Raw genomic sequence first — 461,373 nt, 5'->3', positions numbered from 1 at the left:
GGATCGACCATGGGGACGCAACGAGAGTTTTCGACCATCACCGATCACCTGCACGCCGGCCGATTCATGCCAGTGGTGGACAGCACGTTCCCTCTCGCACGCGGCCGCGAGGCGTATGAGCGCCTCGCCAGCGGCCAGCAGTTCGGGAAGGTTGTGGTGGAGATCGGGTAGCGTGAGCGTCGAGCGGGCGCAGTACACCGCCGAGGAGGAACGGGCGATCCGGGAGGCCTTTGCGGCCACGGGTCAGGCGACATGTCCGCGTTGTGAGTCACGGATGACTCTGCGCGAGATTGGCGGCGGGTCGTTTGGCCTCGGCTACGCCCGCCGGCGCGAGTGGCTCCTGTGTTCGGGCTGCCGGCGGAGCGCCATCTTCGACGCGAGGCGTGGCACGCGGAACTAGCGTTCTGGCGTGCGGTCGGGGCGCTGCGCGGGGCGCGCGAGTTCCGGGGTGGACCCTGGAGCCACCGACGGCGGACCATCCCCGTCCCGATCAATCAGCCTAGATTTCCCGGACACCCGTCCACCTCGCCGTGCCCTTCATACAGCGTCTCCAGGATAGCTTCGCGCAGCTCGCCGACATCGTCCCCGCGCTGCTGGGTGCACTCATCATCCTCTTTGCCGGCTACCTGCTGGCCAAGCTGGTCGAAAAGGGTGTCGAGCGTCTCCTCCGCAAGCTTCGTCTCAACAACCTGCTGGAGCGCGGCGGCGTGATGGAGGCCGTGGAGCGCACCGGATCGCACTTCAATCCCACGCGGGTGGTGGGCAAGCTGCTCTTCTGGTTCGTGATGTTTGCGGTGATCATGCTGGCGGCGAATGCGTTGGGCATGGAGTCGCTGGCCGAGGTGTTTGCCGAGCTGGTCGGGTACATCCCGAGCCTGATGTCGGCGATCGTGATCCTGATCGTGGGCATCGTGTTGGGGCGATTCACGGGCGGACTCATCATGGCGTCGGCGGGCGCGGTGCAGGGCGGGCCGACGCTGGCGCGCGTGGGGCGCTGGGGAGTGGTGGTGCTCGCGGTGTTCATGGCGCTGCAGGAGCTGGGCATCGCCACCGACATCGTCACCACGGCGTTCGCGATCCTGTTCGGTGCGATCGCGTTGGCCATGGCGCTGGCCTTCGGGCTCGGCAATCGCGAGCTGGCCGGTGAGGTGACGCGGGAGTGGTACGCGCGCTATCGTGCCGAGCGCGACGCGATCGAACGTGAGACGGCGGAGCGCGAGCAGGAAGAGGAGGCCGAGCTGGCCGCCCAGGAGGTTGCCGACGACGCCGAGGCGCAGGCGCGAGTGATGCAGCGGCACGCCTGACGCGACGTATCGGCAGGTGCAGGAACCCACGAATCCCCGTTACCAGTGACGCACATGGCCACCATTGCCCCGGTCGAGATTTCGCTCGAAGAACTCTGGATGCCGTTCACCGCGAATCGGGCATTCAAGAAGGCGCCACGGCTGCTCGCCAAGGCGCACGGCATGTACTACACCGACGTTGACGGCAACGAGATCCTGGATGGCACGGCCGGGTTGTGGTGCGTGAACGCCGGCCACTGCCGCGAGCCGATCGTCTCGGCCATCCAGAAGGCGGCGGCGACACTGGATTACGCGCCCGGGTTCAACCTGGGGCACCCGCTCCAGTTTCAGCTGGCGACGCGACTGGGGCAGATGCTGCCGGGCGACCTGGACCACGTGTTCTTCGGCAATTCGGGTTCGGAGGCCGTGGACACCGCGCTCAAGATCGCGATTGCCTACCACGCCTCGCGCGGGGAGACGAAGCGCACGCGGCTCGTCGGGCGCATCCGCGGCTACCACGGTGTGGGATTCGGCGGCATCTCGGTGGGCGGTCTCGAGAACAACCGCAAGGTGTTCGCGTCGCACCTCGTGCCCAACACCGACGCGCACCTTCCCGCGACGCACGGGGTGCCTGGCAACACGTTCGCCAAGGGGCAGCCGCAGCACGGCGCGCACCTGGCCGACGCGCTGGAGGAGCTCTGCGCCGTACACGGCGGTGACACGATCGCTGCCGTCATCGTGGAGCCGGTGGCCGGGTCGGCGGGCGTGCTCGTGCCGCCGGTCGGCTATCTCGAGCGGCTGCGCGCGATCTGCGATGCGCACGGCATCCTGCTCATCTTCGATGAAGTGATCACCGGCTTCGGACGGTTGGGGTCGGCTTTTGGGACGACGCACTTTGGCGTGTCACCCGACCTGATGACCGTGGCCAAGGGGCTGACAAACGGCGCGGTGCCGATGGGTGCCGTGTTCGTGCGCCATGGCATCTACGAGAGCGTGGTGAACGCGAGCGAAGGCGGCATCGAGTTCTTCCATGGCTACACGTATTCCGGCCACCCGTTGGCCTGTGCCGCTGGGCTGGCGACGCTGGACCTCTATCGTGACGAGGGGCTCTTTGAGCGCGCATCGGAGTTGGCGCCCTACTGGCAGGACGCGGTGCATTCGCTCAAGGGCGAGCCGCACGTGGCGGACATCCGGAATCTGGGCCTCGTGGCCGGCATCGAGCTGGAACCGCGTCCTGGCAAGCCCGGCGCTCGCGCGATGGAGGCTCACGTCGACTGCTTTCGGAACGGGCTGCTGATCCGCGTGACGGGCGACATCATTGCCTTATCGCCGCCGCTGATCATCGAGCGACCGCAGGTGGACCGGATGGTGGACGGCATCAGGGCAGCGCTTCGTCGGATTCCCTGATCGCCGTCGAGCGGTGGGTGAAGCGCCGCCGCGCATGAGATTCTCGCGGGTGGCGCGCCAGGATCTTCAGCAACTCACGGGTCGGCTCCTTACGGAGCCGGCCCTTTTTTCTGGCCGACCTTGCACGTCGTGGGACGGGCGACAGTTTGACGCGTCACCCAAGCCCTCCTCGAATCATGCGCGCCACCGCACTCGTCCTGGCCCTCCTCAGCGCCTCAGCGCTCCAGGCACAGAAGTCCCGCGAGAACGACCTCAAGCTGCCGATCGGCGGCACCCCAGGCCCGCTCGACGCCATCACCGACATTGCCGGCATCGAAGTGGGGCACACGACGATCATCCGCGGCAGCGGTAAGCTCGTGGTTGGCCAGGGCCCGGTGCGCACCGGGGTCACCGTGATTCATCCGCGAGGCCGCGGCAGCAGCGACCCCGTCTTTGGCGCGTGGTTCACGCTGAACGGCAACGGCGAGATGACGGGCACAACGTGGTTGCAGGAGGGGGGCCTGCTCGAAGGGCCGATCGCGATCACGAACACGCACTCGGTCGGCGTGGTGCGCGACGCGATCCTGCAATGGCAGGTGGGCCGGCCGGGCATGCAGCCCTGGGGGCTGCCGGTGGTGGCGGAGACCTATGACGGTGGGCTCAACGACATCAACGGCTTCCACGTCACCGCCGAACACGTGAAATCAGCACTGGACGGAGCGCGCGGGGGTCGCGTGCTGGAGGGCGCGGTGGGCGGTGGGACCGGAATGTCGTGTCACGGTTTCAAGGGCGGCATCGGCACGGCCTCACGCGTCCTGTCCCGACAGCAGGGCGGCTACACGGTCGGCGTGCTCGTGCAGTGCAACTACGGCAGCCGCCGCGATCTGCGGATTGCGGGCGTGCCGGTGGGTGAAGAGATCACGGACCTGACATCGTGCTTCGCCACGACGGACATCCCCGTCGGCGATCCTCGATATGCGCGCCGCTGCGATCAGCAGGGCGCGCGCAACGACGACGAGCCGGAACTGGGCTCGATCATCGTGGTGGTCGCGACGGACGCACCGCTGCTCCCGCACCAGTTGCAGCGCCTGGTGAAGCGCGTCGCCGTGGGGCTGGGGCGCGAAGGCGGTTTTGGCGGCAACGGCTCGGGCGACATCTTCGTGGCGTTCTCCACGGCGAACCCGGCGACGGGCACGGCGCGGGACTCGGCCAACGTGAAGATGCTCTCGAACGGGATGATCAGCCCGCTGTTCAACGCGACGGCGTGGGCCACCGAGGCCGCAATCACCAACGCGATGCTGGCGGCCGAGACCATGACCGGCGCCAACGACCTGCGGTTGTTCGCGCTGCCGCATGACCGCCTGATGGCCGCCATGCGCAAGTACGGGCGAATGCAATAGCGCGGAGCTGCCAACGACAGAAAGCATGACGCGTTGAGCGGGCGGCCTGGAAACGGGGGTGAGGACGGCATGGCGTCGCACGAAGGGGAACGGAGTGAACACGGGTCCGATGGCGACCTCGGGATGCGCGCTGATGTCACCCGGCGCGACTTTCTCAATGGGCTCGCCATCGGCATTGGCGCGCTGGGGAGCCTCACGCCGGCTGATCTGTGGCGCGCGGGCGTGTTTCAGGGCGACGCCGACTACCCGCCGGCAAAGATGGGGCTGCGGGGGAGTCACGACGGCGCGTTCGAAGTGGCGCATCGCGTGCGCGACGGTGCCAGGCCTGCCGCGTTCGGGCGGGCGACGCCCGTCGACGGACGCTATGACCTGGTGGTGGTCGGTGCCGGGATCTCGGGTCTGAGCGCGGCCCACTTCTACCGGGCGCAGGCGGGCACATCGGCGCGCATCCTCATCCTCGACAACCACGACGACTTTGGCGGGCACGCGCGCCGCAACGAGTTCACGGTCGACGGCACTCAGCTCATCGGCTACGGCGGCACGCAGTCCATCGACACGCCCGGCAAATACTCCACGGTTGCGCGCGACCTGCTCACGTCGCTGGCCATCGACACGCAAGCGTTCTATCGGCATTTCGACCGGAAGTACTTCACCAGGCTCGGGCTGACGCCGGGAACCTTCTTCGACAAGGAGACGTTCGGGCGCGACGTGCTGGTGCCAAAGCCCGAGTCGATGACCTGGCGCGCGTTCTTCGCCAGGGCGCCCATGACGCCGGTCGTGCGCCGCGATCTCGTGCGTCTCCACACGGAACGGCGGGACTACCTCCGGGGAAAGACCAACGCAGAAAAGCTGGCGCTGCTCGCACGGACGAGCTATCGAGCCTGGCTGACCGACCACGTGAAGCTGGATGCAGGCGCGTTGCCGTATCTGCAGTCGATGACGCACGACTACTTCGGCGTCGGGATCGACGCCGTGCCGGCGGGAGACTGCCGGGGACTGGGGTTTCCCGGCTTCAACGGGTTGGGCCTTGGCCACGAGCCGGGGCCAGGGCAGGGCCTGACGTCGCGCCTCGATCACGACGAGCCGTACATCTTCCACTTTCCCGACGGGAACGCGAGTATCGCGCGCCTGCTGGTACGTCGGCTCATCCCCGGGGTGCTCGACGGCACCACCATGACCGACATCGTGACGGCGCGTGCGCGATACGGCAACCTCGATCTGCCCCGTAACGCGACGCGGCTCCGGCTGTCGTCAACGGTCATAGGCGTCAGGCACCTGCGGCCCAACGGCACGGGCGACGTGGAGGTCACCTACGTTGCGGACGGCAGGGCATACACCGTGGTCGCCGCCCGGTGCGTGCTCGCGTGCTGGCATGGCGTCATTCCGCACATCTGTCCGGAGCTGCCGATCGACCAGAAGAAGGCGCTCGCCTATGGCGTGAAGGTGCCGCTGGTCTACACGAATGTTGCCGTGCGCAACTGGACCTCGCTCGCAAGGCAGCGCGTGCACGAGATCCGGTCACCGGCGATGTACTGGACGCGTACCGAGGTCGACTTTCCGGTGAGCATGGGGAGCTATCGCTTCGCGAAGGGGCCTCAGGATCCGGTGGTACTCTTCATGATGCGCACGCCGTGCAAACCCGGAGTTTCCGCGCGCGACCAGCAACGCCTCGGACGCAACGAACTGCTTGGGACGCCGTACGCGACGCTCGAGCGGGAGGTGCGTTCTCAGCTCGCGCGCATGCTCGGGCCCGGCGGGTTCGATCCGGCGCGCGACATCGCGGGGATCACCGTGAACCGGTGGTCGCACGGCTACGCGTACGAGTACAACTCGCTGTATGATCCGGTGTGGCCACCGGGTCAGGCGCCGAACGAGATCGCGCGCCGGCGGCACGGGAACATCGCGATCGCCAACTCGGATGCCGCCGCCTATGCCTATACCAATGCCGCGATCGACCAGGCCCACCGGGCCGTGGGCGAGCTGTGGAAGGGTCAGTGACGCAGCACGCGGTGTGCTTGTTCCCCGGCGCGACGAGGGTGCGACACGGAGAGCCCGCGTGACCGCGCGAACACTGCGTAGCGCGGCCGTCCCGGAGCCTGCGTGAGCGCGCGGACCGTGCGTAGCACGATCTCAGGGAGCCCCGCGTGAGCGTACGGACGCTGCGTTCCGTGATCTCCGGGGAGCCCGCGTGAGCGCGCGAACGATGCATGCCGGGCTCCTCGCCCTGCTGGCGTGTTCGCATTCGTCGACGGTGACCGTGCAGGGGACGCCGTCGCCGTCACCTGCGGCGCCGGTCGCTTCAGCGCCCACCATTGGTGCTGCTACGGCGCCCCCCCCGGGGCCCGTCAATCGGAGTGAGGCACCGCCGCAGGTGACAGGCAGGGTCGCCGAGCTGCCGCGCACACGGCCGTTTGTGCCGGCGGGGCTCGACGCCAGGCCATGCACGGTGCAGGTCGGAGAGCGCCTGCAGGCCGCGCTCAACGCCGCGAAGGGTGGCGACGTGTTGTGCCTCGCGCGCGGCGCGCGCTACGCGGGCAGCTTTACGGTGCCAGCCCGGCGCGATACGGGAGTGATCGTGCTGCGCACCCATCCCTCCGTCACGCTGCCAACGGGGCGCATGCGACCGTCCGTGGCCAGCGGACTGGCGCGCCTCGCCTCGGGGGCTGCGACCAGCACGCTCAAGTTCCTTCCGCGCGCATCGCAGTGGCACATCCTCGGCGTGGAGTTGACAAGCGATTCACTGCTCGAGCGAGGGCCGGTGGCGATCGTCGAAGTTGGCTCGCTCGTCGAACGCGAGCGCGCCGACCTTCCGACCAACATCTCCTTTGATCGGGTGTATGTGCACGGGTGGCAGCATCAACATGTGCGGCGCGCGTTTTCGGCCAACGGCGGCGCGTTCACCCTCACGCGCAGCTGGTGCGAGGAGATCCATGCGACCGGGTTCGACAGCCAGTGCGTGATCTCGTGGGGTGGGTCGGGGCCGATGCTCATCGAGGACAACTATCTCGCTGCGGCGAGCGAGAACCTGATGTTCGGTGGCGGCGATCCGCGCATCCCCGGCCTCGTGCCGTCGGACATCACGATGAGGCGTAATCACGTGACCAAGCCGATTGCCTGGAAAGGCCAGCGGTGGAACGTGAAGAACCTGATCGAGACCAAGTCGTCGGCGCGGGTACTGGTGGAGGAGAACGTGATCGAAGGGGTCTGGACGGAAGGTCAGACGGGGTACGCGTTCGTGCTCAAGTCGACCACGCAGGGCGGCACCTGCCCACCGTGTTCGTCGAGCGACTGGACCATTCGACGCAACCTCGTGCGTCACGTCGGCGCAGGCTTCTCCTTTGCCGGGCGTGCGGATCAACGACCGGGCAGCACTACGGACTCCACGGTCCGACGCTTCGAAGTGACGGAGAACTGGATCGAGCCGATCGCCGTGCCGCCCTACGAGGGCGACGGCCGCCCGGTGATATTCGTTGCCGAGAACCAGGACATCGTGTTCTCACGCAACGTGTTCGAACCGTCCGCGCAGGTGCGAGATGCCGTGCTGTTCGACATCAGCGGGCGCATCAAGGTCGCGGCTCGCAACCTGACCATGACCAACAACGTGTTGCCGCGCGGGCGCTACGGGCTGGGCGCCAGCGGCGTTGGCGAGGGCGCGCGCGCGTGGCAGGCCGGTGCGAGTGGGCGATCCACCTGGAGCCGCAACGCGTTCATCGGCAACACCACGATCGCCTACCCCGCCGGAACCACGTTTCACACATCCATGGCGCAGGCGCTGGGTGCAGCGGGGGTCAGCCGCGCACCGATCGACGATGGCGTGCGCGGCGTGGTCGTTGACCGATGAGCGACGCACCCGTCGACGCCTTGCGTCTGGCTGGCCTGCTCCAGTTCCTGCGTGATGCCGAGCGCCTGAAGGTCACCCTGCGCTCGGCGTGGACCTCCGCGGGCCGCGCAGAGAGTGTGGCCGAGCACACATGGCGACTGTGCCTGATGGCGCTGGTGCTGGCGCCGGAGTTTCCTGGCGTCGACATCGCCAGGGTGCTCAGGATCTGCATCGTGCATGACCTGGGCGAGGCGATCGGTGGTGACATCCCCGCACCCGAGCAGGCGCGTCGCCTGGCAGCGGGCGAGTCCGAGGGCAAGGCAGCCGCGGAGCGCCGCGACCTGGCCGCGCTCATCGAGCCGCTGCCTGACGAGACGCGCGCCGAGGTGCTTGCCCTGTGGGATGAATACGAAGCTGCGGCGAGTCCGGAGGCACGCCTCGCGAAGGCGCTCGACAAGCTGGAGACGATCCTGCAGCACACCCAGGGGCGAAACCCGCCCGACTTCGACTACCGCTTCAACCTTCGTTACGCGCGCCAGCACACCGAGTCGCCGGCGCTGATCGCCGAGTTCCGCCGGCAGCTCGACGAAGAAACGGAGCGGTTGGCACGCACGCGACCTGATTGATCGCCGTGCTCGCGGTGCTCCGTGTACTCCCATCCCCCGGCACCTGAGCCATGCCCTTCGAGTCAGTACCGGACATTAGAGGTTGGGCCGTCCTCGGGGCGGGCTTTCCGGCGATCGTAGAGCCGGGTCGTGGCGATGTTCGCATGCCCAAGCCACTCCTGCACCTTGGCGATATCGGCCTCATGGTCGAGCGCGCTGGTCGCCGCGGTCGCCCGAAAGGAGTGCACGCAGAAGCCGCCGACGGGGAGGCCAGTGCTCCGGGCGTACTTCATCACGACGCTGTTGTTGCGCGCCCCGGGGCTGAGCGGTTTCTTGAGCTGGCCGGTGGATGGATTGCGCACGGGGCGGAACAGCGGGCCAGCGTCATCCTCGCGATGCCCGGCGGCTCTGTGCTCGCACACTTCCTATCACCACAGTCCATCGCGTTTGTATGGTCACACACCCATCCGACGTTCGGCTCTGTCGCAGGACAGTTCCGCTCACCCTCGCCGCACTTTCAGCCTTCTTGGGCTGCGGTGAACCAGCCAGCCTCGACACCAGATCAACAGTCCCCACGCAGCTTACGGCGCAAGCTTCTTCCTCTGCAGGCTTTTCGTATAGTACTGTCGCCGTTGCTTCGCTCGGTGGGGTACATGAGTCGGGCTACAATACAACGAAGACAACTGCACTTACCCCCTTGGTGAACAAGAAGCTGCTCTATCGTATCACGGCAACGGGAACGATCACATCGGCAAGGACACCGTACTTCTACGCAGATGGCGGCTCTCCGACGATCCCGATGCCTGGGTCGTATGGTCCTTCCGGGTTTTCGAACGGAGCCTCGCTGCCCCCCACATGCTTCTCTGCGGTCTACGTTGTCTCCGCTGAGGGGAGTTGGTACGCGCCAGGCTGCACGGGGCCAACTGGCTCAGATACGCTTCAAACGGGCCACGCCTTGCTGCGAGGGAGTCTGTCGATCTTGCGAGGTACCGCTCCCAACACGGGTTCAATGGACTGTTCGGCGCCCGGTGCTGGTTACGGTCCTTGTAACACCTACGCAGACAACGGGCAGGCGGTGAAGATTGAGAAGCTAAATGCGGCGCTCACGGTGACTGCAACACCACTGCAAGTGAACTACTTGGATAGCATCGTGGTGACGGCCTCGGTTTCCCCCGGAGGCGCTGGCGGGATTGACCTACCCTGGACAATTGACTCGACGAGATGGGTGCCAGCATTCGGAACACAAACGTCGCCGTGCGCGTGGAGTAACTTTCTTCCGAACAACGTCGGGGCGACTCGCCTCTGCAAACGACCCTTCACTCGTTCGGGCACGCTGACCGTGTTCGCGACTGTGAATGGCGATGCTCAGTCCGGAAGCGTGACCGTGGTCGTTCTGCCACCAAAGCTGAAAGTCACTGCCACGCCTAACCTCATCAACGGCGCGAAAGCGGTGACGTTCAAGCGAACGCTGGCTAATGGCGGAGGATACTTTGCACCGACGTGGACATGGCGCCCGGTCACCGGTATTAGCAGTACCTGTCCTTGGAACCTTGAGGTGTGCACACGAACCGTATCCACCACCGGCTGGATGGTTGTGAAGGGGACGTTCGATGGCTATACACTAAGCGACTCCGCGAAGGTGACTCAAACGAACTGCGTCACGGGTGACAGCATCCTTGACAACGAGTCGATCCGTACCGCACTCATGGAGGAGCTTTTCCAATCAAGTGTGGACTCGGCTCCTCCACTTCGCCTTGAGCAGGCGGGCTTCATATATCGGCTACCTGACGGCTCCGTACAGGCGTTCCCGTGGGATCACCTGAACACCGCTTGCAGTGTGTACCTGAAGCAACCACCGATCGCTGGCGTTCCCGCAGGGAGCACGCTCATAGGGACATATCACAGCCATCCGGTTGCACCCGGCGAGCTCGTGTATGACTGTCAGATTGATGGACCGAATGGTCTGCCGATCACGGGTCCGCCTGAACTATACGACGAACCGTTTGGCCATGCCGGGGATTGGTATGCAACGATGTCGTATGACGTGCCTGACTCCGTGATCACGAAAGGTGGTTGGGTATATAGGCTTGACTATCCGCCTCCAAATCCCATTCCTTCTGCAGGCACCACACAAAAGTGGCTTTGGAACCACGGCTCGGGCAGCCAGTGTACGTGGTCTCGATGACTGACACCAATTCTATCCTCTGCGCCATGACCCGCCCACGACTCAACGGAACATTTCTCAGCTTCTTCGCAGTTGCTGCGCTTGCGCTTGCCACACTTGGAGTTCCGTCTTCATCGGAAGCTCGCGGGGTAGGCAGCTGTAAGTCTGGACAGGCTAGCGCGTCCGGAGTGGGCGCGATCTCCCGATTGTTGACTACCTCAGTCTCGGGTCTTGTTACCTTACGACAACAGCTAGGGCTGGACGGAAGTAGCCCGTCCTCTGTGTCTGTGTCATCGGACGAGGCGCTGTGCGCGCGCGGATCTGAACTGGCGGATAGCCTGGCTGGCAAGAGCTCAGCAAGCGGCGCTCCGATCTATCTCTTCTTGGTTGGAACGTCTCACCGAGTTGTTGATCCGTCGCGAGCAGTTGGTAGTGAGTTCACATCAGCATACGTCTTCGATAGTACGTGGGCGTATAGAGGCAAGATGCTCATACCGAACAGCTCGGTGCCCTGAGTAGCTCGTGGCGCGACCCTTTCGATTTGGACGTGTGATTAGCGATAGCGACATGCCATCGCGAGGATCAACGGAGTGTCGGAGCGGCTGCGCCCGGCGGGCAAGATAGGACAGGCAGTCATGAAGGGGGCCCAAGTCAAGTGCTTGGGCCCTCTCTTGTTCCGTCGCGCGTCGTCGTCGTTAGGCTTGTAACGCGGCCTAAGCGCATGGGTGTCTCCGTCCACACTCGACGAACGAACAAGCGTCGGAGTCCCCGCTGCCGTCAAGTCCGGAAGCGACTCGACGGTCGGTCAGGTGGCGCCACCTGAGGAGAGGGCCGGCGAGCGCGCGGTGCTCCTGACGAGGACTGGGCGTTGCCGTTCCCGCTCTTCGCGAGGATGGTGAGCGAGCGTGCACAGGTGCAAGACGCGCCTTCTCCCGTAAGCGTCCGGCTCGGACGGGGGTTACCGTCGATGGTATCGACTGGCCGGCGGGAGCTATGCGAGGATGCCGTCGGCGCGCGCCCGCTGCCAGGCGCGGGGCAGCCGGTCGGCGGTGTTCGCGCCGGTGAAGCGCGTGAGGACGTCCGTGAGGTACGCCTCGATGTCGAGCTTCGCCTGCCGGGCGTTCTCGCTCACGGTGAAGAGCCTGGCGAGGCGCGGCCCCGCGTCGGGGTGCCCGATGAACAGCTAGTTCCGAGCCCCCAGCGTCAGCGGCCGGATCGCGTTTTCGGCGCGGTTGTTGTCGAGTGCCGCGCCCGCCGTCGTCACGCAGCGCATCAGCGACGGCCGTTGCCCGAGCACGTAGCCTAACGCGACCGCGAGCGCACTCTTCGGCGGGAGTCGCACCACATCCGTCGCCGCGCGCGCGAAGACGGCGTCGGCCAGCGGCCGACTGAAGCGGGCCCGCCAGGTCGCGAGTCGATCGGCCAGGCCGGCCCGGGATGCCGCGGGGACCGCGGCGAGGATCGCGCGGGCCCGTGCGTCATAGCGGAAGAGCCGATCGACCTGCTCGCGATACACGATCGCGCGCGTGTCGCCGCTCTCCACCGCGTTGACGAGATAGCGGCGCGCATGGGCCCAGCAGCCCAGATGCGTGATGCGCTCAGGCGGGCCTAACGTGTCGAGGCCCGACGCCCCGTCGGTCTGCACGACCCCGTAATACGTCGCGAGGAGCCGCGCCGGCTCTTTCGGCGTCTTGGTCAGCTGGAAGTCGTACCAGACCAGGCCATCGACCGCCGGATCCGGGCTCCGCGCCCGATACGTCCACACGTGCGTCGTCTGCGCCTTGCCGGGTCGCGTGCGATCACAGCAGTCGATCGGTGTCGCGTCCAGATGCACGTAGCTGGCGAGGACGTGCCGGCGGAGCGCTGCGGCCAGCGGGGCGAGGCGTGTAGCGGTTCAGCCAAAAGCGCACTTTAGGGCGGTTTGACGAAGCGACACTTTTCCCTCACCCGGCGAGCGGACCGGACGACGGAGGGACGAGTGATGAGCAGCAGAAATGGGAAGGCGCGGCGGCAGTGGACCGCCGCGGAGAAGGTGAAGATTCTCGACGAGGCGCGGGCCCCGAACACCACGGTGGCCGAGGTCCTGCGCCGGCATCAGCTCGATGCCGCGACCTACTATCGCTGGGAGAAGGACGCCAAAGCGGCGGTGCTCGCCGCGTTAGGCGACCAGCGACGGACGGCGCCGGATGCGCAGGCCAGGGAGCTTGAGCGGCTGCGGACGGAGCTGGCGAAGAAGAGTCGGATCATTGCCGAAGTGGTCGAGGAGAACCTCGACCTAAGAAGGGGGCTCTGAAGGTGCGGGAATCGACGCGCTTCCCCGCGGCGGTGAAAGCCGCGCTGTTGGCGCTCGTGGTCATGACGCGGGAGCGGACGGGCTGGCCGGTGCGCGGCATCCTCCAGCGCCTGGGCCTGAGCCCCGCGCGCTACCGCGCGTGGCACCATCGGCAGCGGACCGAGACCCTGGCGGATCGCACGACGCGGCGGCCTTTGGTCGATGGCATTCTGCTGGCGGAGCGCGACGCGGTGGTCCAGTACGCGCTGGCGCATCCTACGGACGGCTATCGGCGGCTGACGTGGCAGATGATCGATGCCGACATCGCGTACCTGAGCGAATCGAGTGTCTATCGCATTCTCGATGCGGCCGATCTGGTGTCGCGCTGGAAGCGGAGGGCGCCCGTGGGCGAGCAACCCGCCGCGCCGTCGCGGCCGCATCAGCGCTGGCACACGGACCTGATGTATCTGCGGGTGGCGGACACGTGGTAATTCCTGGTCACGGTGCTGGATGCCTTCAGTCGCTACGTGGTGCACTGGGAGCTGCTCACGTCGATGCGCGCGGCCGATGTGCGGCTCGTGGTTCAGGCGGCGGTGGAGCGGACCGGCACGCAGCCGCAGGTGGTGACGGACAATGGGGCGCAGTTCACGGCGGCGGAGTTCAAGGATCTCGTGCGGCGCTTCGCCCTCGAGCACATCCGGAGTCGGACGTATCATCCGGAATCGAACGGCGTGGTGGAGCGCTTTCACCGCTCGACGCGGGAGGCGCTACGGCCCACGCCGCTCCAGAACCTGGGGCAGGTGCGGGAGCTGATCGCCCGCTGGGTGGGGTACTACAACGAGGAGCGGCTGCACGCGAGCTTGGGCTACCTGCCGCCGGCGGTGTACTATCGGGGCGATCCGGCGCCGCATCAGGCGGTACGGCAGGCGAAGTTGCAGCGGGCCCGACAGGCACGGCGGCAGGCGAACATTGCGCAGCTCACCCGAGCTGCCTAACCATGGAGAAGTGTCGCTACGTCAGACGCGCGCAAAGTGCGATAAGTGGAGAAGCACTACAGGCGCTCGTCGAGCGCGGCCATCAGGTCGACCTGCGTCGAGCGCGGCAGGTGAATGCCGATCCGCTCGAGCTCCTGCTCCTGCCGATAGTACGGCACATGGCCGGCGAAGCGCGCGGTGGCGAGGTGGGCGGCGATGCTGACGTGCACGCGCGCGCGCGGCCAGATCTCCGCCGGCCATGGCGTGGTGAGCGGCGCCGTCTTCTGGGCGCTCACCCACACCTACCGCTCGTAACGCTTGACGAACAAGGCGCCCGGCTTTCGCGCGAGCACCTCCAGCCCTTCCACAAAGCCCGGCGTGAGGCGGCGAGCCTCCACGTCGGGCGGGTCCGGGAGCTGCACGAGCTCCCGCGGCAGTGATGGATCGAGCGGGCGATGCGTATGCGGTGTGCGCACGCCGGGGCGACGCGGGGCACGAGCGGGCGTCGATGGCCCGGGGACATCGGTCGGCGCGGGCAGTTCCCCAAAGAGCGACAGCGCGTTCGGTGTCAGGTCGGCCGAGCCTCCCGCCCGCCCCGCGAGCCGCTGCTCAAGATCCTGAATCCGGAGCAGGAGCTGGCGCCGCTCCGCGGCCCACGCCGCCTGCATCGCCTCGACCTGCGCCACGAAGGCCGCAAACGGCGCCGGGGTCACGGCCTCCAAGGGCGGGATAGGCGGCGTCGCCATGGCGACGCCAATATGCGCCACGCGGCCATCCCGCGCCAGTCTGCCTAACGCCTAACGCGCGTCACGCGTCGACCGGCTGCCACCACCGCCGGAGCCGCGTGCGCGTCGGATCGATCCCGCCCAGGAGCAGGTGGAGATCCGTCGCCGTGAGCTGGACGGTGCGCGCCCCCTCGCCGGGCCAGCGAAACGTGCCCTGCTCGAGCCGCTTCACGCAAATCCAGATGCCGCCAGCGTCGTAGCAGAAGAGTTTCACGGCGTCGCGCCGCCGATTCGCGAAGCCATAGATCGCCCCGCTCAGCGGCTCGTGATGGAGCTCGTTCAGGATGTGCGCGTAGAGCGCGCTGATCCCGTGCCGCAGATCGGTGACGCCGGTCGCGAGATAGATCGCGCGCCCGCTGCCGAGCCCAGGGATCATCGCTCCTCCGCTCGCGCGACGCCGCGCAGCACCGCGACCGGCGTCGCGACATCGAGCCCGGCCACTTCGAGCGCCACGCCATTCGCGGCACGAAGCACCACGAGCGGCGCGGGCGTCGGCGCCGTGGCCGACGGCACCACCTGGACGCGCGCGAACTGCGGCGCGGTCGCGCGCCGGGCGCGGGCCTCGCGCTGCCACCACGTGAAGGTCGAATGCGGCACGCCGACCCGCGCACAAAAGACCCGCACCGACTCGCCACTGCGCCGCTGCGCGGCGAGATACCGGGCCTTCGCTCCCGCACTCCAGCGCTGATAGCGCGAGCGCGTCCGACTCGTTCGTCTCGTCATGGGGCGCGAACCTACGCGCACCCTGGCCTCACGTCACCACGTCCGAGCCGGACGCTTACCTTGGGAGTCGACTTAACGGATTGATCGTCGCGCACGTGTCCACTTCGATCGCGGGCGCCTCCCGCGTAAAGTCGTCGACGATCGTCAGCGCACGAAAGCGTCGGCTGTCGCTCAGGGGCATCGCTCACAAAGTCCATGCCACATCGCTCATTCGCGCCTGTGAGCGACGGCAAGGGCCCACGCGGCACGGCCACCCGCTTGCGTCGTCGGCGGCGCACGGTGAGTCTCTTCTCGCGATAGAGCCGCTGAACGAGGCTTCCGATTCACGCGCAATCCCTCGCGACGGAGCCGTCGGCGCTGCTGCTAAACGATCCCTCGCCAGTGCGAAGCGTCAGGACATAGGAGCAGTGAGCGAGCTTCAGCAGATGATGCAGGCACCACGATCAGTCACCGCAGAATGCAAAGCCGTGACCCGCCAGGCGCGGCGACCAATCGCCGCACCCAGCGGCTCTCACCTAACCGAAGTCGATCCCCAACGTCGTCTTTCCGTCGCCGCTTGGCGTGCGCGCCAGCGCGACCCCTTGCTGGTGAAGCTGGAACATCCGCGCGATGGCCTCGGTGAAGTGCGTGCGCTCGCCATTGAACGCGCGTTCGAGCGAGGCGAGCAGCGCACGGTAGCCGACCCTGAACTCATCCATCGCACGCCGGGCGCCGGTCCCGCGCGCGTGGGCGGACGCACGCGCGTTGGGGCGGATCGGATACACGGCGTCGAAGTCCACGTCGAGTCGGCTGCCGGTGGGTCCGCTCCTAGGCGTGTCGCGCGCGGTGTAATGGCGACCCTGGAGCACCTCGTTGAACCGGTAGTAGTGAGCAATCTCCCGTCCGTCGCCGTCGCCCAGGATCTGCGCGTCGCCGTCGAAGATGCCGCCCGGAGCGCCTTCGCCCTGTTCGATGATCTCGGCGATCGCGCGATGCGCGGAGTCGCGGTCCTTCACCACCACGATCTCGCCCGAGCCGTAGTAGTCGCTCGGCCGCACTTGCCGGTCGACGGCGCCGCTGAACACCCGTTGCTCGCCGAGCCGGTCGCACAGCGCATCGATGGCCTGGTCGATCGCGAGGTAGAACTGCGCGATCGTGGTGAAGTGGCCGGGTTGCGGCTTGGCCCCGCGCGGCTCGGGTCGTTCGATCCGGAGAAACGTGCGGAGCGCCGCCGGCGAGAACTTCTCGATGGAAACCTTGAACGTGTCCCCGCTGTGGGGGAGTGCGTGCGGGTAGCGCGCCACGAACCCCGGCTGCGTGAGTCGCGGCCGGCCGCCCACGGCGTTGAGCAGGTTGGCGGCAAGGGTGAGGTGCAACATCTCCTCGAGCATGACGCTCCGGATGATCTCGGCCGCCTCGACGTTCGTCCCCGGGTGGATCGTGAGCCACGCCGTGAAATAGGGCGGTATCGTGGCGTGCTCGAGCTGCATGGCCACCTGCAAATGCTTGCGCAGCGCGGCGATGGTCCGGATCGCAGGCTCGCGTCGCGCTGAGCGCTGCCGGGGCATGGTCTTGCGTGCCGTGGCTTGGGCTCGCGTGGAGGAGCGGCGCGCGGTCATCGGCTGGCCCCCAGCATCGCTCTTGCGGCGCGCACCGTGAGCGCCGCCGCCGTGAGAGTCGGGTTGGCGGTGCCAATCGTCACCTGGCTGCCTGCTCCCACGATGTAGAGGTTGTCGTGATCCCAGCTGCGCGAATTGCGATCGACGACCGAGTCTCGCCAGCTGTGGCCCATGCGGTGTGTGCCGACGATGTGCCCCGATCCCATGATGTTGTATCCCGTGCCTTCGTAGGTCACGCGCTGGTACCCGCCGGGAGCCGGGTTGGGGTACGCGGTGAAGTCCTCGATGCCTGCATACTCCGTGATCGACTTCCACACGGTGTTCACCGCGGCATCGACCGCCGAGAGTGAGTAGCTGTCGTAGGCGTAGGACAACACGGGGCGGTGGTTGCCCATCGCATCCCGGTGCGCGCCGTCGATGCTCACGCGGTTGTTCGGGTCCGGCAGTTGTTCGAACATGAACCCGATCTTCACCATGCGGCGCATCTGATCCGCGAGCTGCGCGCGCAGCGACTTGCCGTAGACGTGCTTGCCGAGCAGCTGGGCGAGCTGGGCGCCCGGCGCCCCACTCCATCCCCAGTTGGCGAGGCTGGCGCGGAACGACGCGTGCACCTTGCGGAACGCGCCGTCTCGCAGGGACTCCACGCCGCTCGTCGTGTCTGGCCCGCGGAACGGGAACACCGCCGTCGGCGCGAGGCCCCACACGTAGAGGTACGGGTGGTCCATCAGGTTGCGGCCCACCTGGTCGCTCCGGTTTGCCGCGTTCGAGGCAAGGAGGAGCGTGGCGTTCTCGATGGCGTTGGCGGCGAGGACCACGAGCGTCCCCGATACGGTCTCGGTGACGTGTTCCGGAGATCCCTGTTTCGCGTATCGCTTGTATTCGACGCTGCGGATGCGGCCGGTCGCGGGATCCACGTGGAGCTTCGAGGCGACGCTCTGCGTCCGGATCTCCACTCCGCGATTCCTTCGCAGCGCATCGAGCGTCTTGAGTGCGCTGTACTTTGCCTGCACGGGGCAGAGGGGCAGGCACGCCGAGTTGCCCTGGCACCGCTGGCCCTCATCGCGATCGCTGACCATCGGGTCCGGCCGGTAGCCGCGGCCAAGGTCGTAGGCCGCGTTCGGTGTGGCGTTGCGGCCCTGTGGAATGCTGATGACCCGCAGCGGATACCGCTTGCCGGCGAGGCGCACCGATCGGCCGCGGAGCGTTCGGTCGAAGAACTGGTCGACCATGCTTTGCGGCATGCGATGCATGGGGTACACGTAGCCATCGGGGAACCACACGCCGAAGATGCGCTGGTCGTCCACGTCGGCCGCCACGCCGATCTCCAGCTCTGCGCGTCGGTAGTCGGGCTCGAGATCATCGTAGCCGATGGGCCAGTCGACGCCATGGCCGTAGGTGGATTGCATGCGGAAGTCGTTCGGCACCATTCGCAACGACGTCCCCTGCCAGTGGAGCGTCGTCCCGCCGAGCATGCGCAGGTAGTCGCTCATGAACTGCGTTGGCGTTGCGTAGGCGTAGTAGCCGCCGGTGGGGTCGAACGGCATGCCGGGCGAAGGGGCAGCGGCATTGTACGGGTAGGGCCCGTTCGGCATGCCGCGCACGCCACCGATGGTGTAATACGTCTCGAGGTAGTCGAGGTAAGACGCGGGTTTCATTGCGCCCTCGATGCCTGCTTCGAGGATCAGCACGCGCTTGCCGGCCTCGGACAGCATGCGCGCCGTGATCGCGCCCGCGATGCCTCCACCGACGATGACGGCGTCGTAGTGCGCGCTCATGTCGCGCCCTCCGTCGGGACCGGGTCGCCAAACACCGGGGCAATGGCCCAGCTGCCGTGACCGGTGGGCTTGGCGCCAGGCGGGTGCGCGCCCGCGGCGCGGTACGCGAGCTGCTCCACATACGCCTGAGGCGACGGCACGTGGCTCGAACCGGGCGTCACACCCTTTGGCGGCTGCTCGCCGGCCAGCGCATACCAGGAGGCCGCCATGCTCGTCCAGGAGCCCAGGTACCAGAGCTGGATCAGCGACGTCACCACCGGCCAGAGTGTTGGCGACGCGATCATGTCGACCTGCATGGCGTGCTCGCGGGCCTTGCCGGGCGGGTGCGTCAGAACGCGACGCACCGTGGCGTAGAGGCGCTTGGTGATGGCGGGGCCCACCTGTTGCGCCACGAGGGCCTGGTACTCGTCCACGAGTCCGGTCCCATCGAGGTCGCTCGGCGAATAGCCCGTGACCTCGGCGCAGAACTCGAGAAAGAGGTGCCGGTCGGCGGACATGGGCGTCTCAGCGAACGGCGGCGTTGAGCAGCGTGTGCGACGAGGCCGCCGCCGGCTGCGATTCGAAGAGCAGCACGCCAACCGCCGGTGGCTTTGACGCGAAGACGGCGTTCATCTGTTTGGTCATCACGTGCTTCGCATCGCCGATCGTGAGGCCGACGACGCCCGCCGGGAGCGGCGTGATCGGCGCGGATCCCGGGACAGGGAGCCAGCTCTTGAAGACGCCGAAAATGACGCGCGCCGAGGTCACCATGTGCCGAACACCCTTCACCACCAGGTTGGCGTAGGCGGGTACCGGGGAGAACGCCGAGACGCCCGGCGCAGGAGCGCCCGCGGCGTTGGTGTTGACTTTGAGGTCGAAGATGTAGGGGAGTTGCGACTTCGGAGCCTTGGGCGTGGGGAAGCAGCGGATCCACCATGTGGTCACGGTGGGGTCGTTCACGTCGGGCACGGCGAAGTCGAACGAGGCGACGAACTTGATCTCGCCATACTTCTGGCTGCCGGCCTGCACGGCCGGTGCGTTGTCGCACGGGACGTTGATACGGAAGTTGCCGTAGGCCTTGGACTGGTCGTCGCCGGTCAGGTACTGCTGCACCGTGAGGGCCGGTTCGGTGCCGGCGCGGAATCTGGGAAAAACCACCACGTTGAACTCGCACTCATCGACGTACGACGAGTAGCTGGAGCCGAAACCCGCGTATCGCTCGAAGTTGAGGTTCACGAGGGCTTTGCCGTCGAAGATCCCCGGCTCGAGCCCGGTGCCCTTGAGCAGCGGCTTCACGGCACTCGCCGGCACGCTGAAGAAGACCATGAGCGACTGGAGCGACCCGTAGTTGAAGTTGCCGAGGGGGGTCGTCTGCTGGGGCTTGGCGGCCATCGGGACCTCTAATTGTCGGTTGCAAGAAGGCGCGTGCGGGGCACACACAGTACCTGCCGCGGGCGGCCTTGTCCAGCAACGCCGCTTGCGCCGGGCGCCGTGGGCCCCCAGTATGGCAGGTGGCTCCAGTGTTTCCGCGAGCCGTTGCGTTAGGCCGGTCGCCCGCCTTCCCCGCCCCCGCCGCCCATGAGCGCCATCCTGCACCGCGAGGCCATCGACGACGTCATTACCCGTCACCTCGCCCAGTTCCGCAAACCAGGCGTACTCACCGTCCGACCGGGCATCGAGATCTCCGGCCACCGCCTCACCGGCCGGCCGTCCATCGTCGCCACGGTGATGCGCAAGTCGGACAAGCTGCCGGTGTCGAAGCGGCTCCCCGACCAGGTCGAGGGTCTCCCGGTCGACGTCCGGGAGGCCAGCCCGATGCAACGGCTCCGGCAGCGCGACCCGGCGAAACACGCGCTCATGCGCTCCTACAGCCGCTCGGTCGACGCCGAACACGACTACCCGTATGAACGGGACGTGAAGACCGGCAAGCTCGTGGCGGCGCAGCACCCGCCGGTCCACGCCGCGCTCGCGCACCAGGCGTCCAAGCCCGAGATCGCGTATACACCCGCCTCGGCACCACTCCGTGCCGTCTCGCGGCGGATGACGCTGCTCGTGTGCGCCAGCCCAGATGCGGGTTTTACGGTGCTGCAAAGGTTCCTCGTCGCCACGCGCCAGCGGCTCACGGTCGGCATGTACGACTTCACGTCGGCCAGGCTACTGGACACCGTGACGTCCACTCTGCGCGGCGGTCGCAAGCAGCTGACCATGGTGCTCGATCACCCCATCCTCGATCCGGTGGCCAACCAGACCGACGAGGACACGATTGCCGCCATCCACAAGGCTTCGGGCAGCGCGCGCACGGCCTGGGCGCTTTCGCGCCCCGATCCTCGCGCCACGAAGTGGATCTTCCCGTACGCGTACCACATCAAGGTGGCGGTTCGCGATGGCGCGGCGTGCTGGCTCTCGAGCGGCAACTGGAACGTCAGCAACCAGCCCGACCTCGCGTCAAAGAAGACGATCGACGGATCCCTGGCGAGCGCGGACCGCGATTGGCACGTGGTCATGATGGACCCGGGCATGGCCAGGCTCTTCGAGGCCTACCTCCAGCACGACTTCGAGGTCGCGTCCGCGGCGCAGGCGCCGCGGAACGCCGCGGTCCAGCACTCGATCACGGTCGCGACGAAGGCCCTGCGCAAGGAACAGGCGGCCGCGCGCGCGAAACCGGTCGTGACCACCTCGAAGGTCCCGTTCACGCTCGGCCGCCCGCGCACCTTCACGAACGTGCCGCTCCGCCTGCAGCCGCTGCTCACGCCGGATCACGGCAAACAGACATCCATGTACGTGGAGAACGTCCTCGCCCTGATTCGCTCGGCAAAGAAGACGCTCTACGTGCAGATGCAGTACATCAATCCGTCGCTCAAGCCCGAGGACAAGGACTTCATGCTGCTCATTGCCGGCCTGCGCCAGGCACTGGAGCGCCATGTGGACGTGCGCATCATCTGCAGTCAGTACCAGGAGCCTCACCTCGAAGCCATGTACCTGCAGGGTCTCTCGGGCGTGCTGCGGATTCAGCAGCGGGTGCACAACAAGGGCATCGTGGTCGACTCGCGCACGGTCATGGTGAGCAGCCAGAATTGGTCGGCGGCCGGAACCCTGCGAAATCGCGACGCCGGTGTGATCATCGAGCACGCCGGAATCGCGCGATATTTCGAGGCGATTTTCCTGCAGGACTGGGCCTCACGCTCAGAACCGGCCTCGGTCCACGAGACCGCTCCCTCGGGCCGCACGACGCCACGCCGCTCAACGCGCGGCGGGCGTCACGTTCCGTAGCCAACTAGCTTCAGTCGTGGATTCATACACTCCTTCGGACCCGGTCGCGCAGCGGCTCGTCGCCGCCCTCGAAGGGAGTTATGTGCTGCGTCGCGAGCTGGGTGGCGGCGGCATGAGCCGGGTCTTCGAAGCGCGCGAGGTCGCGCTCGGTCGCGTGGTCGTGGTGAAGCTCCTTTCGCCTGACGTTGCCGCCGCCGTGAGCGCCGAGCGTTTCAAGCAGGAGATCAAGGTCGCCGCCAACCTGCGGCACCCGCACATCGTCCCGCTGCTGAGCGCCGGGACCGCCGACGGGATGTTGTACTACACCATGCCGTACATCAGCGGCGAATCGTTGGCGTCGCGGCTCGCGCATTCGCCACGGTTTTCGGTCGCGGCGGCGGTGGAACTGACCGAAGAGGTCGCGGACGCGCTCGACTACGCGCACCGGCAGGGCGTGGTGCATCGCGACATCAAGCCCGGCAATGTGCTGCTGGAAGGCGGGCACGCGGTGGTGACCGACTTCGGCATCGCGCGCGCGGTGGCGCAGCAGGTCACGGCGGGCGGCGGGCTCACGCAAACGGGGTTCATCCTCGGCACGCCGACGTACATGAGTCCGGAGCAGGGCAGCGGCGATGCCACGGACGGGCGCAGCGACGTGTACGCGCTGGCCTGCGTGCTGCACGAGATGCTGGCTGGCGAGCCGCCGTTCACCGGGCCGACGATGCAGGCCATCCTGGTGCAGCATCTCGTGCACCCTCCGCCGTCGATCGAACGCGAAGACGTTCCGTCGGCGATCCTCGAGATCCTGCGCTGCGCGCTCGCCAAGGCTCCGGCCGATCGCTACCAGACGGCGGCCGAGTTCCGGGACGCGCTGCGCGCGATCGATTTCCGTTCGCTCTCGCGCGAGATCCCCGTCATCAGCCCGACCACGATCACGGCCCAGGCCATCGGGGCGATCAGCTCGGGACCGATCGATTCGCTCGCCGTGCTGCCGTTCGTGCACGAGCACAGCGAGGGCGACGACGAGTACCTGGCCGACGGGATCACGGAGAGCATCCTCAACAAGCTGACGCGCGTTTCGGGCCTGCGGGTGGTGCCCCGCTCGACGGTCTTCAGCTACAAGAAGCGCAACCTCCCGGTGGCGTCGGTGGCGCGCGAGCTTCGCGTGCGGGCGCTCGTGACCGGGCGCGTGATGCAGCGCGGGCATCACCTGATGGTGAGCGCCGAACTGATCGACGTGGCGAGCGACGCGCAGCTGTGGGGCGATCGGCTGGCCCGGTCGACCACCGACATCTTTGCGGTGCAGGAAGAGGTGGCGACCGAGATCGTCAAGTCGCTGCGTCTGCGGCTCTCCCACGAGGAGCACCAGGAACTGCACCGCCGCCACACCGAGAACTCGGAGGCCTACGACGCCTACCTGCGCGGTCGGCACCAGTGGAACAAGCGCACGCGGGCCGGCTTCATGAGGGCGATCGAGCACTTCAAGGAGGCGATCGACCACGACCCGCGCTACGCGCTCGCGTTCACCGGGCTGTCGGACACGTACAACGTGCTCGGGTACTACAACTTCCAGGCGCCGCGCGACGTGTACCCGAGGGCGACGGCGGCCGCGATGCGGGCCCTCGAACTCGACCCGGGGATCGCCGAGGCGCACGCGTCGTTAGGCTACACGCGACTGTTCTTCGAATGGGACTGGGACGGGGCGGCCTCGTCGTTCCGGCGGGCGATGGCCCTCGACCCATCGTACGCCAGCGCGCCGCAGTGGTATGCGTGGTACTTCCTCGTGGCCGGACGCGCCGACGAATCGGTGACCGCCATGCGCACCGCGCTCGAACTCGACCCGCTGTCGCTGATCATCAACGCGCACATGGGATACGCGCTGTTCTGGGCCGGGCGTCATGAAGAGGCGCTCAAGCAGCTCCACAAGACGGTGCAGCTCGACCCGGAGTTCGCGCTCGCCTACTGGCCACTTGGCGCGGTCCACGTCTACCAGGGCAATGGCGAGGCCGCGATCGCGGCCTTCCGTTCGCTCGTCGCGCTGAGCAACGGTACCGTGGGACTTGGCTACCTCGGGATCACCGCCGGGTGCTTCGGGCGGCCGGACATCGCGCGCGAGGCCCTCGATCGGCTCGAGGCAAAGGCCCGGGAGGAATACGTGTCGCCGCTCGACCGCGCGATCTGCCATGCCGGGCTGGGTGAGTACGAAGCAGCGTTCACGTGGCTCGATCGCGCGTTCGACGACCGCGTGAGTGACCTCGTGCGCATCAAGGTGCTGCCCTGGCCCGCCGACATGAGAAACGATACCCGGTTCGCCGCGGCCGTTGCGAGACTCAAGCTGCCGGAATGACCTCCAACGCGCCACGCATGCAATTCCTGCTTCTGGTCTACGTCGATCCCGCGCTCATGCAGGCCCTGCCCGAAGGCAAGGCAGACGCGATGATGCGCGATTGCCTGGGACACGCCGATGCCATGAAACGCGAGGGCAGCATCCTCGACTTCCAGCAACTCGAAGAGGCGACCACGGCGCGCACGGTGCGCTCGCGCGGTGGACGCGTGTCCGTGACTGACGGACCGTTCGCCGAAGCCCGCGAGGTGCTCGGTGGGTTCAATCTCATCGAAGCCGAGAACATGGACGAGGCGGTCCGCATGGCGATGGAGTTTCCGTGGACCGTGACTGGATCCATCGAGGTGCGGCCGGTGCGCGACATCGGTGCCGTGCGCCGTCGCGTGAACGTTCCCGCGCCGACCGACTGACGGCTCGCGCGCCATCGCGCGCACGGCAGAGCCGCACCGAGGCGCGACGCGCCAACGTTGACATCTCCTGCGCGCCCCGACCCGCGCCGCGAACGCCGCGCCGTCGTGGCGACGGCGAGAGAGTAGATCGCGCGACTGGCGATGGCCGTGCACGCGACGCATGATCGTGGTTCCCCCAACCACGTCTGTCATGGCCCGGTTCCCACTCCTGCTGCCCGCCGTCGCGGCCCTGTGCTTCGGCGCCGCCCCCGCCTCGGCGCAGCGCGCTCCGATCGACACCACGGCGCTCTCGCGCCTCACCTTCAGGGCCATCGGCCCGGCCAACATGATGGGTCGCGCCACCGACATCGAAGGCGTGACCGGTGATCCCAACGTGGTCTACGTGGGCACCGCGGCCGGGGGCATGTGGAAGACCACGAACGGCGGCACGACCTGGTCGCCGTTGTTCGATCGCGAACGCACCCTGTCGATCGGCGACTTTGCCCTCGAGCCCGGAAACCCCGACGTGATCTACGTCGGCACCGGCGAGGCCAACGTGCGCAACTCGGCGTCGTTCGGTCGCGGCATGTACAAGTCGACCGATGGCGGCAAGACGTGGCGGCACATCGGCCTGGCCGACACGCGCCACATCGCCCGCGTGATGGTCAGTCCGCGCGATCCGCGAACCGTCTTCGTGTGCGCCGTCGGCCACATGGCCGGCCCGAACCCCGAGCGCGGGGTGTTCGTGTCCCGCGATGCCGGCGAGACCTGGACGCGCACCCTGTTCATCGACGATCGACACGGCTGCGCCGACCTGGATATCGACCCGAACAACCCGAACGTCGTGTATGCGGTCGGCTGGCACTTCGATCGCAAGCAGTGGACGTTCACCAGCGGATCCGAGCAGGGAGGGATCTTCAAGTCGGTCGATGGCGGCGCCACCTGGAAGAAGCTTGGTGGCGGGTTGCCGCGGCTGCTCGGACGCGTTGGCGTGAAGGTCGCGCCGTCGTCGCCGAACATCGTGTATGCGATCGCCGAGTCGAAGGAGGGCTACGTCTGGCGCAGCGACGACTTTGGCGAGAACTGGCGCAAGACGAGCGACGACGCGGCAACGCTGTGCCGCGGCTTCTACTACGCGGATCTGCGCGTCGATCCCGTGAACGCCGATCGGGTATACGCCATCGCGTGCAACCTGTCGGTGTCGATCGACGGTGGGCGCAACTTCCGCCCGATCTCCCAGAGCGTCCACGGCGACCACCACGGGCTCTGGATCGATCCCACGGACCCGGGTCGCATCTGGCAGGTGAACGACGGTGGGATCGCCGAGTCGCGCGATCGTGGCGTGACGTGGAGCTTCCCGAACAACTTTGCGCTCGCGCAGTTCTATCAGCTGCACGCCGACAACCGCGAGCCGTTCTACTACCTGGGCGGCGGGCTTCAGGACAACGGCAACTGGATGGGGCCGAATCGCACGCGCGATCCCCTGGGCGTGCTGGTCGACGACTGGAACCTGATCAGCTACGGCGACGGCTACTATCAGCTGTCGCACCCCGACGACCCCGACTTCATGGTGACGGAGTCGCAGGGTGGGATGATCACGCGCACGCAGATGCGGACGCGCGAGCAGGAGGACATTTCGCCGCAGCCGCGACGCAACGACGGCGCCCCCGTGAACGCGCTGCAGTATCGCTTCAACTGGAACGCCCCCATCGTCGCCTCGCCGCACGACGGCAAGACACTGTACTTCGGCGCGCAGGTGCTGTTCAGGTCGAAGGACTTCGGGAGCACGTGGAGCGTGATTTCTCCCGACCTCACGAAGAACGATCCGTCACGCCAGGGATGGGCCGGCGGGCCGGCGATCACCGAGGCCACGACCGCGGAGTACTACAACACCCTGTACGCGGTGAGCGAGTCGCCCGTGCAGCGCGGGCTGATCTGGGCCGGCACCGACGACGGCAACCTGCACATCACGCGCAATGACGGCGCCAACTGGACGCGCGTGGACCGCAACGTGACCGGTGTTGGCCCCGAAGCCGTGGTGAGCCACGTGGAGGCCAGCCGCACCGCGGCGTGCACCGCGTACGCCACGTTCGAGCGTAAGTTCATGGACGACCTCAAGGCCTACATCTACAAAACCACGGATTGCGGCACGACGTGGACGAACATCGCGGGGAACATCCCGGAGGGCGCCTACCTCCAGGTGCTGCGCGAAGACCCGAAGAATCCCCAGGTGCTGTATGCCGGCACGGAAGCAGGACTGTACGTCAGCGTGACGGGTGGAGGTGACTGGTTCCGGCTCGGCGGCAATCTGCCGGCGGTGCCGGTACATGAGGTGCTCGTGCACGGCCGCGAGAACGACCTGATCGTGGCGACGCACGCGCGTGGGATCTTCATCCTCGACGACGCGTCGGTCATTCAGGAACTCGCTGCGGCGGCGGCGCGGCCGGTGACCCTCTTCAGCATGCGCACCGCCACGCGCTTTGCCACCAAGCAGAACAAGGGCTCACTCGGCCAGTCGCTCTTCATGGGCCCGAATCCGCCCTATGGCGCGATCATCCGGTACAACCTCCGGACGCGGCCCGCGGCTGGTACCGATGTGAAGCTCGAAGTGTTCGACGCGCAGGGGCAGCTCGTGCGCGAACTTGCCCGGGCACCACGCGAGGCCGGCATCAACACGACGGCGTGGGATCTGGGCTACGCGCCGGCGCGACCGCGGCGGCCGATCGACCCGGACGATCCCACCGTCCGCTTCTTTGGCGCGCCGGCCGGGCCCCGCGTGCTGCCGGGGCGCTACGTCGTGCGGCTGACCGTCGGGAGCGAACGCGTGGAGCAGCCGGTGACCGTGCGCGTCGATCCCACGTCGAAGACCACGCCCGCAGCGCTCACCGAGCAATTCACGGTGGCGATGGAGCTGCGCAACCTGCAGTCCCTGGCCAACGACACCTTGCGCGCGCTGGATGGACGCAAGGCGGAGTTGGAGGTGCGTCGCCGATCCGCCCAGGCGATTCCCGAAGGAAAGGGCGCCGCCGTCGTCGCCGACCTCACGAAGGAGATCGCCCAGGCCGACTCCCTGCTCGACCTGCTCGTGAAGCCGGCCAGGGTTCCGTTCTGGAGCGACGGGCCGCGCATCAGCGATCGCATCGGGGCGCTGCTGCGCAACGTGGACTCCGGCAACTTCCCGCCCACACCTGCCCAGCGAAAGCTCGGTCAGGACCTGGCCGTTGAGCTGCGTGACGCCCTGGAGCGGGTCCGGCGATACCTGGGCCGCTTCACCACGATGTAGGGCCGGTGGTCAGGACCGCACGAGTTCAGTCGCTGGACTCGTGCGGCCCTCCACGACCACGATCGACCGCGGCCGCGGACATCGGGCTCACTGCATCACGGGCATGGTGAACTCGCTGCCGGCGCGAATGCCCCGTGGCCAGCGCGACGTCACGGTCTTGAGCTTCGTCCAGAACCGCACGCCTTCCATGCCGTGCTGGTTCATGTCGCCAAAGGCGCTCTGCTTCCATCCGCCGAACGAATGGAACGCCAGCGGCACGGGAATCGGTACGTTCACGCCGACCATGCCCACCTGCACGCGGCTCACGAACTCTCGAGCGGCATCGCCATCACGCGTGTAGATCGAGACGCCGTTGCCGAACGCGTGATCATCGGCGAGGCCGAGGGCTTCGTCGAACGACCTGGCGCGCACCACAGTGAGCACCGGCCCGAAGATCTCCTCCTGATAGATGCGCATCGCCGGGGTCACGTGGTCAAAGAGGCACCCGCCGAGGAAGTAGCCGCCCTCATGACCGGCGACGGTGCAGCCACGGCCATCGACCACGAGGTCGGCGCCCTCTCGAACGCCGAGGTCGACGTAGCTCACGACGCGCTCGTGGTGCGCCGCGGTGACGAGCGGCCCCATGTCGATGCCTGACGAGAGCGACGGTCCAATCCTGAGTTCGCGCACGCGTTGCGCGAGCCTGGCCACGAGCGCATTGGCGGTCGCCTCGCCCACCGGCACCGCCACCGAAATCGCCATGCAGCGTTCGCCCGCGGACCCGTAGGCAGCGCCGATCAGACCATCGGTGGCCTGGTCGAGGTCGGCGTCCGGCATGACGATCAGGTGGTTCTTGGCTCCGCCCATCGCCTGAACGCGCTTCCCGTGCCGCGCGCACGTTTCGTAGATGTAGCGCGCGATCGGCGTCGACCCGACAAAGCTCACGGCCTGCACCAGCGGATGGCTGATGAGGGCATCGACCGCCGTCTTGTCGCCCTGCAGGACGTTCAGCACGCCCGGCGGCGCGCCGGCTTCGACCAGCAGTTCGGCGAGCCGGACGGTGGAGGACGGGTCCTTCTCCGACGGCTTGATGACGAACGTGTTGCCGCAGGCAATGGCCGGCGCCAGCATCCACAGGGGCACCATCACCGGGAAGTTGAACGGCGTGATCCCCACGCCAACGCCGAGCGGCTGGCGCATCGACCACGAGTCGATCCCGGTGCCGACGCTCTCGGTGAACTCTCCCTTGAGCAGGTGCGGAATGCCGCAGCAAAACTCGACGACCTCGAGTCCTCGCTGCACTTCGCCGCGGGCATCGGCGAAGATCTTTCCGTGTTCGGTCGAGATCAGGCGCGCGATCTCGTCGATGTGGGCCTCGATCAGCTCCTTGAAGCGGAACATCACCCGCGCACGACGGAGCGGCGTCACCGCGCTCCATTCGAGGAACGCACGGTGCGCGTCCTGGACCGCTGCGTCCGCGTCGGCCGCCGACGCCAGCGGCACCGCGGCCGACTGCCGGCCGGTGGACGGATCGAACACCGCGCCCCACCGCTCGACCTCCTGGAGCACGCGGGCCCCGCCGATCACGTGGTGGATGAACGGTACGGTCTCGGGGTCGGAGTCCGCGGTCGAAACAGGATGCGTCAGTGTCATGGCGAGATCGGGAGCAAAGGCGACAGGACTAGTGTAGCCGTCGGACCCGTCGTGCGCTGTCCCCGGCGCCGGGGCACCAGGGCCGCGCAGCGACTTCCCGCCCACATCGACACGCGCTGTGCTCCGGCTCCGGTGCGAGGGCACCGGCCGCATCTGATGGCGCGAGGGCACCTGTCGCGTCTGACAGCGCCGGGCGCGTCCGCGACCCCCCCTATCCGCTCGCGCGCCCGCCGGCCAGGCCGATCACGATCGGGAGCGCACGCTTCATCTCGTCCATGGTCCCGATCGAGATACGGGCGTGTCGGTCGAGCGGCGGGAATGCCCGGCCGATCGCGACGCCCTGGGCGAGGCATGCCTGCTGGAACGCATTGGGGTCGCGGCCCACGTCCGCCAGGATGAAGTTCGTGTGCGTGCGTTCGGCAGGGATCCCCGCGGCGTTGATCGTCTTGATCGTGTAGTCGCGGACCTCGCGGTTGAGCGCCGCCTGTCGTTGCGCGTGGTCCGGCAATTCGCACGACGCGATCGCCGCGGCCGCTGACAGGGCGCTGACGCCGTTCGCCATGCGCCAGGGCTCGAGCGCGCGGATCGTGTCGGCGTGCGCGATCGCGTAGCCCACGCGCATGCCGGCCAGCCCGAAGATCTTGGAGAACGTCCGCGTCACGAGGATCGACGGGTTCGCCAGCGCCGCGGGGATGGCCGTGTCGTAGCCGGGCAGGTCGCAGTATTCGAAGTAGGCCTCGTCGACCAGGATGCGTGTCGAAGGCGAGGTGCGGTTGATCGTACTGATGAGCGCGAGGACGTCGCTCAGGGGCCAGACCGTGCCCGTCGGGTTGTTCGGGTTGCACACAAAGACGAGCCCGGCGCCCGGCGCTGCCGCAGCCATGGCATCGAGGTCGAGCCGCAGCCGGGCGTCCACGCGCGGGGCCTTCACCTGGCGACCCAGGCGCGTGGCCGTGGCAATCGGATTCTCGAACGTCGGCGCCGCGGCCACGAGATGCGCACTGGCGGACGTAAACGCTTCGGTGGCGATGCGCAGGGTCTCGCCGGAGCCGGCACCGATCAGGACGTTTTCGTCCTTCACGCCGTGTCGCCGCGCGATCGCGGTACGGAGAGCGGCGTCGCTGTCTCGCGGATACCGATTCGATGCGCCGAACGATTGCATGATCGCGTCGATCGCATTGCTCGCCGGTCCGTACGGGTTTTCGTTGCTGTTGAGCCGGATGACGCCGTTCGGGTCAACGCCGCGGGCCATCGCGGTGTGGAGAGCATCGCGCCCGGTCCAGGAGGCCTCGAGCCCCCGAGCCTGAAGCGCCGGGACCAGTGAGGCGCCGCTCACGGCAGCGGTGGCGAGGAAAGCGCGGCGGGACTGCGGCATGGTCGTCCTCGGAGCCGGGATGGCCTCGAAGATACGACCGATCACTCAGGCGCGGACAGGAGGACCTGGGCACACCAGTGGAATGCCCGCGGCCCGCGCGTATTTTCTTGGCCGCATCGCACCCTGTCCCCTGCACGACCAGTCGCCCAACCGCCCGCATGCCAACCCTCGATCCCGTCCCGCTCGCCCTCGTCCCCGTCGACTCGGCGGCCGCCGATGCCATCGGCGCCCCAAACTACGATGAGTTCCAGAGCGACGAGGAGGTCTGGGAGATCCTGCAGCAGCACCCTAAGTCGGTGCTGCGCATCACCATGCCGCAATGCGACGTCCCATCGCGCGACGGCATTCTCGACGAACACGCTGCGGCCACCCTGGCGAAGGCGGGGGCAAACCTGGCCGCGCTGCGCGTCGACCCGCTCACGCGGACGGTCACCGACATGGTCTGGGTCTACGAGATCACGGTGCCGAGCGATCCATCGATCCGACAGATCGGGCTGGGCGGCATGGGCCGCACGCGCGAGATCCGCACCGCGGCCAACCCCGGCGGCTCGATCATCCGCAACGAAGGAGTGCGCGACGACAAGGCGCGCGGTCGCGCCGACCTCACGCGCGCGACGGGCGCCGACATGGGCATGGTCAACAACGCCGTGGACGACGTGGACGGCGACTTCTACTCGGCCCTCGATCTCCACGCGCGCAATCATCCGGTCTCGTTCGAAACGCACGACGAAACCGGCAACCGGCACCGCGTGTGGATCGTGGAGGACGCGGGGCAGTCGACACGACTGCGCGACATCCTGGCGCGGGAACCGCGGGCCTACGTCGCCGACGGCAACCATCGCAGCGCGGCGGCGGCGATGCTCGGCAACGAACACTTCCTCACCGTGTTCTTTCCGGCCCGCACCATGACCATCGCGCCGTACAATCGCCTCGTGGACACCGGCAAGCTCGCTCGCGTCGAACTCCGCCGTCGGCTGGCCGGGCCCTTCGAGGTCGAGGCCGCGCCGGTTGTCGGCCCCTGGCAGCCCTGGCACACGCACGACATCGGCCTGTACGACGGGGAACGCTGGCTGCGGCTCCGCCCGCGCGCCGGCACGTACGACCCCAACGACGCCGCGCAGGACATCGATGCCGACATCGTGCAGCGACATCTGTTCGATCTCGTGCTCGGCATCGCCGACGCGCGCGACGAGCGGATCACCTACGTGGGGGCCAACCGCGATGAAGCGTGGCTACAGGGTGAGGTAGACGCTGGCCGCCACGACATCGCCGTCACGCTTGCGCCGGTGACCATGGCCCAGTTCGTGAAGGTCTGTCTCCAGGACAAACTCATGCCGCCCAAGTCCACCTGGTTCGTTCCCAAGATCAGGACGGGCCTTGTGATGGCGCTTCTACACCCATGACGAGCGCGTGGAGCATGGGTCGCGAGTGATGCGTGGTGGACGGCGAAGCGTGTTGGGATGATCTTTCGTGCATCGCGATGCCCACAGGGGGTACGCGTGCGCCAGAGCCCATGAGTGTTCCTCCCGAACCAGCCTACCTCGAGAGTGAGGCCACGCTGGATGCCTTTCTCGCCGGCTTCCACGACGGAACGTTTCCGATCGCGCAATGGACGCATGGCGCGCACGTCGTGATGGCAGTCGGCGTCCTGTGGCGTCACGCCGTTCCGCACGCGCTCACCGTCGCGCGCGAGGCCATTCGGCACTACAACGAGCGTCAGGGCGGCCGGAACACGGCGACGAGTGGGTACCATGAGACGCTCACACGCCTCTGGCTCGGCGCCATCGCGGGGTTCCTCGCCACCGTGCCGGCCGACTGCGGACGCGTCGAGGCCGCACGATTGGCCTGGTACGCCTTCGCAGGTCAGCGGGCGCTCTTCAAGGAGTGGTACTCCTACGATCTCGTCTCGTCGGTCGCTGCTCGCGCCGCCTGGTGTGCGCCGGACCGACGTCGGCACCTGGTCGAGGTCATCCAGGTCGACTGACCCACGACTGAGGCGCGCACGGCCGTCCGCTCATCTGATCCACCCGCCACCGTAGGGTTCACGGACCCGGCCCACCGGGGAGGCTGGGGCGAAGCATTCGAGTCACCTGCTGGACGTCGCAATACGCCCCGGGGCCATGTGTTTCGTGATCACGGCCGGCTCGATCGGTATGGTTCCCGATCCACACGGGGGTCGACGAGGGGTTCCTCCCCGCGTACCCCGCACGGCCAAGGCGACCGCACGGAGCCGGTGTCATATGTTCCACCACCGGGGCGCACCAATCCCGGATGAGACCCTCAGCCCCACCGGATGGCGCTGCCCCAGCCGCCAGCAGTCGACCTCGAGGCCACGCTCGCCTCGCTCCACGAGGCGAGCTTTGGCTGGGCATGCAGTTGCTGTCGCGGAGACGCCGACGAGGCGGCCGACGCGCTGCAGACGGCCTACGCCAAGGTGCTGACGGGGACGGCTCGGTTTGGTGGCCGCTCGTCGTTCAAGACGTGGTTCTTCGGTGTGATCCGGCTGACCGCCCTCGAACGCTCGCGCGATCGCACTCGTCACCTGTATCCCGGCGCGCCGGACGACGACGAGCGCGCCACGGAGCCAGTCGACGTGGCCTATATCGAGGCGGAGCAGGGCGAGGCGTTGCGTCAAGCCCTGCAGCGCCTGGCGCCACGACAGCAGGAAGTCCTGCACCTCGTTTTCTATCAGGACGTGAGCATTGCCGAAGCCGCCGTGGTCATGGGTGTGTCGCTGGGCTCGGCACGAACGCACTATGAGCGCGGCAAGCAGCGTCTGCGCACCATGCTGTCGCCGACGCAGGCCGGCGACCCGGCCGATCCGAATCAATCGGCCGTTGAACCAAAGGGCGCCGGCGATGCCGCGACCAATCGTCCGCGGAGGACACCATGATCGAAACGCGTGAACTCGACGAGCGACTGCGGGCTCACTACACGAGGCAGCAGGCGCTCGACGCTGCCCGTGCGCCTGCGTTTGATGCGATGCTGGCCGCGGCGCGAGCGAGCGACGAACGAGTGCCCGTACTCCCGGAGCGCTGGTCGCGCCGCCGCGTACTGGTGTGGGCCGCGCCCTTTGTCGCGGCAGCCGGATTGGCGGCGATCCTCGTGGTGCCGGAGCGCCTGAAGAATCGCGAGTTCGACCGGACCGTGGAGGAGTGGTCACGCCTCGAATCGTCGCTGCATTCGCCGACCGATGGGCTCCTGTCGGTGCCGGGGTCGGAGTTCATCGGCCGCGGCCTCTCGCTGCCGGGCACCAGCAACCGGAGAGGGTCATGACCCCGCGTCGCTCCCTCGTGCGGATGACCCTGGTGCTCGCCACGCTCGTGGCGGCGCCACAGCTCGCACACACGCAGGCGGTACCGAGCGTCGATGACCCGATCAATCGTGCGCTGTTCGAGCCGGAGCTGATCATGAAGCATCGCAGGGCCATCGGCCTCAGCGACGAGCAGCGTGACGCCATCAGCCGGCTCATCCGCGACCTGCAGGGTCAGGTCGTCAGCCTGCAGTGGGACCTCAAGGAACACACCGAAGCGCTGTCCGTCGAGCTCAGCCGGCCCCGCGTCGACCTGGATCGGGCGCAGGACCAGATGGGTCGCGTACTTCAGGTGGAGCGCCGCATCAAGGAGGCGCACCTCACGCTCCTCGTGCGCATCAAGAACCTCCTCAAACCGGAACAGCAGGACGCTCTGAAGAAGCTGCGCGCCGAATCACCCTGAGCGGCACGCGCATGTCCTCGTCCGCGATGAGCCTGTCGCCCGTCCACTTGCGCAGCTCAATCTGGCGGACGCAGGCTCCGTAGAGCTGCGGCCGAGAACTGCGTGACGGCCTACTTGGGCCACCAGATCAGGCCGAGGCCAAAGCGCACCGACGTGGCTTCGATCTCCAGGTTCTGCAGGGAGACGCCTCCCAGGTCGACTTCCGTGAACTCGCCGCTCGTGAACTTGAGCGACGCGTCAAAGGCGAGATTCGGCCGGAAGAATGCGGAGAGCCCACCGCCTAACGTGAACGCGCCGCCCTTGAAGTCCACCTTGCCGGCGGTCTGTCCGTTCACCCTGGCATCGTTCACCGACACGACGCGCGCGCCCGCCGACGTCTCGAGGTAGGGAACCCAGCGCCGGAGCGAATTGGCGAAGTGAAAGCGTGCGCCGATCTCCGCGTGGCCCATGCTCCAGGCGCCGGTGATTCCCGTGCCGTCGGACGATGCTTCGGGGATCTCGATCTCCGAGCCGTCGATGTGCACGAACCCCGTCACAATGCGGTTGAAGCCGTAACCGATGCGCGCGCTCAGGCCGCCTCCGTTGCGCGTGTCGTTGCCTTCGGCGGTCAGCGAAGTTCCGATCGCGTGGACGCCAATTGACAAGCCTCGCGTGGTGGAGACCTGGGCGTGCGACGCGACGGGAAGCACGACGAAAGTCGCCATCGGCACGAGCGTGGACCAGCGGAATGAGCGGCGCATGAGACGGGGGGAAAGGGACAGTTCCTCCGGCGAGCGAGTCGCCGGAGGAACGATGCAAACTACCGAGGATTGTCGCAGTCGGTGATCAGAGGATCCAGCCGAGCAGGAGCAGGTTGTCCACCGGCTCCACCAGGTCCTCCACGAGATCGAACACGTCTTCTGACATCACGACGATGGCCGCCACGAAGGCGAGCTGTTCGTTGGTGAGCGGTTCGCCGTTCGGGCCCCGCAGGGTCGGTGCCTTGGCATCGCCCGTGATGCGTACGAAGAGCTTGCCGTTGAGCTCCATGGAGCCGTCGATCTTCTGGTTCGCCTCGGTCGCCTGCACCTTGAGCACGTTCGCTTCGTGGCGCAGGGTGAGCGAAATGCTGCCACCACCGCCGTTGCCTTCCTTCACGCCGCGCACCGCGCCGGTCGCGGTGAATCCACGCGGCTCGAGGGCGAGTTCGAAGTCGGCGTCGATGCGCGTATCGCCGCCGAGCTGGCGAGCCGTCACGTCGATATCGAACGAGAGGCGCGTACCCTTCTCGTCCATTCCGTACCCGTCGACGTCGACCTCGCCCATGTCGCCCTTGAGATCGGCGCGCGTCCGATAGTCCACGATGGTACGCCCGCGCTCGACCAGAATAAGGCGAAGCACGACGGCGGAGCCGGTGTTGGCGCCCTCATCGAGGAGGTCGGCGTGTCCGATCTCGCGCGAGACGATCGGCTTCTTCGCCGCGTCGAGTTCATAGACGATGAAGCGCGTGCCGTTGGCGGGGGCGCCGGTACGGCGCGGGTCGATCACATAGCGGTCGAGGGCGGCGTCATAGACCCAGGTGCGCCCGAGGTGCACCGGTGAGATCACAGTGCGTGCGAGCGTCTCCTGCGTCCCGTGGCTGGCCTTGACTGCGGCGAGGTCGCGAAGGAAGGCGACGGTGAAGTTGCGGCCGGTGCGCTCGCCGGGAACGCCGGGAAGCGTTCGCAGGACGGTTGCCGCGGCGCCGGCGGCGAGCGGCGTGCGACCGCCGAGCGCCTGGAGTCCGGCCCATCCTTGCGTGGTGAAGACCTTCTGCATCGCCTGGTAGTCGGCCAGTGCTTCGCGCGCGTTCAGCGGTGACTCCGTCGGGGCCGTGGCCGGCTCACAGGCCGCGAGCGCCGATAGAAGGATCAGCGCGGGCACCAGGGCGCGGCTGGTGGTGCGATGCGTGGCTCGTCTCATGGGTATACGTCCCCTCGCGGGAGTGAGTGGCTGGCGTCGTGATGGGCCTGAGTGCGAGAGGGGGCCCCGGCATATGACACGGGTCCGCGACGACTGGGCCGGTCGCCAGTTGGCCACATGCCGACAGGGCGCGACGACAGTGGAACGCCATGCCACTCCGAGCGTTGCGACCGGGAGGGGTGGATCGCGCTCGGTGTCGTCTCGCACGGTACGAGCTGGATCGCCCCGTTGTTGCCTGGCCGGGCGCACGTTGGTGCGCCCGCGTTGTTGCGTCGGCGGTGCAGGCGGAGCGCCCGGCTTGTCGGGTCGCGGGTCGCAAGCGGGATCGCCCAGCGCCCCAGGCGGCAGACGCTGCTGTACCTACGGCAGAGCGAACGCAACCAGCTTCCCGCCGCTTGGCGTGCCGTTCTTGCCACCGCCCGCGGCGATGACGATGTACTGCTTGCCGTGCACCATGTACGTGGCCGGCGTGGTCATGCCCGCCGCTGGCAGCGCCGCTTCCCATAGCACGCGACCGTTTCGCTTGTCGAACGCGCGAATCTTGTTGTCATAGGTGGTGGCCGCGATGATGAGCAATCCGTTACGGGTCACGATCGCCCCGCCATAGCTGTCGCTCCCCGTGTTGCGCAGCCCCTGTGCCACCAGCTTGGGGTACTCCCCGAACGGGATACTCCACCGGATCGTGCCACGGTTGATATCGATGGCGTTCAGCGTGCCCCAGGGCGGCTTGATCGCGGGGTACCCCTCGTGATCGAGGAAGATGTCGAACACGGTGTTGCGATACTTCACGTAGAACGGGTTGGACCCTGCGGTGGACGCGACGTCCTTGCCGGTAACGAGGAACTCCACCAGGTCGCCCACCGCGACGTTGTCGAGCGCCGAGGCAAACGCCGGCATGCGCCCCGTTCCTTCGCGAATCGTCTTCGCGATCTGCTCCCTCGTCAGGCGCTGGCCCACCCCGGTGAGCGAAGGCGCCATCGGTGAATCCTTTGCACCATGACACTCGGCGCAATACCTGCCAAACGTCGTCGCATCCTCACGAGGAACGATCTTGAGCAGCCACGCCATCTCGTTGGAGTTGACGTACAGCAGGCCCGTTTCCCGATCGAACGCCGGTCCACCGTACTCGGCGCCGCCGTCAACGCCCGGGAAGATCAGGATGCCGGTGGTGTTGGGGGGCGTGAACGGGTGTGGAGTCGGGTTTTCCCTGAAGATCCGGAGCGCCGCCGCGCGTGCCTCGGGCGTCCGATCCGTGAGACCTTCTTCGGTCAACTGCTGGCGCGCGAACGGCGGCGGGCGTACCGGGAATGGCTGCGAATCGGCCGCGACGTCGCCATCGAGCGTGGCCTTGGGCATGCGTTTCCATTCGCTGGGAAAGAGTTCGCGCCCGGTGGTACGATCGAGGAGCCACACGTGTCCCGTCTTGGTCACCTGCGCGACCGCGTCCACGCGCCGCCCGTTCCGTGTGACCGTCACGAGGGTCGGCGACGCCGGAAAGTCACGGTCCCACAAGTCGTGCTTGAGGCCCTGGAAGTGCCAGATGCGCCTGCCCGTGCTGGCGTCGAGCGCGACGACGCTGTTGGCGAACAGATTGTCGCCCAGCCGATTGGCTCCGTAGAAGTCGTACGAGGCAGAACCCGTGGCAAAAAACACCATGCCGCGACGCTGGTCGACGGTCACGCCCGCCCACGCGTTGGCGCCACCCACAATCTTCCACGCGTCCGGGGACCACGTTTCGTAGCCGTATTCGCCTGGGTGCGGAATGGTGTGGAACGTCCAGCGAAGGGCGCCGGTCTTCACATCGTACGCCCGGATGTCGCCGGGCGCAGATGGAAGCGCCTCGGGTACCGTGGTGCCGACGATGAGCAGATCCTTGTAGACGGCACCCGGCGTACTCGAACTCACCGAGAGTCCGTCAACGGGACGGCCGAGTCCTGCACGAAGGTCGACCCAGCCGCTGTCGTTCCCCCATCCCGTGGCCTTCCTGCCGGTGCGCGCATCGAGCGCAAAGAGTCGATGCCGGTAGTTGAAGTACACCCGGTCGTCATGCACGACGACGCCGCGATAGCGGATCCGCGGTCCCGTGAACTGTCCGCCGGTGGGATCGAAGCTCCACAGTTCACGTCCCGTGGCGGCGTCGAGTGCGAACGCGCGCTGTTTGGGCGACACGGCATACAGCACGCCGTCGAGGATGACCGGGTTGGACTGCATTTCCGATCCTGGAAACGCGTCCCGGGTGTCGTAGATCCACGCCTCGCGAAGTCGCGCGACGTTGGCGGGCGAGATCTGATCGAGCGTGGTGTAGTGCGTGTGGTCGTCGTCGCCCTGATACACCGGCCAGTCGACACTCCGGGTCGCTGGCGTCACGCGCGATTGAGCGTGAAGCGGTGCAAGCGCCGCCGGGAGACCACAGAGCAGGAGGATGGGCAATCGCATGTGGAGTGCGGTGAGTGGCGCCGAGGGAACTACACGTTTCGGGCCGAATCGCGAGGGGCAACCGTGAGTTTGGCGCGACCTCTTCCAGCTGCGTCTTGGAGAAGGGCACCGCGCGCCCTCGGCGGAGCGCGAGCGGATACTCGCCCGTTGCGCAGGATCGTCTGGTCACCTCCTGCACCAGCGCGCCTCCGCGGCCGGGGCGGGCCCCAATGCCGGTCCCACGCGGGGGCAGGCGGGGGACGCGCAGCGCCGCGGCCGGGGCATGCCCACTTGTCGGCGAGGGGCGTCAGCGTCGGTTGCGTCGCCCGTCATAAGTCGTTGCCGCCACTTGGTTTGAGGTGCTGCATGGCACTGGAGTTTCGGCCGGGTTTCGGGTATACTTCGCCCTTCCCGTGGATCGTCCGCGGACCAGGCCATAGCCCCCAGAAATGACGGCTCCGAATCAGCGCGAGCGTATCCTGCCGCGCCTCATCGACGAAGAGATCAAGGAATCGTTCATCAACTACTCGATGAGCGTCATCGTGTCCCGGGCGCTGCCCGATGTACGCGATGGTCTCAAGCCCGTGCACCGGCGCATCCTGTTCGCGATGAACGACCTCGGGCTCGTGCCGGGGCGTCCCTACAAGAAGTGCGCGACCGTGGTGGGTGAGGTGCTCGGCAAGTACCACCCGCACGGCGACACCGCGGTGTACGACGCGCTCGTGCGCATGGTGCAGGACTTCTCGCTGCGCTATCCGCTCGTGGATGGCCAGGGCAATTTTGGCTCCATCGAGGGCGACGACGCCGCGGCGTATCGCTACACGGAGTCCAAGCTGACGGCGATGGCGATGGAGCTGCTCGCCGATATCGACAAGAACACCGTCGATACCACGCCGAACTTCGACGACCGGCTCGAGGAGCCCAAAGTCCTTCCGGCCGCGTTCCCCAACCTGCTGGTGAACGGCTCGTCGGGCATTGCGGTCGGCATGGCGACGAACATCCCGCCACACAACATGCGGGAAGTGATTGCGGCCACAATCGCGCTCATCGACAACCCGGACCTGGCCACCTCGGACCTGCGGCAATACGTGAAGGGGCCCGACTTCCCGACGGGCGGCTACATCTACGGTCGCAACGGCATCGCTGACTACCAGGAGACCGGTCGCGGCAAGATCGTGATGCGCGCCCGAGCGCTGATCGAAGAGAAGGAGTCCTCGAACAAGTCGCAGATCGTGGTCACCGAGGTGCCGTACCAGGTCAATCCGAACAACATCATCAAGGAAGTCGTCGACCTGGTGAAGGAAAAGAAGGTCGAGGGCATCTCCGACCTGCGCAACGAGTCGGACCGGGACGGCATGCGCATCGTGATCGAGCTCAAACGCGACGCGATCCCGCGCGTGGTGCTCAACCAGCTGTACAAGCACACGCAGATGCAGTCGTCGTTTGGCGTGATCATGCTCGCCCTCGTGCCTGACCCGCACACACGTCAGCTGGTCCCGAAGGTGATGGGGCTCAAGGAAGCCCTCACGCACTACATCAATCACCGGCACGAGGTCATCGTCCGGCGCACACAGTTCGACCTCGACAAGGCGCTCGATCGCGAGCACATCCTCGAGGGCCTCAAGATCGCCGTCGACAACATCGACGCGGTCATCAAGCTGATCCGCGCGGCGGATTCCACCGAGACGGCCAGCACGCAGCTGCAGTCCCGCTTCAAGCTCACGGAACGGCAGGCCGAGGCGATCCTCAACATGCGCCTCGCCAAGCTCACCGGCCTGGAGATCGAGAAGCTCGAGGAGGAACTCGGGGAAGTCCGCGCCACCATCAAGGGACTGCGCGCCCTCCTCGAGTCGAAGCCAAAGCGCCTCAAGCTCATGCGCGACGAACTCACGGCAATCGGCGAACAGTACGGCGACGATCGGCGGACCGAGATCACCAGCGACCAGGGCGACTTCACCATCGAGGACCTGATTGCCGAGGAGGACATGGTGGTCACCGTGTCGCACTCGGGGTACATCAAGCGCACCTCGATCTCGACCTACAAGAAACAGCGCCGCGGGGGCAAAGGCCTCACCGGCGCGGAGCTTCGCGACGAGGACTTCATCGAGCGGCTCTACGTCGGGTCGACGCACGACTACATCCTCGTGTTCACCGACGACGGGCGCTGCTACTGGCTCAAGGTCTACGAGATCCCGCAGGCCGGCCGCGCCACCAAGGGCAAGCCGATCGTCAACCTGATCAACGTGTCGGCCGACACGAAGATCCAGTCGATGGTCTTCGTCCGGAACTTCCCGGCCGACCAGTACCTGCTGTTCTGCACGCGCAACGGCACCGTCAAGAAGACGGCGCTCTCCGAGTATTCGAATCCACGGTCGACCGGGATCAAGGCGATCAAGATCGAAGAGGGCGATGAGCTGATCGACGTGCAGATCACGCACGGCACCAACGACATCGTGCTGGCCACCTGGCATGGTATGTCCGTCCGGTTCCACGAGAGTGACGTGCGCGAGATGGGCCGCGACACCACGGGCGTCAAGGGCATCGAACTCGCGCCGGATGATCGTGTGGTGGGCATGGTCGTCGTCCTGCGCGACGCCACGCTCCTCGTCGTCACCCAGAAGGGGCTCGGCAAGTGCACGAGCATCGGCGACTATCGTGTGCAGAAGCGCGGCGGCAAGGGCATCATTACCGTCAACCGCACCGAAAAGACCGGGAACGTGGTGACACTGATGGAGGTCCTCGCCGAAGACGAGATCATGATCATCACGAAGTCGGGGATGATCATCCGGTCCCCGGTTTCGCAGGTGCGCGTGGCGGGACGCAACACGCAGGGCGTGAAGCTCGTGAACCTCGACAACGGTGACGTGGTCATGGCGGTCGCGCGTGTCGTCCCGGACGACGACAAGGATGCCGGGGCCGAAGGGGAGGAGGTCGAGTCGGCGTCGCCGGATGGCGCAGACGACGAAGGCTAGAACCTCCTCCACCATCGTTGCACGAACGGCCCGGAATCTCCGGGCCGTTCGTCGTCATGTCGCCTTCGGTGGCTGCGCCGCCCTCACGGCACTCGCACCGGCTGCAGCGCGCCGGCGACACCCGCGGTCCGCCGCTGGAACTCGGCGAACGCGCCGGCCAGGAATGCGTTGAGCGCTTGCAGGTCGGTGCGCAGCTGCGCGCCGAGCTGGTCGATCGTCCGGATCTGCGCCTCCGTTGGTCCGGCCGACGACGCCTGCATGGAGCCGTCGAGGTCGAGAAAGCCGAACTTGGGACCGCCAAAGCCCGGCCGGAATCGCGCGCCGAGTGAGTCGAGCTGTAGCGCGAGCGTCTTCATGGTCGGCGCGAGGGAGTCGCGGCGGGCCGGCTGGTCCTTCAGCGACTCCTCCACCCGCTTGCGCTCGGCGTCCATCTTCTGCCAGAGCTGCACACCGTCGTTGAACGACCCGATGAGACCCGCCAGCCGACGCTCGGCGCTGTGGCGCTCGGCGGCCGCGGTGGTCGCGACCTCGACGCGGTCCTCGCCCAGTACCTCGATGGGACGCGACACCTTTCGACCGCGCGCCTCGAGCGTGAGCGTGTACGTGCCGGGGAGCACCCATGCCCCGCGTGGCGGGCCAAACCAGCCTTCGTCGGCATCGGTGACGCCGGCCGCACGGTCGTAGCGCAGGTCCCACGCAACGCGATGGATGCCGGCCGTGCCCGGTCCGGTGAACGAGCGGATCACCTCACCCGCCGGCGCCGTGACCGTGAACTTCGCGACGGAGTCGGAGGCCGCGCCGGTGCCTAACGCGTAGGTGACGAGCGCGCCTTCGGGCGGGTTGGGCGCCTGGAACGCGCGCGCGCCGGGTGTGGGCAACATGCGCGCGAGGTAGCGCTGCCGGCTCGGTCGCACGGGGAAGAGCGTCGCCTCGCCGGCGGCGACGGCTTGCGCCCCGGCGTCGAACAGTCCGATATCGTCCAGTACGATGATGCTGCGGCCGTGCGTCCCGAGGATGAGATCGCGGGTGCGTGGGTGCACCGCGATGTCATCGATGCGCACGCGGGGAAGGTTGCCGCCGACGTGCTGCCAGCTTCGCCCGCCGGTAAACGTCACGTACAGCCCGAACTCCGTGCCCGCAAAGAGCACCTGGGCGTTGCCGGGGTGCTCCTCGATGGTCTTGATCGAGTTGCCAGCCGGGAGGTCGCCCGCGATCGCCGTCCACGTGGTGCCACCGTCCGCCGTGCGGAACAGGTAGGGCGTCATGTCGTCGTCGTAGTGGCCGTCAAGAACCACGTACGCCACGCGCGCGTCGTGCTGCGACCAGAGTACGCGACTCACCCAGCGCGGTGCGGGGACGCGGATGCGCGCGGTGATGTTCGTCCATGTCGCGCCGGCATCGGTCGTCAGCTGCACGTTGCCGTCGTCAGTCCCTATGAGGATGGTGCCGGCGGTCCTGGGTGACTCGCTGATCGTGGTGATCGTGCCGTAGTCCCCAACGCCATCGTCGCGCGAAAGCGTCGTGGAGTCGCGCACGATCCCCATGATCGGGAGCTTCTGCCAGGCCAGGCGGCGCGAGAGATCGCCGCTGATCGCGGTCCACGTCTGTCCCGCATCCCGCGTGCGCAGGAGGCGCTGCGCGCCGTAGTAGATCGTCTTGGGGTCATGCGGGGACCGGTGCATCGGCGTGCTCCAGTTCCATCGCAGCGTATCCTTTGCGTCGGCGGGCACGGGGCGAATGCCGCGTTCCTCGCGCGTCGCGAGGTGCACTCGGTAGGCACGTCCGTTCTGGGAGTTCGCGTAGACGTAGCGCGGGTCCGAGGGGTCGGTCACCGTGTAGAAGCCGTCGCCGTAGGCCAGATTGATCACGTCGGCGTTGGTGATCCCGACGAGATTGTGCGTGCGCACCGGCACGCCCCAGGTGCCGTTGTCCTGCGTGCCGCCGTAGACGTAGTACGGATCGCGATCGTCGACGTCGATGTCGTAGAACTGGCCGATCGGCAGGTTGTCGACAAAGTCCCAGTTGCGGGCGCCGTCGTAGGTGATGTAGAACCCGCCATCGTTGCCGATGAGCATGTGATCACCGTCGGCGGGATTGATCCACAGGGCGTGGTGATCGACGTGGATGCGCTCACCCGTGCTCTCCGTCGTGAATGTGCGGCCACCGTCGGTCGAGAGGTGCAGGCTGCTCCCCACGATCCACACCCGGTCAGGATGCCGCGGGTCGACGCGCACGTTGGAGTAGTACATGGGCCGAGGATTGAGCGACGTCGTGCGGCGCCAGGTGTTGCCCCGATCGTCGGAGCGAAAGAGCCCGCCCTGTCTGGCCTCCACGATCGCGTACAGCGTGGCCGGCTGGCTCGGGGCAATGGCGAGACCGATGCGGCCCATGTTGCCGGTGGGTAGTCCACCCGCGAGGCGCTCCCAGGTATCGCCGCCGTCGCGAGACCGGAACAAGCCGCTGCCCGGGCCCCCGCCCACAAAGCCGTAACCCTTGCGCTGACGCTGATACATCGCGGCGTAGAGCGTGCGGCCGTCGGGGTCCAGCGCGACGTCGATCGCGCCGGTAACGTCGTTGCCCGTGAGGACCCGTTCCCACGTGCGCCCCGCGTCGCGGGTGCGGTACAGCCCGCGCTGCGGATTGCTCCCCCACAGGTGACCCACGGCTGCCACAAAGACCGTGTTCGGATCCCGCGGATGGATCACGATCCGCCCGATGTGCTGCGTCTCGCGGAGGCCCATGTGCTTCCACGTCTCGCCACCGTCAAGCGAGCGGTAGATGCCATCGCCCCAGGTGGAGCTCTGACGGTTGTTCGCCTCGCCCGTGCCCACCCACACCACGTTCGGGTCGCTGGGGGCGATGGCAATGTCCCCGATGGAGGTGGAGGTTCCATCACGGTCGAACACGGCGGTCCACGTCGTGCCCCGGTTGGTGGACCGATAGACCCCGCCCCCCGCCGTGCCGATGAAGATCGTCGACAGGTTTCCCGGGATCGACTCGATGTCGTCGATCCGACCGCCGAACGACGCGGGGCCGATCTCGCGCCAGGGAAGCCGGGAGAGATCCTGCGCCGCCGCCGTAGCAGTCGGAAGAAGGAGGCTCGTCGCCAGGAGGAGGGAGCGCATGGGAGATTCCCGGTGAGGTGTCAGATCGATGGCGCCAACGGCGCCAATCTGCCTCAGGGAACAGAAGTTGGGAGCACCCCTTCGGGTGCCGCCCGTACACCAGCTCACCCGTCCATCCGGCACCCATCCGTCCGTCGCCGCCAGCGTTCGCCCGCAGCCATCCGTCAAGCCGTCCACCTGTCGATTCCCCGACATCCCGTTCGACCACTCTCGAACCCTTCACCGGAGCCAACCATGAAGTACCTCTGCCTCATCTACGAAAACGAAGCCGCGGCCGCCGCCGTGCCCAAGGAAGAGATGGACGCCATCTTCGGCGAGTACTTCACCTTCACCGAGGATATCAAGAAGACGGGACACCTCCTCGGCGGTGAAGCCCTCCAGCCGACGTCGTCGGCCACCACGGTCCGGGTCCGCAACGGCAAGGTGCAAACGACCGATGGTCCGTTCGCCGAGACCAAGGAGCAGCTGGGCGGCTACTACCTGGTCGAGGCAAAGGACCTGAACGAGGCGATCCAGGTGGGGTCGCGGATCCCCGGGGCGCGCTACGGCTGCGTCGAGGTGCGCCCCATCATCGACTTCAGCACGATGCAGTGACCGAAACCCCCAGTGACCTGCGCGACCGGATCGACGCGATCTATCGATCCGAGTCGCGCCGGGTCCTTGCGACGCTCATCCGCCTGCTGCGGGACTTTGACCTCGCCGAAGAGGCGCTCCACGAGGCGTTCGTGGCCGCGTGCGATCGCTGGCCGCGGGACGGCATTCCCGCGAACCCGCGCGCCTGGCTCGTGTCTGCGGGGCGCTTCAAGGCCATCGACCACGTCCGTCGACGCGCGGCGTGGGACGCGCGGCTCTCGGAGGTCGCGCGCGAGCTCGAGTCCCAGGCGCGGCAGCCCGACCTCATCGACGATGGCGTGGACGACGACCGGCTTCGCCTGATCTTCACGTGTTGCCACCCCGCCCTGGCGCTGGAGGCACAGGTGCCGCTCACGCTGCGCACGGTGTGCGGACTCACGACCGAGGAGATTGCCCGCGCGTATCTCGTGCCGACGCCGACGCTCGCGCAGCGCATCGTTCGCGCAAAGAACAAGATCCGCGATGCGCGCATCCCGTATGCGGTGCCTGGTCGCTCCGAGTTGCCGGAACGCCTCGACGCGGTGCTCCACGTGATCTATCTCGTCTTCAACGAGGCCTACTCGGCGTCGTTCGGGGCGGAGATCACGCGGGCGGACCTCGCCGGGGAGGCGATCCGGCTCGGCCGTCTGCTTCTCGAACTGCTCGACGATAGCGAGGTGCGCGGTCTGCTCGCGCTCATGTTGTTGCACGACGCCCGACGCGACGCACGCACAGGCCCCCGCGGCGACCTCGTGTTGCTCGAGGATCAGGATCGTGCCCGATGGCATCGCCCGCAGATCAACGAAGGGCTCGTCCTCGTCAGGCAGGCGCTGGGCAGTGGGCGGATCGGGGCGTTCGCGCTGCAGGCTTCGATTGCTGCCGTGCACGCCGAGGCTCGCATGGCCGCCGAGACCGACTGGCCGCAGATCGCGGCCCTGTATGACGTGTTGTGGCGCGTCGCGCGCACCCCGATCGTGGAGTTGAATCGCGCGGCGGCCTATGCGATGGCGAGCGGTCCGGGCGTTGGTCTCGCGATGATCGACACGATCCTGGCGCGCGGAGAGCTCGCCGGGTACCTGCACGCGCATACGGCGCGCGCGCAGCTGTTGCGGCGCTTAGGGCGTCGCGACGAGGCGATCGAGGCGTACGAACGCGCGTGGCCGCTTGCCACGCAGGCGCCCGAGCGGCGGTTCGTGGAGGAAGCGCTGCGGCAGCTCCGAGAATCCTGAGGGGTCGCGGAGGCCGCGGCGGGAAACACGAACCCCCCGGCTCGTCGACGACGAACCGGGGGGCCGTGAGCGGATCGATCAGGCCTTTCTGTCGGTGCAGCCGGTGAAGTTCGGATTTGCCAGCTCCTCGCGCATGACGGGGAAGTTCACGGCGTCTCCGTAGGGCTGGTTGGTCTTGAAGAACGTGCCGGTCGGGAAGACCTGTGGTTCGGTACGCCCGTACTGCCTGACGAGTCGGCGCAGGTCCGGCAGTCGCTGACCGCGGCTGAACGTCCAGAACGCCTTCTCGCGGAAGTAGAGGTTGATCGCGGCATCCCGGGTTGCCGGCAGTGGCAGGGCAGCCATGGCCGGAGTGCTGATGGTCCCGAGGCTCTGCGGTGAAGCGCGCAGCGCGTTCAGGATCGCCAACATGCCGGTGTAGTTGTCCGCGCGGAGGAGCACCTCGGCCTCCTGCAGCCGTGCATCGATGCCCGAGACGTAGGGTATGGCATCGGAACGCTGGAAGACGTCCTGACGGACCATGTTGGTGAAGTTGTCGAACCCACGTCCCTGCGACGACGTGCCGGTGGAACTCCCCTGGGTCGGCACGCGGGGGTCGCGTGCTGACACGAAGGGGATGGCGTTCGCGATGCGGCCGGCGGGGTCGACGCTGTCACCAACGACGAATCGCTTCTGGTTGGTGTTCATGCTCCAGACCGCGTTGTCGCCGGACGTGAGGGCAAACGTCGCGTTGAAGATGAAGCTCGTGGGGACGCTTGATACGACCGCGGTCACGTCGGTGAAGCGACCGAGGTTGATCAGGATGCGACCCTTGAGCACCCGCAGCTGGTTGTTGATTGCCACCGTCGCCGCGTCGGTTGCGGTGGCGAGCGCGAGCCCGCTGTCCGCGTGGGCCAGGGCGAGGGTGAACACGGCCTGGTTGCTCAGGGGCGGACCGTATTCGATCGCCCCCGTCGACGCGTCACCGAGTGGCGTGCCATTGCAGAAGTTCTCCGCCAGCGTCATCTCGGCGAAGGCCGTTGCGAAGTACATCTGTCCGATGTTCGACGCGGGGGACGGCTTGAACTCGCGCAGCCCGTTGATGGCTTCGCGCGCCGAGGTGCGTGCGCGATAGGCATCGCGGAGCATCGCGAGCACGACCGAGTTGTTGTCCTGCACCTTGCGTTCGTCGGTCTCGTTGTGCTGGAAGAAGGTATTGGCCGATTTCCATTCGTCGACGAGGAGCCCGCCCTGCGTCCAGGCGGTGCCGTTGCTGCCGCCGCCGCCGGGGCCGACGTCGCGCAAGCGGCTCAGCGCGCCCAGGCGCAACGCGTCGGCGCCAGCTGCCGACTTGACGGCGTCCGGCGAAATGATGTCGGGGTCGTCTGCCTTCAGCAGGTCTTCCCGCAGGCTGCTGCACCCGGTCATCGGGGCGACGGCTGCGAGTGCGAGGGCCCAGGTCCACGTCCGAGCCCGGCAAATCATGCTGTGCATATGAGTGTCGGTTCGGGTGAGGTTAGAAGCGGAAGTTGAAGCGAGCGGTGATGTACATCGGCGGGCCGGCGGTCAGGAGCGTGGCCTGCGTGTCGCCCTGGCTGTAGTTCTGCTCGGGATCCACGCCCGTCCAGTCCGTCCAGATCTTCAGGTTGCGGGCGGCGACATTGATGCTGGCGCCGCGCACCTTGAAGAACCGCTGCGCGACGTCGTCCGCGAACGTGTAGGCCAGCGCCACTTCGCGCAGACGCCAGAAGTTCGGCGCTTCGTAGAAGCCGTCGTTCGTCGTGTACACGGCACCGGCGACGCGCGTGCCGTCGCGCAGCGCGATCGTGCGGGCCTGCAGGAAGAGCGACGGGTTGAGCGTCGACGTGGCGGGGCACGACGTGCTCTGCTGACACAGGAATGACTGCTCGTTGTTCAGCACGATGTAGCCGCTCTTGTGGTCGAGCAGCGACGTGATGCGGAGCCGACGGTTGAACAGGTCGATGCCGTTCACGATCGACAGCTCGAGGCGGGGCTGTTGATAGCCCAGGTACGTGAAGGCCGTGTCGACCGTCACCTCGTCGGGCACGATGATCTTGTCGCCATTGGCGTCGCTGAACTTGTATCGGCGCGTCCAGACGCTGTTGAGCGGATAGCCCTCGGCCTGGCGCGTGTTGCCCGTGCCGATGGTGGGAATCGGCTTGCCCGTGGCGTCGTTGCCCAGCGTCAGCAATTCGTTGCTGTTGTGGGACAGGTTGAACGTCATGTCCCACGAGAGGTTGCGACGATCGAAGAGCTGGGCTGTGAGCAGGTTCTCCCAGCCCCAGTTCTTCACCGCGCCCAGGTTGGTGAGTTGCGACGTCACCGCCGCGCCCGACGACGGCGCGATCGGCATGGCGATGAGCGCGTCCTTGGTCTGCTTGCGATAGTACGTGATCTCCCAGTTCACGCGGCCGCCGAACAGGCGCGAGTCGATGCCGGTCTCGAACTCGGTGGAACGCTCCGGCTTGAGGTCGGCGTTGCCGAGCTGATTGGAGCGGAGCCCGCCCACGTCGGCTGACGCGATGTTCGTCGTTGTCACCGAGAAGGTCCGGTCGGCGTCGTTCGGCCCGGGCTGCACGCCGGACGACCCCATCGCTGCCCGGAAACGGAACTGGTCCAGCCAGCTCGCCTTGGGGAAGAAGCTCTCGTCCGACAGCACCCACGACCCGGAGACCTTGGGGTAGTACACACGCTGGAAGTTCGTACCGAACGCGCTGTTCTGGTCGGTGCGCACGGCCGCGGTGAGGAACATGCGGTCGTTGAATGCGGCGCCCTGCTCGATGAACAGCCCAAGCGTCTTCTGCAGCTGCGTCGCCGACCCCACGAGCGGGATCGAACCTGCGGACGGCGTCTGCGCTCCCGGCGGCAGCGTCGACCCCTGCGCCTGGCTCTGGGTGATCTGGTAGTTCACGAACTGCGCGCCCACTGTGGTCTTGAGGTTGAGCCACGGCATCGGCGTGAAGTTGGCCGTGCTCCCGAGATTGGCCGTGATGTTGCGCAGATTGGCGCGCACGTCGTTGGCGCGGCCCAGTCGGTTCGTGCCGAAATCGGAGCACTCGGAGAACCGGCAGAGGCCAAAGTCGAGCCGATCGGTGAAGTCGACCCCGAAGTCGGCGCGGTTCTGCAGCCACGACGTGGGGCGCCAGTTGGCGTTGGTGCTGCCGATGAAGCGATCCACGCCCTGAGTGGTGGTGAACTGATAGATGTCTCCGGGCGTGTAACCTGCGTACCCCTGGAGCTTCTGACCCAGTGAGCCGATGCCCGTGTACCCGGGGCCAGGGCCGCGGAAGCCGGGACCCACCGTCCCGTTGTACCAGAAGCTGTTCACATTGTTGTCCACCTGCGGCAGGCGCTGGTCCATCTTGGTGTAGCCGGCCTGCACCGACACGTCCACGCTCGAGTGCGGGGCGAGGTTCAGGTTGGCCCGATACGAGCCCTTCGTGAGCAGGTTCGGCCGATCCCATTCGTCACGGATGTCGATCTGCGACGCCGCAAAGCGCTTGCGGTCGAACTCCGGGAACTGGAACGGACCCGTCTCGCGCTCGAAGTCGCCGCCAACGAAGAAACGAAAGAGATCCGTGCCGCCCGAGATCTGCCCGCCGAGCTGGCCACGGGACCCGTCACCGATGGGCGACAGATCGTCTTCCTCGAAGACGTTGAGCGACGTGGTGCTGTCCACCACGCACTGGTTGAGTGCCACTTCCTTGAGCAGGCACTTGCGCTGCGTCGTCGAGCCCGGCGACTTGCCGAGGATCGCGTACATCGTCGGATAGGTGTTGCGGTCCTGGATCAGGCCGTAGTCACCATACACCGACCACACCGGCCGACCCGCGCGGCCCTTGCGCGTCGTGATCACGATCACGCCGTTCGCGGCGTCGGTACCGTAGAGCGTCGCCGCCGACGGCCCCTTGACGACCTCGATGTTCTCGATGTCCTCGGGGTTGATGTCGTTCACGCGACTTGGCGACGTTCCGCCGACGCCGATGCCCGTCGAGCTGCTGTTCGACGTCATGCGCACGCCATCGATGATGTAGATCGGGTCGTTGTTCAGCGAAATCGAGTTGGTGCCGCGGATCCGCACGCGGGAGCCGCCGCCGGTCATGTTGGCTGGCAGCACCTGCACCCCGGGCGCCTTGGCCACGAGGAGGTCGCCCATGTTCTTGATCGGCGCATCCTCGAGCTTCTTCGCCACGTCGATCGTGGCGACGGTGTTGCCCAGCTCGACCTTGCGCGATTCGCCGGTCGCGGTGGTGACAACCTCCTGCAGCTGGATCACCGCGCGATCGAGCGCGAAGTCCAGCGTGGCCGACTGGCCACCCGTCACGGCCACGCGCTTCTTCTGCTCGACGTAGCCTACGCGCAACACCCGAACCTCGTGCGAGCCGGGAGGTACATTGCGCAGCGTGAACCTTCCCTCGGCATTCGTGATCGCGAACACGGTCGTGCCAACGACCAGGACGCGAACGTCACTGAGCGGTTCCGCCGACTCCTGGGCCGTGACCCGACCGCTCACGGTGCCCTGCTGCGCCTGGGCCGCGCGGCTGGTCAGCAGTACCCCGGCCATCAGCAACGCCGTACCTCCCCAACGCCTCAACGCGAAAGGAGACACATGCACCTCCTGGGTTTGTTGGGCCCGCGTAGGCCCGGTTTTCGGGGGCAGACGGGGAGATCGTACGCCTGTAGGCGGATTCCGCAAGCCTACGAGCGTGGGGGCTCGCGCGTGATATTTCCGGCCACCCACGCAATGCGCCATCGCGCAGTGTGACACGAGCTTACACATCTTACGACTTCTTCATGGCGACCCAGCTCGAACCCTCGGCGACCCTCGTTTCGGAGCAGGATCTGCGCACCGCCGCCGCGACGCTGGCTGGTGTGGCGGTCCGCACGCCGCTGCTGCCGTTCGAGGTTGCGGGAACTCCGATCTGGCTCAAGCCGGAGATGCTGCAGCGCGGCGGGGCCTTCAAGTTTCGGGGAGCGTACCACTTCCTGTCGCGACTCGCGCCGGCCGATCGCGCGCGCGGCGTCATCGCGCCGTCGTCGGGCAACCATGCCCAGGCGGTCGCCCTCGCAGCGCGACTGTTCGGGGTCAAGGCCACGGTCGTCATGCCCACCACCGTGACGGCCGCCAAGCGAGGCGGCGCCGAGCGGCTGGGCGCAGCCATCGAGCTGGCCGGAACGAACACGAAGCACCGGGCGGACCGCGCGCAGGAACTCGTGGACCAGCACGGGTTCGTGCTGGTGCCGCCCTATGACCACCCGTGGATCATCGCAGGGCAGGGGACCACGGGCGTGGAGATCGTGGAGGACTTCCCCGAGGTCGATCAGGTGCTCGTGCCGGTCGGTGGCGGAGGACTCAGCTCCGGCGTGGCCGCGGCCGTCAAGCTGCTCCTGCCTCGCGCCCGCGTCGTGGGCGTCGAGCCCGAAGGCGCGCCCAAACTCTCCCGTGCCCGACTCGCCGGAGAGCCCGTGACGCTCGAATCGACGTCCAGCATCGCCGATGGCCTCATGGCCGTGCGCGTCGGCACCCTGCCTTTTGCGCATCACCAGGCCTACGTCGACGACGTCGTCACGGTGAGCGAGGGCGCCATTCGCGACGCGGTGCGCTCCCTGCTCGACCGCGCGAAGCTCGTGGCCGAGCCGAGCGGGGCGATCACGGTGGCCGCGCTGCGCGAAGGTCGCGTCGCGCCCACGGCCCGAACGGTCTGCATCCTCTCCGGCGGCAACATCGAGTGGGGCGGCCTGCAGGAGTTGCTGGGCAATGCCTAACGCGCGCATCCTGATCGCCGACGACGACGCGTCGATCCTCCAGACGATGTCGTGGGTGCTCAAGGAGCACGGCTACGACGTTGCGTCGGCGCGCGAAGGGAGCAAGGTCCTCGACCTGCTCGAAGAGCGCACCGCAGACCTGGTGCTGCTCGATGTCATGTTCCCCGACGCCGACGGCTATCAGATCCTCGAACGCATCAAGGCCGACGCCCGCTGGCGCGACATCCCGGTGCTGATGGTCTCCAGCCTCCCGCCCGAGGAGGCCGCGGTTCGGACGCTCGGACTCGGCGCCGCCGACTTCGTCAAGAAGCCGTTCCGGGTCAAGGAACTGCTGGCCCGTATCCAGGCGCAGCTGCGCATGCGCACCATCCTGCGATCGGCCAACGACGCCCTGCATTCGGTGGAACGCGAGCTGGAGCGGGTGCGCGAAGAAGCCGAGAACCGTCGCAAGCTGGTGGACATCCTGCACGACGTCACCAACGACCTGTCGTCGGACGAGATCTATCACCTCCTCGCCCGGCGCGTCGCGCGTGCCCTCGAACTCACGCACTGCTCGGTGATTCTCGCACGCGACGGTGAGCGGCCGCGCGTCGTGGCCACGGCGTTCGAGACCGCGGTGGAAGGCACGCTCGAACTCGAACTCGATCGCTACCCCGAGATTCGCGCCGCGCTCGAAAGCGGCCGGCCCGTGCTCGTGGAGGACGTGCGGACCAGCCCGCTCTACAGCGAGGTGCGCGAACGCTGGAAGCGCGAGGGCACGCGCGTGTCGATCCAGTCGATCATCGCCCTGCCGTTCGCCCTCGAGCCCACGCAGGCCGGCGTGTTCTTTCTGCGTCGCAGCGTGAACGAGCCACCGCTCGGTCGCGAAGACGTGGAGTTCGCGGACACGGTCGTCAAGGCGGCGGTGGCCGCGGTCCAGCGGGCGCAGGTGCTGGAGATGACCATCGCCGACAATCGTCGCCTCGAACAGCTCGCGCTCACCGACCCGCTGACCAAGGTCCTCAACCGGCGGGCGCTCACCGACCGGCTGGCCGCGGAAATGGGGCGCGTTCGCCGGTACGAATCGGCGGTGTCGCTGCTGCTCATCGACCTCGACCACTTCAAGCGGGTCAACGACAACCACGGCCACCTCGTCGGCGACGACGTGCTGATGGAGATGGCGTCCCTGCTGCAGGGGGCGGTCCGCGCGGTCGACGTCGTGGCCCGGTACGGCGGCGAAGAGTTCGTGGTCGTGCTGCCGGAGACCGGCACCGACGGTGCGATGCGCTTTGCCGAGCGATTGCGTGAACTGATCGAGGCCCATGCATTCTCCCGTGGCGCGGGCGGGACGCTCCAGCTCACCGCGAGTATCGGCGTCGCCACGTTTCCCTCCGTAGGTTGGGAGACCGTCGAGGACTTTCTTGCCGGCGCAGACCAGGCGCTCTACCGCGCGAAAGCGGAAGGGCGGAACCGCGTGCGCGGGGTCGAGGGCTCCGGTCCGGCCGTGTAGCGTTCAACAGCGCCTTGCATGGGGCGATCGCACGAGCAAGTTCGGCCGTCGATCCAGACATTTCGGAACCATCAACCCGGTCACCCGTCGGATGCGCATCTTCGCTCTCGCCGCGCTCACCGCCATTGCCACGGCGCATGCGGCACCGCTGTTGGCTCAGGCCCGGAGTCTCACCGGGGCCCGTCGCCCCGGGATCGACGTGTTGCAGTACGCGTTCGACGTGGACCTGCCGTCGGGGCCAATGCCCGACACCGTGCGGTTTGTCGCGACCACCATCGCACGCCGCGCCGGCGGGACAGCATCCCTCGCGCTCGACCTCGTGTCGACGATGCACGTTGGCCAGGTGGAGGTGAACGGCAGAGCGGCTGCGTTCACGCGCCCGGGCGACCAGGTCGTCGTCGCGCTGCCACCCGAATCCGGCGACTCGATCCGAGTGAGCGTCCGCTATCGGGGTATCCCGGCCGACGGCCTCATCATCCGGTCCGACAGTGCCGGTGGCTGGACCGCCTTCGGTGACAACTTCCCCGATCGCGCGCGGCAGTGGCTCGCGGTCGTCGATCACCCGAGCGACAAAGCGCTCGTGGAGTGGACCGTTCACCATCCGGGCCGCTACCGCGTGATCGCCAACGGAGAGCTGCTGGAGGAAACGCCGTCGCCGGGTGCAACGGATCGCATCGTCACGCGATGGAAGAGCACACGGCCGCTCTACACCTCGGTGATGGTGATCGGGGTCGCGCGGTTTGGCGTGTTCGAGCTCGGCGACACGGCGTGCAGCCTCGCCGAGCGACCTGGGTGCGTGCCGCAGTCCGTGTGGATCACGCCGGACGTGCGCGACTATATGCCGGGGCCGTTCGCGAAGGCCGGCCAGATCGTGGCCCTGTATTCGCGGCTGGTGGGCCCGTTCCCGTACGAGAAGCTCGCCCACGTGCAGTCAACGACGCGATACGGCGGCATGGAGAACGCCTCGGCGATCTTCTACGCGGACGCGATCTACCGGCAGCGCAACATGAGCGAAGGGCTCATCGCCCACGAAGCAGCGCATCAGTGGTTCGGCGACGCCGTGACCGAGCGTGAGTGGCCGCACGTGTGGTTGTCCGAAGGTTTCGCGACCTACTTCGCCGCGCTCTGGACCGAACACTCGCAGGGCGACAGCGCGTTTCTCGCGGAGATGCGACGAATGCGCGAGACGGTGCTCACCGCGCGCATCACGAACGAGAAGCCCATCGTCGATGAGGGCCTCGACAACCTCGGCCGGGTGCTGAACAGCAACGTTTACCAGAAAGCGGGCTTCGTGCTGCATATGCTGCGTCGCGAAGTCGGCGACTCGGCATTTTATCGTGGCGTGCGATCGTACTACGCGAAGTACCGTCACGCGAACGCGATGACGGACGACTTCATGCGCGAGGTCGAGGCGGCATCGGGGACGAAGCTCGACTGGTTCTTCGCGCAGTGGATGCGTCGCTCCGGCGTGGCGGCTCCCACCATTTCCTGGCTCTGGGATCCGCGGCAGCGGTCGGTCATTCTCACCTTGACCCAGGAGGTGGGTGAGCCCTACCGCCTCGACCTGTCAGCAGACGTCACCGACGCGAAGGGTGTGGTGCATCGCGTGCGCGTGAACGTCCCCGCGGGCCGTGTGTCGACCATGCACCTTCCCGTGAAGCTGGACGGCGCGCCAACACGCATCGTATTCGACCCGGACGCGTCGCTGCTGGGAAAGCTGACGGTGAAGTAGTCGGCTAGATTTCGCCATCACCCGTCACACCCCGAACAATGAAAATGCTCGTCCTCGGCGCCGGCCTGCAGGGCTCGGCCTGCGCCTTTGACCTCTTGCAGAACGACGATGTCACCGAGGTACGGCTGGCCGACCTCCGTGTCGACCGTCTGCCCGCCTTCCTCGCGCCGTACATCGGCAAGCGCCTCGTACCCGTCCAGCTCGACCTGCGCGACAAGGCCGCCACACTGCCGCACATGCAGGCCTGCGATGCCGTGATGAGCGCCGCCCCGTATTACCTCAACCGCGACCTGGCGGAGTGGGCCATCGAGGGCACGTGCCATTTCTCGGACCTTGGGGGCAACACCGACATCGTCTTCGAGCAGAAGGCCCTCCACGATCGGGCCGTGGCTGCCGGCGTCTCGGTAGTCCCCGACTGCGGCGTGGCGCCGGGCATGGTGAACATCCTCGCGCAACACGGGATCGAGCGGCTCGACACGGTCGACGCCGTACGCATCTACGTGGGCGGACTGCCGCAGCACCCCGAACCCCCGCTCAACTACCAGATCGTCTATTCGCTCGAAGGCGTGCTCGACTATTACACCACCTTGTCGTGGATCATCCGCGACGGGCGGCGTACGCAGGTGAAGGCGCTGTCGGAGATCGTGCCGGTGGAGTTTCCGGCGCCGTTAGGCACGCTGGAGGCTTTTCATACGGCCGGCGGTCTGTCGACGCTCGGGTTCCGCTACGAGGGGAAGATCCCGACGATGGAGTACAAGACGCTGCGCTATCCTGGCCATGCAAAGATCATGGAAGCGATCCGCGATCTCGGGTTGCTCGACCTCGAGCCCATCAGGGTCAAGGGCGCAGAGGTGCGGCCTCGCGACGTCGCGGTCGCCGCGATGGGCCCGCGGCTGACGCGACCCGAAGGCCGGGACCTGGTGGCGCTGAGGGTCTCGGTCAGCGGGACGAAGGCGGGCAAGCCCGCAACCATCGAATGGAACCTCGTCGATCGGTATGATGAGCAGCACGGCATCTCCGCCATGATGCGCTGCACCGGCTACTCGCTGGCGATCACGGGCCTGATGCAGGTTCGCCAAGAGGTTGCCGGACCTGGCGTACTCACGCCGGATGAGGCGATGCCCGGGGCCGCGTACATCGGAGAACTGGCCAAGCGGGGTGTGAGGCTTGTAGAGGCCGGTGTACGGGTGGGCGGATAGAGGGGTGTGGCAAGGCGGCTGCCGGCCGCGGCGCCGCTGCGCGCAAGCAGCACGGGGACTTCGCGTGAATGCGCGAGTCCCCGTTGCATTTCTTCACTCAGAAGGCGCACTCTCCGTCATCCATCCACACGTCGTGCGGACGTTAGGCTGCGCCCCTAGCGGGCAAACCCTGCCAGCGTCGCGCCAATGGCGTCGATCGTTTCGCGAGCGTTCCAGCGCTCGCTGCCGTTGTAGAACACCGTGAAGGCGAGAAGCTCGCCGCCGCGCGACGTCACATAGCCGCCGAGCGAAATCACGTCGTTGGTCGTACCGGTCTTGGCGTGGAGGTTCCGCTGGGCCGACGTGCCGACCATCCGCGATCGCAGCGTTTCGGAGGCGCCGGCGATCGGAAGCGACTCATGGAATTCGCGAGACCAGGGCGCGCGGTCGGCGTACATCAGGAGTTCGGTCAGGGCGCGTGGTGTGACGCGGTTCAGCGAGGAAAGCCCGCTGCCATCGGCGATGCTGATCCCTGCCGGCGTCGTTCCGGCGCGCTCGGCGAGGAGCGCGCGCAGCTGCTCGTTGCCAAGCCGTGCGCTGCCGACGATCGCGGGATCGCGCCCGCGGGCGGCGTCGCGCAGGAGCAGCTCGGCGAAGTGGTTGTCGCTTTCACCGTTCATCACGCGCGCGAGCTGCGCGATCGGCGGAGACGTGAGCGCGCCGACCGTGATCGCCTGCGCCGGCGCCGTGCCGAGCCGAACTTTGCCCGCGACGTCGATGCCCGCGTCCTCCAGCGCCTGCCTGAACGCGGCCGTCGCAAAGGTCGCCGGATCTTCGACGACCACGGTGTACACGCGCGTCTCCGAGCGTTTGCCGATCCAACCGGAGACCACGATCGTGCGGTCCGAGCGCCGGCTCACGACCAGCCTGGCGCTGCGGCTGGTGCCCGTGACACGTGCGTTGTTCACCACCGGGAATCCCGCGAGGCCGGGATGCAATGACACGGTCGGGCGTGTTCCCTTGCCCGGCGCGACGGCTACGTGCAGGAGGTTTGCGTTGAGCGAGAGCGCGGACACGCGCGCGGCATAACTCGCGCCCAGGTAGCGGGAGAGCCAGCCATCGGGGATGCGTTGGTTCTCGAACGCTGACGCGTCGCCGACGACGTCGCCTGTCACACGTCGGATGCCGGCGTTCGCGACCATCTGGGCGAGCGCTCGCATGGGTGACTCCGGCGACCCGCCGAGGAAGCGGCCGGCGAGCGCAGGGTCACCACCGCCTCGCAAGACCAGCGAGCCGCGCAGCGTGCCGTCGGCGTCCAGCGATCCATCGCGAAGGACTTCGGTGACGATCTGGTGATGAACGCCGAGTCGCTCGAACGCGAGTACCGTGGTGAACAGCTTTTGCGTGGACGCCGGCCTGAGTGGTTGATCGGCGTTCCGGCCAAACAGCGTATCGCCTCGCGAGACCGACGTCACGAGGACGCCCCAGGTGCCCTGCTTGACGCGCGCCTCGAGCAAACTGCCGAGGTCGCTGCGAAGGGCGGCGATGCCGAACGGCGTCGTGGCGACGAGGGGAGGAGGCGGGGGGCGTCGCGCCGCGCGCCGGGCCTTTGGTCGTGCCCGCGCGACGGTGCCGCGACGGACCACGCTGCGACTGCCACCGCCGGCATCGCTGGTCGAGGCCTGACCGCTCGACGGGGCGGGAAGGCTGACCAGGGCCAGCAACCCCGCGCAAAGCAGGGACCGGAGGTTCAGCGTCGCGACGCGGAGCGGGAGCATCCTTTGGGCCTGCCTCCTCGCGCCGCGCTCGTTGGCGACGCTACCTAGACCTTGAAGAATACACGCTTGCGGTACAGCCACCCGAGGATGCCTGCCCACACGAGGACGAAAGACACGGCGTACAGCAACGACGCCGGCCGCGGGGCGAGCCAACTCGCAAATCCGCGGTCGAAAATCACGCGCTGCAGGGGAACAGGAGCACCATCCACCGGGACCGTGATCAGTCCCATCAGGCGCGCCATCGCCCCCGACCCGAGGAACGCCACCATCGGGTTCATCCCGTACCAACGGAACGGAACGGTCCAACTCGTTATGCCTAACACATCGATGAGCCACGTGCAAGTCGCGAGCGCCACCGCCGCCATGCCGCCGGTGAAAAGCACGTAGCTGCTGGTCCACAGGCTCTTGTTGATCGGAAAGCCCCAATGCCACATGAGACCCGCAACCATCAGGATCGATCCCGCGCCGAACAGGCCCGTGAGCCGCTCGGACAATGGCCGCGGTTCGCCCAGCCAGCGCCCGGCGAGCACGCCAAGGACCACCGTACCCACGGCGGGCATCGTGCTGAGGAGCCCCTCGGGATCCCACGTGACCGAACTGCGCCACAGGTGCGAGCCGAACACCGCGCGATCGAGCCACGCCGCGAGTGACGCAGACGGGTCGTCGAGATTCTGCGGACCGAGCCCGTATCCCGGTACGGGTACGAGTGTCATGAGCGCCCAGTATCCGAGCAGCAGGGCGCCAAGGATCCCAACCTGCTGCCTCCAGGTAGTACGCCGCGTCAACAACGCGCCCGCCATGTACGCCAGTCCGATCCGCTGGAGCACGCCGGGAAAGCGCACGGTGGTGATGCGCGAGATCGGCCACCATGGAAACGACGCGAGCAACAGGCCGAAGAGGATGATCAGCGAACCGCGAACGAGCACCTGGCGCAGCAGCGCGGACTCGTCGTCGCCGCGCGCGCGCCGCGCCTCGAGCGACAGGTGTGTGGTTACGCCGACGATGAACAGGAAGAACGGGAAGATCAGGTCGGTCGGCGTCCAGCCATGCCACGTCGCGTGGGCCAACGGCGGATAGATGGCGCTCCAGGTTCCGGGATTGTTGACCAGGAGCATCCCCGCCACGGTGAGCCCGCGAAACACGTCGAGTGCGACGAGGCGTTCACGACGCGCGGGAGGCGCGGCAGCGGTCGCCCCCTCGAGTGGGCGATGGGAACGGGCAGGTTCGGAGGCGACCGCAGTGGCCATGCTTGGCAGGGTCAGGGGCGCGACGCGGCGTCGAGGGCTACGATAACGCCGGTGCGCGGCACGCCGCCACGCCACGGCTGAGTTCGGCCGCGTTCCCGGCCTTGGGCCCATGAACGATTGACCGCGACTCGCCCCGGTTCGCATTGTGGAGGAACCGCACGCGAGGAGTGGTCATGGGTCGGAATCGCACGATCAGCGAAGGAGTGCACGCCGGGCTCCTGGGCGCGGCCGTGGTCGCGCTGTGGTTTCTTGTCGTCGACGTCGTGGGCGGACGGCCCATGCACACGCCATTTGCGCTCGGTGAGGCTGTGCTCGCGGTGCTCGGGCTGCAGCGTGGTCAAGGCATGGTCGAGGTGGTCGCGCTGTATACGCTGATCCACGTCGTTGCCTTCACCATCGGTGGAATCCTCGTGGCGTGGATGGTCAACGCGTCGGATCGCGAGCCGTCCCACCTCGCAGGGCTGTTCCTGCTCTTCATCGCGTTCGAGCTGGGCTTTCACCTGTGCGTCTACGCGTTGTCGCGACGCGGCCAGTTCGTGGACATCGCGTGGTATCAGGTTGGCGTGGCCAACGTGCTCGCTGCGATCGCCATGGGTCGCTACCTCTTTCGCGCCCATCCGGGTGCGCTGCACCGGCTCGATGACGCCCTGGCGGGTCGAACCTGAGTTGCGCCTGATCGATCCAGGGCCATGACACCGTAGCCTTCGAGTTTCCAGCGTCGAACGAGAGCACCAGCCGGGCACTGGCCTGGAAGGCTCCTGCTCGATCTCGCCGGTGGGTGCAATGCACGGACGACATCGCGGCCCGGCTTCGACCGGAATCCGGTCTGAGGCTCACGCGCGCTGGCTGGCGGAAGCACAAAGGGACCCGACGCATGCGCATCGAGTCCCTTGTGCCTCTACGGTTTTCCGTCCCCTTCAGCGCGCCGGCTTCGTGTCAGCGGGTTTCGTGCTGCGCCGCCTACTTCCCCGAGAACTTCGCGAAGAGCAGGAGGAGGCCGAGGAGGGTCAGGATCGCGACGATCAGCGGCCCGGTGAAGAGCGCGCGGAACAGTTTGTGGTCGTACTTTAGGTGCATGTAGAACATGACCACCATCGCGAACTTCACGGCCGACATGGTCAGGAGGATCGGGACGAACGCACTCGACGCGACGAAGGACGGGATGTAGTAGGCCCACACTTCGGCGACCGTGATCAGCGTGAGCCACAGGGCGACCCACTTGTACTCCTTCCACGTCGGGTGGTAGTGCTCCGTTTCGTGCGCAGCCATGGGGCTCAGTCCGGAATGAGGTAGAGGAGCGTGAAGATCGCGATCCACACGACGTCGACAAAGTGCCAGTACAGCGCGGCGATGTCGACGTTGAGCGCGTCCTTGGGTCCGAGGCCGCGCCGGTAGTCGATGGCGAGGAGCGAGCCGAGCCAGATCACACCGGCCGTCACGTGCGCGCCGTGGAAACCGGTGAGGGTGAAGAACGTGGATCCGAAGAGGTTGGTCCGGATCGTCAGGCCTTCGTGCACGAACGAGGTGAACTCGTAGGCCTGGAAGGCGAGGAACGTTGCGCCGAGGATGCAGGTGGCCCACAGCCAGAGCTTGGAGGAGGCCAGCATGCGGTCGCCGAGGCCGGCGTTGGCCGGGACGGGCGTGTCCTTGTTCTCCACCGCCGCGAGGGCGAGCACCATCGCGAGCGACGACATCAGGAGCACGAACGTCGACGCCGACGTGATCGGGATGTTCAGGATCGGCTTGAACACCTGACCCGTCGTGGGGTTGGTCCACGGCGTGTGCGGGAACGGCCCGACGAGGCTCCGTCCCTTGTAGATGAGGTACGTGGAGATGAGGGACGCGAACAGCATGCACTCCGACCCGATGAAGGCCCAGACGGCGATCTTCCGGTGATCGAGGCCGGTGGTCGTGTAGTGATGGTGTTCGCCGTGGGCACCGTGCGTGGTAGCGGTCACGTCAGGAATTGCTCCGGGCGAAAGAGAGAGTCAGGGGTGGCAAGCATGCCTAGTGGTGCTCCTCGAGCGGGGTCGTGAGCCAGGCGTAGAGGAAGCCGACGAGCATCGCGGCTCCCGCTGCCATGCCGGCGTACCCGGCCGACTTGTTGTGCGGCCACACGAGCAGGCCGGTGAACATGACCACGATGCCGAGGGCGGTCCACAGCGGCTTGATCGTGGCCGACGGCATGGGAATACCAAGCTCCTTCGCCGTGCGACGCTCGGTCTCGATATGCATCTCGGCGATGTCGCCCAGGTCATCGTGCCCCGCCACGTGGTGCTCACCGGTGTGACGCTCGGCGGCCTTCCAGCCCTCGTCGGAGTGTGGCAGATCCTTCGTACGGTCCGGGTGCGTGAGATCCCACAGCGGGTACCGCGAGTGCACCACCGGGATCCTGGCGAAGTTGTACTCCGGCGGCGGTGACGGAATCGACCACTCGAGCGTGGCTGCGTCCCACGCGTTGGCCGGCGCCGGCGCGCCACCGCGCTTGGACGTGAAGAAGTTGTAGACAAAGATCAGGGTGGCCGGCATCAGCAGGAACGCGCCGACCGAGGAGATCATGTTGAACGTATCCCAGCCCTGGCCGGCATCGTACGTGTAGATACGGCGAGGCATGCCGAGCATGCCGCTGAAGTGCATCGGGAAGAACGTCAGGTTCATCGCGATGAAGTTCAGCCAGAAGTGCCAGGTGCCGAGGCGCTCGTTCATGTAGCGGCCGTACATCTTCGGGAAGTAGTGATAGATCCCGGAGAAGATGCCCATGATCGCACCGCCGAAGAGCACGTAATGGAAGTGCGCGACGATGTAGTACGTGTCGGTCTGTTGCAGGTCGGACGGCGGCGAGGCGTGGGTGATGCCGGAGATGCCGCCGATGGTGAAGAGCGCGATCAGGCCGATGGCGAACTTGGTCGCCGCGGTGAAGCGGATCGAGCCGCCCCACATGGTGAAGATCCAGTTGAAGATCTTCACGCCGGTGGGGATGGCGATCAGCATCGTCGTCAGGCCGAAGACCGTGTCGGCGATCGGGCCCATGCCCACCGAGAACATGTGGTGCGCCCAGACGCCAAAGCCGAGGAAGCCGATCAGGATACCGGAGTAGGCCATCACCGGATAGCCGAAGAGCGGCTTCTTCGAGTTGGTCGGGAGCACCTCGGAAACGAGGCCGAACGCCGGCAGGATGAGGATGTAGACCTCGGGGTGACCGAAGATCCAGAACAGGTGCTGCCAGAGGAGCGGATCGGCGCCGGCGGAGACCTGGTAGAAGTTGGTCCCGAAGAAGCGATCGAACTGCAGGAACACCAGCGCGATCGTGATGACCGGGAACGCGAGGATGATCAGGAACTGCGTGACGAACGACATCCACGTGAACATCGGCATGCGCATCAGGTTCATGCCCGGCGCACGCATGTTGATCACCGTCGTCGCAAAGTTGAACGCGGCGGCCAGCGACGAGATACCGAGGATCTGGATGCCGAGCACCCAGAAATCCATGTTGATGCCCGGGGAGTACGTGCGCGACGAAAGGGGTGCATAGGCGAACCACCCGCCGTCCGGGGCTACCCAGAACAGGATCGGCGCGGTGATGAAGATGCCGCCGAACACGTAGACCCAGTAGCTGAACGCGTTGAGCCGCGGGAACGCCACGTCCCGCGCACCGAGCTGCAGCGGGATGAGGTAGTTGAAGAATGCCGCCGACAGCGGCATGATGGCGAGGAACACCATCGTCGTGCCGTGCATCGTGAACAGCTGGTTGAACTGCTCCGCGGTCACGAGCGTCTGGTTCGGCTTCATCAACTGCCAGCGCATCAGTACGGCCTCGAGGCCGCCGATGATGAAGAACAGGAGCGAGGTGTGGAGGTAGAGCGTCCCGATCTTCTTGTGATCGGTCGTCGTCAACCACGCCATGATCCCTTCCTTCTCACCGGTCGCGTGGCCGGCGTAGGTGGGGGATGCTGCGACGGTAGCCATATGGGTCAGGTCTGGGGCGAGTGGGAGAGTGGGCGGACGGTCAGGGCGAGCCGCGGGTGAGTTCCACCCGCGATCCGCCCGGTCCGCCCTATTTCAGCGTTCTCAGGTACGCCACGACGTCGGCGATCTGTTCGTCGGTCAGGCCGCCGACACTCACCGTCATCTTGAGGACCGGGTCGAACTGACCCTTGCCCAGTGCCTGCATCTTCGCGCCCGGCTTCATGAGCGGCGCGTTCTTGATCCAGTGCGCCAGATGCTTTGCATCGTTGGGGAAGAGCCCCGCGGCGATGGTGTGCCGCGACGCGATGTGCGTCAGGTCAGGCCCCAGGATGCCGAGGGCCGAGCGGTTGCCGCGGATCTTGTGGCACCCGATGCACGCCGAACGTGAGAACGTCTCGAAGCCGCGCTGCGCATCGCCAGCGGCGATCACGGCGTCGCTGATGGTGAGACCGGCAGGCAGCGGCGTCGCCGGTACGTTCCACGCGCCCAGGCGATCGACCGGGAACTCGAAACCGGACGAGACAGGCGCAGGCGGCGCCACCGGCGCGGGAGCGGCCTGTGCGGCGGGCGTCGGGTTGCTCGCGGGCACCGCCGGCGTCGTGGCCGACGTCGCTGGCGCCGGCGGAGCGATGGGGAACACCGCGTTCGCCGCCTGGTGGCGCGCCCAGCTCTCGAAGTTCTCCGCCGACACGGTGTAGGCGCGGAACTTCATGTTCGCGTGGCTCGAGCCGCAGTACTCGTTGCAGCTGCCGTTGAAGGCGTTCTCCCCGGTAGAATCCGGCGTGAACCACAGATGGTTGGTGCGGTTCGAGATCAGGTCGCGCTTGCCGCCAAGGGCCGGCATCCAGAACGAGTGAATGACGTCTGCCGTGCGCAGCTCGAAGTTCACCGGACGGCCGATCGGCATGTACAGCTCGTTGGCCGTCACGAGGTTGTATTCCGGATACCGGAACTCCCACCACCACTGGTGCCCGATCACCTGCACCTGCAGCGCATTGGTCGGCGCTCCGGTCTGGTACTTCCAGATCCCGCGCACGGTCGGCACCGAGATGATCGCCAGGATGACGATCGGGAGCACCGTCCACGTGATCTCCATCAACGTGCTCCCGTGGACGTGCTTCGGATCGGGCGAACCGGGTCGCCGACGATACCGCACGATCGCGACGACGAGAATCACCTCGACCACCACGAACACGATCGTGCCCCAGAACAGCATGCTGTTCCAGATGCTGGTCAGGTCACGGTTGAACTCCGTCGTTGGAAGAAACGTGGAGTTCGGGTAGTTGCCGCCACACGCGGCAGCCAGGAGGAGCAGCGCCGGCAGCGCGACGCCTGCGAGCTGACGCGGTCGAAAATTCCGTGTCATTCTCTATCCGGAGGGTGGGGGGTGGGAGCCGTCGCAACGCGACGGGACTCCCAGGGAAAAACCGCCTGAAACTACCGGTGGAACAGAACGCAATCAAGCTTGCCTGGAGCTTTCTGCCCGTTGGCCAGCAACGACTTAGCACGCCATCAGCGCGCCACGGGCGCGCGATCGCGTCGTGCCCACGGACCGTCACGGCCCTGGCTTGGCGTCATCCGCCGCGTGTTGCTCATCCACCTTGGCCACGGCGATCTCCAGGGCCGTTCGGATCTGGGCCACGTACTCTCGGAGCGATCGAAGCCGCGTCTGGTCGCTCCCGCCGCGCGTGAGCACGAGCAGCAACGCCGCCACCTGATCGGCAATCATGCCGAACTGCGCCTTGAGCGCTCCCACCAGCGGCGTGGCCGCCCGCGTGATCTGCTGCCGGAACTGCGCCGTGTCCTGTCGCGATCTCACGGCCAGCGCCATGCGCTCGACGATACCATGGACCCGCTGCAGGTGAGCCAGCGCGACTTCCAGCGTCTGCATCTTGGCCAGGCCCGCCCCGTCGAGCTTCTTCACCGACCAACCATCGATGCCGGGTTGAGCACTTCGTCGAGTTTCTCGCGCGTCATCAGGTTCCTCCCGATGACCACGTCGTAGACCCCGCGGCCGCTCGTCAGCGCCTCCTTGGCCACGCCGGTCGCCGTCTCGTAGCCCAGCACAGGCACCAGGGCGGTCACAATGCCGATCGACTCCTCCACGAATCGCTTGAGCCGGTCGGGGTTGGCCGTGATGCCGTCCACGCACCTGGTCCGCAGCACGTCGCACGCGCTCACCAGACTCTCGATGCCCTTGAGCAGCCGGTAGGCGATCACGGGCTCGAACGCGTTCAGCTGGAACTGCCCCGCCTCGGCGGCCATCGTGACCGTCATGTCGCCCCCGATCACGTCAAAGCACACCTGATTCACTACCTCGGGGATGACGGGGTTCACTTTCCCCGGCATGATCGACGATCCGGGCTGCATCGGCGGCAGGTTGATCTCGCCGAGCCCCGCGCGCGGCCCCGACGAGAGCAGTCGCAGGTCGTTGCAGATCTTGGAGAGCTTGACGGCGCAGCGTTTGAGCACGCCGCTCAGCTGAACGAAGGCCCCGGTGTCCGACGTCGCCTCCACGAGGTCCGGCGCGGTGATCAACTCGATCCCGGTCACCGCCGAGAGGTGCTTGCGCACCGACTCGGTGTAACCCGGCGGCGCGGTGATGCCGGTACCGATCGCGGTCGCGCCCATGTTGATCTCGCGGATGAGCGAGAGCGCTTCGCCGAGTCGGTCGACGTCCTCGAGCATGGTGTGCCCAAAGGCCGCAAACTCCTGGCCCAGGGTCATGGGCACGGCGTCCTGCAGCTGCGTGCGACCCATCTTGAGGAGGGGCGCGAACTCCGCTCCCTTGGTCTTGAACGACTGCGCCAGCGTGCGCGTGGCCAGGCGCAGCCGCTCGATCGCGCCGTAGAGCGCCAGCCGCACCGCCGTGGGATACACGTCGTTGGTGGACTGGCTCAGGTTGACGTGCTCGTTCGGGTGCAGGTGTTCGTAGTCGCCGCGACGGTGCCCCATGAGTTCCAGCGCGCGGTTCGCGATCACCTCGTTGCCGTTCATGTTGGTTGAGGTGCCCGCGCCACCCTGGATCACGTCCACCAGGAAGTGCTCGTGATGGCGGCCGGCGCGGATCTCCCGCGCAGCGTCGACGATCGCGCGACACCGCACATCGTCCAACAGCCCCAGCTCGGCGTTGGCCAGCGCGGCCGCTTCCTTCACGGCGGCAAGCGCCTCGACCAGCGCGGGCAACTCGCGGATCGGCGTTCCCGTGATCGGAAAGTTCTCGAGCGCACGCAGCGTCTGCACGCCATAGAGCGCGTCGTCGGGAACCTCCCGCGTGCCCAGAAGATCCTTTTCCTGTCTCGATCGCGAGCCACCAAAGCCGAGCACGCGCCCGCGGCCCACCAACGTGGCGTCGGTGGCCGCGAGGCGTCGCGAGATCGCGCGCGCGGCTCGGCCAACCAGCGCTGCGTAGAGCTGCGGGTGATCCTTCACGATCCCCTGGACCTTGGCCTTTGTCAGGACGTACGCGGTGGTGGCCTGGAGGACGCGCGCCGTGGTTCCATGCGGCAGTTCGTCGAGCAGGATCCCTTCACCGACCGCTTCGCCCACGCCGACCGTCACGAGCCGCATCGGGCGATCGCTGACGGCCTTCTCCACGGCGACCGCGCCGTCGACCAGCAGGGCCATCAGCTCGCGTGGTGCACCCTGCTGGAATATCAGGTCATTCGAGGCATACTGCCGACGCTCGACGTGCTGGGCCAGCTGATGGATCGCGGTGTCGGTGAAGCCGCTGAGGAAGTCGAGCTGGCGGAGGTGTTCGCGAATACTGGAGGGCACGCAGGAGACCGACGGCTGAGGGGAAGGTGAAGGTAGTTTCGGGCTCTCGGGGTCGCGAGCGCGGCGCCAGCGAGCTGTACCACGCTCAGGGCAGCGGTCGATCGTCGCGAAGGCGAGGTTGGGACTGCAGTCGCCCGACCCGCTCGACCTCGACCGCGATGGCGTCGATGGCTTGCTCGATGCGCTCCATGCGCGGGTCCGTGGCACCCGTTGGCGCGTGCTGACCGGGGAGCCAGCCAGCGGCTCGCCAGGTGCGCGCGAGCGGCGCGTCGGTGGGAATCATCTCGGCGTGGCCGCAGATCGGACAGGCTCGGCGTCCCTGGGTGTAGCGCCAGGCGAGGTAGACGACCCCTGGAACGACGAACGCGCAGGCCAGGGCGAGCGCGATCCAGTTGGACCCCTGCCGCGGCGGATTCGGAGCGTCGGTGCCGCAGTGAGTGCAGAGCCAGGAAGCCACGAAAAAGGACGTTGGAGGGAGTGCGGGTGCCCGGGTGACGGACGGTAATCGGTCGGGGGCACGCGGGCATCGCTCGATGCACGCCGGTCACGCCGGAGGCCCCGCGTGGCCCGGCCTTTCGGCCGGGCCACGTTGCCGCCGTGCGCTATTGCAGGACACGGTTGCCTAACGTGTACCGGGTGAGCCAGGCGTGTTCGCGCCGGATCTTGTCGATCTGGTGGTAGTACTCGCCCAGCCCGTGGCCTTCGCGCGGGTAGAACACGAGGTCCACGGTCTTGCCGCGGTCCTTGAGGTTCCGGAAGTACTCCATGGGCTGGCCAATCGGCACGCGTTCGTCATTGCCGCCGTGGAGCATGAGCAGCGGTGTGGTCACCTTCGATGCGTACTGGATGGCGGAGCGCGAGCGGTAGAACTCGAGGGACTTGTTGGTCAGCGATCCATCGAGCTGAGGCATGCCGTCGTAGAAGGTTCCGATGTAGCCGGGGATGTCCGTCGTGCCATACATGCTTTCCATGTTCGCGAGGCCGGCGCCCATCATGGCGGCCTTGAACCGTCCGGTCTGTGACACGACCCAGCCGGTCATGTAGCCGCCGTAGCTCCAGCCGGTGACGGCGAGGCGCGTGGAGTCGGCGATGCCGCGCTTCACGAGGGCGTCGACGCCGGCCATGATGTCGCGGTAGTCACCCGCGCCCCAGTCCTTGATGTTGCCGCGCATGAACGTCTCGCCGTACCCGGTGCTGCCGCGCGGGTTGGGGTAGAGCACGGCCCATCCCTGGCCCGCGTAGAACTGACCGGGCGAGGCCCAGCTGGCCTTGAAGCCATTGGTATGCGCGCCGGTGGGGCCGCCATGGACGTCGACCTTGAGCGGATAGCGCGTGCCGGCCACGTACCCGACCGGCTTGAGCAGCACGCCCTCGACCGTCCAGCCGTCGGGGCTCTTCCAGGTGACGACTTCGTGTTCACCCAGCGCGATCTGGGCGAGCTGCGGATTCACGGTGGTGAGTCGTCGCGGTTCGGCGAACGACGCGTCGGTCACGTAGACGTCGGCGGGCGAGGCCGGCGAGTCCATCGCAAAGGCCACCGTGCGCTCGTCGTCCGAGAACGATGGGGCGCGCACCAGGCGCTCGCTCGTCAGGCGGCGATACCGCCGCGTCGCCGGTGCGTATTCGTAGACGCTCGAATACACGTGCTCCTGCACGCCGAGGAACAACCGGGTGCCGTCCTTCGACCATCGGATCGCGCCCACGGAGTTGTCGAGCGACGGGTCCGCGGCGCTTCGCGCAGCCTTCGAGGCGATGTCGTACAGGTAGAGCACCGTGTTGCGGAGCGAACGGGGGTACATCCCATCGGCGTTGGGCTTCCAGTCTTCGGTGATCGCGCCAAAGGCGAGCGTGCGCCCGTCGGGTGACCAGGTCGGCGTGCCCTGCATCGTCGAGTTGGGGGCCGTCGCGATGCGCTCGGTCGCCTTCGTCGCCACGGTCACGATCCAGCCCTCCCGTCGCTCGTCGCGGATGAGCGTGGTGGGGCGCGCGAGGTAGGCGAGGCGCGTGCCGTCGGGGGACCACGCCGGGGTTCCGGCCACGGTGAAGTCCCCGGTGGTGACCTTCGTGGCCTTCTTCGTGCCGACGTCGATCACCCACGCGTGCGACATGCGCATGTCACCCTCGTATACCTTCGGATCATCGCGGCGTCTGGTCCGGGCCTCGGCGTCGCGGGTGAGCGAATCCGTGGTGAGGTACACGATCGACTTCGAGTCCGGCGACCACGCGTAGCCCGTCGCACCGTCCCGCGCGGTGGTGAGCTGGAAGGCCTCGCCGCCATCGGCGTGCATGAGCCACACCTGCGGTCGCGGGCCGTCTTCACCGGTCGCGGTCCCGCGTGCGGTCACGAACGAGATGAACCGGCCGTCGGGCGACCATTGGGGAGCGCTCTCGCCTCGTTCGCCAAATGTCAGTTGCCGATTGTTTGTGCCGTCGCGCTGCACGATCCAGACGTGCGAGCGCATGTCGTGACGGTCTCCCTTGCTGGTGTCGCGAGCGGCCGGATGCTCCCAGGCGCTGATCGTATAGAGGATGCGGGATCCGTCCGGCGACACTTGCACCGCGCCCACGTTCCTCAGGTCCATGATGTCGTCGATCGACATGGGGCGTTGCGCGCGCAGGGGCGCAGCGAGCAGGGCGACGGCGAAGAAGCCGTACGCGAGACGCGGAGACATGGCGGGCTCCGAGGAGGCGAAAGGGTGAATGGATGAGTATGAGCGCCGCTCACACACTTGGCGAGGGCGCAGCTGGCAACCGTCGCCGCATCACGAGGGTGTCGTGCTCCTCGTGCAGCAGATGGGAGACGCGAACTGCAGGAGAAGAAGACTGCGCACCAGGTTGCTCCCTCGTGGTGTCATCCGGGCACACCCGACCATGCGGGGCCAGAGGTCTGGCACGGGTGCGGCTGGCGCCTAGCTTCCTGTCGTTCGCCGGGTTCGAACTCCACCATCCCGTTCACTCCACCCCGTCATGCGTCGACTGCCCCTGCTCGCCGTGCTCGTGTGTGCCATCGCTCCTGCGGCGCTGGCCCAGGGCCGCCAACCCATCGGCACCTCGAGCCCCACCCTCACGCCGGCCATCCGCGTCGGCAACCTCGTGTACGGATCGGGTCAGCTCGGCATGAGCCGCGACAACCCCGACACCACGATCCAGGGCCAGACGCGGCTCGCGCTCGAGAACATCAAGCGCGTGTTCGAACAGGCCGGCACGACGACGGCGAACGCGGTGAAGTGCACCGTCTTCCTCACGGACGTGAAGGACTTTGGCGGCATGAACGAGGTCTATCGCACCTTCTTCCCGGCGTCGCCGCCCGCACGCTCGACGGTCGTCGTTGCGGCGCTCGTGGTCCCCAACGCGAAGGTCGAGATCGAGTGCACGGCTGCCATGCCGTGAGCGGCATCGCGCGGCGCGCGCGGGTGAGCGGTCGTGAGCAAGCGCCGCAGGCCCTTTCACCCTCGCGGCGCACCATACGTGCGCTCCACCGTCTCGCCGCGCTGGCGTTTCTTGCGCCGGCGCTGGCGGCGTCGCAGGGGGCGCGGCTTCCATCGAGTGCCCTGCGCGAGGATCTCGCCGCGTTTCGTGCGATCATCGCAGGCGACAAGGCGTACACGGCCGACGCGCGTGGCCAGGTCCAGCGTCGACTGGCCGTCCTCGAGGCGGCGCTGGACACGGTATCAGTGGCGTGGTTCGAGCTGGAACTGACACGCCTCGTCGCACTGGCCGACAACGGTCACTCCAACGCGCAGGCAGCGAGTCGGTCCACGCGCTTCAACCGGATCGCGCTCCGTCTGACGCCGCTGGGCGACGGCTTCCATGTACTCCGCGCCCGGGGACCGCTCGCCGACCTTCTGGGCGCACGCCTCGTCGCCATCGACGAGCGAGGCGTGGATGAGGTGCGCCACATCGTGCACACGTTGACCGGTGGCACCGACGGGTGGCGAGACCGGTTCGTGCCCTACGCGTTCGAGAGTCCACAGCAGTTGCACGCCCTGGGCGTCGCGCGTGAGCCGGGCGCGGCCACGTACCGCTTTGCGCTCGGCGATGGTCGCCTCGTCGACCGTCGTCTCGTCGCTGATGCTCCCGACGCGAACCGGCCGCGCAACGGAACGGCGCGATGGATGTTCCCCGACGTCGCGCTGCCCAACGAGGGACCGGGCTGGCGCTCACTGCTGGCGCGCGAGGCGGCGCCGTGGGCGTTGCAGGACATCGGCGAACCCTTCCGCTGGCGTGAAATCCCCGAGTTGCACGCGGTCCACATCGAGCTCCGGCAGACGGCCAACGCACCGGGCCGGCCAATTGCCGAGTTTCTGGCCCGCGTGGAGTCTGAGATCCGACAGCGCAAGCCGACCCATGCGATCGTCGATCTCCGCATCAACGGCGGCGGAGACCTCAACACGACGCGAGCCTTCATGATGCGGCTGCCGAGTCTGGTGCCCGGGCGCATCTTCGCCCTCACGAGCCCGTACACGTTTTCTGCGGCGATCTCCGGCCTCGGCTACCTCGAGCAGGCAGCTCCGGATCGCGTGACGATCGTGGGCGAGCTGGTGGGCGACCGATTGATGTTCTTCGCCGAGGGCGGTTCGGCGACGCTGCCAAACACCGGCATCGTGATCGGCCGTGCGACCGAGCGACACGACTACGCGACCGGGTGCCGCCCCTTTCCGGATTGCCACCCATCCGTGGTGCAGCACGCGATCGCGGTGAAGTCGCTGGCTCCCGACATCGTGGCACGATGGACGATCGAGGTGTACCGCGCCGGGCGCGATCCCGGCCTGGAGGCGATCGCGGCGATCCTGCGCTGATCCGCGTCCGCTGGCGCGTGACTCGTTGCCCGACGATCCCCTCGCCTACGGCACCACCGGGCGTGGCTCGATTTTCACGACCCAGAGCCCGGTCACCATGTCGTTCACGAACGCGAGCCCGTTCTTCACCACCACGCCCCACGTGAAGGCCTTGTTCGGCACCACGCCGTTGGCGTCGGCGGGACGAAGTTCGGCGATGGTGCGCCCCTGAGCCTTGAGGTCGCCGCGCAGCTCGCCGCTCACGTCGAAGGCGTGGAAGCCGCCGTTGTATGCACCCAGGTACAGCGTGTCACCTTCGGCCCAGACGTTGTGCACGCCGCCGTATTCAGGTTCGTACCAGGCCACGGCCTTCGGTCGTTCGATGTCGCTCACGTCGATCACCTGCAGTCGGCCGTAAGCGCGGATGTTGGCCACGTCCCACGTGCCGGTCGGGGCATAGGGCGGGAACACCTCGTCGGCGATGAAGACGTAGTTGCGGTGCCGCCACGCGGTGTGTGTCCCGCTGATGAAGCCGGGCCCGTAATCGGCCGCGGCGCCGGGGTAGAGCGCTTCGGAGTTGTAGCGGTAGTTGCTGATCATCACCGGGCGGGATGGGCTCCCGCCCTTCATCCCGTTCCCGACGTCGAGGATGACGAGTCCGTCGCTCCAGTAACTCACGTAGGCGATCCCGTCCTTCACGTCGACGTCGTGCAGGGAGCGCCCGGCGCGCGTATCCCGGGACTGCCACGTGCCCACGCGCCTGGGGTGCATCGGATCGTTGATGTCGATGATGTCGAGTGATCCGGTGCCGCTGTTGGTGAGGTACACGTGCGTGCCGTGCTTTGGCTGCGTGTACACGAACGCCGAATGCACGCCGGCGGTCACGCCGTCCGTGAACTCGGCGACGGGCCTGGGGTGTGCCGGATCCGCCGTCGAGGCGATGACGATGCCGTTCTTCCGATCCGCGGCCTGCTCGCGTGTGAACACCATCCATTTGCCGTCGGCCGTGGTCATGATGTCGTTCATCGACCGGGAATTGGCCATGATCGAGTCGGTCACGACCGGGCTCGCGGGGTTGCTGATGTCGATCGCGTAGATGCGGTCGCCGCCGAGCGTCGTGCCGAGGTAGGCGTGCCGGCCATCGGGATGGATCCAGACTTCGCTGGAGTAGAACGCGGTGCGGGGCAGGCGGCCCACGACGGTGGACTGGCGCCGCACGTCGCGCGCCGTGAGTGTCACCACGGAGGCCGCGTCGCGCGAGCCCAGGCCTGCGGTCACCAGGTAGCGGCCGGGCACGTTGCCGACGAAGGCGCCGTCGGTGTCGATGGTGCCCTGGCCGGGTGACATCGACCACGTCGGCGTCAGACCGGTGATGGTCGCGCCGCGGGCGTCACGTGCAATCAGCGAGAAGCGCACCACGTCGCCCTGCCTCGCGGTCACGTTCCGCGGCGTGAGTTCCACGGTCACCCCGGTCGCCGTGAGCACTTCGACGGGCAAGCTCGCGCTGGCCGTCCCGGCGCGCACGGTGAGCATGGTTCGGCCCGCACTAACCGCATGGAGCAGTCCATCGACCATGGTGGCGACGCGCGGGTTGGCGCTGGTCCACGTGAGCGCATCGGTGCGCGCGTCTCCGCTGGCCGTCAGGGGCGTCGCCTCGACGTGCACCTTCTGCCCGACGAGCAGCCGGGTCCGCGCAGGAGCCAGCACGATCCTGGTTGTCGCGCCCGGCGTGATCCGCACTTCCACCTTCTCGGCGTAGGGGCGCCCCGTTGGCGTGGTCGCGGTGATCGAGAGCGGGATGGTCCCCGGGGAACCGGCGCGCACCCAGCCCAGGGAGTCCACGCTACCCTGCATGCGTCCGCCCTGCACGATGAAGCGGATCGTTGCGGGTATCACGCGCCCAGTTTGGTCGAGCGCCTCGACCACGAGTCGGAGCGAGTCGCCAACGGCGACCGATCGCGCGGCGGGCATGATGCGCAACCGGGACACCCCCTGCGCCGCAACCGGCGATGCCTGGACGAGAAACGGGACCGCGAGCACGAGCGAGAGACGGCGAGGGAACATGGAGTCTCGTGGTGAGGGCGTGCGAGGTCGGTGCAGCGCTGGTCCTGCCTAACGATCGGAGGCGTCGAGCGGAACGAGCGTGGTGTGCCGCGAGCCGTCGGCGTACGTGACGTCGAGGCCGACGAAGGCGGCCGGGGAAGGGAGTCGTCGCAGCGCGAACGTGACCCGCGGGCGCGCGGCCGAGACCGGCCGGGCGACCACCGAGTGATGGAGCGAGTCGGCGAGATAGAGCCGAGCCGCCCGCACCGGGCGCACCGGGCCGCGCCACGTCACCTGCAACGAGTCACCAGGGGTTCGTTCAAGGCGCATGACGCCGGCGCCACCGTCGCCGCCGCGTCCGATCATCACGCTGCGCGCCCGCGTGGGGTCGTAGGGAATCGGCGGCGGCGCAGGACGCTCGGCGCGCGCTGCCGGCGCCGGGTAGTACACGGGGACCGGCACGGGATACGGAACCGGCTGCGGTGCCGCCTGGTACGTCGTGCCGACCACGACCGGGTACGACCATCCTCCACCGACCGCGTACCCGCGGCGGAGGTCATCGACGTGCGGTGACCGTGGCTCATGTCGCGGCGGCGGGGGAGAAGGCAGCGTCACGCCGATGGGCCCGGCCGGCGGTGGCGGCCCCACGATTCGGCCCTGCGCACCGAGCGCGGCGGGCAGCAGCACGACCGCGAACGCCGCGCCGAGGTGATGGAGTGAAGACATGGCCCGCTCCGCGAGAGATACTCCAAACCTCGGGAGCGTGGAGCTGCGCAGCAAGGGTGGCGGGCCGGGACTGGCGATGAGAACGCGTGGTGGCGAGCGTTCAGGCGCGTCCCGTCCCCGATCCCGAGGAGTCATCGTGTCCATCAATCGTCGAGACTTTCTGTCCGCCGGCGCCACCGCCGCCGCTGGTTTTGCCGTGGCCTCGCCATGGGGAGAGTCCACTCCAATTCCGGCGCCCGCGCCGGCAGGTCGGCCGGTGGTCATCGCGTCGACCAACGGGCTTCGCGGCGTCAGGCTCGCCTACGATCGCATCGTGGCCGGCGATGACACGCTGGACGCGATCATTGCCGGCGTCAACATCCAGGAACTCGACCCGGACGACCAGTCGGTCGGACTCGGCGGACTGCCTAACGCCGACGGCGTCGTGCAGCTCGATGCGTCGTGCATGCACGGACCCACGCGCCGCGCGGGGTCCGTCGCCTGCCTCGAGGACATTGCCACGCCATCGCTGGTGGCGAAGGCCATCATGGACTACACCGATCACATCATGCTGGTCGGTCGTGATGCACGCCGATTCGCGATCGACATGGGGTTCAGGACCCAGAACCTGCTCACCGAGAAGAGCCGGCAGGACTGGCTGCGCTGGAAGGCCAGGCTCAACGCGAGCGACTTCTGGCTCGACCACGACGACGACGTGCGGATCAAGTTCCACACCGGCACCATCAACATGAATGCCGTCAGCGCCAGCGGCGACATCTCGTCGGTGACCACGACCAGCGGCATGAGCTGGAAGATTCCGGGTCGGGTGGGCGATTCCCCGATCATTGGCGCCGGCCAGTATTGCGACAACACGGTCGGTGCCGCCGGGTCCACCGGCCGCGGCGAGGCGAACATCAAGGTGTGCGGCGCCTTCCTCGCCGTGGAACAGATGCGCATGGGGAAGACGCCGGAGCAGGCGCTCATGTACACGATGGAGCGGGTCATCGCCATGACCGAACGGCGCCTGCTCGACGACCGGGGCCGACCGTTCTTCGATCTCAGCTTCTACGCCGTGGCGAAAGACGGCACGTTCGCCGGTTCCTGTGCCTACGAAGGCGGGACGTTCTCCGTCTGTGACGCGTCGGGCGCTCGCGTCGAGAAGGCCGTCTACCTGTACAAGGACAGCGAACGACCGCGCGGGCCGGTCAACGGGCGCAAGATGCCCTGATCGTGCGCCGCCCCGGTACGCGTCAGGCGGGGACGGGTTCGGCCGATGGAGGGGCGCTGCTGCCCGTCGATGCGGGCGGCATGGCTCGATCGATCCTGACGTCGGGCAGGGCCGCCGCGGCGCGCGCCGTGCTCCTGCCTAACGAATGCGCGGCCGCGATCAGGTCCTGCGCGCGCGCCACCTGGGCGCTGCCGGCCACCCGGGCGTCGCGCGACGCCTGGGCGAGGGTCGCAAGGGTCGCCGCCAACTGGTCCAGGCGCGCACCGGTGGGGCCAAGCGCTGCCGACGGCGACACATCGCTGACCGCTCTCGACGCCGGACTGTCCAGCGCGCGCAACTCGGTCACTGCGGTCCGGGTCCGGTCCACCGACTCGCGCGTCCGGCGCGCGAGAGCGAGGGTATCGCGCGAGGCCTCCTGAGCCACCTCTGCGCGGGCCAGCAGGTCGCGCAGGAGTTTCTCCGTCCGGTCCGCGGCCTCGGACGAACTCCGGGCCAGGCGGCGAACCTCCGCCGCTACGACGCCGAATCCGCTGCCCTGCTCACCAGCGCGGGCGGCCTCCATTGCCGCGTTGAGCGAGAGGAGCTTCGATTGGCGCGCCATCTTGCGAACGAGCGCCACGAACTCCTGCACGTCCTCCACCGCCCGGCCGAGACTGGTCAACTCCGTCGCGGTGGTGGCGAAACGTGACGTCAGTTCATCGAGGGACTCCGACGCGTCGCTCAGCCCCGACGCGGCGCTCACCCCAAGGGTCTCGAGCCGCGCGGCGTGATCGCGACGCGTGCGCAGGTCGGCTTCGACCTGCGCGATTCCCTGGGCGACGCCGCTCAACTCCTCCTGCAGCGTGCGCGCCATCTCCATCGCGGCGCCAGCCTGTTCACTCACGCTCCCACCCTGCTCGGCGGTGCGTTGCGCCGCGACGTGCGCAACGCTGCACTGGGACGCGAGTTCCTCGGCACGTAGCGCAGATTCGCGCGTCGCGCTCCCCACCGTGCCGAGCGTCCCGCGAAGCGCCGAGATCGCGCGCTGTGCCGCGGCGGCCGCGGGCTGAAGCTGGTGCGATGCCGCGGCCGGAACGTCGAGGCCGAGATCGCCGTCGGCCGCCGCTTCGAGCGCCGCGCGCAGGACGGCGACGTCGTCGGAAATACGCGCGGGCGTGGCGGCGCTGAGCACCGCCGCGCCAACCATCATCGCGGCTCCGAACGCGGTGGCGCCGATCGCGACGAGCGTCCACGCGTCGGCGTGGATGAGCTGACGACTGGCATACCAGCCACCGACGACCAGCAGAACGGCGCCGACCCCGCCAATCGCGAGGGTCACGGTGGAGGCAGAAGCCCCCGGCTGCGGTGGTTGAGACGGCAACGTACCTCCGGAACGACGCGACGAATGCTCCTCGGAGGACGACCCAGGGGTCATGCGGGTAAGGCGCTCCGCGCCATCGGCTCGCGCCGAGGCCGCGGAGTCCCGTGTGACGGAGAGGAGCGTACTCCCGGCACGGTGTTGACCCCTGCCTCGATCATCCCGCGGATCCCTGTGGCACAACAGGGCGTCGCCCGCTCGATCCGCCCGAGGTGCGGCGGCCCCTGCTGCCAGCGACCTCCCCGTTCCTGTCTGCATAAGCCCTTGCGGCAACGGCGGATGCCTCGGTGTTGCTAGATTCTCCTGAGCGAGCGGCCACCGGCGCGGTGGCCGGCAGGGCGCGACTCGCAGCTTCACCCCACCCAGACAGCGCATGCATACCCCGGAGCCTGCGAGCCTCTCCCACGGGTCCATCGACGACGGATATCGACCGGCGACGGTCGAGGCCAAGTGGCAGGCACGATGGCGCGAACGCGGGACGGACCGCACGGACCTCCAGTCCGGCAAGCGTCCGTTCTACGCCCTCATGATGTTCCCGTATCCGTCGGCGGAAGGTCTGCACGTCGGGAACCTGTTTGCCTTCACCGGCAACGACGTGTACGCGCGCTTTCACCGACTCCAGGGTCACGAGGTCTTCGAGCCGTTCGGGTACGATGCGTTCGGCATCCATTCCGAGAACTACGCGCTCAAGGTCGGGATGCACCCGATGCGGCTGATCCCGCGCAACATCGCGAACTTCCGCCGTCAGGTGGAGCGCGCGGGGCTCATGATCGACTGGCGGCATGAGGTCGATACCACGGACCCGTCGTACTACAAATGGACGCAGTGGGTCTTTCTCCAGCTCCACCGCCACGGGCTTGCCTACAAGAAGAAAGCGGCTGTGAACTGGTGCCCGAGCTGCAAGACCGTCCTGGCCAACGAGCAGGTGGTGGGCGGGGCGTGCGAGCGGTGCGGCACCACCGTGGAGCAGCGCGTCCTCGAGCAGTGGTTCTTCCGCATCAGCGACTACGCCGGGCGTCTGCTCGACAACCTCGCGAAGATCGACTGGTCGGAGACCACCAAGACCGCGCAGCGCAACTGGATCGGGCGCTCGGAAGGGGCTGAGCTCGTGTTCAGGGTCGAGGGCACGCCGCACGCCATCCCGGTCTTCACCACGCGGCCCGACACGGTGTTCGGTGCGACCTACATGGTGATTGCGCCGGAGCACCCGCTGGTCGAAGCGTTGACGACGCCAGCGCAGCGCGCCGATGTCGATGCGTATCGCGCGAAGGCCGCGCGGCAGGATCTCGTGACACGCAAGGTGAATCGGGAGAAGACCGGCGTTTTCACCGGGAGCGTCGCGACGAACCCGGCAACGGGCGCACCCATCCCGATCTGGATCTCCGACTACGTGCTCATGGAATACGGCACCGGCGCGATCATGGCGGTGCCGGGCCACGACGAACGCGACTTCGAGTTCGCCGCCGCGTTCGGGCTGCCGATCGTTCGGGTCGTGGCCGGTCCGGGAGAAGACGGCGCGACGCCGCTCGCCGGAGCGCGGGTCGAGACCGACGGCGGACACCTGGTGAACAGCGGCGCGTTCGACGGCCGCACCGTCGACGACGGCAAGCGCGAGATCATCGCGTGGCTCGAGGAGCGCGGCGCGGGAAAGGCGCTCGTGAACTATCGCCTGCATGACTGGTGCATCTCGCGGCAGCGCTACTGGGGTCCACCGATCCCGATGATCAACTGCGACGCGTGCGGGCCGCAGCCGGTGCCGGAGTCGGACCTTCCGGTGCTGCTGCCGGACATCGAGGACTATCGGCCGGACGACTCGGGCATCTCGCCGTTGGCGCGGCACGCCGAGTGGTATCACGTGCCGTGCCCGCGCTGTGGCGGACCGGGGCGGCGCGAGACCGACGTGTCGGACACGTTCCTCGACAGTGGCTGGTACTTCCTGCGCTATCCCAGCGCCACGCGCGATGACGTGGCCTTCGACCGCGAACTCACGCGCCGTTGGCTCCCGGTCACGTCGTATATCGGCGGGAACGAACACGCCGTGCTGCACCTGCTCTACTCGCGGTTCATCACCATGGTGCTGCACGACATGGGGTATCTGGACTTCGAGGAGCCCTTCACGCGCTTCCGCGCCCACGGCCTGATCATCAAGGACGGGGCCAAGATGTCCAAGACGAAGGGCAACGTCGTGGTGCCGGACACGTTCATCGACCGGTGGGGCGCGGACGCTTTTCGCACGTACCTCATGTTCCTTGGTCCGTACGAGGAAGGCGGAGATTTCCGCGATGCCGGCATCAGCGGCGTCAGCCGGTTCCTCGATCGCCTCTGGCTGGCGGCCACGCAGTGCCACGGCGATGGCGCGCCTGACGAGCCCGTGATGCGCAAGTTGCACCAGACGATCCGCAAGGTCGGCGCCGACATTCCAAAGCTCGGGTACAACACGGCAATCGCCGCGCTCATGGAGTACATGAACGTGTTGCGAAAGGGAGAGCGACGGCCACACCGCGCCGAGGTGGAACCGGTGATCCAGATGGTGGCGCCGTTTGCGCCGCACATCGCCGAAGAACTCTGGGAACGCCTTGGGCACGATACGAGTGTGTTCGACGGCGGATGGCCGGCGTACGACGACGTGCTGGCGCGCGACGCCTCGATCGAGCTTGCCGTGCAGGTGAACGGCAAGCTCCGTGGGACGCTCACCGTCGGAGCGCAGGTGACGCAGGAGGAGGTGGTCGCGCTGGCTCTGGCGGATGCCGGGATCGCCCGATTCCTCACCGGCCCGATCCGAAAGACCGTGTTCGTGCCGGGTCGACTGCTGAGTCTGGTGGTGTAGCCGCTGATTCTGGTGGTCGGGCCGCGCGACGTCCTCGAAAGCTGCGCCAGGTTCGAGGAGTCCGCTGCCGCGCGGGTGGCCCCGGAACCATCTTGCGTTTTCGGGCCATGCGGGCAGGCCGTCGGTCCGAAGGTGGTACAGGTGCCGTTTGGCAGGTTCTGATGGCTGGTGGCAGTCCACGACGCGACCCGCGCGGTGCTTTCCGGCGGAACGCGATCTTGCTCACGGTGGCGGTGCTGGCGCTGCTGTCCGTGCTTAGGGGGTTTGAGCTGGCACTGCGGCGCGACCGCGCGCTGCAGGCCAGCGACCAGCGGGCCCTCGACCTCGCGCACATCCTCGCCCGCTACGTGCGCGAGGCATTCGCTGCGCAGGACGCTGCGCTGCGACAGCTCGCGGCCTCGAACGCGCGGATCGGAGGACCGCGTGCCCCGGAGCGCGAATGGCAACCGCTCCTCGCCGCGGCCCGCGCGGGTATTGGCACGGTGGGCGGCATCTCGGTCGTGGATCGCGACGGCGTGATCTGTCACGCGACGCTCCCCACCATGGTGGGCGAGTCGCGCCGGGCCGGGTACCTGTTCGGCGTGCTCTCCTCGGACGCCGGCGCCGGCCTCGTGGCGTCGACGCCGTCGCCCGTGCGCGCGGTGTTCGGTGGTGGCCTGATGATTCCGCTTGGCCGTCGCCTCGAGGACGCCCGAGGCGCGTTCGACGGCATGGTGATCGCGACCCTGAGGCCCGACTCGCTGCGGGCCTTCTTCCACACGATCGACGTGGGCGCCGAGGGCATGGTGTCGCTGCTGCACGCACACGGCGTCGTGCTCCTGCGCGAGCCCTCGATGCGCGCGGCGATCGGTGACGATGCCGCGGCGGATCCCCTGCTTGCCTTCGGGCTCGCGCACGGGGCCGGAACGCTTCGGACCGCGGAAACGCCCGCGCAGCCCGCCATGCGCAACGGTGTCGTCGCGATGCGCGAGCAGTCCCTGGTCGTCGCCGTGTCACTCAGCGAGCGCGAGGTGCTGGCCTGGGTTGATCGCGACGGTCGGGTGTCTGCTGTCATCCTCGGCTTTCTGACGCTCGTCGCCGCGGCGTCTCTCCTCGCCGCCTTCAGGCTGCAGGATCGCCGTGTGGCGATGCAGCTCGCCGCCCAGCGCTCGCAGCACCTCGAAGTGCTCGGCCGCCTCACCGGTGGCGTGGCGCACGACTTCAACAACCTGCTGGCGGTGATCCTTGGTTACGCGTCGCTGGTCCGTATCGATCCGCGGAGCCCCACATTCACGGAAGACAAGGAGGCGATCGACGAGATTCGCGCGGCGGCCACACGCGCGTCCGACCTGACGAAACAACTCCTGGCCTTTGCGAGGCGTCAGCCCCTGCAGCCGCGGCGCATCGCGGTCAGCGACGTCCTGCGCCAGATGGAACCACTCCTGCAGCGCACGGTTGGGGAGGACGTGGTGCTCCGGCTCAACCTGCGGGACGCCGGGGCCACGAAGATCGACCCCGTGCAGTTCGACACCGCGATCCTCAACCTTGTCGTGAACGCGCGACACGCGATGCCGCGCGGCGGGCTGCTCGTGATCGAGAGCGGTCGGCTGCACCTGGACGAGCACTACGCCCGGGCGAATCCCGATGCGAGGGCGGGAGACTTCAGCTATGTCTCCGTCGCCGACACGGGCACGGGCATTCCTGCCGACGTCCTGCCGCACGTCTTCGAGCCGTTCTTCACCACCCGGCCGGCGAACGAGGGGACGGGGCTCGGGCTGGCGATGGTGTACGGCTTCGTGCGCCAGTCGGGCGGGCACGCCAGGGTGTACAGCGAGGTCGGGCAGGGTACGACGGTCAAACTCTATTTCCCCCTGACCACCGATGACGCAACCGAGGAGCACCCCATCCGGGCGACAGACGCGCCGCGCGGTCACGGTGAGGTGATCCTCCTGGCCGAAGACGATCGCGCGTTGCGCGCCGGCGCGACGCGCATGCTCGAGTCACTGGGGTATCACGTCGTCGCGGCCGCCGATGGACCGGAAGCGATGGCGCGTGCGCACGCCGAGCCCCGTATCGATCTCCTGTTCACCGACGTGGTGTTGCCAGGCCCGTTCTCCGGTTTGGAACTCGCTGCCGAACTGCGAACCAGGCGCCCCGAGCTTCCCGCGCTGTTCACCTCGGGCTACTCGCTCGACATCATCCAGCACCGCACCGCGGCGACCAGTCTACACCTGCTCTCCAAGCCGTACGATCACACAGCGCTCGCCCACGCCGTGCGGAGTGCGCTCGAACGGTCGAACCCGGTGTGACGGTGGGCCGGGCGGGAGTGCGCGCCCACCCGGCCACCGGTCGCGTCAGCTGATCGTGAGCGTCGTGATCATCCCGTGTGCAAGGTGTGGCTTGCCATCCTTCGCATCAGGGACGAAACACACCAGCAGGTAGTTGCCCGGTGTGAGATCGACCGTCATCCAGGCGGTCCCACCCGCGCGCAGCGGCGCGATTCCGCCCAGCGGCCGCCCCGGCGGCGGCCCCTGATATGTCTGACCTCACTTCGCGAAGTCATCCACGGTCTTGCCCGCGTCGAGCCTGACGATGAGCACCTCGTGCGACTGTGCGGCGGCGTTGTCGAACCGCAGGACGTGTCTGCCGGCGGACAGCGCAGGCGTCACGGCCCAGGCGTAGTCCGTCATCACCACCTTCACATCTTCCGTCGGCGGTGGCGCGGATGGCGTCGTGTTCGCGCGCACGGTCAGCGGCCGCACCATGCCCTTGGCCACATGAGGGATGTGGTCGGGCGTGTCCACGAAACACACCAGCGCGTAATTGCCGGGCGCGAGATCCTGGGTTACGCGAACCGTGTCACCCACGGCTGGCGGGTTGGGGCCACCCTCGTCGATCAGCCAGCTGGGTGGCGGCTCGCCCGGCTTCATGCCCTGTACCGCCGCCGTGAAATCGGCGAGTGTCTTGCCCTCGCCGATCCGCAGGAGCAGCGCGTGGTGCAGGTCCGGTCCTGCGTTCACGAGTTGGAGCGTGGTCATGCCGGCCGGGATCGTGTCCGGCGCCTCGAAGGCAAAGTCCCGGGCGACGATCGTCACCACGTTAGGCGATGCCGGTGGCACCGCGGCAACAGACGAATCGGTGGTGGGCGATTCGCCACGCGCACAGGCGACGGTCGCGACGATGAGAACCGCGGGCAACAGACGTGGCATACGTGAGGTGGTGAGGGGAGGCGGGCGTTGCTTCGGCGGGACGCGGCACCCCAGGGGGACGCGCTGGCCAAAACCTGCACGTTCCAGTCACATTCACAACCTCCCTGCCTACCCCGACGTGGCTGACGCGCGAACATTGATCGTCTCACATGCTGATGTGCCGCGGCTTCTGCCGATGGCTGCCTGCATCGACCTCATGGCCGACGCCCTGGCGTCGCTCGCACGGGGCGATGCCCTCCTCCCCCTCCGCACCGTCATCCGCCTTGGTGACGGCCGCAGCGCTCTCGCAGCCATGCCGGCCGTGCTCGGGCCATCGATCGGGGCGAAGATCATCACCGTGTTTCCCTCCAACGAAGGAACGCCGTATGAATCGCACATCGGGGTGGTGCTGTACTTCGATGACCGCAACGGCCGGCTGCTCGCCATCATTGATGCGAGCACGGTCACCGCGATCCGGACGGCGGCGGTCTCGGGCCTCGCGACGCGATGGCTCTCGCGCGCCGACGCCTCGGAGCTGGCCATCCTCGGCAGTGGTGTTCAGGCCATGACGCACCTCGAGGCGATGCGCTGCGTGCGAGACATCAGACGAGTTCGCGTCTGGAGCCGGCGCGGTGAGAACGCGGAGCGATTCGCACGTGATGCCGCGGCACGGTTCGGCGTCGTGGCGGAGGCCGTGCCGACCGCGGAGCGCGCGGTTCGCGACGCCGACATCGTGTGCACGACGACGGCCGCTCGGGAGCCCGTCCTCCTGGGTGAATGGCTGAGGCCGGGCTCCCACGTGAACGCGGTCGGCGCCAGTGTGGCCGCCGCGCGCGAACTGGATACCGAGGCGGTCGTTCGCTCACGACTCTTCGTCGATCGCCGCGAGTCCACGCTCGCCGAGGCCGGCGATTTCCTCATCCCCCGTGATGAAGGGGCGATCGCGAACGATCACATCGTCGCGGAACTCGGTGACGTCGTCATCGGTCGTGTGGTGGGCCGCCGTTCCAGCGCCGAGGTCACCCTGTTCAAGTCGCTCGGCCTGGCCATCGAAGATGTCGCGAGCGCGCGGCTGATCCACGAGCGCGCGAGCGCCGAAGGCGTGGGTACGTGGGTCGACCTCGGTGGGCTGCGATGAGTCTGGTGCTGCCAAACCCGATCCCGTTGGCGGCCATCCGGGCGGCGCGCGAGCGCATCGACGGACAGGCGGTGCGCACGCCCCTCCTGCGGCTCCACCTCGAGGCGCCCGCCGAGTTGTACCTCAAGCTGGAATGCCTGCAGCCGATCGGCTCGTTCAAGATCCGCGGCGCGGCCAACGCCATGGCGATGGCCGATCCCGCGGCTCTCGCGCGCGGCGTCTGGACGGCCAGCGCCGGCAACATGGCGCAGGGGGTGGCGTGGTGCGCGCGTGAGCGGGGCATTCCGTGCACCGTCGCCGTCCCGGACCACGCGCCCGCCGCCAAGACAGACGCCGTCGAGCGGCTGGGCGCGCGCATCGTGCGCCTGCCCTTCGCGGAGTGGTGGCAGGTCATCGTGAGTCACGGCGCCCCCGGATTCGACGGCGTGTTCATTCATCCGGTCTCGGATGCCAACGTCCTTGCCGGCAACGGAACGGTAGGCGCCGAGATCGTGGAGGACCTGCCCGACGTGTCGGCGGTGGTGGTGCCGTACGGCGGCGGCGGGCTCTCGTGCGGTGTGGCGTCGGCGCTGGGCGCACTGCGGCCCGGTGTGCCGGTGTACGCCGCCGAGGTGGCGACGGCCGCACCGCTCGCTGCGTCGCTCGCCGCGGGACGCCCGCTTGGTGTGGACTACGTCGCTTCGTTCGTGGACGGCATTGGCGGGCGCAGTGTCCTCACGGAGATGTGGCCACTCGCGTCATCGCTGCTGTCCGGGTCGATCGTCGTCGGGCTCGAGGACGTCGCCGACGCCATGCGCGCCCTGCTCTCGCGTGCGCATGTGGTGGCCGAGGGGGCCGGGGCGGCGTCGGTCGCGGCGGCGCGGACGGGGAGTGCCGGCACCGGCAAGGTGGTGTGCGTGATCTCCGGCGGGAACATCGACCTGAGCAGGCTCGCCGCCATCATCGAGGGCACGCTGGCATGACCCCCTGGATACCGCCTGCCCGGCTCGGCGCGGCCGCACTCGCCGCAACCGTCGCGCAGGGCGGCCTTGTCGCCCATGCCCAGGCGCCGACGACGGGAGCCCGCGTCGTGATGCTCGGCACCGGCACGCCCAACGCCGACCCCGACCGCTCCGGCCCCGCGGTCGCGATCGTCGCAGGTGGTCGCACCTACCTCGTCGATGCGGGGCCGGGCGTGGTGCGACGAGCGGCCGCGGCGGCGCGGCAAGGCATTGACGCCCTCACGGCGCCGCGGCTCGACCGGGTATTCATCACCCACCTCCATTCCGACCACACGCTGGGTCTGCCGGACCTGATCTACTCACCCTGGGTGCTCGAACGCACGGCGCCGCTGCATGTCGTTGGCCCGCCGGGAATCCGGGAGATGGTCCGCCACATCGAGGCCGCATGGACCGCCGATGTGCGCAACCGGGTCGACGGACGTGAGCCCGCCAACACGACCGGCTATCGCGTGCGCACCGAGGTCGCCAGGGCGCGCGTGGTATACCGCGATTCGCTCGTGACCGTGAAGGCGTTCGCCGTGCCGCATGGAGACTGGGCGCATGCCTTTGGCTATCGCTTCGAGACACGGGATCGCGTGATCGTGGTGTCGGGCGACACGCGGGCCAGCGATGCGGTCGTGCAGGCCTGCAATGGATGCGATGTGCTGCTGCACGAGGTGTATAGTACCGAGCGCTTCGTGACGCGGCCCGCGCCCTGGCAGGCCTACCACGTGCGTGCGCACACCTCGACCAGGGAACTCGCTGCCCTTGCGGCGCGTGCGCGGCCAAAGCTGCTCGTGCTGTACCACCAGCTCTACTGGGGCAGCTCCGACGATGACTTGCTGCGCGAGATACGGGCGGCCGGATACACGGGTCGCGTGGAGTCTGCGCGTGACCTGGCCGTGTATTGACGAGGTCGACCACGGCCGTCGGGGCGGATCGCGGAAACCTTCCGACGGCCGCGTCGTGACAGAACGAGTGTCCGACACCCACCGGCCACCATGACCACCAGCAGACTCATCCTCCCCGCCGCCCTGGCGCTCGCTACCGCAGCGCAGGTCGAGGCCCAGCAGCTCCGTGCGCCCGAAGAACGCGAGCGCCGACCCCAGCCGCGCGTACTGACCCTCCGCTCGTCCGACGAGGACCGCCCGCGCATTGGCGTGTCCACCGGGCCGGGCGGTACACGCGACACGCTCGGCTTGCTCGTCACCGACGTCACAAGCGGTGGACCGGCCGCGAAAGCGGGCGTCGAGGAGGGTGACCGCCTGCAAGCCATCAACGGCGTGTCGCTGCGGCTTGCCGCGGCAGACGTTGAAGACGAGGAGATGCTCGGCATCGGAACGCGGCGTCTCGTCCGTGAGCTTGGCAAGTCCAAAGTCGGTGACACGGTGGACCTCCGCGTGTACCGCGAGGGTCAGGTGCGCAGCGTCAAGCTCACGACCGTGAGCGCCGAGTCACTCCGGCCCGAGCGCCGCACCGTCGCGGAGGTCCGTCGTGACACGGAAGATCGCGCAACGATCGGCATCGGCCTCGGTGCGTCCGGAAGCCGACGGGATACCCTGGGGATCCTCATCGCCAGCGTGACCGATGACGGCCCGGCCGACAAGGCAAGGATCGAGGAAGGTGATCGGATCGCGGCCATCAACGGCGTCGACACGCGCGTGCCGGCGGCCGATGCCGGCGACTGGACGGTGAGCAACAGCCGCATGCGTCGGGTCACCAGGGCGTTGGACAAGCTCAAGGCTGGCGATGAGGTCGAGTTGCGTCTCATTCGCGGGGGTCAGGCGCGAACCGTGCGCGTGAAGACCGTCGCCGCGAAGGATCTCCCCGGCCGCGATGCCCGTGCGTTCTTCACCGGGGACGGCGGCTTTGGCTTTTCGTTCGGTGACGGTGATGCGTGGCGCGCGCTGGAGGGCCGCATGCCGGCGCTTCCGCGCATCCTCCGCGAAGGGCAGGGGAGCGACCTGCTGTACTTCGATCGGCTCGACGATGGCGACGTGCGTCTCAGGTTGTCGCCGGAACGCCGTGCCATGGTGGAGGAGCAGATCAGCTCCGCCATGTCGCGCTTGCGCGATGCCCGGGTCCGCGTGCGTCCGCGTGTCGAGATTCGATGACGCGGCGACGGGCTAGAAGTACGTGGCGAGCGACGCGAGCAGATAGGCGTGGTCGCTCGCATTGTTGAAACGGTCGCGTGAGCGTCCGCGCACGTAGTCGAACTTGATGACCGAGTCGGTGGTGGGGCGAAAGTTCACCCCAACGGTCCACTGCGCCACCGAGTCGCCCGGGCGCTGGCGGTCGAAGTCGACGTGGTCGGCGCGGGCCTTGAGCAGGAAGGTCGAGGTGGGCAACGTCCGGATCCATCCTCGACCAAAGGCCCGCGTCGCCTCCGCATACACTCCGCGCTGGCGTTCGGCGTAGATGCCACGCAGGTCATTGGGCACGTCCACGCGCGCCATCGCCAGCTCGCCACGCAGCTCGACGCCCCACAGCGCCGTCTCGGCGTCGAGCACCGTCAGCTGAACATCTCGCTGCTCGTCGATGCGTGCCCCGTCGGCGAGAAAGCCGTTCCACGCCCCGCGGTGCGTCGAGACGCCGACTTCGTGCGCGACGCCGGGGCTCCAGGCGATGCGTCCGACCACAGCGGGCGATCCGTTGTTGTCTTCGGTATTGGCCTTGCCGAGCGGAATCCGCGTGCCCGCGTCGGCGAGCAGGCCTTCGTGGAATCCGTTGGTGGCGTAGAGCTCCCAGGTGACACGCCCCCTTCGACCCGTGCGAGCACGGCCATACACCCCGATCCCCGGTTCCGACAGTGCCACGCCGAGGACTTCGGTGGAGACGAGCGGTCGGTCCGTGAACTCGTTGAGTGGACTGTCGTGCGTCAGGTTGAATCGCCCGATCGGCGAGAGGAGCATACCTCCGCGAATCGCGAGCGCCGGGTGTACGCGGAGATCAATGGCGGCATACTCGAGCGTGATTTCGCGGCCGCCGTCTTCGATCTCGAGCTCCGCCGCCATCGTGACGACATCACTCACCCGGGTGTTCGTGAAAAGATTGAACCGTCGGGCGTCGAACCCCGATGCCTCGCTCACACCATTGACGCGCTGGTAGCGCGCGTGCACCTCGGCGTATCCCCCGATCGCGGTGCGCCCGAGGAGTCGCGTCTGGAACGGCTTGTCGTACACCCCGCCGCGCACGAACGGTCGTGTCGTGTCCGCTGCGGCGGAATCGCGGCGCGCGACCGTGTCGCGCTGCTGCGACTCGGCCACCGATGCCGTGCCGGCGGTGGCGGCGATGCCGAGGGCTCCGAGGAGGTTACGCATCGCGCGAAGGCCGATCGAGGACGATGATGAGGGTACCATCTGCACGCAGCGACACCTCGTAACGAGCCAGCGGCTGCTCGGCCGGTCCTCGAACCACGCGCCCGCTGCGCTCGAAGGTCGACCCGTGACACGGACACACCAGGACGCTGCCCTGGACCTCGACCGTGCAGCCCAGGTGCGTGCAGATCGGGGAGAGTGCGACGTACGCACCCGCTCCCATCGCGAGCACGTCGATCGGTTCGTCGCGGCCGGCGACCTGGAACCGCAGGGCGCCGTCGCGCTGCGTGAGTTCGGGGAACCGGTCGAGCGGGAGTTCGAGTCGTCCCTCGGTCGGGGCCACGCGTCGCATCGGCACGGTGGCGCAGGCGCCTAACGGGATGGCACAGGCCGCGAGCGCGCCGGTGCCGGTGGTCAGGAAGCGTCGGCGGGAGAGTGCGCGGGGACCCTCAGGCGCTCCGGTGCTCATCGGGATTCCACGAAGGCGAGGAGGGCACTCCGCTGCGCGGGCGTGAGGGCGACGTACGCCGCGCGTGAGGCCGCGGCTTCGCCACCGTGGAGCCGGATCGCCGTGTCCACGGTGTGAGCGCGACCGTCGTGCATCAGGAACGCGTCGCCGTTGAGGAAGCGACGCATGAGTCGGAGGCCCCACAGTGGCGCCGTCCGCCACTCCCTGCCCGTGGCCCCCTCGTCCGGGCGGTCATCGGCGAGTTCGGGCCCCATGTCGTGGAGCAACAAGTCGGAGTAGAGGTCGACGGACCGTCCCTGGATCGTTGCGAGCGGGCTGGCGCCCGCGGTGAAGCGCGGAGTGTGGCACGCGGTGCAGCGCGCCTGGGCGAAGAGCGTGCGGCCTTCCGTGCGCGTCGCGTTGTCGTCTGCCGGCGCCGGCGGCGCCAGCGCGCGCAGGTAGTGCACCACGGCCTGCACCGTGGACGGGGAGACCTCGGGATCCGCGACGGCATCGACGGTGATCGTCGTCGGGGCGAGCGGGTTCACGTTCTCGTCAGGCAGCTGCGCCGTCGTGATACCCATGTCTTCGTGGTAGGCCCCAACCGTCTGCTGCAGGATGGAGCTGACGGACGCCTTGCGCCCGAAGCGACCGAGCTGGGGCCCGTTGCCGCCGCCCGGTTCCGCAGCGGTCACGTACGACGGAGGCAGCACCCAGTTGGGTCGACCGGAGATGCCGTCGCCGTCCCGGTCCGCCGAGTCGGCGAGGGCAAGGATGGTCGCGAGCGGGATGGCCTCGATGAGCCCGGTACCGAACACCGGCGGTGGGAGCCGCAGGGAAGTGGCCACGCCCGGCGGTACCGACTCGGCGTGCGCGCCGGGAATGGCCTTGCCCTGGATCTGCGGGCCGCCGATCGGGCGAAGGAAGCCATCAGCGGGCGACCCGATGCGCACGAGCGCGTTGTCGAGCCGTCCGCGACCGTCGCCGCTGTGGCACGAAGCGCACGACACGTCGTTGAAGATCGGACCAAGTCCGGTGGTCGGGGAGAATCGTCGCCCGAACTCAGCGTCGCCACGCGCGAAGGCAGCCAGCTCGGGCGGAGTGAGTCCCTCGAGCGGCGCGTCGAACAGGTCGGCGTCGTTGGGTGCGACGGTCAGGAGGTCGCGACACGCGGCCCCGGCCACCAGGCAAAGGAGGGCGACGCCACGCAACACCCGTGGCGCCCATCGGGAGAGAGGCTGGACTGACATAAGATTTAGTCATTACGAAATTGTCAGTTACTGCCGTCTAAGTCAAGAAAGCCCTCCAAATCGGAGGCTGGTCGTCTCCGTCGTCCCGTGCGCCACGCGGCGTCGTCGGCGCCCGAGCGCTGGCTCGCTACGCCCGCCGCGACGGTGACCCAGGATCGAGAGACGAGGTCGGTGAACGGGCGAGCGCCGAGCAGATCGGATCGCCGGGTCCGGGCGCACGAAGGAACGAATGAGCGCATCAGGCCAGTGAGGGGCGCGACGGGCAATGCCTCGTCCGGGACTTGCCCAGCCATGCCTGGACACGGACGCCGTGCGGACCCGCGCCGTGAAGTCTCCGGGGGAGAATGACGGACCCGTGATGCGCGTACGAGCCGTACCCGCAGGGAGCACTGAGCCCGAGGCGTGCCCAGAGCGCACGCTCGAAGACCAGGCCAGACTGCTGGTCTTGGCGTGCGGGGCGAATGCTCGGCTCTGCCTCGTTGCCAGGGAGTGGCAGACGCTGGGCGGGTGGCGCGTCGGCAGGCCCGCCCCGAGCTTTCCCCGCACTCTCACTCCGAACCCGGATGCGACTTCCCCGCGTGTTGGCCCGTTTGCTCGTGCTCGTCGGATTGCTCCTCAGTCCCCCGTCGGCTCAGTCCCAGTCGAACGACGTCGGGCTCGAGCGCCTCAGGACCGAGATCCAGCGACTCTCGACCGCTGCGCGCGGCAAGGTCGGTGTGGGACTGATCCACCTCGAGTCCGGCCGCGAACTCTTCGTGAACGGCGACGAAGGTTTTCCGATGGCGTCCACCGTCAAGGTGCCCATCGCCGTCCAGTTGCTCACTCGCGTCGATCGCCGTCAGGTGCGGCTCGATTCCATGATCACGGTGCAGGCGAGCGACCTGCACCCGGGCAGCGGAACGCTTTCGAACCTGTTCGACGATCCGGGCGTCGTCCTCTCGCTGCGCAACCTCACCGAGCTGATGCTGCTGATCAGCGACAACAGCGCGACCGACATCGTGTTGCGAAGCGCCGGCGGTGGCTCCGCGGTCAACGAGCGACTGGCCGCCCTCGGCGTTACGGGAATCTCGGCCAACCGATCCACCATCCAGTTGATTGCGGACGCCATCGGTGTGACGGACCTCGGCCCCGAGTCTGCCTGGACGTTGAGTGGGTTTGCAGCGAAAGCGCGCCAGGTCAGCCCCGAAGCGTCAAAAGCCGCCGCCACCGCGTTCTATCGCGATCCGCGCGATACGGCCACTCCCCTGGGGATGGCGCGGCTGCTGCAGAAGCTGTGGAAGGGCGAGGCCCTGTCCAGGCCGAACACGGACCTGTTGCTGGACATCATGCTCCGGTGCGAGACCGGCGCGATGCGCATCAAGGGCCTGCTCCCGCCCGGGACCGACGTGCGGCACAAAACGGGTTCGTTAGGCATCGGGGTCGCCAATGACGTCGGTATCGTGACGCTTCCCGATGGCGCGGGACATGTGGTGATGACGATCTTCGTCAAGGAGTCGCTGGTGGACGCCGTGGCCCAGGAGCGGGTGATCGCGCAGGTGGCACGGGCGGCCTACGACTACTTCCTGTTCACGTCGAAGTAGATGCTCCGCACCACCGCGTTCCATCCGAGAACGTCGGCGCTCTGCGAGGGGCAGAACTGGCGACGCTGGGCCGGCTACGTCGTCGCGAGCTCGTACGAACTCACGCACGAGCGCGAGTACCATGCGATTCGCAATTCCGCGGCGCTCCTCGATGTCACTCCGCTGTTCAAGTACCACCTCGGCGGAGCGGACGCGGCCCGTCTGCTCGATCGCGTGATCACCCGGGACGTGGAGAAGGTCGCCATCGGCCAGGTGTTGTACACGACGTGGTGTGACGGCGAAGGAAAGGTCCTCGACGACGGCACGGTGACGCGACTCGACGAGGAGCGCTGGCGCATGACGTCCGCGGACCCCAACTATCGCTGGCTGGGGCTCAGCACGCGCGGACTCTCGGTGACGATCGACGATGTGAGCGACCGCATCGCTGCCCTCGCCCTGCAGGGGCCCAGCGCGCGCGTGATCCTGGAGCAGGCCACGCAGCAGTCACTGACCTCGCTTCGGTTCTTCCGCCAAACGACGGCCACCATTCGCGGCGTGCCGCTGGAGATCACGCGCACCGGGTACACCGGTGATCTGGGCTACGAACTCTGGATCCCGCCGGAGCGCGCGCTGGAGGTCTGGGACGCGCTCATCGAGGAAGGCATGCCCTACGGAATCGTCCCCGCGGGGCTGCTCGCGCTCGACATCGCGCGCATCGAGGCCGGGCTCCTCTTGCTCGACGTCGACTACACCTCGGCGCGCCGCGCGATGATCGAAGGGCAGACGTCGACGCCGCACGAGCTGTCGCTGGGATGGAGCGTGGCGCTGGGCAAGGAGTTCTTCAACGGCCATCGCGCGATTCGCGACGAAGTTGCACGCGGGCCGGCGTGGACGTTCACGGGGCTCGAGGTGGACTGGCCCTCGCTCGAACGCACCTTCGCCGAGTCCGGCCTCGCGCCGCGCCTCCCGGGCGTCGCCGTCCGCGCGAGTATCCCCATCTACGACGCGAACACGCACCGGCAGGTCGGTTACGCGTCGAGCAGTTGCTGGTCGCCCTTGCTCAAGCGCTACCTCGCCCTCGCGCATCTGGAGACCCGGTACGCGACGACGGACACCCCACTGCAGCTCGAAGTCACCGTGGAACACCAGCGTCGACGGGTGAAGGCGCGCGTCCATCGGCTCCCGTTCTTCGATCCGGAGCGCAAGCGCGCATGAACCTGCATCGCTACGACGCCATCGTGATCGGCGGGGGCCACAACGGGCTGGTGAACGCGGCCTACCTCGCGCGTGCAGGCCGGAAGGTCGTGGTCCTCGAGCGGCGGCACCTGGTCGGCGGCGCCGCGGTCACCGAGGAGGTCGTTCCGGGGTTCCGGTTCTCCGTGTTCTCGTACGTCGTGTCGCTGCTGCGCCCCGAGGTGATCCGCGACCTGGATCTGCCTCGCCACGGGCTCCACATCCTGCCTCTGGAGAGCACGGTCACGCCGATGTTCAACGGCGACTACCTGGCGGGCTGGGCCGATCACGATGCGACGCGCCGCGAATACGTGCGCCACTCGCTCCGCGACGCGGAGGCGTACGACGAATACGGCAAGCTGATGCACCACATGGCCATGGCGGTCAAGCCGATCCTGTCCATGGTGCCGCCCGACCCCACCTCGCTCGCGCCGAGCGATCTGCGCGGGTTGCTCAGGATGGGGCGGCACTTCAGCACGCTCGACGCCCGACACTTCCACGCGCTCTACAAGCTGATGACGATGAGCGCCGGGGACTTCCTCGACGAGTGGTTCGAGACCGACGTGATCAAGGCGACACGTTCGGCGAGCGGAATCATCGGCACGTTCATGGGCCCGCGCACGCCGGGGTCGGCGTACGTCCTGCTGCATCACTACATGGGGGAGATCGACGGCGCGTTCCGCGCGTGGGGCTTTGCCAGGGGAGGGACCGGTGCGATCTCCGAGTCGATCGCGAGCGCAGCGCGCAGCCTTGGCGCCGACATCGTGCTCAACGCCGGTGTGACGAAGGTGCTCACCCGCGGCGGTCGCGCCTCCGGTGTCGTGACCGAGGCGGGCGATGAGTACCACGCCGACGTCGTCGTGACATCGCTCGACCCCAGGCGCAGCTTCCTCGGCCTCGTCGAGCCCGGCCAGCTGCCCAGCGAGTTCGTCGAGGACATCCGGCGCTACAAGATCCGGGGCTCGTCAGGCAAGGTCAACCTCGCGCTCAGTGCCTTGCCGGATTTCACCTGCATTCCCGGTGTGGGCCCGCACCACCGCGGCGCGATCTCGATTTCGCCGACGATGGAGTACGTCGAGCGGGCGTACGACGACGCGAAGTACGGTGAGTTTTCGCGTGCGCCGTACATGGACATCATCTTCCCGTCGGCCATCGACCCCCGGATGGCGCCCCCCGGTCGCCATGTGATGTCGGTGTTCGTGCAGTATGCGCCCTCAAACATCACCGGCGGCTGGGATGCCGCCAGACGCGAGGCCTTCGGTGACGCGGTCATCGCCGCGATCTCGCGTTTCGCGCCCGGCATCCGCGACCTGATCCTCCACCGGCAGGTGCTCACGCCGCAGGACATCGAAGACATCACGGGTCTCACCGAGGGCAACATCTTTCAGGGCGAACTGGCGCTGCACCAGTTGTTCTTCCTGCGGCCGGCGCCGCATTGGGCGCACTTCCGCACCCCGATCGATGGCCTGTACCAGTGCGGTTCGGCGACGCATCCCGGCGGAGGCATCATGGGCGCGGGAGGGCGGCTGGCAGCGCTCGAAATCCTGCGCGATACCGGGGGCCGTCGATGAGCTATGACGTCATCGTGATCGGTGCCGGCGTGAACGGGCTCACCACGGCGACGCTGCTCGCACGCGCCGGCCGCAAGGTCCTGGTGGTCGAGCAGCGAGACGTCGTCGGCGGCGTGTGCGCCACCGAAGAGTTCCACCCGGGATTCCGCGCCAACATCTGTGTCGACGACCCGGGATGGATGCCGGCGCCGCTGGCCGAGTTGCTCGGGCTCGCGAGGCATGGCTACGCGCCGACGTTCGCCCCGGCAGGTACGGTGATTCCGGTCCACGACGCCGCGCCCGTCGTGCTCGATGCCGACCCCTCGCGCGGGGCCGCTGCCCTGCAACGCATCGCCCCTCGCGACGCGGCGCGCTGGACCGAGTTCTGCACCCAGCTCGCCGCCCTCTCGGGCATGCTCGCCGAGATATACTCACGGCGAGCGCCCCTCGTTGGAAGCACCGCGCCGCGCGACCTGTGGGATCTGCTCTCATCAGGGCGACGGCTACGCAAACTCGGCCGCCGCGGCATGATCGACTTTCTCCGCGCCGTGCCGATGGAAGTTGCCGACTACCTCGACGAGTGGTTCGAGCACCCGGCACTCAAGGGCGCCCTGTCGTTCGGCGGCATACGCGACGTGCAGCACGGCCCCATGTCTGGTGGGACGACGCTGGTGCTGCTGCATCATCACGTGGGCATGCCGCTGGGGCTCGTGAACGGGCGCCGGGTCGTCACGGGTGGTGTTGCGGCGCTACCGTTGGCGATCGAGGCTGCGGCGCGGGCCGCCGGGGTCGAGATACGTTGTGGCGCCGAAGTCATTCAGGTGGTCACGCGCGATGATCGTGTGGCGGGCGTGGTACTCGTCAATGGCGAACGCCTGGTGGCACGCACGGTGGCGTGCAGCGCTGATGTGCGTCGCACATTCATGCTGGTCGAACCCGGGTTGTTCGATCCCGGGTTCCTTCACGCCGTCGACCACGTGCGCATGCGCGGCCCCTCGGCGCGTGTGCACCTCGCGGTCGATGGCGATCCCGGTTTTGGCGGCGCCTCGCCATGGCCACGAGAGGCGCTGGCAGGCAGCATCACCATCGCGCCCACGATGGCCTGGCTCGAGCGGGCCTACGACGCGGCCAAGCACGGCGGGATGGCCGAGTCGCCGGGTCTGCAGGTGACCGTGCCGACCGTACTCGATCCCGGACTGGCGCCGGCGGGCAAACACGTGGTGACCATACACGCGCAGTACGCGGCGCACGACCTGCGCGCTGGATGGACGCCGGAGCGGCGCGTGGCGTTAGGCGCGGCGGTGATGCGGGCACTCGCGCCGCACGCACCGGACCTCGGGCGTCGCACCCTGCACATGGACGTGCGCACCCCGGCTGATCTTGCCCGGGAGTACCTCGTCACCGAAGGCAGCGTGCTGCACGGCGAACTGGCGCTCGATCAGTTCCTTTTCATGCGCCCCGTGCCTGCGTGTGCGCGCCACGCCGCGCCGCTCAACGGACTCTGGCTGTGCGGCAGCTCTACGCACCCCGGTGCGGGAACGGCGGGCGTGTCCGGGTGGTTCGCGGCGCGGGAGATCCTCCGGGAGTCGGCATGATGGCGCATCGCCTCACTATCATAGAGGGCATCCTCGGCAGCCGGGTCCGAGAGATCGAACCACTGCTGCAGGAAGTACACGCGCAGCATGGTCTCCAGCGGCAGCGGCCGCCGGCCTCGCCCGGCGGTGGGATAGTGCGGCGCGATCAGGCCCGTCAGCGTGGACCAGGGAATGACGGCGTCCATCTCGGCCAGGAAGCGCTCCCGGCGGGTCACCTTCTTCTTGCCCATCCACGCCTGGCTCGCCAACGTCCGCTGCTCACTCATCTGGGCCTCGTGAAGAAATCCGTCGGGCGCCAATACCGCGCGCCGTCGCCCCAGATGCAAGAGTCACTTATTCAGAGCTTCCCTAGAACTCGATCTGCGCTCCCAGTTCGACGACGCGATTGGGAGGGATGCCGAAGTACTGCGTTGCCGAGCGCGCGTTGCGGGACATCACGGCAAACAGCCGCTTCCGCCACTTGGCCATGCCAACGCCGCTTGTTGGAATCAGCTGCTCGCGGCCCAGGTAGTACGTCGTGTCCATACGACGGGTCCTGATGCCGGCTTCGGCGAGGCGCGAACGGATGTCCTCGACGTTAGGCGTCTCCATGAAGCCATAGCGCGCCTTCACCCGGTAGATGCCGCTGCTGAGCGATTCCACGGTGATGCGTTCGCTGCTCGGGACCTCGGGCACCTGCGTGGCGATGACTGAGAGCAGGATCGTCTTCTCGTGCAGCACCTTGTTGTGCTTCAGGTGGTGCAGCAGCACGACCGGCGTCCCCTCCGACTCGGACGTCATGAACACCGCGGTACCCGGCACACGCACCACCGAGCCCTTGGCCAGGCTGTCGACGAACTCCGCGACGGGGAGTGAGCGTTCCTCCAGGATGCGCCGCAGCAGGACGCGGCCCGCCTTCCATGTCGTGAGCAGCGTGAAGATGCACAGTCCGAGCGCCAGCGGCACCCAGCCGCCGTGTTCGATCTTGATGGCGTTGGCGCCGAAGAAGGCGAGGTCGATCGCGAGGAAGAACCCGCTCAGCAATCCGGCTCGCCACGGCGACCAGTTCCAGCGCGACCGGGCGATCTCGTGGAACAGGATCGTCGTGATGGCCATGGTTCCGGTCACGGCGATGCCGTAGGCCGCCCCGAGGCGGCTGACCGAGCCGAACCCGGCGACGACGGCCAGGCACCCGATCATCAGCAGCCAGTTCACCTCGGGAATGTAGATCTGCCCGGCCTCCTGCTTGGAGGTATGGATGATCGTCACGCGTGGCGAATACCCGAGCTGCACACACTGCTGTGTGATCGAGAACGCGCCCGAGATCAACGCCTGCGAAGCCACGATCGCGGCGAGCGTCGCGAGAATGAGCAGCGGGATGAAGAACCAGCCTGGCGCGAGATTGTAGAATGGATTCGACGACGCCGACGGATCGCGGAGGATCAGGGCGCCCTGGCCGAGGTAGTTGAGCAGCAGGGCCGGAAACACGAGACCGAACCACGCCGTGCGGATCGGTTTGCGGCCGAAGTGCCCCATGTCCGCGTACAGGGCCTCAGCGCCCGTCACCGACAGCACCACCGCCCCCAGCAGCACGATGCCGTGCAGTCCGTTGGCCATGAAGAACCGGATCGCATACCAGGGATTCACCGCCAGCAGGATCCCCGGCTCGCGAACCACTTCGGCGATGCCAAGCGCGGCCAGCGTGACGAACCAGGTGGCCATGATCGGACCAAAGACGCCTCCCACCCGCGCCGTACCGTACTTCTGGAACAGGAAGAGCGTGAACAGGATCAGCAGCGTCGCCGGGACGACAAAGCGCGAAAAGCCGGGCGCGCCGACCTGCAGGCCCTCCATGGCGCCGAGCACCGAAATCGCGGGCGTGATGATGCCGTCGCCGTAGAGCAGCGCAGCGCCGAACAGCCCGAGCGCGATGTACAGCACGAGCTTCGTGCGTCCCATGCCGTCTTCCTTCTCTTCCTGGAAGATCAGCGCCAGCAGCGCGAGGATCCCGCCTTCGCCGCGGTTGTCCGCCCGCAGGATGAAGACGATGTACTTGATGCTGACGATGACGATCAGCGACCACAGGATGAGAGAGAGCACGCCGTAGACGTTCTCCGGCGTTGGCGTCAGGCCGTACTCCGGCTTGAAGCACTCCTGCAGCGCGTAGAGGGGACTGGTCCCGATGTCGCCATAGACGACGCCGAGCGCGGTGATCGTCAGGATGGCGAGTCGACGCCCCCTGGGATCCGCCTCGGCGTGATGGCGATGGAGCGGAACGGGATTCTCCGTCGTTGTGTGGTTCGACGGACGCATTCCGGTATGTGGAGCGCCCCCAGGTTCAGGCGAAGGGGCGGGAGGTTCGTTCATTGGGCGACGCCTTCCCCGGTCTGGCCCGGGTCGGACGATAAGGTCGACGGTACGCGCCAGGTCAGCGCGATCCACGAAAAACGGGTCACGGCGAAAGCCGCGACCCGTTCGTCAATCTATGTGGCGCCTGCCAAGCGTCCAGCCAGCGCTTGTCCCGCGTTCGGTCCCCGCCTCCTGGCATGTTTGAGCCGCGGTGACGGAGGCCCGCCGCGCGATTCGCTAAGCCGGCCCCCCAGCTCCCTCGTTCGGTGCAGCTCCCGCCGGCCGGTCTCGGCGCGCTCGCGCCTCATGGAGTATCTCATCTATTTCCCGTGAGGCGCGTTGAATCGCTTCGATCACCCGCCGAGACGTCGCACTGTCTCGGAGCTGCTCTGGTGATGCTCCGAAAGTGGCCTTGGCCATCTGGCCAAACGCTCGCCCCACGTCCCGCACGCCGTCGCTGAAGAACGCAGAGCCGATCTCCCCAATGCGTTCAAACACGTCCTCGACGGTCGACCTGTTCTCATCGAGGTAGGCGCGTCCCGCCTCCGTGATCGTGTAGACCTTCTTGCCTCCCGACTCCTGGCTGGAGACGGCAAAACCCATGTCTTCCAGCAAGGTCAGGGTCGGGTAGATCGCTCCGGCAGAGGGCGCGTACGCTCCCCCCGACTTCTCCTCGAGGGCCTTGATGATCTCGTAGCCATGACGGGGCTTCTCGGCGAGAAGCTGCAGGATCACGTACTTGAGGTCACCCTGCTCGAACATCCGTCCGCCCCAGCCGCCCCGGCGCCGCCTGCCGCCCCACACGAACTCCGCAAACATCCCCTCACGACGACCCCGCCTATCCCTCCCAGGGCCATAACAGAAATCACGGTTCCACATACCTAGCCTCTTGGCTCGCGATAGATCGTAAGATATATCGGATGTCGGTGTTGGCAAGGCGGGGGATACCAGCGAGATGGAGGTCAGCCGAACCGCCGACCACCGGCGACGGCGCGAGAGTGCGAGCGAGAGAGTAGGGAGAGGGAAGAAGGTGACGAGGCAAGGGTGGAAGAGAGGGAAGAGAAGGAATGAGAGGGCTAACGCGCGCGCGCGCGAGAGAGAGAGAGCGAGAGAGAGAGAGAGCGAGAGAGGGAGACGCAGGGGGTGGGCGGGTCTGAGACAGACCGGTCAACTGGGCTGCGAACTCAGTTCGACACCTGCGAAAAGCCGAGGGGCCGCGCCCTGACGCGGCCCCTCGAGGAGTCCTGCTCCAAGTTCAATCCGACCCCGCAAGCCCACGCGACTATTCGTCCGGCCGCCCACCCGTCCGTCTCTCGCGCTGGCCTCTCAACCTGGTCGATGCCGCTGGTTCGTTTACCCGGCCATCGGCCATTCCACGCTATTCGTATCTCAGCGCCAGGATCGGATCCAGCCGCGCCGCGCGGCGTGCCGGCCACACGCCGAACAACACGCCTACCACCGCCGAGAAGCCGAAGGCCAGGCCGATGGACTCGGGCGAGATGCTGGTGTTCCACTGGAACGTCGTACTCATCCAGGTTGCCACGCCGCCACCGAGCAGGATGCCGATCAGGCCACCGAGGAGACAGAGCACGACCGCTTCGATCAGGAACTGGAACAGGATGTTCCACCGCGTCGCGCCCAACGCCTTGCGCACACCGATCTCGCGCGTCCGCTCCGTCACGGACACGAGCATGATGTTCATGATGCCAATGCCGCCGACCAGCAGCGACACGGCAGCAATGCCCGACAGCAGGTACGTGAACACCTGCGTCGTCTCGGCGAACGTGGAGAGAAAGTCGGACTGGTTGCGGATCGTGAAGTCGTCGGGTCGCCCCTGGCGGATGCGGTGCTCGCGCCGCAGCACGCGCTGGATCTCCGCCATGGACTCCGCGATCTTGTCTTCGCTCGGTGCAAGGATCGAGATGGACCGTACGCGCTCGGTGCCGAGCACGCGGTAGCGCGCGGTCTGCAGCGGAATGAGCAGCTGGTCGTCCGGGTTCATGAACGGCGAGGCCTGCCCCTTCGATTCGAGCACCCCGACGACGGTGAACTGGATTCCGCGCACGCGGATCGGTTCGTCGAGGATCGCGTAGGGGCTCGTCAGTCCGAGGTTCTTGATCACCTCCGGACCGATGACGGCCACGCGGGCTTTCTGCGCATCCTCGGCGGTCGTGAAGAAGCGACCGGCTGCGAGCTTGTAGTTGCGCACCGCGAGGTAGTTCGCCGTGGTGCCGGTCACGCTGGTGCCGGTGTTCTTGTTCAGGTACTGGATCTGCAGCTGGCTGGTCATCTCCGGCTGCACCTCACCGATCGCGCTGGCATTCGCTTCCAGCGCGACGGCGTCCTTCATGGTCATGCGGGCGCGGTCGCTGAAGGAGAAGACGCCACCGGACTGGCGCTGCTGGCCGGGCGTCACGGTGAGGAGCGTGGTGCCTAACGCGGCGATGCGCTCCTTCACCGCGATCTGAGCTCCCCGGCCGAGGGCGATCATCGCGATGACCGCCGCCACACCGATCACGATGCCGAGCATGGTGAGCAGGGACCGCAGCTTGTTGGCGCGCAAGGCGCCGAGTGCCACGACGAAGATTTCGCCGAAGACCATGGAATGCTCCGGTTACGGGCGCGGCGGGGGAGCGGCCGTTCCGCCACCCTGCTGACGCTGCATGCCAGGCATCGCTCCACCGCCGGTCATCTGGCGGAACCGGGCGTTGCTGGAGTCACGCGCCACCTGAAGCGCGGCGGTGGCCAACAGCGCGACCTGGTCGCCGTCCTTGAGTCCGGTCAGCACTTCGGTGTAGTCGAAGTTCGCGATGCCAAGCTGGACCACCTTGGGCGAATACACGCCGTTTACGGCGATGAACACGACGGCGGTGCGCGAACGCCCCCGCTGCGATGTCTCGCCGGCGCGCTCCGGCGTCGCCGAACGGTCGCCGCGAGTGCCGGAGGTGCCCGTTCCGCGCGCGGAGTCGGCACGACCACTCTGAGGTGCGCCTCCGTTCCCCGCGGCGGCGCCGGCGCCGTTTGCCGGCGTGCCGCCCTGACGTGTGCCACCCATGCAGCCGCGAGCCGCCATCGGGTCCACGCCGGCTTCGCGATACAGAGCCTGCGACTGATCGCGCATCGCCGCAAAGTCGATCTCACCGGCCATCATCTTCTGCCTCAGGTCGGCCAGCTTCTTTGCAACATCAGGCTTCTTTGCCATGGCCTCACGAACCTTTGCGCACTCGGCTTCGCTTACCGGCGCGGCCTGACGGCGTTCACCCTGCTGGTCGAGTGCCACGTCTCCGTGTCCCATCCGCATGCCCCGGGGTGGCCCGCCCATCGACGGCAACCCGGCCTCCTGGTTTCGCTGTCCCTGCCGCATGCCGCCAAACTGCGCCATCTGCGCCTGGATCGATGCTTCGACCGAATCCGCCGTGAGCCCGAGTGCGCCGGCGAGCATGGGCGCCTCGCGCGAGGTGCGGATCGCGTCGTTGGGAACAGAGAGGACGTTCTCGCGCCGATCGACGAGCACGGAGGCCTCGCCGTTCATACCGGGGCGGAGCAGCCCTTCGCGATTCTCGAGGTTGATGAGCACCGGGAACATCGTGACGCTCTGCTGGATCACCGCCTGGGGCTCGATCTTCTCCACCACGCCGTGGAACGGGCGATCCGGATACGCGTCCACGGTGACCGTTGCCTGCTGGCGCGGCGACACGCTGCCGATGTCGGTCTCGTTGAACAACGCGCGCATGCGCACCTTGGTGAGGTCCGCCATCTTGAGCAGGGTGGTGCCGCCGCCGACGCCACTCGTGGCCGAGGTGATGACCTGACCGAGCGACACGGTCTTTTCGATGATGGTGCCGCTGTTTGGGGCGCGCACCGTGGCGTCGTCGAGCCGCTGTTGGGCGAGGTCGAGCGACGTGCGGGCGCGAATGACCGCCGCCTGCGCATTGGCAAAGTCGAGCTGCGCCGTTTCGTGCTCCTGCGCCGTGGTGATGCGCTGGGAAAATAGATCGTCGGCGCGCTTCTTTTGCGCTTCGGAGACCTGGAGCCGCGCTTCGGCGGCATTGAGGTCCGCCTTGGCCTGGTCGAACTGGTTCTGCACGTCGCGTGTCTCGAGCTGCACGAGCAGATCACCGCGATTGACCATGCTCCCGGTCTCGACGGTCATCTGCACGATCTGGCCCGACGATTTCGACTTGACCTCGACGACGTTGATAGGCTCCACCGCGCCCGACGCCGTGGCGTCGAGGACGATGGTGCGCCGCTCCACGGGGGCGGTGCGGATGGTCACGACCTGCACTTCCTCCTTCTTGCAGGCGGCGACCGCGCTGCCGATGGCGAGCGCGAGGAGTAGCGTACGGTTCACGGGGACCTTGAGGATGGACATGGGAAGGCTCAGGGGATGTCGCGGCCGACGAGGGCCTCGATCTGCGCCTTGGCGACGCGGGCGTCGTATCGGGCCTGGATGCGGCCGTAGCGTGCCTGGTTGAGCGTGCTCTGCGAGGTGAGGAGGTCGAGCAGCGTCGAGGCGCCTAACGTGTACCGCTGGTTCTGCACGCGGAGGTCTTCTTCGCCGGCCACCACCGATGCCTCCTGGATGGCCAGGCGGACCTCGGCGAGTCGCAACGAGCCCAGCAACTGCGTGAGCTGCTGATCGGCGACCATGCGCGCCTCGCGGAGCTGAGCGCGGGCGTTGTCTTCGGCCACGGCCGTCCGCGCCACGTTCTCCTCGCGCTGCAGCCCGTTGAACAGCGGATAGCTGAAGTTGAGACGGAGCGACTTGTTGCTGCTGTATGCCCCGCCGCTCGGTGCAAAGGCCTGGTCGGAGCGGTTGCCGCTCAGACTGGCGCCGACGCTGAACGTTGGCCAGTAGGAGGCCCGCGAGGACTTCGCCGCCGCCACGGAGGCCGCCAGGTCGGAGCGCGCCTGGCTGATGGACGGCGCGTCCTCGAGCCATTTCACGACCTCGACGCTGTCGAGGGCCACGACGGCGACGGCGTCGGAGTCGCTGCCGGCGGCTGTCACGGTGTAGGGCGAGGCCACCAGTCGTGTGAGGGTGGCGTTGGCGAGGCGAATGCTGTTCTCGGCGGTGAGCACGGCGAGCCGTGCGTTGCCGACGGCGATCACCGAGCGCAACGAATCGGACTTCGTCGCCGCGCCGGCGGTGACGCGCGCGCTGGCGGCCTTGAGCTGTTCCTCGGCCTGGGCCAGCTGCGCGAGTGCCGCGCCGCGCGACTCCCGTGATGCCTGCACGTTGAAGTACTGCTGCTTGACCTCGAGCGCGACCCGGTAGCGCTGCAGTCGCTCGTTGGACTCGGCGGCGGTCTGCTGCGCCCTGGCGCTGCGCAGGGTGTTCTGCCGGCGGAAGCCATCGAACAGCTCAAGGTTGCTGCTCAGGCCGCGGTTGAAGTTCCAGGGACTCGAGATCTGTACCAGCTTTCCATTGGGTCCCAGCGCCTCGCCGGCCGACCGGCTCGCGCCCGCCGAGAGGCTCAGGGTGGGGAGGAACTGACTGAAGGCCGTGCGCACCGCCGCGTCGGTTGTCCGCAGCTGGCCGCGCGCGGCGATGGCGAGCGGGGAGTTCTGATGCGCGAGTCGAATGGCGTCTTCCAGTGAAAGAGGTCGGGCGTCGCCACCGGCGACGCCCTGACCATGAAGTGCCATCGGGATCAGCAGCGCAATGACGAAACGTTTCATTCCGAGTTTGAACCCTTGCGTGTGGTGTCGGCCAGGTCACGCAGCCAGAGCTCGAACTCCTGCTTCTGCTCCTGCGTGAGGACGCGACGCATCTGCTCGCGCGCGTTCATGCGAATGGAGTCCATCTGCAGCCGGATGGGCTCCATCGCCTTCTTGTACTGCGCCGACCGGTTGTCGATGATCGTGTTGATGCTCGCCTTCTGCGCCTCGTCGAGGCCGAGACGCTCGGCCATGGTTTCCGCCAGGGGATTCGCTCCGCGCGGCGTGCAGATCAGGTCGCGCTTCATGTAGCGATTGGCGCTGAACCCCAGCACGCCTCCGGTGAGGAAGGTGCCGAGCAGGAAGGCCATCGCCACGTTCTTGGATTGGCGCACGGGAATCCCTCAGTGAGTGAGCAGGTATCGCAGCGTCTGCTCGCGCTCACGATGCACGGGGACATCGCGCTCGGACAGTACCGGCACATCGGTCGACGCGTCGAACAGCTCGCGGTAGGCCATGCGTTCCTGCGCGACGCGCGTTTGCCATGAGGCAACACCGGCCACCAGGATGGCCGCGGCCGCCGCCGCCACTCCCAGACGAACCCAGCCCGGGAAGTGCGACCACCATTCGCGTGCCGCCTCCTGACGCACCCGCCCCATGATGCGCTCCTCGAGCGAGGACCAGTAGTCGGTGTCGGTGGGGGGCGCGAGATGCGATTGCAGCGTACGCTGCAGCTCCTCGTCGCTCCATTCGTGGGCTGAACCCTGGATGATCTTCATAGGTGACTCCGTATCCCGCTCAGGGCCTGTCGCAGGCGCGCGCGGGCATGGTGCAAGTCCGACCGGGCCGTGCCCTCGGGAATCCCGAGCATACGGCCGATTTCCGAATGTTTGAAGCCTTCGACATCGTGCAGCACGATCACCGAGCGTTGCCGCTCGCCCAACTCCGCCAGCGCGTCCTGCAGCCGACGACGCAACTCATCCGACTCAGCCGGGTCCCGGAATGGCGACGCGATCGTGTCGGCAAGCGGTTCGGCATCGCGCACCTTTTTGCGCCGCGTGATGTCGAGCGCCGCGTTGGCTACGATCCGATGCAACCACGCCCCGAACGCCTGATCAGGCAGGAACCGATCCAGCGCGCGAAAGGCATGGAGGAAGCCCTCCTGCACCGCGTCCTCCGCATCTTCGTGCGTGAGCACGATCGACCGCGCCACCGCGTACGCCCGACGCTGGTGCGTTCGCACGAGCGTCGCGAACGCCTCGGTGTCACCGCGCTGCGCGGCGACGATGACTGCCTGCTCCTGCAGCCGCTCCTGCGCGTCACGCATCGGCCACTGGCGCGCGGGAGGCGCGAGCGGTCGTACGAGAATCGGCGCGATGGAAGTCGTCACAGGGGCTCAGCGTAACGTCACCTCTAGAACGCACCCGCCGTGCGTTGTGTTGGGCAACCCAGGCCTCATGCGGGGGCTGTCGGAGTTCCTTGCAAGCCAAGGCGTTCGGCATCGGCCTGCATGGCACCGATGACGAACGCAATGTGCGTGTCCAGTTCGACGCCCAGGTCCGCGGCGCCGTTAATGACATCGTCACGACTGACGCCCCGCGCGAACGCCTTGTCCTTCATTTTCTTTCGGACGCTCCGCGCATCCACCTCGTGGACGCTTCGACTCGGGCGGACCAGCGCCGTCGCCGTCACCAGGCCGGTCAGTTCGTCCACCGCGAAGAGCGCCTTCGCCATGCGACTCGACCGGGGCACGCCCGAGTAGTTGGCATGCCCAAGAATCGCTTGCAGCACGTCGTCCGGATACCCAAGTGCCCGCAGATGACGCACGCCCTCGGCGGGGTGCTCGCGATCCGGCTCGTGGCCCGCGTTTGGCCAGCGCTCGTAGTCGAAATCGTGCATCAGGCCGGCCAGTCCCCAACGTTCCTCGTCTTCGCCGAACTGTCGGGCGTAGGCGCGCATGGCGGCTTCGACCGCGTACATGTGCTTGCGCAGCGACTCGCTGGCAGTGAACTCGCACATCAGGGCGTGTGCGGCGTCGCGGGAGGGAACGGTCATCGGGTCGGGTCGGGCGGTGTGGCCGACGGCTGCCGGCGGGGAAGGGGAATCTGCCTCGCTCAATGGGCGTCAATCCAGAGGGCAACGCAGGCGTGCGGCCCGAAAGGACGACGGGCCGCATTCAGGGAATGCGGCCCGCGCGGTCGAGTGTGCTGGCAGCTAGTGCTTTGCAGCCGGGGCAGCGCTCGCGGTGTGGCTGGCGAACTTCTTGTTCGTGAGCTTCACGATGGTGAAGCACATCACGAAGAGCGCGAGCGCGGTGAGGATGAGTCCGCGGAACGCGGCCGGCTTGTCGCTGGGCTGGAGGGAGGACATGGTGGGTCGGTTCGGGGCGGAGGTTACTCGACCTTGGCGCTCACGAGTTCGTCGTTCTGGCGGATCTGCGCCATGACGTCGAGTCCCTTGACGATGCGGCCGAAGACGGTGTGAACGCCATCGAGGTGCCGCGTGTTCTGCTCGCTGAGCACCATGAAGAACTGGGAACCGCCGGTATCCTTGCCGGCGTGGGCCATGGACAGGGCGCCGACGGCGTGCTTGTGCGGGTTCCCCTTGGTCTCGCACTTGATGGTCCAGCCGGGGCCGCCGGTGCCGACGGGGCCCTTGGCGCTGGCGCCGCCCCTGGAGTAGGGATCGCCGCCCTGGACGACGAAATCGGGGATGACGCGGTGGAACTTGGTGCCGTTGTAGAAGCCGTCGTTGGCGAGCTTCTCGAAGTTGGCGACGGTGATGGGGGCCTCGGCGTCGTACAGCTCGGCGACGACCGTGCCGCGGGAGGTCTCAATCGTGGCAGTCTTCATGCGCCGGAAGGTAAGCCGACGCTGCGGGGGGCACCACTACGCCAGCGACGCCGGGCAAATGGCGTTGAGCCGGCAGTCTCCGCACCGGGGCTTGCGCGCCTCGCACACACGGCGCCCGTGCCAGATCAGCAGGTGCGAGAGCAACGTCCAGCGCTCGCGGTCGAAGAGCGCCATCAGGGCCGCCTCCACCTTCACCGGGTCCGTCTCGCTCGTTAGGCCCAGGCGGACCGCGAGGCGCCCGACGTGGGTGTCGACGACCACGCCTTCGTTCACGCCGAAGGCATTGCCGAGCACCACGTTCGCGGTCTTGCGGCCCACGCCCGGAAGCACCACGAGATCCTCCATGCGCGACGGGACCGCGCCGCCGTGCACATCGGTCACGGCCGCAGCGACGCCGAGCAGCGCCCTGGTCTTGGCGCGGAAGAAGCCGGTACTCTTGATGACACCCTCGAGTGCGCTGGCTTCGGCCGCCGCCAGCGCCGCCGGCGAGGGCCACCGCTCGAACAGCACGGGCGTCACCATGTTCACGCGCTTGTCCGTGCACTGCGCCGAGAGGATCGTGGCGACCAGCAGTTCCCAGGGGGAGCGAAAATCCAGCTCGCAGTGTGCGTCAGGGTAGAGCGCGGCCAGATGGTTCCAGACCGCTTCCGCGTGGCGTCGCCGCGCAGCGTCATCACCGCGCGCTGGTACGCGACCGGGGTGGGCGAGCCTGCGGGACTGGGAGGGTGAAGGTCGGGCGGCCGTGGCCGTCTTTCGCGCCGCGGAGGCTTTCGTTCGCGGACGTGATGTGGCACTGGGGCCTTTTGGGGTTCCGCGGGCCGCGGCCTTGCCAGGCCGGCGCTGGGACAGCGGCTGCCGCGGTTTTCCCCCTCCTCGCTTCGCCATCTGCGCTCCCGGTCTGCACGGTGTTCGAGGCGTGTGAGCGCGCCTCCGCGCGGAATATCGCCGACTCCGGAGGTCCCAAGAAGCGAAGCGGTGACGCGCGGCGCGGTGGGCTCCCTATAGGTCTCGATGTCCGCCCGGAACCGCGACGTGGGCAACGGCCGCTCGTGGACCTCACTCTCGCGTGACCCTCGCCTTCTGAGGCGGGCCGTGCCAGCGTGCTCGTTGGCTCGGCGGTCGGGGGAGGGCCGATCAGTTTCCGGGTTGCGAGACCACTCCGGCCACCACGCGCAGCTGATCGATCAGTTCGTGCAGCCGCTGCTCCGTCCGATCGATTTCCTCGGCGGCGTCCGTGACCTCGAGCAGGCCGACGCGCATCGAGGTGGCGACCTTGTTCAGGTGGCGGATGTCTTCCAGCACCTGCTCGGTGAGGCGGCGCAGCCCGTGGTAGCGGCGCTGGTCCTGGCGCGCCCGGGCGAAGCGCAGCTGCAGGTCGGTCGGCGAGATCGCGCGCGCGGCGTGCAGGACCTCCTCCGACGAGTGACCTGGGATCGCGCCGTGATCCCGGAGGCCGTCGTCGTCCCATTCGTCGTCGGTGAACCAGAGATATCCCACGTGCTCGATGCCGTCGTTCTCGACCTCGATGGAGACGCTGTACGGACGCCCTTCCACTTCGATGGTCGTGACGTGCATCTCCTCCTTCTGGCCAACGCTTGTCATGGGGCTACCTCGTCCTCAGGAGGTCTCGTTCAGGAACTGCTCGATCGTGGCGAACAGGGTGTCGGGTTGCTCCACGTAGGGTACGTGCCCGCTTGCCTCAAGGACGACGCACCGCGCGTGCAAGGCACGGGCGACCGCGAACGACGATTCCACCGGGATCGGGTCGTGCCACCCATGCACGAGAAGTGTCGGCACAGGTGGGACCCGGTGCAGCCCGGGTACGAGATCGAAGTCGCCCAGGCTCTCCCACACGGACTGCTGCACGCGACCGGTGATGCGAAACGGCGTCAGGTCACGTGCGCGGCGCGGGTCGGCGAAGTAGCCGGCGACCGACAACTCGAACTGCCGCTGCCGGTACGCGACGGCGTCCGCCTCGCGCAGGCCCGACGCCGCCAGTTCCTCTCGCAAGGCACGGACCGCATCTCCGGCCTGACGCCGCTGGAACTCCTCCTCGAAGGCGGCACGCCACGTCCGGTTCACCGGCGCGGGGTCGATCAGCACGAGGCGCGCCGGCGGTACCGGCACGCGTCCGGCCGCGACCTCGAGGGTGTACAGCAGCGCCAGCAGCGCTCCCCACGAGTAGCCGACGATGGTGAGTGGCCGGTCGCGCGACAGCTCCTCGATCACCGCGGCAAGGTCACCGACCTGCACCTGCCAGGTCACGGGAGTCGGATCATCGGTCCGGGAGCGCCCGCCGCCGCGCTGGTCGTAGAACAGCAGGTCGTTCGTCGCACCGAGCCGGAGCATCTGCGGGAGGAGATACTCGTGGCTCGCTCCAGGGCCGCCGTGCAGAACGAGCAGCGGCGGACCTCCCTCGCGTCCGTGGCGTGCCCAGTACAACGGCATCGGCGTGGTGGTGGTCATCCCATTGGCGCGCGGGGCGGGGATCGGCATCGGCATGCGGCAACGCTAACACCGGGATCGGGAGAACACGCCACGTTCACCGACTCGCGGTCGCGCCCGTCATTGGGCGAGCGAGCCGGCTCGTCCATCCGGGTGCAGAGCCCCCGGGTTCGCTCGGGTGCCCGGTTCGCACGCGTGCCGCGTGGTATCGTTCTCCATCAGCATGGATTTCCGCGAGGTGAGCACATGAGAACCCGTGACGCCTGGACACTCGTCGCGACGCTTGCGATGGCGGCGGTCCCTGCGCGCGTGTCGCAGGGGCAGGCCAGCGACCCTGACCGTCTGGTGAAGAACGGTGGGGTGCTCGTGAAGGGGTGGACGGGGCGTGTCGATCCGCAGGCGGAGAAGGGTGGAGCGCGCCTGACCGACGCGCGCTTCAGCGACCTGGCTGGGGGGTGGCTCGTGGTCGCCGGCCCTCCCGCGATCTACTGGAACCCGGCAAATGCGGCCGCGGGCGACTACACGGCGAGCGCGCGGTTCAACCAGGAAACGCCGACCGAACACGCGGAGTACTACGGCCTCTTCATCGGCGGTTCACAGCTCGATCGGCCCAGGCAGAACTATCTCTACTGCGCGATTGCCGGCAACGGCACGTTCACCGTAAAGCACCGATTGGGCGACGAGGTCCACGAGCTGGCGGGCCGCACGGCACACTCGGCGATCCGCAAAGTGGGCCCCAGCGGGAAGGCGTCAAACGAGGTCGCGTGGCGCGTGACGGGTGCGCGGACGTCGTGCCTGGTGAACGGAACGGAGGTGTGGGGCTACGGCAGCGCGTCGCTGGTTGGCGAGGGGAAGCTCGAAAGCCTGAACGGCATCGTCGGCCTTCGCGTGAACCACAACCTCGACGTGCACGTCACCGGGTTCGCGATCAAGAGGCCCTGAGGGGCTCAGGTGTATTCGCGCGCTGCCCGGAGTGTGCGGACGTGCGCTTCCACCGTCGTGGCGATGTCGCGGCCGTAGCCACCGGCAATCGTGATCGCGACGGGAATCCCCACTTCCCTACAGGCGCGAAGCACCATGTGGTCCCGACGGGCGAGTCCGTCGTGCGTGAGCGCGAGTCGGCCGAGCCGGTCGTCTTCGTGCGGGTCGGCGCCGGCGAGGTAGAACACGATGTCGGGGTTTGACTCGCTGAGCACGCGCGGCAAGGCGTCCGCGAGCAGCTCACAGTACCGCGCATCGTCGGTGCCGTCATCGAGCTCCACGTCGTGGTCACCGGGCACCTTGCGGAATGGATAGTTCCGCGCGCCGTGCATGCTGAACGTGTAGACGCGAGGGTCGCCGGCAAAGATGGCGTGCGTGCCGTTCCCCTGATGCACGTCGAGGTCCACGATGGCCGCACGCGTGATGCGCCCGCGGGCCAGCAGCGCGCGCGTGGCGATCGCCACATCGTTGAAGACGCAGAAACCTTCGCCGTGCGCGGGAAACGCGTGATGTGTGCCACCGGCGAGGTTCATCGCGAGACCGTGGGTGAGCGCGGCGTCGGCCGCCTCGAAGGTGCCGCCGGCGGCGCGGTACGATCGCTCGACCAGCCCTTCGGACCAGGGGAATCCCAGGCGGCGGATCGACGACGCGTCGAGCGTACCGTTGCTGAGGTGCTCGACGTACCCCGCGTCGTGCACGCGAAGCAGCGCCGAGGTTGGCACGCGAGACGGTTCGTGGAGTCGCAGGTCGTCCACGAGTCCTTCCGCTCGGGCACGGTCGCGGAGGAGGGCGTATTTGGCGATCGGGAATCGATGCCCGTCCGGGAGGGGCACCGCAAACCGCGCCGGGGACCACACATGGAGCGACACGCCCCTACCGTCGCCACGGGGTGCGAACGTGCTCGGAGTCCGCCCGATCCCTGCGGCAGGGCAGTGCGGCGAGGACCAGTCGTGCAGGAGGGTGGTGCGGCGGTACGCGAAGGTTCACGCTCGGGGAACCTGCGCGCGGCCTCTGTCGGCGCCAGTGCCGTTTCGTCGTGGTCCCCCTGTGCGTCCTAGGACGTGCCCACGCGCGTCGATCGTTCGGAACCGGTGACCTCGGACCCTTTCGTCCGGGAGCTTGCCCATCTCGTCTGGCTGCTCGTGTACCGTCCGGGGCACCTCGACGTCCAGAAGTCGGTGCTCCGATCGCTGCGGACCTCGGGGATGGAGAGCGCGGCCCGGATCGAACAGTCCGAACTGGCAGCGGCGGTCGCCGACAGCGCAGGCCGGCGTCCGCTCGCGGAGAGTCACCCGTGGTTGGCGGAGCTGAGTACGCGCATGGCCGTGCACACGGTGCGCGTGATCGAGTCGCATTCGGGGGCAACGGCGGCAGAGCTGCTGGGTCTCGCGCGGGCCCTGGCGAGCGCGGGCGACTCCGAAGATCCAGGGCATTCGTTCGACGAGCAGTTCGTCGCGCTGCAGGCGCAGCACCTGGCGGTGCAACTGGGCCGCCACGGGTTTCAGCGCACCCCGACCCCGCCGATGCCGCGCCTCGCGTACGGCGCGAGTACGCGGACGCCGGCGAACGGGACCACGCCGGTCGAGGAGGCGATGCGGGAGCACCTCGCCGCGCGCGTGACCCCGTCGGCGCTCGAGCCGGTGCGGGTGGCGCCGCCGGGGAAACCGGCGATTGCGACCGAGGAGTTGATGCCGGCGCGGCACGTGGACGATCTCGTGATCCGGTTGCGCGGCGAGATCACGCCCGTGGTGGCGCCGGCCCTGCTCGACGAGGTGACGCGAGTGCTGGAAGACGCGGCGCGCGAGGGATCGTGGACCGCGGTGGTCGATCTCGTGTCGCGCGTGCTGGCTCGCGAGGAGAGCGTCACGCAGCCCGACGTAAAGCGGGCGTTCGGCATCGTCTTCAAGCGGTTGGCGAAGCCGGGGATCCTGCGAGGCGTGGCACAGCTGCTGCCCAGCCATCGCGACCTGCGCGACGCGGTGCAGCAGTTCCTCGTCAGGCAGGGTGAGCCGGCGGCCGACATCATCGTCGACCTGCTGATCACGGCCGAGCCGGCGGGGGATCGGCGCGCCTATCGCGATGCCCTCCGTGGCTTGCCGGCGGCGGTGGACCCGCTGCGGCAGCTGCTACGCGACCATCGCTGGTTCGTGGTGCGCAACGCGGCCGAACTGCTTGGCGAGATGAACGCGGTGGCTGCCGATGAAGATCTCGTGGAGACGCTGCGGCATCGCGATGCGCGTGTACGCCATGCCGCGACGCTGGCGCTGATCCGGCTCGGCACGCCACGGGCCGGGCACACGATCCTTCGGGCGCTGGGCGACCCCGACGCGAGTGTGCGTCTCAAGGCGGTGCACGGAATCGCACGGGTGAACCACGCGCGTGCGGTGCCGGCGTTGCTGGCGGCGCTGGACGCCGAGTCGGACGAGGAGATCCGGAACACGCTGGTACTCGCCCTGGCGAGACACCCGGTGGATGCCGCGGTTCAACGCCTGTCGCTGGAGGCGTCGCCGGGTTCGTTCTTCAGGCGGCGACCGCAGGCGCGTCGCCTGGTGGCGGTTCAGGCCCTGGGGGAGATGCAGAGCGAGGCGTCGCGCCTCGTGCTCGCACCCCTGGCCAGGGACCGCGACGGGGCCGTGCGCGACCTGGCCGCGCGGCTGCTCGCGGACGGTCCGCGTTAGGCGCGACGCCGTCGATTCAGCGCGCGGTGAAGTCGGTCGCCGTCGTGACGCGTCGGCAGGCTTCGGCAATGAGGGTCGCCGCGCGATCGACGTCGAGCAGACTCACCATTTCGTTGGGCGAGTGCATGTAGCGGTTCGGAATCGAGAGCAGTCCGGTGGCCACGCCTTCGCGCGCGAGGTGAATGAAATCGGCGTCGGTGGCGGTGTCGCGACCCGCCGCGTGCACCGAGCAGGGAATCGCAAGCTCGGCGGCCGTGTCCTTCAGGAGCCGGAACACGACCGGTGAGATGACCGAGCCGCGGGCGAGCACCGGGCCGCCACCGATCGAGTGCTCTCCGACCTCCTTCTTTTCGATGCCGGGGTGATCGGAGGCGAAGGTCACGTCCACCGCGATGGCCATCACGGGATTGACGCGCGTGGCGGCGACGACCGCACCGCCGCCGTGAAACCCGATCTCTTCCTGCGTGGTCGCGACGGCGACGACGCGTGCCGCCCCGGGCTGGGCCGCGTATCGGCGCAGTGCTTCGGCGATGACAAACGCGCCGATGCGGTCGTCGATGGCGCGCGAGACGAGCCGATCGTTCGGCAGTCGCACCATGCGTGCGTCGATGACCCCGGGGTCCCCGATCTCGACCCGCTCGGCGGCCTCGGCGCGCGACGTGGCGCCGATGTCGACCCACAGGTCGGCGAACTTTGACGCCTTTTCCCGTTCGTCCGGCTTGATCAGGTGGATCGGTTTCTTGCCAACGACGCCGATCACGTCGCCGCTCCGGCCGGCGAAGCGGATGCGCTGCCCGACCAGCACCTGCACGTCCCATCCGCCGATGGGACCGATGTAGACCAGTCCCGTATCGTCGATCCAGGTCACGATGACGCCGATCTCGTCGATGTGGCCGGCCAGCATGATCGTGGGACCGCCGCCTCCTTCGACGACCGCCACGCTGTTGCCGGATACGTCCGCGGCGACTTGTGCAAATCCGCTCACCCCCTCGCGCCACACGCGAGCCGCGGCGGCCTCGAAGCCCGAGGGACCGGGCGTATCGAGCAGGCGTTCCAGAAATGCGAGGGATTGGGGCGGGAGGCTTGGCGCCGAGTGTGACACGACGGGGTCAGGTGCGGGGAAGTGTGTGGGCGGAGCATCGAGCTCGCACCGGAGTGGAGTCTGCCTCGAAGCTCGTCTGGTGCATCGTGCGGGCCCGAGTTGCCGTACCTGGAGGGTCGGGCCCAGGCCGGCCGGAGTTTGCCGCGCTCGCGCACCGTCGGCAAGTCGTGTCGGCGAGCGTGCGATTCGCTGAGAAACAGCGGCATGCACGTGCGTTCTTCACCGTGTGAGGCTGGCGATCAACTCACGCCTCCGGAGGATACGATGTCCCGATTCCGATGGCCTGCTCTCCTGACCGCGCTCCTGATCGCGGTCACCTCGGCGCCCGTTGCTGTCGACGCCCAGGTCGGCACGCGACTCAAGGAAGCCGCCAAGCGCCGCGCCGAGCAGGAGGCCGCCAGGAAGGCCGCCGAGGCGGCGAAGAAGGCGGAAGAGGATGCTCGCAAAGGGTCAGGCGCAGCCGGGAGTGCGGACAGCTCCAAGGCGACCAAGGGAGACTCGGCCGCGGTCGCGCGGCCCGGCACGCCGGCGGCAGCCAGCGCGCCCACGCCGACAGCGGCCAAGGTCTGGGAGAACTACGACTTCGTCCCGGGCAACAAGGTGATCTTCTTTACCGACTTTTCCGAAGACAAGGTCGGCAACTTCGCCCGTGGCCTGAAGTACAGCTCGGGTCCCATCGAGATCGTCGAACGCGATGGGGTGAAGGTGCTTCGGAGCACGGGCCGATCCGAAATCCTGATTCCGGTGGGCAAGCAGTTGCCCGAACGCTTCACCCTGGAGATCGACGTCATCGCTCCGCGAGCTGCCTGCTGCGGGTACGAGATGGTCGCGTTCGAGGGTGGCGCCGTGCGGAATCGCGGCAACGAGTCGTCGGAGATCGCCTGGACGCCGTCGGGCAGCCTGATCATCGGCAGCGCCTTCGCCAACCGGAACATGGCGTCGAACATCCCCGAGTCGATGCAGGGCCAGCTCAGGGGGAACGTGGCGCACCTGCGCGTGCTCATGGACGGGCCGTACCTCAAGATGTACACGAATGAGCGCCGGATGTACAACATCCCGGAGTTCCCGTTCAGGCGCGACTCCGTCATCCGGCTCTTCGTGAACGGCACCGAGGAGCCTGACGTCGCAGTGTATCTCGCGAGCATACGCGTCGCCGAGAGCGAGACCGATGTGCTGTACGACGCCCTGGCGGCAAGGGGTCGTTGGGCCACGCACGGCATTCTGTTCGCCACGGGCAAATCCGACCTTCAGCCGGAGTCGCACGCCGTCCTCAAGGAGATCGCGGCCACGCTCCGGAAGTACGGCGACCTGAAGATTCTCATCGAAGGGCACACCGACAACGTGGGCTCGGCGGCGAGCAACCTCACGCTGAGCGACGCGCGAGCGGCCGCCGTGAAAACGGCGCTGGTGGCGCAGTACGGCATCGACGGTGCGAGAGTCACCACGCAGGGGCTCGGCGACACGAAACCCTCGGTGCCGAACACGACCGCGACGGGACGGGCGCAGAACCGCCGAGTCGAGATTGTGAAGCAGTAGGGTTCCACCGCGGCCGCACGGTGAGGCCCGTGCATATTCAGCGTCGGGAACCGGCCCGGCGCGCGCGCCGCGTCACTCGCGCTGAAGGGGGAAGGCGAGGAGCGACAGCGCGAGGAAGACCAGGCCCGGTGCGTACCACGACCAGCTGCCGGTGAGGAAGGCGATCACACCTCCGTACAGGCCCACCATTTCGGCGAGCGCCCAGGCCGAAACGCAGTAGGTGAGGCGCCTGGCGGCGTCACGTGTGCGGCCGATGACGTACCAGAGAATCATCGACCCGAGGATGGCGGTCCCCCAGATGGCGCGGCCGATCCACAGCAGGGACCGAGCCTGCTCGGGCGACGTGCCGGGGATGGCATCGGGGGATCGTCGCATGAAGTAGATGACGGCGCCGAACATCACGACGCCCGACAGCATGGCCACGCGAATGAGCTGGGTGGCGCGCACGCTCGACGTCACGTGGTCCCCCGCGTTCGTTCAAACACGGTTTGCCTTCATGCTCACCTTGCCTGTCGGGTCGGGCGGCGCGGGGATCGCCGCTGGGGCCGGTGGCGCCTGGGGCGCAGGACCATCGGCTGGCGCGACCTTGCCCACGAATCCGGGCAGTTCCACGTCGGCGATGTCACGGAGGACGTGCATCATCGGCGGCAGCGTCTTGGCCATGCTCTGCAGGAACCCGCTGGCGCCACTGCCGGCCTGACCACTGCCGCTGTCCCACACGACGACCTTGTCGAACTTGATGTTCGAGATGGCCTTGGCCGAGGTCTCGGCGAGCGTGTCGAGGTGTTCCACCATGAGCAGCTGAAAGGCCTCCTTGGCACCGCCCGCGGCCTGCACCAGTTCCTTCATGGCTTCGGCCTTGCGGGACATGATCTCGTATTGGCCGCGGGCCTCGGCTTCGAGCTTGACGAAGATGGCGCGCGCCTCGGCCTCGGCTTCGATCCGCCGGCGTTCGGCCGACGCCTCCGCCTCGACGATCGTCCGGGCCTTCTGTGCCTTGGCCGACGCCTCGAGTTCGGCACGCTGCTCCGCTTCGACGCGTTCAGCATCGGCGATGGCGGCGCGGGCCAGGGCGCGGTTCTGCGCCTCCTGCACCGCGGCCTCCGCTTCACGCTTGCGGGTCTCGGCGACCTGGAACGCTTCGGCCTCGCGCACCTGCAGCTGCGCGCGTGTGGTCGCGATCAGCGCCTGTGACGTCGCTTCGCCTTCGATGGCCTTCTGTTCGGCCTCGGCGATCGCGATACGGCGCGCGCGTTCCGCGTCCTTCACCATCGCATCGCGCTCGAACGCGGCCGTCTGTTCGCCTACGCGCTGTTCCTTGTCCAATTCGGCCATGCGCACCGCCTGTTCGCGTTGCGCCTGCTTGATCTGCGCCTCGCGGGCGAGTGCCGCCGTCTGCTCGCCGACCCGCTGTTCCTTCTCGAGTTCGGCCAGTCGCACGAGCTTTTCGCGATCGGCCTCGCGCATGCCGATCTCGCGGAACTTCTGGGCGCTGGCCACCTGCACCGACCGTTCGCGCTCGGCCTCGGCCACGCGCACTTCGCCCAGCTTTTCCTGCTCGGCCACGTCGCCGCGCGCCTGCTGCACGGCCATGGCGGCGGCCTTCTTTCCGATCGCCTCGATGTAGCCCGAGTCGTCCTTGAGGTCGGTGATGTTCACGTTGATCAGCACGAGGCCGATCTTCTTGAGTTCCGGTTCGAGCGACGTCTGGATGCGGTGCAGGAACGCCTCGCGGTCGCGATTGATCTCCTCGATCCGCATCGACGCGATCACCTGGCGCAACTGGCCGAAGATGATGTCCTGGGCCTGGCGCTTGATCTGGTCGTGGGTGAGGCCGAGGAGTCGTACGGCGGCGTTGCCGCGGACCTCGGCTTCGGTGCCGATCGCCACGGTGAAGACGCTGGGCACCGCGACGCGAATGTTTTCGAGTGAGAGCGCGTCCTTGAGCGGAATGTCGATCTGGATCGGTTCGAGGCTGAGGTAGGCGGACTCCTGGATCACCGGCCAGACGAACGCGCCGCCGCCCGAGATGCACCGCGCGGCGCCGTCGCCACCCACCCGACCGCTGATGACCAGCACGCGGTTCGCGGGACAGCGTTTGTAGCGCGACACGAACAGGAGCACCACACCGCCTAACGCGATCGCGCCGAGCAGGGGCGCCCCGATCCCGACGACCCAGTTGCCGAGGTCGGGGAGAGCCTGGATGAGGGCGAACACACTACTCGACATTGTCGATCTCCCGGAGCAGGGGTTGTGATGGGGTCACGATGAGCGTGTCGGACGACTGTGTGTCCACGACAAGGATCTCGGTGCCGCTGGGGATCGCGACGTCCGGCGAGACGGCCGCGAGTTCGAGGAGTCGGTCGTGGACGGTGAGGTGAACCTTGCCGACACCGGACTTGTTGGCGGGGATGCCGAGATAGACGCGGCCCTGCAGGCCCAGCGCGCTGGCGATGTCGAAGCTCTTGTCGACTTCGAGGCGGCGTACCGCGCGCAGGAGCGTCGCCATGCCGAGCGCGGCGCCGAATCCCGCCGCCACGGCCGCCGTCAGGGCGATCACGAAACCGAACCCCGCGCGCGACATGCCAAAGCCGACGAGCCCAAAGAAGCCGGCGGCGGCGGAGATCGTCCGGACGCTCAGCAGGTCCAGCCCACCGTGCCCGTGGTCCAGCGACACGTGATGGTCGGCGTCGGCCCCCACCGCGCTCAGGATGAGCTGGGCGATGAGGGCGAGGCCTCCGAGAACAAAGCAGGTCAGGTAGAACGCGATCACGGCCGTGGCGTGATGGGCAGAATGCAAAACTGCCCTCGCTGCCCATCACGCGTCCAGTCGTTGCGTGAGCGCGGCAGGGTCGCCATACCGCGACCCTGCGCACGCCCGCCGATCGGGGCTAGCGCGAAGGCGCTCCGCTGATGGCGGCGCGACGCCGGCGCTTCCATCCCCACACGCCGAGCAGGATCACGGCGCCAACCGGCACGACGACCCCGAGCGACGCGATCGTGGCGGCGATGAGCGTGACGAAGTTCCGCCACATCGCCTTCACCGCCTCACCGAGCACGCTGGTGCCTGGGTTGGGGTTCACGAGAGGCGCCGCTTCGTGCACGGTTACCGACAGGGTGCTGAGCGCGACCCGCGAGCGCAGAAAGCGCAGCCGACCCTCGTGGCGTTCGATCTCCTCGCGAACGCGCGCGAGCTCTCGCTCCACGGCCAGGACGTCCTCGAGCTTGCCCGTGCGCGTGGCAAGAAGAGCGACCAGGCGATCCTCCAGACGACGGGCGTTGGTCATGCGCGCCGTCAGGTCAACGAACTCTTCGCCAACATCTTCGGCGGTGGCGTTGCTCTGCTCGACCTTTCCGATGGGGCCAAGCGTGGTCATCGCCTCTTCAAAGCGCGCCGATGGCACCTTGACCTCGAGCGTGGCGCTACGGATGGCGTATTCCCCGGTGCTGGTGGACACATTGCCGATATAGCCGCCGAGTCGAGTGGCCATCGCGCGGACCGCGGCCATCGCGATTTCGAGTGAGTCGACCTGGATGGACACGAACCCGTTGCGGATGATCATGTTCGTGGCGACCGAGTCGCCGCGGATGACGGGGCCTTGGGGCATCGAGGTCTTGGTCACGGCTTCGGACGGCGCCGTGGCGTCCGCGCGCTGCCGTTCCATGGACATGGGAGCGGCCGCGACCCCACCACCGGGTATTCCACCCTCGACGGCCTGGCTGCCGGGAGCGGAGTCGGATTCGGCCCGTCCGCAGGCCGCGCCGATGACGAGGGTGAGCGTGAGTGTGGCGAGCACGGCCACGTGACGGGCGCGGGTTGTCGGGACGGCGCGGTTCATGACGATCTCCAGGGTCGAGGGCCGCAGGTCAGCGGCACGACATGGAGACGTTGGTTAACGCCCGACTTGCACACGCGCGAGGGGCAGCCGCCTGACGCCACCGGCGGACGGCTGGTCGCAGGTTCGTGCAAGTCGGTCACTGGCAACACCTTCGCTGCGCTCGGGTGTATTACGTTGAACCACCGCCACTCCCCTCCATGCGCCTCGCACTCTCGACCGCTCTCGTCGTCCTTGCCCCGTGCCTGCCGGCCCAGCGTCCGGCGACGCCGCCGGGGATCGCCATGTCCGCCGGCGTCAGCAACGTCGCGTACACGGTGGAGTTCACCAGGGCACACGGTGCGCGGCGTTCGCTCCGCGTTACGACGACGCTCACCACGACCGGCCGCGAGCCGTTGCTGCTCTCGCTGCCCGCATGGACGCCGGGCGCGTACGAGCTGAGCTGGTTTGCGCGCAACGTCTCCGGGTTCGAGGTGACGGGCGACGGGAAGCCGCTCACCTGGGACAAACTCGACGCAGATACCTGGCGGGTGCAGCCGTCCGGGGCTCAGCGGGTCACGGTGGCGTTCGACTATCGCGCCGACTCGCTCGATAACGCGATGGCCTGGTCGCGCGCCGACTTTGCGTTCTTCAACGGCACGAACCTCTTTCTGTATCCCGAGGGCCGCGACACCGCCTTCCCGGCAACCGTGACCGTGAAGACCGACGACGCGTGGCAGGTTGCCACCGGCATGAGCGCTGCCACCACCCCGCGGACCTGGACGGCGAGCAACTACCACGACCTCGTCGACATGCCCTTCTTTGTCGGCGCGTTCGACCTCGACTCCTCGCAGGTGGACGGGAAGTGGGTGCGGCTCGCGACGTATCCGGCGGGCAAGCTCGGCGGCGATGAACGCAAGGCGTTCTGGGGCCAACTCGACCGGTTGTATCGGCCGATGATCGACGTCTTTGGCGAGGCGCCGTACGACGCGTACACCAACCTGCTGGTCTTCACCGAGGAGACGCAGGGCGGGAGCGCGCTCGAACACGCCAATTCGCACGTGGGCATCTACACGCCGTTCATCATCGGGAACGACCTGCTCGCCTCGATCACGGCGCACGAGATCTTTCACCTCTGGAACGTGAAGCGCATGCGGCCGGCGGAGATGTGGCCCTATCGCTACGACCGCGCGCAGCCCACCACCCTGCTCTGGGTGAGTGAAGGCATCACCGACTACTACGCCGACCTCACGCTGCTCCGCGCAGGCGTGGTCGACTCGTCAGGCTTTCTCGCGCTGACCCACGCCAAGATGGAGGAAGTGGACGCGCTGCCGCAGGTCGCCCTGGAGGATGCCTCGCTCTCCACGTGGATCCATCCGACCGACGGCACGGGATACATCTACTACCCCAAGGGCTCGCTGGCCGGCTTCGCGCTCGACGTGATGATCCGTGACGCGAGCGACAACGCGTCGTCGCTCGACGCCGTGATGCGTGACGTGTACCAGCGCAGCTACAAGCAGGGACGGGGGTTCACCACGGAAGAGTGGTGGGCGGCGGTCGCGCGCGCGGCCAGGGGCAAGTCATTCGCCGACTTCAGCGCGCGCTACATCGACGGACGCGAGCCCTTCCCGTGGTCGCAGGTGCTCGCCCTCGCCGGCATGCGCGTGATGGTCGACAGCATCCGCGAGCCGCGGCTTGGCGTATACACGGAGCAGGATTCCCTTGGCGTGCGTGTCACGGCGACGGATTCGGGCAGCGCGGCGCAACTCGCCGGTGTGCGCGTGGGAGACTACCTCCTTGCGGTGGGCGACGTCACCGTCACCGAAGGGTTTGGTGAGCGATTCCGTGCGCGCTATGGGCGAAGCGACGGGCAGACGGTGACGGTCCGCGTGCGGCGTGCGGGCCAGGAAACGAGCCTTCCGCTCAGGGTGCAACTGGCCGTTCGCACCGAGTCACGCCTGGCGTTCGATCGCACCGCGTCCCCACGCGCCGCGAAGGTGCGGCACGGCCTCCTGACCGGGCGTCACGGCTAGCGGTCTCGCGGCGAGAGCCCGCACTCGCGCGGGCTGCTCAGCCAAGCGCGCGCCGAAGCATCACGAGCTGGCCGGCGTGGTAGGCGTCGTGCTGGACGAGCCCGTGGAGCATCGCCGCGTACGTGACGCCGGTGCCGGTCGGCGCATCGCGCGCGGTGCCGACCGGCTCATCGAGGCGCGAGACGTCGAACGCGAGAATCGCGGCCGCGAGGCCTTCGTGCGCACGGTCGAGTTTGTCCCGGAGCGCGGCCCATTCGTCGTCGGTGAGGTGCCAGAGGGGTTCGGGAAAGTCGCCCGCCTCGGGCATCTGCGGTTCGCGACCGCCGAGCCGCATCGTGACTTCGCCCGCCCACGCGGCGATGTGGTGGACGTATTCCGCGATGTTGTGCGCGTTCGGCACGGGTCGACTGACCGCCATCGCCGCGGTGACCCCGTCGAGGGCCTCGTGCATCGAAGGGCCGTGCCACGCGTCGCCCACGTGAAGGCGGTGCAGCTGGTCGGCGATGAATCGTCGCGGGTCAGTCATTGCGCTGGATGCGGTTCCTGGAGGGCGGTTGGTGATGTGGGACAAAGCCTGGGCTACATCCGGGGCCCGCAGCCGGCTGCCGGCACGACGCCTGGCGTGCTGCCGGCACGAGGGCTTCCCGCGGTCCGGTACCACTCGACCTTGGTCGCATCGCGTGCGGAGGGGCCGGTGGTGCGTTCCTTCATGAGGGTCTCGATCTCGTCGATCTCGCGCGGGAGTCCACACGAGGCCCACTCGAGGCCCTGCTCGGTGACGAGGTAGTTGTCTTCGATGCGCACGCCGATGTTGGCATACTTCTGCACCACGGGCGTCAGCTTGCGCCGCAGCGCGGCGTTGGCCGGCGTGTCGGGGATGATGTCGACCAGGTTGGCGCGCACGTAGATCCCCGGTTCGAGGCTGAAGGCGCTGCCCGTGGCGATGATGCCCGAGAAATAGTACTGGTCGGGGTCGTGCACCTCGAGCCCGATGCCGTGCCCGAGTCCGTGCATGTAGTAGAGGCTCGACTGGGGACAGGTGCGCGGCCGTTCGCTGGTGCCGCAGTCGTACGTGGCGTCCGCGGCTTCGATGAGTCCGAGACGCGCCAATCCGCGTGCAATGACCCTGGAGGCACTGTCGCTCGTGGCGGCCCACCGCTGGCCGGGCTTCGCGTTGCGCTCGGCCGCCGCCTGGGCCTCTCGTACGATTGCGTAGACCTCGCGCTGTTCGGGCGTGAACGTTCCGCTGATCGGGAATGATCGCGTGAGGTCCGCCGAGTAGCCCTGGTACAGGGCGCCGACGTCCATCACCATCATGTCGCCAGCCTGCATGAACCGATCGTCGCGATTGTAGTGCAGCGTGGTCGCGTTGGGCCCCGAACCGACGATGGACGCGTAGCCCGGGCGATCGGCGCCGTTGCGACGGAAGACGTACTCCACCAGCGCCTGGATCTCGAACTCGTTCATGCCGGGCCGTACCGCGCGCATGGCCTCGCGGTGGGCGTCGGCGGAAATGGCGATGGCCTTGCGCAACAGCTCGAGCTCGGCGGCGCTCTTGGTGCCACGCATCTGCTGCAGCGCTCCGTTGGCGCTCGTCAGCTGGAGGCCCGCGTGCCGACCTCGGAGGTCGCGGACGAACGCGTCGTCGCGATTGAGCGTGTCGCCGCCTTCGGCGAGGTCGGCGAGGAACCAGACTTTCGCCTGCGTCTTGATCAGCGAGTCGAGCGTCGGCGCGAAGTCGCGATCGTCCCTGGCGGGGATGCCCGTCAGTTCCGTGGCCCGCGCGCGCCCGTTGCGCACGCCGCTCCACACCTCCGCCGATGGCTCCTTGCGGAGCACGAACAGCGTCCAGTCCACGCGGTTGCCGCGGCGCGTCATGATGAGCGAGGCTCCGGGTTCGCGATATCCCGTGAGGTAGGCAAAGCCGGCGGACTGATAGAAGGCATTGTAGTCCTGCACGGGTTCTTCGGCGCCGCGCGCCACAAAGACCCCGTCCCCCAGTCGCTCGGCGAGCCGGGCGCGCCGGGCAGCGTACTCGGTGGCCGGGATCTGCGCGGTGGCGAGGTGCGGGGCGACAACGGCGGTGGCGAGGAGAACGAGTGGAGTCAGGCGCATCGCGGGGAAGGGCAGGGAAAGGAGTTCGGTGACGCAGCAGCAGCGGCGTTCGCGGATCATTCGTCGGAGGCAAACTTCGGCGTGTGTTCAGACACCAGGAGGCGCGCCGTGGTCATACGCGGTGCCTTCCTCCCACGCGGCGGGAGTGGGTCCGGGTGGAGGTTCATCCGGTCAATGTCCACCCTGTCCGGCAACGCGCCCGCCCCGCCGCACGGTGAGTTGTAACACGTCCGGCCGGCTGTAGTGCCCTGAGACGTCGAGGGTCATCTGTTCTTCGCGGATGCGGTGCATGGGGAGTTCCGCGTGGAGGATGGCCGCCCGCTCGAACACCGGTGGAACGATGTATTCGCCGTCGGGCCCGATGATCGCACTGCCACCGCGAATCACCCAATGATCGGGGGACGACACGCGATCCGGGTGGGGTTCGAGGTGCGCCGGCAACGCGGACGCCCGCATTACCGAAGCCGCGACGAGGACGAAGCACCGCCCCTCGAAGGCAAACTGGCGAGAGGCGAGCTGGTTGCGTTCGTGCGCCGTGGGCCAGGCGGCGATGTGGATGTCTTCGCCGCTGTCGTGGAGTGCCTGGCGAGCCAGCGGCATCCAGTGCTCCCAGCAGACCAGCCCACCGATGCGCCCGCTCGGCGTGTCGACGGCGCGCAGCCCGTCGGCGTCGCCGACGCCCCAGACCATCCGTTCAGTGAAGGTCGGGATGAGTTTTCGATGATGATTGAGCAGTGCCCCGTTCGGGCCCCACGTGAGGAGCGTATTGTAGAGCGTTCCGCGACCAACGCCCTGCGCGATGCGCTCGCTCACGCCGACCACGAGCGTGATGTCGAGATCGCGCGCAACGGCGGCGAGCGCGGCTCCCGAATCGCCGGCTACGTCGACCGAGGCCGCTGCGTAGCGGCCGTGCAGCTCCTTGATTGGCGCATGATCCCAGAGGCCCGAGTCGCGGCAGACGTCGAACCACACGGGGTAGCCCGGCACCCACGTCTCGGGAAACACCACGAGTCGCGCGCCGTCTCGGGCGGCGTCGGTCGCGAGGGACCGGGTCTGGTCGAGTACGGCACCGAAGTCACCCAGGGACTCACCCTGGACCACGGCGACTGGCAACGTGGTCATTCGCCGAACAAGATCGGGACAGACGACTGGCCGCAGGGGCTGGCCCGGGGAGGTGTACGCATGGGAGCCGGAGAGAGAGTAGGCGGGCTCGTCGGCCAACGCCGGCGCGTGCGCCGGCAGGTCGGCCGGTGGTCGCAGATTGGCAGTGGCCCGAGGGCTCGCGCAAGTCGGCCACCGGCGCGCCGATGGGGCCATTGGCGCGGGATCGGACCCGAGGCACGACGCCAGCTAACGTTTGGCCCCCCTCGGGTGTCTCATGACCGCGGATCTCGCGGCCGCTTCCGGCTGGCACTGGATGCCGGGGTATCGCGCCCGGGTCCCGTGACACCAATGCAGGGTAGCAGGCTCATCGCGTTTCGCTCGGAACGCCCCCCAACCACGAGGGTCCGTTGATGAAGCTCCCGCAGCCACGGAGGACGGCATTCCTTGCCCTCCTCGTCGTCCTCGCCGTTCCGGCGTTGTGGTATGTCACGCGAGACGGCGACGCGGAGGCGGCCGAAATCACGACCGCGGTGAAGAAGGGCGATTTTCGCGTGGTGGTGACCAACGCCGGTGAGTTGCGCGCCGTGCGGTTCGTCCAGGTCCAGGGACCACCCAACGCACAGCAGGCGGAGTCGTTCCAGATGAAGATCGCCTCGATCGTCCCGGAGGGGACGGTGGTCAAGGCGGGCGACCTGGTGGCGGAACTCGACCGGTCGTCGATCGCGGCCAAGCGTGGCGAAGTGCAGCTGGCGCTCACCAAGGCCGAAGCCCAACTGGAGCAGGCGCAGCTCGACTCGACGCTGAACCTGTCGAAGGCGCGCGAGGACATGAAGTCCATGGAACTCGCACTCGAGGAACGGCGCATCGCGCGTGAGCAGGCGCAGTTCGAGGCGCCCTCCGTGCGCCGACAGGAGGAAATCGCCTACGAAAAAGCCGAGCGTGCCCTCGCCCAGGCCAAGGTCGACTACAAGACGAAAACCGAGCAGGCGCAGGCCAAGATGCGTGAGGTGGGCGCCGACGTACAGCGGCAGCGCAACAAGCTCACCGTGGTCGACGAGGTGATGGCCGCGTTCACCATCCGTGCGCCGGCCGACGGGATGGTCATCTACGTGAAGGAGTGGAACGGCCGGAAGAAGACGGCGGGATCGCAGGTGAGTCCGTGGGATCCCACCGTGGCGACACTCCCTGATCTCTCGCAGATGGAGACGATCACCTACGTCAATGAGATCGACGTCCGGAAGATTTCCGTGGGTCATCCGGCCGTGATCACGCTGGATGCCGATCCCTCCAAGCGCCTGACGGGCAAGGTGACGAGTGTGGCCAACGTCGGCGAGCAGCGGCCCAACGCGGACGCCAAGGTCTTCGAGGTCCGTGTGCTGCTCGAGCAGGCCGACACCACGCTTCGACCGGGAATGACGTCCGCGGCCGCGATCGAGACCTACGCGATCAAGGAGGCGCTGTACGTGCCGCTCGAGGCGGTGATGGCCGACGGAGACATTCCCTACGTCTACCGGAAGCGCGGCGCCGGTGTGCAGCGGCTCGAGGTCGAGACCGGCGCGATGAACGACGACGCAGTGATCATTCGCCGTGGCCTGAGCGAAGGTGACGAGATCCTCCTGTCGCCACCGGCCGTGACGGAGGGAGTCGAAACCGTGCGGCTTCCGGGGTCGGGCGATCGCCCCCGCGAGGGGGCCGGGGACACGGCCCGCGGTCAGCGTCCACTCCCGGTCCCGCCGGCCTCGCCGGTCCCAGCGGCAAAGGAGAAGGCAACGGCGACCCGCACGAGTCGTTAGGCCCCCGTGCAACCGTCGACGGAGGCGCCCGTCCGCGCACGGGACACCCTGGGCACGCGGGTGGCGTTCGCGCTCCGCACCGCACTCGTGGCGGTGGGGCACAACACGCTGCGCGCGGCACTCACCTCGCTCGGCATCCTGTTCGGCGTGGCGTCCGTCATCGCCATGCTCGCCATCGGCAAGGGCGCCGAGCAGGAGATCCTCGAGCAGATGCGCCTGCTCGGGTCCAACAACATCCTCATCACGCCTCTCGAGGAGCAGCGCGAGGGACCGGTGGCGCGCGACGACGGCAAGCAGGAACCAAAGAAGTACTCGCCGGGCCTCACATTCAGGGATGCCGAGTCGATCGCCCGCGTGGTGCCGCACGTGGACCGGGCCAGTGCGGAGATCGTGCTCAACTCGCTCATCACGCGTGAGGGACGTCGGCGCACGGGCAAGGTGGTCGGGGTCGACACCTCGCATTTCCCCCTGCTGAACCTCACGCTCGCCCAGGGGCAGTGGTTCAACGCAGCCCAGGTGTCGCAGGGCCGCCCGGTGGCCATCATCGGTCACGGAATCCGCACGCGCTTCTTCACGACCGAAGACCCGATCGGCCGTCGGATCAAGGCCGGCGACATCTGGCTCACGGTGGTCGGCGTGCTGGACGATCGCACGGTGAGCAAGGAAACGTCCGAGCGACTCGGCGTGCGCGATCCCAACATGGACGTGTACGTGCCCGTGCACACCATGCTCCTGCGCTTCCGGAATCGTGCTCAGCTCACGCAGCGCGACATCGAGCTGGCGGCGCGTCCCGAACAGGAGATCGATCCCAACGCCGCAACGGCTGACCCCGAAGCCGTCGCCGAGCAGCGCAACTATCACCAGCTCGATCGCATCGTGGTGCGCGTGACCGAGGCGAGGTTCGTGCCCCCGGTCGCCGAGATCCTCCAGCGCATGCTCACGCGGCGTCACAACGAAGTCATCGACTTCGAAATCACGGTCCCCGAGCTGCTCCTCCGTCAGGAGCAGCGTACCAAGACGATCTTCAACGTCGTGCTCGGCGCGATCGCGTCGATTTCGCTCGTCGTTGGCGGGATCGGCATCATGAACATCATGCTCGCCTCGGTGCTGGAGCGCATCCGCGAGATCGGCGTGCGCCGGGCGATGGGCGCCACGCAGAAGGACATTCTCGCGCAGTTCCTCACCGAGGCGATGCTCATCTCCGTCGCCGGTGGCGTCGCCGGCATCATCACCGGTGTCGCGCTGAGCTTCGGCATCGAGCGCCTCGCCGGAATCGCGACGGTGGTCTCGCTCATCTCCGTGGTCGTCGCCTTTGGCGTATCGATCACAGTCGGTCTCGTGTTCGGGATCGTGCCCGCCTATCGCGCGGCACGACAGGATCCCGTGGTCTGCCTGAGGTACGAATGATGCCTGGTCGTTCCGGATCCGCCCGCCTTGCGCTCGCGCTCGCGTGGTTCGCGCTCCCCCTGCCCGCCGCCGGGGCGCAGACCTCGTTTACCCTGCAGCAAGCCATCGAGCGGTCGCAGCGAGAGTCGTATGGCGCCCGCGCTGCCGAAAGCACTCGCGAGTCGGCGCGACAGCGGGAGCGCAGCTTCAATGCCCGGCTGCTGCCGCAGGTCTCGCTGCAGAGTGACCTGCCGATCTACAACCGCTCGATCATTCCGGTGCTCCAGCCCGACGGCAGTACGCTGTTCCGCGCGCAGCAGCAGAACCAGACGGGTGTGAACCTTCAGGTGGCGCAGAAGCTGCCATTCACCGGCGGTGACCTGTTCGTGCAGTCGTCGCTCGCGCGCATCCAGCTCGCCGGAACCCAGGAGGTGCGCAACTGGAACTCGACGCCGTTCCTCGTCGGCATTCGCCAGAACCTTCTGCGGCCGAACACCCTGGCGTGGGACTCGAAGGAGCAGGCGTTGCAGGGCGACGCGGCGGAGCGAACGTTCCTGGAGGCGCGCGAGGACCTCGCGATCCAGACCGCCGGCGCCTTCTTCGACCACTACTCGGCGCGCATCCAGCTGCTGAACGCCACGATGAACGCGGCGGTGAACGACACGCTGTACACGCTCAACAAAGGACGATACGAAGTCGGCAAGATCGGCGAAAACGACCTGTTGCAGAGCGAGCTGGCGCTCCTGCGCTCACGCAATGCGCAGAGCGCGGCGCAGCTCGAGTTCGACCGGACGCGCGCGGCGCTGCGCCTGCAGCTGAATCTGCCACCCGACGCGCCGCTCGAGCTCGTCGTGGGCGGTGAAGTCCCCGACGTGAAGGCCGATACCGCCGTCGCCGTGGAGCAGGCGCTGCGCAATCGCGCGCAGATGACCACCCAGGAGCTGCAGGCCGTGCAGGCCCGGCGCCGGGTGACGGAAGCGCGCCTCAACGAGGGGCTCGGTGCCACCCTGCAGGCCAGCGTGGGCTACAACCAGTCGGCCTCCGACTTCGACCTTGCGTACCGCGACCTGCGCAACGCGCAGCGCCTCTCCGTTGCGGTGACGATGCCCCTCGTGCAGTGGGGCGCCCGGAGCGCCAGCATCCAGGCAGCGCGCGCGGATGAAGGTCGTGTGGAAGCCAATCGGCGACTCGCGCGCGAACAACTCATGCAGGAAGCCCACTTCGCCGTGTTGCAGCTCGATCAGTCGCGCAATCAGCTCGCCCTTTCCGCCAAGGCCGACACCGTCGCGAACAAGCGATTCGAGGTGGCGAAGAACCGCTACGTGATCGGTCGCATCCAGATCGACAACCTCTACATCGCCCAGAACGAGAAGGATCAGGCGGTACAGCAGTACCTGCAGTCGTTGCGCGGGTACTGGCAGGCGTTCTACCGCCTGCGCCGGTCGACGCTGTACGACTTCGTGGCGGGCCGGGAGATCCGGTAGCGGCGCGTCGGCCCATCGCGAGCCCAGCTCCGGCGCGTGGCCGTCGCACATCGATACCACTGCGGCGCCGATGCCGCCAACCCGAGTGCGCTGAGAGCGACGGATGCGTTCCGAGCCCGTTCCTATCCGGCGGTCGCGGGATTCGTGCGGGCCTTCGGCGCCATCTTCGGTCGCTGAGGATCCTCGAGCCGCCCGTGTGATAGCGTAGTACCCGTCCGCGTCGGTCGACGGGCGTGTTCGGCGCGTCAGGTGGGCCCGATCAGGCGCTGGGCACGCGGGCCCTCCGCGAAGGTCGGTGCGCTATCGAATCACCTGCTTCGCGATCGTCTGCAGCTGCATGTTGCTCGTGCCCTCGTAGATCGTGCCGATCTTGGCGTCGCGATAGAACTTCTCGACCGGGAAGTCGCGCGTGTAGCCGTAGCCACCGAACAGCTCCACGCAGAGCGAGGTCACGCGCTCGCAGACCTGTGAGGAGAAGAGCTTGGCCATGGCGCCCTCCTTCACGATGTCCTGACCCGCGTCGCGCAGGCGGGCGGCGTTGTACACCATGAGTCGCGCGGCTTCCAGCTCTGTCGCGGCCTGCGCGACCTGGAACTGTATGGCCTGGAACTCACCCAGCGCCTTGCCGAACTGTCGGCGCTCCTGGATGTACTGCACGGCCGCGCGCAACGCGCCGCCCGCCACACCGATCATCTGCGCGCCAATGCCGATGCGGCCGCCGTTGAGGGTGTCGATCGCGATCTTGTAGCCCTGTCCCACAGGGCCGAGCACGTTCGCGGCAGGAACCTCGCAACCGTCGAGAATCAGCTCCACCGTGCTCGAAGCGCGGATCCCGAGCTTGTCCTCCTTCTTGCCCACCGAGAACCCCGGGAAGTCACGCTCGACGAGAAACGCCGTGATCCCGCGGTAGCCTGCGTCGGGTCTGGCATTCGCAAAGACCACGTAGACGCCCGCCTCGTAGCCGTTGGTGATCCACATCTTCCGGCCGTTGAGCACCCAGGTGTCGCCGCGCAGCTCGGCCCGCGTGGCAAGACCGAACGCGTCGGAGCCCGAGCCCGATTCGCTCAGCGCGTACGCGCCCACCGTGCCGGATGTGAGCGACGTGAGGTACCGCTCTTTTTGCGCATCGGATGCGTAGGTGTTGATGGGGTAGTTCACCAGCGTGTTCTGCACGTCAACGAGGATCGCGGACGACGCATCGACCTTGCTGATCTCCTCGACCGCCAGCGCCACCATGGTGAGCGACCCACCGGCGCCGCCAAAGCGCTCGTCGGCCTCGATGCCCATCAGGCCCAGTTCGAACGCCTTGTCGATCAGCGTGCGGTCCATCTGGGCCGCCTGCTCCATGGCCTGCACACGAGGGCGGACTTCGGATTCCGCGAAGCCGGCAACCGCATCGCGAAACAGCTCTTCCTCTTCGGTGAGTCGGGTCAGCGGACCGGTCATGGCAACGGACGGATGCAGGGCGCAGTGGTGGCGGGGGAGCCGGAAACTACACGATCGAAGGGTACGAGCCTACCGCGCCGAGGAGGGTCCCCCTGAGGCGATCAGTCTCCCGACAGCTCAGGAGACAGCTCCAGCTCCGGCGCGCCGCGCTGCCCCTCGCCCCGCGCTTCGTCGCTGCGACCGGCGAGCCAGTGGGCGAGCGCCAGGTACAGCGTCGGGAGCACGAACAGCGTCAGCAGCGTCGAGGTGACCAGGCCACCGATCACCACGGTCGCCAGCGGCCGCTGCACCTCGCCGCCGGCGCTGGTCGACAGCGCCATCGGCACAAAGCCCAGCGACGCCACGAGCGCGGTCATGAGCACGGGCCGAAGTCGATCGATCGCACCATGCCGCACCGCGTCACCGAGCGACAGGCCGCTGACCCGCAAGGCGTTCATGTGCGAGACCATCACCACGCCATTGAGGACGGCGATCCCGAACAGGGCGATGAAGCCGATGCTGGCCGACAGATTGAGGTTCAGCCCTCGGAGCCACAGCACCGCGATGCCGCCGACGAGGGCGAACGGCACGTTCGAGAGCACCAGCACCGACTGCGAGACCGAGCGAAACGTCGCAAAGAGCAGCAGAAAGATCAGCACGAGCGACGCGGGGACGACCACGGCGAGGCGACTCATCGCGCGTTGCTGGTTTTCGTACTGCCCACCCCACTCCAGGAAAGTGCCGGGCGGAAGGGTCACCTCGCGCGCGACCCGCTCGCGCACTTCCTCGGCAAAACTCCCGAGGTCTCGACCACGCACGTTGCTCAGGACCAGTGCGCGCCTTTGGCCGTCTTCATGGCCGATGAGTTCGGGCCCGGTCGTGGGGACGAGCCGCGCCACCGCGTTCAGAGGCAGGAGGGCACCGCCGGCGCTGCGGATCGTCAGGCGTTCGAGCGCGTTGATGTCGTCGCGGATCACGTCGGGGTAGCGCACGGCAACGCCAATGCGACGCGGACCTTCCACGAGTTCGGTCGCGACGCGCGTCCCCATGGCCAGCTCGAGGTGCTGCTGCAGTTCAGCTACCGAGAGGCCGTTGGCGGCGAGGGCATCACGGTCCAGCTGAATCGCGACCTGACCGGAGCCATCCGACACCTCCACCGAGGCATCGGCGTTGCCCCGCACGGTTCGAATCACCCGCAGGATCTGCTCGGCGACGCGGTTGTTCTGGTCGATGTCCGGACTCACGACCTTCACGCCCAGGTCCGTGCGGATTCCGCTCTCCGCTTCGTCCAGTCGCATCGCGAGCGGTTGCGTGAAGGCGATCTCGACGCCGGGCACGACGGCCAGGGCGGAGTCGAGGGCGGCCACGAGCCCCTCGGCGTTGCGCGCGGTAGTCCACTCGCTCTTGTCCCGCAGAATCACGTACAGGTCGCCCTCGAACAGGCCCATCGCCTCGGTGGCGAGATCGGGGCGCCCCTCCTTGGTGACGACGGTGAGCACCTCGGGAAAGCGCTTGACGATACGCTCGATCTGCAGGGAGATGCGCGTGGCTTCATCGAGCGAGATGGACGGGAGTCGACGCGACGTGATGAGGATGGAGCCTTCATCGAGCTTCGGCATGAACTCGGTGCCGATCGACGCGAGCGACCCGACTGCCGCGATCACGAGAACCACCGCCACGGCGACGACCCGCCGACCGTGGGCGAGAGCCCACTCCAACCCGTTGGCGTACCGTGCACGGATCGCCTCGAACAGCGGAGCCGGCTTCTCGCTGGCGTGGGTGAGCAGCCGCGCGCTGATGGCCGGTACATAGGTGAACGCGAGCAGCAGCGAACCGACGACGGCGGTGACCACCGTGAACGCCATCGGCTTGAACATGCGCCCTTCCATGCCGTCGAGCGCGAAGATGGGCAGGTAGACCGCCACGATGATGGCGATGCCGAAGAGGATCGGCCGCCCGACTTCGGTGGCCGCGGTCACGACGAGTGACGGGCGCTCGCTTTCGGTCGGTCGTGAGTGCTCCAGCCGTCGCACCAGGTTCTCGACCATCACCACTGACGCATCGACGATCAATCCGAAGTCGAGGGCGCCGAGGCTCATGAGGTTTGCGGAGTAGCCAAAGATGCGCATCGCGATGAACGCGAACAGCATCGACAACGGGATGACCGATGCCACGATGAGCGACGCGCGCACGTTGCGCAGGAACAGAAACAGCACCGCGATGACCAGGAGGCCACCCTCGACCAGGTTCTTGACGATCGTGGTGGTCGTGCGGCGAACGAGGTCCGTCTGGTCGTAGAACGGCGTGATCTCCACGTGCGCGGGGAGGCCGGCGCGGATCTCGTCCATGCGCTCCTTCACCGCGGCGATCACCCGCCGTGAGTCGGCGCCTCGCAGCTTGAGCACCATCCCGCTCACCACTTCGCCTTCGCCGTCGCGCGTGACTGCACCGGATCGCGGCAACGTACCCGGGCGCACCTCGGCCACATCGCGAATGCGCACGGAGGTCCCGGCGTGCGCGGAGATCACGATCTCACCGAGCTCGCGCCCCTGCTCCACACGGCCAAGCCCGCGCACGGTAAAGCGCTCGCCACCGGATTCGAGGTAGGAGCCGCCAAAGGTGCGGTTGTTCTCGGCCAGCGCGCGATCCACGTCGGCCAGTGTCAGGCGGTAGGCCGCGAGTCGCACCGGATCCACGACGACGTGCACCTGCTCGGTGAATCCGCCCCACGAGTTCACCTCGGACACGCCGGGAACCGTGCGAAGCCGAGGGCGCACGGTGTAGTCGTGCAGGGTCTTGAGTTCGGTAAGCGTGAGCGAGTCCGACGTGAGCACGTACTGGTACAGCTCACCCATCGGCGTGGACACGGGCCCGAGGCCGGGCTCGATCCCCTCGGGGAGTGCGGACTTTGCGTCACCGAGTCGCTGCTGCACCAACGTGCGCGCGAAGTAGATGTCGACGTCGTCGGGGAAGGGAATCGTGATCAGCGACAGCCCGAACTTGGAGACCGAGCGGACCTGGTGTGCGCCTGGGATGCCCATCAGCGACGACTCGATGGGGAACGTCACGAGCCGCTCGACGTCTTCGGGCGCCATGCCGGGTGCGGGGGTGATCACCTCGACGCGCACCCCGGTGAGGTCCGGAAACGCGTCGAATGGCACATGCATGACGGACCAGAGTCCGGCGGCGACGATCGCCAGGCAGGCGCCGATGACGAACCCGCGATGGCGGACGGAAAACCCAAACAGGCGATGCATCACCCGTTGCCGCCGTTACGCCGTTTGATGATCTCCGCGCGCGCCACGGCCGCGCCCCCGGAGACCACAAGGCTGTTGGCGTCGAGCCCCGCGAGGATCTCGACCCGATCGCGCGACCGCCGTCCCACCCGCACGCGGCGAACGGTGAGTCGGAGGCCGTCGTCGCGCGGCTCCGCGGTGATCACCGCGGTATCACCATCGAACGACTGCACGGCGGCTGCCGGCACCACCAGCCCGGATGTCGCGGCGCCGGTCTCCACCTCGGCGGTGGCGAACAGCTCCGGCCGCAGGGCACCCGCGGCGGCGATCGCTGCATGCACCTCCACCGTCCGAGTGAGCGTGTCGATGCCGGGAAAGATCCGGGAGACCCGCGCCGAATGGACGATGGCTCCCGTCGCGCCGGTGGTGAATCGCACCAGCGATCCGGGTCGCACGTCGCTCGCCGACGCGTCCGGGAGATGCACGACGAGGACGAGGGTCGACGTTCGACTCACCGTCACGAGCGGGGCTCCGATGAGCACCACGTTGCCGGGGTCCACGTGGCGAGCGACCACCTGGCCGTCGATCGGCGACCGGATGAGCACCCAGTGTTCATCGTAGTCCGTCGGGAGCGCGTCGTGCCCGACCAGGTGTTCGATCAGCGCCTCGGCGCGGTGCAGCTCGGCCTCGGCGGTGGCGACGCTGGCGTCGGCCTCCTCCTTCGCACCGCGGGCTCGCTCGAGCTCCGCGAGCGACAGCGCCTTGATGCCGTGGAGGCGCTCGGCACGATCGGCCGCGCTCGTCGCCACCCGTTGCAACGACCCGGCCGACGCGGTGGCTGCGCGCGCCTTCGCGAGGGTGGCCCGGGCGTCCATCAGTTCGTGCGAGTGAATCGCGAGGAGCACTTGCCCTCGCCGCACGCGATCACCCGGCATCACGTAGACCTTGGCGACGCGCCCCTCGACGATCGAACCGATGGGTTCCGTGTTGGTGGGATCGAGCGCGACGCGTCCGGGTGCGGTGACGACGTTCGTCCAGCGCTCCTGCCTCGCGGTGTCGAACGTGAAGCCGGCGATCCGCACGGATTCGGCCGAGAGCACCACGGTATCGGCGGCCGGTGCGCCGTTAGGCGGTGCCGCGTCCGGCGGGGCTTTGCCGCACGCGGCCGCCATGCCCGTGGCGACGAGGAGTATCAATCGGCGCATGAGTGTCAGCGGAGGAGAGGCGCGCCGGTGGCGCGGTCGAGTTCGAGACGGGCGAGGTGGACGTCCACGAGCCAGCGCGCGGCGGCGGCACGCGCGTCGGCCCGTGCGCGCTGGGCCTCGAGCAGATCAACGAGGGAGATGGCGCCCTCCCGGTACGACGCCTCGGCGATGCGTGCTATCTCGGACGCACGATCGTCGAGTGTCGCCGCGCCTGCGCGCCCGGCGTCGCGCACGCCGGCCCACGCCAGGGCCGCGGCATGGACTTCGGCGCGCGCGCGCAACTCGGCATCGAGCAGATCAGCCCGGGCCGCGAGAAACTCACCCTGTGAGCGCAGACGCGGCCCGTCGTTGCGGTTGAAGAGCGGCAACGGCACCTGCACGCCGAGGATGCCCGTGGCGAATCCGCCCGTACCCTTGTAGCCGCCCACAAACCCAAGATCCCCGACGAGGCCCCGGGTTTCGGCGCGCCAGCGGCGCTCGGACTCCGCGGCTGCGAGGCGTGTGGTGTGGAGCTCGGGGCGACGCTCGCGTACGAGAGACCAGGACGTGTCGCTCGCGCTCGAATCGATCGGCACGTCCTCGAGCGCGGGCAGCGCCGGCAGTTCGGGGGTCGCGACCCCGATCAGTCGAGCCAGATCCGCGCGTGCTCGTGTCGCCTCGGCCTCGGCGGACGCGCCGACCACGCGCGCGCGATCCGCCTCCAGCTGTGTGCGCATCGCGGAGACCTCGGCAACGGCCCCCTCGCGGAACCGCCCGGTTTCGAAGGTCGCCGTCTCCACACGTGCGTCCCGTTCGGTCATGGCGATCTGCGCCAGCTCGACGGCGAGCATGACGCGCCAATAGGCGCGCAGCACCTCGGCGTCAAAGGCTCGCAGCGTCGCGGCCGAGTCGGCGCGTCCACGATCCCGCGCCAGGCCGGCGGCCTGGCGGAGTGCAACGCGTCGGCCCGTGACGTCAACCGGCAGCTGAATCGTGGCAAAGCGGTCGCGCGCGATCGGCGCGTCGAGGTTCTCCACGCGCCACTCGGCGATCGGGTTTGGCCACGCGCCATCGGTCCGGGCGCGCCCGTCGTGCACCAGCCGGCGGGCGGCGGCATGCGCGGCCAGCGGCCCGTGAGCGCGCCCAAGCGCCACCGCACGCTCAGGCGTCAGTCGGTCCGCCGCCTGCGCCGGAAGCGTCGCCCGCGGGGCCGCGAGCAGGACGAGGAGTGTGATGAGGCGATGCACGAGGGCAGCTTAATCTCTGGACATGAAGCACCGATGAACCACGCGCGGTTGAGAAAGATCCGGTCGATCGCTTCGCCGGCACCGCACCTTACCCGACCGCTGTGTGAGGGAATCACCCCTTGCGTGAGTACGTACGCTTCGTGTTCACGGCTTCCCGGGCGAGCGGCTCCCCGCGTGGCGTGTCTCACACGGCGGGAAACAACACGTCGAACCGGGCACCGCCAAGGCCCGAGTCACTGATCGCGATCGAGGCGTCGTGTCGCCTGACGATGTTCGCGGCGATCGCGAGGCCGAGCCCGCTGCCGTGAGGCACGCGTTGCCGGGCCTCCGCGCCGCGGCCGAAGCGCTCAAAGACCTTTGCACGCTCGGAGTGGGGGATCCCGATCCCTGAGTCCTCGACGGTCAAGCGCACCCGTTCGTCTTCCCGATGCACCGACACCGACACGCGGCCGCCGTCGGGTGTGTAGCGCACCGCGTTGTCCAGCAGCACGACAATGAGCCGCTGCAGCAGCATCGGATCGCCAACCACGCGCGCTTCCTGAAGGCGCGAGACGTCGAGCCGCAGCTGTCGACGTGTCATCTCCGCCTCCCACGGGGCGATGGCATCGGCGACCACGTCGTCGAGGAAGAGGGTACGCGTCTCCATCTGCATCGCACCCGAATCGGACTGTGCGATGTGCAGCAGTTCATCGACGAGACGCGAGATCCCCTGCAGTTCCTCGCCGATGCGCACCAGGGTGTCGCGATCTTCGTTCGATGGCGGTGCGGCGAGCCGCAAGTCGGACTCCACCCGCATGCGGGCGAGCGGTGTCCGAAGTTCATGCGCGGCATCGGCGAGAAATCGACGCTGCTGTGCGACGGCGCCTTCCAGACGTTCGAGCAGGTCGTTGAACGCGCGGCCGAGGCGACCGAACTCGTCGCGCGGGTTCGCGATCGGCAGTCGCGATGAGGGATCGCTGCCGAGCTGCGAGGCCGCGGCGGCCATGGCGCCCACCGGCGCCAGGGCGCGCCCGGTCATGAACCAGGCCACCATGGTCGCCAGCAGCGCGGCCAAGGCCAGGGCGGCGAGCGTCAACCGATCGATTCGGCGACGTGCCGCTTCGAGGTCGGCGGTGGAGATGCGCACGCGCAGCGTCCATCCGGGCGCGAGCGCGCTTTCGAGCGGCGCGCTGCGTTCGATCACCGGGGGCGCCGGATCCCCAAAGCGAAGCGGGCGCCGCGCGCTCGCGAACACGGTCCCGCCGGGACGCAGGAAGTCGATCCGCATCCCGGCAAAGACGAGTTCCGACGCCACGTGCGAGATGGTGAAGCTCACGTTCCGGAATTCGGCCATCTCGGCGCGGACGAACGAGCGAACGAGTTCCATCGCCCGGGCCGTCGCGATCTCGTGCTCTCGCTCCAGCGCGTGGCGCGCGTAGGTGCGCATGCCGAGCAGCGCCACGACAAGAAGGGTCAGCGTGCTCACGGCGTACCACGTCGTCAGACGCCGACGCACGCCGGCGCGACTCACCGGCTGCGAGCCTCCGGAGGACCCAGTCGGTACCCGGCGCCCCGGATCGTCGCGAGCAGCGGGGGATCGTTGGGCCCGTCGATCTTGCGTCGCAGCCGGCCGATGTACACGTCGATCACGTTGCTCGTCGGGTCGTAGTTGTTGTCCCACGCGTGCGCGGCGATGCGCTCGCGCGTGATGACTTCCCCGCCGTGGCGCATCAGGTACTCCAGGACCGAGAACTCCTTGTTCGTGAGTTCCATGGGCCGGCTGCCGCGCATCGCCACGCGCGTCCCCGTATCGAGCACCAGATCCTCGACGGTGAGCCTGACCGGAAGCGCGTCGGCAGGACGCCGCAGCAGCGCGCGCAGCCTCGCGGCGAGTTCGGCGAGCGCGTAGGGCTTCACCAGGTAATCATCGGCGCCGAGGTCGAGGCCGGCGATGCGATCGTCGAGACTGTCGCGGGCCGTCGCCATCAGGATGCGGGTGCGCGACCCGTCGCGTCGCATGCGTCGGCACACTTCGTGGCCGTCGATGCCGGGGAGTCGGAGGTCGAGCACCACGGCGTCGTAGTTGTTCGCGGCGGAGAGCCGGAGGGCGCTCTCGCCGGTCTCCGCCGCATCGACGGCAAATCCGGCGCCCCTGAGGTACTGGGACGCGGTGCGCGAAATGGTCGGGTCGTCTTCGACGAAGAGGAGTCGCACGGTGAGGCGGCTGGGTGTCAGCGCGACCGAGGGCAGGTGGTCGGCGTCCTAATTAGCAACTTTCGCGGCAACCGGGAAGTCGGAAAGCGAATCAGGGGCCCCGAACGGCTCGATGAACCCGGGTTCACGTTTCGAAGACGCGAAGCGCGAGTTCCACCTTCCCGAGGGGCGCCGAAACCTGGACCCCCTGCATCGAGGGCCGAACCTGGGCGAACATCTCGCGGGCAATCGCGATGCCTTCTTCCACGGCATGCTCCTTCGAGCGCTCGTTGGCGCGCCGCATCCGGTCGATGATCTCCTTCGGCACGACAACGCCGGGTACCTCGTTGGCAAGGAACTCGGCGTTGCGCACCGAGACCAATGGCCAGATCCCGGCCACGATCGGAATCCGGTGCGACTCCACCTCACCCAGAAAGCGCTCGAGCTGCCGTACGTCGAACACGGGCTGCGTGATGGCGTACTCCGCCCCTGCATCGACCTTGTAGGCAAAACGCCGCTGTTCGAGGGCGGGGTCGACGGCGGCCGGATTCGCGCCCACGCCGATCACGTATCGCGTTGGCGGCCCGATCGGGTTGTCACCGGGGTCGAGGCCGTGGTTGAGGTTCCGCACCAGGTTCGTCAGCCCGATGGCGTCGATGTCGAACACGGCGGTCGCGTCGGGATAGGGCCCCATCTTGGGCGGGTCTCCCGTGATCAGCAGGATGTTGCGCAGGCCGATGGCCGCGCCGCCAAGCAGGTCGCTCAGCATGCCGAGCAGGTTGCGGTCCCGGCAGGCATAGTGACACACCGTCTCGATGCCGACCTGCTGCTCGATCAGCACGGAGCAGAGCATGGCCCCCATGCGGCTCTGCGCGCGCGGTCCGTCCGGCACGTTGACGGCGTCCACGCCGGCCACCTTGAGCTTCGCGACATCGGTGAGCATGCGGCTCGCGTCGACGCCGCGCGGTGGCACGATCTCCACCGACGTCACGAACGTCTGGCTGGCGAGTTTGGCGCCAAACCGCGACCGCTGCGCCAGCGGCACGGGCTCGGTCCCGGTGGGCCTCGGCGCCACCGATGCCGTGACACGCACCGACATCCCGCTCTGCGGGCCGCGCACCGCCGGACCGAGCCGCGGGACCAGCGGGCGGATGCCTTCGATCATCGCCTTCACGTGATCGGGGGTGGTGCCGCAGCACCCGCCGATCACCTTGGCACCGGCCTGCACCAGGTGTCGGGCGTACGTGGCCATGTATTCGGGGCTCGCCATGTACATGTGCCGGCCGCCGACTTCACGGGGCATGCCCGCGTTAGGCATCGCACTCAGCTTCTTCGTCGTCGCCGTCGCCATCTTTTCGATGGCTTCGAGGATGATCTGCGGCCCGACCGAGCAGTTGAGCCCGACCACGTCCGCGCCCAGTGCGTCCAGCCGCCTTGCCGCGTCCTCGGGCGTGGCGCCATACGGCGTGACCCCGTCCATGCCGATCGTGACCTGCGCGATCACCGGCGTGGTCGGGCTCACGCGGCGCGCCGCCACGATCGCCTGCGCGATCTCGTCGAGGTCCCCGAAGGTCTCCAGGATGAAGCAGTCCACGCCCCCGTCGAGCAGCGCCTCCATCTGCTCGGCAAAATGGGTCTGCGCCTCGGCGAGCGACGTCGAGCCGTAGGGCTCGACGCGAAGACCGAGCGGGCCTACCGCGCCCGCGACCAGGCGGTCAGGCCCGGCCGCCTCCCTGGCCACGCGCGCCGCGGCCCGGTTGATCGCGGCGATGTCGTCCTGCAGCCCAAAGGGCGTGAGCTTCACGCGATTGGCGCCAAAGGAGTTCGTCTCCACCGCCTCGGCGCCCGCGGCCACGTACGCCGCATGCACCTCGCGCACCAGGTCCGGCGCGCGGAGGTTGAGTTCGTCGTAGCACTGATTGATGAACACGCCGCGCGCGTACAGCATGGTCCCCATCGCGCCGTCAAAAACCACGACGGCATCGGGATCGCGCAGACGGCGGAGCAGGTCGTCCTTGGCCATCAGGGCCTCACCTCGCTGGAGCGGTGCACCGGAGAATGGGGGCGGTCACTCGACACGCGCCCCCTCGCCACGCACCGCGTAGTACTTCGACTGCGGATGATGCACGATGATGGCCGCCGTGGACTGCTCCGGGACCAGCTGGAACGCCTCGGTCAGCGTCATGCCTAACGACTCGGCGACCGGCAGCAGGCGAAAGACCAGCGCGTGGTCGTCGAGGTCGGGGCACGCGCCGTACCCCCACGAGTACCGCTTGCCGCGTGTCGGTTCGATCGACAGCTCCTTCCGGATCCGACGGTGCAGCCATTCGGCCGTCGCCTCGGCCGCTTCCACCGACAGGCCGTGCGCGTAGAACGCTTCGCTGTATTCGGCCTGGGCCTGCAGCCGCTCGAAGTGTTCGGTGGCCGCGGAGCCAACCGTGACCACCTGCAGCGCGACCACATCCGGCTCGTCCGCTTCCTGATCGCGGAAGTAGTCGGCGATGCACAGCCGCTCACGCCCTTCCTGGCGCGGGAACGTGAAGCGCCCGATCTCGCGGAGCGCACCGCCGTCGGCCTCGAAGGCCGCCGGATCGTAGATCACCAGGGCGTTCCCGTCGCTCCGGGCCGGGAAGAACCCGTAGACGGCACGCGGCTGCAGCCAGCGCTGCTCCAGCACTTCGGCGCGCAGCCGGGCCAGCGTCGGACGGAACTCCTCGCGCACCGTGCGCTCGTAGGCCTCACCCGAGCCGCGCGCGCCCCACTGCAGGCGGAACAGCTCATCGAGGTCGAGCAGGTCGAGCACTTCCTCCACCGGAATGTCGTGCAGCACGCGGGTCCCGTAGAACGGCGCGCGCGGAACGTCGTGCGTGCGCGAGACGTCGCTCCGCTGGCCGCCTTCGACCCCGGCACGCATGTCCTTGCCGACGTTGTGATGGAGAAAGACATCGGTGCGCGCGGCTTCGAGCGCCCTGGCCACGAAGCCCGGTCGCTGCTCGGCGTCCTGGAGGCGATCCATCGTCTCCAGCCCCTCGAAGGCATCCTTGCAGTAGAACACGCCCGAGTCGTACGCGCGCTCGCCCTCGACGAACAGCGCGCGCCGCCCGAAGCGCCGATTGATTGCCGCGCCGCCGATGAGCACCGGGATCCCGATGTTCCGGCGGTCGAGCTCCTGCACGCACAGCGGCATCTGCTTCGACGTGCTCACGAGGAGCGCCGAGAGGCCGATGGCGTCGGCGTTCACCTCGAGTGCCTTCTCGATGATCGTGTTCACCGGCACCTGCTTGCCCAGGTCGAACACCGTGTAGCCGTTGTTGGAGAGGATGGTGTTCACCAGCGACTTGCCGATGTCGTGCACGTCGCCGTACACGGTGGCCAGCACCACGCGACCCTTGGTGTACCCCTCGGCCTTCTCCAGGAACTGCTCCAGGTGCTTCACCGCCTTCTTCATCGCCTCGGCGCTCTGCAGCACGAACGGGAGAATGAGCTCGCCCGAACCGAACTTGTCGCCCACCTCCTTCATGGCCGGCAGCAGCACGTCGTTGAGCACGCGCACGGGGTGTTCGCGCACGCCGGCCGCGTCGAGGGCGGCCTCGATGCCCTCCTTCTTGCGGTGCACGATCATCCAGTGCACGCGCGCGTCGGGCGTCATGCCCTCGGTCGGGTCGGCGCGCTCACTCTCGGCGGAGGCCTGCGTGGCCCCCGAGGACTCGAACGCGGCAATGAAGCGCTGGAGCGCGTCGGGGCGCCGGTTGAACACGAGATCGTCTGCGAGCTCGCGGTTGGCCGTACTGATCTCGGCGTACGGCGTCACGTGCGCCGGGTTCACGATGGCCGCGTCCAGTCCCGCCTGGACGCAATGGTGCAGGAACACCGAGTTGAGCACCGCCCGCGTTTCCGGCGCGAGGCCAAAGCTGACGTTCGACACGCCGAGGATCGTGAGGACGCCCGGCAGTTCGCGCTTGATGAGCCGGATCCCCTCGATGGTCTCCCGGGCCGAGTCGATCCACTCGGCGTCGCCGGTGGCGAGCGTGAAGGTGAGCGCGTCGAAGATCAGGTCGTGCGGCTGCATGCCGTATTCGTTCACGACGATCTCGTGGATCGCGCGCGCCACCTCGAGCTTGCGCTCCCGGGTGCGGGCCATGCCCACCGGGTCGATGGTGAGGGCCACGAGGGCGGCTCCGTGTTCGATGGCGAGCGGCACGACCGAGTCGATGCGCGCGCGCCCATTCTCCATGTTGATGGAGTTGATGATCGCACGCCCAGGCACGTGTTCCAGCGCGGCCTTGATGACGGGCGCTTCGGTGGAGTCGATCATGAGCGGCTGCTCCACGCTCATGGAGAGCAGCTTCACCACTTCGGACATCTGCTCGGCTTCGTCCGCACGCTCGGTGAGGGCGACGCAGACGTCGAGCACGTGGGCGCCGGACTCTCCCTGTTCGCGCGCGACGTCGAGGATGCCTTCGTAGTCGTTCGCGAGCAGGAGGCGCTTGACCTTGCGCGAGCCCTGCGAGTTGACGCGCTCGCCGACGAGCAGGGGCGGCGGATCCTGGTGGAGGGTGATGGCCCGCATGGCGGACGACGCGCGGGCGATGGTATGCGGTTTTCCGGTTGCGGTGGGGACAGGATGCGCTTGTCCGTCGGGTTCCGCGGCGCGATCGTGTCTTTCGGGGGGGGCCCCCCGCTCGCGCGGCGACGCCGCGTTCGATGCGCCGGCCTCCCGCGACGGCCCAGACGGGAACGCCCGCACGCCCGCCGCATCCACCACCTCATTGATCGCGCGCAGGTGCTCGGGCTGCGTGCCGCAACACCCACCCACGATGCGCACGCCCAGGTCGCGCACGAACTCGCCAAGCATCGCCGCCATCGGCGCCGGTTCGAGCGGGTACACCGCGTCCCCCGTCCCCGTGTTGAGCGGCAGCCCCGCGTTCGGGATCACCGACAGCCACCGAGTCGCGTGCTGCGACAGGTACCGCACCGGCTCGCGCATGTGCTCCGGCCCCGTCGAGCAGTTGAGCCCGATCACGTCCACCGGAAGCGCCTCGAGGGTCGTCATCGCACTGGCGATGTCGGTGCCCAACAGCATTCGGCCGCTGATGTCCAGCGTCACCTGCGCCTGCACGGGCACGCGGAACCCCAGCTCGTGGAACAGCCGGCGAAAGCCCGCGATCGCCGCCTTCACCTCGAGGATGTCCTGCGACGTCTCCACGAGCAGCACGTCCACGCCGCCGGCAATCAGGGACCGTGCCTGCTGCTCGTAGTTCCAGGCCAGTTCCTCGAACGTGACCCTGGAGAGCACCGGGTCGCTGCTCGATGGCAGCATACCCGTCGGACCGATGGAGCCGGCAACAAAGCGGGGGCGCTCCGGCGTGGCAAAGCGATCGCACGCCGCGCGGGCCACGCGCGCCGCCGCCACGTTCACCGCCTCGGTCTTCTCGCCGATGCCCCACTCCTCGAGCCGCCTCGGCGTGCTCTGGAAGGTGCAGGTCTCGACCACGTCGCACCCGACCGCGAGAAACGACTCGTGGATCTGCTGGATCACGTCCGGTCGCGTCAGGACGAGGTGGTCGTTGCAACCTTCCAGCGCCGCCCCTCCAAAGTCCTCGGGCGTGAGGTGGAAGCGCTGAATGCTCGTTCCCATGGCGCCGTCGTAGACGAGCACGCCTCGAGCGAGCGCGTCGAGGTAGGCGGAGCGCAGGGGCAGGGAATCGAGACGAGGAAACGTCGACATGTCGGTCGGACTCATCGGGCTCATATGAAAAAAGCCCGGTGCTCAGGCGCCGGGCCGGCGCTTTAGCGTTTGTTTAGCGTGGCCGCAAGTTGCCGTTAAATCGCCACGTATCAGGTTGTCGAGCCCCCATCGGGAGGCTCGGCTCATAAGGTAGTACCGGGAACGCTCCGTGAGAACCGACGCGCGCCCGGCCCCGACCTCCGGCGCCGCCAGCGCGCCCCGGTCGCGACGATTCGACCGATCCGGCCAGTGATCACCGGCGCCCGATGATCATACCGAGTTGCTCGACCTCCGCGCGTGTCACGCCAGCCACATCAACGATCTTTGAGCGCGAGGTCTCACCGGCCACGATGCGCACGTCGCGCCGGCGAATCCCCAGCGTCTCCGCGAGGAACGCAATCACCGCGTCGTTGGCCGCGCCGTCGACCGGGGGCGCCTGCACTCGCAGGCGGAGCGCGCCGCCATGGGCCCCGGATAGCTCCGTGCGCGACGCCCGGGGCTGCACCAGTACCGTGAACCTCAGGCCCCACGCGACCTCTGTGATGACAAACGTCACTGCGCCGTCGATCGAGGGAAGGGGTGAAGGCGGCGCGAAGGTCGAACGTTCGAGCCTGGCCACCCCAAGGCTGTCGCCTCAGAGCGCGCCGAGCACCACACCTTCGAGGAGACCGAGGAGCAGGAACGCGACGATGGGCGTGATGTCGATCATGCCAAGCGGAGGAATGACGCGGCGTAGCGGCCCGATGATCGGCTCGGAGAGCGCGAATGACCACCGCACCCAGGGCGAATAGGGCGAGACGCGGATCCACGACGAAATGACGCGCACGATCAGCGCCAGCCGCAGAATCTGGAACGTCCATCGCAGCAGTTGCATGACGAGGCCGCGCGGCCCGTTGCCCGCGGCGGCAAAGCCCATCAGCACCTGATCCCGGGCAAACTCCAGCAGCGAAATCAGGACGATCCCGCCCAGTATCGCGAGCGCCAGCGCCCAGAAGGGCGCCGTTTGCGGGTTGCCACCGGCGCGCGTGATCGTGCGCTCCACCGGCTTGAACAGCGGGTCGACATAGTCTCGCGCGACCCGGGCCACCGGGCTGAACGCGTTGATGCGCCGGGTGCGAACCAGCCAGTCCACGAGCGCGAGCACGCCCAGGACGAGCGCGGCCCAGAACAGGGCCGGGCGCAGCAGCAGCAGGACGCGGTCGAGGAGGGAGACGATCGTCACCCCTCAAGTCTCGCCGCAGGCGGCGCCGCATTCAAGCGCAACTCAGCGCCGGCCAAGGAGCAGCCGCAGGGCGCCTCCAAGGCCCATCAGCCGCTGCAGGAGCGTCGGCGCGTGCGCCAACCGCGTGTACGCATCCACGTCCTGCGTCATCGTCTCCTCATAGGGGAACCACCAGGGTTGCCGCGCGCCCGGGAGGATGTCGTCCACGATGGCCCGCGTCCGCACGCACTCCTCCAGCCCGGCGAGTGCGTGGGACCGGCCATACCCGCTCTGGCGCACCCCTCCGTGCGGAACCTCCGCCAGTCCCGCCGCCAGGGCGACGTCATTGATCACCACGGTTCCCGCATTGAGCTGTCGCGCGATCTCGCGCGCCCGCTGGCGCGATCGGCTCCAGACACTCGCACTCAACCCGAAAGGCGACGCGTTCGCGAGCGCAATGGCCGTCTCGACGTCGGGTACCGGGACAACCGGCAGCAGTGGCCCGAAGGTTTCCTCGCGAAGGACGGCAGCATCAGGCGGCACCTCGAGCAGGAGCGTCGGTGGGAACAGGCCCGAGTCCGGCGCGTGGGTTGCGACGACGGCGCGCGCTCCGGACGACACCGCGGCATCGCGCAGACGCGCGAGCGGTGCGACACTCGCGGCGGTGATCAATCCACCCATCTCCCAGTGCGCGTCGTTAGGTCCGCGGAGCTGCAGCCGCCGCACTTGTGACTCCAGGGCGCGGACCAGTTGGTCATGCACCGCGCTCAGCACATAAACCCGCTTTGGCGCCACGCACGTCTGGCCCGCGTTCGCAAAGCGACCCCACGCGATGCCCCGGGCAGCGTGCGCCACGTCTGCGTCGTCGAGCACGATCGCCGGGTCGCTGCCGCCCAGTTCCAGCGCGCAGGGCACGAGGCGCTCGGCGCATCGGCTCGCCACCCGGCGACCCGGTCGCCACCGATCCGGTGAAGAACACCTTGTCGACGCCCCCATCGACCAACGCGCTGCCCACGGCGCCGTCGCCATGGACCACCTCGAGCACGCCCGCCGGCGCCCCCGCCTCACGGAACAGGTTCGCCAAGAGGTCGCCACACGCTGGTGTCAGTTCCGATGGCTTGAGCACCACCGCATTCCCTGTCGCGAGGGCACTCACTGCCTGGCCCGCGGGCAACATGAACGGGTAGTTCCAGGGCGAGATCACCCCCACCACGCCATGTGGCTCCCGGGCTACGGAGAACCGCTTTCGCCACAGCGCCAGTGACGCCGAGCTGAACCATGAAGTCCGCATGAACTCCGGTGCGACGCGCTCCACGAAGCGGAGCATGTCGAGCACCGTCACCACCTCGGCGACCAGCGCCTCGGCGACCGGTTTGCCGGTTTCACGACTGATCGCCTCCGCGACGTCCACGCGTCGCTCGAACAGGCGCCGTCGTGCCCGTGCGATGACGCGGATCCGGGCGTCGACACCCGACGCGAGCCAGTCGCGCTGCGCCGCGCGGGCACGCGCGGTGGCACGCGCCACCCGCTGAGGCGCGGGATCGTCAGGGCGATCGATGAGGTTCGTCGGCGCTGCGTCGTCCGCGTTATGCACCGTGGGCTGGTCCGGGGTTCGGGCGCCGGGGCGAATCTCAATATGCCCGGTGTCTTGCGAATCCACATCAATCGGCATTGCGTTGTCGGCACCCCTGACCTGCTGGTGCTCGACTGTCCCACGTTCCCGAACGCCCACCCGAATCGCAGGTGGCAGCGCCCGGCGCTTCTGCCGTGCGCGCACGCCAGCCGTTGCGCGTGGGCCTGCTGCTCGATGGACTGGAGCAGCCCCAGTGGGTGCACGACGCCGTCGCGCGCATGCTCCAGGAGGGCCATGCACAGGTCAGCCTCGTGGTGCGCAATGCCACGCCGCACGGCCACGCGGCGCGGCGTGGACGCGTCGCCTCCTGGATCGCCAATCGCCGGGTGCTCGCCCACGCGCTCTACCATCGCATCGACACCTGGAAGTTCTCTGTCGAGCGCGACCCATTCGTGATGACCAGCCTGGCGCCGCTCGTGGCCGGGGCGCCGGTGATCGACGTGACGCCGCGGCAGACGAAGCACTCCGACTACATCGAAGATGCTGACATCGAGCGCATCCTCGCGCATGACCTCGACGTGGTGGTGCGCTTCGGGTTCCGGATCCTGCGTGGTCGCGCGCTCACGATCGCGCGGCACGGGGTCTGGAGCTATCACCACGGCGACAGCCGTGTGAACCGCGGCGGCCCCCCGGGTTTCTGGGAGGTGATGGAGCGGCAGCACGTCACTGGAGCCGTGTTGCAGGTCCTGGGCGAATCGCTCGATGACGGCCGGGTGTTGTGCCGTGGATGGTCACGCACTGATCGCTACTCGGTACGCCGCAATCGGGCCGTGTACTACTGGCAGGCGGTTCCCTTTCTTGCGCGCGCGATTCGCGACCTGGCCCTGGACGGAGACCCCGGCCGCGCCGGGGCGCCACCGGAGCCGGAGGCGCCGGTCGCGTACAGCGAGCGGCTGTACACGGCGCCCGGCAACGTCGAGTTGGTCAAGCGTATCGGTTCCCTTGCTGCGAGCTGGACGGTGAGCCACCTGCGCACCGCGCTCAGCGAGGAGCAGTGGATCATCGGCTACCGACTCGGCGCGCCCGGGCAGGACGGCCCCGACCTCGCGCCGCACCGCTTCCGCATGATGATTCCCCCGGACGATCGGTTCTGGGCCGACCCGTTCCCCGTGGTCGTTGATGGGCGACACTACGTGTTCTTCGAGGACTTCGTGACCGCGAGAGGTCGCGCGCACATCGCCGTGTTCGAGGTCGACGCCAGGGGCAACGCGGGCCCCATGCGCGAAGCCCTCGCTACCGACTACCACCTCTCGTACCCGTACGTGTTCGAGTGGCAGGGGCAGCACTACATGGTGCCCGAGACCGCGGCAATGGGGCGCGTGGAGTTGTGGCGCGCCACCCGCTTCCCCGACCAGTGGAGCCGCGTCAGCGTGCTGCTCGACGATCGGCCGCTCGTCGATGCCACCATCACGCAGGTCGACGGTCGATGGTGGATGTTCGCCGCCGGCACCGAAAGCGGTGGCGACGCCTGGGACGAACTCTATCTGTACCATGCCGATTCGCCGCTCGGTCCCTGGCGACCGCACGCACGGAACCCCGTGATCAGCGACGTGCGCTCGGCGCGTCCCGCCGGTCGATTGTTCTGTCACGGAGGCGCGTGGTATCGCCCCGCACAGGATGGCTCGCGTCGCTACGGTGGCGCGATGACGATCCAGCGCATCGACCAGCTCGACGACGAGGGCTATCGCGAGACGGCAGTGTCGCGACTCGAACCACACTGGCGCCGCGACCTGGTCGCGACACACACCATCAATGCAGCGGGTTCGCTGACCGCATTGGACGCCCGCCGGACGCGCTGGTTCTGGCAACGGTGAACCGCGCGAGCGCGATGCCCACCGTCGCGCCGAGCACGAGCCCAAGAGACTCCCACGCGCCGCCTGGCGCAATCCCGGCAACAACCGGAATGCCGCCAATCAGCACCAGGGCCACCGTGCCAAGCCACACCGTCGCCGCCGAAAGCATTACGCCACTCGCCGCCCAGTAGGCCAGCGGGAGAAGCAGCAGAGCCATCGCGGCCGTCGCTCCCGGGCCATGCCACCGCACGTCGCGCACCTCGATCGGCGCGAGCGATTGCCAGATGCGCCCAATCGTGAGCGGTACGGAATCCGCAACGGTCGCGCCGCCATCCACGGTTGACGACAGGTCGATGTGCGCGCGACGCGTGCGAGCCGACACGTGGTAGACGACGCCCGGTGGGCCAACGAAGGCATTCCGGAGCACGATGACCGGTGTGCGAATCGCCAGACGCGACGCATTGCGACGTGCGCGAAACAGCAGGTCGTGGCCTCGCTGCGCCAGTTCGAACTCCTCGTCGATCGGGTTGCCCGCGCGCGCGATGAGGCCCGTGCCAACCGGCATCGAATCGGGCAGGATGACTGCCTTCACCTCGAACAGCCCCTGCGCGAAGCTCGAATCCTCTCGTGTCGGGTCGATTTCGGCACCGAGGGGAATCGGATGGTTGTCGAGCACCAGGGTGAGTAGTCGGCCCTGAAAGGGATGATAGTTGTGCCGCACCGGTGCCCACTGGCTCCAGTACTTGTACACGACGGGGGCGGGGCGCATGGCCCACGCGCTCGCGCTGCCCACCACAATCACCAGCACCGTCATTCCTCGGGCCAGCCGCCTCGCCACCCGCGGCGACGGCAGCAGCAGTAGCCGCCGATACGACATCAGCGCTGCGCCGAGCGCCGTCCCCAGTGTGTTGGAGAACAGGTCGCCGAGGGATGCATCGCGGCCCGCAATCGTCTGCCATTGCAGGGCCTCGATCCCCAGCGAAAACGCGGCACCGAGGATGACGGTGGTGGTCGGTCTTGTACCGGCCGCCACCAACGAGACGCCGAGCGGAACGAACAGGGCGATGTTGGACAGAAAGTCGATGCCGCCGAGCGAGCCACAGATGACGCACAGCCCTTCGGCGGGCTGAGGGGCGCCGGGCATGGGCCACAGCGTGGCGGCCGCGATGACGACCACAAACCCCACAGCTGCCAGGCGCGGGAGGATCGACGATCTGGGTCTGGGGCGGTTCGGCACGAGAAGAAGATAGTCGTCTGATCTCCGTCACCCTGACCTAGCGGCCCGGAGCTTGCAAACTTCAGCCACGTGGCCGAAGTTGCCTCTCCTTCCCAGCCGTGGACTGCGCCCGTGTTGTCCTCCCCCGAGTCCCGCCCCAGGTCCGGGGTCGCAGCAGACTGGGGTCCGTGGCCGCGCGCGGTGTTGTGGCTTGCCCTGGCCGTCGCGCCGTTCGCCGTGCTCGCGGCCGTCCACTGGCGTCTGTTGCCGTTCAAAGAAGCGGGTGACTACGCGCAGTACCTGTCACATGCCAAGGCGCTTGTCGACGGTCGGCCCTATGGCGACATCGGGTACCTCTACACGCCGTACAACTTCATGATCGGGCCCCGCGTGCAGCCGCCGGGATGGCCGTTGCTGCTGCTGCCCTCCGTGGCGCTGTTCGGGACGGGACTCCTCGTCCCCAAGATTCTCGTCACGCTGTTCATGGTCGGCTTCATCGTCGCGATCGCGCTTCGCATCGGCCGCGGTGACGATCGCTGGATCGCGGTGGCGACAGCGGCTGCCGTTGGCGTTGGTCTCGAAGCGTCGTTCGCCACCAACTCGCCGCTCTCCGACGTGCCGTTCATGGCGCTGTTGTTCGGGATCACGCTGCTCGCGGACACCGAGGTGCCGCTGACGTGGCGACGCACGTTGCTCATTGGGCTGCTGGGAACTTTCGTGATCTCCGTGCGGCTCATCGGCGTTGCGATCGTGCCCGCCGTGTTCCTGCTCGCCCTGGTACGGCCGCGCGATCGGAAGAAGCTGCTCACGCTGAGCCTCGCCTGGGTCGTCCTCGGTGCCATCGCCATCGTCATCGTGGGCCTCGACCGCGTGCCGTTTCTTGCACTCGCGCTGCGTGGCCCCGAGGTGCTCTTCAAGCGGTTCATCTCCATCTTCGTGCGCTATCGGTTCTCGCTCCTCGAGAGTCTGCTGTATCCCACGCCGTGGAACCTCATCAATGACGCCTGGCATGGCGTCGGACTCATCCTGCTGCCACTCGGTGCCTGGGATTTCGTGAGGCGCTACTGGAGGTCGCTGCTGTTCTGCCTCGTGGTGGCCTACCTCGGCGTCATGGGGACGGCGCCCGTGTATGACCAGCGGTATCTCTGGCCCATGTGGCCCGTGATCGTCTATTGCCTGTTCGCCGGCGCTCGGCGCCTGGTGAGCTGGTTGCCGCGCATCTCGGCGCCCATGCAGCGGCTCGTGCCGTGGGGCGCTGCCGCGATCATCGCCGGGTCGGTGGCCACCGCGACGCAGACGCCCGCGCGCGGTGAGTTGCTCACGCGACCCGACGTGCAGGCGCTCTTCGAGTGGGTGCGCGGAGAGGCAGCACGCAGTCCCGATCCCATGCGCGTTTTGTTCATTACCCCACGCGTGCTCACGCTGGAGACGGGCGTGCCAGCCATGGGCTTCTTCTGGGCCAAACCAGAGGACGTCGTGTCGGAGTTTGCGCGCGTGCGCCTGACGCACGTCATCACCGGCAGCATCGGCCTGCTGCACCCCTCGCTCGATGGCCTGGAAACGCTGATGCAGGAGCGAAAGTCGTCGTTCGAACCCGTGTTCGAGAACGGCGACTTCACGGTCTATCGACTGCGCGACCTGTATCCGCCGTTGCCCACACAGGGCTCCTGATTCAGGGACGAAGTGCGTCCCCAGCGAGCACCTCGCGGTACACGCGCACCCACTCCTGCGCGACGGTCGCCCCTGCATAGGGCCGGAGTGCGGCCCGCGCGTTGGTGGTCAGACGCTCCACCAGCGCCGGCTCGCCCAGCAAGCGCAGGCAGGCTTCTGCCGCGGCGGCATCGTCGTCGAGCGGAACGAGGAGCGCCGACTCTCCATCGGTCACGATCCACGGGATACCTCCCGCGCGCGTCGCAACGATCGGCAGCCCCGAGGCCGACGCCTCGAGCAGGCTCACCGGCATGTTGTCGATGTTCGGCGTCGTGAGGTAAATGTCGGCCGCGTCGTAGACGGCGGGGCCGTCTTCGTACTTCACCCGGCCGACGAAGTGACAGTTGCGCAGCCCGAGTGTTCGCGCGAGGGCCTCGAGATTGGCCCGTTCGGGGCCGTCGTGCGCGACGGTCAGCTCCGCGTTCGGCCAGGTCGCCTGGATGCGCTGAAACGCGCGTAACGCGCAGGGCACGTTGTAGAGTGGCTCGTGCCCGCGATTGTGGAGCAACCGAGGGGAGATGGCCGAGCGCTGGCGGAAGCGGAATCGATCGGTGTCGACGACGTTGAAGATCACGTGCGCTCGGATTCCGTATGCCGCGAAGACGTCGACGAGGAACCCACTCGGCACGATGAGCGCGTCGACCCGCTTGATGGTGGGTCGCGCCCACCGCCAGCCGTCGAGGTGCTGTTTCGCCTGCCCATCGTGGTAGTGCAGGATGAACTTCTTCCCGAAGAGGCGCGCGGCGCCGAGCGCGGGCAGCACCCACAGGTAGTAGCCCCAGTAGGCGGCGGTGAAGGCGTGGATCACATCGTAGCGCGGCGCACGTACGATGAGGATTGGCAGGTAGGCGAGCCAGGCAACGAGCGTCCGAAGCCCCGGCACGCGGTTCACGGGGAAGGGGACGGCGAAGTTCATCCATTGGAACCGGATGTCGACTTCGGGGCGCGCGCCGACGTGTTCGAGCACCTGCCGGATCATCACCGACTGTCCACCGGTGATCGCCATCGAGGGTCCGATGAGGAGGACGCGGATCGGTCGTTCGGTCATCGGGACTGGTGCCGGTTGCGCATGTTCGCCCTCGAGGTGCTGCTGCTCCGTCGCCGCCACCGGATGGCCTGCTTCCGGGCGGCCGGAATGGTCGGGGTCGCCTGACGAGGGCGTGGTTGGCGGTGCCGGAATGTAGCGAGGTGCGGGCGGGTGCTGTCGGGGTCGCCAGCGGAAACGCGCGGAGGACGCTCCAGGTCACGATCGGAGGGTGTGCGTGCGCGGCGCGGCCTCGACCGGGGCGGCTCGCACGTTTTTCGCGCTTAGGTTCGGTCATATGGTCCGGCTCGCCACGCGGGTCGTGACCGAGGTTCGCGTGGGTCGTCCTTCAGAGGTTGTGCGTCCGCGCGTCGTGGAGAACTCTCGTTAGGCAGCGCGCGTGTGAAAAAAAAACGCAAACTTCCCGCAACATCGTGACCCACGGCACATCATCATGGGGGTTACAACGATATTCTCCCGCCGCGTTACCCCGTCCTACCTCTCGCGACCAAAGCAAGTCCCGCAGGTCGCACATCCCCGCTGTGATGTTCGTCAAGTTGTTGATGGTCCCTAAGCTCATTGCTGACAATGAGTTGAGCGCGTTACGCGCGCACGGTGCGCTCGTCCATTCACCACGGTGAGGTGGCGGAGAAGTCCTGCTCCCAAAGAGCACACAGTCATCGGCAGTAACGCTTTTCCGGAATCCGGAGACGCGAGAAGGGCAACCCCGTCGAAAGGCGGGTGCACGCAAAGCCAATCGGGGCTACCGCGCGTGAGGACGACGCGCCATGCCGGCTGGGCCGCCGAACGAACCCATGGAGTCGCGAGGAGAAGCGCAACATGCACAATGGATACGTGAGGAAGCTGCTCGGAGTCGCCGGTCTTGCCCTGGTCGCCGCGTGCGGTGGGGACGACGGAGCGACGCCCCAGGGACCGCCGGTCGTCAGCGACCGTCTGTCCGTGAACCTCACACCGGATCGGGATTCGATCCTGTTCGGCACCACCCGCCAGTACACCGCGACCGTCACCAACCAGTTCGGCGCCGAACGCCAGGCCGCCGTCACCTGGAGCAGCACCAACGCCGAAGTGGCCAGCGTGACCAACGCCGGCCTCGTCACGGCCATCGGTGCGGGCTCCGTGCAGATCGTCGCCACCATCACGGGCCACGCCGACACGTCGGCCGTCACCGTCTACGGCAGCCCGGCCCCGCTCCTGATCGTCCCGGACGCCGTGAACCTCAACGTCGGTGACGACATCACGCTGCAGGCAAGCCTGGGCGACAGCACCGCAGGCGCTGGCAGCGAAGTCACCTGGGAAACGTCCGACAGCACGCTCGCCACGGTGGCCGCCGACGGAACCGTCACAGGCGTAGAAGCCGGTGAGGTGACGCTCACGGCGAAGCTCGGCGCCGCCACCGCGACGGCCAAGGTCAGCGTCCAGGCGGCGAACATCGCGACCATTTCCATAACGCCAACCGTCAACTCCATCAGCCCGGGCGCGACGGTCAAGCTCACCGCCACGGCGCGCAGCGCCACCGGCCGTCGCATCGAAGCGGTCTTCGCCTGGTCGAGCTCCAATACCACCGTCGCTACCGTCAATTCCAAAGGCCTCGTCACCGGCAAGGCGCGCGGCTACGCCATCATCTCGGCGGCTGCTGGCACCAAGCGCGGTAGCGTGAGCGTCAACGTCGGTCCGCCGCCCGTCACGTCGGTCAAGGCCACCCTTCCCGACAGCTCCATCCTCGAAGCACAGGTGCTGCAGGCCTCGGCCACCGCGCGCGATTCGGCGGGCAACACCATTTCGGGCGCGACCATCGCCTGGCAGAGTTCCAACCCGGCCATCGCGACCGTTACGTCGACGGGGCGCGTCACTGGCATCGTGGCCGGCAACGTCAACATCATCGCGCTGAGTGGCGGCAAGACCGCGACCATTCCGGTCGTCGTGAGCAAGCGCGCCGCGACTTCGATTGACATCACGCCCGATGCACCGGCCGTCGGTGTCGGGACGACCGCGGCGCTGACCGCCAGCGTTCTCGATCAGAACGGCAGTCCGATGAGCGGCATCCAGGTCTCCTGGTCGAGCAGCAACGCCGCGATTGCCACGGTCAACGCCAGCGGTGTCGTGAGTGGTGTTGCGCTGGGACAGGCTACGATCACTGCTCGCGCCGGGGCGCTGCAGAGCACCGTCCTCGTCACCGTTGGTGCCGCGCCGGTCGCGACCATCAGCGTCAGCCCCGCGTCCCTCAACGCCGACATCGGCGACCAGCCGGCGTTCTTTGCGGTACTCCGCGACGCGGACGGCAACGTCCTGTCTGGCCGCAGCATCAGCTGGACGTCGTCGGATCCTTTGGTCGCCACGGTTTCGGTGACCGGCGTTGCCACGGGCGTTGCCGAGGGCACGACGACCATTACGGCCACATCCGAAGGCAAGTCAGCGACCGCGACGCTCACGATCGATCCGCCACCGGCGCCGGGCATCGCGCAGGTCACGGTGACCCTGAACTCGGGCACGCTCAACGTCGGCCAGACCACGCAGGCGGCGGCGGTCGCCACCGATGACAACGGAAATACCGTCGCCGCGCCTGTGCTCACCTGGAGCAGCTCGGATCCGACGATCGCCTCCGTCAACGGCGGCGGCATCATCTCCGCGGTCTCAGGCGGCACGGCCACCATCATGGCGTCGGTCGGTGGTGTCACCGGTGCCGCGTCCATTACCGTCAACGCGGCGGCGCCCGCAGCGGTCGCGAGCGTCACGGTGGCGCTGACGCCTACCACGACCACGGCAGGCGCAACTGCGCAAGCCACGGTGGTGCTGCGCGACTCCGCGGGCAACGTGCTCACGGGTCGCAGCTACGGGCTGTCGAGTGACAAGCCGACCATCGCCACCGTGAACACCTCCGGCCTGGTCACCGCGGTCTCGGCCGGTCTCACGAACATCCGCGCGACGAGCGGCGGCAAGATGGGCTTCAGGCTCTTCAAGGTCACGTCGGGCGCACCGGTGATTGCGAGCGTCGTGGTCGACGCACCCACGACCCAGATGGACGTCGGCGATACACAGACGGCGACCGCGGTTGCACTCGACGCCAGCGGTGACACCGTGTCGACGGGGCCGTTCGCCTGGACGTCGTCGGCGCCGACCATCCTGTCCGTCTCGTCAGGCGGGCAGCTCACCGCGATCGCCGCCGGGAGCGCGACCATCACGGCCGTCACGTCAGGCGTCGCGGGCACGCTCGGCTTTACCGTGCAGAACAATGCACCAGCTCCGGTGGCCAGCGTGAGCGTTTCGCTTGCGGCGTCGTCGATCAAGGTGGGCCAGACCACGCAGGGCACCGCCGTCACGAAGGACGCAAACGGCAAGGTGCTCACCGGTCGGCCTATCGCCTGGTCCAGCTCCAACACCGCGGTGGCTACGGTGGCCTCGAACGGTGTGGTCACGGCCGTCGGCACGGGGTCGGCCTCGATCTCGGCGACCAGCGGCTCGGCATCGGGATCGGCGTCCGTGTCGGTGACGGCCTCCACGCCTGCGTCACTCACGGTGAGTCTCGCGGCGCCCACGCTCGCGGCTGGCCAGACGACGACCGCAACGTCGATCGTGAAGGACAACCAGGGCAACGTGCTCCCCGGTATCGCGGTGAGCTACAGCAGCTCGAACTCGGCAGTCGCGACGGTCAACGCGACAACGGGCGCTGTGAGCGCCGTGTCGCAGGGCTCGGCCAACATCATCGGTACGGCGAGCGGCGTCAGCGGATCGGCGACGCTCACGGTCCAGGCGCCGTTGCCGGTCGCGTCGGCGCACCTGCCGCGCGTGACGCCGAGTGTGCCGTCGAACCTCACGTCGCTGCCCTGCACGGTGCATGTGCCAGCGGGTGGCCTGCAGCCTGCGATCAACGCTGCCCGGGGTGGGTCTGTTCTTTGCCTCACCGGGACGCACACTGGCAACTTCACGGTGCCGCCGCGTACCGACGCCGGCTGGGTCGTGATCCGCAACGCGGGCGCCGTCCCGTCGGGACGCATGCGCCCGTCGCTGGCCACCGGCATCGCCAAGCTGGTCTCCACCAACGTACTGCCCGCGATCCAGTTCAACTCGCGCTCCGTGCGCACGCTGGTCTACGGACTCGAGATCACGTCCAGCTCAAACCTCACGACGCTCGCGCCGGTGTCCCTGGTGCTGGTCGGCAACGGCACCGAGAACCAGCTCTCCGAGCTCCCGAACGACATCGCCTTCCAGTCGCTCTACGTCCACGGCTGGCCGGGTGCGCACATCCGCCGCGGTTTCACGCTCAACGGTGCGGCCCAGTCGATCCGCGATTCCTGGTGCGACGAGATTCACGCGTCGGGCTACGACAGCCAGTGCTCGATCAGCTGGAACTCGAGCGGCCCGATCCTCATCGAGAACAACACGCTCAAGGCGGCGTCCGAGAATATCATGTTCGGCGGCGCCGATCCGAAGATCGCCAACAACGTGACGAGCGATGTCACGATAAGGCGAAATCACATCGCAAAGCCCATTGGGTGGAAGGGCGGTGGGTGGAACGTGAAGAACCTCATTGAGACAAAGGCATCCGCCCGCGTCTTGGTCGAAGAGAACGTCCTGGAAGGCTCGTGGACGGATGGGCAGGTGGGCTACGCCTTTGTGCTCAAATCGTCCAATCAGAACGGTGCTTGCAGGCGATGTGGAACTTCGGACTGGACGATTCGCCGCAATCTGGTCCGAAACGTTGGTGCTGGGTTCTCCATCGCCGGCCGGGCCGACCAGCAGACGTACGCGACGGACTCAACGAATCGTAGGTTCGAGATCGCCGAAAATTGGTTTGAACCGATCAACGTGGCGCCCTACAACGGCGATGGACGGCTGATAATCTTTGTCGCCGAGAATCACGACTTCACCGTCAGGGGCAACGTCTTCGAGGGCGGGAACAACAACGCGGCCCTTCTTATGGACATCTCAAACGGCAACTGGGCCGTGAAGAACCTTGCAATGATGAACAATGTGCTTGCGCGCGGACAGTACGGTGTGTTCGCGACTGCAACAGGAGAAGGTCTGGCTTCATGGACCAAGGCGGCCCTTGGCAGCTCCTCATGGACTAGCATGGCCATGGTGGGCTCCACCCGAGCAGCGTACCCGTCGGGTACACAATGGCACTCCGGAACTGCCTCGGCAGTAAGTGCTGGGATGGGCGTGAGCCGGAACGTTGTCGACGCAGGAGTTCTCAACGTCGTAATTGCACCCTAAGGGGCCGTTCCAGGACCAGCTGGGATCCAGGAGGTGTCTCCAGCACTCGAGCATTGATCCCGGCGAGGATTCCGCTCTCAAATGTTGAAGACACCTCTGAGGCGAGGACGAGGAGACTCGCGCAGTCACCCGCCCGAATTCCACCGCCCCGGGGGAGGCGGCCGCTGGATACTGGCACCGTTCAACCTCGAAGCAATAGCTGGCACCTCCGACACGGTCCCGCTGGGGCCCCGCGATGCAAGGGCAGCGCCGCAAGCGGTAGTCACCAGGTAAGGCCCGTGCGCGCAATGTCATGGCGCCGGGAGGGTGTCTCTGAACACCAAATTCCCGCAGGCGTGCACACCCAATTCCCGCACTGGCCTGACGGGGCGTCGGCGACGACGCCCTCTCCGTCTCGACTCGCGAGGCGGAGCGCTGGATGGCCAAGTTACGGAGGGAGCACGTGATGTGTCGGTCCGACAGATCGCGAGCCACTTGGGGGTCGATGAGTCGACCCTGCGGTATCGGCTGGGCCGGCCGCTCGATGCGCCGGATGGACGCCAGGAGCGAGCCAGTGTGATGGATGGGTGGGAGGGGATGGTGCACCGGGTGCTGACGCGTCTCGGGGAAGCGCGCGTGACGCCGGGGACGGTCCGCCGGATCCGGGCGCAGCTGGTGCACGATATCCTCGTGCGGGAGTATGGCTTTCACGGCAGCTATCAAGCGGTGCGCCGCTACCTGCAGCGGACCTTTCGGCAGGCGCCGATGCAGGCGATCCACCGGGTCGAGACGCCCGGCGGCACCGCGCAGGCGGTCGTGCTCCTGGCCGACGGCGCGGACAGTGCGCGGCATCCGCGACGCACGACGCGCCGCCTCGTGCTCGATCCCACCCACTACGAAGGCCCCTCGACCGACACGGGGCGAGCGCCGGTGCCGTTAGGCGTCCGGGCTCGCTTGCAGCTAGCCGCGCTCCCCGAAACGCGGCCAATCGCCCGCCCGTTGCACGAGTACATCACCCTGTTTGAGGGGGGGTGCCGATGACGTCCCCGCGCCGACGCCAGGACGCCGCGCCCACCGTCACGCTCGACCCACTGGCCGCGAAACTCGACACCGTGGGCCTCGACTATCCGGCGAGCTGCCTGCCCGAACTCGTCGAAGCAGCCACGCGCGAGCAGCTCACCTCGCTCCCTTCCTCGACCTGATCCTGACACGCCAGATCGAACGGAAGGACGAGCGGCGCGTCACGACCATGCTCAAGCTCTCGGGGCTGCCGCCGGGCAAGGCGCTGGAGGACTTCGACTGGACCTTCCAGCCGCGGGCCGATTGGCGCCAGATCGACGCCCTGGCCACGTGCAGCTATCTCCGCGAGAAGTCGACCGTCCTGTTTCTCGGGCCGCCCGGCGTCGGGAAGAGCCACCTGCCGACCGCGTTAGGCGTGAAGGCCATCAAGAACGGCTTCTCGGTGGCTCACTTCATCCTCGATGACCTGATGCATGTGCTCAAGGCCGACGCGGCGATTCCACCGGCGCGGCTCCGAGCCAAGCGCTATTTCAACTGTGCGCGGCTGATCATCAACGAAGTGGCTTCCGGCCCCTCGACCACGCGGAGGCGAACCGCTTCTTCCGGCTCGTGTCCGCCCGCTACGAGAAGGGTAGCATCGTCCTGACATCGAACAAGCATGTGCGCGACTGGCCCGCCATCTTCGCCGGGGACGAGATCCTCACCACGGCGATCCTGGAGGCTACCGGCTGCGGGAACTGGGCGCGCTACTCGGGACACCAGAGCGCCCCGCCCCCTCACCCCAACCCGGAGGGCCTCGTCAATGGGTTCCTGTAAGGATCCACGCCTAAGGGATCGGCCCATCTCGTGATGGAAGGACACGCTCCGGGCAGTGGTACACCCGGTAATCACTGTTTCGCATTCCTATCACGCAGTCCGAACGCAGCCACGCCGCAGCCTCATGTACGTCCTGCGATATCGGCACCTTGGGAATTGGCATGTACTCGTCGTACCGGAGCCCGACCACAACCGTGCGCGGCCCTATTCGAGACCAGGTCCCAAGACTGATATCGTCCACCAAGGCCCCGGGGCCAAAGCCGAGCGCGAACCCGAACTCCACGGATGCCGCGATCGGCCCCAAAGCTGATCGCGTGCGCAGGTGCTCCACCACCTGCCAGTACTGCTGCATGCCCAAGTGCCGGCGGGTCTTCTGCGCGGCCGCAGCGAGGGAGACTGCCAACGCGCCCAGACAGAGCGAGACTGCGAGCGAGCGCCTCCAACCGCCCTGAGAACTGAACACATGGACCCATCGACCTGCGAGTGCACTGTACGTCGGAACGAACCAGATCAGGTAGTACGTCGTATGCTTGTTCTCGAAGAAGGCAAAGAACAAGAACGAAGCGAGCAGCACAAGCAACAGGCGACGCACCCACACGTCTTTTCGAATGGCGGCGGAACCGCAGCATCCGACGACACCGGCGACCCAAAGTGCGAGCACAATGCCCTTCAATGCGACGAGTCGAGGCGTGCCAGCTGTGTGCGGCCCCCAGCCGAAGGCAGTCAGGTAGCGCTTGACCACCTCGTCGATGACCACCGCAATCGGGTTGACATTGCCAAGGAAGCGGTTCGCGGAGTTGCGGGACAGCTGTGCAATCCACAGCTCCGGGGCCTGGCTTATGTACGCCCCCCAGAGAAGAGCGCCAATCACGTAGGGAAGCATGAGCAGCGGAGCCACATCGAGGCGAAAGCGCCGACGGTCTGGCCACGCGAGAACTGCAAGCGCGACGAGTGAAAGGAGCCCTGCATTCGGGTGAACAAGGCCCGCTGCCACTGCGAAGGCCTGAGAGGCAAGCAAGGCCATCCGGAAGTTTGCCTCCCGAAGTCTGACGTAGCTGCACAGCGCGCTCACCATGAACAGAAGGCTCAGCATGTCCGAGCGTGCGTAGGTAGCGTCGAGCAGGAATAGATCCTCAGCTGCCATCAACAGCAGCGCAACGCCTCGGGCCGGGACGGGCCAGCCCATTGCTGCAAGCGTTCGCTCCCAAACGAAAAGCACAGCCCCGCCCAGCACGATCGTGAACGCGCGAGCTGCGGCGAGGCTTGTGCCAAACACGGCAAGCCACGGAACGAGAGACATGATGAAACCCGGCATCTCCCAGTAGGTGTACGACCGCACACCAGGCAAGCCAATCATCCAGAAGTTGGGTGTGCCGAACGAGCCCGTCCGCAGCGCGTTGATCGCGGGTGAGGCGTACCATGCTTCATCCACCCATGGAAGCTTGTTCGCGGCGAGGGCGGTTGCACAAACTATGTAGAGCGTGACAACCAGTACGTACCACGATCGCATGCGCATATGGTGCGGGGCTCAGTTGTTCGGGTTACGTAAGGACAGTCCAGGCACCGTCCACAGGCGCGTAGAGATCCTGTGGCCGTCGGTGCGTCGTGCGAACCACGCGTCCCAAGGGCGCGCCAGGCGCGAAATCTCGTGTACGTGCCACGGGATCCGGTAGTACGCGGATGGCCCTGCTCCTTTTGCTGGTAGGCGCTAACGATACGTTACCAGCAGATACCCTCGTAGGTCTTGCCGTCGCTTCGTCGCGAGCCGAACGCCCGCACCAGGTCGACGACGAGCTGGCCCTCGGTGAGCCGATCGCCGATCGAGCGGAATTCCGGCGAGCCGTTGCCGATTACCACGGTTTCGCTCTGGGACAACACGTCATCGATGGTGCCGCGCATGAGCGTCCAGATGTGCGGAATCTCGCGCTCGACGTACTCCTTGTTGGCACCGATCAGCCGCGCGCTCGTCACTTCGCGGTCGTAGATGGTGACCGAAACGCCCTTGCCGATCAGGTGTTCGATGAGCGTCACCATGGGCGACTCGCGCAGGTCGTCCGTGCCCGCCTTGAAGGCGAGACCAAGGACGCCGACCTGGCGGCTCCCTGTGGCGAGGACCATGTCCACCGCACGTTTCACCTGCAGCTCATTGCTCTGCAGCGTGGCGGCGAGGATCGGCGTGGGCACGTCGAGCTGCCGCGCCCGGTAGCTGACGGCGCGCAGGTCCTTGGGCAGGCACGATCCGCCGAACGCGAATCCCGGCTTGAGGTAGTACGGCGAGATGTTGAGCTTCGTGTCCTCGCAGAAGATCCGCATCACCTCGTGGCTGTCCACGCCGAGCGCCTTGCAGACGTTCCCGATCTCGTTGGCGAAACCGACCTTGAGGCCGTGGAAGCAGTTGCAGGCGTACTTGATCATCTCGGCGACGCGGATCGCGACGACGCGCACCGGCGCGTCGAGCCCGGCGTACAAATCGCTGACCGCCTTTGCCGTGGCCTCGTCTTCGGCGCCTACGACCGTGAACGGCGGGTCGTAGAAGTCCTTGATCGACGTGCCCTCGCGCAGGAACTCGGGGTTCATGGAGAGCCCGAAGTCCTGGTGGCGCGTCCGCCCTGACCCCCGCTCGATGGCGGCTGCGGCGATGTCTTCCGTCGAGCCGGGGAGCACGGTGCTGCGGATCACGATCGTGTGCCGCGTCGGCTTGTCCTTCAGCGCGGCGCCAATCTCGAAACACACGCGCTCGACGTAGCTCAGGTCCAGGCTGCCGTTGGGCGCGCTGGGAGTCCCGACGCAGACCAGCGAGATCGACGAGTTCTTCACCGCGTCCGAGACGCTGGTGGTGGCGCGCAGCCGACCGGCCGCCTTCATCTCGGAGACAAGCTCGGCAATGCCGTGCTCCACGATGGTGGCCTTGCCGTCGTTGATCATGTCGACCTTGGACTGACTCACGTCCACGCCGATTACGTGGTGGCCTTCCTTTGCGAAGCAGGCGGCGGACACGCACCCGACGTATCCGAGGCCAAACACACTGATATTCGATGCCATAGGGAAAGAGAGAGAAAAGCGCGACCCGCCCCGTCAGCGGGGCGTTGACGGCGGGGCGGGTGAAGTATCTCCAAGGATGGACGCGCGAACACGAAGGTACGTCTCGCCAGCCACCGCCTTCACGGCCTTCTTGGCGTTCCACACCGCCCACTGCCGGTGCCGGGCGAACCCCGCACGCGACACGAGGGAGGCCACCTCCGACGCTGGCGATGTCCGCCGGAGAGTATAGCGCCCCAGGACGAGGCACTCCGCCTCACGAGCGACGGACGTCACCGGCTCGGAGGTAAAGAGGTACCTGATTCCGGCGCGCGCGGCCGCGCGGCCGACACGCGCGGAGTAGTACCCGCCCGGCACCGAGGCCACCGTGGCTGGTGCGCCGAGCAGGTCCGACAGCAGTTGATACGACGTGTGCCACTCCTGGTCCAGCTCGGCGTCCGTGAGCACCGCCATGCGCACCGGGTGGGTGTGGGAGTGGCTGCCGACCACGTGCCCGCGCCTGACGAGTTCGCGGAGCGCGTCGCCGTCGCAGAACGTGGGCGCGCCGAGTTGGGAGGTGGTCATGAAGAAGTGGCCCATCAGCCCGCGGGCCTCGAGCGCCGGGGCGCTGACGCCGAGTGCGCTCGCGCCACCGTCGTCGAAGGTAATGAACACCGGGGTGCGCGCTGCGTCAGTCAGGCGCACATCGACACCGGCCTCCGGTCGACCGCGCAGGACGTCCAGATGCGCCTCGAAATCGGCGCGGGACATCTTGTAGGAGTTTGCGGCCCCGCCCGGAAAGCCACTCTGATCGAAGTCGCCGACGTCGAGGACGTCGTGGTACTCAAGCGTGATGGGTCGCATCGCGCCTCCGCCTGGCCTGTCGCTTCCAGTACAGGAGTTTGGTGAGCCACGGTTGTCCCCACTCATGCGACGCGCGCCCCTGCACCGGAATCGGCTTGGCTTTGCCGGTGGCCACGCGGCGGAGGAGCTCGGCGATACCGTCGAGGTTGTCGAGCGTCATGCGGTGCTGGATCACGATGTGGCTCTCGTTCACCTCATCGTAGCTGGCGCGAAACCAGCCCAGGACGGGTCCGGTGTCGATCCCGCGATCGATGCGGAGCACGGTCATGCCTACGCGGTCGAGGTCGTCGTTGGCGAGCGCCCAGAAGCAGCCGTGGGCGTTGCGGTACTCGGGACAAATGCCGGGGTGCAGCACGATCGTTCCGTGCACCGGAATCGAGTACACGCGCTCGGCGAGCAGGTTCTTGCACAGGGCCAGTACAATGTCGGGCCGCGCGTCGGCGATGAGCCGTTGCGCCTCGGAGGTATTGGGTGAAGCCACGCGCACGGTGGGGACGCGCGGCATCACCGGGAAGCGTTCGCGCAGGCCAGCAACTCGTTCCTCGATCCACGCGCGGTCACGGGCCGCGCTCGTCAGGCGGTAGTGCACGCGTTGCGCGAGCACGTCGACGATGCGCAGTCCCACGCGTCTCCACTCCCGCCGCAGTCGCTTGCGCAGGAGACCGCCGGGCTCCTCGATCACCACGATTCCCGCGAGGTCGGACCAGCTGGCGAGCCAGCGCGCGAGGCCGTCCAGATGGAGCGGTGCATCGTGGTGGCAGATGAGGACCGTGCGCGGCCTCGCCTGGTCGACGCGGCTCATGCCACCGCGCTGGCGGGGCCCGTCGCGCGCTGGACCGCGGCCTCGCAGGCCACCGTAAACTGCGCCGCCACGCTCGCCCAGCTGAAATCGCGTCGCACGCGCCGCGCCGCGCGCATGCCGAGCTGGTGCGCGAAGTCGGCGTCCGTGAGCGTGCGCACCACCGCGTCGGCAAACCCGGTCGCCTCGTCGGCGATCAGGATCTCCTCGCCGTGTGCCACGGGAAGGCCCTCGGCGCCGATGGTCGTGGAGACCGTGGCGCGCTCCATGGCCATGCCTTCGTAGATCTTGAGGCGCGTTCCACCGCCGACGCGAAGCGGCACCACGAGCACGCCCGCGCGCTCGAGCCACGGACGAACGTCGGGCACCGTACCCGTGACCGTCACGCCGGCGTGGCGCGAGGCCAGTTCGCGCACCCGGCCGGTAGGGTTGCGGCCAACGATCGCGAGCGTTGCGTCGGGGACGCGAGCCCTGATGAGCGGCAACACCTCGTCACAGAACCAGCCGATCCCGTCTTCGTTCGGCATCCAGTCCATGGAGCCGGTGAAGACGATCTCCTTCGGGCGCTGTGGCTCTCGCTGCGCGGGCCGGAAGTAGTCCGTGTCCACGCCGGTCGGCACGCTGCTCACGTGTGACGTGCCGTAGGCCGCGCGCATGGCATCACGGTCGGCGTCCGACACCGCGACCACGTGACTGAACCGCTGGCATTCGCGCCGCTCCCACGCGGTCATGCGCCGCCATTGCAGGCCGAGGTACCATCGCTTGAGCCAGGATGTGGCGACGGCGGTATGTCGCTCCCAGATTGTGGCCTCGACGTTGTGCTGAAAGAGCAGCGTCGGGACGCCGAGGTCATCCGGGACGTTGAGACTCGGAAAGAGGAAGTCGCAGACGACGACATCGTAGTCTCCCGTGCGCACGGCGTTGCGGATCGCTTCCTCCATGGCCGGCGAACGGTACTTGGCGACGGCATAGGGTTGCGTCGACGCGAGGTTGCGCGCGAGATCCAGGTAGAACCCCGGACTCCCTTTGGCCGGCTGCGTGAACGGCACGCGGATTACCTCATGGCAATACTCGAGCGCCTTCTCGGCGGCGTCGGTGGCGGCCGAGCCGTCGTCGAGCGTGAGGTACGTGATGTGATGCAGCGCCCGCAGCTCGCGCATCATCGCGTACGTCCGGATCTTGCCGCCCTTGTCGATCGGGTGGAGCAGTTCGGTCTTGAGCCAGAGAATCCGCATCGTCAGGCAGCGGGCATGCGGATGTCGCCGGGCGCTTCGCCGTCCATGAAGATGCGCTGCCAGATTTCGAAGTTGATGAGGGACCAGAGCCGCTGCCCGTTGTTGGCGCCGCGCTGGTGCGCTGCGGCGATCAACGCCAGCGTCCCCGCGTCGAAGATGCCGCGGGCCGCGACGCGTGGGCTGAGCACGAACTCGTTGACCAGCGGCTGCCACGACCCGCGCAGCCAGGCGCCCACCGGTACCGGGAAACCCATCTTCTTCCGCGACAGGATCTCGGGCGGCAACATGTCCTTCATGGCCTGACGCAGCACGTATTTGGTGGTCCAGCCGCGCAGCTTGAGGCGCATGGGCAGCGTCGACGCGAACTCCACCAGCGGGTGATCGAGGAACGGCACGCGACTCTCGATCGACGCCGCCATGCTCATCTGGTCCTGCTTCATGAGTAACTCGTGCAGGTACGTCTTCGTGTCGGCGTAGAGCAGCTGGTCGAGCAGGGTGCGCGCGTCCGTGCGGTCGAGGGCTGCCTGCGCGGCCGCATAGGGATCGATGCCCGCCACCCGCTCGCGCATCGCGGCGCTCAGGAGTCCCGGCTGCTGCTGCCGCGGAAAGACCGCAAAATTGTCGAAGTAGAGCGTGGTGAGATCCGCCGGGAGCACGAGTGACGTCCGCGACACGCGCTGCCTGACGCGGGACGCCACCGGCAGCGCACCGACCGCCGTTCTCGCCAGCGCCCGCACCGGGGCAGGGACCAGCGTGCCGAGCGTCCGGTTGAAGATCGTGACACGATAGCGATTGTAGCCGGCCAGCGTCTCGTCGCTGCCCTCTCCCGTGAGCACCACCTTCACGTGCTTCACGGCCAGCCGCGAGACAAAGTTGAGCGCGACGCTCGACGGGTGCGCCATCGGCTCGTCCTCGTGCCACACGAGCGACGGCACCGCCTGCCAGAACTCGCCGGGCGACACCACCACCTCGTGATGGTCCGTGCGATACCGCTCGGCGATCATCCTCGCGTATGAGAGTTCGTTGGCCTCGCGCTCGGCGAACGCCACGGAGAACGTCTTGATGGGGTCGGTGACGAGCGTGCTCATCGCCGCGGTGATCGCCGCGGAGTCGATGCCACCGGAGAGGAACATGCCAAGCGGCACATCGGCCATGAGCCGCATGCGCACCGCCTCGATGAACCGCTCGCGATAGTCGGCCACGATCACGTCATCGGCGCGTTCATCGGTCGCGCCGTAGTGCAGATCCCAATACGGCGCGATCACGACGCGGCCGTCGCGCCAGGTCAGCGTGTGTCCGGGGGGCAGCCGACGGATGCCCTCGAACATCGTCTCGTCGCCCGATGGCGCGTGGTTCGCCAGCATGTCCGGCAGCGCCGCGGCGTTCATCGACGCGCGCACCAGCCCAGACGCCAGGATGGCCTTGATCTCCGATCCGAACAGCAACGTCCCGTCGTCGAGGTGAGCGTAGTAGACCGGCTTTACCCCAAAGCGATCACGGACCAGCAACAGCGACTCGGTGCGAGCGTCCCAGATGGCGATGGCGAACATGCCGCGCAGGTGCGACGGCAGGTCGGCACCGTGGCGCTCGTAGAGTCGCAGGATCGTCTCGGTGTCGCAGTGCGTGTGGTAGCGCACGCCTTCGGACTGCAACTGCCGGGAGAGCTCCGGGTGATTGTAGATCTCGCCGTTGTAGATGAGCTGGATGCGCCCGTCGTCGCTGGCCATCGGCTGTGCGCCGTGTTCGACGTCGACGATGGCGAGCCGACGATGCCCGAGCGCCACCCGATCGGTGAGGTAGAGACCCACGCCGTCCGGACCCCGATGCGCGATCACGTCGCGCATGCGTTCGGCGAGCGCGCGGTCGAGCCGCACGGACGACCGGTTCGGGATCACGATGCCTGCAATGCCGCACATGGTCAGTTGGAGTTGAGAGGCGCGCCACCGTCGGTCCACGCGGTGTCCGTCGCCTCACGGGAATCGAGCATCGTGACTCCACCCATCACCACTCGCCGGGCACCGACCGCCTGCCACCATACCCACAACCCTCCGGGAGTCCGTTCCCCGTAGAGGACGAGTCCGTCCACCGAAAGGTCGCCGCTCCGCGTGTTCCCACAAAGGACGACGCCTTCCGCCGTGGCCCCGGGGAGGACGATCGAGCAGCCGCCCTCATCCTCGGTGTACACGGGAGGAGCCGCGCCATCGCCCACCAGCACGGTGACCACCGAGATCAGTCCGGCTTGCTCGCGCGTGGTGGCGAGGTGCAGCGCGGATTGCGCGACGCCGTACACGGTGGAGACCTTGCCCTCGGACGCCGTCGTCGGCGACGGAAAGCTGTACAGGTCGGCGACCGGGGTGCCGTTGCGCTGAAGTCGCAGCGCCCCGTGCCAGGGCGAGGCGGTCGTGCCCGGCGCGCACTGGAGGTGCGCCGTGAGAGACACGGCCCCTTGGGCGATGAATCGGTCGCGGACGATCCAGGCGTGTGTTGGGTTGCCGAGCCTGACGACGGTGCGCTGACAGGCGAACGGCTGCGTCGCGAGGTCGTCGTAGCCGTCGTGGGAGGCTACGAGGCAGTCTCCGCCGGGCCCGAATCGCCATGCCTCGACGCGAGCCTCCGCGCGCTGTCCCCAGGAGAAGGGGCCGGTCATCTCCGACGAGTCGCGGCCGTCAACCGTCGCGGCGTTGTGCGACGCCGTCGCGCGATAGTGATTGCGCGTGGCGGGATCCGCGGTGTAGGCCATCGTGCCCGGGTCCACGAACAGTGGAGCGCCGCGCCAGGTGAGATCGAAGGCCAGCGCGTCCGCGTGCGCATGTCCGCAGTTCATGGCACCGTGAACGCCGGCGTCGAGCACCATCGCGTCGTTCGCGTCGCGGAGCACGGCGAGGCCGCCGTCGGCGAAGAGGCGCGAACGCGGGGCTTCCGCCTCGCCTGCGACGAGGGAGCTCCCGCGCTGCGTCGCGTCCTCGCCAAAGAGCCACAGCGTCTCGCTCGTCACGGTTCCGGAAGCGGCCAACGATGAACGGCGGCTGGCGAGCGCCGCGGCCGCGATCGCTGGCCGTGCGTCGTGCTGCGTGCGCCCGTCGAGCGACAGGATCCGGCCGCCATCGTCGTCGCCGATGAGCGGGATGCTGCCGTCGAGGCGCGCGATGTGCCGGAGCACCTCACCCAGGCGGCCGATCGAGTCCGCGACCTGGGGCGGAAGCGCATCGCCGGTCCGCTGCGCGAGGAGCAGGAAATGCACATAGAAATCGAGCGTGTATCGATGGTACCACGTCGATTGCTCGAAGTAGGTGCCGTCCGGTCGTACGTGCGTCGGGAGCCACTCGAGCAGCACGCGTCGCCCGGTGGACCGCCACTGCTCCGCGCCGGTGAGGTCTCGCAGCTCGTGGCCCAGGTAGTAGAGCGCGAGCGCTTCGCCGGTGAGATGCGTGTTGGGACTGAACCAGGTGGAGAGGTTCCGCTCGAGATGGCGCGCCGAGAGGCGCAAGTGCCCCACGGCGCGACAGACCGTGGCGTCGGCCAGGGCCGGAGCGTCGCCGAGGAAGCGCAGCACCCAGCACCACGCGATCGCGCGAAAGGCGACTTCGAGGCTGCTCGCCCAGTTGATGCCCACCTTGGGAGGGTTGTCGTCCATCCACGCCGCGAGGTACGCGTTCGCCGCCGTCGCGTAGCGCGTCTCGCCCGTGATGCGCCACGCCTGGGCGAGCGAGACGAGCCACGCGTGGCGATTGAGCTCCCACGTCACCTTGTGGTCGCCGACCACACGCGGATCGAGGTAGGCGACGCGGCTCCAGTGCGCGCGAGGCGCGCGCACGCCAGCCACGGGATCGAGGTGCCAGTCGACCGGCGTCCCGAACGAGAGGTCGTGGTAGCCGAGCAGGTCGAACGTGCCCTCGGTCGCGCGTGTCGCGACGTGCACCACGCGCGCGCTGCCGTCGGCGTCGTCGCGGAGCGCCGCGGCCACCGTGCGGCCCGGATCGTCGAAGCCGGCAAAGAACCCGGACCCGCCGCGCCGGCGGAAGTCAGCGCACCACGCATCGAGCGTGCGCCGCGAGGCGAGGTGCCGCGCCACCCCCTCGGCGCCCGGGTCGCGCAGGTCGCCCACGCCCACGCGTTCGAGGAACGCCGCGGTCGCCTGCAGTCCCCGGAACCGGAGTTCCGCGAGGCTGCGCCCGCGGAGCCGGGCCAGCGTCGTGCGTCGCCCTGAGTTCACGGAGAGAACCTAACGACGCCAGACATCCCATTCCCCGCGGGCCGCGTTCAGGGTGGCGCGCACGATCGCGGCCTGCATGAGCAACACGCCCCACGCCGCCTCGCGCAGCCGGCGGACCCCAAGGACGATGACGATCGCCGCAAGCGCGGCCACGCCAGCGACCGCGCGCAGTGATCCCGCGTCCCCGGCGCTCGTAAGCCACGCGAGCGCACTGCCGCCCGCGACGATTGCCAGCCATGGAGTGAGCAATCGCAGCAGCTTGTGGCTCACGAACTGGATCCACACGGGATTGCGCCAGGGGGCGAGTACGCCTGGCAGCCACGCACAGAGCTGCAGCACACCGGTGAGCGTGCGCACCTTGCGACGGTATTCGTCCTGCGGCGAGAAGCGCCGGTCGTCGGTGGCCGTCGCGTCCGGCTCAAAGCCGATCCGGTACCCGCGCAGCACGGCGTGCATCGGCGTGTAGAGGTCGTCGAGGATGAGCCCTGGCGGGAGGGGCTGCCACAGGTGCCGATGCATCGCGTAGACGGCGCCGGTGACGCCGATCGAGGAGTGCACGCGAGCTTCGGCGGCGCGCAGCCCGCGCTCGTAGCGCCAGTAGAGGTCGGCCACGCTCACGCGCCCCGCGGCGACGGCGCGCGTGGTGAGCGCTCCCGAGACGGCCGCGAGGCGCGAGTCGGCCTGCAGCGCGGCGACGAGGCGCATGATTGTATCGGGAGCAAAGCGCTGTCCCGCGTCGGTGAAGGCGAGGACCGCGCCTTGCGCATCGCGAACCGCGGCGTTCAGCGCAGCCGCCTTGCCGCCCGGCTCGTCGCCAACCACGGTGCGAACCGCACCAGGCGGACCCGGGAGGGGAGCCAGCAGCTGCCTGGGATCGCGACGCGGATCGAGCGCCACGATGACCTCGAGCCGATCGGTGGGATACGAACCCGAGAGGATGTCCTGCACCCGGGCCAGGATCACGGCATCGCTGTCCCTGGTCGCCACGACCACGCTCACCAGCGGCCACGACTCGTCGGGTCGCGTGGGCCGGCTTCCGGCGAACGCCGCGAGCAGGCGCACGACGGCCGGGTACCCGATCCAGGTGAACAGGAGGAGTCCTGATGTGGCGAGAAAAAGCGCGATCACCGCGTGGTCAGCGTTGCGTGAAGGATCGATTGGACAAGCAAGAAGGAGGCCGCAGGCGCCTCAGCGGCGACGACGTAGTGCGTCGAGCTAAGGCGTTCAAATATAACGTGTTAGCCTGGCGAATCCGCTGACCGGTCGCGACCTGCTCACGTCGCCATCGGCAAAGGAGTCGCCCGCGCAGCCAGGCGAAAATCCCGTGCCGCGCGCGTCGGCGCCGGGTGCCGGCCTAACGAGATGACTCGACCCAGCTCAGATCAGGCGCAGTCCCATCCGGCGACGGATGAACACCGCCAGTCCGACACCGCGCGAGACAGTCGCTATCAGCGTGGCCGTCGCGGTGCCCATCATCCCGAACATGGGGGTGAGCACCAGCGTGAGCACGAGGTTGAGCACCGCGCTCACACCAATGATGCGCGCGGCTTCGCGCTGGTAGTCGGTCATCGTGAGGAGGAACCCGGCCAGCGAACCGATCAGGCTGACAAAGGTCACCGAAGCCGTGAGCACCATCAGGACGGGATACGCCGCGTCGAACGTTGGGCCGTACAGGCGAAGGATGAAATGGCCAAAGAAGACGAGGCCAAGCAGTACCGGCAGCGTCACGAGCGCGCTCGCCATCATCACCAGACGCACCATCCGCTGCAGGTCATGCTGCCGGCCGCGCGCGTGGAGGTCGGCGATCATCGGAGCGGCCACGAAGTTCACCGACATCTGGCCGAAGTTGAGCAGGAGCGTCAGGCTCGACGCGGCGCCGTACAACGCGGACTCCGACGTGCTGAGGAACGTGCCGACCACGATCAGGTCCACGGTCTGCGACACGACCATCTGTGAGACGCCGACGACGATCATGCCACTGACGGCCTTCCACCAGGCCGGGACTTCATACGCGGGCTCGGCGGCCCGCATGGGCGCCGGCCAGAGGCGGCGCAGGAATACCCAGGTGAGAGCGAGGCTCACGGTCGCGGCCCCGGCGTTCACGAGCACGCCGGTGGTCGCCGAGAACTGGTGGCCGAAGCCAAACCATGCAATGCCGAGCACCGCCATCAGGATGAGCGGACGCACGATGGTGCCCGCCACCAGCGCCTCGGCGTAGTGCTTGAGTCCCTGCAGGTACGCCCCGTTGAGGATGAGCCGCGCGTTGAAGGGCAGGAGCACGCAGGCCGCCAGCAGCGCCCAGGGCATCTGCGGATGCTTCGCGTACAGGCGATCGTATCCCAGCCACACGATGAGCGCCCCCAGCGCGACCACGGCCAGGCTGGCGCGGGTCATGGTGCGGCGGCTCCATTGCACGAACCCGCGCGCCAATTCCCATCGCTGGGTGGCGACGTACGCGCCGATGAACCGCGTCGCCGCCGCGTCCAGCTCGAGGCGGCCCAGCACCTGTGCGGCGTTCATCGCGGCGAGCGCGACGAGGTACACGCCAAACGCTTCCTTTCCCAGCGACCGGGACAGCACCACCTGGCCGGCGAACGAAATGCCCGCTCCGGCGACCTGGATCACGAGGGACACGATGGCGCCCCGGGTCATCTTCGCGCCCATGCCGCCGCCGCCCAGTCTCGCACGAGCGCGCCGGACGAGGCTGCCGAGCGTCAGGGCATCAGGCTCCGCACCGCCGTTGAGAGGGCTGGCCATGCGTGCCTAACGCTCCGTTGGTGAAAGCGTGCACGCGCTGCCATGCCCGTGGGGGGCGAGCGCCTCCGAGAGCGCCGAGGCCACGGTGGCGGCGCCGGCGTCGGTGAAATGCACGAAGTCGGCAAAGGCACCCTGCCAACGTCCGTCGAACGCGCGGGCCAGGTCGACGTAGGCGACCGAAGAATCGCGCGCGACGTCCGTGATGCTCTTCGCCGCCCTGGCGTGGAACGCGGGGATGACCTCACGCTCTGCCCGCGGGAACTGGTACTCCCAGGAGACGAGCAGCGCCTCGTCGTCAAAGCCCGGTGACATGGTGCGGTTCACATAGCCCATGAGCACGGGAGTGGCCCCCATCGCCCGCACCGTGCCGATGACGCGTCGGAGGTCACTGTCGAACTGCTGCACTCGGTCCTCCGGGACTGCGGTGAATCGCCAGCCCGGAACGAACTTGCTGGCGGTCGACGCGATCGCGCGTTCGCGCACCAGCGTCATCACCCACTCCGGGGCCAGCGCCTTGACCTGCGTGACGAGACGATCGGGAAAGCGTGGAACCAGCGCACGGGTCACGGCGAGCGTCGTGTCGTTGTCCGAGGGACGCGCAGGGGCCGGCGCACGGTCGTTCAGATAGAACGCCGGTGAGGGGTAGATCACCAGGATCGACGGATGCATCACCGCGACCCGCGCGCGGAGGTGACCATCGAGCGATGGCAGTGCCATGCCCGGGAGCGCGGCGTTCACGACTTCCACGTCGGGTGCCTCAGCGCCGCACGCCTGCGCCACCCTCGCGCGCAGCGAGTCTTCGAGCTGGCGGGGGTATTCCCTGTCGACGCTTTCGTAGAGGCCAAACGTCTCCGATGCGCCGGTGGTCACGATGCGGATCGTTCCGGTGGGCGCCGCGATGGGAATGTTCGGGCCGCGGAACCCCAGGCTGTCGAGGTGCCATCGGCGAAAGGTGGCATTGGGCCGGCCGCGTGCCCCCAGCGAGTCGCGGAGCACCAGCTGGTTGGACGACTGCACACGCGACAGCAGGGGCATCCCATACACGATGCGGTCCTCCACGCGACTCGCCAGCTCGAGCACGACAAGCCCGATGACGAGGAGCGGAACCCACCGCCAGCGGCTGCCGGGCGGTGGCGGAATGACCTCGGGGAGTGCAGGTCCGGTCGATGCGTCGCGAGGTGCCATCGGTCAGAACTGGAAATACAGGAACGGTGACGAGCGGGTACCGGCGATGATCGCGAGACACGCGCCCGCTGCGGCAACGAAGGTCAGGCGACGAGGCCAGGTATCGCGCACCTGCAGGTCGAAGGCATTCGGGCCGATCATCGCCCACCACGCGGCGATCGCGATCGCCACACCGGCCAGCGGTGCGCCCGGCACGAGCACTCCCGTCGTCGGCAGCCACATGGCCTTGAGGATCCCGGTGGCCATGCCGAACGATGTCGCGCGGAAGAACACCCACCCGATCATCACGAGCACGAACATCAGGACTTGTCGCACGACGCGCGGCAGTGTCGTCCATGAACTCGCAAACACACGATAGCCGCACAGCAGCAGCCCGTGGTACGCGCCCCAGAGCACGAACGTCCACGACGCGCCGTGCCACAGGCCGCCGAGGAGCATCGTGATCATGAGATTGCGGTACGTCTTGTACGTCCCGTGCCGGTTGCCGCCGAGCGGGATGTAGAGGTAGTCGCGCAGGACACTGGACAGCGAGATGTGCCAGCGCTCCCAGAAATCGGAGGGGTCGAGCGCCTTGTACGGCGAGTTGAAGTTGCGCGGAATACGGATGCCGAAGAGGTAGCCGAGCCCCACGGCCATCGAGCTGTAGCCGGCAAAGTCGAAGTACAGCTGGAAGGAGTACCCGAGCATCGCCATCCAGGCGCCGAGCGTCGACAGCGACTGCCAGTTGTGGAGGGCCGGATCGACGAACGCGGCGATGGAATCGGCGAGGAGCACCTTCTCCACGAGCCCCACCAGGAAGAACTGCACGCCGGGAACGATCCAGCGGGTGCGCGAGGCGTTGTCGAGGTGCTCGAGATCGGCCTCGATCTGGCGGAACCGCACGATCGGACCGGCCACCAGCTGCGAAAAGAGCGAGACGTACGTGGAGAACTCGAAGAAATTGCGCGTCGGCGTGATCACGCCGCGATACGCATCGACGATGTAGGTAATCGTGTGGAACGTGTAGAACGAAATGCCGACCGGCAGGATGATGTTCAGGTGCGGCAGCGGCACGTCGGCGCCAAACCACCCGGTCACCGCCCGCACCGAATCGAGCGTGAAGTTGAAGTACTTGAAGAAGGCGAGGAGCAGCAGGTCGACCGTGATCGGGACGACCAGGCAGAGCTTGCGATGCTTCCGGTCCTTGTACCTGAGGAAGCCGAGCCCCGCGAAGTAGCTGACGAGCGTCGAGAACGCCATCAGCAGGCAGAAGCGCGGGTCCCAGTAGCCGTAGAAGACGTAACCGGTGATCGTGAGCCAGATGTATCGGGCCTGTTTGCGCTGCAGGCTCCAGAACACGAGGTACGTGACCGGGAGGAACGCGAACAGGAAGATGACGCTGTTGAAGAGCACGGAGAGTCCTCGTCAGGCGGCGGCGGAGGACGGCGTGCGGAGGCCATACGCCTCCAGGTAGGCATCGACCATCGCGGCGCGACTGTATCGTCCGACCACGAGCGCTCGGCCCGCGTCGCCGGCGCGCGCGCGCAGGTCCGGCGAGCGGAGCATGGCCCCGATCGCATCGGCGAGCGCGTCCGTGTCCCGAGCCGGGACAAGCAGCCCGCTCTCGCCACTGGTGATCACTTCCGGAATGTCGCCCACCGCGGTGCTGACCACCGGCACGGCAGCCGACATGGCCTCGAGCATCGACATGGGCAGCCCTTCCGAGAAGGACGAGAGCACGAACAGGTCAAACGCGGGAAGCAGGTCGGCCACATCCTTGCGCCAGCCGGCAAACACCACGCGCTCCGCGACGCCGAGTGTCGTGGCGAGCGCCTCGAGGGGCGCGCGCTCCGAGCCGTCGCCCACGAACACGAGGCGCGACGTCGGCTCATCGCGCGTCGCCTTCGCAAATGCCTCGATGAGCATCGGGAAGTTCTTTTCGGGGGCGAGGCGACCGACCGTGGTGACGCAGAATCCGTCACCCAGCCCCAGCGTGGCGCGCGCGGTCGCGCGTCGTGCGGCCGTCGTCGGCTCCAGCGTGGCAACGCCGTTGGGAATGACACGCAGCGACGCCGGCGGTACACCGATCTCGCTCGCGTAGTAGCGCCGCATGCGCTCGCCGAGCACCACGAAGCGATCGATCGATCGCGACATGAAGCGCAGCGTCCGCCGAAAGTCGGGGCGCTCGAGCAGGTACTCGATCGAGTGCTCGGTGTTCACGAGGCGCGGGCCGCCGCCGAACCATCGGGCCGGCACGGCGTACACCAGGGGACCGAAACTGTGTGCGTGCACCGCGGCGGGCCGAAATCCGCGAATGGTGCGGGCGACGCGCAGGTAGAAGCGTGGGTCGCGCAGCCGCCGGCCACCCAGGTTCACGAACTCCACGCCGTGTGCCGCGAGTCGGGGTTCGAGGCTGCCGCCGCGATCGAGGCCCACCACCACCGACCTCACGCCGCGCGCGACCAGTTCGATCGCGAGGTCGGCACACATCGTTTCGAGTCCGCCGCGATCGAGTTCGAGCACGACCTGGACTATCGTGGGAGACGACACGCGCAGGCTAGCGCGGCGGTGTGCTCATCCCGTGAACACCCGCGCCGGCCGGCCACGGCCGCGCCGAGCGCCATCCACGCATCCCACGCACTCGCTGCTGCTGCGGCGCTGCCTGTACCGGCGTGTTCGGCGGACCACCACTCGTCATGGTGGAGAGCAGCACGCCAATGGGCGCCGCGCACGCGAAGTACACCATGCTCGAGTAGCCGAGCGACAGGAAGAATCCGGTGCACATGATCGAGAACAGTGCGGCCTGCGCCATGTTCGCGCGCAGCAGGTCGCGATCCGCTTCGCGGCCGCCGCCCCGCGCGATCAGCTCCTTGGCCCGCTTGCGTGCCCGAATGCCGACAATCTGCCCTCCAATGAGCATCGTCATGAAGCCGCTGAATCCGATGAGACCGAGCTCCGCCGCGACCTGCAGATACATGTTGTGCGCCGCCGCCTGTCGCACGCCAAAGCCGATGTTCTGCTTGGACTCCAGCTCCTTGTACTGAAAGCCGTCCATGCCGACGCCGAGAATCGGCGAGCCCTTCACGTAACCGAGACCCCGCTTCCAGATCTCGATACGTCCGTCGCGTGTCGTGTAGTTGTACTCGGTGGTGTCGAATGCCTTGCGCAAGCGATACACGGCCTGATCGCCCATGCTGAGCGCGGTGACGATCGCCCCGGCGACGACGAAGAGAATGAACGGCGCGCGGCGCTTGGGTGGGGCGAGAACCAGCAGGAAGGGCACGAGCGCACCCACCGAGAGCAGGCCGCCCCGCGAGCCGGTCTTGAGGATTCCGAGCGCGCAGATCGGCAGCGCGAGCAGGGCCACGTAGCGGGGCCACCCCTTTTCCGTGAGGACGAGATAGATCGCCCAGGGAATCGTCAGCGTGAACAGCGCGGCCGTCTCGTTGGCGTCGTACGTCAGGCCGATTTCGAACCGACCCGGCGTGGATCGCAACAGCGCAATCGCGCCAGCGACCATGACGCCCACGACCAGCGACGTGATCAGAAAACGCGCGGCCCGCCGATCGGCAAAGATCGCGGCCGTCACGATGAAGAGCAGGACCGCGTTGTAGTAGGTCTTGGTGAGGTAGTTGAAGCTGGCCTTGGGCCACACACCGGTTGGGATCGTGAGCACGGTGAAGGCCACCACGATCATAAGGCCCTTGGTCACCGGGGACGCGAAGATGGCACGCAGCACGTCGCGCCGGATCGCGGTAAATGCGAGCGCGCACACCAGCACGCCAGACAGCAGCCCGAGACGCAACGGACCCAGTGCTCGCACGATCTCGTGGATGCGACCCATCGAGACGAGGGTGTACGCCGTCACGGCGTACACGAACGCGTTCGGGAGCGTGACCCCTTGCTGGCCCTGGTGCGGAATCGCCGCGGCTGTCGCGTTCACTCGTGGACGAAGAAGATGGGGGCTGTGCGCCGGTGTGCCCCGAGAAAAGCAAGAATAGTACCCGCTGGGCCGAAACGCCCGACCCGGCCTCCCCCCACGATAGTCCCATGGCCGCCGGAGGCAAAGTGTTCGTACGTCACAACTTGGACGCACGACCTGGATTACCTGTCACGAACGCCCGGCGCGATCGACGTGCCCCAAAGGTGAGGGCGAGATCGGCTGCGACCCCGGACGTTGCGCTAGATGTAGCCCAACGAAGCCAGTCGACGACGAATCTCCTCTTCCTGAGTGTCGACGCTGGTTCCCTCGCTCGGGATGACGCCGAGCATCTCCAGGGTCCGCATCACCTTCCACGCGGCCTGGTCCACCGACTCGCGCGACGAGTCCACATAGACCTCGGGTCGGAGCGGCGCCTCGTACGGCGCGTTGACCCCCGTGAACTCCTCCACCTCTCCTCGACGTGCCGCGGCGTACATCCCGTCGGTGTCGCGTTGCTCGGCGATCTTCACCGGGCAGTCCACGTGCACTTCAAGAAAGTTCGTCGTGTTGCGCCTCACCTCGTCGCGACTCGACCGGTAGGGCGACACCGCGGCACAGATGGCGATGACGCCGTTCCGCGACAGCAACTTGGCCACGTACCCGATACGCCGAACGTTCTCCTCGCGATCCGCCCGCGAGAACCCAAGTCCACGCGAGAGGCTCTCTCGTACCTCGGCACCATCGAGCAACTCGACCGCACACCCGCGATCGATCAGGCGCTGATACACCTCGCGGGCGACGGTGCTCTTGCCCGACGAGGGGAGACCGGTGAACCACACGGTAGAGCCCTTCAGATTCATGGCACGCGACGGTTCGTGACCAGACGCGGCGACGCTCGCCGCTTCAGCAAGGTAGCACCCATCCACCGTCCGCACGTCGGACAACGTTGCTCATCGTGGCCTCACACCAGCCCCAGCACGGGCCACCACAGCCACGCCACCAGCAACACGATGAGGACCGACGCGATCGTCATGATGCCGCCCGCCTTCACGACGTCCATCATGCGCAGGTAGCCCGACGCAAACACGATCGTATTCGGCGCCGACGAAAACGGCAGCGCAAAGTCGAGCCCGGCGCCGATGGAGGTCGCCAGGGTCAGCGACACCGGCGAGGCGCCGAGCTGGTTTCCGAGACTGAACGCCAGCGGGAGCATGACGGCAACCGCGGCGGCGTTGCTCATGAACTCGGAGAGCAGCAACGTCCCGACGACCACGAGCCCCACGGCGAGCAGCGGCGGGATGCTCACGCCCGACATGTAGCTCTCGACGACCCATCGCGCCGCTCCCGTTCGGTCGATCGCGACACCGAGCGCGATGGCGCCGCCGTACATGAGCACGATGTTCCAGAAGATCCGGCGCTCGGCCTCTTCCCAGCTCAGCGTGCGGAAGGCGAACAGCAGCACGGCGCCGAGCAGCGCGATGATCGCCAGGTCCACGCGATCGCCGATCAGCACCCAGGCCGCGATCGTCAGCGCCACGATGACGCCGACGGACCACTGTCGGCGATCCGCCTTGCCCATATCGGCGACGGTCCGCTCGAGCAGCACGCGCGCCGAGCCGAACTGCACCTCCTCGCGCGGAAAACACCAGCGCAGAATGAACGGGGCGACGGCCACGCCGAGGATCACCATCGGAAGCGACGCGATCACCCACTGCGAAAACGTGATCGTGCGACCGAACGATTCGTGCAGCATGCCGAGCGCGAGCGCGGCGCGCGTACTGCCCAGCATGCTCGCGTTCGAGCCGATCATCGCGCCCCAGGCGAGCGAGAGGAACAGCGTCTTGGCATAGGTGCTGTGCAGCGGTCGCAGCCGCAGCGCCAGCGCGACCTCCACGGCAATCGGGAAAAGCATCGCCGAGGTGGCCTGGTTAGGCATCCAGAGCGTGCCGAATGCCGCGGCCAGCATCATGCCGTTAGCGAACGCGTACGGCGATCGTTCGAAGTAGCGCAGGAAGAGCAGGGCGCACCGCTTGCTCAAACCGCTGTCGACGAGGGCGCCGCCAATGAGAAAGACGCCGATCAGGAAGAAGACCGCCGAGCTGCCGAACGCGGCAAAGGCATCGGCCGGCTTCATCACGCCAAGAATCCCGAGCAGCGAGAGCGCAAGCAGGCCGGTGACGCCGAACGGAACGACGTTCGTGACCCAGAGGACGGTGCAGAAGATGAAGATCGCACCGGCCGTCTTGCCTTCGGCCGAGAGTCCGGCGGGCAGCGGCGCGAGCAGAATGCCGAGCGACGTGAGCGCGCCGGCGAGCAGGATGACGCGTGGTCCCCAGCGCTGCCAGGCCGGCTCCGCGGGCGCGACGACGTCGAGCCTGCCCGGCGTGGTTTGGCGTCGCTCTTCGGGCCAGCGGAACTCCGCGTGTGCGTCGACGGGTTCCGCCTCCGAAGGTCGACCGGGTGTGGTCATCTCAGCGTGCGATGGCGACGCGACGCACGTCGATGGCGCGGAGCAGGGCGTCCACGTGTTCGTCGGCGAGCCGCACGCGGCCCATGAGGCGACCTTCGTTCACGTCGCCGTGGTCGTCCGAGCCACCAGTCATCAGGAGCCCAAGCTTCGTCGCGAGGGATGAGAACCTGGCGACCGCGGCGTCGTCATGCGTGGGATACCACACCTCGATGCCGTCGAGGCCCTGCACGGCGAGCGTGCGGACCTCCGCGTCGGTGAGGCCGGTGCGCAGCGGATGGGCCGCCACGGCGACACCACCAGCGTCGTGGATTCGCTGCACGGCCTCGGCCGGCGAGATCTTGATGCGCTGCACGTAGCAGCGCCCGCCGTCGAGGATGAGGTCCGGGGTGAAGGCCGACTTCACATCGGGCACGATGCCGGCTTCGACCATCGCACGCGCGACATGCGGGCGCCCGATGTTCTCCGGGCCACCGGCGATCTCGAGCACGCGGTCGAAGGAGACGGCATGGCCGTGTTCATTGAGCTTCTGGACCATGCCCCAGGCGCGGGCAAAGCGGCCGTCGCGGAGGGCTCGGAGCGTGTGCCTGAAGGCGCCGTCGTCGCGGGCGACGCCATAGGCGAGGATGTCGACCTGGCGATCGTCGTCGTCGAGCGTGGAGATCTCGCAAGCCGGGATGAAGCGCATGCCCAGCGCATGCGCGGCGCCCTCGGCTTCATCGATGCCGTCGAGCGTGTCGTGGTCCGTGAGCGCGATGGTTGCGAAGCCCATCGCGTGGGCACGACGCACGACCTCCGCCGGCGCGTCGGAGCCGTCGGAGGCGGTAGAGTGCAGTTGAAGGTCGGCGCCCCGGCCGGAACCGGGACGCCGATGGGGCTGGCTCACGCCTGTGCCCCGGCCGCCGCTGCCTGTTCCTGGTAGGCAGCCATCAGGATGCGCGCCAGCTCGGGACGCGTGAACTCCGGCGGTGGCAGTTCACCGGCGTTGAGCATCTCGCGGACCTTGGTGCCCGAGAGCGTCACGTGGTGCGTCTTGTCGTGCGGGCACGTGCGCGTGGAGGCCATGTTGCCGCAGGTGGCGCAGAAGAACGTGTGCTCGAACTTGAACGGCGTGATCCCCAACTCGTGCGCCGGGAACTTGTCGATCAGGATCTGCGCATCGTAGGAGCCGTAGTAGTTGCCCACGCCCGCGTGGTCGCGACCGACGATGAAGTGCGTGCACCCGTAGTTCTTGCGGGCGATGGCGTGCCACACCGCTTCGCGCGGCCCGGCGTAGCGCATCGCGGCCGGGAACACGGCCAGCATCGCGCGGTTCTTCGGGTAGTAGTGCTCGAGGATCGCTTCGTACGTTTTCATGCGCACGTCGGCAGGCACGTCGTCGGACTTGGTCGCTCCAACGAGCGGGTGCAGCATGAGCCCATCCACGCTTTCCATCGCCACCTTCTGCAGGTACTCGTGCGCGCGGTGCACCGGGTTGCGCGTCTGGAACGCAACGACGGTCTTCCAGCCGAGCTCGTCGAACTTCTGCCGCGTCTCGAGCGGCGTCAGGCGGTGGTCGTTGAACTGATCGTAGGCGGGGCGATCGATGACCCACACCGGACCGCCGAGGTAGACGTCGCCCTGGTTCATGACCCGTGCGACGCCGGGGTGCGCCATCTCATCGGTGCCGTAGCACGCCTTGACTTCGCGCGCCTTGTCTGGCGTCCAGATGTCGTTGATCGTCATCACCGCGAGGATCTTGCCGCCCTTGTCGGTCAGCGCGATCTCCTGGCCCACGGTGAGGTCCTTCGCGCGCTCCGATGAGGTCGCGAGGTTCACCGGCATCGCCCACACCAGGCCGTCGGTCAGTCGCATCGAGTCAACCACCGTGTCGTAGTCGGCGCGGCGCATGAAGCCGGTGAGGGGCGATAGCGCACCGTAGCCGATCATCTCGAGGTCGGCCATCTCGCGCTCGTCGAGACCGAACTTGGGCAGCGCCTTGGCGCGTTCCAGCGCCTCCTTGCGCGCCTCGCCCTTGAGCTCGCGGTCAACCAGCACGCCGCCGTGCGGCACGCTTGGTCCCGGCGTCTTCTTGGCGGCCTCGACCCGCCTGGACGCTTCCGCACGCTCCGACCCCACGCCGACCACGGTGCCCAGCCCCTTGGGGATGTATCCGCGATCCTCGAGCAGCTTCATGACCCGGTCGGCGCTCTCTTCGATGGACTCCTTGTCCGTGTCGAGGATCAGCTCCGGGTTGGTGGGCTCTTCATATGGATCGTTGACCCCCGTGAAGCCCTGGATCTCCCCGGCCATCGCCTTCTTGTACATGCCCTTGACGTCCCGCCCTACGAGCACGTCGAGCGGTGTGCGGACGTAGACCTCGAGAAAGTCCCCGATGTCGTGCCGCGCCTTGTCGCGCATCGCGCGATAGGGCGAAATGAAGCAGCTCAGGACCACGACGCCATTGCGCGTGAGGATCTGCGAGACGAACGTCACCCGTTCGATGTTCTTGTCCCGGTCCTCCTTGGAGAAACCCAGGTCTCGGCAGAGGCTCTGCCGAACCACGTCCCCGTCGAGGCGTTCAGACAGGATGTGGCGGCTTTGCAGCAGCTCGTGAACCCGGCGGGCGACGGTGGTCTTTCCGGAGCCGGAAAGACCTGTGAACCAGAGAGTTACGCCTTTGGACATGGGGATGGGTGTGCGTTGCGTTGAGAAGATCCGACCGAATCTGCGGCTTTTGCTACGGTGAGTCCTGTTCTTGCAGAAACGGTACCGCGACAATCAGTGGTTACGATAAGCAGCCAAGGACGTTTTCAGGGGTGCCTTGGTAAGGTGACCCCCATTTCTACGGCTCGTGCCGAGGAGACCCGCGCTCATGTACATCGGTCCTGACTCCCTCATGCCCGTCGCGTCGGCGTTTGCCGCCGTCGCTGGCTTCCTCCTGATGTTCTGGCGGCGGGTCGTCGGGGCCTTCCGGCTCATCTTCGGCAAGCTCTTCAACAAGCAGTAGACGGCTGCGGCCTGGCGCAGGGCCCCGGCGCGCCGGGGCCTTTGTCGTTTTCCGCCTCGTCTCTCATTGACCATGCCTGCGGCATCGCTGAAGGTCGTCGCGGTCGGGTTTGACGGGCTCGACCCCAGGATCGTGGAGCGACTGCTCGCGGCCGGCGCGTTGCCAGCGTTCGCGCGACTCGCCGCGCAGGGTGGCCTCGCCCGCGTGGCCACCACCACGCCCGCGCAGACGCCCGTCGCCTGGTCGAGCTTTGCCACGGGCCTCAACCCGGGCGGGCACGGCATCTTCGACTTCCTCCGCCGGGACCCGGAGCGATACCTCCCCGACCTCGGCCTGAGTCGCTTCGAGCAGCGAAGCGCGATGCTCCCGCCAGCAGCCGTGAACCTCAGGAGCGGCGCCACCATCTGGGAACTCGCGAGCCAAGCGGGGCTGCGCAGCGTGGTGCTCCGGTGCCCGTGCACCTTTCCCCCGGCGCCGTTCCGCGGCCGACTCCTCTCGGGAATGGGCGTGCCTGACCTCCGCGGCGGGATCGGTACGGCGACCTTCCTGTGCGCCGGTGAAGCCACGCCATCGAATGAGGCGGAGATCGTGCGGCGCCTGGAACGCGACGGCTCGACATTTCGCTCCTTTCTCACCGGGCCCGCGCGCTCACACAACGACGAACTGGTCATCCCGCTGACGCTCACCACGCGCGGCGATGCCGACGGGTCCGTGCGCTTTGATAGCGGGACGGTACACGCGCTCCGTGAAGGAGCGTGGAGCGAGTGGGTCCCCATCGCCTTTCGGAGCGGCCTGCTCACCAGGCTCCGCGGAATAGTGCGACTGCTGCTCGTGCGTGGCGGGAACGATCCCGAACTCTACGTGTCGCCCATCAACTACGACCCTGCCTCACCCGCGTTCCCCATCAGCGAGCCATGGTCGTATGCCGGTGCGTTGCAGGACGCGATCGGTGCGTATGCGACGCTCGGGATGCCTGAGGACCACACCGGCCTCACCAACAGCCGCTTTGACGAGGCGACGTTCCTCGCCCAGTGCGATCTCATCATGCAGGAGCGTCTCGCCATGCTGCGCCACGAGCTCGGCCGCGGGGACTCCGATTTTCTCTACTGTCTGTTCGACACGCCGGATCGCGTGCAGCACATGTTCTGGCGCTTTACCGAGCCCGATCACCCGGCGAACGCCATGCACGGGCTGGATCCGGCCTACCGCGCGGTGATCGACGAGCACTACCGCTCGTGCGACGCGATCCTCGGCGAGGTGCTGGACAGCGTCGATGATCGCACGACGGTCATGGTCCTCTCCGATCACGGATTCACGAGCTTCCGCCGAGCGTTTCATGTCAACAGCTGGCTCGCCGATCACGGCTGGCTGCAGTTTCGCCGCGGTGTGCGACGTGGTGACGAGACCTCGAGCTTCTTCCACGGCGTTGATTGGAGCCGCACGCGTGCGTACGCGACCGGGTTCGGGTCGATCTATCTCAACGTCGAGGGGCGCGAGGGGCAGGGGATCGTTCCGGCCCCTGATCGCGCGCGCGTGGCGAGCGACCTTGCACGGTCCATCTGCGGCGCGCGGGACACTGAAACGGACGTCGTCGCGGTGGCGCGCGCCGCGGTGCGCGAGTCGGTATACCGTGGTTCGCGCATCGACGACGCGCCTGACGTGATTCTTGGAATGGCCAATGGTTTTCGTGTGTCGTGGGAAACGGCACTCGGTGGTGCGCCAGCAGTGTTGTTCGAGCACAACACTCGCAAGTGGGCGGGCGACCACATCGTGTCGCCCGAACTGGTGCCGGGAGTGTTGCTCATGAACCGGCCGTTCAGTCACGAAGGCGCGACGCTTGCTGATTGCATGCGTAGCATCCTCGATCTCCTGGGAGTACCTGCTCCCGCGTCGGTCGAGGGTCGATCGCTCCTTCCGCCCGCATGACGAGCAGCACGACAGCGTCGGACATCGGTACCCTGGTGGATCTCCTGCAGGACGCGGCGCAGCGCCGACCGGACCATCCGGCCGTCGAGGCGATTCCGTCGGGCTGCCTGACGTTTCGTGCGCTCGATGCCTTGAGCGATCGTGTCCGCGATCGCCTGACATTGCTTGGTGTTGGCCGCGGCGATCGCGTGGGGATCTATGCCCGCAAGTCGATCGATGCATACAGCGCGATGCTCGGCGTCATGAAATGCGGTGCTGCATACGTACCGGTCGACTACGCGGCGCCGGCGTGGCGGAGCGCCTTCATTCTCGCGGACTGCGGCGTGAAGGCCGTGGTGCTCGAGTCTTCGCTCACCGCCGCCTGGTCCGAAGAGGCGACCAGGCTCGGCCCGCTTCCTTCCCTCATCGAACTCCAGGGCGCGGGCGATGGGTCGCACCTCACGGCGGCCCTGGACGCGCTCGACGTCACGCACGGAATGGCCGCGCGCGCTGTCACGGTTCGGCCGCGGAGCGACGAGCTGGCGTACATCCTCTACACCTCCGGTTCAACGGGCAAGCCGAAGGGCGTCATGCTCTCGCACCGCAACGCGGTCTCGTACGTGGACTGGTGCTCGGCGGTCTTTGCGCCGCGCGAAGACGATCGGTTCTCATCGCACGCGCCGTTTCACTTCGACCTGTCGATCCTGGACCTCTACGTGCCGCTCAAACATGGCGCGACGGTCGTGCTGATCAACGCGGATCAGGGGAAGGAGCCCACGAGCCTGGCAGCGCTCATCGCCGAGCGCCGACTGACGGTGTGGTACTCCACACCGACGATTCTGACGATGCTCGCGCAGTACGGGAAGATGAACCGTCACGAGTACACCTCATTGCGCTACGTCTTCTTTGCCGGCGAGGTCTTCCCCGTGAAGCACCTGCGGGCGGTGAAGGCGCTTCTGCCGAGCGCGCGGTTCTTCAACCTCTACGGGCCCACCGAAACCAACGTGTGCACGTATCACGAGATCCCCGCCGAGGTGGAGCCGACGCGCACGGAGCCCTACCCGATCGGTCGTGCGTGCGAACAGTTCGCGTCTCGCGTGGTCGACGAGGACGGTCGTGACGTGGAGCGTGGCGCCGAGGGCGAGCTGATCATGGCGGGCCCAGGGGTGCTCCTGGGCTACTGGAACCTGCCGGAGAAGACGGCGGAGGCTTTCTTCGTCGATGCAGGTGGCACGCGTTGGTATCGCACCGGCGACCTCGTCACCGAGGACGCGCACGGCGTGTTCACGTACGTGGGCCGACGCGATCGAATGGTCAAGCGTCGCGGCTACCGGATCGAGCTGGGCGAGATCGAATCGGGCCTCTATCGGCATCCCGACGTGAAGGAGGCCGCCGTGGTCGCCGTGAAGGACGCCGAGGGTGGGGTGCGCATCAAGGCGGTGCTCGCATCGTCAGGCGCCGCGCTTTCGGTGATTGCGATGAAGCAGTTCTGCGCGCAGGTACTTCCGGCCTACATGAGCCCGGACGTGTTCACCTTCGTCGATGCGTTGCCGCGCACGTCGACCGACAAGGTGGACTACCAGTGTCTCATGGCGAGCTGACGCGATGAATTTCGACTATTCGCCCGAGCAGGAGACGTTGCGACGCGAGGTGATCAGGTTCGCGCGCGAGCGGCTCAACGCAGGCGTCATCGAGCGGGACCGCCAGCAGGAGTTCTCGCGCGAACTCTGGCGCGCGTGCGGCGAGATGGGTCTGCAGGGCCTGCCCGTGCCCGAGGCGCTTGGTGGGTCGGGGCTGGATCCCCTCACGACGACGATCGCGATCGAGGCGCTGGGCTACGGCTGCACCGACAACGGTCTCGTGTTCTCCGTGTGCGCGCACCTGCTTTCCTGCGTGGTGCCGATGTGGCGCTTCGGGAACGCGGAGCAGCAGGCGAAGTACCTGCCGCGGCTCTGCACCGGAGAGTTGATCGGCATCCATGCAATGACCGAACCCGGGAGCGGTTCCGATTCGTTCGGGCTCCGGACCCGCGCGACGCGCGAGGGCGACGCGTGGCGCATCGATGGATCGAAGACGTTCATCTCCAACGCGCCGGTCGCCGACGTGATCATCGTCTTTGCGCTCACCGATGTGACCAAGGGCTACCATGGCGGCGTGACCGCGTTCCTGATGGAGCGCGACACTCCGGGCCTCACGGTCTCGCGCAAGATCGAGAAGATGGGCATGCGCACGTCGCCGTTCGGCGAACTCGGGTTCGACGGCGTTCTCGTTCCCGACGCGGCGATCCTCGGGACGCTCGGGGGCGGGAGCGGCATCTTCACCCATGCGATGGACTGGGAGCGCATCGTGCTCTTCGCCGCGCACGTGGGCCAGATGGAGCGCCTGCTCGAGCGCGGTGTGCAGTATGCACGCACCCGACAGCAAGGCGGCAAGGCGATCGGGAAGTACCAGGCGGTGTCCCACAAGCTCGCCGACCTCAAGGTGCAGCTCGAGGCGGCACGCCTGTTGCTCTACCGTTCGGCGACGCGTCTCGACCGAACCAGGGCGGTGTCGCTCGACGGCGCCATGACCAAGCTGTTCGTGAGCGAGTCGCTGGTACGCGGCGCGCTCGACGTGCTGCAGGTCTTTGCCGGCTATGGCTACGCCGTGGAGTACGAGGTGGAGCGCGAGGTGCGCGACGCCCTTGGCAGCCGCATCTACTCCGGCACCTCCGACATCCAGCGCAACATCATCGGTTCGTGGCTCCGACTCTAGGCATCTCTTCACTGCAATGAACGCCAGCACCACGCCGTCCGGGCTCCGCGCCATCGATCTCACCGACGTCAGCCGCCGGTGGGGCGACGTGCGTTCGATGGTCGTCATCGCCGCACAGCTCTCGGTGCTCATGCTGGTGATCCAGGCCCTGAACATCGAGAACCCGGTGTTTCACGATCGGGTGATCCCGTTGGCCTTTGGTGGTGCGGTCGTTCACCATTTCCTGCCGAAGGCCTGGCGGGCGTGGTGTTTCGTCGCGCTGTCCATCACGGGCTTCGCTCTGGTGTTCGGCGTCACGCAGGTGGCGTGGTTCCTCGTGCTTGCCGCCGCCATGCTCGCGTGGCTCCACCTGCCGATCGCGTTCGGGCTTCGCTTCGCGGGGTGGGTGGCGATGGTGGCCGTTCTCGGGTTCGCACGCGCGGGCACGATCCCCGTGCCGTGGTCGGGCGCGCTGTGGCCGGTCTTCGGCTCGATCTTCATGCTGCGCGCGATCGTCTACGTGTACGAGCTGCGCTACCAGAAGGGGCCCGTCGACTGGAAGATGACGCTGTCGTGGTTCTTCATGCTGCCCAGCGTGAGCTTCCCGTTCTTCCCGATCGTCGACTTCGGGATGTTCCGGCGGACGTACTACGACAAGCCGGCCTTTGCGATCTACCAGACCGGGGTGCACTGGATGGTGCGCGGACTCACGCACCTCGTGTTGTACCGGCTCGTGTATCAGCATCTCACGCTCGGGACGGGAGAGGTGGACACCGGGCGTGAACTCGTGCAGTACCTGCTCGCCAACTTCGCGCTGTACCTGCGGGTCTCCGGCCAGTTCCATCTGATCGTCGGCCTGCTGCATCTCTTTGGGTTCCGGCTGCCGGAGACGCACCGGTTCTTCTATCTCGCCGCGTCGTTCCCCGACTTCTGGCGCCGGATCAACATCTACTGGAAGGACTTCATGCAGAAGGTCTTCTTCATGCCGGTGTACATGCCGCTCGTGAAGAAGCACGGGGACACCGTGGCGCTGGTGGTGGCGACCGCCGTCACCATCTTCGCGACGTGGTTCCTGCACTCGTACCAGTGGTTCTGGCTCCTGGGGCGCTGGCTCTTCACCGTGACCGATGTGCTCTTCTGGGTGATCCTCGGCGTGCTGCTCGTCGCCGGATCCCTGCGCGAGCGCAAGCGCGGCCGCGTGCGACCCGGTACGGCGGAGACGCGGACGCTGCGCCATCAGGTGCGCCTCGGCGTCCAGGCGATCGGTGTGTTCACGATCATGTGCGTGATCTGGGCCTTCTGGAACTCGCCAACGCTGGGCGACGCGCTCGCGCTGTTTGCGATCAAGTCATGGGACTGGACCGCGACGGCGATGGTGCTGGTCACCTGGATGCTGGTTGGCGTCGGCGCCGGGGTGGGAGAGCGCATTCGACCGCCGGGTCACGAGGACGTCGTCCCTCCGACCGCGTGGGGCACGCTGCGGACCGCCGCGCCGTTGCTTGCCGTGTGGGGGATGGGGTTCGGCGTGGTCAACGAACGGTTGCATGGCGACGTGCGTGGCGTGCTGCGCGACCTCCAGGTGGCCGCGCTCAATCGGCGGGACGCCAACGAGCTGCAGCGGGGCTACTACGAGGAACTCACCGGCGTCAACCGGTTCAACGGCGAGTTGTGGAACGTATACGTGGCCAAGGGCAACGACTGGCCGCGCCTGCAGGAACTCGGTGGCACGCAGTCCACCCGTGACCTGCTGCGCGTGCAGCTCAAGCCGTACCTGGGGATCATGTTTCACGGTCACCCGTTCCGCACCAACCGGTTCGGCATGCGCGACGGGGACTACGCGCAACTGCCGGCGCCCGGCACGCACCGCGTGGCCGTGCTTGGGTCGTCGTACGTGATGGGTGATGGCGTCGCCGACGGCCACACGTTCGAAGCGCTGGTCGAGAGTCGGCTGAATCGGGAGCGTCCGGTCGCGGGTCCGGTTGGGTGGGAGTTCCTCAACTTCGGCGTCGCCGAGTACAGCCCGATCTCGAACCTCATGATCATGGACAACGGGCGCGTGTCGGGCTTCGAGCCGGACGTCGTGCTCCTCGTGGGCCACGTGATCGACATGTTCACCTCGCACCACGTGATCGAGGCGGTACAGCGTGGCTGGGACCTGAAGTACGACTACCTGCGGCACATCGTCGACTCCGTGGGTGCGCGACAGGGCATGTCTCGCGAAGAACTCAAAAATCGGCTCCTCCCGATGGAGGAGCGGTTGGCGCGCGAATCGTTCCAGCACATCGCACGCGTGGCGCGCGAGCGCAAGCTGCGGCTCATCTGGGTCCTGATCCCCACCCCGATGCAGCGGCCATCGCCGGAACGCGAGGCGCTGCTGCGGAGTGTCATGGCGGACGTCGGCATCGAGCGGATCGACATGAGCGACGTCTACCGTGGTCACGACGAGCGGGCCCTGGTGGTGGCCGACTTCGACCGTCACCCGAACACGCTGGGCCACCGCCTCATCGCCGATCGGCTCTACAAGGAGCTGCTGGCGCGCCCGCACCTGCTTGGTGGATCGCCGGACACGCCCGCGACGCCCGCGACCTCGGCCGCGCGCCCGTAGCGCTTCGCGCTCGACCTCGTGGTGCGCCTTGCGCCGCGCCGCCTCTTCCGTTTTCCTCACACGCCATGGACGCCATCGAGCAGAACGTCAAGTCCTTCATCATCGACTCCTTCCTGCCGGGGGCCGACCCGTCCCAGCTGACCGAGGAGACGCCGCTGATCACCGGCGGCATTCTCGACTCATTGGCGACGGTGCAGCTGTCGATCTATCTCGAACAGCACTTCCACATCGAGATCGGCGCGCACGAGACCGGCCCCGACAATCTCAACACACTCGCGCAGATCGCAGCCCTGGTGCGATCGAAGCGCCCGGCGTGACGATGTCGTGACCGAGGCCCAGGCACCTCCGGTGCTGTCGAACCCGCCGCGCGCCGCGCGGCTGGGCGCGTCGCTCGCGCGGGCCGCGGCATTTGCCGGATTCGCGAGTGCGGCTCACGTCGCGTTGCTGGTTCGCACGCGGTACCTCAAGGGCGAGTTCTCGTGGGCCTCGCGCGACATGCTCTGGATGTCGCCGGTCGCGAACATCGTGATCCTTTGCGGCCTGGCCATCGCGACGTGGGCGGTGGCGCGCGCCGTGGCCCGGGGGCGGGGGCAGGCAATCGTCGACGGCGTGCTCGCGGGTTTCACCGCGCTTGCCGTGCTGCTGCTGATCGGTGGACTTCACGAGATCGCCGTGGCGGTGCTGTCGGTTGGCGTTGGCGTGCAGGTTGGACGCTGGTCGGCGTCGGGCGCGCGTGTGGTACGATGGTCCACCGTGGTGGGCCTTGGCGTCCTGGGCATCATGCTGGCTGCGGGCGCCGCGGAGCGGTTCACCCGCGACAGGCGGCTCAGCGCCGGCGCGCGGCAGGACGCACCGCAGGGCGCGCCCAACGTGCTCGTGATCATCTGGGACACGGTGCGTGCCGCGAGCGTCGGACTCTATGGCGCCGAGCGACCGACGACGCCCGAGCTCGAGGCCTTCGCCGCGACGGCGACGACGTTCGACTGGGCCATGGCCCCGTCGCCGTGGACGCTGCCCTCGCACTGCTCGATGTTCACCGGCCTGCAGCCCGGCGAGCACAGTTGCCGCTGGGGCGTGCCGCTCCGCGGCGAGCCGATGACGATTGCCGAGGCGTTCCGGGCCCGTGGTTGGCGCACCGGAGCGTTTGTCGCAAACCCGTTCTACACGTCCTGGGAGTCGGGGCTCGGCTACGGGTTCGAGCGCTACAACGAAATCCGCGTGTCGGTGCGTCAGGTGCTGCTGTCGTCGACGCTGTCGCAGACCGGCATCGCGCGCGACCTGTTTCGGGGCTCCACATGGCGGGAGCGCACCCGGGCGTTGCGATCCTTCAAGCTGCGCGGCGATCCCAAGCCGCTCACCGATCGCAAACTGGCCGCGCAGGTGAATGACGAGTTCCTCGGCTGGCTGGACCGGGGCGACGCGCGGCCGTTCTTCGCGTTCCTGAACCTTTTCGACGCACATGATCCCTACGATCCGCCGGCGCCGTGGGACGCAAAGTTCCCGCAGGCGCCAAAGCGGCTCGGCCTGTACGAGGGCGGCGTGGCGTACATGGACAGCGAACTCGGCCGCCTCACGAGGGCCCTCGCGCAACGTGGTTTGCTGGACAACACGATCATCGTCGTGACGTCGGACCATGGGGAGATGTTCGGTGAGCACGGCATGACGAACCACGGACACGCGCTGTACATGCCGCTCATCCACGTGCCGCTGGTCGTCAGGGCGCCGGGCCTGCCGACCGGACAGCGCGTGTCGAGCGTCGTCGGGTTGCGCGACCTCGCCGCCACGCTGGCACAGCTTGCCGGCCTCGGATCGGTGCCGGGCATCGGCGGCAGCTCGTTCGCCACCGCCGACCGGTTGCAGCCGTCGCCAGTCGGCGACTCGACCGTGGCGCGCGTCGCGCTGTCCGAGGTGGAGAAGTCGCAGCTGTTCTGGATGAAGGGTCCGGCGCGGCTCGGCGCGATGCACGCGCTCACCGACGACTCCCTGCACTACATCGTGGACGCCACGGGCGCGGAGGAACTGTTCGCGTATCGTTCGGACCGCAGCGAATCGGAGAACCTGGCGTCGCGCGACAGCACGCAGCTCCGGCGATTCCGCGCGCTCCTGCCGCGGATGGCTCGCGCTCTGGTCCGCTAGGGTCGCGCCCGCCCGTGAGCGCGCCACGCGAGATGGCCTGGTGGGAACCGCCCGTCCTTGCGGTCGCCGCTGGCTGGGTTGCCGGTTTTGCGCACACGGTGTTCACCTGGTATCGCCGACACGTGGCGCACGAGTTCACGTGGTCCAGCCGCGACCTCTCGTGGATGTCGCCGCTCGGCAACGTGGCGATGCTGCTCGCGCCGGCCGCGTTGCTCGTCGTCGTCGCCCTGGTCCGCCGCGGTCGCGTACCCAGGGCGCCGGGAACGTTTCTGGTCGTGTTGCCCGCGGCGGTGAGCGTGCTCCTGCTGATCCAGCGGCTCCACCCATTCGCCGTGCTCATTCTCGCAGCAGGCCTGGCCGTGCGCGCGGGCCTGTCGGCGGCCAGTCATGGCGATGGGTGGCGGCGATGGACCACGCGCGTTGCGGTCGCCGGCGTCGTCGCAACGAGTGTCGCGTTCCTCATGACCAGCCGATCGGCCACGCGAACGCCCGCGGGCACGCCAGCTGAGGGCTCGCCCAACGTCGTCGTGCTGATTCTCGACACCGTGCGTGCGGCCAGCACGTCGCTGCACGGCTACGCGAGAGCGACCACGCCGACCCTCGAGAGGCTCGGACGCGAAGGCGCGGTGTACGAGTGGGCGATCTCGCCGTCGAGCTGGACGCTGCCATCGCACGCGTCGATGTTCACGGGGCGTCCGGGTTCGCACCTCTCGTCGTCCTGGCGACGCCCGCTGGATGCGACGTATCCAACCGTCGCCGAAGTGCTCGGCCGCGCGGGTTGGGCCACGGGTGCGTTCGTCGGCAACCTCTACTACACGCACCACGAGTCGGGCATCGATCGAGGCTTCGACGTGCTGCGGGACTTTCGACGCTCGCGCCTGCAGGTCCTCTGGTCGACGACCATCGGGCAGACGCCGCTCCTGAGCCGGTTGCTGTGGGAGGATCGATCGCCCCGCGGGTTGCTGGCCACGATCAAGGCGTTCGAGTTGCGGTCGCGCGTCGAGCCCCAGCAGGATCGGCGGCGTTCATCGGAGGTGATCGACGACTTCCTCGCGTGGCAGGTCGGGCAGCGCGAGCCATTCTTCGCGTTCCTCAACCTCTACGACGCACACGATCCGTACGAACCGCCGCCCGACTACCGCACGCTCTACTCGACCAACCCGACAAAGCAGGACTTGTATGACGGCGGCATCCGCTACATGGACGACCAGCTCGCCCGCCTCACGGCAGCCCTGGCTCAGCGCGGCGTGCTCGACAACACGCTGCTGATCATCACCGCAGACCACGGGGAGCAGTGGGGTGAGCACGGCCTGGGGAACCACGGCAACTCGCTGTACCTCCCGTTGGTCCACGTGCCACTCGTGATCCGCTATCCCGCGTTGGTGGCAGCGGGCACGCGCGTCTCCGACCCCATGAGTCTCACCGACCTCGCCGCAACCATCCTGGCCGTCACGAAGGTGGAGCCTGGCGGGATCCCCGGCACATCGCTCCTTGCCGGCGGGCGGGGATCGGTGATCACGGAAACGGAGGCGCTCGATCCGTCGGCGCGCAAACACCAGCCGGCGGAACGCGGCGCCATGGCGGCGATCGTCCGGGACTCGCTGCAGTTCATCCGGAACGGGGATTCGACGTACCAGCTGTTCGACGTCGTGCACGACTACGCGCAGGAGCGCGACGTGATCGCCACGGCCACAGGTTGCGCGGCCTCCGTGGAGCTCGACTCGTTGTTGCGCGCTGCGAGTCGCGAACCTCGCACGCCACCGTTCTACACCGCGCGCTGTCGCGTGGCGACACCACCGGTCGAGCGTCGCTGATGTCATCGCGCGCGCGGCACGTGCTGCACACGGTCGCGATTGCCGCGGCAGCGGGCGTTGGTACCGGTGTGGTGCAGGCTCTTGTTGGCCTGTGGCGCCAGGGCATCGGGCACGCCTTCATCTGGTTGAGTCGCGACCACGTGTGGATGACGCCGCTGGGCACCATGCTCGTTTTCATGGCGGGCGCGCTGCCGGTGTTGCTTGTCGAGGCGGTGCTCCCCCGTCGGGATGCGCGGCTGGCGGCGTTCGTGTTCGGCACGGCCGCCGTGTTCAGCCTCGCGCTGCTGATTCCGGGCCTTCACCAGCTGGCGGGCCTCCTGGTGGCGATGGGAGCCGGCGCGCGCGCGGCCGCGTGGATCGGCCGCGATCCCGCGCGGCGGCGCTCAACCGTCTATCGCTCAGCGGCAGTGCTCGGTGCGTGCGCCATCGCCGTCGCGGCGTGGCGCGATGTGTCGGCTCACCGGTCCGAGCGGCGCCAGGTGGCGTCGCTGCCGGCGGCTGCCGAAGGTGCGCCGAACGTGCTCGTGATCATCCTCGACACGGTTCGAGCCGCGTCGATGTCGTTCCTTGGCTACCCGCGTCCGACGACGCCGGCGCTGGCCGCGTTAGGCGCCCAGGGCGCGGTCTTCGAGCAGGCGTGGAGCACGGCGCCGTGGACGCTCCCGTCGCACGCCGGCATGTTCACCGGTCGGTACCCGAGCCAGCTCTCGACGGACTGGCGAACGCCCCTCGACGCGACGCCACCAACCCTGGCCGAGGCCCTCGCCCTGCGCGGGTACCGCACCGCCGGCTTTGCCGCCAATCACTTCTATGTGAGCGACGAAGGCGGGCTCTCGCGTGGCTTCGAGCACTGGGAAGACTATAAGCGGACGTTCAAGCAAGTGTTGCTGAGCGCGACCCTGCTGCAGACCGGCGTGCTCCGTCAGCTCATCGATGCGTCGTCGCTCGGTGGCCGACTGCGGGCGCTCACGCTGCTCGTGCCGCGTACGCAGGTGATGTGGTCGAGCGATCGCGCGCTGGCGCCGGATGTCACGCAGGGCTTTCTCCGCTGGCAGGCGGGCATCGGGAATCAGCCCTTCCTCGCGTTCCTCAACCTCTACGATGCGCATCTTCCCTACGACCCGCCCGGTTCGTGGGGGACGCGCTTTTCGCCGCAGGGGACGGAGCTCGATCGCTATGACGGTGGCATCGCGTACATGGACAGCACGCTGGGCGCGATGTTCGACGAGCTGCGGCAACGCGGTGTGCTGGACCGCACGCTGGTGATCGTGTCATCGGACCACGGGGAACTGTTCGGTGAACATGGGCTCCATGGCCACGGCGTGTCGCTGTATCGCCCCGAGCTGCACGTGCCACTGGTCGTCCGATATCCGGCCAGGGTGCCCGCGGGCCAGCGCATCACCGCGGCGGTCACGCTGCGGGATCTCCCCGCGACCGTGCTCGACGTGGTGGGTGCTCCGCAGGGATTTCACGGGATTCCGGGAACGTCCTGGCTTCCTCCGACGCCGGGCGGTGCCTGGCCCGCGGGGAGCGCCGTCGTGTCGCAGGTGAGCCAGGGGATCAACACCGCTCCCAATGAGCCCGTGACCCGCGGCCCGATGTCGTCGCTCGTGACCGATTCGCTGCACTACATCAAGAATGGCGATGGGCGCGAGGAGGTGTACGCCTGGCGTACGGATGGTGGGGAGTCGCGTGACGTGGCGGCCGCCTCGCCCCTGGACCGACTCAGGGCGGCGATCGCGGCGGCCGTGCGTTAGGCTGGAGGTGTGCGCGCGAGGCACGCGGCGTCCGAGGCGCCACCACGCGTGCAACGCCACCAGGCAAGGAACGGTGTCCACGGGTTGGGCCACCGCCGGGGCGCCCAACGTCCGTCCGCCGAGATGAAGCCCGCGAGGGGGCCGGCGTCCGGGTAGCGCAGGGCGAGCCCGGCCGAGGGATGCGGAGTGCACGGTCCGGGCGTGTTCCAGCACGAGTTGTCGTCGATCGGAACCGCGACGCGCAGTCCGCTTGGCAGCGTGGTATCGGCGAGCCGAGGTACGGGCAGCGGCGCCATCCACACGCCGCTTGCCGGAAGTGTGACGACTCCCTCCACCGCCGCGCGCACCCGATGGCCCGGTTCGGCACGCAGGAACAGCCCGGCCACCTGTCGCGCCCCGAGGAGGCAGCTCACGACGGCGACCACGGTGATGAGTCGAGCCGGGCCACGCTGGCGGCCCGCAAATGTGAGCGCCGACCACGCGAGCGCCATCGCCGCGACGCCCCAGACAATGCCCTGCGCCATGCGCGTGTGGGGAGCCGCAACCACCCAGAACGCGAGCGCTGCGACGGCCGGAGCGAAAGCCAGCCGCCAGGTGGGCGCCCACGCCACGCGATGCGGTGCGGTGCGTGCCCGGAGCGCCACCGCGGCAGTGAGCAGCAGCGGCAACGGCAGCTGCACGAAGAGGTCGCCGCGCACGATCACGCCGCGGAGCCATGGCACGACCCACGAGGCGCCCGGGTAGATCACGTTGCTGTTCAGGTTGCGTGCGCTCATCACGATCCACGCGGCTTCCGCGGACACCTGCTCGCCGGGGACGCGCCATGGCACGTCGACGCCGAGCACGCTCGCTGGGTACAGCGGGTAGCCGCTGAGGACGATGCCCGTCGCGACCCAACCGACGAACAGCAGCACGGGCACCACAACGCCACGGAACGCCTCGGACCACCGCGGCCAGGAGGTCGACCGCAGGCTCCACGCCACCACCATCACGCTCGCCAATGCCATCACCGCCGCGCTGAGTTTCACCGTGACCGCGGTGGTGAAGAGCAGGAGCACCGCCGCCATCCAGCGACCCTGGTCGCCGCGGGTTGTGGGCGTCGTCGCCAGGCCGTCGAACACGAGGCGCGTGCCGGCGAAGAGCACGAGGCACACCGTCGCGTCGGTACTCAGTGAGCGGACGTCCTGGGTCAACGCACCAAACGCGACGCTCGGCAACACCGCCAGCGTGAACAGGTCGAACGGCCGCGGATCGCCGGCGCCACGCGCCGAACGCCAGGCCGCGAGCGCCTCCGTGGCGAAGACGGCCGTCAGCCAGCCGTTGAGAAGGTGCGGCGCCCTCCCATCGAACGGTCCCAGATCGAACGCCGAGGCGAGCAGCAGGGAACTGCTGTTGAAGGCCAGCCGACCGTGAAGGTTGCCCAGCCCGGGAACCAGCGGCCCCGCGTTGCTCCACGCCACGAACGGCTGGTGGTACATGCCGGTGTCATAAAACGTCGTGACGCCGAGCGCACGGTTGGAAATCCAGAGGATCACCAGCGCTCCAGCGAGAATCGTCCGGCGGTCTGCCGCCGCAAGCACGCCGGACACAGCGCGGTGCTGGAGTGCCAAGCCCAGCGCGCCGCCCGCGACGATCAGCGCCAACGCCCGACCGTCGACGGGCAACAGGAAGTGCCAAAGCTGCAACGTCGCAATGACGGCACCTGCGCCCATCCAGAATGCCAGTGAGACGTCTCTCCAGGTCGTGATGCGACCGCCCCACCAGGTCGCAAGCGCCGCGCCCCACCCCACGCAGACCGCGCTCGCAACCCCCCAGGTGAGCGCTACCCAGAGGTGAGCGAGCGGCCCGTTCACGACCGCCATGCGGCCACCGAGAAGCCGGCTCGACCGGCGCGAGCGTTGACGGGGACCGGTGACGTGCGAGGGATCGGGAGATCGTTGGTCGTCATCGTTGGGTCGAAGTCACGATCCTTGCGGCAACCTTGGGGTAGCTGACGGGTGATCCAACTCGCCTGATCGGCGCCGCCCGTCGACTGCCGCAGGACGCGCGGAGTGTGCGCTGCTTCACAGGGTTCTCGCAATTGTGTCGTGGCGCACGCCGAGCGCGAGGCCCTGTGGCGTTGGCGCCATTCCGCTTGCCTCGTTCGTCAGGGGAACGGCAACTTGGGACTGTCGTCCTCGGCGAACGGGCACACGGGGCAGGGATACGCTCGGACCCGGCTTCCGGACCCACGGAGGCGTTGAGAGGCACTGAGGAATCTGCAGATGAGATTGTCACGATATCCCGCCCCCTTGCTGGTGCTGTTGGCCGCGCTCGGCTGCGGGGGCGACGGCTCGGCGTCGCCGAACATTGTGGTGCCTGAAGCTGTCGCGCGCGTGGACGTGAATCCGTCGACGCTGTCGGTGCTGGTGGGAGCGTCGGGCCAACTGACGGCCAAGACGTATGGGCCCTCAGGGACGGCGCTCAGCGGTCGCCTGGTGAGCTTCTCGACGAGCGATCCCAACGTTGCCTCGGTGTCCACCGCCGGCTCGGTGACGGGCGTTTCGGTCGGGAGTGCGGTGATCACGGCGAGCAGCGAAGGCCGCTCGGGAACGGCGACCGTAACCGTGACTCGGCCGCAGGTGGCCAGCATTGCCGTGACGCCGCCGTCGCTGACGCTTTCGGTCGGCGTGTCGGCGCCGCTCGCGGCCGTGGCGCTCGGTGCGGCCGGGGACACGTTACCGGGTCGCACGTTCAGCTGGTCGTCGAGTGCGACGGCCATCGCGACCGTGTCGACCGACGGGCTCGTGACGGGCGTGGCGGCCGGTGCGGCGACGATCACGGTGAGCAGTGAGGGCCGCTCGGCGACGGTCTCGGTCACCGTGCGTCCCGCGTCGAGCAGTGCGGTCGCCCGGGTCACCGTCTCGCCCGCGTCCATGCAGCTCGCGCCCGGTGCAACGGGGACACTTGTCGCGAACGCGCTCGACGCGAACGACGTGATCCTCGCCGGCAAGGCGTTCACGTTCGCGTCATCGAGCGCGACGGTGGCGACGGTGACGGGCAGCGGCCTCGTGACCGCCGTCGCCGAGGGCTCCGCGACGATCACGGTGACCAGCGAAGGAAAGCAGGCCACCTCGGCCGTGACGGTGCTGCCATCGAACCAGGCGCCGGGCCCGGTCGTCCGCATCGTCCTTTCGCCCGGGCAGGTGTCGATGCCAGCCAAGCGACAGGACCAGCTCACGGCCGTGGCCTACGACTCCGCCGGCCGCGCGGTCCCCGGGGCGACGTACACCTTCGTCAGCAGCAACCCAACGGTTGTCACCGTCACGGCAACCGGCCTGCTCAACTCGGTGAATCCCGGCACCGCGACGATCACCGCGTCGGCCAACGGAAAGAGCGCGACCAGTGCGATCACGGTCACGGCGGGCGGTGGCGGGGCGGTGGCCCGCGTCGACGTGACGCCGGCCACCGCATCGGTTGGCGTGGGGGCGACCTTTCAGTTGACGGGAACGGCCTATGACGCCCAGGGGAACCCCACGTCGATGGAGACGCCGTTGTGGCTCACCGACAACCCCATCGTCGCATCCGTGTCGCAGAGCGGGCTGGTCACCGGTCTCGCGCCGGGAACCGCGCACGTGTCCATGTCGCAGGGCGGCCACGTGGATCAGGCCACCGTCACCGTCACCGGGACGGCGCTCGGCAACATCATCGACGTGAACCCGTCGATCACCTATCAGACGATCACCGGGTGGTCAGCCGCCGCGCAGAACGGATGGATGGAGTGCAACCAGACGGCATACCCGATCTACAAGACCGGGCTCATGGATCGCGCGGTCAACGAGCTTGGGCTCAACCGGGTGACCACCGCCTTGCGCTCGGGCATGGAGAACACGGCCGATCATCATCGGCAGTTCCTGGCGGGGCAGATCGACCAGACCGCGTATCGCGACTCGTGGTTCCTGCCGGTGAATGACAACGCCGACCCGATGGTCACCGACAGTTCGAAGTTCTTCTTCTCGTTCATCGACGACAACGTCACGCACTCGGTCCTGCCGTTGCGTCAGCGCCTGCAGGCGCGGGGTGAGCCGTTGTACTGGACGCTGACCTACGTCGACTTCCTGCAGAATCGCACGAGCAAGCCATTCAACCAGATGAAGTCGGCCGAGGAGTTCGCCGAACTGGTCGCGATGGCGTTCAAGCATCTGCAGAAAAAGTGGGGCTTTGTGCCGGATGCCGTGGAGATGCTGCTCGAGCCCGAGCACACGCTGTACAACGCCACCGACATGGGCCGCGCGCTCGTCGCCGTCGAGCGTCGCCTCCGGCAACATGGGTTCACGCCCGACTTCATTGGCCCGTCGACTACCTCGATGTTCAACGCGGCGGTGTGGTACGACGGCATGCTCCAGGTACCAGGGACAGCCCGCCTCCTGCGCGAACTCGCGTACCATCGGTACGTGGCCGTCTCCTACCCGGCACTGTCGGCGATTGGACTGCGGCGTCAGCGGGACAACGTGAATACGTCCATGCTGGAGCACATCGGCAGCGGATACGATGATCTGTACGAGGACCTCACGGTGGGGGGCGTGTCGGCGTGGATGCAGTTCTCCACGGCGTTCTGCGGGATGCGCGACAACTTCGACGCCGACGGCGTCTACTATCAGATCAATCAGTCGGACCCCGCCAATCCGCGCGTGAACATTACGAAGCATTCGCGGCTGTTCCGACAACTGTTCCTGTTCGTGCGGCGTGGCGCGGTGCGGCTGGGTGCTGCGTCGGGCAACTCCACCGACCTCCGTCCGCTCGCGTTCCGCAACACGAACGGAAAAGTCGTGGTGGTGGTGCAGGCGAAACGTGGCGCTGCGTTCAGCGTGCGCGGGCTCCCGGGCGGCACGTACGCGATCAACTACAGCACGCCGACGGGGCAGTGGAACGTGGACCTTGCCGACCAGACGATCGCGGCCGGAGGCACGGTGCAGACCTCGATCCCGGGCGACGGAGTCATCACGATCTACGCGAAGTAGCCTGCATCGGGGACCGGCGCCCACATCGTGGTGTGGTCGGTCCCGCGGTGGGCTGTTGCCGGACGGTCGTGCGGTGGTAGGATGTGCGCAGATGTCATTGAGGACCCGTTCTTCACATGCCTGACGCGCGCTCGACCAGTTCGCCCGCCACCGGCGCCACGTCGCACGCCGGCCTCGTGCTGTCGCTCGCGGTCGCGACCGGTATGGCCGCATCGGCGGCGTTCGTGATCCGGGTCGTCCTCATCCGCAACTACGCCGGAGACTTCGCGAACATCAGCCGCGACTACCTCTGGATGACGCCGGTCGCGTACGTGCTGCTCTTTGCCGCGGCGTCGCTTCCTGTCCTTGCCGTTGCGCGCTTGCTCGACGCGACGCGTGCCACATGGCTCGCCGCCGGGACCTTCGCCACGCTGGGAGTCTTCGACGCGTTCATGCCCATCACGTCGATCGGGCGCATCGCGGCGTTCGTGCTGTCCATGGGCGTCGGCGTGATGATCGCGCGCCAGCTCGCGAGCCGCGCCGCCGTCGTGGTGCGCGGAGCATGGCTCTTCAGCATGCTCATCGCCATTGCGCTGGGCGCGGCGGCCTTCGTCACGCGACGCACCATGCCGGGCCTCAGCGCCACAGTGCCGCCGCCCGGAACGCCTAACGTGCTGCTCGTCATCCTGGACACGATTCGTGCGGACGAATTGGGGCTATACGGCTACGCCCAGCCGACCTCACCCGAGCTGGATCGTTTCGCCGCTCAGGGCGTGGTGTTCAACGCCGCCATGTCGACGGCTCCGTGGACCCTGCCATCACACGCGAGCATCTTCACGGGTCGATACCCCTCGAGCCTCAGCACCGACTACAAGGCGCCACTCGACGCGCGCGACTCCACGCTGGCCGAGGTCTTCGGCGCGCGGGGTTTCGCGACGGCCGGCTTTGTCGGCAACGTGTGGTACACCTCGTGGGAGTCCGGGCTGCAGCGCGGGTTCCAGCAGTATGTGGACTACCAGCGATCGTTCGAGCAGCTCATCAAGAGCACGCACTTCGGTCGCACCGACATGGTGGACATGCTCTTTCGGAGCACGTCGCTGCGCGAAGCGTCGCGCGCACTGCGCCCGGCGCATCTGCAGGAGGTGCCACGTCCGCAGCCGGCACCCAACCACGCGGAGTTCATCGTCAAGCGGTTCCTCGAGTGGCAGACGTCGCGTGAGGCGGGACGGCCGTGGTTTGCCTTCCTGAACTTCTTCGACGCCCACGATCCGTACCTGCCGCAGGAGCCGTTTCGCTCGCGCTTCGGTGTCACCGATCCCAATGCGACGCCGCGAAAGGCCTACGATGCGGAGATCGCCTACCTCGACTCGCACCTCGGTCGCATGCTCCGCGACCTCGAAGCGCGCGGCGTCCTCAGGAACACGGTCGTCGTGATCACGGCCGACCATGGCGAGCATTTCGGTGAACGCCGGATGACGGGGCACTTCAACAGCATCTACATGCCGCTGTTGCACGTCCCGTTGATCCTGCGGTTCGACGGGACACTCCCGGCCGGGCGCCGTGTCGACGGGGAGGTTTCCCTGCGCGACCTCGGCGCCACCATCCTCGACCTGGCGAAGCAGCCGGTGCCCGCGGCGTTTGGCGCTACCTCGCTGCGCCAGCGGATCGACGGGAACGGGGAGACCAGCCCCTCCGTGTCGTCCTATCTTCTGACGCGCAACGACTCGGTGCGCGCGCTCGACAACGGCATGCTGTCGATCGCCGAGGGCGGATGGCACTACATCGTGAGTGGCCGGAAGATGATGGAGGAGCTGTACCGCTACCCCACGGACCCTGGTGAGGCCGTCAATCTGGTCGGGTCGGACTCCGGGTTCGCTCGCATGCCGGGGATGCGCGAGCGGCTGTTCAGGGCACTGGAGGCAGATCGGCGCGCCGTGCATCGGTAGGCGGCTCACCGCCCACGGCCGAGCTGGACCGATCACGACGGTGATGCTTTCCCTCTCGCGAGAACCCTGCCCGTTGCCATGGTCGACGCAGCGCCAGTCACGGTGTCCGACCCGGGGCGCGCCGCGTCGATCATGTGACCGGTTTGTGATCCGCAAGTCATTGAGCATGAACGATATGCGCGCTTTCTATCTGCATGCGCTGGCCCGAGCCTCGATGCCCTCATGACCCCCCGACCGGTGCGCGTGGGTACGGTCAAGCAACGCCCGCCTGCCCTCCACGTGCCGCGAGCGCCGGGGTGGCGTGCATCGTGCTGAGGGAGCGTGGAGTCCACGTATCGAGCCGAGCCATGAACGACAGTTCCGCCCTGCCAGCCGCCGGGGCTTCCAGCGTCCGACCCCGCAGGTGATCCGCCTACCCCAGACTCCGTTCGCCCCGACGCCTCGCGGCGCCGCGGCGATCACGCCGCTTGAAGTCCTGCTGCTGGCCCTGGCCACATTGGCCGGTCTGGCGCTCCGTGGCTGGCACCTCGACCTCGCCGGCCTCACGCACTTCGACGAGGGCGTGTACGCCTTTTCCGGTTTGGGCGTCGCCGATGCGTCGCAGCCGGCACGCCTGTTCCCGGAGCAGCAGAAGTTCTCACCGCCGGTGTACTTCACGCTGGTGGCGCTGTTCAATCTGCTTGGCGCCACCCCTGAGCGTAGTCCGTTCGTCGTGAATCTCGTCATGGGGACCGTGAGCATCCCGGTGCTCTGGGTACTCACGCGGCGCTGGTTCGGCCCGGTCGCTGCCATGGCGGCCGCGTGGTGGCTTGCGGGCAGCGAATTTCACGTCGCGATGTCACGCACCGCACTCACCGACGTGACGTTTGCACTCACGTTCGTGATCGCGCTCGGTGCGGTGATCGCGGCCATCGATCGCGGGAGTCGCGCATCCGCGGTTCTCGCCGGCGTGTGCGTGGGTCTCGCGTGGAACACGAAGTACCACGGCTGGTTTGCGCTGGTGGTCGGCGCGATGGTGATCGCCGCGCGGTGGCAGATGCAGGGCGCGGGCCTGTCGTGGCTTCGCGAGCGCATCCGGATCTGGCTGGTCATGTCAGTGGTCGCGTTCGTCTGCTATCTGCCCTGGACCCTTTTCATCCAGACGCAGCCCGGGTCGAGTTCGGGTTGGGTTTCGTACTTTGCCACCATGTTGCGCCTCGACTGGTTCGGGAACCTGTGGCGGCAGGTGGAGCAGCAGGCGTATCTCGAGGGAGCATGGAGTCGGGCATCGGTGCCGCTGGGCGCCGTGGCCGCGTGGCTCGTGGCGCGGCGCACCGGGCGCGACCTTGCCTGGTGGTTCGTGCCGGCACTCGCAATCGCGGCCATGATCGTCGGGTCGGCCGGGACCGCGCTGCTGCTTGCGATCGTTGGTCTTGGCATGGCCTGGCGCCGGGGCATGACGCTGCCGGCGTGGCTCCTGGCGTCGGTGCTCGCGTTGTGGTTCGTCATGGCTCCGGTATATCACCCGTACTTCCGGCTGATCCTGCCCTTCACGATCGCGACGTTCGCGTTAGGCGGTGCGGCGGTCGAGGATCACGCGGTGCCGGTGAGGGCCGCGTCTCCGTGGCGCGGCCTGCTGGTGGGCGCGGTGGCAGTCCTTGCGGCCGGCGCCGTTGGCGTGTGGCGCGCGGATCCGTCGGATCCCTGGCGTTCCACCACCGGGCTGGTCGCGGCGGCCGATCGGCTCAGCGCGGACGTGCCGGCCGGTGAGCCGGTGAGCGTCATCGGAGAGCCCGCGCTCGCCTTCTACCTCCAGCGTCGCGGGCATCCCTCGTGGCAGCGGACCACGATCGAGGGACTGGACTCGCTCACCGCTCCCCGATACGTGGTCACCGGCATCTATGCGCGGCGCGCCCCGATGCTGGTGACGCGGCTCCAGGAGCGGCGGGATCATCTGGAACTGCTCGATCGCGTGCCGATTTCGCCGCCCTCCGACCTGCGTCTGCTCGACGACTTCAAGCCGGATTCCGCGCGCCGGTGGCTCGCGGTGCCGGACAGCACCTACGATCTGCTGCTCTACCGGTACACGCCGCCCGCCGTCCGTCGATGAGCGAGAGCGTCGCCAGTCGGTCCCGGCTCGCGCCGTTCCTGGCGGTGCTCGGTGTCGCGTCCCTGCCTGCACTCATCGATCCCGGGGCAATCGCCCGCGCCGCCGCGCTCGCGACGTCGGTGCTTCCCGGCGCCGAGTTCGCGGCGGCGGGCCGACTCGGGCTCGTGCACGGCGTGGTGCCGCTGGTGGCGCTGTCGGCAACGCTGCTGTGTCTTGCCCCGGGGCTCCTGCTGGCCATGTGGTTCGGGCGAAGCCGGACGGCCACGGAGTGGGTTTTCCATGGGTTCATCCTGTCGCTGGTGGCGGTGAGCCTGACGAGTGCGATCGCGGAGGCCCTGCCTGGCGAGTGGTTGCGCGGTCGTGCCTACGCAGGCTTCCTGTTCGGGCTAACGGCCGTGTGCGCCGCGTTGCTCCTGAGCACACGACGGACCGTGACGTGGCCGCTCGCACGCGCGGCCGATCGGCGGGACGTGGTGTCCCTCATGGTGCTCTTCGGCATCGGCGCCATCGTCCTTGGCCCCAAGATGCTCTGGGATGCGTTCAACGGGGACGGCGCACACGCGTTCGAGTCCTCGCGCCTCCTGCTGCGACATCCGCTTCCGTTCTGGCCGTCGGCGGCCGGTCCCGTGGCCGGTTTCCCCGGGATGACGACGATGCTCTACGCATTCCCCGACGCGTGGTTCCTCCGGCTCTTTGGTGAAGTCGAATACGCGGTACGCCTGCCGTTCCTGGTGTACCTCCCGGTGCTGGCGTGTGGCGTGCGCCTCCTCGGGTCGGTCGGCCGGGCGGCGACGCACGACGACGCATGGCCGGCCGCGGGTCTGCTCGCGAGCCTGGCAGCCTATCAGGTGGCGATGGCCTTCAGCGCGACGTACAGCCCCTACAGCGCCGACGTCGCGCTGCCGGCAACGCAGGACACGCTGCTCATGATCGCGTGCGTCGGGATGTTCATCACGACGTGGGCCGGCGCGTGGGGGTGGGGAGCGCTCTTCATGGTGCTGACGTACCTCTCACTTCCGAGCGGGCTGATCCTGGTGGGATTCTGGATCGTGGCGCGTGTGCTTGTGGAGCGCCCGCAGCCGTGGCCCTGGGCGTGGCGCACCGTCGGGTTGCTCGTGGTGACGATCCTTGGCACGGCCCTCGCCGCGCGCCTTCTCGTCGCGTTAGGTGCGCCGACCCCGGGTGGGGAGTATGGCCTCGTCGGCATCCTGCGCTACTTTGCCTTCCTGCAGTTCACCGATCCGGCACGACTCGTGTACGTGGCGGTGCCCGCCGGGTTGCTGCCGTTTGCGGTGCTGTTCGCGTGGCGTTCGCAGGATGGACTCGCGCGCGCTCTCACGCTGGTCACGCTCGCCTACTTCCTGTTCTTCTTCGTGCAGGCCCACGTGTCGCTCCATCATTTCGTGCCGGCGATGGTCCTGCCGATGGCCGTGGCCTGGCGCGTGTGGTCGGCGTCGGCTGCTGGCGCGGCGCGCCGACTGGGGCCCGCGTGGGTGGCGTCAGGCCTGGTTGCCTGCGTGCTTGCGTGGCCCTGGGGCCAACCGATGGTTCACCGCGACGGTCGCGAGGTGGGTGCCGCGGCTCTGGTGCGCATCCCCGGCTATGCGGAGAGCGCGCCAGCAGCCCTGCACGCGAGCACGCTCTTTGACCGCCTGTTTGCCTACGACTGGGATCCTGCCGTGCCCGGCGTCTATGGCGGATCGCCGCTCGTCTGGAACCACTACGCGGCGCACGCCGGCGAACCCACAGCCGGGACCAACTACGTGGTGCAGCCCACGTCCGCCCCGGCGCCCGTGGGCTGGCGTCTGGTTGGCAGCGACTCGGCTGGTGCGTCGATCTACGTGCGGGATGATGCGCGCCTGGCGCTCGACCGTGCCCGCCGACCGGCCACGCCACCGGGCAGCCGCTGGCTCGCCGTACCGCGCGGCATCCTGTTTCACTCGGTGGCCCTCGATGGCGGCCCCCGCATCATCGACGTGGCCCGCACGCTCGAGGACTGGGGTGTCGACGTGGCGCCGATCCTCGCGCGCCTCGGCGTACGGAGGGGCTCGTGACGCGCGCCCGGAGCGGGTTCCTCCTGGGCTTGCCGCTGGCTCTCGGTGCCGCCCTCGCGCTCTGGTGGGTACGGAGCACCGGCGGAGGCACGTTGCTCCGCGGGCTCGCCGCCGCCAACCCGTCACACGTCCTGCTCGCGATCGGCGCGACGATGGTCTGGCTCTTCGCCCGCTTCATCCGCTGGCAGTTCCTGCTGCGGCGCGTTGGAGTCCGGTTGCCGATCCGTACCACGCTCGGCACCTACATCGCCGGCCTCCCGGGGACGGCCACGCCCGCATACCTGGGCGAGGCGATCCGTGGCGTGTTCATCAAGCGTCGCTTTGGCGTGCCGATGCGCGTTTCGCTCGCCGTGCTCGTGCTCGAACGGTTGTACGATGTCGCGGCCCTCGCGCTGCTCACGCTCGTCGTCGGGATCGCCGGTGCCGGTGGGCGCGCCTGGCAGGTCGGGGCCGCGTTCACCGCGCTGGCCTTCGTGGCGGCGATGGTGCTGTGGCCGGTGGGGCGACGCATCGGGCTCACGGCAGAAGCGATGCGTCGCCTTGGGGCCGCAGGCACACTCGCACCGTCGCTGGCGCTGTCACTCATCGCGTGGAGCGCCGCAGGTCTGCTGTTCCCGATCGCGGCGTCCGCCCTTGGCGCCAGCCTGCCGTTGCTCGATGGCGTTCGCGTGTTTGGCACCTCGACGCTGCTTGGCGCCCTCACCCTGCTCCCGGCCGGTGTGGGCGCCACCGGGAGCGTTGCGATTCTCGAACTCGGTCGCTCCGGCTTCGAGCCCGCGGGGGCCGTGCTCATCGTGTCCCTGGTCCGCCTGACGAGTACCGGTGCCGCGCTCGCGCTGGGCGCGGTGTTCCTGTGGCGCGAGCTGCGTGACGCGTCACGGGGCGCGCGGGGGCCGGCCGAGGGCGCCGCCCACTTCGATCAGATCGCCGAGCAGTACAACGCGCAGTGGTCGCCGCACGTGTGGGATCTGCTGCTCGATCGCAAACTGGGTTTCATGGCCGAGGCGCTCCCCTCACCGCCGGCCGCAGCCGGCCGCGGGCTCGACCTCGGATGTGGACTCGGCCTGCAGACCGCTGAGCTACGGAAGCGCGGGTACGAAGTGATCGGGCTCGATCCCTCCGTGGGCTTGCTCGCCGTGGGTCAGCAACGGCTCGGGCCTTCGCCGGTGCTCGCGGGCTCCGCGCTCGAACTGCCCTTTGCGGACGGCAGCCTCGACTTCGTCTACACCATTGGTGTGTTGCATCATCTCCCGGGGCGGGACGCACAGCGCGTGGCCATTGCCGAGATCGCGCGCGTCCTTCGACACGGCGGCGTGCTCCTCGTGCACGAGAGCAATCCCAGGAATCCGCTCTTCCGGTTCTACATGGGCTATCTCTTTCCCATCCTGAAGAGCATCGACGAAGGCACGGAATGGTGGATCGACCCGCGTACGTGGGAGCGTGTTGACGGGCTCACGCTCGACACGGTGCGCTATTTCACGTTCCTCCCGGACTTCACGCCGAAGTTCCTGTTGGCGCCGGCGGTTGGCGTTGAGCGCATGCTGGAGCGCGGCCCGACCCGAGCGTATTCGGCGCACTACATGGCCGTGTTGCGAAAGCCCCGTGCGGCGACCACTGCGACGCAGGCTGCGAGCGCCGGGCACGTCGGGGTGGAGGCATGACGCAGCGTGCGGCGGTGGCGACGCGTGACGGCGAAGTCGCGACCGTCTGGTGGCTTGCGGCCGTGTGTCTGGTGGGCATCGCCGTGCGCGCGGCTTTTCTCACGCAACCAATGCGGCAGGACGAAGCCGACACCGTCGTGCTCTTCGCCCTCACACCGGTGCGACACATACTCGTCGACACCGTCATCCCGAACAACCACATCCTGCACTCGCTCCTGGTGAAGGGCTCGGTTGGCGTGCTGGGCCTCGACCCCATCGCCGTGCGCGCGCCCGCCTTTCTGGCGGCGTGCCTCGTGCTCCCTCTCACGTGGGCGGTGGGCCGGGCGTTCTACAACGCGAGAGCAGGCGTGATCGGCGCCGCCATCGTCGCGGTGAGCGCGCCGATGGTGCTCTACGCGACCAACGCGCGCGGCTATTCGCTGATCGCGGTGGCGATGCTGCTCGCGCTCCTCGCACTGCGCACTGCACTCGAGGTGAGCAGTGTGCGGTCGTGGGGGCTCTTTGCCGTCGCCGCGGCCGCGGGGGCGTTCGTGAATCCGTCGATGCTCTATCCTGTCGGCGGGATGGTGGTCTGGGCCGCACTCGAGATCGCGCATCGAAACAGGGCCGAGCGCATGGCCGGGTGGCGGTCGCTGGCACTTGCGTGCGTGGCCTCCGGCGCCATGTCCCTCGTGTCCTACGCGCCGGCGATCCGCGTGAGCGGCTGGCGATCGGTGGTGTCGAACGACTACGTCCGGCCGATGAGCTGGGAATCGTTCCTGCGCGCGCTCGGTGTGTTCGTGGGTGACATCGCCGGATACCTGGGCGCAGGCTGGCCGGTGGTTCTGCAACTGGTGGCGCCCGTTGCCCTGGTCGCGGGTTGGGTGCTGCATCGTCGCCTCTCACGAGATCGATGGCCGGTGTCGCTCGCCATGCTCGCGTGGGCGGTGGCCCTGCTGCTCGTCATGCGCCGGCCGCCATTCTTTCGGGTGTGGGTGTTCCTGGTGCCGGTGTTTGCCGTAACGGCCGGTGCAGCGATCGACGCCGCGCTCGCCCGGCTGCGCGTGGGGCGCGCCGCCACGGTGGCCGGGCTCACGGCGCTGTTCATTGCGCTCGGTGCCGGCGCGATGCAGGTGATGAGGCAGGCCCCGCGGCAGCTCACCGAGACCGGGCTCTTTCCCGACGGAGCGGCCGTAGCGGACTGGCTGGCGGTCAGGCTCCGACCTGATGACCTGATCGCGGCGCAGTTCCGCGCGCAGGGCCCGGTGGACTTCTACCTGCGGGAGCGCGGGGTGCGCGCGCGGTTCGTCGTCAACGGCGATTCAGTGCCTGGGCGATTGTTCATCATTCCGTCGTTCGACAACGACGAGACCGCGCGATCGGTCGTGGAGTCGCGCCGACTGCGCGGTGTCGACCCGACGCGGTTGCGCGAGGTGGTCCCCTTCGATCGCTCGGCGATCTGGGCACTCGAAGACAGCCGGTGAGCCAACCCCTTCGATGATGCGTCGCTTGTGTTGTGTTGCGGGCTTCGTGCTCGCGTGTGCCCCTGCCGCCGACCGCCCGGCTCCTCCCGGCCCGGCGACCTTCGGCATGGAGTCCCATGGCGCGGTCGTCCTCCAGGTGGGCGACGCCGTTACGCTCACGCACACGTTTCATGACTCCGCCGGGACGGTGATCACGGACGCGTCGCCCACGTGGACCTCTGGCGCCGAGGCCGTCGCTACGGTGGACGCGCGCGGGCGCGTCGAGGCGCGCGCGTTGGGTGAAGCCGAGGTCGTGGCCAGGGTTGATCGCGCGACCGTGCGGACTCGCGTGCGCGTGGTGCCTGCGCCCACCGGCGGCGCGCCCATCGTCGACGTGTTCCCGCGCGTCGAGCACCAGGTGATCCGTGCCTGGGAGGCGTCGGGACAGCTCGGGGAACTCGATTGCAACCCGACGGCGTACGCCAACTACAAGCAGGAGCTTATCGCGCGCTCGATCGACGAGTTGGGGATCACGCGGTTGCGCACGACCGCGCGTTCGGGCACCGAACGCCCCGACGACACCTTCCTCGATTATCGCGCGGGACGGCTGAACTATCCCCTGTGGCGACGCACCTGGTTCGTCGCGGCCAACGACAACGACGACCCGTTCGTCGTGAATCCCGCCGGATTCACCTGGGGCTTCTTCGATCACCACATGGACGAGGTGGTGACGCCGATCCGCAACGCCATGCTGGCCCGCGGCGAGACGCTTTCGGTGAACCTGAACTACGTCGATTTCTACCTCGGCGACGCGTCCAAGCGGTTCCCGACGATGAAGGATCCCGAAGAGTACGCGGAGCTGATTCGTGCGATCTTCGATCACATGCACTCGCGCGAGGGCTGGGTGCCTGACGCGGTGGAACTGAACCTCGAACCCGAGCACACGCCCTACACGGGCGAAGACATGGGACGCGCGCTGGTGGCGGTCGCGCGCCGGCTGAGGGCAGGCGGCTACCGTCCGGCATTCATCGGTCCGTCGACCACGAAGGCGTCCAATGCGCCGTTGTACTACGACGCCATGATGCGCGTGCCGGGAGCGCGCGGCCTCATCTCCGAGGTGGCCTATCACCGTTACACCGGGGTATCGCGAGCGACCCTGCGCGAGATTCTCGTGCGCGCGCGAAGGGACGGCGCGGCGCCCGCCATGCTCGAGCACATCCCCAGCGGTTTCGAAAGTCTCTACGACGACCTCACGATTGCCAATGCCGTCGCGTGGGAGCGCTTTGCTCTTGGGTACTGTGGGATGCGCGACAATCCCGACGGTGATGGCGTGTACTACCAGATCAACCAGCGCGATCCCGCCAAACCGCGCATCAACTTCACTCGCGACGCCCGATTGCTCCGGCAGGTGTTCTACTACGTGCGGCCCGGTGCCACGCGGATCGGGGCCACGAGCAGCGAGGAGGCAGTGCGTCCGCTCGCCTTCCGCGACCGCGCGGGGCGCCTCGTGATCGTGGTGCAGGTGCCCGGCCCCACGACCTTCACCCTTCGCGGCATCTCGGCGGGCCGTTACAAGTTGAACTACGGCACACACGCCGGCCCGTACAACCAGAATCTCCCCGACGTGGTGGCGGTGGATGGGACACCGCTCCGCGTCACGATGCCGCACGCCGGCGTGATCACCGTCTACGCTGACGGTGTGCGATGAGCACATCGGCTGCGCGTCGATCCTTCCCGGGGGTTTTGGGCTGGCTGCTGCTGCTCATCGTTGGGCAAGCGGCCGCACTCGCGCTCATCGAGGCGGGAACGCGGGTGTCGTACCAGCACTACCGGCTCACCTGGGGCTCGGCGACGTCGTGGGTCGCCACTGGCGTGCTCTTGGTGCAGGCGTTGCTCGTCGCCCGCGCCCTTGGGCCGCTGTGGCCGGTGCTGTCGCGCTGGATGACGACCGCCCTTTCGCCCGTGGCCCGCGTCGCGCTGATCGGCGCTTTCGCGATCACCAGCGCCACCGCGTCAAAGGCGCCGGGTCTCTACGCTGCGGAACTCGTGGTCGCAACGCTGGTGCAGCTCGTGGCGATCGGCAACGTGATCGTGCTCGCACGTGCGATCAGCGGTGCGGCGGCCGACGCGCGCGCCGAGCGTTGGTTCGGCAAGCCAGGTACCGCTGGGGCGACGCGGGGAGTGGATCCTCTGGCGCTGACCTGCGCCCTCTGGGTGCTGGTGGCCAGCGCGGCCCTCGCGTACTGGTCGTACGAGCGGCATCCGCATGTGCCGGACGAGGTCGTGTACCTGCTGCAGGCGCGGTACCTCGCCGCGGGCCACCTCACCATGCCGCTCCCGCCGGCTCCGCTCGCGTTCAACATCGACCTGATGTACTACGACGCGACGCGCTGGTTCTCGCCGGTGCCGCCGGGCTGGCCCTTCGTGCTGGCGATCGGTGCGTGGCTCGGCGTGCCGTGGCTCGTCAACCCCGTGCTCGGCGCCGTCAATATCCTTCTCGCGCACCGACTGCTCTCGCAGGTGCACGAGCGGCGCGTCGCCCGGCTCGCGACGCTGTTCCTCGCCGTCTCGCCGTGGTTCGTGTTCATGGCGATGAACTTCATGACCCATCAGCTCACGCTCTGCTTCGCGCTGCTCGGTGCGCTCGCCGTCGCTCGCGTGCGCGGCGATCGGTCGACGCTGGGGCATGTGCGCGGTTCCACCATGGGTGCCGCCGTGTTCGGGGGCATTGCCATCGGCGGCGCCAGTCTCGTACGCCCGCTCGAGGGCCTGGCCACGGCATTGCTGCTCGGGTTGTGGTCGCTTCCCCCACGCTGGTGGGCGAGCCTCGCGCGGCCCCTGGTGTTCGTGCCGTCGGCGCTGCTCGCTGCGGGCGCGGCGCTCGGTGGTGCGGTCGTGCGGCCCTACAACCGCTATCTCACCGGCGATCCGTCTTATTTCCCCATCATGGCGTACATCGACAAGTATTACGCCAAAGGGAGCAACGACCTCGGTTTTGGCGCCAATCGCGGACTCGGGTGGTCGGGACTCGACCCGTTCCCGGGGCACGGCCCCATCGACGTGGTGGTCAACGCCAATCTCAACGTGACGGTGACCAACGTCGAGTTGCTGGGATGGGCGACCGGGTCGCTTGTCGCGATCTTGCTACTCGTGTGCCTGCGTCGCCTCCGTCGCGAGGACCGGTGGCACCTCACCGTCATCGGCGTGATCGCCGGCATTCATTCGTTCTACTGGTTCAGCGGCGGCCCTGATTTTGGCGCGCGCTACTGGTTCCTGATCATCGTCTCGTGCGTGGCCCTTGTGGCGCGCGGGCTCGTTGAGCTGGGCGACCGACTGGCGGTCACTGCGGAGCCGCCGGGTGCGTCGGTGCGTGGCCGCGTCGTGATGGTCGGCCTTGCGCTGTCGCTCGCGGCCCTCGTGACGTTCTTCCCGTGGCGGGCGGTGGACAAGTATCACCACTACCGGAACATGCGCCCTGACATTCGCGAACTCGCGACCGCGCAGCACTTCGGTCGCAGTCTCGTGTTCATCCGTGGCCGCCGTCACCCCGACTTTGCGTCGGCGGTGATCTACAACCCGATCGATCTGAACGCTGCGGCGCCGCTCTACGCGTGGGACGTGACACCGGAGGCGAGGGTGCAGGCGCTGGAGGCCTACGCGGACCGACCGGTGTGGTTCATCGACGGGCCGACGCGCACCGGCGACGGGTTTCGAGTGATCGCGGGACCGCTCTCCGCTGCACAGGCGAGGGCGTTCGCCGCACCGTGAGCGAGCGCGCTCTCGTCTTCGGCGCCGGCGGATTCATTGGCCGCCGAGTGGTGCATGCGCTGCATGCGCGAGGCGCATCCGTCATCGGTGTGGTGCGCGATGCGGCGGTGGCGCGCGATGCCCTGCATCGACGGAGCGTGTCCGTTCCACTCGTGGAGGCAGACCTCGCGGTCGCTGGATCAGCCGCGGGACTCATTCGCGCCTACACCCCATCGGTAGTGTTCAACCTCGCCGGATACGGTGTGGACCACACGGAGCGCGACGAAGAGCTCGCCGAGCGAATGAACCACGGCCTGGTGCGCGAGCTCGCTGAGTCCTGCGCGCCGGCGAGCGCGTGGCCGGCCGCCGCTCTGGTTCACGTGGGGTCGGCGCTGGAGTACGGCACGTGGACCGGAGTGCTCGACGAGGCGGGCCCGTGTCTCCCCACGACGGCCTACGGCCGCACCAAGCTCGCCGGCACGCAGGCCGTCACGGACGTCGCACGCACCCGAGGCACTCGCGCGATCACGGCGCGCCTGTTCACCGTGTTTGGTGAGGGCGAGCACGAGGGGCGCCTGTTTCCCGCAATTGGCGCAGCTGCGCGCGCCGGTGTGCTGCTCCCACTCACCGACGGACGCCAGCCGCGGGACTTTGCGTTCGTGGGCGATGTTGCCAATGCGCTCGCACGCCTGGCCGACGCCGCCTTCGACCCCGGCGACGTGGTGAACGTGGGGAGCGGTCGCCTGTACACCGTGCAGACCTTCATTCGCGAGGTCGCGCGGCAGGTGGGGCTCCCGGAGTCATTGCTCGGCTTCGGCATGCTCCCCACGCGCGCCGAGGAGATGTGGCCGGCCGGCGTGTCTGTCGAGCGAATGACGCGCCTGCTCGGGGCGCCGCTCCCTGGCGATCTGCGCGAAATCGTGCAGCGCGCGGTGCGAGATGCGCAAAGTGGGTCGCGACCGGCGCAGTAGAGAGAGTGGTGCTTCACCGGGCGGAGCAGGCGCAAGCTGGAGTGGTCGCGATGACAACCGGCGATGGCCAAGGGCTCAGCAGAGGTGCGCGCGACTGCACGCTTGGCACCCCGGCCCGGGCGGCATAGCACTCCGCGTTGCTCACCCGCGCGAGACGGCGTTGGTGATCGGCTGCGAGCCGAAGTCGTTGTGCAGCGTGTTGCGACCTGCACGCGCTGCATCTTCCCTTGGCCGTGGATAGTCAAATCATCATTGAGAGCGATGGCCCTCCTGCTCGGCCGGTCCTCGACTCGCGCTATCGCACGATGCGGTAGCGTGCCACGCGCTGGACGTCATCATTGTCGGTCTCTACGGCCCATACGTAGTTACCCGAGACGGCGCGAATGGACACCTTTGCGGGACTACGAGCGGTTGCCACGTGATGCCCTGCGGCGTCCAGGACCCAGTACTCGATCGTCGCAGCTCCGGTCTCTCTCGCGAGCCAGAGGGAGCCATCTGCGCCTGCAAACGCGGCGCTGATCGGCGGTCGATACGCCGGAAGGAAGATCGCATCGCGAATCTGCTGCGGCGTAGCGCCACTTCGCAGCAGTCGGCTCTCATATGACCTGAACACGCTGTCGCGGATGCCCTTCTCCAGTGCTCTTGGCTCATAGCCGTAGCTCTTCGACCACAGGGTATCCCCGTCGGCACGGATGGCCGTTACGCGAAACGACCCCCGGCGCCGTTCGCTGGCGACGCGGCGATCGATCAACAGACACGCTGCATGACCAACGCCACACAGAGCGAGCGTCGCATCGGTAAAGGGTTGTCGACCGAAAGAGATGCCGCCGTCGTCACGACGAATCCCAAACATTGCTCCCGAAGTGGGCACGGTGACCATCGTATCCACAAGCCGCCCCTCACGCGTGAGCCGAAACAGGGTTCGTGACTTCGGAGGGTCTCCCAGCGCGTCGGGGCTGTTGTCCCTCCCGCCCCATGCGAAACCGTCGGGAAGCAATCCCTCAACCATTAGCCCTCCCCCCTGAGTGGGCGCTTCCGTCGCAGTCTGCCAGGCGCTTGTCGACAGCAAGTCGCCGCGGCTGCTGAACATGCTGGTGCGTCGCGTGCCCACTTCGGTGACCCAAACCGTGTCACCGAGCAGACCAACCTCATGTGGCAACTCGTATTCGCCGGGTCCCCTCCCAATTCGACCAATCGGCCGCAAGAGCTGACCATTCGCTCCGTATACCCCAATGCCTGCGGGCCGCCCTTCAACTACGACGGCAGTGAGGGGACCCACGGGGACGATAGCGCGGACCTGAGTGAACTCCGTCCCGACAGACATAGCCTGCGAGACCTCCACGTCCCGCACCAGTCGCCAGGCTTGCGTGGGCTGTGCTTGCACCGTGGCGCCGATCAAGAGCGCCGCGAGGAACGGCGCTTGAATCCCCACGCGCGCGAGGCCAATTGGCTGCTTCATCGGATCAGGGTGAGGGTGACGCGGAACGCCTGACGTACGCTCGCAAGGAATCAAGCGAGGGGAGCCCATCGTGCCGGATACGGCCAATGAGGAGTGTGGGCGTTCCGAGCACCCCCAAACGGCGCGCATCGACGGTGTCGTCATGAAGGCGAGGGATCACCTCCAGTCGCGCTACGCAGGCATCGAAGCCGCGATCCAGCGAAACGCTCCCAATCCTGGCGAACCAATGCCAGGGCGCCTTGCCAATCGAGTCCTGGAACGCGAACAGAGCGTCGTGCATCGCCTCAAACTCGCCCTGCGAATCGGCACACTCTGCCGCGCGGGCCGCCGCAATCGCTGACGGGTGTCCAGCCGACGGCGCGTGGCGAAAGATCACCTTGATCGGTACTCCAGTGGACCGCAGGGAGTCGACATACTCGACAAAGCGTTTACAGTACGGGGCTGGAAGTCTGAGAAGACGACAATGCTGTTCTGAGCGCCGGAGTCACGCAAGACATGACCGAAGGCGAACCGTTGCCAGTCGGGTTCAATCGACATGCGAGGTCGCGTGCTCGCGTTCGCGACGAGCTCTCGACGCACCACGAGAGCCGTGCTGGCAAGCGCGCACGCAGCCAAGATCCATGTCATGGCGTTAGCCAGCCATTCGCGGCGGCGAGCGTGCATGGAAATGACGCCTCCGGCGCCTCGGGCTAGAAGCGGCACCAGATTGAGTATCCGCCCTGGCCGCAGCACATCGGAGAGTACTGCATGTCGCAGTAGCTCGACTCGGGACAGTGCTGATTGCACCAGTTGACGCAGTCCTGCCCGCCCCAGCAGCACGAGCCGCAGTCACCGTTCTCGTCGCAGATCCGCGCGACCGGGCGCGCATCGGCTTGTGAGGCAGAGAACGCTGCGGTGATGATCGAGAGCAGCGAGAGAGTGATGATACGCTGTCGCATAGCGACCTCTCAGAAGAGACGTACCCCCCCCTGCCGCTATTGTCAAGCAAGCCCAGCGACTAGTGGACTGCTGCTTGGATGCGTGCATCACGCATGTGTGCCTTGGGGTCGGCGTATCGCCACACGAGGGAGCTGACGGGCACGCTATTCACCCTGATGTACTACAGCGAGCTCCGCCGCAGGCCGTCGCCGAGGTGAAGATTGCCACGCGTCAGTCGGGGCGCGCTCGATCCGCGCAACCAGCTCTCCACCTGATTGAGCCAGCTGCTGTAGGTGAGCTGCATAGCACGCGTGTCGCGCCGGATGGCTGGTTTGCGCCGTCGATGAGACCGTGGCGGTTCATTCCGTAGACCAACGGAAGCCCGAGCACTTGACCTGGAGGGTGCTCCAAGAGCGCGCCGACGCCAAGGTCCACGGGCCGCTCCGCCTATCACACGCGGGGCTGCTTCACCTCCCGTCAGGACCTGCGAGTGCCGGCACGTCGCCCTCATCAACATCACGCCACTCCAGCGCCTCGCAACGAAGGGGTGGACAACGACCCCTTCATCAAGCCTTGGAGACGAACCCCTCGTACTCCGTCTCGGGCCGTTGTGAGACTGTGACGTCAGCGCGCGCCCGGAAGAGCCGCCACCCCACCAGCATCCATCCGAGCGCGAGTCCGTACATGGCCAGCGACGGTAGCTCGAACTTCCGGAAGTCGCCGCTGTCGGGCCACGCCGTCCAGTAGGCGAGCGGAAACGGTGCCGCGAGCAGCACGCCCACGCTCCAGCGCGCGAGCAGCGACTCCCACGGCAACAGCACGGCCGGAATCGCAAGCCAGAGCACGTACCACGGCCACACGTGCGCGGCCGCGATGAACAGCACCGACAGCATGATCGCGGCCGTAGCGCGCTGCAGGCCGGCGAACGAGGGCGAGCGCCACCACGACCACACGCACGCCGCGGTAACCACGGGAAACACCCCCATGACCAGGAACGCCAGCGGCCGGAGCCCGAGTCCCGTCAACGCGCCAATCGCCTTGATCGCGTCGGCGGGGAGAAAGAAGTAGCCCTCGCGAACCGCCGAAGTCTCCGCAAAGAACGCCGGGGAGCGCACAAACGGCGCAAAGACGACGACCCAGAAGACGCCGGCGATGAGTCCGCGCGGGATCCACGCACGCACGCGCTGGATGAACGTCGGGTGCGCCACACCGGGGACCGGCGTGAGCAGGAGATCGAGCAGAAAGAGCGGCGCGCTGACGTACTTCACCGCGACAGACGCGGCGAGTGACAGGGTGGCCCATCGGTATCTCCCGAGCCGCACCAGCGCGAGCCACGAAAGGATGCCGAGGATCATGAACGCGTCGTTGTGCCCATCGCCGCCGACCTGTACCGCACCGAGTGGCGCCCAGCCCGCCACGACGAGCGCCATCGCCTGCTCGCGCGGCGGTCGATCGTTCGTGAGATGCCTCACGAGCGCGAGCACCGCGATCCACGAGCCGGCGAGCAGCGCCTTGAACACGACCGTTCCCCAGAACACCGACCCGCTCGTGACCGCGGTCACGACCCACGAGATCACGGCCCAGAGCGGCCCGTAGGTCATGCGCAGGATGGGCGCGTCGAACGGCAAACCGTCGACGGCAGCCGCCGGGACGTCGTAGTACGGGTTTCCGCCCCACCAGAGCGTGCGCCCCCACGCGAAGGACAGCCAGAAATCCGGGACGAGCACCGGCATCGCCACGGCCATCACGAGCACGAACGCCACGCCCCAGCGCCACGCCGAGCGGACGATCGTCACGTCGGCGACCGGGCCGCGCGCCACGAGCAGCACCGCGCCGAGTGCCAGCAATGTGGACGCAATGAGCGGCAGTGCGTAGGCATCGATGAACAGATCGGCGCCGATGAGGTCACCACCGATCGCAAAGGCAAACTGGCGCTTCACCGTGCGAATGTGGTCCTCGGGATCGGGTGGCGGGTACACCAATGCGCCGGGCCGGCGCACCGTGGTGTCCGGCTTCTGGAAGTTGGCGAAGGCCGCGGGCGCCACTCGATAGGCAACGTCGGCCACCCGAGCCCCGAACCGATCGTAGAACACCACCTGACCGTAGGGGCGAGCGGCATAGGTCGCCGCACCGGCCTCGAACCACGAGAGCCCGGCGTGCACCGCCAGCACGAGCACGTTGAGCAGTCCGAGAATCGCCAGTAAGCGCCTCATGCACGCACCTCCGGCGCCACCGAACTCCGTCGCCACAGGAGCCACAGCACCAGCGCCAGTCCCCCAAAAGCCACCAGCGGGCCAACCAGCCCGAACTGCAGCGCCGGATATCCGGACGCGACCTTTTCGAGCACGATGAAGATCGGGAGCGTCGGACCTTCGCGCGCCACCAGCCGCAAGGCGTCGGGAACGCTCTCACGCGTCATGCTCACGACGCACGAGATCACCACGCTCGTTCCGACGAGCAGACCAGCGGCCGGCCGCGGCATGGCCCGAAGGACAGGCAGCGCCGCGAGAAACAGCAGCGGCGCGAGCGGCACGAGGTAGCGCACGCCGGTGTTCCATTGGAGCATGGCGAACTGGTTGGCACTGGAGAACAAATAGAGAGCGAGGCTCACGCCGAGGATGCCGCGCAACTGCCCCGCATCGGGGTCGGTCGCGTCGCGACGCACGAATCCGGCGAACAGCGCCGCCGCGAGCAGCGGACAGAAGACAAACAGTCCATAGCGTGGGTCGAAGAGGTTGCCAGTCAGCAGCTCGGCGGTGGGGACGAAGAATCCGTTCCAGCCTATGACCGAATACTTCGTCGCCGGCATGTAGCGTTGCGCCGGGAACCACGGGCTCCCGAACGCCGCGGCCTGGTACCAGAAGAGTGCCACGATCATCGGGACCGCGCCAAGCGTGTACGTCGCTCCGGCGCGCAGCATCGCCACGACGCCGCGGCGAACGTGCAGGGCCAGCACCCACACGCCGAAGGCCACGATCAGCGGAACCGCACCGTAGTCGCACAGCAGGCCGAACCCGAGGAGTGCACCGGCGAGCGCGATGTCCCGTGCCGACGGGAGCGCACCGCGTGGGCGGGGCGTCCAGCCGGCCAGCAGCACGTACGCGCCGAGCACGCAATGGGTCAGGATGGCGTTCTGATTGAGGAACGCCGAGCGAAAGAAAATTGGCGTCACGAGTGCGTAGAGCAGGCCGCAGCCGATCGCGCGGCGCTCGGGCATGCCTCGCGCGCGCAGGAAGCGAAAGAGCACCCACGCCGCGAGCGCGCCAAGTGGCGCCATGAGCCCGACGCCGGTGATCAGCGCTGCAAGGCCGAGCTTTACGTCGAGCCCGCGCGCGCGCGAAGCGTTCAGGAACTTCGAGCGGTTCGGTCGCGCGTCGTCGTACGTCGCTGGAGGCTTGGGTGCCAGCAGGTGCGGCTTCCACGCGTACAACGCCGACAGCGCAGGCCGTGCCAGCGTGTACGGGATCGCGCCGAGGAACGATGTGCCCGGGTTGTTGTTGATGTACCACCCCCGACCGGGCATCTCGAACAGGTCGGGGTGCAATCCCTGATACTCGTCCACCCGGATCGACCAGCGCTCCGCCACCGCGAGCGACAGGTAGGTCTCTCGCGCCACGTTGGTCGTCGCGAAGAGCGCGTAGACGAGCCAGGTCGTGACGACGAGTTTCGCTGCGGCCGTCCGCAACCAGCGCACCAGGTGACGCGTCACGCGCGGCGTGTCCGCCCGCTCGTTCGCGCCCGGTGCCGACGCATGTGGCGCGGGGCCGACGCTGCCGGAGTTCGCTGCATGTGCGTTCGTGACGATGATGACAGAATGACGTGACGACGGGACGCCAGCCTCACTCGGCGGAGCGCCGAGGGTGAGCACGCCCCTTGCAAGAGACGAGCCCGTTCCATGAGGGGCCACACTAACTTGGGTCCGGGCTCCCTCGTCCTTCCAGTGGCGGCCCCTGAGCCGACCGTTTCCGCTGCCAGCAGCGGCCCCCTTTACACCGGAGTCTTGTTTTCATGCGCATCGGCCTCGTGGGCGCCGGCAAGATCGGCGCGCTCCGCGCGCAGTCCATTCGCGAGGAGCCCTCCACGTCCCTCGCCGCAGTGTTCGACCTCAACGCGGATCTGGCGCGTCAGGCCGCGGGCACCAGCGGTGCGCGCCTGTGTGGCTCGCTCGAGGAACTCCTCGACACGCCGATGGACGCCGTCGTCGTGTCCACACCGGTCCAGGCCCACGTCGAGGCCTGCCTCGGCGCCCTCGGGCGCGGGCTTCACTTGCTGTGCGAAAAGCCGGTCGCGAACACCGTCGAGGACACCCGCCGCATCGTGCAGGCCGCACAGACGGCCAGGCGCGCCTTCGCCGTCGGCTTCAACCTCCGCTACTACCCGGCAATCACGTTCATGCGGGAAACCATCGGCGCAGGCACGATCGGCACCGTGGATCATTTCCGCGTCTTCGGCGGCCACGAAGGCCTCTCGAGCTTCACGCACGACTGGGAGTACAAGACACCGCTCACCGGCGGTGGGGCGATGTGGGACATCGGCATCCACATGACCGACCTCGCACGCCACTTCCTCGGCGAGATCACCGATGTCTACGGCGTGATGTCCAACAACGTGTGGCAAGTGCCTGGCTCGGAGGACAACGCCATGGCCGTGTTCCGCAACCCTGACGGCGTGGCGGCCACGTATCAGGCGACCTGGGACGAGTGGAAGGGCTATGGCTTCTTCATCGAAGCCTATGGCGACAAGGGCATGGTGCGCGGGGCGTACGCTCCCATGGAGAACCTCCTCATCACGCACCAGAACCCCCGCGGTCCGCGCACCCGCGTGCACCATCGCTACCTCGGCATTGCAGTGCGCGAGAAGCTCTATAGCTGGAAGACGACCGCGCTGCTCTCGTTCAAGGACGAGCTGCGCGACTTCCTCGCGCTCGCCGAAGGCAAGCAGGACCTCCCGATCGCCGACGGCTTTGCCGGGCTCCGGGCCGTGGAAGTGGCGGCCGCGGTCCGGGAGAGTACGGCGACGCGTCAGGCCGTGCAGCTCCAACCTCTGGGGCGCATGACGTTGTGAGTACGGGGCCGACGTCCGTATTGAGTGTCATCGTCACCGTCGTCGACGGCGGTGACGCTGTCGTCGAGGTGCTCGACGCACTCGTCAGGCAGGCTGGCGCGCCACCCCTGGAAATCCTCGTTGCGTGGGACGACACCATCCCCGAGGTGGGCGCGCTTTCGACCCGGTTCCCCGCCGTCAGGTTCATCGGCATGGGCCCGGTCGCTACCGCGCGCCCCCCCAAGTCTCCGGCCGGTCAGCACGAACTGTTCGATCGCCGTCGCTCGGCGGCGCTGACCCACGCCTCCGGTGAGCTGGTGGCGATGGTCGAGGACCGCGCCCGCCCGCGGCCCGACTGGGCGGCAACGATGGTGCGGGCACACCGTGACCTGCCGCACGGCGTGATCGGCGGTGCCATAGCGCCGGCCACCACCGATGTGCTCAACTGGTCGGTGTGGGCGGTCGACTACGGACGTTACGCGCCACCGTTTGCCACGGGCGCGCGCGACTGGGTGTCCGATGTCAACGTGTGCTACAAGCGCCGGTGCATCGAAGCGACGCGCACCACCTGGCACGATCGGTACAACGAGGCGCGAGTCCACTGGTCGCTGGCCGCCTCGGGCGAGGTGCTCTTCCTCATCCCGGACGCCGTTGTGGAGTTCCGCAGTCACTATGCAACACTGGGTACGCTCGCCAGGCAGCGATTCCACTGGGGTCGCCTGTTTGGACAGGTCCGGGCCGGCGACGCGTCCGTTGCACGGCGCGCGGCCCTCGTGCTCGCGAGCCCGATCGTGCCCTTCGTGCTGCTCCTGCGTCACGGTCGCACTCAGCAACGACTGGGTAACGCGCCGTCCTACCTGCGGGCGCTACCGACCGTGCTGGCGATCCTCGTGGCCTGGAGCGCCGGCGAGGCCTGGGGTGCGATCACCGGCCGCGCCTGAGCGCTCATCGCACCCACGCGGCTCTACGCACACTCCGATCCGTCTTGCGCCCGTGTGCGATCACTGGCCGCGCCTGAGCGCTCATCGCACCCGCGCGGCTCTACGCCTACGCCGATCCGTCTTGCGCCCGTGTGCGATCACTGGCCGCCCTTGAGCGCTCATCGCACCCACGCGGCTCTACGCCAACGCCGATCCGTCTGGAGAACGCGTGCGATCACGGGCCGCTCCTGAGCGCTCATCGCACCTTGCCCAGCGAATCGCCGGGGCCGGCGAGATAGCCCACGAGTTCCCCGGCGGCCCACGACAGCACGAACGTCGCGATCAGCGGCAGCGATCGCAGCAGCGTGCCCCGGTGCTCCGAGCGCGCACCAACTCGCGAGACGATCCGCATCAGCAGCACCGGAGGCAGCGCGAGCGAGCCCGCCGCGTAGGCGAGGCGCTTGACCGCCGAGGACTGCTGGCTGCGCTTGCCGGCGAAGGACCGCGAGTAGAGATAGCGCTGCGAAACGTACTCCCACAGCGAATAGTGCTTGTCGTGCCCGACCACGCCCTCGGGTACCATGACGAGGCTGCCGCCCTCCGCCTTGATCGCCTCGTGCATGTCGTTCTCCCAGCTGCCGCGCCGAAGCATCTCGACATACCGGCGCGCGGTCGCGGACGGATAGACCACGTTGTTGCCGGGCAGCCACGACGTGACACCGCCGCCAAGGGGAGGCATGCAGTGCGAGTACTCGCACAGAAAGGCCGCGCGATCGAGCAGGGTCGTCGTCGCCAGGTTGTCGACCGGGCCTCCAACGACGGCTCCGGTTTCCTGCGCCCGTTCGGTCATGAGCTTCACCCACCCCGCGGGCACCGCAACGTGATCCTCGATCACCGCGACCCACGGCGTGGTCACCCGTTCGAACGCCAGCGCGCGCATCGCCGGGATCGTCGTCCCGTGCGGTACATCCATGACTTGCGCCCAGGGAAAGGAAGACCGAACCAGGCCGGCTACCGGCGCGCCGAGTCGAGAGACCACGATGGCTTCGACGCCGGTGGCCGCTCGCTCGCGCGCGAGGGCTTCGAGCGTCTTCTGGACGTCCAGGGGCTCGTTGACGGCCGGAACAATGACGGTCAGGGATGCGGTCACGTGAGGAGCGTACGATGGGTCTGAGGGAGAGTGCTTGATCCGTTCACCGGTGCTGTCAAGTTTCGGGCCTGCCGTGGGCTGGCCGGTCACGGTGTCCGGAAGCGGCCGAGCACCGTGGCGCGGTTCCTGCCCAATGACCGGGGAAATCTCACCTTCGACCGTTTCCTCTTGAAGCGCATGCCGAACGATCGCCGCGAGGACCGTGAGTGGGTGATCCCGCTCGCGCTCGCCGTACTGGCTCTCGGGCTGCGCCTGCCCGGACTCAACGACGGCCTCTGGAACGACGAGATCGCGGCCATCATTCAGTCGTTTCGCACGTCGTTTCCCGAAAACCTCTCGGAGTTCCGCGGCGACAACAAGCATCCGCTCTACGCGCTGCTTGCGCATGCGTCGCTCTCCGTGTTCGGCGAGTCGGCCTGGGCGATCCGCCTGCCGGCGCTGCTGTTTGGCGTGGCCTCGGTCCCGATGCTGTTCTGGCTGGCCAAGCCGTTGGTCGGCCGTCGCGAGGCCATCGCCGCCGCGCTGCTCCTCGCCGTGTCGTACCACCACGTGTGGTTCTCGCAGAGCGCCAGGGGCTACAGCGCGCTGCTGTTCTTTGCGTTGCTCACCACGCACCAGTTGCTGGCGATGCTGCATCGCAGCGATCGCCGGGCGGCGGGCTGGTTTGCGCTCTGCATTGCGCTCGGTACGTACGCGCACCTGACCTTCGTCTTCTTCGTGATTGCGCAGGGTGTCGTTGCCCTCGCGGCCCTCGTGTGGCCTACGGGCGATCGGCCGCGAAGCGACTGGCGCGTCGTGCTGCTTCCGTTCGTTGGCGGCGGCGTGATCAGCGCGGCGCTGCACTACCCGATGCTGCAGCCGATGCTCGACTACTTCACGCAGCCGTCGGACCAGACGGGCGTGTCGTCTCCGGCGTGGGCGCTCGCCGAGGGGATTCGCGTGTTGCGCGCCGGGTTCGGGGACGCGTTCGGTCTCGCCATCATTGCGCTCGCGCTGGCTGTGCCAATCGGTCTGGCGGGCGTGATCACCTGGTTCCGTCGCGACCGTCACGTCGCGCTGATCATCGTGCTGGCGCCGCTCGCCATCATTGGCGGTGCGGCGATCGGACGGGGGACGATGTACCCGCGGTTCTTCTTCGTGTTGGGCGGCTTCTTCGTGCTCCTCGTGGTCCGTGGCGCGTACGCGACCGGCGTGTGGTTGTCGCAGTGGTCAAGGCGCCTGACGACGGAGGAGCGTACACGCCGTGGTGAACTCCTGGGGCAGGCGGCGATCGGCGTGCTCGTCATCGCATCGCTGGCGTCGCTGCCGCGCGACTGGCGCGTGCCCAAGCAGGATTTCGACGGGCCGCTGGCGATGGTGCAGGAGGCCAGGGCGCCGGGTGACGTGGTCGCCGTCGCCGACGTCACCGCGGCGGTCTATCTGCTCTACTACCGGCTGCCCTGGGAACGCGTAAAGACCGCGGCGGATCTCGACGCCTTGCGTCGTCGGGGCAAGGTGTGGTTCGTGTACACCTTCCCGCGCTACCTCGACCTCTACGATCCGGGGCTCGCCGCGCACGTGGACGCCGACTGCCGCGAGCAACGCGTCTTTCCCGCCACGCTGGGCGGCGGCGAGGTCATCGTGTGCACGATGGACGCGCTGACGCCGCCGGCCTAACGAGGCTTGACCGCCGATGCCTGCAGCAGCGGACCGATCGTCCGCAGCACCGTGCGCGCCCCGGGGGCCGTGCGCAGGCGCTCGTACCCGTCGGCCGCCACGCGCAGCAGACCGGTGAACTGCGCGCGCTGTGAATCCGAGAGCCCGGGGATGCCCACGCGCACCTCGCTGAAGCCGGCCCGCACGAGCGCGCGACGAAGTCCGCCCGCCGTGAGGAAGCTCCGGTGAGGTGGGCGCGCCATCTGCAGGCGCGACACCAGGCCGACGAGCGCGTTCGGGAGCAGCCCGCCCGCGGGGAGGCCGATGTGCGGGTCGGGACCCACGCTCGTGCGGTTCGGCGCGCTCACCAGCACGCGTCCCCCGGGCCGCGTCACTCGAAAGGCCTCCGCCAGCGCGCGGGGCTGATCCCGGAAGAGTTCGAGCGCGTGCATGATCGTCACGACGTCGAACGACGCATCGGGGAAGGGAAGGGCTTCCGCACACGCGGCGATCAGCGGCGCCCGAAGTCGTTCCTGCTCGACCTGCTTGAGCCCCATCGTGATGTGACGGAACCCGATGTCGACGCCGACGGCCTGCGCCCCGCGTCGCGCGGCGGCAATCACGAGCGGCGCCTCGCCACACCCGATGTCGAGCACGCGACCCATCGAACCCAAGGGGCCCACATCGTCCTCCCACGAGGCCAGCGCCACCTTGGCGCGCGCGATACCGCCGAGCATGCGCGAGGCGTTGAGGCGCGCCTGCGGTTCCGGTACCTCGGGCGTCATCGCGTAGTACAGTTCGATGATGCCGGCAAAGTCACGCGTGCCGAACTCACGGTGCAGGGCACGCGCCTTGGCGACGTCGCCCAGCCTGGAGATGTACGGGTCGGGCCGCGTCCGAAGGTCGGGGATACCGTGTTCGATCGGCCACGTCGCGCCGCAGGCAGCACAGGCGAGCGACGCCGGCGCGTCAACGTCGACCAACGCCGCCTTGCAGGCCGGGCACACCAGCTCGAGCCAATCGTCCATCGCAAACCCCATGTCGCGCTCCGGTCGCGGTCCTCGTACGCGGTGGCGTATGTTACGCGGGCCTCGCGGCGGCGTCACCTCCGCGGCCACCGACCGGCTCCCTTCGCATGACGACGCCCCTGCCTGACGACGACCGCGCGGCCGGCGCCGCCACGACCGCGAACCCGCGGCGCCTCCTGGGCCTCCCCTGGATCGCGTGGGTCATCGCCCTCTGCGCCGCCGTGGCCCACATCGCGCCCTTCTGGCGCGCCGAACTGAGCCAGCGCGGCGAGTGGACCTTCGAGGAGAACCTCACCATCTCCCCGGACCAGATGCAGTACCGCGTCTGGCTCCGACAGACCCAACGCGAAGGGCCGGTCATCACCAACCGGTTCACCACCGAACCGAACCGCGCGCACCTGCCGGTCTATTTCTTCTGGGCCGTGGGGAAGGCCGGTCGTGCCGTCGGGACCACGCCGGAACGCGCCTACGCCTACGCCGGCAGCGTGCTGGCCATCCTGCTCACGCTCATGGTGTACGCGACGGTGCGCCGCTTCATCGCCGATCCGACGCAGCGGCTCTGGGTCGTGGTGCCGCTGATGGTCGCGGGAGGACTCGGTGGGCACATCAAGGTGCTGCAGCAGATTCCCGCGCTCGCGGCCTCGTCGACGTTCCAGCGATTCCTGCTCGAACCGATCGAACTCTTCCCCGTCTTCGAGGACTACCGCAGCCACTACCTGGTGAAGGTGCTCCTCGACACGCACTCCATCGCGCTGTGGATCGTTGGACTCGGCGCCGTCCTCGCGCTGCACTCGGCGATCACGCGGCTCACGCCGGCGCGCATCGCCGCGGCGATGGGCATGTTCGTCCTCATGACCGTGATGCACGTCTACGAGGGCATCACGCTCCTGGCCATCGCGTGGGGAGTTGCCCTCTGCTGCTGGCCCATGATCCCCGACCGGCGGCGGCTCGTCGGGCTCCTGGCCGGATGCACGCTCGCGGTTGGGGTCTGCTACGCCGTGCTGGGCGCGCTCTATGCGCGATCCGGGCTCCCGCTCCCGGACTGGCGCGCCATCAACATCCTCGTCAGTACGCTGCTCATTGCCTACCCGATCTCGTGGGCTCTGATCGCGTGGGGCGGGCTGGCGCGCTGGCGCATCGGCGGCCTCAGGGAGCGGTTTCTCTTTGGCTGGATCCTTGGCTGCACGATCGTGACGCTCTCCGGTCCGTTCTTTCCGTATCCTGATCGCGGCACGATGACCATGCAGGTGCCGCTCGCGATCCTCGGCGCGATCGCGTATTTCGCGAAATGGCCGCGCGTCAGCGCGCGACATGCCGCGATCCTCGCGCTGGTTGGCGGGGCGGCGCCGCTCTGGCTCGCCGCGCGCACGTGGCACTTCAGCGGGTTTCGCACCGATGCCCCGTTTCAGTACGTGAACCCGTCACATCGCGCGGCCCGCGATGCCCTGCGCGCATCGGCGGACACCAGTCAGATCCTCCTCGCGGACGTGCCCGATCTCCTCTGGCTCGCACCAACGTTCCCGGGCCGGCTCTACGTGGGCCACTTCTTCCTGACGGTGAACTTCACGAGCAAGGTCGCCGCGTTGCGCGAGGCACTCGCCAACCCGTCGCTCATGCCGGCGCTGCTGGAGACGTCCCGCGCCGACTATCTCTTTGTGAATGGCACGCACGATCCCGCGCGTTTTGCGTTCCTACCCGGCCTCGTACCGCTTGCCCGCGAACCGGTGGGATGGCTTTTCCGCGTGGAGCGCTCCGCTCAGGCGTCCTCGGCGAGCCGCACGCGCGCGCCAGGTCCGATCTTCACCACGCCAAACATGACGAGCGCTGCGCCGTAGATCGCAGCGCCCGACACCACGGCCAGCGGCACGGGCCACGCCCGGACCAACCACACCAGAACGCCCATGACTGCCGCGGCGGACGCGGGCGCCACCAGTCGCCGCGCGTAGCGAGCTTCCACACCCGCGCGTCGCACCAGCGCCTGCGCGACCACGAGCCGAACGATGTCGGTCGCCACCGCCGAGGAGGCCGCGCCCATGATGCCGAAGCGCGGAATGAGGATGAGGTTGAGCGCAACGTTCACCACCGCGCCCGACCCGTTCACCCACAGCGCCTCGCGTCGCCTGCCCAGCGCGACGATGGCCGCGACGGGCACCAATCGACTGAGCGTGAGCCCCGCCGCGACGAGCAGGGGCGCCAGCGGCGCCGCCGACGAGGCGTATTCCGCGCCGAAGACGAGGTTCACCAGCGGTCGCGCCAGCACGGCGCCGCCCACCACACACGGCACCATGAGGACGAACAGCAGCAGGTTGGCATCGCTGTACAAGCGACCAAATGCATCGCGATCGTCGCGCAGCCGGCTCAGCCCGGGCAACACATTCGCCGCGTAGGTCACGCCGAGATTGAGCACGAGCGCCACGAGCGCATACGCCGCGGCATAGAACCCCGCCGACTCCGATCCTCTCGTCAGGCGAAGGAGGATCAGGTCGAGGTTGAACGCGATGAGCCCGAGGAGCGACGCGAGCACCAGCGGTGCCGCCCGCCGCATCGTGTGTCTGGCGAGCCCGGCGTCAAACCGCCGTACGCCGCGCCAGGCTCCGGGAATTGCCGAAAGCAGGAACGCGGCAGCGATCGCCTCTCCGATCACGAAGCCAAACGGCACGCGCTCGACGTCGGCCGCCGAACGCACCAGCACCAGCACGACGGCGGCATTGACCGACTCGGCCAGGAAGCGTGCGAGCGCAGGCCGGGCCGGCGTTCCACGCATCAGATACGCAAAGCGGGTGTTGAGCGCGACGGCAGCGAGCCCGATGGCGTAGAGCACCAGCACCACGCCGTCAGGGCTCGGCAGCACCCAGCGTGCGAGGCCGCCCAGCACGACGATCGCGACGATCGCGCTCAGGAACCGGGCAGCGATGATCGTCCCCGCGGCCGCGTCGCCGTGTTCGTCGCGCGGCACCACCTCGGTCACGCCGACCGACTCCAGTTCCCAGCTCACCACCCGGTTCGCATACAGCAGCGCCGCGAGCGCAAAGCTGACGACGCCGAACGGACCCGCGCCGAGGTGCTGGGACACCCACGCCGTGGCGCCAAACGCCACGAGCCGCGCCGCAATCTCCGCCAGGCCAAGCATGGCGAAGCCGCGCCACAGTTGCGCGAGCGGCGTTGGCGATACCTTATCGTTCCCGACGCCCATGCCGACGAGAGTGTGTGGGGAGCGAGTCCCGGCTCCGCGGGGTGACGTGCGCGGGAAGTCTAGCAGGTGCAACCCGATTCCACTGCCAGCCATGATGGATCGAGCGTCGCGCAGCATTGTGGTCATCGTCGTCGGCGCGATGGGCGCCACGGCCTCGTCGATCCATCAACCGGACGTCGCCACGCTGTCCGTGACGCCGGACTCGGTCCTGCTCGCCGTCCCGCGGCGCGAACCCCTGACGGCCATCGCCCGGGATCGAGATGGGGCCGTGGTCCGTGGAACGATCGTCCGATGGGCAAGCAGCGACGCCACGGTCGCCACCGTTGCGCCCACCGGCATGCTCTCGGCGGTTGGACCAGGCGAGGCACGCATCATCGCCAGGGCAGGTTCGGTCGCTGACACCATCCACGTGTCGGTCGTGCCACGGTCCGGAGGGCGCATCGCACGCGTCTCCATTCTGCCGGCATCGGCCACCCTTGCGGTCGGCGAAACCATCACGCTCACCGGCGCGGCCTTCACCGCCAACGGCCAGCCTTCGACGCAGGAAGCGCCGCTCTGGAACACCGACAACCCCCTCGTGGCCGCGGTCACGTCGAGTGGACGGGTCCGCGGACTCGCACCCGGCACGGCCCGCCTCACCATGTCGGCAGGTGGCGCGACGTCGTCGGTGCGCGTCACGGTGACGGGCGCGACGCGCAACGAGATCACCGTGGATACCACCACAACGTTTCAGACGATGACTGGCTGGCAGGGCGCCGGTCAGAACGGATGGTTCGAGTGCGATCGGCTCGCGTTCAGTCTCTACAAGGACCAGCTCCACGATCGCCTCGTGAATGAGCTGGGCATCGAACGCGTCACCATCGCCCTGCGCAGCGGCACGGAGAACACGAAGGACTATCACGCCGAGTTCGCCGCGGGCCGCATTTCGTCGGCCGAGTATCGCCGGTCGTGGAGCGCACCGGTGAACGACAACGAGGATCCGATGGTGAGCGACAGCTCGCGCTTTCAGTGGAGCTTCCTCGACGGCTTCATGGAGCAGGCGGTCCTCCCGTTGCGTGAGCGGCTCGCCGCCCGTGGTGAACGCCTGCAACTCGTGCTCACCTACGTGGATTTCGAGCGCGAGGGCTACCAGCCCGGTGGACTGCGCCACATGAAGCAGCCCGCGGAGTACGCCGAGCTGGTGACCATGGCTTTCGTGCACCTGCAGCAGAAGTACGGCATCGTTCCTGACGCCTTTGAACTCGTCCTCGAGCCGGAACATACGCCCTACTCGGCGGCGGACATCGGGCGCTCGATGGTTGCCTTGGTCGCTCGCCTGCGCGCGGCCGGGTTCGCGCCCACGATCATCGCGCCCTCCACGACCTCGGTGTACAATGCCGCCGCCTTCTACGACCAGATCCTGCAGGTGCCGGGGACCACGGGACTCATCGGTGAACTCTCGTACCATCGGTATGTCGCCGAGGCGTATCCCGCCGTGGACGCCATCGGCCAGCGATGGCTGCGCGACGGGGTGAAGACCGCGATGCTGGAACACATCGGCGCCGACTTCGAGGAGCTGTACGAGGACCTCGTGGTGGCCAACGCGTCGTCGTGGATGCAGTTCGCCAACGGCTTCTGCGGTCGCCGCGACAACCCCGCCGCGCGAGGCGCCTACTACCAGATCAATCAGTCCGATCCGGCGCATCCGCGCGTGAACTTCACCAACGAGTCGAAGCGCTTCCGACAGGTGTTTGCATACGTCCGGCGCGGCGCTGTGCGTGTGGGCGCGACATCCGGCAACCCAACCGATATACTGCCGCTGGCCTTCCGGAACGCCAATGGCCGCATGGTCGCCATCGTGTGGGCAAAGACCGCGGCGACGTTCTCCGTCTCCGGGCTCCCGGCTGGCGCCTACGGCCTCAACTTCAGCACGGCCGGCGCGCAATGGAACGTCGACCGACCCGATCAGCAGGTCGACGCCGGTGGAAGCGTCCGCGCCAGCCTCCCGGCGGGCGGGGTGATGACCATCTACCAGCGCTGAGCGGTCGGACTCGCGCGCGTCACACCTCGACGCACGCCGCCATCGCCGCGACCCATGATCCACGCAATGGCTCCACCGAGCAGGCCGCCGGCAAGGATCACGACTTCGAACGCGAGACCCACCGCGACCGCGGTCGCTCCCGGTACGCCGAACGGCGCAAAGAGCAGGGCCTGCGCCGCCTCGCGGACGCCAATGCCGCCCTGCGTCACCGGCGCGAGCCCGGAGACCTTTGCCAGCGGCCATACGAAGAGCCACACGTAGAGCGGCACGTCGATGCCCATGCGCAGTCCGAGCAACCAGTTCATCACCACCAGCAGCGCCTGCAGCGACATCGACATCAGGAACGCGAGCACCAGCGCCGGCACGTTGCCGCGCGCCGCACGAAAGGCCTGCCAGAGCGGAGCGAGCTTGCGGCGGATCTTGAAGGGCAGCCGACCAAATGGCAGGAACCACACGAGCGCGAGACCGCCGATGGCACCCACCGCGCACACCGCAATCACACCGAGGAGTATGCGCCGGCTCTGCGGATCGAGGGCACGTGGTGAAAGCACGGCGCCGATCGCCGCCACACTCGCCAGTCCAACGATGTCCAGCACGCGGTCGACCACGCTGCCCAGCACGAGGCCCGTGCGGGAGCGCGCCGTGCGCAGCGCCATGCCCATGCGCACCACGTCGCCGCCAACGATCGACGGCAAGAACATGTTGCCGAAGAGGCCCCAGTAGTACGCGCGCGCCGCACCGGCAAACGGCAGCCCCGCCCCAACGGCGTTCACCACGACGCGCCACTTGGCAATGCCGATGAGGTGCAGGCCCAGGTACGACGCGATCGCGACCAGGAACACCCACACCGGCAGGCTGCGCAGCGCGGCGCGGATGTCGCCGAACGGCAGCACCTGGAACAGCAGCAACAGCATGGCTGCGCTGCCGGCAATGCGCACGGCCGGGTGTTTCCACACCGGTCGTCGCCGCGTTCCGGCGTCGCTCACAGCGCCTCGGGCGGCTCCGACGCCTCGCGCGCGGCGTCCATCCGCCGCTGACGGTAGAGCACCTCCTCCACGATCCGTCGATTGAAGCTGATGAGGTCCGACAGCACGCCGATCAGCAGCACCTGAAAGCCCACCACGATGAGGATCGTGGCCAGGAGCAGCGACTGGACGTGGCCGACGCGATTGCCGGTGACGTAGAAGTACAGGAACCGCCCCGCCGGGATGAGCCCGAGCAGGATCAGCACCATCCCCCACGACACGAAGAACCGGAGCGGGCGGTACATCGCGTACGCCCGCAGGATCGTCACGCCGGATTTCCGGATGTAGTGCGGGATGCTCCGCATGAGGCGCGACGGACGGGTCTGCGCGTTGATCCCGATGGGCACAAACTTCACGGCCGCGCGTCGTGCGCCCGCCTGGATCAGCGACTCGAGCGTGTACGAGTAGTTGCTGAGCACGATGGTGCGGAGCGCCGCCTCGCGGGTCATCGCGCGAAATCCACTCGTCGCATCGGGTGTGTCGAGGCCCGCCGCGCGCCCCACGACGCCGCTCCCGAGCACCTGCAGCCGGCGTTTGATGGGCGAGAAGTGCGCCAGGCTGCCCACGCCCCGGTCGCCGACCGTGAGTTCCGCCTCGCCGTCGATGATCGGAGCGACCAGCTTTGCGATGTCGCTTCCCTGGTACTGATTGTCGGCGTCGGTGTTCACGATGATGTCGGCGCCGGCGCGCAGCGAGGCGTCGAGGCCCGCCATGAACGCCGCGGCCAGACCCCGGTTCCGTTCGAAACTCACCACGTGCGCTGCACCCAGCGATCGCGCCACCTCGGCCGTGCCATCCGTGCTGCCGTCGTCGATGATCAGGATCTCGATCGTGTCGATGCCCGGGATCGACCGCGGCAGCTGCGCGAACGTCGCCGGCAGCGTCGTCGCCTCGTTGAGGCAGGGGATCTGGATGATGAGCTTCACGGCTCAGTCCTCGACCACGTGCGTCTTGAAGACTTCGCGGTATCCGGCCCACTTCTCGTGGTCGAAACCCGTTGGCGTCAGGCAGTCGACGGCCGAATACGCCATGTACAGCGCGTGATGCGTATTGTCGTGCGCAAAGAGTCCCTGGCGCCCGTAGACCAGCACATTGGGTTGCGACGCTGCCCAGTCGTCGAGCACGGCCAGCGGCTTCTCGTAGCCCATCAGGTATGTCGGATATGCCTGGGCCAGGCGCCGCACGTGTACCGCGATGGGCTTGTCCGGCAGCGGAATCCCCGCAGTTCTCGTGTCCTTCTCCACGAGGTCGGCCAACGACTGGTCATTCGCCGACCAGATCTCGTCGCCCACCTGACACGGATACTCGGCGCAGAGCACCGTCGTGCCCCTGGGTTCCGTGGAGCGGAAATAGTTCTTGGGTTCGGAGAGGCGCGTCACGCGAACGTTGCCCTCCGGGAAGTAGTGCGCGTCCGTGGTCGTGTACTGGTCGACCGGGAGCTGCACGTACACCAGCACCATCGCGCGATACCCGATCGACTGTGCAGCCGCCATCACCGGCGCCGGCGGCGCAGGCTGCGTGATCTTGGCCAGGAGCGTGATGGGGATGGTCGACCAGATGTGGTCGGCATGGATGGTCCGCCGCTCGGTGCCGCGCTCCGCGGTGATGGTCCACGTGTACCCCGGCTCGGTCGATCGCTCGATGCGCGCCGCGCCCCATCCCAGCGCGATCTCCGCGCCGGACGCGGTCGCCTCACGCGCGTACACTCGGCTGATCTGCCCGTAGCCTTCGCGCATGTAGTAGTACTTGCCGCCACCGACTGGCTTGAGCAGCCGCTTGATCAGTTTCCCGAAGCTCCCGGCCGTCACGCGCTTGCGCGCCTGGATACCCGACAGAAGTTCGGGCTCCTTGCCCCACAGTTTGCGCGCGTACGGAAAGTAGAAGTGGTGGCACATCGTGGGCCCGAGGTTCGCGAGCAGCACCGACGCGAACGTCTCGCCCTCGGCCGGGCGCGCGAGCTTGCGCTGCACGAGGTCCTTCACCATTCCCAGCGCAAACCCCTTGTCGAGCCGGCGGAGCAGGTCGAGCGACTTGATCGGAAAGTGCAACCACTCGCCGCGAAGCCGGATGCGCCCATGCCGATCGAAGTCCCCGAAGTCGGCGGCGAGCATGCGCTGGATGTCGGCGAGGATATCGGGATGCACCGTGTGGTGCAGGCGATGGCTGCCGTAGTCGAGCCACTGTCCCGCCCACTCAAACGAGCCGGCGTTGCCGCCAACCACCTCCTGGCGCTCGAGCAGCGTGACGCTCGCCTTGTTGGTGCGGCGCAACTGGTAGGCGGCGCCGCACCCGGCAGGACCACCGCCGAGCACGACCACGTGCGGGAGCCGACTCATCGGACCGCCGCCGGTTGTTCCGTCGCCGCCAGCCCACGCTGGCCGCGCGCCATCCATTCGCGATACCACGCCACGGTGTCGCTCAACGACTCCTCGAGCGTCCATCGCGGCTCCCACCCGAGGCGCCGACGCGCCTTGGTGCAATCGAGGTATTGCTTCGGGATCTCGTTCGACGCCTGGTTGAGGATCGTCAGCGGCAGCGCCGACTGGTTCATCACCTCGAGCACCTTGGTCGCCATCGCAATGACCGACAGCGGCGTCTCCGTGCCGAAGTTGAACGCTTCACCCGTGAACCCATCGTCCGGCATGCGCTCGGCAAGAGCGAGGTAGGCCTGCACGGCGTCGCGCACGTAGAAGTAATCGCGCACGAACGTCCCGTCGCTGCGGATCACTGGCGCCTCGCCGCGGAGCGCCGAGCGTATCGTTCCCGGCACCAGGCGGTTGAAGTTGAGGTCGCCGCCACCGTACAGGTTGCCGCAGCGCGTCACCGCGACCGGCAGCCGGAACGAGTGGAAGTACGAGAGCGCGATCAGGTCGGCACAGGACTTGGAGACGTCGTAGGGATACTTGCCCACCAGCGCCGCATCTTCGGTGTACGGCAGCCGGTCGTGTTCGCCGTACGCCTTGTCGCTCGACGCCACGAGCACGCGCTCGACCCTGGTCATCTGGCGCGCGGCCTCCAGCAGCACCCACGTCCCCTTGATGTTCGCCTCGAACGTGGAGAGCGGTGAGCGCGAAGCCGTGCCGACGATCGTCTGGGCGCCCAGGTGGAAGATCGTGTCGATCTCGTATTCGTTGAGGGCACGAAGGACCAGCAGATAGTCCTCGAGGTCGCCGCGCACGAGACGGCAGCGCGACAGCGAACCCGACGTCACCGACTCGCTGTCCGGTACCCAATCGCGCACGAGGCACACCACGTCCGCACCACGGCGAAGCAGTTCTGCCGTCATGTGCGAACCCAGCAGACCGGTCGCGCCGGTCACGAATACCCGCTTCTGGTTCCAGAAACTCATGCCCAGGTCTTCCATGGCGCGGCGCCACCGGCCCACAGCCCCTCGAGGAGGTCACGCTCGCGCACGGTATCCATTGGTTGAAAGAAGCCGTCGTGTCGGTACGCCATCAGTTCGCCGGCGGCCGCCAGCCGTTCGAGTGGTTCGCGCTCGAGGATGGTCGTGTCGTCGGTCAGATAGTCGAGCACGCCCGGTTCGAACACGAAGAAGCCGCCGTTGATCCAGCCGCCCTCGGCCTGCGGTTTCTCCGAAAACTGCTTCACCGCGGTCCCATCGATGTGCAGCCCGCCAAACCGCGCCGGAGGCCGCACCGCGGTCACGGTGGCGAGCCGACCATGGGTGCGGTGGAACTGCACGAGCGCCCCCACGTTCACGTTCGAGAGGCCGTCGCCGTACGTGCACATGAAGGTGCCGCCGCTCAACTGATCACGAAGGCGGCGCAGCCGTCCACCGGTCATCGAGTCGAGGCCGGTGTCGATCACACCCACCTTCCAGTCCAGACGCGATGGCGTCAGGACATCCACGGCGCCACTCCGCAGATCGACGAAGAAGTCGCTCTCGTGCGTCGCGATGTCGCGGAAGTACTGCTTGATCATCTCGCCCTTGTACCCGCACGCGACCACAAACTCCTTGTGGCCGAAGGACGCGTAGAACTGCATGAGGTGCCAGAGCAGCGGGCGTCCACCAATCTCCACCATGGGCTTGGGCCGCATCGTGGTTTCTTCGCTCAGGCGCGTGCCGCGCCCTCCGGCCAGGATGACCACGCGCATCGTCAGATGATCCGGGGCGAGGGAATCGGGATGATGAACTGCCCGCCGGCGGCGCGATACGCTGCCTGCTGCTCCATCACTTCCTCGGCAAAGTTCCAGGCGAGGATCAGCACGTAGTCCGGCTGCTCCTCGATCAGCGTCTCCACCGGTCGCACGGGGAGGTGCACGCCCGGCGTCAGTTTGCCCACCTTCCACGGATTCCGATCCACGGTGTACGCCAGGAGCTCGGGCGTGATCCCGCAGTAGTTGAGCAGCGTGTTGCCCTTGGCGGGTGCGCCGTAGCCTACCACACGCTTGCCTTCGCTTCGGAGACGGCGCAGGAGCGCGAGGAGGTCGCGGCGCTGCTCAGCGCTGGCCTGCGCAAACGCTTCCCACGCTGCCAGCGTCGCCAGTCCGTTCTCCTGCTCCTCGACGAGGCGACGCTCCACCGCGGCCGCATGCGGTACACCGGGCCGAAACCACACGCGCACCGAGCCCCCATGCACCGGGACGTCGTCGACCCGCACGATGCCAAGGCCGGCGAGTTCGGCGAGGCGCGCGAGTGCGGTCACGCTGAAGTAGCAGAGGTGCTCGTGGTACACCGTGTCGTATTCCACCCCGGTGAGCATCTCGGTGGCATACGGCACCTCGACAATCACCGCACCGTCGGTGTCGATCAGGTCTGCGGCCCCGCGGAGGAACCCCTGCGTATCGTCCACGTGCGCCAGCACGTTGTTGCCGATCACGGCGCGGGCCTTTCCGTGTGTCGCGCGAAGAGCCGGCCCGGCCTCGCGCGTAAAGAAGCGATTGTCGGTCGGAATACCCCGTGCGTTGGCTCCCGACGCGATGTTGCGTGCGGGCTCGACGCCAAGGATGCGCACGCCCAGGTCGCGGAAGCACGACAGCAGCGAACCATCGTTGCTCGCGATCTCGACCACGAGGTCGTCGTGGCCGAGCAGAAGCTCGTCGACCACGGCCCGCGCATACCGACGGTTGTGCGCGGCGATCGTCGTCGATGTGCCGGTGACATAGATGTAGTCGCCGAAGAGCACTTCGGGATCGATCACGTCGGCGAGCTGCACGAGCGAACAGCTCGTGCAGAAGTACACGTCGAGCGGGAAGCGTCGTTCCCTCGCCGCCTCGTCCGCGCTCCGCAGGAAGCTGTTGGCCAACGGCTGGTTGCCCAGCTCCAGAAAGCGGTGCAGGGTGGCCCCACCGCACGCACGACAGGTCGTGCGGTGCGTCAGGAGTTGTCGACCCTCGTCGTGCACCCGCGGATCCAGCGCCGTCATGAGCGGGGAGACGTCCCCGCGGCCGCTGGCACGGCGCGCGACGCACGCCAGCGCGACAGCTCGCCGGAGAACCGGTAGCGCAGGAGCGCGGTGAAGAACTCCCAGCACGTCAGCGCACGGACATGCGAGAGTCCGCTGCCACGCATCCGCGCGAACACGTTGTACTCGAGCACCCGCACGCCGAGGTAGTGTGCCTTGATCATGATCTCCGGGTCGAGGAACCACTGCCGGCTCTGCAGGTCCATGCGCTGCACCACGTCGCGCGGCATGATCTTGGGCAGACCGTTGATGTCGAGCGATTCGACGCCGGGCCACAGGGCACGAAAGAAGACATTGTAGCCGATCGAAACGAGCTTCCGCGCGCCCCCGTCCATGCGGAAGCGCCGGCGCGCCTTGGCGATCACCGGCTCGCCACATTGAATCGCATCCTCGAACAGTCGCACGGCGTCTTCGGCGTCCACCTGGCCGTCGGCGGGAATCACGCCGATCCACGGCGCCGAGCACCGCGGGATGCCGGAAAGGATCCCGTTGCCGTAGCCGATGTTCACCTCGACGCGATGCACGACCACCTGCGGATGCGCCGCGGCCAGGTCACGCAGAATCTCGCCCGTTCGATCACGCGAGCCGTTGTCCACCGCCACGAGTTCGATGGCGATCTCCGCACGCTCGAACGCTCCGAGCACGCGCTTCACCGTCTGGGCAACGATCGCTTCCTCGTTGTAGCACGGCATGACCAACGAGAGGCTCGGCGTGGTCGCGCCGGTGGCGCGCTCAGGCGTCGTCATGCACGGGCAGGGCGAGGGAAACAGGAGTCACGCGCATCACGGAGTCGGACCGGCTCGGTAGATCACCACACCGCAGTACAGCACCCACAGCGTCACGGCCAACAGCAACCCCCGGTCATTCAGCAGCGTCTCCGACGGGTTGCCGTCCTGCCGACGATGGACCAGGTAGAGATAACGAAGCACGCCGTACAGGACGAAGACCGTGCTGTACGAAAGGACTTCACCGCCCACGAGCCGCGCCGTCTCGGACTCGAGCGTGTACATGATGTACGAGACGATCGTCACCGCCAGCAGCACCACGGAGAGCTGGTCGAGGAACGGCGTGGAATACTGACTCAACACCGCGCGATGATCCTGCGAGCCCTCGCCAAGGAGCACGAGTTCGTGCCGCCGCTTGGCAAAACCCAGATAGAGCGAGAGCAGGCCGCCACAGAGGATCAGCCACACCGACGGCCGCACCTGCACGGCGGCGGCGCCAGCCACCAGGCGCAACACGAAGAACGCGGCAATGGCAAAGACATCCAGGATCACGACCTGCTTGATCCAGACGCTGTAGACCACGTTGAGCAGCAGGTAGGCGACCGTGATCGCGAGCAGCGACGTGCCCACGTACCACGCCGTGCCCAGCGCGAGCGCCACGAGGAGCGCGGCAACACCGATCCCGGCCGCCACGCTGATGGCACCCGACGCGATTGGCCGGTTGCGCTTGCCGGGATGTGCGCGATCCTGCTCGCGATCGACGATGTCGTTGAGTACGTACACCGCGCTCGCCGCCAGACAGAAGACCGCAAAGGCGAGCGCCGCCGCGCGCTGCGAGGCTGGATCGAGCGCGCGCCCGGAGAAGAGCAGCGGCGCCAGCACGAAGAAGTTCTTCACCCATTGATGCGGCCGCAGGAGCCTGGCCCAGGACCGCACGGACGCACGGCCGACCGCGGCCGACCGCTCCAGCGGTGGCGTCGTCGCGTTGGGGTGCGTTACAGGCATGAAGGAACGGTCGGTGCTCGGGGGATCGATCGCGGGTTGACCCGATGGTCGCAAGAACCTCGCCGGTTTGGGGACGCGGCCCGGGCCGACCGGTCATGATATCAGCCTCATGACGAATCTCGGTCGCACTCGGCACCGTGCTCAACCTGAGACGGTAGTGTGGCCTGACGACAACACACCGGTCGGCCGCCGTGCGGGCCATTGTAAACAGAAAGTGAACGGGATGCGGCTGATTCGTCTACATGGGCCGACAATGTGTCCGATTCTGTCGATTGCGGTCCACAATTCAGGCGGATCTGAGGTTCCTAAGGTGTGTCGGCGGGCGAACAAGCTCACGCGTCAACCAGAGCCGGTGCTGCTGATGGCGTCGACGGCGCGCTGGCCCGCTTCTTGTCATGCAATATCCGACATGACACCGCTTCACGCCGTCGGCCACGACTCCAGCGTCTTCCTTCCGGCTCCGCGTTCGGCCCGCCCGAACATCTCGATCGTCCTGCTGTCCCGCAGCGACGCCGAGCTGGAGCGGGCCATGCGTGTCGTCGGGACTGCTGCGGAGCCGCTGAACGCGCAGCTCGTGCTTGTGTGCGAAGAAACCACCGGTGCCTCACGCGAGCGCATCGTGAGCATGGCAAAGGCGCACCCATGCGCGCTTGCGTGGGTTGGCGCGGGGAGCGACCGGAGTGCAATGACCGACGAGGGCCTCAAGCACGTCACTGGTGACATCGTTACGTGCCGTGAAGACAATCGCGTCGGTGACGGGGAGTGGCTTGTGGCGCTTGGTCGCTACGGCGCGCCCGTTCGGCGGGCCGACGTCAGCGTCCCCGTTGTAGTTACCGATGAGCGACCCACCGAAGCATCCGGCCGCACGACCCATCGGTCGTCGCACGTGATGTGGAGGCGCTCCAATGAAGCGAGCGAGATCATGACCTGAGGAGGGCCGCGCACACTGGGTCGCCGGGGGGCCACAGCGGTTCCCACCGAGCGCGAACGTCTCCTGTTCGCGCTCGACTAGTTTTCACCATTCAGGCGCGCCGGCCATTCGGCGCGGCGCGCCCCTTGCTATCAGGATGAATACCGCCGGGACGCACCTGCCCGTTCCCGCGCTCCTCCGTCGAATCTGCCCTCGGGCGATCGCACCGAGCATCACTTGAGCCTGGTGGGTATCTCGTTGCCGTTGTTTGCGTTGTTCGTCGTCGAGGGGATCGCGGGGGCGTGGTCGGCTCGTCGCCTCGGTCGCGCGCCTGGCAATGTTCGCTTACACACCGAATGACTCCGATCCCACGTAGGGTAGCGCAGCTCAAGCCGGGTGAACACGTCGTCATCATTGGCGCGGGGCCAGCCGGGCTGACGGCGGGATACCTGCTCGCCAAGGACGGCGTGCGCGTCACCGTGCTCGAAGCCGACAGCGTGGTCGGGGGAATCTCGCGGACCGCGCAATACAACGGGTACCGCTTCGACATCGGTGGCCACCGATTCTTCACCAAGATCACCCCGGTCGAGGAGTTGTGGCACGAGATCCTCGGCCCCGAGTTCATCAGCGTTCCGCGGCTCTCTCGAATCCACTACAGCGGCAAGTACTTCGACTACCCGCTCAAGGCCTGGAATGCGCTGAGCGGCCTCGGGCTGTGGAACTCGATGTTGTGCGTGCTGAGCTACGTCTGGTCGCACCTGCGCCCGTACCCGGTCGAGGAGAACCTCGAACAGTGGGTATCGAATCGCTTCGGCAAGCGGCTGTTCTCCATCTTCTTCAAGACGTACACGGAGAAGGTGTGGGGCCTGCCGTGCACGGAGATCCGCGCGGAGTGGGCGGCGCAGCGCATTCAGGGGCTCTCGCTCGCCAAGGCGATCCTCAACGCGGCATCGCTGCAGAAGCGGGGCGACAGCATCAAGACGTTGATCAACGAGTTCCAGTACCCGCGCCTTGGCCCCGGACAGATGTGGGAGATGGCGACCGATCGCATTCGCGCGCTCGGCGGCGAGGTTTTGATGCGGCACGAGGTCGAAGCGCTGGAGACGCGCGACCAGAAGGTTGTGGCGGTGCGGGCTCGCACCGTGGCGGGCGTGAAGCGCATCGAGACGGATCATGTGATCTCGACGATGCCGATTCGCAATCTCGTGCGTGCGCTCGATCCGCAGCCCCCTGTACACATCCGCTCCGCCGGCGACGGCCTCAACTACCGCGACTTCCTTACGGTCGCGCTCGTGATCGATGCGGACTCGCTGTTCCCCGACAACTGGATCTACATCCACTCGCCGGGCGTGAAGGTCGGGCGCATCCAGAACTTCAACAATTGGTCGCGGGCCATGGTGCCCGAGCCGGGCAAGACCTGCCTGGGCCTCGAGTACTTCTGCTTCGAGGGCGATGGCCTGTGGAACAGCGCCGACGCCGATCTCGTGGCACTCGCGCGCAAGGAGATCGGTGAACTGGGCCTGGCCGATCCGACGAAGGTGGTCGATGGTACCGTCGTGCGCATGCCCAAGGCCTACCCCGTCTACGATAGCGCCTACAGCGCGCACCTCGAGACGGCTCGCACCTACATCGATGCCCTCACCAACTTCCACACGGTGGGGCGCAACGGGATGCACAAGTACAACAACCAGGATCACTCGATGCTCACGGCCATGATGGCGATCGCCAACATGCGCGGAGCGTCGCACGACGTCTGGTCGGTGAATACCGACTACGAGTACCACGAGGAGCAGAAGCTGGACATGAAGTCGCTGGACGAGCAGGTCGGCGACTCCCTGGCCTCGAGGAGCGCGCGAACGTCGGTCAGCGCCTAGGGGCGCGTCGTGCGGATCGGCGTGGACGCCACGTGCTGGGCGAATGCGAGGGGCTACGGGCGGTTCGCGCGCGAACTGATGCGGGCGCTCGTCGAGCATGCGCCCGACGACCGCTTCATCTGTATTGGCGACCAGACGTCGCTCGACGCCTTCCCGCTCGAGGCACCCAACGTGGAGCGACATGTGGTGACGTTGTCGGCGACGCCATCCGTGGCTGCCGCGGCAGACGGCCATCGCACGCTCGCGGACATGTTCGCGCTGACCCGTGCGGTGTACCGCCGTCGTCCCGACGTCTTCTTTTCGCCGAGTGTCTACACCTGGTTCCCGCTCGCGCCCGGCCAACGCGCGGTGGTCACCGTCCATGACGCCATCGCCGAGCGATTTCCGCACCTCACGCTGCCGTCGCGGCGTGCCCGACTCTTCTGGAAGCTCAAGGTCGGGCTCGCGATCCGGCAGGCGCGCCTCGTCCTGACGGTCAGCGACTATGCGGCCGGCGAGATCGAGCGCATGTTGGGCGTTCCGCGTCGACGCCTGCGCGTGGCGGTCGAGGCGCCCGCCGCGGTCTATGAACCGAGCGCCCCGGCCGATATCGAGTCCGCGCGTCGGGCCTGGTCACTCGGGCAGGCGCCCTACTTCGTGTACGTCGGTGGCTTCAACCCGCACAAGCGGCTCGATGCCGTGATCCGTGCACACGGCGATGTGGCGCGCGAGGCCGGGCGCGTCGCGCCGCACCTGCTGCTCGTGGGCCGCCTCTCAGGCGATGTATTCCATGGCGAAGCCGATCGCCTGCGCACGATGATCGCCGAAGAGGGCACGGGCCACCTCGTGCAGTGGACGGGCTTCGTTCCCGACGAAGACCTGCGACACCTCCACTCGGGCGCCACGGCGGTCGTCCTGGCAAGCGAGTCCGAAGGGTTTGGACTGCCCGCGGTCGAAGGAGCGGCCTGTGGCACCCCGGTCATCGCGACCCGCGAGAGTCCGCTGCCTGCGCTGCTGGCCCGCGGCGGAATCTTCGTCGCGCCCGGCAACGCCGAGGAGATCGCCGCCGCCATGCGCGCTCTGCTCGACGATCCCGCGCGCCGTCGCGAGATGGGAGCCGTGGCGTTCACGCAGGCGCGCGCGCTCACGTGGCAGGCGAGCGCCGCCGCCACGCATCGCGCGCTCCGGGAGGCCGCCGCATGAGCGCGCGCTTCCTCATGCTCACCACGTTCTACCCACCACACTCGTTCGGTGGCGACGCGGTCGGCATTCAGCGCCTCGCCCGCGGGCTCGTGAAGCTCGGGCACCACGTGACCGTGGTTCACGACAGCGATGCCTATCGCGTACTGACCAGTGGCCCGATGCCCGCGGCGCCACCGCATGACGTCGACGAAGGCGTCGAAGTGATCCGACTGTCGAGCGCGTCCCCGGTGACGTCGACGCTGCTCACGCAGCAGCTCGGGCGCCCCGTCGTCCAGGGGCGTCGGCTACGCGAGATCATCGCGCGCGGACAATACGACGTCGTGAACTACCACAACGTGTCGCTCATCGGCGGGCCGGGCCTATTCGCATTGGCCGGTGACGCCGTCACCGCGTACATGGCACACGAACACTGGCTCGTCTGCCCCATGCACGTCCTCTGGCGTCACGGTCGCGAGCTGTGCACCGGTCGCGAATGTTTTTCGTGCTCGCTCAGCTATCGCCGGCCACCACAGCTCTGGCGGTACACCGGTCTGCTCGACCGCGAGCTTGATCGCATCGATACCATCATCGCCATGAGCGAGTTCAGCCGGGCGAAGCATCGGGAGTTCGGTCTGCGCCAGCCCATGGAAGTGCTGCCGTATTTCCTCCCGGATCCCACGTCCGAGGGGATGCCGACGCCAAGTGGGGCATCACCGCACGACCGGCCATACTTTCTGTTCGCGGGGCGGCTGGAGCGGATCAAGGGCCTGGATGATGTGATCCCCGTTTTTCGCGACCTGCGCGGTGCCGAGTTGCTGGTTGCGGGCGACGGGACACACGCGCCTGCGCTCCAGGCCCTCGCCGCGGACTTGCCCAACGTCCGGTTCCTCGGCCGCATCACCCCGGACGACCTGCGCCGCTACTACGAACACGCAATCGCCCTGATCGTGCCGTCGGAGTGCTACGAGACGTTCGGGATCGTCCTTATTGAGGCGTTCCGGCAGGGAACTCCGGTCATCGCTCGTCGGCTGGGGCCGTTCCCGGAGATTGTGGAATCGTCGGGTGGAGGGGAACTCTTCAGCACGCGGGATGAGTTGCTGGCCGCGATGACGCGTCTTTCCACGGATGCCGCGCATCGCGCCACTCTGGCCGCGGCTGGCTATCGTGCCTACGTGGAGCGGTGGTCGGAACGGGTGGTGGTCCCGCAGTACCTCGACATCATTCGACGGGCCGCACTCCGAAAGGGGCAGCTGCGGACCGCGTCACTCGTGGCATATCCGGAGGCAGCGTGAACGTTTTCATCACTGGCGGTTGCGGGTTCATCGGGTCCCACCTGGCCGAGCGGCTCCTCGACCGGGGCGATCGGGTCATGGTGCTCGACGACCTGTCCACGGGAGCGATGGAGAACATCGCGCACCTCGTCGGGCGCAAGGGATTCGAGTATCGCATCGGCACGGCACTCGACGTGCCGCTGGTGGCCGAGTTCGTGGATCGCGCCGATCTCACGTTCCACCTCGCGGCGGCGGTGGGTGTAAAGCTCATCGTCGAGCGACCGGTGCACACGATCGAGACCAACGTGCGGGCAACGGAGATCGTGCTCGCCGCGGCGGCCAAGAAGCAGAAGCCGGTGGTCGTGGCGTCGACGTCCGAGGTGTACGGCAAGTCGAGCCAGATCCCGTTCCGCGAAGATCAGGACCTCCAGCTCGGCCCCACGTCGCACTCACGCTGGGCGTATGCGTGCTCCAAGGCGCTCGACGAGTGGCTTGCCCTCGCCTATGGCAGGGAAAAGGGGGTGCCGGTCATCATCACGCGGTTCTTCAACACTGTTGGCCCGAGGCAGACGGGGCGCTACGGCATGGTGCTCCCAAACTTCGCACAGCAGGCTTTGCGTGGTGAACCGATCACCGTGTATGGGACGGGCAAGCAGTCCCGCTGTTTTGGACACGTCAGGGACGCGGTCGAGGCCGTCCTGCGGCTGACGGCGACACCGGCGGCGATCGGTGAGGTGTTCAACGTCGGCACGACCACCGAGGTGTCGATGCTCGGTCTCGCGGAGCAGGTGCGCGCCGCGGCGGGCAGCAGTTCGGAGATTCGCCTGATACCCTACAGCGAGGCCTATCAGGCAGGATTCGAGGACATGATGCGTCGCGTCCCCGATGTGTCCAAGCTGGAACGCACGACAGGCTATCGCCCGATGACGTCGCTCGAGGAGATCATCCACGACGTGGTCGAGGACCAGCGCTCGCGTCTCGCGCTCCCGGTTACCGCGGCCCGCGCCTGACGAACATGCGCGCGATCCTCACCTACCACTCCGTGGACGAGACCGGATCCGCCATCTCGGTCTCGCCGGCGGCGTTCAGGGCGCACTGCGCGTTCTTCGCGTCAGGGCGGGTGAACGTCGTGCCGCTCGCTGACCTGCCAAAGCTGCGAGACGATCAGGAGGCGGTCGCGCTGACGTTTGACGATGGGTTCGCCAACTTTCGCACCGAAGCCCTGCCCGTTCTCACCGAACACGGACTTCCGGCCACCGTGTTCGCCGTGTCAAACCACGTCGGCGGGCACAACGACTGGGGGCGTCAGCTCGCGGCCGGGATTCCGCACCTCCCGCTCATGGGTTGGAACGACCTGGGCGCGGTGGCATCATCGGGTGTGGAAATCGGTGCACACACGCGCACACACCCGCACCTTCCGGCGGTACCGGCGGCGCAGCGCGAAGCGGAGATCGCGGGATCTGCCGACGACATCGAGGCGAGGCTGGGCATGCGCCCTGCGACGTTCGCGTACCCCTATGGGGACGTCGACCCCGGCACGGCGGCCATGGTGCGACGCCACTTCACGTGGGGCTGCACCACGGAGCTGCGCGCGGTCGCTGCCGCCGAAGATGCCGCCCAGTTGCCGCGTCTCGATGCATACTACCTTCGATCCTCGGGCGCGCTCGAAGCGTGGGGCAGCGCAACGTTCCGGTCGTGGTTGTGGCTGCGGTCGAGCGGACGAAAGCTGCGGACGCTGCTGGAGCGTCGGGGATCGCACACGCGGGAGGTGGCATGAGTCGGCGCCCCGCCTGTTCCGTGATCGTTCCGGCGCGCAACGCGGCCGGCATGCTTCCCCGCACGCTGGGCGCGATTTGCGGCAGCGACCTTCCCCGGGACCAATGGGAACTGATCGTCGTCGATGACGGCTCGACCGATGAGACGGCCTCGGTCGCCGCTCGTTATGCAGACACCGTCGTCAGGTTGCCGGGCCGGGCGAATGGGCCGGCCTACGCCCGCAATCGCGGGTTTGAAGTGTCGCTCGGTGAGGTGGTGATGTTCTTCGATGCCGACGTCGTCGTGCATCCCGACACGATGCGGCGGTTTCTCGAGGTGATGCGCGAGGTGCCCGATGCCGGCGCCGTGTTCGGCTCCTACGACAACCGGCCGGCCGCGCCCGGATTCGTGTCGCAGTATCGCAACCTCCTGCACCACCACGTGCATCAGCAGAACGCGGGTGACGCGGACACGTTCTGGGCGGGCGCGGGCGCCGTGCGGCGCGAGGTGTTCGAAGAGGCCGGGATGTATGACGAATGGCACTATCCCCGGCCGCAGATCGAGGACATCGAGATGGGCGGCCGCATTCGCCGGCTGGGCCATCGGATCCTGCTCAGGCCGGAGATCCAGGCGACCCACCTCAAGCGGTGGACGCTTCGTGGCGTGTTGATGACCGACCTCAAGGACCGCGGCATCCCGTGGGCCCGGCTCCTGGCGCATCGCGGCTCGATGCTCTCGAGCGGGACGCTCAACCTCAAGTGGACCGAGAAGCTCAACACGATCCTCGTCTGGCTCGGGACGTTGCTGCTTGGGCTTGCCCTGGTGATGTGGGACTGGCGCATTGCGATGCCGGGTGCGCTGTGCCTCGCGGTCGCGGTGACGATCAGCACGCCATTGCTCGGCTTCTTTGCACGCACGCGGGGAGTCTGGTTCGCGATCCGGGTGATTCCCGTGCATCTGTTGTATTATCTCCTGAACGGCGTATCGTTCGGCCTCGGGATGCTGCTGCACGAGCTGATCGGTGCTCCGCGGCAGGATCCGACGATCGAGGCCTATGCCGAGGTGGGCGTAAAACGCTGGCCTCCCGTGCCGTCGCGGAATCGCAGTACCTGGACCGCCGACAAGGAGCAGAATGCCTGACCTGCGTGAGCGTGAGGTGGGAGTCCGCCACACGACCGAGGAGCTGATGCTCCCCGCACTGCAGCTCGCGTTTGCACGACTGCACAAGGCGGCCTTCGGGGTCGCGACCGGTGTCGCCGGGGCCCTCCTGATGGGCAGCATCACGGCGATGTGCCTGCTGGTACCACGCGCCCAGACCTTCCCGTTAGGCCTCCTGAGCGAATACTTCGCCGGGTACGCCGTGAGCTGGCGCGGACTCGTCATCGGCATGGCCTGGGGATTCCTCGTGGCCTTCGTCGCCGGCTGGTTCGTCGCCTTTTGTCGCAATCTGGCGCTTGCCGTGTCGGCTTTCATGATCAGGACGCGCGCCGAGATCGAGCAGACCCGCAACTTTCTCGACCACATCTAGCAGCCATGGCCCCGTCGAACGACCAGAAGATCCAGGAAGGCCTGCTCGCCCTCAACGCCCAGGCCTGGGGCATCTCCTTCGGCCTCTTGCTCGGCGGTGGCCTGTTCCTCGCCACCAACTTCCTGGTGATCAAGGGCGGTGCCCAGGTTGGCAAGCACCTCTCGCTCCTCTCGGCGTTCTTTCCCGGCTATCAGGTAAGCTTTGGCGGAAGCCTTGTCGGCTTCGTCTACGGCTTCGTCGTTGGCTGGGCCATCGGCCGCATCATCGGGGCCGTGTACAATCGCCTGGCCCTTGGGGGATCGCGCAGCTGATCGCGCAACGCGCCGTCGCGTGAGGCAATGAAAAGCCGCTCGATGGGTCGAGCGGCTCTGTCGTTACGGGTCCCTGACCGATCGCGCCAGTGTCACGTGGTGTTCACGCGACCGTCGACGACGGCAACAGCACGGACCCTCTGGTGGCCCTGAGCGACTTGTCGGGTGAGCGTGACCGCCATGCTCGCCTCACCAACCCTGGAACTTCAGCAGCACGGACGGCACCGTCTTGAGCATGATGCCGAGGTCGACCCAGAACCCCTGCGTGTTGATATAGCGCAGGTCCCAGTTGACCTTTGCGCGCACGTCTTCGAGGCATGCGTCGTACTTCTGATTGATCTGCGCGAGTCCGGTGAGGCCCGGCTTGACCCGATGGCGAAAACGGTACTCGGGGATGTCTTCACGCAGCCGCGCGACGATGCTCGGACGCTCGGGGCGCGGCCCCACGAGGTTCATGTCGCCAAGCAGGATGTTCCAGAGCTGCGGCAACTCGTCGATCCGGTACTTGCGCAGGAACTTGCCGAGCCGCGTCACACGCGGGTCGTTCTCGGTGGCCCAAACGGCGCCCGAGCGCTTCTCCGCATCCACGCGCATGGTGCGCAGCTTGTAGATCGTGAACACCTGGCCTCCCAGGTCCTCCACGCGGGCCTCGCGCATCGCCAGCGTCCGCTTCCAGCGACGGTCGAGCCCCACGCGAGTCTGCGTGTAGAGGATCGGGCCCCGAGACGACAGCTTGATCAGCACCGCCGCCACGACCAGCACCGGCAGCGAGACGAGCAGGCCGAAGCCGGCCACCGCCATGTTCATGGCACGCGACAGGCCTTCGTGTCGATCGCGCGGCGTCACGTCGAGGACGTCATCGCGCCCATGGGCGTCCACCGACCTCGGGCGCTCGATGCGCGACTCGATGACGCGCGCATTGCGGCGCGTCGAAGGTGCACCGGCGCGATCTTCGCGCACGAATTCCGCCTTGCCTGTCCACGACACGGATACCACGTCCTCGTTTTCAGAGTGTTCCACGCTCACGGCGTCCGCGTTCTGCGACCGCGACCGCCGCGCGTGATCCAGTAGATGGTGGTCGCTGCCGTCAGAATTGGCAGCCACATGGTCAACCGGTTCTGGTTGGTGGCCATGGGAATGAAGATCTCGTCCCCGTCGCGCAGCGAAACGTCGCCTACGGTCTTGCCCTGACGTACCGCGTCAGCGAACTGGCGCTTGTTCAGATAGGTCGCGCTGCCGCGCTTCACGATCGCGTCCTCGAACTTGCCCGATTGCGCCGGACCACCAGACGCCATCACCACGTCCGTCACGAGCTGGTCGATCGGTACGGTGAGAAACCCGGGCTTGCCGATCCCGCCCATCACCGAGAGACGGATCAATCCGGTCGCCGTGACCTGAGGGTTCTTGAGGTAGCGTGACAGCTCTTTCGTCAGGTGCGCGGTGAGCTCGGAGTCGAGCACCCCACGCAGCGACATTACCGGAAGGCCAGGAAACTGGATGCCCTGATCCTGCCGAACCGTGAAGGTGTCGGTCAGGGCCGAGTCGCCAAGCACGGTCAGGAAGAGCCGATCACCGGGCGCGAAGTCGCCATTGCGCAACCGCTGTCGCAGCGAGGCCACGTGTTGGCCAAGCTGCTCCCTGGTCTTGGACTCGGCGGTCGTTTGCGCCTGCTCGGCAGCCGCAACCGCCTGCTCCAGTTCCGCGCGCGTTGCCTGCCGACGCTGGGTCCCGATCAGATCCTGCGCGGCCAGCACGGCCGGCGTGGCCGCAAGGAAGCCGACCAGCAATACGGCGCGCTGCTGCCGAGCCGAGGCACAAAGGGTCGCAAGCGCGGATCTCATCTCGACAGAACTCCTTGCAGGGTACGTGCTCGCGCGCCGGAAAGATTGGTGCGCACCAAGGTAATACGGTGCAAACAGATACCCGCCTCAAAGCGAAAATCATGCCCTGAGGCGGCAAGAGGGTGCCGACGCCTTCCCTCAGGTCGCAGCTCCGATGCAACGCTCTCCACCCGTAAACGACGTTCTGACGGCGTCGTCACAGCGAACTCCGGGGCGGCGGCGCCCCGGAATCGCCATGCGGGCACGGCACTTACCGCTGACTCCCCCTCCCGGCACGCCACGAGACAAGAAAACCATTGGAGCCCCAATTCGGCACCCGATCCCCGCCGGAGCACGCAATGTGCATCGAGCGGGGGTGGGAAAAGGGCCGAATCTCCGGCCCCGCCACGACTCATGGCCGCACAATTCACAGACGTACACGGCTCTCCGCCCCTGGTTCTCCTGGCGAACGACCAGGAGTGGGCGTCCCGCTCCCTCGAAAGCGTCCTTGGTCCGCGAGGCTTTGCCACGGTTCGGGCGTTCACTGGAAAGCAGGCGCTGGAACTGATCAGGACCACGCGGGCCGATGCGATCGTGCTCGAAATCGGCCTGCCGGACATCTCCGGGCTCGAGGTCATTCGGCTCCTCCGGGAAGATCCGGGATTCCAGGCCGGAACGCCGGTGATCCTCCTCACATCCGGTACTCCGACGCGTTCGCAGCGTCTGGACGCGTACCGCGCGGGGGCGTGGGAACTGCTCAGCGAGCCCTACGACATCGAGTCGCTGGTCCTCAAGCTGGAGTTGTTCGTGCGCGCCAAGCGTGACGCGGATCGCTCACTCGAAGGTGGCCTGCTCGACCACCCCACGGGCCTCTACAACCCCCGGGGATTGGCACGAAGGGCGCGCGAAATCGGCGCCGAAGCTGCGCGACATCGGGGTGCGCTGGCCTGCATTGCCTTCATGGCGCAGATCGACCGGAACGACGATGGCCGTGCCATCGGCGTCGACCTCGAGTCGATGGCCCTTGCTCGCCTGAGTGAAGTGTGTCGGCACACGGCACGGGTCTCCGACGCTGTTGGCCGGCTGGGTCGCTCGGAACTCGTGGTGATCGCACCGTCAACCGATGCCGAAGGGGCTGAGCGCATCATCAGCCGGGTTCGTGGACTGGTCGAGACTACACCGGTGCGCGTGGGCGATCGCGATCGTGCAGTTCGACTCACCGCCGGTTACGCCGCCGTGCGCGACTTCTCGACGTCGTCGTCGGACGTGGTCGCCCTGCTGCTCAAGGCCGCGGGCGAACTGCGGCGCGAACGGGGCGGGATGCACCAGAGCGCGGAACGCCTCGCGATTTCGGCGAGCTGATTCTCCACGGCGCCATCTCGCGCCTTCTCGCAATCTCTTGCCTGGAAACCACTGATCGCGGTTCGCGAATCCAGGGTACGGACCTGGATCGGGGCCTCGGCTGAGTCACCAAACGACACGGGGCCGGGTCTCCAGAGAGAACCCGGCCCCGCGGTGCATTCGGCGGTTGCCTAACGGTGATCGGTCCCCGACGATCCGATGAGCGCGACGTCGGGCAACGTCTCCGGCGTGCCGTAGCCGTCAAGATAGTGGTAGTAGCGGAACTCCGGCGACTCGCCGATGTCGTTCAGCACCGTGCCGAGGATGCGGATCGGCATGCGATCGAGGGTGCTGAGCCGCGCTGATGCGAGCCGACGGTCCGTTTCGCCGGCCCGCAGGACGAGGAGCATGGAGCCGGTCGCGCTGCCCAGGGCGTAGGCATCGATGCCGGCTCCGAGCGGCGCACAATCAACAACGATGGCATCGAACTGCGAGCGCAGTTCCCGCAGCATGTTACCCATGCGTTGGGACGCGAGCAGTTCGGGGCCCTGACGCCGACGGGTGCCGCATGGCACGAGCGACAGGTTCACGTGCAGGTCACAGGTCTTCACGACCTCACCAAGCGTGGCTTCACCGGCGAGGTAGTCGAGCAGGCCGGGGCTCTGCGCGGCGGGCGGGCACGACTCGTGGAGCTGCCCGCGGCGGATATCTCCATCGATGAGCAGCGTGCGATAGCCGCCCTCGGCCAGCGCATTCGCGAGGTTGATCGAGATCGTGGACTTGCCGTCGCCTGGCCCCGGGCTCGATACGGTGAGCTGCACCGGCGTGCCGGGCGGAAACGACGCGCGCACCGACAGGGCGAGCGACCGGAACGACTCGACCATCTGCGACGCCTGTTCGAGGCGCGCCCGCTGACTGCGCGGAGCCGTGTAACTCGGCACGGCACCAACGATGTCCAGACCCAGGTCGTTCACGGCCTGCTCGGGGTAGCGGAAGCGGCCATCCAGGCGGTCCAGCAGGATGGCGAGCGCGACGCCGGCGCCGAGCGATGCAATGACGGCCATCGCGATGAGGCTGAGCGTCGTGTCGCTGGTCGGGAGCCGGGGCGCGACGGCGGTATCGAGGATCGCGATGTCCGGCATCACGGTCTGCTCGGACAGGCGCGCCGCGACCGCGCGGCTCTGCAGATCCTGGAAGATCGTCGTGGCCACCGCGACATCGCGGTTGCGTCGCGCTTCTTCGATCGTGCGCTGCGGGATCTTCCTGAGCTCCGCGGACGCACCGTCGACGCGGCGCGTCATCTCCGTCTCGCGCGAGCGCAGCTCCACGAGGAGCCGGTTGGCGATGCCCGGGATCACCTCACCCTCGAGCGCGTTGATGGCGGTGAGCTCCTGCTTCACGAGCTGGTGCTCGTCGGTGTACCGCTCGCGCAAGGTGCGAAGGTTCACCTGCCGCAGGCTCAGGTCGTTGATCGCCGTCGCGAGTTCCTTGCCCGTCTCCGACGCCACCAGGATGGACGGGGCAGCGCGCAGCGCCTCCGACGAGAGACGGCCGTTGCGTGCCGAGCCTTCACCCACGATCCGCTCGAGCAGGTCGCGGTCGCGACGCACGCTTTCCAGCGTGGTCTTGTCCGCGAAGTACGCGGCCATCACCGGGCTCGTGGCCATCGAGACGCCGGGCTGGATGGCCACGTTGTCGCTTGGCTGGGTGATGGTGTTGATCTTGAAGCTCTCCAGCGCCGATTCCTTGCTGTAGAGATCGTCCGCGGCGCGCTTGAGCTGTTCGTCGATCGTGTTGGCCACGTCGACCAGGTTCTCCTTCTTGAGTCGCTGCGCCTCCCGTTCGAAGCGCCGCAGGACGTGGTTCATCGTCTCGGCGAGGAGCAGCGAATGTTCGCCCCGGAGTCCGAGGCGCATGAGGTTCGAATTCTGTGGCAGGCCGACCACGAGATCCGCCTGCAGCGTCACCGCGGCTTCGCGCGGCGTCACGATCTCGAAGTCGTACTGGTCGGTGCGCTGGAGCAGCTTGCGGTCGGGATGCCACGCAAAACCGACCGCACGACCGATGGAATCTCCCACGGCGCCGTTCTCAACGACGCGCTCGACCTCACCACGCTGCTCGGCCAGCTGCACGAGTTGGTAGCGGGATCCGTTCTGCCCGAGCTTCAGGCGAAACAGACCAGGTACCAGCGAGTCCGTCGGCATGAGGCCGCGAAACAGGAGCGTGTCCTTTCCGCTCGTCGGCGTCACGTAGAGCGCGAGTTCGGAGACGACCGGGTCGAGAATCGCAAAGCTGCGAATCAGGTCTGTCCAACCCAGGTCGCTCGAAATGAGCCCCGGCGCCTGCACGGGCCCCGATCGGCCACCGCTCTGCGAGATCCAGATGGTCGCGTCGACCGCGAACTTGGGCTTGATGAGCCGAGAGGCGGCGACACCTGCGGCGCTGCCGATCACGAAGATTGCCAGGATCAGCCAGCGGTACCGCTTGACCGCGGCGAGCGTGCGGGTGATCAGCTGCTGGATGGCAGCGTTCCCGCGCTCTGGCGGAGGCGGTGCCCCCCACTCGGCGCCCGAGAATCCCTGGCCTGACTGAAGCGGGCTTCCACCCGCCGAAGGAACGACGCTAGTCGACATTTAGGTCCTCACGACCCGTGAATTCGGCTGGCTGCACGATAATGAGACGAGGGAACGCAAGAAACGGCGCACAAACGCCGCCGGGTGGTCGATCCGGAGTGGGGGGGCCCCGCCATCCCTCGCACCCCGGCCTGTGGGCGCGATCGAGGCGATGCTATCGCACAGCCCGGGCCATCGCGGTCGGCCTCGTGTTTGTGACCAACCGCACTCACTGATCGTGCTCTACAGTCGATGTTGTTGGTGACCAACAGTGGGTGTTGGGGCACCGCATCGCTGTCGCTTGACCTCGGCACATCAGGATCGTATTAGAAGGTACGAAGGTATTGAAGCCCCGAGTGTTGTAATCCCGATACACTGTGGCGAGGATCAAGCAGCGCGGGTCTTTCGCAGGTGGTGCGGCGTGGTCACCCCAATGAGGTCCAGAGCCTGTGACAGGTGGAACTGTGGTACGCGACGGTGAAGGAACGGCAGCGGCGCCCGATGACGGGCGCGATCCGCTCTCTATCTCCGCGGACGTCAAGGCGAGCCTGAGCATCCTGATCGTCGACGACGATCGCACGCTGCGGGAGGGATGCGCGAGCGTGCTGCAGATGGACGGGTTCAACGTCACCACGCTGGGTCGCGGCGACGAAGCGGTCGACCTGGTGAAGCGGCGGCGATTCGACATTGTGCTCGTGGACCTCTATATGACCCCCGTGTCGGGCATGGAGATCCTCAAGAGCACCCTCGAGGCGAGCAAGGACACGATCGTCGTCGTGATGACCGGCAACCCGAGCGTGACGACGAGCATCGAGGCCCTGCGTGCTGGCGCCTGGGACTACCTCCCCAAGCCATTTTCGGCCACGCACCTGCAGGTGCTCGTTGGGCGGGCCTCGCACGCAGTGATGGTGGCGCGCGAAACGCGCGACCTCCGTGTGCAACTCCTGAAGCAAAGCGGTAACAGCGACAAACTCACCTTGCTCGGCGTGTCACCCGCTTTTCGCAAGGCCGTGGACCTGGCGCGCAAGGTAGCGAGCACCGATGCGTCGGTGATGATCATGGGTGAGAGCGGCACGGGCAAGGAAGTGATTGCGCAGTTCATTCACGCGCACAGCCGTCGCGCGTCGCGACAGATGGTGCCCATCAACTGTGCGGCACTCCCCGAGGGGCTGCTCGAGTCCGAGCTGTTCGGCCACCGCAAGGGCTCGTTCACCGGCGCCGATCGCGACAAGCCGGGACTTCTCGAAATCGCCAATGGCGGCACGCTGTTCCTCGATGAGCTGACCGAGATGTCGCTGCCGCTGCAGGCCAAGCTCCTGCGCGTCATCCAGGACGGTGTGGTGCGCCGCGTGGGAAGCGAAAAGGAGGACGCCGTCGTCGACGTGCGGTTCATCTCGGCCACCAACCGCGTGCCGCAGGAGTGCGTCACCAAGGGGACGCTGCGCGAGGATCTGCTCTATCGCCTGCGCGTGGTGCCGATTCACCTGCCGCCGCTGCGCAAGCGTCCCGAGGACATTCCGCTGCTCGCGAACCACTTTCTCACGCACTACTGGGAACGCCATCGGGGGTCCGGCGAGGCGCAACCGCGCATCACGGAAGACGCTGTCGAGTTCCTGCGCACCCGGCCCTGGCGCGGCAACGTCCGTGAGCTGCAGAACGTGATCGAACAGCTGGCCGTGCTCACCGAGCCGGGTCATTCCGTGGAGCCCGAGGACGTCCCGATCTACGAGGATGGGATCGTCGAGGAGCCGTCGAGCGGATTCCCGATGCAGGTGATGAACGAGCCGTTTCATGTGGCCAAGGACAAGCTCATCGCGCACTTCGAGAAGGAGTATCTCGCGCAGCTGGTGTCGCGTGCGGGGTCCAACATGTCCAAGGCGGCTCGCCTCGCGAACATCGACCGGACCACGTTGTACCGGCTGATGGAGAAGCACGGGTTCCGCCGCGATGAGGGCGGGCTGCCGCTCGAGGAGTGACGTCCGTTCCCGACCCGCCGCCTGACGAGGCGGCGGGAGCCCCACGACCGGCGAGGCGGCGCGCGCGCAAGGCCGCGCCCGCGTCCCCGGCACTCCCACCGGCCGGTGTTGATGACGCGTGGTCGATCCTGGCTCGTGCCGGGGCCGACGTGCTCGCGCACTGGCAGGAGACCGATCACTCGTCGATCACGACGGCCGACCTGCAGCTCACACTGGGGGCCCTGAACGACGCGGCGCGTGCTGCGGCCGCCGGCGCGCCGCGCGCGCCCGAAGGCATCCCTTCGTTTGTGCCAGCCCGACGCGTGCTCGAGCGCTGGCGGCACGCGTTCCTGCGACGCTGCGGCACGGCGGCGCCGGTCGACGTCGTCACGGTCGTGCGTGCCATCGAGGCGGTCCAGGAGGCGCTCGATCACGATGCGGCCCACCGCTTCGCCATGCGACTGACCGGGCACGACGCCCAGCAGCTCGTCGTGGAGATGGCGCACGACATGCGCTCGCCCCTTGGGTCGATCCTCATCCTCGCCGAGCGCCTGCGCAATGGCGTGGGCGGCGAGGTGCCTCCGATCCAGCAGCGTCAGCTCGGCCTCATCTACTCGGCGGCGTTCGGCCTCAGCGCGCTCGCCGGTGACGTCATCGAACTCGCGCGTGGCGGCACAACGCTGCTCGACACACAGCCCATTCCGTTCGCCGTGTCCGACGTCCTGCAGTCGATGGTCGACATCCTGCGGCCCATGGCGGAGGAGAAGCGCCTGACGATGCAGTGTACCGGACCGGTCGCGGATCAGCGCATCGGGCACCCTGCCGCGCTCAATCGCGTGCTGCTCAACCTGGCCACCAACGCGATCAAGTTCACGAACGCGGGCTCCGTCGAAGTGACCGTTCGCGAACTCGACCGCGTGCAGGTGGAGTTCGCCGTTGCCGACACGGGTCGGGGCATCCCGCCTCGCGTGATGGCGCACCTGTTCGAGGCCTTTCGCCAGCGCCAGATGCCGGGGGACTACGCGTTTTCCAGCGCGGGACTCGGGCTCTCGATCTGCCAGAAACTGGTTCGGGCCATGGGCGGAGAACTGAAGGTGGAAACAGAACTCGAGCAGGGGACGCGATTCTCGTTCACTCTGGATCTGCCGCAGCCCCAGCGACTCTGAAGGCGCGTCGCCTCCCGCCAACCCCAGCGAACACAGTGGAACCGCCGCGCCCTTGCCGGTGCGCGGTGCAGGCGGCGACCCGGCACCGTCGGGGCGACGCAGGTGAGGGTGTGTTGGCGGTGTGCCTTGCTTCCGGCCGCCGGCATGGGCGGTGGTGCGCATCGGGCGACGCTGGTGGTGGCAGGGACTGGCGCACGTTTGCACATTCGCCCTTTCCCACGGGCGCGACGCGGCCCTGATTTCGGGGCGTCACTCACACAGCGAGGACCAGCGATGACCGACCGGCGTGGATTCGTCAACAAGATGGTGCGCATGGGAGTCGCGCTCCCGGCGTTCAGGCCGGACTCGCTCTCCACGATCTTCCGTGCCGACGAAATCGTCGCCGGAAAGACGGCGCAGGGCGCGGCGACGGACGAGGACTACTGGGCGCAGATCCAGCGGGCCTTCGATGACGACCGGACCACGGTGAACCTGAACAATGGCGGCGTGAGCCCCACGCCGACCCACGTCCTCGAGTCCATGTTCCGCGACCTCAAGTGGTCCAACCAGATGCCGGTCTGGACCATGTGGCAGGATCTCGAGCCGCGGATCGAACTGGTGCGCCGGGACCTCGCGAAGATGTTCGGCTGCGATCCCGAGGAGATGGCCATCACGCGCAACGCGTCGGAGGCCAACGAGACGATGATCCTTGGGCTCGACCTCCAGCGCGGCGATGAGGTGATCATCACCAACCAGAACTATGGTCGGATGATCACCACGTGGGACCAGCGCGCGCGCCGCGAGGGGATCGTCGTCAAACAGATCTCGTTTCGCGTTCCCCCGCCGTCCGACGACTACATCGTCGATCAGTTCCGGGCCGCCATCACGCCGCGCACCCGGGTCATCGAGCTCACGCACATCACCAATCTCACGGGTCAGATCCTCCCGATCCGCCGCATCGTGGAGATGGGGCGTGAGAAGGGCATCGAGGTGCTGATCGACGGAGCGCACGCGTTCGCGCATTTCCCGTTCACGCGCGACGACCTCGGCTGCGACTACTACGGCACTTCGCTGCACAAGTGGCTCTTTGCGCCCATCGGCACGGGCTTCCTCTACGTTCGTCGCGAGAAGATCCCGAAGCTGTGGCCACTGATGGCGGCGTCAAAGGAGCAGGTGGCGAACATCCGGAAGTACGAGGAGATCGGCACGCATCCCGCCGCGAACCACAACGCCATCTCGCTTGCCGCGGCGTTCAATCGGGGCATCGGACTCGAGCGCAAGGCCGCGCGACTGCGCTACCTGCGGGATCGGTGGGCCAAGCGGCTGCTCGCCGAAGGGAACGGCCGGTTCAACGTGCTCACGCCGCTCGATGACCGGCAGTCGTGCGCGATCTGCCTCGTCAACCTGGAAGGCGTCGAGACGCCAAAGCTCCAGGGCTGGCTCTGGTCGAAGCACAGGATCATGACGGTGGCCATCGTGCACCCGGAGTTTCATGGCCTCCGCGTCACGCCAAGCGTGTATACGACGCTGGACGAAGTCGACCACTTCGGCGACGTGATGCTCAGGGCCGCGAAGCAGGGGATTGCGGCGAACTGACGCGGCGGCGTCCAGGGTGCAGGCTCACAGGAGAGGGTCGCCCCGGGGCGGCCCTTTTCCGTTCCCGGCTGCTGCGCGAGGTTTCCCCTTTGCTCCTTTCGGCCATCCCAGCGCATTCGATCATGCAGTACTGGCTCATGAAGACCGAACCGTCGACGTTTTCCTTCGACGACCTGATGAACGCGCCCAGGAGAACGACGTCGTGGGACGGCGTGCGGAACTATCAGGCGCGGAACTTCATGCAGGAGATGAAGGTCGGCGACCAGGTGATCATCTACCACTCGAGTGCCGAACCTCCTGGCGCCGCGGGGATCGCCGAGGTGGCGCGGGAGGCGCAGCCGGACCTCTCGGCGTTCGATCCGAAGGATCACCACTACGACCCCGACTCAAAGCGCGAGGCGCCGCGCTGGTTCTGCGTCGACGTTCGTGGCGTCGAGCCGTTGGAGCGCTTCGTGTCGCTCGAGGAGTTGCGGGGCAATCCGGCCCTGTCCGGCATGCGCCTGCTGCAGCGCGGCAACCGACTGTCCGTGCTCCCGGTCAGCGCGGCGGAATTCCGCGCGATCCGGGCGATGGCGAAGCGAACTCCGCGTTAGGCATTCGGGCCCGCGGCCCGGCTCAGTTCTCGGAGATGGCGTGCACGCGATCACGCCCGTCGCGCTTGGCGTGATACAGCGCGGCGTCGGCCCGCTTGACCCAGTCCATCCCCGTGTCGCTGACGCTGAGTTCTCCGATGCCGACGGACAGGGTAATCCGTGGCGGCTCGACGCCGCCCTGCACCTCGAGGGGCGGCAGCTCTGCCACGGCCTTGCGCAACCGCTCGGCAAGCAGGGCGGCGTTGTTGGCCCCGGTTTCCTGAAGGATGATCGCGAACTCGTCACCGCCGTAGCGGGCCACGAAGTCCACGCGCCGCAGGAAGGTGCGCGACAGCGTACTGGCCACCTGACGGAGTGCCGCGTCGCCGACGGGATGCCCGTACGTGTCGTTGATCGCCTTGAAGGAGTCGATGTCCACCATCATCAGGCTGCCCGGCTGACCAAGCAGCGTATGCAGCTCGATGCTGCGGCCGAGGTAGTCGTCGAACGCCTTGCGGTTGCTCAGGCCCGTCAGGCCGTCCATCGTCGACTCACGACGGGCGTCTTCCAGTTCGCGGCCCAGGTTCTTGAGCTTGTCGGCCAGGACCGCAAACTGCTCCTGCTGCCGTTCCTTGCGGTGCTCGATGAGCTTTTCCATGACGGTCACCACGGCGAGCGCCTCGCGCTTCATGAGGTCGGTGGAGTTGCTCTCCACCGCCACACGCATGCGGCTCAGCTGGTCGCTGGCGATCCGACTCTCGGTGTGCTCCTCCACGACGACCGTGTGCACCGCGCTCACAAAAGCCCACGTGACGTCACGGAAGTCATCGAGGACGCGCGTCACGTATTTCGACTCGTCGCGCCGCTGCTCGCCGAAGGCGTGGATGAGCCCCTTCCAGTCGCGATAGAAGACTCCGGAGCCTGGCTTGTCGTCGGGATGGTCAGGGCGCTGCGAACCAACCAGGCCGTGCATCTTCCACTGATGGATCAGCGTGCGGATCTCGTCGCCGGACTTGAGCTCGGTGTCGAAGGCGTGCTTGGCGTAGAGCTGCAGCAGGGATCCGAGGGCGTCGAGGACGATGCCCGTTTCCCGGGACAACTCCTCCTTCTCCGTCACGGGTGTGGCGGATACCGCCGGCTCATCCGCCACGGCCGGTGCTGGCTTGGTCTGCTTCGAAAAGAACGAGAGCATGTCGAGTTGCGTGCGACGAGGTCAGACTGCTGACGGGCACGTCCCCTCCTCACGTCGCCAACCGGTTCGGAACTCCGGGCCCGTATCTCAGTATCGACCAATCTGCGCAGAACTTTTGTCACCCCCCGGGCGCGGCCGGGCTCAGGCCACCGGCCAGGAGCCAGACGCCGCTGGCGAGGCCGATCAGGATGATCGCCCGGCGGACCCATGCCTGGGACACGCGCTGGGCCAGACGGGAGCCTCCGTAGCCCCCCGCGATGGCCCCCACGGCCATCGCGACCGCTACGGGCCAGTTCACGAGGTTCGACAGGGCAAAGGTCGCCGCGGCGATCAGGTTGGCACACATGCCCCCCAGGCTCTTGATCCCGTTCATCCGATGGATGTTGGAGAAGCCCATGAATCCCAGCGCGGCGAGCATCAGGATGCCGAGTCCGGCGCCGAAATAGCCGCCGTAGATGGCAATCACGAACTGGAAGACGAGGAGCGCGGTCGGCGGTGGCCGCAACGACGGGTCGCCGTTCGAGGTGGTATCTCCGGATCGCTGCTTCAGCAGTCGCATCAGCGGCTGCTGTACGATGAACAGCGCGGTGGCGCCAAAGACGAGCCAGGGCACGATCGCGTCGAAACGGTCCGCCGGAGTCACGAGGAGGAGACCGGCCCCGACGGCCCCGCCGAGCAGGCTTGCGATGGCGAAGGCGGTGGACCATCGCGCCGAGCCACTGAGCGCGTCGCGGTAGCCGACCACGGCGCCGATCGAACCGGGGACGAGCGCCACCGTGGATGTGGCGTTGGCGACGAGCCCTGGGACACCGAGTCCCACGAGCGCTGGAAAGGTGAGGAGCGTGCCGCCGCCGGCAATCGAGTTGACCGCGCTCCCGACGGCGGCCACGAGCACGATGAGCAGGAGCTGAGGGAACTGGGGATCCACGGCGATCGGGAGCGGGTGGACGCCCATCCTGCGATGCGGGCGCGGGTGGCGAAAGCTACGTGCGCGCGACGGCGTGCGCCGCGCGGTTCTGACGTGGGTCGAAGTGCGCTAGCTTTCCGCAACGGACTTCGCACGCACGCGAAGCCGGCAGATCAGGCACCTGGAGATCACGCACATGAGCACGACGGCGACGCCTGGGGCGTCCTCGACCCACGTCCTCGAGATCAGGGACAGTCGCACCGGCAAGACGTACACGGTGCCGATCACTGACGACACCATCCGCGCCGCTGACCTGAAGCAGATCAAGGTGAACGCGAGCGACTTCGGAATGATGTCCTACGATCCCGCGTTCATGAACACGGCCTCGTGCCGGAGCGCGATCACGTTCATTGACGGGGACGTCGGGATCCTCCGGTATCGAGGCTACCCCATCGAGCAATTGGCCGAGAAGGCATCGTTCCTCGAAGTCGCGTGGTTGCTGCGCCACGGCGAGCTGCCCACGCAGGCCGAGTACGACAAGTGGGTGCACCACATCACGTACCACACCTACGTGCACGAGAACATCAAGCGGTTCCTCGAAGGGTTCCGCTACGATGCGCACCCGATGTCGATGCTTGGATCGGCCGTGGCCGCGTTGTCCTCGTTCTATCCCGAGTCCCGCCGCATCCACGAGCCGGAGCAGCGCGACATTGCGATCATCCGGTTGCTCGCCAAGGTGCCGACCCTCGCGGCGTTCTGCTACCGGCACGTGAAGGGATTGCCATTCGTCTATCCGGACAACGACCTGTCGTACGCCGGGAACTTCCTGTCGATGATCGCGCGGATGTCGGAAGCGAAGTACGTGCCGAACCCGGTGTTCGAGCGCGCGATCGAAGTGCTGTTCATCCTGCACGCCGACCACGAACAGAATTGCTCGACCAACGCGGTCCGCGCGGTGGGTTCGTCGCACGTCGATCCGTTCAGCGCGGCGGCCGCTGGCGTGATGGCGCTGTTCGGTCCGCTGCATGGCGGCGCCAACGAGCAGGTGTTGCGCATGATCGAGAAGATCGGCGACGTGAAGCAGGTGAAGCCGTTCATCGAGGAAGTGAAGGCCGGCAAGGGCGGCGAGCGTCTCATGGGCTTTGGGCACCGCGTCTACAAGAGCTACGATCCGAGGGCCAGGATCGTGAAGCAGCTCGCGTACGACGTCTTCAAGGTCGCGGGGATGGACAGGGACCTCGAGATCGCGCTCGAGCTCGAGCGCATTGCCCTCGAAGACGACTACTTCATCGGACGCAAGCTCTATCCCAACGTGGACTTCTACACGGGTCTGATCTACCGCGCGATGAAGTTCCCCACCGACTACTTCACGGTCCTGTTTGCGATTCCGCGCATGGCCGGCTGGCTGGCGCAGTGGGAAGAGATGCTGCTCGACAAGGAACAGAAGATCGCGCGGCCGCGGCAGATCTATACGGGCCACGACGAACGCGCCTACACGCACACGCTCGACCGCAAGAAGAAGATCCTCAAGTAGGCGCGGCGCGCGCGGGTCACGGCAGGAGAACGGGGCGACATCGTCGCTCCGTTTCTTTTTCGGCTCGCTGCGACTGACCCGTTCGGGATAGCGCGTCAGGCACCCTACACCTCAGGTGCGTTCCTTCTGCCTTCGCTCTCGCTGCCTCGTCAGGCATCGGCTGGCGACGGGGCACACCTCGCACCGCCGCGTGCGTGCCGTGCAGACGAGGGCGCCGAGTTCCATGAGGGCCTGGTTGTGCGTCCACGCGGTGGCGCCGCGCGCGGGAAGGATGGCCTCGGCGACGGCCCAGATCCGCGTAAGGTCACGGGCGCGTCGCGGGCGCAGGTGCGGTGCAAAGATGCGGGCGATCACCCGGGCGACGTTGGTGTCCACGAGAGCCGCCGACTCCTCGAACGCGAACGACGCGACCGCACCGGCCGTGTAGGCACCAACGCCGGGCAGGCGACGCAGCTCGACCGGCGCCGACGGCAGGGTTCCGCCGTGTTCGCGCACGACGCGCCGCGACAGGGCATGGAGGTTCCGGGCCCGCGCGTAGTAGCCGAGTCCCTGCCAGGCATCGGTGACGTCCGCTTCGGATGCGTCGGCGAGTGCATGCACCGTCGGGAATCGCTCCAGGAACCGGTCATAGAATGTCACGACGCGTGCGACCTGCGTCTGCTGAAGCATCAGCTCCGACACGAGCACGCGATACGGGTCGCGCGTGGCGCGCCACGGCAGGTCGCGGCCGTGACGGGCGAACCAGGTCCGCAGGCGCCGCGAGACGCGCTTCGCGTGGGCCAGGTCGAGCGAACGGGGGAGGCGACAATCGCGTGACACCGCCACAACGTAACCGGAAACGACGACGCGCCCGGGGTCGCTGGTGCGAGCCCGGGCGCGTGCCTCCCTTCGTGCGTGGGCTCAGTACTTCGTGAGCGTCGTGTCCACGTCGTCGGCCCAGCGCAGGATGCCACCGGCGAGGTTCCACACCTTTGTGAAGCCAGCAGCCTGCAGCTGCCGTACGGCCTTGGCGCTTCGCGCACCGCTGCGACAGGCGAGGACGATCTCGCGCGAGCGATCGAGGGACGAGATCTCGTCAGGCAGGGTGCCCAGCGGGATCAGGGTGGCCCTGGGGTACGCGGCGATCTTCACTTCATACGGTTCGCGCACGTCGATCAGATCAAAGTCATCGCCACGGGCGAGGCGATCGGCCACTTCGCGAGGCGTGGTCTCCGGGACCGGAGCTTCCGTTGGCACGTTCCTGAGGCCGCAGAACTGGTCGTAGTCCACGAGTTCCGTGAGCTCGCGGGTGCCGCACGCCGGGCAGGCCGGGTTCCGGCGCACCTTGACCACGCGCCACTGTGCGCCGAGCGCGTCGACGAGCGTGAGGCGGCCGATGAGCGGCTCCCCCACACCCAGGATGAGCTTGATGGCTTCGGTGGCCTGCAGAGTTCCGATGAGGCCCGGCAACACGCCGAGCACGCCGCCCTCGGCGCAGCTGGGGACGAGCCCCGGCGGTGGCGGCTCCGGATAGAGGCAGCGGTAGCACGGACCATCGGTGGTGCAGAACACCGACGCCTGCCCGTCGAACCGGAAGATCGAGCCATAGACGTTGGGCCGCCCCTCGAGCACGCAGGCATCGTTCACGAGGTAGCGCGTGGCGAAGTTGTCGGTGCCGTCGACGACGAGGTCGTACTGCCTGACGAGTTCGCGCGCGTTCGCCGAAGTGAACCGGGCCTCGTGCGCCTCGACGTTCAGGTGCGGGTTGACGTCCAACAGGCGCTCGGTCGCCGAGGCCAGCTTCGAGCGGCCCACGTCCCGGGTGCCGTGCAGGATCTGTCGTTGCAGGTTGGTCACGTCGACGACGTCGAAGTCGACGATGCCCAGCGTGCCAACGCCCGCTGCGGCGAGGTAGAGCGCTGCCGGTGATCCGAGGCCCCCGGCGCCGATGAGCAGCACGCGGGCCGCCTTGAGCTTCCGCTGACCCTCGACCCCGACCTCGGGCAGGAGCAGGTGACGGCTATAGCGGGCGAGTTCGCTGGCGGAGAGTTCGGGAAGGTCCACGTCAGCCGTGGTCACGGGTTCGGTGAGCGTACCCATCGGAAGCTAGCCTCCCGCGACAGCCGGGACGATGACGACTTCGTCGCCTTCGCGGACCGCGGTGGCGAACCCGTCGGCGAACCGGATGTCCTGGTCGTTCAGGTACACCGTGACGAACGGATACAATTCGCCGGCCGCGTCGCGCAGGCGAGGGCCTACACTCGGGAAGCGCTCCACGACGTGATCGAGGACGGCGCCCACGGTGGATCCTTCGGCGTCGAGCTTTCGGTTGCCACCGGCCTGGGCCGCCAGGGCGGAGGGGAGTCGGACAGGAATCGGCATGAGTCGGAACTCGATGAGATCGGAAGGAAGTCGCGCGCATGGATCACGCGCGCGGTGGCGTCAGGAAACCAGGGCTTCGACCTCGCGGAGGCGCGGTGCGATCGTCGGCACCTGGTCGAGGTCAGCGGTGAGCGCCTCGGCCGTCTTGAGGCCGTTGCCCGTGAGGCAGAGCACCACGTCGTCCTTGGCCGTGAGGGCTCCGCTTCGCGCGAGCGCCTTGGCGCCGGCATACGTCACGCCCGCGGCGGTCTCACCAAACACACCGGAAAGGGACGCGAGCTCACGGATCGCGTCGCGGATCTCGTCGTCGCTCACCGCCGCGGCGCCGCCACCGGTTTCCCTGAGGACTCGCGCAGCGGCGACGCCGTCGGCCGGATTGCCGATCGCCAGAGAGCGCGCGATGGTGGACGGTACTTCGGGGACGATGCCGCCGCTGCCGCGTTCGAACAGACGCACGATCGGGGCGCAACCCGATGCCTGCGCGCCGAAGACCCGCGGGAGCGCGTCGTCCACGAGCCCGGCATCGATGAACTCACCGAAGCCCTTGCGCAGCTTGGTGACCAGGGAGCCACCGGCCATCGGCGCGACGACCGCCGTTGGCAGCTGCCATTCCAACTGCTCGGCGATTTCGAAGGCCATGGTCTTGGAGCCTTCGCCGTAGTACGCCCTGAGGTTCACGTTGGCGATGCCCCACGGATACTCGTCGGCGAGCTGGGCGCAGAGCCGGTTCACATCGTCATACGTTCCCCGAACGCGCACGAGTCGCGGACCGTAGACGAGGGTTCCGACCAGTTTCGCGATCTCCAGGTCATGTGGGACGAAGATCCAGGCCGGCAACCCTTCGCGCGCGGCGGCCGAGGCCACCGCGTTCGCGAGGTTGCCGGTGGACGCGCACGCGATCGCCTCCAGTCCGAAGGCACGCACGGCGTTGATCGCCGTGGTGACCACGCGATCCTTGAACGAGAGCGACGGGTTGGACAGCGTATCGAGCTTGAGCCAGGCACGGCGCACGCCTAACGCGGATGCGACCCGCGGGGCCTCGACGAGCGGCGTCCACCCGGTGTCGCGCGCGGCCAGCGGCGTTCCTTCAAAGGGGAGCCACTCGCGATAGCGCCAGAGCGTGGGCGGTCTCGCCGCGATGGTGGCGCGATCGGGAAGGGAGCGACCCTCCGGGTACACCACCTCGAGCGGGCCGAGGCATTCGGGGCAGATCGCCGCCGGGCGGTCGCTCGTGTGCGACACGCCGCAGTTGGCGCACTCCAGCGGGAACGGGACGAGCGTGTCAGGTGCGACCGTCGTGGTCATGCGGCGACCCTCCCGAGCCCGCCAGAGAGCAGCGTGCGTGCACCGGCGAGCACGTCGCCGAGCAGGGCTGATGCGGTGCGGTCACCACCCGCCCCGGGGCCGAACCAGCGGAGCTGCCCCGCGAGCACGGCGGTGAGTTCCACGGCGTTGGTGACGCCGGTGACCGTGGCCAGCGGATCGTCGCCGTCGAGCACGCGCGGTTCCACGATCAGGCGGGGTCCGTCCGCCTGCCACGCCTCGGCGACGAGGCGCACGCGACGCTGGGCACCGAAGGCCTGACGAGCCTGCGCGACGATGCGCTCATCGAATCCACGCACCCGCACCCGCTCGCGCACGATGGGGGTGCGCCACGCCGTGGAAGCAAGGATCGCGAGCTTTGCCGCGGCATCGCTGCCGTCGATGTCGGCGCGGCTGCCGCGCTCGGCAAAGCCAAGGGACTCCGCGCGCGCAAAGGCCGCTGCGAACTCCGCGCCCCGCTCGACTTCGGAGAGGATGAAGGTGCTCGTTCCGTTCAGGATGCCGCGGATGTCGAGGATGTCCTCGCCGTCCAGCCCTTCGCGGAGCGCGCGAACGATCGGGATCGCCGCGGCCACCGCACCTTCGCAGTGAAAGAGCGGATGGCGGTCCGCCAGCGCCTGGAGGAGAGGCAGTGATCCGGCAACGGCCTGCTTGTTCGCAGAAACGGTGACGGCGCCGCGATTGAGCGCGGTGGTGAGCCACCCGCATGCCGTATCCGCTCCCGTTGCCTCGACCACGATGTCGACCGAGGGGTCAGAGGCCAGGGCGAGCGGATCATCGCCGATCCGAAGATCAGGCCACGCGGGCTGTACCTTCTGCGGTACCCGAACCGCCACGCGCGCCAAGCGAATCCGCGCGGAGAGCCGCGAGGCGAGCCGATCCGCAGACTGTGCGAGCCCTCGCGCAAATGCCTGTCCGACCGTGCCGAAGCCGATCAGTCCCAGGCGCAGGACGGGTGTAGCCATGGTGCCCTTTCCTCTCCGTCCATCCGTCCCGGAAGACCCGGAAACAAAAAGTCCCCGGACGGCATAGCCTCGGGGACGGATGGGCTGTTTAGCGTTTGTTTAGCGTGGCCGCAAGTTGCCGTAAATCGCCACGTATCTCGTTCGATTGTGGCCTGAGTATCGGCAGGCCACCCGAAGATGTCAAGAGGGTCCAGGGAGACCATCTGCCCGCTCGCCCAGCCTGGTCCAGCGATGGACCGTGGCCACCGGATAGAGCACGCCTCAACGGACCTGGGAACAGCGCCCGACCAATGCGGCTGAGCCTCCTCGCTGGCACAGGCCCCAGTCGGCCCCTCCGGCGAACGGGCCCAACCCCCTATCCCGCCCGCCTCGTTTTCTTCTTCAGAAAGTCCATCAGGATGTACTGGCCGAGTGTCATCGTGTTGGTGAAATACGCCTTGCCGCGACTGATGGCCGAGACGTGCTTCACGAAGTCGACCAGCGCCCGATCACGCGCGAGCATGAACGTGTTGATCATGATGCCCGCGCGACGGCAGTCGGCGACTTCGCGCAAGGTCTCGCGGATGACCCAGGCATCGAGGCCCATCGCGTTCTTGTAGACCTGCCCGTCGGGCATCGTCAGTGCGCTCGGCTTTCCGTCCGTGATCATCACGATCTGGCGCATGTCCTTCTTCTGCGCCAGCAGGAGGCGGCGCGCGAGCTTGAGTCCCTCGGCGGTATTCGTGTGGTAGGGGCCGACCTGTGCATGCGCGAGGGCCGCAACGGGGATCTCCTCCGCCGTGTCGTGGAAGAGCACCACGCGGATCGTGTCACCCGGGAATCCGGTTCGGATCAGGTGCGTCAGCGCGAGAGCGACCTTCTTGGCGGGCGTAAAGCGATCCTCGCCGTAGAGGATCATCGAGTGCGAACAGTCGAGCATCAGCACGGTCGCACATGACGATCGGTACTCGGCGCGGTTGACCATCAGGTCCGGATAGTCGACGTCGAGCGGGAACCCCAGCGATCCTGTGCGGGTGAGCGTGTTTGCGAGCGTGCCGTTGACGTCGAGGTTGAGCGTGTCGCCGAACTCATAGGGCTTGCTGCCCGCGTCGGCTTCCACGCCGGTGGCGAGGTGCGGCGTCTCGTGGCTGCCGAACGAGCTGCGGCCGAGTGAGCCGAGGATCTGCCGCAGGGCCTTGTAGCCCAGGAGGTCGATGCCCTTGCTGGTCAGCGAGAACTGCACGTCGCGCGATGCCGCCCGCGCCAGGCCACCCGGCCCTTCGACCGGCTGATGCGACGCCGGCATCTGGGGCGGGGCCTGCGCCGTGAGGTAGCCCTGCTCCATGAGGCGCTGGACGATCCGATCGAGCAGCTCGGCCAGTGAGGCCTGGGATGCCTCGTCGTCGACGCCACGCAAAGCCCGCAGCATCTCCGGCGTGAACTGGCCCGAGTCGATGAGTGCCTGGAGGATGGCCTCCTTCAGTGCGTCCATCGAACGGTCGGGATCGTCACCCGAGTCTCCCCACATCGGGTGCCAGGTCGGACCACCGGCAAAGCCCGACTGGAGCAGAAAGTCGGAGAGCTGTTCGAGCAGCGCCTCGAGGTCGACGGCGTCCGCGGCTTCCGGGGAGAACTTCGAATAGGTGTGGAAGCGCATGGCGTTGGGAGCAACGCCTGCAAGCTAAGGCGGGTTCCCGCGCGCCACTATGTTTCCCCCGTGCACGCCAACGCCCGCCGGCCGGTCAATCCATTTCGCGTCCTGCTGACGCACGCGAACTTCCGGCGCTTCTGGATCGGGCAGACCCTGTCGCTCGTCGGTACGTGGATGCAGTCGATGGCGATGGGGTGGCTCGCCCTGGAGCTGTCCGACAGTGCCTTTGTGGTCGGCCTCGTGGCCGCGAGTTCCGCGCTTCCCATCCTCCTCTTTTCGCTGTACGCCGGCGTCATCGTCGATCGGAGCGACAAGCTGCGGATCGTTCGTCTGGCGCAGGGCATGCTCCTCGTGGAGGCCGCGCTCCTGTGGTACTTCACGTGGCGTGGACAGATCACCGTCCCCGGCCTGATCGCGCTCGCTACGCTCGGCGGCATCATCACGAGCTTCGAGATACCGGCGCGACAGTCGCTCATGATCGACCTCGTGGGTCGCGAGGATCTGCGCGACGCGATCGCGCTCAACTCGTCAGGCTTCAACCTGGCGCGTATCCTCGGACCGGCCATCGCGGCCGCGATCATCGCGCGCTGGGGGCTCGCCTGGTGCTTCGGGGTGAATGCGGTGAGCTACCTGACCGTGCTCGCCGGTCTCGCGCTGATCAAGCTGCCCCCGAAAGCCCTGGTCCCGCCCACCGAAACACCGTGGGAGGGCATGTTCACCGGCGTTCGCCACGTCACCGGCGACCGTCGGTTGCGCGGACTCGTCGAAACGATTTCGGTGTTCGCGATCCTCTGCACGCCGACGCTGGCCCTCATGCCGGTGATGGCGCGCGAACAGCTGGGTCTTGGTGCGAGCGGCTACGGGGTGCTGTTGTCGGCCGTTGGTATCGGCGGGCTGATCGGCGCGCTCGGCCTCGCAGCATCCAGCGCCCGGCTTCGCCGCGGTCCGCTGCTCGTGCGCTCGCAGTTCGTACTGGCCGGGCTGATCCTGCTCATCTCCCTGTCTCGCGTTCCGTCATTGTCCTACGTCGTGCTCCTGGCGACCGGGTGCGTGCTGATCGTCAATTCGGCGGTGGGCAACACGATCATGCAGGCGATCGTGCCTGACGAGTTCCGCGGGCGGCTGATGGCCATCTACTCGCTGATCGTCGTCGGCTTGCCGCAGGTCGTCGGCGCATTCGCGGCGGGTTCCGTGGCCGGCGTGATCGGCATCTCGTGGACCCTGGCCCTGTCCGCCGTCCTGATGGCGGTCTATGGCCGATGGGCCTTCAGGCGGTATCCGGAGATCCGGTCACTTTAGCCTCACGACATGGCCGAGAGGCCGTGCTCGCTCGCCAGTCGCACGATGAGCTCGGCGGCGCCGTCGATCCCGGTCCATGCCGTGTTGACGCACAGGTGGTAGTTCGACGCGTCCAGCCAGCTCCGATTCCAGTAGCGCTTGACGAACTTCGTGCGCCGCTGGTTCTCCTCGTCGACCCGCCGACCGGCTTCGTCGTGCGCGAGCCGCTCGCGCTGCATCACCCGCGCGATCGCCGCCTCGCGCGGTGCGGTGCACAACACGTGGACGGCATCTTCGCGCGAGGCGAGCCGCATCTGCGCCCCGCGCCCGACGAGGACCACCGGTCCGCGCGCGACGGCATCGTCGATCACGCTCCGCGTGACCTCGAGCACACGTTCCTCCGAGGGCGGGAGCGGCGCGTGCATCGGGGCAGACAGCATCTCCTGTGACCCGTACGCCAGGGCGTTCGCGATGCGCTCGGCCAGCGACGGCGCCTTCTCCTCGATGGCTTCGACCACCGCCGGGGTGGCGTGCAGCCGCGCCGCCACCCGCTCTACGAATGCGTTGTCGAGCAGCTGCCATCCGAGGTTCTCCGCGACGAGGCGCGCGATCTCCGAGCCTCCGGAGCCGAACATGCGCGAGATCGTGATGACAGACACGTCAGGGCTCCGTGCGCCGGTGGCGGATGACCTGCACGACCTTGAAGCCGAGTGCCTCCCAGGCTCCGTTGGCCGCGGCGTTGTCGGGCGCGTTGCGCAATCGGAGGTCGCGTACATCGTGGCGCAGGCACCAGTCCGAGGCGGCCTGCACGAGCCGCGCCATGACGCCCTGGCGCCGCCAGGCGGGTCGGACGTACGCGGTGGTCAGCAGTGCCGAACGTGTGACACGGTCCAGCGGCGCCTGGAGCGCGCAGCGCAGGATGCCGATGGTGCGATGACCGTCGTCGGCGAGGAAGATGATCTGGCCGCTGGCGCTGAGCTGGCGTCGGGTCATGGCCCGCAGTTCTTCGTCGATCGGCTCCTCGTCGGGCCGTTCTTCGCGCCGCAGTGCCTGGCGCAGGGCGAGCACGGTTTCGAAGTCTTCACGGCTCGCGCGCCGGATCACGATGGGCCCCGTCGTCGAGGCCTGCTCGGGTGGGACGCTTGCGCGCGCCATGAGTCGGTCAGGCGGACATGCCACCGCCCATCGGTTCCTGCCCGGGGCGCCGGCGCTGCTCGTGAGCCGCTCGCACGAACTCCCCGCCATCGCTCCGGCTCAGCTTCCGTCGCGCGACGAGCGCTTCGAGCAGGAGTTCGCACGCGGCGGCTTCCACCGCCGCGTCGTCCGGTGCGGCGAGGCCAAGGGTGCGCACGAGCGGGAGGAGACCGGGCACTGTGGCAAAGGCCTGCTGCAGCGTGGCGGACTCCACATCGTCGGTGACCTGCAGCGCCGATCCCTGCTCGAACCAGAGCACGATCGCGTCGGAATCGAAATGACCGGCGCGATCGCGGGTCGTGGCATCCGCGGCGCGACGGATCAGCTCGCGGGCGATGACCGGAGCGCCGATCAGTTCGCCTTCGTACTCCAACTCGATCTTGCCGGTGATGGCCGGCAAGGCTGCGTACAGGTCGGAGAGCCGCGGCACCACTTCGCGTTCGCCGAGGCGCACGGCACGCCGCTCGGCGTTGGAGACGACGCTCTCCATCAGCGAGATCGGCAGTCGTTGCGAGACGCCCGAGCGCCGGTCGATGCGCTTGTCGGTGCGAGCCTCGAAGGCCACGCGCTCGATCACCTCGGCGACGAAGTCGGGAACCCGGGCCGGGAGCCCACCACGATCGACCCACGCTTCCTGCGCCGTGACCTGCATGCCGAGGTCCACAGTCTCCGGGTAGTGCGTATGCACCTCGCTCCCGATGCGGTCCTTGAGCGGCGTGATGATGCGGCCACGCGCCGTGTAGTCCTCGGGGTTGGCCGTGAAGCACAGCAGCACGTCGAGCGGGAGCCGTACCGGGTACCCCTTGATCTGGACGTCTCCTTCCTGCATGACGTTGAACAGGCCGACCTGCACCTTGCCGGCCAGGTCCGGGAGTTCGTTGAGCGCAAAGATGCCCCGGTTCGCGCGCGGCAGCATGCCGTAGTGGATCGTCAGCTCGTCGCTGAGCAGGTGACCGCCGCGCGCTGCCTTGATCGGGTCCACGTCGCCGATGATGTCGGCGATCGTCACGTCCGGCGTCGCGAGCTTCTCCACGTAGCGCTGGTCGCGTTCGACCCAGGCGATCGGCGTCTCAGTGCCGCGCGCCGCGATCAGTTCGCGCGCGTACTTCGAGATCGGTGCGTACGGGTTGTCGTTCACCTCGCTCCCGGCGATGACCGGGATCCGCTCGTCGAGGAGGGACACGAGCGCACGGAGGATCCGCGACTTGGCCTGCCCCCGCAGTCCGAGCAGGATGAAGTGGTGCCGCGCCAGGAGGGCATTCACCACCTGCGGCATCACGCTGTCGTCGTAGCCGAGGACGCCGGGAAAGAGCGACCCGCCCTCGTGGAGGCGCCGGAGCAGGTTCTCGCGGAGTTCCGCCTTCACCGAACGCAGCACCCTGCGGCGCTCGCCCAACGGATGTTCGGCGAGGCCGCCAAGAGTATCGGGGAGGCTCGTCACCTGGTCGGCCTCAGTCGGCGATGCTGACTTCCACGAGCGTGTCGTAGAACACGGGTCCGCGGCCCAGGTCCGTCTCTCCCTGCGAGGTGACCGCGTTGGCGTTCTGGCCATCGGGTGAGAGCTTGCCCCACCAGATCGATGGCGCCCACACGACGCCCTCGCGCACACTGTCCTCGATGCGTGCCACGGCGGTGAAATGGCCGCGGTCGTTGTGAATGACCACGCGTGCGCCACTGCTGAGGTTGCGTCGCGCGGCGTCGTTAGGGTGCACGACGCATTCCGGCTCTCCGCTCTTCCGCAGCGAGGCGACGTTGACAAACGTCGAGTTGAGGAAGTAGTGCCTGGGCGAAGAGATGAGCGAGAGCGGGTAGCGTGTCGCGAGTTCCGGCGCCGTCTCCGGCAGCTCGCGCGGCGGGATGTAGTCCGGCAGGGCGTCGAACCCGAGCGACGCCATGCGCTCCGAGTGAAACTCCACCTTCCCGCTCGGTGTGCCGAACCCGCCGTCGGCAAAGGGCAGGTACGGCCTCGGGATGTTGAGCCGCACCCACCCGTGCTCCATGAGCGCCTCGAAGCTCACGCCGCGGAGCGGCTCGTGCGGCGAGTCGAGCGCGACCCTGATCAGGGCGACGTCGTCGTCGGCGAACAGATCCGCCGGGAGTCCCATGCGTCGTCCGAGTTCGCGGAACACTTCCGAGTTTGGTCTGGCTTCGCCGAGCGGTGCGATCGCGGGACGATTGAGCGTGATGTAGTTGTGGCCGTACGCGAAGTGGATGTCCCAGTGTTCGAGCTGGGTGGTCGCGGGAAGCACGTAGTCGGCCCAGTCGGCCGTGTTCGTCTGGAAATGCTCCAACACCACGGTCAGAAGATCTTCGCGCGCCATGCCTTTGAGGACGGCGTTGCGGTCGGGAGCGACGTCCACCGGGTTCGAGTTGTACACGATCAGTGCCTGCACCGGCGGACCGCCGACCCCGGCGTCAGGGGAGAGGAGCGCCTCGCCGAGCCGGATCATGTTGATCGAACGCGTGTGTTTGCCGAGGTCAGGTCGGGCGAGGGCCGGACGATTGAACCTGAAGTTCCCGCTCGTCGACAGCAGCAGTCCACCGCCCGGTCGGCGCCAGTGGCCGGTGACCGCGGGCAGGCAGGAGATCGTGCGCACCGCCATGCCGCCGCCGGCGTGTCGCTGCAATCCGTAGTTGATGCGCAGGAAGCACGCCTTCGACCGACCGTATTCGCGTCCCAGCGCACGAATGCGATCGGCTGGCAGGCCGGTGATCGTGGCGGCACGCTCGGGTGGCCACGCCCGCACGCGCTCGCGCAGTTCGTCGGCGCCGAGGGTGTAGCGGGCGAGGTAGTTGGCGTCCTCGAGTCCCTCGTCGAAGAGCACGTGCATGATCGCGAGGGCGAGGGCGGCGTCGGTCCCGGGCCGGATGGGCAGCCACTCGTCGCGCTGCTCGGCGGTGCGCGTGCGCACCGGGTCGATGCACAGCACGCGGGCCCCGTGTTCTCGCGCCCGCAGCACAAAGGGCCACAGGTGCGGATTGGAGGTGAGCGTGTTGGTGCCCCAGAGGATCACCAGGTCCGAATGCTCGATGCCCTCCGGGTCGGCGCCCACGCGCGAGCCGTTGGTCATGGCCAGGCCTTCGCCGCCCGCGGTCGAACAGATGGTCCGAAGGAGCTGCGAGGCGCCCAGCGCGTGAAAGAAGCGCCGGTCGACGGACTCGCCCTGGATCAGGCCCATCGTCCCTGCGTACGAGTAGGGCAGGATGGCTTCGGCGCCATGAGACGCCGCGATACGCGCGAGCCGCGCGGCGATGTCGTCGAGGGCCTCGTCCCAGGATACGCGTTCGAACCGACCGGATCCCTTGGCGCCGACGCGCCGCATCGGGTATTGCAGGCGCTCGGGGTGATACGTGCGCTCGAGGTATCGGTTGACCTTGGCGCACAGGAATCCCGCGGTGACGGGGTGGTCGGGATCGCCCTGAATGCGTACCGCGCGGCCATCGGTCACGCTGACGAGCGTGGCGCACGTGTCCGGGCAGTCGTGTGGGCAGGCGCCACGAATAACCGTGGTGGCGACGTCCTGATCGAGGGTGCTGCGGGGATCGACGGTGACAGCCATGAGCGGCTCCGTGTTGGCGCAGACGAGTTCGCGCCGCGTCCTGAATTAGTACTGGGAGAACTCCGACCGGCAGTGGGGCGTGATTCCGGTCGACCCGCCCGGAGGGCCGAAGCGAACGTGTTGCCACGGAAGGACTTCGGAGCCAGCGCGCCGCTTGACAGCGCCAGCCGTCGCCATAAATTCCGGCCCCATCGCTCCGGTCGCGCGTGCGGGTCTGGAGGTGGTGCGTTGTTCGGCTCGGAAACTCCGGGCCAAGTGCGCACGAAATACCTGGAAGCTCCGCACCACGGCGTTCCCGCGGAACGGTCTCGATGATCGTGCCGCACCACAGTGGTCCAGCACGTTCACCCGTCCCCCCCAGGAGAAGTTCCATGAAGCGCCTCGCTTTCGCTGCCTCGATGCTCGTCCTCGCCGCCTGCGCCAAGAAGGAAGAAGCGCCGGCCGTTGATTCCGCTGCGCCGGCCGTTGCCCCGGCTCCGGTCGACACCGCGATGAAGATGGACAGCGGCATGAAGATGGATTCCGCCGCCCCGGCCGCTGACTCGGCGACAAAGCACTAAACGCAAGCAGCAGTAACGTTGCGGGGCGCGCTCGTCGAGAGCGCGCCCCGTCGTGTTTTCACCGTACCGCCGGCTATCCCGCGGTTGGTGGTGCGCTCGACGGAAACGGCAGGCGCAGCACGCGAGCCGCGATCCCGTCGACCGACGCGTCGGTGCGCGCCATGACGGTGGTTCCGGGCTCCACTTCCCGGCGCACCATGGCCAGCCCGATGTCTCCGAGCCGGGGTGACCGCACGACGCTGCGCACCTCGCCGACGACGTTTCCCTCCGCGCCAACCAGCGCCGCGCCGCGTGCGACCGAGCCCCGCTCGAACGACACGCCACGCAACAGCCGGTTCACATGTCCCCGAAAGTGCAGGCGGGCCACCGTCTCCTGTCCCGTGTAGCATCCCTTGCTGTACGACACGGCGCCGAGATCATCCAGCCGGGCTTCCTGGGTCAGCGTGGTGTCGTCCATGTCGATGCCCCATGCCGGTCGCCCGGCTTCCACGCGCGCCACCTCCAGTGTGGCGATACTGCCAGGCTGCGCCCCGGCGGACTGCAGGGTCGCGTGCGCCGCCGCACTGGCTGCATTCGGCAGGTAGATCACGAACCCCGGAACGCCGGCGTCCGGAATGCTGGCGACGGTCGCCGTGGCCTCGCCGAGAGCTACCGACGCGTGGGCATACGGCGCGAGGCCGATGGCCTGAACTCCGAGCGCCTGCCCAAGGGCATCCGCCGCCGACGGGCCGTAGACGCCGAGCGCCGTCAGCGTCGGCGACAGCTCCTCGTATTGTGCGAGCCGCGGGTTGACGTACTTCCGGACCATCCCCCACCACCCGGTTGCCGCGGGCCCGGGAACGTCCACCATCACGGCGTCGGCCAAGCGAAGCACTCGTACGTCGGCGAGGATCTTCCCGCGCGGCGTCAGGGCGACGGCGTAGTTGCCCTCGCCCGGCGCCAGGGCGGCGACTTCGTTGCTGACCAGCCCGTTGAGCACCTCGGCGGCCTTCGCTCCACGAAAGACGCCGAGCGATCGCTCCGGGAGCCACACGAGCAGCGCGCCGGCGTGAAGCGTCGCGTACTCGCGGGCCAGCGTGTCGTCTGGCAGCACGTTCACGGCGGGTCCACGTGCGGCGTGAGCAGCTCGTCGATCATCGCGATGTCCATCCCGGTGATGGAGGAGACGAACGCGTTGGCTTCCAGCGCCACGTGGGCTGGCTGCATGCCGACCGCGACGCACGGCAGGCCGGCAGCGCGCGCCGCGCGGATCCCTGCCACGCCGTTCTCGAGCGCGACGATGGTGCCGTGCTGCTCGCCGCGGAATCGCGCGAGCCGGCGCAAGGCGGCGCGGTATGGTGCGGGGTCGGGCTTGGGAGGGTACGCATCTTCCTCGCCCACCACGAACGAGAAGACGTGGTCCAGTCGCGCCAGTGAGATGAGGTCCTGGACATCGGATCGCCTCAGCCGGCTCACCGCGGCCACCCTCGCGCGTCCCGCAAACCGCTCCAGGGACGACCGTGCTCCGTCTACCAGGACGACGCCCTTCCCGATATGCGCCGAGTAGGCGCGATCCACGTGTAGGGCGAGGAGATCGATGGCAGTCTCATCCAGATCGAGGCGACGCTTGCGATTGATGGAGCGCACGGCTTCGGAAGTCGGCCACCCCGCGCAGAGTTCCCAGTACTCGTCATCCGAGAGCGTGAGCCCGTGCTCGGCAAGGGCGCGGTCGACGGCGATCCGCCGCGCGCCGAAGGTATCGGCGACGACGCCGTCGAACTCCACGAGGACGGCGTCAATCCGCATCGGGCGACGACGCATGAGTGGCCAGTCGCGCATACGATCGATCGAGCAGGTCCACGGGATGCACGGTGCGTGGAGCGGCGCCGCGCAGCCGCAGTCCGGCGCCGATCTGCATCAGGCACCCGGGATTGCCAGTGGCCACGAGTCCGGCGCCGGTCTCGGCGATGCGATCGAGTTTCGTGGCGAGCACGCGTTCGGACGTCTCGGGCTCAACGAGGTTGTAGATGCCTGCGCTGCCGCAGCACTGGTCACTCTCGGGGAGCGGCACGAGGCGAAGGCCCGGGATCGCGCCGAGGACCGCGAGTGGTGGTCGCACGACGCGCTGTGCGTGCTGCAGGTGGCAGGGGGCGTCGTACGTGATCGTGGGAAGTTCGGGCAGCGGCGCCCCCGGGACCGGGCCGCGGAGGGCGAGCAGTTCCGTGACGTCTCGAACACGCTCGGATACGGCGACGGCTCGTGCTGCCCATGCCGGATCGTGAGCGAGGAGGTGGCCGTATTCCTTCATCATGGCGCCGCAGCCCGCGGCGTTCACGGCGATCCACGCGGCTCCGGATGCTTCGAACGCGGCGACGTTGCGCCGGGCGAGCGCGCGCGCGGTTTCGTCATCGCCGGCGTGGGCGTGGAGGGCGCCACAACATCCTTGTCCGGGCGCCGGCGCCATGCCGTAGCCATTCATGCGCAGCACGCGCTCGGTCGCGCGATTCGTGTCGGCGAAGAGGCCCTGCATGACGCACCCCTGCAGCACGGCGACGGGGAGCGTGTCGGCTGCGGGCGCAGGCGGTGTGTAGTCGCTGACGGGCAACGCGGACTCCGTGGCCGCGAGCATGGCCCACGGGAACGCCTCCCGCGGCGGGAGCGCCGACAGCAGGCGCGGAAGCCGTGTCCAGCGCACGAGGCGCGAGAACGCGAGCGCGATCCGCAGCAGCCACGGGTGCCGGAAGGTGGCGAGAATGACGCGGGCCACGGCGGGAATCGGCCGATGGCGCGCGATGGTCGCGCGCGTCGCTTCGAGCAGCGCGCCGTAGGGCACGCCGCTGGGGCAAGCGCTCTCGCACCCCCGGCACCCGAGGCATCGATCGAGGTGCCGGGTGACCGCGTCGTCACTCGGCGCGAGTTCGCCTTCGAGCAACGCCCGCATGAGCACGATGCGACCGCGCGGAGAGTCGTTTTCGTCCTCGAGCGCGAGGTAGGTCGGACACGACGGCAGGCAGAAGCCGCAGTGGACACAGGCATCGAGTCCAGCGGCCTCCCGGGCGAGCGGTGAATCGGGCAGGGCGCACCCGCGCCGAGGTGAACCCAGGTGTGTCATGTCGTGCCCAGGATACCGGGATTGAACACGCCGCGGGGATCGAAGGCACGCCGAACCCCTGCGGACAAGCGATCCGTTGCGGCCGGCGGCACCTGGAGCCAGTCCCGTGGTGCGGCGCGCTCGACGAGGCAGGGCCCGCCCGCCAGCGCGGCCGTGAGCACCGCGGCGCGGCGATCGCGTGTCGCGGTCACCACCAGCCGCACGCTCCCGCTCCCGAACGTGCCATGGAGCGTGGCTGCGCCATCGGGCGCGCAGAGGCAGGCGCGGGTCCAGGTGCGCTCGAAGTTGGCCGGCGCGCCGGGGAACCTCACCACCATGGCCTCGGCGGCCTCATGACGCGCGAGCGCCTCCCAGACGCCATCGGCGATCGTCACGTCGCCCAGCCCCTCCAGTCGACCGACCTGCGCGTCGACGCTGGCCTCGTTGCCCATGAACCTGACGAGCAGCGTCGGCGTGGCATCGCGCCCCATCGACCGAGCCATCGTCGCGTCGATCAGTTCTGCGGCGACGGGTGCCTGGCCCAGCTGGCCGATGCGGCTGACGGCCGCACCAACGGCGCCTGGCTGTCCTGGCAGCGAAATGGCGAGCGTCCGGTCCACTTCGGGACGTCCGCGCAGGCGCACGGTGGCCTCGGTGATGACGCCGAGGGTGCCCCACGCGCCGACCTGGAGGCGCACGAGGTCGAAACCGGCGACGTTTTTCACGACACGACCGCCGCCCCGCACGCGATCGCCATTTCCCGCGACGAACTCGAGGCCAAGCGCCACGTCGCGTGGGAGCCCGATGCTGCCGCCGAGGGGACCGCGTGACGCGGTAGCGAGCGTCGCGCCCAGCGTCCCGACGGGGCTGCCATGGGGGTCGAGGGCGAGCCATTGCCGGTGCTCCGCCGTCGCGACGGCGATGTCGGCCAGCGAGGTGGCGGCCCTGGCCGTGAGGGTGAGGTCACCGGGAACGTATTCGGTGATGCCGGTCAGACCGCTGCAGTCGAGGGGGATGGCGCGTGGGTCGACGGGCCGACCGGCGTCGAGCCAGGTGCCGCCGCCAACGATCCGCAGCACCTGCCCGCTTGCGGCCGTATCGGCGACGATCTGCGCGAGGTCCTCGGCGTCTCGAGGGCGCAGGGCGGTCGACCGAGGAGCCGCGCTGGTGGCGGGCGCGGGGGGCCCCCCCGACAACACATTCGCCTGATCTTCGCCCGCGTGTGTCACCCGTGTGTCTCCGCCTGGATCGATTTCCCGCCGAGTTCTCTTGCTGCGGGCGCCATCGCCCATTCCCGGCACGAGCGCACCGGGACCACCTTGCCCGGATTCGAACGGCGCTCGGGATCGAAGACCTCGCGCAGGCGGCACATTGCCGCCAGCGAGGCCTCGGAGAACATGAGCGGCATGTAGTCCATCTTGTCGAGGCCGATGCCGTGCTCGCCCGTCACGCTGCCGCCCGCATCCACGCACGCCTGCATGATGCGCCGCATCGCGCGATGCACCCGCGCGCTCTCTCCGGGATCATTTCCGTTGTAGGGGATATTGGGATGCAGGTTCCCGTCACCGGCATGGAACACGTTGCACACCGTCAGCCGCTCCTCGTCGCCGATCCGCGCGATCTCGGCGAGAATCTCGGGGAGCCTGGTTCGCGGCACCACCGCATCCTGGACCACCAGGTGTGATGAGATGCGGCCCATGGCCCCGAACGCCTTCTTGCGCCCCTGCCACAATCGGAGCCGCTGGGCCTCGTCCCCGGCGATGAGCACCTCGCGGGCGCCCGCGTCGCGACAGAGGCGCTCGATGCGTGCCGCGTCCGCGTCGATCCCGGCCGCGAGTCCGTCGATTTCGATCAGGAGGACCGCCGCCGCGTCCACCGGATAGCCCGCGGCATAGATCGATGCCTCGACCGCCCGGATCGTCGGCTGGTCCATCATCTCGAGAGCGGCGGGAACGATGCCCGTGGCAATGATCGCCGATGTTGCGCGCGCCGCCGCATCGATCGACGGAAAGTCCGCCAGCATGGTGCGCACGGCCTCAGGGTCCGGTGTGAGGCGGACCGTGGCCTCGACCACCACACCAAAGCATCCCTCGCTGCCGACGAATGCCCCGAGCAGGTCGTAGCCTTCGACTTCACCCGCGTCCGATCCCAGGGAGACCAGCTCTCCGTTCGGAAGAATCACCGTGAGCGCCACGACGTGGTTCAGCGTCACGCCGTACTTGAGGCAGTGAGGGCCCCCGGCGTTTTCCGCGACGTTCCCACCGATCGTGCACGCGGCCTGGCTGGACGGGTCCGGCGCGTAGTGCAGTCCATGCGCCGATGCCGCGCGGGTGAGGTGCATGTTCACCACTCCCGGTTCCACGCGAGCCACACGGTTCACCGGGTCGATCGACAGCACGCGGCGCATTCGGTGCAGCGCGAGGAGTACCGCACCGTCCGCCAGAGCGCCGCCCGAGAGTCCCGTCCCCGCACCGCGCGCGACGTACGGCACCCGGTAGCGCGCCAGCAGTCGAACGACTGCGACGAGTTCGTCGCGCGATCCCGGCATGACGGCCAGCGCAGGGAATCGATGGTAGCCGGGAAGGCCGTCCGACGCATAGGCGAGCAACTCGCCGCGTCCGGCGAGCACGTATCGCGATCCGACGATGTCGCCAAGCTCCCGTTCGAGCGGTGTCATGTCGCGCTCACGGGTCTGAAGTGACCTCGAGTCCCTGCGTCGAACGCGATCGACCGCCCCAGCGACAGAATCAGGCCTGCGGTTCGTGGTGCATGACGCGTTCGATCGTCTCGCGCAGCGTGGCAAGCTCGAACGGTTTCTGCAGGACCACGCACGCCGACGAATTCACGAACTCGGCCGCCTCCTGGGAGACGATATCGCCCGTGGAGAAGATGAGTCGATCGAGCACCTCTGGCGCCACCGTCTTGAGGCGGTCGTGGAGCTGGATGCCATTGAGGCCGGGCATTCGAAGGTCTGAGATGATCACGTCGTACGGTGGGGTGGCGGTCTGCTGCCCGTCGAGCACGATCATCGAGTAGCCGCTCTCGCCGTTCGTCGCTTCGTCCACCCGCCATCCCATTCTTGTGAAGAATCGGCGGAGTGCGAGTCGGATCGTGAGCTCATCGTCGATGAGCAGCACCCGATGGCTCGCAGCACCGTCCTGCGTTGCGACGTCGACCATGCGATGGAATCTCCAATGCGGCATCCTGCCGCGCGTCCCGCTCCCTGATCCTTGCTGATTCGTTCGTGACGGACCCGACCGCAATCATTGCGACGGTCGCGCCGGGATGCAACGGCGAGTCGTGTACGATGTGATTGGTCGCTGCATCAAGCGACGAAGGCCGGCCCCAGCGGGACCGGCCTTCACGCCAGCTCCGAACAGGGGTCAGGCCGCCGTCCAGAACCCCGCGAGCGCATGTCCATCGGGCGATTCGCGCAGCTTCTCGAACGCCCGCTCGCGAATTTGCCGGATGCGTTCGCGCGTGACGCCGAGCAGGGCGCCGATGCGCTCGAGCGTCATGGCCTCGGAGCCCTCTTCAAGACCGTAGTAGAGGCTGAGGATCTTGCGCTCGCGGGGCGTCAGGTACTTCTGGAAGACCCGCGTGATGAACTCGCGCATCAGCTTGAAGTCCGTCACGTCTTCGATCTCGGTCCCGTCCACGCCCGAGAAGCGCTCGCCCAGGGTGGAGGCCTCGCGATCGCTGCGGTCGATGGGCGCGTCGAGCGAGACCTCGGTGGAGGTCATCTGGCGCGCGGCGCGAACATTTTCGGGGGATTCGCCGATGAGTCGGGCGACTTCGTCTTCGGACGGATCGCGGCGGAGGACCTGGGAGAGGATCGTCTCGGCGCGCGAGAGACGGATGAGCTGCGAGTTCTGGTTGAGCGGGATGCGGACGCTTCGCGTCTGCTCGGCAAGGGCCTTGAGTACCGCTTGCCTGACCCACCAAACCGCGTAGGAGATGAACTTCACACCCTGATCCGGATCGAACTTTCGAACGGCCTTGAGCAGGCCCTCGTTCCCGATAGCCACCAGTTCGCTGAGGTCGAGCCCATGGCCCTGATACTTCTTCACGTAGGAGATCACGAACCTGAGGTTCGCGGTCACCAGGCGCTCGGCGGCGACTTCGTCCCCCTGCTGGGCCCGGCGAGCTAACCGGCGCTCCTCGGCGGGGTCGGTTATCAGCGGGAGCTTCTGGATGTCGAGGAGGTACTGGTCAAAGGCGGTGGCTGGTGCGGCTCGAACGAAGGACTTGGTCGACGTCCTGGGTTTCGTCTCAGTCGCTTGCTGCATAAGCCTCTCTTCACCGACGACGTGAAGTCAGGGCAGATGTGACGCCTTGACTTGGGGGGGAAGTGGGCGGGCACAGTAAGAAACCATTGCGAGTACGTCAACAGCGAATTTCACCCCGTCCAGTCGCACAGTCCCGCGGACTCGAGGCATATCCAAACCCCACAACGCGTTGCATCGAAATGTGTGAACCTCGCCTGCTATCGCGAAAAACCATCAACCCACGAGGCGCCACCGAACATACACCGGCAACTGTGTGGAAAACCTGCACCCGGAATAACCGTCTCATCTGGGCTCAGGGGGCTTGAGGCGGTCGGGGGATGCGGGCGAGGACCCAAACGTCAGCTGGCCACCTCGGCCAGGATCCGCTCGACCGCCGCGTCCTCGACGCCCACTCCGCGTTCCGCGTCTGCCATCGCCCCGATCCGGCTCGGCAGCGCAAAGACCAACGTGCCGGACCGCGCCTTCTTGTCGAGGCGCATCGCGTCGAGCAGGGCGGAGGGCGCCATGCCGGATGGCAGTATGGTCGGCAGCCCGAGGGCGCGCAGGGTCCCCGCGAGACGTTCCGCAAGCGCTGGCTGGGCGAGGCCAAGGTGCACGGCGAGCTGCGCCTCGAGGCACATACCGATGGAAATGGCCTCGCCGTGCAGCATCGTGAAGTCGGACAGCAGTTCGACGGCGTGGCCGATGGTGTGCCCGAAGTTGAGCACCTGCCGAAGTCCGTGTTCGTGTGCGTCACGTGTCACGACGTCGGCCTTGATGCGCACACTCCTGGCGACGAGATCGGCGAGGGCCTGGCCGTGCCATGCGACGTGGGCGGGGTCCGTCCCGAGGATCTCGACGCCGGTCCGGTGAGCGGCGTCGAAGTATTCCGGGTCGGCGATCACACCGTGCTTCACGATCTCGGCGAAGCCTGCGCGCAGGTGCTCGACGGGCAGGGTTTGCAGCACGGTCGGATCGACGAGGACCGCCGCAGGCTGATGGAAGGCGCCGACGAGGTTCTTTCCATGCCGGGTATCGACGCCGACCTTGCCGCCCACGGAGGCGTCCACCATGGCGAGCAGGGACGTCGGCACCTGCACGAAGGGGACGCCACGCATGAACGTCGCCGCGACGAACCCGGCGAGGTCGCCCACCACGCCGCCGCCGAGGGCGATGATCGCGGTGTCGCGTCCACATCGTTCTTCGAGGAGCCAGTCGGTAAGCTGCGTCCATGACTCGCGGGTCTTTTCCTGTTCGCCGGCGTGGATGGCGCGCAGGATGACCCGCGAATGCGGGGCGAAGTGCCGGAGAGACCCAATGAGCTGCGGCGCGGCGATCGGCCCGACGTGGTCATCGGTGATGACGGCCCACGTCCGCGCGCGAGCGACCTGGGTGGCGATGCGGCCCGCCTCGTCCAGCAGCCACGGGGCGACGCGCACCTCGTAGCCGAGCAGAGTGATGACCTGCGGGGCCACGGGGACCGGGGGCGTGCTCACCAGGTGACTTCGCCGGCGCCGGCGCGGGCGTTGGCGACGCGCGCGAGCATGAACAGCAGGTCGGAGAGTCGATTCAGGTAGACGACCACGACATCGGGAATCGGCACGGAGCGGCGGAGCGACACGACGCGTCGTTCGGCGCGACGGCACACCGTGCGCGCCACATGCAACGCCGCGCTCTTTGGTGAGCCACCGGGCAGGATGAACGCCTTGAGCGGTTCCAGTTCCCGGTCGCAGGCGTCGATGGCGCGCTCCAACTCCGCGATGCGTGCGTCGTCGAGGCGCGCCTTGGCCAATTGCTCGCTCATCCGGGCATGATCGGGCGTGGCGAGCAGTGCACCGATACTGAACAGATCCCGCTGGATGGGGACGACGACTTCGTCGATGCGAGGCATGAGTTCGACCGCACGAACGACGCCGAGGCATGCGTTGAGCTCGTCCACCTCGCCGTATGCGTCGACGCGCGCGTCGTCCTTCTCCACGCGACCGCCGCCAAACAGTCCGGTGGATCCGTCATCGCCGGTCTTCGTGTAGATCCTGATCGTCATGCCGCAAGATAACGGTCGGTGGCCGGGTCGCGGCCCGGGGCGATTACCTTTCGCCCATGAACACCCACGACCTGGTCGACATCACCATCATCGGTGGCGGCCCCACCGGGCTCTTCGCCCGGTTCTATGCCGGCATGCGCGGCGTCAGCTGCCGCATCGTCGATGCGCTCCCGGAACCCGGTGGCCAGCTCGCCGCACTCTATCCCGAGAAGTACATCTTCGACGTGGCGGGCTTCACCAAGGTGTTGGCCCGCGACCTCGTGCGCGCCCTCGTCGAACAGTCCAGACAGTTCGGCGCGCCGGAGTTCCTGAACCAGCGTGTGGTCGCGCTCGAGGAAGTCGACGGGCATTTCGTGCTGGTCACGTCGACCGATCGGTTTCCGACACGCGCGATCGTCCTCGCGGCCGGTATCGGTGCCTTCACGCCGCGTCGGCTGCCGCAGGCCGCCGCTCAGCCCTGGTACGGTCGCGGTATCCACGACGTGATGGGCGACCCCGCGCAGTACCACGGCAAGCGGGTCGTGATCATCGGAGGCGGCGACTCGGCGTTCGACTGGACCGCGCAGCTTGTGGGGAAAGCGGAGCGCGTCTCGCTGGTGCATCGGACCGATCGCTTCCGCGCGCATGGAGCCACCGTCTCGGAAGTGATGCAGGCGGTGGAGCGCGGTGACGCGGATCTGTTCACGTTTCACGAACTGCACGACATCCTCGCGGTGGACGCCGCGCTCGCCGGCATCGTGTTGCGCGAGACGAAGACCAAGGCGACGAAGGAGGTCCCGTCAGACGTCGTGTTGCCGATGCTTGGCTACGTGAGCGATCTGGGTGACGTGTCCAACTGGGGCCTCACCATCACCAACGACGAGATCCACGTGAACTCGCAGATGGAGACGGGTCGGCCGGGAATCTGGGCGGCCGGCGACGTGACCACGTACCCGGGCAAGCTCAAGCTGATTGCCGCCGGATTCGGCGAGGCCGCGACCGCGGTGAACCAGGCCGTGCACTGGCTCCATCCCGAGAAGAAGGTGGCGCCGGGGCATTCGTCGAACATGGGGATCTTTGGACAGACGCCCGACTAGAAGGGTCAGACCTCGGGGATCCCGAAGCACATAGGGATCGAGGGGAACCGCGGGTCGCGTTCTTACGAGCGCCGTCGTTGGCTCCGGGTCTGCCGTTCCCGTTGACACGCGCGTTGGCGACCGGCGAATTTGTTGTGGCGCATCACTTTAGACGCTCTCGCCCGCGCCCATTTTCGTGAGCTACCTGCTTGTCGCCGACGACAACGAGGACATGCGGCTCATGCTCCGCGACCTCTTTCGAGCGTCGGGGCACGAGGTGTCGGTCGTTGGCGATGGGATGGAAGCGCTCGAAGCGATCAGCGTGCGCGAGCCGGACCTCGTTGTGCTCGACAACTCGATGCCGCGCATGACGGGGCTCGAGGTGTGCCGGCGGCTCAAGGACAACCCGTTCACTGCCCGAATCCCCGTGCTCATGCTCACGGCACAGAGCGGGGTGGAGAACAAGGTGGAGGGGTTTACGGCGGGGGCCGACGAGTACCTTGCCAAGCCGTTCGACCCGCGGGAGCTGCGCGTGCGCGTTGCCGCGCTGTTGCGCCTGGTCCAGCGCGAAGGCGATCGAAATCCGACGAGTGGGCTCCCGGGCGGACGTGCGATCGACGCCGAGGTGGTGCGGCGCATCGAGCGTCGACAGGGGTTTGCGGTCTGCTACCTCGACCTCGACAACTTCAAGCCGTTTGCCGACACCTTTGGCTTTGCGATCGCGGACGAGGTGATCCGCGGGCTCGGGGCCGCCATCCGCGACGCATCGACCGCGGTGAACGGGCCGGCGAATCACGATTTCGTGGGACACATCGGCGGCGACGACTTCATCGTGGTGACCGACCAGGAGCGGGTACGACGCTTCGTTGAAGAGTGTACCACTCGCTGTCGTGATGTCGTCGCGCGTGCGGTGGGCGGCGATGCGGCACAGCGCGGGACCTACCGCGGCCTCGACCGGGACGGGAATCCGCGCGAGTTCCCGCTGGCCAACGTGTCGGCGGCGGTGATGCAGGTGCGACCGGAGACGTGGGTGAGCCTGGCGCACCTTGGGCAGCGCGCTGCCGACGCCAAGCGCCGCGCCAAGATGCAGGGCCCCGGCGGGCTGCTGTTCGAAGAGGCCTGAGCGGATGCGGCGGTTCGTGTGGCTGGCGCTCGCGTCGTGCCTGGGCGCGGTGCCCGCGGCTGCACAGCAGGTGTTGTGCGAAGGCGGGCTGCGAGAGGTGAACGCCGTCGACTTTCGCGGCAACACCACCTATCGCGACGACCAGCTCTCGGTGCTCATCGTCACGACGCCGTCTACGTGGGCGCGCCGGCTGTTCCGGATCGTCGGCACCCGACTGTGCTACGACTCCACCGTCGTGCTCCAGGATGCACAGCGACTCGCGTTCTACTACCACGAGCGCGGTTTCCGCGGCACCCGCGTGCGCCCGACGCTCCCCAGGCAGGACGAGAAGTCGGTGGACGTGCGCTTCGACATCAGCGAGGGGCGGCCGCTCCTGATCGACAGTCTCGCGGTGAATGGACTCGAGGACGTGCCGGTGCGTGACCGGGTGCTGCGCAACCTGCCGGTGCGGCTCGGCGATCGCATGGACCGCGCCCTCCTCGATGCGATGCGCGATTCGATCACGCGGCGGTTGCGCAACTCGGGGTACCCGACCGCGGATGTGCTGCGAAATATCGACACCGATACCGCGGCCCTGCGCGCGAAGGTCTGGTTCGAGGCGGCGCCCGGACCGCGGATGCGCATCGGCGCCATCGAGATTGCCGTGAGTCCGGCGCGGGGAACCGGGGAGGCGAGCGTGCGACCGGCTCGGGTGCGCGAGACCCTGGGCATCGATGCCGGCGACGTGTTCAGCCAGCGCGACCTCGAGGGCGTGAAACGCGGACTCTACCTCACCGAAGCCTTCCAGCACGTCGACGTTTCGGTCGACTCGGCCAGCCTGCAAGATCGGGTTGATTCGCTGGTGAAGGTCAACGTGAACCTTGTCGAGGGTGACCTGCGTGGTGCGCGCGCGGCGATCGGGTGGGGTAACTACGACTGCCTGCGCATCCAGGGCAACATGGCGACGGTGAACTTCCTCGGTGGGCTTCGGCGCGTCGACGTGACCGGACGGCTGTCGCGCATCGGCGCCGGAGACCCCTTCAGGTTCATCGACGCCCTGTGCCCGAAGAGCGTGCGAGAGGACTTCTTCAGCGGCGGCACCAACTATTACGTGGGGGCCACCTATACGCAGCCGCCGCTCTTTGGACGACGCGCTTTTCCGTCCCTCACGGCCTACAGCGAACGTCGGTCGGAGTATCGCACGTTCCGTCGTGACACGCCGTTAGGTCTCCTGGGCGCCCTGCAACTCGCCGGACGCATCCCGCTGTCGATGTCGTACCAGCTCGAGTACGGCAAAACGGAGGCACAGCCGGCGTATTTCTGCGGCGTGTTCAACGTGTGTGACCGTGAGACGATCAACCTGCTCGGCAGGACCAATCGCCGCACGGCGACCGTCGGGTGGTCCGCGCTGCGCTCGACGGCAAACGACATCGCCGATCCGTCGAGCGGCTCTGTCATGCGCTTCGAGCTGCGACACGCCTCGCCCGCGGTGGGATCGGACAACTTCGTGAAGTTCACTCGGGCGGGGGTCGATGCCGCCTGGTACTTCGGGCTCCCGGACGATGGCCGGCTCGTGGTGCGGTTTCGCGGTGGGACGCTGCTCGCCGACAAGAGCCTGGACGGCGTGCAGCGTTTCGTGCCTCCGCAGGAGCGCATGTACGCCGGTGGCCCGACCTCCGTGCGCGGGTTCGGGCCTAACGAGCTCGGCCCGCTGGTCTATCGCGTCGGCCCCGACCGCTATGCGGTGTTCGATTCGGCGGGCGCGACCTACTACCGCGCCCCGGCCGATGTGAGCCGCCTGCGACCCGACCAGCCGACGGGTGGCGACAACGTCGTCGTCCTCAACGCCGAGCTGCGGATGCGAAGCCCCGCGTATCCCGAGCTCCTGCAGCTCGCGGTGTTCGCGGACGCGGGCGAGGTATGGAATCGCAGCTCGGCCAGCGCACGTTCCAGTTTCACGAAGCTCCGGGTCACGCCCGGGGTCGGCGTGCGGGTGTTTTCTCCGATCGGACCGCTGCGCGTGGATGTGGCGTATGGGCCACGCGAGTCTCCGGTCGGGCCCGTGTACTACATCGATCAGGGGGACCAGGATCTGAGCCGACGGGGCGGCGAAGTCTTCTGCGTGAGCCCCGGGAACACCCTCGCCATCACCACCGTGCAGGGGGAGTTTCGTCAGGCGCCGGGAGCCTGTCCGTCGTCGTTCCGTCCGCCCAATCGCCGAGGCTTCTTCGAGCGCTTGCGGTTCAACTTCTCGATCGGACAGGCGTTCTAGATGTCGCGCCGGCGCGTCGTCGTGCTCGCCAGTGCGGCGACGATCTTCCTGCTGGTGGGGCTCCTCGGGCTCGCGCTGGTGTTCACCACGCGAACGGACTGGGGGCGCGAACAGATTCGCTCCTACGTCCAGAACACGCTCAACAGTCGCGTGAAGGGAGGCAAGTGGCACGTGGGAAGGATCAGCGGGTCGCTGTTCACGGAACTGGTGGTCGACTCGTTCGCCATCCGCGAGCCCAACGATTCGCTCTTCATTTCCACCGGACGGGTCAGCGTGCGGTTCGACCCGCGCGACCTGTGGGATCGCCGCATCCTGGTCCGCGAACTTCGCGTGGAACACCCCGTGGTGTACGTGCGCCAGGACTCGCTGGAGAAGTGGAACTTCCGGAAGATCTTCCCGTCAGGTCCGCCCGGCGCTCCACGCACCACGCGCAACTTTGGCGACTACATCGTGGTCACCAACGCCGAGCTGCATCAACTCGCGTTTCACCTGACGATGCCGTGGGAGCCCGCCGACTCACTGTCGGGCGCGCGTCGCGACAGCGCGGTCACCCACGGCCTGACGCGACCGGACAAGAAGATCCGACGGAGCGGCGGCCACTTCACGATCACGCGCAGCTGGACCCAGGGCGACCTCAGGGTCGCGCACGCTCGCATTGCCGACCCCGATTCCGCTGGCCGCTTCTTTCTGGTGGAGCGACTGGATGTCGATGAGTTCGATCCGCCGCTCCGGATCTCGAACGCCGTCGGGACTGTGCGGCTGCTCGGGGACTCCGCCTGGGTCGACTTCTCCCGGTTCCAGTTACCCGGCTCGCGAGGCAGTGGCGCCGGCAAGGTGTGGTGGGGCAGCGATCTCCCTGCGCGTTACGACCTCAAGGTGCGGGGCGATTCGGTTTCGCTCGCCGACGTGGACTGGGTGTATCCCACGCTGCCGACGACCGGCGGGGGGTCGATGGACCTCACCATCCGGAACGAGCGCGACCTGCACGTGCTCGACTACGTCCTCTCGAACATGGACGTGGAGACCACCGGGTCACGCCTTCGGGGGAGCATGACGTTCGGCGTCGGCGGGCCGGTGCTGATCGTGAAGGACGTCGACGTCGAGACGACGCCGATCGACTGGGCGCTCATCGAACAACTGAGCGGAGAACCGTTGCCGTTTCCGTGGCGCGGCAAGATCACGGCTCGTGTGCGCGCCAGCGGAGGCCCGGTGAACCGGTTCACCGTCGACGATGCCACCTTTGCGTTCGTCGATGCAAACGTCCCGGGCGCCCGGGCTTCCGGTCGCGCCCGCGGTGACCTCGACATCCTGTTTCCGGCGTTCACGCGCTTCAACGGATTCGACGTCACGATCGATCGCTTCGACCTGGCGACGCTCCAGTTCCTCAACCCGGCGTTTCCGCGTCTCGACGGATGGATCGACGGCCGAGCACGACTGGACTCGGTGTGGACCGACGTGCGATTCCGCAGCGGAGACATCACGCACCACTTCGAGGAGTTGCCGGCGAGCCGTGTCACCGGCTCGGGCCGCGTCACGATCGGGGAGAAGTTCCTCACCTACGACGTCGCCATGCAGGCCTCGCCGATCGAACTGACGACGATCGCGCGCGCGTGGCCGGAACTCGCGCTCGAACAGCGCGGATCGCTGACCGGACCCGTGCGCCTGCAGGGGACCGCCGAGGATCTCGATGTGTCCACCGAACTCACGGGTGCGCCGGGGACCTACGGTTTCGACGGCCGCGTCGACATCGATTCCGTCGGTGGCTACGCCTGGCGTGGCAGTCTGCGATTCACCGACGCGAACCTGCGGGTACTCTACGATACGTCGAGCCTGCCGATCACCGCGCTCACCGGCAGCGCAGAGGTAGATGTCCGGGGCGACTCGCTGGCGAACTACGTCGGCACGCTCGGCATCGACCTGATGCGCTCACGGATCGACAGCACGCGCCTGTACGAAGGAGCCCGCGCGCGCCTGGCGTTTCTTGATGGTCGCCTTCGCATCGACTCGCTCGGTGTGGAGACTCCGATCGGGCGTCTGCGCGCACGCGGCGGACTCGGCCTGCGCGCCGATCAGGCTGACTCGATGTCGGTCCGCCTCGAGGCCGATTCGCTTGGTGGACTTCGCCCGTACCTCAACCGCGAGGCCGTCGATTCGGTGGCGCGCGCGGCGGTGGACAATGACTCGCTCTTCGGGGAAGTCACCGCGTCGCTCACGCTGGCGGGGTCGATCGATACGCTGGACGTGCGAGGCTCGGTTGATGCGCGGGCGCTCGATGCGTTCCGGACCACGGCGGAGCGCGCGCGCGTGCAACTCGACTTGGTCGCCGTTGGCCTGCCCGGCCTGCGCGGGACGGCGTCGGCGACGGGTGACACGGTCGCGGTGGCCGGCATAGTGTTCCGACATGCCGCCATCGACGCCACGTTCCACGACGCGGACTCCGTGGACGTGCGCCTGATGGCCGAGCAGAGCACCGGGCCCACGATCGACGCCACGGCGAACGTTGGCACTCGGGGCGACACGACCACGGTCCTTCTGTCGCAGGGGCGCGTCGGGTTTGGCGACCACGAATGGTTGCTCGACCGCCCGGGGCGTATCCGGTGGTGGCCCGAAGCGTTTGCAATCGACTCCGTGTCGCTCGCCGGCAATCGGGGGGCACACCTCCTCGTGCACGGTACGGCGTCCGACGTCGCCCCGGTGGCGATGCGCCTCATGGTCGACTCCATGGCGCTGGAAGACCTGGCCGCGCTCGGCCAGTCGCGCGTGAAGCTGGCGGGCGCGATGAGCCTCGATGTGCGGGCGACCGGCACGCGGCTCGACCCGATCCTGGACGTTCGTGGCCGGCTGGTCGGCACGAAGGTGGGACAGGTGAACCTCGCGGAGACGTCGCTCTCGGGGCGGTACGCCGATCGACGATTCACCGGAGCACTCGCCGTGCTGCGGGGTGACACGGCCGTGCTGCAGGTCGAGGGGAACGTGCCGGTCGACCTCGCCTTCGCCTCGCGCTCGCGCCGGCTGCTCGACGACTCGATGCGCGTCTCCGTGGTCTCGCGCGACGTGGACCTCAAGCTGGTGGAGTCGTTCACGCCGGCGGTGAGCAACGCGGCGGGTCGGCTCAACGCCAACCTCTCGATTGCCGGCCGCCCGCGCGCGACGGCCCTCGAAGGCTTTGTCCGCGTGGACAGTGCGCGTGCGTTCGTGACGGACCTCGGGGTCGAGGTGCGGGATTTCTTCGCCGACCTGCGGGCCGCCCGCGACACGATCCGGATCGAGCGCTTCTCGATGCTGAGTGGCGAGACGGCGCGCAGCCGCCTGTCGCTCGACGGCTTTGTCGCGCTCAACAACGCCGAGGATCGCGAGTTCTCGCTCAACCTCAATGCGACGAACTTCCATGTCGTGGATCGGCGCCGCATCGGCGACCTGACCATGAGTGCCGGACTTCGCTTCCGGGGTCGCGAATCGGCATCCGTGCTTACCGGCGACGTGACGGTCGACAACGGCTACATCGTGATCCCGGAGCTCACGTCGAAGCAGATCGTGGACATCGACGACCCGGAGTTCGCGGCGCTGGTCGACACGTCACTCACGGGCACGCGGGCCGTCCTTCCCGAGCTTCCGCGACTGCTGCGCGGACTCACCGCGCAGAACGTGCAGATCGCGATGGGCTCCGACGTGCGGCTGCGGTCGTCCGAAGCCAACATCAAGCTCGGCGGGTCGGTGAACGTGATCCGGGCCAGCGGCCTTTCAGCGACCGGCGTCCCGCAGCTGGCCGTCGAAGGTGCGCTGCGGACCGAGCGCGGCACGTTCCTGATGCGCTTCGGTGACGTGTTGTACCGCCTCTTCTCGATCGAAGGGGGCGAGGTGCGGTTCTTCGGCGACGCCGACTTCAACCCGACGCTCAACATCCGGGCCCTGTATTCGGTGCGCCAGGCGAGCCAGCTGTACAGCAACCGCAACATCCGCATTCGCGCGCTCCTGCTCGGGACGCTCGCGCAGCCGCGCATTGCGCTCGAGAGCGCAGATTCGCTGCAGCTCTCGCAGTCCGACCTGATCGCGTACCTGCTGACCGGCCGGCCGAGCGGCGACATTGGAGGCCTCGACGCCTCGTATGACCTGCTGCTCACGAACATCGGGTCGAGCCTGTCGGCGCGGTACTCCGGCCGTTTCTTCGACTACATCCAGTTGCAGTCGGTGTCCGGGTCGCTCAGCAACCTCCAGAACACGCGTCGCAGCCAGAGTCTCTTTGCCGGGCTCGCGGGCACGCAGCTGGGCGTGGGCAAGCAGCTCAACGATCGCACGTTTGCGAGCCTGACGACCGGGTTCTGCCCGCTGCAGCAGTTTCTTGGCGGGGCCGCGGCGACGAACAACTTCCGCGCGAGCGAAATGATCGGCTTCTCGCTGGAGTACACCATCCGATCAGGGCTCGGCGTCTCGGTGAGCCGCGAACCTCCGCTCGCGGCGATGTTGTGCAGCAATGAAACGCTGGGCTTTGCGGCGACGCGCGGCTCGCAGTGGTCGCTCGACCTGTTCCGCACCTGGCGCTGGTGACGGTCCGTCGCGCGCTGGTGATTGCGAACCCGGCGGCCCGGCGCGCCTCGCGCGCGCTGCCGCGGGCGCTCCGCACTTTCGCCGCTCATGGCGTGGTCGCGGATGCGGTGGTGACCGAACATCCTGGGCACGCGCGGGAGCTGGCGCACGAGCGGGCCCCCGGGTACGACGCCGTGTTCGTGCTCGGCGGCGACGGGACGGCCATGGAGGTGCTCGAGGCCTCCGGGAACCACGGTCGTCCCGTCGGTGTGCTGCCAGGCGGGACCGGAAATCTGGTGGCGCGCGCGCTCGGGACGCCGCTGCGTGTGGACGCCGCGGTGCGCGCGCTGCTCGCGGGTGAGGAGCGGCGCATCGACCTGGGCGCGTTGGACGATGGCCGCACCTTCGCCTTCGCCGCCGGCGTGGGCATCGACGCCACCATGCTCGAGCGTGCGTCGCCGCGTTTCAAGCGGTACGCCGGCGTGCTGGCGTATGTGATCGCCGCCACAGACGCGTCGCTGCGCTTTCGGCCGTTCGTGCTCCACGCCACGGTGGACGGGGTCGAGCATACATTTCACGCCGCTGCGGCGATGGTGCTCAACTTCGGGACGGTGCTGGGTGGCATGTTGCAACTGGCGCCGGACGTCGATCCCGGTGACGGGTGGCTGGACCTCTGCGTGTTCGGACCGAGGACACTGGGCGACGTGCTGCAGATCGGCTGGCGCATCTGGCGCCATCGGCTGTCGGAGGACGTGCACATGCATTTCCTGAAGGGACGTATGATCCGGCTCGCCACCGAGCCCATGCGCGCGGCACAGGCCGACGGCGAGTTGTTAGGCACGACGCCGATCACCTGCGTCGTGCGGCCGGGCGCCGCGCGGATCCTTGTGCCCGCCGGAGGGCGGGCCTGATGTCGTCACGGCCGGCGTCCGCGACGCGCACTACGCCAGGGGCGGAGAGCGTCACCGAGGCAGCGCATCGCAGCCTCGAGACGCTGGCGCCTGACGACGTCGTCGCGGTCCGTCGGCTGTTCGCCATCGGCGAACGCCGGGCGGTCGAGCTGCAGCACCTGCAGCACATCACCACCGCACTCTCGCGCACCCTCGACGAGGAAACGATCCTCGACGAGGTGGTGCGAGGCACCCTGCGCGCCCTTGGCGGGTCGGGAGCCATGGTCGTGCTCGCCGGCGAGCAGGGGCAGGGCATGCAGACGCGTCGGCACCTCGGCGCCGACGGCGATCGGCCGTTGATTCCCTTGCGCACGGACGCCGGGGCGTTCGCTGGATCGGTGCTCGCCGGCGGGCCGCGGCTCTTCACGCGTGCGCTCGACGCCGATGGTGAGGCGATCGACCTCACGATGGGAACCGAGCACCAGATCGACGCGCTCGTGGTCGTGCCGATGTTGCAGGGTCACAACCTGGTCGGCGCGATCGTGGCCTACGCCGCGGATGCGCACGCGTTCGACGCCGAGACGCGGGAGTTCCTCGTTACGATCGCGGTGACCTCGGGGACGGCGCTGCGCAACGCGCGACTGTACGCGGAAAGCGAGCGGGAGCGCCGCCAGAGCGACGCCATGGCCGAGGTGGCGCGCGCGGCGGGCGAGTCGTTGCGGGTGACCGAAGTCCAGCGGCTGATCATGCGACACGCGATGGCGCTGCTGCGCGCCGAGGGGTGCTGCGTCGCCATGCGGGACGGCGACTATTTGCACGTCGAGTCTGCCACCGGCACGACGTCGGTGATGGCCGGCGTCGTGATGCCCGTGCAGTCGTCACTCATCGGGCGCGCGGTGCGGACGGGCGAGCCAACCATCAGCAACGACGTGCGCGCCGAACCCGAGAACGCGCAGCCAGGGTTGCCGCTCGTGGACGTCACGAAGGCGGTCATTGTCCCGCTCCGGACTGCGCGCGGCGTGATCGGGGCGCTGTCGGTCTACGATCGGGAAGATCCGTTTCGTGCAGCAGACCTGCGGATCCTGCAGCGACTGGCCGACCAGGTGACGGTGGCCATCGTCAATTCACGACTGTTCACCGATATCCAGGAGACGACGCGGGAGTGGTCATCCACGTTCGATGCGATGGGTGTGGGGATGGCGGTGGTGAACGACGAAGGTCGCGTGTTGCGATGCAACGCGCGGGCGCGCCAGCTCTCCGGTGACGAGTGGGGTCTCATGGGCCGGCCATTCTACCAGGCGCTCCTCGGTGTCGAGCAGCCCGGCGATCCGAACCCGCTGCGCGTGGCGATCGATGACGGCGCGCGGAGTCGCGCCCGGATGCACAGCGCGGACCGGGCGCGCCTGTTCGATGTTCACGCCGCGCCGCACCTCGATGGTGGCGCGGTGGTCACGTTCGATCTGGTGGAGGGCTGAGGTGGCTGAGCTGCTGATCGTTGATGACGAGGAGACCCTCGCGCACGCGTATTCGCGATTCTTCGCCGGGAACGGGCACGCGGTGCGCCGCGCGTTCACCGGCGCCTCGGCGCTGGCGTCGTTCAGGGAGCGTCGCCCCGATGTCGTGCTGCTCGACGTACACCTGCCGGACATGTCGGGCTTTGACGTCTTCGAGCAGCTCAAGAGTGAACGACCCGTCGTCGTGATGATCTCGGGCCAGGCCGAGGTGCCCATGGCGGTGCGGGCCATGCAGGAAGGGATGGAGAACTTCCTTACCAAGCCGGTCAGTCTCGACCATCTCGGCATCGCGATGGATCGCGCGCTGGAAACCGTGCGGCTTCGTCAGCTGCGTCACTACATCGGTGAGCGACGCGCAAGCACGAGCCACCTCGCCCTCGGCTCATCGCCGACGATGCGTGATCTTGCGCAGCGGATCGACCTGCTGGCGGGTACCGAGCGCACGCCGGCGCTCCTGGCGGGGGAGAGTGGTACAGGCAAGGGGCGCATCGCTGAACTGATCCACGCCGGGAGCGCGCGCTCGAGCGGACCATTCGTCGAGGTACCGTGCGGCAGTGCGTCGGTAGAGTCGCTGGACGCGGAGCTGTTCGGCACCGACGCCGGATCCACCGAGGGCCGACCGGGTCTCGTCGAAATGGCCGCGGGCGGCTCGCTGTTTCTCGAGGAGATCGGGGACGTGCCCCTGGCCCTGCAGCCCAAGGTGCTGCGCGTGCTCGAGGGAAAACCGGTGCGCCGCGCTGGCGGCACACGCGAGGTGCAGCCGACGGCCCGATTGCTGGCCGCCACCTCACGCGACCTGATCGCCGAAGTCAACGCCGGACGGTTTCGCGAAGACCTGTACTATCGGCTGAGCGTGATGCCGCTGCGCCTGCCGCCGCTGCGCGAACGCTCCCGCGAGGACCTGTGCGAACTGATCGACCGACTCATCGAAGAACTCGCGCAGCAGCTCCCGCAGTCGCCACGCCTGCTGGGGGCCGATGCGATCGAACGGCTCCTTCGTCACCCCTGGCCCGGCAACATTCGTGAGCTGCGCAACGTGCTCGAACGCGCGATGATCCTCGGAAGGGGGCGTGAAGTCCTCGACACCGACGTCCTGCCGCCTGACATGCGCGCACGCGAGGCGGCGAGCGGGGACGACGCGCTGTTTCTTCCGCGTGCGCTGGACGATGTCGAGCGCGAACATATCGAGCGCACGCTCCGCGCGTACCGGGGCAATCGATCGCGCGCCGCCAGGATCCTCGGCATCTCGCGTGCGACGCTCATCAAGAAGATCCGCGACTACGGGCTGGCCGGGACGGCGCCAGGCCCGGCGTAAGGAGGACGCCATGACGGAACTCAAGGAACACGACGCCATGCGATGCCGCGCGTGCGGCAACGAGGAGCGCGCCTCGGAGGGCTATCCCTGCGCCGACTGCGGCACGTTCCTGTGTGTCATCTGCAACATGAAAGGCGTTACGCGGTGCAAGGCGTGTGCTGCCGCCGTGAAACCCACCGGCGAACCGCGATAGTCGCGGTTCGGCCGCACGCGCAGGCCACGGAATACCGTACTTCGCTGGACGCCACGGCACCCGTCGTGCGCATGGTCAGCGCGGAAGCCGCCGCGCCTCGACGTTGAGGACGCGGCGGCCCTCGGGGAGCGCCCGGAGCGCGGACGCCCCGCTCGACGCGTCACGACACCATGCCTCCGACCGGCGCGACGAACGGCGCGGCGGTGCGCACGTGCAGCGGGACTTCGCCGCATGGCTCGCCGTTCACCAGCAGGAGCATCGCGTAGGAGCCCTGCAGGTCCAGCGGCAGGTCCACCGTGGCGATCAGCGGAATGTCCACCTCGCTCACGCCCGGTGGTGGCTGCGACAGCTCGATCTGTCCGTCCGAAGACCACAGTTCGACGCCGTTGGGATTCTGCCACCGCAGGCCTACGGAGTGTACGCCGACGTCGAGCGGCGTGCCCTTGAACCGGACGATGAGGTGCGCGCGCGGATGGACGGCCGGCACCGCGCCGACCTGCACGGCGTCAAACACGCCGAGGATGTTGAGTTTCCCTTCCTGGGAGATGTTGGCCGCGTCGGCGAACATCGCGAACGAGACGATCATGCGCGGAAACTAGGCCGGCGGGGACGACGGGGACAGGCGACGCATGGTGCAACGCGACTCCCGGACCCTCTAGTTTCCGGCATGCCCGTCGCCCCGGCCGTTTCGAACGTTTCGCCCACGCTTTCCGAGCGGGGCGCCGGGTCCGAGGTCGCGTGGCACACGGACGTGCTGCTGTTGCTCATGGCCATCATCTGGGGCCTCAACTTCAGTGTCCTCAAGTACGCGTCCGGCTTCATGGGCCCACTGGCGATCAACGGCATTCGGATTCCAGGATCGGCCGCGGCGCAGCTGGCGATTGCCCATGGGCGTCGTTTGCGTCGTCCGTCGCCAGCTGAGGTGCGCGCCCTGATCGTCCTGGGCCTGCTTGGCAACGGCATCTACCAGTACTTCTTCATCACGGGTCTCGTCCGCGCGCGCGTGGCGACGGCGGCCCTCCTGATTGCGGCAACGCCGGCCTTCATTGCGATCATCGGGCGGCTGCGCCGGACCGAGTTTCTCTCCACCAGGCAGTGGGTGGGCGTGCTCCTGCAGCTTATCGGGTGTTCGACCGTGGCGATCGGCGCCGTGGGTGGCGGCGGCCGCGAGGACACGGCCGCCGGTGTGGGACTGCTGCTGGCGGCAGCATTCAGCTGGTCGATCTACGCCGTGGCGGTCAAGCGCTACTCGGACCACATCGAGCCGTGGTACCTCGGCGGGTACACGATGGTAGGCGGGGCCATCGTGGCCCTGCTCGTCGGCATTCCCGCGTTGGCGCGCGTGGCGTGGACCGCGTTGCCGGCGTCCGTCTGGTTCTCGCTGCTCTATGCCTGCCTGATCGCCATGGTCGCCGCGTACCTGTTCTACTATCGCGGCCTCCGGGTGCTCGGACCCACGCGGACCTCGATGTATTCCAATCTGCAGCCCATCATTGCGATGCTGGTAGCCTGGGCGTTGCTGCGTGAGCAACCGACTGCCCCGCAGGTGTCCGGCGCCGTACTCATCGTCGGCGGCCTGCTCGTCACCCGATACGCGTCGGAGCCCGCGGAAGCTTGAAACTCATCCTCTTCGATATCGACGGCACGATCCTCTGGACCTCCGGCGCCGGGCGGCGGGCGATGGAGGCCGCGCTGCACGAGCACTTCGGCGCCATCGGCCCGGAGAGCTATCGGTACGACGGCAAGACCGACATCCAGATTGTGCGCGAGTCGATGCGCGAGGTCGGGGTGCAGGACGACGACATCGATACGAGACTCGACGCCGTCATGGCCAGTTACCTCACGCGGCTCGTTCATGAACTCCAGTCGCCCGAGACCCGGCTCCGGCGCTACGACGGGGTCATGGAGCTCCTCGATGCGCTCGAGGCGCGCGAGGATCGCGTGCTCGGGTTGCTCACCGGCAACCTGGTAGACGGAGCGACGCACAAGCTGCGGGCGGTTGGTGTGGAACCCACACGCTTCAGGCTCGGCGCCTATGGGTCCGACCACGAGCACCGGCACGAACTCCCGGCCATCGCCGTGCGCAGGGCCCGGGAGTCGCTGGGCGTGACCATTCCCGGCCATCAGGTCGTGATCATCGGCGATACGCCGGCGGACATCCACTGCGGGCGCCCCATCGGTGCACGCGCCATCGGCGTGGCCACCGGTCACTACTCGGTGGACGACCTGCGCGCGCACGAGCCGGCCGCCGTGTTCGCCGACCTGACGGACACGACGGCGGTCATGCGCGCCATCGACGATGCGTGAGGTCGAGGTCAAGGGCGTCGTTCCCGATCCCGTCGCGACGCGCGCTGCGCTGCAGGCCGCGGGCGCCACGCGATCCTCAGCCGGAACGCTCCGCGATCGTCGCTACGACACACCATCGTTTGACCACCGACAGCGCGACGAGGTGCTGCGGGTCCGCGTGATGCACGACGAGCACGGCGATCGCGCAACCCTGGACTTGAAGGGCCCCACCACCTATCCCGATGGCTTCAAGGTTCGCGAGGAGATCGCAACCACCGTCGGAGACGTGGACGCGCTGGACCAGATCCTCCTGGGCCTTGGCCTGCAGGTGACGCGCGAGATCGAACGCGAGGTCGAAATCTGGGAACTGCATGGCGCCACGCTGCGCTTCGAGGTGTACCCGCGAATGGACGTGCTTCTCGAAGTCGAGGGCAGTCCGGAATCCATCGAACGCGCCATCGCCGGGACCGGGATCCCGCGATCGGCGTTCACTGCCGAGCGTCTCGCGGACTTCATCGCGAGGTTCGAGGCCCGCACGGGCGGGCGCGCGGCGCTCTGCGGCCGCGAATTGCGCGGGGACTTTCCCTATCGACTCGATGACGCCTGAGCCGCTGTTTGTCGTCGAGGGGGCCACGCTCTCCGGCAGCTGGCGGCAGCGCCGTGTGGCCGGCACGGGTGCGCTCCATCTCTACCCAACCGAAGGACAGCTTCTCGATGAAGCGGGCCGTCATCTCGCCCTGCCCTGGGACGAGCTCACGGACTGCACCTGGGAACGTGAGACGCTGGCGCTGCACGGTCACGGGGGCGTGCTGCACCTGAGTGGCCCGCGCGAACTGGGTCGTGCGTGGGGCCTGATCGTCGCGCAAGCGTGTGCCCTCCCCGAAGTGGCTCGTGGTCTACGCACCCTCGGCACCGCGCGAGGCGGGTCGGCGGTTCTGCAGTCGCGCTTCTTCGGTCCGCTGCTCGCCGCGCGGCGACGCCTGCAGGAACCGGAGCCGATCGAGCGGCGCGTGACGCAGTTTGATCCCGTCGCCCTCGCTCAACGTCTGCACGCCGCGGTCGCCGAGATCGCCGCCGAGCGCCACCCCGAGAGCGCATCCCGTCGCCGCGCCCTCGAGGCTCACCTGCAGGAAGCGCTGGAGCCGCTCGAGGCCCAACTCGACGCCCTGCGCCACGGGACCGACGGGCTGCATCAGGCCGATCCGGGGTACCGATTCATCGAGTGGCGCCTCTGGACGCGTCGGCTGCGCCGCGTCTTTCTCGAGGCCGACCGCGCCTGGGCCAACATGGTCCGCCAACTGGAGACCCGATGATCATCGGCGTCGGTGTCGACATTGTGGACCTTTCCCGCATACGGTCAATGGTCGTTCGACTCGGCGCAGAGCGTGTGTATCGCAAGCTGCTCACCGAGGCCGAGGCCGCGTACTGCCAGCGCATGGTGGACCCGATCGTGAGCGTTACAGCCCGGGTCGCCGCCAAGGAGGCGGGCTTCAAGGCGCTGGCCGGCACCATGGAGGCTCGTGGCATCGGGTGGAGAGAAATCGAGATTGGGCACGACGATCATCGCCGTCCGCGACTGATCCTTCACGGACGGGCCGCCGCTCGTGCGCGTGAACTGGGTGTCACCGGGTTCCATGTGTCGATGAGCCATGGAGATACCTCGGCGGTCGCTGTCGTGGTGCTGGAGAAAGCCTAGACGCCCGGATGTCAGTTCCGATAGATTCTGTCGGGTTATCACCAGGCCGAACCGAACGTGACATCCGCCGACCATCGCTGCGGGACCCCGGGCCACACCCGGCGAGCCCGGCGCCTCCCCGGGAGACGTCGTTCCCTCCTGCCACCGTGGTGGCTACTGCTCGCGCTCTGGGTGTGTCCGCCGCCCCTCACGGCCCAGGAAGGGCCCGCCAAGCGGGTGGCGAGCATCGTCAGCGTCGCGATCGCGGAATACGGGCTCGCGGTGGACGAGAAGGGCAAGCTGATCTCGGACCTGGAGTACGACGAGGCGGTGACGTTCCTCCAGGACGCCAAGGACGTTGCGGTACGGATGAGCGGGGATCGTGTGCCGCAGGTTCGCGCGCTGCTCGATACGCTCGCGCTTGCCGTGAAGGACCGGATCCCACCGTCAGGGGTGCGCGCGGTTCATGCGAGATTCGTGGCGGCCCTGGGTGCCGACGCGGCGCTGGACATGCCGACGAAGGCGATCGACCTCACCGAGGGTCGCGCCGTCTACGAGGCCAATTGCGCGTCGTGCCACGGGGTGACGGGTCGCTCCGACACGCCGCAGGCCGCGTTGCTCAATCCGCCACCGCCACCGCTGGGAGATGCGGCAGCGATGGCCGACGTTTCGCCGGCCCTGATGTATCGCAAGATCGCGGTCGGTGTCGCCGGCACGGCGATGGTGGGCTGGGCGGCGACGCTGAGCGCGGACCAGCGCTGGAACGTGGTCGCGTACCTGAACACGCTGCGTGCTCCCGCATCGATCGCGCAGGGTGAAGGGTTGTTCCTGCAGCGCTGCGCGGGCTGCCATGGTGTCGGGGGGTCGTCCGACGGCGCGCTGACACAGGCGTTGAGCAAGCTGCCGGTGGAGGTGTCGTCCTTTTCGTGGCAGGCCGAGCGCAGCGACAAGCAGCTCGGTGACGCGATCCGCGCGGGTGTGGCGGGGTCGGCCATGCCGGCGTCCCGGGACCTGAACGACGCGGACGTGGAGCAGCTTGTGGCGCACATGCGCGTCCTTGGGCTGAGCGACATTCCTGTGACGCAGGACTCGGCGTCGCGAGCGGATGGCGCGGCGGTGGGTGCCCGCGTGATCGCGCTGCTCGACGAGGCGCTGACCGCGGCGCGTACCGGTCGCAAGGCCGAGGCAGGCGACAAGGCCTTCGACTCGTACATCGCGTTCGAGCCACTGGAGACCCCGGCGCGCGCCCGCAATCCCGGGTTGGTCGCGTCGATGGAGCGGATGTTCGCGGATTTCAAGGGCGCGGTGAAGTCGGGTGACATCCGGGCAGCCGAAGGGTCGCGCAACGCGATCGAGGCCGGCATGCCCGCCATCATCGACCTGACGCGACCGACCAGCGGGTTCTGGGGCAACTTCCTCCAGTCGTTCCTCATCATCGTGCGCGAGGGTCTGGAGGCGATCCTGGTCGTCGGCGCCGTGGTGGCGTTCCTCATCAAGACGGGACATCGCGAACGCCTGCGTTCGATCTGGATCGGCGTCATCGCGGCGCTCGTGGCCAGCGGCATTTCCGCCGTGATCCTCGCGACCGTCCTGCGCGCACTTCCCGCCACGCGAGAGATCATCGAGGGCATCACGATGCTCGTCGCCGTGGCCGTGCTCTTCTCCGTAAGCTACTGGCTGATCTCCAAGGTTGAAGCCGCAAAGTGGCAGCAGTTCATCCGCGAGAAGGTCACCGATGCGCTGCAGCACGGTGGCGGTCGCGCGCTGGCCTTCGTGGCGTTCCTGGCCGTCTATCGCGAAGGCGCCGAGACGGCGCTGTTCTACCAGGCGTTGCTGCGCGAGGGCGCGGGCGCGCCGATCGGGTTCGGCATTCTCGCCGGCGGCGTGGTGCTGACCGTGATCTTCACCCTGTTCTACAAGTACGGCGTGCGGATCCCGCTTCGACCGTTCTTTGCGGTCACGTCGGCGCTGCTGTACTACATGGCTTTCGTGTTCATGGGCAAAGGCGTGCGCGAGCTGCAGGAAGGGAACATGGTGTCGATCACCGTGCTCCCCGGTTGGCCCCATGTGGACGCCATGGGGATCTACCCCAGCGTGGAGACGCTCCTGGCGCAGGCGGTGCTGCTGATCCTGTTCGTCTTTGCGCTCCTCAGGACGTTCTGGCCCAGGCGCTCGGTGACCTTGCCGACGATCCCGGAAGGATCGACGGTTGCCGCCGGGGAGATCGAGCACCGCATCGAAGCCCTGGAGAAGCGCCTCCAGGACATCGAGCAGGCGGTCACCGTGAAGTCGTAGCGCGCCTTCTCGCCCTCTACGCCGCCGCGAGGATGCCGGGCTTCCCGGCGCCGGGTCGGTTGCGGACGAGCATGATCACGACGCCGATCGCCATGATGGAGAGCCCGATCGCCTGGGCGGCGGTGAAGGGACCAAAGAAGCGGTCGTCCTTGGCGCGGAAAAACTCGATGATGAATCGCTCGAGACCCGCGAGCACGCAGTACACGCCAAAGAGCCACCCTTCGGCGTGCTTGTGGTTCCTGAGTCGCCAAACGACCGCGAACATCAGAAAGCCCAGCACCGTTTCGTAGAGCTGCGTGGGATGTACGGCGATCACCGTGTCCGGACTGACACCGGGCGGCACGGCAAACCCGTATTCGGCGAGTTGCCCCGCGGTCGTCGGTGGCGCGCCACGCGGAAACATCACGGCGAGTGGCCCGTCCCACGGCTTCCCGTAGTCATCCCCCACCGCCCAGCAGCCGGTGCGGCCCACGGAATAGCCGGCCGAAATGGCGATGCCCGCCACGTCAGCGAAGCGCGGGAAGCTCAGCTTCTTGTAGCGGATGAAGAGGTAGTTCGCGGCCACGGCGCCCATGAACCCTCCCCAGAACACGAAGCCTGCGCGTGAGAACAGGTCGCTCCAGTCCTTCGTGATCACCATCGTGTAGTACAGCTTTCCGCCGACCAGCGTGCCGAGCACAGACGCGAGGATGAGATCGGGAATCACATCGGCGTCCCGCTGGTGGCCGCGGCGAGCGAGTTCCCGCTGGCAGATGACCTGTGAGATGGCGAACGCGAGGAACACCGCAATGCCGAACCCTGTGAGGTTGAGGGGGCCGAGCGGGATCTCGAAAGGCAGGACGGTTGCGGGCATCAGGATGGAGTGCGTGGAGGCCGGGGGAAGTTAGCCCATTGGCGGCGACTCGCAGCCCGTATCGCCTGGGCGTCGCGGCCGACGGAAAAGGCTCGGCAGGTGGGAGGTAGCGGGCCTGGTCCGCTACCCACGTGGGAAGCCTGATGAGTTGCCCGGTTCGTCGCCTCACCCTGGGATGTCGCTGACCGAACGGCGAGGCTGCGCCTACGCGCCCGCGAGATCCCGCGACGCGAAGGCGTTCAGATTCCAGCCATCGCGCTCGCCGCGCTCGTACCTGAACAGGCCCGCGCGGGCGATCATCGCGGCGTTGTCGGTGGCGAGCCGACTGGATGGCGCGAAGACTTCGGCACGGAGTTCCGCGGCCGCGGTGCGCATGGCGTCGACGAGCGTCTTGTTTCCCGCGACACCGCCCCCAAGCACGATCCGCGTGCGACCGTGTGCGCGCGCGGCGCGCAGCGTCTTGGCGACGAGCGACCCGATCAGCGCATCCTGGAAGCCACGGGCGAGGTGTGGCGTGTCGTGGGCGAGGTCGTCGCTCGCACGCGAGGCCAGCAGGAGCGCGGTCTTGAGTCCGCTGAACGACACGTCGTAGTAGTCGCGGTCGCCCGGGCGCTGGTCGCGGCGCAGCATCGGGCGAGCGAAGCGGAACCGGGTGGGGTCGCCGTTCGCCGCCAGTCGTTCGATGTGTGGGCCGCCCGGGTAGGGAAGGCCGAGCAACTTACCGACCTTGTCGAAGGCCTCGCCGGCGGCGTCGTCGCGCGTGCGGCCAATGATGGAGTATTCGCCCCAGGCCGGCACGTCGAGCAAAAGCGTATGCCCGCCCGATACGAGGAGTGCCGTGAAGGGTGGCACCGCGTCGCCGTGTTCGAGCGACGTTGCGAACAGGTGCCCCTCCATGTGGTGCACCCCCAACACGGGCTTGCCGGCCGCGGCAGCCAGCCCCTTGGCATAGCTCACGCCGACGAGCAGTGCGCCGACGAGCCCGGGGGCGTTCGTGACCGCCACGGCGTCGACGTCGCGGAGCGAAGTCCGTGCATCGCTCAATGCCTGTCGGACGACCGGGACGATGGAGGTCAGGTGTGCGCGTGAGGCGATCTCGGGCACGACACCGCCAAACACGCGATGCACGTCCTGCGACAGGATCACCAGCGATCGCACGTCCGCGCTCTGCGCCGTGCCATCCACCACGCTCGCCGACGTTTCGTCGCACGAGGTTTCGATGCCGAGGATCCGCGTCACGGTACGCGCAGCGCTCCACTGAACCGTTGGCTTTCCCTCCTCATCTCCCGCTCCATCGAATCTGCATCACATGCGGTTGCGACCGGCCGCGAGCCGCTGGAGGTCACGGCGTGTCCGGGCGCAGCAGCTGCGAGATCACGTCGCGGCTCGCGGGCGAATCCCAGTCGGCCGCGCCCTGCCGGATCACGCGGATGCGGCCGTCGCGCCCGATGATGTAGGTCGCCGGGATGCCCCGGGCGCGATAGTCGAGTTCGACCTTGCCCGACCCCTCGTGCAATATCTCGAACGTGATGCCGTGCTCCTTCACCCAGCTCGCCACGCGTTCACCGTAGGGCGGGTCGTCCACCGCGATCCCGACCACACGAAGGCCCTGGTCGCGGTAGCGATCATAGAGTCGCTGGATGCTCGGCATTTCGGTCACGCACGGCACGCACCACGTGGCCCAGAGGTTGATCAGGACCACCTCGCCCTCGTAGTCGGCGATCGTCCGGGTCTCGCTCACCGGAGCGCCGACTACCGCGGCCCGGAAGTCCGGGGCCCGTGCGCCCACGCCGACCGAGGGCGTACCAGTGCACGCCACGAGGCCGGTCAGGAGCAGGAGACGCAGGATCCTCACACCGCGGTGGCGCATCGCCCCCTCAGTTCCTGCACCTCGCGCCGTGGGTCCGGTGCAGCAAAGATCGCGTTGCCGGCGACGAAGGTATCGGCCCCCGCACGCCAGCAGGCCGCGATCGTGTCGCGCGTGATGCCGCCGTCCACTTCCAGTACCGCCTGGCTGCCCGCGTCCCGCAACAGCGCCCTCGCTTCACGCAGCTTGTCCACCGCGCGCGGGATGAAGCGCTGGCCACCGAACCCCGGGTTCACGGACATCACGAGCAGCAGGTCGAGGTCGGGCGCCACGTCGCGCAGCGATGCCACCGGCGTCGACGGATTGATCGCGACTCCCGCCTTTGCCCCCAACTCGCGTATGCGGGCGAGCTGCCGGTGCAGATGTGGGCTCGTCTCCTGATGGATCGTGAGCACGTCGGCCCCAGATGCGACGAAACTCTCGAAGTACTTCTCCGGCTCCAGCACCATCAGGTGCACATCCAGCGTCAGCGTGGTGAGACGGCGCACGGTGTCGATGACCTTCGCGCCAAACGTCAGGTTGGGGACGAAGCAGCCGTCCATCACGTCGATGTGGATCCAGTCGGCACCCGCCTCGACACACATCGCGATCTCCTCACCAAGGCGGGAGAAGTCGGCGCTCAGAATCGAGGGTGCAATGCGAATCGTCATGGACGTCCGGAAACGCGAAGGGTGACGGTGCCGCCGCTCGCAATGGAAGCGCCGGCGGCCGGGCTCTGGGCCACGACCGTGCCAGCCGGGAGCGAGGAGAGCGAGTCGTGCTCGACCACCGTCACGAGCCCGAGCTGTTCGAGCGTGCCGCGCGCGCTGCCCACTTCACGCCCAACGATGTCAGGCAGCGAAAGCTCGGCAGGGCCGGCGCTCACCACGATTGCGACGCGACCGCCGGCTGCGATCGATTTGCCTTCGGCGGGCGTGGACGCGAGCACGATGCCCCGCGCGCTGTCTGACGCGATCTCGGTGACGTCCCCAAGCTGCAGCCCCATGGATCTCAGACGCTCCTCGGCGTCTTCGCGCGAGGCGCCGAGCAGTGCCGGAACAGCGATGGCGCTCGCCGAACCCTGGCCCTCGCTGACGTCCAGTACGATGACCGTGCCGGCGTTGACCGTCTCGCCGGCCACCGGCGATTGCGAGACGACCGCGTTGCGGGGGACATCGGTCGACGCACGCTGCGCGCCCAGCGAGGCCCGCAGTCCGTCCGCCTTGAGACGGCGCTCGGCGTCCGCAAACGGCAGCCCCATCACGCTGGGCACGCGCACTTCCTGCACCGCATCGTCGGCGGGAAAGAGGACGATGGCCACGAGCCCAAAGGCGAGCAGGAAGCCCGATACACCCGCGATGACAAACGGCACCCAGCGCTTCGATCGCAGCGAACCCTTCATGCCGAGCGCGACTCCTGTCGGCGCAGTCGCGCGGCAAAGGCGCCGTCGACGCCGTGGCGCTGCGGGAGCACACGCAGGCGGCCCGCATCCAGGACCACCGAGGGGACTGCACCCGGCGGCGGAGGTTCCAGGGTGAACTCAGGCTGATCCCGAAGGAACTGCTCGACCTGCTGGTCGTTCTCTTCCGGCTCCAGGGAGCAGGTGCTGTAGATCAACAGGCCACCCGGGCGTACTACGTCCGCGCAGGCCCGCAGGATCTGACGCTGCGCACTCGCCGAGACGGCGAGGTCGCTCACCTTGAGACGCCAGCGCGCGTCCGGGTGGCGACGAAAGGTGCCGGTGCCGGTGCAGGGGGCGTCGACCAGCACGGCGTCGACCGGTGCGACCGGCGCTTCGCGAGCATCCGCCACGGCGGGAAACACGTTGCGGACATCGAGCCGAGCGAGGTTCTGCCGGACGCGAGCGAGTCGCGCCTCGGACTTGTCGGCCGCAATCACGCGCCCGGCGTGGCGCGAGAGTTCCAGGGCCTTGCCTCCCGGCGCGGCACAGGCGTCGAGCACGGTGCTCCCCGGTGCAATCGCCGCATAACGAGAGACCAACGTCGCCGCCGGATCCTGCACGAAGAACATGCCCTGCCGCCAGGCGCCGAGTTCGGCGAGCGCAACGGGCGACGTCAGCTGGAGGCCATCGCCCACGAGTGGCGCTTCGACGTGCGAGATCCCAGCCGTGTCGAACATGGCTTCGAGCTGCTCCCGAACGATCCCCCAGGGTCGCACGACGATCGGCGCCTCGGCGTTGTTTGCCGCGAGCAGCTGCATTGTTTCGGCCTCGCCCCATCGCGCGATCCACCGCGCGACCAGCCATCGCGGGTGTGAGAGGCGGGTCGCGAGGATGTCCACCGGGTCACCTGCCATGCCCAGCAGCTCGCCATCGAGCTGTTGGCGTTCGCGGTCGAGGCGGCGGAGGACGGCATTGGCGAGCTTGCTGGCGCCGATGCCGTGCCGACGCTTCACCTGTTCCACGGTCTGGGCGATTCCCGCGTACGCGGGCACCGAACCCATGCTGAGGATCTGGTAGGCGCCGAGTCGCAGGAGGTCGGCGACGTCCGCGTCGAGGCGCACGAGCCCGCCCCGCACCCGGTTCCCGAGCCACGCGTCGATCACACCACGCCGCCTGAGCATGCCGTACACGAGTTCCTGCGTCCACCGGCGGTCGCGCGCTTCGAGCCCGCCCGCGCGGCGCTCGAAGGCGAGGTCCAGCAGGTCCCCCCTTCGCATGTCGGCGGCGATCTCGGCTGCAGCCGCCCGTGCGTCGGTAACGGAGGACATGGAGGTGGGCATCTCGTGCAATCTAGGCGTGGTCGAGTGGCGCCGTGAGTCAGAATGCGCGCGCTATCCGGCGCTGACCGCCATCATGCTTGCCTGCATTGCGGCGACGAGGCGGGGTTGGTCGCCGTCCATCGCGAACGCATCGCCACGGCACACGACGATGCGGCGTCCGGCCTTGAGTACCGTGCCGCGGGCAAGGAAGCGTTGTCCGCTGGCGGGCGCGAGGAGGTTGACCTTGAACTCCACGCTCACGACGTCGGATGCCACGTCCATCGTGGTGAGCGCGGCGTACCCGCACGCCGAGTCGAGGAGCGCGGTGAGGACGCCGGCGTGGAGGACTCCCTGCTGCTGGAGCAGGCGCGCGTCACGGGCCACGCCGAGTTCCACGAGTCCGGGTTCGACGCGGGCGAGCGTAGCGCCCAGGTGCGCCATGAAGGACTGGCGCGCGAACGACGCGGCGATCCGCGAGTGAAGGTCGGTCACGGGTCAGCCTCCCAGCACGTCGCCGACGGCGAGGCCGCGGCCCTGCGAGAGATCGAGCGCGGCCAACCGTCGCTTGCCGGCGACCTGCAGGTACCCGACCCGCACACCCCCGTGCGCGCACGCCACGAGCGCGCCGTGCTCGTCGATGTCGAGCACCTCACCGGGGGCGCCATGGGTCTCGCCAACCGTGAGCGCTCCGAAGAGTTTGGTATCGTCGCCGCGAAGGGTGGTCCAGGCACCGGGTCGTGGGTCGAAGGCGCGGATCGCACGCGCGACGTCGACCGCGGGCCGGTGGAACTCGAGGCGCGCCGCATCGCGCGTGAGCTTTGGCGCGAGCGTGACGCGCGCGTCGTCCTGCGGGTGTTCCTCGACACCGCCACCTAACGCGAGCAACGTCAGCGCCTCGATGATCCCCAGCGCACCCAGCTCCGCCAGGCGTTCGGTGAGTTCACCGCCGGTCTCGTCGGGGGCGATCGGGGTCGGCGCCTGCACGATCACCGGGCCGGCGTCCATCTTCCGGACCATGCGCATGATCGAGACGCCCGTCTCGACGTCACCGGCAAGGATCGCGGCCTGGATCGGCGCTGCGCCGCGCCAGCGCGGGAGGAGCGACGCGTGGATGTTCCAGGTGCCGAGCCGCGGAAGGTCCAGTAGTTCCTGCGACAACAGGTGCCCGTAGGCCACCACCACGCTCAGGTCCGGCTGCAGATCACGGAGCTGCGCGAGGAACGCGGGATCGCCCTTTGGTTGCTCCGGCTGGAGAACGGGGATGCCCTCTTCGAGCGCGACGACCTTGACCGGCGGCGGAACGAGCTCGGTGCGACTCCGTCCCTGCGCGCGGTCAGGCTGCGTGACCACCGCGACCACGTCGTACCCTTCGCCGACGATCGCACGCAGCGCCGGGGTGGCGAAGTCGGGAGTGCCCCAGAAGAGCAAGCGCACGAGTGAGGGACGGAGGAGGGGAACGGGGATGGCGGAAGATTGGCCCGGCGTATCGTGCTTCGCCGTCGGCCCCGTTCACGCGGGCCGACCCGGCCATGTACCTTCGTGAATCACGACGTGCGCGGCTCAGAGCTCCGGGTGCTCAGGCTCCACGTCGCCGGCAGGTGCTGGTTTGAGGTGGCGCAGGTTGTCCGGATACTTCGTGCGCTCCTCGTCCCAGATGGCGAGCTGCGCACGGCGCTTGAGATAGCTCAGGTAGTCGATGAACAGCTTGCCGTGCAGGTGATCGATTTCGTGCTGGAGGCATCGCGCGAGCAGGGCCGTGGCGTGGATCTCGATCGGTGTGCCGTCGGCGTCGAACGCCTTCACGATGACCCGCTTGGCGCGGTCGACATCGCCGAACAGCTCCGGCATCGAGAGGCACGCTTCCTCCGCGCGCTCCTTGCCCTCGCGAAACACGATCTCCGGGTTCACGATTACGAACTTCTGGCCCTCGACGTCCACCACCGCGAGACGTTCACTCCGGCCCACTTGTGGCGCGGCCAGGCCAATGCCGCTCGCTGCGTACATCGTCTCGAACATGTCCGCAACGAGCGCGCGAAAGTCGTCGCCGAACTCGGTGACGGGCGTGGTCTCCTCGCGCAGGATCGGCGAGCCCAGCGTGTGGATCGGGAGCAGGCTCACTGGCTGGGATTCGCCGTGCCGGAGTCACCAAGAACCTTGGCGATGCGGCCCCGCTCGACGATGAGTCGCGACTCCGCCGACTTGATGGTGAGCTGGTCGTCCATGCCGGCCGACGCCGCGTCCTTCATGTGCACGATCTCGCCCACGATGCCGCCCGAGGTGACGACCGTGTCGCCGCGCTTGAGGTTGCGCAGCCGCTCCTCGTGGGCTTTGCGCTGCTTCTGCTGCGGTCGGATCATGAAGAAGTAGATGATCGCCGAGATCGCAGCGAGCTGGAACAGGAACGGCATGAGCGATCCCCCGGGGGCAGCGGCCTGGAGGAGGAACGACTCAGGAAGCAGGTGCGCGATCATCGCGGGAACTGGCGGAGGGTGTGGGCGTCAGCCGGCGAAGCGCCTCGTCGGCCCAGTGATCGAATGTGCCGCTGACGATGGCCCGGCGCGCGTCGCGCATCAGGCTGGTCAGGAAATGTACATTGTGCAGGGAGAGGAGGCGCAGCCCCAGCAGCTCGTCGGCGATGTACAGGTGCCTGAGGTAGGCCCGGGAGAACCGTCGGCAGGTCGCGCAGTCGCAGGTCGCGTCCAGCGGGCCGGGGTCCGCGCGAAACTCCGCACGCTTGATGTTGACGCGTCCGTCGCTCGTGAAGGCCGTGCCGTTGCGACCCATGCGGGTGGGCGCCACGCAATCGAAGAGGTCGACGCCCCGCCGCACGCCCTCGATCAGGTCCTCCGGGAATCCGACCCCCATGAGGTAGCGCGGACGGTCGCCTGGCAACTCGGGATGCAGGACCTCGAGCGTGCGATACATGTCAGGTTTTGGCTCACCGACCGATAGCCCTCCGATCCCGAAACCGACCCAATCGCCAACGTTCTGCGCCCGTCGGGCCGCGTCACGGCGCAGGTCGTCGTGGACGCCGCCCTGGATCACCGGAAACAGCGCCTGTGCGCAGCTGGGCGATCCGCCGATCGATCCGTCCGCAGGCGTACCCTCGGCGGGCCCGACTCGGGTCGCCGGCTCTTCCATCAGGGCCAGCGCCGTTCGGCAGCGCTCGAGCCACCGAATGCTTCGTTCACTCGCCTCGAGCGCCGCAGCCCGCTCCGATTGTCCGGGGATCACATGGTCGAACTGCATGATCACGTCGGCCCCGAGGTTGCGCTCGATCTGCATGACGCTTTCGGGGGTGAACCAGCGTTTCGATCCGTCGATGTGGGAGCGGAACTCGACGCCGTCTTCGCTCACGGTGCGCAGCGTTTCCAGCGAGAAGACCTGAAATCCGCCGGAGTCCGTGAGGATCGGCCCGGGCCAGCGCATGAAGCGGTGCAGGCCACCGAGGTCGCGCACGAGTTCGTCGCCGGGGCGCAAGTGCAGGTGGTACGCGTTGGCCAGGATCATACTTGCACCGGCGCGAAACAAGTCGTCCGGGTCGAGCGATTTCACCGTCGCCAGCGTGCCGACCGGCATGAACACCGGCGTCTCGACGGGGCCGTGTGGGGTTTCGAAGCGGGCCGCGCGCGCAGCGCCACACGTAGCGCTGATCGTGAAATCGAAGGAAGGCACGACGTGAGCGAAAGTGGTCCGGTCGCGCGCTATCGGATCGTCACGAACGCCGAGTCGCCGGCGCAGCGGTAGTGCATGTCGACGGTCTCACGCCGGGAGCGGGCGCGGGTGCTGTCGACCGGGAGCCGCAGCTGCGCGGCGACCGTGCCAAAGACTTCGTCGACGAGCTGATCGCCACTGGCCTTCGCGAGTTCGGCGCGCGTCGCGGTGCCCGCACTGTCCAGCGACACGATGAAGCGCACGATGCCTGTGTCGGGCCGTTGGGCCTGACGAAACGCCGGGCACTGCAGGCGCAGGTACTCCCCAAGCACCGGCTGCGCCTGTGTCGGAGAGTACACCGGGTTCTGCGGCGAGGGGAGGAACGCGCGCGTCGTGCTTTGCACGCACGCCGCCAGGGTGAGCGCGAGCAGCGCCCGACGCGGGCGCAAGCGTTCAGAGGACCACCATCGCATCGCCATATGAGTAGAAACGGTAACCCTCCCGGATCGCGATGCGATACGCCTCCATCGTGAGCTCGTACCCCGCGAACGCGGCGACGAGCATGATGAGCGTCGAGCGCGGCAAATGGAAGTTGGTCACCAGGTGATCCACGACACGAAAGCGGTAGCCAGGCCTGAAGAAGGCCCGGGTGGACATCGTCCCCTCCCGCACGAGTCCGTCGCGTGTCGCCATGCTCTCCAGCGTCCTCACCGACGTCGTTCCCACGGCCCAGACGCGGCCCCCGTGCTGCCTGGTGCCGGCGATGGCGCTGGCCGCGGACGCGGTGACCTCACACCACTCCTCGTGCATCACGTGCTCGGCGGGGTCTTCAACCTCCACCGGCTTGAACGTGCCCGCGCCCACGTGGAGCAACACGTCGATGCGCGCGACGCCCTTTGCCGACAACGCGGCGAGTACATCGGGCGTGAAATGCAGCCCCGCCGTTGGCGCGGCGACGGACCCGCTCGATCGCGCGTACACGGTCTGGTAGCGCTCGGCGTCTTCCGGGGCGTCCGGCCGATCGATGTAGGGGGGAAGCGGCACGTGCCCATGACGCTCGATGGCTTCATGCACGGGCAAAGCCGTCTCGAGCCGCACGCGTCGCGTTCTGCGCTCGGTCGTTTCCTCGACGACGACGTCGAACCCCGGCGCCACGCGCACCCGACGTCCCGGCTTGAGCTTTCCGCCCGGATGGACCATCGCCTCCCACCGCCCGTCGGGTTCTTCGCGCAGCAGCAGGACCTCCGCAGGCGCGCCCGAGTCGCGTTCCCCGAGGAGCCTCGCCCGCATCACCCGCGTGGTGTTCACCACGAGCGCATCACCCCTCGGCATGAGGTCGACGAGGTCCGGGAACCTCCCGTGCCGAATGGCTCCCGTCGCGCGATCGACGACCATCAATCGGCTCCCATCGCGACGGGCCGCGGGCGATTGGGCGATGCGTTCGGGTGGCAGGTGGAAGTCGAAGTCCGACGTCTTCATCGGAAGCTGCGCCGCGTCATCCTCGTGCTCCGGTGACGCTCCGATCAGAACAGCTTGCCCTGTTCGCCATTCCGATCCGGGGCCACGTAGCCGAAGTGGCGATACGCCAGCGGGCTCGCGACGCGCCCACGCGGCGTGCGATGGAGGAAGCCGTTCTGCACAAGGAACGGCTCGTAGACTTCCTCGATCGTTCCCGGGTCTTCAGCGACTGCGGCCGCGATGGACCCCACGCCGACCGGGCCGCCGTCGAACTTCTCGATGATCGTCCGGAGAATGCGCGCGTCCATGTCGTCCAGTCCGAACTCATCCACGTCGAGCAGCTGCAGCGCGTCGTTGGCCGTACCGAGGGTGATGTGGCCGGCCGCGCGCACCTGGGCGTAGTCGCGCACGCGGCGGAGCAGTCGGTTGGCGATACGCGGGGTCCCGCGTGAGCGCCGGGCGATCTCGCGGGCGCCGTCGAGGTCCACGTCGACCCGCAGCACGTCGGCCGTGCGCCGGACGATCAATTCCAGGTCTTCGGTGGGGTAGTAGTTGAGCCGCTGCACGATCCCGAACCGGGCCCGCATCGGCGGGGTGAGCATCCCCTGCCGGGTCGTCGCACCGATCAGCGTGAACGGTTCGACAGGCATCGTGATCGTCTGCGCCTTGGGACCCTCCGAAAGCCGAATGTCGACCTTGTAGTCCTCCATCGCCGGGTAGAGGAACTCTTCGAGGGCCGGCCGTAGCCGGTGGATCTCATCAATGAAGAGGATGTCCCCCTGTCGCAGGTTGGTCAGCATCCCGACCAGGTCTCCGGACTTCTCCAGCGCGGGTCCCGACGTGGTCCTGATGTTCACGCCGAGTTCCCGGGCGATGAGCTCGCCGAGCGTGGTCTTTCCGAGGCCTGGTGGGCCGAAGAAAAGCGTGTGATCGAGCGGTTCGCGCCGGGCGAGCGCGGCCTCGACGGCGATCCGGAGGCTTTCCTTCACCTTTTCCTGACCGATGAACTCGGCCAGGCGCTGCGGCCGCAGCGACAGCTCGACGACGCCCTCTTCGGGCAGTTCGGCCGGGGTCGTGATCTCGCGCGTCATCGGGGGGAAGATAGGTGGATCGGCGCAACATTGGGTGACGCGACGGACCCGGCGCGTGACCCTCCCGTCAGCCAGCCGTCATTCGAGGATGCCAATGGAGACGTTTCGACCGCCTCGCGCTGGTGCACGCCTGCGGGTGGCCCGCGGGCTTTGGCCGGCGGTCATCGTCGCGGTCGGGAGCGTCGTCATCGCCTCGGACAGTGCGAGCCTGAGCCGGTTGACCGTCATCGCGCTGCTCTCGATTGGTGCGGTGGTCCTTCTGCTCATACGCGCCTTTGCCCGTGTTCAGGGCGAAGTCGATCGGCTGGTCGCCAGCGAGGCGCGCTTCCGCGCCCTGGTTCAGCAGTCGAGCGACGTCACGCTGATCATTTCGGCCGAGGGCGTGATCTCGTACGCGAGCCCGGCGGTGGCCGACCTGTTCGCGGAGAATACGGATACCATCGAGGGCCGGTCGTTGTCGTCGCTCGTGCATCCCGACGACGCCGCCTCGCTCGGCCGGTTCCTCCGTGCGGTGGGCGATGGCGACACGCTGGTTGCCGAGTGGCGCGTGCGGCGCGGGGATGCATGGCTCTGGACCGAAAACACGTCGACGGACCTGCGCCACGTGGCTTCGATCGGCGGCATCGTGGTGAGCGCGCGTGATATCTCCGAGCGGCGTTCCCTGGAGGCGCGGCTGACGCACCAGGCCTATCACGACTCGCTGACGCGGCTCGCCAACCGGTCGTTGTTCCTGAATCGCGTGGCGCACGCCATTGCCAGAGCCCCGCGTGGTCGGCGTCCCTCCGCAGTGCTCTTCCTCGATCTCGACGACTTCAAGAAGGTGAACGACTCGCTCGGCCATGCGGCCGGCGACGAACTGCTCGTGGCGTGCGCGGGTCGGCTCGCCACCTGCGTTCGCCCCGGCGACACCATCGCGCGGCTCGGTGGTGACGAGTTCGCGGTGTTGCTCGAAGGGATCCAGGACATGGGCGACGCGGTGCAGATCGCCGATCGCATCTCCGGCGCGTTGGGGACGGCGTTCACCATTCAGGGGCGCGACGTGTTCGTCGGCGTGTCGTTAGGTCTCGCCGAGGTGTCGATGGATCTCACGCCCGACGAGGTGCTGCGCAACGCCGACCTGGCGATGTATTTCGCCAAGGGTCAGGACAAGGGTCGCTACGCGATCTACGCCCCCGAGATGCACGCGCAGCTGGTGGAGCGGCTCGATTTCGAGGCCGACCTTCGCGCCGCAGTCGATGCCGACCAGATCAGCATCGAGTATCAACCGATCGTTCATCTGCACAGCGGGGACCTGTACGGCGCGGAGGCGTTGGTCCGGTGGCGGCATGCGCGCCGCGGGTTCGTTTCGCCGTCGGCCTTTGTGGGCGTGGCGGAAGAGACCGGGCTGATCGTGCCCGTGGGTCGTCGCGTGCTGGGCATCGCGTGTGAGCAGGCGCAGCGCTGGCGCGTGGACCATCGGCGCGCGCGTGGATTGCAGCTCGCGGTGAACCTGTCGGGCCGGCACTTCATGGAGTCCACGGTACTGGAGGACGTGCACGAGGCGCTGGACACCTCGGGGCTGGAGCCCGGGGCTCTCACGCTGGAGATCACGGAAAGCGTACTGATGCAGCGGTCGGAATCGACGCTGGAGAAGCTCAAGGCCCTCAAGGCCCTGGGAATTCGTCTGGCGATCGACGATTTCGGCACCGGGTACTCGTCGCTAGGCTACCTGCAGCGATTCCCGATCGACATCCTCAAGATCGATCGGTCGTTCGTGGAGGCCGTGGCGACGCAGGCGCCGGGCGATCCGCTGCTGGTCCGGGCGATCATCGCGCTGGGGCACACGCTGGGCATCGAGACCATCGCCGAGGGCATCGAACGCGTCGAGCAGCGAGATGAACTGCGCGCCCTGGGGTGCCGGCTGGGTCAGGGCTACTACTTCGCCCGATCGCTCACCGCGCCGGCTTTCGACGACATGCTGCAGGGCGAGGCAGGTCGTGCTGGCCTGGACGCGGTGCGTTTGTCGACGTTGGCGCCAGCCAGCTGACCGTCCGGCGAGCGTCGCGGGGCTCACAAAGCGCAGCTGCGGCCGACGATTCGTGGCCCGCGCGCGCCGGGTGAGCGCGGGTCAGCTATCGGGCGAAGCCGAGGCTGTAGTACCGGCTCGCGACGCTGATGGTGTTCCGACTGATACTCGCTCGATAGGTCTCCGTCAGCCCGGGCCCAGTGACTGCCACGAGCTCGAGGCCACCCGCCAGCTCTCGATAGGTACCGGTAGCTCCCGAGCGACCAAGCGTACGATCAGTGCACGTGCTCCCGTGTTCGTACCAGAACTCGAACGTCTGGTTTGCGCGCTGCAGGAGAAGTTCTCCCCGCAGCAGCAGCGAGTGGCACGAACCCGATGCACCGGGACGTGGGGGCTCAGGGCCTTCGTCGAAGGGCAGGCTCTTACCGTTCACCGTGGCCAGGGGGTAGCTGCCATCAGCAATTGCCACGTCGTTTGTGCCCTTGCAGCTAAGCGAGAGGCAGAGCGGCGCAAGCGCGCTGCATAGGAGCAGAATGGTTCTCCCGAGCCCACGGCCACGTATCGACATGATTGCCAGCTCCTATTGGGTAGGCGTATCTGCCTGCCATGTCGAGAGGATGCTCGTCGAAGGAAAGATGAACGTGTACGGAGCGCCGCCCAAGCCGGTCCAGCACTGGGAGGAGCTCGAGCCTGCGCCGATGTTCGATGGGAAATCCGTAAGGAACTGCGCCCCCCCCCGTCGCAGACACGTTTAGGACAATGACCTGTGCGCGCACGCCCTGCACAGACGGGCACGAGCTTTCGGAGATCAGGTTGTAGGACTCCCAGGCCGTCCATCCCCAGGTTGGGTTGAGCGGGGGAGGTAGGTAGACGGTTCCTGTGCCGCAGTAGCTGAACTTCTGCTCCCAGCCGCCGACATTGAAGTTGTAGAGATGACCGTACCAGCAGCCCCCGTACATGCTTCCATTGTTCGGGGTGACGATAGACACATGAAGCCCCAGCTCTCCGTTGAAGTGGCGCACGTACTTCGACTGAAACGTCGGGTCCATGTTCTCCTGCACCCACCAGGCGCCGGCGGGTCCAACGCACCAGTTGTACCAGCCCTGCCTGTGCACCGTCGTGCTGTTGGCTGCGCGAGAATGCAATGTCGTTGCCTCAACGCAGGAGCCTCCGGATGGCAGGATGGTCGGCGCGTAGAGATATCGTGTGCTACCCGAGGTCGCAGGGAGCTGTAGCGAGAGCTGGGCGTCATTGATCTGCGATATGCCGAAAAACTGCGCCGGCGTGGACGGCATGATGCGGAGCCAGTAGCTATCGCTTCCCTGGGCGATTGGCGGTGGGGGAGGAACGAACCCGGGTCGCTCAACGATGTTTGCCTCTGGTTGCGTGTTCGGGATGCCGGCTCCATGCCTCGCAAAGGAATAGGGCTCAGGCACAGCTGCCAGCTTGGTCCCCTCTGGCACGGGGACACCGTATGGCAGGTATCGCAGCCCAAAGCTGAGCACCAAGGGTTCCGCGTGGACGGGGCCCTCCGGCGATCCTGGGCCCGTTGGTACTTCGCGCTGAGGCACGCACGACGCGAACAGAGGCCACAGCACGATCGCCCGGCGAAAGGCGCTACAGCAGTTGGCACCATGAGGCAGGAAGGTCGCAGACATACCCGACCCTTCGCTTGTGAGCACCCAATATGCTGTGACCCAGGCGCTGGCTGTGCAAGCGACCTCGCCCGTACCGGAGCTCACGCGGGCAGCTGACATGCGCGGGGGCCGTGCCAAACGCGAAGTCGCTGAGGTTCCTCGCTAGGGTTTCAGGCGGCTTCCAGGCCGGGAACGCTCCGTAGCCTCTCTGCGGCCGCGTGCAGCGTTTCCGGTGTCTTGCAGAACGCAAACCGCACATACTTCGGCACGTCAGCGCCCGGCGGGTGGAAGCTTGACCCGGGCACGGTCGCGACGCCGGCCTCGCGCGTGAGCCACAGCGCGAACTCGTGGTCGCCCACGTCGCTCAGACCGGAGTAGTCGGCGAGGACGTAGTAGGCCCCGTCCGGCGCGGAGAACCGGAAGCCGGCGTCGCCTAACGCCTTGCAGAGGATCTCGCGCTTCGATCGGTAGGCGAGCGCCATGTGGTTGTAGTAGTCGGCGTCGAACGCCATGCCCACCGCGCCCGCCTGCTGCAGCGGCGCCGGCGCGCCAACTGTGAGGAAGTCGTGCACCTTGCGAATGGCAACCGACTCCGTGGCCGGCGCGATGGCGAACCCCAGGCGCCAGCCCGTGCAGCTGAACGTCTTCGAGAGTCCCGAGATCGTCACCGTGCGCTCACGCATTCCCGGGAACGTGGCCAGCACATGGTGCTGACCCGCGTACAGGATGTGTTCGTAGATCTCGTCGGTGAAGGCCCACACGTCGTTGCCGATGCACAACTCCGCGATCAGCTCGAGTTCTTCCTTCGTGAAGACCTTGCCGGTGGGGTTGTGCGGTGTGTTGACGATGATCGCCTTCGTTCGATCGTTGAATGCGGCGCGCAGCTCATCGGGGTCGAAGGACCAGTCGGGCCAGTTGAGCTGCACGAAGCGCGGCGTCGCGCCGGTCAGGATCGCATCGGGTCCGTAGTTCTCGTAAAACGGCTCGAAGACGATGACTTCGTCACCCGGATCGAGGAGCGCCATGAAGACCGAGGCCATCGCTTCCGTCGCGCCGCACGTGACCGTGATCTCGCGCTCCGGGTCCACTGTCATGTCGTACCACCGGTGGTACTTCTCGGCGATTGCGACGCGAAGGGCAGGTGCGCCCCACGTGATGGCATATTGGTTGACGTCGCCGTGGATGGCTGCGCAGGCCGCGTCCTTCATGGCCGGCGGCATCGGAAAGTCCGGGAAGCCCTGCGCCAGGTTGATCGCGCCGTACTGAGCGGCGACGCGAGTCATCTCGCGAATGACGGACTCGGTGAACGTGGCGGTACGCTGGGCGGGCATCGGTGCCGGGGCGCTGGGAGGGTTCAGAAAGGTCGACGCCATGGCAGGCGGCGGCAAGCGTGCGCGCGATACCGGGTTGCGCTTCGTGTTCGTCTCAGGAGAGCACCCACGCTGCCGGGTGGACATTCTGCCGCGCGCTCTTGCCGACGGCGATGGGACGGGCCAACATGAAAACGCGGGTGTGGGGCGAGGGGAACATCGCAACGCGCCTGGGTCGTGACCATTCCCATTCGAGGCGCGTTGAATGCAAGGATTCCCCCCCCCCCCCGGCCAGCCGAGGTCGAGCCATGTTGTCGTTCCTTACCGCAGGTGCGCTGTGTCTGGGTTGCATGGATCCGACCACGCCGCCCTCGCTCCGTCTCGGGGTTCCGGTCCCCACCGTTGACCTGGGCTTCAGCGAGGGCTGCGCCCGCTTTCAGGTCAGCTTCGATGCCGGGGGCATGCCCCTTCTCGAGCCGATCTACAACACCGCGTACTGTCAAACAAGTCAGATCGAGCTGATCGGAGACTCGGCGTCGTTCGTGTCCGCGACGGGTGCACTGCGCATTCGCATTCGGCTGAAGAACCTGGGCACCGGGCCACTCGTCCCGCGCGTGAGGCTGCGCCTGAATGCCGACAGTGTGAAGCGCTTTGATGCCTCCGGTGAGGTCGTGCCCGGTGCGTCGGATCTCCTTGGCTATCAGCCCGACTCGGCGAGCACGAGTGGCCGGCAGGCGTTCTGGTTCTACGACGCGATGCTTGCGAGCGGCCAGCCGCAGATGCTCTTCCCTGGCGAGGAGACGGGGCCGAGGTGGGTCGAGGTGCGCGGGACGACATGGACAGCAAGGGTGCGCATCAAGATGTTCGCGGGCGGGCCGGAGCAGGCGGTTCCCGCCACTTCGCCTGACACGATCCCAACCGCTCTGATCACGTCGTTGGACAGTCTGGCCGCCGGCGGCGGGAAGTACTTTCGATCGCAGTTGCTGACGGTGCTCTTTCACGACACCGCTTCGCAGGCATCCCGACAAGCAGTCCTGGCGAAGGTGCGAGGCTACGTCGTTGGCGGCACAAAGGTCACGGCAACGGACGGTTGGTACGTCGTGCGCGTTCCGTCGGCGACTACCGTCGCCGCGCTCGGCGTGGTCCAGGATTCGTTGACCGGCGACCCGCGTGTCATCAATGCCTACATCTGGTCGGTCAACGATCCAGACGACCAGTCGTGGATCAAGCCGAACGACGGCGCAAATTGGGAACGCGCGTCATGGTCGGCGGATGCCATGCTGAGCCAGGGCGCGAATGCAGCCCTTGAGCGTATCCGGGCTCCACTCGCCTGGGGCTGTTCCATTGGGTCCACGTCAACTGTGATAGGTGCGCTCGACGATGGTTTCCACTCGCCGAGCGATCTGTCCCCGAACATTGGATCCATACGGCAGCCGGTCATTTTCAGGGATCACGGCACCAGGGTCGCGAGCGTCACGGCTGCGCGGGGGAACAACGACTCGGGGATGACGGGCGTGATGTGGCAGGCACACCTCCTGCTTCGCTCCCGGCGTCAGAATCCCCTTATCGATACCGCGACGACGGTTTCGGCACTGAACCCTGAGACGGCGTACGAGGAGAACCTCATTCGACTCGCCCGTCAAGGGGCGTCAATTGTCATCCTCACCGCCAATCTTCAATGGCCGGGCGGAGCGCCGGACACGGTCAATGACGCGAACGCCAGGCGGGTGCTTCGGAACAGAAACCTTGTCCTGGGCAGTGCCATAAACCGGCTGCGACATGAGGGGCGACGTCCGCTCTTCGTGATGAGTGCTGGCAATGACGGGTTGGACGCGCGATACGGCGGCATGGTGAATGCGAGGTCCACCTACCCGGAGCAGGTACTCGTGGTCGGTGGACTGGCGCACGGCATCGCGGCTCCAGGGCAGGGCAGTGCCATGAAGGGGGCGCCAAAAGCTACGAATCGCGGTCCGTTCGTCGACGTCTACGCACCCGGCGAGAACATTGCGTTGCTGGACTCGCTTGGGAAAGTCACGTTGGACGCCGGCACCTCCTTCGCTGCGCCGCTTGTCGCGGGCGTGGCCGGACTGGTCAAGTCGTTCTACCCGGCGCTGCCCGACACCGCCCTCAAGAACATCATTCTGAGCGGAGCGACCGAATTCGTCGCGACCGACGCGGGCTTGCGCCCGGTGCTCGACGCCTACGGAGCCCTACGGCGCATCGCGGAACGTCCGGGCGCTCCCCTGTGCGGCAATCGCCTCTGGGTGACCGGCTCCAGCATCGCCGTCCAGCGCGGTCAGCAAACGCAAACGATCGCTGCTGCCTCGGGCGGCAAGGTGATCGGACTGGATGTCCTTCACGGGGGGCGTCAGATCAACTACCTGACGCCAGGCGTGGCGCCCGGCGAACGCTCCGTGACTTACTCAAATGGGTCGTGGCTCCAGGGCCCCCAGGGTTCGTTCGAAGAACTCTCTGGTACGGCGCGATCGATGGACGGGAACTCGCACGGGCTGGACTCCTCGCTGATCGCGGAGAGCCGCGGCCGGCACGCCGATACGATCGCGGTCAACCTGTACGTGGCCGGGACGCCGACGTGGCAGGTCGAGTTCACCACGCCGCCGTTGCTGGACACGTTGAACGCGATCTTCCTGACCGGTGGCTTTCCCATGGTAGGCCCCAAGGCGTACCTCGTCCTGTCCGAGTTTGACTGGCAGTCGGAACTCCCGGTGAAGTCGGCAATATACCGGCTCGACCTCGTGACCCATCAGGTCGATCCGATCGGCGTGTTGGCCAACGTGGGAGTGGTCGACGTCGGGTTCGCCGAGGACAATCAGGAGAAGATGCTCCGACTCGTGAGCGGAACCAGCTGTATCATCCAATGGAGTCGGCCGACGTTTGGGTCTTCGGGTCCGACCATGCTCAGTGACTCGCTGGCGCCTCGCCGAAGCGAGCTGGTGCCGTTCGCCGGTTGCGAATTTGCGGGGTGGGCCGGGCGTGGAGCGGGGGGCATCGCGCCCCGCGTCGTCGGCCCCGTACTCGCGCCGTGGCGGCCCGGGACGTCCACGGTCACCGTGCGGCCGAGTTGGCGAGCGCGATCGGTGCGCGGATTGCGCCTGGGGCGAGAGGCTCGGGTGCCGCCACGTTGGCAGCTCGGGCAAGGGTTCCCCCAGCCCGCGGCGGCCGTTGCCTCGCTCGACGCTGCGAGCGACAGAGACGACGTGATGCCGTGTGGTTGGGGGCGCAGTCTGGACACTGGTTGATCTTCGGCTCGAGCTGACCCGAATTCGCGACGCTCGCCGCCTACTTTCTGCCCACGTGCACCAGCGCGGCCCGGATGACCTGGGGTGCGGTGGGGCGGTCGAGCGCCTCCAGTGCCTTTCGCACGGCCTTCTCGGCGTCAGGCGCCGCGTATCCCAGGGAGACCAGTGCGCGAATCGCGTCGTCGGCCGCGGCGCCCTCCGGGCGGGAGGGGCCACCATCAGTGCTCGCGGCCACCTCGTTCAGCTTCTCCGCCAGATCGAGGATCATCTGCTCGGCCTTCTTGCGGCCCACGCGCGGCACCATGGTCAGCGTCGTCACGTCCTTCTCCCGCAGTGCCTTCACGACGCGCTCGGAGCTAAGGGCGGAAAGCATGCCAAGGGCGAGCGCTGGCCCCACGCCGGTGGCGCCGAGGAGCTTGCGGAACACGCGGCGGTCGAAGGTCGCGTGGAAACCGTAGAGCAGCCACTCGTCCTCGCGTACCACGAGGTGCGTGTGCAGGGTGACCTTTTCCCCCACCCGCGGCAGCTTCTCGTAGGTCGCGAGCGGAATCGCGAGTTCGTAGCCCACACCGCCCGCCGTCATGACTTCGACGTGGTCGAGATCCTTCGCGAGCAGTGTGCCCGTGACGATGGTAAGCACTAGGCGAGGCGTGCCGGTCGTGCCCGCGGCGCCGCGGTGAGGGCGGCGATGGTCGGGACGCGCGTGCGCATGCAGAGCGTGATCGCGGCCGCGACCCCGTCGGCGGCGTCCGACGGCGTGGGCGGAGCCTGCAACCGCAGCAGGCGCGTCACCATGAACTGGACCTGATCCTTGCTCGCGGCGCCGGCCCCCACGACGGCTTTTTTCACCACGGCTGGCGCGAACTCGTGCACGGTGAGCCCGGCGCGCTCACCGGCGAGCATGATCACGCCGCGCGCGTGGCCGAGCGCGACCGTGGTGCGCACGTTGCGCGCGTAGAAGACGTCTTCGAGCGCAAGCGCGTCGGGCCGGTGGCGCTCGATGATCTCCACGATCCCGTCGAAGATCCCGGCGAGCCTGGAGGGGAGAGGGTCGCGTGATTTCGTCCGGATCACGCCGCACTCGACGAGCGACATCTGCCCGCCGGGTCGGAGCCTCACGAGGCCATATCCGGTGACCGCGGTCCCCGGATCGACGCCTAACGCGAGCACGTGGCGGGGCCCGTCATGCGTCGGCCAGCTCCGCCACGTCCATGTCGAAGTTCGCGTCGACCTTCTGGACGTCGTCGAGTTCCTCGAGGGCCTCGATCAGCTTGATCAGCGCCCTCGCGTCCGATCCCTCGACCCGAACCGTCTGCTTCGGGATCCAGGCGATCTCGGCGTCGGTCGCGACGATGCCCTTGCCTTCGAGCGCCGTTCGGACGGCGTGGAAGTCGGCCGGGTCGGTGCTGACCACGAACTGGTCGTCCTCGCGGGCAAAGTCCGCGGCCCCGGACTCGAGGGCGGCTTCGAGCGTCGGATCTTCGTCGTATTTCGCCGCGTCGAGGTACAGCTGGCCCTTGCGCTCGAACATCCAGGACACGGAGTTCGTCGCTCCCATGTTCCCGTTGCCGCGAGACAGCTTGTGTCGGACTTCGGCGACCGTGCGCGTGGCGTTGTCGGTGAGCGCATGGATCATGAGAGCGACTCCGCCCGGTCCGAAGCCCTCGTAGGTCACCTCGACGTAGTCCACACCCTCCAGTTCGCCGGTGCCCTTCTTGATGGCGCGCTCGATGTTGTCCTTGGGCATGGACGAGGCCTTGGCGGCGTCGATGGCGGTGCGGAGTCGTGGGTTGCCGCCAGGGTCACCGCCGCCCTGTTTCGCGGCGACCGTGATCTCGCGAATGAGCTTGGTGAACATGGCGCCACGCTTGGCGTCGGTGGCTGCCTTGTAGTGCTTGATCTGCTTCCATTTACTGTGGCCGGCCATGCTTCGGATGGGGCTGGGGTGCGTGGGAAATATAGGGACGCTCCGACACCGTTGTCCGCCGTCGTGGCCTCCGGTTCGCGCACCCGGGCTCACCCGAGGTTTGCCGCGTGCCCGCCGTGTTCCCCGGGCGCTGACTTGCAGCGGGTGAGCCGTCCGGCAGCGGTGCTGCGCGTGTTTCCGGAGCACCCGACCCCACCCGCCCATGCCTACCCATCATCTCCAACGCATCCGCGCTGCGCTCCTGCCCGTCGCGCTCGCCGCTGCGGTCCCCACCCTCGCGTCGGCGGCAGACGTCGCGCCTGACCCCGTGTCTGCGGCCTCGAGTCCGTTCGGTGCGACGGTGCTCGCCGTGGTCGCGCTCGCCGTTGGCGTATGGGTGATCCGTCGACGCAAGCGCTGACCCACGCGTCCGCGCGGCGCTTCAGCGCGCTTGCCGGAGCGTGCGTCCTTGCCGCCACCGCGCTGGTGGCGACGGTTCCACTCGAACTGGCGCTGGCCAGCGTGTTCCTGTTTGCGGGGCCGCACAACTGGATGGAGTTTCGCTATGCGATCGCGCGACTCCCGTCACGTCTTTCGCCGTTCCGCGAGTTCTTCCTCGTCGCGATCGCCGGCATGGTGCTGTTGACCGTTGGGGCGCTCGCGATCCCCGGCGCCGCACGATTCGGCGGTTCGACGACGACGCTCGCGCGCTGGGCCACGGCGTGGAACCTGGCACTGGTCGGGTGGATCGCCGCCCTCGCGTTCCTGCGCAGCCGACAGAAGCCGGTCCGCGACTGGACGTGGGTGCTGCCGGTCGCGCTGGTGGCGGCGTCGCTCGCGTGCTGGAATCCCGGTGTGTGGTCGCTGCTGCTGGTGTACGCGCATCCGATCGTCTCGTTCGTCGTGCTCGATCGGGAGCTGGGGCGTCACCATCGACACTGGCGTCCGGCGTATCGCGCGCTGCTCGCTGCGCTGCCGCTGTTGATCGTGGTGCTCCTGTGGTCGTTGCGTGACGCGGGCCCGCTCCCCGGCGAGGGAACGGATGCGTTGACGATGCGGATCGTCGCGCAGGCCGGTGGCGTTCAGCTTACGTGGCTCGGCCCCCGCGCACTCGTCGCCACGCTCGCGCTCCTGGAGCTCCTGCACTACGCCGTTTGGATCGTGGTCATGCCGGTCGTCACGGGCATGGGCGCGCCGTGGCGCCGCGTGCGCGTGGCCATCGTCCGCGACAGCGTGGTGCGACGACGCGTGGTGCGGTTCGCATTCGGTGGGCTTGCTGTCGCCGTCGTGGCACTCTGGGTCGCGTTCACGGCCGACTACGCTCGGGCCCGCGACGTGTATTTCACGCTGGCGATCGCACACGTGCTGGGCGAGGTCCCCATGCTGCTCAGGCTCGCTTGATGACATGGCTCGCGCTGGGGAACCTGGGAGTGGCATGGCTCCTGACGGTGGCCGTCGAGGGTGTGGTGCTGTGGTATCTGCTGCACCCGATGCATGCACCGCGCACGCGATGGTTTGCCGCGGCGTGGCTTTCGGCGTGTACGCTCCCGCTCGTGCATCTGGGGTTCCCGGCCTTGCGCGCATTCGGCGCGTCGGACGCGGCGTGGATCGCCCTCGCCGAGGTGTTCGCGCCGTTGGCAGAGGTCGCCTTGTTTGCGCTCGTGGTGGCGCCGGTTCCGGCAGGGCACCGGCTTGCGGCAGGGAGCGGTGCCATCGCCGCCGCGCGTCGACGAGACGCGACCGCCATCGTGATCGCAAACCTTGCCTCGTTCGCCGTCGGCCTCCTGCTGCGCTGAGCGGTGCACCTGGGGCCGCGCGCGGCGTGGGCTTCCGCGTCCGGACACGCGCCGCGGCAACGGGCGCGGGAACGGCGCCACGTCAGGCACGCCGCTGCGCGCCACGGGGTGATATCTTCGCGTCGACCAATTGCCGGCGGAGCATGACCGTTCCCGAGTGGCTCGAGCCAATGGCCGCCACGCTCACGCAAGAGCGATTCAGCGGCGATGCGTGGACCTTCGAACGCAAATTCGACGGCATCCGGCTGATGGCGCACAAGGCCGGTGACGACGTCACGTTGCTCTCGCGCAATCGGCTGACGCATCACCATCCGACGATTGTCGCGGCCATCCGCGCCCTGCCCGCATCGGAGCTCATTCTCGATGGCGAGGCGATGGGGGTCTGGGGAAAGGCCGCGGCGTTCGGGTATCACGTCTTCGACGTGTTGTGGCTCGACGGCCGCGCGGTGACCGGCCTGCCGCTCGATGCACGCCGTGCGCTGCTGGACACGCTCCCGTTGCGGCCCCCGCTTGTTCGCGTCGAACCCCTCGACGGCGATGCGCCGTGGGAGCGCGCGTGTCGCGAAGGGTGGGAGGGGGTGATCGCCAAGCGGCGCGATTCGATCTACGAGCACAAGCGGTCGAAGCACTGGCTCAAGATGAAGTGCGAGGTGTCGCAGGACTTCGTCGTTGGCGGGTTCACCGATCCGCAGGGCAAGCGCGCGGGCCTTGGGGCGCTGCTGGTGGGGTACTACGATGGCGATGACTTCGTTTTTGCCGGCAGGGTCGGCACCGGGTTCGACGTCGCGCTGCTGAACGCCCTGCGCGAGCAGCTCGATGCGCTGGCGGTGAGTGCGTCTCCGTTCACGCGTGCGACCGGCCTTCCGCGTGCCGGTCACTGGGTGCGCCCCGACGTTGTCGTGCGCGCCGCGTTCATCGAATGGACGGCGCACGGCAAGCTGCGGCATTCGCGGCTGCTCGGCGTTCGGCCTGGTCAGGTGCCGCGCGAGGTCACGCGGGTGACGGGATGATCACGCACCCCGAGAAGCTGCTGTTCCCGGCGGATGGCATCACCAAGGGTGATGTCGCGGCGTACTACGAGCGGGTCTCGCCATTCCTCGTGCCGTTTGCCCGAAGTCGACCGGTCACCATGGAGCGCTTTCCTCGCGGAATCGGCGAGGAGGGCTTCATGCAGAAGAACGTCGAGAAGGGATTCCCGGCCTGGCTCGAGCGGGTCACGGTGCCAAAGCAGGGGGGCGTGGTGAACTATCCGCTCATCACCGACCATCGGTCGCTCATGTGGGTCGTGAATCAGAACACGATCACCCCGCACGTGTGGGTGTCACGCGCGCCCGCGCTCGATCTGACCGACCTGCTGGTGTTCGACCTCGATCCCTCCGTCGATGACGCGCGCATGTTGCGGACCGCGACGCTGGGACTTCGAGCGCTGCTGGAGGAACTCGGCGTGCCGACGGGAATCAAGACCTCCGGCTCCAAGGGGTACCACATCGTGGTGCCGATCGAGCCGACGCCCGCGGGTGAGGCTGGCCGTTTCGCGGACGCGGTGGGGGCGCTGGCGACGGCGCGCGATCCCGAGCGCTTCACGCTGGCGTTTGCGAAGAAGGACCGCGGCCATCGCATCTTCATGGACACCGGTCGGAATCATCCCGGCGCGACGTTCGCGTGCGTGTACGCATTGCGTCCGCGACCGGGTGCCCCCGTGTCCGCGCCATGCACCTGGGAGGAGTTCGAGCGCGGCGACGCACCGCCGCAGCGCTTCACGTTGCGCGACATGAACGCGCGGCTCGATGCCGTTGGCGACCTGTGGTCGACCCTGTGGGACGGCGCGTCGTCGCTCGCAGAACCTGCGAAGCGGCTCCGCGCGCTCAAGGACACTTCCAGGTAGGCGCCGTCGATCAGGGCGCCCGCTCAACCCGGGGAACCGGCGCCCGCGCGCCCTGCGGCACGACCGTCGGCGTGTACCGAACCGGGACTCCAGTCGCCGAGGCACCGGCCATCGAGCGGAGCGCCCATTGCCGCGATGGTCTCCCTCGTTACCCTAGCCGAGTGGTGCGCGCGCGCCGAACTTCCGGTCGATGCCAGCCAGGACTACCAATGCCGATCAGGACTGATCTCGCACTCCTCGTGCTCCGTGTCGTCACGGGCCTGACGTTCATGGTGCACGGGCACGCCAAGCTGTTCGCCATGGGTCACGAGGGAGTCACGGGATTCTTCACCTCGCTGGGTATTCCGTTGCCGGGGATCGCGGCCTGGGGGGTGACCATTCTCGAGTTCTTTGGCGGCCTCGCCCTCGCCGCCGGGTTCCTGACCCGCCTGCTCGGTGTGCTCTTCTGCATCGACATGGTCGGCGCCATCGGTTTCGCCCTCTGGCCCAAGGGTTTCATGGGTGGTTTCGAGTTCGAACTCCTGCTGGGCACCGCGTCGATCGCACTCGCGTTCGCGGGTGGCGGCGCCTATTCGCTGGACAGCCGACTGGTCGCACGGGCGAAGCGAGCCGATGGCTAGCCGTCGGACGTTCGTTCGCGAGATCGGCGCGTCGATCGCCGCCGCCTCGCTGGCCAGCGAAGCGTTGGCCGCAGAGGCAAACGACCTGCAGCCGCGGGGCTCCGAGCGCCTCCTGGTGGACAACCCGCACCATCCGGCGCCGGCACCCGTCGGCGTGGATCGGCTTGCGTTGTCGTGGTACAAGGCGCGGTCGCAGGTACTGCGGGAGCGGGCCAGGGCGCGGGGCGCGCACGCCGTGCTCCTGCAGAGCGACGTCAACCTGGTGTATTTCACCGGCTGCTTTCGCGGCAGCGGTGAACGTACGACCTGGGCCCTGATGCCGGTGGACGAACGCGACACGGTCTACTGGTTCTCGCCGGCGATCGACCGGGATCTCATCACGTCGTGGTGGGCGACGGAGAACGACTACTACTTCTGCTACCCTCACGCCGAGGGCGGCTTTCCGAACCGCGGCGAGCTGGCGCGTGGCAATCGCGTGGACTTGTGGGCCTGGGTGCTGGGCAAGCTGGGTGCGCGCGGGCTCGGCGATCGCACCATCGCGCTCGATCGCGAACTCGGGCCCTCTGCACAACGGACGTGGGAGCGCGTGCTCCCCTCGGCAAAGGCGATCGATATCTCCGACGAATGCCTGCGTCTGCAGGTGATCAAGACCCCGGAAGAGATCGCACTCACGCAGCGCGCGTATCGCTACTTCGACAAGGTGCATGCGTTCGCGCGCGACTACATCCTCGAACACGGTACGCGCACGACCGATTACCAGATCGGGCAGGCGCTCGCATCGTACGGCATCAACCTCATGATGCGGGATGTGAGGCGCGACGGCAAACCCCACAGTGCAGTCGGCATGGAGGTGACGGGCAATTACGTGCGCACCGGGGTGGCGACGGCCTATCCGCACCCGAACCAGTTCTTCCATGCCCGGGTGGAACGAGGCAAGCCGCTGTACGTGAACTGCGACATCCTGCTCGGCGGCTACGGTGGTGAGGGCTATCGCAACTACATCCTGCTCCCATCGACGCAGCAGCACGATCGCATGTGGCAGGTAGTGGCTGACACGGTCCAGATGATCACCGAGGAAACGAAACCGGGCGCCGTGTGTTCGGAGATCGCGTACAAGGTGCACGCGTACCAGATCAAGCAGGGGATGCAGGAGTTCATCTATCACCGGCCGGGGCACGGACAGGGGCAGAACTTCGTCGGCCACCAGCCGCCGTTTCTCGCGCTGGGCGACGACACGGTGGTCGAGGAGGGCATGACGTTCTCCGTCGAGCCCGGTCTCTACGACGAAGCCTCGGGGATCGGCATCAACCCGAGCGACCGCCTGGTGGTGCTCCGGGATCGTGCCGTGCTGATGAGTCGGATCCCGTTCAGCAGGGAGTGGAGCTATCTTCGCGTATAGGCGGCCACGCGACCCGCAGTCCGTGGTTTGCCGGTCACGCCGATCGTGCGCCGTTCAACATCAACCGACCATGCGCCCATGAAGAGCCGCCGCGAGTTTCTCGAGATCGGGCTCACGACCCTCGGCGCGATGGCTGCGCTCGACCCGCGCACGCTGCGCGTCGCACCGCCGGCCCCGGCGGCAAAGAAGATCCTGATCCTTGGCGGGACGGGGTTCGTCGGGCCGCACGATGTGCGCGCCGCGCTCGCGCGCGGACACCAGGTCACGATCTTCAACCGCGGGCGCAGCGGCCCCAACCTGTTCGGGAAGGACGTCGAGCAGCTCGCCGGTGACCGCGCGAACAATCTCGATGCGCTCCGCGGACGCAGGTGGGACGCCGTCATCGACGAGTCAGCCTCCCAGAGCACCGCCCCCGAGTGGGTCAAGCAATCGGCCGGGCTCCTCAAGGACTCCACCGACCAGTACCTCTTCATATCCACGCGGTCGGTGTATCAGGACACGAGCCGGGTGCCGATGACGGCGGCCGCTCCCGTGCTGACGCTCGAGAACTCGCCGATACGCGAGGGAACTCCGCTTCCCTACGGTCACGCCAAGGCGTACGCCGAGAAGGAGGCGCACGCGGCGATGCCGGGTCGCGTGACCGTGGTGCGCCCGGGCCTGATCATCGGCCCGGAGGACGATACGGATCGATTCACGTATTGGCCCGTCCGGATCGCCCGCGGCGGCGAGGTGCTGGTGCCGGGTGATGGGAGCGACCGCGTGCAGATCATCGACGTGCGTGATCTGGTGGACTTTTGCGTGAAGCTGGTCGAAGATCGCACCTACGGCGTCTTCAATGCGGTGGCGCCGCACCTCGGCACGCCGTTCCGCGACTTCGTGAACCAGGTCCGCGCCGGCGTGGGTTCGGACCCCACCTTCACGTGGGTGGATGCCGAGTTCCTGCGCGCCAACGGCGCGAATCCGTATGGCCGCGAGCTGCCGGTGTTTCAGGTGATGCAGGGTCGGACCGCCGGCTTCGCGCAGTTTGACCTCACGCCCGAGATGAAGGCCGGACTCCGGTGGCGCCCGATGGAGACGACCGCGCGCGACACGCTCGCGTGGTGGCGCACGCTTCCCGCCGAGCGCCAGGCGGCGATCAGGACCGGCTTCACACCGGAGCGTGAGAAGGCGCTGCTCGAAGCGTGGAAGGAGCGCGGGAAAGGAGGCCACGAGTAGGGTGCGCTCCATGGGAGAGGGCGATAGGAATCGTTCCCATCGCCCTCTCTCGCGGACCGCCTGCCGTGCCAGCCTAGGGCGCTGTCATCGTGTAGATGATCGGCTGACCTCCGGGCAGCTTGCCGTTCTTGCCGATTTCGAGCGTACCATTCAGGCCCACGATCTGGCCCGCCTGGTCGAGGACGAGCTTCCCGAAGTACCTGGCGTCGATGCCGGTGAACCCGGCGTAGGTGCCGAGGCCGGTCGCCGTGAAGTTGCCCTGATCGTCCAGCGTACCCCGGACCTGGATCCAGGGACCGTCACCCTCGATGGTCACGTTGTGGACGGCCAGGGACTGTCGCATGGACACACGAGGCCGTGAGTCGTCGTCGTCATCATCGCGACGGAAGCGCCCTCGCCGGCGCGGCCCCATGCGGCCGAAGTTCTCGTGGCTCTGGTCGCCCCCGGAGGGCGCCACGCGTGTGTCGATCTCCTTCGTCACGCAGGCACTCGCCGGCATGCCGGGCTTGAAGCTCTTGCCGTCATCATTGACCGTGCCGATCAACGCGACGTTCTTCGCGCCGGCGCCGCCGGGAGCGCCGGGGCCCGCGCCGGGAGCCGCGTTGCCGCCGTTCATGGTCTGCAGATAGTCGATCGTCCCGTTAGGCGCCTTGGTGCCGCTGCCGTTCGTGCCACCGGTACCGGGCGTGCCACTGGCAAGGCCGCCCAGACCTCCGTTCCCCCCGGGAAGCCAGGGCAGCACGTCGCACGTGCCGAAGCCGTTGCCGCCCCAGGCAAACGCATACTGCACCACGCCGCCCATGCCGGGCCCACCCGGCCAGCTGTTGCCTCCCTTGGTGTTGTCCTGCACGCGAGCATTGCCGCCGGGGCCGCCCGTGGCGTTGGCATCACCACTCTTCGCGCCGTCACGGAATTGCGCATTGCCGTGGCCACCGTCGCCCGCGCGCACCGCGGCCACGCCGCCGCGACCGGCCGGACCGGCGGTCACCGTAATGTTGGCCGCCCCCGTGACCACACCGGCGAAATAGTCGCCAATCACGCGCTTGATCACGGCCTCATCACCGATCGTGGCCCCCTTGCCCCCGGTCGCCGTCGCGGTCTCCCCGGGCGTGGCGGGCACCGTCGAGGCATCCTTGCCGCGGTCACCGCCGATCGATGCACCACCGCCAAGTGCCACGTCCGGGGTGTCACTCGTGTTGGCGGGCAGGTTGAGATAGACGTCGAGGCCTGAAGGGCGGACGTCGGTTCCCATCGCCCCATTGACCGAGATGCCACCTCCCGCGCCGGCGTTGCCCCCGGTGCCTACCTTTCGCGTGCCAGCGCCGCCATCGACGGCGTCGCCGCCACGACCGCCGGCCTGTGCGAACAGGACGCTCACTTCGAACGTGATGCGTCCATCCGACTGCACGAACACGCTGCCGCCGGCGCCACCGTTGCCGCCAAGCGCTGGCTGTGTCGGTGTAGAGGTGCCCTTGCCGCCGCGGCCGCCGCCCTGGGAGGTCATGCGCAGCCCGAGCGCCTGCAGGTGCCCGCCACACTCCAGTGTGACGTCGCCGCCCCTGGATCCGTTGCCGCCGTTAGGCGAGGCATCGGCGCCCGGGGCGGCCAGCCCTCCGGATCCGATCTGCGTGTGCTGGATGACGCAGGGATCGAGCAGCGTGTCTGCGGCCGTGCCGGCGACCCGTGCGCGCACGCGCCCCAGTCCCGCCGCGGGTCGACTCGTGACGACGATGCTGCCACTGCTGGTGATGGTGGCGGAGTCGAGCCGGATGCCACCTTCGCTGCGCAGGAGCAGGTCCGGCGGCGTGCCCGTCGTCGTGGCACAGCGGTTGGTCACTGTGCCGCGGGTGAGCAACGAGCGGCCGGTGATCGACACCGCGCTGCAGTTCGCACGCACCGAGCCGTGGATCTCGATCGGGCCGGAGGAGCGCAGGGTGAGTGGCCCGGCGACGGTCACGGTCACGGCGCGCGGCACTCTGAGCGCCGACACATCGACGGTCCCGCTGATCGTCGTGTCTCGGGTGAGCGAAAGGTCGAGGCCGACGACGCTGACCGTAGCGACGGCCGTGCGCCCCTCGACAGTTGCCGTGACCTGTGCTGTCCCCAGTGCCACGGCGGTGAGCGTCGTCGTGTTTCCGGTGGCTGTCACCGTGGCAACCGATGGACTGCCGGACGTCCACGTAACGACGCGATTGGTGAGCGCCCCGCCCGCCGAGTCCAGCGGGGTCGCGGAGAGGGTCAGCGTCCGGCCCACGATCACCGATGCCGAAGCCGGTGTGACCGTGACGGACGCCACGGGTACGGGAGCCACCGTGATCGCCACCGACCCGCTCACGCCTTCGCTCGTCGCCGTGATCGTGGCGTTCCCAACGCTGACGGCGGTGATCGTCGTGCTGGCGCCGGCCGCCGCGACGGTTGCCACGGCCGCGTTCGACGTGGTCCACGCGATGGTGCGACCGGTCAGAGCGTTTCCCGCCGCATCACGCAGCGCGGCGGTTGCGGTGCTCGATCGCCCGACCAGGATCGAGGTCGCGGCGGCAGTCACGGCCACCGTGGCCACCGGAGGCGGAGTGACAACGACCTGTACGGTGCCAACGACGCCATCGGCGGCGGCGGAAATAGTCGCCGTCCCCACCGCGACCCCGGTCACGAGACCAGCCGTCGAGACGGTGGCAACGCCGGTCGACTGACTTGACCACATCACCGGTCGATTGAGCGCCGCGCCACCTGCGTCCCGCACGGTGGCGGTCAGTTGAACCGTGCTCCCCGCGATGATGGTTGGCGTCGCCGGAGTGATTTCGATTCGTGCCGGCGCCGGCGGGTCGGATCCCCCATCGTCTCCGCAGCCGGATCCGGCGAGGAGGACCAGGGTGAGAATCAAGCGGGGACGTGGACGGATAGACGGCATTGCGGGCTCCGGAAGGGCTCTCCGGAGTTACGCGTCGATCGCGGCTGCGCCCGGCCAGCGTCGCTCGCGCTGATCGCGAGTTCGTGGGACGACCGGACCTCATGGAACTCGCGTGCGACGTCTCTGCGCCAGCGCAGGCCGACCCGCAGGCCCTGGTCACGGTGCCGGGCAGGTGAAGAAGGCTGCACCTGCGCATCGTGCAAATCGGTACGGCGGCCCGGGCCGAGCGTCAGCCAAGGCTGCCGCTCGGTGAACCGGTCAGGGTTCCACCATGTCCTCGAACCGCAGCCACGCCTTGAAGTAGAACAGATCGGCGTAGCCTAACGAGCCGTCGCGACTCTTGCGCACGTGCACCTCGGCGGCGCCATCGATATCGTTGGCGGCGTGATACTGTTCTTCGCGGTACAGTCCCAGGACGATGTCGGCGTGGTGGGCCAGCGCGCCCAGGATACCGAGGTCCTCGAGTTGAGGCCGCGGATCGGCCCGTTCGCGGACCGGCACGGCCAGATGGCTCACCGCGAGGACCACACACTGCCGCCGAACGGCGAGCGACTTGAGCTGGAGCACCGCGTGGGCCAGTTCCTCGTCCCTGGGCAGGCGACCGACAGCGAGAGACTGTACCGGGTCCACCACGAGCAGGTCGAGGCCGAGGTGCTCGATGAGCAGGTCGGACAGCCCGGCCACGCCGTTGGGCGCGACGTGCGAGAACATGGGCGCGCGCTCGCGCAGGCGGAGCGCGGCGGCCGCGACGGACGCGCGCCCGGCTTCGTCGAGCGTGCCGTGTCGCAGGTCGTCGACGCGCGCGCGTCCCGTCATCGCGAGGGCGCGTTCGAAGAGTCGCTCGGGTCCGTATTCGCCGGAGAACAGTGCCACGTCGTATTCGGCCTCGGCGGCGCGCAGGGCGATGGCCATGGCGAGGGCGGACTTGCCGCAGCCACTGTCGCCGGCGAGGACCACGAGATCCCCGCGGCGCGGGCCACCGCTCAGGAGCGCGTCGAGGCTGGGAAAGCCCGTGGGAACCGCGTCGAGGCGCCCACCGTGCGCGTCCACGCCGGCGAGGTACGAGATGGCGTCGAACGGGCGGGCATCCGCGCCGTCGTCGTTAGGCGCGACGTCGCTCATGCGGCGGGCGCCAGGCGGCCGGCGAGTGCCCTGAGGTCGGTGCGGGCAACGCCGTCGATCGTGCGCGCCGAGAGGGCCAGGGCGCGCTCCCACGCCGCGGCCACGGCAGAGCGCTCCCCTCGCGCCACGGCGTCGACGAGCTGCACGAACGCCGAGCGACACGGCGCCGGCAGCGACATCGATTGGAGCCAGAGTCGGGCCGCGGCTGTTCGCGCCGGTGCGGCGCCCGGGGAGTCCGGCGCCCCGCTCCAGGCCCACAGCACTCTCGCCGCGACAAACGTGGCCAGCACCAGCTCGCGCTCGCCTCCGAGGGGCAGCCGCTCCGCCAGCGCGACGAGCGCGCGGAAACGGAACGTCGGGGGCGTCAGGGCATATGGAGGAAGGGCGCTCACGGGCCGCAATCTAGGCGCCCACCGCCACTCGGCAAACGCGCGATTTTCCCCTTACATTCGACTCCATGCCGCCGCTGCCCAGGATCGGCCAACCACCCAAAGCCGTGCTCTGGGTCGACGACGAAGCCGAGTTGCTGGAGCCCCACCGGCTCTTCCTCGCGGAAAAGGGGATCGACGTCTCCGTCGCGACCAACGCCGACGACGCGGTGGAGATGATCCGCCGCAAGCCGTATGACCTGCTGCTCCTCGACGAACAGATGCCCGGCCGCCGCGGCCTGGACGCGTTTCGCGAGGTGCGCGAGGTCGCGCCCACGATGCCGGTGGTCATGATCACCAAGTCGGAGGACGACGCCACCCTGCGCGAGGCGTTAGGCGCGGACGTCCGCGACTACCTGGTGAAGCCGGTGAGCCCGCGGCAGGTCCTGTCGGCGGTCACGCGCGTGCTCGAGGGGCCGCGCATTCGACAGCAGGCCGTGGCCCGGGCGTTCGTCGAGCGGTTCCGGGCCATGGAACTCGAGCGCCGGCCCGACCTCGAGTGGCGGGGCTGGATCGAGCGCTTCGACGAACTGATGCGCTGGGACGTCGACCTCGCCGGCGCTGGCGAATCGGGACTCTACGATTCACTGCGCGGGCTCTACCCGGACATGCATCGTGAGTTCTTCGCGTACATGCAGCAGGCGTACCCGGGGTGGCTGCGTGACCTCGAGGGCGATCGGCCACCGCTGTCGATCGACGTCGTGCCGGAGTTCGTGCTGCCAGTCCTCGCCCGCGACACGCGCGTGGTGCTGGTCGTGGTCGACTGCATGCGCCTCGACCAGTGGCGCGTGATCGAGTCCACGGTGTCATCACTCTTTGACGTCGAAACCACGCACTACTTTGCGGTGCTCCCCACCGCCACGCCGTACGCGCGCAACGCGCTGTTCAGCGGCCTGTTTCCAGGCGAGATCGCGGCACGCTTCCCGGACTGGTGGGGCGAGCGGGACGACGAATCCCTCAACGCCCACGAGCGCGAGCTGCTCGAAGCGCAGTTGATGGAGCTCAGGGTCCAGGCCTCGGTCCGCTATCAGAAGATCTCCACGCCCGGCGACTCGGACGAACTGGAGCGCCACATCGCCACCGCGATCGGCCCCGAGGGGATCAGCGCGTTCGTCTTCAACTTCGTGGACCTGCTCACCCACGGTCGCTCGGAGTCCGCCATCCTGTACGAGGTCGCGCGCGACGAGATCGCGCTCCGGCAGCTCACGCTGCAATGGTTCCAGCGATCCGCGCTCCTGTCGCTTCTGCGCGAGGCGGCACGGCGCAAGGTGGCCGTGGTTCTCACCAGCGACCACGGCTCCATTCACTGCACCACGCCGGCCACGGTCTTCGCCAAGCGCGACGCGACGCACAACCTCCGCTACAAGTTTGGCGAAGACCTCCGTGCCGAGCGCCCCGACCAGGCGATGCTCGTCACGAACGAGGATCTGCTCCGGCTCCCGCGTCGCGGCCTCGGCGCAAACACACTGCTCGCGGTCGGCAACACGTTCTTTGTCTACCCGACCAAGCTGCGCGAGTACCAGAGCCGGTATCGCGGCTCGTTCCTGCACGGGGGCGTGACACCGGAAGAATGCATTGTGCCGCTGGCGCTCCTCACGCCCAGGTAGCGGCATGACCAGACGCCGGGCCTGCGCCGGGTGGCGGACCCCGCGCTGACCAACGCCATGCTGCGCCGCCTTTTTCCCTTTCTCCGCCCGCACGCCGCGAGGATGTCGGCCACCATCGCCTGCAACCTCATCGCGGCGTGGCTCGACGTGTTCTCGTTCACGCTGCTCATCCCGTTTCTGAGCCAGCTCTTCGCCGTTCCGGTGCCGGGCAGCGCGATCGTCGCGTTTCAGCAGCGCGTCATCGGCTGGTTCCTCGCCAGCGGTGCCGGCGATCCCATGGCGTCGCTCCGGAACCTGGTCATCGTCATCGTCGTCGCCGTCACGGCCAAGAACGCCTTCGTGTGGCTGAGCGGGCAACTCGGCGCGTCGGTACAGGAGGGCGTGACCCGCGACCTGCGCAACGCCGTCTATGCACACCTCCAGCGCATGCCGCTGACCTGGTACACCCGCACCAGAGCCGGGCAGATCCTCGCGCGCGTGATGACCGACACGCAGCAGACGAAGCAGGTCATCACCGAGGCCGTGACCCGATCCATCCAGAGCGCGGCGATGGTCGTGACGGCCATCGTCGCGATGTTCGTGATGTCGTGGCGGCTCTCGCTCCTCGCGCTGGTGGTCGCGCCGATCCTCATCGGCCTGCTGCAACCCATTCTCCGCAAACTGCGGAAGGGCCACCGACGGCTCGGCAACCAGTACGGCGACCTCACCAGCATCGTGCAGGAGTCGGTGGCCGGTGTGCGCCTCGTGAAATCGTATCGCGGCGAACCGTACGAGATCGACCGCTTCCGCGAGGCGAGCGGTCGCTATTCACGCGGCATGGTGCGCATCAACCGGCTCAGCCTCATGGCGCAGCCGATCACCGAGACCGTGGCGACCGGCATCGCCATGCTCATCCTGTGGGTGGGCGCTCGTGAAGTCCTCGGCGCCGGTACACTCAGCGGCGCGGAACTCATCACCTTCCTCGCCATGGTGATGCGCATGCTGCAGCCGCTCAAGCAGCTGTCGCAGGTGCCGGCCGTCGCCCAGCAATCCCTGGCCGCCGCCGATCGGATCTTCGAGGTGCTCGACCATCCCGTGGAGGACGACCGTGGGTCATGCACCGTCCGCGGCCTCGAGCGCGAGGTCCGCTTTGACGACGTGCGTTTTGCCTACGATGACGGCGACGTGTTGCAGGACATCAGTTTCACGGCGCGCCAGGGCGATGTGGTGGCGCTGGTCGGCGCGAGCGGAGCGGGGAAGAGCACGCTCGTGGACCTGATTCCGCGCTTCTACACCCCCACGGGAGGGCGCATCACGATCGACGGGGTGGACACGAGAGACCTCACCCTCGAGTCGTTGCGATCGCTCACGGGCGTCGTGTCCCAGGACACGGTCCTGTTCAACGACACGGTTCGGAACAACATCGCGTATGCCGCCCCCGGTCGGTACACCGATGCGCAGATCGAGGCGGCCGCGCGCGCCGCGAATGCCCACGCGTTCATCGCCGAGCTGCCGGACGGATACGACACGATCCTGGGTGAACGCGGCACGCGCCTCTCCGGCGGGCAGCGGCAGCGCCTCGCGATCGCGCGCGCCCTGCTCACCGACCCGCCGATCCTCATCCTCGATGAGGCGACTTCCGCGCTCGACACGGAGTCCGAGCGCCTCGTGCAGGAGGCCATCGATCGTCTGCTGGCCGGACGCACGGTGTTCGTGATCGCGCACCGTCTGTCCACGATCCAGCACGCGACGCAGATCCTCGTGCTCGAGCGTGGTCGCATCGTGGAACGTGGAACGCATCGAGAGCTGATGGGGGCGAGCGGGGCCTACCGGCGACTGCACGACCTGCAGTTCGCTGATCGCCGCGTCCCCGCCGGGGCCTGACGTGCGCCTGCTCTTCCTGGAGACCTCGGGCGCCTGGACCGGCGCGTCGCGCATCTTCACCGCCGTTGCGCATGCCCTGGCGACGCGCGGCCACGAGACGGCGATCCTCGGGCCCGAGGGCAGCGACCTCGTTCGCAGCGCGCGCACGTCGCGGGCGCGGGTGTTCGAGCTCGAAGGCGAACGCCGACGAACCGGTCGTGACGCCGCGCAGCTGGCCGCGCGACTCGTTGAGTTTCCGGCAGATACCGTGTTCGTGCACGGCGACGCATCGCACCTGGTCGCCGCACGCGCGCTCACGAAGACTCGCAAGGGCTTGCTCGTCAGGCGCCTTGGTGCGGGCGAGACGCTCGAACCGACGCGCCGCACCCGCCAGGCCGAAAAGGCGTGGCCGGTGCGCTACCTCTACACGACCGAAACGCCTCGCACGGGCCACGCGGCGCCGAGCGGCACGATGAGCGCGTTGCGCGCCGACCTGGGCGTGCCCGTTCCGGATGGTCCGCCGGCAATCGTCGACGATGGGTACGCCGTGCTGGCGTGCATTGCCACGCGAGAGGCACTGCGCCGGGCCACCAACGTGCTTCGCGCTGGCGCGCTCCTCGCCCACCAGCACCCCGGCCTTCGGCTCCGGGTGATTGGATCGGCCGCCAGCGACCCTGACCTGCAAGTGCTCGCCTCCGCGCTCGGCCTCGCGCGGCGCGTGGAGTGGTTCTCGCAGGCCGCGAGCATCGGAACCGCGCTCGAGGGAGCGTCCGCCGGCTGGGTGGTCGCCGATGGAGACGACGCGGGACTCGGCATGCTGCAACTCATGGCGCACGGCGTCGTGCCGCTCGCCGAACGCACGCCGGTGGCGATGCGATACGTCACGCCGAGCGTGCACGGGATCCTGATGGCGACGCTCGATCCTCCCGCCATGGCCGCCGAGACGACGCTGCTGCTCGCCGATCGTGAGCGGCGCGCCACGATGGGCGCTGCCGGCCGCGCGCGGGTGGAGCGGGAGTTCACGCTGCGCGACATGCTCGCCGGGTTCGAGCAGGCGGCGCGCGGGTCGCGCGATCGACGGACGCCCGCATGACGCCGGTGCCTGTGAGCGTCGTCATTGCGGCGCGCGATGAAGGCCGGGAGATCGGTGAGTGCATCGCGAGCGTGTCGTGGGCGGCCGAGGTGATCGTCGTGGAGAACGATTCGACCGACGACACGATCGAACGCGCGCGCGCCGCCGGGGCGACCGTGATGTCGCATCCGTTCCGCACCATCGGGGCGCAGCGCAACGCGGCGATCGAGCGGGCGTCGCACGCGTGGGTCCTCGTGGTCGATGCCGATGAGCGCGGCACGCCCGCCCTGGCCGAGGCAGTCCGTGCCGTCGTCGCCAACATCGACAGCGCGCCGGCCTGGCGGGCGCCGCGAAGGAACTTTTTCCTGGGGCGCGAGATCCGGCACGGCGGCTGGGAGCGCGACCGACCCGTCCGGCTCTTTCGTCGCAGCCTCCGCTACGACGAGCGGCCCGTTCACGAGCATGTGATCGTGCATGGCGCGGTCGACACACTGAAGGCGCCGCTGCTGCACACGCCGTACGCCACGCTCTCGGAGTACTTCGACAAGCTGCACCGCTACTCGCGCTGGTGGGCCGAACAGCATGCGGCGCGCGGCCGGCGGGCGTCGATGCTCGACCTGACCCTGCGCCCCCTGGCGCGGTTCTTCACGATGCTCGTGCTCCGTCGAGGGTTCCTCGATGGACCTCACGGCGTGATCATCGCCGTTCTTGGTGCGATGAGCGTTGCGGCCAAATACGCGCAGCTTTGGGTCCTCTCCCACGAGACCTGACCACCACCCCGTCATTCCCTGCTCCCCGTACTGCCCGCCATGCGCCACCTGTTTGTGACCCAGGACTACCCGCCCGACCTCGGGGGCATGGCGCGTCGGCACGTTGAGCTGTGCCGGCGGCTCGCGCCTGACGAGGTCGTGGTGTCCACCGTCGCGGCCAGCGGAGCTGAAGCGTTCGATCGCGGGGAGGCGTATCGCATCCGCCGGGAACCGTTCCCGTTTCGTGAGGCGAAGCGCCTGACGAGGCAGGTCGCGTGGAGCGCGGGCATCGCGCACGAGGCGGCCGGTGGGCGGACGATCATCCATCTCGGCAACATCCGTCCCTGCGGCTACGCCGTGCAGCTCGCGACGCGGCGGGTACGCGTGCCCTACCTCGTGTACGTCAACGGCGGCGACCTGTTGCGCGAACAGCAGAAGGTGGGGCGGGCGCTGTCGCTCAAGCGCTGGTCGGCCCGCGACATCTTCGCGCGGTCGTCCGGCGTCGTGGCCAACTCGGCGTGGAGCGCAGATCTTGCGCGGCGCGTGATGCAACTCGCGGGCGTGCGGCATGCCCCGGAAGTGGCCGCGATCGACCTTGGGACGGATCCGCTGCAGTTCGCTCCGTCGCGGGACCGCGGGCTGCTCCGGCGCCGGCTCGGGATCGGCGATGCCCCGCTGCTCGTGACCGTCGCCCGGCTCGTCCCGCACAAGGGCCAGGACACCGTGGTCGAGGCGCTGGCATCGTTAGGCCCGACGGTGCGGTACCTGATCGTGGGGGACGGCGCCGACCGCGAACGGCTGGAGCGCATCGCCAACGCACGCCAGGTCGCCCATCGCCTGCACTTCAGCGGACCGCTCTCGGACGAGGAGGTGGCCGAGGCGTATGCGACGGCCACCGTGTACGTGGGGCTCTCGCGGCTCGACAACGGCATCAACGTCGAAGGGTTCGGCATCTCGTTCGTCGAAGCCTCGGCGAGCGGAGTGCCGGTCGTGGCCGGAGACTCCGGCGGCGTCCGCTCGGCGGTGCGACACGACGAGACCGGGTTCGTCATCCCGTCGGGCGATGCCGCGTCGGCGGCGGCAGCCATCGCCCGCCTGATCGACGACGCCGGCCTCAGGGGGCGCATGGGCGCCGCAGGCCGTCGCGCAGTGGAGACGCACTACAACTGGGACCGCGTGGCGCGCGAGACGCGGGCGTTTGCGCATCGCGTCACCGGGATCGCCACATGACCCCGCGGCTTCGCCATCGGTTCGAGTACGCTCTGTTGCGCCTGACGGTTGCCATCCTCCGCCTCGTGCCGTTCGACGTGGCGCGACGCATTGGTGAGGGACTCGGCACGCTCGGATGGCGGCTCGGGATCCGCCGGCAGGTCGTTGATGCCCAGGTGGCGGCCGCCTTTCCAGAGTTTGACCGCGAGCGGCATGCCGCCATCGCACGCGGCTCGTACGCCAACCTCGGTCGCGTCGCCATCGAGCTGGCGCTGTTGCCTCACCTCGGGCGCAAGGCATTCGACTCGCTCTTCGAGCCGGAGTCCGACCTCCACGTGGTGCAGGCTCTCCTCGCGGGCGAGGGGCGACTGATTGCCTGCTCGGGACACGTGGGCAACTGGGAACTGACCGGCGCGTTCCTCTCGATGCATGGCATTCCCGTCGATGCCGTGGCGCGGCACATGGCCAATCCGTTGCTCGACGGCTATCTGCTCCGCACACGGAGTCGCACCGGCATGCGTGTGCTGTTTGACACCGACTCCGTGTCGCACCTGATCCGCGGGATCAAGGAAGGACGCGTGGCGGGCCTGCTCGCCGACCAGGGGGTGCTGGGCCTCGCGTCCACGTACGTGCCGTTCTTTGGTCGTCCGGCCCGCACGCCGCGCGGGCCGGCCGTCCTCGCGCTCCGACTGGAGACACCAGTCGTCTTTTGTGCCGCCGTTCGACAACCAGGCGGGAAGTACCGGTTCCTTGCCCGCGAAATCGCGGTGGCGCAGACCGGCGATCGCGAGGCGGACGTCGAGGCGACCGTCGTGGCGTTCACCCGTGCGCTGGAAGAACTCGTCAGGCAGTATCCCGATCAGTACTTCTGGCAACACCGGCGCTGGAAGCGCCAGCCCGCCGACACGCCGCCAGCTCTTCGCGACCCCGTGGCCCTTGCCACGACCACGAGCACGCCCGACGACCGATGACCCTCGACGACATCGTCCGACGCGAGTTTCCACGACTGCTGGAGGGCGACACGGTATGGCTCAACAACGCCTCCACCGGCCCGTTGCCGGAGCGCGCGCTCGAGCTCTCCGGCGAGCTGGTCGAGCGACGATTGATGCCGTGGCGGTACGGCACGGAGGAGCAGTTCGGCGCCCTCGATGCATGTCGGGCCCACTGTGCACGCCTGATTGGCGCGTCGCCGAAAGAGATCGCGCTGACGGTGAACACGACGGCCGGGATCAACCTGGCCGCCCGTGCGTTGCCCCTCGGGCCTGGTGACGTGGTCATCGGCACCGATCGCGACTTTCCCGCGAACGCATACCCGTGGATGGCCGCGGCCAGGGATCGAGGATTCACGTTTCGCCAGGTGGCCTGCCGCGATGGTCTGTTTGACGAAGACGCAATCGTCGCGGCGCTCGACACACCCGGAGCCCGGGCCCTCGCCACGTCGTGGGTCTCGTTCGAGAGTGGCGTTCGGCTCGACCTCGATCGTCTTGGCGCCGAGTGTCGGCGGCGAGGCATCACCTTCATCGTGGATGCGATGCAGGGGCTTGGCCCCCTCACGCTGGACGTGTCGCGGACGCCGATTGACATCCTCGTGTGCGGCGGGCAGAAGTGGCTCCTCTCGCCGTGGGGTACTGGCTTTGCCTACCTCGGAAAGGATCTCGCGGCCCGGCTCGAGCCCATCAACGTGAGTTGGATGGCGGTGCGGGGCTCCGAGGACTTCTCGCGCCTCGTCGACTACCGCCTCGACTACCGCGACGATGCACGCCGGTTCGATGCCATCACGCTGCCCTACCAGGACTTTGCTGTGATGGCGGCGAGCCTTGCTCTCATGCACGAGATCGGCCCGGCCGCCATCGCCGAGCGTGTGCTCGAACGCACGACCCGGCTGGTGGCGTGGGCCGCGTCACGCGCTGAGATGCGGCTCGTGACGCCGGCCGCGCCGCATCGTCGCGCGGGAATCGTCTCCATCGCGCCGCCCGATCCGGTGGCGATGTCCAGCCGGCTGAATGCCGGCGGCATCGCGCATTCGCTGCGCGAGGGCGCGATTCGATTGGCCCCGTACTTCTTCACGCCCGCCGAGCATGTCGAGCGCGCTATCGATGTGTTGAGTCGGTAGGGCACCGGGCCGACTCCGCACGCGGACACACGGACAGCGCCCGTCGCCGGGGCGCCTGAAGCGAAGCGCCGACGTGCGTGCGTCGCGCAGCATGGATCGCAGATTGCCCGCTGCCACAGCGCGGGACGCTCGATCGCCGGCGCGTGCACACATGAACACACTGAGCGTATCAGCTCAGTTCGGCGATCCCCATCTCACGCCCGCCCTTGCGCACCAGCAGGAACTTCCCGTGGAGCGCGTCACTCGCCGGCACGTGGGTTTCATCCGCACCGATGCGTCGCCCGTTGATCGAGACTGCGCCCTGCTGCAGCTGGCGTCGCGCCTCGCCTCTGGACTTCACGAAGCCGAGGTCCACCAGCAGGTCGACGATCGGCAGGCCCTCGGCGGTCGAGGTCGTCCGCGCCAGCGGGAGTTCTCCGCGAAGCATCTCGAGCGTGTCCATCGATAGCGCATGCGCATCGGCGCGTTTGTCAAACACCACGCGCGATGCGTCCCGGGCGGCGCGGGCCGCAGCGTCCCCATGCACGCGCGCGGTCACCTCGTACGCCAACGCCGCCTGTGCCGCGCGGGATTCCGGTCGCTCGTCCACGTCGCGATCCAGCGCCTCGATGGCCTCGCGCTCCCGCAGCGAAAACATGCGGAGATACTGCTTCACGTTGCGATCGTCGACGTTGATCCAGAACTGGTAGAAGCGATACGGCGACGTTCGCGCCGCATCCAGCCACACGCTCGTGCCCTCCGCCGTCTTGCCGAACTTCTTGCCGTCGGCGGTCGTGACCAGCGGCAGCGTGATGCCGTGCGCATCGCCGCCGATCGAACGGCGAATGAGCTCCGTGCCGGCGGTGATGTTGCCCCACTGGTCGCTCCCGCCAAGCTGCAGCGAGACACCCTCGCGCCGGTACAGTTCGAGAAAATCATACGATTGCAGGAGCATGTACGAGAACTCCGTGTACGAGATCCCGCTCTCGAGCCGGGACTTCACCACATCCTTCGCCAGCATGTAGTTGACGCCAAAGTGCTTGCCGACGTCGCGCAGGAACGCGACGAGCGACATCGACAGGAGCCAGTCGGCGTTGTTGACCATCCGCGCGCCGCGTGGGCCGGAGAAGTCGAGGAAGCGCGAGAGCTGTGTGCGAATGGACTCGGCGTTGGCGGTCACCTGCTCCAGCGAGATCAGGTTCCGCTCGGCGCTCCTCCCGCTGGGGTCACCGATCATGCCCGTGCCGCCGCCCACCAGGGCGACTGGCCGATGGCCACAGCGTTGCAGGAACACCAGTCCCATCACCTGGACCAGGTGTCCCACGTGGAGCGAGCTGCCGGTGGGGTCGAACCCGATGTAGCCGGAGACCGGTCCCTTGCTCAGCGCTTCGGCGGCCCCGTCAGTGGCCTGGTGCAGGAGCCCCCGCCAGGAGAGCTCGTCAATGAAAGACGTCGTCATGCGGGAATAGTACCGAGGAACGACCGGAATCAGCGATCACGGCCATCGTAAGGCCGTCGCGAACGTCGCGGTGGCGACCGGGTACAGGCTGTCGTTGGGCGGTTTGGGAGGCGCGACCCTGGGCCGGCACGACATGGTCGCACGACGCCACCGGTCGCCGCGCCTACCCGATCATCCGCCGGGAGCCTACCTTCGACTTCACGATGCGCCGCGTCCTCGATCGCCTGACCCGCTGGTTCCGCCGCACGCCCGCTCGGCGCTCCGGCCCTTCGTGGTTCGCGCGTCATCCACGCCTGACCCGGGGTGTCGGCCTGGCCGTCGTCTTCTTCGGTTGCTTTGGCCTCGGCGGCGCCATCGGGGCGTGGACCCTCGTCTGCCGAAGCAATCGCTGCCCCGCAGTCACGGTCCTCGACAGCTACCAGCCGAGCCAGACGTCCAAGCTCTATGCCGTGGACGGCCGATTCGTGGCGGAACTGGGGATCGAGCGGCGGACGCTCGTGCAGTATGACGACATTCCGCCGGTGGTGCGCAACGCATTCGTGCAGACGGAAGACAAGCGCTTCTTTTCGCACGGCGGGATCGACTGGCTGCGCATTCCGGGGTCGATGCTGGCCAACCTCCGCCAGGGGGCGTTCGCCGAGGGGTTCTCGACGATCACGATGCAGCTGGCGCGCAACGTGTTCCCTGATCAGATCTCGCGCGAGCGTTCGGTTTCGTTAGGCAGCCTGGTGCGCAAGATTCGCGAGAGCCGCGTGGCGATGATGATCGAGGCGCGGTACCCCAAGCAGAAGATCCTCGAGTTGTACCTCAACCAGATCAACCTCGGCTCCGGGGCGTTCGGCATCGAGACGGCGTCTCAGCGCTACTTCGGCAAGTCGGTGCGGGACCTCAACCTGGCGGAGGCGGCGACGCTCGCGGCCATCCCCAAGGCGCCGACGCGCTACAACCCGCGCCGGTATCCCGATCGGGCCATCATGCGGCGCAACACGATCATCGAGCTGATGCGCCGCCAGGGCTCGATTTCCGACGACGACGCCTCGCTGGCCAAGGCCTATCCGCTGCAGCTCGCGCAGCGCACCGAGAGCGGTGACGTCGCCCCGTATTTCGTCGAGTGGGTGCGCCAGCAGCTGGAGAAGAAGTTCGGCGAGCGGTTGTACGACGAGGGACTTCGCGTCTACACCACGCTGGACCTCGACCTGCAGACCGCCGCGGACCGTGCCCTCGAGACGCAGATGCGCACCATCGAGTCCGGCAAGTACGGCAAGTACTCGCACACCACGATGGAGCAGTACCTCGCGCGCGGCGGCGGCGCGCAGACCTCCGCCAACCCCGAGTCGCCCTACCTGCAGGGAGCCTTCGTCGCGCTGGATCCCCGCACCGGCGCGGTCCGCGCCCTGATCGGCGGGCGCGACTACGACGACAGCAAGTTCAACCGCGCCACGCAGGCGCTTCGGCAGCCCGGGTCCACGTTCAAGCCGATTGTCTACGCCACCGCGGTGATGAACGGGCGGGCGCCGGCGACGGTATACGATGACTCTCCGATCGCATTGCCGCAGGTCGATGGTTCGATCTGGAGCCCGCGCAACTACGACGGAAAGTACGAGGGGCCGATGACGATGCGGACCGGGTTCGCCCAGTCGCGCAACATTGTCGCCATCCGCGCGGGCATGGACGTGGGCGAGAGCGCGGTGATCCAGATGGCCCGCGCCTTTGGCCTGCAGACGTTCATCCCGCCATACCCATCGATCTTCATCGGTTCGGCGGACGTCTACCCCATCCAGCTCATTGCCTCGTATTCCACGTTCGCCAACCTCGGCATGCGCTCGACGCCTAACGCGATTCTCCGCGTCGAGAATCAGCGGGGTGAGGTGCTGTGGAAGCCCGCGTATCAGTCCGAGGAGGTCATGAGCCCATCGGCGGCCTGGCTCATCGTCGACATGATGAAGGGCGTCGTGCAGCGTGGCACGGCGGCGGGGAGCGTGTGGGGCGCGGGCTTCCACGTCCCGTCGGGTGGCAAGACCGGGACGACCAACGACGGCGCCGATGTCTGGTACGTGGGGTACACCGCTGACCTCGTGGCCGGTGTCTGGATGGGCTTCGACGCGCCAAAGAAGATCATGCCGAACGCGCAGGGCGGGCGCCTCGCGGCGCCGGCGTTCACGCAGTTCATGCTCGAGGTGTACCGGCGCAAGCCGGTGCCCCCGGACTGGCCTCGGCCCGATGGTGTGGTCTTCGCGAGCACGTGCGGCGGTCCGCTCCAGGCTGGCGACTACTTCCTTGCCGGCACCGAGTCGGCGGCGTGCGCGGCCAATCCGTTCCAGATCCAGCCGCACGTCGACACCGCGGCGGCGCGTCCGGCCGCGCTCCCCGTGGCCCCGAAGCCGCAGGCCAAGGCCAGGAGCGACTCCACGAATCCGTTCAGGATTCCGCGATGATCGATCGTGTGTACGTGGCGCGATGGGTGCTGCCGATCGCCACCGCGCCCATCGCCCGCGGTGCGGTCGCCATCGAAGACGGACGCATCGTGTGGGTCGGGCCGGTCCAGGAAGCACCGCCCGGCCCGCGCATCGACCTTGGCGACTGTGCGCTCACGCCGGGGCTGGTCAACGTGCACGCGCACCTCGAACTCACACCGATGCGTGGGTGGCTCGAGGATCTTCCGTTCAGGCAATGGATCCTCCGCCTGACGAAGACGCGCGAGGCCACCATGACGGAGGCGCGTCGGTTGGCGGCGGCACGGGTGGGCCTCGCCGAAGGGCTGCTGGCGGGGATCACGACCTGGGCCGACGTGAGCGACTCGGGCGTTTCGCTCGACGCGATGGTCTCAATGGGCGTTCGCGGGATCGTCTTCAGGGAGGTCTTTGGCCCCGATCCCGCGCAGTGCCCCTCGGCGATCGGGGCACTGCGCACGCAGGTCGAATCGATGCGGGCCCGTTCGACGGACCTCGTCTCGGTCGGTGTCTCGCCGCACGCGCCGTACACGGTGAGCGACGCGCTCTTTCGGGCGACCGCGTCCCTGGCGCTCGATGACGGCTACCCGCTCACGGTCCATGTGGCCGAGGGTGCTGCCGAGGATGCGCTGGTGCGCGCAGGCAGCGGGGAGTTTGCCGAGGCCTGGCGTGCCCGTGGAATCGCGGTGTCGCCGCGCGCCCGATCGCCGATCGCGCTCCTGCACGACACGGGGATCCTGGTCACGCGCCCGTTGCTGGTGCACGCGGTCCGAGCGGACGCGGCCGACGTTGCCCTGGTGCGGGACAGCGGATCCCGCGTCGCCCACTGCCCGGCCTCCAACGCCAAGCTGGGCCACGGCATCGCGCCACTGCTGGAGCTGCGCGCGGCCGGAGTCCCGGTGGGGCTCGGGAGCGACTCGGTGGCGAGCAGCAACCGTGTGGACCTGCTGGACGAGGCGCGAGTGGCGGCGTTCCAGCAGCGGGTGCGACTGGGGCGACCCGACGCGCTCTCCGCTGGCGAGGCGCTGCGCATGGCCACCCTGGGTGGCGCCGAGTCGTTAGGCATGGGCCAGGCGATCGGTGCGCTGGTGCCGGGGCTGGCCGCGGACCTGGTGGCCTTTCCGCTCGACGGCGTGGGTGACGTCCCGGTGCATGCCCCCGAGCCGGCCCTGGTGTTTGGTGCGGCGGGTCGGCGGGCCCGGTTCGTGACCGTGGCCGGGCGCGAGCTGGTGCGCGATGGGGCTTTGCTGGCCGATATCCGCGCGGACGTGGCCGTGGTGCACGAGGCCGCGCTCGCCCTGGCCGAGCCCGTGTTGGCTGCGTCCGCGGTTCGGTAGGGAGCGCCGCCGCGCCTGCCCTTGCCGGCGTGCGCTGTGTAGTATTCGCGACGGAGAATCCCATGGCCGACCCTGCTTCGGGCAAGACTCAGAAGATCTGGCGCGATGGCGAGCTCGTGAACTGGAGCGACGCGACACTCCACGTCATGTCGCACGTCGTTCACTACGGCTCGTCCGTGTTCGAGGGCATCCGGTGCTACCAGACGCCCTCGGGCGGTGCCGTGTTCCGCTTGCGGGAACACATGCGCCGGCTCCTGGATTCGTCCAAGATCTATCGGTTTCCGCTGCGCTACTCCGTCGACGAGCTGGTGCAGGCGACGGTGGATACCGTGGCCGCCAACGACCTTCGGGAATGCTACATCCGCCCGGTGGTCGTGCGGACGGGCGAGCAGATGGGGTTCTACCCGGTGGGTGTGCCCGTGGAGTGTTTCATCATCTGCTGGAAGTGGGGCGCCTACCTGGGTCACGAGGCGCTCACCGAGGGCGTCGACGTGCGGGTCTCGAGCTGGCGACGCGCGGCGCCGGACACGTTTCCGGCGATGGCCAAGGCCGGCGGGAACTACATGAATTCCGGCCTTTCCAAGGTGGAGGCCAAGCAGGACGACTACAGCGAAGGCATCATGCTGGACTCGTTCGGCTTCATTGCCGAGGGCAGTGGCGAAAACCTCTTCCTCGTTCGTGATGGTGTGCTCTACACCTCGCAGATCGCCAACGGCATCCTGCACGGCATCACGAGGGACACGGTGATGCGGCTCGCCCGCGACATGGATCTGGAGGTCCGTGAAGCGCAGTTGCCGCGCGAGATGCTCTACCTCGCGGACGAGGCGTTCTTTACCGGGACGGCGGCGGAGATCACGCCGATTCGCTCGGTGGACCGTCTGCCGGTCGGGGCAGGAAAGCCCGGCGAGATCACCCGCCGGATCCAGCAGGAGTTCATGGGAATCGCCAAGGGGCGGCTCCCCGATCGTCATGGTTGGCTGACCCCGGTACCCGTGAGCGTGCCGGCATGATCACGACCGGCGCGTTGGGTCGCCCACACTCAGCAAGCGAGCGTGCAAGCAGGGCCCTCATCAGGGGTGGCTGGAGCAGTCCGCGTGCAGTGCGCGGTGCTGGTGTCTGCTCCCGTCCCATGGCATTGGACGGGAGTTTCGTTTTCAGGGACAGGAGGTCCCGGTGCTCGTAGGCTGTCTCGCACTCAATGCATCGTTCGAACCATTGACCATGGTTCCGCTCAAGCGTGCCCTGCGCCTGGTGATCGATGGCAAGGCGGAGATCGTCGAAGCGGATACGGGCAAGGTGATGCGCAGCGAGCGGCTGACCCTCCCGCGCCCTTCGGTCATTCGCCTGACACGATTCATCCACGTCCCACGGAAGTTCCGGCGGCAGGTTACGAATACGTTCCTGTTTGCGAGGGACGAGTACACGTGCCAGTACTGCGGCCGCGCGGCGTTCGATCTCAAGCCGCGTGAGGCCCTGACGCGCGATCACCTGATTCCGTTGTCGCGCGGCGGCACGAACGAGTGGACCAACGTTGTCACGGCCTGTTCGTCGTGCAACACGCGCAAGTCGAACCGGCTCCCGAGCGAAATCGGGATGCACCCGATGCATCCGCCCGTCGAGCCGCACTTCGTGCACCTGAGCTGGGCGGTGCGTCGCCTCACGCCGATCCAGTCGCGCTACATCCGCATGTTCTACGGCGCCGAAACACTGCGCCGGCTCGAAGGATTCGAGCGCCGGGCGCACGGCTGAAGGTCGCATCGGGCGGCGGCGTCCGCCCGATGTCCCGCAACTGCACCGGATCCGTCAGGGATCTCCGGCCGCACACCCCCGGGGCGGCGCAGGCAGATGCGGCGTCGCGATGCGCAGCGTCTGTACGAGGAAGCTTCGGGCCCCGGACGGCGACCGCCACCCGTCGTGACGTTCCAGGACTACCGGTGGGTCGCCCTCCGCATCAGCCCGGCTCGGGCCAACGATCTAACGGTCGGGCACCGGGACGGTAAAGCGCGGGCTCCGTGCCTCGAGCGTGCGCCGCTCACCGCCGAGCAGCCGGGAGACCAGCGTGCGCGCGCCGCGCCCGAGCGCCGTGCCGGGGTTCCTCTGCCCGCGCACCGCCGGCCCGAGGTCGCCACGGACCCAGCGCACCAGCTCGTCGAGATCGCCCACCGACATCATCTCGAGCGTCAGCGTGACGTTGTAGTACAACCGCGCTCCGGAAGGCGGAGGCCGGAACACCGGGCGGTAGGCACGCTCGACTTCCGCTGCTGCCGAGGTGTAGTCGCGGAACACGCCGAGGCTGCTCACCGAGTCGCCGGTCACGCGCACCGCCTCGAAGGTTCGCCCCATCGGGTCGTAGCGCACGCCGAGGTCCCACTCGACCGCGCGCAGCATGCGGTTGAACAATCCGCCGGTCGTCCACAGCTCAACGCGGTAGTGCAGTCGCGCCGGAAAGCCATGGTCCATGAGTTCGCGAATGCGGCGATCGTCCAGCACATGGCTCGCGCGCACGAGCGGCCCGACCTCGCCCACGGAATCGCGGGGAGGCAGCGTGACCAGCAGCGCCGGGCGCTCCTGTGCCGCGCCGGGTGGCGCGGCGAGCAGGAAGGCGATGGCCGCGAGTCGTCGGAACCCGGCGCCCCTCACTAGAACCGCGGGCGCAACCGAATGAAGAAGTTGACCGGCGCCCCGGAGTGCGACAGCGACTTCGCCAGATAGAGCCCCAGGTCGTCCAGCACGAGGCCGATGCCGACATCGGTCCGAAACGTCGACAGCCTGGGGAACGAGGACTTCGCAAACGTGCGACCGCCATCGGGCGTCCCGACGAGCCAGCCGCGACCGGCATCGGCAAACACGACCCACTGCGTGCCACGGCCCCACCCGCGCCGCCGCCAGTGCCGATCCTCGTCGAGGATGCCGAAGGGGTCGAGGTCGAGATCCCCGCGGAACTCGACCTGCGCGAGCGCAAACCGCTCGCACTCGCCGGGCGTTCCCACGGGATTGAGGACGCCGGCCACGCCGTAGTTGCCGCACGTCAGGTAGTCCACCGCCGCCGGATCGTTGCGAAGCTCGAATCGCCGGAAGTCGTAGCCCGGCATGTTGGCGGGTCCGCCGAGCGAGAACCGGCGCTGCAGGGGCAGATCGTCGCCGCTCAGCCATCCGCCGGCCGCGACGCGAACGTTGAGCTGGGCGTTGGGCGCCACGCGCGTGTAGCGCCGCAGATCAAGGAGCAGGCGGTCGTACGTGGTGCGGCCGCCCTCCGTTGCCGTGCGCACGCCGGACGACGTGGCGCCGTAGTGCCTGATCGTGCCGTTGCCCAGCTCGTATTCGGCGGTGAGCAGCCACCCCGACCACGGGCTGCGATCGTCGTTCCGTGAGTCGTAGCGACCCGTGATGCCCAGCAGGTGGAACGAGGCGTCGTCCATCTGCGGATTGGCGCGCCACTGGTCGGTATCACGGAACAGGGTCCACGGATCGCGCGTGTCGCGCGCCGCCCAGCGCTGCTGAGAAAACGAGATGCCAAGGTCCGCGCCGCGGCCGGAGAAAGCCGAGGCGTAGACGGTACCGCCGAGCCGGTTGTAGTAGTCGCGGTAGTCGCGGTGCAGGAAGAAGGACGCGAGGCCGACCTCGGAGTCGCTGAGCTGCCAGGGTTCCACGGCGTCCACGACGTCGAAGTGACGGATGCCAAGGCGCACGCCCTCCTCGCGCCCCACTCGCACCTCGACTTTGGCGGTGTGGCCGATGTTGGCCGGTGTCCACTCGAACCGATCGGCGCTGCGAATGATGCCTAACGCGTCCACCGAGACCCGCCCCCAGTCCATCTCACGTCCGAACGCCGGGCCCACCTGAATCGGGAGGCCTTCGACACGGTTGTAGGTGCGCGCCGACACGAGCCGGATGTCGCCCCAGCCGCGGTCACGCCAGCGATCCTGCCGCTGCCACCAGCGAAGGCCCTCGTCCGCGTCGTCGTCCACGCTGCGCCGCGTGATCAACTCCCCGTCGCGGCGAAAGGCGAGACGCGCGCTGTACGTCCTGATCGTTCCCGAGACCTCAGCCAGTTCGCGACCGACCACGCTCCCACCGACGACCAGGATGTCGCCATTGACCGACCCGCCGCTTACCAGCTCCACCGTGGCGTTGACCGCCACGATGCGACCGGTTACGCGGCCGGCGATGGTCAACGGACCACCGATGACGGCAAGATCCCGCGCTACCTCCTCACCGGCCTCCACCCGCAGCCGGCCATCCACGCGACGCGTGCCCGATGCATTGAAGACCCTGATGACCTCGTCGGCGACTTCCGTCGGCAGGGCCCGCTGGTCCAGCGACTGCGCCCCGGCCGTCGACACGACCATCAGGCTCAGGCTCGCCACAGTCCGCACGATGCGCATACCAGCTCCCGTAGGGTGAACGACCGTGGCGCGTTGCACGCCGCGTACCACTTTCAACCATGTGAGGCGACCGCCTGTGGGGCAATGACTTCCACGCGCGTCGGCGAGTCCCGCGGCGCAGGAGGTGTCCGCGCCCGGGGTCACCGTCCGTGTCACCCCGTATGCGCGGAAGCGCTCTCCGGTGCGATCTCGAGGCGCTTCATCCGCCGATAGAGATTGGGACGGTCGGTCTGCAGCCGGCGGGCCGCTTCGGCGACGTTGCCGCCTGCGGCGGCCAGCGCGCGCGTGATCAACAGTCGCTCGTAGTCGTCGAGCAGGTCGCTCAGCGGGGCATCGAATGTCTCGCTCGACGCCGGGACGGCCCGCACGGAGTCCGGCGTCTCGGCGATCGCGATCACCCGTCGCACGTCCTCGGCGGCGATGCGCTGACCGGGGTGCAGGATGATGAGGCGCTCCACGATGTTGGCCAGCTCACGGACGTTGCCGGGCCATCGGTAGCGCTGCATGAGCAGGAGGGCATCATCGCCCCACTCCGGAAGGACGCGGCCGGTGCGGACGCGGGTCAGTGCCGAGAAGTGCCTGACGAGAAGCGGAAGATCGCTGGCCCGCTCCCGCAGGGGCGGAAGGGCAATCGGGATGACGTTCAGGCGAAAGTACAGGTCTTCTCGGAACGCGCCGTCACGCGACGCCCGCTGCAGATCCTTGTTGGTGGCCGCGATGAGGCGCGTGTCCACCGGGATCGGCTTGCCGCCGCCCACGCGCTCCACCTCGCCGGCCTCGATCGCGCGCAGCAGCTTGGCCTGCGCTTCCTGCCCGAGGTCGCCGACCTCGTCGAGCAGCAGCGTGCCGCGATGGGCGAGCTCGAACTTGCCGATGCGACGCTCAACGGCACCCGTGAACGCGCCGCGCTCGTGGCCGAACATCTCGCTTTCCACGAGGTCGCGCGGAATCGCCGCGCAGTTCACCCGGATGAACGCGCGGTCGCGGCGTGCGCTCGCCTGGTGCACCGCCGCCGCCACGAGCTCCTTTCCCGTTCCCGACTCCCCGGTGATGAGCACGCGCGAGTCGGTGGGCCCCACGCGGGCGATGAGCGCACGCAGCTCCTGCATCGCCTCACTCATGCCCACCATCTCGCCGGTGAGGCCGAGGTCCGCGCGCAGTGACGCAGCCTCGCGCTTCGCCTCGCGGAGTTCCAGCGCCGAGGCGAGGGCGAGCATCACGACTTCGGGGGACAGCGGCTTTTCGAGGAACGTGAAGGCGCCGAGCCGGGTGGCCCGCACGGCATCGCTGAGTCCCGCCTTCCCGCTCATCATGACGACCGGCAGGTTCGGGCATCGTTCGCGGAGCGCGGTCAGCGTCGCGATGCCGTCCATGTCACCGGGCATCATCAGGTCCACGAGCGCGACGTCCGGCTCGCTGTCCGTCGCGGACGCCAGGCCAGCGCGTCCGTCCGCGGCCTCTCGCACCTCATAGCCTTCCGCGCCCAGCAGCGCGCCGACCATGCGGCGGATGTTGGGCTCGTCGTCGACGATGAGCACGGTCGGCACGGGTTACCTCAGCTTCTCCTCAGCGCGCGCCTTGAGTGGCCACTGCTCCACCGGGTTCGGGGCGGGCAGCGCCTTCAGGTCGGCCAGCACCTTGTTGGTGTAGCGCTGGCCTTCGGAGATCCGTTCGACCTCGATGGCCACGGCGTCCATGGCCTGCTCGATGCGATCGAAGCGCGGCGTCGGGTCGGCGGTGGGGTCCACGCGGGGACGCGGCTCCAGGCGTCGCGCGATGAGCCGCACGATGGGCAGGCCCAGGGCGACGAGCACGGCCCCCGCGAGTCCCATCTCGAGCAGGCTCTGCACGCCGGCCGGGATGTCATTGGGATCCGGCGGCACGAACGGTGGCTGCGTGGTGCCCGGGAACGGCTCGCCGGTGATCAGGCGATCGAGCTGTTCCTGCAGGGACTCGAGGCGATCGGACGCCGCGGAGATCTGGTCGTTGATGACATTTTCGCGCGCGTCGGACGTGCCGGGCACGAGCTGTCCCGTCAGGTCGGCGATCTCTTTCTTGATGCCGGCAATCTGCGCCTGGACCAGTTCGATCGCTCGTTCCTGATTCATGGTGGCGAGTCCCTGTGCCGGTGCTGCAGGGGGAACCGGTGGGGTCGGCGCGGTCGTTTGCACGATCATTTCTGGCCTGAGGAACGAACCGGGAGGGCTTCCCGTTCGGCAGCGGCCGGCCACGACTCGGCGGGTGCCGGCGCCGGGAGTGTTCGGCCTTCGTTGAGGACCTTCGTGGTGTAGCGCTGGCTTTCGGAGATGCGCTCGACTTCGATGGCCACGGCCTCGATCGCCTGCTCCATGCGCCCGAGCCGCGTACCGAGGTCACTGGGGAGCGGCGCTCGCTCCTGGCGCTTTTCGAACCAGCGGACGACGGACCGGATGAGCACGATGGAGACGATCGTGATCGCGACCGTTCCGGTGAGCCACTGCACCATGTTGCGGACGTCGGGAGGGATCGCCGGACGTTCGGCCGGCGGTGGAACGCGAATGCTCCCGGTGCCTTGCGTGGCCAGTTCGTCGTAGCGCAGCTGGAGCAGCTGCATTCGTTTGGCCGCCGCGTCGAGCTGCATGCTGAGAGCCTGCTCACGGGCGTTGGACAGGTCCGTGGTGAAGCGGTTCGTGAGCTGCTCGATCTCGGCGCGCGCGGCGGCGATCTCGCCCCGCAGCGCGTCGAGCATGGCCTGGCGCTGTGCGGCACCCGTGACGATCACGGGCCCGTCCGGGCCCACCGAAATGACGGGTCCGGTGCCGACCCCCTGGCCGAGCGCGATGGGAGGGCCGTCGGGACCGGTGACGACCTGCGCCACCTCGCGAACCGTGTGTCGCACGCCATCCCTGATCTCGCGCCGTACGTCGTTCTGCGTTTGCACTCTGGCCTCCATCGGTCAGGATCGCGGGATCTCGCGCGGGAGCGCCGCGGGCTCCGGTGCCCGCTCGGCGAGTACGCGCGTGACGAACCGCTGGCCCTCGGCCACGCGTTCGACTTCGACCGCGATGGCGTCGATGGCCTGCTCGATGTGCGCGAGCCGGTCGTGCACCTGGTGGTCGACCGGTGCGCCGATATTGCTGCGGTCCATCTGGCGGACCCTGGCCCGGATCCACGGGATGCCGATGCCCATCACGATGACCGTGAAGAAGAACATGCCGGGGACCAGGATGTCCGCGTCCATTGCCTAACGCCTCGGTTCGCTGGTGGGGAGATGATGACCCTGTTCCGCGCGCTCGGCGAGCAGGCGCGTGGTGAATCGCTGGGCCTCGGCGATCCGTTCGATCTCGACGGCCATGGCATCGATCGCCTGTTCCATGCGTTCCAGCCGCATCGCCGCATCGCGGGAGGAGCCTGGCAGGCCCTGCGTCTCGAGTTCGAGGCGGCGCTCCTTGTGTCGCAGCACCGTACGCACGACGGAGGCCGCGGCAAAGAAGAAGGCGATCGGAACGAGGAACTCGGGTCCCATCAGCGCATCCTGGGTGAGGAGGGCTCGGTGTCGGCGTCGGCCGGCAGCTCCATGATGATACGCGCTCCTTCGCCCGGCCGGCTTTCGGCGCGGACCGACCCGCCGTGGGCGCGCACGGCCTGTTCGGCAATGGCGAGGCCCAGCCCGGTCCCGCCCGCCTTGTGGGTCACGTACGGCTCCCAGATCGTGGCCATGTGCTCGGGGGCAATGCCGGCGCCGGTGTCGGCGACCTCGATACGGAGGCGGGTGCCCTGGTGCGTCGCGCTGATGGCGATCGTCCCTGCGTTGCCGCACGCGTCGACGGCGTTGAGCACGACGTTCATGACCGCACGCTGCAGCGCGTCGTGGTAGCCCCGGATGCGGGGGAGGTCGTCGTCGAGTTCCAGACGCAGTGCGAGGTGCGAGGGCACGCAGGCGCTCGCCGTCGCCCGGAGCAGCTCGGCCACGTCGACGTCCGATCGTTGCCCGTCGGGGAGACGCCCAAACTGCGCAAAGCTCCGGGCCATGCGGGCCAGGCGGGCCGTTTCTTCCTCGAGCACGCGGACGCTTTCGTGCAGGGAATCCGGGGCCGCGCGTTTGACGGTCGCGATGGCCAGCTGCATCGGAGTGAGTGGGTTCTTGAGCTCGTGAGCCACCCGTCGCGCCGTTTCGCGGAACGCTACGAGTCGCTCGGCTTCAACGGCGCGCTCGCGGCCAGCGGCGAGTTCCGTGCTCATGGCGCGCATGCGCTGGCGCAGCGTCTCGAACTCGGGCGCTCCCCTTGCGGTACCTGCGGTCGGTGGCTGCATCCCCTGTTCGATCATCTCCGTCCATCCGACGAGTTCGTGGATCGGCCGGCTCAGTTGCCGGCTGAGGTGCCCGGCCACGCGTGAGGCGACGATCCAGAGCAGCACGAGCGCTGCGATTGCGACTGCGATGACCACCGGCGCAAACCGGCGAGCCACGAAATCCAGCCGGCGCGCCTGCACGACCGAGGCATGCAACTCCCGTTCGTGGGTCGCGAGCGCCTGGCGCTGGGCGTCGCTGAGCGGTGCATCGCGCACCGCTTCGCTGGCACGTTCGCCCGACGCTGCGACCCGCTCCCACGCCGCCCCCGCCGCCGCGAACGGCAGCGCACGCCACACCGCCACCGTCCACGCCCCCGTGAGCACTGCGGCCGGGAGCAGGGCGAACATCGACAGGACGAGGAACAGCCGCTTCCTGAAGTCCAGTGGCTTCACGAGCGCCCTACGCGAGGTGGGGAGTGTTGTTTCGACACGTGCCGGGGGGATGGGCGCGTGAGCCTGCGGCGCCTGGTGAGAAGGTAGGCCGCTGTGGGAGGCGTGATAAGCGTGTGCGGGTCCGCGCGCGGCCCTTCGCGACGCGGTGGGCTGGCGGCCATTCGCGCGGGCGGGGACCGCGCGGGGGTGCCGCGGTCCATGGCGAGGGTCACGTCGCGGAGATCCTGCGGTCCGGCGGCCCAGGTGCGGACCGATTGCCAGGCGGGGTGGACGCGCCGCAGGGAGCCCCCACTGGTACCGTCCATCGCAAGCCCATATGTTGTAAGGCGTTGCCCAGTGCGCGGCTGTCGGATTCCGACACTCGCGCCGGTTCGCAGTGCGACATCGGTGTCTCCGTGATAGGCGCGGGGAGTCGGTGCGCGCGCGGCGGCCGTGGGGAGCAGGGATCTCGACGCTTCGGCGCAAGTCGTTCCGGCCCTTCGAGTCCCGCGTCGTGATCGGCGTGTCTACGTGTGCCGCGCCGCTGCCGACTGATTCACGAGCTGGTGCCCATGGGGGGTGCCGCGCACACCATCATCCGAACGACATGCAATCCCGTTCCACTCGGCATGGCGCCCCGCGCTCGCCGATCGCCCCGTTGCACCGGGGCCCACAGGCCATGACGGCGGGGTATGGCGCCCCGACCCAGCACGCCCCCAACGCCGCGCTGCTCATCGACTTCGACAACGTCACGATGGGCATCCGCTCCGACCTCGCCGGGGAACTTCGCAACCTCCTGGGCTCCGAGATCATCAAGGGCAAGGTGGCCGTGCAGCGCGCGTACGCCGACTGGCGCCGCTATCCGCAATACATCGTGCCGCTCGCCGAGTCGTCGATCGACATGATCATGGCGCCGGCCTACGGGTCGTCGAAAAAGAACGCGACCGATATCCGGCTCGCGGTGGACGCGATCGAACTCGTCTTCACCCGACCCGAGATCGGGACCTACATCCTGCTGTCCGGCGACTCCGACTTCGCCTCGCTGGTCACCAAGCTCAAGGAGTACGGCAAGTACGTCATCGGCGTCGGGATCCGTGAGTCGTCGAGCGACCTGCTCGTCATGAACTGTGACGAGTACTACTCCTACAACGCCCTTGCCGGCCTCGTGAAGCAGAGCGACGAGGAAGTGGTGAAGTGGGATCCGTGGGAGCTGGTCGTCGAGGCGATCGGACGGATGCAGAAGAACGGCGACGTGATGCGTTCCGACCGGCTCAAGCAGGTGATGCAGGACATTGACGCATCGTTCGACGAGAAGAGCGTTGGCCACGGGTACTCCAAGTTCTCGCGCTTCGTGCAGGACGCCTCGGAGAAGGGGCTCGTGAAGATCACGAAGCTGGAGAACGGTCAGCTCGAAGTGTCTCCCAGCGAGGGCAAAGGCGCGACGACCCCTGCGGCTCCGGCCGATGCGTCGCGTCCGGCCGCGTCGGCGAACGGCGAGTCGTCGCGTGAGGAGCGGCGGGATCGACGCGGTCGTCGCGGTCGCGGGCGGGATCGTGATCGCGACCGTGATCGCCCCGGTGCCTCCGCGGAGCGCGCCGCCCCTCCCACCGGTGAGTCGACGTCCGCGGCGCAGCCCGCGCCGAACCCGCCGGCGGCTCCGTCCGCCGCGCCCGCGCCCGCGCCGTCGCGAAGCGAGAGCCGTGATGCCATCGGTCGCAGCGGTGAGCGCCTGACGAGGCAGGAAGCCTTCGATCTCGTGCGCAGCGCCGCCGGCGCCCTCGTGAGCGGCGACGATGCCGCTCTCTCCAGCGACGTGCGCCAGAAGGCGTTTGCGCTCCTCGGCCGCGATTCGGAGTCGCTCGGTGAGCGCAACTTCCATCGCATTCTGCGCGATGCGCACGACGCCGAGGTGATCGACCTGCGCCGTCGTGGCGATGACTACGAGGTGTCGCTGCCGGCCAAGGCGGCGAGCGTGGCGGACCAGGTGAAGGCGGCCGAAGCCGCCGCGACACCCGCGCGTCCGGCGCCAACGTCGCCGAGTACCCCGCGAGGCATGGGTCCGCGCGGCATCCCGGCTCGTCGAGGCGCGGCGGGCCCGCCGCCCGACCTGCTGCTCGTAGGCGTCGTGGAGGCCCCGCCCGCACCCGCGCCTGACGTCTCGAGCGCGCCGGCGGCGGCAAAGCCCGCGACAAAGAAGGCCAAGGCGCTCCCCAAGACCAAAGCGGTGCGCAAGGACGCCAAACCGACCGAAGCGCCCAAAGCGGAAAAGAAGCCGCCAAAGGCCAGGCCCAGGGCCGCGAAGAAAGCGGCCGCAGGCGCATGACATCACGCCACGCCGCGCCCCAAGCGCGGCGTGCGCGTTTCGGGCCTCCGCTCCCGCCGGCGTTCTACGATCGCGACGCCGAGCTCGTGGCGCGCGACTTGTTAGGCATGGTGCTGGTGCATCGCACCGCCGACGGGCGATGTGCCGGACGCATTGTCGAGACCGAGGCGTACCTCGGGCCCCACGATCCCGCGTGCCATGCGGCGGCCGGGCGCACGCCGCGCACCGAGCCGCTGCACGGACCGCCCGGCACCGCGTACGTGTACTTCATCTACGGCATGCATTGGTGCTTCAACGCCGTGACCCGTGAAGAAGGCTACGGCAGCGCGGTGCTCATCCGGGCGATCGAGCCGCTGATCGGGTTGCCGCTCATGCGCCGTCGTCGCGGCGCCGTGCGCGAGCGCGACCTGGCCAACGGGCCGGGCAAGCTGTGCCGCGCGCTCGACATCGACCGGCGACACAACGGAGCGCGCCTCGACCGCGGCCCGCTCCGCATCGTGGCAGGCACTGCCGTGGCGGATCGCGACGTGATCGTGACACCGCGCATTGGCATCAGCAAGGCGGCGGACTGGCCCCTGCGATTCGTCGTGGCTGCGTCGCAGGTTTCGCGCTGACAGCGGCGCGGTTGAGGATCCTTGCCGTGCTGGACTTCCCTCGCGTCCGCTCCTAGACTGCCCCAACCTTCTTCGCTGCCCCCCCATGCTGCTCCAAGCTCGTCTCGTCGCGATCGGTGCGTTGTCGGCTCTCGCCGGTGGTTGCGCCATCGGCGGTCCCAAGGGACCCACACCGCCACCCGTGCAGGGCAAGGAGCGCACGCAGTTCACGATGCGCTACATCGATGTTGTGCAGGGCACCGGCGCCGAGGCCGCCCCGGACAAGTGCTACTATGTGCACTACACGGGCTGGCTCACTGACGGCAAGAAGTTCGATTCCTCGCGTGACACCGCCAGCAACGGACAGCCGCGTACCCCGCTGCCGTTCCAGCAAGGGCGCCGCGCGGTCATCCCGGGGTGGGATCAGGGTTTCGAGGGTATGAAGGTCGGCGGCCGCCGCCGGCTGATCGTTCCCTATCAGCTCGCGTACGGCGTGCGGGGTCGCCCGCCAGTGATTCCACCGAAGGCGACGCTCATCTTCGACGTCGAGCTCATGGACGTACGCGATGGTCCGCCGGCGCCAGCGCAAGGTACGCCCCCCGGAACGCCACCGGCTCGCTGCCCCGCCTGGTCCTGACATGCGTCTCGCCATCATTCCCGCGCTAGCCGCCGTTGTCGGGCTGACCTCCTCGCTCCAGGCCCAGCAGCTCCCGCACGTCATCTTCCGTACGGAACGCGGCGAGATCGAAGTCGAGATCGATACCGTTCGTGCTCCCATCACGGGAACCAACTTCCTGCGCTACGTGGACGGGGGGTTCTTCACCAACGGTTCGTTCTATCGCGTGGTCCGTGCCGACAATCAGCCGACGGACTCGATTCGCATCGACGTTATCCAGGCCGGACAAAGCCGCGAGAAGCGAGGGCAGGGCTTCCCTCCGATCGAACTGGAGCGAACGTCGGTGACGGGGCTCAGCCACCTCGACGGAACCATCTCCATGGCACGCGCGGGACCCAACACGGCCACGTCGAGCTTCTTCATCTGCCTCGGTCCGCAGCCCGCGCTGGACTTTGGTGGCAAGCGGAACCTCGACGGGCAGGGCTTCGCCGCGTTTGGGCGCGTCGTGCGCGGGCTCGACGTGGCACGGCGCATCCAGGGCGAACCGGCCAACGCACAGAATCTGGTGACGCCTGTGGTGATCCTTGGCGCCGATCGCGTGAAGTAGCGCGATAGTCATCGTCGCCGACGTGGCGGAGACGATCCCGCGTGCCGCGTGAGCACTTGGCGGACTGGCCCACCAGGTGACGCCGTCGTCGGACCGGGCGACAAGTATGCAGCAAGGCCGGCGTGGCAGACCATGTTTGGATACAAGACGGGGCGAGATCATGCGATCTCGCCCCGTCGTTGCCTGGTCGCGACTCCTCGCTACGGATTCATGTTCGAACAGGTTCGCGCCGTGGGATTGGCCTGCTCGGAGAGCGTCAGGATGAAGACGACCTCCGAACCGTAGCTGACGCCGGCCTTGTACTGCCCCTTGGGCCACGTGGCAGCTTCGGCGCGTCCGTATTGACGCAGCAGGCGCCGCAGGTCGCCCATGCGGTGGCCCGTGCCGTAGAGCCAGAAGGCACGCTCGCGGAAGAGCAGGTTGACGCGTGCATCAAAGCTGCCCGGATCAGCGAGTGGCGTCATCGTCGGCGCGCGAAGCGCGTTGAGGATGCCCAACCATCCGGTGCCGGTCGGCGAGGAATCGTTGCGGTTGGCCTGCAGCGCGGCCTCGGCTTCGATCAGGCGCGCCTCGATGCCGGTGACCATGGGAATGGACGACGCCTGACCGGAGTACTTGCCGAAGATCGCGACGCTGGTCACGCCGTCCGTGCCGACGCCGTTTGGCGTGGTCGGGATCCTCGGGTCTGCGGCACTCACGAAATCGAGGCCGTTGCCGCCCTCACGGTCGGACACCGTCGCGGTCTTCAGGTTGTTTGCATTCCAGATCAGGTTGATCTGGTTGGTCACCGACAGCGTGGCCTCGGCGTTGTAGACGTAGTTCGTCGGGACTCCGGCCACGGCGGCGGCTGCCTGGGCGTACTGTCCGCGGTTCAGCAGGGCACGACCGCGGGCCACCTTCGCCAGGTTCAGCACGCGCGCGCTGTCCGCCGCGTAGACCAGCGCCGAGTCGAAGTTGGAAATGGCGACCTTGAGAATGCTGTCGCTGGTCAGCGGGCCGCTGAAGGTGGCCACGGTTCCGCGCACGTCGGTGAGCGGCGTGCCGTTGCAGCTGGTCTCGCCGATGAACAGCTCGGCCAGGCCCTTGGTGGCAAACAGCTGACCGATGCGTGCCCGCGGTGTGGGCGCGAACTGCTTCCTCGCATCGATGGCCTGTGTGGCCTGCGTGCGAACCCGATGCATCAGGATCGGTCCGTATTCGTTGAACGTCAGGGATTGCGTGCGGAAGTCGATGTCCGCGAACGAGGTGAATGCCGTGGCGAGCTTCATCTCGTCGCTGAAGACCGCCGTGTTGTAGGCAAACGTCATGAACGGCGACATGATCGAGGCGAGCGCACCGGTCGTGAGGGCCTCGGCACCCGCCGCGTTCGCGAGCTGCTCCGGTTGGACGACATCGGGGGAGTTCACGTCGGTCAGGGAGGAGCAGCCGCTGGCCACCAGAAGGCCGGCAATTCCGAGAAACCGCATGGAGGTATGAGTCATGGGTCGGCGCCTCACAGTCCGAGGGAGAGACGCAGGATGAAATACTTCGGGAGCGGGGAGACCGGGTTGTCGTACCCGAGATCCCACACGGTGCCGAAGTTGCCCGTGAGGTCCGGGTTGGCGGTGACCTCCGGGTCGAGCCCCGAGTAGTCAGTCCACAGCGCGAGGTTGCGCGCGCTGAAGGTGAGCGTGGCCGTGCGGTTGCCCAGCAGCCGCTTGAGGTTCCGCGTGGCGTCCCACACCACCGACGCTTCGGCCCAGCGCGTGAACGTGCCGTCTTCGGCATAGCCGGCATAGGTCAACGTCGACCCGGCAAATCCGGCGTAGGGCGCCTGTTCGGCGACCGAGGCCTTCGGGTCGTTGCGCGCCTTGCAGGAGCCAAAGCTCGCGCACTTGTTGAGCTCCGTAAAGTTCGTCTGGATGTAGTTGCCCTTGTAGACGAACATCGAGCTCAGGCGCAGCGCTCCGTTGAACAGCGTCAGGCTTGGCGACACCGTGAGCAGGTCCGTCGGGTTGGTCACACCGATGAAGGTGATCGAGTCATCGACCTGGACCTCGCTGATCTGCAGGACGCCGTCGTTGTTGGCATCGTTGTAGCCGCGGATCTTGCGATCCCACATGCCGAACAGCGGGTAGCCCTGCACGAACTTGATGAAGCGGTCTTCCGGTGGCCGAAGGCTGGAGTCGAGTTCGAGGAGCTTGGAGTGGTTGATCGACCCGTTGATCGACAGGTCGAGCTGCGCGCCGCCGGCGTTGAACACCATGGCGTTCACGATGCCCTCGACGCCGCGATTGCGTACGCGGCCCACGTTGTCGAGCTGGCCCGTGGCGATGAGGCCCGCCGAGCGCGGGTAGGAGCGCTGTACGAGCGCGTCGGCGCTCTTCTTCTCGTAGGCCGTGGCCTCGAGTCGGATGCGGCCATCGAAGAAGTCGATGTCGAAGCCGCCTTCGAGTTCGGTCGTGCGTTCGGGTGCCAGGTCCGGGTTGCCAAGCGTCTGGAGCTGCGCGCCGGAACCGGTGGTGCCGTTCACGAACACCGTGGCGAGTTGCAGGCGCGTCAGGGCGGCATCTGCCGGAGGTTGCACGCCGGATGAGCCAAAGGCGGAACGGAAGCGGAAGCTCGAGATGACCTTGGTCTTCGGGAACCAGTCTTCGCTCGACACGAGCCACGAGACGCTGGCCTTGGGGTAGTAGGCCGTCTTGAAGTTCTTGCCGAACGTGCTGGCGCCGTCGGCACGCATCGCGCCCGTCACGAACAGACGATCGTTGAGCGAGAACTGCTGCTCCACATAGCCGCCGGCGACGACGGACTGGATGGTCGCTTCGCTGTTCTGCACCGTGGCCGCACCGGCGAGCGTGCTCGATCCCGGCGGCAGGTTGGTGCCGATCGCCGTCGTGATACCTCGATCACGCCGATTGTACTGCGCCCCCACCGACGTCTTGGACACGAGGGACGGTGCGAGGTTGAACGTCGCCGTGCCGCCAACGTCGCCGGTGAAGAGGATGGTGCTCGAGCGCGCGTCGAGACGCCGACCGAGGCTGGGCGCCACCGACGTCCCGCCCTCGCCACGGCGCTGCAGGTTGTCGGAGAAGTTGGAGCTGGCGTCGATGCCCACGGTCGCGCGCGTCGACAGCCACGGCGTCGGCACGAAGTTGCCATTGGCCGAACTCGTGATGCGGAAGAGTCGCTCGGCGGCGCGCGTTGCGAACGTTTCGCCGGGACGACGCTGGTTGCCCCAGCCGTCGTACGCATCCTTGAAGCCACGACCCCACGCCGCGTCGGTGAAGATCGTGTTGGTCGGAATCTGGCTGCGCTGGAACTGGAGACTGTTGGAGATGTTCAGGTCTGTCTTCGGGCCGAGCATCGCCGAGGCGTTGGCACGCAGCGCCGTGCGGTTGAGGTAGTTCGGATGGATCTGCTCGTCGGGAACCTTGGCTCCCCCACGCTCGGCGCTGATGCGCTTGATCTCGGAGTCCGAGAGCTCGAGGTAGCCCCGTTCACGCTCCCAGTCGCTGCCGACGAAGTAGCGCAACTGCTGCGCGCCGCCCGAGACCTGCGCGCCTACCTGGCGGCGATTCCCCGTGCCCACCGGCGAGCTGATGGCATCGGCCATGGGATTCCAGCGGCTCACGCTGTCGACGGTGCATTGTCCGGCCGCGCGCGCGAGGTTCACGCAGTTGACCTGCTGACCCGCCGCGTTCCGCCCGAACGCGTAGTAGTTCTCGTTCCACTTGGTCGGGCCCGGGATGAGGCCACCCTCGCCGTAGAAGTTCCACTTCGGCGCGCCGGCGACGCCACGCTTGGTACGAATCACGATGACGCCGTTGGCCGCGTCGGTACCGTAGAGCGTCGCGGCTGCGGGCCCCTTCACAATTTCGAACGACTCGATTTCCTCTGGATTCATCGAGGTGACCGAGCCCGCGGTCCATCCGTAGGACTGGATGTTGGTACCACCGCCGCTGCCGGCGCCCGTCGTGTTGTCGACGCGGGTACCGTCAATGATGATGAGCGGGTTATTGGGCTGCGAAAGCGAATTGAATCCGCGGATGCGAATGCGCGGCGATGAGCCGGTCACGCCGGCGTTGGCAAACGTGAGCAGTCCGGCGACGCGGCCCTGCAGCATGTCCCCCACCGACGTGATGGGGGAACCGATGACGAGGGAATCGGCGCGCAGCGTGGCGACGGCGTTGCCGATCTCGACCTTGCGCTGGTCGCCCGTTGCGGTGACGACCACCTCTGAGAGCTGCGACGCCGTGCGTTCGATGGCAAAATCGACGGTGGCCTCACCGTTGTCCTGAACGGTGACGTTGGCCGTCTTCGGCGCGTACCCGAGCATGCGGGCCGTGAGCGCGTGGGCTCCGGCAGGTACCTGCGTGATGACATAGCGGCCGCCCTGGTCGGCGACGGCGCCAAGCCGCGTGTTCGCGATCACGACCTGTGCCCCGGGAACGGGCTGGCCCGACGCCTGGTCGGTAACCCGCCCTCGGACGGTACCGGCGCGATTGCCGCGTTCAGCGAACACGGACTCGTTGAAGTGGGCGGCCCCATTGAGGGCCGGCGGTGATCCCAGCGCCATCGGGAGCACCAAGGCGGGGAGCAGAGACAAGTGCATGCGTCCTCCAGGACGGTTGAGGCCTCACGGGCTTGGACTCGACACGGTGTGGTCTTCCGCCGCGACGCAAGGCCGCCGCGAAGATTGGTGGCGTACGGCACAGGGTCAAGCCGCTGACGCAGCGACACCGTCAGAGGGCTGTAGGAGTCCGGTGCGAGCCTGCCCGCACATGCTGCCGACGACGTGTGACGAACCTCGCGGTCGCGCTTGCCGCGGTTCTCCGCTCATGAAGACGACGTTGCTCAGTCAGTGACCCCGTGCGGTCCGCTGAGCGAGCGTCCATCTTCCTTCACCCGTCTCCTCCGAGGTTCGCATATGCTCTCCGTCCTCGCTGCCTTGCCCGCGGCCGCCATGATCGCCGCGTTGACGGCGCCCGCGACGCTTCTCGCGTCAGCCCCTCAGCCCTGTGGCATCGCGATCGTCGGTGCGACAGTCATCGATGGCAACGGTGGAGCGCCGCTGGCTGACGCCACGGTCATTGTACGCGGCGGGAAGTTCAGCGAGGTCGGGAAGCGCGCCGAGGTGAAGGTGCCCGACTGCGCGCAGAAGGTGGACGGTGCCGGCAAGTACCTCACGCCGGGCTTCGTGGACACGAACGTGCATAACGCGATGCCAGCGAGTGCGGCGGAGTACGCCAAATACTGGGACAAGCTGTCGGACATCGCGATCGAAGGCGCGCAGATGCACCTCAAGTACGGCGTGACGTCGATGCGCGATTCCTACGGGACGATGATGCCGCTGCTCGCGGCGCGCGATGCCATCAGGAGCGGCAAAGCGATCGGTGCCCGAATGTACGTGGCCGGAAACATCATCGGTTGGGGGGGCACCTTCTCGAAGACGTTCCGTGGCCGCGACCCCGAGACGTACTACGAGGAGTGGGTCAACGATCAGATCACCCAGGGCGCCGGCGAACTGATGCCGTGGTTCGGCCCGGATTCGCTGCGCGTGATCGTCAACAACTACATCGACAAGGGCGTGGACTTCGTGAAGATCGGGGGCACGTCGCACACGCACACCGACCCCGGGCTCGTCTTCTCCGAACGCCAGTTCAAGGCGATCGTCGACGCCGTGCACGCACGTGGCCTGATGGCCGAGACGCACTCGACGACACCCGAGGGCATGTACATCGCCCTGACGTCCGGGATCGATCTCATCCAGCACCCTGAGGTCGGTGGCGTGCCGATCCCCCAGGAGATCCTTACGCTGCTCGACGAAAAGCGGCCGTTCTGCTCGATTCACGGCAACAACCACGCGGGCCGTGCCTATCAGATGGCGCAGTCACGGGGCGCGGGGGCAAACCGGGCCGGCGCCGGCGGCGCGAACAACGAGCCGACCGAACTGCGGAACTGGCCCAAGCCACGGATGACGGAAAAGATGATCGAGGACTCGATCCGGGCCACCAATTCGCGCGTCATGCGCGGCAACGCAGAGAAGATCGTGAAGACGCGGTGTCCCATCACGACCGCGACCGACAACCAGGTGACGCAGGCCATCGAGTTCTCGCGGGACCCCAACCAGTGGGGCCCTCGCCAGCCGGGCGTGGGCACCCTCGCGTCGATCGAATCGCTGGTGGACTTCGGCATGACTCCCGGCCAGGCCATCGTCGCCGCGACGAAGAACGGCGCGCGGGCGCTCCCGCATCGCATGGGAGAACAGCTCGGCACCATCGAGCGTGGCAAGATCGCGGATCTGGTGATGCTGGACGCCGACCCCCTGGCCGACATCAAGAACATCCGCAAGATCCGCATGGTGATGAAGGACGGCGCGATCATTGATCGGGACAGGCTCCCGCTCAATCCGATCATCTACAAGCGGGCCGGGTAGGGTATCGTGGTCGGGTCCGCCTTTCGAGAGGCTCGGACCAGGCACGACCCCATGCCCGTCACCTGCGTGTTCCCCCTGTTACGTCTTCCCCGTTCGGGAGCGAGCCTGACTCCTTCACCGCCCGCCATGCGCGCCAGACTCCTCAGCATCGGAGCCCTTGGGCTCCTCCCCCTGTGTGCTGCGGCCCAGGGGCCGAATCCCGTCAACCTGTGGCTCGTTGACGTACGGTGGAACGGAAACCGGCTGGCGTTAGGCGAACCCGTGAAGCTCACGAAGGACAATGGGGCCAGCCAGCCCGCCTTCTCCCCCGACGGTCGGAGCGTCGTCTTCTCGGCCCAGCGCGACACCGGCGCTCAGGCGCAGAGCGACATCTATCGGATCGACCTCGCGACCGGCCTCGAAACCCGGGTGACCTCGACGCCGGAGAACGAGAACTCCCCGACGATCAATGCGAGGGGTGAATACGTGGCGGTTCGCTGGCGCCCGGCCACTCTGTTCCGCGAGTTCGGGCCGTGGGTGTATTCATCAGACGGCGTGCCGGCGCGCGGCGTCCTTCGTGGCCCCGACACGACGGGGTACTACACGCCGCTCGCCAACGGCGACTACGCGCTCACGCGGCCCAAGTCAGCGAGCTTTACCATCGGATTGTTCAGCGCGTCCACCGGGACCATCGTTGACGTGGACAGTGGGGTGCCGGCGTTGCCTCCACAGCTCGTGCCGGGTGCGCGAGCGTTGAGCTACGTGCGCATCGACACGGCCACGGCGCGACACGAACTGCGGCGCGTCGACCTGGCCACGCGTCGCACGTCCAGTCTCGGACCCACGGTTCCCGGACGCACGGTACACATCTGGCTCCCGCAGAACGAGACCATCGTCATGGGCAAGGGCAACGCGATCTACGCCCGCGCGGTCGGGGATCGCGAGTGGCGCCTGGTGGCCCGATTCGCCAACCTGGAACTCCGCAACATCTCGGCGTACGCGGTGAGTCCGCGGGGCGACCAGATCGTCCTGACGTCACCCAGGCGCCTGGCACTCGCCACGGTGATCCGGGATTCGCTGGAGGCCGGGATGGCGGGTGTCGACGCCGTCGCCATCGCGAGCGCCATGCGCGCCGCGGCTGACCCTGGCAGCCTCGATGTGACCGAAGGTTCACTCATTGCCGTGGCGGACGAGCGGCTCCAGCGCAAACGCGCGGCCGATGCGAGCGCCGTGTTGGCCTTCGTCACCACGATCTTTCCGGAGTCATGGCGCGCGTTCGAGCGGCTCGGCGACGCGCACCGGGCGCAGGGGGCGCGCGACGCGGCACAGGCGGCGTATCGCAGGGCACTGGAAGTGAACCCGCGGTCTACCGATGCGCAGCGCTCCGCCGCCGAGTCGGTGCAGCGCAAGCTGGCGGGTCAGCCGTGAGGGCCCGAGCGATGGCCCGCGGCGCGTCCAAAGTCGCAGCCGCAGTCGGCGGCGTCGTGGCGTTGGCGCTGGTCGCATCGGTGTCATGCGCGCGCGCGGGTTCCGTGGGGTCGGCTCAGGTGGTGCGCGAAACGCAGGTCAGCGGGACCACGCAGCTCCTGATCGCCGTGAGCCCGGTGGATGAGCGCACGGTGTGGGTGAGCGGTGCCGGTGGCACCTGGCTGCGCACGACCGATGGAGGAGCGACATGGCGCTCGGGCACGGTGCGCGGGGCAGACTCGTTGCAGTTTCGGGACGTGCACGCGGTGGACGCCAGCACCGCCTATCTGCTCAGCATTGGCAATGGCGGGCAGTCGCGCATCTACAAGACCACCGATGCGGGGGCTTCGTGGACGCTGCAGTTCACGAATCCGGAGCCGAAGGGCTTCTACGATTGCATGTCCTTCTGGGATCCGAGCCGCGGCGTGGTGATCGGGGACGCGATCGGCGACGAGATGGCGATCCTCACCACGTCTGATGGTGGTGGGCATTGGAACCGTGTTCCGCCATCGGCGCTTCCGCGCGCGCGTGTGGGCGAAGGCAGCTTTGCCGCGAGCGGCACGTGTCTCGTGACCGCGCCCGGCGGGCGCGCGTGGATCGTGGCGTCGACTCCCGAGAGCGGTCGTCTCATCCACACGACCGACTACGGCCGCACCTGGTTCTCGGACTCACTGCCCATCACGACGCATGCGGGCTCGGGCCCGCAGTCGGTGCTGTTCCGCGATGCCCGAAACGGCGTCGTATTGGGGGGCGGCTACAACGCGACGCCCACCGACATCCTGGCGGCATATTCGAACGACGGTGGGCGGACGTGGACGCCGCGGAACCGACCGCCGCTGAAGACGGGAGTGTGGGGCGGGGTATACGTTCCCGGTGCCCGCCGTCCGACGATCGTTGCCGTCGGCCCGTCGGGCGCCGTCTGGTCGCGTGATGAGGGGATCAGCTGGTCGCCGATCGACACGCTCAACTACTGGTCGGTGGGCTTCGCGTCGCCGCGTGCTGGTTGGGCCGTTGGTACGCAGGGCAAAATCACCCGACTCTCCGGATTCTGAACGATGTTCGTGCTCCGTATCCAGCACGCCGTGCCCGACTATGAGGGATGGAAGCGCGCCTTCGACCGGGATCCGCTCGACCGCAAGGGCTCGAAGGTGCGCGCACACCGCGTGTATCGGGGCACCGATGATCCGAACCTCGTGTTCATCGACCTCGAGTTCGATACGCTGGCCGACGCGGCGAACATGCTGGCCAGGTTGCGAGCGCTTTGGGCGGGGCCGGGCGGCGCCGTGATGCGCAACCCCGAGGCTACGATCGTCGAGCACGCCGACGCCGGGTAACGACTTCGCCACATGGTGATTTCCACCAGGAGATCGCTCGCGCTCTTCGTGCTCTGCGGGGTCGCGGCCTGCTCCGACGCGACGGCGCCCCCGGCGCCGGTCACGCCCACCCCGAGCGATACGGCGACGCCCGCGATCCTCCGCGAAATGCGTGGCGTGTGGATCGCGACGGTCGCCAACATCGACTGGCCTTCGCGCAATACGCTGACCGCCGACCAGCAGCGTGCCGAGCTCGACGACCTGCTCGACCGCGCGGCGCTGGCGGGGCTCAACGCCGTTTTCTTTCATGCGCGCCCGGCCTCGGACGCCGTGTACCAGTCCGCGCTGGAGCCCTGGGGCGCGATGCTGACCGGCACGCAGGGACGCGACCCCGGATACGATCCACTGGCGTACGCGGTCAATGCGGCGCACGCGCGCGGACTCGAACTGCACGCCTGGATCAATCCGTTTCGGGCCGGCAACACGCGTGACAGCCTGGCGCTGGCGCCATCCCACCTGTTTCGCACGCGGCGCAACCTGCTCCGAGTCTATGGCTCGCAGCTCTGGCTCGAGCCCGGCGACGCCGAGGTGCACGACCACGTGATGCGCGTCGTGCTCGACATTGTCCGTCGCTATGACATCGACGGGATCCACGCCGACGACTACTTCTATCCGTACCAGGAGCGCGACGCAGCCAACCGACTGATCGACTTCCCCGACAGTGCCACCTGGGCACAGAGCGGCACCACGCTCGCGCGCGACGACTGGCGGCGCGCCAACGTCGATCGGTTCGTCGAGCGCCTGCAGCGCGAGGTGCACGCGATCCGGCCAACGCTCAAGGTCGGCATTTCACCATTTGGGATCTGGCGTCCCGGCAACCCGCCGGGCGTGAACGGACTGGACGCGTGGGCATCGATCTTTGCCGACTCGCGAAAATGGCTCCAGCAGGGATGGGTCGATTACCTCGCGCCCCAGCTGTATTGGTCCATTGCGGCGCCACAGCAGAGCTTTCCGGCACTCCTCGATTGGTGGATGGCGCAGAACAGCCGTGGGCGCCACGTGTGGCCGGGCCTCGCGGTGTATCGCGTGCTGGATGGGACGACGAGCGCATTTCCCGTCTCCGAGATCACCGACCAGGTGCGTCTCACGCGCTCGCGGTCGGGCGCGCCAGGGCATCTGCTCTACAACGCCACGTCGACGCTGCGTCGCTCGGGCGGCCTCGTCGCATCGTCGTTGGCTCCACTCTACGGCACGCGGGCACTGGTGCCGGCGTTCCCGTGGCTCGACTCGGACGCCCCATTGGCTCCGGCGCTCGCGGTCGCCGGGACGACGCTGACGTTCACTCCAGCCATCGGGGAGGCACCGCGGTGGTGGTTCGTTCGCGCCCGGGCGTCCACGGGGTGGACCACCCGCGTACTCTTTGGCGACGCCCGCACATCCACCCTCACCGCTGCGCCAGACCGCGTCCTGCTCTCCGCGGTCGATCAGGCCGGCAACGTGAGCCCGCCCGCCGAGTGGCGAGCGCGGTAGCGAAAGGCGTCAGTCCGACAGGGCCGCGACAGGCAGCTCCACCATCTCTGACACGTCGCGCAGCAACGACGCGCGCGTGAAGGGCTTGGAGAGCAATCGCGTGCGGCCGTCGAGCCCGAGCGAGGGGAGGTCGATGTCGAGGTACCCTGACATGAACAGGATCCGCATGTCGGGTCGCCGACGCCTCAGTTCCGCAGCCAGGTCGCGGCCACCCATGCCCGGCATGATGACGTCGGTGACCACGAGATCAAACCCGGCGCAGTCCGCCCCGACGAGTCCGAGGGCTTCGTACGCGTCCGATGCTTCCTGTACGGTGTAACCAGCCTCCCTGAGCATCCGACGCGTCAGTGCGCGCACGGCGGGATCGTCCTCCACGAGCAGCACGCGCGCGTCGCGGCGCAACGTGCTGTCGACGACGGGCGTCACGGGCTCCGCCGACTTCCCACGATCCGCCGGCGTCGCCACGCGAGGGAAGTAGAGTCGAAAGGTGGTGCCGTGGTCGGGATCGCTCTCCACCGCAACCGCTCCCCCACTCTGGCGCACGATGCCGTACACCATCGCGAGTCCCAGGCCGGTACCACGGCCGGCAGGCTTCGTCGTGAAGAAGGGATCGAAGATGCGGACCTTGGTCTCCTCGTCCATGCCCTGGCCGGTGTCGCGCACAACGAGCGAGACGTAATCGCCGACCGGAATGCCGAGCGCACTGCTCGTGGCGGTGTCGAGGCGGAGCTGGTGTGTCTCGATGGTGAGGAGCCCGCCCGTGGGCATGGCGTCGCGCGCGTTCACCGCCAGGTTGAGCAGCACCTGTTCCAGCTGGCCGGGGTCCGCGCGCACCATGCCGATGGTGTCCGACGGCTGCGTCAGCAGCACGACGTCCTCTCCGATGACGCGACGGAGCATCTTCTCCACGTCACGTACGAGTTCAGCGAGGTCGATGTCACGGGGCTGCATGGCCTGCTTGCGCGAGAAGGCCAGCAGCTGGCGCGTGAGGGCGGCGGCGCGATCGGCGGCCTGTCGAATGTCGTGGAGTTCGGCGAAATGCGCATCCTGCTCGGTGACCTGGCCCAGCACGAGGTCCACGTTGCCGCGGATCGCGGTCAGGATGTTGTTGAAGTCGTGCGCAATGCCGCCGGCGAGTCGACCGATGCTTTCCATCTTCTGGATCTGCAGCAGGTCACCTTCGACACGCTTGTGCTCCGTTATGTCGAGGAGCAGGCCGTTCCATCGGATCGACCCGTCGGGCCGCGGGGGCTCCGGCATCGATGTGCCCCGGATCCATTTGCGCACGCCACTCGTGACCTGCAACTGGAACTCCTCGTTCCAGCGGCTGCCCGTGCGCGCCGAATCGAGGATCGTGCGGCCGATGCGTTCCTGGTCCTCGGAGACGATGAGTCCCCAGATGCAGTTGAAGTCCGCGATGGCCTCGTCAGGCGTCAGGCGAAGCAGATCCGTGATGCCGGCACTGACAAACTCGAACCGTTGCTTGCCATCTGGAGCGAGCACGTACTCATACACCGCGCCGGGAATGGCGTCGGTGAGCCTACGCAGCCGATGTTCGCTCTCCAGCAGAGACTGTTCGGCGCGCACCCGCTCGGTGATATCATCAAACGAGAAGACGAGGGCGCGGATGCTGCCGTCGGCGCTGAAGAGCGGCGCGCCACTGTAGCTGATCAGTTGCCAGGGGCCGCCCGGCGTACGACCCAGCATGCGCTCGTCGCGCACGAGCTTCCCGGCCTTCAGCACCCGCGCGGCGGGCTCGTGCCCGGGGGCGAGCGGTGCGCCGTCCACGTCGGCGAACTCCCACCCGATGCCATCCAGGCCCGTTGCCATGAGCTGTTCGCGCGACTTCCCGGTGGACGCCGCCAGCCGATGATTGGCGAACAGCACGCGTTTCGTTCGCACCTCGAAGGCGATGATCGATGCAGTGCTCGTTTCGAGAATTCCCTCCAGCAGGTCGCGCTCGCGCTTCACCTGTTCGGCTGCCTCGAGGCGTGCGGTGACGTCCCGGACGATCACCTGGACGCGACCGTCGGTGAGGCGGCGCGTGGACAGCTCGCCGACAAAGACGCTGCCGTCGGGCCGCGCGATGGGATGCGACACAAGGCCGTCGATCGACGCCGCGGGAGTGGCGCCGCCCGAGGTCGTGAAGTCGGCCAGCAGTTCGTCGCGCGTCCGACCGATCAGCGCATCGACGGGACGCCCAAGCACGTCGGCGGCGCGGGCGCTGACCATCTCCGCGCGGTGATCGAGCCCGAACACCAGGATCGCGTCGGACGCTTCTTCGAGCAGCAATCGGTAGCGCGCTTCGCTGTCGGCAAAGGCGAGTTCGCGCTCACGCAGGCCGGCCCGCTCGCGGCGGGCCCGCGCGTCAAACCGCGCAATGACGGCCGTGCCGATGATGAAGATGGCGACCTTCGCCGTGTCGCCGGACGGCGACGCAGCACTCCCCGTGCCGATCCAGAGGGTGCCGACCAGGGCCGTCATCGACCCGAGAAACGTGGGCCAGAAGCCGCCCAGCGTGATGAGGGCGATCAGCACGACCACCGTGGCCGGCATGAACGCCGAGTTGCCCAGATCGTCGTGCAGGATCGCGGTGATCGGAATCGATGCCGCGCCGAGCGCTACCCCGAGGGCGATGCGCATCGGCAGCGAGAGGGCACGCGGCCACCAACGGTGCTGGCGATCGGACAAGGGCATCATCGGGACCGGGGAACTTCGGGGTGGCGCCCGGGACACGCGCGTCCTGTGGCGCCGCGCACACAGTATTGGAACACCTTCACCGCCTCACCCCGTGAAGCACTGATGGGCCGCATCAGCTCGACGCGACCCATCAAACGACGATAGCAGGAAGGAGATCTACTTCAGTTGCTCGATGGCGCTGGCCAGGTTGTAGCGGATGCCGCCTTCGAGCAGGAACGTGTGCGATGACCCGGAGATCAGAAAGTTGTTTCGCGTCGGCATGGCCGAGGCCTGGCCAAAGAGCGCGATGCGACCGAAAACGACGTGGGCACCGCCGGTGAACACCGCCGACACCTTGGAGGTCTGCTGCTGCACCGCCTTGAACACCGACGCCTGTGATGTCGTGCTCACGAACGTGCCCGCGGGGTCGGCGCTCTGAATGACGTTGATCGAGAGGCCAAGGCCCGCGTACGGACGAAGGCTTCCGAATGCGACCGGGAAGGCGAGGAGCCCGGCGCTGTAGCGACGCAGGTCGCTGATGCTCACCGGGCGGACCGACCCCGCGACCGACGGATCGTAGACACCCGCGACATCGTCAAAGAACGCCTGGTCGATGGAGACGTACAGCGCGCCGCGGCTCCGCGTGATGAGCCACTCCGCGCCGACGCTCGGCTTGCTCACGCGGCCGCTTCCATTCGCGTCAAAGGAGGCCACGCCGCCCTTCGCGCCCCAGTACCAGGAGTCCTGGAAGCCGGAACGAGGATTGACCTGCTGCCCACCGGCCACGGTGGGAATGACAGCGGCAAGCAGGGTGAAGCCGAGCTTCCGAACGATGCGCATACGCTGACCTCGGGATGACGCGCGTTGGTGGAGAGCACCATCGGTCCGGGATGCCCGACCCGATGGATTGAACGGTCGCATGACGTGACCGCGGGGAGCGCGGTCTCGATCTCAAGTCAGGGACGAGGACGACGGCGGAGTGGTCACGGCCGCCCACGCGTTCCGCGGGCCGCTCGCGCAGGCTGCAAGGCCTTGGTGGTGCCGGGGTTGCGCGCATGCCTCGTCCGGTGGGCCGACCCACATCGAGGCTGTGCGGTGCGTCACGGCCCCCCGACCGCCCCTGGACCGCGCCTTGAGCCTCCTCGGCAGGCAGGATGAGTCGCACGACTTCTTCCATCGGCAGGGCAGAGCGTCCAATTGGCGGAGGGGACGTCGCTACTGGTGGGACGACTCACTGGTTGGCGCGCTCAAGAACCGCACCCCATCGACGCGGCTCGCGATGGAGATGGCCCTGCACGAGTCCGTGGAACGCCCGGCCCTCGGTGACGAGTTCAGGCGCTGCACGAGGCCTGGAAGGAAGCCGAAGAGATCGCGGCAATCGCGGACACGCTATAGTCGCCTGGGCGGATAGCTCGCGGCGGGGTTGATGGGCGCTGCGGGCTGCCGGGCGGATCGTGCGGCGGGTCTTCCCGGCCGAGGCCCGGCCCTCCAGACTCGTGGCTCGTGTGTCTCCCCCCGTCCCCAAACGCTCCAATGCGACCCATCGCACGCACGCTCGCGATCGCGTTCACGACGCTGAGCCCCTCGCTCACCAGCGCCCAGACCACCATCCATGCAGGGCTGCTGATCGACGGAGCGGGAGCGACCAGGCGAAACGTCATCGTCTCGGTGCGTGACGGGCGCATCGTGGGAGTACGCACCGCCTCGCCAGGCGCGAGGGCCACGTACGATCTGCGTCGCTTCACCCTCATGCCCGGCTTCATCGACACGCACGTGCACATGGACTCGCACTTCGGACGTGACGGGCGGGCCTCGAACCAGGGAGAATCGCCGACAGAGCGGATCAGGGCGGCGGTGGACAACGCCTATGTCACACTCCGGGCGGGGTACACGTCTGCGCAGAGCCTTGGCGCCCCGCTCGACCTGGAGTTGCGTGCGATGCTCCGGCGGGATGATGTACCGGGTCCTCGCTTTCTCACGTCTTCACGCGCGCTGACCGACACAAGTCTGAGTCCCGCGCAGATCCGAGCGTGGGTGCGGACCACCGTCGACAGCGGCGCGGATCTCGTGAAGGTCTTCGCGTCGCGAAGTATCAGGGAGGGTGGAGGACAGACGCTGTCCGACGCGCAGATCGCCGCCGCGTGCGGTGCCGCCCGCGAACTCGGCAAGCGCAGCTGGGTCCATGCCCACGCTGCTTCCGCCGTCCGTGCGGCCACCGAGTCGGGCTGCTTTGCCATCACGCACGGGAGCCAGGTGACCAACGCCGAGCTGCAGCTCATGGCAGCTCGGGGCACCCTGTTCGAGCCCAACATCGGCCTGGTCACCCAGAATTACCTGGAGAACAAGTCACGTTACCTCGGCATCGGGAACTACGACGAAGCCGGATTCCGGTTCATGGAAGAGGGCATTCCGCGCAAGCTCGACATGTTCAAGCGTGCGCTGGCGACCCCCCGGCTGCAGATGCTGGTTGGCACCGACGCGACGGCGGGTGCGCACGGGCAGAACGCGCGTGAGGTGATCTACCGCGTGCAGCAGGGCGGGCAGGCGCCGATGGAGGCGATCGTGCAGCTGACCTCGGGGAATGCCCGCGCGATGGGCATGCAGGACTCGGTTGGGGTTGTGCGGGCCGGGATGGTCGCCGACCTCGTGGCGGTCGACGGCGACCCGCTGCGCGACATCTCGGCCCTCGAACGCGTCCGGTTCGTGATGAAGGGTGGCAAGGTGCATCGCAACCTGTCGCCCGACTTTGCGCCCGGAGACGACGCGACCCTCACGGCGAGCGTGAGCATGACCAACGCGCCCGCCGATATCGATCGGGACGGTGACGCCGACGTGTTCGTGGGCATGAACGGAGTTCCGAGTCGCCTCTACGTCAACGACGGTGGGCGCCTGGTGGACCGCGCTGCCGCCCTGGGCCTCACGAGTACGCGGGCGACGCGGGCCGCCGCCTGGGGCGACTACGACGGCGACGGGGATCCGGACCTCTTTGTCGGGTACGCGCCGGGCGCGGGCTCGGTGACCGCCCTCTATCGCAACGATGGTTCACGATTCGTCGACGTGACACGCGAGTCGGGGATCGCGCGCGACTCGGGTGCGGTGCGGCAGCCCGTATTTGTGGACCCCGACGGAGATGGCGACCTGGATCTCTTTGTTGCGTTCCGCGATCGCCCCAACGCATTCTTTCGCAATGACGGGGGTCGTCTGACGGACGTGGCTCGGGAGCTGGGGCTCGCCGATACGCGCAAGACGGTGGGTGCGGTCTGGTTCGACTTCGACGAAGACGGGGATCTCGACGTATACGTCGCCAACATGGACGGCGATACCAACGGGCTGTTTCGCAACGACGCCGGTCGCTTCACCGATGTCGCCGCCGCCGCGGGCGTCGAGTGGGGCGGGCGACCGGCCGGGAGCGCCGCCCACGGCACGGTGCGTCCCTGCGCGGCCGACGTGGATGGCGACGGTCGCCTCGACCTCGTCACCGCCAACTACGGCAAGCCCGGGCTCTTCCTCAATCGCGCGAACGGTCGCTTCGAGGACGCGACCACGGCGTGGGGCATCGGGATCGACGCGCGTTACGATGCGTGTGCGCTCGCGGACTTCGACAACGACGGCCGCCTCGACCTCTACCTCAACGGCACCATCACCGGCGGCGTGAGCTACCGCGACTTCCTCTTCCGCAACACGGGCACGCACTTCGAGGACGTCACGCCGGACAGCATCGGCGCGCAGCAGGGAGACCACGGCGTGCAGTGGCTCGACGTCGACCGCGATGGCGCCGTGGACCTGCTCCTCACGGGATCCTCACCACGAGGCATGCAGATGTCATGGCGCAACCAGCTGCCGCCCGCGGCCGCGCGACGATCGCTCGCCGTGCACGTGAAGCGTGCCAGTGGCACGGGGGCACCTGGCGCGGAGATCCGCGTGTTCCGTGCCGGTACGCGCCGTCTGGTGGCGACTCGGCTCGTGGACGCGGGATCGGGCTACGACGCCCAGGCCGAAGGTTCGGTGCACATCGGGGTCCCGGCCGGGATCGCTCGCGTGGACGTCGAGGTGATCTACCCGATCGGAGGAGAGCGCCGACGGACACTGCGGCGCGGGGTCGTGGTTGGCGCGTCGGCGATCACGGTCATGGAGCGGCCCTGATCGGACGGATGGGGTCGAGGACGTCCACTGCTTCATGCAGCGGGGTGACCGCACTGAACTGAAGCGGAGGCTCGTTATGCAGACGGCTCAGCGGGCCGTCTGGCGCATGCGCCGGTGCAGGGTGCGAGGGCCAGGACGCCGTTCCTGCACAGGCGCAGACGACGGGCCGCTGGACCGGCTAGATCACACCGAGTCTTGCCCCGACTTTTCTGAACGCGCGCACCGCGAACTCGAGGTCGTCCCGGGTGTGGGCGGCTGACAGCTGGCAACGCACGCGCGCGGTGCCGTGCGGGACGACGGGGAAGCCAAAGCCCGTGACGAATACACCTTCGTCGAGCAGCATGTCGCTCATCCGGATCGCGGCGGCCGTTTCCCCGACGATGATCGGGACGATGGGGGTCGCGCCGGGAATCGGTTTGAAGCCTGCCTCGGTGATCTGCTCCCGGAACCAGGTGGCGTTGTCGCGCAGAGCCTGCACGCGCTCAGGGTGAGCCTCGATGAACTCGACGGCCGCGAGGGCGCTCGCCGCCACGGTGGGAGGCAGCGCATTGGAGAAGAGCTGCGGACGTGAACGCTGCGTCAGCATATCGCAGAGCGCCTCCGACCCGGCGACGAATCCGCCGGCCGCGCCGCCAACCGCTTTGCCCAGCGTCGACGTGATCACGTCGACCTCTCCGACGACGCCCCAGTGTTCGGCGGTCCCGCGGCCCGTGGCGCCAAGGACGCCGGTCGCGTGCGAGTCGTCCATGAGGACGACGGCGTCGTGGTCGCGTGCGACCTGGAGGATGTCCGGGAGCTTCGCGATGCTCCCCTCCATCGAGAAGATGCCATCGGTCCAGATCAGCCGTCGCCTGGCATCCTTCCGCGCCCGGAGTTTGGCGACCAGGTCGTCCATGTCGGAGTGCTTGTACACGCCGGTGGTGCACTTCGTGATGGCTTTGGCCAGGCGCATCGAGTCGATGATCGAGGCGTGATTCAGCTCGTCGGAGATGACGAAGTCACCCTCCTCGACGATGGTGGAGGTCAAGCCCTCGTTGGCCGCCCACGCCGACACGAACGACATGGAGGCCGGTGTGCCCACGAACCGCGCCAGCGCCTGCTCGAGTTCGCGATGGACCGTGAACGTCCCGCAGATGAATCGCACGCTGCCGGTGCCCGCACCGTAGCGAGTGAGCCCCTCGATCCCCGCCTGCACGATGCCGGGCTCATTGCATAGGCCCAGGTAGTTGTTGGACGAGAGAATCAGCACCTCGCCTCGGCCTTCCATCTGCACGCGCGCGGCCTGCGGCGAGTCGAGGTAGTTGAGGCGCTTGTAGACCTTGTCGGCCTTGAGCTGCTCGATGGTCGCTCGGAGCCCGGCGTCAAACTGCGAGTTCAGCATGTGCGGAATGAAGGCGAATGGGTACGGCGATCACCCGATCTCGAAGACGACCTTGCCGGCGTCGCCACTCTGGATCACGTGCATCGCCTCATTGAACTGTTCCAGGGGATAGCGGTGCGTGATCACCGGTGCGGGGTCGAACTTTCCAGAACGCAGGAACTGCGTCATCTGGATCCAGGTGTCGTACATCCGCCGGCCGACCACGCCATAGATGGTGATCCCGTTGAAGATCACCTCCGTCGCGAGGTTGATCTCGAACGGTTTGGACGGAATCCCCAGCATCTGGACGCGGCCTCCGTCGCGCACCTCGGCAAACGCCTGGTGGATCGCCGCGGGCACGCCACTCATCTCCAGCACGACGTCGACGCCAAGGCCATCGGTCGTGCGATCGACGGTCGCAGACAGTTCGGCAGGCGTTACCGTGTCGTGCGCCCCCATCTGTTTGGCCAGGGCGAGGCGGCGGGGGTTCACGTCGCTCGCAATCACGCGTGACGCGCCGGCCGCCACGCAGATACCGACGGCAAAGATGCCGATCGGCCCGCAGCCGGTCACCAGGACCGTCGCGCCCGGGATCTCGGTACCGTGCAGCGCCGTGTGGAACGCATTCCCCATCGGATCGTGGATGCCACCGATCTCGAACGGGATGTTGGCGTCGAGGTGCCAGACGTTGGTCGCCGGCATCGAGATGTATTCGGCAAAGCAGCCGTTGCGGTCGACGCCGATGATCCGTGTGTTGGGACACACGTGCGCATTTCCCGTGCGGCACAGGTGGCATCGACCGCACACGATGTGGCCCTCGGCGGTGACGCGATCGCCGACCTTGACGTCGGTGACGAGCTTCCCCACGTCGGCGACCTCACCGGCAAACTCGTGCCCGACGGTGAAGGGCGGATTGCAGCGCCCCGCGGCCCAGTCGTCCCACGCAAAGATGTGCACGTCCGTCCCGCAGACACCCGCGGCGCGCACACGGATGAGCACCTCGTTGTCGAGAATCGCCGGGACAGGGACGTCGCGCAGGGCGAATCCGGGGGCAGCAGTTTCCTTGACGAGGGCCTTCAAGTGCGGACGGGTAGGTGAAGGGGTACGATGATCACCACGAGCGAATCCTCGCGAAAGCTGTGCGGCGAGGGCTGCACCGGGTAGCCACTACGGGCCAGGATGAGCACGCACGTGTTCCGGTTGGCTCAGACCACCCCGGCGATCTGGCCACCATCCACCTGAATCGCGGTGCCGGTGACGAAGCTGGCGCGGTCGCTGGCGAGGAACGCGACGACGGCCGCGAACTCGCGTGGGTCGCCCGAGCGTCCGAGCGGAATGCCGGCGGACCTCGCGGCCAGGACCTGTTCGATCGGCACCTTCTCGCGAACGGAGCGCATCTTCGCCAGCTCGATCGCCCGGTCGGTGTCGAAGTGGCCCGGCATGACGGTGTTCACCAGCACGCCGTCTTTCGCCACCTCGGAGGCGAGCGTCTTGGCAAAACCCAGAAGGCCCGAGCGCGCGGTGTTCGACAGAATGAGGCCCGGCACGGGCTGCTTGGCCGCCATGGAGGAGAGAAAGATCACGCGACCCCACTTTCGGTCGCGCATCTCCGGCACCACGGCGTGGGCCAGGCGAATGGCGCTGAGCAGGTTCAGGTTGAGCGCGGCGAGGTATTGCTCGTCGGTGGTGGAGTCGAACGTGGTGGACGGTGGGCCACCGGCGTTGGCGACGAGGATGTCGATGGGGCCCAGGGCATGTTCGACAAAGGCGACCGCCTTCTCGACCTCGTCCTTGTGCGTGAGGTCGGCCGCGACCGGAAGGACGCGACGGCCGGTAGCAGCGGTGATTGCCGCCGCCTCGCGCTGCAGGAGATCCTGGCGTCTGGCAACCATCGCCACGCTTGCGCCTTCCTGACTCAGTTCGCGGGCGATCGCGAGTCCGAGACCCGAAGACGCCCCGCTGACGAGGGCGATTCTGTTCGTTAGGCCGAGGTCCATTGGGGGTGATGGTGAAGGGGAGAGCGACTGCGTTGAACATCGTTGCCACATGCGGCAGGCGCCAGCATCATTGACGCGCGCTCGCTCCGGTTCCTATATTCGCGCAACGCGTCCAGCGGAGCCGGATCTGCCGACGACCACATCGTCGCACGCTCAGCACCACGTTCGCCCCCGCCGCATCAGCGGGCTTCCCGCGCCATCGTTCGCGCGGCCGGCGCGAGTCTTCGTGACTCGAACGCCATCGACGACGTCCCACCCATGGAAAGCCGCTTGAAGATTTTTCACGCGGTCAACTTTACGGACTTGCATCCGCTGTTATAGATTGTTGCCGGTCAGAACTGTAGGCCTGTTCGTCAAGTGCTGCGTGATGCGGTGCAGCGAGGTTCAGGGCACGCGGGCTGACTGGCGGTATTGGTAGTCCTCGCAGATGTGCGCCGCGGTTCGGGCGCGACAGAACAGCCGGGCGAGGGATTGTCCGGTTGCTGCCGACCACTCCACCGGGGGAATGGACCGGCGAAACCACAGACCAGGAGATTTTCTCATGGCTGCGAAGAAGAAGGCTGCGAAGAAGGCCACCAAGAAGAAGGCCGCGAAGAAGAAGCGCTAACGCGCACGTGGTCCCAATCAACAAAAAAGCCGACGCGAAAGCGCCGGCTTTTTTGTGTGCGCGAACGACGTGTCAGGCGGCGCGGACCTCCGTCGCCTGTCCTGATGCCGGCGCGGGCTCCTCGAACTGCCCCCACACGTAGGCCCACAAACGGGGCGTGGCAGGGGCGCGACTTCCGCCCGAGATCACGATGCCCATTGGCTCCTGGTCGTTCTCGTTGTTCTCGCTCGTTCGCATAAGCTCCTCGTCCTTTCGTCCTCCGTCTGATGTACGGTGCGGACACCGCGGCGGATTCCGATCCTTCACTCCCGGGTGCCACACGCAAATCCGGCCGCCCTCGGCGAGAACGGTTCGCCGACTGCGGCCGGACGGGGAGAGAGTCCTCTCCGCACATCGAGAAAGCACATCGCGTGCCGCGAGATTACGACACGAGAGTCACCGTCGTGCCCCATAGGCACGGTCCTGGAGCGCGCTGTGTCAGGTCCGGTTCGTCGCGAAGTGACACGTGCTCAAGGGTACACCTGTGTCGGTGTGACACCGAGTGGATACGCAGCCTTGCCCAAGCACACTGGCAAGCGCGACTGCAGCTACTCCGCTGAGAGGATGCTGAGCCCCGAGGAGAGCTGATTCGGCGCGGATCTCTCGATTTTCCACACGCCGTACATTGCTACGCCGCGATGTTCTTGCGCGCGAGGAATGACGTGCCTTGCTCAGCGATCGCGACGTCCCATCCCTGATAGCGCTGGCGCAGTTCATCGAGGTCGAGGACGGCATCGCCGGCGGCGAGCGCACGGACCAGGTGAACGCCGCCGTCGAGCGTGGCGCTCTTGAGGATTTCGATGACGCGATGGCGCTCGTCGAGCGAGAGGCGATCGAAGGCGGCCGGCGAGGACACGACGGCGTGGAGCGGCACGTCGGGCACCCAGTTGTCGAGTGACGAGACCTTGCCGTGGACACGGCCGAGCAGGCCGCATTGGCTCGCGGTGAGGATCACGCGGTCGACCATGTCGGGGTCGTCTTCGACCGTGGTGACCTGGCACCCATTGGCCGCAAGGTAGAGCGTGGTTCCCTCTTCCTGCGTGCCGAGCACGAGCACGTGCGCTTCGGCGACGGCGGGGACGGCGCGGACGAGTGGTGCGTCGGCGCTCATGCCCCAGTGTTCGGGGCGGCGATAGGCCTCGATGAGCTTGAGGCGCCGGCGCCGCCAGGTGGCGTAGGAGGGGAGGCGGAGCCGCTTGCGGATGATGCGATCGACCTCGGTGCAGAGGAGCAGCTCGCCGAACCCGCCCTGCTCGCTCTCGCGGATGTTGCACACGGCCTCGTCGCCGATCCGGAGGATCGTCGACCGCGGGATCGAGTCCTTATAGTTCTCGATCTCGGCCTCCACATAGCAGTCGTACTCGTACTTCAGGGATCGCGGCTGCGCGGCCATGCGCTCAACGCTGGTTAGGCTGTGACAAACATAGGTGCGCTCGTCAGGCGCGCAAGCCTGTCGAGCAAGGAATCTTTAGGAGTCGACGACCACATGCACGTACTCGTAATGCCTTACGAGACCCTGGCATGATCACCCGGGTGCGCGAAGGGCTCACCTACGGCGACCTGCGCCACCTCGGACGCGCGGAGGCCATCGCCGTCTGTCTCGTCGAGACCGACGACGGGCTGGGCATCGTCGACCCCGGACCCAGCTCGTGTCGCGAGGCGCTCGAGGACATTCTCACGGCGAGCGGCGCGCGGCTCAGCGACGTGCGACACGTGTTCCTGACGCACATTCACCTGGACCACGCCGGCATCACCGGATCGCTCGTGCGGGCAAGCCCGCGGGTGCGCGTGTACGTGCACGAGCGCGGTGCGCCGCACATGGCCGACCCCACGCGGCTGCTCGAGAGCGCCCGTCGCATCTACCAGGACGACATGGAGCGACGCTGGGGCGAGTTCCTCCCCGTGCCTCACGAGAACCTCGTCTTGCTACGCGGCGGCGAACGCCTGACGCCTGGCCGGCGGCGATGGCGTGTGGCAGCCACGCCGGGCCACGCCGTACATCACGTGGCCTACCTCGACGAGCACGCCGGCGTCGCCTGGACCGGGGACGTCACCGGCGAAGCCACGCAGCACGACACGCCGGCACTCCCCGTCACGCCCCCACCCGACATCGACCTCGAGGCCTGGCGCCCCTCGCTCGACGCGATCCTCGACTGGCGGCCCGAGTCGCTGCTCCTCACCCACTTCGGTGAGGTGCGCGACCCGCGCGCGCACATCGAAGCCATGTGGACGCGCCTCCTCGCCTGGAGCGACGCGGTGCGTGCGTCACTCGAGCAACCCGGACCCGACGACGCGCGCGCCGATCGTTTTCTCGAGGAGCAATTCGCCCTGGTCAGTGAGGGCCTGCCACCCGAACGCGTGCGCTGGATCGAACGGGACGCGATCCACTCGTCGTGGTTCGGGCTGGCGCGCTACTGGCGAAAGCGGCTCACCCCGCCAGGCACGGCACCGCAGGCCTGACGATGCCCGAGCTGCCCGAGGTCGAATACGCCGCACGTCTCGCGCGGTTGGCGCTCGAGGGCCGCCGCATTTCCCGCGTGCGCGTGTTGCACCGCTCGCAGCGTCGCGCACTCCCGGTCGCTGCCCAACGTCGCGTCGCCGGCGAACGCGTCGTCGCGGTGAACCGTCGGGGGAAGTACCAGGTGATTCGGCTCGGCAGCGGCCGGGCGCTCGTCGTGCACTTTCGGCTCAACGGCGACTGGGCGGTCCGGGACGCTGGCGCCCCGCTCCCGCCGCATGCGCGCGTCGTGCTGGAGCTCGACACCGGCGCCTCGCTGGTCCTCGTGGACTCGCGGGCGCTCGCCACCATCACGCTACACGACGCCGGCGAGGTGCTGCTCGCCGCGCTTGGGCCCGAGGCCAATTCCCCCGCATTCAACGCGACCTCACTCGGTGCGTGGTTCCGCACGAAACGAGGCCCCGTCAAGCCGGCCCTGCTCGACCAGCGTAAGGTCGCCGGCATCGGCAACATCTACGCAAGCGAGGCCCTCTGGTACGCGCGTCTCGACCCTCGCGCAGCGGCGAACCGCCTCGGCCCCGCCGCGCTCCGACGGCTCGTGCTCGGGGTCAAGCGCGCGATGCAGAAGGCCCTCGCGCATCCGGAGCGCTACTACGGCGCGGGCGGCGTGAGCGACGCGGTGCGCTTCAACGTCTACGACCGCGAAGGCCGTCCCTGCCGGCGGTGCGGCACACCGATCACGCGCATCGTGCAGACGGGGCGCTCGACCTACTTCTGCCCGCGATGTGCGTCTGTCCGCTGACGATCCATGCGACCAGCGCCACGCCATGCCCTTCGGCAGCGCCTGCGGCCTGCGCCGGGCTCACTCGCGGCATGCGGCAACGACCGCGAGGCTGAGCCCGCAGAAGGCAGCGAGCCCGGTGCTTCGTTGAGCGCTACCTGACGAACACGGGCTGTCCCCACGCTCGCTTGCCGTTGGACTCGAGCACGACCGCGCGCACATAGCCCTCGTTGCCCGTCACCCGATACTCCGCAGTCGAGTCTCCGACTTCCTTGAGCACGCGGCCATCGCGGCCAATGAAGCGGATGCGGTACTTGCTCGAGGTCGCCGGCTTCACCGCGACGTGCATCCGGCCACCGGCGTAGGAGATGTCGCTCAGTTCCACGCCGGTGGAGGCGTAGAAGTCCCCGCGTTCGATCGCGTCCACGATCTCGCGGGCGCCGAGTCGCGCTGCGCGCACCCAGATCCAGCCTTTGCCGGGGCTGGAGGCGGTCGGATCCCAGGGGCGCTTGAAATGGTGGGCGTCGTCGGTGGCGAGGCCATAGAGCAACTTGCCCGAGGAAAGAATGTCGTCCCACATCTCTTCGAGCCCGGGCCGACCACCCCCGCCGTCGTTGTTCACGAGGGGATGTCCGTTGAAGATCTCGAAGAGCCGGTCGTTCTGTATGCGCTTGATGTCGGCCGCGGTCACCGCCCAGCCAAAGTTGGGGTGGTTCAGGTGCGGGAGTCCCGCCGCGGCTCGAATGGCGTTCACATCGCGCTGAATGACGTCACTCACGCTCGTTCCACCCTGTGGCGCCACGAGGCGGTTCACCGCGAGCCCGTTGATGTGGATCGGAGCGCCGTCGTAGCGGTCGGTGACCTCTTCGCCGGGAATGATCAGGAATCGCTCGTCGGCGCCCATCAGCGCGTTCAGGCCGTCGACGGAGGTCAGGAAGTTGTGGTCGGTGAGGAACAGGAAGTGGTACCCGTGCTCCCGATACCATCGTGCCACCTCATCCGGTGCCGTGTCTCCGTCGCTGTTGAGCGTGTGGGTGTGCGTATTGCCCTTGTACCATCGCAGCGGTTGTGCGCCCGGATCCACCACGGGGACGAGGAGCGCGATCGCGAGACTCAGGGTGAGGCGCATGGGTGCGGTCGGTGAGCCGGGAGGGGAGCCACGGAGTCGGCGACTCCCGGAGAATAGGGCGTGGGGAACGGGAAAAGGCGAGGCCCCCGCGCCTAACGCCCCTCGCCCATCGCCTCAACCAGCGCCCCCTTGAGATACCCGGTTTCGGGAATCGACAGGATCTCCGGGTGGTCGAGTGGCTGGCCGGTCAGCTCGCGCAGAGCCATGCGGCGACCGCTGTCGGCCGCCGCGCCCTCCAGCATCTCCAGGAAGCGGGGCTTGGTGAGGTGGTAGCTGCAACTGGCGGTGAACATGAGGCCTCCGGGCGCAAGCAGGCGCATCGCACGCAGGTTGATCTCGTGGTACCCGCGCAGCGCGTTTCCCAGGGACGCGCGGTTCTTTGCAAACGCCGGCGGGTCCACCACCACGGTCTCGAACCGTGCTCCGGAGCGTTCGGCGTCACGGAGCCAATCAAACGCGTTGGCCTCCACGAACTCGATGTTGGCCAGCTCATTGCGCTCGGCGTTCGCGCGGGCACGGGCCAGGGCGTCCGCAGAGGAGTCGATGGCGACTACCGAGGTGGCGCTCCGCGCGAGGTGCAGGGCGAACGATCCGTGATAGCTGAAGCAGTCGAGCGCGCGACCGCGGGTCAGCCCGCCGATGCGCACGCGGTTCTCGCGCTGGTCGAGAAACGCCCCGGTCTTCTGGCCGGTCCACGGCGCGGCGAGGTAGCGCACGCCATGTTCGTCGACTTCGATCTCATGGGGCACGTCGCCACGCAGCAGCTCCGTGGCGCGCGGGAGTCCTTCCTTCTCGCGGATGCCGGGGTCATTCCGCGCCAGGATGCCCTGACACCCGGTGATCGTCTGCAGGGCGTCGCAGATGTCGGTGCGGTACCGTTCGACGCCCGCACTCAGCAGTTGGACCACGAGCCAGCGGTCGAACCGGTCGCACACGAGCGAGGGGAGGCCGTCACCCTCGCCATGCACCAGCCGACAGGCGGTGGTCAGTCCCTCGAGCGCCCGGCGTCGCTCCACGGCCTCCGCGAGTCGCGCGTGCCACCATTGGGCATCGATGGTGGCTCCCGCGTCGCGCGTCAGGAGGCGCAGCGCGATCTCCGAGCGTGGACTCCACAACGCCCAGCCGAGGACGGCTCCCTTGCGGTCGACAACCCGAACGGCCCCCGCATCCACGTCGGGAAACCGAACGACGTCGCTGCGAAAGATCCACGGATGCCCGGACGTCCAGCGGAGGGCGCCCTTGGGCGACACCACGGCCTCGGCGTGCGACGACATGAGAACGAAGCTAGCGAGCGGCAGCGGGCCGAGCGGCCCGCCTGACCTCGCGAATGGCCGCGGCGTGCTCCCGGAACGTGCGTCGAAACTCGTGGTGCCCGTCCGGGTGCGCGACGAAGTACAGGAACGGCACACTGGCTGGGCCCGCCGCGGCCGCCATGCTCGGCGCGCCGGGCGACGCGATCGGTCCTGGAGGCAGACCGGTGTATCGATACGTGTTGTACCGGGAGTCGACCTCCAGGTCCTTGTACAGCACGCGCTCGACATGCCTGCCTAACGCGTACTGCACCGTCGGGTCGGCCTGGAGTCGCATGCCGACCTTCAGTCGATTGTGATAGACCGCGGAGATGACGGGCCGCTCCTCGGGAACCCTCGCCTCCGTCTCGATGATCGCGGCGAGCGTCACGAGGTCGTGGCGCGTCATCTTCATGGCGCGCCCCTGCTCGGTCCACTCGGGCTTCCACATGCTCTCGAAGCGGGCGACCATGGCCCCCACCGCGTCGCGCGCCGAGGCGCCGGGAGGGAACGCGTAGGTGTCGGGAAAGAGGTAGCCTTCGAGGGTGGGCGTCGGGACGTCGAGTCGATGTCGGAGCGCGCTATCGCGAACGGCCGCCTCCACCGAGTCCACCGGAACTTCGAGCACGCGCGCCAGCTGCGGGACGATCTTCCCGAGGTTCCAGCCCTCGGGGATCGTCACGGACCGGATGAGTCCCCGGCCGGCAGCCAGCGCGGCAAGCAGTTCGCTCCACGACTGGTTGGAGGTGAACTGATACGTCCCGGCGCGTATCGAGCGATCGCGGTCGGTTGCCGAAGCGTACCAGGTGAACAAGCGGGGGAAGCGGATCACCCCGCGCGCGCCTAACGAATCGGCGGCCACGCGGAACGTGCTGCCGGCCGGGATCACCACTCGTCGCGGCGTGTCATCACCGGTACACGCACTGAATGCCGCGAGCGCAAACACGCCGGCAGCAACGAAGCCACCGATGCGCGGCAGGGCGCTTCGACGGCGGAGACGACGGGCCATCATCATGAGCGCTCGCCCCGGGCGGCTTCGGACTCCAGTTCTGCGACGCGCAGGGCGTGTTGCAGCAGGATCGTGGCGGCAAGCGCGTCGACGTCTCCCTTGCGCCCCTCGGCCGAGCCCCCGAGGTCGCGCACCGCGCGCAGCGCGGCGGCTGTGGTGTAGCGCTCGTCGACCAGGCGCACCGGGCAACCCGTGCGCCTGACGATCTCCTCGCCGATGCGCCGCACCTCGGTTGCGCGGGGTGTGTCGTTGCCGTCGCCGTCGAGTGGCAACCCAATGACAAAGGCACCGGCTTCGAGCTCGGCGGCGCGTCGCATCAGCTCGGCCACGGGCGGCCGCTTGCCGGGACGGCGCACGATGAAGCCCGCGGGGGAAGCGATGGTGCGCGTGGGGTCGCTGATGGCGAGCCCGATGCGCCGTTCCCCGTAATCGATCGCCAGCACGCGTGTCGGAGCTTCGGGGGCGTCCCCGGCGGGCACCACTCCGTCTCGTGGCGTGACGGCGTTCACCCCTGCGCCATCTGCACGAAGAACTCGCGATTCGTCTTCGAGCGCAGCAGCTGCTTGGTCAGGAAGGTGATCGCTTCGTCGGACGGCATGTCACCCAGGAATGTGCGCAGCAGGTAGACGCGGTTCATCTCCTCGCGATCGAGGAGAAGCTCCTCGCGGCGCGTGCCCGACTTGTTGATGTCGATCGCCGGCCAGATGCGCTTGTTGCCGATCTCGCGACTCAGCACCAACTCCATGTTGCCGGTGCCCTTGAACTCCTCGAAGATGACCTCGTCCATGCGGGAGCCCGTTTCGATCAGCGCGGTCGCGACGATGGTGAGTGACCCGCCGTCGTCGATCTTGCGCGCCGAGCCGAAGAACTTCTTGGGTTTCTGCATCGCCGACGCATCGAGACCGCCGGAGAGCAGCTTGCCGGATTGCGGGATCACCGCGTTGTGGGCGCGGGCAAGGCGCGTGATCGAGTCGAGCAGGATCACCACGTCCTTGCCGTGCTCGACGAGCCGCTTGGCCTTCTCGATCACCATCTCGGCCACCAGCACGTGCCGTTCCGCCGGTTCGTCGAAGGTCGAGCTGATCACCTCGGCGCCGGGAACGCTCTCGTGGAAGTCCGTCACCTCTTCGGGCCGCTCGTCGATCAGCAGCACGATGAGCGATACCTCGGGATGGTTCTGGACGATGGCGTTGGCCATCTTCTGCAGGAGGATCGTCTTGCCGGCACGCGGGGGCGCCACGATCAACCCCCGCTGTCCCTTGCCGATCGGCGCCACGAGATCGACGACCCGCATCGACAGGTCACCGTTCTCGAGCCGCAGGCGCTGATCCGGATACCGCGGCCTCAGGTTTTCGAAGATGAGCCGCGGTCTGGACGGGTCCGGCTCGTCGCCGTTGATCGTGTCGACCTTGAGCAGGGCGAGATAACGCTCCCATTGCTTGGGAGGGCGCACCTCGCCATGGATCGTGTCTCCCGTGCGCAGATCGAAGCGCTTGATCTGCGACGGCGAGACGTAGATGTCGTCGGGCCCGTGCAGGTAGCTCCAGTCCTGGCTGCGCAGGAACCCGTAGCCCTCAGTGAGGATCTCGAGCACGCCTTCGCTGCGGAGCACGACCTTCTGGTCCAGCAGCCGCTGCTCGATGCGAAAGATCAGGTCCTGCTTTCGCAGGCCCGTGGTGTCTTCCACGAGGAGATCCGTGGCGAGCGTCTGCAACTCGGCCACCGACTTGCGCTTGAGATCGGCTATATCCACGTCAGTCACTACGTCGGGTACCGGTGTGCGAACCGCCTCGGCGATCCCGCGCGCGGCAGGGCGAAGCTATAGATCCAGAATGGGTCGAGCAAGAAACGTCCAATGTTGGCGGCCGGCACCTGTTGCTCAGCCCACCCTGGTCGGCCTGTGTTGCGCCCGGTGCAACATCGGAAACGCCGTCGATGACGGCAATATGACGGTCGGCAGGGGCGGGCGTCATTCGCGGGACCTCCCCGCTCCCGGTCAGCGACGGCTCTTCATATAGAAGGGGGCGGCCAGTGTGATGCCGAGCACACGTGCTCGCCGCCCCACTCCGAGCTGCGAGACCAGCCTAAGGCACGAGCCGGCAGCGACTTGGGTGCGGTGCGGGAGCATGCGCGAGGCGGGATTCGAACCCACGACCTTCGGCTCCGGAGGCCGACGCTCTATCCAGCTGAGCTACTCGCGCGGTCCGGGGAACAGGCGACCCGGGAGGCAAAGACTAACCCCGGCCCGGGGGTGATACAAGTCGCGGCCGCTTCCGGTCGATACTGGCCGAGAGGTGCCTCCCTGGCCAGCGACCTGAGCTTCTCGCGCTCTGCCCCCATGACTGCACAACCCGATCTCACGGAAGCCTCTGCCTGCTTCGACGTTTTCATGGCGAGGCAGCCGATCTTCGAGCGCGACGGCCGCATCGCTGGCTACGAATTGCTGTATCGCAAGTCGGGGAACAGTCAGAGCGCGACCGACGCGACGGCGGACGTGATGGCCGCCGAGGTGTTGGTGCAAACCTTCCTCAACATCGGGCTCGACCGGGTGACGGGAGAATCCCGCGCCTACCTGAACTTCACGCGCGACATGCTGGTTCAGCGCACGTGGTCGCTCTTTGATCCTGCGCGCGTCGTGATCGAGATCCTCGAATCGGTTGCGCCAGACGCCGAAGTGATCGCGGCGGTTCAGGCGCTCGTGGATGCCGGGTATACGGTGGCGCTGGATGACTTTGTGTACACGCCGGCTCACGAGCCGCTCCTCGACCTGGTGCACGTGGTGAAGGTGGATGTGCTCGGACGCGCGTTCGACGAGATTGCCGCCGTGGCCGGCCAGCTGCGCGGTCGTTCACTCATGCTGTTGGCGGAGCGCGTCGAGACGCGGGAAGTCGAGGCGGCGTGTCGGAGCATGGGGTTCAGGCTCTTCCAGGGCTATTACTACCAGCGACCCGAGCTGCTGTCGCGTCGCGAGCTGGCCGCCGGCCACGTCACGATCCTGCAGCTGATGAACCTGCTCCGAAATGCCGAATCCAGTGATGCGCAGCTGGAAGACGCCTTCCGCGGCGACGTCTCGCTGACCGTCAAGTTGCTCCGGACGGTGAACTCTGCATCGATGGGAGGGCAGGGCATCGAGTCGATCCGGCACGCCGTGCGGATGGTGGGGCGTGGCGAGCTGCACAAGTGGCTGTCGCTGTTGCTGGTCTCGTCGATCGCTGCTCGTGGCGGGACCGACGTGGAACTGGTGCGTACGGCGCTCACGCGCGCGCACCTGGCGGAGCTGATCGGTCGGCGGTCGGGCGATCGCCGAGGCGCCGAGTCGCTGTTCATGGTTGGGCTGTTTTCGCTGCTCGATGCGCTGTTGCGGACGCCGCTCAGCGAGTTGCTCGAGCGCATCGATCTCGCGCCCGAGATTCGTCGCGCGCTGCTGGTGCGGTCGGGGCCGTATGCGGGCGTGCTCTCGCTGCTGGAGGCGTGGGAGCAGGGGCGTTGGGACGTCGTGCACGCCGAGTCCGATGCCATCGGCATGGATCCGCGTCAGCTCGGGGAACTGTACCTGGTGGCCGTCGAGTGGTCGAAGGAGCGACTGGCCGCCGCGTGATCGCGGGCGATCCCGAGACGACCTTCCACATCGGCTCATCACCCCGCGGCGAACCGGCCGCCGATGTCTGCCCGCGACACGACGCCCTCCCATAGACGCGCCGCGTTAGGCGACGCGCGCGGCGCCGTCAGGGGGACGCCGGAGGTGGAGCGGCGGCGTCAGTAGCGGCGATCCATCGGCGGAGCGCCTCGCATTCATCGGCTGCCCGGAGTTGGTCGAACAACACGAGCGCTCTGCGGGCGTCCGTGAGGGCGGCGCTGGTGTCACCTGCCGCCGCCGCGAGTTCCGCGCGCGCGCGCAGGGACTCGGCCTGGTGCAGGACGGCTCCATGGAGCTGCGAGCGCTCCACGGCGAAGTCGAGCAAGGTGCGGGCTTCGGCGAAGTTGCCGCTCATGGTACAGGCCAGGCCCGCCAGCCGGTGCGCCTCCGCCTCGCGCACGACGTCGCCCGCGGCGGCGAATGCGACGGCGGCATGTCTCGCCGTGGCTTCGGCAAAGGTGGGATCGCCGCGTCGCAGCGCGAGTTCAGCGCGTCCCAACCGCGCAATGGAGACGATCAACGGCTGCCCGGCATCGCGCCCGAACTCGATGCTGCGCAGCTCGAGTTCGTCAGCCTCACGCAAGCGACCAAGATCGCGGTACGTGATCGCCATGTTGTGGAAGCACTCCGCGAGCCCGCGCGTGTTGCCCGTGCGCTGGTGCGCCGAGATGGCGAGGTTGTAGAGTGCCAGAGCCCCGGTGCGATCCCCTTCGATGTTGGCAATCGCGCCGAGGTTGTTCATGGCGCGGGCGACCAGCGCGTCGTCGCCGTCGACGCGAGCGAGCTCCATGGCGTCGTTGAACCCGGCGCGGGCGACGTCGAGCTCCCCGAGCACGAAGTGCGCGGCGCCATTGAGCACCGTCGCGCGTCGCAGGCTCGCTCTGTCGTCACTCACCTCGATGGATGGCAGCACGAGCGCGAGCCATTCGCGGGCCTCGCGCGCGCGCCCGGTGCGGACCAGGGATTCGGCAAGCAGGGCCGCAGTGTCCGGATACGCGCGCACCCCGTCCCGGTGCGCGAGCAGCAGCGCACCCGCGTCGGTCCAGGCACCGGCATCGGCGAGTCGCTGCGCCTGCACGCGCACCTCCCGGAGCTCGCTCGACCCGTCAGGCATCGTGGTCTCCTTCGAGGAGACGAACCAGCCGCGGGCGTGAGATGCCGAGCCGACGCGCGGCTTCGCTCTTGTTGCCGCCGCAGCGTTCGAGTGCCTCACGCACGGCATCGCGGATGATGTCGGCGAGGGCGATGGGTGGCTGCGTGGCCGTGAGCCGCCGGTCGTTGCCCATCGTCTCGAACTCGAAGTCCTCGGGCTCGAGCACTGCCTTGTCCGCGAGGAGGATCGTGCGTTCGATGACGTTTCGCAGCTCGCGGATGTTGCCGGGCCATGCTCGGTGGCGCAGCGCGCTGGCAGCGCGCGGACTCAGCTCCGGTCGCGGAACCCCGTACTCGGACGCGAACCGGGCGAGGAACAGTCGCGCGAGCGGGATGATGTCCTCGTGCCGATCGCGCAGAGGCGGCAGCGCGACGGGCAGGACGTTGAGCCGATAGTAGAGATCCTCGCGGAACTCGCCAGCGCGCACGGCGGCCTCGAGGTTCACGTGCGTTGCGGCAATGACCCGCACGTCGATCGGGATGTTCCGCACACCGCCAACGCGGCGGATGCTCCGCTCCTGCAGCGCACGCAGCAACTTCCCTTGCAGGGGGAGCGCGAGGTGGCCGACTTCGTCCAGGAAGATCGACCCGCCCTGCGCCATCTCAAAGAGCCCAGGCTTGGTGGCCGACGCGTCGGTGAACGCGCCCTTCTCGTGGCCGAACAGATCGCTCTCGAGCAGGTGTTCGGGCAGCGCCGCGCAGTTGATGTCGACAAACGGCATTTCCCGGCGCGGTCCGTTGTAGTGGATCGCGCGGGCAATGAGTTCCTTGCCGGTGCCGGTTTCCCCCGTGACCAGCACCGTGACGTTGCTGTGCGGGATCACCTTGGCCACGCGCTCCAGCGCGGCGGCGAGCGAGCCGCTGGCGCCGAGGATGCCTTCGAACGTGTACTTTCGGGTCTCGGTCGCCGCGAAGGAGCGTCGATGCTCGTGGAAGAGCAGGCGTTCGGACGCATCCTTGATCCATGCGCGCAGCAGGTCGAGGTCTTCGGGGATGACGAAGAGCTGATCGGCCCCGGCACGCAGCACCGACGCCGCGAGGCGATGGCCAGCTTCGGCGGCGACGGCGGCGAACGTGACCTCCCCGTCGGCCCGGAGTTCGCGCGCGGCACGCGCGAGCGCCGTCTCTTCGCCGCCGGCCGCGAGGAGGACGACGGTGCGCGTGGGATCGACGCCCCTGGGAGCGGTGCGTGTGTGTGCGTACCCGAGCCCGACTTCCGCCGCGATCCGGGGCCAGAGCTCGCCGAAAGAGTCACTGATGCCATGCACCAGCAACGTGGCCGGTGTCATGGCCGGCGCCCCGCCGTCCGTTGAGCCTTCCGCACTCGCAGCACTCGCCATCTGGTCACCAGGCGATGATGTAGTCGGTGAAGCCGGTGACGTCGGCCTCGATCTCATGAAGCGCCGGAGCGAGGACGCTGCTCTGCTTCAGCCACGGCGCCGAGACGTTCTCGCGCTTCCAGATCGAGAGCAGCGACGTGTACGTCGCGTCAGTGCCGTCGACGACCCCGTCGCCATTGCGGTCGTCGTTGGTCTCGCGAAAGTTGAACTTGATGTCCGCCGGATCCAGCGGCGCGAAACGCAGACCGGACGGCTCGAACCGGACGATGAGCCTGGCAGGATCGATCAGGGTCATCGTGATGAGGATCGAGTCACCATCCACGAACGGTGTCCCGTTTGGACGGCTGAGCAACGATCCTTTCGAGACGCGGAACCGGATGAAGACTGTGGAGTCGGATCGACCCGGACGCGAGCGGTAGTACATGAAGGCCTGGCGGCTGTCGCCCGCCTTCGCGTAGAACGCGACCACGGGATTCGCGATGGCAGGCGCGCCGGGGGCGGGCGACAGCGAGTTCACCAGCAGGCTCGTATCGCGCGCGGTCGGCGTTAGCGGCGCCTGGGGGTCGACTGCGGCATCCGCGCACCCCGCGACGATGGTGACCACGGCGACCAGAGCCAGCACGGCGGCATGGCGGAAACGCATACGATCTTCTCCTCGGTAGAATCCCGATCGCGCAGGACGACACGAAGTGCGTGCGCCCTGCGCGACCGGGTCGATGACCTGCTGTCCACTACCTGGCGAACGCGCCCCTGACGATGACGACACCTGCCGCGGTCTTCACTTCGGCCGTCGCACCCGAGACCGAAATCGGTACCGGCTGACCGAGCTGGGTGCTGAAGTTCAACTGCGCCTTGCCGAACGTGTTGGTGGTCGCCTTGCCAAGGCTGGCTCCGGCAAGGTAGAACTCGACGACGAGGCCCGCGGGGAGGTGCTCCGCTTCGATCTCGAACTCGCGCTTCGTGTTGTTGTTGCGCGAGTCCCACTTGGCCTTGCCCCTGGCGCTCACGTACGGCGCGCTCGTGGGTGCCGTCAACTGCGCGAAGACGCGGATGCGGCCGGCCGATGTCGCGGAACCGGAGTTGTCGGAGCCCTTTGAGGCCGCTGCGGTCACGTCGTCGGTGAGGGGCGAAACAGGGCTGTCGGCGCAGGCGGACAGGATGAGCGCGGCGAACAGCGCGAGGGGAGCGATCAGGTTGATACGCATTGGTCGAGGGGTCTTGGGAGAAGGAGGATGAACGAGAGTTTGCGTGGCCACGCATCATCTCCTTGGCAAGACCGGCACCATTTCAAGACGCCCATGCAACTACTTCACAGGCAACGAGTTACGAGAATATAGCAAGCTTCTGGCGCTATAACAAAACGTTCCAGCCCATATCGAATCGATCCGATTCGCATCTCTCGATGACGAAGCCGGCGTTGGTCATCGCCGTCGCGCCGAGCCGCGGATGCCGAGGCGCTCGTGCCGCGGGACTGCGAGGTTCAAAGCGACGGGCAGTGGGATCTCGCGGCGCTCTGGACGAGTCACGCCGAGCAAGAGGCCTGGCGCGAGCGTTGTCGGTAGCGGCGGCCTCGGTCTCGTTTCGCCGGCAAGACGGCACGCGGCGCGAACTGGGCCAACGTGGACGGTCACTGTGTGCGTCCGCTGATGCGACCAATGCCACCGCGATTCATGCGGTGCGTTGGCGCATGACGACATCACCAGCAGGAGCGGCAAATCGTGCGCTGCTCAGCCGCCGGCAGCCGTCCCCAGCCGCTCCTTGAGCGCTTCGAGCGTCGCCGGCTGCGGCGCCGTGATGTAGGGCAGCAGAATCGAGATACGCCGGTTGGACGGATTCATGGGATCGAGCGGGTACTTGGGCTGCGTGTCCGCCAGGCCGTTCACCTCGACGATGCGGGACCTCGGAATCCCCACGCGCTCGAGAAACCGTCGTGCCGCGTTGGCCCGTTCGCTCGACAGTTCCCAGTTGCTGTAGTCGGGTCGCGTGTATTGCGCGGCATCGGTGTGCCCCTCGATGACCAGTGGATTCTCCATCCCGACCAGCTCCTCGGCCACCACTTTCAGCGCCAGCTCACCCTGGGGCTTCATGCGCGATGAGCCGAAGTCGAAGAAGGTGTTGCCCTGCTGGTTCTCGATCAGCTCGATGCGCAGCCCGGCATTGGTCAGAGTGATCTCGACCTTCGAACGGAACGCGCCGCGCGCAGCGAGCGAGTCCACGCGCGTGGCCAGCATCGCCTTGATTTCCTCGAAGCGGCGCTGCTGGAGCGACCGCAGGGCGATCTGCATGGCCTGCTGCTGCACCGACGCGGGCGACGAGCCGGACGCGAGGGGGCTCGAGCCTGACGAGTAGCCCTTCTTGAAGCCGATGGGATTGGAGAAGTACCCCTCGATGGCCTTCCGCGTGTTCTCGTCCATGCCGAGGATCCACATCACCATGAAGAAGGCCATCATCGCCGTCACGAAGTCGGCGTAGGCGACCTTCCACGAGCCGCCGTGGTGTCCGTGGCCGCCCTTCTTCACCTTCTTGACGATGACGACCTTGCTGCCGCCCTTGGCCACGCTACGCTGCCTTCCTTCGGGTCAACCCTTCGAGTTCGGCAAAGCTTGGCCGATCGACGGGCTCGATGTTGCGCCGCGCGAACTCCACGCAGGTCATCGGCGCATCGCCGCGGGCGAACGAGAGCAGCGCGGTCCGGATGCACGACATGTACGCGCCCTCGGCGCGCTGGCGGGCCTCGATCGCCTTGGCGAACGGGCCGATCATGCCGTACGAGAGCAGGATGCCGAGGAACGTGCCGACGAGCGCGGCGGCCACCTTGTTGCCGATTTCCGAGGCCGCGCCCCCGATCGAGCCCATGGTGATCACGACGCCGAGCACCGCGGCGACGATGCCGAAGCCCGGCATGGCGTCGCTCACCTGCGTGATCGCGTTGGGCACCTGATGCTCCTCTTCGTGGAGGCGCTCGAGGTCGAGGTCGAGAATCTCGGCGAGGTGGTGATCCTCCACCGCGCCCGTGAGGAGCACCTTGAGCGTATCGCAGAGAAACACCACGGCGTGGTGATGGTGCAGGAAGCCGGGGTACTTCGAGAAGATCGCGCTCTGTTTCGGGTCTTCGATGTGCGCCTCGAGCGCGATCAGTCCGTCCTTGCGGGCGGTCTGGAACACCTCGAAGAGCGCCTGCAGCAGCTCGCCATACGCCTTCCGGGTGAACGGGTTGGGCTTGAGCAGCGCGACGGACGCGGCAATCGACGCCTTGAGCACACTCGGCGGGTTGGCCATGATGAACGAGCCAAGCCCAGCGCCACCGATGATGATGAATTCGGTGGGCTGCCAGAGGACGCCCAGCTTTCCGTGGTGCATGGTGTAGCCCGCGATGACGGAGCCAAGCACCACGACGAGTCCGATGATCTGAAACACGAGACGGCCGGGATCAGGCGAAGGTCAGGAGTGAGCGCTGCATGGAGTATCGGCGGGTGCGTCTCGCGTGAGAGGGCATTACCCGGTGGACTTGACGCCGCCGACCAGCGCCCTCGCGTCCGCGCCAGCCGTGGCGCTGCGGTTGGCGTCCGCCACCTGTGCCACGATTTCCTCGCGCACGATGTTCACGTGCGGCGGCGCCTCGATGCCGATGCGAACGCCGCGCCGGTCGGAGGCCAGCACGACGATGCGAATCCCGCCCGCGATGAGGACCGCGTCACCGGGTTTCCGACTGAGGATGAGCATCGCTAGACCATCCCCAGGATGACCTGCGCCATCTCGTCGGCTGCCTTCACGAGCTTCGCGGCCGCCGCGTAGGCCTGCTGGTGCCGCATGAGGAGCGTCAGCTCCTCGTCGATGGAGACGCCGCTCACCGACGCTCGGCGCGTATCGGCCTGGCGCGCGAGCGTGTCGTAGATGGCGAACTGGTTGCCGGACTCGTCGACCGAGACCCCGACATCGGTGACGACCTGGGTGTAGTGGTCGAGGTACGACGTGTCGGTGGCGAGGCCGACCTGCGTGGCGAACGCTGCACCCATGCGCGTGCGCAGCGCGTCCACGCCGGTGTCGTTGCGAAGGGCAGCGACCGCAAGCGCGATGGTATTGTTCCCCGGCGCGTTCTGCACGTCGCCCGAGGCGATCACGGCGGCATTCGCCACTACTGCCGAGGACAGTCGGATGGTGCCGGCGCTCACGAACGCCGGATCGAAGAAGGCGACGCGCGAGCCGGTCGGTCCGTTGGCCGGCACCCAGTTGGAATTGCCTAACGCGTCACCGGCGGCGGTCCACCCGCTCATGTGGTATTCGTTCACTCCGTTCACGAGCGCCCGGGCGAGCTGGTCGAGGCGTCCGGTGACGGAGGGCAGATCGGTGTTGATGAAGTCGACCATCGCCGCGAGGGGGCCGGTCACACCCACCAGCGGATCAGGATCGCCCTTCATGCCGAGCGAGACCTGCGTGCCGCCGCGTGCTTCGAGGGTACGCGCGTTTGCCGCGTCGACGAGCATCATCGTCCCGAGGTGCACCCCCACCGTCCCGTTGGCCTGCGGCTCCGTGCGGGCGCCGGTGAGCTTTGCGAGCTGGTCGGCCAGGCGATCGCGCTGGTCGCGCAGGTCGGGCGCCTGCTGACCCCCCACCTCGGCGGCCGTGATCTGGCGATTCAGCGTGGCCACCTGCTGGGCGAGCCCGTTGATCTGGTCGACGGTGTCGGACATGCGCGAACGCGTGCGGTTGCCCAGGTCCGCCAACTGGGTGGCGAACGTATTGAGCATGTACGCCGCCTGCGCACCGCGCTGGCGAACGACACCCTGGGCGGCGCCGTTGCCGGGATTGTTCGACAGGTCGGCCCACGCATTCCAGAACTCGTCGAGCGTGGCGGCGAGTCCGGTGTCGCTTGGCTCGCCGAGCACCGACTCGATCTCGGACATCAGGTCGCGTCGCAGCGAAAAGGCCTCGCTGTTTCCGACCTCCCGGCGGTACGTGTTGTCCAGCAGCTGATCGCGATACCGGACGATGTCCGAGATGGACACGCCGGTCCCGATGCTGTAGAAGGGGAATCGTTGCGGTGTGGACGGCACCAGCTCCACGCGCTGCCGCGAGAACCCCTCGGTTTCGGCATTGGCGAGGTTGTGCGACGTGGTCTGGATCGCGGCCTGGTGCGACGCGATCGCGCCGCGCGCGATGCTGAGGATGCTGCCGAAGGTCGACACTAGGCCCGCCGGTTCACGAGGTACGACGCGTGCTGCGCACCGGTGTTGGCGCCGACCTTCTCCCCATAGCCCACGCGCGGTGCCGCCGCGCCTGCGAGCGACCGCACGGTCTCTTCGCCCGTCGCCAGCGCCTCGCGCAGGATCTGGCGGTTGGTCGCCACGTCACGCGCCAGGCGCTGGGCAGCGACCTGAAGGTCATCGCGCGCGACCCGCAGCTCTTCGGTTGCCGAGGGGCCGAGCGCGGCGATGAGGTCGCGCAAGGGCAGGTCCCCGGGCTGGCCGAGGCGCTCGTTGAGCGTTCGACGACGCTTGCGCGCCTCGCCGAGCGTGAGGAGGATGCGCTGCACGGCAAAGACCGAGTCGTCGATCGACGCGAGGTCGTCGGCGGCCACGGCCTCTCGCTGTTGGTGCATCGCGGTCACCAGCTCATCGATCAGGCGACGTTCGCTGCGGAGCGCATCGGTGAGTCCGTTGACGAACGTCGTCCGCTGTGCCTGCTGTGCCGGCGTGAGCGGCGTCGGGGGATGGACGATCGCGTTCACGGTGCGGACGGGTCGGCGCCCTGGGTCGGGGCGAGGCGGGTGCGGAACTGCCTGAGGAGCGCGTCACCGAGGTCGCTGTTCCATTGCGTCGGCACGAGGTCGGCCATGCGCTCATCGAGCATGCTGCTGAACATCTCTTCGCCGGCGCCGCCCGAGAGCGCGCCGTCCTGCGGAACGGTCTCGCGCATGGCCTTGAACAACTGCGCCACGAACACGCCCTCGAGTGCGCGCGCGGCCTCGCGCAGGCGGCGATCGTCACCCGCGGGCGTGATGGGCCCTGCGTCCCTGCCAATCGGGTTCATCGGGCAATCACCTCAGCGGAGAGCGCCCCGACGTTGCGCAGGGCTTCGAAGACGAGCGCCACCTGTTGCGGTGGTGTTCTCACGGCGTGCAGCGCGGCAGCCAGCTGCTGGACCGTCGCACCGGTCGGCACGCGGACCTGACCTGGCGGCCCCTGCGTCGAAGTATCGGCGGAGGCTGCACCGATCGAGAGCGCGAGGCCTCCCACGGAAACCATCCCGGGCCCCAGCGTGAGGTCGCCGCCGGCGACGACGGTCCCGGAGCGCTGGTCGATCACGATGCGCGCGACGCGCTGAATCTCGACCTTGAGGTCACGGATGCGTGCGAGCGCCGCGGCCGGTCCACCGGCGCTGTCGCCGAGGGTCAAGGTGACCGCGCCCGGGTCTTCAACCCTGGCGGTCTCTTTGCCCATCACCGAGTCGATCACGGCGGCCATGCGTGCGGCGACGCCGATGTCGGGTTGGCGCAGGATGAGCGTGCTCGACGCCGTGAACTGCGGGCGTGGCAGGTCCACTTCGAGCAGGCCACCGTTGGCGAGCTTTGCGCTCGCCGCGGCGAAGCCGACGCGTCGGCGTGCGACGTCGGTGTCATCGACGAGCAGTTCGCCCTGTGCGGTCGCCATCGCCTTGCCGCCGGCTTCGGCGACGAGCGGCGTCATCCACAGGACGCCACCACGCAGCGATCGCGCATCGCCGACCGAGCTCACCTGCACGTCGAACCGTCCGCCCGGCCTCAGATACGGCGAGGCCTCGGCGGTGACGAGCACCGCCGCGACATTCCGCGTGCGCAGCAGTTCCGGCGGGACGATGATGTCAAAGCGGCGCAGGAGGTTCGCGACACTCTGCACGGTGTGTTGCGACCCGCGGCCGGCGAAGGCATTGTCGCCCGTACCGGAGAGGCCGGTGACGATGCCGTATCCGACGAGCCTTACCGGCACCGCCTGATGGTCGACGACGAGGTCACGGATGGGGACGGCCTGGGCCCGGGCCGCATCGACACAAAACGCCGCGTGCGCCAGCCCGATGGCCAGCGCGATGCGGAGGGGGGAACGGAGGGGGGCGGGGTGCGTCACGGCCAGAAGAGTCCGATGAGTTTGCCGACGAGCCCGTTCTTCGGTTTGCCCAGCGAGCCCTTCGCGCTGTAGGAGATCTGGGCGTCGGCGATGGCCTCGGAGCCCACAGCGTCGCGCGAACCGACGTCGATGGGGCGGAGGAAGCCGGACAGGGTCAGTGTCGCCTTGTTCTTGTCCACGTCGATCATCTTGGTGCCCTTCACCTGCAGGAGCCCTTCGGGCGTCACGGCGACCACGCGTACCGCGAGCTGGCCCACGTAGCGCGTGTTGCGGGTGGCGTTGCCGCGCTGCATGGAGGCACCGGCATCTCCGGTCTGCACGCTGCCGGCGACGTCGCCGATCGCGGCCCCGGAGCCCGGCAGCGACGGCGGCTCGACCTGCACGCCAAGCTGGCGGCTCCGCGATGCACTGTTCGTGTTGTCCTTGGTCGCCTGCGCGAGCGCGTATTCGTCCACCAGCACCTGGATGACATCGCCGACGGCGAACGTGCGGCGGTCCGACGTCCAGTTGAGGTTGCGCGCGGCCGGTGCGGCCTTCGCCGAGTCGGGTCGCGCGGCGGCCTGCGCGCCCAGTTGGGCGGCACCGAGTACGAGCAGCGCCACGACGGCCGCGGCGGCGATCGCCAGGCGCGGAACCTTTGGTGCGGGCTCTGCGGCCGGAACGGTCGGGATGACCGTCACGCGACGCGGCGTTGCGATGACATCGCAGTGGTGAATCATTGGATCCTCGGGGGAACGGAGCGCGTCACTTCGCCGGCTCCGGTGACCGTACCTTCGACCGTGCGGTTGGCGCCCAGGCGGACGGCGACCTGATCGCCGAGTTCCCCGGCGCCCACGGCGCGTCCATCCAGCGTGAGGCGGAGGCCTGGTTCTTCCATCACGAAGAGCACGGGCTGACCGGCGACCACCATGGGGCGCGGAGCCACGGCAGGGCGTCGGAGCACTTCGCCGGCCTCGATGACTCGGCGCGTGACCCAGCCGGCGCGCGCCAGCGAGTCGACGCCACGAACCATCGCGCGCGTGATCGTGAAGTCCGCGGTGGTGAGAACCGTGCCGCGGGCCAGGCGGCGCGTGGCCACGGCAACGACCTGCTCGCTGGGCGCGGCGCCCTGCGCGTGCGACCCCATCATCGGGACCGCCGCGAGGGCGAAGGCGACGAGCACGCGCGGCGCCGGCATCTGCCTAACGCACCATGTTGTTGGCGACCTGCATCATCTCCTCGGCGTTCTTGATCGCCTTGGAGTTGATCTCGTAGGCGCGCATGGACGTGATCATGTCGACCATCTCCTGCACGATCTCCACGTTGCTGCTCTCGAGATGGCCCTGGAGGAGCCGACCCATCCCCTCGTCCTGCGGAAAGCCGCTGATCGCGGCCCCTGACGCCGGGGTCTCGGTGTAGAGGTTCTGCCCGGCGGATGAGAGGCCGGCCGGATTCATGAAACGTGCGATCTCGATCCGGCCGAGTTCCTGCACCTTGCTCGTATCGTTGCCGACCTGCACCGAGACCACGCCGGTGGGGGAGATCGAAATGTTCGAGCCGTCGGTGGGGAACTTGATGCCCGGTACCACGACCAGCCCTCCCGAGGTCACCAGCGTGCCGGTGTCGGAGATGCTGAAGCTGCCGTCGCGCGTGTAGCCCACCTGGCCATTGGCCATCTGCACCTGGAAGAATCCGTCGCCGTCGATCGCGATGTCGAGCGGAGAACTCGTCTGCTCCACGGCACCCTGCGCGTGCAATCGCTGCACCGAGGAGAGGTGTGTGCCTCGGCCGACCTGGATGGCCGGGTTGGTGTTGCTGTCCGGCGTGCCGATGACCGACGGATTCTGCACCGTCTGATACAGCAGGTCCTCGAAGTGCGCGCGGCTCCGCTTGAACCCCGTCGTGTTGACGTTGGCGAGGTTGTTGGAGATCACCTCGGTGCGGAGCTGCTGGGCCATCATGCCGGTGGCGGCGGTACGGAGCGCGGGGTTCATACGGAGCGGGTGTGAGGAGGGACGAGCGAGTCAGCGGGTGCAGCGGGCGCGTTTCACGCGCGCACGCGGTCAGCCGCGCTGGTCATTCATCCCGTCGGCTTGCCAAGCTGGTTGGAGATGGTGGCGCGGATGTCATCGAGGGTCGACAGGGCCTTCTGCGCGAACGCAAAGTTCCGCTGGATGGTGATCATGTCGACCATGGAGTCGATGGAGTTCACGTTGCTGCCTTCGAGGTGTCCCTGACGCACGTCACGTGCGTCGAGGGCGACCGCGGTGCGTGTGGCGTCGGGGATCCAGCGCGTGCCTGCCTCGTGCTGCAGCGTCGTGTTTGGGGCGACGGTCTCGATGCGCAAACGGTCGATCCACACGCCATCGACGGCCACGCGGCCCGTGCGGTCGATCGAGACGTCGCTCCCGCCAACGCGGATCGGGCCCTTTTCTCCGGCCAGGCGGCTGCCGTCGGCATCGGCGAGGTAGCCCTGCGGGTCGATCGTCGACGCTCCGCCGCGGGTGAACCGCTCGCCTGACGGTGTCGTGACCACGAAGAACTGATGGCCGCGGAGCGCGAGGTCGAGCGGATTGCCGGTCGGCGTGAGCGGCCCTTCCCGCCAGTCGGTAGACGCCGCCATCGCGGGAGTGTCTCCGGTGAGCCGAGCGTAGCCAAGTTCGGCCTTGAAGCCGGTCGTGTTCACGTTGGCCAGGTTGTTGGCCGCGATCTCCTGCCGCCGCTCCCAGTAGCGGAGCGCTGCAGCAGCGCTGGCAATGCCATCTGTTTTCATCGGCGGCTCCTGGCGACGGGAACGTGCTACAAACACAAAGGGCAACCGGTGTGCCGGTTGCCCTCGCGCCCGCTTCACTGTGGCAAGTCGTTGTCAGGCAGCGACTTGACGACCTCCGAGCGCGTGACCAGGCGCGCGCTTGAATCGCCTGAAGAGGGAAAAGCGTGCCGGTTGCGGCGAGTTCTGCCGGGCCACCTTGCCCCCAAGCACCAGGGCCAGGGCGTCCCGCGACAGTCCGGTGCGGCGCGCAATCTCGAGTGCAGGCGTGCCTGCGGCGGCGAGCGAGCGCGCCGTCATGGATCGGGTCGCGGAGATCCCTGCGCGCGAGGGCGCATCGCTCGATGGCCACGACACCACCAGCAACAGGCCAATGACGCCGAGCGCGAGGGCACCGGCGGCAGCCATGCTGAGCGCATCGGCTGTCACGAGTTCGAAGATTCGGATGAGGGTAGGCATCGTCAGGCGGGAGTGCGAAAGTGGGCGAGCTCGGTGCGAAGCTTCCCCAGCGCCTTGGTGCGGATCTGGGAGACGCGCGATTCCGTGAGGTCCAGGACCTCGGCGATCTCGTGGAGCCTGAGCTCCTCGAAGTAGTAGAGCGTGAGTACGATGCGCTCCTGCTCCTTGAGCTTCAGCAGTGCGGCCTTGAGGATCTCGCGCTCCTGTTCGCGCGAAATCTCGTCTTCGACAGTCGACTCCGGCTCGGCGGCGATGAGGTCCGGCGGCACCCCACCGGACGCCTCCTGGTCGGTGCCCGAGTGGTCGATCGACACGTGGACCGCACTCTCGGTTTCGGCCTGCCATCGCCAGAGGGTCGGCAGGTCGACGCCGAGGTGTTCGGCGAGTTCGTGGTCGGTGGTGGGGCGAGCGAATATGCGCGTGAGCGTTTCGCGCGCCTGCGCGATCTCCCGCGTCTTGCGGCGGATGGAGCGCGGGACGTGATCCTGTCGGCGCAACTCGTCGAGGATCGCGCCGCGAATGCGCGGCACGGCGAACGTGCTGAACGCGAGGCCACGCGTCGCATCGAATGCCTGCAGCGCGTTCATGAGCCCGATCGTGCCGCACGAGACGAGTTCGTCGAAGTCCGCCGGTGCCGCGAGGGCTCGCGACAGCTGGCGGGCCACATGATGCACGAGGCTCAGGTTCTCCTGCAGCAGGAGGTCCCTGGCCTGCACATCGCCGTCGGCGAAGGCTCGCCACAGATGGTCGGTCGCCATGGGTGTCATCCTTTCACGAGGCGGAGGAACGGTGGAGCGGCGGCGTCGGCGAGGAGCCGGGCGCCGATGTCGCGCACGGCCAGGGCGGCGGGTGATCCGCTCGCCGCTTCATCGGTGCCGAGCCCCGCGGCGATCACCTTCTCGAATCCCGGATCGTCGGGGATCAGACCGGCAAACGGGACCGTGCGGGAGAGAAAGCGCACCGACGCGCCATTGAGGTACTCGTGCAGACGGTCGGCCGCGTTCGCGTCGACGCGGTTGGCCAGGACGTCGACACGCACGTCAGGCGCCTGTTCGTGCAGCAGCTTGACCAGCGCGTACGTGGCGATGAGGGCGATGCGATCGTGCGCCGTCACCGCGAGGACGCGCGTGGCCCCGCAGCGGATGGCGTTGCGCAGCGATGCCGCGCTGGCTCCGGCGTCGATCACGACGAGGCCGAACGACTGGTAGAGATCGACGAGGCGCCGCAGAAGCAGCTGGTGCTCGGTGACGGTGACGCCTTCCGGGACCTGGCCGGCGCAGACGAGCGACAGCATTGGCGACACCGCGATCGCGAGTTCGTGAATACCGCGACGGCCTCCGCGCACGTCGGCAAGCGTCACCTGCGGTTCGATGCCGAGCATCGCGGCGAGCCCGCCAAAGTGCTGCGACGCATCGATGAGGAGCACCCGGGTGCCATCAGCGGCCACGGTGGCCGCAAAGAGGGCCGCCACGGTCGATGTACCTACGCCGCCTTTGCCGGCGCCGATCGCCACGACCGGTGGCCCCGCGGCCGCATGGCGACCGGCGGGCGACGGAAGCGGGCGAGCGTCGGCGGGCGTCCTCATGCCGCGGCACCTCGGCGGGTGGTCATGGGCAGACCGAGCGCGCTCAGGATCGCGCCCTTCGCTGCGTGCAGGTCGTCGGGGACCGTCTGGCCGCTCGTCACCCAGCGGATCGGCAGTTCGAGCCGGGTCGCCACGTCGGCGATCGCCTTGTCGTCGTACAGCTCGTCGAACTTGGTGAGGCACGCGTGCGTTGGCCGGCACGCGGCCATCGCCGTCATGAGCGTCGGGATCATGTCGCTGCGCAGCGAAGCCGGCACGACGAGGTGCACCTCGTCGGGCGCGGCCGCGCGCAGCATGGATTGCCACTGCACGTTGGCGTCCTTCGCGCGCGGGCTCCGCCCCGGCGTGTCGATGATCACGACGTCGCACGCATCGAGGCGCTTGAGCGCGCCGGGCATCTCGCGCACGTCGTACACGACCTCGAGCGGAAGGCTGGTCACCTCGGCGTACTGGGCGATCTGCTCGATGGCGCCGACGCGGAACGTGTCGAGCGTGAGCAGACCGACCCTTCGCGCGCCAAACGCGCGGGGGTGCAGCGCGAGCTTGGCCGCCGTGGTGGTCTTACCGGCGCCGGTGGGCCCGACGAGGGCAAGGACGAACGGGCCACTCGTGCCACGCCCGCCCTTTTCGCGCGGAAAGATCGGCGGGGGAGGGTCGAGGCGCTGTCGCAGGTCCTGGATCGCGGCGGCCGATGCGGCGACCAGTTCGACGCGCGTGCGGCGGCCTTCGCGATTGATCGCGGTGCGCAGCACCAGCACGTCTTCGCCAAGCGCGCGACGCGCCTCGTCGAAGACGATGCGAAGGTCGCTTCCGGTGAAGGTGTCAAGCAGCATACGGCAGCTCCCAGGTGGCTACGGAGTTGAGCTTCACGGCCGGCGGCAATTCGGCGAGCGAGATCACGGGCAGGGCGCCCAGCACGGGCTCCACCAAGCGGCGGATGCCAACGCGGAGAGACGGCGGGACGATGAGCGGAGGCATGCGACCCTCCATCGCGTAGGTGGTCGCCAGCAGGTTGAGTTCGCGCAGCAAGGCGGCCAGCGAGTCCGGCGTGAGCGGTGTGGCTCCGGGCTGCGCAGTCCGTGGCGAGAAGAGCTGCATGAGCGCGCCCTCCATCCGGGGACCGAGCGAGATGCCGCGCACCGCGCCGGTCTCGTCGGCAAACATGCGGGCGATCGCATTGGCCATCGCGCGGCGCACGTGTTCGGTGAGCACTTCGGCGTCCTTGGAGTGTTCGATGCCGTCACCCATGGCTTCGAGCACGGTGACGAGGTCGCGGATCGGGAGCCGTTCCCTCAACAGGCGCTGCAGCACGCGGTGTAACAGGCCGAGCGAGATCCGTGCGGGAATGAGGTCGTCGACGAGCGCGGGATGGGTCTGCTTGAGCGTCTCCACCATTTGCTGCACGTCCTGCCGCCCGAGCAGCTCGGCTGCGTTGGCCTTGAGCGACTCCATCAAGTGCGTGGCGATCACGGTTGTGGGCTCCACGACCACATATCCGTACGACTCCGCCTCGACGCGGCGCGCGGCGGCAATCCAGCGAGCCGTCAGGCCAAAGGCCGGGTCGATCGTCTCGATGCCCTCGATGGAATACGAAACACCCCCCGTATCGAGGGCGAGCTGAAAGCGTGGCATCACCTCGGCGCGCGCGATCTCGGCGCCGCGCAGCTTGATGACGTATTCGTTGGCCGGCAGGCGGATGTCGTCGCGGACGCGGATGGGCGGGATGAGGATGCCCACCTCGAGCGCGGCCTGCTTGCGCAGCAGCTGAATGCGTTCGAGCAGGTCACCGCCCTGGCGCTCGTCGATGAGCGGGATGAGGGCGTAGCCCACTTCGAGTTCAATGGGATCGAGCTGCAGCAGGTCACGCACGGGATCCGGCGCCGCGGCTTCCGGCGGCGGTGGCAGCTGCGCGATCGCCCTGGCCTCGTTGCGTCGGACCTCGGCCGCCGAGGCGCCGCGCGCGACGAAGGCCATGAGCGCGCCCAGCGTGAGGAACGGCAGCTTGGGAAGCCCGGGGACGAGGCCGAACGACCCCACGACCGCCGCCGCGATCCAGAGCGCCCGGGGGTTGGCCGCGAGCTGACCGGCGAGCTGCGTGCCCATCTGCGTCTGGCCCGACGCGCGCGTCACCACGATACCAGCGGCCGTCGAGACGATCAGCGCAGGGATCTGCGCGACGAGCCCCTCGCCGACCGTGAGGATGGTGTACTTCGTGGCCGCGTCGGCGAGGCCGAGGTTCTTCTGGACGACGGCGATGAAGATGCCGCCGACGATGTTGATGCCGGTAATGAGCAGCGCGGCGATCGCGTCGCCCTTCACGAACTTGGACGCGCCGTCCATGGCGCCGTAGAAGTCGGCCTGACGAGCGACCTCCTCGCGGCGGCGGCGTGCCTCGGCGTCGTCGATGATGCCGGCCGACAGGTCCGCGTCGATCGCCATCTGCTTGCCCGGCATCGCGTCGAGCGTGAAGCGCGCCGCCACTTCGGCCACGCGCCCCGCGCCCTTGGTGATCACGATGAAGTTGATGCCGATCAGGATCAGGAACAGCACGAGGCCCACGGCGTAGTTGCCGCCGATGACGAACTGCCCGAAGGCCTGGATCACTTCGCCGGCGTGGCCCTGCCCGAGGATGAGTCTCGTGCTCGCCACGTTGAGCGCGAGCCGGAAGAGCGTGAGCAGGAGCAACAGGGCGGGGAACGACGAGAACTCCAGTGCGTCCTGCGTCTGCATCGCCGTGAGCAGCACGACGAGCGAGAGGCCGATGCTCGTGGCCAGGAAGAGGTCGAGCAGGAACGCCGGAAGCGGGACGATGAGCAGCGCGATGACGAACACCACCGCCATCGCGAGGCCGACCTCGGCGTTGCGGCGCGCGGCGCCTTCGACGCCGGGCAGCGGGCGGACAGCGGTGCTCATGCGACCAACTCCCCGAGCGCCTTGCCGCGCACGAGGCGACGGCGGATCACGAAGGCGAGGATCTCAGCAACCGCGATGTAGAGGTCGGCCGGGATGAGCTGGCCGACGCGCGCGCCGGCCAGCAGCGCACGGGCGATCGGCTTGTTCTCGATGCAGGGGACGCCGGACTCACGCGCGATCTTCTTGATCTTCTCCGCCACCTTCCGCTGGCCCATCGCCAGGACGATCGGGGCCGGCGCCTTGTCGGGGTCGTACTGCAGGGCCACGGCGATGTGCGTCGGGTTCGTGACTACCACGTCCGCTTTCGGCACGTTGCGCATCATCTGCCGGCGCGCGATCGCCCGGGCGAACGACCGCATGCGCTGCTTCACGAGGGGATCGCCCTCGGACTGCTTCATCTCCTCGCGGATCTCGTCGCGGCTCATCTTGAGCTGCTGCTCGTGGCGCCAGAGCTGCCACGCGTAGTCGGCGGCGGCGAGCACGAGATAGGCCAGCCCAGCCGTCATCAGCAGCTTCACGACGTAGGTCTTCGTCACCATCACGAAGCCAAAGCTCGACTGCTGCGAAAGCGCCATCATGTCGTGCCACGAGGCGCCCAGCGCTTTGTACACCACCAGAGACACGAGTCCGAGCTTGGCCAGCGAGGTCACGAGGTTTGCCAGCGACTGGGTGCCCACCACGCGACTCACGTTCTTTGACGGGTCGAGCCGCGCGAAGTCGGGCGTGAGGGGCTTGAGCGAGAACACGCCGCGTGCCTGCGGAGCGGCGATCGCAAGTCCCATGGCCATCAGGGCCGCGCCCCAGCCACCGACGACTAGCAGTGTACGCACGCCCGTGGCGCGCAGCAGGTTGATTGCCGAGTCGGTCCCGTTGGGGAGCGCGGCCATGGCACGCAGCCCGTCGCCAAAGATGCCCACCATCGCGTGCCCCATCGGCGCCGCGAGGTTGAGCAGCAACGCACTGCCGAGCAGCACGAACGATGTCGTTAGCTCGGGACTGCGCGGGATGCGGCCTTCCTTCTTTGCCTCATCCCGCCGTCGCTGGGTTGGTGCCTCGGTCTTCTCCTGGTCGCTCAGCGCCATCTAGCGGCCCCCGGCATGGAACGGCGTCAGCGCCCGCCCGATGAGGTCGGCGTAGGTGGTTTCCCATCCGAGGAACCACGAACCAAGGATCGGGATGAGGGCGATCAGCGCGGCGAGGCCGGCGAGGATCTGGATCGGAAACGCGAGCGACAGGATGTTGAGCTGCGGCGCGGCGCGGCTCAGCACTGCGAGCGCGACGTTCACCATCAGCACGACCGCGATCACCGGCGCGGCGAAGCGGAGCCCGATGACGAAGAGCGCGCCGGCCATCTGCAGCATGGCGCCAAGGCCGTCCTGCAGCCGGTGCGCACCACCGACCGGGATGAGGTCGACGCTCGCCCGCAGCGCATCGAGCATCACGACGTGCGCATTGAGCGAGAGCAGCAGGGCAATGGCAAAGAGCTGCATGAACTGGCCGAGGGCCGTGCTCTGCTGCAGCGACAGCGGGTCGACGATGGCACTGCCCTGGAGGCCGATCTGGATCGCGAGCAGTTCTCCGGCCAGTTCGGCCGCGCCAACGAGGAGCGCGGCGCCGAGTCCGATGGTGAAGCCAACGAGCGCCTCACTCAACACCGACGCGGGCGTGGCCTGGACCGGTGCCGACGTGGCCGCCACCACCGGCATCATCAGGACCACCAGCACGATCAGGATGCCCGCACGGGTCTTTGGCGGAATGGTGCGCGCCGCGAACACCGGGGCGACGAGCATGAGGCCGGACACGCGCGAGCCAAAGAGCACGAGCATCGGAAGCGCTCCGGGCGCAAACACGTCGAAGGCCGGAGCCGTGTTCATTGCACCAGGGCCGGGAGCGAGCGAAGGAGCTGCGTGGTGTACTCCACGAGCAGCTGCAGCATCCATGGCAGCGCCACCACCAGCGTCAGCCCGACGCCGATCAACTTGGGGACGAAGGAGAGCGTCTGCTCCTGGATCTGCGTGACGGTCTGGAAGACGCTCACGAGGAGTCCGATCAGCAGCGCGACTGCGAGCAGCGGCGCTGCCACGAGCGCAGTGACCATCATCGCGTTGCGCGCGAGGTCCGTGACGAGGGTGTGGGTCATCGGAACCCCTGCACGAGGCTCTGGATCAGCAGCGACCATCCGTCGACCAGCACGAAGAGCAGCAGCTTGAATGGCAGCGAGATCATCGCCGGCGGGAGCATGAACATGCCCATGCTCATCAGCACGCTCGACACGACGACGTCGATGACGATGAAGGGGAGGAACAGCACGAAGCCCAGCTGAAACGCCGTGCGCAGTTCGCTGGTGACGAACGCCGACATCAGGACCACCGTGGAAACGTCTTCCGGCCCGGTCGGTCGTGAGTTGGAGAGCTCGACGAACGTCGCGAGGTCGCGTTCGCGCACCTGACGCAGCATGAACTCGCGCATCGGCCCGATCGCTTCCTTCATCATGGCCCCCTGCTCGATGCGCCCGTCCAACCATGGGGTGATGGCCTTCGTGTTGACCTCGTCGACGGTGGGCGCCATCACGAAGCCGGTGAGAATGAGCGCGAGCGCGGCCACCAGCTGTCCGGGCGGCGAGTTCTGCGTGCCAAGGGCCTGCTTGACGAAGTTCAGCACGATCAGGATGCGCGTGAAGCTCGTCATCATCAGGATCAGCGAGGGCAGCAGCGTGAGCAGCCCGAGCATGATGACGATGCCGACCGACCCGCTCATGCGGAGTCCGTTGCCGTCGCCGTCCTTCGCGAGGTTGAGGTCGAGCGACGGCAGGGCCTGGCCGAGCGCGCGATCGAGCGAGGTGGTGCCCGGCGCCTGGGGGAGCGGCACGGTGGCCGGCTGTGCGACGGTCGGCCGTGTCGATGCGCGCGCGGGCGGCGATGACTGCTGGCCCGCGCCTGCGCGCGCGGCCGACGTTTGCGTCGCCCCAGTCGACTGCGTCGCCGCCGTCGTCTGCTGCGCGAACGAAGGATGCGGGAGCGCGCCGAGCACCGCGGCGGCGAGCAGGAGCGGGAGGCCCGCCTGGCGCAAGCGCGAGAGCAGCGCGGGCGCGAACCCCTGTGCGTCGACGACGGTTGGAACAACGGCCTCGGTGGCCGCTTCGTCGGCCGTGGTCTCGATCTCGAGGATCGGCCTGACGCCCCCTTCGCCCACACTCACCGCCACCAGCTGTTCGCCGATCTTCACGACGGCAATGCCCTGACGCGGGCCGAGCGGGATACGCTGGACGACGTCGAGCGTGATGCGCGACGACCGGCGACCCGCCGGAGTGCTCATCGACACGCGGCGCAGCAGTCGCATGGTGATCGCGACCAGCCCGAGAACGAACGCAAGCGTCAGGCAGACGCCGACGAACGCGCTGAAGGTCACGCCGCGGCCTCCGCCGGGCCCTTCCTGGAGAGGATGCGCGTGAGCCGCACACCGAAGTGTTCGCCGAGCACCACCACCTCGCCCTCGGCGAAGCGACGGTCGCCAACGAAGATGTCGATCGGTTCGCCCGCGAGGCGTTCGAGCTGGATGACCGAGCCACGCCCCAGGCGCAGCACGTCCTGCACCGTCATCGACGTGCGGCCCAGTTCGATCGAGACCGGCAGCGTGAGATCGAGGAGCAGGCCTAACGGCACTTCACCGCCACCGGCGAGGGCTGCCTGCAACTCCTCGAAGGAGGCGTCCATGGGTTCCTGCGCAGCGCCTGAAGTCATGGCTTGAGTCGGGTGAGCGGAATGGCATCGGCCTCCGGGGCGGACTGGAGGCCGTCGGTAAGGCGAACGGCGAGCGACGGACCCATGCGGCCCGGCGACGCGCGAAAGCGGCGCTGCGAGCCGACGAACACGTCGAGTTCGGCGGTGCGTTGAATGCCCGTCTGTAGCACGCCGCCCACCGAGAGCCCGAGCAGGTCGCGCATCGAGAGCTGGAAGGTCGGCAGGCGCGCCGAGACCCAGGTGCGTGCGCCGCGCAGCGAATGCTCGGCCAGCTGACGGTTCGCGTCGCGCTCGACGGGCGATCCCTGCGTGGCCACGCGCGATTCGTTGCCGTGGGCAAAGAAGTCCTCCAGCACCGCGAACGGCAGGCACACCAGCACCAGGCTGCTCGTCTCGGCGGCTGTGACCTCGACACTGGCCACGAGCATCGGATCTTCGCGGTTCGCTACGCGCAGAATCTCGGGAATCGACTCGAAGCCCACGAGTTCGAGATCGAGCTTGAGCCAGTCGGACCAGACTTCGCTCAGCACGCCCAACATGCGCTCGGCCACGACGCGCACCGCCATGCGTTCGATCGGCGTGAGGCTGCGGCCCGGGACCGCCGGTGTACCGCTGCCCCCAAACAGTCGATCGACCAGGAAGTAGGCGAACTCGTGGCCAAAGTCGATGACGCCGTGCTGGCCCGTCTCGCCGATCTCGAAGGTGTACGAGGCACACGGCGTGGGCAGCGAGAGCGTGAACTCGCCAAAGCTGAAGTGTTCGACGCTCTGCAGTTGCAGCTGAACGCCGCCGCGTACTCGGCCGAGCAACCAGCCCTCGACCGACTTGGCGAATCGCTCGTAGACGGCTTCGAGCGAGCGCAGTTTTTCCTTGGAGATCCGGTGCGGGCGGCGGAAGTCGTAGACCTGCGACTCGCCGCCAGCCGTGCCGCCACGCGTGGTTGCGACGTCGGGCTCACCCGCTGGTGCCGCGCCGCTGCTGGCGCTCCCGAGGAGCGCGTCGATCTCGTTCTGCGAGAGGGACTCGGATGACACGGGCGCCTTACTGGATGACGAACTGCGGGAAGAACACGCTGCGGATCGCCTGCTTGCGCTGCGCCTTGGGCACGAGGTTCGTGAGCGAGTCGGCGAGTTCGCGACGCAGGGAGTCGCGCATCGACATGTCGGAGAGCTGATCCACCGACTTGGCGCCCATCACGCGCAGCACGATGTCGCGCACTTCGGCGTCGCGACTCTTGAACGACTCGACCAGCGCCGCATCCTTGAACTCGATCGCGGCCGCGATCATGAGGAAGCGGGTGCCGTTCGAGCCCGCCGGGTTGAGCACGAGGTTGTCGATCAGGTGCAGGTTGGGCGCTCCGCCGCCGCCTTCGCCTTCCGGCGCGTGTTCCCCTGCGGCGGCCGCTGCGCCGTGTTCACCGTCGGCGGCTTCACCTTCGCCTTCTGCGTGCGTGGTGTCGGCGGTGACGACGTAGCCGGAGCTTTTCGCGACCATCGGACCAACGGCGAAGAGGCCGCCGGCGACGCCGATGACCAGGCCGCCGACGAGGGCGCCGATCAGGACGGCGCCTTTGGGCGGCTTCTTCGCCTTGGGGACGTCGGTGGCTTCGGGTGCTGCTTCTGGTGCGTCGGACATGGTGGGCCAGACCGGGTGAGCTGGGCGCAATTCGCCCGGTCATGGGAAAGGCAGGCCGCGGGCCATGTCGTTGGGGGAGGTCGCGAGGGTGCGGTGTGCGACCTAACGCACGGAGTCACAGCGGGTTGCGGGGCCGTTAGGCGGTTCCCATGGCGCGGGGAGCCACCCGGCAACGGCGGCGCGGCGGCACGAATTGCCGAGGTCGATGGGGACGCGATTGCCGGTCAGCCGGCCGCCTGGACGCGGGACCGCACCATACGCTCCGCCTCGTCCAATGGCGAAGCGTTCTCGGCACGAGCGCGTGCAATGCAGATCGACAGCGTACCCACGGTGCGCCTACCGCGGGTCATCGCGACGCCGTTCGACACGATTCAGGGCGCTGCCACCGCGACGATCAACGCGCCCGCACCCCCCGCGCCTCGGCCACCTCGCTGACGTAGAAGTATCCCAGCGCCGGTTGCAGAGGGTTTGTCAGGTTGGCGACATTGCCGCGAACGCTCGCCGGGGGAACCGAGAACGCCGATCCGTCCGCGCCAACCTGGTCGGACAAGGCGAAGTAGTATCGATAGGTGGCCTCCGAGATACCCACCTGGCGCACGAGGACGCTCGAGCCCACCGCGATGCCGATGCCTTCGAACGGCTGAAAACCGAGCACCGGCTTTCCATCGACCGCGTCGTCCGGCGCGATGATGCGCATCTTGAACGTCGAGTCGGGGCCAAGCATCCGGCGGCCGTCCACGAACTGGTCCCAGAGGTAGAAGTTCTTCTCGCCCGCCGGATCGCGCGTGTCGATCGTCGCACGCACGCCGTCTTCGCCGGAGAAGCGACCCGGTTTGGGTGCCGCGAAGTACAGGGAGTCGATCACACTCACGGTCATCGTGCGTTCCACGCCCTCGTACCGCTGCCCCTCCCAGTTGATGCGCAGCGTGTACATGCGATCGCGCGTGACGACGAGAGCGCTCGTTTGGTACGTGCCCGGTACGTTCGACTCGCTGAACGTCGTGGTTTGGCCTCGGTCGTCGGTCACCCTCACGGTTGCGCCGGTGGCCGCCGGCGGCAGCGTTCCCGAGAAGTACGAACCCGTGGTGCTCAGGCGGATCGCCTGCTGACCCGTCACATTGCCGAGAATACGCTCGAGCCGTGCCTCGACCACCAGGCGACGCGGACCCTCATCCACGTCGACGTCCACCACCCGTTCGCACGCCGTCAGCGCGGGCACCAGGGCCAGGAGAAGTCGCTTCATGCCGGGACCCTAAAACTTGAAAGTGTACGAGATGCTCGGCACGATGCCGAACACCGAGAACTGCACGGCCTCCGTGCGGAGCGGATCGGACTCGGCCTGGCGGAACGTCATGCTCTGTGCGTTGAACCGGTTGTACGCGTTGAACACGCCGAACTGCAGCTCGTTGCGACGGCCCGAGCGCGTGAGGCTCAGGTCGAGGCGATGGTACATGGGCAAGCGCGCACTGTTGCGTGGCCCGTAGTCGGGGATGACGTACCCGTCCACCACGTAGCGCGAGACCGGATACGTCGCCGGCAGCCCGCTGGCGAGTGTGAACGTGCTGCCGAGGGTCCAGCGCTTCCACACGGGTCGCACGGCAACGATCGCGAGGTCGTGGAGCTTGTCGGTGGGCGCACGCAGCCATGCACCATCGTTGATGCCGGCGTCCTGGCCGGCCCTGAACCGGGTCTCGGCGCGGCTCAGCGCGTACGACACCCATCCCGTAAGGTCGCCGACCTGCTTGCGCAGGAACAGTTCGAGCCCATAGGCCCGTCCAACTCCCTGCAGCAGCACCGTCTCGATCTGCGGGTTCAGGATGGGGTCGGACCCCTCCACGAAGTCCAGCACGTTGTACGACCGCTTGAAGTACGACTCGGCGGAAAACTCGTAGCCGCCGTCGCGCAAGGTCGCCTGGTACCCGAGCGCCACCTGGTCGGCGCGCTGCGGGCGAGTGTAGGGACCCATGGGCTCCCACGCGTCGAGCGGTGTTGGCGCGTTGGTGCGCGTGGCCAGCAGGAGGTACTGGCGGGTGCGCGCGTAGCTGGCCTTGATCGACGTGACGGGCGTGATCCCAACGCGTAGCGACACCCGAGGCTCCAGGCCGCCGGCATCGGCTATGACGCCAGACGACGTGCGAGTGCTGTCGATCGGGAGAACCGGCTCGTAGCGATGCAGCGCATCGTTCCACACGACCGGCTTGTCACCGGGATACCGATAGGTCGTGCCGGGGCCCACGCGCGCGAAATGGGAGTATCGGGTGCCGTAGGCGAGCGTGACGCTCGGTCCGATGTCGACCACGTGCCCCAGGTAGACGGCGCCCGATCGTCCGTGCCGCGTGGTGACGCGAACGGCCTGCACCGCCGAGGTGTCGCGGGGCACAAGGTCGCCGGGACGCATGGCATGCGTGGCGCCCTCGAAGCCAAACTCCAGGATGTTCCGTTCGGAAAAGTGCCAGGACTCCTCGAGCCGCAGTTCCTGACTCGTGATGCGCGACGTCCAGTCCACCCGAGAGTCGAGGAACGTGAACCCCAGCAGGTAGTCGTAGCTCCCGAGTGTGTAGGACGCTTTGGAGAAGAGGCGGGAGCGGAAAATCTGATTCCAGCGCAGCGTGCCGGACACGTTGCCCCAGCCGGCGGCAAAGTCTTTCGACGGGCTGAGCAGGTCGCGGCCGGCGTAGCCCGAGGCCATCAGCGTGCCCGTGCTGCCTAACGGTACATTGGCCTTGGCGTTGAGGTCGTAGAACCAGGCCCTGGTGTCGCGCACCGAGCTGTCCGGCGACAGCTTGAGAAAGACGTCGGCGTAGGAGCGGCGGGCGGCGATCAGGAACGAGCCCCGGGTGCCCTTGAGGGGGCCTTCGAGCAGGAGCCGGCTCGAGAGGAGTCCGATGGACGCCGTTCCGCCGAAGTCGGAGGCGTTGCCTTCGCGCTGGCGCGCATCGAGCACCGACGACAACCGCCCACCGAAACGCGGTGGGATCGCGCCTTTGTGCAGCGTCATGTCGGCCACCGCGTCGGCATTGAACACGCTGAGGAAGCCGAGCACGTGCGCCGGGTTGTAGATCGTCGCTTCGTCGAGGAGGATCAGGTTCTGGTCGCTGCTGCCGCCGCGCACGCTGAAGGCCGTCGAGAAGTCGCTCGATCGTGACACGCCGGGCAGGAGCGTGATGCTGCGCAGCGGGTCCACCTCTCCCAGGGCGGCGGGAGCCTGGCGAATCGTCTGCAGGTCGAGCCGCGCGACGCTCATCTCGGCGGTCGTTGGATCGATATCCGACTTCTGCTCGTCGGCGGCCACCTGCACGCGCTGCAGTTCGACGACGCGCGGCACGAGGAAGAAGTCCCGCGTGGACGAGGCGGTGAGCGTGATGCTGGTGTCGAGAGGGGCAAAGCCCACCGCGCGCACGCGAATGCGGTGCTCGCCGGGTGTCAGGTTCAGGAAGTAGAATCCGTCCGTGTTGCTTTGTCCGCGGGCGCTGTCCCCGTCTGCGGCAAGGATGGCATAGCGCACCACGTCGCGGCTTTCGGCGTGTCGGATGTAGCCCGACAGCTGAACGGTGGCCTGGGCCTGGGCCGTGGCGGGCAGGGCGATGGCGAGGAAGAGCAGCGCACCCGTGATGCGGAGCGCACGGGTGGGCAATGATGAGACGGGCATCGGCAGAAGGGCACAGGTCGACATCAGCGGACTACGACACCATCGCGCAGCGGAGTTTCATCCGCATCGGGCGAGAACACGCAAGTCACGATGAGCGTGCACGTCCGGTCGCCACGTCGCACCGGCCGTGTCGCCGCTCACCGACTCAACACATCCACAGGTGCGGCGGTGGCGGAGGGAGTGGCATCCTTGGTGACTGGTGGCGTCCGACCGGCGTGTCGTTCAGAGGCTGACGACCTGGGCCAAACGGCGGCGCGCGGCTCTTTCGCAGGCCGTGTAGCGCGGACGCACGGCTCGACGTGGCCGGAACGCACGTCAGAGCGCGCCTCTCCAGCAACCCCACCCGGAGGCCTGATGTTCGCCGTCGTGCTCTTCGTGTCCACCACCGTGGCCGCACCCCCACTTCGCCCACGCGATTGCCCCCATTGCGGAGTGTACTCCGGTCCCAACGTCACGCGCGTGATCGACCCCTACCTGCGCCGGCCCGACATCTGGCCCGAGTTCGACCCCGCGACCTGCCAGTTCGAGGTGGCGCGCGGATCGTTCGTCACGCTCACCCGGGCGGCATGCTCGAGCGAAACCACCTGGCGCGCCACCCGCTGAGAAACATCGACCCGTGCGTCCGTTGAGCAGGAAGGCAACAACAGGAGTGACGCATGGGACAGCAGCGGGCGATCGGGCCAGTACTGGTACTCCTCATGGGCGCTTGCCGGCCCGACGCCGCGACGGCGCCACCCCCGAGAGTGATCTCCGAGGCGACGACGGCGAGCAGCGTGTACCCAGCAGGTCAATACAAGCCGATCACGATCGCGGGTGAGGGCTACTTCAGCGATATCAGCGACGCGAACCTGATCGTCGGCTTCATGAACGACACCGCAATCGCGATGCCGCTGCACGGCACCGTGGTTCAGCTGACGACGGCGCCGGGCTACGCCTCGCGCGCCAACGGCGTGAACGGCCGAGGTGGCATCGTCGGCTCGGTCATCTTTGGATCCGTGGCCGCACCAGTGGCCCGACCAGCCTATTGGCCTCGCGTCGGACTGAACCCGATCCTTTTGCCGCACGTCGGCGTCGCACACGAAATCAACGACGCCGGGATCGCCGTCGGCCAGATCGAACGCCGGGGTCGCAGCTATGCGTATGCGTGGGATGTCAGCGGGGTGACCGGCAAACCGCTATGGTTCCTGCCGCCGCTGCCCGGCGGGCGGAACACGAGCGCCGTCGCCATCAACGCCGACTGGATCATCCTTGGCACGTCGGATGGGCCCGCCGGGTGGCAGTCGGTCGTCTGGCAGTGGAACGGGAGCGGGTGGACGCCACGCGCGGTCAACGGCGGGATCTTTGGCAACGACATCGACTCCGGCTTCGGCATCGTTGGCAGCACGGGAAGCACGGCATCGTTTGGCAATCCGGATCACGCTGGCTTCTTTCTCACGGGCGCGTCATCGATGGCCTGGGGCGTGAACGCGCGCGGGGTGGCGACGGGGGACGCCGTGGCGGCGTCGACGGGCTGGCCGCAGAACACGGGCGCCTTCGTGGCCGATCGCGGAGGCAATGTGACGTTCCTTCCGCTGCCCACCGTGGTGTTCGGCTTTGCATGGCGGGCGACCTACGGGTACGGAATCAACACGTGCGGGGTCGTGGTCGGCACGGCGTGGGGCTTCCCGGGGCATCCCTACACGGCACAACCCGCGATCTGGGACCCGGGGTGTTAGGCGCGGGATCTGGTGAGGCGACCGCGGCCCCCTGGCGCGGGGGGTCAGGGCTTGCCGCGCCCGGTGGTCCCACCCACCGAGAGCAACGTTGAGCGGGCCAGCTCCTGGCCGTTCAGCCCCGTCGTGCGACGGCGCGCCCTGCCCGATACCTGGCTTCGCTCGCACACGCCGCGCGCGAGAGGGTCACGAACACCCCGTGCGCGACCTCGAACTGGCACGTCGGCGCCGAGAACTCTGGCCAGATGTCCGGCTTGAGCAGGTACGCATCGAGCACGCGGCTCACGTTCGGCCCGGCATAGACGCCGCACCATGCGCAAGTGCGCGGCTTCGCGGTGTGTGTGAGGTGGAGGGCTAAGACAGCCAATCCAGTCGTGATCATGTGCCTGGCCTCGCGGTGTGTGTCATCATCGAGCGCCGATGTCAGTAGAAGTGGTGTAAGCATGTTGAGCTGTGGTTGAACGGATGCCGCAGGTCTGGTGATGGCCACGCGTCGACCGACCACTTCCCTCACGCGACCACGAAGCCGCGGACCCGCGTGGAGAAGCGCCGCGTGATCTCGAACCGAGTGGGAGCCTAGTCGCACGGGTAGCGCCTGACCCCGCGAACCACCACATAACGAGCCCACACCACCGCCCGGCGGGCTGCTGGCTGGTTCGCCGGCTGCATGATGCCAACCACGCGACCACACGTGTTCACGTCCGTCGCCTGGCTGACCGAGAACTGTGGCAGCAGCGGCAACCGGTCGGGACTCGTCGGTCCGCCGACGTACCAGGTGCTCGTGACGGCGCGCTTTCGCGAATTGAGCAGCGTCGTGGCCACCATGCGGCCCTTGTCACTCAGCGCGACCTCGTGCGCACCCACCATCCCGCTCAGGTACTCTGGCTGGAGTGAGCTGTGAATCGTCGACGGCACCGCGTTGGTTGGATAGCTGCTCCAGCCGATCCAGTCGCCGTTGTTGTTGATGTCGTAAACCCGGTTCGAGTCCGCGTAGATCACACCGTTGTTGAGCGGATAGATCGGCGTGAAGGTCTTGGCGGCGTCCCATCGCGCCCCGGAGTACAGCGAGAACGTCGTGTGGAAGTCCCCGAACCCGACGATCACGCCCGCGTTGTTGATCGCGCGCGCGTCGCTGTGCAGACCGGGTTGGAACCACGGGTTCAGATCCTCGAGCTTGCCCTTGGCCCAGCGCGATGCATGGCGGTCGCCGCGGGCGTTCCGGAACGACCCGACCACCGTGTTCCCGTCGTTGATGGCGTAGGCGACGGATGCACCCACCGTGTCCGTCCCTGGCAGCGGACCAACGACGCCAGCTGCGTCCCACATCACGGCGGTGTTCACGCGCCCGCGCTTGGTGAGTGTGGCCACACCGACGATCGAACCGTTCTTGTTGATGCCGTGCGCGCGGGTGTTCCGATACCCTGCCTGCGTCCCGATATCCGTGAGCACACCGTTCGCATACCTGAACGCGTGAACCGCGCCGCCGGCCACGTTGCCATAGCCGACCACCACGCCGCCCTCATTGATCGCCGTCGCGTGCGACCACGTGCCGCCGGGAAGCAGAGGCAGCAGGTTCACTTCCCATGTGGTGGCCGCGGCGCTCACGTCGGCATTGGCGTCCATGGGAACCAACGCGCGGCTCGGCGCCGCAACCGTATCGAGTGAACAGGCGCCGAGAAGGCCAACAGCGACGATCGCCGAAGATCGAGCAAGCTGCCGCATGGCTCAGACCCTCCCGGCGATCAGGGCGCGTCCGGCCCGATAGCGCGCTTCACTCGTGCACGCAGCCGGCGACAGCTTCACGAACGCGCCGCGCGCGACTTCGAACTGGCAGGTGGCGCCCTCGAACTCCGGCCAGATGTCCGCGCGCCGGAGGTAGGGATCGATGACGTGATGCGCGTTGGGTCCCGCGTAAACGCCGCAGGCGGCGCATTCTCTCGGCATCACGGTGTGCGTCGCGGCAAGCGTCGACGCCAGCAGGGTCACGGCGTACATCAGAGCTCCGGGTTCGATGGTCCAAAGGAGAGGCGAAATCGGTGCGGCAACCCGGCCAACGCACCTCCGAATGCGCCTGGCGGGCCTTCCCCGAAGGCGTGATCGACCCGAGAATCCGGCCACAGGGATCAGCTGGCCCGCGACGTGCATCGCACAGCGGACGACGTCTCCCCACGGCTCGGTCATTCTGCCGTCCACCGACCTTCCCGCCCCCGTGCAGGACATCACCGCGCTCGTTCTCTCCACGGATCCCTCCGCGCCGGTCGTCGAGCGGCTCGTCCCCCTGGTCTACGACCAGCTGCGCGAGATCGCCCGGCGGCATCTGCGCAACGAGCAGGCGGGGCACACGCTCTCCACCACGGCCCTGGTCCACGAGGCGTACCTGCGGCTCGTGAACGTGCCGGAGCTGCCCGAGGAGAACCGGGCGCGGTTCCTGGCGGCGGCCTCGGTGGCCATGCGTCGTGTGCTCCTGGACTACGCCCGCGCCCGCAAGGCCGACAAGCGCGGGGGTCTGCGACGGCGCGTCACGCTCGACGACGCGCTCGGGCTCCCGGCCGGCGACGCCGCAGACGATCTGCTCCCGCTCGACGACGCCCTCACGCGCCTCTCGGCGATCGACCCGCGGCTCGTCCAGGTCGTCGAGTGCCGGTTCTTCGGCGGCATGACCGACCTCGAAACGGCGATGGCGTTAGGCACGTCGGAGCGCACCGTCCGGCGCGATTGGCTCAGGGCCCGGGGCTGGCTCGCCGCCGAGCTGGGCGCCTAACGTTTCGCGCGCCAGGCGTCGAACTCGCGGCGGACCGGCGCAGCGCGCCACGCGACCCAGGGCTTCGACTCCAGCGTCGCCAGCGCTTCCACATACATTGAGTCGGCGGCCGCGCGCTGGCCCAGCGCGGCACGCACGCGCGCCATGATCAGCAGGGGCTCCGTTGCTTCGACCGATGCACGCCCCAGGTGCGCCTCCCGATGGGCCAGCGCCACCTTCGCCATGGAGTCCGCTTCCGCCTTTTCACCGAGCGCCAGTGCCGCGGCTGCGAGCGCGGCGAGGAGGTCCGCGAAGCGTTCGTGCTCCGGCGGCAACGAGCGCCGCGCCACGTGCAGCGCCGAGTCGAGCATGCGCTTCGCTTCCTGCGTGCGCCCCTGCGCGAGCAGGGCGCGCCCGAGCCAGTGCAGCGGCTGCGATACGTATCCATGCTCGTCGCCCAACACTCGGCGTGCATCACGGTGGATCTGCCGGAACTCGACCTCGGCTCGGCCAGCGTATCCCGCGAGGAGGTGCGTGCGCGCCAGGTTGTTCCGCCCGATCAGCACGGGGACGTAGTCCGGACCCCGGAGTCGCGTGAGCATTTCGATGGTCGCGCGGAACATCGAGTCGGCCGCGGCGAACTCGCCGTGGTCCATGAGGTTGAAGGCCACCAGGTTCATCGCCTCGGCGACACGCTCGTGGCCATCGGGATAGGTCATGCGCTGGAGCCGCAGAACCTCACGCTGAATGACGGCGGCCGAGTCCTTCAGGCCCAGCGCGTCGAGGATCAGTCCCTGGTTCATCACCATCACGACGTGCCCGGGATCGTTGGCCGGTACCCGGGCGCTCTCGAACGCGGTCGCCCTGCGAATGGCGGTGTCGGCACTCCGATAATGTCCGGCATCGATGAGCAGGACGCCGTAGTCGTTCCAGAACGTCGACAAAACCGCCGAGTCGGCGTGTCCACGTTCGGCGAGGGCGATCGCTTCGCGAAACGCCGAGTCTGCGGAGGGATAGTTGAAGGCGAGCCGCTGGATGCTGCCGAGGATGTTCCAGGCCTGGGCGACCGCCGTGTCACGCGCGCCTGACGAGCGCAGCACCGCAATGCCGCGTCTGGCGAGGGAATCCGCGGACGGCAGTTCGCCCAGCGCGAGGCGCACGGTCGCGTGCATGACGAGGGCTCGCGCGCGGGCGTCGTCCGCGCCGTCGTCGACACTGTCGGCCAGCAGGACGGCTCGCTGCAGCAGCGTGTCGGCCGTCGGCAAGCGACCCAGGTTGCGATAGATCTCCCCGAGCGCGAGCAGCAGGTCGAATCTCGTGTCGGGCTGGTCGGCGAATCGGGCGTCGAGGCGCGCCGTGGCGCGGTCGAGCATCTCGCCGGCCGTGAGGCTGTCGCCGCGTGCGTTGGAGGGGTCGGACTCCTGAAACACGCCCGCGAGGAACTGGCGCGCCGCGGTGGCACGCGCGGCGCTCTGTGCCACACGACGCGACTGCCACACGATGCCGGCGCTGCCACCGATGACGCTCAGCGTGACCAGCGCTGCCGCCGTCGCCGCCACGGTATTGCGTCGGAGAAACTTGCCGGTGCGATACCGCCATGTGTCGGGTCGCGCGCTGATGGGATGGCCGGCGAGGTGCCGGCGCACATCGTCGGCCAGCTGCTCCACCGTGCGATACCGGCGGCTTCCCTCGGTGCGCAGCGCCGCCAGCACGATCGTCTCGAGGTCGTCGCGCAGCCGGCGCGCGAGTCCCTCCACGGACAGCGCGCGTGCGACGGCGCCGGTTGGCGTCACGGCTCTCGACGGTGGCGTGATGGCTCCCTCGAGCACGATGCGCGGCCAGTCGGTCTCCGGTCGGCCTCGCAGCTGGTGCGGTCGTGCGCCACTGAGCAGTTCGTACAGCACCACGCCCAGCGAGTACACATCGCTCGACGTCGTCACCGGCTCGCCACGCCACTGTTCCGGTGCGGCGTACTCCGGGGTGAACGCGCGCAAGCCCGTGCGCGTGACACCGTCGTCTTCGCCCTCGGTCAGCCGCGCGATGCCGAAGTCCAGCAGCTTGACCTGCCCGGCCGACGTGACAAAGATGTTCGACGGCTTGAGGTCGCGATGGATCACCAGCTTCTGGTGCGCGAACTGCACCGCGTCGCACACGGCAAGAAAGAGCTGAAGGCGTTGCGTGACGTCGGCGCGGCGATCGTCGCACCAGGTGTCGAGCGGCGCGCCGTCGATGTACTCCATCGCGAACCACGGCTCGCCGTCGTCGGTGAGGCCGCCGTCCACGAGGTGCGCGATGTTGGGGTGATCGAGGCGCGCCAGGATCTGCCGCTCGCGCAGGAAGCGCTGCCGCGCCTCGGCGGCGGCCAGGCCGCGATGCACGACCTTGATCGCAACTTGCTGCTCGAACTGTCCGTCCGAGCGCTCGGCGAGGAACACGGCGCCCATGCCGCCGCGTCCCAGTTCACGCACGAGGCGCCACGCACCCACCCGCGTGTCGAGCGTGGTCGCGCGATCGTCGCCGGCGAGCGCGTCGGCCACGAGGGCAGGGGAGAGCTCGATCGGCAAGGCGTCGTTGGCGGCGCCGGCGATGAACCGCTCGAGCCAGGCGAGCAGTGCGGCATCTCCGTTGGCGGGCGCACGCAGGATCTCGCGCGCTTCCGTCCACGGTCGTCCCATGGCCTCGTCGAGGAATGGCTCGAGCGTGAGCCACTCCTCCCGCGATGGGGAGCGTGGGAGGAGCGGGTCGTGCACGCGGTGATGATCGCTCCGCCGAGTGGCCGCCGTCCAGAGGCCGGCGCGGAACCGCAACAGATCCAGTGCGCTCCGGGGGCGCGAAGGGAGCGCCGCGGCATTCGCGGGAGGTGCGCTGGGGGTGCAGGCTCTTCATCGCACGAATCGTCCGCCCCCGAGGGAGGCGGACGATTCGTCAGGCAGGCGAGGCGACAGTCAACCGGTGAGTGACGAGCCTCAGGCACGGCTCACCATCCACCGGTCACCCGTTACCGCTTCAGGTTCACCAGCTCCTGCAGCATCTCGTCGGAGTTCGTGATCACGCGGCTGTTGGCCTGGAAGCCACGCTGCGTCACGATCATGTTCGTGAACTCCTGGGCGAGGTCGACGTTCGACATTTCGAGCGCGCCGCTGGTGAGCGTCGACTGGATGCCTTCCAGCGCGTAACCCAGCACCGCGCCGCCCGAGTTGCCCGACACGCCGTACATGTTGTCACCGACGCGGAGCAGGCCGCCGGGGTTGTTGAAGTCGGCGAGCACTATCTGCGCGAGCGTGACGTTCGTGCCGTTCGTGAACGAACCGGTGATGAGGCCCGTGCGGTCGATCGAGAAGTTCTCGAGCTGGCCCGCTTCGTAGCCGTTCTGGTCCTTGAGCACGGCGGTGCTGGTGCCGGCAAACGACGTGATGCCGTTCACACCGCCACCGCCGAGGTCGAGCGTCACCGAGACGAGGTCCGCGCCCGGCGGCTGGAACGTGATCAGCGGCGGGTCGGTCGGCGCCACGGTCGTGAGCAGGCCGGTGGTGCCGAAGGTCAGCGTCTGCGGCGTGCTGTTCGGCGGCGTGAAACCGGTGGGGAGGTTGGTGCCATCCACCTGCCACGACCACGTGTCGGCCGCCGTCTTCCAGAACTGCAGCTTGAGGTCGTGCTGGTTGCCGAGCGAGTCATAGATCGTGATCGCCGTTTCGGTCCAGGAGTTCTTGTTCTGCGGGTCCGCACGACCCACGGCGTCGAACGTGCCGGTGAACACCGGCGCGGCCGCGTTGAGGTTGCCGGCGAGCGACGTCGAGGTGGTGGCCTTGGCCGCCGTCTTCTGCCCCACGGGGAGCACGATGTCGCGGATCCCGTCGAGGAAGACCCCGTTGTCTGCCATCTTGCCCTGCACCACGAACCCGTTGGTCGGCGACACGAGATTGCCGCTCGCGTCGAGCTGGAAGTTGCCCGAGCGCGTGTAGTAGTTCTGCGTGCCCTTCTTCACCACGAAGAAGGCGTCGCCCTGGATCGCGAGGTCGGTCGCCAGGCCGGTGGTTTCCAGGTTGCCCTGGTTGAACATCATGTCCACCGATCCGATCTGCATGCCGAGTCCGACCTGGATCGGGTTGATGCCGCCCAGGTCACCGGGCGGGCGCGAGGCGCCCTGCAGCAACTGGGTAAAGCCTTCCTTGAACGTCACGCGCCCCGACTTGAAGGCGACGGTGTTGACGTTGGAGATGTTGTTGCCGATGACGTCCATGCGCACCTGGTGGTTGCGCAGTCCGGACACACCGGAGAACAGCGATCGCATCATGGGTGAAAAGTCCTCGTGCTGGAGTGGAGGTCAGGTGGAGAGGATGCGGACGATCGCTGCGAACTCGATCGTGAGCGGGCCCATCGTCAGCGCCGCCTTGCCGTCCTCGCCGTAGGAGATGCCGTCGATCTTCCCGACGGTGTACGTCTTCTGCGGCACGTCCTTGCCGCTGGCCGCGTCGACCACCGTGATCCTGTACGCATAGGCGCCTTCCACGCCCACCTTCGCCGCGGCCGCGCCGATGTCGAAGGTCTGCTGTCCAGTCCCCAGGTAGCCTAACGACCGCGATCCGACCTCCTTGCCGGACTTGTCATACAACTTCAGCGTCGCGTTGCCCTGCGTGGTGATGTCCGCCGTCACCGACCCCACCATGTCGCCGTTCGCGTCCTTCGCGAGCAGCACCTTGTCCCCGGCCACCATCACCGTCTTGCCGATCGTGTTCATCGCCTGCCCGTTGGCGACGGTCAGGGCGAGCGCGTCATACTGCCCCTGCTGCGCCTCCAGCTGCTCGTTGATGTTCAGCAGCTGCTCCAGGCCGGAGAACTGGGCGAGGTCGGCCGCCATGTCCTTGCCGTCCATCGGGTCCAGCGGATCCTGGTAACGCAGCTGCGTCGTGAGCAGCTTGAGGAACTCGTTCTTCCCCATCTTGCCACCTGCGGGCCCGCCGGCATTCGCCTGGTTGACGAGCTGCCCTGCGAGCGAGGTGGAGTTCACCGGACTGGTCATCAGCGTTGCCCCCTCTGGTCGCGCTTCTGGCGCGACGGCGGTTGGTCCTGTCGGGACTGCGCGTCCTCGCGCCACGGGGCGCGGGGGTCACGCGACCCCTGGTTCGTGCCACTGTTGCCCGTGTTCCCTGATTGCCCCGCACGAATCCCTTCGCGCTCGGCGGCCGCGGCGCCCGCCACGTTGAGCGCGGACTCACTGCCACGCGTCATCGTGCGGACCGCGATCGCCTCCCCGTCCAGTCCATGCCGTCCCAGCTGCGCCTGCAGTTCCGAGGCATGCGCACGCAGGTTGTCGGCGGCTGCCGCATCCCGGATGTCGAGCGTCGCACCCACCGTCGAGCCGCGCAGGTCCACCCGGATGCGGTCTTCGCCGCCTTCCGGATGGTCGAGCCGCAGGAGCACCGACGACATCGGCCGCTCCGCCATCGACTCCTGCACGCGCAGCACGCGCGCAATGCGCTCGGCCGCGTCCGTCCGTTCCATGCCGGCCACCGGTGCGGTGGCCTCACTGCCGCGGCGGTCCCCGGTTGTCTCCCCTCCCATCGCGGCGCGCAGCAGCGCCGAGTCAGCCTCGCGAATGGCATCGATCGCCGCGCGCTGTCCCTCGCGACCGTCGCGCCGCTCCCTGTCCGCGCCGCCTCGCCCAGGCTCGCGTCCGGCGCCAGCCATCACCGGCTCGATCGACGGCGCCACCCTGCCAGCCGAGCTGCTTTCAATCGCTGGAGTATTCGTGGCCGCGGCGACAGTGCGACGCTCGTGCGGGGGCGTCGGAGCCGCGGCGTCGACGACGGGCGCGGTCGCCCCGGCGCTGGCCGCGACGCGCGTCACCTCGGCCACACGTGCGACTTCCGCCACGCGTGCGACGTCGGCCACGCGCGCCACCGTGGCGAGTCGGGGGCCGCCTTCCGGCGATGACCCGGCCGCAGGCTGCGAGTCACGCCCATGCCGAGGCTCGACCGCACGAGGTGGCGTGAACGGCAGGATGCGCGCCTCGCCTTCGTCGTGCGGCGCGTGCGGGAGGATCACAGCGCCGTCGGTCGATGCGGGCACGGCCACGACTTCTGCGGCGACGGGCGACGCGGGCCGCGGCACCATGAGCGCTTCGCCGCGCGCGCCCCGTGTTCGCGCCACGCCCGTGTGTGCGACGCGTTCATCACCCGTCGCCGGCGTGACCAGCTCGATGTGCCCCGGATCGCGAGGCCACAGCGTGCGCAGCCCTTCTTCGCGCGCAATGCGCGCAAGACGCTCGAAGCCCGCACGATCGGTCCATCCGCCATTCACCGTCACGTCGGCCGCGAGTCCCTGTGTGTGATTGGAGCTGCGCGTCCACGTGACGACGGGCCCGGGGCGCGTGCGGCCCTGGGCAAAGAGCGCGTCCTGGCGCTCCTGCGTGCGCACGGTCTCCACGACTTCGATCGTGTACCCGAACTCGCGCTGCATCCGCTCGATCACGCGGCCCAGTCGATCGCCGAACTCAGGGAGCAGTCGATGCTCGCCGCGTGTGGGTTCGCGCACCTCGCCAGCTTCCGGCAGCAACGCACCGATCGAGGGAATGCGTCGCGGATCGAGGGGCGAGCCGACCGTTGGCGTTGGCGCCGGCGTGACGTCGCGCGCCGACGTCACACGTGTCGGCTCACCGGCTCCCGCGTCTCCCTCGATGCTCGCCGCCCCACCGGAGTCGAGCGCGTCATGCGCGCCTCCGGCTGCAGACCTCCTGTTGGCAGGTGCGACCGCAGCGCCCGGTACAAGGAAGGTCAGGAGATCGATCGGACTGAATTCCGGCACGCCCGGCGCGGGCTCGGCGGACTCGGCGTCGCCAGCAACCCGAACTTCGGATGACGACCCGCCCTCTTCGGCGAGTGATGCGGCGCGCTCGCGCACCGTCTGGCGCCCTGCGTGCCGCACACCGCCGGTATCAGCGTTCACGATCCCCGGTTCGGCGCCCGATCCCTCGGCCGCGAGACCAGGTCGATCGGACGCAGCGGCAGGCAGGGGTGTCATGCTGCCCTGCGCCATCGCGAGCGCATCCCGCGCGCCGGACTCCGCTGGGCTCCCCGCAGCGGAGGGCGTGGCGCTCAGCGATCGCGAGCCCGGAGGCGCGGCCCTGCCTGACGAGCGACGGCCTTCCTCTCCGCCTTCTGCGGCCTTGGCCGAGCGTTGACGGCGGCCCGTCGCGCGCGGCTCACCGAGTGCCGTGGCCAGCGCCGCACGGAACTCGGTCGCGGCCGTGCTGGGATCGGTGGACGACGGCGACGCGTTGTCGTGTGACGCCGTCTCGGGCGTCACGATCTGTGGAACGATGGGCATCGTCACCTGGCACCTCCGCGCAGGACGAGCTTGCTGATCGCGGCCGCCCGGTTGGCTGGCAGGTGCTGCATGATGCCTGCCGCCTGCTTGTCCGAGAGTCCGGTGAGAATCGCCTTCACGTCGGCGTCTTCGAGTTGTTCGAGGACCCGCGCTGCGTCCTTGGCCGGCATCGCACCAAAGATCCGCGACACCTTCTCGGTCAACACGTTCGCAGCAACGTCGACGGGCCCTGGGGGAACGGGAATCGGCTTTGGACGCGCGGTCGCGCCACCGGAGACCACCGTCTCGACGGCCTTGGAGGTCGGAGTCCTGGCCGAGGGCTCGGGTGCATGCGACGCCGGCGCGGACGGAGCGGCGTGCTTCGTCTTTGAGGATGGCTCAGGCGCTGGTGAAGGCGCCGGCGCTGCCGCGTGAGAGCCCGCGCTGTCCGTCGCTGCAGAGTCACCGTGACCCGCGGTGACGACGACATCGCTCGCCTCGTGTTCGGCGGCCTTCAGGATGGAGTCGGCGACGACTTGTGCGCGGGCGGCCTCCCATGCACCGAACGCCTTGCGCGCCTTCATGACCGACGCCGCGGCGCCGCCGCCGAGACCGACAGCCAGACCGAGGACGGCAAAGATGATGAGCTTGATCATGGGCTATTCGTTGGTGGTCTGGTGTTCACCGGAGCGCGTGGCGTTGAAGCGCGTCAGGCCAATGGCGTCCATCGCGGCGCGGTCCCCCTGTGATTCAGCGGCCTTGTGCTGTTCGAGCCGGCGGTCGCGCAGGCGATCGAGCATCTGGCGGTCCTGCACAGCACTGGAGAGGGCCTGGTTCTTCTCCGCCTCCACCTGGCGTGCGGCGTCGGTCCGCTCCTCGGCGACGGCCAGGTGTTCCTCCACCTGCGCAAGGGCATGCCGCATGTTCACCAACTCACCGACCGACAGCGCCGACTCCGTGCCGGCGGCCACCTGCTCCGTACCGGCATTCTGCAGGTTGGCCAGGGCATCGCGCCGCTCCTCTTCGACACGCACCTCGAGGCGGGCGACGGCGAGCTGGCGCGCCATCTCCTGTTCCTTTCGGGCCTTGAGCGCGAGCAGGCGCTGCAACGGGAACTTGAACATCAGGCCGCCTGTGTGCCGCTGTCCGTGCGCGGCGGAAACATGGTGAGGAGCGACTGCCGAGTCTCCCGGAAGCCGGTGACTTCGTCGGGACGCTGCTGAAGGAACGCGAGCGAACGCTCGCGCGACCGCATGGCCTGGTCGACCATGGGATCGCTGCCCTTCTGGTATGCGCCGACGAGAATGAGGTCCTCCTTCTCGCGGTACGCGGCCTCGAGCCGCATGAGCGTGCCCGCCGACTGCCGCTGCGGCTCGTCGATGATCTGGTCGCGCACGCGGCTCTTGCTCTCCAGGATGTCGATGGCGGGAAAGTGGCCCGCGCTCGCCAGGCGTCGCGTGAGCACGATGTGGCCGTCCAGGATGGAGCGCGACGCGTCGGCGACGGGTTCGTTGAAGTCGTCGCCGTCCACCAGCACCGTATAGATGCCGGTGATGCCGCCCTTTGATCCGTTGCCCGCGCGCTCGAGGAGCCGCGGAAGATTGGCGAACACCGACGGCGGGTAGCCCTTCGTCGTGGGTGGCTCACCGACGGCGAGGCCGATCTCGCGCCAGGCCATCGCCACACGCGTGATCGAGTCGACCATCAGGAGCACCTGCTTGCCCTGATCGCGGAAGTACTCGGCGATCGAGGTGGCGACGAGCGCGCCGCGAGCGCGCACCAGCGCGGCCTGATCCCCCGTTGCCACGATGAGAACGGTGCGGGCGAGGCCTTCGGGCCCCAGCGCGTGATCGATGAACTCGCGCACCTCGCGGCCCCGCTCGCCGAGCAGAGCGATCACGTTCACGTCCGCCGTGGCCTGGCGGGCGATCATGCCGAGCAGCGTCGACTTGCCGACGCCGGATCCGGCGAAGATGCCGACGCGCTGACCGCGCCCGAGCGTCAACAGCCCGTCGATCGCGCGCACGCTCGTGGTCAGCGGTGCATCGATGGTCTGGCGTTCGAGCGGGTGCGGCGGCTCGCCCGCGAGCGGCACGCGCTCCCGGGTCTCGAGTTTGCCCTTGCCATCGATCGGGTGACCAAGGCCGTTGAGGACGCGGCCGAGCATGTCCGGGCCGACGTCCACACCAAAGCTGCGACCCAGGGGCAGCACGCTGCTGCCCGGGTGCAGGCCGGAGAGGTCGCCCAGCGGCATGAGCAGCACGCCCCGCTCGTGGAAACCCACGACTTCGGCGAGCACCGAATGATCCGAGGTGAGGCTGCTGATGCGGCACAGCTCGCCGACGCCGACGTCGAGGCCAACGGCCTCGATCACGAGTCCGACCACCCGCGTCACCCGGCCATAGCTGGCAAACCGCGGCGTGCCGGCGAGGCGCTCGATCAGGGTCTCAGGCATCGGTCAGCGTCAGGCGGCGGTAGAGGCGCTCGAGCGCCATGTCGACGCGGCCGTCCACGATCCGGTCGCGGCCCTCGACCACGCACCCGCCTCGCGTCACGCGCGGGTCTGGAAGCCACTGTACCTCGGTGCGTTCCATCGAAGGGGCGTTCATGCCGGTGCCGACGCGCGCCGCGGTGATCATCGTGAGGTCGGCCGGGTGCAGCCGCACGACCACCGCGTGCTCCAGCGGAAACTCGGCAAGCGCCTGCCTGACGAGTGCGTCGATCGTGAGTGCGTCGGCCTGTACCTCGTGGCCAATCACCTGTCGCGCCACCGCGATCGCGATCGCACTGACGTTCTCCTGCGCGTTGGCGATCCACTTGTCGGATTCGTCCCGCAGCGAGGCGAGCGCGCGATCGAGCGCCTGCAGCGTGGGCTGCAGCCGCTGACCCTCCGCCGCGGCGCCCGCTCGGCGGCCGTCCTCGAGCCCACGTTCGTAGGCCTCGCGTGTGATGGCGTCGATATCGAGGCTCGGCACGCCTGACGACTCGCGGAACACGACCGATGCGGCGGCCTCGGGGTCGAGCTCCTCCAGTGCCCATGACGCGGGCACCGGAGTCGGCGGAACAGGGCGCGAAGGAAGCGTCATGTCAGAGCACCACATCGTCGTCTCCGGCACTCAGCACGATCTCGCCGGCTTCCTCGAGCTTGCGCACCATCGCGACGATGTTCGCCTGGGCCGACTCCACGTCCTTCATGCGCACCGGGCCCATCATCTCCATCTCGTCGTTCAGCGCCTGCACGGCGCGCTGCGACATGGCCCCGGTGATCTTGCCCTTGAGATCCACGCTCGCGGCCTTGAGGGCGAGCGCGAGCTCCTTCGAGTCCACGTCGCGCAGCAGGCGCTGCAGCGCGCGGCTATCGAGCCCGCTCAGATCCTCGAACACGAACATCAGGTTCTTGATCTGGTCGCAGAGCGCCTGGTCCACCGTCGCGACGCCGTCGAGCAGCACCTTCTCCAGCGAGGCGGCAACGTAGTTGAGCACCGAGGCCACGGCGGCCGGTCCGCCCGAGGCACTCATGCCCGCGGTGTTCGTCAGGTCGGCGTCCGCGCTGAGCGTCCGCTCGATCAGCATGATCAGCTCGGGCGAGACCTTCTCCATGCGCGCCATCCGGAACACGACCTCCGACCCGATGGTCGTGTCGATCTCCTTGAGGATGTTCGCCGTGTGTTGCGGCTCCAGGTGCGAGAGGATCAGCGCGATCGTCTGCGGGTGCTCGCCGGCCAGCATCTGACCGAGCTGCTGCGCGTCGGCGTTGCGCAAGCGATGGAGCCCGATCGTGTTCTGCAGCTGGCCCTGGATGCGCTCCAGCACCTGCGTCGCCTTGCGCGAGCCGAACGCCTTCTCGAGGATCTCGCGCGCGGCGTCGATGCCGCCCGAGGCCAGCGAATCGGCTACGCGAATGCGCGTCAGCCACTCGTCCAGCACCGCGTCGACGACGTCGGGCGAGATCTGTTCCACGCGCGCGATCTCGAACGACAGCGCGTCCACCTCGTCCGGCGTGAGCTTCTGCGTGATCTTGGCGGCCGTGTCCGTGCCAAGCGCCAGGCAGAGGATGGCCGCTTTGTGGCGGCCGGCCATGGTGCCCGGATCGTTGACGTCGATCCCCGTGCTGCGGGGGGCTAACGCGGTTCCCACCTCAGGCCTCCTTCATCCACGCGCGGATCAGCTTCGCTGCCACCTCGGGTTGCTGATCGACGGTCGTCGCGACGCGATGCTTCGTCTCCTGATTGGCCTGCAGGGCGGCAAGCTCGGGAGTCATCGTCATGCTGCGCGGGCCGTCGTGGACCTCAGGCCCGCTGGGCAGGGCCGCGTAGTCGAACCGCTCCGGTGCCGCGATCGCCGCGGGCGCGTACCCGGCGCCCGTGGGCAGGGCGGCGGCGCCAGTTGCTGCCGCGAGCGCGGTCGCGTTGGCCGGCGCACGCATCGACCGCAGCGCCATGAAGCCGATGACGAACGCAAACACCAGCGCACCGGAGTTCAGAATCAGTCCCTGATTCACCTGGACACGCTCGATGAGCGTCGGCGCCGGCGGTGCGGGCTCGGCGACCACTTCAGGGCGCGCGAACGGTACGGAGACCACGGTGATCCGATCGCCGCGCGTGGAGTCGTATCCCACGGCGCTGCGAACCAGCGTGTCGAGGCGGGCCAGCTCGGCCACGCTGCGTGGCTCCGAGCGCGCCGAGTCTCCGGTCCCGATCAGCCGGTCATTCACGAGCACGGACACGTTGAGGCGCTGCACGCTGCCCACCGCCTGGGCAAACGATTCCGTGCTGCGACTGTTTTCATACTGGATCGCCTGGTTGGTCGAGCCCGCACCACCCTGCGCACCCGGCACGATTTCGGCCTTCTGTTCCGTCGCCGTCACCTGGCGTTCGGGGTCCACGGTCTGCGTGGTCCGCTCCAGGCGATCGAAGTTCACGGAGGCCGTCACGGCCACCTTGCCGTTGCCGGTGCCGACGACCTGATTCACCATCTCGGCGGCCTTCGTGCGAAAGTGCTCCTCGATCTCCCGCTGCAGTTCCAGCTGGCGGCTCGACAGCCCCGTGGCGGAGGCATCGACGGGCCGCGACAACAGGCGACCCGCATCGTCATTCACCGTCACGTGTTCGGCGTCGAGGCCGTCCACGCTCGACGCCACCATCTGCGCGATACCGCGCACGACGTCCGGCGAGGGTTCCTCGTTGCTCCGCAGGCGAAGCACCACGCTCGCTTCGGACGGCGTGTCGCTCCGTCGGAACGTCGAGGTCTCGTGGATGGCCAGGTGAACCTGCGCCCCGGCGATGCCGCGCATCTGGCCGATCGTGCGCTCCAGTTCACCCTCGAGCGCGCGACGATAGTTGATGCGCTGCGTGAAATCGGTCATCGCGTAGGCCGGCTTGTCGAAGATCTCCATGCCGGGGCGGCCCGCCGACGGCATGCCGTCTTTGGCCAGCGCGACGCGCGCGCGCGCGAGGTCGATCTCCTTGACCATGACGTCGGTGCCGCCGCGGCCCAGTTCCCACGTGACGCCTTCCTGTGTGAGACGCCGAGTCACGCCGTCCACCTGCTCGAGGGGAACGCCGGCCACCACCGGCACCAGCGCCGGGCGCGTCGCCCAGCGCGACACGACGACGATCAGGCCGATGGCCAGGACGCCGACGCCCAGCGTCATCGCGCGACGGACGCCGCCAAGGCGATCGAACAGCGGATTCAACGACTCGAACATGAACGGACGGGTCCTGGGCTACTGGAGGTTGACGAGAGTGCGGTAGGCCTCGAGCACCTTGTTGCGCAGCTCGACCATCAGGTCGAGCGCGATGCCCGCTTCTTCGGCGGCGGCGGTGACCTGGTGGATCTCCACCTGCTCACCGGCGAGGTAGCGATCGCGCAGCGAACCGGCGGCGTTCTCCAGGGAGGAGACCTGGTTCACGAAGCCACTGATCGTGTCGCCAAAGGAGCCAGCGCCGGCGCTCGGCGCGCCTTCGGGCCTGAGGATCTCGAACGTGAACGTCTTCGGCCCGTCGACGCCGAGCGGCCGAGCCGCACCGGCGCCCAGTCTCGACGCGGCTCCAATGGGGTCGCTCACGGCTCAGGCCTTGACGTCGAGGCGACCGCCCCGAACCGAGGGCTGCGGCGGCTGCATCTGGCCGCTCAGTACGCGGCCGTAGGTGAGCGGGCCCATGGCGCCAAGCTTGGCGAAGTACGATCGCTCGTCAGGCGTGAGCACCGTCCACAGCTCAGGGTCGGTGCCGGGCGGAGGTGCGACGGAGACCGACGGCGCAGCCTGCGGACCCGCGGGTGCGCCTGCCGGCGCGGGCCGAGCGAGCGGCTTCGCGCGCGCCGACTCCGCCTGGCCCGCCGAGGATGGCGCAGCCGGTCGTTGGGGGATCGTGCCGTAGGGCCCGCGAACTCCGTTGATGCTCATCGCAATCGACTCGTGATTGAGGACTCGTGCTCGGGATGACGCGACCGCTGGTCAGCGGTGGCGTCATCGATGCCACTCGGCGCGCGCCAGGTGCCCGCCACCTCAGATGTCCAGCGCGCGACGCAGCATCTGCTTGGCCGCCTGGAACACCGTGGCATTGGCTTCGTAGATGCGCTTTGCTTCCATGATGTCCACCAGCTCGTCGGTCACGCGCACGTTCGGCATCCGCACGTAGCCGGCGCTGTCGGCGTCGGGGTGGCCCGGGTTGTAGACCAGCGGTCCCTCGCTCGGATCCTCTTCGATGGCGACCGCCTGTACCCCTTCGCGGCCATCGACGCCACTCGGGACCGGTGCCGGGTTGGCCGGATCGAGGGGCAGGGGCGGGAACTGCGGGACGCCGCCATCGCGCATCGCCTCTTCGAGGCGCACGACGCGTCGGCGATAAGGGCCACCAGCCTCCGTGCGCGTCGTCTCGACATTCGCGATGTTGTTCGCCGCGACCTCCATGCGGAGGCGCTGCACGGACATGCCGCTCTTGGATATGTCCAGCGGACGGGCGAAGGGCGGGCGCGGACCCTGCTCCATCGAGTTGGTCAGGAGCGGCAGCAACTTGATCGTCGACATCAGCGCTCCCGGATGGCGAGGCGCAGCTTGGAGTACGTGCGCTCCAGGAGCTTGGCCGTGGTCTCGTACCGGATCTGTTCGTCGGCGAGCGCGGTCATCTCCGCCTCCAGGTCAACGCCGGTCGAACCACCGGGCTCCGGCAGCGCGAACCCGCCCTGGCCTTGCAGCGAGGCCGTGGCCACGCGCTGGGCGATTGCATCCCGACGCATCGCACTCGCATCGAGCGCATCCCGCATCTGGGGCGCTGCAGACACGCGACCAAAGAAGCCGTAGAGCATGGATGGGAGGACAGGGGGAGCGAACGAACGCACGACGACACCCCGTGCTAGGGCAATGCGCGGACCACGCGACGAGCACGCCGAAAACGACGAACGCCCCGGCAGGCGAGGCGTCGTGTACGGTCGCTCAACTCATTGCGTTCGTGCGGCTTGCGTGTGCGGTCAGTACGTGCGAATGCGTCGGAGTTCGCCTCTCGTCAGGCGGGCCTCACGGCGCGCACGTTCTTCCGGGCGGAAGAGATTGCCGGACATCGTGAGGACGGAGTTGCCCCGCCACGCGAGGGAGATGTCCACGGGAGCCCGCGGGTTCCCTGGTGGCTCGTGGTGTGGTGCAGGGCCCGCTCACACGCCAGCGGGCGGCTTCACGTGCCTTCGTCCGGCTCCGCGTCCGCGGCTTGCTCGGAAGCCTTCAACGCCTCCCGTGCCGCCGCCTCATCCTCGACGCGCACCAGCAGGCGCGCCGGAAACAGCAGGGACAAACTGGGCAAGGCTCCACCTGCGGTGTCAGCCAGCACGCGCGCGGGGATGCCGCTCGCTTCGAGAATCGCGGCCGCTACCTGGGCCTCGACTTCGCTGTGATACTTGTGAAGCACGACCAGCTCGGACATGCGCGCGGGTGTAGGGACAGGCCCGAACGTGCGAGTTCGCCGGTCCGGGGGCAAGTCGCCGGTCGGGATCGTCGCCCGATGCCGCGGCGCAGAAGGGCCCGATGTGCGTGCGGACGGGGGGCCACGGTCTGCGTGGAGGGCGTGCCTTGTGCGCGCGTGGACGCCTGGCCGGCATCCTGATCGGAGGCCTGCTCGGCTCGACGGTCGGCCCCCTCGGGCGCGAACGCTATGACTCGACCGCCGCCTCCGCACGCTGCGGCCCGTTCAGCTTGTTCCGCAACGTCCGCACCGAGATGCCTAACAGCTCCGCCGTGCGCGTGCGATTGCCGCCCGTCATCTCCAGCGCCCGCTTGATCAGCGCACGCTCCGCCTCGTCCACATTCAACGTGGCCAGCACGATCCCGTCCGGCGGCTGGCTCGGCCCGAAGTTCAGCGCGGCCAGCGTCGTCGGCGTCGCGCGCTGCATCACCTGCTGCACCAGCGACTGCAGACTCCCCTGACGCTGCTGGTCGAACAGGTGCGCCTGCAGCGTCTTGTCGTGCGTCAGGATCACCGCACGCTCCACCGCGTGCTGCAACTCCCGAACGTTCCCGGGCCAGGGATAACTCTGCAGCATCTGCAGCGCGTCTGGCGCAATCCCCGTGACCTCCTTGCCCACGTCCGCCGCCGTCCGCAGCGCAAAGCGATAGGCCAACATCGGGATATCGTCCGGGCGCTCCCGCAGGGCAGGGATCTCGACCGGCACCACGCTCAGTCTATAGTAGAGGTCCTGGCGGAAGGCACCCGCCGCGGCATAGTCGGCCAGATGCCGGTTGGTGGTCGCAATCACGCGCACGTCCACGCGGATCGGGTTCGTGCCGCCCACGCGCTCGAACTCCTGCTCCTGCAGCACTCGCAGCAGCTTCGCCTGCAGCTCGAGCTTCATTTCCGAGATCTCGTCGAGCAGCAGTGTCCCGCCGTTCGCGCGCTCGAATGCCCCCTCCACGCGCTTCACCGCGCCGGTGAACGCTCCACGCTCGTGGCCGAACAGCGCGCTTTCGATCAGGCCCTCCGGCAGCGCGGCGCAGTTCAGCTTGATGAACGGCTTGTCACGGCGATCGCTCTGATCGTGGATCGCGCGGGCAAACAACTCCTTGCCCGTGCCGCTCTCCCCCTGCAGCAGCACGGTCGCACGCGTCGGCGCCACCATCGCGATGGTCTGCTGGATCCGGCGGATCGCGGGCGCTTCGCCCACGATCGCCCTCTCGTTGCGGAACTCCATCACCTCCCGACGGAGTGATTCGTTCTCGCGACGCAGCCGCACGTACTCCAGCGCCTGCTCAACCGCCAGCTCCAGCTGCTGGGTGCGAATCGGCTTGGTGATGTAGTCGATTGCCCCGGCCTTGATCGCCGACACCGCGTGCTCAATGGATGCGTAGCCGGTCACCATGATCAGCGGAATGTCATAGCCCTCGCGCTGGAGCAGGTTCAGAAACTCCAGCCCCGTCAGCCCGGGCATCCGATAGTCGGAGATGATCAGGTCGATCGTCTCCCTCGACAGAACCTGCAGGGCTTCGACGACGTGCTGGGCTCCGATTGCCCGGTGCCCGGCCTGCGTCAGCGTGTCCTCGAGGACCAGGCCGACCGAGGGTTCGTCGTCCACGTACAGGATCGTCGCCATTCGCGGTGCCGTGCGGAAAAGGGTGCCGAGGGTTCAGGACCGAAAAACCCCGCCGATACTGCCGAGGAGACGCCCCACGGACGGGATAGGCAACTTCTTCCGCCCTGCCGGCGATCCTTCCTCCTCGGACGGGTGCATGCGCATCACCAACCACATCACGACCGGCAACTCGCTCCACGCACTTCAGAAGTCGCTCCGCGCGATGGACGACGCCCAGCAGCGCGTCACGAGTGGGCTCCGCGTCGAAGTCGCGAGCGACGATCCGTCGGCCGCAAGCAGCATCGTCAGTTCCGGCGCTTCGCTCCGTGCGATCGATCAGTACCAGCGCAACATCAACTCGGCATCGGCCCGCATCGCGGTCGAGGAACAGTCGCTCAACTCGCTCACGCAGATCCTCGAGCGCGTCAAGGAACTCGCCGTGAGTCAGGGTACGTCGACCGCCAGCGCGCAGACCCGCCTCATTGCCAAGGCCGAAGTCGACCACCTGATGCAGCAGGCCCTCCAACTGGCCAACCAGGTGCATGAGGGCGAGTTCCTCTTTGGCGGTGACCAGAGCAACGTCGCACCGCTCCAGACGACCACCCCGCCGTTCACGACCACGCCGCCCACGGGCTTCCGACGCGCCGAGATTTCGTCAGGCATGTACGTGCGCGCCACGCACAACGCCACCGACGTCTTCCTCACCACCGGCGTTCTGGCGGCGATCGACCAGGTGTCCACCGCGTTAGGCAATGATGACGCCCCGGCGATCCGGCAGTCGATCTTTGCCCTCGACGCGGGCCACGCCAACGTCCAGGTCCTCATCGGCGAGTCAGGCACCCAGGCGGCGCAGCTCGAAGTGGCCACGTCCAACCTGCGCGCCCTCGACACCTCGCTCCGCACCTTCAAGTCCAACCTGCAGGAGGCCGACCTCGAGAAGGCCGTCTCCGACCTCGTGAGCCGCCAGACCGCCTACCAGGCCGCCATGCTCGCCACCTCACGCGTCATGGGCATGAACCTCACCGAGTACCTCCGATGACCGCGAGCACCGTGGAACCCTCCGTCCTTCCCGTGCACTCCGAACTGCTCGGCACGCTCCCGGTGCCGAGCGACCAGGTCGTCGAGTTCAGCGAGGGACTCTACGGCTTTCCCGAGGCGCGCCGCTTTGCGCTCCTCCCCACACCGCGCGAGGGGCTCTTCTGGCTCCAGTCGGTCGAACACTCGGCGCTCGTCTTCCTGCTCGTCGATCCGTTCCCCGTCTTCCCGCACTATCACCTGGAACTCGGCGACGCCGACAAGGCACGCCTCGGCACCGGCAGCGGTGAAGACATCCTCGTCCTCTCGATCGTGACCATGGGCGAGGCCGGACAGCCGTGCACCGCCAACCTGCACGCGCCCCTGCTCTTCAACGCCCGACTCGGCCAGGCGCATCAGTCGATTCGCACCGACGACGGATTCAGCATGCGCGAAGCCTTCGCGCTCTAGCATGACAAAGACCGCCCACTCGCCGCGGACCAGCGACGCGGCTTTCGACCGGGCGGTGCAGCAGCACCTCGCCGGTCACACTGCGGTCGCCGCCGACCTCTATCGCCAGGCGCTCGACGACGACCCCTCGCATACCGCCGCGGCCAATAACCTCGGCGCCATCCTCGCCGCGCGTGGCCAACGCGCCGAAGCCGAAGCGCTCTTTCGGCGCGCGACCAGCGTCGAGCCCGACTACGGCGAGGCCCTCAACAACCTGGGCATCCTCCTCGCCGAAGGCGGCGACCACGACGAGGCCAATCGATGCTTCGAACGCGCCACCGCGCTCGAACCCGGGCGCGCCGGGTGGCACAACAATCACGGCAACACGCTGATCGAGCTGTTCCGCTTTCCCGATGCGGTCGCCGCGTTCGATCGCGCGATCGCCCTCTCGCCCGACGACGCGGACGTCTGGAGCAATCGCGGCATCGCGCTGCGCGGGATGCGCGAGGAGGCCGAGGCGATCCGCTCGCTCGCACGCGCCGTCGAGCTCGATCCATCGCACCTGAATGCCCTCAGCAACCTCGGCGTCGTGCTCAAGGAAGCGCGCCGCTACGACGACGCCACGCGCGCGTTCGAACGGGCGATCACCGTCGCCCCCGACAACGCGGCGATCCTCGCAAACTTCGCCTCGGTCTTCGAGCGCACCGGCGAACATGACCGCGTGCGACATTGGGCCCAGCGCGCCATCGACGCCGATCCCGGCTACGCCGAGTCCTGGAACCTGCTCGCCAACGTCGCCATGGAGTCCGGCAACTTCGCCGAGGCCGAGGCGTTGTACGAACGCGTGCGATCGACGGATCCGGAGAATCGCAACGCGAACTGGAACCTCGCCCTCCTGTGGCTCCTCCAGGGCGACTTCGTACGCGGCTGGCCGCAGTTCGAATGGCGCAAGCGCCTCCAGTCCGTGGTGTTCGATCACGGCGACTACGGCCCGAATGCATGGCAGGGCGATCCGCTCGACGGCCGCACGATCCTTCTGCACTCCGAGCAGGGGATTGGCGACGCGATCCAGTTCGTTCGCTACGCGCCCGTGCTCAAGGACCGCGGCGCCGGCCGCGTCGTGGTGGAAGCGCCGTTCCCCATCGTGCCACTGCTCGCGGCCGCACGCGGGGTGGACGCGGTGGTCGCGCGTGGCGCCGCGCTGCCCAGATACGATGTCCACGCCAACCTCATGTCGCTGCCCGGCCTCGTCGGCACCACCATCGAGACCGTCCCCGCGGACATCCCGTATCTCGATGTGGAGCCGCGCGCGACGTCAGCGCTCGTCGCCGCACCGCCGGATCGACTCAAGGTCGGCATCGTCTGGGCAGGGAATCCGGGTCATGCGCGCGACTTCCTGCGCTCGGCGCCACTGACCGCCTTCGCTGACCTCGCGCGGGTTCCAGGCACCGCCTTCTTCTCGTTGCAGAAGGGCGCCGAGCCCGAACGGCAACTCGCCCAGCTGCCCGGTCGTACCATCGAAGATCTCGCACCGGGGCTCGTCGACTTCAGGGACACGGCAGCCGCGATCCAGGCGCTCGACCTCGTGATCACCGTCGACACGTCGGTGGCGCACCTCGCCGGGGCGCTCGGCGTCCCGACCTGGCTGCTCTTGCCTCACGTGCCGGACTTCCGCTGGATGCTCGATCGCACGGACTCGCCGTGGTATCCCTCCATGCGGCTCTTCAGGCAACCGACACCTCGCGACTGGGCCTCGGTGTTCGCCGAGGTGGAGCGCGAACTCGCGAAGGTGGCGACGGAGCGTGTGCCGGCGGCTGCAGCCGCCGCTGCCCCCATCGACATCGTCACGGTTACCTCGACGCACGTGCGCGACGGCCGGCCGTTCGACGTGTGGGTTCCCCTGGCTGAACTCGCCGACGAGCGCATGTTCGCCGAATACGAGGCCGAACTCACCGGGCGTGCGGCCCATGCCGAGGTGCGCGCGTTCCTGGTCGACCTGCTCCAGCCGGGCGACGCTCTCGTGGACGCTGCCCCGGGGCTCGGCCTCGTGAGTGTCGACGTGGCAGCGTCGTCGGTGTGCTCGCTGCGGATCGTTGGCGAGCATGGAGCGACCGCGCGCATCGGTGCCATGGTCTCCCGCAGGGCGCCGGCCGCGCGATGGTCGGCGTACTCGTCGGTGAGTGCCGCGACGGCGCTCCCCGCCGACGGGCGGCTCGTGGTGCGGCTCGCTGACACCGACGTGGGCACGCTTCGCGCGCTGTTCGCCGCGGGCGCGGCCATCGCCGACGTGGTCGTGTGCGACACGACATCGAGCGTCGCGGGTGTGCGTGAGTTCATGGAGCAGGGCATGCACGTCTTTGCGCTCTCGACGGTCGACGGCGAGGTCACGCTGGACCCATGGACCGACGGCGGTAGCGGCGCGCTGGTCGCCATGAGCCCGATGGTGCTCGCGGCGCTCACCGCGGGCGAGGTTCCGCATCAGGAGGTGCCCGAGACGGCTCACGTTCCCGCGCCAGCCGCCGTTCCGGATGTCGGGTCGCCGACCGTTGGGATCGACTGGGAGCTGCGCAGCGATACGGGCTGGGGCATCTATGGCACCAACCTCGCGCTCGAACTGCTCAAGGATGGTCGGGCGACTCCGGTCGTGCGCGCCGTGGGGCCGATGGAGGTGTCGCCCCTGGTGGCGGCACGCCTCGCGCCCCTGTTCGCGCCGGCAGCGCCGGCCGCGCCGGACCTCGTCCTGTGCGCGTTAGGCAATCGCCTCGCCGGCGCCGACAGCTTCGTCGCACCTGCCGCACGCCGCGCCGGTGTGGTGTTCTTCGAGGACACGGTGCTTGGCACGGACGCCGACGCCATCGCCTCCCGCTTCGACCTCCTGGTCGCCGGCTCCACCTGGAACGCCGAGGTCCTCGCTGCCAACGGGATCGCCCACGTGGTCACCGTACCACAGGGGATCGATCCCTCGATCTTTCACCCGGCGCCGCGCAGCGGACTCTTTGCCGACCGATTCGTGGTGTTCTCCGGCGGCAAGCTCGAATACCGCAAGGGGCAGGACATCGTAGTGGCCGCCTTTCGGCGCTTTGTGGCCACGCACCCGGACGCCCTCCTCGTCGCTGCGTGGCACAACGCGTGGCCGCAGCTGATCGGCGACCTCGACCTCGCCGGCCACGTGGAAGGACTGCCACAGCTCAACGGCGATCGCCTCGACCTCGTGCCATGGCTCGCCCGCAACGGCGTACCGGCCATGAACGTGATCGACGTCGGACGACAGCCGAATGCGGTCATGGGTCAGCTCGTGCGAGAGGCCGACGTGGCGCTGTTCCCCAATCGCGCCGAAGGCGGCACGAACCTCGTGGCCATGGAATGCATGGCCGCCGGCGTGCCCACGATCCTCGCGGCGAACACGGGCCACCTCGACCTCGTGGCCACGGGGGGCTGCCAGCCGCTGACCACGCAGCTGCAACCGCCGAGGCCGACGAGGTACTTCGACGGCATCGAGGGCTGGGGCGAGTCCGATGTGGACGAAGTCGTCGCTGCCCTCGAGACGGCCTACACGGACCGTGCCGCGATGTGCGCTCTTGCCGCCCGCGGCGCCGACGCCATGACCCGCTGGACCTGGCACCATCAGGTCGGCGCCTTGCTCGATGCGCTGACGCCCCTGTGCTGACCCGCATCCGAACGCTCGTCCCACCGCCCATCCGTCCACTCATCCAATGAAGACCGAGTTCTCCTTCACGCTCACCGCACCCGGTGGACAGCACAAGCTGACCTACCTGCTCGATGCCACTCAGATGAGTCAGCGCTTCATGCTCAATGACTTCGCGGAAGGGCGCCTCTACGAATCCGAGACCAGCAACTTCATCGGCGCGATCCTGCAGCCGGGCGACACGTTCATCGACATCGGCGCGCACGTCGGCTACTTCTCGATGCTGGCCTCGCACCTCGTGGGCCCGACCGGCACCGTGTTCTCGTTCGAGCCGGACGCGAACAACTTTGCCGACCTCCTCGAGCACATCGAGGTGAACGGCGCCACCAACGTGCGCCCGATCCACATGGCGGTCGGCGCCACGCCGGCCATCGCCGAGTTCTTCGTGAACGCCGACAACGATGGGGGCCACGCGCTCTGGGAAGTGGGCCGACACCCCTTCAATGAACAGTCGCGCCAGGGACCGCCGCGCACCCGCAAGGTCTTCGTCACGTCCCTCGACCAGTTCTTCGCGGAGCGTGACATGAGCCGGCTCCGCGCGATCAAGATCGACGCGGAAGGCGCCGAGTTCGCGATCCTCGTCGGCGCGCGCCAACTCCTCAGGCGGCACCATGTGCCATTCGTGATCGCCGAGGTCAATCGCTTTGGTCTGGAGTCGATGGGCGCGAGCGAGCGCCTGCTGCGCGGCGTCATGACCGACCAGGGCTACGAGACATACCTCTTCCAGCCCGGTCGCACGTTCGTGCAGCGCATCACGCCCGACCAGACGCCCGAGACGAACTCGGTGTTCAACCTCCTGTTCCGTCACCCCGAAGCGCCGGCGGTCGCCGCGTGATGCAGCGCACACATCGGCCGCCGAGGCAACGCGCGCACGGGGACCGCTAAAGTCCCGGCCGCCACCGTCCGATACAGGCTCGTGGAGGGCACCGGCACTAACGCCCGGCGCTCGACGGGGAACGGATTCCCCGACCCAACACCCAAGGAGCACCATCATGAGGATCAACACGAACGTCAGCGCGCTGCGCGCCCACGGGAACCTCACCCGCGTGAACGATGATGTCTCGAAGTCCATGGCCAAGCTGTCCTCGGGCTTCCGCATCACTCGTGCTGCAGACGACGCTGCCGGTCTGGGTATCGCCAACGTCCTTCGCGCGGACATCCGTGCGCTCGGCCAGGCGGCCCGCAACTCGGAGCAGGCGAACTCGGTGCTGGGTATCGCCGAAGGCGCGACGGGCACGATCCAGAAGATGCTCGAGCGCATGAAGGAACTCGCCGCCCAGGCGGCGTCGGACAGCGTCGACTCGGCCGGCCGCGCCCGCATCACCAACGAGTACCAGGCGCTCCGCAACGAAATCGACCGTACCGTCGCCACCGTGAAGTTCCAGGGCAACACGCTGCTCAACGGTGCCTTCGGCGCGACGATCGACAGCGCTTCGACCGCGCTGGCCACCACCACCGGCGTCTACGACATCAAGCTGTCGGGCGCGTCGACGGGTGCCTACACGCTGTCGTCAGGCGGTAGCGTCGTCACGCTCTCCAACGGGTCGGTGTCGCAGACCCTCGGCGTCACGGCGGCGACCAAGCAGACGCTCAACTTCACCTCGCTCGGTATCACCGTCGACACGACGTCGGCCGTCGGTGCGGCCACCCTGGCGGGCAACGTCACCGTCGGTGGCGGCTCGGGTACGTTCCTCGTGTCCGCGTCGGGCCAGTACTCCGGCAATGACGCGATCACCATCACGGGCTCGCAGCTCAACCTGACGTCGGCAAGCCTGTCGGTCACCGCGGACCCGACGACCCTGGCGAACGCGCAGACCGCGCTCTCGCAGATCGACACGGCCATCACCAACGCCAACGTCGCCATCGGTGTCATCGGTGCGCTCCAGAGCCGTATCGAGATCGCCACGGAAAACGTCCGCACCTCGGTGCAGAACTTCTCGGCCGCCGAGAGCACGATCCGTGACCTCGACATGGCGGCGGAGATGACGACCTTCTCGAAGAACCAGATCCTGCAGCAGGCCGGTACCGCGATGCTCGCCCAGGCGAACGCCGCTGGCCAGAACGTGCTCACGCTGCTCCGCGGGTAAGCGCACCACCGCACGCGAACCTCCCGTCACCATCGGCGGGAGGCAGGACGAAACCCCCGGAGTCGGCGCACCTGCCGGCTTCGGGGCTTCGGGCAAGGAGGACCCATGTCGGACCCCATCGGCTCATTCAGCGGACTCTCCAGCGGCTTTCAGTGGCGCGACATGGTCGACCAGATCATGGCCATCGAAAAGCAGCGGCGGCTGGACCCGGTCACCGCGCGCCAGGCGCTCGCCAAGTCGCGCGTCGATGCGTGGAGCAGCTATCAGGGTCTCGTCACCAGGTTCCGCGACGCGGTCCGTGCCGTGCGCGACAGCGCCGCCTTTGCGAAGTTCAGCACGAGTGGCGGCACGTCGGCGAGCACCGGGCGCACGCTGCTCACCTCCAGCGCGTCGGTCGGCGCCAGCCCCGGCACCTATGCGGTGGAGGTGCTCGACCTCGCGCGCGCCAACAAGCTGAGCGGCAACATCGTCGCGAGCGCCACCACCGCGCTCGGCATCACCGGGGAGTTCTCGGTCAACGGGCAGAAGGTCACCGTCGTCGCCACCGATACACTGTCGATGGTGCGTGACAAGATCAGCGCGCTCAATACCGGCACCAACGCAACCGGCGTCACCGCCAGCGTGCTCAGTACCGGTGGTGCCGAACACCGTCTCGTGCTCAGCGCCGACGCCACCGGCGCCCGCGGGATCGAGTTGGTCGACGACACCAGCGGCACGCTGCAGGCCCTGGGCGTGGTGGACAGCACCAAGTCACTCAATATCGGCGCAGACGGTGGCGTCCAGAGCTACCGCGTCTCATCCGCGACCGCGGCCATCGCCACCATGCTCGGCGTCTCGTTCCCGCCGCCGAGCACCATCGAGATCGGTGGACGGGTCATCACGGTGGACCTCTCCGTCGACTCGCTCTCGGCCATTGCCGCGCGTATCATGGCGGCTGGTGGCAATGCCAGCGTCGTGTCGGAGACCGTCAATGGCAAGACTGACCACCGACTCGTCACCAGCGACACCGTTTCCGCGTCGACCGTCGACGGACAGCGCACGCTCGAAGTCCTCGGCCTGATGAAGGGTGGCCGCTCGGGCGTGACCCAGGTCATCACCAGCGAAAACACCTACACCGACGCAGGCGGTGCCAACGCCGTCGCGTCGACGCTCCTTTCGGATCTGCGTGTCGCGGGCAACCCGCTGGGATTCGTCAGCGGCGACACCATCAGCATCGGCGGGAAGCGCGGCGACGGCAGCGCCGTTGCCATGAGCCTCACCGTGGGCGCCGGCGACACCATGCAGACGCTGGTCAATCGTATCAACGACGCCACGTCCGGCTTTGGGGCCGGCACGCGCTCGGCGACGGCCTCCATCGTGAACGGGAAGATCGTCCTCACCGACAGCGCCGCTGGTGACTCGCAGCTCGCGCTCACCATCACCGGGACACGGGCCGCCGATTCCAGCATCGTCAACCTGGGCCGCCAGCTCACGTCCACCGTGGGCCGTCAGCGTGAGGTCGTGAAGGGCACCGATGCTCAGGCTCGCATCGACGGTGTTGTCATCCAGCGAGCCAGCAACACCATCACCGACGCCGTCGCCGGTCTCACTCTCGCGCTGCAGCAGGCCGAAGTCGGCACCGTCACCAGCATCACCGTCGACCGCGACACGGCCGCGGTGGCCAAGACGCTCGGTGAAGTCGCGACGGCCTACAACGAACTCCTCAAGTTCCGCACCGAGCAGTCGAAGGAGAAGGCGCCGCTTCGCCTCAACGCGACCCTGCGCGGCTCGCTCGGTTCGCTCACCGGACAGCTGCTCAACGACGTCGCCGGCCTGACCGGTGCCTTCAAGCGCGCCGGCAACGCCGGGCTCGCCCTGCAATCCGACGGCACGCTCAGGCTCGACACCGACGCCCTCACCAAGGCGCTCCAGTCCAGCTTCTCCGACGTCGTGACGCTGTTCACGACCGGTGGCGCCACGACCAACGGATCGCTCAGCTACTTCGTGTCGACCGCGAAGAGCATCCCCGGAACCTACGCCGTCGACATCACGCAGGCGGCGACCACCGCCGTCGCGACCGGCGCCGGTTTCTCAGGCACCTATGTCGATGACGGCACGGCTGACACGCTGACCATCACCGATTCGTCGAGCGGCGTCACCGGCAACGTGTCGCTCGCCAACGGCGACACCATCGACACCATCGTCACCAGGCTCAACACGCTCTTCACCAGCAACAAGATGGCGGTGACGGCGTCGAAGAGCGGGAATGACCTCGTGCTCACCGGCGCCCGCTACGGGAGTGGCGCCACCTTCACCGTGGCATACACGGCCGGAGGAGCAGACAGCACGGGACAGTTGGGGATCGCGGCAGGCCCCTTCGCCGGGACCGACGTGGCCGGAACCATCGGCGGGCTCGCGGCCACCGGATCCGGCCAGGTGCTCACCGGCAATCAGGGCGGTGTGACCGAAGGCCTCGCGGTGACGTGGACCGGAACGACCACCGGCGCGGTCGGCGACATCGCCTTCACCCTTGGCGTCGGCGGCATGCTCGGCAACGCCGCGGATCTCGTCATCGATGCCAACGGCCCGATCACGGCCCAGCGCGACGCGCTCGACCGGAACATCACGGATCTGCAGGTCCGTGCCGATACTGTCCAGCAGTCGCTCGACCGTCGTCGACAGGCCCTCGTCAAGCAGTTCGTCGAGATGGAACGGGCGATCAGCCGCATTCAGCAGCAGGGATCGGCGCTCTCGAGCTTCATCACCTCGATGCAGGCTCAGGCCAACAACTAGTCGTCCGCCCACGAGCGAGCCACCATGTCGTACGCCGCGGTTGCCAGGCAGGGATCCCGCTATCGCGAAGCCGAAGTCGCTTCCGCGTCGCCGGGACAGCTCGTCCTCATCATCTACGACCACGTGCTCGTGAACCTGGCGCGTGCCAGGCTCCGGGCCGGTGACGTCGACGGCAGCGCGCGCAGCGAGGCGCTCGATCGTGCGCGCGCCGGCGTGACCGAGCTGCTCGTCACGCTCGATCGCGAAAAGGGCGGCGAGATCGCCGGCAATCTTGCGTCACTCTACACGTTCTGGCTCTCGGAGCTGTCGGTGCTTGGGGTCAAGCCGAAGGTCGAGCGCCTCGACGCCATCAGCGCCATGGTCACCGACCTGCGCGCCGCCTTTGCCGAGGCGATGACCCTGGCGACGCCCGTGACGTCGCGCGCGGTGTCATGACGTCGCTGCAGCGCGCCGCCACCGAGCTTCATACGCTCGCCGAGCGTTTCATCGCGCTCTCCGAGGCCGGGCTGCAGGCGTGCGTGGAGAGCAACGACGGCGCGCTTGCCACCGCGCTCGACGCGCGCGACCTGGTCTCGGCGCGCTTCGCGACCGTGGCCGGACACGTGTCCGCGTTGCGCCGCGTCATGCCGCGCGGGCAGCGGGCCGACGCGGACGCCATCCTCGCGCCCGTTGAGCGCGTCGTTCGCCACGCCGCCACGCTCAACGGCGCACTGCTGCAACGCGCTGCAGACCTGCGCGGTGACATCGGACGCCAGCTCGACCTGCTTCGCCGTGACGCCGAGGCCGGCAAGGCGTACCACGCCCGGCCGGCCGAAGCCCGCCACGCCCTCGGGCTCGACGAAACCCGTTAGGCATGCCCCCGCGCTGGCCCTCCGAGCCGGACGCGACGCCGGACCGCGACACCGCGATGCTGGCCGAAGTCCTGCGCACGCTCCGCCGGGATCTCGAGGCCGCCGAGGGGCAGGTCGAACTGACCTCTGAAGAAGTGCAGGATCTCGTCGCCAGCGCGGTAGCCGGACTCCAGCGACTCGACGGTCAGCACGCCCCCATGGCCGCCATCGCGCCCGTGTTGGGAGCCGGCGTGCTCCAGGAACTGCTCCGGCAGCGCCGCGAACGCTCCCCCAGGGGCCCGGCGGCTCCGAGCACCGTGGACGCCAAACGGTAGCTCTGACCGTTTGTCGGGAAGGCGCTGTGTCCCCGGCGCACCCCGTCGGTCACCTCAACTCAGGCCCGTTTCCTGCCGATACTGAAGACAGAGGAGGAATCCCATGAAAGTGAACAACGGGAACCAGGGGCCGGTTCGACCCGAGCGTCCGCGCGAGCCGGGGGCGCCGCACATCCTGCCCGTCGGCGAGGGGTGCAAGAAGGCACCGTCAGCGGTGGAGCGCCTCGATCGCGTCGAGATATCGGATGCCGGCCGTGCACGCGCCGCCCGTGTTCATCCTGTGGCGACCGATGCGGCCGACCGCCTCGCCCAGATCCGCCGGCGCGTCCTCGAAGGTGCCTACAATGCTGATGCCGTCGTGGCCGATGTCGCCCGGCGCATCCTCGATCGCGGCGACGCGTAAGCGATTCCTCGAGCGCCCATCATGAAGTTCCTGGTCGTTGACGATTCCGCCACGATGCGCCGGATCCTCGTGAACTCACTGCAGCGCATCGGCTACACCGAGTGTGTCGAGGCCGCGGATGGGAAGGAGGCGCTCGATCGCTGCGACGCATCCATTCAGTTCATCATCACCGACTGGAACATGCCCAACATGTCCGGCCTGGAGTTCGCCAAGGCGCTGCGTGCGAATGGTGTCACCACGCCGATCCTCATGGTCACCACGCGCAGCGTACGCGAAGACATCATGGCGGCGATCCAGGCCGGGGTGAACACCTACATCGTGAAGCCCTTCACGCCGCAGGTGCTCAAGGAAAAGGTCGACGCCGTGCTGGCCGGACAGTCCGCGGCGGCGTAACCATGAGCCACCCAACGCGCGAGCGCCTGTACGACTCCGAGGCCGCCCTTCGCCTCGTCGACTCCGCCCTGCTCGACATGACCGGAGAGCCCGGGAGCGTGGCGGAACCCGTGTCGAATGCGCCCAGGCCGCCCGCCGATCTCACGGACTTCGTTGCCCTCGTCGTGCAGGGCTACGGCGAACTGCATCGCGTCCTCGAGGGCCTCCGTGAGAGCCGCGGCGCGCTCCAGCGCTCATCGGTCGACCGGCTTCAGCAGACCCACGACAAACTGCGGGAAGTGTCCGCCGCCACCGAGGTGGCCGCGACCGACATCCTCGATGGGCTCGAGCGCTGCTCGTCGATGGTCGACGAGCTCGATGGGCTCGCCGGCGCGCCGGACGAGTCCACGCGCGGCCCGGTGATTCGGAACGGCATGCGCGACGAACTCTTCGCGCTCATGGGCCACATGCAGTTCCAGGACATCACCAGCCAGCAGCTCGCCTACGCCTCGGCCGTGCTCAGCGACATGGAGACCCGCGTTGCACGCCTCGTGAGCATCCTGCACCCCGCCATGTCGGAGATCATGGGCGAGCAGGTGCCGGCGCTGCTGCACCGGGCACCCTGGGACCCCAACGCTACGCTCCGTCAGCGCGAGGACCGGCAGGCCGTTGCCGATGAGATCGTGGCGAGCAACGCGAAAGCGACCGGGTAGTTCTCGCCCGGCCAACGCGCCCTGAGGGACTCGAACCCCCAACCTTCTGATCCGAAGTCAGACGCTCTATCCGATTGAGCTAAGGGCGCAGGAGTGCGGAAGGGTAAGGGGAGGACCCGACCAAATGCCACTGCGGCGGCCACCTTCGCCGGCCTCGATACCCAGAGTGGGCCGCGCGGCGTCTCGAGGGGCGCCGCGGCCGGTCTCAATCGAAGCACCCCGTGGAAGGCGCGCCAACGAACGGGAGGCAACACCTGCGCCGGCGCGCGTCGGTGGCAAAGCGAGAGCGAAGAATGGGAGCCTCTTCCAGAAAAGCGTCCAACGCAAAACGCCGCCGGACTGGGTCCGTCGGCGTTTGCCTTCTCTATAGTCGGGGCGAGAGGATTTGAACCTCCGACCTCCTGCTCCCGAAGCAGGCGCTCTACCGGGCTAAGCTACGCCCCGAATCGGTAAAGACTGATTGTGGACGCGCTCGGAGAGACTCGAACTCCCAACCTTCTGATCCGTAGTCAGATGCTCTATCCAATTGAGCTACGAGCGCACACCAACTTCTTGCCCTGCAACTACTTGAGCGTGTCCCAGTGGGCGGTACAAGACTCGAACTTGTGACCTCCACGATGTCAACGTGGCGCTCTAACCAACTGAGCTAACCGCCCGGAACTTGAGGCGGGTGGGCCGGTGAGCGGATCAGGATGGGCCGCCGACTCTCCGAGCCGATCGACCAGCCACCTGCTCACTCACCCGCCCACCCGCCCTTGAGAGCGGGAAACGGGACTCGAACCCGCGACCCCAACCTTGGCAAGGTTGTGCTCTACCAACTGAGCTATTCCCGCGTCTGCTGCTGTGTGAGGGGCTGATGAGACCGCTACCGGCTCCCCTTCACATCCCCCGCCGGCCATGGAGGCGAGGGGAATCGAACCCCTGACCTCTTGAATGCCATTCAAGCGCTCTCCCAACTGAGCTACGCCCCCCATCCAGACCCCGGCCAAGGCCCGGATCAGGAACCGGGAATGGTATCCGGGGGTAGTGTCGAAGTCAAGAAAATCACTCTGGCGAAATCGCGTGCTACCAGTATCTTGACTCGACTTTCGCTGCACCCATTTGCTGCCTGACGAGTGCCCGAATCTGGTGCCTCCAGCGCACTGCAGCACGCGCGGAAACTTCCCCCCGCGCCGCAGGATTCCCAACTACACATCAGCGTCCTCGAGGACCTTGCACAATGACCGAAGTCAAGCGCCGACGCCGACGCACGACCCCCCAGGGGATCGCGCCGAGTGAGCCGGAGCGTGATATCCTGGACCAGTACCTCTATGAGGTCAGCACCTACCCGCTCCTCAAGGGCCAGGAAGAAATCGAACTCGCCCGGAAGATCCGCGCCGGCGACCAGGATGCCCTGCAGGAACTCGTCAAGCGCAACCTCCGCTTTGTCATCTCCGTCGCCAAGAAATACCAGAATCGTGGGCTCCCTCTCATCGACCTGATCGGCGAGGGCAATGTCGGCCTGCTCACCGCGGCGAGAAAGTTCGACCCGGACCAGGGCGTCAAGTTCATCTCCTACGCCGTGTGGTGGATCCGACAGGCCATCCTGTCCTCCCTCGCGCGCCAGGGCCGCACCGTGCGCGTCCCCCTCAATCGCACGGCCGACCTCTCGCGCATCATCAAGGCCTCGGAGATCCTCCGCCAAAAGCTCCGGCGCGAACCCTCTCCCGAGGAGCTCTCCCAGCTCACCGGCCTCTCCGTCGACGTCGTCCAGTCGCTCGCCGCCCTCAACACCGGCGACGTGCGCCTCGATGCGCCCATGGACCCCGAAGGCGATCGCGCCCTCATCGAACGCTTTGTCGCCGATGAGATGCCCGACACCGAAGAGGAAGCCATGAACCGCTTCCTCACCGACGAAATCGAACTCGCCCTCTCCACGCTCCCGCCGCGCGACGCCAAGGTCCTGCGCCTCTACTTCGGCCTCGAAGGCGGGCGCGAACACACGCTCGAAGAAATCGGCTCCATGCTCGGCGTCACCCGCGAACGGGTTCGCCAGCTCCGGGACCGCGCCCTCAAGCGCCTCCGCGAAGGCGACGTCGGGCGCGCGCTGAGCAGCTTCGCGGCCTGACCCACTCGCGCGGAGGGCAAACCCCCGCGCAAGGGATGAGGAACAGACGAGCGGACGCTGGACCGGGCCGACGGAAGGAATGCACAGATGGACGCTCGCGAAGGACGCACGGATCGCTCGACAACGAAGCGGGGCCCCCCCCGGGGCCGCGCGTTTAGTTTTCCCCCCCCCCCCCCCCCCCCTTAACGCCACACCTACGGG

At 67.9% G+C, this 461,373-nt stretch carries 383 protein-coding genes, 7 tRNA genes, 1 pseudogene and 2 riboswitches (1 of these 393 only partly in view); of the genes and pseudogenes, 159 read left to right on the top strand and 232 right to left on the bottom strand.

Translation table 11 applies throughout. From position 1 onward, the window contains the following. From IT361_01955 to IT361_01920, 8 genes are all read left to right on the top strand, one after another. On the top strand, nucleotides 1–171 hold the final stretch of the coding sequence (locus IT361_01955) for a zinc-binding dehydrogenase (protein MCC6316426.1). Its footprint begins 867 nt before the window's first position; 171 of the gene's 1,038 nt are visible here — the last part of the coding sequence; its start codon lies off the left edge, out of view; its stop codon occupies nucleotides 169–171. Nucleotide 172: 1 nt separating this feature from the next. Continuing rightward, nucleotides 173–400: a hypothetical protein gene (locus tag IT361_01950; protein MCC6316425.1), complete on the top strand. Its 228-nt coding sequence runs from the start codon at nucleotides 173–175 to the stop codon at nucleotides 398–400. A gap of 130 nt (nucleotides 401–530) precedes the next feature. Beyond that, complete coding sequence (locus IT361_01945) at nucleotides 531–1,304, top strand: mechanosensitive ion channel (GenBank protein ID MCC6316424.1); 774 nt, start codon at nucleotides 531–533, stop codon at nucleotides 1,302–1,304. Between the two features lie 54 nt (nucleotides 1,305–1,358). Next, entirely contained in the window at nucleotides 1,359–2,690 is a 1,332-nt protein-coding gene (locus IT361_01940; protein MCC6316423.1) for an aspartate aminotransferase family protein, read from the top strand. A 176-nt stretch (nucleotides 2,691–2,866) separates the two neighbouring features. Continuing rightward, entirely contained in the window at nucleotides 2,867–4,069 is a 1,203-nt protein-coding gene (locus tag IT361_01935) for a P1 family peptidase (protein ID MCC6316422.1), read from the top strand. Between the two features lie 69 nt (nucleotides 4,070–4,138). Next, entirely contained in the window at nucleotides 4,139–6,067 is a 1,929-nt protein-coding gene (locus tag IT361_01930; protein MCC6316421.1) for an NAD(P)/FAD-dependent oxidoreductase, read from the top strand. A 190-nt stretch (nucleotides 6,068–6,257) separates the two neighbouring features. Further along, nucleotides 6,258–7,910 carry a hypothetical protein gene (locus IT361_01925; protein MCC6316420.1) on the top strand — a complete coding sequence of 551 codons (1,653 nt, stop codon included), beginning with the start codon at nucleotides 6,258–6,260 and terminating at the stop codon, nucleotides 7,908–7,910. After that, nucleotides 7,907–8,515 carry an HD domain-containing protein gene (locus IT361_01920; protein MCC6316419.1) on the top strand — a complete coding sequence of 203 codons (609 nt, stop codon included), beginning with the start codon at nucleotides 7,907–7,909 and terminating at the stop codon, nucleotides 8,513–8,515. Before IT361_01925 ends, IT361_01920 begins: the two co-directional genes overlap by 4 nt. Before the next feature lie 62 nt (nucleotides 8,516–8,577). Here IT361_01920 and IT361_01915 read toward each other — a convergent pair. Beyond that, nucleotides 8,578–8,751, bottom strand: a pseudogene (locus tag IT361_01915) (site-specific integrase). Nucleotides 8,752–9,569: 818 nt separating this feature from the next. On the opposite strand from IT361_01915, the gene IT361_01910 reads away from it, so the two are divergent. Beyond that, complete coding sequence (locus tag IT361_01910; GenBank protein MCC6316418.1) at nucleotides 9,570–10,679, top strand: hypothetical protein; 1,110 nt, start codon at nucleotides 9,570–9,572, stop codon at nucleotides 10,677–10,679. Between the two features lie 970 nt (nucleotides 10,680–11,649). Here IT361_01910 and IT361_01905 read toward each other — a convergent pair. Together IT361_01905 and IT361_01900 are read right to left on the bottom strand one after the other, a co-directional pair. Then, nucleotides 11,650–11,790, bottom strand: coding sequence for a hypothetical protein (locus tag IT361_01905; protein ID MCC6316417.1), 141 nt, complete (start codon nucleotides 11,788–11,790; stop codon nucleotides 11,650–11,652). A gap of 51 nt (nucleotides 11,791–11,841) precedes the next feature. Beyond that, nucleotides 11,842–12,531: a transposase gene (locus IT361_01900; GenBank protein MCC6316416.1), complete on the bottom strand. Its 690-nt coding sequence runs from the start codon at nucleotides 12,529–12,531 to the stop codon at nucleotides 11,842–11,844. 108 nt (nucleotides 12,532–12,639) lie between these two features. Between IT361_01900 and IT361_01895 the strand changes: the two genes are divergently transcribed. From IT361_01895 to IT361_01885, 3 genes are read left to right on the top strand one after another with little or no spacing between them, the layout of a single operon-like run. Then, nucleotides 12,640–12,951: a transposase gene (locus tag IT361_01895; protein ID MCC6316415.1), complete on the top strand. Its 312-nt coding sequence runs from the start codon at nucleotides 12,640–12,642 to the stop codon at nucleotides 12,949–12,951. Between the two features lie 2 nt (nucleotides 12,952–12,953). Next, nucleotides 12,954–13,421: a hypothetical protein gene (locus IT361_01890; GenBank protein MCC6316414.1), complete on the top strand. Its 468-nt coding sequence runs from the start codon at nucleotides 12,954–12,956 to the stop codon at nucleotides 13,419–13,421. 12 nt (nucleotides 13,422–13,433) lie between these two features. Further along, the gene (locus tag IT361_01885; GenBank protein ID MCC6316413.1) at nucleotides 13,434–13,925 is read left to right on the top strand and encodes a transposase family protein; all 492 of its coding nucleotides are present in this window, start codon (nucleotides 13,434–13,436) and stop codon (nucleotides 13,923–13,925) included. Between the two features lie 56 nt (nucleotides 13,926–13,981). Here IT361_01885 and IT361_01880 read toward each other — a convergent pair whose 3' ends face one another. From IT361_01880 to IT361_01845, 8 genes are all read right to left on the bottom strand, one after another. Next, the gene (locus tag IT361_01880) at nucleotides 13,982–14,200 is read right to left on the bottom strand and encodes a transposase (GenBank protein MCC6316412.1); all 219 of its coding nucleotides are present in this window, start codon (nucleotides 14,198–14,200) and stop codon (nucleotides 13,982–13,984) included. Between the two features lie 6 nt (nucleotides 14,201–14,206). Continuing rightward, a complete protein-coding gene (locus tag IT361_01875; GenBank protein ID MCC6316411.1) occupies nucleotides 14,207–14,650 on the bottom strand; it encodes a hypothetical protein in 444 nt (147 codons plus the stop codon). Nucleotides 14,651–14,711: 61 nt separating this feature from the next. Further along, on the bottom strand, nucleotides 14,712–15,065 hold the full coding sequence (gene tnpB / locus IT361_01870; GenBank protein ID MCC6316410.1) for an IS66 family insertion sequence element accessory protein TnpB: 354 nt from the start codon (nucleotides 15,063–15,065) through the stop codon (nucleotides 14,712–14,714). Then, nucleotides 15,062–15,412, bottom strand: coding sequence for a transposase (locus IT361_01865; GenBank protein ID MCC6316409.1), 351 nt, complete (start codon nucleotides 15,410–15,412; stop codon nucleotides 15,062–15,064). Before IT361_01865 ends, tnpB begins: the two co-directional genes overlap by 4 nt. Before the next feature lie 515 nt (nucleotides 15,413–15,927). Further along, nucleotides 15,928–16,959, bottom strand: coding sequence for a ferritin-like protein (locus IT361_01860; protein MCC6316408.1), 1,032 nt, complete (start codon nucleotides 16,957–16,959; stop codon nucleotides 15,928–15,930). 47 nt (nucleotides 16,960–17,006) lie between these two features. Continuing rightward, complete coding sequence (locus tag IT361_01855) at nucleotides 17,007–18,785, bottom strand: GMC family oxidoreductase (protein ID MCC6316407.1); 1,779 nt, start codon at nucleotides 18,783–18,785, stop codon at nucleotides 17,007–17,009. Further along, nucleotides 18,782–19,282, bottom strand: a complete 501-nt coding sequence (locus IT361_01850) for a hypothetical protein (GenBank protein MCC6316406.1) — start codon at nucleotides 19,280–19,282, stop codon at nucleotides 18,782–18,784. The genes IT361_01855 and IT361_01850 overlap by 4 nt, the downstream gene beginning before the upstream one ends. Before the next feature lie 7 nt (nucleotides 19,283–19,289). Continuing rightward, complete coding sequence (locus IT361_01845) at nucleotides 19,290–20,156, bottom strand: hypothetical protein (protein ID MCC6316405.1); 867 nt, start codon at nucleotides 20,154–20,156, stop codon at nucleotides 19,290–19,292. A gap of 186 nt (nucleotides 20,157–20,342) precedes the next feature. Here IT361_01845 and IT361_01840 point away from each other — a divergent pair, with 186 nt between their 5' ends. From IT361_01840 to IT361_01825, 4 genes are all read left to right on the top strand, one after another. Then, a complete protein-coding gene (locus IT361_01840; protein ID MCC6316404.1) occupies nucleotides 20,343–22,034 on the top strand; it encodes a hypothetical protein in 1,692 nt (563 codons plus the stop codon). Nucleotides 22,035–22,050: 16 nt separating this feature from the next. Continuing rightward, the gene (locus IT361_01835; GenBank protein ID MCC6316403.1) at nucleotides 22,051–24,360 is read left to right on the top strand and encodes a protein kinase; all 2,310 of its coding nucleotides are present in this window, start codon (nucleotides 22,051–22,053) and stop codon (nucleotides 24,358–24,360) included. A 17-nt stretch (nucleotides 24,361–24,377) separates the two neighbouring features. Next, nucleotides 24,378–24,767, top strand: coding sequence for a YciI family protein (locus IT361_01830; protein ID MCC6316402.1), 390 nt, complete (start codon nucleotides 24,378–24,380; stop codon nucleotides 24,765–24,767). 190 nt (nucleotides 24,768–24,957) lie between these two features. Next, entirely contained in the window at nucleotides 24,958–28,029 is a 3,072-nt protein-coding gene (locus IT361_01825) for a glycosyl hydrolase (GenBank protein ID MCC6316401.1), read from the top strand. An 87-nt stretch (nucleotides 28,030–28,116) separates the two neighbouring features. On the opposite strand, the gene IT361_01820 is transcribed toward IT361_01825, so the two are convergent. Both IT361_01820 and IT361_01815 read right to left on the bottom strand, forming a co-directional pair. Then, nucleotides 28,117–29,661: a CoA-acylating methylmalonate-semialdehyde dehydrogenase gene (locus tag IT361_01820; protein ID MCC6316400.1), complete on the bottom strand. Its 1,545-nt coding sequence runs from the start codon at nucleotides 29,659–29,661 to the stop codon at nucleotides 28,117–28,119. Between the two features lie 211 nt (nucleotides 29,662–29,872). Further along, entirely contained in the window at nucleotides 29,873–31,036 is a 1,164-nt protein-coding gene (locus IT361_01815) for a histidinol-phosphate aminotransferase family protein (protein ID MCC6316399.1), read from the bottom strand. 158 nt (nucleotides 31,037–31,194) lie between these two features. Here IT361_01815 and IT361_01810 point away from each other — a divergent pair, with 158 nt between their 5' ends. Together IT361_01810 and IT361_01805 are read left to right on the top strand one after the other, a co-directional pair. Further along, on the top strand, nucleotides 31,195–32,439 hold the full coding sequence (locus tag IT361_01810; protein ID MCC6316398.1) for a DUF1015 domain-containing protein: 1,245 nt from the start codon (nucleotides 31,195–31,197) through the stop codon (nucleotides 32,437–32,439). 110 nt (nucleotides 32,440–32,549) lie between these two features. After that, complete coding sequence (locus IT361_01805) at nucleotides 32,550–33,020, top strand: hypothetical protein (GenBank protein MCC6316397.1); 471 nt, start codon at nucleotides 32,550–32,552, stop codon at nucleotides 33,018–33,020. A 102-nt stretch (nucleotides 33,021–33,122) separates the two neighbouring features. Here the strand turns inward: IT361_01805 and IT361_01800 are convergent, their stop codons facing one another. Beyond that, the gene (locus IT361_01800; GenBank protein ID MCC6316396.1) at nucleotides 33,123–33,245 is read right to left on the bottom strand and encodes a hypothetical protein; all 123 of its coding nucleotides are present in this window, start codon (nucleotides 33,243–33,245) and stop codon (nucleotides 33,123–33,125) included. 84 nt (nucleotides 33,246–33,329) lie between these two features. Between IT361_01800 and IT361_01795 the strand changes: the two genes are divergently transcribed. From IT361_01795 to IT361_01785, 3 genes are read left to right on the top strand one after another with little or no spacing between them, the layout of a single operon-like run. Then, a complete protein-coding gene (locus IT361_01795) occupies nucleotides 33,330–33,929 on the top strand; it encodes a sigma-70 family RNA polymerase sigma factor (protein ID MCC6316395.1) in 600 nt (199 codons plus the stop codon). Continuing rightward, the gene (locus IT361_01790; protein ID MCC6316394.1) at nucleotides 33,926–34,312 is read left to right on the top strand and encodes a hypothetical protein; all 387 of its coding nucleotides are present in this window, start codon (nucleotides 33,926–33,928) and stop codon (nucleotides 34,310–34,312) included. Before IT361_01795 ends, IT361_01790 begins: the two co-directional genes overlap by 4 nt. After that, nucleotides 34,309–34,752 carry a hypothetical protein gene (locus tag IT361_01785; GenBank protein MCC6316393.1) on the top strand — a complete coding sequence of 148 codons (444 nt, stop codon included), beginning with the start codon at nucleotides 34,309–34,311 and terminating at the stop codon, nucleotides 34,750–34,752. The genes IT361_01790 and IT361_01785 overlap by 4 nt, the downstream gene beginning before the upstream one ends. Nucleotides 34,753–34,862: 110 nt before the next feature. Here the strand turns inward: IT361_01785 and IT361_01780 are convergent, their stop codons facing one another. The 3 genes from IT361_01780 to IT361_01770 all read right to left on the bottom strand — a co-directional run bounded on the left by IT361_01780 (nucleotide 34,863) and on the right by IT361_01770 (nucleotide 39,129). After that, the gene (locus tag IT361_01780; GenBank protein ID MCC6316392.1) at nucleotides 34,863–35,492 is read right to left on the bottom strand and encodes an outer membrane beta-barrel protein; all 630 of its coding nucleotides are present in this window, start codon (nucleotides 35,490–35,492) and stop codon (nucleotides 34,863–34,865) included. A gap of 85 nt (nucleotides 35,493–35,577) precedes the next feature. Beyond that, nucleotides 35,578–36,693 (bottom strand): hypothetical protein, encoded by a 1,116-nt coding sequence (locus IT361_01775; protein ID MCC6316391.1) that lies wholly within the window; start codon nucleotides 36,691–36,693, stop codon nucleotides 35,578–35,580. Between the two features lie 360 nt (nucleotides 36,694–37,053). Next, nucleotides 37,054–39,129, bottom strand: coding sequence for a PQQ-binding-like beta-propeller repeat protein (locus IT361_01770; GenBank protein ID MCC6316390.1), 2,076 nt, complete (start codon nucleotides 39,127–39,129; stop codon nucleotides 37,054–37,056). Between the two features lie 428 nt (nucleotides 39,130–39,557). On the opposite strand from IT361_01770, the gene gyrA reads away from it, so the two are divergent. Next, nucleotides 39,558–42,080: a DNA gyrase subunit A gene (gene gyrA, locus IT361_01765; protein ID MCC6316389.1), complete on the top strand. Its 2,523-nt coding sequence runs from the start codon at nucleotides 39,558–39,560 to the stop codon at nucleotides 42,078–42,080. Nucleotides 42,081–42,163: 83 nt separating this feature from the next. On the opposite strand, the gene IT361_01760 is transcribed toward gyrA, so the two are convergent. Next, nucleotides 42,164–45,205 (bottom strand): hypothetical protein, encoded by a 3,042-nt coding sequence (locus IT361_01760; protein MCC6316388.1) that lies wholly within the window; start codon nucleotides 45,203–45,205, stop codon nucleotides 42,164–42,166. Between the two features lie 234 nt (nucleotides 45,206–45,439). Here IT361_01760 and IT361_01755 point away from each other — a divergent pair, with 234 nt between their 5' ends. Both IT361_01755 and IT361_01750 read left to right on the top strand, forming a co-directional pair. Further along, nucleotides 45,440–45,799 carry a YciI family protein gene (locus IT361_01755; GenBank protein ID MCC6316387.1) on the top strand — a complete coding sequence of 120 codons (360 nt, stop codon included), beginning with the start codon at nucleotides 45,440–45,442 and terminating at the stop codon, nucleotides 45,797–45,799. A gap of 17 nt (nucleotides 45,800–45,816) precedes the next feature. Next, nucleotides 45,817–47,046 carry an RNA polymerase sigma factor gene (locus tag IT361_01750; protein MCC6316386.1) on the top strand — a complete coding sequence of 410 codons (1,230 nt, stop codon included), beginning with the start codon at nucleotides 45,817–45,819 and terminating at the stop codon, nucleotides 47,044–47,046. 78 nt (nucleotides 47,047–47,124) lie between these two features. Here IT361_01750 and IT361_01745 read toward each other — a convergent pair whose 3' ends face one another. Next, nucleotides 47,125–48,453 (bottom strand): hypothetical protein, encoded by a 1,329-nt coding sequence (locus tag IT361_01745; protein MCC6316385.1) that lies wholly within the window; start codon nucleotides 48,451–48,453, stop codon nucleotides 47,125–47,127. 88 nt (nucleotides 48,454–48,541) lie between these two features. Continuing rightward, nucleotides 48,542–51,655, bottom strand: a complete 3,114-nt coding sequence (locus IT361_01740; GenBank protein MCC6316384.1) for a SusC/RagA family TonB-linked outer membrane protein — start codon at nucleotides 51,653–51,655, stop codon at nucleotides 48,542–48,544. A 185-nt stretch (nucleotides 51,656–51,840) separates the two neighbouring features. Here IT361_01740 and IT361_01735 point away from each other — a divergent pair, with 185 nt between their 5' ends. The 4 genes from IT361_01735 (at nucleotide 51,841) to IT361_01720 (ending at nucleotide 57,232) form a co-directional block, all read left to right on the top strand. Further along, nucleotides 51,841–52,812, top strand: a complete 972-nt coding sequence (locus IT361_01735; protein ID MCC6316383.1) for a threonine/serine dehydratase — start codon at nucleotides 51,841–51,843, stop codon at nucleotides 52,810–52,812. After that, complete coding sequence (locus IT361_01730) at nucleotides 52,805–54,301, top strand: diguanylate cyclase (protein ID MCC6316382.1); 1,497 nt, start codon at nucleotides 52,805–52,807, stop codon at nucleotides 54,299–54,301. Before IT361_01735 ends, IT361_01730 begins: the two co-directional genes overlap by 8 nt. A 91-nt stretch (nucleotides 54,302–54,392) precedes the next feature. Then, nucleotides 54,393–56,033: a M1 family metallopeptidase gene (locus IT361_01725; GenBank protein MCC6316381.1), complete on the top strand. Its 1,641-nt coding sequence runs from the start codon at nucleotides 54,393–54,395 to the stop codon at nucleotides 56,031–56,033. A gap of 38 nt (nucleotides 56,034–56,071) precedes the next feature. Further along, nucleotides 56,072–57,232, top strand: coding sequence for a saccharopine dehydrogenase NADP-binding domain-containing protein (locus IT361_01720; protein MCC6316380.1), 1,161 nt, complete (start codon nucleotides 56,072–56,074; stop codon nucleotides 57,230–57,232). Nucleotides 57,233–57,387: 155 nt separating this feature from the next. Here IT361_01720 and dacB read toward each other — a convergent pair whose 3' ends face one another. Continuing rightward, nucleotides 57,388–58,989: a D-alanyl-D-alanine carboxypeptidase/D-alanyl-D-alanine-endopeptidase gene (dacB, locus tag IT361_01715; protein ID MCC6316379.1), complete on the bottom strand. Its 1,602-nt coding sequence runs from the start codon at nucleotides 58,987–58,989 to the stop codon at nucleotides 57,388–57,390. 44 nt (nucleotides 58,990–59,033) lie between these two features. Continuing rightward, nucleotides 59,034–60,236, bottom strand: coding sequence for a DUF5009 domain-containing protein (locus IT361_01710; GenBank protein MCC6316378.1), 1,203 nt, complete (start codon nucleotides 60,234–60,236; stop codon nucleotides 59,034–59,036). A gap of 173 nt (nucleotides 60,237–60,409) precedes the next feature. Here IT361_01710 and IT361_01705 point away from each other — a divergent pair, with 173 nt between their 5' ends. Further along, complete coding sequence (locus IT361_01705; GenBank protein MCC6316377.1) at nucleotides 60,410–60,901, top strand: hypothetical protein; 492 nt, start codon at nucleotides 60,410–60,412, stop codon at nucleotides 60,899–60,901. A 295-nt stretch (nucleotides 60,902–61,196) separates the two neighbouring features. Here the strand turns inward: IT361_01705 and IT361_01700 are convergent, their stop codons facing one another. The 8 genes from IT361_01700 to IT361_01665 all read right to left on the bottom strand — a co-directional run bounded on the left by IT361_01700 (nucleotide 61,197) and on the right by IT361_01665 (nucleotide 70,651). After that, complete coding sequence (locus IT361_01700; GenBank protein ID MCC6316376.1) at nucleotides 61,197–61,505, bottom strand: cytochrome C oxidase subunit IV family protein; 309 nt, start codon at nucleotides 61,503–61,505, stop codon at nucleotides 61,197–61,199. Nucleotides 61,506–61,510: 5 nt separating this feature from the next. Then, nucleotides 61,511–62,194, bottom strand: a complete 684-nt coding sequence (locus IT361_01695) for a cytochrome c oxidase subunit 3 (protein MCC6316375.1) — start codon at nucleotides 62,192–62,194, stop codon at nucleotides 61,511–61,513. A 49-nt stretch (nucleotides 62,195–62,243) separates the two neighbouring features. After that, the gene (gene ctaD / locus IT361_01690; GenBank protein MCC6316374.1) at nucleotides 62,244–64,202 is read right to left on the bottom strand and encodes a cytochrome c oxidase subunit I; all 1,959 of its coding nucleotides are present in this window, start codon (nucleotides 64,200–64,202) and stop codon (nucleotides 62,244–62,246) included. Nucleotides 64,203–64,290: 88 nt separating this feature from the next. Further along, nucleotides 64,291–65,568 carry a cytochrome c oxidase subunit II gene (gene coxB / locus IT361_01685; GenBank protein ID MCC6316373.1) on the bottom strand — a complete coding sequence of 426 codons (1,278 nt, stop codon included), beginning with the start codon at nucleotides 65,566–65,568 and terminating at the stop codon, nucleotides 64,291–64,293. A 189-nt stretch (nucleotides 65,569–65,757) separates the two neighbouring features. Further along, nucleotides 65,758–66,126, bottom strand: coding sequence for a hypothetical protein (locus IT361_01680; protein ID MCC6316372.1), 369 nt, complete (start codon nucleotides 66,124–66,126; stop codon nucleotides 65,758–65,760). After that, on the bottom strand, nucleotides 66,123–67,772 hold the full coding sequence (locus tag IT361_01675) for an aspartate ammonia-lyase (protein ID MCC6316371.1): 1,650 nt from the start codon (nucleotides 67,770–67,772) through the stop codon (nucleotides 66,123–66,125). The genes IT361_01680 and IT361_01675 overlap by 4 nt, the downstream gene beginning before the upstream one ends. A gap of 292 nt (nucleotides 67,773–68,064) precedes the next feature. Continuing rightward, on the bottom strand, nucleotides 68,065–68,436 hold the full coding sequence (locus IT361_01670) for a hypothetical protein (GenBank protein MCC6316370.1): 372 nt from the start codon (nucleotides 68,434–68,436) through the stop codon (nucleotides 68,065–68,067). Nucleotides 68,437–68,581: 145 nt separating this feature from the next. Continuing rightward, the gene (locus tag IT361_01665; protein ID MCC6316369.1) at nucleotides 68,582–70,651 is read right to left on the bottom strand and encodes a S9 family peptidase; all 2,070 of its coding nucleotides are present in this window, start codon (nucleotides 70,649–70,651) and stop codon (nucleotides 68,582–68,584) included. 295 nt (nucleotides 70,652–70,946) lie between these two features. On the opposite strand from IT361_01665, the gene IT361_01660 reads away from it, so the two are divergent. Together IT361_01660 and IT361_01655 are read left to right on the top strand one after the other, a co-directional pair. Continuing rightward, nucleotides 70,947–71,369 carry a RidA family protein gene (locus IT361_01660; protein MCC6316368.1) on the top strand — a complete coding sequence of 141 codons (423 nt, stop codon included), beginning with the start codon at nucleotides 70,947–70,949 and terminating at the stop codon, nucleotides 71,367–71,369. Then, complete coding sequence (locus tag IT361_01655; GenBank protein MCC6316367.1) at nucleotides 71,366–72,778, top strand: hypothetical protein; 1,413 nt, start codon at nucleotides 71,366–71,368, stop codon at nucleotides 72,776–72,778. Before IT361_01660 ends, IT361_01655 begins: the two co-directional genes overlap by 4 nt. 45 nt (nucleotides 72,779–72,823) lie before the next feature. On the opposite strand, the gene IT361_01650 is transcribed toward IT361_01655, so the two are convergent. After that, complete coding sequence (locus IT361_01650) at nucleotides 72,824–74,821, bottom strand: hypothetical protein (GenBank protein MCC6316366.1); 1,998 nt, start codon at nucleotides 74,819–74,821, stop codon at nucleotides 72,824–72,826. A gap of 48 nt (nucleotides 74,822–74,869) precedes the next feature. Further along, nucleotides 74,870–75,526, bottom strand: coding sequence for a hypothetical protein (locus tag IT361_01645; protein MCC6316365.1), 657 nt, complete (start codon nucleotides 75,524–75,526; stop codon nucleotides 74,870–74,872). A gap of 136 nt (nucleotides 75,527–75,662) precedes the next feature. Between IT361_01645 and IT361_01640 the strand changes: the two genes are divergently transcribed. Next, nucleotides 75,663–76,733, top strand: coding sequence for a N(4)-(beta-N-acetylglucosaminyl)-L-asparaginase (locus IT361_01640; GenBank protein MCC6316364.1), 1,071 nt, complete (start codon nucleotides 75,663–75,665; stop codon nucleotides 76,731–76,733). A 22-nt stretch (nucleotides 76,734–76,755) separates the two neighbouring features. Here the strand turns inward: IT361_01640 and IT361_01635 are convergent, their stop codons facing one another. Further along, the gene (locus tag IT361_01635) at nucleotides 76,756–78,051 is read right to left on the bottom strand and encodes a methyl-accepting chemotaxis protein (protein MCC6316363.1); all 1,296 of its coding nucleotides are present in this window, start codon (nucleotides 78,049–78,051) and stop codon (nucleotides 76,756–76,758) included. A gap of 412 nt (nucleotides 78,052–78,463) precedes the next feature. Here IT361_01635 and IT361_01630 point away from each other — a divergent pair, with 412 nt between their 5' ends. Together IT361_01630 and IT361_01625 are read left to right on the top strand one after the other, a co-directional pair. Further along, nucleotides 78,464–80,917: a leucine--tRNA ligase gene (locus IT361_01630; GenBank protein MCC6316362.1), complete on the top strand. Its 2,454-nt coding sequence runs from the start codon at nucleotides 78,464–78,466 to the stop codon at nucleotides 80,915–80,917. 161 nt (nucleotides 80,918–81,078) lie between these two features. Continuing rightward, nucleotides 81,079–83,205 (top strand): response regulator, encoded by a 2,127-nt coding sequence (locus tag IT361_01625; GenBank protein ID MCC6316361.1) that lies wholly within the window; start codon nucleotides 81,079–81,081, stop codon nucleotides 83,203–83,205. Between the two features lie 237 nt (nucleotides 83,206–83,442). Here the strand turns inward: IT361_01625 and IT361_01620 are convergent, their stop codons facing one another. Continuing rightward, entirely contained in the window at nucleotides 83,443–84,105 is a 663-nt protein-coding gene (locus IT361_01620; GenBank protein ID MCC6316360.1) for a hypothetical protein, read from the bottom strand. Nucleotides 84,106–84,280: 175 nt separating this feature from the next. On the opposite strand from IT361_01620, the gene IT361_01615 reads away from it, so the two are divergent. The 4 genes from IT361_01615 to IT361_01600 all read left to right on the top strand — a co-directional run bounded on the left by IT361_01615 (nucleotide 84,281) and on the right by IT361_01600 (nucleotide 88,316). Beyond that, nucleotides 84,281–85,222 carry an ornithine cyclodeaminase family protein gene (locus tag IT361_01615; GenBank protein MCC6316359.1) on the top strand — a complete coding sequence of 314 codons (942 nt, stop codon included), beginning with the start codon at nucleotides 84,281–84,283 and terminating at the stop codon, nucleotides 85,220–85,222. Next, nucleotides 85,219–86,184, top strand: a complete 966-nt coding sequence (locus IT361_01610) for a pyridoxal-phosphate dependent enzyme (GenBank protein ID MCC6316358.1) — start codon at nucleotides 85,219–85,221, stop codon at nucleotides 86,182–86,184. Before IT361_01615 ends, IT361_01610 begins: the two co-directional genes overlap by 4 nt. A gap of 110 nt (nucleotides 86,185–86,294) precedes the next feature. Next, nucleotides 86,295–87,113, top strand: coding sequence for an MBL fold metallo-hydrolase (locus tag IT361_01605; protein MCC6316357.1), 819 nt, complete (start codon nucleotides 86,295–86,297; stop codon nucleotides 87,111–87,113). A 90-nt stretch (nucleotides 87,114–87,203) separates the two neighbouring features. After that, nucleotides 87,204–88,316: a PDZ domain-containing protein gene (locus IT361_01600; protein ID MCC6316356.1), complete on the top strand. Its 1,113-nt coding sequence runs from the start codon at nucleotides 87,204–87,206 to the stop codon at nucleotides 88,314–88,316. A 12-nt stretch (nucleotides 88,317–88,328) separates the two neighbouring features. Here the strand turns inward: IT361_01600 and IT361_01595 are convergent, their stop codons facing one another. From IT361_01595 to IT361_01585, 3 genes are all read right to left on the bottom strand, one after another. Further along, a complete protein-coding gene (locus IT361_01595; protein ID MCC6316355.1) occupies nucleotides 88,329–89,522 on the bottom strand; it encodes a hypothetical protein in 1,194 nt (397 codons plus the stop codon). Further along, complete coding sequence (locus tag IT361_01590; protein ID MCC6316354.1) at nucleotides 89,515–89,871, bottom strand: Rieske (2Fe-2S) protein; 357 nt, start codon at nucleotides 89,869–89,871, stop codon at nucleotides 89,515–89,517. Before IT361_01590 ends, IT361_01595 begins: the two co-directional genes overlap by 8 nt. A gap of 113 nt (nucleotides 89,872–89,984) precedes the next feature. Further along, nucleotides 89,985–91,217 carry a thiol oxidoreductase gene (locus tag IT361_01585; protein ID MCC6316353.1) on the bottom strand — a complete coding sequence of 411 codons (1,233 nt, stop codon included), beginning with the start codon at nucleotides 91,215–91,217 and terminating at the stop codon, nucleotides 89,985–89,987. 563 nt (nucleotides 91,218–91,780) lie between these two features. Between IT361_01585 and bla the strand changes: the two genes are divergently transcribed. Genes bla through IT361_01565 form a run of 4 tightly spaced genes read left to right on the top strand, consistent with a single transcriptional unit; the run spans nucleotide 91,781 to nucleotide 97,154 of the window. Next, nucleotides 91,781–92,797 (top strand): class A beta-lactamase, encoded by a 1,017-nt coding sequence (gene bla, locus IT361_01580; GenBank protein ID MCC6316352.1) that lies wholly within the window; start codon nucleotides 91,781–91,783, stop codon nucleotides 92,795–92,797. Further along, nucleotides 92,798–93,991, top strand: a complete 1,194-nt coding sequence (locus IT361_01575) for an aminomethyl transferase family protein (protein ID MCC6316351.1) — start codon at nucleotides 92,798–92,800, stop codon at nucleotides 93,989–93,991. It begins immediately after the preceding gene. A gap of 2 nt (nucleotides 93,992–93,993) precedes the next feature. Continuing rightward, nucleotides 93,994–95,580, top strand: coding sequence for an NAD(P)/FAD-dependent oxidoreductase (locus IT361_01570; protein ID MCC6316350.1), 1,587 nt, complete (start codon nucleotides 93,994–93,996; stop codon nucleotides 95,578–95,580). Beyond that, entirely contained in the window at nucleotides 95,577–97,154 is a 1,578-nt protein-coding gene (locus tag IT361_01565; protein MCC6316349.1) for an NAD(P)/FAD-dependent oxidoreductase, read from the top strand. Before IT361_01570 ends, IT361_01565 begins: the two co-directional genes overlap by 4 nt. Nucleotides 97,155–97,502: 348 nt before the next feature. On the opposite strand, the gene IT361_01560 is transcribed toward IT361_01565, so the two are convergent. The 14 genes from IT361_01560 to IT361_01495 form a co-directional block, all read right to left on the bottom strand. Continuing rightward, on the bottom strand, nucleotides 97,503–99,500 hold the full coding sequence (locus tag IT361_01560) for a potassium transporter Kup (GenBank protein ID MCC6316348.1): 1,998 nt from the start codon (nucleotides 99,498–99,500) through the stop codon (nucleotides 97,503–97,505). 219 nt (nucleotides 99,501–99,719) lie between these two features. Next, nucleotides 99,720–100,361, bottom strand: a complete 642-nt coding sequence (locus tag IT361_01555) for a PadR family transcriptional regulator (GenBank protein ID MCC6316347.1) — start codon at nucleotides 100,359–100,361, stop codon at nucleotides 99,720–99,722. 499 nt (nucleotides 100,362–100,860) lie between these two features. Continuing rightward, the gene (locus tag IT361_01550) at nucleotides 100,861–102,084 is read right to left on the bottom strand and encodes an ABC transporter permease (GenBank protein ID MCC6316346.1); all 1,224 of its coding nucleotides are present in this window, start codon (nucleotides 102,082–102,084) and stop codon (nucleotides 100,861–100,863) included. A 12-nt stretch (nucleotides 102,085–102,096) separates the two neighbouring features. Then, complete coding sequence (locus IT361_01545) at nucleotides 102,097–103,854, bottom strand: efflux RND transporter periplasmic adaptor subunit (protein MCC6316345.1); 1,758 nt, start codon at nucleotides 103,852–103,854, stop codon at nucleotides 102,097–102,099. Nucleotides 103,855–103,862: 8 nt separating this feature from the next. Next, complete coding sequence (locus tag IT361_01540) at nucleotides 103,863–105,164, bottom strand: TolC family protein (protein ID MCC6316344.1); 1,302 nt, start codon at nucleotides 105,162–105,164, stop codon at nucleotides 103,863–103,865. Next, a complete protein-coding gene (locus tag IT361_01535) occupies nucleotides 105,161–105,538 on the bottom strand; it encodes a hypothetical protein (protein MCC6316343.1) in 378 nt (125 codons plus the stop codon). The genes IT361_01540 and IT361_01535 overlap by 4 nt, the downstream gene beginning before the upstream one ends. 9 nt (nucleotides 105,539–105,547) lie before the next feature. Next, on the bottom strand, nucleotides 105,548–105,922 hold the full coding sequence (locus tag IT361_01530; protein ID MCC6316342.1) for a hypothetical protein: 375 nt from the start codon (nucleotides 105,920–105,922) through the stop codon (nucleotides 105,548–105,550). Further along, a complete protein-coding gene (locus IT361_01525) occupies nucleotides 105,919–106,533 on the bottom strand; it encodes a sigma-70 family RNA polymerase sigma factor (protein MCC6316341.1) in 615 nt (204 codons plus the stop codon). The genes IT361_01530 and IT361_01525 overlap by 4 nt, the downstream gene beginning before the upstream one ends. A gap of 65 nt (nucleotides 106,534–106,598) precedes the next feature. Further along, entirely contained in the window at nucleotides 106,599–107,198 is a 600-nt protein-coding gene (locus tag IT361_01520) for an HDIG domain-containing protein (protein ID MCC6316340.1), read from the bottom strand. Between the two features lie 159 nt (nucleotides 107,199–107,357). Beyond that, entirely contained in the window at nucleotides 107,358–107,513 is a 156-nt protein-coding gene (locus IT361_01515) for a hypothetical protein (protein ID MCC6316339.1), read from the bottom strand. A 23-nt stretch (nucleotides 107,514–107,536) separates the two neighbouring features. Next, nucleotides 107,537–107,995, bottom strand: a complete 459-nt coding sequence (locus IT361_01510) for a peptidylprolyl isomerase (protein MCC6316338.1) — start codon at nucleotides 107,993–107,995, stop codon at nucleotides 107,537–107,539. A 36-nt stretch (nucleotides 107,996–108,031) separates the two neighbouring features. After that, complete coding sequence (nth, locus tag IT361_01505; GenBank protein MCC6316337.1) at nucleotides 108,032–108,880, bottom strand: endonuclease III; 849 nt, start codon at nucleotides 108,878–108,880, stop codon at nucleotides 108,032–108,034. Nucleotides 108,881–109,129: 249 nt separating this feature from the next. Continuing rightward, on the bottom strand, nucleotides 109,130–109,597 hold the full coding sequence (locus IT361_01500; GenBank protein MCC6316336.1) for a hypothetical protein: 468 nt from the start codon (nucleotides 109,595–109,597) through the stop codon (nucleotides 109,130–109,132). 15 nt (nucleotides 109,598–109,612) lie between these two features. After that, on the bottom strand, nucleotides 109,613–110,497 hold the full coding sequence (locus tag IT361_01495) for an alpha/beta fold hydrolase (GenBank protein ID MCC6316335.1): 885 nt from the start codon (nucleotides 110,495–110,497) through the stop codon (nucleotides 109,613–109,615). A 189-nt stretch (nucleotides 110,498–110,686) separates the two neighbouring features. Between IT361_01495 and IT361_01490 the strand changes: the two genes are divergently transcribed. Next, nucleotides 110,687–111,382 (top strand): hypothetical protein, encoded by a 696-nt coding sequence (locus tag IT361_01490; GenBank protein MCC6316334.1) that lies wholly within the window; start codon nucleotides 110,687–110,689, stop codon nucleotides 111,380–111,382. A gap of 5 nt (nucleotides 111,383–111,387) precedes the next feature. Here the strand turns inward: IT361_01490 and IT361_01485 are convergent, their stop codons facing one another. Next, a complete protein-coding gene (locus IT361_01485) occupies nucleotides 111,388–112,278 on the bottom strand; it encodes a histone deacetylase (protein ID MCC6316333.1) in 891 nt (296 codons plus the stop codon). Nucleotides 112,279–112,512: 234 nt separating this feature from the next. Here IT361_01485 and IT361_01480 point away from each other — a divergent pair, with 234 nt between their 5' ends. Further along, complete coding sequence (locus tag IT361_01480) at nucleotides 112,513–114,099, top strand: HEAT repeat domain-containing protein (GenBank protein MCC6316332.1); 1,587 nt, start codon at nucleotides 112,513–112,515, stop codon at nucleotides 114,097–114,099. A gap of 16 nt (nucleotides 114,100–114,115) precedes the next feature. On the opposite strand, the gene IT361_01475 is transcribed toward IT361_01480, so the two are convergent. Then, a complete protein-coding gene (locus tag IT361_01475) occupies nucleotides 114,116–115,201 on the bottom strand; it encodes a M42 family metallopeptidase (protein MCC6316331.1) in 1,086 nt (361 codons plus the stop codon). Between the two features lie 264 nt (nucleotides 115,202–115,465). Between IT361_01475 and IT361_01470 the strand changes: the two genes are divergently transcribed. Continuing rightward, on the top strand, nucleotides 115,466–116,737 hold the full coding sequence (locus IT361_01470; GenBank protein MCC6316330.1) for an OmpA family protein: 1,272 nt from the start codon (nucleotides 115,466–115,468) through the stop codon (nucleotides 116,735–116,737). A 72-nt stretch (nucleotides 116,738–116,809) separates the two neighbouring features. Here IT361_01470 and IT361_01465 read toward each other — a convergent pair whose 3' ends face one another. The 4 genes from IT361_01465 to IT361_01450 form a co-directional block, all read right to left on the bottom strand. Further along, a complete protein-coding gene (locus IT361_01465; protein ID MCC6316329.1) occupies nucleotides 116,810–117,196 on the bottom strand; it encodes a hypothetical protein in 387 nt (128 codons plus the stop codon). A gap of 18 nt (nucleotides 117,197–117,214) precedes the next feature. Beyond that, nucleotides 117,215–118,966, bottom strand: coding sequence for a flotillin family protein (locus IT361_01460; protein ID MCC6316328.1), 1,752 nt, complete (start codon nucleotides 118,964–118,966; stop codon nucleotides 117,215–117,217). Next, complete coding sequence (locus tag IT361_01455) at nucleotides 118,956–119,510, bottom strand: hypothetical protein (GenBank protein ID MCC6316327.1); 555 nt, start codon at nucleotides 119,508–119,510, stop codon at nucleotides 118,956–118,958. The genes IT361_01460 and IT361_01455 overlap by 11 nt, the downstream gene beginning before the upstream one ends. A 118-nt stretch (nucleotides 119,511–119,628) precedes the next feature. Further along, on the bottom strand, nucleotides 119,629–120,576 hold the full coding sequence (locus IT361_01450; GenBank protein MCC6316326.1) for a DUF4349 domain-containing protein: 948 nt from the start codon (nucleotides 120,574–120,576) through the stop codon (nucleotides 119,629–119,631). A 197-nt stretch (nucleotides 120,577–120,773) separates the two neighbouring features. Here IT361_01450 and IT361_01445 point away from each other — a divergent pair, with 197 nt between their 5' ends. Next, nucleotides 120,774–122,585, top strand: a complete 1,812-nt coding sequence (locus IT361_01445) for a PDZ domain-containing protein (GenBank protein MCC6316325.1) — start codon at nucleotides 120,774–120,776, stop codon at nucleotides 122,583–122,585. A 37-nt stretch (nucleotides 122,586–122,622) separates the two neighbouring features. On the opposite strand, the gene IT361_01440 is transcribed toward IT361_01445, so the two are convergent. The 3 genes from IT361_01440 to IT361_01430 all read right to left on the bottom strand — a co-directional run bounded on the left by IT361_01440 (nucleotide 122,623) and on the right by IT361_01430 (nucleotide 125,822). Next, the gene (locus IT361_01440; protein MCC6316324.1) at nucleotides 122,623–123,111 is read right to left on the bottom strand and encodes a DinB family protein; all 489 of its coding nucleotides are present in this window, start codon (nucleotides 123,109–123,111) and stop codon (nucleotides 122,623–122,625) included. A 53-nt stretch (nucleotides 123,112–123,164) separates the two neighbouring features. Further along, entirely contained in the window at nucleotides 123,165–124,700 is a 1,536-nt protein-coding gene (locus IT361_01435; GenBank protein MCC6316323.1) for an aminopeptidase P N-terminal domain-containing protein, read from the bottom strand. Between the two features lie 171 nt (nucleotides 124,701–124,871). Continuing rightward, nucleotides 124,872–125,822 (bottom strand): carbon-nitrogen hydrolase family protein, encoded by a 951-nt coding sequence (locus IT361_01430; protein ID MCC6316322.1) that lies wholly within the window; start codon nucleotides 125,820–125,822, stop codon nucleotides 124,872–124,874. Nucleotides 125,823–126,214: 392 nt separating this feature from the next. Between IT361_01430 and IT361_01425 the strand changes: the two genes are divergently transcribed. The 3 genes from IT361_01425 to IT361_01415 are packed head-to-tail and all read left to right on the top strand — an operon-like array spanning nucleotide 126,215 to nucleotide 130,467. Next, nucleotides 126,215–127,597 (top strand): efflux RND transporter periplasmic adaptor subunit, encoded by a 1,383-nt coding sequence (locus tag IT361_01425; GenBank protein ID MCC6316321.1) that lies wholly within the window; start codon nucleotides 126,215–126,217, stop codon nucleotides 127,595–127,597. A gap of 48 nt (nucleotides 127,598–127,645) precedes the next feature. Then, nucleotides 127,646–129,004, top strand: coding sequence for an ABC transporter permease (locus tag IT361_01420; GenBank protein MCC6316320.1), 1,359 nt, complete (start codon nucleotides 127,646–127,648; stop codon nucleotides 129,002–129,004). Further along, a complete protein-coding gene (locus IT361_01415) occupies nucleotides 129,001–130,467 on the top strand; it encodes a TolC family protein (GenBank protein MCC6316319.1) in 1,467 nt (488 codons plus the stop codon). Before IT361_01420 ends, IT361_01415 begins: the two co-directional genes overlap by 4 nt. Before the next feature lie 300 nt (nucleotides 130,468–130,767). Here IT361_01415 and IT361_01410 read toward each other — a convergent pair whose 3' ends face one another. From IT361_01410 to IT361_01355, 12 genes are all read right to left on the bottom strand, one after another. Continuing rightward, nucleotides 130,768–131,913: an acyl-CoA dehydrogenase gene (locus tag IT361_01410; protein ID MCC6316318.1), complete on the bottom strand. Its 1,146-nt coding sequence runs from the start codon at nucleotides 131,911–131,913 to the stop codon at nucleotides 130,768–130,770. A 101-nt stretch (nucleotides 131,914–132,014) separates the two neighbouring features. After that, nucleotides 132,015–135,149, bottom strand: coding sequence for an efflux RND transporter permease subunit (locus IT361_01405; GenBank protein MCC6316317.1), 3,135 nt, complete (start codon nucleotides 135,147–135,149; stop codon nucleotides 132,015–132,017). Beyond that, entirely contained in the window at nucleotides 135,149–136,333 is a 1,185-nt protein-coding gene (locus tag IT361_01400) for an efflux RND transporter periplasmic adaptor subunit (GenBank protein ID MCC6316316.1), read from the bottom strand. Before IT361_01400 ends, IT361_01405 begins: the two co-directional genes overlap by 1 nt. A gap of 5 nt (nucleotides 136,334–136,338) precedes the next feature. After that, the gene (locus tag IT361_01395; protein ID MCC6316315.1) at nucleotides 136,339–137,559 is read right to left on the bottom strand and encodes a TolC family protein; all 1,221 of its coding nucleotides are present in this window, start codon (nucleotides 137,557–137,559) and stop codon (nucleotides 136,339–136,341) included. 184 nt (nucleotides 137,560–137,743) lie between these two features. After that, nucleotides 137,744–139,069 (bottom strand): HAMP domain-containing histidine kinase, encoded by a 1,326-nt coding sequence (locus IT361_01390; protein MCC6316314.1) that lies wholly within the window; start codon nucleotides 139,067–139,069, stop codon nucleotides 137,744–137,746. After that, a complete protein-coding gene (locus IT361_01385) occupies nucleotides 139,066–139,752 on the bottom strand; it encodes a response regulator transcription factor (GenBank protein MCC6316313.1) in 687 nt (228 codons plus the stop codon). Before IT361_01385 ends, IT361_01390 begins: the two co-directional genes overlap by 4 nt. A gap of 124 nt (nucleotides 139,753–139,876) precedes the next feature. Next, entirely contained in the window at nucleotides 139,877–141,754 is a 1,878-nt protein-coding gene (locus IT361_01380; GenBank protein ID MCC6316312.1) for a bifunctional homocysteine S-methyltransferase/methylenetetrahydrofolate reductase, read from the bottom strand. Between the two features lie 45 nt (nucleotides 141,755–141,799). Continuing rightward, nucleotides 141,800–145,459, bottom strand: coding sequence for a homocysteine S-methyltransferase family protein (locus IT361_01375; protein MCC6316311.1), 3,660 nt, complete (start codon nucleotides 145,457–145,459; stop codon nucleotides 141,800–141,802). A 42-nt stretch (nucleotides 145,460–145,501) separates the two neighbouring features. Next, a riboswitch (SAM riboswitch) is annotated at nucleotides 145,502–145,576 on the bottom strand. Nucleotides 145,577–145,712: 136 nt separating this feature from the next. Continuing rightward, complete coding sequence (locus IT361_01370) at nucleotides 145,713–146,003, bottom strand: DUF167 domain-containing protein (protein MCC6316310.1); 291 nt, start codon at nucleotides 146,001–146,003, stop codon at nucleotides 145,713–145,715. 90 nt (nucleotides 146,004–146,093) lie between these two features. Further along, nucleotides 146,094–146,681: a YggT family protein gene (locus IT361_01365; GenBank protein MCC6316309.1), complete on the bottom strand. Its 588-nt coding sequence runs from the start codon at nucleotides 146,679–146,681 to the stop codon at nucleotides 146,094–146,096. Nucleotides 146,682–146,723: 42 nt separating this feature from the next. Further along, complete coding sequence (locus tag IT361_01360) at nucleotides 146,724–147,422, bottom strand: aldehyde dehydrogenase family protein (GenBank protein MCC6316308.1); 699 nt, start codon at nucleotides 147,420–147,422, stop codon at nucleotides 146,724–146,726. Further along, a complete protein-coding gene (locus IT361_01355) occupies nucleotides 147,415–148,254 on the bottom strand; it encodes an aldehyde dehydrogenase family protein (protein MCC6316307.1) in 840 nt (279 codons plus the stop codon). The genes IT361_01360 and IT361_01355 overlap by 8 nt, the downstream gene beginning before the upstream one ends. 173 nt (nucleotides 148,255–148,427) lie before the next feature. Between IT361_01355 and IT361_01350 the strand changes: the two genes are divergently transcribed. Further along, nucleotides 148,428–150,107 carry a hypothetical protein gene (locus tag IT361_01350; protein MCC6316306.1) on the top strand — a complete coding sequence of 560 codons (1,680 nt, stop codon included), beginning with the start codon at nucleotides 148,428–148,430 and terminating at the stop codon, nucleotides 150,105–150,107. On the opposite strand, the gene IT361_01345 is transcribed toward IT361_01350, so the two are convergent. Next, nucleotides 150,043–151,323: a VanZ family protein gene (locus tag IT361_01345; protein MCC6316305.1), complete on the bottom strand. Its 1,281-nt coding sequence runs from the start codon at nucleotides 151,321–151,323 to the stop codon at nucleotides 150,043–150,045. The two genes, IT361_01350 and IT361_01345, sit on opposite strands and share 65 nt — an antisense overlap. Nucleotides 151,324–151,434: 111 nt before the next feature. Here IT361_01345 and IT361_01340 point away from each other — a divergent pair, with 111 nt between their 5' ends. Further along, nucleotides 151,435–152,973: a hypothetical protein gene (locus IT361_01340; GenBank protein MCC6316304.1), complete on the top strand. Its 1,539-nt coding sequence runs from the start codon at nucleotides 151,435–151,437 to the stop codon at nucleotides 152,971–152,973. Between the two features lies 1 nt (nucleotide 152,974). On the opposite strand, the gene IT361_01335 is transcribed toward IT361_01340, so the two are convergent. Continuing rightward, the gene (locus IT361_01335; protein MCC6316303.1) at nucleotides 152,975–154,060 is read right to left on the bottom strand and encodes a glycosyltransferase family 4 protein; all 1,086 of its coding nucleotides are present in this window, start codon (nucleotides 154,058–154,060) and stop codon (nucleotides 152,975–152,977) included. A 686-nt stretch (nucleotides 154,061–154,746) separates the two neighbouring features. Further along, nucleotides 154,747–154,844, top strand: a riboswitch (cyclic di-GMP riboswitch). Between the two features lie 32 nt (nucleotides 154,845–154,876). Between IT361_01335 and IT361_01330 the strand changes: the two genes are divergently transcribed. The 5 genes from IT361_01330 to IT361_01310 all read left to right on the top strand — a co-directional run bounded on the left by IT361_01330 (nucleotide 154,877) and on the right by IT361_01310 (nucleotide 161,083). Continuing rightward, nucleotides 154,877–159,268, top strand: coding sequence for an Ig-like domain-containing protein (locus IT361_01330; GenBank protein MCC6316302.1), 4,392 nt, complete (start codon nucleotides 154,877–154,879; stop codon nucleotides 159,266–159,268). Between the two features lie 447 nt (nucleotides 159,269–159,715). Continuing rightward, nucleotides 159,716–160,288 carry a hypothetical protein gene (locus tag IT361_01325; protein ID MCC6316301.1) on the top strand — a complete coding sequence of 191 codons (573 nt, stop codon included), beginning with the start codon at nucleotides 159,716–159,718 and terminating at the stop codon, nucleotides 160,286–160,288. Continuing rightward, complete coding sequence (locus IT361_01320; GenBank protein MCC6316300.1) at nucleotides 160,285–160,449, top strand: hypothetical protein; 165 nt, start codon at nucleotides 160,285–160,287, stop codon at nucleotides 160,447–160,449. The genes IT361_01325 and IT361_01320 overlap by 4 nt, the downstream gene beginning before the upstream one ends. A gap of 47 nt (nucleotides 160,450–160,496) precedes the next feature. Beyond that, nucleotides 160,497–160,913, top strand: a complete 417-nt coding sequence (locus tag IT361_01315; GenBank protein ID MCC6316299.1) for an ATP-binding protein — start codon at nucleotides 160,497–160,499, stop codon at nucleotides 160,911–160,913. Then, the gene (locus IT361_01310; protein MCC6316298.1) at nucleotides 160,802–161,083 is read left to right on the top strand and encodes an ATP-binding protein; all 282 of its coding nucleotides are present in this window, start codon (nucleotides 160,802–160,804) and stop codon (nucleotides 161,081–161,083) included. Before IT361_01315 ends, IT361_01310 begins: the two co-directional genes overlap by 112 nt. A gap of 10 nt (nucleotides 161,084–161,093) precedes the next feature. Here the strand turns inward: IT361_01310 and IT361_01305 are convergent, their stop codons facing one another. The 17 genes from IT361_01305 to sat all read right to left on the bottom strand — a co-directional run bounded on the left by IT361_01305 (nucleotide 161,094) and on the right by sat (nucleotide 184,195). Continuing rightward, entirely contained in the window at nucleotides 161,094–162,599 is a 1,506-nt protein-coding gene (locus tag IT361_01305) for a hypothetical protein (protein ID MCC6316297.1), read from the bottom strand. Between the two features lie 203 nt (nucleotides 162,600–162,802). Next, nucleotides 162,803–164,125, bottom strand: coding sequence for a UDP-glucose/GDP-mannose dehydrogenase family protein (locus tag IT361_01300; GenBank protein ID MCC6316296.1), 1,323 nt, complete (start codon nucleotides 164,123–164,125; stop codon nucleotides 162,803–162,805). A gap of 33 nt (nucleotides 164,126–164,158) precedes the next feature. Continuing rightward, a complete protein-coding gene (locus tag IT361_01295) occupies nucleotides 164,159–164,965 on the bottom strand; it encodes a polysaccharide deacetylase family protein (protein ID MCC6316295.1) in 807 nt (268 codons plus the stop codon). Beyond that, nucleotides 164,946–165,767, bottom strand: a complete 822-nt coding sequence (locus IT361_01290) for a formyl transferase (protein ID MCC6316294.1) — start codon at nucleotides 165,765–165,767, stop codon at nucleotides 164,946–164,948. Before IT361_01290 ends, IT361_01295 begins: the two co-directional genes overlap by 20 nt. Continuing rightward, nucleotides 165,764–166,999: a glycosyltransferase gene (locus tag IT361_01285; protein MCC6316293.1), complete on the bottom strand. Its 1,236-nt coding sequence runs from the start codon at nucleotides 166,997–166,999 to the stop codon at nucleotides 165,764–165,766. The genes IT361_01290 and IT361_01285 overlap by 4 nt, the downstream gene beginning before the upstream one ends. A 2-nt stretch (nucleotides 167,000–167,001) precedes the next feature. Further along, nucleotides 167,002–168,915 carry an asparagine synthase (glutamine-hydrolyzing) gene (asnB, locus tag IT361_01280; GenBank protein MCC6316292.1) on the bottom strand — a complete coding sequence of 638 codons (1,914 nt, stop codon included), beginning with the start codon at nucleotides 168,913–168,915 and terminating at the stop codon, nucleotides 167,002–167,004. A 2-nt stretch (nucleotides 168,916–168,917) separates the two neighbouring features. Continuing rightward, nucleotides 168,918–171,212, bottom strand: coding sequence for an alginate lyase family protein (locus IT361_01275; protein ID MCC6316291.1), 2,295 nt, complete (start codon nucleotides 171,210–171,212; stop codon nucleotides 168,918–168,920). Between the two features lie 9 nt (nucleotides 171,213–171,221). Next, on the bottom strand, nucleotides 171,222–172,340 hold the full coding sequence (locus tag IT361_01270; GenBank protein MCC6316290.1) for a glycosyltransferase: 1,119 nt from the start codon (nucleotides 172,338–172,340) through the stop codon (nucleotides 171,222–171,224). Nucleotides 172,341–172,589: 249 nt separating this feature from the next. Continuing rightward, nucleotides 172,590–173,969, bottom strand: a complete 1,380-nt coding sequence (locus tag IT361_01265) for an oligosaccharide flippase family protein (protein MCC6316289.1) — start codon at nucleotides 173,967–173,969, stop codon at nucleotides 172,590–172,592. A gap of 6 nt (nucleotides 173,970–173,975) precedes the next feature. Further along, complete coding sequence (locus IT361_01260; GenBank protein MCC6316288.1) at nucleotides 173,976–175,154, bottom strand: hypothetical protein; 1,179 nt, start codon at nucleotides 175,152–175,154, stop codon at nucleotides 173,976–173,978. Nucleotides 175,155–175,157: 3 nt separating this feature from the next. Continuing rightward, nucleotides 175,158–176,546, bottom strand: a complete 1,389-nt coding sequence (locus IT361_01255; protein MCC6316287.1) for an MBOAT family protein — start codon at nucleotides 176,544–176,546, stop codon at nucleotides 175,158–175,160. A gap of 12 nt (nucleotides 176,547–176,558) precedes the next feature. Next, on the bottom strand, nucleotides 176,559–177,683 hold the full coding sequence (locus tag IT361_01250; protein ID MCC6316286.1) for a glycosyltransferase: 1,125 nt from the start codon (nucleotides 177,681–177,683) through the stop codon (nucleotides 176,559–176,561). 7 nt (nucleotides 177,684–177,690) lie between these two features. Next, nucleotides 177,691–179,076 (bottom strand): O-antigen ligase family protein, encoded by a 1,386-nt coding sequence (locus IT361_01245; protein ID MCC6316285.1) that lies wholly within the window; start codon nucleotides 179,074–179,076, stop codon nucleotides 177,691–177,693. A 239-nt stretch (nucleotides 179,077–179,315) separates the two neighbouring features. After that, nucleotides 179,316–179,915 carry an adenylyl-sulfate kinase gene (gene cysC / locus IT361_01240; protein MCC6316284.1) on the bottom strand — a complete coding sequence of 200 codons (600 nt, stop codon included), beginning with the start codon at nucleotides 179,913–179,915 and terminating at the stop codon, nucleotides 179,316–179,318. Between the two features lie 101 nt (nucleotides 179,916–180,016). Next, entirely contained in the window at nucleotides 180,017–181,525 is a 1,509-nt protein-coding gene (locus IT361_01235) for an SLC13/DASS family transporter (GenBank protein ID MCC6316283.1), read from the bottom strand. A gap of 1 nt (nucleotide 181,526) precedes the next feature. Next, entirely contained in the window at nucleotides 181,527–182,408 is an 882-nt protein-coding gene (locus IT361_01230) for a PHP domain-containing protein (GenBank protein MCC6316282.1), read from the bottom strand. Next, entirely contained in the window at nucleotides 182,405–184,195 is a 1,791-nt protein-coding gene (gene sat / locus IT361_01225) for a sulfate adenylyltransferase (protein ID MCC6316281.1), read from the bottom strand. Before sat ends, IT361_01230 begins: the two co-directional genes overlap by 4 nt. Before the next feature lie 388 nt (nucleotides 184,196–184,583). On the opposite strand from sat, the gene IT361_01220 reads away from it, so the two are divergent. The 8 genes from IT361_01220 (at nucleotide 184,584) to IT361_01185 (ending at nucleotide 197,461) form a co-directional block, all read left to right on the top strand. Beyond that, nucleotides 184,584–186,437 carry an alkaline phosphatase family protein gene (locus tag IT361_01220; protein MCC6316280.1) on the top strand — a complete coding sequence of 618 codons (1,854 nt, stop codon included), beginning with the start codon at nucleotides 184,584–184,586 and terminating at the stop codon, nucleotides 186,435–186,437. After that, the gene (locus IT361_01215) at nucleotides 186,434–188,017 is read left to right on the top strand and encodes an amino acid adenylation domain-containing protein (GenBank protein ID MCC6316279.1); all 1,584 of its coding nucleotides are present in this window, start codon (nucleotides 186,434–186,436) and stop codon (nucleotides 188,015–188,017) included. Before IT361_01220 ends, IT361_01215 begins: the two co-directional genes overlap by 4 nt. A 4-nt stretch (nucleotides 188,018–188,021) precedes the next feature. After that, entirely contained in the window at nucleotides 188,022–189,170 is a 1,149-nt protein-coding gene (locus tag IT361_01210) for an acyl-CoA dehydrogenase family protein (GenBank protein MCC6316278.1), read from the top strand. Between the two features lie 16 nt (nucleotides 189,171–189,186). Continuing rightward, nucleotides 189,187–191,754: a hypothetical protein gene (locus tag IT361_01205; protein MCC6316277.1), complete on the top strand. Its 2,568-nt coding sequence runs from the start codon at nucleotides 189,187–189,189 to the stop codon at nucleotides 191,752–191,754. 65 nt (nucleotides 191,755–191,819) lie between these two features. Continuing rightward, entirely contained in the window at nucleotides 191,820–192,071 is a 252-nt protein-coding gene (locus IT361_01200; protein MCC6316276.1) for an acyl carrier protein, read from the top strand. 7 nt (nucleotides 192,072–192,078) lie between these two features. Next, nucleotides 192,079–193,890: a sulfatase gene (locus IT361_01195; GenBank protein MCC6316275.1), complete on the top strand. Its 1,812-nt coding sequence runs from the start codon at nucleotides 192,079–192,081 to the stop codon at nucleotides 193,888–193,890. 14 nt (nucleotides 193,891–193,904) lie between these two features. Beyond that, nucleotides 193,905–195,704, top strand: coding sequence for a sulfatase (locus IT361_01190; GenBank protein MCC6316274.1), 1,800 nt, complete (start codon nucleotides 193,905–193,907; stop codon nucleotides 195,702–195,704). Beyond that, the gene (locus IT361_01185; protein ID MCC6316273.1) at nucleotides 195,704–197,461 is read left to right on the top strand and encodes a sulfatase; all 1,758 of its coding nucleotides are present in this window, start codon (nucleotides 195,704–195,706) and stop codon (nucleotides 197,459–197,461) included. The genes IT361_01190 and IT361_01185 overlap by 1 nt, the downstream gene beginning before the upstream one ends. Here IT361_01185 and IT361_01180 read toward each other — a convergent pair. Continuing rightward, nucleotides 197,458–199,323, bottom strand: coding sequence for a hypothetical protein (locus IT361_01180; protein ID MCC6316272.1), 1,866 nt, complete (start codon nucleotides 199,321–199,323; stop codon nucleotides 197,458–197,460). The two genes, IT361_01185 and IT361_01180, sit on opposite strands and share 4 nt — an antisense overlap. 402 nt (nucleotides 199,324–199,725) lie before the next feature. On the opposite strand from IT361_01180, the gene IT361_01175 reads away from it, so the two are divergent. From IT361_01175 to IT361_01135, 9 genes are all read left to right on the top strand, one after another. Beyond that, nucleotides 199,726–202,461 (top strand): Ig-like domain-containing protein, encoded by a 2,736-nt coding sequence (locus IT361_01175; GenBank protein MCC6316271.1) that lies wholly within the window; start codon nucleotides 199,726–199,728, stop codon nucleotides 202,459–202,461. A 116-nt stretch (nucleotides 202,462–202,577) separates the two neighbouring features. Beyond that, a complete protein-coding gene (locus tag IT361_01170) occupies nucleotides 202,578–204,386 on the top strand; it encodes a sulfatase (GenBank protein MCC6316270.1) in 1,809 nt (602 codons plus the stop codon). Nucleotides 204,387–204,789: 403 nt separating this feature from the next. After that, nucleotides 204,790–206,475 carry a glycosyltransferase family 39 protein gene (locus IT361_01165; protein MCC6316269.1) on the top strand — a complete coding sequence of 562 codons (1,686 nt, stop codon included), beginning with the start codon at nucleotides 204,790–204,792 and terminating at the stop codon, nucleotides 206,473–206,475. Then, a complete protein-coding gene (locus tag IT361_01160; GenBank protein ID MCC6316268.1) occupies nucleotides 206,472–208,529 on the top strand; it encodes a hypothetical protein in 2,058 nt (685 codons plus the stop codon). The genes IT361_01165 and IT361_01160 overlap by 4 nt, the downstream gene beginning before the upstream one ends. Then, nucleotides 208,526–210,190, top strand: coding sequence for a flippase-like domain-containing protein (locus IT361_01155; protein MCC6316267.1), 1,665 nt, complete (start codon nucleotides 208,526–208,528; stop codon nucleotides 210,188–210,190). The genes IT361_01160 and IT361_01155 overlap by 4 nt, the downstream gene beginning before the upstream one ends. Beyond that, complete coding sequence (locus tag IT361_01150) at nucleotides 210,187–211,653, top strand: glycosyltransferase family 39 protein (protein MCC6316266.1); 1,467 nt, start codon at nucleotides 210,187–210,189, stop codon at nucleotides 211,651–211,653. The genes IT361_01155 and IT361_01150 overlap by 4 nt, the downstream gene beginning before the upstream one ends. A 13-nt stretch (nucleotides 211,654–211,666) precedes the next feature. Next, complete coding sequence (locus tag IT361_01145) at nucleotides 211,667–213,340, top strand: hypothetical protein (protein ID MCC6316265.1); 1,674 nt, start codon at nucleotides 211,667–211,669, stop codon at nucleotides 213,338–213,340. Next, nucleotides 213,337–215,400, top strand: coding sequence for a hypothetical protein (locus IT361_01140; protein ID MCC6316264.1), 2,064 nt, complete (start codon nucleotides 213,337–213,339; stop codon nucleotides 215,398–215,400). Before IT361_01145 ends, IT361_01140 begins: the two co-directional genes overlap by 4 nt. Continuing rightward, nucleotides 215,397–216,350, top strand: coding sequence for an NAD-dependent epimerase/dehydratase family protein (locus tag IT361_01135; protein MCC6316263.1), 954 nt, complete (start codon nucleotides 215,397–215,399; stop codon nucleotides 216,348–216,350). Before IT361_01140 ends, IT361_01135 begins: the two co-directional genes overlap by 4 nt. Nucleotides 216,351–216,645: 295 nt before the next feature. On the opposite strand, the gene IT361_01130 is transcribed toward IT361_01135, so the two are convergent. From IT361_01130 to IT361_01115, 4 genes are all read right to left on the bottom strand, one after another. Continuing rightward, complete coding sequence (locus tag IT361_01130) at nucleotides 216,646–217,101, bottom strand: hypothetical protein (protein ID MCC6316262.1); 456 nt, start codon at nucleotides 217,099–217,101, stop codon at nucleotides 216,646–216,648. Between the two features lie 712 nt (nucleotides 217,102–217,813). Continuing rightward, complete coding sequence (locus tag IT361_01125; protein ID MCC6316261.1) at nucleotides 217,814–218,212, bottom strand: thioredoxin domain-containing protein; 399 nt, start codon at nucleotides 218,210–218,212, stop codon at nucleotides 217,814–217,816. Nucleotides 218,213–219,293: 1,081 nt separating this feature from the next. Continuing rightward, a complete protein-coding gene (locus tag IT361_01120) occupies nucleotides 219,294–220,940 on the bottom strand; it encodes a hypothetical protein (protein ID MCC6316260.1) in 1,647 nt (548 codons plus the stop codon). Continuing rightward, a complete protein-coding gene (locus tag IT361_01115; GenBank protein MCC6316259.1) occupies nucleotides 220,937–222,436 on the bottom strand; it encodes a hypothetical protein in 1,500 nt (499 codons plus the stop codon). Before IT361_01115 ends, IT361_01120 begins: the two co-directional genes overlap by 4 nt. Before the next feature lie 299 nt (nucleotides 222,437–222,735). Here IT361_01115 and IT361_01110 point away from each other — a divergent pair, with 299 nt between their 5' ends. Next, on the top strand, nucleotides 222,736–223,791 hold the full coding sequence (locus IT361_01110) for a Gfo/Idh/MocA family oxidoreductase (protein ID MCC6316258.1): 1,056 nt from the start codon (nucleotides 222,736–222,738) through the stop codon (nucleotides 223,789–223,791). 20 nt (nucleotides 223,792–223,811) lie between these two features. After that, complete coding sequence (locus IT361_01105; protein MCC6316257.1) at nucleotides 223,812–224,711, top strand: hypothetical protein; 900 nt, start codon at nucleotides 223,812–223,814, stop codon at nucleotides 224,709–224,711. Between the two features lie 235 nt (nucleotides 224,712–224,946). Here the strand turns inward: IT361_01105 and IT361_01100 are convergent, their stop codons facing one another. Further along, on the bottom strand, nucleotides 224,947–225,840 hold the full coding sequence (locus tag IT361_01100) for a glycosyltransferase (protein MCC6316256.1): 894 nt from the start codon (nucleotides 225,838–225,840) through the stop codon (nucleotides 224,947–224,949). A 177-nt stretch (nucleotides 225,841–226,017) separates the two neighbouring features. Here IT361_01100 and IT361_01095 point away from each other — a divergent pair, with 177 nt between their 5' ends. After that, entirely contained in the window at nucleotides 226,018–227,496 is a 1,479-nt protein-coding gene (locus IT361_01095) for a glycosyltransferase family 39 protein (protein MCC6316255.1), read from the top strand. On the opposite strand, the gene IT361_01090 is transcribed toward IT361_01095, so the two are convergent. Next, the gene (locus IT361_01090; protein MCC6316254.1) at nucleotides 227,493–228,515 is read right to left on the bottom strand and encodes a methyltransferase domain-containing protein; all 1,023 of its coding nucleotides are present in this window, start codon (nucleotides 228,513–228,515) and stop codon (nucleotides 227,493–227,495) included. The genes IT361_01095 and IT361_01090 overlap by 4 nt on opposite strands. A 95-nt stretch (nucleotides 228,516–228,610) precedes the next feature. Between IT361_01090 and IT361_01085 the strand changes: the two genes are divergently transcribed. Continuing rightward, nucleotides 228,611–230,338 carry a hypothetical protein gene (locus tag IT361_01085; GenBank protein MCC6316253.1) on the top strand — a complete coding sequence of 576 codons (1,728 nt, stop codon included), beginning with the start codon at nucleotides 228,611–228,613 and terminating at the stop codon, nucleotides 230,336–230,338. On the opposite strand, the gene IT361_01080 is transcribed toward IT361_01085, so the two are convergent. After that, nucleotides 230,260–231,696: a polysaccharide biosynthesis C-terminal domain-containing protein gene (locus tag IT361_01080; GenBank protein ID MCC6316252.1), complete on the bottom strand. Its 1,437-nt coding sequence runs from the start codon at nucleotides 231,694–231,696 to the stop codon at nucleotides 230,260–230,262. The two genes, IT361_01085 and IT361_01080, sit on opposite strands and share 79 nt — an antisense overlap. A 91-nt stretch (nucleotides 231,697–231,787) precedes the next feature. Between IT361_01080 and IT361_01075 the strand changes: the two genes are divergently transcribed. Beyond that, complete coding sequence (locus IT361_01075) at nucleotides 231,788–233,716, top strand: Ig-like domain-containing protein (GenBank protein MCC6316251.1); 1,929 nt, start codon at nucleotides 231,788–231,790, stop codon at nucleotides 233,714–233,716. Here the strand turns inward: IT361_01075 and IT361_01070 are convergent. The 8 genes from IT361_01070 to IT361_01035 are packed head-to-tail and all read right to left on the bottom strand — an operon-like array spanning nucleotide 233,704 to nucleotide 241,897. After that, nucleotides 233,704–234,702: a flippase-like domain-containing protein gene (locus IT361_01070; GenBank protein MCC6316250.1), complete on the bottom strand. Its 999-nt coding sequence runs from the start codon at nucleotides 234,700–234,702 to the stop codon at nucleotides 233,704–233,706. The two genes, IT361_01075 and IT361_01070, sit on opposite strands and share 13 nt — an antisense overlap. Beyond that, entirely contained in the window at nucleotides 234,699–235,667 is a 969-nt protein-coding gene (locus IT361_01065) for a glycosyltransferase family 2 protein (GenBank protein MCC6316249.1), read from the bottom strand. Before IT361_01065 ends, IT361_01070 begins: the two co-directional genes overlap by 4 nt. Before the next feature lie 3 nt (nucleotides 235,668–235,670). Continuing rightward, a complete protein-coding gene (locus IT361_01060; protein ID MCC6316248.1) occupies nucleotides 235,671–237,077 on the bottom strand; it encodes an FAD-dependent oxidoreductase in 1,407 nt (468 codons plus the stop codon). Next, the gene (locus IT361_01055; GenBank protein MCC6316247.1) at nucleotides 237,074–238,090 is read right to left on the bottom strand and encodes a GDP-mannose 4,6-dehydratase; all 1,017 of its coding nucleotides are present in this window, start codon (nucleotides 238,088–238,090) and stop codon (nucleotides 237,074–237,076) included. Before IT361_01055 ends, IT361_01060 begins: the two co-directional genes overlap by 4 nt. Beyond that, nucleotides 238,087–238,857, bottom strand: a complete 771-nt coding sequence (gene rfbF, locus IT361_01050) for a glucose-1-phosphate cytidylyltransferase (protein MCC6316246.1) — start codon at nucleotides 238,855–238,857, stop codon at nucleotides 238,087–238,089. The genes IT361_01055 and rfbF overlap by 4 nt, the downstream gene beginning before the upstream one ends. Nucleotides 238,858–238,859: 2 nt before the next feature. Continuing rightward, entirely contained in the window at nucleotides 238,860–240,128 is a 1,269-nt protein-coding gene (locus IT361_01045; GenBank protein MCC6316245.1) for a class I SAM-dependent methyltransferase, read from the bottom strand. Continuing rightward, nucleotides 240,125–240,913 (bottom strand): glycosyltransferase family 2 protein, encoded by a 789-nt coding sequence (locus IT361_01040; protein MCC6316244.1) that lies wholly within the window; start codon nucleotides 240,911–240,913, stop codon nucleotides 240,125–240,127. The genes IT361_01045 and IT361_01040 overlap by 4 nt, the downstream gene beginning before the upstream one ends. A 36-nt stretch (nucleotides 240,914–240,949) precedes the next feature. Further along, nucleotides 240,950–241,897 (bottom strand): decaprenyl-phosphate phosphoribosyltransferase, encoded by a 948-nt coding sequence (locus IT361_01035; GenBank protein MCC6316243.1) that lies wholly within the window; start codon nucleotides 241,895–241,897, stop codon nucleotides 240,950–240,952. 409 nt (nucleotides 241,898–242,306) lie between these two features. Between IT361_01035 and IT361_01030 the strand changes: the two genes are divergently transcribed. The 9 genes from IT361_01030 (at nucleotide 242,307) to IT361_00990 (ending at nucleotide 250,707) form a co-directional block, all read left to right on the top strand. After that, nucleotides 242,307–242,828 carry a hypothetical protein gene (locus IT361_01030; protein ID MCC6316242.1) on the top strand — a complete coding sequence of 174 codons (522 nt, stop codon included), beginning with the start codon at nucleotides 242,307–242,309 and terminating at the stop codon, nucleotides 242,826–242,828. A 335-nt stretch (nucleotides 242,829–243,163) separates the two neighbouring features. After that, nucleotides 243,164–244,681 carry an NAD(P)/FAD-dependent oxidoreductase gene (locus IT361_01025; GenBank protein ID MCC6316241.1) on the top strand — a complete coding sequence of 506 codons (1,518 nt, stop codon included), beginning with the start codon at nucleotides 243,164–243,166 and terminating at the stop codon, nucleotides 244,679–244,681. A gap of 9 nt (nucleotides 244,682–244,690) precedes the next feature. Next, nucleotides 244,691–245,863, top strand: a complete 1,173-nt coding sequence (locus tag IT361_01020; GenBank protein ID MCC6316240.1) for a glycosyltransferase family 4 protein — start codon at nucleotides 244,691–244,693, stop codon at nucleotides 245,861–245,863. Beyond that, nucleotides 245,860–247,134: a glycosyltransferase family 4 protein gene (locus tag IT361_01015; protein ID MCC6316239.1), complete on the top strand. Its 1,275-nt coding sequence runs from the start codon at nucleotides 245,860–245,862 to the stop codon at nucleotides 247,132–247,134. The genes IT361_01020 and IT361_01015 overlap by 4 nt, the downstream gene beginning before the upstream one ends. Beyond that, complete coding sequence (locus tag IT361_01010; GenBank protein MCC6316238.1) at nucleotides 247,131–248,123, top strand: GDP-mannose 4,6-dehydratase; 993 nt, start codon at nucleotides 247,131–247,133, stop codon at nucleotides 248,121–248,123. Before IT361_01015 ends, IT361_01010 begins: the two co-directional genes overlap by 4 nt. A 5-nt stretch (nucleotides 248,124–248,128) precedes the next feature. Beyond that, complete coding sequence (locus IT361_01005; protein MCC6316237.1) at nucleotides 248,129–248,890, top strand: polysaccharide deacetylase family protein; 762 nt, start codon at nucleotides 248,129–248,131, stop codon at nucleotides 248,888–248,890. Then, a complete protein-coding gene (locus IT361_01000) occupies nucleotides 248,887–250,008 on the top strand; it encodes a glycosyltransferase (protein ID MCC6316236.1) in 1,122 nt (373 codons plus the stop codon). The genes IT361_01005 and IT361_01000 overlap by 4 nt, the downstream gene beginning before the upstream one ends. Then, on the top strand, nucleotides 250,001–250,396 hold the full coding sequence (locus tag IT361_00995) for a hypothetical protein (GenBank protein MCC6316235.1): 396 nt from the start codon (nucleotides 250,001–250,003) through the stop codon (nucleotides 250,394–250,396). Before IT361_01000 ends, IT361_00995 begins: the two co-directional genes overlap by 8 nt. A 5-nt stretch (nucleotides 250,397–250,401) precedes the next feature. Continuing rightward, a complete protein-coding gene (locus IT361_00990) occupies nucleotides 250,402–250,707 on the top strand; it encodes a hypothetical protein (GenBank protein ID MCC6316234.1) in 306 nt (101 codons plus the stop codon). A gap of 189 nt (nucleotides 250,708–250,896) precedes the next feature. On the opposite strand, the gene IT361_00985 is transcribed toward IT361_00990, so the two are convergent. Both IT361_00985 and IT361_00980 read right to left on the bottom strand, forming a co-directional pair. Continuing rightward, nucleotides 250,897–251,727 carry a sugar transferase gene (locus tag IT361_00985; protein ID MCC6316233.1) on the bottom strand — a complete coding sequence of 277 codons (831 nt, stop codon included), beginning with the start codon at nucleotides 251,725–251,727 and terminating at the stop codon, nucleotides 250,897–250,899. A 2-nt stretch (nucleotides 251,728–251,729) separates the two neighbouring features. Then, a complete protein-coding gene (locus tag IT361_00980) occupies nucleotides 251,730–252,548 on the bottom strand; it encodes a polysaccharide biosynthesis/export family protein (protein MCC6316232.1) in 819 nt (272 codons plus the stop codon). A gap of 393 nt (nucleotides 252,549–252,941) precedes the next feature. Here IT361_00980 and IT361_00975 point away from each other — a divergent pair, with 393 nt between their 5' ends. Continuing rightward, complete coding sequence (locus tag IT361_00975) at nucleotides 252,942–253,889, top strand: response regulator (GenBank protein ID MCC6316231.1); 948 nt, start codon at nucleotides 252,942–252,944, stop codon at nucleotides 253,887–253,889. A gap of 170 nt (nucleotides 253,890–254,059) precedes the next feature. Here IT361_00975 and IT361_00970 read toward each other — a convergent pair whose 3' ends face one another. Beyond that, nucleotides 254,060–256,501, bottom strand: a complete 2,442-nt coding sequence (locus IT361_00970) for a polysaccharide biosynthesis tyrosine autokinase (protein ID MCC6316230.1) — start codon at nucleotides 256,499–256,501, stop codon at nucleotides 254,060–254,062. A 428-nt stretch (nucleotides 256,502–256,929) separates the two neighbouring features. Between IT361_00970 and IT361_00965 the strand changes: the two genes are divergently transcribed. The 4 genes from IT361_00965 (at nucleotide 256,930) to IT361_00950 (ending at nucleotide 261,769) form a co-directional block, all read left to right on the top strand. After that, nucleotides 256,930–258,456, top strand: coding sequence for a sigma-54-dependent Fis family transcriptional regulator (locus IT361_00965; GenBank protein MCC6316229.1), 1,527 nt, complete (start codon nucleotides 256,930–256,932; stop codon nucleotides 258,454–258,456). Next, nucleotides 258,453–259,601 (top strand): HAMP domain-containing histidine kinase, encoded by a 1,149-nt coding sequence (locus IT361_00960; protein ID MCC6316228.1) that lies wholly within the window; start codon nucleotides 258,453–258,455, stop codon nucleotides 259,599–259,601. The genes IT361_00965 and IT361_00960 overlap by 4 nt, the downstream gene beginning before the upstream one ends. A 273-nt stretch (nucleotides 259,602–259,874) precedes the next feature. Further along, the gene (locus IT361_00955; protein ID MCC6316227.1) at nucleotides 259,875–261,176 is read left to right on the top strand and encodes an aminotransferase class V-fold PLP-dependent enzyme; all 1,302 of its coding nucleotides are present in this window, start codon (nucleotides 259,875–259,877) and stop codon (nucleotides 261,174–261,176) included. A gap of 122 nt (nucleotides 261,177–261,298) precedes the next feature. Next, nucleotides 261,299–261,769: an EVE domain-containing protein gene (locus tag IT361_00950; GenBank protein ID MCC6316226.1), complete on the top strand. Its 471-nt coding sequence runs from the start codon at nucleotides 261,299–261,301 to the stop codon at nucleotides 261,767–261,769. 22 nt (nucleotides 261,770–261,791) lie between these two features. Here IT361_00950 and IT361_00945 read toward each other — a convergent pair whose 3' ends face one another. Next, nucleotides 261,792–262,940: a GGDEF domain-containing protein gene (locus IT361_00945; GenBank protein ID MCC6316225.1), complete on the bottom strand. Its 1,149-nt coding sequence runs from the start codon at nucleotides 262,938–262,940 to the stop codon at nucleotides 261,792–261,794. A gap of 118 nt (nucleotides 262,941–263,058) precedes the next feature. Further along, nucleotides 263,059–263,868 carry a sulfite exporter TauE/SafE family protein gene (locus IT361_00940; protein ID MCC6316224.1) on the bottom strand — a complete coding sequence of 270 codons (810 nt, stop codon included), beginning with the start codon at nucleotides 263,866–263,868 and terminating at the stop codon, nucleotides 263,059–263,061. Between the two features lie 175 nt (nucleotides 263,869–264,043). Here IT361_00940 and IT361_00935 point away from each other — a divergent pair, with 175 nt between their 5' ends. Beyond that, a complete protein-coding gene (locus IT361_00935; GenBank protein ID MCC6316223.1) occupies nucleotides 264,044–265,381 on the top strand; it encodes a citrate synthase in 1,338 nt (445 codons plus the stop codon). Between the two features lie 111 nt (nucleotides 265,382–265,492). Here IT361_00935 and IT361_00930 read toward each other — a convergent pair whose 3' ends face one another. The 6 genes from IT361_00930 to IT361_00905 all read right to left on the bottom strand — a co-directional run bounded on the left by IT361_00930 (nucleotide 265,493) and on the right by IT361_00905 (nucleotide 271,666). Continuing rightward, nucleotides 265,493–266,200 carry an A/G-specific adenine glycosylase gene (locus IT361_00930; protein MCC6316222.1) on the bottom strand — a complete coding sequence of 236 codons (708 nt, stop codon included), beginning with the start codon at nucleotides 266,198–266,200 and terminating at the stop codon, nucleotides 265,493–265,495. A gap of 81 nt (nucleotides 266,201–266,281) precedes the next feature. Beyond that, nucleotides 266,282–267,460 carry a molybdopterin-synthase adenylyltransferase MoeB gene (gene moeB / locus IT361_00925; protein MCC6316221.1) on the bottom strand — a complete coding sequence of 393 codons (1,179 nt, stop codon included), beginning with the start codon at nucleotides 267,458–267,460 and terminating at the stop codon, nucleotides 266,282–266,284. Nucleotides 267,461–267,466: 6 nt separating this feature from the next. After that, nucleotides 267,467–267,742 (bottom strand): MoaD/ThiS family protein, encoded by a 276-nt coding sequence (locus IT361_00920; protein ID MCC6316220.1) that lies wholly within the window; start codon nucleotides 267,740–267,742, stop codon nucleotides 267,467–267,469. A gap of 60 nt (nucleotides 267,743–267,802) precedes the next feature. Then, complete coding sequence (gene thrC / locus IT361_00915; protein ID MCC6316219.1) at nucleotides 267,803–269,047, bottom strand: threonine synthase; 1,245 nt, start codon at nucleotides 269,045–269,047, stop codon at nucleotides 267,803–267,805. Continuing rightward, nucleotides 269,044–270,030, bottom strand: a complete 987-nt coding sequence (locus tag IT361_00910) for a homoserine dehydrogenase (protein ID MCC6316218.1) — start codon at nucleotides 270,028–270,030, stop codon at nucleotides 269,044–269,046. The genes thrC and IT361_00910 overlap by 4 nt, the downstream gene beginning before the upstream one ends. Before the next feature lie 355 nt (nucleotides 270,031–270,385). Then, nucleotides 270,386–271,666 carry a VWA domain-containing protein gene (locus IT361_00905; protein ID MCC6316217.1) on the bottom strand — a complete coding sequence of 427 codons (1,281 nt, stop codon included), beginning with the start codon at nucleotides 271,664–271,666 and terminating at the stop codon, nucleotides 270,386–270,388. A 60-nt stretch (nucleotides 271,667–271,726) separates the two neighbouring features. On the opposite strand from IT361_00905, the gene IT361_00900 reads away from it, so the two are divergent. Beyond that, nucleotides 271,727–272,959 carry an MFS transporter gene (locus IT361_00900; GenBank protein ID MCC6316216.1) on the top strand — a complete coding sequence of 411 codons (1,233 nt, stop codon included), beginning with the start codon at nucleotides 271,727–271,729 and terminating at the stop codon, nucleotides 272,957–272,959. A gap of 2 nt (nucleotides 272,960–272,961) precedes the next feature. On the opposite strand, the gene IT361_00895 is transcribed toward IT361_00900, so the two are convergent. From IT361_00895 to IT361_00880, 4 genes are read right to left on the bottom strand one after another with little or no spacing between them, the layout of a single operon-like run. Continuing rightward, nucleotides 272,962–273,597: a cytidylate kinase-like family protein gene (locus tag IT361_00895; GenBank protein ID MCC6316215.1), complete on the bottom strand. Its 636-nt coding sequence runs from the start codon at nucleotides 273,595–273,597 to the stop codon at nucleotides 272,962–272,964. Between the two features lies 1 nt (nucleotide 273,598). Continuing rightward, nucleotides 273,599–274,093 (bottom strand): GNAT family N-acetyltransferase, encoded by a 495-nt coding sequence (locus IT361_00890; protein ID MCC6316214.1) that lies wholly within the window; start codon nucleotides 274,091–274,093, stop codon nucleotides 273,599–273,601. A gap of 7 nt (nucleotides 274,094–274,100) precedes the next feature. Beyond that, a complete protein-coding gene (locus tag IT361_00885) occupies nucleotides 274,101–275,573 on the bottom strand; it encodes a sigma 54-interacting transcriptional regulator (GenBank protein MCC6316213.1) in 1,473 nt (490 codons plus the stop codon). A 10-nt stretch (nucleotides 275,574–275,583) separates the two neighbouring features. After that, nucleotides 275,584–277,692, bottom strand: coding sequence for a molybdopterin oxidoreductase family protein (locus IT361_00880; protein ID MCC6316212.1), 2,109 nt, complete (start codon nucleotides 277,690–277,692; stop codon nucleotides 275,584–275,586). 371 nt (nucleotides 277,693–278,063) lie between these two features. On the opposite strand from IT361_00880, the gene IT361_00875 reads away from it, so the two are divergent. Continuing rightward, the gene (locus IT361_00875; GenBank protein ID MCC6316211.1) at nucleotides 278,064–278,252 is read left to right on the top strand and encodes a hypothetical protein; all 189 of its coding nucleotides are present in this window, start codon (nucleotides 278,064–278,066) and stop codon (nucleotides 278,250–278,252) included. 73 nt (nucleotides 278,253–278,325) lie between these two features. On the opposite strand, the gene IT361_00870 is transcribed toward IT361_00875, so the two are convergent. The 9 genes from IT361_00870 to IT361_00830 form a co-directional block, all read right to left on the bottom strand. Beyond that, the gene (locus tag IT361_00870; protein MCC6316210.1) at nucleotides 278,326–279,351 is read right to left on the bottom strand and encodes a folate-binding protein YgfZ; all 1,026 of its coding nucleotides are present in this window, start codon (nucleotides 279,349–279,351) and stop codon (nucleotides 278,326–278,328) included. Then, the gene (locus IT361_00865; protein MCC6316209.1) at nucleotides 279,348–280,037 is read right to left on the bottom strand and encodes an HAD family hydrolase; all 690 of its coding nucleotides are present in this window, start codon (nucleotides 280,035–280,037) and stop codon (nucleotides 279,348–279,350) included. Before IT361_00865 ends, IT361_00870 begins: the two co-directional genes overlap by 4 nt. After that, the gene (locus IT361_00860) at nucleotides 280,027–281,343 is read right to left on the bottom strand and encodes a 4Fe-4S dicluster domain-containing protein (protein ID MCC6316208.1); all 1,317 of its coding nucleotides are present in this window, start codon (nucleotides 281,341–281,343) and stop codon (nucleotides 280,027–280,029) included. The genes IT361_00865 and IT361_00860 overlap by 11 nt, the downstream gene beginning before the upstream one ends. After that, complete coding sequence (locus IT361_00855) at nucleotides 281,340–282,551, bottom strand: FAD-binding protein (protein MCC6316207.1); 1,212 nt, start codon at nucleotides 282,549–282,551, stop codon at nucleotides 281,340–281,342. Before IT361_00855 ends, IT361_00860 begins: the two co-directional genes overlap by 4 nt. Then, the gene (locus tag IT361_00850; GenBank protein MCC6316206.1) at nucleotides 282,548–283,999 is read right to left on the bottom strand and encodes an FAD-binding protein; all 1,452 of its coding nucleotides are present in this window, start codon (nucleotides 283,997–283,999) and stop codon (nucleotides 282,548–282,550) included. Before IT361_00850 ends, IT361_00855 begins: the two co-directional genes overlap by 4 nt. A gap of 70 nt (nucleotides 284,000–284,069) precedes the next feature. Then, a complete protein-coding gene (locus tag IT361_00845; protein ID MCC6316205.1) occupies nucleotides 284,070–284,501 on the bottom strand; it encodes a response regulator in 432 nt (143 codons plus the stop codon). 204 nt (nucleotides 284,502–284,705) lie between these two features. Continuing rightward, nucleotides 284,706–285,611 carry an RNA polymerase sigma factor RpoD/SigA gene (locus IT361_00840; GenBank protein MCC6316204.1) on the bottom strand — a complete coding sequence of 302 codons (906 nt, stop codon included), beginning with the start codon at nucleotides 285,609–285,611 and terminating at the stop codon, nucleotides 284,706–284,708. A gap of 338 nt (nucleotides 285,612–285,949) precedes the next feature. Beyond that, nucleotides 285,950–287,086 (bottom strand): 3-dehydroquinate synthase, encoded by a 1,137-nt coding sequence (gene aroB, locus IT361_00835; GenBank protein MCC6316203.1) that lies wholly within the window; start codon nucleotides 287,084–287,086, stop codon nucleotides 285,950–285,952. After that, nucleotides 287,083–287,628 (bottom strand): cob(I)yrinic acid a,c-diamide adenosyltransferase, encoded by a 546-nt coding sequence (locus tag IT361_00830; GenBank protein ID MCC6316202.1) that lies wholly within the window; start codon nucleotides 287,626–287,628, stop codon nucleotides 287,083–287,085. The genes aroB and IT361_00830 overlap by 4 nt, the downstream gene beginning before the upstream one ends. Before the next feature lie 62 nt (nucleotides 287,629–287,690). Here IT361_00830 and IT361_00825 point away from each other — a divergent pair, with 62 nt between their 5' ends. The 8 genes from IT361_00825 (at nucleotide 287,691) to IT361_00790 (ending at nucleotide 300,499) form a co-directional block, all read left to right on the top strand. Next, a complete protein-coding gene (locus IT361_00825) occupies nucleotides 287,691–288,710 on the top strand; it encodes an NAD(P)/FAD-dependent oxidoreductase (GenBank protein MCC6316201.1) in 1,020 nt (339 codons plus the stop codon). A 175-nt stretch (nucleotides 288,711–288,885) separates the two neighbouring features. Then, entirely contained in the window at nucleotides 288,886–289,812 is a 927-nt protein-coding gene (locus tag IT361_00820; protein ID MCC6316200.1) for a response regulator, read from the top strand. Between the two features lie 4 nt (nucleotides 289,813–289,816). After that, complete coding sequence (locus IT361_00815) at nucleotides 289,817–292,063, top strand: BamA/TamA family outer membrane protein (GenBank protein MCC6316199.1); 2,247 nt, start codon at nucleotides 289,817–289,819, stop codon at nucleotides 292,061–292,063. Next, nucleotides 292,064–296,608 carry a translocation/assembly module TamB domain-containing protein gene (locus tag IT361_00810; GenBank protein ID MCC6316198.1) on the top strand — a complete coding sequence of 1,515 codons (4,545 nt, stop codon included), beginning with the start codon at nucleotides 292,064–292,066 and terminating at the stop codon, nucleotides 296,606–296,608. It abuts the gene before it with no gap. Further along, nucleotides 296,605–297,498 (top strand): diacylglycerol kinase family lipid kinase, encoded by an 894-nt coding sequence (locus IT361_00805; GenBank protein ID MCC6316197.1) that lies wholly within the window; start codon nucleotides 296,605–296,607, stop codon nucleotides 297,496–297,498. The genes IT361_00810 and IT361_00805 overlap by 4 nt, the downstream gene beginning before the upstream one ends. After that, the gene (locus IT361_00800) at nucleotides 297,498–298,952 is read left to right on the top strand and encodes a GAF domain-containing protein (protein ID MCC6316196.1); all 1,455 of its coding nucleotides are present in this window, start codon (nucleotides 297,498–297,500) and stop codon (nucleotides 298,950–298,952) included. Before IT361_00805 ends, IT361_00800 begins: the two co-directional genes overlap by 1 nt. 1 nt (nucleotide 298,953) lies before the next feature. Next, on the top strand, nucleotides 298,954–300,306 hold the full coding sequence (locus IT361_00795) for a sigma-54-dependent Fis family transcriptional regulator (protein ID MCC6316195.1): 1,353 nt from the start codon (nucleotides 298,954–298,956) through the stop codon (nucleotides 300,304–300,306). Between the two features lie 10 nt (nucleotides 300,307–300,316). After that, complete coding sequence (locus IT361_00790) at nucleotides 300,317–300,499, top strand: hypothetical protein (GenBank protein MCC6316194.1); 183 nt, start codon at nucleotides 300,317–300,319, stop codon at nucleotides 300,497–300,499. Nucleotides 300,500–300,659: 160 nt separating this feature from the next. Here IT361_00790 and IT361_00785 read toward each other — a convergent pair whose 3' ends face one another. Then, nucleotides 300,660–301,085, bottom strand: a complete 426-nt coding sequence (locus IT361_00785) for a hypothetical protein (GenBank protein ID MCC6316193.1) — start codon at nucleotides 301,083–301,085, stop codon at nucleotides 300,660–300,662. Between the two features lie 81 nt (nucleotides 301,086–301,166). Between IT361_00785 and IT361_00780 the strand changes: the two genes are divergently transcribed. The 6 genes from IT361_00780 to IT361_00755 all read left to right on the top strand — a co-directional run bounded on the left by IT361_00780 (nucleotide 301,167) and on the right by IT361_00755 (nucleotide 306,755). Continuing rightward, complete coding sequence (locus tag IT361_00780; GenBank protein ID MCC6316192.1) at nucleotides 301,167–302,117, top strand: DMT family transporter; 951 nt, start codon at nucleotides 301,167–301,169, stop codon at nucleotides 302,115–302,117. Then, nucleotides 302,114–302,806 (top strand): HAD family hydrolase, encoded by a 693-nt coding sequence (locus tag IT361_00775; GenBank protein ID MCC6316191.1) that lies wholly within the window; start codon nucleotides 302,114–302,116, stop codon nucleotides 302,804–302,806. Before IT361_00780 ends, IT361_00775 begins: the two co-directional genes overlap by 4 nt. Further along, complete coding sequence (locus tag IT361_00770; protein ID MCC6316190.1) at nucleotides 302,799–303,392, top strand: class IV adenylate cyclase; 594 nt, start codon at nucleotides 302,799–302,801, stop codon at nucleotides 303,390–303,392. Before IT361_00775 ends, IT361_00770 begins: the two co-directional genes overlap by 8 nt. Beyond that, nucleotides 303,382–304,098, top strand: a complete 717-nt coding sequence (locus IT361_00765; protein MCC6316189.1) for a hypothetical protein — start codon at nucleotides 303,382–303,384, stop codon at nucleotides 304,096–304,098. The genes IT361_00770 and IT361_00765 overlap by 11 nt, the downstream gene beginning before the upstream one ends. Next, nucleotides 304,095–304,481 (top strand): holo-ACP synthase, encoded by a 387-nt coding sequence (acpS, locus tag IT361_00760; GenBank protein ID MCC6316188.1) that lies wholly within the window; start codon nucleotides 304,095–304,097, stop codon nucleotides 304,479–304,481. Before IT361_00765 ends, acpS begins: the two co-directional genes overlap by 4 nt. Before the next feature lie 171 nt (nucleotides 304,482–304,652). Continuing rightward, nucleotides 304,653–306,755, top strand: a complete 2,103-nt coding sequence (locus tag IT361_00755) for a cytochrome c/FTR1 family iron permease (protein MCC6316187.1) — start codon at nucleotides 304,653–304,655, stop codon at nucleotides 306,753–306,755. 16 nt (nucleotides 306,756–306,771) lie between these two features. On the opposite strand, the gene IT361_00750 is transcribed toward IT361_00755, so the two are convergent. The 14 genes from IT361_00750 to ruvB all read right to left on the bottom strand — a co-directional run bounded on the left by IT361_00750 (nucleotide 306,772) and on the right by ruvB (nucleotide 318,378). Further along, entirely contained in the window at nucleotides 306,772–307,608 is an 837-nt protein-coding gene (locus tag IT361_00750; protein MCC6316186.1) for a prolipoprotein diacylglyceryl transferase, read from the bottom strand. Nucleotides 307,609–307,812: 204 nt separating this feature from the next. Next, nucleotides 307,813–308,847, bottom strand: coding sequence for a tRNA (adenosine(37)-N6)-threonylcarbamoyltransferase complex transferase subunit TsaD (gene tsaD, locus IT361_00745; GenBank protein ID MCC6316185.1), 1,035 nt, complete (start codon nucleotides 308,845–308,847; stop codon nucleotides 307,813–307,815). Nucleotides 308,848–308,950: 103 nt separating this feature from the next. Then, nucleotides 308,951–309,478 (bottom strand): TlpA family protein disulfide reductase, encoded by a 528-nt coding sequence (locus IT361_00740; GenBank protein MCC6316184.1) that lies wholly within the window; start codon nucleotides 309,476–309,478, stop codon nucleotides 308,951–308,953. Continuing rightward, nucleotides 309,460–310,125: a ribulose-phosphate 3-epimerase gene (rpe, locus tag IT361_00735; GenBank protein MCC6316183.1), complete on the bottom strand. Its 666-nt coding sequence runs from the start codon at nucleotides 310,123–310,125 to the stop codon at nucleotides 309,460–309,462. The genes IT361_00740 and rpe overlap by 19 nt, the downstream gene beginning before the upstream one ends. Beyond that, on the bottom strand, nucleotides 310,122–310,856 hold the full coding sequence (locus tag IT361_00730) for a PASTA domain-containing protein (GenBank protein MCC6316182.1): 735 nt from the start codon (nucleotides 310,854–310,856) through the stop codon (nucleotides 310,122–310,124). The genes rpe and IT361_00730 overlap by 4 nt, the downstream gene beginning before the upstream one ends. Then, nucleotides 310,853–312,184: a 16S rRNA (cytosine(967)-C(5))-methyltransferase RsmB gene (gene rsmB, locus IT361_00725; protein ID MCC6316181.1), complete on the bottom strand. Its 1,332-nt coding sequence runs from the start codon at nucleotides 312,182–312,184 to the stop codon at nucleotides 310,853–310,855. Before rsmB ends, IT361_00730 begins: the two co-directional genes overlap by 4 nt. A 63-nt stretch (nucleotides 312,185–312,247) precedes the next feature. Continuing rightward, nucleotides 312,248–312,616 (bottom strand): PaaI family thioesterase, encoded by a 369-nt coding sequence (locus IT361_00720; protein ID MCC6316180.1) that lies wholly within the window; start codon nucleotides 312,614–312,616, stop codon nucleotides 312,248–312,250. A gap of 54 nt (nucleotides 312,617–312,670) precedes the next feature. Beyond that, on the bottom strand, nucleotides 312,671–313,609 hold the full coding sequence (locus IT361_00715) for a methionyl-tRNA formyltransferase (protein MCC6316179.1): 939 nt from the start codon (nucleotides 313,607–313,609) through the stop codon (nucleotides 312,671–312,673). Nucleotides 313,610–313,735: 126 nt separating this feature from the next. Further along, complete coding sequence (gene def / locus IT361_00710; GenBank protein ID MCC6316178.1) at nucleotides 313,736–314,287, bottom strand: peptide deformylase; 552 nt, start codon at nucleotides 314,285–314,287, stop codon at nucleotides 313,736–313,738. A 2-nt stretch (nucleotides 314,288–314,289) separates the two neighbouring features. Continuing rightward, nucleotides 314,290–314,646 carry a preprotein translocase subunit YajC gene (gene yajC, locus IT361_00705; GenBank protein MCC6316177.1) on the bottom strand — a complete coding sequence of 119 codons (357 nt, stop codon included), beginning with the start codon at nucleotides 314,644–314,646 and terminating at the stop codon, nucleotides 314,290–314,292. Then, a complete protein-coding gene (gene tgt / locus IT361_00700) occupies nucleotides 314,624–315,850 on the bottom strand; it encodes a tRNA guanosine(34) transglycosylase Tgt (GenBank protein ID MCC6316176.1) in 1,227 nt (408 codons plus the stop codon). Before tgt ends, yajC begins: the two co-directional genes overlap by 23 nt. A gap of 29 nt (nucleotides 315,851–315,879) precedes the next feature. After that, nucleotides 315,880–316,302: a hypothetical protein gene (locus IT361_00695; GenBank protein MCC6316175.1), complete on the bottom strand. Its 423-nt coding sequence runs from the start codon at nucleotides 316,300–316,302 to the stop codon at nucleotides 315,880–315,882. Then, nucleotides 316,283–317,308 (bottom strand): tRNA preQ1(34) S-adenosylmethionine ribosyltransferase-isomerase QueA, encoded by a 1,026-nt coding sequence (gene queA / locus IT361_00690; protein ID MCC6316174.1) that lies wholly within the window; start codon nucleotides 317,306–317,308, stop codon nucleotides 316,283–316,285. The genes IT361_00695 and queA overlap by 20 nt, the downstream gene beginning before the upstream one ends. Before the next feature lie 44 nt (nucleotides 317,309–317,352). Further along, nucleotides 317,353–318,378, bottom strand: a complete 1,026-nt coding sequence (gene ruvB, locus IT361_00685) for a Holliday junction branch migration DNA helicase RuvB (GenBank protein ID MCC6316173.1) — start codon at nucleotides 318,376–318,378, stop codon at nucleotides 317,353–317,355. A gap of 94 nt (nucleotides 318,379–318,472) precedes the next feature. Here ruvB and IT361_00680 point away from each other — a divergent pair, with 94 nt between their 5' ends. Next, the gene (locus IT361_00680; GenBank protein MCC6316172.1) at nucleotides 318,473–320,404 is read left to right on the top strand and encodes an EAL domain-containing protein; all 1,932 of its coding nucleotides are present in this window, start codon (nucleotides 318,473–318,475) and stop codon (nucleotides 320,402–320,404) included. 85 nt (nucleotides 320,405–320,489) lie between these two features. On the opposite strand, the gene IT361_00675 is transcribed toward IT361_00680, so the two are convergent. Beyond that, nucleotides 320,490–320,951 (bottom strand): hypothetical protein, encoded by a 462-nt coding sequence (locus IT361_00675; protein MCC6316171.1) that lies wholly within the window; start codon nucleotides 320,949–320,951, stop codon nucleotides 320,490–320,492. A 1,239-nt stretch (nucleotides 320,952–322,190) separates the two neighbouring features. Then, the gene (locus IT361_00670) at nucleotides 322,191–323,393 is read right to left on the bottom strand and encodes an aminotransferase class I/II-fold pyridoxal phosphate-dependent enzyme (protein ID MCC6316170.1); all 1,203 of its coding nucleotides are present in this window, start codon (nucleotides 323,391–323,393) and stop codon (nucleotides 322,191–322,193) included. Nucleotides 323,394–323,638: 245 nt separating this feature from the next. On the opposite strand from IT361_00670, the gene IT361_00665 reads away from it, so the two are divergent. Beyond that, nucleotides 323,639–326,590 carry a S8 family serine peptidase gene (locus IT361_00665; protein ID MCC6316169.1) on the top strand — a complete coding sequence of 984 codons (2,952 nt, stop codon included), beginning with the start codon at nucleotides 323,639–323,641 and terminating at the stop codon, nucleotides 326,588–326,590. 40 nt (nucleotides 326,591–326,630) lie between these two features. On the opposite strand, the gene ruvA is transcribed toward IT361_00665, so the two are convergent. The 3 genes from ruvA to IT361_00650 are packed head-to-tail and all read right to left on the bottom strand — an operon-like array spanning nucleotide 326,631 to nucleotide 328,517. Beyond that, nucleotides 326,631–327,230 (bottom strand): Holliday junction branch migration protein RuvA, encoded by a 600-nt coding sequence (gene ruvA / locus IT361_00660; protein MCC6316168.1) that lies wholly within the window; start codon nucleotides 327,228–327,230, stop codon nucleotides 326,631–326,633. Next, complete coding sequence (gene ruvC, locus IT361_00655) at nucleotides 327,230–327,760, bottom strand: crossover junction endodeoxyribonuclease RuvC (protein MCC6316167.1); 531 nt, start codon at nucleotides 327,758–327,760, stop codon at nucleotides 327,230–327,232. Before ruvC ends, ruvA begins: the two co-directional genes overlap by 1 nt. A 13-nt stretch (nucleotides 327,761–327,773) precedes the next feature. Beyond that, nucleotides 327,774–328,517 (bottom strand): YebC/PmpR family DNA-binding transcriptional regulator, encoded by a 744-nt coding sequence (locus IT361_00650; protein MCC6316166.1) that lies wholly within the window; start codon nucleotides 328,515–328,517, stop codon nucleotides 327,774–327,776. Between the two features lie 202 nt (nucleotides 328,518–328,719). Between IT361_00650 and IT361_00645 the strand changes: the two genes are divergently transcribed. From IT361_00645 to IT361_00610, 8 genes are all read left to right on the top strand, one after another. Next, nucleotides 328,720–328,917 carry a hypothetical protein gene (locus IT361_00645; GenBank protein MCC6316165.1) on the top strand — a complete coding sequence of 66 codons (198 nt, stop codon included), beginning with the start codon at nucleotides 328,720–328,722 and terminating at the stop codon, nucleotides 328,915–328,917. After that, a complete protein-coding gene (locus IT361_00640) occupies nucleotides 328,890–329,897 on the top strand; it encodes a hypothetical protein (GenBank protein ID MCC6316164.1) in 1,008 nt (335 codons plus the stop codon). The genes IT361_00645 and IT361_00640 overlap by 28 nt, the downstream gene beginning before the upstream one ends. A gap of 23 nt (nucleotides 329,898–329,920) precedes the next feature. Beyond that, on the top strand, nucleotides 329,921–330,292 hold the full coding sequence (locus IT361_00635; GenBank protein MCC6316163.1) for a hypothetical protein: 372 nt from the start codon (nucleotides 329,921–329,923) through the stop codon (nucleotides 330,290–330,292). A gap of 143 nt (nucleotides 330,293–330,435) precedes the next feature. Continuing rightward, nucleotides 330,436–331,302 (top strand): ATP-dependent DNA ligase, encoded by an 867-nt coding sequence (locus IT361_00630; GenBank protein MCC6316162.1) that lies wholly within the window; start codon nucleotides 330,436–330,438, stop codon nucleotides 331,300–331,302. Beyond that, nucleotides 331,299–332,177, top strand: a complete 879-nt coding sequence (gene ligD / locus IT361_00625; GenBank protein ID MCC6316161.1) for a non-homologous end-joining DNA ligase — start codon at nucleotides 331,299–331,301, stop codon at nucleotides 332,175–332,177. The genes IT361_00630 and ligD overlap by 4 nt, the downstream gene beginning before the upstream one ends. Nucleotides 332,178–332,386: 209 nt before the next feature. Continuing rightward, nucleotides 332,387–332,797 (top strand): DoxX family protein, encoded by a 411-nt coding sequence (locus IT361_00620; protein MCC6316160.1) that lies wholly within the window; start codon nucleotides 332,387–332,389, stop codon nucleotides 332,795–332,797. Continuing rightward, on the top strand, nucleotides 332,790–334,196 hold the full coding sequence (locus tag IT361_00615) for an aminopeptidase P family protein (GenBank protein ID MCC6316159.1): 1,407 nt from the start codon (nucleotides 332,790–332,792) through the stop codon (nucleotides 334,194–334,196). Before IT361_00620 ends, IT361_00615 begins: the two co-directional genes overlap by 8 nt. 129 nt (nucleotides 334,197–334,325) lie before the next feature. After that, complete coding sequence (locus tag IT361_00610) at nucleotides 334,326–335,411, top strand: NAD-dependent epimerase/dehydratase family protein (protein MCC6316158.1); 1,086 nt, start codon at nucleotides 334,326–334,328, stop codon at nucleotides 335,409–335,411. Between the two features lie 73 nt (nucleotides 335,412–335,484). Here the strand turns inward: IT361_00610 and IT361_00605 are convergent, their stop codons facing one another. The 3 genes from IT361_00605 to IT361_00595 all read right to left on the bottom strand — a co-directional run bounded on the left by IT361_00605 (nucleotide 335,485) and on the right by IT361_00595 (nucleotide 339,833). Next, a complete protein-coding gene (locus IT361_00605) occupies nucleotides 335,485–338,292 on the bottom strand; it encodes an Ig-like domain-containing protein (GenBank protein MCC6316157.1) in 2,808 nt (935 codons plus the stop codon). 285 nt (nucleotides 338,293–338,577) lie between these two features. Then, nucleotides 338,578–339,441, bottom strand: coding sequence for an AAA family ATPase (locus tag IT361_00600; protein ID MCC6316156.1), 864 nt, complete (start codon nucleotides 339,439–339,441; stop codon nucleotides 338,578–338,580). Continuing rightward, on the bottom strand, nucleotides 339,438–339,833 hold the full coding sequence (locus IT361_00595) for a hypothetical protein (protein MCC6316155.1): 396 nt from the start codon (nucleotides 339,831–339,833) through the stop codon (nucleotides 339,438–339,440). Before IT361_00595 ends, IT361_00600 begins: the two co-directional genes overlap by 4 nt. A 65-nt stretch (nucleotides 339,834–339,898) precedes the next feature. On the opposite strand from IT361_00595, the gene IT361_00590 reads away from it, so the two are divergent. From IT361_00590 to IT361_00560, 7 genes are read left to right on the top strand one after another with little or no spacing between them, the layout of a single operon-like run. Then, nucleotides 339,899–341,476 carry a response regulator gene (locus IT361_00590; protein ID MCC6316154.1) on the top strand — a complete coding sequence of 526 codons (1,578 nt, stop codon included), beginning with the start codon at nucleotides 339,899–339,901 and terminating at the stop codon, nucleotides 341,474–341,476. A 57-nt stretch (nucleotides 341,477–341,533) separates the two neighbouring features. Next, nucleotides 341,534–343,339 carry an ABC transporter ATP-binding protein gene (locus tag IT361_00585; GenBank protein ID MCC6316153.1) on the top strand — a complete coding sequence of 602 codons (1,806 nt, stop codon included), beginning with the start codon at nucleotides 341,534–341,536 and terminating at the stop codon, nucleotides 343,337–343,339. 1 nt (nucleotide 343,340) lies between these two features. Beyond that, nucleotides 343,341–344,411, top strand: coding sequence for a glycosyltransferase family 4 protein (locus tag IT361_00580; GenBank protein ID MCC6316152.1), 1,071 nt, complete (start codon nucleotides 343,341–343,343; stop codon nucleotides 344,409–344,411). Then, nucleotides 344,408–345,160: a glycosyltransferase family 2 protein gene (locus IT361_00575; protein ID MCC6316151.1), complete on the top strand. Its 753-nt coding sequence runs from the start codon at nucleotides 344,408–344,410 to the stop codon at nucleotides 345,158–345,160. Before IT361_00580 ends, IT361_00575 begins: the two co-directional genes overlap by 4 nt. A 39-nt stretch (nucleotides 345,161–345,199) precedes the next feature. Further along, the gene (locus tag IT361_00570; protein MCC6316150.1) at nucleotides 345,200–346,369 is read left to right on the top strand and encodes a glycosyltransferase family 4 protein; all 1,170 of its coding nucleotides are present in this window, start codon (nucleotides 345,200–345,202) and stop codon (nucleotides 346,367–346,369) included. After that, on the top strand, nucleotides 346,366–347,319 hold the full coding sequence (locus IT361_00565; protein ID MCC6316149.1) for a lysophospholipid acyltransferase family protein: 954 nt from the start codon (nucleotides 346,366–346,368) through the stop codon (nucleotides 347,317–347,319). Before IT361_00570 ends, IT361_00565 begins: the two co-directional genes overlap by 4 nt. Next, the gene (locus IT361_00560; GenBank protein MCC6316148.1) at nucleotides 347,316–348,461 is read left to right on the top strand and encodes an aminotransferase class V-fold PLP-dependent enzyme; all 1,146 of its coding nucleotides are present in this window, start codon (nucleotides 347,316–347,318) and stop codon (nucleotides 348,459–348,461) included. The genes IT361_00565 and IT361_00560 overlap by 4 nt, the downstream gene beginning before the upstream one ends. 169 nt (nucleotides 348,462–348,630) lie before the next feature. Here the strand turns inward: IT361_00560 and IT361_00555 are convergent, their stop codons facing one another. Then, nucleotides 348,631–349,899 (bottom strand): tyrosine--tRNA ligase, encoded by a 1,269-nt coding sequence (locus IT361_00555; protein ID MCC6316147.1) that lies wholly within the window; start codon nucleotides 349,897–349,899, stop codon nucleotides 348,631–348,633. A 203-nt stretch (nucleotides 349,900–350,102) separates the two neighbouring features. Between IT361_00555 and IT361_00550 the strand changes: the two genes are divergently transcribed. The 4 genes from IT361_00550 (at nucleotide 350,103) to IT361_00535 (ending at nucleotide 355,435) form a co-directional block, all read left to right on the top strand. After that, nucleotides 350,103–352,334 (top strand): PBP1A family penicillin-binding protein, encoded by a 2,232-nt coding sequence (locus IT361_00550; GenBank protein ID MCC6316146.1) that lies wholly within the window; start codon nucleotides 350,103–350,105, stop codon nucleotides 352,332–352,334. Beyond that, entirely contained in the window at nucleotides 352,331–353,686 is a 1,356-nt protein-coding gene (locus IT361_00545) for an amidohydrolase family protein (protein MCC6316145.1), read from the top strand. Before IT361_00550 ends, IT361_00545 begins: the two co-directional genes overlap by 4 nt. A gap of 62 nt (nucleotides 353,687–353,748) precedes the next feature. Next, nucleotides 353,749–354,696, top strand: coding sequence for a branched-chain amino acid transaminase (locus IT361_00540; GenBank protein MCC6316144.1), 948 nt, complete (start codon nucleotides 353,749–353,751; stop codon nucleotides 354,694–354,696). Nucleotides 354,697–354,859: 163 nt separating this feature from the next. Continuing rightward, the gene (locus IT361_00535) at nucleotides 354,860–355,435 is read left to right on the top strand and encodes an HNH endonuclease (GenBank protein MCC6316143.1); all 576 of its coding nucleotides are present in this window, start codon (nucleotides 354,860–354,862) and stop codon (nucleotides 355,433–355,435) included. Between the two features lie 225 nt (nucleotides 355,436–355,660). Here the strand turns inward: IT361_00535 and IT361_00530 are convergent, their stop codons facing one another. The 8 genes from IT361_00530 to IT361_00495 form a co-directional block, all read right to left on the bottom strand. Next, nucleotides 355,661–356,326 (bottom strand): hypothetical protein, encoded by a 666-nt coding sequence (locus tag IT361_00530; protein ID MCC6316142.1) that lies wholly within the window; start codon nucleotides 356,324–356,326, stop codon nucleotides 355,661–355,663. After that, the gene (locus tag IT361_00525) at nucleotides 356,326–358,071 is read right to left on the bottom strand and encodes a BamA/TamA family outer membrane protein (protein MCC6316141.1); all 1,746 of its coding nucleotides are present in this window, start codon (nucleotides 358,069–358,071) and stop codon (nucleotides 356,326–356,328) included. Before IT361_00525 ends, IT361_00530 begins: the two co-directional genes overlap by 1 nt. 152 nt (nucleotides 358,072–358,223) lie before the next feature. Beyond that, a complete protein-coding gene (locus IT361_00520) occupies nucleotides 358,224–359,618 on the bottom strand; it encodes a sigma-54-dependent Fis family transcriptional regulator (protein ID MCC6316140.1) in 1,395 nt (464 codons plus the stop codon). Nucleotides 359,619–359,621: 3 nt separating this feature from the next. Continuing rightward, on the bottom strand, nucleotides 359,622–360,179 hold the full coding sequence (locus IT361_00515) for a hypothetical protein (protein ID MCC6316139.1): 558 nt from the start codon (nucleotides 360,177–360,179) through the stop codon (nucleotides 359,622–359,624). 65 nt (nucleotides 360,180–360,244) lie between these two features. After that, nucleotides 360,245–360,991 (bottom strand): hypothetical protein, encoded by a 747-nt coding sequence (locus tag IT361_00510; GenBank protein MCC6316138.1) that lies wholly within the window; start codon nucleotides 360,989–360,991, stop codon nucleotides 360,245–360,247. A 15-nt stretch (nucleotides 360,992–361,006) separates the two neighbouring features. After that, a complete protein-coding gene (locus IT361_00505; protein ID MCC6316137.1) occupies nucleotides 361,007–361,291 on the bottom strand; it encodes a hypothetical protein in 285 nt (94 codons plus the stop codon). A 3-nt stretch (nucleotides 361,292–361,294) separates the two neighbouring features. Continuing rightward, on the bottom strand, nucleotides 361,295–361,576 hold the full coding sequence (locus tag IT361_00500) for a hypothetical protein (GenBank protein MCC6316136.1): 282 nt from the start codon (nucleotides 361,574–361,576) through the stop codon (nucleotides 361,295–361,297). Continuing rightward, nucleotides 361,576–362,796: a HAMP domain-containing histidine kinase gene (locus IT361_00495; protein ID MCC6316135.1), complete on the bottom strand. Its 1,221-nt coding sequence runs from the start codon at nucleotides 362,794–362,796 to the stop codon at nucleotides 361,576–361,578. The genes IT361_00500 and IT361_00495 overlap by 1 nt, the downstream gene beginning before the upstream one ends. A 586-nt stretch (nucleotides 362,797–363,382) precedes the next feature. Between IT361_00495 and IT361_00490 the strand changes: the two genes are divergently transcribed. The 4 genes from IT361_00490 to IT361_00475 all read left to right on the top strand — a co-directional run bounded on the left by IT361_00490 (nucleotide 363,383) and on the right by IT361_00475 (nucleotide 366,914). Further along, the gene (locus IT361_00490) at nucleotides 363,383–365,098 is read left to right on the top strand and encodes an NYN domain-containing protein (GenBank protein ID MCC6316134.1); all 1,716 of its coding nucleotides are present in this window, start codon (nucleotides 363,383–363,385) and stop codon (nucleotides 365,096–365,098) included. Continuing rightward, nucleotides 365,095–365,712: a DNA-3-methyladenine glycosylase gene (locus tag IT361_00485; GenBank protein MCC6316133.1), complete on the top strand. Its 618-nt coding sequence runs from the start codon at nucleotides 365,095–365,097 to the stop codon at nucleotides 365,710–365,712. Before IT361_00490 ends, IT361_00485 begins: the two co-directional genes overlap by 4 nt. Before the next feature lie 211 nt (nucleotides 365,713–365,923). Beyond that, entirely contained in the window at nucleotides 365,924–366,328 is a 405-nt protein-coding gene (locus IT361_00480; GenBank protein ID MCC6316132.1) for an FKBP-type peptidyl-prolyl cis-trans isomerase, read from the top strand. 1 nt (nucleotide 366,329) lies between these two features. Then, nucleotides 366,330–366,914: a peptidylprolyl isomerase gene (locus tag IT361_00475; GenBank protein ID MCC6316131.1), complete on the top strand. Its 585-nt coding sequence runs from the start codon at nucleotides 366,330–366,332 to the stop codon at nucleotides 366,912–366,914. Between the two features lie 200 nt (nucleotides 366,915–367,114). Here IT361_00475 and IT361_00470 read toward each other — a convergent pair whose 3' ends face one another. Continuing rightward, nucleotides 367,115–368,380 carry a hypothetical protein gene (locus IT361_00470; GenBank protein MCC6316130.1) on the bottom strand — a complete coding sequence of 422 codons (1,266 nt, stop codon included), beginning with the start codon at nucleotides 368,378–368,380 and terminating at the stop codon, nucleotides 367,115–367,117. 26 nt (nucleotides 368,381–368,406) lie between these two features. Further along, nucleotides 368,407–371,508, bottom strand: coding sequence for a SusC/RagA family TonB-linked outer membrane protein (locus tag IT361_00465; protein MCC6316129.1), 3,102 nt, complete (start codon nucleotides 371,506–371,508; stop codon nucleotides 368,407–368,409). A 315-nt stretch (nucleotides 371,509–371,823) separates the two neighbouring features. Here IT361_00465 and IT361_00460 point away from each other — a divergent pair, with 315 nt between their 5' ends. The 5 genes from IT361_00460 to IT361_00440 all read left to right on the top strand — a co-directional run bounded on the left by IT361_00460 (nucleotide 371,824) and on the right by IT361_00440 (nucleotide 377,621). Then, nucleotides 371,824–373,332, top strand: a complete 1,509-nt coding sequence (locus tag IT361_00460) for an amidohydrolase family protein (GenBank protein ID MCC6316128.1) — start codon at nucleotides 371,824–371,826, stop codon at nucleotides 373,330–373,332. A gap of 126 nt (nucleotides 373,333–373,458) precedes the next feature. Beyond that, nucleotides 373,459–374,739 (top strand): PD40 domain-containing protein, encoded by a 1,281-nt coding sequence (locus IT361_00455; protein ID MCC6316127.1) that lies wholly within the window; start codon nucleotides 373,459–373,461, stop codon nucleotides 374,737–374,739. A gap of 11 nt (nucleotides 374,740–374,750) precedes the next feature. Then, the gene (locus IT361_00450) at nucleotides 374,751–375,830 is read left to right on the top strand and encodes a hypothetical protein (GenBank protein ID MCC6316126.1); all 1,080 of its coding nucleotides are present in this window, start codon (nucleotides 374,751–374,753) and stop codon (nucleotides 375,828–375,830) included. Nucleotides 375,831–375,833: 3 nt separating this feature from the next. Continuing rightward, complete coding sequence (locus tag IT361_00445; protein ID MCC6316125.1) at nucleotides 375,834–376,112, top strand: hypothetical protein; 279 nt, start codon at nucleotides 375,834–375,836, stop codon at nucleotides 376,110–376,112. Nucleotides 376,113–376,124: 12 nt separating this feature from the next. Then, entirely contained in the window at nucleotides 376,125–377,621 is a 1,497-nt protein-coding gene (locus IT361_00440; GenBank protein ID MCC6316124.1) for a family 10 glycosylhydrolase, read from the top strand. Between the two features lie 9 nt (nucleotides 377,622–377,630). Here IT361_00440 and IT361_00435 read toward each other — a convergent pair whose 3' ends face one another. Next, complete coding sequence (locus IT361_00435) at nucleotides 377,631–380,264, bottom strand: response regulator (protein MCC6316123.1); 2,634 nt, start codon at nucleotides 380,262–380,264, stop codon at nucleotides 377,631–377,633. Nucleotides 380,265–380,477: 213 nt separating this feature from the next. Further along, nucleotides 380,478–381,140, bottom strand: a complete 663-nt coding sequence (locus tag IT361_00430; GenBank protein ID MCC6316122.1) for a hypothetical protein — start codon at nucleotides 381,138–381,140, stop codon at nucleotides 380,478–380,480. Between the two features lie 693 nt (nucleotides 381,141–381,833). Between IT361_00430 and IT361_00425 the strand changes: the two genes are divergently transcribed. Further along, on the top strand, nucleotides 381,834–384,443 hold the full coding sequence (locus IT361_00425; GenBank protein ID MCC6316121.1) for a VCBS repeat-containing protein: 2,610 nt from the start codon (nucleotides 381,834–381,836) through the stop codon (nucleotides 384,441–384,443). Nucleotides 384,444–384,621: 178 nt separating this feature from the next. On the opposite strand, the gene IT361_00420 is transcribed toward IT361_00425, so the two are convergent. From IT361_00420 to IT361_00400, 5 genes are all read right to left on the bottom strand, one after another. Further along, entirely contained in the window at nucleotides 384,622–385,821 is a 1,200-nt protein-coding gene (locus tag IT361_00420; GenBank protein ID MCC6316120.1) for a glycine C-acetyltransferase, read from the bottom strand. 33 nt (nucleotides 385,822–385,854) lie between these two features. Next, nucleotides 385,855–386,883, bottom strand: a complete 1,029-nt coding sequence (tdh, locus tag IT361_00415; GenBank protein MCC6316119.1) for an L-threonine 3-dehydrogenase — start codon at nucleotides 386,881–386,883, stop codon at nucleotides 385,855–385,857. A gap of 125 nt (nucleotides 386,884–387,008) precedes the next feature. Further along, the gene (locus IT361_00410) at nucleotides 387,009–387,800 is read right to left on the bottom strand and encodes an SDR family oxidoreductase (GenBank protein MCC6316118.1); all 792 of its coding nucleotides are present in this window, start codon (nucleotides 387,798–387,800) and stop codon (nucleotides 387,009–387,011) included. Nucleotides 387,801–388,479: 679 nt separating this feature from the next. Then, complete coding sequence (locus IT361_00405; protein MCC6316117.1) at nucleotides 388,480–388,644, bottom strand: hypothetical protein; 165 nt, start codon at nucleotides 388,642–388,644, stop codon at nucleotides 388,480–388,482. 430 nt (nucleotides 388,645–389,074) lie between these two features. Then, on the bottom strand, nucleotides 389,075–389,839 hold the full coding sequence (locus tag IT361_00400; GenBank protein ID MCC6316116.1) for a hypothetical protein: 765 nt from the start codon (nucleotides 389,837–389,839) through the stop codon (nucleotides 389,075–389,077). Between the two features lie 128 nt (nucleotides 389,840–389,967). Here IT361_00400 and IT361_00395 point away from each other — a divergent pair, with 128 nt between their 5' ends. Together IT361_00395 and mutM are read left to right on the top strand one after the other, a co-directional pair. Next, nucleotides 389,968–390,906, top strand: coding sequence for an MBL fold metallo-hydrolase (locus tag IT361_00395; GenBank protein ID MCC6316115.1), 939 nt, complete (start codon nucleotides 389,968–389,970; stop codon nucleotides 390,904–390,906). Between the two features lie 2 nt (nucleotides 390,907–390,908). Further along, nucleotides 390,909–391,706 (top strand): bifunctional DNA-formamidopyrimidine glycosylase/DNA-(apurinic or apyrimidinic site) lyase, encoded by a 798-nt coding sequence (gene mutM / locus IT361_00390; GenBank protein MCC6316114.1) that lies wholly within the window; start codon nucleotides 390,909–390,911, stop codon nucleotides 391,704–391,706. Nucleotides 391,707–391,839: 133 nt separating this feature from the next. Here mutM and IT361_00385 read toward each other — a convergent pair whose 3' ends face one another. From IT361_00385 to IT361_00360, 6 genes are all read right to left on the bottom strand, one after another. Further along, nucleotides 391,840–392,814, bottom strand: a complete 975-nt coding sequence (locus tag IT361_00385; GenBank protein MCC6316113.1) for a CehA/McbA family metallohydrolase — start codon at nucleotides 392,812–392,814, stop codon at nucleotides 391,840–391,842. Nucleotides 392,815–392,906: 92 nt separating this feature from the next. Continuing rightward, nucleotides 392,907–394,088 (bottom strand): class I SAM-dependent rRNA methyltransferase, encoded by a 1,182-nt coding sequence (locus IT361_00380; GenBank protein MCC6316112.1) that lies wholly within the window; start codon nucleotides 394,086–394,088, stop codon nucleotides 392,907–392,909. A 10-nt stretch (nucleotides 394,089–394,098) separates the two neighbouring features. Then, nucleotides 394,099–395,112, bottom strand: a complete 1,014-nt coding sequence (mltG, locus tag IT361_00375; GenBank protein ID MCC6316111.1) for an endolytic transglycosylase MltG — start codon at nucleotides 395,110–395,112, stop codon at nucleotides 394,099–394,101. Between the two features lie 2 nt (nucleotides 395,113–395,114). Beyond that, on the bottom strand, nucleotides 395,115–395,555 hold the full coding sequence (gene ruvX, locus IT361_00370) for a Holliday junction resolvase RuvX (GenBank protein ID MCC6316110.1): 441 nt from the start codon (nucleotides 395,553–395,555) through the stop codon (nucleotides 395,115–395,117). A 62-nt stretch (nucleotides 395,556–395,617) separates the two neighbouring features. Then, complete coding sequence (gene rho / locus IT361_00365; GenBank protein MCC6316109.1) at nucleotides 395,618–396,865, bottom strand: transcription termination factor Rho; 1,248 nt, start codon at nucleotides 396,863–396,865, stop codon at nucleotides 395,618–395,620. A 374-nt stretch (nucleotides 396,866–397,239) separates the two neighbouring features. After that, a tRNA-Arg gene (locus IT361_00360) sits at nucleotides 397,240–397,313 on the bottom strand. A gap of 137 nt (nucleotides 397,314–397,450) precedes the next feature. Here IT361_00360 and IT361_00355 point away from each other — a divergent pair. Then, nucleotides 397,451–398,710, top strand: a complete 1,260-nt coding sequence (locus IT361_00355; GenBank protein MCC6316108.1) for an HDOD domain-containing protein — start codon at nucleotides 397,451–397,453, stop codon at nucleotides 398,708–398,710. A gap of 127 nt (nucleotides 398,711–398,837) precedes the next feature. Here the strand turns inward: IT361_00355 and IT361_00350 are convergent, their stop codons facing one another. The 29 genes from IT361_00350 to IT361_00210 all read right to left on the bottom strand — a co-directional run bounded on the left by IT361_00350 (nucleotide 398,838) and on the right by IT361_00210 (nucleotide 425,071). Next, on the bottom strand, nucleotides 398,838–399,863 hold the full coding sequence (locus IT361_00350) for a tetratricopeptide repeat protein (GenBank protein ID MCC6316107.1): 1,026 nt from the start codon (nucleotides 399,861–399,863) through the stop codon (nucleotides 398,838–398,840). Further along, nucleotides 399,856–401,190, bottom strand: coding sequence for a sigma-54-dependent Fis family transcriptional regulator (locus IT361_00345; GenBank protein MCC6316106.1), 1,335 nt, complete (start codon nucleotides 401,188–401,190; stop codon nucleotides 399,856–399,858). The genes IT361_00350 and IT361_00345 overlap by 8 nt, the downstream gene beginning before the upstream one ends. 55 nt (nucleotides 401,191–401,245) lie before the next feature. Then, nucleotides 401,246–401,884, bottom strand: coding sequence for a hypothetical protein (locus tag IT361_00340; GenBank protein ID MCC6316105.1), 639 nt, complete (start codon nucleotides 401,882–401,884; stop codon nucleotides 401,246–401,248). Nucleotides 401,885–401,972: 88 nt separating this feature from the next. Then, nucleotides 401,973–402,446: a hypothetical protein gene (locus IT361_00335; protein ID MCC6316104.1), complete on the bottom strand. Its 474-nt coding sequence runs from the start codon at nucleotides 402,444–402,446 to the stop codon at nucleotides 401,973–401,975. Nucleotides 402,447–402,968: 522 nt separating this feature from the next. Then, nucleotides 402,969–403,799, bottom strand: coding sequence for an OmpA family protein (locus IT361_00330; protein MCC6316103.1), 831 nt, complete (start codon nucleotides 403,797–403,799; stop codon nucleotides 402,969–402,971). Nucleotide 403,800: 1 nt separating this feature from the next. Continuing rightward, nucleotides 403,801–404,658, bottom strand: a complete 858-nt coding sequence (motA, locus tag IT361_00325) for a flagellar motor stator protein MotA (GenBank protein MCC6316102.1) — start codon at nucleotides 404,656–404,658, stop codon at nucleotides 403,801–403,803. Between the two features lie 78 nt (nucleotides 404,659–404,736). Continuing rightward, nucleotides 404,737–404,964 carry a carbon storage regulator gene (locus IT361_00320; protein MCC6316101.1) on the bottom strand — a complete coding sequence of 76 codons (228 nt, stop codon included), beginning with the start codon at nucleotides 404,962–404,964 and terminating at the stop codon, nucleotides 404,737–404,739. 2 nt (nucleotides 404,965–404,966) lie between these two features. Beyond that, nucleotides 404,967–406,427, bottom strand: a complete 1,461-nt coding sequence (flgK, locus tag IT361_00315; GenBank protein ID MCC6316100.1) for a flagellar hook-associated protein FlgK — start codon at nucleotides 406,425–406,427, stop codon at nucleotides 404,967–404,969. After that, nucleotides 406,427–406,969 (bottom strand): flagellar export chaperone FlgN, encoded by a 543-nt coding sequence (gene flgN, locus IT361_00310; protein ID MCC6316099.1) that lies wholly within the window; start codon nucleotides 406,967–406,969, stop codon nucleotides 406,427–406,429. The genes flgK and flgN overlap by 1 nt, the downstream gene beginning before the upstream one ends. After that, entirely contained in the window at nucleotides 406,966–407,271 is a 306-nt protein-coding gene (locus IT361_00305; protein MCC6316098.1) for a rod-binding protein, read from the bottom strand. The genes flgN and IT361_00305 overlap by 4 nt, the downstream gene beginning before the upstream one ends. Next, nucleotides 407,268–408,341, bottom strand: a complete 1,074-nt coding sequence (locus IT361_00300) for a flagellar basal body P-ring protein FlgI (GenBank protein ID MCC6316097.1) — start codon at nucleotides 408,339–408,341, stop codon at nucleotides 407,268–407,270. Before IT361_00300 ends, IT361_00305 begins: the two co-directional genes overlap by 4 nt. Then, the gene (locus IT361_00295; GenBank protein MCC6316096.1) at nucleotides 408,338–409,060 is read right to left on the bottom strand and encodes a flagellar basal body L-ring protein FlgH; all 723 of its coding nucleotides are present in this window, start codon (nucleotides 409,058–409,060) and stop codon (nucleotides 408,338–408,340) included. Before IT361_00295 ends, IT361_00300 begins: the two co-directional genes overlap by 4 nt. Beyond that, nucleotides 409,057–409,518: a flagellar basal body P-ring formation protein FlgA gene (flgA, locus tag IT361_00290; GenBank protein MCC6316095.1), complete on the bottom strand. Its 462-nt coding sequence runs from the start codon at nucleotides 409,516–409,518 to the stop codon at nucleotides 409,057–409,059. Before flgA ends, IT361_00295 begins: the two co-directional genes overlap by 4 nt. Before the next feature lie 4 nt (nucleotides 409,519–409,522). Next, entirely contained in the window at nucleotides 409,523–410,314 is a 792-nt protein-coding gene (gene flgG, locus IT361_00285) for a flagellar basal-body rod protein FlgG (GenBank protein MCC6316094.1), read from the bottom strand. 86 nt (nucleotides 410,315–410,400) lie between these two features. Further along, nucleotides 410,401–411,093 carry a flagellar hook basal-body protein gene (locus tag IT361_00280; GenBank protein ID MCC6316093.1) on the bottom strand — a complete coding sequence of 231 codons (693 nt, stop codon included), beginning with the start codon at nucleotides 411,091–411,093 and terminating at the stop codon, nucleotides 410,401–410,403. Nucleotides 411,094–411,186: 93 nt separating this feature from the next. Continuing rightward, entirely contained in the window at nucleotides 411,187–411,549 is a 363-nt protein-coding gene (locus tag IT361_00275) for a hypothetical protein (GenBank protein ID MCC6316092.1), read from the bottom strand. Nucleotides 411,550–411,551: 2 nt separating this feature from the next. Continuing rightward, nucleotides 411,552–412,307, bottom strand: coding sequence for a FliA/WhiG family RNA polymerase sigma factor (locus IT361_00270; GenBank protein MCC6316091.1), 756 nt, complete (start codon nucleotides 412,305–412,307; stop codon nucleotides 411,552–411,554). Nucleotides 412,308–412,312: 5 nt separating this feature from the next. After that, complete coding sequence (locus IT361_00265) at nucleotides 412,313–413,134, bottom strand: P-loop NTPase (GenBank protein MCC6316090.1); 822 nt, start codon at nucleotides 413,132–413,134, stop codon at nucleotides 412,313–412,315. Continuing rightward, a complete protein-coding gene (locus IT361_00260; GenBank protein ID MCC6316089.1) occupies nucleotides 413,131–413,967 on the bottom strand; it encodes a hypothetical protein in 837 nt (278 codons plus the stop codon). Before IT361_00260 ends, IT361_00265 begins: the two co-directional genes overlap by 4 nt. Continuing rightward, nucleotides 413,957–416,047, bottom strand: a complete 2,091-nt coding sequence (gene flhA / locus IT361_00255) for a flagellar biosynthesis protein FlhA (protein ID MCC6316088.1) — start codon at nucleotides 416,045–416,047, stop codon at nucleotides 413,957–413,959. The genes IT361_00260 and flhA overlap by 11 nt, the downstream gene beginning before the upstream one ends. Then, entirely contained in the window at nucleotides 416,044–417,129 is a 1,086-nt protein-coding gene (locus tag IT361_00250) for an EscU/YscU/HrcU family type III secretion system export apparatus switch protein (protein MCC6316087.1), read from the bottom strand. The genes flhA and IT361_00250 overlap by 4 nt, the downstream gene beginning before the upstream one ends. Further along, a complete protein-coding gene (locus tag IT361_00245) occupies nucleotides 417,130–417,921 on the bottom strand; it encodes a flagellar biosynthetic protein FliR (GenBank protein MCC6316086.1) in 792 nt (263 codons plus the stop codon). After that, nucleotides 417,918–418,187 (bottom strand): flagellar biosynthesis protein FliQ, encoded by a 270-nt coding sequence (gene fliQ, locus IT361_00240; protein ID MCC6316085.1) that lies wholly within the window; start codon nucleotides 418,185–418,187, stop codon nucleotides 417,918–417,920. The genes IT361_00245 and fliQ overlap by 4 nt, the downstream gene beginning before the upstream one ends. Then, a complete protein-coding gene (fliP, locus tag IT361_00235; protein MCC6316084.1) occupies nucleotides 418,184–419,455 on the bottom strand; it encodes a flagellar type III secretion system pore protein FliP in 1,272 nt (423 codons plus the stop codon). The genes fliQ and fliP overlap by 4 nt, the downstream gene beginning before the upstream one ends. Next, a complete protein-coding gene (fliN, locus tag IT361_00230) occupies nucleotides 419,452–419,787 on the bottom strand; it encodes a flagellar motor switch protein FliN (GenBank protein ID MCC6316083.1) in 336 nt (111 codons plus the stop codon). Before fliN ends, fliP begins: the two co-directional genes overlap by 4 nt. Next, nucleotides 419,784–420,821 (bottom strand): FliM/FliN family flagellar motor switch protein, encoded by a 1,038-nt coding sequence (locus IT361_00225; protein ID MCC6316082.1) that lies wholly within the window; start codon nucleotides 420,819–420,821, stop codon nucleotides 419,784–419,786. The genes fliN and IT361_00225 overlap by 4 nt, the downstream gene beginning before the upstream one ends. Nucleotides 420,822–420,828: 7 nt before the next feature. Further along, nucleotides 420,829–421,422: a flagellar basal body-associated FliL family protein gene (locus IT361_00220; GenBank protein MCC6316081.1), complete on the bottom strand. Its 594-nt coding sequence runs from the start codon at nucleotides 421,420–421,422 to the stop codon at nucleotides 420,829–420,831. Nucleotides 421,423–421,816: 394 nt separating this feature from the next. Then, nucleotides 421,817–422,665, bottom strand: a complete 849-nt coding sequence (locus IT361_00215; protein ID MCC6316080.1) for a DUF4249 domain-containing protein — start codon at nucleotides 422,663–422,665, stop codon at nucleotides 421,817–421,819. A gap of 9 nt (nucleotides 422,666–422,674) precedes the next feature. Further along, nucleotides 422,675–425,071, bottom strand: a complete 2,397-nt coding sequence (locus IT361_00210; protein MCC6316079.1) for a TonB-dependent receptor — start codon at nucleotides 425,069–425,071, stop codon at nucleotides 422,675–422,677. A gap of 354 nt (nucleotides 425,072–425,425) precedes the next feature. Here IT361_00210 and IT361_00205 point away from each other — a divergent pair, with 354 nt between their 5' ends. Both IT361_00205 and IT361_00200 read left to right on the top strand, forming a co-directional pair. Continuing rightward, nucleotides 425,426–425,674, top strand: coding sequence for a hypothetical protein (locus IT361_00205; GenBank protein MCC6316078.1), 249 nt, complete (start codon nucleotides 425,426–425,428; stop codon nucleotides 425,672–425,674). Between the two features lie 53 nt (nucleotides 425,675–425,727). Beyond that, on the top strand, nucleotides 425,728–426,786 hold the full coding sequence (locus IT361_00200; protein MCC6316077.1) for a hypothetical protein: 1,059 nt from the start codon (nucleotides 425,728–425,730) through the stop codon (nucleotides 426,784–426,786). Between the two features lie 112 nt (nucleotides 426,787–426,898). Here IT361_00200 and IT361_00195 read toward each other — a convergent pair whose 3' ends face one another. The 3 genes from IT361_00195 to IT361_00185 form a co-directional block, all read right to left on the bottom strand. Further along, entirely contained in the window at nucleotides 426,899–427,069 is a 171-nt protein-coding gene (locus tag IT361_00195) for a hypothetical protein (protein MCC6316076.1), read from the bottom strand. Nucleotides 427,070–427,359: 290 nt separating this feature from the next. Then, nucleotides 427,360–428,505 carry a DUF3466 family protein gene (locus IT361_00190; GenBank protein ID MCC6316075.1) on the bottom strand — a complete coding sequence of 382 codons (1,146 nt, stop codon included), beginning with the start codon at nucleotides 428,503–428,505 and terminating at the stop codon, nucleotides 427,360–427,362. A gap of 3 nt (nucleotides 428,506–428,508) precedes the next feature. Next, a complete protein-coding gene (locus IT361_00185; protein ID MCC6316074.1) occupies nucleotides 428,509–428,778 on the bottom strand; it encodes a hypothetical protein in 270 nt (89 codons plus the stop codon). A gap of 70 nt (nucleotides 428,779–428,848) precedes the next feature. Here IT361_00185 and IT361_00180 point away from each other — a divergent pair, with 70 nt between their 5' ends. Beyond that, on the top strand, nucleotides 428,849–429,544 hold the full coding sequence (locus tag IT361_00180; protein MCC6316073.1) for a sigma-70 family RNA polymerase sigma factor: 696 nt from the start codon (nucleotides 428,849–428,851) through the stop codon (nucleotides 429,542–429,544). Here IT361_00180 and IT361_00175 read toward each other — a convergent pair. The 16 genes from IT361_00175 to IT361_00100 form a co-directional block, all read right to left on the bottom strand. Continuing rightward, the gene (locus tag IT361_00175) at nucleotides 429,541–432,273 is read right to left on the bottom strand and encodes a serine/threonine protein kinase (protein MCC6316072.1); all 2,733 of its coding nucleotides are present in this window, start codon (nucleotides 432,271–432,273) and stop codon (nucleotides 429,541–429,543) included. The genes IT361_00180 and IT361_00175 overlap by 4 nt on opposite strands. Nucleotides 432,274–432,521: 248 nt before the next feature. Next, nucleotides 432,522–433,817, bottom strand: a complete 1,296-nt coding sequence (locus tag IT361_00170) for a flagellar hook protein FlgE (protein ID MCC6316071.1) — start codon at nucleotides 433,815–433,817, stop codon at nucleotides 432,522–432,524. 30 nt (nucleotides 433,818–433,847) lie between these two features. Continuing rightward, entirely contained in the window at nucleotides 433,848–434,543 is a 696-nt protein-coding gene (locus IT361_00165; GenBank protein MCC6316070.1) for a hypothetical protein, read from the bottom strand. Continuing rightward, nucleotides 434,543–436,855, bottom strand: a complete 2,313-nt coding sequence (locus IT361_00160) for a hypothetical protein (protein MCC6316069.1) — start codon at nucleotides 436,853–436,855, stop codon at nucleotides 434,543–434,545. Before IT361_00160 ends, IT361_00165 begins: the two co-directional genes overlap by 1 nt. After that, nucleotides 436,852–437,484: a hypothetical protein gene (locus IT361_00155; protein ID MCC6316068.1), complete on the bottom strand. Its 633-nt coding sequence runs from the start codon at nucleotides 437,482–437,484 to the stop codon at nucleotides 436,852–436,854. The genes IT361_00160 and IT361_00155 overlap by 4 nt, the downstream gene beginning before the upstream one ends. Before the next feature lie 3 nt (nucleotides 437,485–437,487). Beyond that, on the bottom strand, nucleotides 437,488–437,952 hold the full coding sequence (locus IT361_00150) for a hypothetical protein (protein ID MCC6316067.1): 465 nt from the start codon (nucleotides 437,950–437,952) through the stop codon (nucleotides 437,488–437,490). Further along, nucleotides 437,952–439,283, bottom strand: coding sequence for a FliI/YscN family ATPase (locus IT361_00145; GenBank protein MCC6316066.1), 1,332 nt, complete (start codon nucleotides 439,281–439,283; stop codon nucleotides 437,952–437,954). Before IT361_00145 ends, IT361_00150 begins: the two co-directional genes overlap by 1 nt. Then, nucleotides 439,276–439,914 (bottom strand): hypothetical protein, encoded by a 639-nt coding sequence (locus IT361_00140; GenBank protein MCC6316065.1) that lies wholly within the window; start codon nucleotides 439,912–439,914, stop codon nucleotides 439,276–439,278. Before IT361_00140 ends, IT361_00145 begins: the two co-directional genes overlap by 8 nt. A 1-nt stretch (nucleotide 439,915) precedes the next feature. After that, nucleotides 439,916–440,965 carry a flagellar motor switch protein FliG gene (gene fliG, locus IT361_00135; protein ID MCC6316064.1) on the bottom strand — a complete coding sequence of 350 codons (1,050 nt, stop codon included), beginning with the start codon at nucleotides 440,963–440,965 and terminating at the stop codon, nucleotides 439,916–439,918. Nucleotide 440,966: 1 nt separating this feature from the next. Next, nucleotides 440,967–442,535 (bottom strand): flagellar M-ring protein FliF, encoded by a 1,569-nt coding sequence (fliF, locus tag IT361_00130; GenBank protein ID MCC6316063.1) that lies wholly within the window; start codon nucleotides 442,533–442,535, stop codon nucleotides 440,967–440,969. An 18-nt stretch (nucleotides 442,536–442,553) separates the two neighbouring features. After that, nucleotides 442,554–442,895 carry a flagellar hook-basal body complex protein FliE gene (locus tag IT361_00125; GenBank protein MCC6316062.1) on the bottom strand — a complete coding sequence of 114 codons (342 nt, stop codon included), beginning with the start codon at nucleotides 442,893–442,895 and terminating at the stop codon, nucleotides 442,554–442,556. Nucleotides 442,896–442,898: 3 nt separating this feature from the next. Next, the gene (locus IT361_00120) at nucleotides 442,899–443,234 is read right to left on the bottom strand and encodes a hypothetical protein (protein MCC6316061.1); all 336 of its coding nucleotides are present in this window, start codon (nucleotides 443,232–443,234) and stop codon (nucleotides 442,899–442,901) included. A gap of 102 nt (nucleotides 443,235–443,336) precedes the next feature. Beyond that, nucleotides 443,337–443,819 (bottom strand): flagellar basal body rod protein FlgC, encoded by a 483-nt coding sequence (gene flgC, locus IT361_00115; GenBank protein MCC6316060.1) that lies wholly within the window; start codon nucleotides 443,817–443,819, stop codon nucleotides 443,337–443,339. Between the two features lie 38 nt (nucleotides 443,820–443,857). After that, entirely contained in the window at nucleotides 443,858–444,136 is a 279-nt protein-coding gene (locus tag IT361_00110) for a hypothetical protein (GenBank protein MCC6316059.1), read from the bottom strand. 362 nt (nucleotides 444,137–444,498) lie between these two features. Next, nucleotides 444,499–444,744, bottom strand: a complete 246-nt coding sequence (locus IT361_00105) for a DUF2007 domain-containing protein (GenBank protein ID MCC6316058.1) — start codon at nucleotides 444,742–444,744, stop codon at nucleotides 444,499–444,501. Nucleotides 444,745–444,970: 226 nt separating this feature from the next. Beyond that, on the bottom strand, nucleotides 444,971–446,404 hold the full coding sequence (locus IT361_00100) for a sigma-54-dependent Fis family transcriptional regulator (GenBank protein MCC6316057.1): 1,434 nt from the start codon (nucleotides 446,402–446,404) through the stop codon (nucleotides 444,971–444,973). Between the two features lie 136 nt (nucleotides 446,405–446,540). Between IT361_00100 and IT361_00095 the strand changes: the two genes are divergently transcribed. The 12 genes from IT361_00095 to IT361_00040 all read left to right on the top strand — a co-directional run bounded on the left by IT361_00095 (nucleotide 446,541) and on the right by IT361_00040 (nucleotide 459,065). Then, the gene (locus tag IT361_00095; protein ID MCC6316056.1) at nucleotides 446,541–447,422 is read left to right on the top strand and encodes a hypothetical protein; all 882 of its coding nucleotides are present in this window, start codon (nucleotides 446,541–446,543) and stop codon (nucleotides 447,420–447,422) included. Then, nucleotides 447,419–447,868, top strand: coding sequence for a flagellar assembly protein FliW (gene fliW / locus IT361_00090; protein ID MCC6316055.1), 450 nt, complete (start codon nucleotides 447,419–447,421; stop codon nucleotides 447,866–447,868). The genes IT361_00095 and fliW overlap by 4 nt, the downstream gene beginning before the upstream one ends. A gap of 1 nt (nucleotide 447,869) precedes the next feature. Next, complete coding sequence (locus tag IT361_00085; protein ID MCC6316054.1) at nucleotides 447,870–451,514, top strand: tetratricopeptide repeat protein; 3,645 nt, start codon at nucleotides 447,870–447,872, stop codon at nucleotides 451,512–451,514. 46 nt (nucleotides 451,515–451,560) lie between these two features. Continuing rightward, nucleotides 451,561–452,388: an FkbM family methyltransferase gene (locus IT361_00080; GenBank protein MCC6316053.1), complete on the top strand. Its 828-nt coding sequence runs from the start codon at nucleotides 451,561–451,563 to the stop codon at nucleotides 452,386–452,388. A 157-nt stretch (nucleotides 452,389–452,545) separates the two neighbouring features. After that, nucleotides 452,546–453,640, top strand: a complete 1,095-nt coding sequence (locus IT361_00075; GenBank protein ID MCC6316052.1) for a flagellin — start codon at nucleotides 452,546–452,548, stop codon at nucleotides 453,638–453,640. A 105-nt stretch (nucleotides 453,641–453,745) separates the two neighbouring features. After that, complete coding sequence (fliD, locus tag IT361_00070) at nucleotides 453,746–456,412, top strand: flagellar filament capping protein FliD (protein MCC6316051.1); 2,667 nt, start codon at nucleotides 453,746–453,748, stop codon at nucleotides 456,410–456,412. Between the two features lie 24 nt (nucleotides 456,413–456,436). Then, nucleotides 456,437–456,847 carry a flagellar export chaperone FliS gene (fliS, locus tag IT361_00065; protein ID MCC6316050.1) on the top strand — a complete coding sequence of 137 codons (411 nt, stop codon included), beginning with the start codon at nucleotides 456,437–456,439 and terminating at the stop codon, nucleotides 456,845–456,847. Further along, nucleotides 456,844–457,263 (top strand): hypothetical protein, encoded by a 420-nt coding sequence (locus tag IT361_00060; protein ID MCC6316049.1) that lies wholly within the window; start codon nucleotides 456,844–456,846, stop codon nucleotides 457,261–457,263. Before fliS ends, IT361_00060 begins: the two co-directional genes overlap by 4 nt. A 2-nt stretch (nucleotides 457,264–457,265) precedes the next feature. Beyond that, nucleotides 457,266–457,577: a hypothetical protein gene (locus IT361_00055; protein MCC6316048.1), complete on the top strand. Its 312-nt coding sequence runs from the start codon at nucleotides 457,266–457,268 to the stop codon at nucleotides 457,575–457,577. A gap of 103 nt (nucleotides 457,578–457,680) precedes the next feature. After that, nucleotides 457,681–457,980, top strand: a complete 300-nt coding sequence (locus tag IT361_00050) for a flagellar biosynthesis anti-sigma factor FlgM (protein MCC6316047.1) — start codon at nucleotides 457,681–457,683, stop codon at nucleotides 457,978–457,980. A 21-nt stretch (nucleotides 457,981–458,001) separates the two neighbouring features. After that, nucleotides 458,002–458,373 carry a response regulator gene (locus IT361_00045; protein ID MCC6316046.1) on the top strand — a complete coding sequence of 124 codons (372 nt, stop codon included), beginning with the start codon at nucleotides 458,002–458,004 and terminating at the stop codon, nucleotides 458,371–458,373. 2 nt (nucleotides 458,374–458,375) lie between these two features. Beyond that, nucleotides 458,376–459,065, top strand: coding sequence for a hypothetical protein (locus IT361_00040; protein MCC6316045.1), 690 nt, complete (start codon nucleotides 458,376–458,378; stop codon nucleotides 459,063–459,065). Nucleotides 459,066–459,080: 15 nt separating this feature from the next. Here IT361_00040 and IT361_00035 read toward each other — a convergent pair. From IT361_00035 to IT361_00010, 6 genes are all read right to left on the bottom strand, one after another. Beyond that, a tRNA-Arg gene (locus IT361_00035) sits at nucleotides 459,081–459,154 on the bottom strand. Nucleotides 459,155–459,435: 281 nt separating this feature from the next. After that, a tRNA-Pro gene (locus IT361_00030) sits at nucleotides 459,436–459,509 on the bottom strand. Nucleotides 459,510–459,532: 23 nt separating this feature from the next. Continuing rightward, a tRNA-Arg gene (locus IT361_00025) sits at nucleotides 459,533–459,606 on the bottom strand. Nucleotides 459,607–459,647: 41 nt separating this feature from the next. Next, nucleotides 459,648–459,721, bottom strand: a tRNA-Val gene (locus IT361_00020). A 104-nt stretch (nucleotides 459,722–459,825) separates the two neighbouring features. Continuing rightward, nucleotides 459,826–459,898 (bottom strand) — tRNA-Gly (locus tag IT361_00015). 65 nt (nucleotides 459,899–459,963) lie between these two features. Continuing rightward, nucleotides 459,964–460,036 (bottom strand) — tRNA-Ala (locus tag IT361_00010). Nucleotides 460,037–460,284: 248 nt separating this feature from the next. Here IT361_00010 and IT361_00005 point away from each other — a divergent pair. Then, nucleotides 460,285–461,172, top strand: a complete 888-nt coding sequence (locus IT361_00005; GenBank protein MCC6316044.1) for an RNA polymerase sigma factor RpoD/SigA — start codon at nucleotides 460,285–460,287, stop codon at nucleotides 461,170–461,172. Nucleotides 461,173–461,373 lie beyond the last annotated feature (201 nt).

Source organism: Gemmatimonadaceae bacterium (genome assembly GCA_020846935.1).
Lineage (GTDB): Bacteria > Gemmatimonadota > Gemmatimonadetes > Gemmatimonadales > Gemmatimonadaceae > RBC101.
The sequence above is the reverse complement of the archived record's forward strand: the minus strand, read 5'-3'. Positions and strand labels throughout refer to the sequence as shown.

Bases quoted from the DNA above. Each gene is read 5' to 3' on its own strand.
- IT361_01320 (MCC6316300.1), top strand. From the start codon at position 160,285: ATGACGTCCCCGCGCCGACGCCAGGACGCCGCGCCCACCGTCACGCTC.
- IT361_01075 (MCC6316251.1), top strand. From the start codon at position 231,788: ATGATGGATCGAGCGTCGCGCAGCATTGTGGTCATCGTCGTCGGCGCG.
- IT361_00320 (MCC6316101.1), bottom strand. From the start codon at position 404,964: ATGCTCATCCTCAGTCGGAAACCCGGTGACGCGGTCCTCATCGCGGGC.
- IT361_00430 (MCC6316122.1), bottom strand. From the start codon at position 381,140: ATGCGCATCGTTCGGAAGCTCGGCTTCACCCTGCTTGCCGCTGTCATT.
- IT361_01005 (MCC6316237.1), top strand. From the start codon at position 248,129: ATGCGCGCGATCCTCACCTACCACTCCGTGGACGAGACCGGATCCGCC.
- IT361_00600 (MCC6316156.1), bottom strand. From the start codon at position 339,441: ATGAGCGACGTCGCGCCTAACGACGACGGCGCGGATGCCCGCCCGTTC.
- IT361_01490 (MCC6316334.1), top strand. From the start codon at position 110,687: ATGAGAACCCGTGACGCCTGGACACTCGTCGCGACGCTTGCGATGGCG.
- IT361_01415 (MCC6316319.1), top strand. From the start codon at position 129,001: ATGATGCCTGGTCGTTCCGGATCCGCCCGCCTTGCGCTCGCGCTCGCG.
- IT361_01590 (MCC6316354.1), bottom strand. From the start codon at position 89,871: ATGCGACGCGTGGCCCCGACCGAGGGACGACTCGAACTCCCGCTCGAC.
- IT361_01015 (MCC6316239.1), top strand. From the start codon at position 245,860: ATGAGCGCGCGCTTCCTCATGCTCACCACGTTCTACCCACCACACTCG.
- acpS (MCC6316188.1), top strand. From the start codon at position 304,095: ATGATCATCGGCGTCGGTGTCGACATTGTGGACCTTTCCCGCATACGG.
- IT361_00200 (MCC6316077.1), top strand. From the start codon at position 425,728: ATGGGACAGCAGCGGGCGATCGGGCCAGTACTGGTACTCCTCATGGGC.
- IT361_00815 (MCC6316199.1), top strand. From the start codon at position 289,817: ATGCGGCGGTTCGTGTGGCTGGCGCTCGCGTCGTGCCTGGGCGCGGTG.
- IT361_01865 (MCC6316409.1), bottom strand. From the start codon at position 15,412: ATGACGAGACGAACGAGTCGGACGCGCTCGCGCTATCAGCGCTGGAGT.
- thrC (MCC6316219.1), bottom strand. From the start codon at position 269,047: ATGACCACGACGGTCGCACCTGACACGCTCGTCCCGTTCCCGCTGGAG.
- IT361_01430 (MCC6316322.1), bottom strand. From the start codon at position 125,822: ATGACCACGTTGCCAGTCGCCGTGGTCCAGGGTGAGTCCCTGGGTGAC.
- IT361_01810 (MCC6316398.1), top strand. From the start codon at position 31,195: ATGCCAACCCTCGATCCCGTCCCGCTCGCCCTCGTCCCCGTCGACTCG.
- IT361_01820 (MCC6316400.1), bottom strand. From the start codon at position 29,661: ATGACACTGACGCATCCTGTTTCGACCGCGGACTCCGACCCCGAGACC.
- IT361_01435 (MCC6316323.1), bottom strand. From the start codon at position 124,700: ATGCGCCTGACTCCACTCGTTCTCCTCGCCACCGCCGTTGTCGCCCCG.
- IT361_00455 (MCC6316127.1), top strand. From the start codon at position 373,459: ATGCGCGCCAGACTCCTCAGCATCGGAGCCCTTGGGCTCCTCCCCCTG.
- IT361_00210 (MCC6316079.1), bottom strand. From the start codon at position 425,071: ATGCCCGTCTCATCATTGCCCACCCGTGCGCTCCGCATCACGGGTGCG.
- IT361_01650 (MCC6316366.1), bottom strand. From the start codon at position 74,821: ATGTTCCCTCGCCGTCTCTCGCTCGTGCTCGCGGTCCCGTTTCTCGTC.
- ctaD (MCC6316374.1), bottom strand. From the start codon at position 64,202: ATGGCTACCGTCGCAGCATCCCCCACCTACGCCGGCCACGCGACCGGT.
- IT361_01045 (MCC6316245.1), bottom strand. From the start codon at position 240,128: ATGACGGCGCTGGATCCGCGGGTGCACGACGAGGGTCGACAACTCCTG.
- IT361_00450 (MCC6316126.1), top strand. From the start codon at position 374,751: ATGGCCCGCGGCGCGTCCAAAGTCGCAGCCGCAGTCGGCGGCGTCGTG.
- IT361_00075 (MCC6316052.1), top strand. From the start codon at position 452,546: ATGAGGATCAACACGAACGTCAGCGCGCTGCGCGCCCACGGGAACCTC.
- IT361_01660 (MCC6316368.1), top strand. From the start codon at position 70,947: ATGCGTCGACTGCCCCTGCTCGCCGTGCTCGTGTGTGCCATCGCTCCT.
- IT361_01735 (MCC6316383.1), top strand. From the start codon at position 51,841: ATGGCGACCCAGCTCGAACCCTCGGCGACCCTCGTTTCGGAGCAGGAT.
- IT361_01625 (MCC6316361.1), top strand. From the start codon at position 81,079: ATGGCTGGTGGCAGTCCACGACGCGACCCGCGCGGTGCTTTCCGGCGG.
- flgC (MCC6316060.1), bottom strand. From the start codon at position 443,819: ATGGAGCAGGGTCCGCGCCCGCCCTTCGCCCGTCCGCTGGACATATCC.
- IT361_00480 (MCC6316132.1), top strand. From the start codon at position 365,924: ATGCGCTACATCGATGTTGTGCAGGGCACCGGCGCCGAGGCCGCCCCG.
- IT361_01530 (MCC6316342.1), bottom strand. From the start codon at position 105,922: ATGAAGATCATCCAGGGTTCAGCCCACGAATGGAGCGACGAGGAGCTG.
- IT361_00920 (MCC6316220.1), bottom strand. From the start codon at position 267,742: ATGCCGATTCCTGTCCGACTCCCCTCCGCCCTGGCGGCCCAGGCCGGT.
- IT361_01520 (MCC6316340.1), bottom strand. From the start codon at position 107,198: ATGACCGTTCCCTCCCGCGACGCCGCACACGCCCTGATGTGCGAGTTC.
- IT361_01460 (MCC6316328.1), bottom strand. From the start codon at position 118,966: ATGTCGAGTAGTGTGTTCGCCCTCATCCAGGCTCTCCCCGACCTCGGC.
- IT361_00875 (MCC6316211.1), top strand. From the start codon at position 278,064: ATGAAGCGCCTCGCTTTCGCTGCCTCGATGCTCGTCCTCGCCGCCTGC.
- moeB (MCC6316221.1), bottom strand. From the start codon at position 267,460: ATGGGTACGCTCACCGAACCCGTGACCACGGCTGACGTGGACCTTCCC.
- IT361_00695 (MCC6316175.1), bottom strand. From the start codon at position 316,302: ATGCGATGGTGGTCCTCTGAACGCTTGCGCCCGCGTCGGGCGCTGCTC.
- IT361_00990 (MCC6316234.1), top strand. From the start codon at position 250,402: ATGGCCCCGTCGAACGACCAGAAGATCCAGGAAGGCCTGCTCGCCCTC.
- IT361_01025 (MCC6316241.1), top strand. From the start codon at position 243,164: ATGACTCCGATCCCACGTAGGGTAGCGCAGCTCAAGCCGGGTGAACAC.
- IT361_01210 (MCC6316278.1), top strand. From the start codon at position 188,022: ATGAATTTCGACTATTCGCCCGAGCAGGAGACGTTGCGACGCGAGGTG.
- IT361_00340 (MCC6316105.1), bottom strand. From the start codon at position 401,884: ATGCGTTTCCGCCATGCCGCCGTGCTGGCTCTGGTCGCCGTGGTCACC.
- IT361_01875 (MCC6316411.1), bottom strand. From the start codon at position 14,650: ATGGCGACGCCGCCTATCCCGCCCTTGGAGGCCGTGACCCCGGCGCCG.
- IT361_01665 (MCC6316369.1), bottom strand. From the start codon at position 70,651: ATGTCTCCGCGTCTCGCGTACGGCTTCTTCGCCGTCGCCCTGCTCGCT.
- flhA (MCC6316088.1), bottom strand. From the start codon at position 416,047: ATGAGCACCGCTGTCCGCCCGCTGCCCGGCGTCGAAGGCGCCGCGCGC.
- IT361_00245 (MCC6316086.1), bottom strand. From the start codon at position 417,921: ATGAACACGGCTCCGGCCTTCGACGTGTTTGCGCCCGGAGCGCTTCCG.
- IT361_00880 (MCC6316212.1), bottom strand. From the start codon at position 277,692: ATGGCTGTCACCGTCGATCCCCGCAGCACCCTCGATCAGGACGTCGCC.
- IT361_00785 (MCC6316193.1), bottom strand. From the start codon at position 301,085: ATGATCGTCTCGTTCGCGATGTTCGCCGACGCGGCCAACATCTCCCAG.
- IT361_00590 (MCC6316154.1), top strand. From the start codon at position 339,899: ATGCCGCCGCTGCCCAGGATCGGCCAACCACCCAAAGCCGTGCTCTGG.
- IT361_01610 (MCC6316358.1), top strand. From the start codon at position 85,219: ATGAGTCTGGTGCTGCCAAACCCGATCCCGTTGGCGGCCATCCGGGCG.
- rfbF (MCC6316246.1), bottom strand. From the start codon at position 238,857: ATGCGCGTGGTCATCCTGGCCGGAGGGCGCGGCACGCGCCTGAGCGAA.
- IT361_00100 (MCC6316057.1), bottom strand. From the start codon at position 446,404: ATGGCGACGATCCTGTACGTGGACGACGAACCCTCGGTCGGCCTGGTC.
- IT361_00405 (MCC6316117.1), bottom strand. From the start codon at position 388,644: ATGCGAACGAGCGAGAACAACGAGAACGACCAGGAGCCAATGGGCATC.
- IT361_00400 (MCC6316116.1), bottom strand. From the start codon at position 389,839: ATGGCCGCGCAGCCGCGATCCCTGAAGTACGAGTACGACTGCTATGTG.
- IT361_00040 (MCC6316045.1), top strand. From the start codon at position 458,376: ATGAGCCACCCAACGCGCGAGCGCCTGTACGACTCCGAGGCCGCCCTT.
- IT361_01790 (MCC6316394.1), top strand. From the start codon at position 33,926: ATGATCGAAACGCGTGAACTCGACGAGCGACTGCGGGCTCACTACACG.
- IT361_01725 (MCC6316381.1), top strand. From the start codon at position 54,393: ATGCGCATCTTCGCTCTCGCCGCGCTCACCGCCATTGCCACGGCGCAT.
- queA (MCC6316174.1), bottom strand. From the start codon at position 317,308: ATGAAGACGTCGGACTTCGACTTCCACCTGCCACCCGAACGCATCGCC.
- IT361_01060 (MCC6316248.1), bottom strand. From the start codon at position 237,077: ATGAGTCGGCTCCCGCACGTGGTCGTGCTCGGCGGTGGTCCTGCCGGG.
- IT361_01855 (MCC6316407.1), bottom strand. From the start codon at position 18,785: ATGAGCGCGCACTACGACGCCGTCATCGTCGGTGGAGGCATCGCGGGC.
- fliS (MCC6316050.1), top strand. From the start codon at position 456,437: ATGTCGTACGCCGCGGTTGCCAGGCAGGGATCCCGCTATCGCGAAGCC.
- IT361_01040 (MCC6316244.1), bottom strand. From the start codon at position 240,913: ATGACGACGCCTGAGCGCGCCACCGGCGCGACCACGCCGAGCCTCTCG.
- IT361_01140 (MCC6316264.1), top strand. From the start codon at position 213,337: ATGAGCACATCGGCTGCGCGTCGATCCTTCCCGGGGGTTTTGGGCTGG.
- IT361_00150 (MCC6316067.1), bottom strand. From the start codon at position 437,952: ATGTTCAAGTTCCCGTTGCAGCGCCTGCTCGCGCTCAAGGCCCGAAAG.
- IT361_00790 (MCC6316194.1), top strand. From the start codon at position 300,317: ATGACGGAACTCAAGGAACACGACGCCATGCGATGCCGCGCGTGCGGC.
- IT361_00095 (MCC6316056.1), top strand. From the start codon at position 446,541: ATGCGCATCACCAACCACATCACGACCGGCAACTCGCTCCACGCACTT.
- IT361_01295 (MCC6316295.1), bottom strand. From the start codon at position 164,965: ATGCGACCCATCACGCTTGAGTACCACGACGTCCTCGACGTCGGCGAC.
- IT361_01720 (MCC6316380.1), top strand. From the start codon at position 56,072: ATGAAAATGCTCGTCCTCGGCGCCGGCCTGCAGGGCTCGGCCTGCGCC.
- IT361_01605 (MCC6316357.1), top strand. From the start codon at position 86,295: ATGCTCGGCACCGGCACGCCCAACGCCGACCCCGACCGCTCCGGCCCC.
- IT361_01450 (MCC6316326.1), bottom strand. From the start codon at position 120,576: ATGAACCGCGCCGTCCCGACAACCCGCGCCCGTCACGTGGCCGTGCTC.
- IT361_00475 (MCC6316131.1), top strand. From the start codon at position 366,330: ATGCGTCTCGCCATCATTCCCGCGCTAGCCGCCGTTGTCGGGCTGACC.
- IT361_00345 (MCC6316106.1), bottom strand. From the start codon at position 401,190: ATGACACCGGCCACGTTGCTGGTGCATGGCATCAGTGACTCTTTCGGC.
- IT361_01620 (MCC6316360.1), bottom strand. From the start codon at position 84,105: ATGCCACGTCTGTTGCCCGCGGTTCTCATCGTCGCGACCGTCGCCTGT.
- IT361_01730 (MCC6316382.1), top strand. From the start codon at position 52,805: ATGCCTAACGCGCGCATCCTGATCGCCGACGACGACGCGTCGATCCTC.
- IT361_01645 (MCC6316365.1), bottom strand. From the start codon at position 75,526: ATGTCTTCACTCCATCACCTCGGCGCGGCGTTCGCGGTCGTGCTGCTG.
- IT361_00680 (MCC6316172.1), top strand. From the start codon at position 318,473: ATGGAGACGTTTCGACCGCCTCGCGCTGGTGCACGCCTGCGGGTGGCC.
- ligD (MCC6316161.1), top strand. From the start codon at position 331,299: ATGATCACGCACCCCGAGAAGCTGCTGTTCCCGGCGGATGGCATCACC.
- flgA (MCC6316095.1), bottom strand. From the start codon at position 409,518: ATGCCGGCGCCGCGCGTGCTCGTCGCCTTCGCCCTCGCGGCGGTCCCG.
- IT361_01095 (MCC6316255.1), top strand. From the start codon at position 226,018: ATGCCGAACGATCGCCGCGAGGACCGTGAGTGGGTGATCCCGCTCGCG.
- IT361_00975 (MCC6316231.1), top strand. From the start codon at position 252,942: ATGGCCGCACAATTCACAGACGTACACGGCTCTCCGCCCCTGGTTCTC.
- IT361_00610 (MCC6316158.1), top strand. From the start codon at position 334,326: ATGGCTGCGCTCGACCCGCGCACGCTGCGCGTCGCACCGCCGGCCCCG.
- IT361_01500 (MCC6316336.1), bottom strand. From the start codon at position 109,597: ATGACAAGCGTTGGCCAGAAGGAGGAGATGCACGTCACGACCATCGAA.
- IT361_01710 (MCC6316378.1), bottom strand. From the start codon at position 60,236: ATGGCCACTGCGGTCGCCTCCGAACCTGCCCGTTCCCATCGCCCACTC.
- IT361_01815 (MCC6316399.1), bottom strand. From the start codon at position 31,036: ATGCCGCAGTCCCGCCGCGCTTTCCTCGCCACCGCTGCCGTGAGCGGC.
- IT361_00650 (MCC6316166.1), bottom strand. From the start codon at position 328,517: ATGGCCGGCCACAGTAAATGGAAGCAGATCAAGCACTACAAGGCAGCC.
- IT361_00105 (MCC6316058.1), bottom strand. From the start codon at position 444,744: ATGTCCGAGCTGGTCGTGCTTCACAAGTATCACAGCGAAGTCGAGGCC.
- rsmB (MCC6316181.1), bottom strand. From the start codon at position 312,184: ATGTCCTCCGTTACCGACGCACGGGCGGCTGCAGCCGAGATCGCCGCC.
- IT361_00860 (MCC6316208.1), bottom strand. From the start codon at position 281,343: ATGACACACCTGGGTTCACCTCGGCGCGGGTGCGCCCTGCCCGATTCA.
- IT361_00170 (MCC6316071.1), bottom strand. From the start codon at position 433,817: ATGATGCGATCGCTGTTCTCCGGTGTGTCCGGACTGCGCAACCACCAG.
- rpe (MCC6316183.1), bottom strand. From the start codon at position 310,125: ATGACGATTCGCATTGCACCCTCGATTCTGAGCGCCGACTTCTCCCGC.
- IT361_01180 (MCC6316272.1), bottom strand. From the start codon at position 199,323: ATGGCGGTCGTGAACGGGCCGCTCGCTCACCTCTGGGTAGCGCTCACC.
- IT361_01315 (MCC6316299.1), top strand. From the start codon at position 160,497: ATGCTCAAGCTCTCGGGGCTGCCGCCGGGCAAGGCGCTGGAGGACTTC.
- IT361_00585 (MCC6316153.1), top strand. From the start codon at position 341,534: ATGCTGCGCCGCCTTTTTCCCTTTCTCCGCCCGCACGCCGCGAGGATG.
- IT361_00810 (MCC6316198.1), top strand. From the start codon at position 292,064: ATGTCGCGCCGGCGCGTCGTCGTGCTCGCCAGTGCGGCGACGATCTTC.
- IT361_00540 (MCC6316144.1), top strand. From the start codon at position 353,749: ATGGCCGACCCTGCTTCGGGCAAGACTCAGAAGATCTGGCGCGATGGC.
- IT361_00555 (MCC6316147.1), bottom strand. From the start codon at position 349,899: ATGACGACGTCTTTCATTGACGAGCTCTCCTGGCGGGGGCTCCTGCAC.
- IT361_01175 (MCC6316271.1), top strand. From the start codon at position 199,726: ATGAGATTGTCACGATATCCCGCCCCCTTGCTGGTGCTGTTGGCCGCG.
- IT361_01220 (MCC6316280.1), top strand. From the start codon at position 184,584: ATGCCTGCGGCATCGCTGAAGGTCGTCGCGGTCGGGTTTGACGGGCTC.
- IT361_01675 (MCC6316371.1), bottom strand. From the start codon at position 67,772: ATGCGGCTCGTGACGGTCGGCGTGGGCGAAGCGGTCGGTGAAGGGATC.
- bla (MCC6316352.1), top strand. From the start codon at position 91,781: ATGCGACTTCCCCGCGTGTTGGCCCGTTTGCTCGTGCTCGTCGGATTG.
- IT361_00185 (MCC6316074.1), bottom strand. From the start codon at position 428,778: ATGTACGCCGTGACCCTGCTGGCGTCGACGCTTGCCGCGACGCACACC.
- IT361_01550 (MCC6316346.1), bottom strand. From the start codon at position 102,084: ATGGTCTTCGGCGAAATCTTCGTCGTGGCACTCGGCGCCTTGCGCGCC.
- IT361_00980 (MCC6316232.1), bottom strand. From the start codon at position 252,548: ATGAGATCCGCGCTTGCGACCCTTTGTGCCTCGGCTCGGCAGCAGCGC.
- IT361_01330 (MCC6316302.1), top strand. From the start codon at position 154,877: ATGCACAATGGATACGTGAGGAAGCTGCTCGGAGTCGCCGGTCTTGCC.
- IT361_00750 (MCC6316186.1), bottom strand. From the start codon at position 307,608: ATGCCCGCAACCGTCCTGCCTTTCGAGATCCCGCTCGGCCCCCTCAAC.
- IT361_00215 (MCC6316080.1), bottom strand. From the start codon at position 422,665: ATGAAGCGACTTCTCCTGGCCCTGGTGCCCGCGCTGACGGCGTGCGAA.
- asnB (MCC6316292.1), bottom strand. From the start codon at position 168,915: ATGTGCGGCATTGCAGGCATCGTGATCCCGAACCGGTCGTCCGTGCGG.
- IT361_01845 (MCC6316405.1), bottom strand. From the start codon at position 20,156: ATGGCCGCCAAGCCCCAGCAGACGACCCCCCTCGGCAACTTCAACTAC.
- IT361_00180 (MCC6316073.1), top strand. From the start codon at position 428,849: ATGCGCCTGGCGGGCCTTCCCCGAAGGCGTGATCGACCCGAGAATCCG.
- IT361_00490 (MCC6316134.1), top strand. From the start codon at position 363,383: ATGCAATCCCGTTCCACTCGGCATGGCGCCCCGCGCTCGCCGATCGCC.
- IT361_00305 (MCC6316098.1), bottom strand. From the start codon at position 407,271: ATGAACCCGATTGGCAGGGACGCAGGGCCCATCACGCCCGCGGGTGAC.
- IT361_00465 (MCC6316129.1), bottom strand. From the start codon at position 371,508: ATGCACTTGTCTCTGCTCCCCGCCTTGGTGCTCCCGATGGCGCTGGGA.
- IT361_00935 (MCC6316223.1), top strand. From the start codon at position 264,044: ATGAGCACGACGGCGACGCCTGGGGCGTCCTCGACCCACGTCCTCGAG.
- fliD (MCC6316051.1), top strand. From the start codon at position 453,746: ATGTCGGACCCCATCGGCTCATTCAGCGGACTCTCCAGCGGCTTTCAG.
- IT361_00955 (MCC6316227.1), top strand. From the start codon at position 259,875: ATGACCGACCGGCGTGGATTCGTCAACAAGATGGTGCGCATGGGAGTC.
- ruvB (MCC6316173.1), bottom strand. From the start codon at position 318,378: ATGACGCGCGAGATCACGACCCCGGCCGAACTGCCCGAAGAGGGCGTC.
- IT361_00145 (MCC6316066.1), bottom strand. From the start codon at position 439,283: ATGCCTGAGACCCTGATCGAGCGCCTCGCCGGCACGCCGCGGTTTGCC.
- IT361_00640 (MCC6316164.1), top strand. From the start codon at position 328,890: ATGGGTGATCCGTCGACGCAAGCGCTGACCCACGCGTCCGCGCGGCGC.
- IT361_00720 (MCC6316180.1), bottom strand. From the start codon at position 312,616: ATGGCGCACCTGGGCGCTACGCTCGCCCGCGTCGAACCCGGACTCGTG.
- IT361_01170 (MCC6316270.1), top strand. From the start codon at position 202,578: ATGCCTGACGCGCGCTCGACCAGTTCGCCCGCCACCGGCGCCACGTCG.
- IT361_01145 (MCC6316265.1), top strand. From the start codon at position 211,667: ATGATGCGTCGCTTGTGTTGTGTTGCGGGCTTCGTGCTCGCGTGTGCC.
- fliF (MCC6316063.1), bottom strand. From the start codon at position 442,535: ATGTTCGAGTCGTTGAATCCGCTGTTCGATCGCCTTGGCGGCGTCCGT.
- IT361_00425 (MCC6316121.1), top strand. From the start codon at position 381,834: ATGCGACCCATCGCACGCACGCTCGCGATCGCGTTCACGACGCTGAGC.
- IT361_01030 (MCC6316242.1), top strand. From the start codon at position 242,307: ATGACACCGCTTCACGCCGTCGGCCACGACTCCAGCGTCTTCCTTCCG.
- IT361_00615 (MCC6316159.1), top strand. From the start codon at position 332,790: ATGGCTAGCCGTCGGACGTTCGTTCGCGAGATCGGCGCGTCGATCGCC.
- IT361_01440 (MCC6316324.1), bottom strand. From the start codon at position 123,111: ATGACTGACCCGCGACGATTCATCGCCGACCAGCTGCACCGCCTTCAC.
- IT361_00620 (MCC6316160.1), top strand. From the start codon at position 332,387: ATGCCGATCAGGACTGATCTCGCACTCCTCGTGCTCCGTGTCGTCACG.
- IT361_01785 (MCC6316393.1), top strand. From the start codon at position 34,309: ATGACCCCGCGTCGCTCCCTCGTGCGGATGACCCTGGTGCTCGCCACG.
- IT361_01510 (MCC6316338.1), bottom strand. From the start codon at position 107,995: ATGAAGACTGCCACGATTGAGACCTCCCGCGGCACGGTCGTCGCCGAG.
- IT361_00970 (MCC6316230.1), bottom strand. From the start codon at position 256,501: ATGTCGACTAGCGTCGTTCCTTCGGCGGGTGGAAGCCCGCTTCAGTCA.
- IT361_00295 (MCC6316096.1), bottom strand. From the start codon at position 409,060: ATGATTCACCACTGCGATGTCATCGCAACGCCGCGTCGCGTGACGGTC.
- IT361_00910 (MCC6316218.1), bottom strand. From the start codon at position 270,030: ATGGCTACACCCGTCCTGCGCCTGGGACTGATCGGCTTCGGCACGGTC.
- IT361_01935 (MCC6316422.1), top strand. From the start codon at position 2,867: ATGCGCGCCACCGCACTCGTCCTGGCCCTCCTCAGCGCCTCAGCGCTC.
- IT361_00905 (MCC6316217.1), bottom strand. From the start codon at position 271,666: ATGCGCTTCCACACCTATTCGAAGTTCTCCCCGGAAGCCGCGGACGCC.
- IT361_01235 (MCC6316283.1), bottom strand. From the start codon at position 181,525: ATGACCACACCCGGTCGACCTTCGGAGGCGGAACCCGTCGACGCACAC.
- IT361_01515 (MCC6316339.1), bottom strand. From the start codon at position 107,513: ATGTCCTCCCTCCAGCCCAGCGACAAGCCGGCCGCGTTCCGCGGACTC.
- IT361_00335 (MCC6316104.1), bottom strand. From the start codon at position 402,446: ATGCGTATCAACCTGATCGCTCCCCTCGCGCTGTTCGCCGCGCTCATC.
- IT361_00550 (MCC6316146.1), top strand. From the start codon at position 350,103: ATGCGCCGCGTCCTCGATCGCCTGACCCGCTGGTTCCGCCGCACGCCC.
- IT361_00260 (MCC6316089.1), bottom strand. From the start codon at position 413,967: ATGCTGCTTGACACCTTCACCGGAAGCGACCTTCGCATCGTCTTCGAC.
- IT361_01705 (MCC6316377.1), top strand. From the start codon at position 60,410: ATGGGTCGGAATCGCACGATCAGCGAAGGAGTGCACGCCGGGCTCCTG.
- IT361_01615 (MCC6316359.1), top strand. From the start codon at position 84,281: ATGGCTGCCTGCATCGACCTCATGGCCGACGCCCTGGCGTCGCTCGCA.
- mltG (MCC6316111.1), bottom strand. From the start codon at position 395,112: ATGGCCCGTCGTCTCCGCCGTCGAAGCGCCCTGCCGCGCATCGGTGGC.
- IT361_00410 (MCC6316118.1), bottom strand. From the start codon at position 387,800: ATGGACCTCGGCCTAACGAACAGAATCGCCCTCGTCAGCGGGGCGTCT.
- IT361_01805 (MCC6316397.1), top strand. From the start codon at position 32,550: ATGAGTGTTCCTCCCGAACCAGCCTACCTCGAGAGTGAGGCCACGCTG.
- IT361_00565 (MCC6316149.1), top strand. From the start codon at position 346,366: ATGACCCCGCGGCTTCGCCATCGGTTCGAGTACGCTCTGTTGCGCCTG.
- IT361_01445 (MCC6316325.1), top strand. From the start codon at position 120,774: ATGCGCCTCGCACTCTCGACCGCTCTCGTCGTCCTTGCCCCGTGCCTG.
- mutM (MCC6316114.1), top strand. From the start codon at position 390,909: ATGCCCGAGCTGCCCGAGGTCGAATACGCCGCACGTCTCGCGCGGTTG.
- IT361_00890 (MCC6316214.1), bottom strand. From the start codon at position 274,093: ATGGCGCGCGCAAGCGTCCCACCCGAGCAGGCCTCGACGACGGGGCCC.
- IT361_01630 (MCC6316362.1), top strand. From the start codon at position 78,464: ATGCATACCCCGGAGCCTGCGAGCCTCTCCCACGGGTCCATCGACGAC.
- IT361_00500 (MCC6316136.1), bottom strand. From the start codon at position 361,576: ATGGGACCCGAGTTCCTCGTTCCGATCGCCTTCTTCTTTGCCGCGGCC.
- IT361_00250 (MCC6316087.1), bottom strand. From the start codon at position 417,129: ATGGCGCTGAGCGACCAGGAGAAGACCGAGGCACCAACCCAGCGACGG.
- IT361_01110 (MCC6316258.1), top strand. From the start codon at position 222,736: ATGCGCATCGGCCTCGTGGGCGCCGGCAAGATCGGCGCGCTCCGCGCG.
- IT361_00470 (MCC6316130.1), bottom strand. From the start codon at position 368,380: ATGCGGTTTCTCGGAATTGCCGGCCTTCTGGTGGCCAGCGGCTGCTCC.
- IT361_00950 (MCC6316226.1), top strand. From the start codon at position 261,299: ATGCAGTACTGGCTCATGAAGACCGAACCGTCGACGTTTTCCTTCGAC.
- IT361_00055 (MCC6316048.1), top strand. From the start codon at position 457,266: ATGCCCCCGCGCTGGCCCTCCGAGCCGGACGCGACGCCGGACCGCGAC.
- IT361_00570 (MCC6316150.1), top strand. From the start codon at position 345,200: ATGCGCCACCTGTTTGTGACCCAGGACTACCCGCCCGACCTCGGGGGC.
- IT361_01860 (MCC6316408.1), bottom strand. From the start codon at position 16,959: ATGCCCCGGCAGCGCTCAGCGCGACGCGAGCCTGCGATCCGGACCATC.
- IT361_00945 (MCC6316225.1), bottom strand. From the start codon at position 262,940: ATGCTCTCGTTCTTTTCGAAGCAGACCAAGCCAGCACCGGCCGTGGCG.
- IT361_01000 (MCC6316236.1), top strand. From the start codon at position 248,887: ATGAGTCGGCGCCCCGCCTGTTCCGTGATCGTTCCGGCGCGCAACGCG.
- fliN (MCC6316083.1), bottom strand. From the start codon at position 419,787: ATGACTTCAGGCGCTGCGCAGGAACCCATGGACGCCTCCTTCGAGGAG.
- IT361_00120 (MCC6316061.1), bottom strand. From the start codon at position 443,234: ATGAGCATCAACGGAGTTCGCGGGCCCTACGGCACGATCCCCCAACGA.
- IT361_00850 (MCC6316206.1), bottom strand. From the start codon at position 283,999: ATGACACCGCTCGAACGGGAGCTTGGCGACATCGTCGGATCGCGATAC.
- IT361_00060 (MCC6316049.1), top strand. From the start codon at position 456,844: ATGACGTCGCTGCAGCGCGCCGCCACCGAGCTTCATACGCTCGCCGAG.
- IT361_00380 (MCC6316112.1), bottom strand. From the start codon at position 394,088: ATGTCGTCGCACGCCGAGGCCGTGGTGTCGCCCAAGGGCGCCCTCCGC.
- IT361_01055 (MCC6316247.1), bottom strand. From the start codon at position 238,090: ATGAGTTTCTGGAACCAGAAGCGGGTATTCGTGACCGGCGCGACCGGT.
- IT361_00670 (MCC6316170.1), bottom strand. From the start codon at position 323,393: ATGGCGTCGACCTTTCTGAACCCTCCCAGCGCCCCGGCACCGATGCCC.
- IT361_00545 (MCC6316145.1), top strand. From the start codon at position 352,331: ATGATCGATCGTGTGTACGTGGCGCGATGGGTGCTGCCGATCGCCACC.
- IT361_01560 (MCC6316348.1), bottom strand. From the start codon at position 99,500: ATGAACGAACCTCCCGCCCCTTCGCCTGAACCTGGGGGCGCTCCACAT.
- IT361_01380 (MCC6316312.1), bottom strand. From the start codon at position 141,754: ATGGCCAAGGACGACCTGCTCCGCCGTCTGCGCGATCCCGATGCCGTC.
- IT361_00110 (MCC6316059.1), bottom strand. From the start codon at position 444,136: ATGCTCTACGGCTTCTTTGGTCGCGTGTCTGCAGCGCCCCAGATGCGG.
- IT361_00435 (MCC6316123.1), bottom strand. From the start codon at position 380,264: ATGCGCATCGCCCTCGGGGTAGCGCTCGGCGCGGCATCGATTCCGATC.
- IT361_01185 (MCC6316273.1), top strand. From the start codon at position 195,704: ATGTCATCGCGCGCGCGGCACGTGCTGCACACGGTCGCGATTGCCGCG.
- IT361_01285 (MCC6316293.1), bottom strand. From the start codon at position 166,999: ATGCGGATTCTCTGGCTCAAGACCGAACTGCTCCACCCGATCGACAAG.
- IT361_01205 (MCC6316277.1), top strand. From the start codon at position 189,187: ATGAACGCCAGCACCACGCCGTCCGGGCTCCGCGCCATCGATCTCACC.
- IT361_01760 (MCC6316388.1), bottom strand. From the start codon at position 45,205: ATGCGCTCCCTCCTCCTGGCGACGAGCCTCCTTCTTCCGACTGCTACG.
- IT361_00765 (MCC6316189.1), top strand. From the start codon at position 303,382: ATGACGCCTGAGCCGCTGTTTGTCGTCGAGGGGGCCACGCTCTCCGGC.
- IT361_00445 (MCC6316125.1), top strand. From the start codon at position 375,834: ATGTTCGTGCTCCGTATCCAGCACGCCGTGCCCGACTATGAGGGATGG.
- IT361_00270 (MCC6316091.1), bottom strand. From the start codon at position 412,307: ATGGCGACCGACCATCTGTGGCGAGCCTTCGCCGACGGCGATGTGCAG.
- IT361_01035 (MCC6316243.1), bottom strand. From the start codon at position 241,897: ATGCCTGTAACGCACCCCAACGCGACGACGCCACCGCTGGAGCGGTCG.
- IT361_01600 (MCC6316356.1), top strand. From the start codon at position 87,204: ATGACCACCAGCAGACTCATCCTCCCCGCCGCCCTGGCGCTCGCTACC.
- IT361_01405 (MCC6316317.1), bottom strand. From the start codon at position 135,149: ATGCATCGCCTGTTTGGGTTTTCCGTCCGCCATCGCGGGTTCGTCATC.
- IT361_00440 (MCC6316124.1), top strand. From the start codon at position 376,125: ATGGTGATTTCCACCAGGAGATCGCTCGCGCTCTTCGTGCTCTGCGGG.
- IT361_01850 (MCC6316406.1), bottom strand. From the start codon at position 19,282: ATGTCCGCCGACCGGCACCTCTTTCTCGAGTTCTGCGCCGAGGTCACG.
- flgG (MCC6316094.1), bottom strand. From the start codon at position 410,314: ATGAACCCCGCGCTCCGTACCGCCGCCACCGGCATGATGGCCCAGCAG.
- IT361_01825 (MCC6316401.1), top strand. From the start codon at position 24,958: ATGGCCCGGTTCCCACTCCTGCTGCCCGCCGTCGCGGCCCTGTGCTTC.
- IT361_01540 (MCC6316344.1), bottom strand. From the start codon at position 105,164: ATGAAACGTTTCGTCATTGCGCTGCTGATCCCGATGGCACTTCATGGT.
- IT361_00995 (MCC6316235.1), top strand. From the start codon at position 250,001: ATGCCTGACCTGCGTGAGCGTGAGGTGGGAGTCCGCCACACGACCGAG.
- IT361_01920 (MCC6316419.1), top strand. From the start codon at position 7,907: ATGAGCGACGCACCCGTCGACGCCTTGCGTCTGGCTGGCCTGCTCCAG.
- fliQ (MCC6316085.1), bottom strand. From the start codon at position 418,187: ATGACCCACACCCTCGTCACGGACCTCGCGCGCAACGCGATGATGGTC.
- IT361_00665 (MCC6316169.1), top strand. From the start codon at position 323,639: ATGTTGTCGTTCCTTACCGCAGGTGCGCTGTGTCTGGGTTGCATGGAT.
- IT361_00385 (MCC6316113.1), bottom strand. From the start codon at position 392,814: ATGCGCCTCACCCTGAGTCTCGCGATCGCGCTCCTCGTCCCCGTGGTG.
- IT361_00845 (MCC6316205.1), bottom strand. From the start codon at position 284,501: ATGGTCGACGTCGCAACGCAGGACGGTGCTGCGAGCCATCGGGTGCTG.
- IT361_01830 (MCC6316402.1), top strand. From the start codon at position 24,378: ATGCAATTCCTGCTTCTGGTCTACGTCGATCCCGCGCTCATGCAGGCC.
- IT361_01090 (MCC6316254.1), bottom strand. From the start codon at position 228,515: ATGGGGTTTGCGATGGACGATTGGCTCGAGCTGGTGTGCCCGGCCTGC.
- IT361_01585 (MCC6316353.1), bottom strand. From the start codon at position 91,217: ATGTCAGTCCAGCCTCTCTCCCGATGGGCGCCACGGGTGTTGCGTGGC.
- IT361_01700 (MCC6316376.1), bottom strand. From the start codon at position 61,505: ATGGCTGCGCACGAAACGGAGCACTACCACCCGACGTGGAAGGAGTAC.
- IT361_00645 (MCC6316165.1), top strand. From the start codon at position 328,720: ATGCCTACCCATCATCTCCAACGCATCCGCGCTGCGCTCCTGCCCGTC.
- IT361_01215 (MCC6316279.1), top strand. From the start codon at position 186,434: ATGACGAGCAGCACGACAGCGTCGGACATCGGTACCCTGGTGGATCTC.
- IT361_01425 (MCC6316321.1), top strand. From the start codon at position 126,215: ATGAAGCTCCCGCAGCCACGGAGGACGGCATTCCTTGCCCTCCTCGTC.
- IT361_00205 (MCC6316078.1), top strand. From the start codon at position 425,426: ATGTTCGCCGTCGTGCTCTTCGTGTCCACCACCGTGGCCGCACCCCCA.
- IT361_00825 (MCC6316201.1), top strand. From the start codon at position 287,691: ATGAACACCCACGACCTGGTCGACATCACCATCATCGGTGGCGGCCCC.
- IT361_01495 (MCC6316335.1), bottom strand. From the start codon at position 110,497: ATGCCGATGCCGATCCCCGCCCCGCGCGCCAATGGGATGACCACCACC.
- IT361_01575 (MCC6316351.1), top strand. From the start codon at position 92,798: ATGCTCCGCACCACCGCGTTCCATCCGAGAACGTCGGCGCTCTGCGAG.
- IT361_00140 (MCC6316065.1), bottom strand. From the start codon at position 439,914: ATGACGCTTCCTTCGCGCCCTGTTCCGCCGACTCCGGTGCCCGCGTCA.
- IT361_01745 (MCC6316385.1), bottom strand. From the start codon at position 48,453: ATGACCGGGTGCAGCAGCCTGCGGGAAGACCTGCTGAAGGCAGACGAC.
- IT361_01200 (MCC6316276.1), top strand. From the start codon at position 191,820: ATGGACGCCATCGAGCAGAACGTCAAGTCCTTCATCATCGACTCCTTC.
- IT361_00280 (MCC6316093.1), bottom strand. From the start codon at position 411,093: ATGAAAACAGATGGCATTGCCAGCGCTGCTGCAGCGCTCCGCTACTGG.
- IT361_01940 (MCC6316423.1), top strand. From the start codon at position 1,359: ATGGCCACCATTGCCCCGGTCGAGATTTCGCTCGAAGAACTCTGGATG.
- IT361_00575 (MCC6316151.1), top strand. From the start codon at position 344,408: ATGACGCCGGTGCCTGTGAGCGTCGTCATTGCGGCGCGCGATGAAGGC.
- IT361_00730 (MCC6316182.1), bottom strand. From the start codon at position 310,856: ATGAAGGGTTCGCTGCGATCGAAGCGCTGGGTGCCGTTTGTCATCGCG.
- IT361_00525 (MCC6316141.1), bottom strand. From the start codon at position 358,071: ATGCGCATCGTGCGGACTGTGGCGAGCCTGAGCCTGATGGTCGTGTCG.
- IT361_01085 (MCC6316253.1), top strand. From the start codon at position 228,611: ATGACGACGCCCCTGCCTGACGACGACCGCGCGGCCGGCGCCGCCACG.
- IT361_00840 (MCC6316204.1), bottom strand. From the start codon at position 285,611: ATGCAGCAAGCGACTGAGACGAAACCCAGGACGTCGACCAAGTCCTTC.
- IT361_00780 (MCC6316192.1), top strand. From the start codon at position 301,167: ATGCCCGTCGCCCCGGCCGTTTCGAACGTTTCGCCCACGCTTTCCGAG.
- IT361_01120 (MCC6316260.1), bottom strand. From the start codon at position 220,940: ATGAGGCGCTTACTGGCGATTCTCGGACTGCTCAACGTGCTCGTGCTG.
- IT361_01305 (MCC6316297.1), bottom strand. From the start codon at position 162,599: ATGCGCATGCGATCGTGGTACGTACTGGTTGTCACGCTCTACATAGTT.
- IT361_00080 (MCC6316053.1), top strand. From the start codon at position 451,561: ATGAAGACCGAGTTCTCCTTCACGCTCACCGCACCCGGTGGACAGCAC.
- IT361_00395 (MCC6316115.1), top strand. From the start codon at position 389,968: ATGATCACCCGGGTGCGCGAAGGGCTCACCTACGGCGACCTGCGCCAC.
- IT361_00485 (MCC6316133.1), top strand. From the start codon at position 365,095: ATGACATCACGCCACGCCGCGCCCCAAGCGCGGCGTGCGCGTTTCGGG.
- IT361_00800 (MCC6316196.1), top strand. From the start codon at position 297,498: ATGTCGTCACGGCCGGCGTCCGCGACGCGCACTACGCCAGGGGCGGAG.
- coxB (MCC6316373.1), bottom strand. From the start codon at position 65,568: ATGACACGGAATTTTCGACCGCGTCAGCTCGCAGGCGTCGCGCTGCCG.
- IT361_00085 (MCC6316054.1), top strand. From the start codon at position 447,870: ATGACAAAGACCGCCCACTCGCCGCGGACCAGCGACGCGGCTTTCGAC.
- IT361_01770 (MCC6316390.1), bottom strand. From the start codon at position 39,129: ATGCGATTGCCCATCCTCCTGCTCTGTGGTCTCCCGGCGGCGCTTGCA.
- IT361_00275 (MCC6316092.1), bottom strand. From the start codon at position 411,549: ATGCCTACCCTCATCCGAATCTTCGAACTCGTGACAGCCGATGCGCTC.
- IT361_00740 (MCC6316184.1), bottom strand. From the start codon at position 309,478: ATGCGCCACCGCGGTGTGAGGATCCTGCGTCTCCTGCTCCTGACCGGC.
- IT361_00515 (MCC6316139.1), bottom strand. From the start codon at position 360,179: ATGAATCAGGAACGAGCGATCGAACTGGTCCAGGCGCAGATTGCCGGC.
- IT361_00220 (MCC6316081.1), bottom strand. From the start codon at position 421,422: ATGTCCGACGCACCAGAAGCAGCACCCGAAGCCACCGACGTCCCCAAG.
- IT361_01400 (MCC6316316.1), bottom strand. From the start codon at position 136,333: ATGCGCCGATTGATACTCCTCGTCGCCACGGGCATGGCGGCCGCGTGC.
- IT361_01930 (MCC6316421.1), top strand. From the start codon at position 4,139: ATGGCGTCGCACGAAGGGGAACGGAGTGAACACGGGTCCGATGGCGAC.
- IT361_00865 (MCC6316209.1), bottom strand. From the start codon at position 280,037: ATGCGGATTGACGCCGTCCTCGTGGAGTTCGACGGCGTCGTCGCCGAT.
- IT361_01840 (MCC6316404.1), top strand. From the start codon at position 20,343: ATGAGCGCCATCCTGCACCGCGAGGCCATCGACGACGTCATTACCCGT.
- IT361_00190 (MCC6316075.1), bottom strand. From the start codon at position 428,505: ATGCGGCAGCTTGCTCGATCTTCGGCGATCGTCGCTGTTGGCCTTCTC.
- dacB (MCC6316379.1), bottom strand. From the start codon at position 58,989: ATGCTCCCGCTCCGCGTCGCGACGCTGAACCTCCGGTCCCTGCTTTGC.
- IT361_00165 (MCC6316070.1), bottom strand. From the start codon at position 434,543: ATGACCAGTCCGGTGAACTCCACCTCGCTCGCAGGGCAGCTCGTCAAC.
- IT361_01545 (MCC6316345.1), bottom strand. From the start codon at position 103,854: ATGTCCATCCTCAAGGTCCCCGTGAACCGTACGCTACTCCTCGCGCTC.
- fliW (MCC6316055.1), top strand. From the start codon at position 447,419: ATGACCGCGAGCACCGTGGAACCCTCCGTCCTTCCCGTGCACTCCGAA.
- IT361_00265 (MCC6316090.1), bottom strand. From the start codon at position 413,134: ATGAGGACGCCCGCCGACGCTCGCCCGCTTCCGTCGCCCGCCGGTCGC.
- IT361_00045 (MCC6316046.1), top strand. From the start codon at position 458,002: ATGAAGTTCCTGGTCGTTGACGATTCCGCCACGATGCGCCGGATCCTC.
- yajC (MCC6316177.1), bottom strand. From the start codon at position 314,646: ATGATCGCGCACCTGCTTCCTGAGTCGTTCCTCCTCCAGGCCGCTGCC.
- IT361_00350 (MCC6316107.1), bottom strand. From the start codon at position 399,863: ATGCCTGACGGGTCGAGCGAGCTCCGGGAGGTGCGCGTGCAGGCGCAG.
- IT361_00155 (MCC6316068.1), bottom strand. From the start codon at position 437,484: ATGATCAAGCTCATCATCTTTGCCGTCCTCGGTCTGGCTGTCGGTCTC.
- IT361_01595 (MCC6316355.1), bottom strand. From the start codon at position 89,522: ATGCGTAACCTCCTCGGAGCCCTCGGCATCGCCGCCACCGCCGGCACG.
- IT361_01265 (MCC6316289.1), bottom strand. From the start codon at position 173,969: ATGGCCAGCCCTCTCAACGGCGGTGCGGAGCCTGATGCCCTGACGCTC.
- IT361_00630 (MCC6316162.1), top strand. From the start codon at position 330,436: ATGACCGTTCCCGAGTGGCTCGAGCCAATGGCCGCCACGCTCACGCAA.
- IT361_00675 (MCC6316171.1), bottom strand. From the start codon at position 320,951: ATGTCGATACGTGGCCGTGGGCTCGGGAGAACCATTCTGCTCCTATGC.
- IT361_01160 (MCC6316268.1), top strand. From the start codon at position 206,472: ATGAGCGAGAGCGTCGCCAGTCGGTCCCGGCTCGCGCCGTTCCTGGCG.
- IT361_01260 (MCC6316288.1), bottom strand. From the start codon at position 175,154: ATGGCACCTCGCGACGCATCGACCGGACCTGCACTCCCCGAGGTCATT.
- IT361_01150 (MCC6316266.1), top strand. From the start codon at position 210,187: ATGACGCAGCGTGCGGCGGTGGCGACGCGTGACGGCGAAGTCGCGACC.
- IT361_00505 (MCC6316137.1), bottom strand. From the start codon at position 361,291: ATGGACGCGGACATCCTGGTCCCCGGCATGTTCTTCTTCACGGTCATC.
- IT361_01300 (MCC6316296.1), bottom strand. From the start codon at position 164,125: ATGGCATCGAATATCAGTGTGTTTGGCCTCGGATACGTCGGGTGCGTG.
- IT361_01565 (MCC6316349.1), top strand. From the start codon at position 95,577: ATGAGCTATGACGTCATCGTGATCGGTGCCGGCGTGAACGGGCTCACC.
- IT361_00770 (MCC6316190.1), top strand. From the start codon at position 302,799: ATGCGTGAGGTCGAGGTCAAGGGCGTCGTTCCCGATCCCGTCGCGACG.
- IT361_01290 (MCC6316294.1), bottom strand. From the start codon at position 165,767: ATGAGCCGCGTCGACCAGGCGAGGCCGCGCACGGTCCTCATCTGCCAC.
- IT361_01775 (MCC6316391.1), bottom strand. From the start codon at position 36,693: ATGAGACGAGCCACGCATCGCACCACCAGCCGCGCCCTGGTGCCCGCG.
- IT361_01780 (MCC6316392.1), bottom strand. From the start codon at position 35,492: ATGCGCCGCTCATTCCGCTGGTCCACGCTCGTGCCGATGGCGACTTTC.
- IT361_01470 (MCC6316330.1), top strand. From the start codon at position 115,466: ATGTCCCGATTCCGATGGCCTGCTCTCCTGACCGCGCTCCTGATCGCG.
- cysC (MCC6316284.1), bottom strand. From the start codon at position 179,915: ATGAATCTGAAGGGCTCTACCGTGTGGTTCACCGGTCTCCCCTCGTCG.
- tnpB (MCC6316410.1), bottom strand. From the start codon at position 15,065: ATGATCCCTGGGCTCGGCAGCGGGCGCGCGATCTATCTCGCGACCGGC.
- IT361_00050 (MCC6316047.1), top strand. From the start codon at position 457,681: ATGAAAGTGAACAACGGGAACCAGGGGCCGGTTCGACCCGAGCGTCCG.
- IT361_00005 (MCC6316044.1), top strand. From the start codon at position 460,285: ATGACCGAAGTCAAGCGCCGACGCCGACGCACGACCCCCCAGGGGATC.
- nth (MCC6316337.1), bottom strand. From the start codon at position 108,880: ATGGCGAAGCGAGGAGGGGGAAAACCGCGGCAGCCGCTGTCCCAGCGC.
- IT361_00560 (MCC6316148.1), top strand. From the start codon at position 347,316: ATGACCCTCGACGACATCGTCCGACGCGAGTTTCCACGACTGCTGGAG.
- IT361_00460 (MCC6316128.1), top strand. From the start codon at position 371,824: ATGCTCTCCGTCCTCGCTGCCTTGCCCGCGGCCGCCATGATCGCCGCG.
- IT361_00355 (MCC6316108.1), top strand. From the start codon at position 397,451: ATGACTGCACAACCCGATCTCACGGAAGCCTCTGCCTGCTTCGACGTT.
- IT361_01795 (MCC6316395.1), top strand. From the start codon at position 33,330: ATGGCGCTGCCCCAGCCGCCAGCAGTCGACCTCGAGGCCACGCTCGCC.
- IT361_01335 (MCC6316303.1), bottom strand. From the start codon at position 154,060: ATGACCGAACGACCGATCCGCGTCCTCCTCATCGGACCCTCGATGGCG.
- IT361_01410 (MCC6316318.1), bottom strand. From the start codon at position 131,913: ATGACCGGTCCGCTGACCCGACTCACCGAAGAGGAAGAGCTGTTTCGC.
- IT361_01080 (MCC6316252.1), bottom strand. From the start codon at position 231,696: ATGGGCGTCGGGAACGATAAGGTATCGCCAACGCCGCTCGCGCAACTG.
- IT361_01755 (MCC6316387.1), top strand. From the start codon at position 45,440: ATGAAGTACCTCTGCCTCATCTACGAAAACGAAGCCGCGGCCGCCGCC.
- gyrA (MCC6316389.1), top strand. From the start codon at position 39,558: ATGACGGCTCCGAATCAGCGCGAGCGTATCCTGCCGCGCCTCATCGAC.
- IT361_01555 (MCC6316347.1), bottom strand. From the start codon at position 100,361: ATGTGGAACCGTGATTTCTGTTATGGCCCTGGGAGGGATAGGCGGGGT.
- IT361_01375 (MCC6316311.1), bottom strand. From the start codon at position 145,459: ATGTCGACGTTTCCTCGTCTCGATTCCCTGCCCCTGCGCTCCGCCTAC.
- IT361_01895 (MCC6316415.1), top strand. From the start codon at position 12,640: ATGAGCAGCAGAAATGGGAAGGCGCGGCGGCAGTGGACCGCCGCGGAG.